Here is a 449,721-nt window from a genome sequence, read left to right as displayed (position 1 = left end):
CATCAACGGCCTCGTCGGCCTGTCGCTCGCACCGCGCGGATGGATGGCGACGCTGCCGGTCATGGCCTATGTGGTGGGCGGCGCGCTGTCGACAGGGCTCGTGGCGCGGACGCAGCGACGCTTCGGCCGGCGCCGCTCGTTCCAGATCGGGCTCGCCGTCGCACTCGTTTCTGCGCTGCTGTGCGCACAGGCGGCGGTGTGGAAGGAGTTCTGGCTCCTGTGTCTCGCCACGGTTGTGGCCGGTTACTACAACGCGAACGCCAACCTCTACCGCTTTGCCGCGGCCGAACTCGCCGCGCCCGACTGGCGCGAGAAGGCGGTGTCGATGGTGATGGCCGGCGGCCTGATCGGCGCGGTGGTCGGCCCCAACCTCGCGGCAGTCACGCGCAGCTGGTTCGCGGTGCCCTTTGCCGGGGCCTACGTTGCACTGGCCTTCGTGGCGCTGGCTTCGATGGTGATGATGCAGTTCATCGACTTTCCCGCGCCGCCCACGAAGAGCGCCACGGCTGGCGGCCGCCCGCTCGCGCAGATCGCGCGCCAGCCGGCGTTCATCGTGGCCGCGATCGCCGGATCGCTCGGCTTCGGCGTGATGAACCTGCTGATGGCGGCCACGCCGATCGCGATGCAGGTCTGCCGCCTTCCGTTCGAAGACGTCGCTTTCGTTCTCGAATGGCACGTGATCGGCATGTTCGCGCCGGGCTTCTTCACGGGCCACCTGATCCGACGCGTCGGCGTGCTGCCGGTGATGGGCATCGGGCTGCTGCTCAATCTCTCATGCGTTGCGGTGGCGCTGTCCGGCGTGGACCTGCAGCAGTTCGTGATCGCGCTGTTCCTGCTGGGCATAGGATGGAACTTCCTCTTCACCGGCGCGACCACGCTTTCGTTGACCACCTTCACGGCCGAAGAGAGGGATCGCGCACAAAGTGCACTCAACTTCTGCATGTTCGCCACGCTCGCGATGACATCGTTCGCTTCCGGCGTTCTCGTCACGACACAGGGCTGGCGCCTGCTGAATTTCGGATCGCTGGTACCGCTGGCGCTGACCGGGATCGCGCTGCTGTGGCTCGCGCGACGCCGCACGGCCATCGCGACAGCCTGACCTAGGGTTTGACGAAGCGTTCGTCGAGCCAACGGTGAAGCCGCTCGAAGACGGCATCGGCCTCGCGCTCGTTGAAGATCTCGTGGTAGTGGCCGGCGTAGCAGGTCGCGCTGACCCTCTGCGGTGGCGCGGCCTGAGCGAAGGCGCGGCTGCCGGCCGGGTCCACGAGACGGTCATCGCCCGCGTAGATCAGCAGCGTGGGCACCGGCCACCGCGCCGCTGCGGCCTGCACGCTGGCGCCCTCGTCGGCCAGGAATCTCGCGAGGCGCGCACCGATCCGGTCATGGCACAGGGCATCTGCGCGGTAGGCCTTAGCGACGGCCGGATCGTGCGAGAGGTATTGCAGATCGAGCCCATTGCCCACGCGCAGCGCCGGCGCGATGCGTGAAAGCGTGGCGACGAGGAACTTCTGGAACGCGCTCAAGCCCGGATCGAGCGCCGGAGACGACAGCACCAGTGCATCGACCGCACGCACGCCGCGCGCGACGAAGCTTGCCGCCACCAGCCCGCCGAGGCTGTGTCCCAGTAGCACCAGCGGCAGCGCCGGGTGCGTCTGTCGTGTGTCGTCGACCACGAGCGCGAGATCGTCGAGAAGCCGATGCACCGTCGGCAATCCGCCGCGTGCGCCGCTGGATGCGCCGTGTCCATGATGGTCGACAGCGCGAACCTCGAAGCCCCAGTCGTTGAGCCGATCGGCCACGTGCGCATAGCGCCCCGCATGCTCCCCAAGCCCATGGACCACGACGACCACCGCCCTCGCGGCGCCCGACTCCACGGACCAGTCCTGCACCGCCAGCGTCTCGCCATCGGGCGTGCGCAATGCGTGGCGCGACGGCCGCGACCTCAAGCGACGCCGCCGCCGGCAGCCGCCGGCAATGCGGCGATGACTTCCGCCACGGCGGCCGTCAGCTTCTTCGCATAGGGCACGTGCAGGAATTCATTGGGACCGTGCGCATTGCTCTTCGGGCCCAGCACGCCGCACACCATCATCTGCGCCTTCGGGAACCCGGCGCTCAGCATGCTCATCAGCGGGATCGTGCCGCCCTGGCCGATATAGCCGCAGTCCGCGCCGAAGTGTGCGCGCGATGCGGCGTTGAGCGCACGCTCGAACCACGGCGCGGTTTCCGGCGCATTCCATCCGGTCGCGCCGCCATGGCTCTCGAAAGTGACCCGGGCCTGATAGGGTGCGTTGTCTTCGAGCAGGGTCTTGAGCTCATGCACCGCGCGGTCCGCATCGACCAGCGGGGGAAGGCGCAGCGACAGCTTGAACGCGGTGTAGGGACGCAACACATTGCCCGCATCCTTCAACGCCGGGAAACCTTCCGCGCCGGTGACGGAAAGCGTCGGCTTCCAGGTGCGGTTGAGCAGCGCCTCCACCGGTTCAGTGGTCGTCGGCAATGCGAAGGCGGTCGCGCCGCCGCAGTCGTAGTGCGCCCACGGAAAGCGCTTGTAGACCTCTTCCCCGAGGATCCCCGCTGTTGCCTTGGCTTGTGCCAATCGTTCGGCGGGCACATCGCAATGGAAGCTTTGAGGCAGCAGACGGCCGGTCTTGCTGTCTTCGAGCCGGTCGAGCACCTGCCGCATGATGCGGAAGCTCGAGGGCACGAGACCGGAGGCATCGCCAGAGTGGACGCCTTCGGTCAGGATCTCGACCTTCAGCGTACCGCTCGCCATGCCGCGCAACGAAGTGGTGAGCCAGAGCTGGTCGTAGTTGCCCGCGCCGGAATCGAGGCAGATGACGAGCGAGACATCGCCCAGCCGCGGACGCAGCGCATCCACATAGGGCAGCAGGTCGTACGAGCCGGATTCCTCGCAGGTCTCGATGATGCCGACGATGCGCGGATGCGCAGCGCCTTGCGCCTTGAGAGCCTGGATCGCCGCGGCGCTCGCATACACCGCATAGCCGTCATCGGCGCCGCCGCGGCCGTAGAGCAGGCCGTTCTCGTACTTCGGCGTCCACGGGCCGAGGTCGCTGCGCCAGCCGGTGAACTCGGGCTGCTTGTCGAGGTGGCCGTACATCAGCACGGTTTCCTTCATGTTCGTGCCCGTCGCCGCTACTTCGAAGAAGAGCACCGGTGTGCGGCCTTCGAGCCGCACGATCTCGAGCTTGAGGCCTTCGATCTTCTGTGCCTCGACCCATGCGGCCGCGTTGCGCAGCACGGTTTCGAGATAGCCGTTCTGCACCCAGTCCTTGTCGAAGCCCGGCGACTTGGCCGGGATCGCGATGTAGTCGGTCAGTTGCTTGACGATGTCGTTGTCCCACTTGGACGAGACATCGGAGAGCGCACGCTCGGCATCCAGCAGGCCGGCGGGCATTTCGCGATGGAGGGGGCGTTCATTGAGAGGTACTCCGCGGGGGTGGGAAGGACGATGTTAGTGCGTATCGCCGCAGCACGTGCGGGTGACAACCCGCCACCGGATGCGCTAAAAGGCGGGCTTCGCCACCGCTCCCGAGGACTGCCATGCCCGCCCATATCGAGGTCTCCGCATCGCAACGCATTCGCGTCGGCATCGGCGGCTGGACCTACGAGCCGTGGCGCAACAACTTCTATCCGGCCGGTCTTCCGCACGCGCAGGAACTCCACTACGCAAGTCGCCACCTGACGGCGATCGAAGTCAACGGCACCTACTACAGCACTTTCAAGCCCGCGAGTTTCAAGAAGTGGCATGACGAGACGCCCGAGGACTTCGTGTTCTCGCTCAAGGCCTCACGCTTCTCGACCAATCGCAAGGCGCTCGCGACGGCGGGCGATTCGATCCGCCGTTTCGTCGAAAGCGGCATCGGCGAACTCGGCAGCAAGCTGGGGCCGATCGTGTGGCAGTTCATGCCCACGAAGGTCTTCGATCCCGAGGATCTCGCGGGCTTTCTCGAGTTGCTGCCGAAGAAGGAGGCCAGTCGCACGCTGCGGCATGTGCTCGACGTGCGGCACGAGAGCTTTCGCTCGGCTGAGTACCTCGCGCTCGCGCGCAAATACAGGGTGGCGACCGTGTTCACGGATTCGCCGAAGTTTCCGGCGATCGCAGACCAGACGGGCGACTTCGTCTACGCGCGCCTCATGAACAGCGACGCAACGCACGCCGCGGGCTATGCGCCGAAAGCGCTCGACGATTGGGCCGATGCCGCGAAGACCTGGGCGAAGGGCGATACGCCTTCTTCGCTGGCGCTGGTCGACGAAGGCAGGCAACACAATTCGGATGCGCGCGATGTGTTCGTCTTCTTCATCAACGGCGCAAAGAAAAGGCACCGGCGGCTGCCGGTGCCTTGATCGAGCGGGTGCGCTGAGCGCGGCTCAGGCTGCGGCTTGCAGCGCGGACGTGGCGGGCTTGCTGCCCGACGTCGCGGCGCCGAAGCTGATCTCGCCGGAAAGCTGGCCACCTTCCTCGATCACGATCTTGCCGTAGCGGATCTTGCCGGTGACCTTGCCGGTCGAATGGATCACGAGCTTCTCGCGAACCGTGAGGTTGCCTTCGAACAAGCCGCGGATCTCGGCGATGTCGATCTCGGCCGAGCCCTTGAAGGCCCCCTGCTCGGCGATCTGCATCACGCGCGAATCCATCGTTGCTTCAACGAGGCCCTCGACCACGAGCGTGTCGCAGTCCGTGATCTCGACGCCCTTGAGCTTGATGTTCGGGCCGACGGTGAGCTTGCTGCCCCCTTCCTTGGCAACGCTTGCCGCGGCATTGGCGGCCTGCGTGGTGAGGCTCGAAGGATTGACGGGCGTGCCCGAGAGATTGGTACCGGAACCCATCAGCGGCGCGGGGCGGGACGTGAGATTGTCGGCGTCGCGATCACGCTTGCCGAAGAAGGGGGACTGTGTAGCCAATGGGGAGCTCCTCGAAAACGCCTATCCTAAGAACGGCATTACGCTTGGCGGCACTTCATTGCGCAAGAGGCGTAACCGAATAAGTCATGCACAGGCGCGAATAAACACTTTCGTTTTCTCTCGACCGCTGATCAGCCCTTCGACCATGCGACGCGACCTTGCGTCGCATCGTTGAGACGAACGACGAATGCATTCGCGGAAGGCTCCGGCAGCGAGAACGAGAAGCGCACCATGTCCTCGTGTCGCACATCGTCGAGCGCGGCGCCGATGGCTGCGATCTCTCTTCGCACCAGGCCCTCGAATGCATAGGGCACTGCGCAGTGCAGGTGGCTTTGTCGCACCAGCGGGACGAGCGCTGCGCCGGCCAGCGCCTGCGCCACGCTGTCGGTGTAGGCGCGCACGAGGCCACCCGCGCCGAGCTTCACGCCGCCAAAGTAGCGCACCACCGTTGCCAGCACGCTCTCGAGTTCGTGATGCCGAAGCACTTCGAGCATCGGACGGCCCGCCGTGCCGCCCGGCTCCCCGTCGTCGTTCGCGGCCGATTGGCCCGCGGCCATCAGCGCCCAGCAGACGTGCGCGGCACCGGGATGCTGGCTGCGCAAGCTCGCGACCACGGATTGCGCGGCGGCGCGATCCACCACCGGCTGCACGCACCCGATGAACCGGCTCTTGCGGATCAGCAATTCGCTATGAACGGGCGCCGCCAGCGTGAATGACATGAGCCGCCCCAGGAGCCTCGCGCGCGCTCAGCCGCGCTCGAACTTGAACACCGCCGTGCTTGCGCGCGCATTGGGCAGCCAGCGGACTTCGCGTCCCTTTTCGAGGCCGAATGCGTCGAGCACGCGCAGCCGATTCTTGCCCGCAAGCGCTTCGAAGTCCTTGAAGGTGCCGACGCGGATGTTCGGCGTGTCGTACCACTGGTAGGGCAGCCGCTTCGTCACCGGCATGCGGCCGCGCGCGATGCTGATGCGATTGGGCCAGTGCGCGAAGTTCGGAAAGGCCACGATGCCGATGCGGCCGACGCGCGCCGTCTCGCGCAGCATCACCTCCGCATTGCGCAGATGCTGGAGCGTGTCGATCTGCAGGACGACGTCGAACGATGCGTCGTCGAACATGGCGAGGCCTTCGTCCAGATTGAGCTGGATCACGTCGACGCCGCGACGCACGCAGTGCAGCACGTTGCCATCGGCGATCTCGACACCGTAGCCGGTGCAGCCGCGCTCGCGCTGGAGGAGGTCGAGCAGCGCGCCGTCGCCGCAGCCGAGATCGAGCACGCGGGAGCCTTGCGGCACGAGCCGCGCGATGAGCTGTTGTGTGTCCAGGTCGCTCATTGGGTAGCTTCTGCGCCCTCGTCGTGGGTGGCCGATGCGGCGATGCGGTCGAAGTAGGAGCGCACCAGGCTCATGTAGCGCACGTCGTCGAGCAGGAAAGCGTCATGCCCGTGCGGCGCATCGATCTCGGCGTAGCTCACGTTGCGCCGGTTGTCGAGCAGTGCCTTCACGATCTCGCGGCTGCGGGCGGGCGAGAAGCGCCAGTCGGTGGTGAAGCTCACGATCAGGAATTTGGCCATGGCCTTGGCCAACGCGGCGCGAAGATCGCCGCCATGCGCGTATGCGGGATCGAAATAGTCGAGCGCGCGCGTGATGAGCAAGTAGGTGTTCGCGTCGAAATACTCGCTGAACTTGTCGCCGTTGTAGCGCAGGTAGCTTTCGATCTGGAACTCCACTTCCTGCGTCGAATAGAGGAAGTCCTGGCGGCCCGCGGTGCCTTCGACCGCGGTGCGCAACGCACGGCCGAACTTCTGGTTCATCACGTCGTCGCTCTGGTAAGTGATGTGGCCGATCATCCGCGCGATCCGAAGGCCGCGTTGGGGGATCACGCTGTGTTCGTAGAAGTGGCCACCGTGGAAGTCGGGGTCGGTCACGATCGCGCGGCGCGCGACTTCGTTGAATGCGATGTTCTGCGCGGTGAGGCTCGGCGCGCTCGCGATGACCGCGGCGTGACGCACGCGCTCGGGATATTGAAGCGTCCACGAAAGCGCCTGCATGCCGCCGAGGCTCCCGCCCATCACGGCAGCCAGGGTGCGGATGCCGAGCGCATCGAGCAGCCCGGCCTGCGCATGGACCCAGTCCTCCACAGTGACCACCGGAAAGTCGGCGCCGTAGGCACGTCCGGTTTCGGGATTCGTATGCATCGGGCCGGTCGAGCCGAAGCACGAGCCGAGATTGTTGATGCCGATGACGAAGAAGCGATCGGTGTCGACCGGCTTGCCCGGCCCGATCATGTTGTCCCACCAGCCTTCGGACTTGTCCTGTCCCGCATAGACGCCGGCCACGTGGTGCGACGCATTCAGCGCATGACAGACCAGCACCGCGTTGCTGCGGTCGGCATTGAGCTCGCCATAAGTCTCATAGGCGAGCGAATAGTTGGAAATCGATGCGCCGCTGCGCAGGGCCAGCGGCCCGGCAAACTGCATCGACTGCGGTGTGACGACGAACGACATGAATGAAAAAACCCGCCTCGCCAAAAACGAGCCGGGTCACGGCGTCCGTCTTTAGCTGCATTTATCAAGCGCCCGCAAGCTGGAGCAAATCGGCGCGTCCGGAAGTATATGCCCTCCGCGCCGAATCGCGCCTCAACCCCAGTCGATCAACGCGGCAACGCCGAGCACCAGGAAGATGACGGCGGAGATGCTGTGCACGAGCTTGATCGGCACACGCCGCACGATGCGCTCGCCGAGCCACACGACCGGCGCGTTGGCCAGCATCATGCCGAGCGTCGTGCCGACGACCACCCACACGTAGGCGTCCACGTAGCGCGCGGCGAGCATCACTGTCGCGATCTGCGTCTTGTCGCCCATTTCGGCCAGGAAGAAGGCGACTGCAGTGGTGCCGAACACGCCAAAATGCGAGGAGCGCGGGACCTCGTCGCCGTCGAGCTTGTCGGGGATGAGCATCCAGAGCGCCATCGCGATGAAGGAGCCGCCCAGAATCCATCGAAGCACTGTCGGACCGAGGAAGTGCGTGACCCAGTTGCCGACCGCGCCCGCCAATGCATGGTTGAGCACGGTGGACACGAAGATGCCGAGCACGATGGGCCAGGGCTTGCGAAATCTCGCGGCGAGCACGAGGGACAGAAGTTGGGTCTTGTCGCCCATCTCGGCGAGCGCGACCACGCCGGTGGCAACGAAAAATGCTTCCATGAATAGATCGGATTCCCTCGGCCGAAGACGCAATTGACCGCGCCACCCCTCGGCCGAACCCGAAGTCGCGCGGTCAAAGGTCTCGCCAGGCTGGATGCTGCTTGCGCCATATCCCACAAGTCGTAGGACAAGTCTGTTGACGCGAGCCCTTCTCGGAATGGAAGGCGGCTACTCCCCAATGACCGGCGGATTGTAATGTGTTGTTGGGGTCTTGTTGTAAGTAGGCGCCAACTTGTAGTTTATTTATCTCGCACGTAGTACTGCGGGCAAATTCCTAGTTGCGTAACACGTATTTCCCACATAATGCGCGAGCATCCCTCCGCTTTTCGGGGCGGTGCAATCGGTGATCGGTCAGTTTCGCGCAACTCGTCGAGTCGTTTCGGCTTGTGGTGCTTTCGGGACTCCATCGCTTTTTCTTGTGTGTTTATTAGGAGTCCCTTGATGGGCAACAAACTGTACGTCGGTAATCTGCCTTACTCGGTACGCGACGGCGATCTCGAGCAAGCTTTCGGCCAATTCGGTGCCGTGACCAGCGCCAAAGTCATGATGGAGCGCGACACCGGTCGTTCCAAGGGCTTCGGTTTTGTCGAGATGGGCAGCGACGCCGAGGCGCAGGCAGCCATCAACGGCATGAACGGCCAGCCTCTGGGCGGCCGCAGCGTGGTGGTGAACGAAGCGCGTCCGATGGAAGCGCGTCCTCCGCGTAGCGGCGGCTACGGCGGCGGCGGTGGTGGTGGTTATGGCGGTGGTGGCGGCGGCTACGGTGGTGGCGGTCGCAGCGGCGGCGGTGGTTATGGCGGCGGCGGTGGCGGCGGCTACGGTGGTGGTGGCGGCGGCGGCGGTGGCCGCGGCGGCGACGGCGGTTTCCGCAGCCCCTATGGTGCGGGTCCTCGTGGCGGCGGCGGCGGTGGCCGCGGCGGCTACGGCGGCGGCAGCGGTGGCAACAGCGGCTACTGATCGCTCGACCCGATCCGTATCGGAATCAAAAAGGCTCCCCCGGGAGCCTTTTTCATGGCCGCTGCATCAGACGACCCCGCCTATTCGACGGCGCGTCGCTTGCGACCGCGACCTTGGACGATTCTGTCGAACAGGGCATTGGGAAGCACCCGCAGCAGTTTCGCGACGACGCCCATCTGCCACGGGATCACCCGGTAGCTCGTGCCCGCCTCGATGGCGTGGAATGCCTTGTCCGCGAAATCGGCCGGCTGCATCAGGAACGGCATACCGTAACGGTTTCCCTGCGTCAGCGGGGTATCGACATAGCCCGGCGAAATGGTCACGACCTTGACGCCGCTGCCGCGAAGTTCCGTGCGTAGGCTCTCGCAGTACGCCACCACGCCGGCCTTGCTCGCGCAATAGGCGCCGTGCCCCGGCAGGCCACGGATCGCCGCAACGCTGCCGATGCCCACGAGGCGACCGCTGCCGCGAGACTGCATCGCGCGAACGAAGGGATGGAAGGTCGCGGCAACACCGACGTTGTTGATGGCCAAAAGCCGCGCGAACACGTCGAGATCGCTGCGCTCGGCGGTGTCGATCCCGATGCTGATGCCGGCGTTGGCGATCACCACGTCGGGCACACCTTGCCGCTCCAAGCACGCGGTGCCGGCCGCGACGATGCTGTCGATCTGCGCCACGTCGGCGCTGTAGATCCCGCAGCGCGAGGCGTCGATTTTCTTCTCCGCAGTCCAGGCTTCGATTTCTGCGGTGCGCCGCGCAACGAGCGCCAGGTCATAGCCCGCCTCGTAGAAGCGCGCAGCCAATGCCTGCCCGATGCCGCTCGAGGCGCCGGTGATGAACGCGAGACGCTTCATGTCGATGTCAGCGTTGACCGGCCGGCGTCTGCGCCGGGACCAGAAGCCCGCGCACGCGGCCCTGGAGGTTCGCGATGCCGGTCGCGTTGTCGTAGTCCATCGAGTCCGAGGTGAACTTGTCGCCGCCCCGCGTCAGTTCGACAGGCTTGTTGGATTTCACACGTTCCGTATCGGTGAAGACGTGCAGGAAGTCGCCGCGAAACTCGAGCCGCGGAATGACGCGCCCGTTGGGGCCGACCGCGGCATCACGGGTCACGATCGCATTGCCGAACAGCTGGATCTCGGTGCCGTCGCCATTCGAGAGCCCCCGCTGCGCCGAGCCGTGCATGACCAGCCCGTCTTCCGAGATGGAGCGAAAGCGCACCTCGTCGACCTCGAGCGTGTCGTTGTCCGGATAGTGCCGGCCCTCCTTGCCGAGCAGTTCGCTGCGCAGCTCGCCGCTGGGCAGGAAGCTCTTCACGACGAAGCCGCGCATGAAGAAGTCCGGATCGTGGATCGGCGCTTCCTTGGGGACCGGCTCCAGCAGCTTGGGCGCGTTGCGGACCAGCCAATAGGTGCCCAGCGCGAGCGTCGCGGTCAGGATCAGCGGCAGGTAGATCGTGACGCGATCGAATCCGTCACGCAGCAGGCTCCAGGCCGACTTCATGCGGGCAGGCCTCGCGCGGCATCCAGGAATCGGCGGTAGTGCCCGCCTGCGGTCAGGAGCAGATCACAGAACTCGCGCGCCGCGCCTTCGCCGCCGCGCGCGCTCGTCACATGGTGCGCGATGGCGCGAACTTCGGCATGCGCGTTCGCGGGCGCCGCAGCGAACGCGACGCGCGTCAGCACGGGCAGGTCGGGCCAGTCGTCGCCGATGGCGGCTGCCTGCTTCCAGTCCAGGCCAAGCGATGCCAGCATGGCCTCGGCGGCAGGCAGCTTGTCTTCGGTGCCGTAACGCACGTGCTCGATGCCGAGCGCCTCGAGCCGCACCCGCAGCGGCTTCGAGTCGCGGCCGGTGATCACCGCCGGCTTGATGCCGGCAAGACGCAGCAGCTTCAGACCGTAGCCGTCGAGGATGCTGAATCGCTTCAGCGTCTCGCCGTGCTCGCTGAAGTAGACGCCGCCGTCGGTCAGCACGCCGTCCACGTCGAAGAACGCGACGCGAACGTCCTGCGCGGCGAGCAGGGTCTGCGCCTTGAATTCGACCGGCATCAGATAACTTTCGCGCGCATCAGGTCGTTGATGCTGAGCACGCCGATGAGCACCCCGGATGCGTCCACGACCAGCACGCTGGTGATGCGATGCTGCTCCATCACCTCGGCCGCTTCGGCGGCCAGCGCGTCGGCGCGCAACGTGCGCGGCCCGACATGCATGACGTCCCGGGCCGTCAGCGCACGCAGATCCGCGCCGGTCTCGACCTGCCGACGCAGGTCGCCGTCGGTGAAGATGCCGATCGCGCGGCCGTGAGGGTCGACGACGGCCGTCGCACCGAGCCCCTTGGCGCTCATCTCGCGCATCAGGTCGGTGAAGCCGGCTTCCGGCGCGACGCGCGGCACGTCGTCGCCGGCGCGCATGACGTCGCTCACGTGGGTGAGCAGCTTGCGGCCCAGCGCACCGCCGGGATGCGATCGGGCGAAATCCTCGGTGCCGAACCCGCGCGCATCGAGCAACGCGACCGCCAGGGCGTCGCCCAGCGCCATTTGCGCGGTGGTGCTGGCGGTCGGCGCCAGGTTGAGGGGCAAGCCTCTTTTTCGACACCGCTGTCCAGAACGATGTCCGCGTGGCGCGCGAGCGTGGAATCGACACGGCCGGTCATCGCGATCAGCGGCACGCCCTGGCGCTTGACGACGGGAAGGATGACGGTGAGCTCCTCGACCTCGCCGCTGTTGGAGATGGCCAGCACGAGGTCGACCGCCTTGATCATCCCGAGGTCGCCGTGGCTTGCCTCCGCCGGATGCACGAACATCGCCGGCGTGCCGGTCGAGGCGAGGGTGGCCGCGATCTTGCGACCCACGTGGCCGCTCTTGCCCATGCCCATGACGACGACACGTCCGCGCACGTCCAGGATCTTGCGGACGGCATCGACGAAGCTCGGGCCGACGCGATCCTTCAGGCCGAGCACGGCCGCTGCTTCGATGTCGAAGGTGGTGCGCGCCCGCGCGAGCATGGCTTCGGGTGCGGCCGCGGGGGGCAGATCGGGGCGTGAGCTCATCGCGGAATTTTATCGGGCAGGGCCGCAGCGGCAGAAATAAGGGGAACAGGGTGAAACGGCGGGCGCGGGAAACCGGCCACATTCAGTAGCATCGGCTCATGACCTCGTTCGACCTCACGCTGATGTACCTGCTCGCTGCGGTGATCGGCGTGGTCGTCTGCCGGTCCCTCAAGCTGCCGCCGATGCTCGGCTACCTGACGGCGGGCGTGCTGATCGGGCCGCACGCCTTCGCGCTGGCGCAGAACTCCGAAGGCATCCAGCACCTGGGCGAGTTCGGCGTGGTCTTCCTGATGTTCGTGATCGGCCTCGAATTCAGCCTGCCCAAGCTGCGGGCCATGCGCAAGCATGTGTTCGGCCTCGGCTTGCTCCAAGTGGTGCTGACCATCGCGATCGCGACGGCCGGCGCGCTACTGGTGTCCTCCGTGCTGCCGGCCGTCCGGCAGCTGAACTGGCAGACCGCGCTGGTGCTGTCCGGCGCGCTCGCCATGAGCAGCACCGCGATCGTCGTGAAGCTGATGGCCGAGCGCCTCGAGCTCGACAGCGAGCATGGCAAGCGTGTCGTGGGGGTGCTGCTGTTGCAGGATCTCGCGGTGGTGCCGCTGCTGGTGATCATCCCGGCCCTGGGCACCCCACCCGAAGCGCTTCTGAAGGCGCTCGTTCTGGCGGTCGTCAAGGCAGGCTGTCTGATCGGCGTACTGCTCTATGGCGGCCCGCGCATCATGCGCTGGTGGCTGACGCTCGTCGCGCGGCGGCGCAGCGACGAGCTGTTCATGCTCAACCTGCTCCTGGTGACCCTGGGCCTGGCCCGGCTGACGGAACTGGCCGGCCTGAGCCTCGCCCTCGGCGCTTTCGTCGCTGGCATGCTGGTGTCAGAGACCGAGTTCAAGCACCAGGTGGAAACGGACATCCGCCCGTTCCACGACGTGCTGTTGGGGCTGTTCTTCATCACGATCGGGATGTCGCTCGACTGGCACGTCGTCGTGCAGCACTGGGCGCTGGTGCTGGTGCTGCTCCTGCTGCCGCTGGCATTCAAGCTGACCCTCGTCACCGCGCTGGCACGCCTCTTGGGCGCGACGGCAGGCGTGTCGCTGCGCACCGGGCTGTACCTCGCGCAGGCCGGTGAATTCGGCTTCGTGCTGCTCACACTGGCACAAGGGAAGAGCCTGCTGCCCGAATGGCTGGTGAACCCGGTCCTCGCCTCGATGGTGCTGTCGATGCTGTCAACGCCTTTCATCATCATGTACAGCAATCGCATCGTCCGCAGGCTGGTGGCGAGCGACTGGCTGCAGCAGTCGCTGCAGATGACCACGATCGCCCGCAAGACGATCAACACCGCCCAGCACGTGATCATCTGCGGCTATGGGCGCTGCGGACAGAACCTGGCGCGCGTTCTGGAGCACGAGGGGATCCCCTACCCGGCGCTCGACCTCGATCCCGATCGCGTCCGGCAGGCGGCTGCCGCCGGCGATTCGGTCGTCTTCGGCGACGCGTCGCGGCTGCAGGCGCTGATGGCCGCAGGCTTGGCGCGGGCGAGTGCGCTGGTCGTCACCTACCACGACGTGCCGGGCGCGCTGAAGGTGCTCGCGAACGCCCGCGCGCACGCGCCGCAGGTGCCGGTGATCGTCCGGACCCAGGACGACCGCGATCTCGAAAAGCTGCAGGCGGCAGGCGCCACCGAGGTGGTACCGGAAGCGATCGAGGGGTCGCTCATGCTCGCAAGCCATGCACTGGCGCTGGTCGGCGTGCCGATGCGGCGCGTGATCCGTGTGGTGCAAGACCAGCGCGATGCCCGCTACAACCTGCTTCGCGGCTACTTCCACGGCGCCGACGACGACAACGCGGACGAGCTGGATCACGAGCGGCTCAACACCTTCACTCTCTCGACCGGCGCCCGCGCGGTCGGCCAACCACTGGCGCGGCTGGCGCTCGAGGCCCTGGGCGTGCGCGTCGCGAGCCTGCGCCGACGCGACGGCAAGACCGCCGACGCGACGGACGACGCAGTGCTCGCGGACGGCGATACGCTCGTGCTGTCCGGCAAGCCCGGCGCACTGGCCATGGCCATCGACAAGTTGCAGAAGGGCTGATGCCGCGACTCAGGTCACGGCCACCCGCTTGGGCTTGTTGACCATCCGCTTGGCGATGACGGCGCCCAGGCTCATCGTCAGTTCCAGGGCGAGCGAGGGTTGCCGATTGGACATCTCGCCGAAGCGCAGCGCGGTCAATCGCCAGACGCGGGCCGCTCCGGTAGCAACCACGTTGGCCGATCGCGGCAGCCTCGAGAAGAACGCGCCTTCGCCCACCACGGAACCCGGGTTGAGGATGGCGAGTCGCATCTGACCCTTGTCGCCGATCACATGGACGCTCAGCGCGCCGCTCTCGATGAAGAAGAGGGTGCGGTCATGGGCGCCCTGGTCGATCAGCACATGCCCGGCGGCGAGGTCGAAAGGCTGCAGGTAGCCGCCGAGCGTCTCCCACTGTTGCGCATTGAACGCAGGCGCGAAGGCGTCGTAGCTGGTGTTCTGGGCGATGGCGCGGCAAAGATCCTGAATGCTGGTAGACATCGTGATGAGGCCCTGCTGGTCGAGCGGAGTATCCGCGAAAGCAGGAATGTGCGGTGACAAATGTCACAAAGATTCACGAACTTGGTTACTTCCCGATGCAAAAACGGGAAAAGATCACGCCGAGCAGGTCGTCCGCCCCGAATTCGCCGGTGATTTCGTTCAAGGCGTTCTGCGCGAGCCGCAGTTCCTCCGCGAGCAAGTCCAGCGACTGCGCACGCGCCCCCAGATGCTCGGCGGCGATGTCGATGTGCTGCTCGACCCGCGACAGGGCCTGGACGTGGCGCGCTCGCGCCAGGTAGACGCCCTCGGGCACCGCCTGCCATCCCGCCACTTCGAGCAAACGGGTGCGCAGCGCCTCGATGCCGAACCCGGTCTTCGCCGAGAGGCTCACGCCGGTCGCAGGCGCTGCGGAGGGCACGGCGTCCTGCTTGCTCCAGACGTCGATCACGGGCACGCCGACGGGCAGGCGATCCGCCAGGTCACTCGCGATGTCTGCGTCGGCCCTCGCGTAGTCGGGCAGCGCGGTCCGTGTCAGGTCATGGAGGAAGAGCACCGCGTCGGCGTCCTCGATCTGGCCCCAAGCGCGCGCGATACCGATCTGCTCGACCTCGTCGACGCTCTCGCGCAGCCCGGCCGTATCGACCACATGCAGCGGCACGCCGTGGATCTGGATAGTTTCCGAAACCACGTCGCGCGTGGTCCCGGCCACCGAACTCACGATCGCCAGTTCGGCACCTGCCAGCGCGTTGAGCAGGGAGCTCTTGCCGGCATTGGGCTGACCGGCGATCACCACCTTGATCCCTTCGCGCAGCAAGGCGCCCTGGCGGGCGCGGCTTTGCACGACGGCCAGCTGCGCCTTCAGCGATGCGAGTTGGCCGATGGCGTCGGCCTCCTGAAGAAAGTCGATTTCCTCGTCGGGAAAGTCGAGCGTGGCCTCGACCAGCATCCGCAGGCGCACCAGCGCATCGAGCAGACCGTGGATTTCTTCGGAGAACGCGCCTGAAAGCGACCGGCCGGCACTGCGCGCGGCGGCTTCGGTGCTGGCGTCGATGAGGTCGGCGATCGCTTCCGCCTGCGCCAGGTCGATCTTGCCGTTCAGGAAGGCCCGCTGGCTGAACTCGCCGGGCTCGGCCACCCGCAGGCCGGGGAGGCGCGGCCGGCCGCTGGCGACATCGAACTCGGCCGCCGCTTCGAGGCAGCGGGCCAGCAGCAGTTGCAGCACGACCGGGCCACCGTGCGCCTGCAACTCGAGCACGTCCTCACCGGTGAACGAATGAGGCGCGGGGAAGTGGATGGCCAGCCCGTGATCGATCGGCTCGCCCTGCGCGTCGCGGAAGGGCAGATAGGTCGCCTCGCGCGCCCTCAATGGCCGTCCGCAAACCGCCGCGATGAGCGGCGCCATCTGCGGGCCCGAGATCCGCACGATGCCGACGGCACCTCGCCCGGGTGCGGAGGCGATGGCGACGATCGGATCGGCGGTGCGCGCGAGCATGTCGGTCATTCTTCCAGCAAGTCCATCAAGAAGGGCCGCTTGCGCGGCCCTGTTTGAAAGGAGTGTGTGTTGATGGCTACTTCGACGGCTTGTTGCCGAGCACGCCGAGGCGCTTGTTGATGAACCACTGCTGCGCGATCGACAGCACGTTGTTCGTGATCCAGTACAGCACCAGGCCCGCAGGGAAGAAGATGAACATCACGCTGAATGCCAGCGGCATGATCCACATCAGCTTGGCCTGCATCGGGTCCGGCGGCGTCGGGTTGAGCCAGGTCTGGAACAGCGAGGTCGCGGTCATCACCGCCGGCAGGATGAACCACGGATCGGGCGCCGAAAGGTCCTTGATCCACAGAATCCATGGCGCGTGGCGCATCTCGACCGACGACAGCAGCACCCAGTACAGCGCGATGAACACCGGGATCTGGATCACGATCGGGAAGCAGCCGCCCATCGGGTTGACCTTTTCCTCGCGGTAGATGCGCATCATCTCCTGCTGCATCTCCTGCGGCTTGTCCTTGAGGCGCTCGCGCATCTCCATGATCCTCGGATTGATGGCCTTCATCTTGGCCATGCTGGCGTACGCCTTGGCGTTGAGCCAATAGAACGCCGCCTTGAGCAGCACCACCAGCGCGACGATGGACCAGCCCCAGTTGCCGAGGACGCCGTGCAACTGGTTGAGCAGCCAATACAGCGGCTTGGAGATGATCGCGAAGATGCCGTAGTCCTTGACCAGTTCGAGGCCTGGCGCGAGCGCCTCGAGCTTCTTCTCTTCCTCGGGACCGGCGAACAGGTTGCTTTCGATCAACTGGGTCGCGCCCGGCGCGAGCTTGGGGACGTCGAGCACCATCGCGACCGAGAACAGGTTGTTGCCGAGATCCGCGACGCGGAACTCACGCTTCAGCGCATCGCTGCCCGGCACGTTGAGCAGCCAGGCCGAGACGAAGTAGTGCTGAACCATCGCGACCCAGCCGTTGGTGGCGGGCGCCGGGAGCTCGACCTTGTTCTTGGTGATGTCCGCGAAGTTGATCTTCTGGAACTTCTTCTGCTCGGAGAAGATGGCCGGGCCGGTGAAGGTGTTGGTGCCGAACATCGTGCTCGACGCGACCGTACCGTGGCGAACGAATTGCAGGTAGAGCTGCGCGTCGACCGGCTGGTTGCTCACGTTGACGATCTCGTGCTTGACGTGGATCGAATAGTCGCCGCGCTGGAACACGTAGGTCTTGACGTACTTCAGACCGCCGGCCGGCTGGGATTCGAACGCAACCTCGAGCGTCTTCTGGCCATCGGCCAACTGGCGCGGGCCGCTGCGCGCCGTCATCAGCGTCAGGTGGTTGGGGAAACGCTCGCCCGATTGCACCTGATTGAGCAGGCCCGTCTGCGCCACGTAGCGCGTGGCCGGCGAGCCGTTCTCCATCAGCGTGACCGGATGTGACTCGTTCTCGGCGACCGGCAGCCCGACGAGACGGCGGAACCATTCGACGAGTCCGTGGTTGTTGGTCTGGTCGACGAAATTGAGCAGCTGCAGTTCGGAAAGCGTGCCGCCTTCGCCGTCGATGGTCGCCTTGAAGACGTCGGTCGTGACCGTCACGCGCTCGCCGATGGCGGATGCGGCGCCCTGCTGCGGCACCGAGGCGTTCGCCGAGGAAGCGGTTGCGGCCGGCACCCCGGAGGTCGGCGCAGCCGGCGTGACCGGCGCATTGGCGTGGTCGGTCGCCGCGGTCTTGGCCGAAGGAAGGAAGGTCGGCCGGTGACCGTTGTAGACCTGCCATTGGTCCCACAGCAGCACCAGCGAGAAGCCAAAGATCACCCACAGAATGGTGCGGCGGATATCGTTCATGAAGAAGACTTCTTGTCGTCGGACGTAAGGAAGGCGAACAGCCCCGGTCGCGATGCGGGGCGCTGTGCCTTGGGGGAACCGGATCGTGGCCGCCCTGGCACCAGGGTTGGCAACGGCAGATCCGGCGCAGTGTGAGGTAGCTGCCGGCGAGCGCGCCGTGCTGCTCGAGCGCGCCGATGGCATAGACGGAACAGGTCGGCTCGAAACGGCAAGCCCGGCCGAGCCACGGGCTCAGCAGCAGGCGGTAGGCCTTCACGAGGCCGATGAGGAGGCGCTGCATCATGCGCGCGCCGCGGCGGCGGCCCGCTCCAGCAGCAGCTGGAGTTCGGCCCGCACGGCGACCTTGAGCTTGTCGGAAACCGCGCTCACGAATTGCTTGCGATCGAAGCCGGCGCGCAGGCGCACCACGTGCGCCGCATGCGATAGCGAGGCTTCGGACGCGGCGGTCACGTTGTAGATCTGGCGTTTGATCGCATTGCGGGTGACCGCTCGGCGTGCCCAGCGCTTGGGCACCATGGCGCCCACCCAGACGTCCTGCGCCCCGAAAAGCGAGGCCGCGCCGGACGGACCGTCAAGCGGGCAACGGTGCAGTGCGAAGTGGGCAGTGCGCGCCACGGTGGCACCTGCGAGTACGGCCTGGAACTGCGCGCGGGTCTTGAGCCGCTGCATGGGAGCGAACCGCGGGACGCCGTCCGTTCGTCCGGGCGCGGGCGGCACGACTGGCAACGGCGCCGGGGCGGTGCCGTTAGACGGACAGGCGCTTGCGGCCCTTGGCGCGGCGCGCGTTGATGACGGCGCGGCCACCGCGGGTCTTCATGCGGACCAGAAAACCGTGGGTACGGGCGCGGCGGGTCTTGGATGCTTGATAAGTGCGTTTCATGATGATTTTCCTGGTGTGACCGGATCGTTTCCGGCAAGTCCGGTCCGCCTCTACGAATGATTCGAAGATTCGGCGGCCCCCGAGATGCCCCGAAACACACAAAGAGGATTTCAGGGAAACCCGCGATTATCGCAAACATTCATGTCCCCGACAATCCCGATCGACCATCTTCGGCCTTTCCATCACCGCTGGACTGGTGTGGATAAGTTTTTGACAAGTTAGAATCCAAGACGCATCGCGGGTGCGACTATCCACAACACGAACACGAAAGATGGCTGAGGGACAAACCACTTTTCAGAGCACCCATGCCGAGTGACGGCGTCGGTGACAGCCTCTGGCAGGCCTGCGTCGACCAGCTTGCGCAAGAGCTGTCCGAACAGCAATTCAACACCTGGATCAAGCCGCTGACCGCCAAGGTCGCGGACGACTTTTCGCGGGTCACCGTTTTTGTCGCGAATCGCTTCAAGCTCGACTGGATCCGTGCTCAATATGCCGGCAAGATTGCCGCGATGGCCGAGAAGATCTACGGCCAGCCCATCATCATCGAGTTAGCACTTGCTCCTCGGGAAATCGTTACCCGGCCGACATCCTTGGTCGTTGTTTCTGACGTCGACGTGCCGCGCGAGTTGCCGAGTCAGGGTGAGGATCCGGCGAGCTCGGCTTTCAAGAACCGCCTCAACTCCGGGCTGACCTTCGAGAATCTCGTCGAAGGTACCGCCAACCGGATGGCGCGCGCCGCGGCCATGCATGTGGCGAGCACGCCGGGGCACCTGTACAACCCCCTGTTCATCTATGGCGGCGTCGGTCTCGGCAAGACCCACCTGATGCACGCTGTGGGTAACAGGCTGCTGGCAGATCGGCCGGACGCGAAAGTTCTCTACATCCACGCCGAGCAATTCGTGTCGGATGTGGTCAAGGCATATCAGCGCAAGACTTTCGACGAATTCAAGGAGCGCTACCACTCGCTCGATCTGCTCCTGATCGACGACGTCCAATTCTTCGCCAACAAGGACCGCACGCAGGAAGAGTTTTTCAACGCGTTCGAGGCCCTGCTCGCGAAGAAGTCGCACATCGTCATGACGAGCGACACCTATCCGAAGGGCACTGGCGGACATCCACGAGCGGCTGGTGTCGCGCTTCGATTCGGGCCTGACCGTCGCGATCGAGCCGCCCGAACTCGAAATGCGGGTGGCCATCCTGATCAACAAGGCGCGCGCCGAGGGCGCCGAGATGCCGGAAGAAGTGGCGTTCTTCGTCGCGAAGAATGTGCGCTCCAACGTGCGCGAGCTCGAAGGCGCGCTGCGCAAGATCCTCGCGTACTCGCGCTTCAACCAGAAGGAAATCTCCATCGCGCTGGCGCGCGAGGCGCTGCGCGACCTGCTCTCCATCCAGAACCGCCAGATTTCGGTGGAAAACATCCAGAAGACGGTGGCCGACTACTACAAGATCAAGGTCGCCGACATGTATTCGAAGAAGCGGCCGGCTTCGATCGCCCGGCCGCGCCAGATCGCGATGTACCTCGCCAAGGAACTGACGCAGAAGAGCCTGCCGGAGATCGGCGAGCTCTTCGGCGGCCGCGATCACACCACCGTGCTGCACGCGGTGCGCAAGATCTCCGGCGAGCGCCAGCAGCTGACCGAGCTGAACCAGCAGTTGCACGTGCTGGAGCAAACGCTCAAGGGATGATCGATGGGCGCCCGCGCACAATTCGTCCACGCTGTCAAAGCACAACTCTGGGGAAAGTCTCGGCACAAATGGCGGCTTGTCCACAGGACCGGCGCGCGAACGAATGTTGTTCGCCTTGCGAAAGCAGCATCGAAGCGCGGATGCGCACACCTGTTGCCGGGCGCCAAGTCCTTGTCGCAGAAGCGGAAAATCGCCCTGTCCACAGTGCGGTGCGTCCCTTATCTACTACTACCAATCTGAATTAAAGAAATAAAGGAAGAGGTAAGACACATGATCGTTTTGAAGGCAACTCAAGACAAAGTCCTGGCGGCGCTGCAATCGGTGTCGGGCATCGTGGAGCGACGCCACACGTTGCCGATCCTCGCCAACGTGCTGATCCGCAAGACGGGCGGCCAGCTGCAGCTCACGACCAGCGATCTGGAAATCCAGATCCGCACGCAGGCGGAGCTCGGCGGGGACGACGGCAACTTCACGACGACCGTGGGCGCACGCAAGCTGATCGACATCCTGCGCACCATGCCATCCGACCAGACGGTGAGCCTCGAATCGAACGCCAGCAAGCTCGTGCTCAAGGGCGGCAAGAGCCGCTTCACGTTGCAGTCGCTGCCGGCGGAGGATTTCCCGCTGGTGCAGGAATCGGCCAACTTCGGCCCGGTGTTCAGCGTGCCGCAGAAGACGCTGAAGGACCTGCTCGGCCAGGTGTCGTTCGCGATGGCGGTGCATGACATCCGCTACTACCTCAACGGCATCCTTTTCGTTGCCGAGGGCAAGCAATTGAGCCTCGTCGCCACCGACGGCCACCGCCTCGCATTCGCCTCCGCCACGCTCGATGTCGAGGTGCCGCGCCAGGAAGTGATCCTGCCGCGCAAGACGGTGCTCGAAATGCAGCGCCTGTTGTCCGATGCCGAGGGCGCGATCGAGATGCAGTTCGCGAACAACCAGGCCAAGTTCGCCTTCGGCGGCATGGAGTTCGTCACCAAGCTGGTCGAAGGCAAGTTCCCCGACTACAACCGCGTGATTCCCAAGAACCACAAGAACAGCGTGACGCTGGGCCGCGCGCCTCTCTTGGCCAGCCTGCAGCGCACCGCGATCCTGACGAGCGAGAAGTTCAAGGGCGTGCGGCTGAACATCGAGCCGGGCACGCTGCGCATCGCCTCGAACAATGCCGAGCAGGAAGAGGCGCAGGACGAGCTCGACATCGACTATGGCGGCGACGCGATCGAGATCGGCTTCAACGTGACCTATCTGATCGATGCCCTGTCCAACATGAGCCAGGACATGGTGAAGCTGGACCTGCAGGATTCCAACAGCTCGGTGCTGATGACGATCCCGGAAAACGCGTCGTTCAAGTACGTCGTGATGCCGATGAGGATCTGAGCACACCCCGGGGGTTTGGTACACCCCCAGGCTTCGCGCACTTCGTGTCGCTACGCCAACCCCCTTCCAGGGGGCGATACCAGCGGCCCGGCAAAGCCGGTTCCGCGGTATCTCCAGAATTGATGGCGCCTCGCCGGGTGCCGAGAGAGAAAGAGTCAGATGAGCGAAGAAAACAAGCAGGACGCGCCGCACACGGAGCCGGTCTACGCGCCCGAGATCGACAACGCGATTCCGATCGAGGTCACGCCGCCCGACAGCTCCTACGGTGAGGGCTCCATCACGATCCTCGAAGGCCTCGAAGCGGTGCGCAAGCGACCGGGCATGTACATCGGCGACACCTCGGACGGCACCGGCCTGCACCACCTGGTGTTCGAAGTGGTCGACAACTCGATCGACGAGGCGCTCGCGGGCTATTGCGACGACATCGTCGTCACGATCCACACTGACAACTCGGTCTCGGTCACCGACAACGGCCGCGGCATCCCGACCGGGATCAAGATGGACGACAAGCACGAGCCCAAGCGCTCGGCGGCCGAGATCGCCCTGACCGAACTGCACGCCGGCGGCAAGTTCAACCAGAACAGCTACAAGGTGTCGGGTGGCCTGCACGGCGTGGGCGTGAGCTGCGTGAACGCGCTCTCCAAGATGCTGCGCCTCACGGTGCGCCGCGAAGGCAAGGTCCACACGCTCGAATTCAGCAAGGGCTTCGTGCAGAACCGCCTCCTCGAGACGGTGAACGGCGTCGAGGTGTCGCCGATGAAGATCACCGGCGAAACCGAGAAGCGCGGCACCGAGGTTCACTTCCTGCCGGACACCGAGATCTTCAAGGAGAACTCGGACTTCCACTACGAGATCCTGAGCAAGCGCCTGCGCGAGCTGAGCTTCCTGAACAACGGCGTGCGCATCCGCCTGGTCGACGAGCGCACCGGCAAGCAGGACGATTTCTCGGGCGCGGGCGGTGTGCGCGGCTTCGTCGAGTTCATCAACAAGGGCAAGACGGTCCTGCATCCCAACGTGTTCTACGCCGCGGGCGAGAAGCCGGCCGACACCTACGGCGGCATTCCCGGCACGCACATCGGCGTCGAAGTCGCGATGCAGTGGAACAGCGGCTACAACGAGCAGGTGCTGTGCTTCACCAACAACATCCCGCAGCGTGATGGCGGCACCCACCTGACGGGCCTGCGCGCGGCGATGACGCGGGTCATCAACAAGTACATCGAAGAGAACGATCTGGCCAAGAAGGCCAAGGTCGAAGTCACCGGCGACGACATGCGCGAAGGCCTGTGCTGCGTGCTGAGCGTCAAGGTGCCCGAGCCGAAGTTCTCGAGCCAGACGAAGGACAAGCTGGTGTCGAGCGAAGTGCGTGCGCCGGTCGAGGACATCGTCGGCCGCCTGCTGACCGATTACCTGCAGGAACGTCCCAACGACGCGAAGATCATCTGCGGCAAGATCGTCGAGGCGGCACGCGCCCGCGAGGCCGCGCGCAAGGCGCGTGAGATGACGCGCCGCAAGGGCGTGCTCGACGGCATGGGCCTGCCGGGCAAGCTGGCCGATTGCCAGGAGAAGGATCCCGCGCTCTGCGAGATCTACCTGGTGGAGGGCGACTCCGCAGGCGGCTCGGCCAAGCAGGGCCGCGACCGGAAGTTCCAGGCCATCCTGCCGCTGCGCGGCAAGATCCTGAACGTCGAGAAGGCGCGCTACGAAAAGCTGCTGACCAGCAACGAAATCCTGACCATGATCACCGCGCTGGGCACCGGCATCGGCCGAGCGGGTGCGACCACGGCGGCGGGCGGCGCGGACGACTTCAACGTCGCGAAGCTGCGCTACCACCGCATCATCATCATGACCGACGCGGACGTGGACGGCGCGCACATTCGTACACTGCTGCTGACGTTCTTCTACCGGCAGATGCCGGAACTGGTCGAACGCGGCCACATCTACATCGCGCAGCCGCCGCTCTACAAGGTGAAGGTCGGCAAGGAAGAGCAGTACCTCAAGGACGGCCCGGCGCTTGACGCCTTCCTGCTCAGGGTCGCGCTCAAGGACGCGAGCGTCCTGACCGGCGGCGGCAGCCCGACGACGCTCGCCGGCGACGCGCTGGCCGATCTGGCCCGCAAGCACCAGCTCGCCGAAGCGGTGATCGCACGGCTCGGGGTGTTCCTCGACACGGCTGCGCTGCGCGCCATTGCCGACGGCGTGGCGCTCGATCTCGACACCACGCCCGCCGCCGAAGCCTCCGCCGTCGCACTCCAGAACAAGCTGCGCGAGCTCAACACCACCGGCGCACCCGCCGACGTGTCGAGCGAGTTCGATGCACGCACCGACAAGCCGCTGCTGCGAGTCAGCCGCCGCCATCACGGCAACATCAAGAGCAGCGTGCTCACGCAGGACTTCGTGCACGGCGCGGACTACGCCGCGCTGGCCGAAGCCGCCAAGACCTTCCGCGACCTGCTGGGCGAGGGTGCCGTCGTCCGCCGCGGCGAAGGCGACAAGATGAAGGAAGAGAAGGTCAGCGACTTCCGAGGAGCCATGCGCTGGTTGATAGGCCAGGCCGAGAACACGACCTCGCGCCAGCGCTACAAGGGCCTGGGCGAGATGAACCCCGAGCAGCTGTGGGAAACCACCATGGACCCGAACGTGCGGCGTCTGCTGCGCGTGCAGATCGACGACGCGATCGAAGCCGACCGCGTCTTCACCATGCTGATGGGCGACGAGGTCGAGCCGCGGCGCGACTTCATCGAGCAGAACGCGCTGCGCGCGGCGAACATCGACGTCTGACCGACCTGTAGAGCGACTCATATGTTGAGAAGCTTTACCCCATAAGCTGAGAAAGCAATCTGGCGGGCGGGCTTCCCGCTCACACTCCTAGACCCCCGCCAGCGATGTCTGCCGGGGGTTTTTCATTTTTGAAGGACCTTTCGACGAGAGTGAACGCAAACTTATCCACCCATCGAGCTCACTGATGGCTGAGAAGTTCGGGGCGCACGCGCAAGTGCCGGGCGTGGCCATCCACGCACCTCGCGGGGAGCCTTACCCGCTCTTTTCCGCAGTAAAGAGGGCGGCGACAGGGACCTCAAGCACCGCTGCGAGCCGCTGGATGTTGTCAATCGTCACGTTCGCCACACGTCGCTCCACTTGACTCACATACGTCCTGTGGAACCCCGCGAGTTCGGCCAGATGCTCTTGCGAATGGCCAAGTTCAAGCCTCAGCCGTTGGAGATTCGATGCCAGCAGTGCTCGCGCATCTTCCGTTTTAGAACTCTTCGTCATCTAAAACAGAGTGCCGCAGCACCGCTTTAGAATCTACAGCTCATAATTCTACCGTATATACATCTACCGTCTTTTCGTCTAGGATATCCGTTGAGCGTCCGACTCGGGCGGATGCCGCCGACCTAGGAGAACTGGATGGTTCATCTTGTTGTTGAGTGGGCAGTTCTGCGATTGCCAACTGGCGAAAGACGCCTTATCGGCGTCAACAAAGAAACGCGCGAAGTCTTGATTTCCGACCCGGTTGATGGCTTCTGGCCAGGCCAGCGTCTCATCGCTGACTCCAGCGGCCAGCACTACATACTCACCGACACTGGTCTAGTCTCTGTGCCCGCTCGGCGAGCTTGGCGCGAATGGTGTCGGGACCACGGAGAGCCTGGTTTCCGCGAGGTGACCGAAGAGTATGAAGACGCCCTCAACGCCGCGGGAGCGCAAAAATGACTGCGGAGGAACAGCCGACGCATCCCCCGGACCCTAACCCCTGGCCGTCCAAACCGCTTCGACTACAGGCAGCCTTCAGCGAAGTCCAGGACCGGCTTGATGACATCGCAGCAATCGTCACTGCCCACAATGCAGAGCTGGTCCTAACCAGAACCGACGGCTCGGCGCTCGCGGTCATAGACGCACGGCAGTGGGACCGCTATCAGGCACTCGAAGCCGAGCTCTCGCGGGCTCGCCAAGCTAGCGAATCGACCGCGCGCCGGAACGACGACGAGACCGGGTGGGAGACCGACCCCAGTCCTTCGCCTCTGTTGGTTGCAGCTGACTACTGCGCGACCAACTCAGACGTCTCGCCCAGAACAACTTTGGAGCGTTTCCGACTCGAAGTCGAGCTTCCCGGCGATGCTGGCGAACACGATGTCTCGATTCGCGTTGGAGACGACCAGAGCGTGGAGACTTTCCTTGCGACGTGGAAGGGCTTTTCCTGGGGGCAAATGAGCCTCGCGGAAGCAGTTCTTCGTTGCTTCTTCCATGCTCGCTATGGAAGTCCGAAGCTTCCGACATTCGGCGAGTACCCAGAGGCGTTCGACCAGGTGCTTCTATCCATCAATCACCGCAGTAATTCTGAGCCCCTCACTTCGCACTGCATGCTGTCCGCCTCGAGGAAATCTGGCGAATGGACGCTAAACGGGCGCACGGCGCGAACGGGAATGAATTCTCCGGCATGGCACTGCGCTTTGCCTGATGCTCCGCATCCGCTTCTTGTGATGTGGCTCGCGAGCGGGTCCATAGACGGCCGCGATATCCGTGAAAGTCAGCAGCGGAGCTCTCGCTCGCCGCGGACTCACGAGCGGCGTGACTGACTACTAGCCTCCGCGAAGCATTTGTCCGGCGCGCGGGCTAGCAATCCTCATGAGAGAAGAACTCGTCCCTCTCTCGCGGCTTGTGGCTCGCGTGCTTCGCCACAAGCCCGAGATATGGGGGCTGCGGCTGGACAGTGCGGGATGGTGCTCAGTTGCGGATTTGCTCGCCGCGGCGACGAAGCACGGTGTTCCCATGTCGCTGCAGATTCTCGAAGAAATAGTTTTTACCAACGACAGGGTGAGGTTCACCTTTTCGAAAGGCGGCCGTCAAATTCGCGCAGCTCAGGGACACTCAGTAGAAGTAGACCTAAACCTGCAGACTACAGTCCCGCCGCCTGTTCTGTATCACGGGACAGTGCGCAAAAGCGTTGCGTCGATTCTTCGAGAAGGTCTGTTGCCGATGAGGGGCCATGCCGTCCACCTCTCTGCGTCCCCCGAGACAGCGCGCGCAGTTGGCGCCAGAAGACGCACACCAGTCATCCTGGTCATCAACAGCTACGCGATGAATCGTGACGGCCACAAATTTCAATTGACTGACAACGGGGTCTGGCTAGTAGCTGCAGTACCAACCAAGTACTTGTCTACGGACAGGTAAGCGGAGCATGCCAACTCCATTCACGTGTCAAATGCAATCGTCGATGAATCGCCGGCGATGCTCGGCCCTGAACCATGCACGCAATTCCTCCTGCGTTTTTGGGCAGGCAATACCCAGGCTCGGACTGCACTTGACTACGGTGAGCGAGAGGTCCACAGGGAAGTCCATCGGTTCATCGTCGAGCACGACGGCATCCGTTATCTCAGGATGTTGAGCGAGGAAACGCTCTATCGCATCTGCCTTCGGCCCTGGTTCGACAACACCGAAGTGCCGGTCCCCGAGGGGCTCAAGGAAGTCCCTCAGCTCGTCCACGGAGTAGGTCTCCCGCCAAGTCGAGGAAACGACGAAGCTCACGTCGTCAACTTCTTTGAGCATCGTTACCAGCTCTGGCAGCCATTCAAAGGGCAGCACGAAGCCTGGAGGGCCCCCGGCAGGGTGCAACACGCCATCAAAATCGCAGAAGATGACCCTCATGCGCGCCTCACGGACATCCGGCGATATTGGCAGCAAGCAACGGCCAGCGCAACCGCGCGGGGTGTCTCAATGCTCGATTTTTCAAGCGCTCCCTGGAATGCGACGAATGGCCGATGTGCGCCCATTGCCGACCCTGCACCCTTCTTAAAAGCAGACAGTCGCAACCTTGAATCGAAGTCGCCGTGAACGACCGCTTCGGAGAAAGCGCGAGGTCCGGTGTGTGCCCCATAGCGGACATAGCGCCCGGCAGAAAGCAGTCATTCGCTTCGTGCCCGACGGCGACACCCCTGCCGCCCAAGAACGCTTATTGGTGGCAGGGAATCAGTCGTGCTCAATAGATGTACGGGCTGCACGCCGCTTTCTCCTTGAGTGCATCCGCAACGGTAACCTTCTGGATTGAGTCACCGACCGACACTAGTCGGCTCACTTTGGCATAGCAGCGCTCGCCCTCGTACGAGTAATCAATCTGATATTGCGCATTGGCGGCAGGAGTGAACCTTACGGGAAGATTGCATCTTCGTGCGACCAAGGCACTGTGAGGGCCCATTTGAGAGTACAGAACGGTGAATGGCTTGTCCGAATGAGCCCGAAGCTCAATGGTTTCGGGGGTCGGTGCCCCACTGCTGCCAAGCATCGTTGGAATTACGCGCTGCAAATCCCCTTCAGCGTTTACAAAGGCCGCCCCACCGATGAGGCCTATAGCACGTGGGCCTTCGCATCCTTCCTTCTCGTATGTATGCAGCATTGCAAACAGTCCTGAGTCTGTGACATGAAGTCGCACAAGAGCAGTTCCATTCATTGGCTGAACATATTTGGGTGTACAGGCCATCAAAGCGAGCGTGGCGATGATGGCTGCCGCCGTAACGCTGGTACGAATAATCGGGTTGGACAAGTTGCTCTCGGTAGGGTTCATAGATGAATGTCCATACATGGCCCGGAAAGCGTCCCGCATACTTGCCCCCGCCCTGGGGGTTCAAGGGCGCTCATCATCCCGACTCTGTACAGGTAGAGGTCTACCGTATTTGAGGATTCTGACCCGCGGAGCTTCGGTCGATACGACGTCAATTCCGTGGTTCAGACACGTTACCCCGACGTGCTCGAACGGACCGGGGTAGTCACTCGAAGCGAAGGTAGTGCGACCAACGTATTCAAGGAAGGGAGACCGCGTGTATCGCCGAACACGTTGTCCGCTGAAGGTCTCCGGGTCATCCGCGTTCTGATAGGACTCGTTGGTTACGGCATACGAAATATAGCTGTCCCAAACGACCTCGAAAACACGACACGCGTCATCGTGCACGATTCGACGCGAAGGTCCTAGATTCACCCCGGCGACTTCGAGGTCCTCAGCTTCGTCGCTGCTGCGCGCCTCCTCCAAGATGAAGCGGACGCTGTTTTCCTCCGGTTCATCGATGCTCCGGAGGTAGAGGTACTTGCAGGAATCGAGCAGGTCAATCACGGGTTCGTTCAGCCAATGGGAGCCATCAGGGTGTAGATGTTGCCATCGGTTCGGGCCGCCCCGGCAAATGTCCGGTTGTGATGCGCATTCTGCCCGGCAAGCTCGCAGTGCGCTCCTCTTCCCTTTTCGCCGGAGGCTAGAAGTCCGCCATCGTGGTGGTGTGATAGCCGGTAAGCCGGCCTCCCTGCGTCGCCTCGGCGCCGCGGGCCTTCCTGGTTGAAAAGAGGAGCGTCGCGCCCGCCATTCCGAACAGTGCGATAAGGGTCCATGCGCCGAACGCGTAGACCAGCCCCATCGGCGCGAGAACGGAAAGGATGAGAAAGAGCACCCTGAACATGGACGCAGTTTGCCTCCCGCGGTGCCATCTTGCATCGTGAAGGAATGCACGCCCGCCAAAAAAATCGTGAACACGATAACGCCGCGACGCGAAGGTGGCTTGTTGGCCGTGTGCCGCAACCGGCCTCGACCGTCTACCTGGGGGACAGCTTACCGTCCCGCGGCCGGACGGGGACCGCGCGGCAGGAGCACGGCACATCAGGCTATTTCGGTCCGAATCGAAGGCGTGCAAGCATGAGTTTCATGACGCTCAAGGTCCCTTTAAGTTTCTCCTAAGTCCCGCGGCACAGACTGCTCGTCAGCAGCCCGTTCTTCTTCTCCTCCTCCCTCCCTCAAGGGCTGCTGTTAACCCGCTCGGCGGGTTTTTCTTTGCCCTTCTGCCTACCCTGCCATGGACAGCTTGCAGACACTGCAGTCGCTCGGAATCTCGCTTCCAAGCCCAGCCTACATCATTGGTACCGTTCTGTTCGGGCTCATCGGAATCGCCGTCTACCGCTACGGAAAGCGGGCCGGTCGTCCGCGAAGCAAATGGCTCGGCGTCGCCCTGATGCTCTATCCCTACGCGACTCCGCAGACTTGGCTGCTGTACATCGTGGGGGTGGCACTCTGCGTAGGCGTCCTCATCGACCGCGGCTGAAGCAGCCTTCGGCGCCGCGGACGGCCACTATCCGAGATTTCTGCGCCGCGGTCGAGCGGCCGCTACTGGCCCGCATTCTGCCTTCGGAGCTGCCCGCGCAGCTAGCCTCCGGGCCTGAGCTCTTTTCGCATGGGTTGGCCCTCGATGCCAAAGGCCAGGACCGGGGGACCTTCAGGCACGAATCCATTGCGGAGGTAGAAGGCTCTCGCTGTGCGCGTGCTCTCGAGGCGCAGTGCCTCGACGCCCGCCCGAGCCGCGTGGTCTTCGAGAGCTGCAAGCAACGCCTTGCCCGCCCCCTTGAAACGCACGGAAGGCGCGACGTAGCAGAGCGTCACCTCGCCGGTTTCCAAGGCAGACCCGAAGCCGACCGTTTCCTCGTCAACGCTGGCGACAACCGAAAACGCATTGGGCTCGAGGATGAACCTGCGCACGAGCTCAGGCGTTTTGTTGCGCAGCCATCCTTCGAGCACCTTGGCATCGCCGCGGTGGTCCTCGGCGCAGCATTCCAGGATTGAGCTCCGAATGACGTTGCAAGCGTCAGGTGCATCGTCTTCCGTCGCGAGTCGGACTTGGATTTTCATCGGCTTCTCAGATGTCAGCTTTTGGCCCGCGACACGACCTTGGAGCAAGGCGCTCATGGTGCCATGACTTGCCGAACCGCCGCGCGGGCACGGTAGCGTTCAAACCACGCAGCCACCTCACCATATTCGTCGTCGAGCGGGACGCCTCGGCGGCGTCCGAAGTCCAATGCTGCGGCAAGAGTGCAGTCGACGACCGTGGGGCGGTCGCCAGCGATGAAGGGCCGTCCATCGCGCAAACGGCCTTCTATGAAGCCCAGTCCGACCGGCAGCATGCTTCTGTAGTGGTCTGCCAACGCTGGTTGAGGTTGCCGCGCCATCGGCGAGTTCGAATAGTGAACAAGCCTGCCGAGGGGCAGCAGAACGCGAAGCTCCGCGACTCGGTCCAGCTCGCGTACTCGCGCTCGCTCGACAGGCGTGCGGCCGAGCATCGAAGGCTCCGGAAAGCGGTCCTCCAAGTACTCGATGATGGCCAACGATTCGCCAAGAAACATGCCATCGTCGAGCTCAAGAACGGGAACCCTACCCAAGGGGTTTCGCGCCAGGTGCGCTGTTTGGTGCTGTTCCCCTGCCTGAAGGTTGACGACGACCTCGGTGACCTGGAAAGCCAGATGGGCCGCATTCTTCTCTGCCACGTACAAACGCACGCGCGTCGGGCTTGGGGCCCCAGGGCAAATGAAAAGGTTCATGATGGACGCATCGCATCTACAGCCGCTTCTGGCCGACCTGCGTCATACACGTGAGGCTCTGGCTTCGAAAGCAACTACTGACGCACGATGACTTCCCGCTTCGGTTCCAAGTCACCCTGACTTCTCGTCAACTTCGGACTGAGGAGCCGAACCTCCACACCGTCTTCGTCCACGTAGAACTCCAAAGTGTTGTTCGCCACACGCTCGGGCGTCAATGTCGACAGGTCAAGGGTCTTCTCGACAACTTTCCCATCGACGCGATAGCGCAGGTACGCAGACCTCGGCAGCTGCATGTACGTGCAGACGCCGGCACTGGCGATGGTTGGCCGGTCGACATCGACATAGGTTCCGTACTCGAAGCGCTCCAAGGGATAAGGCTTGGCCCGGGTATTCGGTGGAGCTGCGGCCCTCTTCAAATCCATGCAGTGATACACGCGCCCTTCCTTGTCCTTCTTGACCGCCGAGCAGCCGCCTAACCCAGCGACCAGCAGTATCGCGACCATGGCGTGCCTTGCCCAGCGCAACTCAGGATTTGGATGATGCATGTCTTGTTTGAACTTCAGCTTCTGCGTCACGAATGTCGGCTATCAGGCGAATTCTGCGGCGCGGCCGACCGTCCGGTTTTGGACCGCTAGGCGCCGCCCACGCTGTCCGCCGAATAGTCGAAGATGCCGCCAGCGACCCTCAGGCTCGAGACATCAACGACCAGCCCAATGTCGTAGGCCGCGAGCTGCCCGGCCATCTTTCGGAAGGTTTCCTTGTACTTGCTATGGGGCCAGTACTCACAGGAAATCCGAATCACCGCGGGCCGACCTTTTGACGCGGGCACTTGCTCAGCGAACTGACCACTCAAGACGAATTCAAGATAGGTCTCGGCCTTTTCTCCGACGTCGTCGACGGTGAAATCCTGGCCCATCTTCCCCTCGCAATACATCGTCAAGACCGCCTTGCCGTCGTTGGCGACGCCGCACCGGTCGATAACATCCTTCTGCAGAACCCCCAAAGCTCTTCTCCTCGTTGATTGACGGTCCCTCGTCAGATGTGAATTCTGACGTGACGCCGAACGTCTGCAGTTGGCTACGGCATCAGTCGCTGGAAACCTCGGACCGAATGAGCGCGCCCGTCTTTTCACAATAGATTTGGTTCAGGTCGGGCGTCAGGAGCACAGTCGGCGGAAACTGGAACGCTTCCAGCAGGTCGGCGAAGGCGATGGGCCGCGCGACGACACAGAAGTATCCCTCGCGGTCGCTTCCCCACCGATACGGGTAGGCGAGTGCGTTTCCGTTAGCCACGAGGAAATCAACTACCGGGTCGAGATGCGCGTATAGGGGTTGCCTCGGTGGCGCACCGTCCAGCACAACTTGCTTGTTCATCAAGAGGTCCTCAAAAGCGGTCGCGTCTGAATGGCGGCTGTTGGCCCGAATTCTGCCTGTCGTGTCGACCTTGCCTACTTCGTGTCTTTGCCCATCAGCTCCCACGCGAGACCGGCGGCCCAGCCAATGCCTATCAGCCAGGCCCCAACCTGGATGACGTCAACGCTTGGTTCCATCCAATGGACCAACTTTGCAATCAGCACTCCAGCCAGTACCCCTATGCAGGACCATGGCGAAAGGAGGAAATCGAACAAGCTCAGCTCCCGGTGAACGTCTCGTTGTGGGCGTATTCTGCCGTGGAGGCGGCCTTCCGTTTACTCCCTGATGGTCGCCTTGAACGCCTCGTATGCCTTCCACTCAGGGTCTGCCTCGGAATGCAATTCGAGCGGTAGCCCTGGCATGGCTTCCGTCACTCGATTCAACCGGGCGGCGAAGTCTCGTTCCGATTGCGCGTAGTAGACCCATCGTCTCAGGTTGTTCCCCGTCGAAACCACGGCCAGCGTCATCGAGCGACCTGAGCCATCCCCACCTTCCAGGGCATCTTCCATCGCATCCATGCGCTGACGTTCCGCGGTGGTCGGCATTCCGCGTGCGCCGTCGTATTTCCAGTCGACGATGAAACGCTCGGGCTGGCTCGCCCTATTGAGTCCAGGAGGCAGTTGCTTGAGGAAGCGATAGACGACAACGCGGTTGCCCTCGGGATTCGTTGCGGTCGCTGTCGCCCAGGTTTGAGCCGTCGAGGCCGCTGTCATGGCGAGAGCTATGACACCAACAAGGAGCCTATGTTTCATGGATTGGAAGGAGCAACGGAATTTCGGATGCTGGCCGGTCACCGGCGGTCGACGAGTTCCTTGTCTGCAATCAAGGTCCACATGGGCTCGAACAAATTGATGTCGCCGTCCTTCGGGTCGATGCGCTTCCATACTGAGCTTATTGGATAGAGCTCCTTTCCTGTCGAGGAACGAACCGCTAGCTCCGTGCCGAAGCTGTCGGTCACGACAGCCCAGTCGGCCTGCTTGTGCTTGACTACAAGGTTTCCGAACACGGTTCCCAAACCCTCAGCGACAACTTGGTCCGGAGCTCTTCGCGAGCTCCGGTCACTCTTCCAACTGGTGAACGCAGCGTCCAGATTCCTCGGCGTCACCTCAGATGTGTTGGCGTAGAAGGCCAGCACTCTCAGCCCCACATCGCTCGCGTTCGCCAGCCAGGCAACTTCCGCGGCGTTCGGCGGGCGTGCCGCTCGTTCAGTCTTTTTCGTCTGGGCCTTGGCAATGCCAAAAAAGATAGGGGCTGCGACAAGAAGCGCGCGACGACCAATAGCGAAAGGCGTGTGGTGCTTCATCGAAGTTGGGTCAATGTCTGTTTCTGAAGCGCCGCTGCCTGTGATTCCTACCGGCAGTCGAAGCCATAGTTCTTGCGGTAGTACTCAGCTTGGTCGGCAGGCATTTTCTTGAACAAGACGCAGACCGTGAAGCTACCGACTTGCCTTCCGTCCCTGGTGTAACCCCAATCAGAAATCAATGACTCGTCGAACTGAACGATTTGACCTGACTTCACGTTTCGCACGAACTTCGGGTCATTCGCAATGGCACCCGCAAACCCTTCCGCCAGCGCCTTGAAAGGAGTCACCCAAAAATGCTCGGTCTTGTCCCCGTCGATGACCATCACCTTCAGCTTGTAGCCCTCCGTTCCGCTCGGAGGATTCGCTGCCAACTTTAGAAAGTCCGGCAGCGTGGCACGGGCCTGCTTGATAGCCACAACCATATCTGGGTCGGTAGTTCCAACAAAAACGACTTCGCTCTCGTCTCGTTGCTGAGCGGTCGCAGAGACAACAAGGGTCAACGCACAGACAGAAACTACGGATTCAAGAAATCGCATGCGAGAGACCTGCTAGAAGGATGTTGAGCTGCAGCGCGTACATGATGAAGAGAACTGCATCCTATGTCTTGAGTCCTGTCGCACAGGCAAGGTCGCGAACCTGGCGGAGAAACCCTCCGTACTCTGACTTGCTGATAGCACGCGGTGTTGACACTGACCTTCGATTGACGACGAGCCCTTGCCCGCCCCGAAGCTCCTGCTCCTCCACCGACTGCATCTGAACCGTGCCCTCGTGGCAGTTCACCTGGAATCTGGTTCGCTCCGACCGCTTGCATGCCATCGGCGAAATGTTCAAGCGCGCGTAGGGGTATTCCGTGTGTTGCAGGACCTCCGTGTTGCCAGAGGCGTCGGTTGACCCAGCTCTAAGAAAGGTGAGATTTCCATCCATGTCTTTCAGGGGAGGTCCCCAGAGGGGACCGAGCATTCGCGTTACCTTGCCCTCGAAGCCGGACATCCCCGGCCTTTCGCTCTTCGTGAGGGCAATCACGTTCGCAGGCAACCCTCGCGTCGCGTTCAGATGCGCCTTGAGGGTTTGTTCACAGAGCTGCGCGACCGGCGTCGACTTCGCCGACGCGACGTACAAAAGGTGCCAGCCGAACTCGGTTTGAACAGGGCTGCTCATCTGGCCGGGCGCGAGAGCGAAGGCGGCTATTTCAAAGGGGCGCACCATCGTACCCTCCTTGATGAGGCCAAGGTCGCCGCCCGCTTGCCGCGAGCCAGGGTCAATACTCTTGTCGGCAGCAGCGCCCTTGAAAGCAGCAAGCAAGCGTTGTTTGGGCGCTCGCTGAAGTGTGGCGAAGACGGCCTGCGCGTCTCCCTCCGAGCGCAGCATGATGTGATAGACGTGCGCCTCATGGTACATCCCGCGCTCATCTGGCAGGCTGCCCGAGACCTGCGCGTGCGCGGCAACACCGGCGAATAGCGCCAAGGCTATGACCTTCGCCTTCATCAGTGTCGGCACTCGGATGGCAGAAGGCTCGGCTTCATATCTACGGGTTGACAAGTCCACGTGACACGACCGCTAGCATCCGCAGAAGGAACCAGCTGGAACGTCCTTCCGTTCTCCGGCCCGCTTGACAGCACAAGTCTGATGATTCCATTCGAAGTGTTCAGCTGCACGTCTTGGAGCTCGGGCGGAAACGGCGGGCCAAACTGGACAGCGGCCAAGCTACGAGGCAGCGCCCGCTGCGTTTCATAGTGTTCGCCAACCGCGGCGGCCGCGGCCTTCCCATAGCGCAGGGCGTTCGTCGCCTTCGCTCGGACCGTGTAGTCCTGGTAAGCCGGCAAGGCAATCGCTGCAAGGATGCCGATGCCTGCAACGATGGCTATGACCATCACCAGAATCAATGCGATATTGCTTGTCCCACCTCTACCGGCCAGTACCGCGAACTGGGCCTGCGGGTTGTTGCTCGTGTTGCGTGCGCTCGCAATGAGCTTCTGACAGTGCCGGTAGTAACCCGCGTTCGAAATCAGCGGGGGGATGAAGAACAGGCCCAGAAGGTACGCGCAATAAGCCAACGCGCCGAAGCCGGGCGCAACGGCGGTCAATCCGCCGATAGCCGCGGCAATGACATTGGGTAGGAGGAAGTAGAGCGCCGCCTTACCCCACATCTTTCGGTACATGAGCCACCAGAAGGTAAAGAAGAACGCGGGCCAATGCCATCCGAACTTGGTTCCTTCCCTGTCAAACTCCTCGAAGCGCCGGAGGTAGTAGTCTCGATTCTTCTCCCCAATGGCGAGCTCATAGAGTTCCCGAAGGTCCTCCGATGCTTGGGCGCGGGAAAGGGGCGGCAAGGGGGCGGGGTCCGCGCCGAAGGACGGCTCCGTGCGGCCGCCGAGATTTGAAGATTCCATTTTTTCTCCTCGTCGGCGTTTGTAACGCGAAGGCTCGCAGCCGACGAGCACGTGCAGCGCGGAGCGTCGCGCTCGCGCAACCCCGTCCGGGGCAAAAACGCACGAATTGGAATGGAACCGTCAGCTACAGCCGGATGTGTGCGCCGACTACGGACTCCACTTCGTCTTTGCAGGTGCGCTTCTGACCGCTGGAATGACCGCTATGCGGCGAATTGGAGGCCGGCGGCGAATGACGGGTTTTGGCCCGTGTGCCGCCACTGTAGCTCCCGCTCAGGCCGGCTTGCGCGGTGCAGTCGGAAGGACATCCGAACGATGCCTTATCCCGTTGGCGTCGATACGGCACACCCATTGAGCCGCTCGCGCCCAGCCCTTCGCGCTCGAGCTCTTTTCAACGATGCCTTGAGCAAACAATTCGTCCGGCAGTCCAGCGGTGCTGTTGTCTTCATCGTAGACCTCGACGCTGAGTCCCCCACTCAACTCGACCAACTGCCCGCTGGCGTCATGCTTCTGGTCCTCTCGGGAAAGCAGCACGACATCGGGCGCGACGCGCTCGTTGAAATCGACTCGGAACCGAGGTTTCGTCATGGTGTTGAAGGTCTGGTACTGGCACGCATATGGGACGTTCAGCAATCCGCTCTCGACCTGGCTCACGCCTACGCCCAGAAATGACACCCTTGCGAAACTTTTATTACTGGGAATTGCGACTCAGGCAAGCGGCTTTGGCCCCAAACTGGCTTATCGAGTCGAATTTCGAGCAGTCTTCCTGGGGGCGCTGAGGTCTCGGCTGCGCTATGGAGCCCTGACCCCTTCCCCCTGCGCGCATGGCTCCTTGCGCTTGTGCCATTGCGCCTAGCATCCCGGTCATCGAATCTACCGCTGTACCGAGCGCGGAACCTGAATCGGAACCGTCTCCGCGCGCTTGCATATTCGTCTGGGCGCTGGTTCGCTCTGCCTCGAGTCGGGCGTCTCGTCGGGCCTGTAGAGCCTCTGCATTTGGAACCCAGCCGATGGGGGGCTTTACCCTTAGCTTCTGTCCAACGCTCAAATCGGTTGCGCCTCCCGCGAGGTTATTCCACTCCATGACGTCATAGTAGCTTTCGCCGGCCTCGAGCGCTATCCGATAAATGGTGTCCTTTGGCTTCACAACGTAGTAAGCGTCGGCGGGCTCCTGTTGCACGATGGACGCATCGGATTTTGCCGCGTCCCCTTTAGGAGCCTGGCGAGCCGCTTCGTCAGCTGTGGCGCAAACATAGCACGCGCTGAATTTGACGTTATCGCGTTTGATGGCGCTCGTGCCGAAAACGCTTTCCGGCTCGCTTTGCCGGTTGACCAGAATCGTCTGGTACGGCGTTTGGTCCACGAAGTACTCGACCTTTGAGCAAGCGCGCGCCGAACTATGAATTACGAGGTCCGCACCGAAGCTTGGTTTAGAGCCGTATCCCTTCACGAACTCAACGGCCCCAGCGCAGCTGTCGACGATTTGTTGGCAATCACATTGCGGTGCCGAGTACGAAAGAGCAGGAACCGCTGCCAAACAAAATCCAGACACGAAGTTCCAGATAGGCCTTTGCATAGTTTAGAAGGTTAGGAGTTAGAGGTCTTGCCACGCTGTTCGCACAGCGAATATACAGAGGGAAGCCTCCACGGGTCACCCAGCTAGGCGATGCAATGTAGTCGGCGCCCCATCTTGCTAAAGAGCGGGAGACAAATGTCACAGTGTCCGGCGATTCCGAGGCGCCTGCGACCGGCAGCTGCTGGCGCGCGCAGGAGAGCCGTTCATCGCAGCAGTTGGACTGCCAGTCTCCAGAATGCGTCGCCAAACTTGGCGGCAAGGTATCCAAAGACCATGGCGCATGCGACGAGCGTTCCCGCCAGTTGCAGCGGAGCCAGGGGCCAACAGTAGACGGCAATCCAAAGGCCAAGGAGCAAGCCGGCAAGCGCGCCGCAGACAAATCGAACGGTGAGTTCGAAGGTGTCGGGCGTGCGCCCCGCTATCTGGTACCAGGGACAGCTCATTTGCTCGGGCTGAACGAACGGCAGCCTTATGAACCTTGGCTCCGCATTTCCTCCAGCGTCTTTCCACCTGCGATAGCTTCCTTGAGCCAGCGGGGTTGCGGGCCCCGGCCGGTCCACGAGCGACCGGCGCCATCACTGTAGAGGACACTCGACGGCCGACGCTTCTGCCCACTCTTCGTGGGGGCCGCCTTCTTCGTCTGAGCGCCCACCTGAAAGTCCTGCAAGTCCTTCCCGGCCGCCAGTGCCTCACGTAGCCAAGTCGGACGCTTTCCCCAGCCACCCCAGGTGTTGCCTTGCCCGTCGCTGTAGGTGATTCGGCCTTGCTTCTTCTGCGCGAGGACCTTGGCGACACGCTTCGTCTTGCGAGCCAGCGTGGCCTTTCCAAAGAGCTGGTGCGACGTCAACCCGTAGTGCGCAATCGCCACCCGAATCCGTTCCACGACTCCGACCACTTCTTTCGCCAAAGCGGCATCCGCCTCTTTCTGCAGAGCGGCAATTTTCTTCTGAATCTCTGCGTAACTGCTTGCCATGGCTTTGTCCCTTTCAATTGAACAAGTCCATAAGCTTAGTGGCTCTGAGAGTTCAAGGCTACCTGCAGCCTGACTGCGCTTGGCAGCCCCGTTGGCAACAGCACGTTGTCTTAGGCTTCCCGGAACACGCCCAGATATCCGGAATCCTTCGGGAGCACGCTTAGTTCGTCGGCTTCGACCAGGAACCGAAAATCAATCTCCCACGCCGAGCCGTACGGGGACCCCAGCGTTGCCTCAAAGTCCTCGAGTACTTCTTTGAACAACGTCCTACCCTTGGTACTGTCGTGTCGAACCACGACCCTGATTTGATATGAACGACTCGAAATCATTCGAAAGTCGACTCGACGGACGTTCTCGCTCAAATGGCCCAGGCACGCGTGGACGAAGTTGACAAAGGCGATGTTGCGCTCGGAGATGTTGACCATCAGCTTTCCTTTCTTCGCGGATTCTGCGGCATGAAGGTTACAGGCCACATCGGAACACCGCGTGACGAAGGCGCGACACCTAGGGATGGTGTCCAAGACCGGCGGGCAAGGCGGTCTGAAGGTCTGAGGGGCAACGCATGAGCCTGCGGCATCGTGCTACATGGATTGCAGTCGCATGGCGACACCCTTCGGTCCAAATCGCTGATGGCTTTCGCCCCGATGGCCAATTTCGGGCGCCTTGCGCGCGCGTGGAGCGCTCAGATTCAGGCCGAGGTCTTGCTGCTTCATGCCGATACTGTCTGGCCCGCGCGTGACGCCAACGTAGACATCGCGGCAGAGTTTTAAATGCCATCCCCCATTGAGGATTTTCGTCGGCGGCAAGGAAGCCCGGCAGTTGCCGACGCAGCAATAATCGACTCGTGACCTCAGCGAACGAATTTGACAACTTGGGCGACGACCAGCTTGCAGCGCTGGCCGTGCACTGGCGCACTCGAGCGCTGCATGGAGAGCGGGAGGCCAACGGGCGGGCTCACGAGCTTGAGCGAGAACTGCGACGCAGAGCCGGTGCCGTGTCTACGCTTCGGGCAGAAATGCAGGCCCCCTCCGTGCGACAACGCCCATGGTGGGCATTCTGGCTCAAGCAATCTGGCCCGACGCTTGCGCCATGAATTGCGGGCCGCTTGGACGGCAAGGGACTACTCTTGCGCCGAGGGCCACGAAGGCCAAAAGCACCATATGGTCGCGAATGCCTGGGGCACCACCTCCTTCTCACGGATGGGCACCGGTACGCGTCACGGGTAGTCGGCGGCGACGGCGAGCATGCGAACAAAAGCAGCACCGGAATCTTCCTGACGGAGCTCGACGCCTTGGTCAGTCTCTGGGCCAGCCGACGTTCACCAGGCCTCGCGCTGATGGTCTGAGCAAAGACCGCCGACCTGCTAACCGAAGGTGTGATTTCGGACGCATCCTGCCTCGTCGCTGAACGGCCGGTCCTGGCCGTTCACGGCCTAACTTGGCCAACAGCAGCAAGTGGCCGCCGAGGCGCCGCAATCCAGCGCATTGGCCACAGATTGCCATGGCCCTGGGGAGGTGTTCTGAGGGCGCGCATCAGGCTCTTGTTGCGACACCATGGCGTTCAAGCGGGCCGACGCAGCGCATTTGCGAAAGCGCCGAACCATCAGCACGAAGCCGAGCGTCATGCCAAACCGAGCAAAAACCTGCTTGGCGAACTGTGAGCAAGACGCGCCACCGGCATGCACTCGGTGGGCACAGCTGAACCCCTTATACGGCGAGACGTAGCGCTGATAGCCCTCGATTGCCGATACTGCCATGCCTCTCATATGGTCGCCCTCATCGGTGTTGTTCTGGCCGCATTCTGCATGGCGCGCCGGCCATGCCTACTTGGCGTCTTTGCCCATCAGCTCCCACACGAGACCGGCAAGCCATCCCAGGCCGACGAGCCATGCTCCGACGTGAACGGCGTCCGCGGCTGGCGCCAGCCAATGGACCAGCATCGCAATCAGCAATCCAGCCACTACGCCGATGCAGGACCACGGTGAAGCGAGGACATCAAGCATTTCAGAGGCGCGCGGTGAGTGTCTGGTTGTGGCCCGGCTGGTGTCCCTTGAATAGGAACGACGCCCAGTTCGCAAAGCTCAGGCTCCAGGGGGAGCGTCATCGTTCGTGGGGACGTGAAACACCATGACTGAAACAATGAGCTCTCGATTCTGGTCCCCCGGCTGATGGAGTACATAGCGCAAGGCGCCCTCATGCTTCGACTTCCATTCCAGGGGGCGTTTGAAGTTGTCGTGAGCCCTCATAACCGAATCGATACCCGCAAGGACAGTGCTCGTGTCGATGCCACGGTTAAACACGAGGATGGCGGTTTTTGTATCCCGCCAGCACGTGTAGCCCAGCAGTTGGTCAACCGCCTCGGCCAGTTTCTTTGGGCCTTTCCAAAACTTGCATTCCGCAATGAAGACGTTGCGGTCCCCCTCTCGGAGCAAGATGTCAGTCTTGCCGCCGAAGTTGAAAGTTTCGCCGGTAGCACGCCCTTCAAACTGACCGTTCAGCTGAACTAGAAAGTGCTGCCGGAGCGCCTCTTCATCCATCCTAGCGAATGCGCTCGGACTGCGTTCCATGACCAGTGCCATGTTCTGGATGATTTGAAGGGCGTGCTCATACTGCGCCATGTCCCACACGGGCTCGGCCTTGTAGGGCGACCTCGATGCCGCAGGCAACGTGGGGGCTGCCTTCTTGCGCACATCAGGTATTGCATAGGTCTTCGGAGCACCGGTCCGCTCTCGAACGGGTATCCCAAGTGCAGCCACCCGATTCTGGTTTACCAGAAGTTGCTGCCGACGGCTTTCGACGACCTTCTGCGCTTCTTGCCGCAGCGAGGTGTTCATCGCGATGACCTGCGGATTTCCCCAGCCGATATGCTGCTCAATATCCGCCAGCAGCCTGTCAACGTCAGCGCGGATGTCGCTCTGCTTGTCGCTCGGCTGCTCGAACTCTAGGACGAGCGTGCTGCCTTGAATCCTAGCGCGTGGTGGATTCGTGCTGAACTGACTGGCTCGCATGTAGAACAGTTCGGATTCCCCGTCGAAGGGGACATAGACCTCTATGCGTTGCCCCGGAACATAGAAAGGACCCGAGCGACCGGGGGAAAAGTATCGATTTCCATCTCGACTCACGTCGACCTTCGTCTCCTGCTCGCTGACGCTCCACTCATCGCGGCGCAAGGCCAGCTCGGGCAGCGTGAACTTCTCTACCAGGTAATCGATAAGGTCCGACGGGGCCGTGTTCAGGAGTTGGTCTCCGTCGATATTTGCGACCTCATTTCGAAGGGCTTCGACGTGGGCATCGAGCACCTGCCTCAAATCCCGAGACGAGAAAAGATAGCCGCGGCTCTTGTCGATGAGATTGAACATTCGATTTTCTGATTGAAGCGTTCGAGGACTTCCCTCTTGCCCGTCTTTCGCGTGTGACCGCTGCCAGGCACGGTGCTTGGCTCGTGAACCAATTCTTTTCGAATCGTGCCATAGAGAGCGGGCCCACGCCGGGCGGCATCCTCCTCAAGAGGAAGGAGCCAGGCACTCCGCCCAGCGATAGCCAGCGTCTTCGACCCGCAAGGATGCGACTGTCCGGTCCAGAATTCTGCGGTGAGGTCGACCGGCTGGATTTGGCCCGCTTTGCGTCACCCCTGAAGAAGTGATGAGCGTAGCCTTTTTGCTTGCCACTACTGCACTGAGCAACTCACGCCCCTGAGCTGCAATGTGCGGCACAACTTTTCCAACACGATGTCGTTGTCGCGCTCGCTCACGAAGTAGCGCTGCGCTCGCAGCGCCTCCATTCCAGAATTCAGCGCCCAAACCGGCTCGTCGGAATTCCTGACCGAGCCTTCAAGGTAGTAGTCGAAGGTGTTGACGGCCTCGCGACTGACCCCATTCGCAAAGACACATTCGAAGCCAGAAATCCACTTTGAGAACTGCGTACTGATGCGGTGCAAGGCGGGGAATCGTCGGCGAAGCTGATTGGCGAGGAAGCGAACCTCCCCAATCGTCCATATCGCTCCACGTCGCTCCTTGGGAAGCAACACCGAAACCAACGGCGATGCCTCGGCATCAATCGAGTTGTCAGGGTGGTAAGCAATCTCGCCCAGGTCGCTGAAATGCAGGACAACCCCCAAGCTGTCTGGGCCTCCTTTGGCGGGGCTTCCAAGCTGCGGAACCAGTCGAGAACTTCTGAGCCTTCACCGGGCTTGTCGGCGAATCGGTAGGTCATTGGCATGCTGCGATTTTGAAGAGGGATGTCAGCGTGTGCACGCACTTCCAATCCGCCCCTCCGCGCGCTGCGAACGTCCGTACATGGACGCCCCCAAATATGCCAGGCAATCAGTTGCTGATGACTTGAAGGTTCGATTGCACCCGTACATCCGGACTTTCGCTGCGGCTTGTCGTCGCTGTCCCTGATGGGATTTGCTGGTCGGCTCCTCTATCGCTCCTTCGCACTCGAGGTGCCTCGGACGTTCTGGGCTTCGCCAACCACGGTCTTACCTGTCTTGCCATCAGTGCGTGATTGCCTGAGCAATCGGCGGTTCGTTCTCCTGCTTGCTGTGTAGATTGGTCGCCTTGCTACGTCGCAAGCTGGAGCGGCACGTAGTTAGAACGGAACTCGCGGCCGTGGGCGAGCAGCGCCCATACCGTTCGTACGTTCTTGTTAGCTAGGGCGACGGCGGCCACGTTCGGATGTCGTCGGTTCAACAGGCTCGCCAGCCACACGTTGGTGTTCACGGCCTTCTTCTGCGCCGCGACGATAGCCGAGCGAGCACCGTGAATCAGCAGCGTGCGCAGGTACACATCGCCGCGCTTGCTGATGCCCAGCAGCGTTGGCTTGCCCCCGCTCGAATGCTGCCTCGGCACCAGCCCGAGCCAAGCCGAGAGCTGCCGCCCGTTGTCGAAGCTGTTCGCATCGGCGATGGAGGCGACGAGTGCACTGGCACCCAGAGGTCCGATGCCGGGAATCTTCTCGAGCCTCAAGCTGAGCTCACTGCTGCGATGCCACGCCTTGATTTGGTCCTCGAACTCGTGGACCAGCTTGTCCAGCTCTTTGAGATGCTCGGTCAGGCGAACGATGAGTCGGCGGAACGACCCCGGCAGCTCATTGCTCGCGTCTTCGAGCAGCTCGGGCACCTGCTCGGCGACGTGACAGATGCCCTTCGGGATGACGAGGCCGAACTCGCCGAGGAGGCTGCGAATCTGGTTGGCCTGCGCGGTGCGGGCAATGACGAAGCCCTGGCGCGCACGATGAAGTGACAGCACCGACTGCTGCTCGACGCTCTTCACCGGAACGAACCGCATGCTCGGTCTGGCGACGGCCTCGCAAATGGCCTCGGCATCGGCCACATCGTTCTTGTTGCTCTTCACATAGGGCTTGACGAACTGCGGCGACATCAGGCGCACCGTGTGGCCGAATCCCTGCAGGGTGCGCGCCCAGTGGTGGGCGCTGCCGCAGGCCTCCATACCGATGAGGCACGGAGGCAAGTTCACGAAGAAGGTGGTCATCTGGTCACGCCGAAGCTGCTTGCGCAACGCGACCTTGCCATGCTCATCCACTGCGTGAACCTGGAACACGTTCTTTGCCAGGTCGATGCCAACAGTCGTAATCTTCATGGTGGACGCCCCTCTCGGTTCAAGTGGTTGGTGACACTTCCCACTTTGGCACATCGATGCCGTTACGAGTGGGGGCGTCCATCCCATTGCTCCTTGGTGAATTTGGAGCCGCGTTCGAGCGGCTGGTTCTGGCCCGACAACCGTCGGCGCGCCCCGGCCGCATTGCGCCAATTGCGGCAATGGCAAATTTGGGAACGCCGCCGGTCGCGCCGCGTCGTGGCCTCGGAGTTCACTCAGCCTCGCTGCGCTCGGTGTTGAACACGCTTAAAGCAACCCTAAGTGGCAAAGGCTAAGGGAGAGGGAGTTCCGGCAGTCATGTACCTCACCGACAAGGACGACCTCAAGGCGCTGGTCGGCGGCACGGGCGGCGAGGAAGGTCGAATCGGGTTCGTGGCGGCTACTCGAGCTCGAGACCTGCTCGTGGTGGCCATTCCAAAGGGGGCACCTGCCGCTGTGGTCGACCAGTTAAAAGCGCATGGCTTTGCGGGGTCAGACCCCGCGAAGCTGGCTGCCGCTGGCGTTGCGGCGCCAATTGCCCGACCGACCCCGCACATCAGCTGGTCCTAAGGTCGAGGATGACATCGGGCACAACGTGCTCTCCTTCAACGGGCGTCGCTCAGTTCTCGAGCGCTAGGCGCGCCAGCTTCTCGAGCAAGCTCATTTTCGAGTTGTCGCCGCCGACCAGCACCCCGTTTGTCATCGTGTGCAGGTAGAGCTGCACGAGCGGCAAATCCATGAGGCCGGCCATCGTCAGCGCGCCGCCGACGCCATAGTGCATCACGTCACGCATGCCGGAGAGGGAATCGCCCGCCCCGCTGATGCCGCCCTCTGGCGGCACGAACACCCGTGCGAACGTCCCGCAATCCTGCACCGGCATCCGTAGACCCACGCGCTCGCCACGCTCAGCATGCTCCGGTTTGAACATGGATATGTAGTACGGGAGCAGGTTGTACTCCCGCCCCTTGGACAGGAATCTTCCCTTGCTGCCTTCCTCGCGGCGCTTCGCCAAGTAGGCATCTTGGGCGGCAATGGCGTGCTCGATGCCGTCGTAGGCATCGTTCAGGATGATTTTGGGCACAAAGGCGCCCGCCCAGACCGTGAGCTTCTCGCCCGTGGCTTGGTCGACTGCCCAGAACTGCCCGTCGCGAACCGCGTCCTTGCCTTGCTCTTGCAGGAATTCGTACGCGAAGACGAAGTCCAGGACTGCCTCGCGGCTCCCCCAAGGAGTGCGGCGCACCCGCGTGACTGAGATGGTGTCTCCGTCGACGCGAACATCCACCGCCGCGATGGTTTGTTCTGGGTCGGCTCGGCCTGGTAGACGAGTGCGACGGGTCGCCAGGAGGGTGAGATTGGCCGGCACGCCGGCCGGCATCGCCGGGACGGTGACAGGCTTTCGTCCGAGCAGCACCTCCTTGAGCGACAGCTCCACCAAGCAGCGCTTCAGTGCCTCTTGCAGCTGCCTTGCGTCTTGGTCATCCGCCTTTCCAGGCCGGAGCGCCGCGAGCGCTTTGGGGCTGTAGTCCAGGCCCTGTGTCGCGGTCGCGAAGGTGTTCCGGGCTAGCAGGTGGTGGTACTTCGCCTGAGTGTATGGGTCCGCTCTGCCTTCGCCCTTGGCCAAGGCCGTGTACGCGGCGCTTGTCTTGGCAGGCTTAAATTCCTCGGAGGCTCCCTTGGCCAGCCGGACGCTTCCGAGGTCCTCGTCGCCCTCTCCGTTCAGGAACAGGTAGCTCAAGGCCGGCTCAAGCGTTTCGGGCACTGACGGCGCTGTGCGAATGTCGGGCGCCGGGAAATGCAGCTTCTTGCCGCCGGCGACGTGGTAGCCCGGCAGGTACTCCGGAAAACGAGCCAAGGGTGCCAATGCATCGTGGTCCAACGGCTGGAGCGTCGTGTTGACGACCACGAGCGGCTGATGAAGGTTGGCGAGGGGCTCTAGCGGGATGTACGCGTCGTCGACGCAGTGGGTCGCGGCGAACGTCTCTCGTGCAAACGGCACGTCGGCCTTGGTGAAGAGTCGAATCGCAAACTCGGTCAGCAGGTTCAGGTAATAGAACCGGGTGCGCCGAATCTTGTCTGTATCGAGGCTCAAGCCCTCCATCGGCGACTTGCGGCCGTCTTGCTCGTAGAACTCGTCCGGCACGATGCGCGTCACCCCGACCAGGAAACCCTCGCCAGCGCTAGCCAGCCGAGTTGCGGCGGCGCTCTCGGGTGTGGCCGTGACCTTCCGAGCGAATCGTTTTGCGGTCAGGTCGCATAACAGCAGGCCGTGCTTCGCGTTGACCGAGTACTCCGCCTGCGCCATTTGCAGGTGCTTCTTGGAGGCCTGGTTGGCGCTTCCCAAGTAGACGCCCGGCCCGAATCCGCCGCCAACGAACGTGTCTTCTGCGTCAAGCGCCGACGACTCGATGAGTTCCTTAAGCAACATCAGTTCGATGAACTTGCTCGGGCTGCCGGCGACTGCGTCCAGCATAGACTGCACATCGAGCTTCGGTCGTGGCCCGAGGTACCAAGCGTCCTTGCTGGACATCGTGAATGACAGCTTCAGGGCGGCGTCACCTTCGAGTCCGAGTTCCTTCGCAATCTGGGCACGTACAACCTTGGCCCGCTGCCGGAAGAAGCTAATGCCCTTCGGCGTTTCCTCGGTCGACTTGGGAAGCGGGATGGCGATGGGCACCAGGAGCCCGCCGTGGCTTGCTTGCCAAGTGGCCAGGGCTCGGGCAGCGTCAGCTACCGGAGCGGTGAACCGGAGAGCGCTGAGCCGAGCGTGAGCGACTGTGTTGCCGTCAAGAGTTCGAATCGGCATTACTTCCCCAGCACCGCTTCACGCAGGTTGGCATTCGGCATCCACAGGTCCGTCCCAGTGTTCGGCACATAGAGCGACATGAACCGGATGGTGCCCGCAGGCGGCCTTATGTCCGAAAACTTGTGTGCCCCATAAAGGTTCACGTAAAGGGTGTGGACGGTGTGGTTCGGAAGGAGTTCGCGCAGCCGCTGATGCTTTTTTCCGCCTCTTCTTTGAGTTGCGCCTTCTTCAGGCTGTCGGTGCTGCGGGCCCAGTTCTTTAGGTCCACCGCCACCAGCACATCGGGCGCCGGCATCAGGTAGTAGTCGAACAACTGGTACAGGTCGGCGTATAGGGGTGTTCGGCAACTTGCAGGTATTCCACCGGCCCACCTCCGAGCGCTAGCTGCTTTGGCCAGACATTGAACTGAGCCCCGACGTACTCCTCGAACTCCAGTTCCGCGATGTAGCCCTTCATGATTTCCGTCACGAACCAGGGCTGAGGAAGCAGGCGCTTGGTCTTGTCGGGTAACTTGAACCCGCGCCATTCCTTCAGATGCCCCTGTGTACCGGAGGAAAGTTGGCTGATGAGCCCTTCCGGGGCCACCATGCCAATCCAGTTGTAGGCGTCAGAACCATCTTCGGCATCGGTGACCACACGCTCGAATATGCCCGCGGCGCCGAAGTCGACCGTGTATATGTCGGCCATCGTCGGTACCTCAATGAAGCACCCGTCCCGGTACTCCATGGGCACGCCGGCGGTGGCCAGCTTGTCCAAGTACTTGAGGGGGTCGCTGAACATTGTCGAATCGAACAGGCGCTCCCACATCCCTCGAGCCGCCGCATCCGAGCGGAAACGCGCAGGGGTCTGGCTGGTGAAGCGACGGAAGGCAATGGCCTTCTTGAGGCTGTCGAGGTGATGCCGCTGTCGTTCCGCGTCAGACGGGAAGATGCTGGTTTCAATGTTGTGCCGGCGAATCTCCTCCAGCACCGCCCGCTGGGCCGGTGACGCTCGCTTGCGAAGCTCCGATGCGTGTCGCAGCCCCAGATGCACCATGCGAGCCGCTTCCGAGCTGACATACAGGTGCTGCGCCGGCATCTGCGTGTCGGGACGGCGCTCACCACGCCCGAGGGCCTGGAAGACCGTCCGGGTAATGTCGATGAAGTGCTCCTTCCGAAGCCGGCGCCACTTGTTCCTGGAGTACTCGAACAGCAAGTCACCCTTGGACATCGAAGACCAGTTCTCGTTCTCATCCCGAAGCACCTGGGCGAAGCTCTGGAACATCTCCATCGAGAAACCCGTTGAGCCGGGCCGCGTATGCCGGGTGTAGTACGGGTCGTTCAGCAGGCAGAACAGCTCGAAGTCCCGTTGCACGCCATGCTGGCGCGTGAGGAAGTTGATGCCGCGCGACGCCGACTTGTAGGCAGTCCACAGCAGCAGCTTCTTCTTGCTGATGTCGAGGGCTTCCTCCAGGTCATTGCTGAACTGGCCCTTGTCGTCGTCCTCCTCAAGCGCTCCGGTCTTCGTCTTGTCGCGCTTACGAAAGCGGGCGGCCGAATACAGCACCACCGTAATTTCCTCGGTGACGCCGAAGTCCCGATAGCTGGGAAGCGCCCGCGGGTCAATGACGAAGAGCTCACCCGTGGTGTCCTTTTGGGTCACTAAGCCCGTGCTCATGTTCGAGAGCCGCATCAGGCACTTGCGCACGTGCTGCGTTGTCTGGCAAAGCACGAGTCCCGAACGCATGGACGTCGAGAGCATCTTGTCCAAGCTCGCGACTAGGCCGGCCAGTTCGTCGCGCTTGTAGCTGTTCATCTGGGCGTAGCCGGGTTCGTCCTTCTTCGGCCGCGCGTCCTCGAACAACTGCAGCAGGCCCTTGAAGCTGCGCGAAACGCCGAAGGTGCGTGCCGGGTCTCGGTCATCCAGGATGACCACCTTGCGCTCACGCTTGCCCATCTGCCGCTCTGCGTGCTCGGAAACCACCTCGAGCTCATCTTCACCCATATCGGCAAAGTGACCGCCGCGGGATTCGAGACACCGCCTCAGATGTTTAGTGTTGAAGGCACCTGAGGACGCTGACTGCAGGCCACCGGTAGCGCTCATCAGGTAGACGCCGTTCGTGCGCCCCAGAGCGCGCACAATGTCCTCCTCGGGCGTCGCTCGAAGGGACGTGATGGTCAACGTCAAGCTGACGTCCGCCGTCATGTTGTATTCCTCGGCCTGATTGCGGCTCTCTTCCAGTGTCACCACGCTCTTGGTGTCCTTGAACAGGAACGAGTCGGTCAGCAGTTCCTTGTCGCTGGTTTCCGCAGCCAAGCCCTCTTCTGTCGCCCGCCCGTCGAACAGGCGGCGCACGTCGGACCGGAACCGGTCCAAGCTGGGATAGCGCTCCTGGTCGGTCTTCGACATCTCAATGGCGTTCTCTCCGCTGGTGACTGCCAACACTGAGGCCATGAAGACCACGAGATTGAGGTAATCGAGCAGCGTGAAGGCGTCCGCCGGGACCTCGCCATCGTGGTAGTCCAGCCGGATAGTTTGGTGGGCCGTGTCCCGTGTGAGCTGCACCTGGCGCAGGAACTCCGTGTCCATGACGCTCGCCGACTCTGTGAAGAAGGTCTGGCCAGGTTGGTCCAGCACCTCGCCGTAGGTGGACCGGCTCATGGTGAAGAATTTCTTATTGGCCACGAGTTCATGGAGGTCTCGGAAGGTCTCGTAAGCCGTGCTCCCCGGACGAGTGATGCTCAAGACGTAGTCGCGGATGCGCTTCAGAACGCGGGCCTTCTGACGGAACCGCTTGAAATCCGCGTGCGAGTCGTTGCGGTCATGCAGCTGCGCGAGCACCAGCTGCAGTTCGACGTCGTCGAACCGGCTGGCTGTTCTCGGCGCCTGCGCGGAGAGATGCTTGCGCAGGATTTCCACGCGCCGCGAGTCGTTGATGTACTTCGCGCCCGTCCGCGTTACCTCCATGGTGAATTCGTCCTCGACGGCCTTGCTCACTTGGGCGAAGTTCTCAAGGTTGTCGTAGACCTTCGTGGCCAGCGCCAGGTCCGTGGGCCCGTCGCGCCGCAGCTTCTCAAAAGCCATGGGCCACCGGAGGTCGAAGTACTGGAAGAACTCCGAGATGACGTGGTTCAGGTCGTTGCGGCCGCCGGAGTTCACCACCGACTTCCGCTGGTCAAAAAGATACCAGTAGGAGTCCTCTTCCTCGTCTACGAATGTGACGACGCGAGCAGAGTCCGGCCGACGCGACGCCATGCGGCCGAACTCGCTGCCGTCGCGGTTCAGCTCTTCTAGGAAAAGCGGCAGGTTCTCGAACTGGTGAGCCCTAAACCCGCCCTTGCCGTCAGGCCCGTACACCTTGTGGCCGACCTGCGCCTTCGAGGCCGTGCTGACGATAACACCGGGGTTGTCCAGGAACTCTTGTAGAGGATGCAGCCTGCGAACGAGCTCGGCCACCTCCTTCGCGCGCATGAACCGGTCGGCGTCCTGCTTCAGGCCGCGGGAATCCACATCAAGCTTGATAAGGCGCCACACGAGGCTGTCGGCCAAGCTCCGCGCCCGCTGGGCCGCCTTGAGATAGGCCGTCCTGGTGTCCTCGTACGTGTCGTCCGATGCAGCCATGGCGAGGAAGTTCGATTGCTCACAGTAGGCCGCCTTTTGCCGCAGCTCGTTCACCCGCGCTCGGACGCTCTTGTCGGTGTCAGCGTGCTTCGCGGACGTCTCCATGCGCGCGCAGACCTGCGGGTGCCGCTCCAGCCACCGAACGAGTGCCGGGCAAGACTGGAAGAAGCTCCGGTCGTTCAGGTGGTACTCAATGGAGTACAGCCGGTACACGGGAATGGCTGCGCCGCGGGCCCGGATGGCCGCTTCGATTTCATCGGCGTACTCGCCGGACTTCTGGTGCCTGCTCAGTTCCTCGCTGAAGCCTGAGACCAGGGACTGGAGCGGTGCGATAAACACCGGGATGACGTCGCAGTTGATGAACAGCTCGATGCTGAAGGCTGCGGCGGTGTAGGTCTTGCCGAATCCGGTGTACCAGTTCAGCAGCTTGACGAACGGCCGCTCGGAGGCGCGCAGGAACGGCTCCTTGAAGCCCTTCTGGAAAATGGCGCTGGCGGTCCTGGAGGACTTGGAGCTCATGTGGCTTCCCCCTCACTCCTGTTCAGCGAGCCGGAGAGTGTGTGTGTTTTTCTCTGACCCGGTTTGCAGTAGTCGATGTCCAGCAGCAAGGCGTGTGAAGCATCCGCACTGGCAACTTTTGGGGGCCTAGGGTGGGCGAACGTCAACAGCGCAGCAGCGCAGGATTCGTCGACAGGATGGGCGGCGTCTGCCGCAGGGGCAATGGCTATCACTGATGAGCTCCGAAACGGAAAGCCACTCGGGACGGCACGCGTTGTCCGGCTTTCCTGGAGTCACCAAGCCGGGATTCGATTCGGTCTCACTTACTGGCTTTGCCGTCGCTCGAAGGTCTCCCTCCGAGCCAGCGTGCACTGACAGGCGCCAACTTGCCTACGGTTCGGCTATGAACCGCGCCGCGATGATTACCGAACGCAACAGATGTGTCAACTAAATGCTGACTCGTGCGGCGCCTCTAGGGACGCGACTCGATGTGCAAATAGAGCATGTGCCCGAACGCAAAGGGCGCAATTGCGTCCCGGTCCACGGTTTCCGGCAAGTTGTCCAGCGGGTAGAAGGTCGGTAGCACCGCCGCATAGAGGTCAAGACCTCTCTCTTGGAGATTCAGGCGCAAGTCTTCGCCTTCCTGCGAGTAGACCAACTGCGGGAGTTCGTCTTCGGCGTTCACGAAGAGGCCTGCCTTTGTCAACGTGCGGAGCCGCAAGGAATCCGTCACCTCGGAGACCGCCTCGTTGATGGCGCTCTTGTCCTCCTCCGGGACATTCCCAAGCCTGTAGCGGACGGTATCTACGCGGGGAAGCAGCGCACGTAGTACCTGGTCGTCGTCTGCTCGGACCATCTCCGACTTGTTCGGCCTTGCAAAGAACCTATTGGGGTCGGCCGGCGAGAGCAGCTTGGTGATGCTCATGATGAATCCCGTGGGCAGTTCAGCGCGCATCTCTTCCTGGGCGCCCAGCGCTTCGCACATTGACTCCCATGTGTGGCCCGCCTCGTGAGCGGCTGTCAGCACACGATGCAGGTCCACCCGGTACGCCTCCTTCGGACTGCCGAGGTATTCGACGCGCTTCCCCACTTCGTGGTGCTTTACTTGTCCGGCAAAGATGTTCTTTGCAACTTGATACCGCCGGTGGAGCCGCTCCACGTCTTGTTCATCTAGCCGCCGGACGACCAGCCCCGGCACATATTCCCGAGGCCGCAACGTGCTGAGCTCCCAAACATAGCGCCCTGCGCCAATGCGCCACGCCTCGCCGTCCAACTGGAGGACGCCGTCCTTGCCGTGGTCCTTGATGGCCAGCTCGAACTGTGACCAGCAGGTCATCTCGTCGCCCCGTGCAATTTCGAAGCCGCTACCTGCCTGAAGCTCGTTGTCCTCGCGCAGGAGCACCAGCTCCGTGTTCGCCGCGTCGACAGTCACCGAGAGGTCCGAGGAGCTAGGAAGTTGCGCGACGCCCTTCTGGCTGTACTTTTGGCAAAGCTGAAGGACCGCGGCACCATCAAGTACGGCCATTGCACACTCTTCCAGGTGCCGACGCAGGAATTCGATTGCCGCGGGAGCACCGTCAAGCCAGTTGTCCGTAACTGCCTCGGTCTTTACGGTGAACAATGGGTCCGGCACCATTTGGCCGGGATAGGCCTCTCCTCTCGGAACTGCGGTTCCTATCATCAGGTATTGGTCGCCGACATGGACCTCGAACACCCGCGCACCCGACGCGCGGTGGCGCGCTTCGCACCAATGCACCATCCGCGGCGCCAGGTCCTGCCATGTCGTGAACACTTCTTCTCCGACAGCAAACATGCCACCGTCGCTCCCGTCGCCGGACAGGACCACCATTCGGAGCCGAGGCGCCTGTGACGCGTACTCTGCCTCGTGCCAGCTGGAATGTCCCTGAATTCGAGCGGCGGCCTCTAGACAGGCGGCGTGTTTGGCGCGAACGCCCGCACTTGTCAGCAGTGGCCGCAGGCGCTTGGCCAGATGTTTGAGGTCTTCGGCAGGCTGCGGCTGCAGCTCGCGGACGACCGCCAGTGCATTGTCGACTGTGAAACGGGGTGCGCGAACCTGAAAGTAGGTCCACAAAGCCGCTGCTTGCAGTGCGGGGGTGAGCGGGGCGCCGGGCGTCGCGGGGATGACCACAGTTGAGCTCCGTAGTGGAAGACACGAAGGACGGCACGCGTTGTCCGGCCTTCCGGGAGTTCAAAAAAGCCGGGGTCGGGTACTGCTACTTGCTACTTCAACTGGGCTTCACCGTGCCAGAAACACCTGGTGCGTGCACTGATGGGCGCCAACTTGCCCGCGACTCGGCTTGAACCGCGCATCCATAGTAGCCGCCCATCGCTGCGGGCGTCAAACCGGGCTACAGAGAACGTTCATAGACGCGCCGATACTTGGCACCTCTATGACGGAACCTGAGATTCGCGACTGCTGCAGCAACTTATGACTAGAGTGAAGATGTACCCCGCGAGGAACGGTGATGCGTTTCTTGTTGACGCTGGCGGCCCGCATATCCTCGTGGACGGTGGCTTTGCGAGTACCTATCAGGACTACATCGCGACAGATTTGGCACTGCTGGCGGCTCACGGCGGGCGGCTCAATCTGGTCATCTGCACACACATTGACGGCGACCACATTGGAGGCCTACTTGAGTTTTTCTCTCTCAACGGCCCATCGGAAAGACGTGGCATAGAGGTTGGCGCGGTCTGGCACAACAGCCTACGTTCGCTGCCTACCTCGACCTCGAGGCCAGGGAACGTTAACGACCGGATGCTTCTTGAAGCCATCCGCCGACGTGGGTACCAGGACGCTGCGGTCGCTTCGGCCAATCCCATCAGCGCTCGACAAGGAAGCTCGCTTGGCAAGCTCCTTCGGCAGTACGCCTACAGCTGGAACTCGGGGGACGGGACGAACTGCATTAGCGATGGCACAGCCCCACTGTCCGTCGGAGGCAACGTGGGCCTCCAAGTCATCGGACCGAAGCCCGAGCGCCTTGAGGCGTTGAGGGACTTGTGGCTGCGCGAGGTCCGAAAACTGGGCTACAGCGGTTCATTGGATGCCAGTGACCTCCTCGACGATGCGTATGAGATGTGGTGCGCTAGTGCGCCGCCGCCGACTGTTCCGACGGCAGTGCCCATTGCGGCAAGCGCCAATCTGCGTTTGGCAGACGTCTACACGCCGGACACGTCCATCTCGAACGGCAGTTCCATCGCTTTCATCATCTCCGCGGGGCCTACTCGGCTTCTCTTCCTGGGAGATGCCTGGGCAGAGGACACTGTTGCCAAGCTCAAGGCCATGCAGCCAGAAGCTGCCCCACTCGTCTTCGACGCCATCAAGGTCTCGCACCACGGTAGCCTCCGAAACACGAGCGTGGAGTTGCTCTCAGTCGCAGATTCCCCTTGCTTTCTCATCTCAAGCGATGGAAGCCGCCACGGGCATCCGGACTTCGAGGTCCTGGCGGAAATCGTGGACCGGCCGGCGCCGTTCGAACGGCAGTTGTTCTTCAACTATGAAACGGCCGCGACTGAGCGATTGAGAGCGCATGCCTCGAGGTCTGGAACAGCCTTCACTGTGCGTGTAGTTGATAACAAATGGATTCAGGTGGGAGGAGTTCAAATTGACTGAAGAAGAAATCAAGCGGGCGACCTGTCAAGTGGTCGGCAAAGACGAAGTGGGCACTGGATGGCTCATCTCTGCGAACCTCGTACTCACGGCATATCACTGCGTCGAGGCAGCAGTGACTGCGGGCGAGCCAGTCGTGGTTCGATTCGGCACGGGCACAGCCGCAATCGAGCACACCGCGGCGGCTGGTCCATGCGACGAGGACCTGGATGTCTGTCTGCTGCAGTTACTTGCCCCTCTCCCGTTTGAACCCATACGCATCGACGCTGAAGGCCTCCGGCCAGGCGAGAAGTGGAATGCGTTCGGCTACCCAGTGGCGAAGATGCAGCTCGGTCACGTCGTTAGAGGTGAGATTCAGCAAGTGCTCGCCGAGCGGGTGCACCGCATGGACCTGGACCTCTCAGTTGAGCCAGGGACGCACCTGTCGAACTACAAAGGCCTTTCTGGTTCGGCATTGATGGTGGGGTCAGTCTGCAAAGGACTGTTGCGGCTCAACATCGACAGTGCGCTAGGTGCTGTGAGTTTCGAGAAGCTCAAGGCATTTCTGGAGGCTAACGCCCTCCTGCCACAGGAGCCTTTGAGCGGCAACGCCGCACAAGATTTTGGTACGCGGCCCGCGTTCGATGAACTCTTCGAATCGAGCATCGAAAAGAAGGGCGCCGGCTACCTCTTTTTAGAGGGCTCACACGGAGTGGGCAAGTCGACGTACTGCTCAATGTTCAGCCCCCAGTCGCCAGCGCTGGAAAACCTTGGCGTGTACCACTTCACTGACCGCGCCAGCGGGGCGACGCCGGCCCAACAGGTCCAACCAGAGGTCTTCTTCGACTGGGCAAACTCGCTTCTCTCCACGCGGGCGACCGGCAGACCAGCCAGGCTGATGGACCTCACGTATGGCCAGCTAATTGAGCGGACAGGCGAAGTGCTCAAGTCGCTGGCCGCGCGCAGCAAAAAGGCCGGCAAGACTGGCGTACTCTTTATCGACGGCATCAACGAAGCGGCCTTCGCGGGCGACGAAACCCTAAGGCGATTTGTTGGACTGTTGCCGCAGCGCGTTCCTGATGGCCTGGTGATTGTCATCACGGGCGTTGGGCTGGACTCCCTTGCCGCAAGCCTTGGGCCCATTCTGCACGGCGCTGAGCGCTTGACGCTTCCCACTCTAGAGCGGGACGTCCAGTACGGGGTCTGCACCGGATTTCTGGACGACGACAAGGTGACGACGCAAATCGTGGCGGCCCTCTGTGACCGCGCAAAGGGCCACCCACTCTACCTGCGCTACCTAGCCGACTTGGTCAACAGCGGCGCCTCCGAGGTCGACATCGCTGAACTGCCGGTGTTCAGTGGCGCCATCGAGGACTACTACGAGACGATTTGGTCCAAGCTCGCTCTCGACAGCGACATTGTCAACCTACTAGGCATCATCGCCCGCCTGCGTGGGGGCATTCCCGTCGCCACCTTGACGTGCATGCTCAGCCCTGCCGAACTGGCGGTCTTGCCATCAACCCTGCTGCGGGTTCGGCATCTTCTCGCCAGCCCTGAGAACACGGCGATTTACCACCCTTCGTTCTCGCAATTTGCCGTTTACAAGACTGCACTCATCGGCGAATGGGTGCACATCCGCCTGGTCGGCTTTTGCACCGCCAGCCAGAGCGGTGACTACGGTGTTCTCAATAAGGTCTACCACGCGCTGCGAGGCGGCGACCAGCAACAACTGCAGGCTATTGCGCACTGCCAGCAGGCATGGGTTGACGACTCGGTGCTGCGAGGGGCGGAGCCAGATGTCCTGCTCTCGGACATCGACGAGACGCTAGCAGCAGCAACCAGAGTCGGCACGGCCCTCGACATCATCCGTCTTCTGTTGCTCTCGCAGCGACTGACCTTCCGGTACGACGTACTTTTCGTTCAGTCCGCTGAGCTAGTGGCCAGCGCACTTGTCGCGCTCGGAAAGACGGAAAGCGCACTTCGACACGTCGTACGCAATGGGCGCCTGGTCGTCTCAGCCGACGAAGCGTTCTCCGTGGCATGTGCCCTGACGCAGCGGGGCAGCACAGAGCTCGCACTAGATGTCTTGGAACTTGTTCAACGCGAAATCAATGTCGTCTTTGACAAGATGCGCTCCGGTGACGGCGTTAGCCGTCAAGAGTTCCTCACCGCGACAAAACTTCGAATTCACGCCTTTTCGCTCACGAGGGCCGCAGGCGACGACCCGCCATTCACCAGGTTCTTGCGAGCCATCATCCAAGGCGTCTTGCGCGGCCCCGACAGCCAGTTCTCACCAGAGGAAGGGGCTGAAATCGTTCGCGAGCTCTCAGGTGAAATGGCGGGCGCCCAACTGTGCTTGAAGGCCGAGTACCGACCGTTCTCGGAACTTAAGCTGTCGATGGACGTGGACTTGAGCCACCTACTGCTCATCTTCCTGCAGACGCTGGCGCATGCCCAGATGTACTCGGAACTCTACGGCATCGCGCTCAACCAGAACATGGTTGCGCTCCTGCTCGAAGACATTGCCAGAGTCATCGACGCACCCCTGGAGACAGACGACCGGCGCATCTTCTTCACCGATGCCTTGATTGAAGCAGGTGCTACTCCAAGCCTCGTAAAGACGTACTCCGCAGGAGTTGACCTGGGTAACGGGACACTAACGTTCTACAAGAAGAACCGGTCCGACCCGGACGAGTCCGGGTTCGACGATGCGATTCGGCAACTGCGGGCTTCCGCGTTCCTCGATGATGGCTACACCACGCCTTCGGTGCGGACTCCGACGGTCGATGATTGGGAGCAGGACCTACAGGTCCTCGCCCAAGCGCTTGCATGGTGCGATGGCAAGGCCCGCAGGGCCTTCGCTACAGGCGACCAGCCTGCCTTGGATGTGGTGTGGTCATGCGTGGCTGAAGACCTTCTGCCTTCGTTGGCATTCACCTTCGAAACGCGCATCCACTGGGACTCGAGTTACCTCTTGCCCGAGGCTGTAGTGCCGCGGCTTTACGAGCGGCTGGCAAAGCTGCTGCTTGACTGCTTTTCAGCTAAGGCAGTTGTTCTTCTTGATGCATTGGAGCGCGGATTCGACATCCAGCTTGGCCTCTACAACGAGGGCTTTCGCAAGACGCTTGCGCAGGTGCTGCGTCTTTTCATCGAACGTATGTCCGGCACTCCGTCCGCCGGCAAAATCTTTACGCTCGTGATGCGCTGGAGGGACTACGCCGCCACGAACGTTGAGAACAGGTTCGAGCTCATTCCGGAGCTCCTGCAGATTGTCCCCTTGCTCGCACGGCTACATGCGGACGAAGAAGCGCTGAGGACCTACCGCATGGTGCTCTCGTTCTCGATGGGACCCAGCTGGTACAAGGAGGACCAGCTGTCCATGATGACAAGCACCTTGGAGGCGCTGCCAGCCGCTTCACCGGTCGCAGGAACTTCGCTCGCCCAGATTGCCGCCCTTCTGGAGCGCGCCACGGGCGAGATGACTTTCCAGCGCTATGTACGTGCTGACAAGGGCAACTACATCGGGGAGCTTTGCCGTCGCTCCCTTTTCTCAGATGCCATCAGGTACTTTCAGCACCAAAGCTGCGGCACCCTCAACGAACTGTTCGCGCAGGCGACTAGCGGAAATCTCGACCGGGTGTCGACGCTCGTCGGCATGCGCTTTCCTGGGGCCGCGCTGGAGGAACAGGCGGCCTTGCTTGCAATTCTGCGCAAGGTCGGGGCGCAAGCAAGCTGGCAGCTGCGGTGGGCGCTCTTGGAGGTATACCAGCACGGGGACGAGAGGCACCTCAGGGACTGGGGCCGCCAATACGCCGGAATTATCTCGGAACTGGTAGACAGACCAGACGACCTCGCGCTGGCGAGCGCCAGGGTACGTTCGATTGTGGCTTCGTTGAACGACGAGCGAGCCTGGCTGCTGCTAAGGAGCCTTGTCTCAAGTCTTGCGCCTGAATCCCGCTCCCCATTCGAGCCTTACATTGAGGCAGCAAGGTCCAAGCTGGAACCCCAACAGGTCCAGCAACTCACATCCAGCTTCGGTCTGCCCCACGAAGAAGATGAAAAACAGCACCGCAAAGCCGCCACGAAGAGTCGCACCGGCAACGATGCCCAAGCGGATGATGACGACGACCGCTTCGTCTTGCCTGGAACGTTCGGTAAGCGCTCAGCCGTGCAACCCGCCAACGCGCACCTCGAGGCGGCGCGCGACCAGCTGACAAAGCGGAATTTCGCCGCAGCGGTCCAAGAGAGCCTTCACGCCCTGAAGACACTGCAGACAGCGGGATGGTCCATCTGGGCGGACAACCACTCGGCGAGGTTTGCCGACGAACTCATTAGTGCTCAAGTCCAGAGCGCAGACGAACTCGCCAGACTTTACGGACCACTGGCCCTAGACGAGCGCCACACCCAACGTTGGAGAATTGCCTCTCACCTCATATCCCTTGTGGGAGAGAAAGTCACTGCGTGAGATAGCCCCCTGATTCTCCGGTCCCGTCCTATCGCTTATCTTTCAGATAGGAATAGGACTATGAATACGACTAGGCATACGGAGTCGGTAGAGGTGATTTTGAAAGACCAGCGCCGCAGGCGCTGGTCCCTCCCGGAGAAAGCAGCGCTCGTGCGGCGCACCTACGAGCCGGGCATGAGTGTTTCCCTCGTGGCCCGACAGGAAGGCGTGGCTGCCAGCCTGCTGTTCCAGTGGCGCAAGCTCGAGCGGCAAGGGGCATTGACGGCCGTCTCTGCAGGCGAAGCGGTGGTGCCGGCATCCGAACTCGCAGCCGCCCGTGCGGAAATCGCCAAGCTGCAGCGCGTGCTGGGTAAGAAGACCTTGGAGAACGAAATCCTCAAGGAAGCCGTGGAGTACGCCGCGGAAAAAAGTGGATTGCGCGCTCGCCCTTGTTGCCCGGGGAAGACCAGTGAAGACGGTCTGCCGGACGATGGGGTTGGCGCGCTCGCATATGCGCGACCTGCTGGGACGCGACGAGGACTGGAAGGACGGGCGCGCGCATCGCACGCCCAGCGACGATGCCGGCTTGTTGGCCGAGTTGCGGCAGGAGATTGCCGAGTTGCCGAGCTATGGCTACCGGCGTGCCTGCGCCCTGGTGAACCGCCAGCGCGTGGCCAGGGGCGATGCTCGGGTCAATGCCAAGCGCGTCTATCGTGTGATGGCGCAGGCCGGGCTGCTATTGCCCAAGGCGCCGCGACGACGCCAGTCGGCCCGCACGCACGAAGGCCGCGTGGCTGTGGCGCGCAGCGACCTGCGCTGGTGCTCCGATGGCCTGGAAATCAAATGCGACTCGGGCCAGACGGTGACGGCCACCTTCGCCAAAGACTGCTGCGACCGGGAGGTGATGGCATGGCGGGCCTGGGAAGGTAAGGGACTGCCGGGCGAACCGGTGCGCGAGATGCTTATCGAAGCGGTGGAGCGGCGCTTCGGGGCGGTGGAGGCGCTCCCGGCGGGGCATCGGCTGGAGTTCCTGAGCGACAACGGCGGGGCCTACATCGCGGCGGACACGCGGGCGCTGGCACGTTCGCTGGGCCTGACGCCTATCAACACACCGGTGTGCAGCCCGCAGAGCAATGGCATGGCCGAGAGCTTCGTCAACACCTTCAAACGCGACTACGTGGCGCGCATGGACCTGCGTGACGCACAGACCGTGTTGTCGCAGTTGCCGGCCGCCTTCGAGCACTTCAACGAGGTGCATCCGCACTCATCGCTGAAAATGCGCTCGCCTCGGGAGTTCAGGCGGCAACAGGCCGCACGCGCGCGCCAGGTGCCATCAACAGACCAGGCGCTTTATTGCGAATAGGACGGGGCCGGGAATACAGGGGCAACATCATGCGGAGGAGGGCGCATCGCTCCTGGAGGTTTCGATTGACCACGTAAGGCAGATTGTGGGCGAGGGCGTGCCGGCACCCTTTGCCTACATTGGGACTTCCCCGCACGGCAGTGCGTCTGAGTCTCTCCTGGAGCTTCTGCTTTGGACGCTCGACCACCCGAATTGGGCTCGGCGTGACGCCGCTGCGTCCATGCTTTTGTGGCTCGCCCGCTCGGATGGAGCTTGGCTCCCAAATCTCGCCACTTTGGCCTTCTCGATGGACAGGAGAAATCGCGCAGACATCGCCGCGGCAATACTGGACATCCTCTCACGCGAAAATTCGGCCACTCTCTGGCGCCACATCGAGTCGCACGTGGATGTTGCTCAAATCGCCGAGCAGTGCCGACATCTGAGCAGACTCGTGACGTTCATGCGAATAGCTGAGCGCGCGGGCAAGCGAAGCATTCAATCCGCAGAGGCCGCCGCAAGGACGCTACTTGACCGGTTCAGCGCCAGCAGCGGCATGCCCGCTTCCGCCCGGGACCTGAGGCCGCCTGAATATGTGCCGCCGTCGCTGCAGGGCGTTTGGTACGAGTTGTCCGAACTCGGCCTCTTGACGGACGGCGCGCTCCAGGCGTTCGCCTCGCAGATGGCCGACTGCTGTTCACCACTGGGCATCAACATGGGACGAGAGTTGGAGGCGCTGGTCGCCGAGGGTGGCCGAGAGAACGCGGATTTCTCAATCGGCCGCTGGGCGTCGACCGTGCGGTTCGCGCTGAACGCCGCGCTCATCCAGCCCATGCCCGCCAGCTTGCTCAAGAAGGCTGAAGCGGTACTCCGGACATACAACCCGGAAAGCCTTGTAGAACCCGAGAACGGGAACGACCTACTGGCAGGTCTCATCGCATCCTTGGAGAACGGCAAGGAGCGCAGCTTTGCGCCGGCTCATCGGAATCTGGTGTTTCTTGACCTTGTGTGCTTCATGGAGTTGCAGGGACGTGTCGCTCACGTGGAGCTGACAGCGCACCTCATCCCGCCTGGGCAGCAGCAGCGTGTGCGGCCGACACCGCCAAGCTTCAAGGCCACCGAGCTTCCTCGCCCAGGGCCCGAGGAACCTATCGCCGTATGTGGCAGAGCTCTGCCTGCTATCGCGTACTTGGGCTGCATAAGCCCGGCAATTGCAGCTCCTCGCTTCCTGCAGCTCGTGGGGGCACAGCCGTCAAACACCGTTCGGTACCATTGGAGGCACGGAAGTACGGTGACAAATCTGGCTTCCAGCCGTCGTCATGAGGCCGCGTTACTTGCGATTGAGCGCGACGCCCTTGCACTGCCCGACGGCTGGCAGATGCAATGGATTCTGAGAGTCAACGGCCATGTTCGAGTGGTTCTGAGTAAGTTCTAGGGGGTACCAGGCAATGTTTTCGCTGATGCAAACGCCCTCCACGAGGGCCGAGTTCGAGGAGCGGATGAACTTTGCGCGTGAGCAGGTGAAGAACGGAATGATGCATTTCGCGAAGGGGCTGCGGGGGCCTGACAGCCTGCTCAATGTGCGCTACTTGCCGAACCGACGAATAGACCTTCTCAGCATCGACGAGATGGCGCGGTTGAACGCGAACACGAGCTACCAGATGCGCAACTCAGAATTCGGGAAGATGTTGTCGGACGACGAGGGACGTTGAATAGTGCGAGGTTTGGGTTCGCGTCGACGCTCTTGGAGCTTGACCGCTGCCGCGAGCAAGCATTTTCGGAGTCGAACTTCAGGTCGGAGATGGAGCCTCAACTCCGGGGCAGCAGCTATTGGCTATGCCACGTATTCCGTGTCTTCAACCCGCACAGCGTATTGCGACAGCTGCTCGATACTTCAGCATGGTCCCAGCCAGCAAGCCTGACATCGAGTCCTTCACGTGGAGAAATCTCAACGCCGACGTTTACCTCGGAGTTCACGCCTCCACTATTCGGCACTACCTGGATGATGTGGTCCTTCCAGTGCTCGATGGAATCGACGCGCGCCACGAAGAATTGAAGCGTAGTACTGAGGTTCTGGCCGCGTTTGAACTCGCTGACCTGGATAAGCTGCGAACGTCAACTATCGAGGCGTTCGTCCTGTCGGTTCAGTCGATATGGGAACGGCATTTTCGCGACTACGTCGTGTCTTGTGCACGTGAGATTCGTCGACCAGCCAGCTACACCGACGGCCTGAAAGCCGCGTCCTGGCCCAAACTCTGCAAGGCGTTCGAAGAGCTTCGCGGCATCCCAATGACCGCCTTCGACAGCTTTGCGGATTTGGATTTGCTCCAGTTGCTTGGAAACGCGTGCCGGCACGGCGACGGAATCTCCGCAACGCGACTGCACGACCGGCATCCAGAGCTATGGCCGAACTGGCCCCCAGAGATGGTCGACCTGTTCCCGGGACCCACGGTAGAAGTCGGAAATCATCCAGGTTTCTCTGCCATCGTTATCCCGAGGCGGTTGCTCCCTCGGCTAGGGCGTGTTAACACTAATGGTGCCGACCATGCCCACTCGCCGATACTCTAGGCATGGAAATCACGCCCGAGCAATTTGCCTGGATTGAGCACTGTCTGCCGACGCAGCGAGGCAATGTGAGCCTGACGAACCTTCAGGTCGTCAACGCCATCCTGTACGTGGCCGAGCATGGCTGCAAGTGGCGAGGGCTGCCCAAGCGCTTTGGCAACTGGCACACGATCTATACGCGCATGAACCGCTGGGCCAAGGCCGGCGTGCTCGATCGAATGTTCGAGGAGCTTCAGAGGGCGCAGGTGGTTCGCATCAGGATCGAGGCTGTCTCGCTGGATTCCACGAGCATCAAGGTGCATCCGGACGGCACTGGGGCGTTAAAAAAACGGCCCACAGGCCATCGGCAAGTCCCGAGGCGGATGGAACACCAAGATTCATATGGTTGCCGCGGATGCTCGAACGGCCATAACGTTCTCGCTGTCGCCGGGTCAAGCGCACGATGCACCTGAAGGTCGGGCACTCCTGAGCCGGCTTGGTGCTCCTGGTCGGCCGCTGCACCTGCTCATGGATCGCGCCTATGAGGGCAACGAAACGCGCCAACTCGCGCTCGACCTGGGGTTCATTCCTGTCGTGCCGCCTCTGAAGACCCGCGTTGAGCCCTGGGAGTACGACCGAGCGATGTACAGGCGCCGCAACGAGGTCGAGCGGTTGTTCCGCCGCCTCAAGGGCTACCGCCGAATCTTCTCGCGCTTCGACAAGCTCGACCTGATGTTCCTCGGTTTCATCAGCTTCGTCCTGGTCGCCGATGGCCTCCGTTTGTGTTAACACGCCCTAGTTCGAGCGGTGATTTGGTTCTGGGACGACCACAGCTACATCTATACCAACAGCATAGAGCGCAAGCACTCGTCAGTAGAAAACACCCTGGCCGACATGCGGGCGGTGAGAGCCGCGCGACGGCAGTCGACGTGAAGCGATACCGGTCGGCGCGTACGCGCAGCTTGGGAAGGTGAGAGGGCCCACGCACAGCGATTCGTGTGAGCAGCCGAAGCTGTCCAGGCGGCAGTAGTTCTGGGCCGCAGGCCATGGCAACTCCGCGCATGCCGCGTTGGCGGTATGCGCCTCGTCCGAGCCGCGCATGCGCGGCGAGGTCCTATGATGTCTTCGAGGCCGCGCCAGCATTGGGTTTGTGGCGGATGAACGTGGGAGCATTCACTTTTTAAGCCCCGAACAACATCCCAATCCAGGCAAACCGAGTGAAACCACCCACTCAATCCGAGATTTGCGGGGGCGATTTCACTTTCCGTATGCTGTCCTCGTAGAACACCTGCGAAGACTTCACAAATTCGAATCGGCCGCGCCTGCGCTGGTAGGACTCGAGAATGCCGGCAGCCTTGAGCTTGCGCAACACCTCTGTGATTTCGCGCCCGAGCTGGACCGGCTCTCGATTCCAGAGTTTGGCAAGGGCCGCGATTTCAATCATCGACACCTTCGTCGACCAGATGAGGTCCGCGAGCGCAGTTTGAAGCCCGTCAGCGAGCCGATTTCTTGCGCGCATCGGAATCCAAGTCCGTCCCAGGGCTTCAAGGGCATACGCGAGTTTGGCGCTCATCTCCACTGCGAAGTTCCGCTTTGCCCAACTGGCTTCGGTGATGAGACCGAAGACCACTCCCCGGTCACCCTGAAACTTAGTGATGGTGAAGGTGGCAGCCCGCAGGTCTATGAGCGCGCTTCGAAGCGCGCCAACATTCGCAGTGCACACATCACGTCCGATGAGACCGAGAAAGTCCTTTGCCGAGAACTCCAACGAGGCGTCCCCCTTCAGCCCAGCAGCAAGGAGCAGGAGCCCCAGTAGGACTCGCTTGTGAAACTGGCCAAGCTTCGGCCCTTTGTATGCGATGAACTGCCCCTCCACTGGCTCGTCGACGCTGTCGGGACGGTGGATGTCAAAAACCGCGTCGATTTGCCCCTTTGGAAATCCCACGCCGAAGACACCCGAACGTAGCAGGTGCGGAACAAGCTGACCAATACCTGGACGCGCAGGGTGGTACTTTCGAAAAGCCTCTATCTCTTCTTCGATTCGGATGTGCTGCGCCTCGCTGTAGCCGAGGTGCCTATCGCGAGCCATTGTTCAGCTCCTCTTTCATTGGGAACGCGGCGATTGCAGGCTGCTCAAGCCATCTGGTCACATCTCTGTGCCGCCAGCGAAGAATTCGGGTCCTGGGCAGCGTGAGGGGCGTGGGGACCTGGTCGGGGTTTCTGCGAACGTCTCGCCTGATAGACCGAGGACTGCGGCCGAGTGCGGCGCAGAGGTCGTCGAGTGTCAAGAGTTGGGTCATGTACCGGTGGTTGTTGGCACTCGGGAAAGTCGAATTCGCCGCCGAAGTGCAGCTCACGCTAGCGCGTTGAGTTGACCCGTCTAGCGGAGCGATTTATTCATCGACGGGGGCCGTCAATGGATGGCCCCCACTTTCGGAGAGAGTCAAAACACCTGGCTGTCCAGCAGGGGCCGCAGGTACAAACACCCGCACGCAGAAGTCACCATGCCCTGGTGCGGAACCAGCACCGCACCGGTCGCGAGGGTCTGGACCGTGCACGCCTGGACGTGTCTAACGCTAGGAACGCTCGCAATATGCGAAGCCGTTCCGCGTTCAATGCGACCGGATAGGAAGAGACCGAGGGCAGTTTCGGCGAAACCTTTCCGTGAGGGCATCTTCATTGCAGCCAATGCTTGTGTGCGCAGTTCTCGAGCGTCAGGCTGAAGTTCGAAACCGGCGGACGCAAAGAGAACACTGTTGGGAAAATTGGCTGCGAAGGCCATCGAGCCAGCTGCGGCCCACGCGTCAATCATCGCCCACACTTCGGGGTCCAGTGGGTTCGCGAGCCAGTACATGACATCGGCGCCAATTTGAAGCATAAACGAAAGCATCGGCAAAGGTGTCTCTGCCAAATCGACTGTGCCCCACGACAGGCTGATAGGCAGATTCGGTTCGGGCTTCATCGTGCCAGGCTGGAAGTAGCCTTCCAGCACAGGGAGCGTGCCGAGACGAGCCGCTTGCGTTGAGTGCTTGCGATATTGCTTTGCTTGCTTCACCCGACCGAAAGGCAGGCACGGCAGAGAGTTGGGTACATTGAAGAGGCGGGTCAGGGTCATACGATTCAGGTCCTTGTGAGGCCGAGCACTCACGGGCGGCGCTCGACTACTCGTGTAGGAACCGGGACGTTTCCTCTTGCGTTTTAGGCGCTATCCCTGTCGCACTTGCAGCGCTTTAGAACAGCGCTAGCTCTAGCAACAACTACTCGTCCGGCGGCGAGCGACTCCTTCTCACCCGACCTCATCCGTGCGTCCGCTGGGCGAAGCCGCCGTTCATGTCGAGCTCTAACGAGATGTATACATCTCGGGAAACTACTGATGTCTTTCGGTTCTTGAGACCAAAGAATCGCGCTCCTTGCCGCTTTGGCAGAACATGTTTTTTGGTCAGGAGGTGGTGCCACGCTGAACTCCCGTCCTGCTCGCGGCTAGACCGCTCGAGCCCACGTTGCTGTCGGTTCCCTGCCGACGGCCATCAATCTTTTTCTTGGCGCACGAGATGCGCTGTGGGCGCAGCTTTGCCCGAACAAGAGGGAACTGAGATGGCAATTTGGAGCATTGGACCGGTCGTCGAAGAGCCAGAGGTCGAATTGGTGGACTGGCGCGTCTACGGGCTACGCGGCGTCTACGGCGATTCAGTATCCAGGCACTTCGCGGGAACCTGTGCGGCTGAGGGCTCCGGCCGTGTTTCGTCGGGTATTCAAACGTTCGATGCGGCGCGCCACCGAGGCACGACGCGCAGCGGAAGGGTCTACGAGTTGGTCGGCCGGCCTGGCTGGAGCATGAACGCCGACTACGTGTGGAGTGCCTTCTGCCGCATTCACCCCGTCCAGGAAGTCCGCGACGTCACCTTCGAGTTCGCTGAGCAGGCGAAACGCGAGACGCCCGTCGGCCGAAGGACGAAGCCGTGATAGTCAAACGGCAGCCACCTCCCAATCTTGTTCGTAGGTAACTCGGCCGGGCGTACTAAAGAGTTTTAGGGGCGCTTTAGGTCACGCGCGCTTCTCTATACGCACCGAGTTCATCAATCGAAGACATAGAGGAAAACTTATGGCTACTCGCCGCTACAGCCCCCGCCCGGGCCTGAAAAGGCTCGACATTGGCATCCGCAAGACTGCCCCGACCTTCGGCCGGTCGGTGTTTCTTACCGACGCCCAGAAGTCCATAGGGGCAATCGCTGTTGAGAGCCCCTCCGAGCGCCTGATATCCCAACTCCTTGGCCTCGACCCCACTGTCCGCACCTTCCAATCTCAGCCGCTGACCGTCGACCTGCTGCAGGGTACCTTGCTGCTAACGTCCGAGGAGAAAGCACAAGCACGGCAGCGAGACCGAGTACGCGGCGAGCGCTCCGTCTTCTACACCCCAGACTTCCTCGTTCAGCTGTGTTCGGGGGCATCGATAGCCATCGAAGTCAAGACTGAAGATTGGAACGGCGATGCGGCTTACCAAGAGAAGCTTTTTCGCGCTAGCGAAGTGCTGGCGTGTCATCGCATCGACTTCGCTCGACTGGTCGTTCCGTCGCTCTGGTGCCACCCGCTGAAAACCAATGCACCGCTGCTGCACCAAGCGGCCAAGCGACTGGACCTTCGTCCGACTGCGGCCGTCCTGGAGAAGCTTGAGGTGTTAGCCGACGGTGGCGCATGTACTTTGGGAGAGTTCTGCTCCGGCATCGGCGTCGACATGCGGACGGCCCCGGTTCTCATCGTCTTCGGGGCTCTGAAAGCAGACGTTCTCAAACATGAGCTGAACAGCAAGACCCCTGCACAAGCCGCGTACGGAGACCTCAGCCACCTCAGCGTCCTTGGAGGACTGGCCCAATGACCTTCCTGAAGACAAACGATGAGTTCATGGGGCCAGGCTCGACCGAGCCCGTCCTTGTCGTCACCGACAGCGGGCTCCCTCATCACCGCGTCCGCGTACTTGACCTATCCAGCAACGAGGAAAAGGTCGTACGCGTTTCCGAACTACGTGAACGAATCGACGCTGGCGAACTGTCACACAGACGCCCTGGCTGCCCGCGAGTTTCTCTTGCTGCTCAGCGGGACCCTGCGCTCGATGCAGCCACTAGCAGGGCCCTAGAAGAAGTCGGTGAGGTGCGCAAGTTCAGCCAGCGCTTCGACTTGAGCATCAACCAGGCATACCAGGCCGTCCAGAAGAAGCACGCTTCGGCCAAGGGCGTCGATGGTGCAAACCAATGCATTCCTTCCCGAGCGACCATCTACCGGCGCATGAAGGCTCAACGGGAGGGTCGGCCAGTCCTTTGCGGCAACGCGAATAAAGGCAATCAGACGCCGCGCTACAGCGATGAAGTCATCGGGCTGATTGTTGACAGCGCTCGAACCCTGCATCAGCAACAAGAATCTCGCTGGACTATCAAGTCCCTGACCGAGTATTGCAACCAGCAAGCGCGCGACGCGAAAATGCTCTTGCCAAGCGATTCCATCAGTCCCAAATTCGTCAGGAAGGTCATCTTGACCGAGTTGAATTCTGATGCAGACATTGCCCGCTTGCCTCCACATCTGCGCGCGTCCACGAAGGCAGTAGCCAAGAACAGAATTCGTGTCGACGGATTTTTGCTGCGGGTCGAGCAGGATGCTCTGCATCTACCTTGGCAGGTACAGACGCCATCCGGCGAACTTAGAGACCTTTATTGGGTGCATGCGATTGACGTAGGGACGGGCCTTCCGGTCGGATGGGCACTGTCGATTGGCGCGCCGACATCTTCGACAAGCCTCGCTTGCGTCGAATGCATCCTCTACTCCAAGAAGGAAATCTTTGCGGAACTGGGTATCCACCACGTGGTCGCCGACCTCTATGGCACGCCGAGCGTCCTCGTTCTTGATAACGGTCCTGAAGCAAAGAATGAACGCGTCGGCGGCCTGGTTCGTCTTGGTATTGATGTCCAGTACTGCAAATCCAACCATCCGCACCACAAGCCGCACATTGAGCGGCTAAACAAGAGCCTGAAGGAAGCTCTTGAGACACTTCCAGGTTGCACGCGAATGGATGGCAAGGACGGCAAGCGAGACCCTGGCGCTCTTGGTGACCTGCCGATGCCCATCGATGAGCTTGTACGCTGGATTGTGCGTTGGTACTTTGAGGAATGGGCGCTCAAACCGCTCAAGCGTCTCGCTCGCTCCAACATCGCCCATGGCTTGGACCTTGGAATCACGCCTCTCGCGCGACTGCAAAGCATGGAGCAGCTTGGTCGCGTCGTGCCGCTCCCGCCGAATCGAGATGATTGGACGCGGGTCAAGTACGAGATGGAAACGCGCACTCTCGCGCGAACCACAGGCATCACTGTTGACACATTTCATTTCCGCGGAAACAACCTCGACCGGCTTATCGCGCACTTCGGGGAAAACGAAGTTTCGGTCCTCATCGACCGAGAAGACTTCCGCACCGTCCATGTGGTTCATGGGAATGAGCTGGTTGAGCTGGTCAATATTGATGTCAGCGAAAGTACCCCAGCTCACTCCTTTGAAGCAGCGAAGGCCATGGAAAAGGCCGCGCTTGAAGCCGCGCGACTTCAGGGCGCGCCAATTGTCGAGAAGTTCCGTAGGGATGTGTTTTCGGCATCGGTTCCCGGCAAGGGCAAGCCTGCAGGTAAGCGTACGGCCGCGAAGTCCTCCAAACAGAATCGTGAGAACCACAAGCACGCGCAAGCTGTTGAGAAGGCGCTGTCGCGTCCATTGCCGCCAGCTCTGACAACAACCGGGGCTTCTTCGAAGACCGAGTTCTCCTTTGACCAACTCAATGTCCTGCCTGTCGTCGACCGGAGGACCGGAAGCGCACTATGACCAAAAACGCACCACAAAGTCTTCGCCACATCATTGAGACATGTGAACTTTCGCACGCGGAATTTTCCGACCACTACAACGTTCTCAAGCGCCGTATCGACGATGCCATCTCCGGTAGCCATCCCCCAGCGTTGTTGAGGTTGATTGGACCCTCGCGAGTTGGCAAGAGCATGTTGATTACCAATCTCGCACGGCATTACCCAGACTTGAGGGTGAATGGCATCCGTCAGATTCCGGTGCTCGTAGTCGAGGTCCCCAGCCCCGTAAGTCCCAAGGAAATGCCCAAGAGTGTTCTCCAAGCCTTGGGCGTTCCCACAGCTCGCGGCAACAGCGTTGACCTGTTCGCAAAGATGAAGACTCTGCTTGAGAAGGCAGGGACCAAGGTCGTGCTCTTTGAAGAGGCGAGCCACATCGTGGAGGTCGGTACGAAGATGCCACCGCGTGCCGCCGGCGATTGGTTCAAACAACTCCTCGACCGAGTTGGAGTCACCGTCATCATGTTCGGGGTGCCTCACTTGGAGAAGCTATTTGCAAGCAATGAACAGTTGCGCAAGCGAGCTCAAGCGCCGCGAGAGTTTCGTCCGTATGACCCGACTGACGATGAGCAGCGCAAGGCGTTCGGTCAATGCGTCATCACTTTCGCCAAGATGTTCGCGGATGCCGGGCGCCCATTTGACATGAGCATGGACATTTTGGTCCCGCAATGCTTCCTCTTCTCAGGGGGCCTCGTCGGCGTAGTCAGCAAGTTCATGTCGCAGTTGGCGTATGACCTGGAGGAGGAGCCAGCCAAGCCGATTACCAAGATGGATTGCGTGAAGGCGCTGAAGGCTATCGAGGCATCCGGTCACCCCGAACATCCTGCATTTGAGCGCGACCAAGTAACTCTGGTCGAAATGGAGCAGGCACACATCTACACCCTTGAAGAGGCGAAACTTTCCCGCCGCCGACGCTAAACATGAGTTTGATTCAGACCTTCGCACCCCATCCCGACGAGTCGGGCCGGGGCTACTACCGCCGCCTCTCCTCTTCCAATGCACTTAGCAGCTGGAAGGACCTTGCCCGCCATTGCGCCGAGCGCGTTACCCATGATGCCTTGTTTGCCCATCCCGAGCAGACAGCAATCAAGCTTGGCCTGGAGCCGGCTTGGTGCGCTGCTGCAACAGCGCAAGACAATGCCGCGCGTGGCTGGACAGGATTGAGGCGTTACCGTCGTGATGCTGTGTGCGTGCACTGCCTGCGGGAATCTGCACACCTGCGTGCCACCTGGGAGCATGCATATGTGGCTGCCTGCCCCTCGCATGGCGTGCTGCTACGCGACACTTGCTCGGGTTGCGCGACGCCGCTGCGCGACGGACGGGAGCACATTGAACTATGTGACTGCGGCTTTGACCTGCGCGCGATGCCAACGGAGCCGGCGACTTCAGCGCAAATGTGGGTCTCGTCGCTACTTGAGCGCGGGATTGCTCAGATTGAAAACTTTGGACCCGCGCTGAGTAACACAGACATCGACGTTGGGGGAAAGCTCATCGGCACGCTGTGCAAACAGCCTGACCCGAAGGTGGCTGCTCGCCGGTCGAATGCCGCGGCACCTTCGACGATGGACGGCCTGGTCGCATTCCTTTCGCCGCTAGAGTTCCTGTTGTCCAAGTGGCCGACGAATTTCCGACACCATGTCAGTGAACGTCTGCGCGTCGGCCCTCCGGAGGGCCGCACCTTGAACAGGCGACTTGGTGCTTGGTATCGCCAGCTCCGCAAGCTTTGTGACCACACGGCCATACATCCCTTCCTTCATGCCATCGCCGATGTCGCGCAGGCGGAGTTTGATGGCGTACTTGGGCGCGACGCTGCCGCAAAGGTCATCAACAGGGAGGCGGTTCATGTTTCCCTATTGGAGGCAGCTGCTCGTATCGGAATCCAGTACTCGTCGCTTCAGCACTTCCGTGACAAAGGGGAGGTGAAGTGCAAGGAGCTCAAAGCGCGTACCAACGGCTATGTTTACCAAATTGCGGTCAGTGAGGTCGATGCCATCATTGCTGCGCGGGCAATGTGGACGTCAGAGAAGCAGGCGTGCGAATTGCTGGGCGTTCCGCCGAGTGTTTTGGGACACCTTTGCGATGCCGGTGTTGTCGTCCGAGAGGCGAGCTGGAAGGAAGACCTGCGGAAAGGCGGGCCTATTGAAGTCGCGTCCATCCGCCGCTTGACCGAATGCCTCCAGCGGGCGGCAGCGGAGCCCGCAGCTGGGGAAGGGCGGCGCATTGCCGTGCGGGAGCTGACTGCGCGATATGTTGGGGACAAGAAGGCCTTGGCATCCGCCTTCCAGGCTATCGCCTCAGGCGCCGTTTCCCCGGTGAAGGGAGGCAGGCTTGCGGGCGACTATGAATACCTGTGGGATGACGTGGCCAAGCACTACGCCAGGCCTGCCCTCGACCAAGGCCTCACTTTGCAGGCCTTGTCGGAAGCGACTGGATACAAGCATGAAAGCATTGGACATTGGATAGCTCACGGCTTTTTGAGGTGTTTTGAGGTACTTCTTCGCGGTCAGCCATGTCGAGTGGTGACGCCCAACCAGCTTGCGGACTTTCGCCGCGAGTACCTCCCCTTTCTGACCTGGCGAAAGTTCTTGGTACGAAGCCCTCTGCCCTGGTCCGGCAGCTTCGGGGCATTGAAGTCGTGGGCGCACGAGTACTGCCGGACGGCGAGCGCCGTGGTGGGCTGATTCGCGTCGCCGACTTGGCAAGGGCAGCATTCCAGAACCCAGTCTAGTGGACCGGCAACGGTCTCTTCCAAGGTCATAGGAGCTCTCCGCCCAAAGCTGACGCCAGGCAGCTCCACCCAGCGAGATTTCTTGATGTGAAATCTCGCTGTTTTCATTTTTGACTCCAGCCGGCTAGGATGCGCTGCATCCGGCCGGCTTTTTTATGTTCGCCGGGCGGCGCTCAGCTTGAGAGTTTCTCAGCGGATGGCTCCCATCTGTCTCAACGGGTGGTTCCCAAACCTTCGCTAAGTTGTTGTCAGCCCTAGAGGTCGTGTCTCAGCTTATGCGTCCTTCTACAGACCGGGGCCGCGATCGATCATCGATCGCTCGCCACGCTCATGGGGCGGGAACTGCGTGTAAACGCTATTCCTAGCCCGACTCTTGCTTAGCAAAATCTCCGGCGGAATTGACGCCATTCGAGCAAGAGGACAGCAAATGAACCCGAACCGGTCTTGGCGGCCCCTGTGGGCTGCGGTGATGATGCTGGGGGCCTTCGCCTCCGCGCAGGCACTGACCAATCCCCCGATCCGGATGGCGCAGGGCATCGAGTACATGTGCGGCGGCAGGACCAGCGAGGAAGCGGCGTTCATGCAGACCGTGTCGCCGCGCTGGGCGGCCACGCTGGAGTTCGGCATCAGCCGGGCCGGCCGGAGCGTTCGTTTTCCGTCCGACGTGCACGTCACCGTGCGTGAGCGCTACACCAGCCGCGAAGTGATGCAGGCCGATACCGGATCGCCCTACATGCTCGCGCGGCTCGATCCCGGCGCGTACGACATCGAGGCGACGATGGGCGGCATCACGCTGACGCAACCGCTCGTCGTCTTCAACGGCGTTGCCGCCAAAGCCGTATTCATGTGGCCCTCGAATGTGGATTTCGCCTCCGCGATGGGCACGAACCGCCCTGAACACCAGGCCGCCATCAGCACGGGCGACTGAACCCGCTCCGGCGGAGGAACCGCCGGCCAACCCGCGAGGATCTCGCCAGAATCATCACCGGGTTCCCGCACGGAACCTGCCTCGAAATAGCGTCGGACAAGGTGGCGCACACCTTGAATGCGGAGCGTGTGGCTCGCATTTGATGTGTCCGGATTTTTTCCGTCCTGCCAGTCCCGATGCCGCTCCGCCCCCTCATCCTCCTCACCGCACTCCTGCATGTCTACCTGGGCCTGCGGTTGCTGCCTGCGCTCGCCGGCGGCTGGGCCGGGTGGCTGGCGATCGCGCTCGTCGTTTCGGCCGCGACCATGCCGCTGCCGTTCGCCGGCAGGCGATCGGAAGGAGCTCGCCGCCTCGGTGATGGATGGAAGTGGATCGGGCTCCTGAGCATGGGCTGGTTCTCGTCCATGTTCGTGCTCACGATCGTGCGCGATGCGGGACTTCTCGTCGCATGGCTGGTGGCGCTGGTTTCCGGCTGGAGCCCCGACTGGCCGCGCTGGCTCGCGATGAGCGCGGGCTCGGTGCCGGTGCTGGCGACGGCCATCACCACGATCGGCTTTCTCAACGCGCGCCGTACCGCCAACGTGGTGCACGTGGACGTGCCGGTCCGCAACCTCCCGACCGCGCTGGACGGATTCACGATCGCGCAGCTCAGCGACATCCACGTCGGGCCGACGATCCGACGCGGCTATATCCAGCGCATCGTCGCCGCGGTCAATGGCCTCGGCGCCGACATGGTTGCCATCACGGGTGATCTGGTCGACGGTACCGTCCCGGAGCTTCGCGACCACGTCGCGCCGCTGCAAGGCTTGCGCGCAAAGCACGGCACCTTCGTGGTGACCGGAAACCACGAGTACTACGCCGGCGCGCATGCCTGGATCGACGAACTGCGCCGGCTCGGCCTGCGCGTGCTGCTCAACGAGCACGTCGTGCTTCAGACGCGCAGCGTGAAAGGCGCGCAGACGGATGAAGAGGTTCTCGAAAGCGCGCTCGTGGTGGCCGGCGTCACCGATTACACGGCGGTGCATTTCGATGCAGCGCATGCGAGCGATCCGCGTCTCGCGCTCGACGGCGCACCGCCGATGGTGCACATGCGCGTGCTGCTGGCCCATCAGCCGCGCAGCGCACCCGCGGCAGCCGAGGCCGGCTACCAGCTCCAGATCTCCGGCCACACGCACGGGGGCAGTTCTTTCCGTGGAATCTCTTCGTGCCGCTCCAGCAGCCCTTCACCGCCGGCCTGCACAAGCTGCAGGAGATGTGGGTCTACACGAGCCGCGGCACCGGCTACTGGGGTCCGCCGAAGCGCATCGGGGCCCCTTCGGAAATCACCTTGCTGCGCCTCGTGCCGGAGAGCTGATTCCGGGTCCGGCGGACACCGCTTCTTTCAGTACTCGGCCGGTGCCGCGAGGCGGCGCTCATTGGCCGTCGCCTTCGCATGGATCGGCTTCAGGCCGCGCTGCACGATGCGCGCGCCGGCGCTGCTCAGTTGACTCACCGCCGCCGCAGTGCGCGCAGCCGAGGTGCCGAGCGCTTCGGCATGCGTCACCGCCTGCGCCTGCGACGTGCTGGTCGCGAGCGAAAACAGCGCGACCCCGCCACTGAGCCAATGCCTGACTGCACGATTGAAGAGCACGAACTGGGTGGTGTGCAGCTGATTCACCATCGCTGCACCGGCCTCGCTGGCGGCCGCGAGCTTCTCGTGCCCCATGAGCTGGAATTCGGCGAGGTCCGCCTCGCTGGGCGCGAGACCTGCCCTGGCGATTCGCTCGGACCTCATGCGGATCACCGAGCCGGACGACAGGAGCATTTCATGGGCCGTGGCCGCGACGTCGGCCCATAGCATCAGGGGATTGAAAAAGCGGATGGAAGACATGCGAAGGACACTCTCGGGGCACGGGACTCAAGCGCAGACTATAGGCCTTCGGCGCAAATTTTGCTGCGCTGCAGCATGATCGATGGCCGTGTCGGTTGCGATGTCGCATCTCGAAGATGAAGCAGACCTGTTGCACAACCCTTACGATTGTCAAAAAGTGCAAGTTCAAATCAGAGTTCCAAGAATGAAAAACATGACTTCCTGCGCCAAAGCCGTCCTCTTTGCGGCGGGCGCGTTGCTTTCGGTTTCGGTGGGCGCCCAGACCGCGCCGAGCGACGACAGGGCGATGGGTATCTACGTCGAGGCGGGGACGACCCCCAGAGCGGCCGGTCGACCGATTCGCTGACGGCCGGGTTGACGCTGCCGATGGCCGCCAACCGCGTGCTGTGGGGCGGTGACATGAGCTTCTACTGGGATTTCTTCCTGAGCGGCTGGCGCGCACCGAAGCCCAATGGCGACGGCAAGGACAACTACGCGCAGATCGGCGCCATCGCCAACGTGCGCTACCGCTTTGGCGAAGGGCGATCGCCCTGGTTCGTCGAGGCTGGCCTCGGTGGCACGGTGATGAACCACCTCTACCGCACCGAAGACCGCGAGTTCAGCACGGCCTTCCAGTTCACCGAGCTGATCGGCGCCGGCCTGAGCTTCGGTGCGCAGCGCGAGCACGAGGTGTCGGTGCGCATCCAGCACTTCTCCAACGGCCACATCAAGGAGCCGAATCCGGGCGAAAACTTCCTGCGGGTTCGCTATCTCTATCGCTTCTGAGTGAGTTCGGCGGGCGATCGGCAGCGTCCGGAATTCAGCCCGAGGCCGCCAGCAGCATCTTTCGCAGACGGCGCGCGTGCATCTCCGCCACGGCGTAGAACACCAGCGCCACCGCGAGCGGCAGCAGGTAATAGAGCGCGCGGTACGCAAGGATGGCCCCGAGGAGCTGGGCCTCCGGCAGGCGGTGGGACAGCAGGGCGAGGAACACGGCCTCCAGGACGCCGAGTCCGCCCGGCACGTGCGTGATGACGCCGGCCACCGCGGCGACGAGAAGCACCGAGAGCACGGTGGGGTACTCGATCTGCCGTTGGAGCAGGAACCAGAGCATCCCGCCGATCAATGACCAGTTGGCGCACGAGATCACCAGCTGGAGCAATGCGATGCGCAGGGGTGGCGTGTCCAGCTCATGGCCACGGATGTTCCACGTGTGCTCGCGCGCGACGGCGCACAGCGCAAGATACGCCACGCCGGCCAGCATCAGCCCCGCGCCGAGGACACGCAGCCCGCCGCTGTCGATCCGCCAGTTCGGCGGCAGCGTCATCGGCGAGAAACAGAAGGCCGCGCCGGCCACCATGAAGTAGCCGAACCAGTTGGTGAGCATGCTGAAGCCGAGCACCCGCGTGATGGTGTTCGGGCCGAGGCCGAGCCGCGAGTACAGCCGGTACCGGAAAGCCACCCCGCCGATCAGCGAACCGAAATTCAGGTTGAACGCATAGCTGATGAAGGTGACACCCATCACCGGCACCGTGCCGAGCGTGTGATGGGTCATGCGCCGGCCGAGCAGGTCGTAGGTGCTGTAGAGCAGGTGGCTGCAGAAGGCCAGCACGGCCGCCGCCAGCACCATCGGCCAAGGAATCGCGCGGACCGACGCGAGCACGTTCCACCAGTCGACATTGCGCGCCTGCCGCCAGATCAGCACCAGCACCCCCGCGAAGAAGACCCATGCGGCGATGCGCTTGACGTGCGCCCAGGTATTCGACCCGGTGGACTCCGCGGGCGCCGCGGCGCCGGCTGCCGTCGGGCTGCCCATCACACGATGTCCGTTCGCGTGGAGCCCCCGCGCGGGCCCTGCTTTCCGAGCGGCTTCAGGCGCGGCGCGTGGCGCGGCAGCCATCCGGCCCACGCCGGATACCAGCGCAGCAGATGGAAGACGCAGAAGCTGCGCACCAGGCGCCAGGCACTCCATTCGGTGAGGTCGGACGCCCGCACCTGTCTGCAACTGTTCTGCATCAGGTGGTGGAGCTTATCCCAGAGCGCCTGGTTGAACGCCTCGCTGCGCACCACCACGTTGGCCTCGAGGTTCAGCGACAGGCTCAGCGGGTCGAGGTTGCTCGAGCCCACGGTGCTCCATTGGTGGTCCGCCAGCGCCACCTTGCCGTGCAGCGGCCTCTCGGTGTATTCGTGGATGCGCACGCCCGCATGGAGCAGGTGGTGGTAGAGCATGCTCGCCGCCACCTTGACGAAAGGCATATCGGGCACGCCCTGCAGGATCAGGTGCACCAGGACGCCGCGCAGCGCCGCGCGTCGCATTTCCTTGATCAGCCGGTAGCCCGGAAAGAAATAGGCGTTGGCGATCACGATGCGCTCGCGCGCGCTGCGGATCGCGGCGCGGTAGTGCCGCTCGATGTCGGTGGTGTGCTGCCCGTTGTCGCGGGTCACGAAGAGCACCTCGGCCGTGCCCTCGGGCGCGGTCACGCCCTGGCCCGAGGCCCTGAGACGTCGCCGGAACCAGCTCGCGCCCTTGCCGCCGAGCGCGATCGCGCGCAGCACGAAATGGTGGATCTCGCGGGCGATCGGGCCCCTGAGTTCCACCGCGTAGTCCTGCTTCCCCATCGGCCCGAAGCCCTGCAGCTGATCGGCCGCGAAATTCATGCCGCCGACGAACGCGATCTGGCCATCGACCACCACGATCTTCCGGTGCATGCGGCGGAAGTCGTTGATCCGCCACCCGAAGATCTGTCTGCCCGGGTCGAACACCCGCACCCGGACGCCCACCGAACCGAGCCCTTCGATGTACTCGCTCGAGAGCCCCGGCGAGCCGAAGCCGTCGATCATCAGGTCGACCTTCACGCCCCGCAGCGCCGCCTGGCGCAGCACGGCGTGCAGCGCCGAGCCGACCTCGTCTTCGAACAGGATGAAGGTCTCGATGACGACCTCGCGCCGGGCGCCGCGGATGGCGTCGAAGACGCGCGGGTAGTACTGCTCTCCGTTCTCCAGCAGTTCGACCCGGTTGCCGCCGACCCAGCGCTGGCCCTTCGATGCACTCACAGCTCGATCTCCGCCACCAGCGGCGCGTGGTCCGACAGATGCGACCACGGCCTGCGCGGCAGCACCACCGGCGCATGCACCGCCGCGTTGCGCACGTAGATGCGATCGAGCGGCAGCAGCGGAAAGCGCGCCGGAAAGGTCTTGGCCGCACTGCCGTGCGCCTGCACGAAGACCTCGTGCAGCGACGCGCCCGCCTCGAGGATCGCGTGCGCCTTGCCGCGCCAGTCGTTGAAATCGCCCGCGACGATCAGCGGCGCATCCGCCGGAACCTCGTCGCGCACGATGTGGCAAAGCAGCTCCAGCTGCTGCTGGCGGTGGGTTTCGGCCAGCCCCAGGTGCGTACAGATCACGTGCACGTCCACCGGCCGCGCCGGCAGCCGCAGCACGCAATGCAGCAGGCCGCGCTTCTCGGGCCCGACAACGGTGACGTCGTGGTTGCGGTAGTGGACGATCGGGAACTTCGACAGCACCGCGTTGCCGTGGTGTCCCTTGGGATAGACCGCGTTGCGGCCGTAGGCGAACTGCGGCCACATCGTGTCGGCGAGGAATTCGTAGTGCGACGCCTCCGGCCAGTTGTCGATCTTGCGCGAATGCCGCGAATGCGTGCCGAGGACTTCCTGCAAGAACACCACATCGGCGCCCACGGTGCGCACCGCTTCCCGCAGCTCGGGGAGGATGAACCTGCGGTTCAGCGCCGTGAAGCCCTTGTGGGTGTTCACGGTCATCACCTTCAGCAACGTCGGCCTGGCCGTCACGGCCTCCGTGGGAGACGAGGGCTTCACGGAGTCGGTTGTAAGACGGCCCGCCCGGGCAGGCTGTAGGATCGCGCCTGAAGAAGAAGAAAGCCCGCGGCGCTTGCGCGTCGCGGGCTTTTTGCGCGGACCGGTGAACGCTTCAGCTCTTGGCAGGCGCGGCCGGATGGTGCGGATGATGGTGGCCATCGCGATCGCCGGGGCCGAAACGGCGCATCGATTCCGCATCGAAGGTCTTCTGCTGTTCTGGCGTCAGCGCGGCATAGAAGGTGCGGGTCGCATCGGCGCGCTTCGTGAACATCGCGCTGCGTTCGGCCTGGCGCTTCTGCATCAGGTCGAGGCGCTGCGGCGTCGTCAGCTTGGCGAACTCGTCGCGATTCATGCGTGCGCTTTCCGGCGGCACGGGCGGCATCTGCTGCGCTTCGGCGAAGGCGTTCCATGCGCCTTCCTGCGTCGGGGTCAGCTTGAGCTTTTCCTTCAGTGCCGCGAGATTCTGCGCATGGCGCTGCTGCATCTGCTCGAAGCGCTGGGCGCGGTCTTCCCGCCCGCGCGGACCCTTGGCCGGAGCTTGCGCGCCGGACTGGTCCTTGGCGGCAGGCGCGGCCGGCGAGCTCGCCGGCGCCTGCGCGAAGGCGCCCGATGCCACCGTGGCAGCCAGCAATCCGGCACAGAGAAGGCTTTTGCGAGACGTGATCATGAGAGTGCTTCCTTTCGAAGAAGCCTGCCGCCGATGGGCAGCAGGTGAAGCAAAGTGTGGCCGCCGCATGTGTCCGGCGAGTGAGGGCGGGGTTAGCGCGCGTAAAGATAGATGAAGGCGCGCGGCGGCCCGATCAGCCGAACTTGCCGTGCTGGAAGTCCTGCACCGCCTGCATCAGCTGCTCGCGGGTGTTCATGACGAAGGGGCCGTACTGCGCGATCGGCTCGCGCAGCGGCTTGCCGGCGATCAGCAGCGCGCGGGCCGGACTGTGGTTGGTGCCCGGTGCGTGCAGCAGCACGCCGTCGCTGCCCGGCTCGTTGGCCATGATCGCCATGCGCTTGGTCGGGATCTCGCTGTTGCCGATGAAGACCGATTCGCGGAACACGTAGATGAGCGCGTTGCGATCGTCCGCCAGCGGCTGGGCGAACTCGGCGCCGGGGGAAGGGTGATGTCGAGGTAGAGGGGCTCGGTGTGCTCGCGCTTCATCGCGCCGGCGATGCCGTGGCTCTCCCCGGCGATCACGCGCACGTGCACGCCGGCCGGCGTGGTGAATTCGGGGATCTCCTCGCTCTGGATGTCCCGGTACCAGGGCTCGCGCATCTTGTCCCTGGCCGGCAGGTTGAGCCAGAGCTGGAAGCCTTCCATCAGTCCCTCTTCCTGCTCCGGCAGCTCGCTGTGCACCAGGCCGCGGCCGGCGGTCATCCACTGCACGCCGCCGTTGGACAGCAAGCCTTCGTGGCCATGGCTGTCGCGGTGGCGCATGCGACCCGAGATCATGTAGGTCACGGTCTCGAAGCCGCGGTGCGGATGGCTCGGAAAGCCGCCGATGTAGTCGCCGGGGTTGTCGCTGCCGAAGGCGTCGAGCATCAGGTAGGGGTCGAGCCGCTCCTGCAGCGTGTGCTGGAGCACCCGCGTGAGCTTGACGCCGTCGCCGTCGCTGGTCGAGACGCCCGCGACGATCTGCTCGACCGGCCGCGGACGGACGAGCGAAGCCGGCTCGGCGACATGGACGTTGTGGGGGTGGTGCGGGGTGGTCATCGGGGCATGGTGGCACGGTCCGGACGACCGCGCTAGCGGTGGGGGCGGCGAGCGATCAGCCGAAAGACTCGAGTTCCCACGACACGCTCTGCCAGGCGACGCCGAAGCCCGGGGCCGTCTGAGCGCGCGCAGCGGGCGCACGGACCGCATCGACGGCCCATTCCGCGCCGGCGTCCACGCTGTCGACGATCGGTACGGGCACCGCGCCGGCGATCTCGGCGGCGATGCCGGCAAGACCCGCGCCGCCGAGGATCACCGCCTGCGCCCCGAAGCGCTGGGCGGCGTCGCGGCAGGCCTGCGCCAGCAACGACCGCGCGCCATCCGGATCGGCGGCGAGCTGCGCGCCGGTCGGCGCCACGGTGTGGATGCCCGCCAGCGAGGCCGCGTACCCGAGCGACCAGGCGAGCCGTTCGAGCATCGGGCGCCAGGCCTCGCCGCCGGTGACCACCGCGAAGCGGCCTCGGCGCGAGGCCGCGAGAAAGGACGCTTCCGCCAACCCGCCGACCGGCACGCCCGCGCCTTCGCGCAGCGCGAAGAGACCGGGATCGCCGAAGCAGCCGATCAGCACCGCATCCGGCCGCTCGCCGTTGGCATGCGCGGCCGCCCAGGCATCGAGCGTGGCGTGCTGCGCGACCGCATAGCTCGCCTCGTTCGCGATGTAGGGCGCACCGAAGCGCGCGGTGATGGTGCGGACGTCGTGCCCTGCGCCGGCCATGGCGCTGACGCGGCGTTGCAGCAGATCGCTGACCGATACGGAGGTGTTCGGATTGATGACGAGCAGCCGCGCCATGCCTGCCACCGCATCAGCGCTGCCGCGCGGACCGCCTGCGCAGGAACGCCGCCGCGCCGAGCGCCGTGCCCATCACCGCGAAGGACACCACCGTGGTTACCGTGCCGAGCGCGTAGATGGCCGGCGTGGTCACCGTCGACGTCAGGCCCTGGAGTTCGAGCGGCAGCGTGTTGACGTCGCCGATGGCCTGCGAGGTGCGCGCGATCTCGTCCCAGCTCAATGTGAAGCCGAACATGCCGATGCCCACCACGGACGGCCCGATCAGCGGCAGCACCACGTGCAGGAAGCTCTGCCAGGGCGTCGCGCCGAGATCGCGCGCGGCCTCCTCGTAGGCCGGATTGAAGCGGTTGAACACCGCGAACATGATCAGGAGCCCGAAAGGCAGCGTCCAGGTGAGATGCGCGCCGAGCGCCGAAGTGAGCAGGCCCAGCGCGGTGCCGTAGTTCTCGAGCGTGCTGGTGGCGTCGAGCGCGGTGAGCGCGCTCTTGATGCCGCTGTCGAGCAGGCGGAACTGCAGGCCGATGCCGAGCGACACGATGATCGACGGCATGATCAGGCTCGCGATGGTGACGAAGAAGAGCGCATTGCCGCCCTTGAGCTTCTTGCGGAAAGCCAGCCCCGCGAGCACCGACAAGACGACGGTGAACAGCATCACCACCGCGCCGAGCAGCATCGAGCGCCGGAACGCCGCGCCGATGTCCACCGTGCCGAGCCCTTCGGCGAGCTTGTGGAACCAGTGCAGCGAGACACCCCGCAACGGAAAGGTGAGGCCGCCTTCGGGCCCCTGGAAACTGAGCACGAAGATCGTGATCATCGGGCCGTAGAGAAACAGCACGAACAGCGCGAACACCATCGCCAGCGGCCAGAAACCGCGGCTTCGCTGTTCTCCGATGCGGTGGCTCACGTCACAGCTCCTTGCGAATGTCGACGAGCCGCGTGAGCGACCAGATGATCATCAGCACCACCGCGAGCAGGATCATGGCGTTGGCGGCCGCGAGCGGGAATTGCAGGTACGAGGTCTGCACCTGGATGATCTTGCCGACCGAGGCGATCTGCTGGCCGCCCATCACGCCGATGGTGACGAAGTCGCCCATCACGATCGTGATGACGAAGATCGATCCGATGAGGATGCCGGTGCGCGAGAGCGGCACGATCACGTTCCAAAGCGTCTGCCATCCCGATGCGCCCGAATCGCTCGCGGCTTCGAGCAGCGAGCGGTCGATGCGCATCATCGAATTGAAGATCGGCACGATCATGAACATCGTGTAGAGGTGCACGAACGCCAGCACCACCGAGAAGTCCGAGAACAGCAGCCACTCGATCGGCGTGTCGACCACCCCGAGCCACATCAGCCCCTGGTTGACCAGCCCGTTGCGTCCCAGCAGCGGCACCCACGAGATCATGCGGATCACGTTCGAGGTCCAGAAGGGCACGGTGCACAGCACGAAGAGCAGCGTCTGCATCGCCGACGATCGCACATGGAACGCAAGGAAATACGCCACCGCGAACCCGAGCATCAGCGTGATCACCCAGACGATGAGGCAGAACTTGAGCGTGCTCAGATAAGTGGACAGCGTGACGCACAGATCGCCGTTGTCCGTGAGATGCGAGCAGCCTTCGAAGATGCTCAGGTAGTTGCGCAGCGACAGCGCGGGGATGAGCTCGTATTCGTTGAAGTTCCACAGGCTGACCATCGCGATCAGCAGCAGCGGAACGATGAAGAACAGCAGGAAGACCAGCGCGAACGGCGCCGCCTGCCACCACGCGCGGATGGTCCGCACCGGTGTGGTGGCATTGGCCGGAGCCTTCGTCGCGATGGCGCTCATGCCGTCCGGAAGCTCAGGCAGCGACGAATTCGTTCCACTTGCGGACCATGTATTCGTTCTCGTCCATGACCGCGTTCCAGCACGCGATGCCGCCCATCCGCTGCTCGTAGCTGCCGCCATCGCGCACGGCACCGGCCTTGGCGATCACGTCGCCCTGCGGGCTCTTGATGTCCTTCTCGGCGGGCTTGCCTTCCATCCAGTAGGCCCACTCGTAGGGCTCCATCTTGGCCTTGGCGGTCTCGAGCACCGCGCTGTAGTAGCCCTGGCGGTTGAGGTATGCACCGGCCCAGCCGTCGAGGAACCAGTTGATGAACTCGTAGGCGCCGTCGAGCTTGCGGCCCGACAGCGTCGCCGGCAGGCCAAAGCCCGAGGCCCAGGCGCGATAGCCTTCCTTGAGCGGCTGGAACACGCAGTCGATGCCCTTGCTGCGCACGGCCGTGACCGCCGGCGACCACATCGACTGGATCACGACCTCGCCCGAGGCCATGAGGTTGACCGACTCGTTGAAGTCCTTCCACAGCGCGCGGAACTGTCCGGCCTTCTTGGCCTCGATCAGCGTCTTGATCGTGAGGTCGATCTCGGCCTTGGTCATGTTGCCCTTGTCGGCGTACTTGTGCAGGCCCTTGGACTCCACCACCATCGCCGCATCCATGATGCCGATCGACGGGATGTTCAGGATCGCGGCCTTGCCCTTGAACTCCGGATTGAGCAACTCGGCCCAGGAGTTGATCGGGCGCTTGATCAGGTCGGGCCGGATGCCCAGCGTGTCGGCGTTGTAGGTGGTCGGGATCAGCGACATGAACTGCGTCGGCGTCTTCGAGAAGGTCTTGCTCTTCTCGCCTTCGAGAAAGATCACCTTGACCGGCGCGGTGCCCTGGTCGCCGACCTTCTTGCCGGCCACTTCGCCCTTGGTGAAGAGCGTGGTGATCTTGTCCGCGTTCTTCACGCGCTTGGTGTCAATGCCCTTCAGGTTGCCGGTGGGCACGATCTTCTTGAGCGAGAAGTACTCGGTGTCGATCAGGTCGAAGCTGTTCGGCGCGGTGACGGCGCGCTTGGTCACGTCGTCGGTGGTCACGGCCACGTACTGGATCTCGATGCCGGTGTCGGCCTTGAACTTCTCGGCGATGGCCTTGTCCTGGTTGACCGCGGTGCCGAGGTAGCGAAGGACGATCTTTTCCTGCGCGTGGATCGCGGGGAACACGCCCGCCGCAAGAATGCCCGCGGTGCCCTTGAGCAGCGTGCGGCGCTGCACGTCGGTGGAAGAGATTTCAGTTTTTTTGGACATGGTGGGTCTGCGTAGAGGCAGTGGTGGTGAAGAAGAAAATGGCGGCGGCCGCGGTGCGGCGCACGGGGCGGCTCACGCTGCCATCGCCGCGAGAGCCGCCATCGGAGCAGGCCGGGAAGCGGGCGAGCCGTTGCCCGGGTCGTCCGGGCGCGTGGCGCCGGGCCCCAGGGTTCGCGCGTCGGCTTCCGACCAGCTCAATCGCACGCTGTCCCCCACCTCGTAGGGGCGAGCGACGAAGGCCTTCTCCGACAGCAGCACCGAGACGCTGCTGCGCTCGGGCCGCACGCCCGTGATGCGCAGGCCGAGCAGCACGTAGGTGCCCTGGTATTCGATGTCCGTCACATGCGCCGGCACGCCCATCTCGCCGGCCCCGCCGGAGGCCGGTGTGATGCGCATGTGGTCGTTGCGCACGGCGATGAGGCCGTCGTTCAGCGCGAAGACGTTGTGGCCGCCCATGAAGCGCGCGACGAACTCGCTGGCCGGGTGGTTGTAGACCTGGTGCGGCGAGCCCACCTGCTCGACCAGCCCGTGGTTCATCACCACCATCGTGTCGGCCAGCGCCATCGCCTCTTCCTGCGAGTGCGTGACGTGGATGAAGGTGAGGCCCAGTTCTTTCTGCCAGCGCCGCAACTCGGCGCGCATCTGAATGCGCAGGAACGGGTCAAGCGCAGAGAGCGGCTCGTCGAGCAGCAGCACGCGCGGTTCGGTGATGAGCGCACGCGCCAGCGCCACGCGCTGCTGCTGGCCGCCGGAAAGCTCGGCCGGCTTGCGCTCGGCCAGGTGCCCCATCGCGACGCGCTCCAGCAGGTTCTTCGCGCGGCGATGGCGCTCGGTCTTGGCAACGCCCTTCATCTTCAGGCTGAAGGCGACGTTGTCGAGCGCCGAGAGATGCGGAAAGAGCGCGAAGCTCTGGAACATCATCGCCGTGCCGCGCGCCGCCGCCGGCAGGTTGGTGATGTTGCGGTTGTCCAGCAGGATGTCGCCCGAAGAGACCGATTCATGCCCCGCGACCATGCGCAGCGTCGTGCTCTTGCCGCAGCCCGAGGGGCCGAGGAGGCAGCAATAGCTGCCGCTGGCGATCCGCAGGTCGATCTGGTCGACCGCGGGGGCGCACCCGCGGCGTAGCGCTTGGTCAGCGCGACGATTTCAACGGCTGCGGGCGGGGGGCAGTGACGGCATCCATCGGTGCTGGCACCGCAAGACATATGCCAGCGGATCGACGCGGTCATGCGCCATCCTGGTGCACGCCTTCGGCGGCGTGCGCTACGGCGCAGGGAACTTGGCGGCGGCGACGCTCTTCAGCAAAGCCTCGCGCTGTGCCTTCGTGATGCCCCTGACCCCATCCGCCACCTTGTTGGCGCGCTCGAGGTTGATGTTGCCGTCCTGCTGCCACCTGCGCACCGCCAGCGCCGGGTTGGTGAGCATCGATGCGAGCCAGACCGCCTGCGCCGGCTCCAGGTTGCGGGCCGGCCGCTTGAAATAGGTGCGCGCCGCCGTCTCGGCGCCGCAGATGCGTGCGCCCCAGGGCGCGTTGTCGAGGTAGAGCTGCAGGATGCGCGCCTTGCCGAGCGTCTGCTCCATCTCGACCGCGTAGAGCAGCTCGCGCAGCTTGCGGTCGGCATTCTGCTCGCCGCCGGTCACGAGGATCTTGGCGAGCTGCTGCGAGAGCGTGCTGCCGCCGCGCTCGGTGCGCGAGGACTTCTGGTTGGCTTCGAGCGATGCCGCGAGTTCGGTCAGGTCGTAGCCGGGGTGGTTGAAGAAGCGCTGGTCCTCGGCCGCGATGACCGCGCGCGCCAGCCAGCTTTCGCTGCCGAGGCGGCTGGCGGGGCCGCAGCTCGAACGCGCGTTGGCGATCGCCTCGGTGCCCAGGCCATCGACCGTGAAGCCCTCGATCTGCGGCGTCAGCGAATACGTGCCGGCCGGCAGCGCCACGTGTGCGCGCAGGCCCACCGTGCCGCCGATGCGCGCCCGCTTGAGCTCGGGCAGGTCGGGCGCGAGCACCGCGTACCACTGGGCGATCGGCGCGCTGTCAGCGCGAATGTCGAGCAGCAGGCTCTTCTGCGTGAGCCGGCCGTCCCAGCGCCCGTGCAGCACGACATCGCCGCTGCCCTCGGCCGCCACCGCGCCGGGCGCCGAGGCTTCGAGCAGCCCGCTGAGCGTGCCCGCATCGCGCCGCACGGTGGCCTTGAGGCGATCGACGCGGATCGGCGCCTTGCCCAGCGAGTGCACCGTGGCGCTGCACGGCGCGCATTGCAGTTCGAGCGTGGCGGTGGGTTCGTTCCAGCCGAACGCCACCGGGCCGAAGCCGGTCTCGATGGTGCGGCCCGCGATCCATGGCGCGAACCACGACGAGGTGGCGAGCCGGATCGCCGTGGGCACGCCAACATCGATGGTGAAAGGACCGGCCTTGAGCCGCGCGGGCCATTCGTCGGGGCCGGGCGCGAGCGCCAGCCGCACGATCAGGTACGCGGCGATGCTCGCCGTCAGCACCAGCGCCAGGGTCGCGAAAAGCAGGTAAAGCAGTGCCTTCTTCAGCAAATCTCTCTCACTCGATCGGTCTCGCCAGGGTGACAGCCTGCCAGGGGCCGTTCGACCGGCCGGTGGCTGCTGCCCAGTACCAGGCTGAAGTGTCGGTGAAAGCGGCGCCCGCGGCGTCGACGATGCGCTCGCAGACACGCATTTTCTGCATGCCGCGGCGCTCGGCGACGAAACAACGCCACAGTCGAGCGTGGACGTCCTGCTCCAGGCGGGCCTGCGCGATGCCGTAGCCGAGCGCACGGTAGCAGTCGGCCGCCGGATGCAGCATGCGGGTGGGCGTGTCGACGCGGCGCATCACGAGCATCTGCCGGCCATCGGTCATGCGCGCGATCGAGCCGGGAAAGCGATCGGCGAAGCGGTGCTCCACGTCACTGAGCGCCAGCGGTCGCAGGGGGCGCCGTCCCATTCGCTGGGCCATTCCTGGAAGCTTGCGGGCGCGGGCGCTTCTGCGCCGCCTTGCAGGGCCGAAGCAGCCGACCAGAGCAGGCACAAGAGCATCGCCGACGCGAAGGCCGCCTTGTGCGCGATGCGGTTGACGAAGCGGTTGGCGAACCAGCGTTCAAGAAAGGCCCCCAGGCTTGGCACTTCATATCCTCGCTGCCCCCCGAAGGGGTGCTTCTTGCCTTGGGGCGCCCCGGCGTCAAAAGGCTGCATCGACACGGCGGCCCCCCGTCGAAGTGACCAGTCCGGAGCCACCGCGCACAGCCATCACGCCGGCAATGCCGCCGCACACCAGCGCGAGCAATGCGAGCCCGAAGGCGTCGTGCAGCCAGGGCGGCGGCGCATGCCCCGCGGCTTCGAGCGCCACGAGCACGCTGTTGCGCACGACATTCCCGCCAAGCACCAGCAATCCGACCGCCGGCAGGCGTGCAAGAAAGCTCCGGCCATCGCGGCCCGACCACAGCGCAACCACGCACGCGGTGAAATAGCCGAACCACGCCATCTGCACGCCGGAGCAGGGTGCATCGACGATCACGAGGCGCCCGTCGACGAGGAGGCTGCTGCCTTCGCGCACCACGCTGAAGCCCGTCCTCAGAAACCAGCAGCTCGCCTCGGCGGTGAGCACACGCAGCGGATAGCCCGCATAGAACTGCAATGACGACAGCAGCGGCAGCACCAGCAGGGCGAGCAGCGCCACCGGCAAGCCGGCGATGCGCCGGGGGAGAAAGGCGAGCAGCCCGCAGGCCATGGCCAGCACGGCAAGCAACGTGGCGGCCAGCGGTGGCAGCGACGGCAGCGGGCCGACGCCCGTGCGAAGCAGGGCGGCACCCAACGTGCTGGACGCTGCGACCGCGAGCCAGCCCAGACGCGGCGCGGGTCGCAGTTCGCTTCGAAGCCGCCACACCATCACGGCCAGCGCAGCGATCGCGAGAAGCCCCAGCGGATCGTCCGAACCGTCGTGCATGCGGCGCGCCATCCAGATCCAGTGCGGCGCCAGCGCAGCGGCCTGCAGCGCAAGCCAGCCGGCCGCGGGTGCACGATCGAGGCGGATGCCCCAATCGATGACGCGCGGGTGGGTTTGTGCGAGTACGGCGAGAGACATGACCTGCACTCCTTCAGGCCGTGAACCGGCGCGCATCGTGGCGGCGCGCACGGCGGCGCAGCATCGCGAGCATCGAGACGACCACCGCGATCGCACCGAGTGTTTCGGGTTCGGGCGTGCTCGGTACCTCGGCGCCGAAGCTCTGGCCGACCGCGAATTCGCTCACGCCCTTGGGCAGCGGCACCGGCTGGTCGACGCCGACGCTGTCTTGCGGCGCAACGTTGCGCACCACCTTGTCCACCGCGATGAAGCTGGTGTATTGCGTGAGCAGGCTGTAGCGCAAGCCGAGGTCGGTGATGCGCTTGCGATAGCCGTCGCCGCCTTCCAGCGCTTCCTGGTCGCCGAGGCTCGCGATGCGATGCCGCGCCCACAGGCTGCGCAGCGCGGCAGCGTCTTTGCGCGCATGCGGATCGACCTGCAGTTCCTGGTGGTACGGACCGTTGGCGCTGCGGCCCTCGATGATCACGCGGCCCTTGGGTTGGCCGCGCCACTTGCCGAACACGATCACCGGACGCTCGCCGAGCACGTCGGGCAGCGCCATGGGTTCGACGTCGTACACATCCAGCCCTTCGAAGCGCGCCTTCACGCTGGTGAGCACCGGCGATTCGATCATGCGGCGGAAGCGCGCTGCCTGCTCGGGCGCCTGCACCGGGTCGGTGACGATGAAAGGCTCGCCCATGCCGGCGCGCGCCAGGCCCTCCATCAGATGCCGGTTGACCGACGAGCCGATGCCGAAGGCAAAGAGATTGGCCTTGGAGAGGTTCTTGCGCACCAGTTCGAAGGCTTCGCGCTCGACCGTGACGTAGCCGTCGGTCACGACCACGATGGTGCGCGACACGTCATCGGCCTTGGGTTCGGCATAAGCGCGCCTCAAGGCGGGGATCAGCTCCGTGCTTCCGCTGCCGCCGTAATTGCGGAGAGTGGCGAGTGCCTGCTCGATATTGGCGCGCGTGGCGGGCACCGAGTGCGGCGAGAGCATGCGGTTGCTGCCCGAGAACAGTAGCACGTTGAAGCTGTCGCTCGGCCTCAGTCCGCCGATGAGCCGCTCCAGAGTGGCCTTCGCAGTGTCCAGCGGAAAACCGTGCATCGAGCCCGAGATGTCGACCACGAAGATGTAGTCGCGCGGCGAGATGACATTCGCGGGCACCGACTTCGGTGGCTCGACCATGGCGAGGAAGAAGTTCTCGGCGCTCTCTCCATGGCCTTCGTAGAGCATCAGGCCCGATTCGATGCGCTCGCCCGCCAGCCGCCAGTCGAGCACGAAGTCGCGGTTGTCGGCCGGACCAGCGTCGCGCGCAAGCGTGATGTCGGCATGCTCATCGGCATCGCGCCGTTGCACTTCGATCTCGTGCGTGAGCGAGCGCACTTCCTTGATACCCAACGGCGTGTCCAGTGCGACCTTGAGCTTGAAGCTCGTTTCCGGCCCGACGCCTGCGCGCAGGATGGGTTGCGCGACCCATCGCGCCTGCGCGTTCTCCGATTGCGGGCTGTTGTAGCGCGGCCCCACCACCGTCGGGAAGACGAACTGGTAGTTCCCGCCCTGCGGCACGAGCAGCTCGGTGTAGCGCAGTTCGACCTTCACGTCGTCGCCGGGCAGGATGTTCGCGACATTCATCTGGAACACATTGGGCAGATGCTGCTCGAGCAGCGCGGCGGTCCTGCCTTCCTTCTTCGCGTTGTCGTATTCGATGCGCGCCTGCGCCTTCTCGCGAATCTGCGCGGTGATGAGGCGATCGGCCAGGCGCACATTGAGTCCGCTCACAGCCGCTTTCGTGGAGCCGGGGAACACATACCGCGCCTCGATCGCGCGCCTGCCTTCGTTGCGATAGGTCTGCGTGACGGTCACGTCCGCGATCACGCCGGAGATCTTCACGTCGACCTCAGTGCCCTTGAGCGGCAGGCGATCGACTTCAGGATCGTCGCTCTTCACGAAGAAGTACGGGCTCTCGGTCTTCGGGCGCGGGCCCTGCGCCTCCTCCTGCGCATGCACAGGACGGGCGAGCAGCAGCGCGAAGCAGGCGGTGGCGAGGCAAAGCGTGCCGAGCCAGAGCCAGCGGCCGGGGCGGGGTATGGAAGCTTCCATGACGTGGGTCCTTTGTCCCTCGATGGGTGCCGTGCGACGTTGCACGGGAGCAATGTCGCGGGCGACCACGAAGACAGTTGGAAGCCTGTTTGAAGCCGCAGGGTGTTGTGTGAAGTCCGTGTGAAGTCGGTCCCACAGGGACTTCACACGGACTTCTGCCACGGCGGTCAGCATTAGGGCGCCATCCCTTTTGAATTCCGGCCCGGGAACTGGAAAATGCGCAGTTGCTCCTATTCCGGCCGTCGACGCTATCCGACTGATAGCAAATGTATGACTCTGTAAAAGAGTATTCCGAACATCCCCGCGTCGGCCCTCACCTACATGTCGAAACCTTCTTCTTCCAGCGAGCAATCGAGCTCCGCTCCTCCGAGCCGGCTGCGCCGCATTGCCATCTGGGGCGGCGCCGCGATCGCGGCGGGTGCCCTCGTCGTGATGATCGGCGCGGCAACCGCGGTCGCCGTGATCTATCCGAAGCTGCCGAGCGTCTCCGACCTCTCCGATTACCGCCCCAAGCTGCCCCTGCGCGTGTTCGCGGCCGACGGCAGCCTGATCGGCGAATTCGGTGAGGAGCGCCGCAATCTCACGCCTTTCGCCGACATCCCGAAAGTCATGAAGGACGCGGTGCTCGCGGTCGAGGACGCGCGCTTCTACGACCACGGCGGCGTGGACTACAAGGGATTCGTGCGCGCGGCCTTCTCGAGCCTGCGCGGCGGCCGGCAGCAGGGCGCCTCCACGATCACGATGCAGGTGGCGCGGAACGTCTACCTGAGCTCCGAACGGACCTTGAGCCGCAAGGCCTACGAGATCCTGCTGTCGATGCAGCTCGAACGCCAGCTCACCAAGGACCAGATCCTCGAGATCTACCTGAACCAGATCTACCTCGGCAATCGCGCCTACGGCTTCGCGGCCGCCGCCGAGACCTACTTCGGCAAGCCGCTGCAGAAGGTCACGATCGCCGAGGCCGCGATGCTGGCGGGCCTGCCGAAGGCACCGGGCACCAACAACCCCGTGGCCAATCCGCGCCGCGCACGCGCGCGGCAGCTCTATGTGATCGACCGCATGCAGGAGACCGGCTTCATCACTGCGGAGCAGGCCGAGCAGGCCAAGCACGAGGAACTGCATCTGCGCGATGCCGCCGACCCCGACCGTCTGCATGCCGAATACGTGGCCGAGACCGTGCGGCAGATGATGCATGCGCAGTACGGCGACAGCATCTACACCAGCGGCCTCAAGGTCTACACCTCGCTCGATTCGGCCGACCAGGCGGCGGCCTATCGTTCGCTGCGTCGTGGCATCCTGGACTACGAGCGCCGCCAGCCCTATCGCGGCCCCGAAGCCTTCGCCGATCTGCCCGACGATCCGAAGCAACTCGACGATGCGGTGGACGACGCGCTCGCCGACCACCCCGACAACGGCGACCTGGTGGCCGCCGTCGTGCTCGCAGCCAGCCCCAAGGAAGTCACCGCGGTGCGCGCGAACGGCGAAGTGCTGCAGATCAGCGGCGAAGGCCTGCGTCCCGTGCAATCGGGCCTCGCTGCCAAGGCGCCAGCCGCGATCCAGATTCGGCGCGGCGCGGTGATCCGCGTCGCGAAGATGGCCAAGGGCGGCTGGGAAATCACGCAGGTGCCGGAGGTCGAAGGCGCATTCGTCGCGATGGACCCGAAGAGCGGAGCGGTCAAGGCACTCGTGGGCGGCTTCGACTTCGGACGCAGCAAATTCAACCACGTCACGCAGGCCTGGCGTCAGCCCGGATCGAGCTTCAAGCCGTTCATCTATTCCGCCGCGCTGGAGAAAGGCTTCGCGCCGAGCACCGTGGTCAACGACGCGCCGCTCTACTTCGAAGCCGGTGCCGGTGGGCAGGCCTGGGAGCCGAAGAACTACGACGGCACCTACGACGGCCCGATCACGCTGCGGCGCGCGCTGCAGCAGTCGAAGAACATGGTCACCATCCGCGTGCTGCAGTCCATCGGCGTCGACTACGCCCAGGACTGGGTCACCCGCTTCGGCTTCGACCGCGACAAGCAGCCGGCCAACCTGCCGATGGCACTCGGCGCCGGCTCGGTCACGCCGATGCAGATGGCGGCTGCCTACTCGGTGTTCGCCAACGGCGGCTATCGCGTCAATCCGTACCTCGTCACGCGCGTCACCGACATGAAGGACAAGGTCCTGCTCGAAACCGAGGCGCCGGTGCTCGACGAGAGCCGGCGCGCGATCCCCGAGCGCAATGCCTTCGTCATGGGTTCGCTGCTGCAGAGCGTCGTGAAGGGCGGCACGGCTGCCAAGGCCGGCCAGGCGCTGCGCCGCAATGACCTCTTCGGCAAGACCGGCACGACCAACGATTCGTTCGACACCTGGTTCGCGGGCTTCCAGCCTTCGATGGTCGGCATCGCATGGATCGGCTACGACACGCCGCGCCAGCTCGGCGTACGGGGTGAAACAGGCGGAAGCCTGAGCCTGCCGATCTGGATCGGCTTCATGCAGACGGCCCTCAAGGGCGTGCCGGTGTCCGAGCCGCGTGCACCCGGCGGGCTCATCAACCTCGATGGCGAGTGGTACTTCGACGAGTTCGGGCCCGGCCACGGCGTCGCGAGCCTCGGCGTCGATACGCAGGCACCGACGTCGGCCGAAGCGCTTGCCGGCGCACCGGTCGGAGCGCCGCCGGCTCCCGAGGAGCGCAGCCGCATCCTCGACTTCTTCCGATAGGCCGGCGCCAGGCCGCGAAATACACGAAGGGGGATGCGGAGCTATCTACACTCCACATCCCCTTTCTCACATCTGGCCATGGAATTACTGATCCTGGCGACGCTGATCCTCGTCGGCGCCTCCATCCTCAAGTCGGCGGACCAGCGCCGCCGCATCGCGCTGCTCGGCAGCCACCTCGGCAACTACCAGATCGAGAAGCTGATGGAGAACCTCACCGAGGGTTATCTGCGCTGCCTCGGCGAAGACGATCCGGAACGGCGCACGCAGATCTGGGCCTTGCTCGACGACACCGAGCGCAAGCTCTCGACGCAGTTCAGCAACTTCGCCGCCGAGTTCTCACGAGTGGATCAAAGGGAAGCGCGCGTGAGCACCTTGCCCATCGCGATTCCTTTCGCAGGCCGGTTCCTGCCGGCCGCGACCTTCGATGTGCGCCGCGCTTTCGCGATCCACGCGCACGGGATCGCGGAGGTGATGCGGAACGACGCCCACCGCACGCACAAGGCCAAGGCTTACATGATGTCCGCCGAGCTGTTCCTGATGCAGCACACCTGCCACTGGTTCTGCAAGTCGAAGGCGGTGGCTTCGGCGCGCATGCTCGCGCGTCACAAGACCGCCTATCAGCAGCTCATCGACGCGGTGAGCCCCGGAACGCGCAGCGCCTACCTGGAACTGACCGGTCAGTGAGGCGCCAGCAGCGGCAGCGTGAGCGTGGCCTGCGCGCCGCCGCGCGGCGCGTTGACGAGTTCGACGCGGCCCCGGTGCAGCGTCGCGATTTCCTTCACGAAGGCCAGCCCGAGCCCGGTGCTCTTCTTCTGGCTGTGCGGGCGGGCAAGCGAATAGAACTTCTCGAACACCTTGTCCTTCGCGAAGTCGGGGATGCCCTTGCCGCGATCGCGCACGGTGATGCGCGCCCGGCGTCCCTCGGCCTCGAGCGCCAGCAGCACTTCGGCGCCGTCCGGTGAGAAGTCGATCGCGTTGTCGAGCAGGTTGCTGATCGCGCGGCGCAGCAGGAAGGGATCGCCTTCCACGCGCGCTTCGTTGTGGATCGCCACGTTGATGCGCACATCGCGCTTCGACGCCGCGGCCTGCGCGCCCGCGCCGATGTCGCGCAGGAGCAGCCCCAGCGCGACCGGCTCGCTGCGTTCGAGCGCACGCCGCGTCTCCAGCGCGGTGAGCTCCATCATGCGATCGACGATCTCCTGGATGCGCTGCGTCTCGCGTGCGATGTTGGCGAGGAAGCGTTCGCGCTCGGCCTGCGGCATCGAGGGTTCCTGAATCAGCTCGGCCGCGCCGCGAATCGCGGAGAGCGGGCTCTTCACCTCGTGCGTGAAGGTCTGCACGTAGTCGGCGACGTAGTTGCGGCCGGTCAGCGCATCGCGCATCTCGCGCAGGCCGCCGCGCAGCGTGTCCGCCGCGCGCCGCACCATGCGCGACAGGCTCAGGCTGCGCTGGCTGCGCAGCCAGCCGACGTAGTCCGAGATGAGCCCGAACGGCCGCACGAGCCAGATCGACACGATGATCGCGAGCACCAGCAGCGCGAAGGCCGAGCCGACGCCGACCCAGAGCGTGCGGGCGCGCGCGTCCTCGACGAACTGCCCGAAGCTGCGCACCGGCTTGCCGACGGTGACCACGCCGACAATCTCGTTGCCCCAGCGGATCGGCGCCCCGACGTACATCACCGAGGTCAGCGGATCGCCCGCGATGTCGCGCGAGGTGCGCGCGCCGTACACACCGGCCAATGACCGGCTCACGTCGGTGCGTTGCGAGAAATCCGCGCCGGCGCTGCGGCCCAGCGAATCGAAGAGCACGCGCCCCATGCGATCGGTCACGTACATGCGCAGCTCGACGCGGTTCTTGTGCAGGTTGTAGATCTGCGCGGAGAACTGCCGCGCATAGACCGAGCGGAACAGCGGGTCGAGCCGCGAGACGTTGATCGCGCCCGCGATCACGTCCTGCTCAACGAGGCTCGCCATCAGCTGCGAGGTCTCCACCAGCGATTCCTCTGCCGACTCGCGATAGCGCGGATCGATGTCCGCCACCACCCGGTAAAGCAGGAAGGCAATACCGACCGTGTAGATCAGCAGGATGCCGATGAAGATGCGGGTCCTCTGCGTCACCTGTCACACGCCCGGCGGCAACTCTTCGTTCAGCGCATAGCCGGTGCCGCGCAGGGTACGGATCGCCTCGATGTTCGGCGCGATCGCCTTGAGCTTGGCGCGCAGCGTCTTGATGTGCGCATCCACGGTGCGGTCGAAGCTCTCGCTGGATTCGTCCCACACCTGACGCAGCAGCTCGTCGCGCGTGAAGACGCGGCCGGGGCGCTGCACCAAGAGCCGCAGCAGTCCGTATTCGTAGCGCGAGAGTTCGAGCAGGTGGCCGTAGTAGCGGATCTGCATGCGCTCGCTGTCGACCGCGAAGGGGACGGCGGGCGAGGGCGCCGATGCTGGCGCGACTGTTGGCGCGCTCTGCCCATTGCGGCCGCTGCGCCGCAGGATGGTCCGCACGCGCGCCACGAGCTCGCGCGGAGAGAAGGGCTTGGCCACGTAGTCGTCCGCGCCGAGCTCCAGACCCACCACGCGATCGATCTCGTCGCTACGCGCCGTGAGGAAGAGCATCGGCACCTGCGCGCCGCCCGGCAGCGCCTGCAGCCGCTTGAACAGCTCGAAGCCGCTCATGTCCGGCAACCCGATGTCGAGGATCGCCAGTGCGGGCGGCTCGGCGGTGAACTGCGCGATCGCCTCCTGCGCCGTCGGACACCACACCGGTACGAAGCCATCGGTGCGCAGCACGTACTGCAGGGTGTCGGCAATGCCGGATTCGTCCTCGGCGATCAGGATCCGGGGGTTGAAAAGCATGGCCCGGATGGTAGCCCGCCGTCGCGCGGGCTCAGGCCAGGTCGAAGCAGCATCCGGCGTAGTAGGGCTTGTCGCCGCCTTCGACGAAGGGCACCTCGATCGGCTTGCCCTCGTTGCGCCGGGCATCGCGGCGCACGTAGCCCGCCTGGGTCAGATCGGCAAAAAGCCGGTCGTGGTGCTCGATGCGATAGGGACACACCGCCACCCCGATGCTGTTGAGCGTGTAGATCGTCTTCTCGGGATGCACCGCCGCGGTGTTGACGATGATGCGCTTGGGCTTCACCGACAGCTCGGCCAGGATCTCCGAGAAGTGCTGCGGCAGGTATTGCAGGCTGCCGGAGGCATACAGGATGTCGCAGCCGCTCGCGTCGTGGACATCGGTGGTGAAACCGAGCTGGCCGGCGACCTGTCGCTGCGCTGCGACTTCGGCGCCGGCCTTGATCACGCCCGGCACGTCGCAAACCGTCCAGTGCAGGTCCGGCGGGTAGTTGAGCACGCGACGGAATGCGTAGTACTTGATGCCGATGTGCCCGCCCAGGTCGAACACCGTCCGCAGACCGCTGTCCAGGGAGCGACCCAGCCAGAAGAGGGCGGGGTAGTCGTAGAAGTAGATCTGGTGGCTGTAGAGGTTGGCCGCCTCGGGCGTGTCATAGCCGACCGTCTTGCCGGCCGGCACATGGGCTTCGGCATCCGCGAAGCTCTCGAAAGAGCCCATGAACAGGTTCTCGTCCCGGTTTTCGAGGAATTTGCGGCGGTAGCCGGATTCGCGAACCGAGGAAGGCAGAAGGCTGGAAAGCATGGCACCTCGTTGATGTCAGCGCAAACGACACATTTTGCACGTTGAAACATAAAGTATTCAACAGGCAATTGGTTTTCCGATGCTTCCGGGCCCTCCTGAACGGAAATCCTGTTGCTACTGCGCCTTGTATCCGGCGTTTTCGATGGCCACGATGATGTCCGCGCGTGGATGTTCGCTGACGACGTCCACGTGACCCGTCTCCAGGTCGACCGTGACCTGTGCCTTGGGATCGATGGTCTGTACCGCGTTCTGCACCAGATTGGCGCAATGCCCGCAGCTCATGCCGGTGACCTGGAATTTCTGGCTCATTGGAGTGGCTCCTTTTCCAACTGGATGACGAAAACCCCAAGTTTGAACCTTCTCACGGTCGCAATGTCCAGCGCGGGGCGCCGGGGCGCGGAAATCGACGGCTGTTCCTATTCCTCTCCTATTTCTCTTATTCTGATTAGTAGTAGTAGATAAAGGTCGCGTGCAGCTGTGGATATATCAATTTTTTCCTTTGGTGACAGCGACTTGCAGTTTCCCGTTCGCTGTGCGCAGCTGCGCTTCCGTGGCGTTTCGCGAACTGGAACAACTCGTGAAAGGGCGATCAGCCTGTGGACAACCTGTCGCTTGTGCCGAAACTGTCCCCAGGGTTGTGCTTTGACAGTCGCCAGAGATTGCGTGTACACGGTGTGAAATCGGTCGTGCGATGCTGCGCATGCTGTACAAACACAACCCCTTACCTTTCTCTTGCTGCTCGAGCTATGCGAATCCTCCTGGTTGAAGACGACGCCGTGTTGCGCGGCGTGATGCTGCGCAGCCTCGGTGACGCGGGGCACCGCGTCGATGTGGCGGCGAGCGTGGAAGAAGCGGAGCACCTCTGGCGGGTGCAGACGTTCGACGCGGTGCTTCTGGACTTGAATCTGCCGGCGACGCCGAGCCCGACCAGCGGGCTCGCGAGCGGCCTGACCGCATTGAGGCATGCGCGCCAGCGCGGTGACCGCACGCCGGTCCTGATATTGACGGCCCGCGACCGCACCGAGGAACGCATCGCCGGCCTCGATGCGGGCGCCGACGACTATCTCGGCAAGCCCTTCGATCTCGCGGGAAGTGGAAGCGCGTCTTCGCGCGCTGGTGCGTCGCGCCCAAGGGACGGAGGACATCTCGACCCTGGGCCGCCTGCGGCTGGACCGCCGCGCCCGGCGCTTCGGTGTCGGCAACGTCCCGCTCGATCTGCCTGCACGCGAGTTCGAGGTGCTGTGGGAGCTGATGAGCCCACCGGGCCGCACCATCAGCAAGCGCGAGCTGTCGGACAAGCTCTCGAGCTTCGACGACTCGTTGGGCGACAACGCGCTCGAAGCCTTCATATCGCGCCTGCGCAAGAAGCTTGTCGGCAGCGGCGCGGCGATCCGGACCTTGCGCGGCATCGGCTATCTGCTGGAAGCCGAAGTGTGACGCTGACCCCGCCGCGGAGACCGGCCGCGCCGTCGCTGACGACGCGCGTGCTGCGCGGCGTGCTGTTACCACTGGCGCTGACCTGGTTTCTCGGCACGGCGGTGGCGCTCTATCTCGCGAGCTATTTCACGCGGCAGGCTTTCGATCGCGCGCTGCTCGACGACGCCTATGCGATATCGGCCAACGTGCGGTCGGGGGAGCGAGGCATCGAGCTGCAGCTGTCGCCGCGCGAAGTCACGAACATGCTCTTCGACCAGGACGAGCAGGTATATTTTTCGGTGCTGCGGCCCGATGGATCATTGCTTGCCGGCAATCAGGGGCTGCTGGCGCCGCTGCCGGAAGAAGGTGCGCGGCATCGTTTCTCGCAGGTGAGCTATGGTGGTCAGCCGTTGCGGGCGGTGGTGATGAATCATGAGGGCCCCGATGCCTACAGCGTGGTGGTGGCGCAGACCACCACGGCGCGAAGCGTCCTGATCGAAAGGCTGCTTGCCTACTCGATCGCGCCGCAGATCGTGTTGCTGGCATTGCTTGCGGCCTGGCTGTTGCGTCACATCCGGCGCGAGCTTCGTCCGCTCGGTGAGTTGCGGCAGACGCTGGAGAAGCGCAATGCGAGCGACCTGAAGCCGGTGCCGGTCGCAAGAAGCTCGCGCGAGCTGGAGCAATTGGGCGATACGCTCAATGCACTGCTCGAAAGGCTGGCGCAGAGTGCGTCGGCGCAGCGCGAGTTCGCCGGCAACGTGGCGCATGAATTGCGCACGCCCCTCGCAGGCATCCGTGCGCTCGCGGAGTATGGGCTCGCGCAGCGAATCCGGCCGTGTGGCGCGAGCAGCTGCAGCAGATCGCGACCAGCCAGGCGCGTGCCAGCCATCTGGTGGACCAGTTGCTGGCGCTGGCGCTGGCCAACGAGAGGCGGACGGGCTTGCAGCAGCAGGCGGTGCGGCTCGACGAGCTGATTCGACAGGCGGTGCTGCGCCATCTGGCGCGCGCCGACGCCAAGGGTGTGGACCTGGGCGCGAAGGGCATCGACGAGCCGGTCACGGTGCAGGCGAGCATGGCGCTGGTTGAGGGCACGCTCGACAACCTGATCGACAACGCGCTGCGTTACGGCGGACGTACGATCACCATCGAACTGGATGGCAGGACCCTGAGCGTGATCGACGATGGCCCGGGCATTCCCGATGCGGCCCAGCGCGATCTGATGGAGCGATGGACGCAGGGGCCGGAGGGCCAGAAGCTCGGCGAAGGCGCCGGACTCGGCACGGCGATCGTGGCGCGCTACGCGAAGCTGCTCGGTGCCGAGCTCAGCTTCGCGAAGGTGTCTGAAGAAGGCGGGTTGCGCGTCAGCCTGGCGTTCGGGCCCGACTGACGCGACGCGCCCCGTGCCGGCGCGTCAGGCCAGCGCGGGATAGTCGGTGTAGCCCGCTTCGCCGCCGCCGTAGAACGTCTTGTTGTCCCACGGGTTGAGGGGTGCGCTCTCGCGCAGCCTGTGCACGAGGTCGGGGTTCGAAATGAAGGGCCTGCCGAAGGCGACGAGGTCGTCGCCTTCCTTCAACGCCTTCTCGGCGAGCGGCTTGTCGTAGCCGTTGTTCACCATCCATGCGCCTTTGCCGCCAGCCCGGCGATAGGCGGCCTTGAGCGCTTCGTAGTCGAAAGGCCGGTCGGCGATTTCGCGCGGGCCGCCGGTCGCGCCCTCGATGATGTGGATGTAGGCGAGGTTCAGCGCCGCGAGCTGGCGAACCACGTAGTCGAAAAGCGGCTGCGGGTTGTCGTCGTACACGTCGTTGGCGGGCGTCACGGGCGACAGACGGATGCCGGTCTTGCCGCCGCCAACCGCATCGACCACGGCGCGCGTCACTTCGAGCAGAAGGCGTGCGCGGTTCTCGATGCTGCCGCCGTAGTCGTCGGTGCGCTTGTTGCTGCCGTTCTTGAGGAACTGGTCGAGCAGATAACCGTTCGCGCCGTGGATCTCGACGCCATCGAAACCGGCCGTCTCGACCGCGTTGCGTGCGGCCACCGCATAGGCGTGCACGATGCCGGGCAGTTCGGCGGCTTCGAGCGCACGGGGTTCGGAGGTGTCGGTGAAGGTCGGGACGCCGTTCTTGATCAGCACGGTCTTGGTCTTCGCTGCGATCGCCGAAGGCGCGACCGGCTTGCCGCCATCGGGCTGGAGCTCGGTGTGAGAGACGCGGCCGACGTGCCAGAGCTGCACCACGATCTTGCCGCCCTTGGCGTGCACCGCGTTCGTCACATGTTTCCAAGCATCGAGCTGCTCGGTGCCGTAGAGGCCCGGAACGTCGGCATATCCCTGGCCCTGGTGGCTGATCGCGGTGGCTTCGGTGATCAGCAGGCCGGCGCTTGCGCGCTGCGCGTAGTAGGTGGCGGTGATGTCACGCGGAATGGCGTTGGGCGAACGGTTGCGCGTGAGCGGCGCCATCACGACGCGGTTGCGCAGATGCAGGTCACCGACCTGGATCGGATCGAAGAGGGAGGACATGTTGGCGTTGCTTGTTGTTGAGAACGAAGCGAGGGTAAACCCGGCAACGCATCCCCGCTGTCACGGGGTTGTCCGTTTGGTGGTAGGCGGGCGCGTTGGTGGCTTCGCGGCAGAGGCCACCGGGCGATTGAACGCCCGCCTGGGTGCCTATTTGACGAGGCCTTCCGCCTTCATCGCTTCCTGCACCGCAGGACGCGCGGCGACGCGGGCGTGCCACGCGGCGACGTTCGGGAAGCTGGAAAGATCGATGCCCATCGGCTTCGTCCAGTTGGTGACGGTGAACAGATAGCCGTCCGCGACGGTGAAGTGCTCGCCCATCAGGAACGCCTTGTCAGCGAGCTGGCCGTCGAGCCATTCGTAGCGCGACTGCAGCTTGGCCTTGAAGACGGCCTTGGCTTCTTCCGGCATGTTCGGGTTGAAGAGCGGCGAGAAGGTCTTGTGGATCTCCGTGCCGATGAAGGTCAGCCATTCCTGCAGGCGGTAGCGGGACAGCGTGCCGTTGGCCGGCGCGAGATTCTTGTTGGGCACGAGGTCGGCGACGTACTGCACGATCGCCGGGCCTTCGCGAAGGCGGGTGCCGTCGTCGAGTTCAAGCATCGGGACGTAGCCGAGCGGATTGATGCCGTAGTAGTCGGTGCCGTCCTGGAGCTTGTGGCTCTTGGTGCTCGCGAGCACCGGTTCGAAGGCGACCCCGGCTTCACGCAGCGCGATGTGGGGAGACAGCGAGCAGGCGCCCGGCGAGTAATACAACTTCATGCGAAAACCTCCAAAGGAATGTCGATCCGTGTTTTTGGAAAGGGGAGGCCGATGCTAGCGGGTTCGAGGGCATTGGCGAACTGCGGCGTGATGTGAGCTATCGCTAACATGATTTTTGCTATCAAATAGATAGCAACAGTTACAGCACTGGCTTTGTCCCCAAAGCGGTGAGTGGTGCCGCCGGCGATTAAAATCAGTGCCCCCTTTGCGCAGCGCACGCGGCAGTGCGCCCACTTCTCATGCTGTATCCCGAAGAATTCGATGTGATCGTCGTCGGCGGAGGCCATGCCGGCACCGAAGCGGCGCTCGCATCCGCCCGGATGGGCGCCCGCACGCTGCTCCTGACCCACAACATCGAGACGCTGGGGCAGATGAGTTGCAATCCGTCGATCGGCGGCATCGGCAAAGGCCATCTGGTCAAGGAAGTCGATGCGCTGGGTGGCGCGATGGCGATCGCGACGGACGAGGCCGGAATCCAGTTCCGGGTGCTGAATTCGAGCAAGGGTCCGGCCGTGCGTGCCACGCGCGCGCAAGCCGACCGGGTGCTCTACAAGGCAGCGATCCGGCGCCGGCTGGAGAATCAGCCGAATCTCTCGCTTTTCCAACAGGCGGTGGACGATTTGATGATCGAGGGTGATCGCGTCGTCGGCGCGGTGACGCAGGTGGGGATCGCTTTCCGTGCCCGCACCGTCGTGCTGACCGCGGGGACCTTCCTCGATGGCCGCATCCATGTGGGGCTGGACAACTACCAGGCCGGCCGGGCGGGCGATCCACCCGCGGTGAGCCTGTCGGCGCGTCTCAAGGAACTCAAGCTGCCGCAAGGGCGCCTCAAGACCGGCACGCCGCCGCGTCTCGATGGTCGCACCATCGATTTCTCGAAGTGCACCGAGCAGCCGGGCGACGGCATGCCGGGTGGGGCAGGGCCGATGCCGGTTTTCAGCTTCATGGGGCGCGCGGACATGCATCCGCAGCAGATGCCGTGCTGGGTGACCCACACCAATGCGCGCACGCACGAGATCATCCGTTCCGGCTTCGACCGCAGCCCGATGTTCACCGGCAAGATCGATGGCGTCGGGCCGCGGTACTGCCCGAGCGTGGAGGACAAGATCAATCGCTTCGCGGACAAGGAAAGTCATCAGATCTTCCTCGAGCCCGAGGGGCTGACCACCAACGAGTACTACCCGAACGGGATCTCGACCAGCCTGCCGTTCGACATTCAGTACCAACTGGTGCGTTCGATGGCCGGTCTGGAAAATGCCCACATCCTGCGTCCCGGCTACGCGATCGAGTACGACTATTTCGACCCTCGCGAACTCAAGAGCAACTTCGAGACACGCGCGATCCGGGGTTTGTTCTTCGCCGGGCAGATCAACGGCACCACCGGCTACGAAGAAGCTGCGGCTCAGGGGCTTTTCGCGGGCATCAACGCGGCGCTGCAGTGCAGGGGAGAGGCGCCTTGGCTGCCCCGGCGCGACGAGGCCTACTTGGGCGTGCTCGTCGACGACCTCATCACCAAGGGCGTGACCGAGCCGTACCGGATGTTCACCAGCCGGGCCGAATTCCGGCTCCAGCTTCGCGAAGACAACGCCGACATGCGACTGACCGAGGTCGGCCGCCAGCTCGGGCTGGTGGACGATGCCCGCTGGGACGCGTTCTCGCGAAAGCGCGATCTTGTTTCACGTGAAACAGAACGGCTGCGTTCGATCTGGGTGAATCCGCGCAATCTGGAAGCCGCCGAGTCAGAACGGGTGCTCGGCAAGGCGATCGATCACGAATACAACCTCGGCGACCTGCTGCGTCGGCCCAACGTGAGCTACGAATCGCTCATGTCGCTGGATGGCGGCAGGTACCGCTCGGACGAGGCACTCGGCGAGACGGAAATCGAACAGATCGAAATCGCGGCCAAGTATTCCGGCTACATCAACCGCCAGAACGACGAAGTGGAGCGGGCCGCGCATTTCGAGAACCTCAAGCTTCCGGAAGACTTGGACTACAGCCGGGTCAAGGCGCTGAGCATCGAAGTCCGGCAGAAACTCGCGAAGCACCGTCCCGAAACGCTGGGCATGGCGTCGCGCATCTCCGGTGTGACGCCCGCGGCGATTTCGCTGCTGATGATCCATCTCCGCAAAGGCGGGCACCGCGCGCTGCTGCGCGAGGCAGCGGCCGAAGCGCAGTCCGACGAATGAGCCAGAAGGAACAGCTGCGCCAGGGCGCCGAGGCGCTCGGCATCGCGCTGAGCGATCAACAGACGGAACGGCTCCTCGCCTACGGAGACCTCATCCTCAAATGGAACAAGGTCTACAACCTGACGGCACTCCGGGATCCGGCGGCCGTCCTCACCCATCATTTGCTCGACAGCCTGGCTGCCGTCGGCCCGCTTCAGCGCGAGCGGGAGGGGCGGCCAAGCTGCTCGACGTGGGCGCGGGCGCAGGATTGCCCGGTGTCGTGATCGCGATTCTTCGGGACGATATTCAGGTTACTTGCGTCGATGCCGTCGCGAAGAAAGCCGCCTTTATCCAGCAAGTGGCTTCGGAATTGGCCCTGCGGAATCTGCATGGCCTGCATGCGCGAGTCGAGACACTGACCGGCAGCTACGACGTCATCAGCTCGCGCGCCTTCGCGTCGTTGGCGGATTTCGTCCTCGGGTCCGTCCATCTTCTGGCACCGGAGGGCGTCTGGCTGGCGATGAAAGGGAAGGTGCCGAACGACGAAATCGCCCAGCTTCCGCCCCAGGCCGAAGTGTTTCACGTGGAACAACTGGTCGTCCCGGGTCTGGATGCCGAGCGCTGCATCGTCTGGATGCGAAAACCTGCCGGTTGAGCGGCTTGCTCCGCGTCGACCTCGCTTAGACTCGACGCATCCCCTTTTTGAGCAATTCGCATGTTCGGCATCGCTGACTACGGCGCGTTCGTCGCAGCCATCATCCTTTTTCTCGCGATTCCCGGACCGGGCAACCTGGCGCTCATCACTTCGACGAGCAAGGGCGGCATCCGCGGTGGATTGGCAGCGACTTTCGGCGTGATTTCGGGGGATCAGGTGCTCATGTGGGCCGCCGTCGCGGGCGTTGCCGCCTTGCTGAGTGCCTATCCGACCGCTTTCCACCTGGTTCAGTGGCTCGGCGCGGTCTATCTTGCGTGGCTCGGCTTCAAGATGGTCCGTACCAAGGCTGGCGCAGCGCCGATCCTCAACATCCGTCCCCGCCAGTATTTCCGGCAGGCGCTGACGATCACGCTGCTGAATCCGAAGGCGATCGTCTTCTACATGGCGTTTTTCCCGCTGTTCGTCGATCCGGCACGCCATCAGGGGCTCACGACCTTTGCGGTCATGGCAATGACCATCGCCTTCCTGACCTTCCTCTACGGCCTCACCGCTACGCTGTTGACGCACTTCCTGGCCGAGCGTGTCCGCGCGAACCCGCGTGTGACGGTCTGGCTGAACAAGATCGCCGGCATTTTCCTGATCGGCTTCGGCGTCCGGCTCGCGATCTCGAGGTAAGCCACGCGCCATGGCAAAGATCTTCTGTATCGCAAACCAGAAGGGCGGGGTCGGCAAGACGACGACCACCGTGAACCTGGCGGCCGGCTTGGCCAAGGTGGGGCAGCGGGTCCTGATGATCGATCTCGACCCGCAGGGAAACGCGACCATGGGCTCCGGCATCGACAAGCGGCAGCTCGAAACCACGGTGTACGACGTGCTGCTCGAGTCGGCTTCGGTGGCCGAGGTGCGGGTGACGTCCGAGAAATGCGGGTACGACGTGCTCGGCGCCAACCGCGAACTGGCCGGCGCGGAAGTCGAAATGGTCGCACTCGACCGGCGCGAAAAGCGCCTTCGCACCGCGCTTGCCGCGGTCGGCGCCGAATACGACTTCATCCTCATCGATTGCCCGCCCAGCCTGAGCCTGCTGACGCTCAACGGCCTGTGCGCGGCGCACGGCGTCATCGTGCCCATGCAGTGCGAGTACTTTGCGCTCGAAGGGCTGACGGACTTGGTCAACACCATCAAGCAGGTCCATGCCAACCTCAACAAGAACCTGCAGATCATCGGCCTGCTGCGCGTGATGTTCGATCCGCGCATCACGCTGCAGCAGCAGGTCAGCGAGCAGCTCAAGGCGCATTTCGGCGACAAGGTGTTCGACACCGTGATTCCGCGCAATGTGCGGCTCGCGGAAGCGCCGAGCTATGGCCTTCCCGGCGTGGTCTTCGATCCGCCAGCGAAGGGCAGCCAGGCGTTCATCGCCTTTGCAGAGGAACTCGTGCGGAAGATGCCGCCCGCCAGCGCCTTGGCCTCCGATACTTCCGCGCCCCCGGCGCCCACGCCAATGGATCCGCCGCCGGTGGTGGTCCATGCACCCGAAGAGACACCGGAATCCCCCTGAGGACCCCCACCACTCCATGCCCACCACGCTGATGACTTCTCCCCAGATCCTGTTGCTGCCCGGCTGGCAGAACAGCGACCCCGCCCACTGGCAGAGCCGCTGGGAAGCGATCTACGGCGACCGCCGTGTCGAGCAGCATGACTGGATGCGGCCCCTGCGCGGCGACTGGTCCGCGCGCTTGGAGGAGGAGGTCATCGCCGCGTCGGGGCCGGTGGCTATCGTGGCGCACAGTCTCGGCTGCGTCCTCGTCGCGGCCTGGGCGGCGCATTCCCGCAACGCCGGCAAGGTGCGGGCTGCGCTGCTGGTCGCGCCCGGCGACCTCGAGCGTGACGATCTGCGGCAGATGATTCCCGGCTGGGCCCCGATCGTGCGCCAGCCGCTGCCATTCCTGGCCCTGATGATCGCGGCCGACAACGACCCTTACTGTGCTGCCGAGCGCTCCCGCGAGTTGGCGCGCGACTGGGGCGCGAACTACATCGATGCCGGCGCATGCGGCCACATCAACAGCGAATCCGGCCTCGGCGATTGGCCCGAGGGCCGCGCGCTCCTGACCGATCTCCTGAAGGAACACTGATCTCCATGGCGACCAAAAAACCCAAGGGCCTCGGCCGCGGACTCGAAGCCCTGCTGGGCCCCACCTTCAACGGACCCGACAACGCCGGGCCGGATGATTCGGCGCCGCCGAGCCCGACGTCGCTGAATCTCGACCAGATGGTGCCCGGCGTCTACCAGCCGCGGACGCGGATGGACGAGGGCGCGCTCTATGAACTCGCCGAGAGCATCAAGGCGCAGGGGATCATGCAGCCGATCCTCGTCCGCCGCCTGGACACCGATGCCGCACGCGCGAAGAACGCCGAATTCGAGATCATCGCAGGCGAGCGTCGCTTCCGCGCCGCCCGGCTTGCCGGTCTGGAAAGCGTCCCGGTGCTGGTCCGCGACGTGCCCAATGAAGCCGCCGCCGCGATGTCACTCATCGAAAACATCCAGCGCGAAGACCTCAATCCCCTCGAAGAAGCCCAGGGTTTGCAACGACTGGTCGTTGAGTTTGGGCTCACTCACGAATCCGCTGCCCAGGCGGTCGGACGTTCCCGAAGCGCCGCCAGCAACCTGCTGCGCCTGCTGAATCTGGCCGAGCCGGCGCAAGCGATGCTCATGGCCGGCGACATCGACATGGGGCATGCGCGCGCGTTGCTGTCGCTCGACAAAGGCACCCAGATCACGGCCGCAAACCAGATTGCCGCGAAGAAGATGTCGGTTCGCGAAACCGAGGCGCTGGTGAAAAAGCTGGCAGCGGAGTTCAGCCTGACGCCGACATCGCGCCGTGGGACTCCCGAGAAATCACGCGACCTGCTGCGCGTGGAAGAAGAACTCGCCGACCTGCTCGCCGCCGAGGTCGAGGTGCGCATCAAGAAGCGCAGCAAGCGTGGCGGGCGCGTGGAAGAGAGCGGTGAACTCGCGATCCACTTCGGATCGCTCGACGCCCTCAATGGCCTGATCGACCGCATCCGCCAAACCGCCTAGCGCCACGACGGCCAAAGCCAGGAATCCCGCGGAACCGGCTTCGCCGGGCCGCCGGGATTGCCCCCTGAAAGGGGTGCCCGAGCCACACGAAGTGGGCGAGGCTGGGGGTCAGCCCTAAAGGCTGAAGATTTTTCCGGGGTTCATGATGTTCTTCGGATCGAGCGCGCGCTTGATTGTCCGCATCACGTCCACCGCACCGGCGCCGGCTTCGTCGACCAGGAAGCCCATCTTGTGCAGGCCCACGCCATGCTCGCCGGTGCAGGTGCCTTCGAGCGACAGCGCACGCGCCACGAGCGCATGGTTCAGCTTCTCGGCCGTCTCGCGCTCCTTCGGATCGTTGGGGTCCAGCAGATAGCCGAAGTGGAAGTTGCCGTCGCCCACGTGGCCGACGAGGAAGTAGGGGATGCCGCTCGCATCGGCTTCCGCCACCGATTCGAGCAGGCAGTCGGCCAGCCGCGAGATCGGCACGCAGGTGTCGGTGGAGATCGCGCGGCAGCCCGGGCGCGATTGCACCGCGGCGAAATAGCTGTTGTGGCGCGCAGTCCAGAGGCGAGTGCGCTCCTCGGGCGTGCTGGCCCACTCGAAGGCATTGCCGCCGTGGCCGCTGGCGATCTCCTGCACCGTCTCGGCCTGCTCCTTCACGCCGGTGGGGGAGCCGTGGAATTCCATCAGCAGCATCGGCTCTTCGCGCAGGCTGAGCTTCGAATACGCATTGACCATGCGCACCGTGTTCACGTCGATCAGTTCGACGCGCGCGATCGGCACGCCGAGCTGGATGGTCTCGATCGTGGTGCGCACGGCCGCCTCGATGCTCGGGAACGAGCAGATCGCCGCCGAAACCGCCTCGGGCAGCGGATAGATCCGCAGCGTGATCTCGGTGATCACACCCAGCGTGCCTTCGCTGCCGACGAACAGGCGCGTGAGGTCGTAGCCGGCGGAAGACTTCTTGGCGCGCGTACCGGTGCGGATGATTTCGCCGCTCGCAGTCACCACTTCGAGCGACAGCACGTTCTCGCGCATCGTGCCGTAGCGCACCGCGTTCGTGCCGCTTGCGCGCGTGGCGGACATGCCGCCGATCGAGGCATCGGCGCCCGGGTCGATCGGGAAGAACAGGCCCGTGCTCTTGATTTCCTCGTTGAGCTGCTTGCGCGTGACGCCGGGCTGCACCGTCACCGTCAGATCGTCGGCGTTGACGGAGAGCACGCGGTTCATGCGGCTCACATCGATGCTGATGCCGCCCTGCACCGCCAGCAGGTGGCCTTCGAGCGAGGAGCCCACGCCGAAGGGAATCACGGGCACGTTGTAGGTGCTCGCCAGCTTCACCGCGTCGGCCACGTCCTGCGTGGTCTCGGCAAACACGACGGCAGCAGGCGGCGGCGCTTCGAAGGAGGATTCGTCACGGCCGTGCTGGGTGCGCACCGCCATGGCCGTCGAACATTGATCGCCGAAGCGGGCCTTCAGGGCGTCGATCAGTGCATCGGGCACCTCGCGCAGCGCGATCTCGGGCGTCAGGTGGGACAGTGCGGTGGGGGCGTTCATCGGCGGACTCCTGAAGGCGTCTAACATTCTACGAACCGCACTCCTGAAAGAAGACAGGGACATTCCATGGGCAACCGCCTTACCCAGATCGCGACACGCACCGGCGACGACGGCACCACCGGCCTCGGCGACAACACCCGCGTGCCCAAGGACCACCTGCGCGTGCAGGCCATGGGCGACGTGGACGAGCTCAACTCCAACGTCGGCGTGCTGCTGTGCGAGCCGATGCCGGGCGCAGTGCGCGAGCTGCTCGTCGACGTGCAGCACCAGTTGTTCAACCTCGGCGGCGAGCTGTCGATGCCGGGGTACACATTGCTCAAGCCCGAGGCACTGCTGCAGCTCGACAACGCGCTCGCGGACCACAACGCGGCGTTGCCGCGTCTGGCGGAATTCATCCTGCCGGCCGGCACGCGCGGCGCGTCGCTTGCGCATGTGTGCCGCACCGTCGCCCGCCGCGCCGAGCGCGCCGTCGTGGCGCTTGGCAGGGTGGAAGAGATCAACGACACGCTGCGCCGCTACCTGAACCGCTTGAGCGACCTGCTCTTCGTGCTGGCCCGTGTGCTCAACCGTGTCGACGGCGGCGACGATGTCTACTGGAAGAGCGAACGCATGGCGCGTGCGGCCGAATCCGAATCGAAGGAAACCCACTCATGACTTCACGCAACAAGAACCGCCTTTCTGTCCTTGCACGCGCCGCCGCGTGCTTCACGCTCGCAGCCGCAGGCCTGTTCCCGGCCCCGGCCGCATTCGCGAACACCAGCGACAGCAAGGTCCTGGGCGGCATCGAACGCGGTGCGAATGCCGCGGGCCACGGCATCGAGCGCGGCGCCGACGCCACGCGCCGGGGCGTCAACAACACCGCCGAAAAGGCAAGCGCACCCGTGCGGCGCTGGGGCGAAAGCCTGGGGCGCAAGCTGCCGCACGGCTCGCACCATGCGTCGCCGCCGGCGGTCGGCCCGCAGGGCAACGCGCCCTGAACTCGTTCAGGAGGCGGGGGTTGCGACCTGCGCGCAGACGTTGCGGCCCGTGATCGTGAGCCGCAACCCGCCGCCGTGCCATTCGAGCCAGTTGAGCCTCACGTAGGCTTCGATGTCGCTGTCGTCGATCCGGCCGGCCTGATGCTGCCGCAGATGGCCCACCGTGGCGGGCAGGGCTTGCCGCAGCCGTTCACGCTCCGTGGTTTCGGCGTTCGCCTTCGAGGATGCGCGAGTCTGAGAAATCGATGCCATGGTTTGATTCTTGATCGTCGGATCGCTGGAACAGAACCTAAGCAATGTACGCGCCTTGTGTGACGTGTCACGGGCGTATTTCTCGTTTTCGCAGAGGACAAACACCGAGCCCGACGCCCGGCAACGCCTGCTATTTGCGGCTGCGCAGCAGTTTGCTCACCTCGTCCACGTTTTCGCCGATGCGCTTGCGCACCACTTCGAACGCCTCCGATTGCGACTTGGCGGCCATCTCGGAGAGCTCGCGGATGTCGTCGAGCGCCTGCTTGAAGGCGGCCTTGCCCATCGCGTCGAGCTTGGCGAGGTTCTCGCGCGGTTCACCGGTCGACATGCCCTTGACGGTGTTCTGCCACTCCTGGATCGATGTCTTGAGCATCTCCGTTTGCCGCTGCACCACGGCCTGCAGGCCCTGGTAGGACTTCTCGTTGGCTTGCACGAGCGCCTGCAGGTCCTTGCGTCCGCCTTCGACGATCGCGCCGGCCGCACCGGCAAGGGGCAGGTTCTGGAGCCGCTCGGCCATGCCCTTCAGCGGCTTGACGAAGACGTCCTGGATGTCGTCGGCGGCGCTGCCGCGCGTGGAGCCCGCCTTTTTCGCGGCGGTGGTGCTCGTTCTGCTGGTTGCCATGGTGCGATGTCTCCGGTTGATGTTGGGGCTGCCACGATACGCCCACAGGGCCTTCCGATGGAAGCCCCGAATGCGCATTCGGGGCTCCGGTGAACCACTGACCTGGATCAAGCTCATCGCCATCGCGGCGCGCGCCCTGGCGCTTGTCTTGCCATGGATCAAGCTTTCTCGTGCCGCGCGCCTCGACACTGCCCTCGGCTGCCGACGCACCTTTTTCGACGTCGGCCAACTCTGGAGCAGCTGATACATGCATAGAAATTGTCCGCGCGCATTGATTGCCGTCGCCGTCCTCGGCACATGGGGCGCATTGCCCGCACAGGCGCAGGAAGCGCAAGGCAACTGGCTGGTGCGTGCACGCGCCGTGCGCATCGATACCGCCAACAAGTCCGACCCGATCCCGGCGCTGGCCATTCCATCGGATGCGATCACGGTCAGCAACAAGACCATTCCCGAAGTCGACATCTCCTACTTCTTCACGCCCAACATCGCGGCGGAGCTGGTGCTGACCGTGCCGCAGAAGCACACCGTCACGGTGCAGCAGAGCGCGCTGGGCGGGCCGGTCGACATCGGCACCTTCAAGCAACTGCCGCCGACGCTGATGCTGCAGTACCACTTCATGCCCGACGCGAAGATCCGTCCCTATGCGGGCGCGGGCGTGAACTACACGCGCATCAGCTCGGTGAATCTCTTCGTGCCGACCGTCGGCCGTCTGGACCTCGACCAGAACAGCTGGGGCCTCGCGGTGGGCGGCGGCGTGGACATCGAGCTCGCGAAGAACTGGTTCCTCAACTTCGACGTCAAGAAGGTGCAGATCCGCACCGACGTGACCCAGTTCGGCCAGAAGCTCTCGACAGTCAAGGTCGACCCCTGGCTTTTCGGCGCGGGCATCGGCTACCGCTTCTGATGACGCGCACATCCGGTGCGGCGCCCTGTGATGCGGCGTCGATGGCAGACAGGCTGAAAGCGCTCGCCGCGAAGTCGGGCCTGCGCAGCTGGACGCTCGCGGGTCGCGAACTGCTGCCCGTCGTGCAAGGCGGCATGGGCGTCGGCATCTCGGCGGGCGGTCTCGCCGGCACGGTCGCGGGGCTCGGCGGCATCGGCACGGTGTCGTCGGTCGATCTGCGGCGGCTGCATCCGGACCTGATGGCGAAGACGGCCCACCTCGAGGCCGAGCCCGATGCGGGCCCGCGTATCGATGCAGCCAACCTGGAAGCGCTCGGCCGCGAGATCGGCCTTGCGCGCAGCCTGTCGGGCGGGCGCGGCCTGCTGGCCGTGAACGTGATGAAGGCGCTCTCCGCCTATGCGGCGCAGGTGCGCCACGCACTGGCCTGCGGCATCGACGCGCTGGTGGTCGGGGCGGGCCTGCCGCTGGACCTGCCCGATCTTGCGAAGGACCATCCGAAGGTCGCGCTGATCCCGATCCTCTCCGACGCACGCGGCGTGCAGCTGATCGTGCGCAAATGGGAGAAGAAGGGACGCCTGCCCGACGCGATCGTGATCGAGCATCCGCGCCTCGCGGGCGGTCATCTCGGGGCGGCGAAGGTGGGCGACCTCCACGATCCGCGATTCGACTTCGAGGTCGTGCTTCCGCAGACGCAGGCCTTCTTCAAGTCGGCCGGCATCGAAGGAAAGATCCCGCTGATCGCCGCTGGCGGCGTCGGCACCCAGGAGGACATCCGCCGCCTGCAGTCGCTGGGCGCGACGGCCGTGCAACTCGGCACCGCCTTCGCGGTCACCACCGAGTGCGATGCCGATCCGAAGTTCAAGCAGGTGCTGGCCGATGCCCGGCCCGAGGACCTCGTCGAATTCACCAGCGTGGCAGGCCTGCCCGCGCGCGCGGTGCGCACCAAGTGGCTCGCGAAGTACATGCGGCTGGAGCCGAGGCTGAATGCCAAGGTCCACAAGGAGACTGAATGCACCATGCGCTTCGACTGCCTGGCCCACTGTGGGCTGCGCGACGGAACGCCGGGCTGGGGCAAGTTCTGCATCGACAAGATGCTCGGCCATGCGTTGTCGGGGCAGACCGAGCAGGGCCTGTTCTTCCGCGGTGCGGGCAAGCTGCCCTTCGGCAGCGAGATCCGCTCGGTGCAGGAACTGCTGCAGTGGCTGCTCGGCGGACTGCGTCCCGCGCCGCTGACGGGCGTGGCCTAGAGCCATGAAGCGCGACGACGAGGTCCCGGGCCGACTGCCGGTGCAGCCGATCAGCCGGGACGTGCTGGTTCAGAAGTACCTCAAGCCCGGCGAACAGAGCGCCGACGACCTGTTCCAGCGGGTCGCGGCGGCCTTGGCCTCGGTGGAAACCGAAGAGCTGCGCGAGAGCTGGCGGCAGCGCTTCCTCGCGAACCTGCACGCGGGCGCGATCGGCGCGGGCCGCATCATGAGCGCCGCCGGCACCGGCCTCGAAGCCACGCTCATCAACTGCTTCGTGCAGCCGGTGGGCGACTGCATCCAGGGGCAGGATGCGGACGGCTACCCCGGCATCTACGAAGCCCTGCGCGAAGCCGCCGAAACCATGCGGCGCGGCGGCGGCGTGGGCTACGACTTCTCGCGCATCCGGCCGCGCGGTGCGGCGGTGCGTGCCACGGCTTCGCTCGCCTCGGGGCCGTGCAGCTACATCGACGTGTTCGACCGCTCGTGTTCCACGGTGGAGAGCGCGGGCGCGCGGCGCGGCGCGCAGATGGGCGTGCTGCGCATCGACCATCCCGACGTGCTGGAGTTCATCACCGCCAAGCGCACGCCGGGGCGCTGGAGCAACTTCAACGTCTCTGTTGCGGTCAGCGACGCCTTCATGCGGGCGCTCGAGGCCGGCGAGGGCTGGGCGCTGGTGCATCGCGCGCCACCGGGCCCGGCCCTGATCGCGCAGGGCGCGGTGAAGGAGGGCGACCGGTGGGTCTACCGCCGCCTGCCCGCGCGCGAACTGTGGGACACGGTGATGCGCTCGGCCTACGAGTTCGCCGAGCCGGGCATCCTGTTCACCGACACGATCAACGACGACAACAACCTGCGCGCGCTGGAGCGCATCGACGCCACCAATCCCTGCGGGGAGCAGCCCTTGCCGCCCTACGGCTGCGGCGACCTCGGGCCGGTGATCCTGCCGCGCTTCGTGCGCCATCCGTTTTCGATCGGCGGCCAGGCCGCATTCGATTTCGACGCCTTCGGCGCGGCCGTCGCGGTGCAGGTGCGCGCACTCGACAACGTGCTCGACCTGAGCTTCTGGCCGCTGCCGCAGCAGCGTGCGGAGGCCATGGCCAAGCGGCGCATCGGCGTCGGCTTCACCGGCCTGGGCGACACGCTCGCGATGCTGTGCCTGCGCTACGACAAGCCCGAGGGCCGCGAGATGGCCGTGCGCATCGCACGCACGCTGCGCGACGCGGCCTATGCGGCCTCGGTCGCGCTCGCGTGCGAGAAGGGCGCCTTCCCGGCCTTCGATGCGCAGAGCCATCTCGCGCCCGGCACCTTCGCGAGCCGGCTCGATCCTGCGTTGCAGGCACAGATCCGCAAACACGGCCTTCGCAACAGCCATCTGGTCTCGATCGCGCCCACCGGCACGGTGAGCCTCGCTTTCGCGGACAACGCATCGAACGGGATCGAGCCGGCCTTCTCGTGGACCTACCGCCGCAAGAAGCGCGAGGCCGATGGCAGCGTCAGCGAATACCAGGTCGAGGACCATGCATGGCGGCTCTACCGCTTCCTCGGCGGTGACACCGATCGATTGCCGGCGTATTTCGTCTCGGCGCTCTCGATGCCCGCTTCAGCGCACCTCGCGATGATGGAGGCGGTGCAGCCTTACGTCGACACCGCGATCTCCAAGACGGTGAACGTGCCGGCCGAGTTTCCCTACGACGAGTTCAAGGGGCTCTACCAGCAGGCATGGAACGCGGGCCTCAAGGGGCTCGCGACCTACCGGCCCAATACCATCGTCGGTTCGGTGCTCGACGCCGCGCCCGCGCAGTCGGCCGATCCGATGCGCGCGCAGATCGAGCGCCGACCCAAGGGCGCATTGAACGCGCTCGCCGACAAGATCGAGTACTGGACCTCGCAGGGCCGCCAGACGCTGTACCTCGTGGTGTCCTTTCTGCCGCTCGCCGACGGGCGTGAACGCGCGGTCGAGTTCTTCATGCCGGTGGGCCAGAACGGCGAGTCGCAGCAGTGGGTCACCGCCAGCATGCGCCTCTTGTCGCTGGCCGCGCGCGGCGGCTTTCTCGATCGCGCGCTGGCCGACATGCGCAAGGTGGCGTGGGATCGCGGGCCGGTGCGCCTCGGCCACTATCGCAAGGCCGACGGAACGCGGGTGCCGCAATGGCACGACTCCGAAGTCGCGGCCATCGCCTTCGCGATCCAGAATCTGATTGCGCGGCGCGGCAACCTGGAGGAGGGGGCGTCGCAGGATGCCGCATCTTCTTCCGAAGCGCCCGTGCCGATGGCCGGTGCGAAGTGCCCCGAATGCGGCGCACACGCCATGATCCGCAAGGACGGCTGCGACTTCTGCACCCAGTGCGGCCACGTGGGAAGCTGCGGATGAGGTTGCCGGCGGTGCTGCGCGGTCTTGGCAGCGGCCTCGTGCTGGGGCTCAACACGCTGCTGGGCTTCTCGCTGATGGTCGTGCCGGCACTGTGCAAGCGCGTGCTGCCGGCCGGTTCGCTGCGCACGGCCTGCGATCGGCTGCTGAATGCCATCGCCGGCAACTGGGTGGCCGTCAACAACGCCTGGATCGCGGCCGCGTGCCGCGAGCCGTGGCGACTCCGCGGCCCCGGCCTCGAGGGGTTGAAACGAAACGGCTGGTACTTGGTGTCCGTCAACCACCAGAGCTGGGTCGACATCCTGGTGCTCCAGCGGGTGTTTCACGGGCGCATTCCGTTCCTCAAGTTCTTCCTCAAGCAGCAACTCATCTGGGTGCCCTTCATTGGCCTGGCCTGGTGGGCGCTCGACTTTCCCTTCGTGAAGCGCGGCGGCGATGCGCGCACGCAGCGCGGCGATCTGGCCGCCACGCGCGCGGCCTGCGAGAAGTTCAAGCGCATTCCCACCTCGGTCATCAACTTCGTCGAAGGCACGCGCTTCACCACCGCGCGTCACGCCGGCCAGCACAGCCGCTATCGCCATCTGCTGGAGCCCAGGATCGGCGGCGTCGGTGTGGCGCTGCAGACGATGGGCGAGCGCTTCGACGCGATGCTGGACGTCACCATCGTCTATCCGGACGGCACGCCCAGCTTCTGGGATCTGCTGAGCGGCCGCTTGCGGGCGGTGACGGTGGACGTGCGGCAGCGGGAGATTCCTGCCGCGCTGGTCCGGCTCGACGCGTCCGCCGACAGGGCCTACCGCCAGCGTCTGCGCGAATGGATCGAGCTGCAGTGGGCCGAGAAGGATTCGCTCATCCCCATGTTGTTGAAGGAGTCACCCCATGTCGCAGGACGCTGAAGTGGTCATCGTCGGCGCGGGTCCCGCAGGACTCGCCATGGCCATCGCGCTGCACGACGCCGGCTTCGGCGTCACCGTGCTCGACATCCAGGCGCGCGATGCGCTGGCTGCGCCGCCCGAGGACGGCCGCGAGATCGCGCTGACCCATTCGAGCGCCGCCACCCTGCGCGCGCTGGGCCTCTGGCATCGGTTGCGGGCCGAAGAGATCGGCGAGATCCGCGAGGCCCGCGTGATCGACGGCGACCGGCACGACGCAGCCCTGCGCTTCAAGTCCGGCATGGAACTGGGCTGGATCGTGCCCAACCACGCCTTGCGCCGCGTGAGCTTTGAAGCACTGGCCGAACGGCCGGCCGTTCGCCTGCGGGACTGCACACGGCTGCTCGATGCCCTGGCCTCGCCCGCGCAGGTGGATCTGCAGATCGAGAACGTGGCCGACGGCACGCGCGAGGCCCTCCGCGCGCGCCTTTTCATTGCCGCCGACAGCCGCTTCTCGGCGGCACGCCGGCATCTCGGCATCGCCGCCGACATGCATGACTTCGGCCGCACCATGATCGTCTGCCGCATGCGCCATGCGCTGCCACATCACCACGTGGCCCATGAGTGCTTCGGCTACGAGCGCACGCTGGCGGTGCTGCCGCTCGCGGGCGACCTGTGCTCGGCGGTGATGACCGCCGACACCGCCTCGGCGGCGCGGCTCATGGCCCTGCCGGCGGCCGAGTACGCCGCGCTCGTGGGGACGCAGTTCGGCGGCCGGCTCGGCGCCATGGATCTCGTGGGCGAGCGCTTCGCCTACCCGCTCGTCACGGTCCTGTCGCGCCGCTTCGCGGCCGAACGCAGCGCGCTGATCGGCGACGCGGCGGTGGGCATGCACCCGGTCACTGCGCATGGCTACAACCTCGGACTGCAGAGCGTGGCCGCGCTGACCCGGGTCCTGCGCGACGCACGCGACCAGGGCCGGGACATCGGCGACGCCGGCGTGCTGGCCGGCTACGAGCGCGCCCATCGCCGCGATGCGGCGGTGATGTACCACGGCACCAATGCGGTTGCCAAGCTCTATGCGGGCAATGGCGCGATGCAGCGGGTGGCGCGTCGGTGGCTTCTCTGCGGCGCGCAGAATCTGCCGCTCCTGAAGACCGCGATCATGGCGCGGCTGACGGGGCGCGGCGGGCTGCAGCCGCCGCCCGTGTCATTGCGGCTGGGCGACCTGACGCAGCACCGCTGACCCGGCGAGCGCAAGCGGGCTCACGCCATGCGGCTCACGGCATAGACCGCCGCCTGCACGCGCGAGGCGAGGTTCAGCTTGCGCAGGATGTGCTGCACGTGAATCTTGACCGTGGTCTCGGCGATGCCGAGGGCGCGCGCGATGACCTTGTTGCTGGCGCCGCGCGTGATGTGGGTGAGGATTTCCTGCTCGCGCGGCGAGAGGCTTTCGATGGGCTCCGCAGGCGCATTGGCCTGGGGTTGCTGCGGTGCAGGCGGGCTGCCCTGGATGGCGCGGAAGGCGGTGACGAGCTTGCCGGTCATCTCGGGGCTGATGGCGGATTCGCCGTCCATCGCGCGCACGATGGCGCTGGCCATCACGTCGCTGTCCACGGTCTTCAGCAGGTAGCCTTGCGCGCCGCCGCGCAGGGCGGCGGCGAGGTCGTTCTCGTCCTCGCTCACCGTGAGCATGAGGATGCGAGCGCCGGGCGCAGCCTGCCTGAGACCCGCGAGCGCATCCACGCCCTTGACGCCGGGCAGGTGGTTGTCGAGCAGGATGATGTCGGGCTGGGTCTCGGCGGCGCGGCGTAGGGCTTCGCCGACGTCGCCCGCTTCGGCGACCACGCGAAAGCGCGGGTCCGCTTCGAGCAGCGCGATCACGCCGCGACGGAACAGGGTGTGGTCATCGACCACGAGAAGGCGGATGGGCGTCGCGGTGCTGTCGTGATCCATGGGGTTGTGGTGGTCGGGGGCCGCTTCAGGCGCGGGCCGGAGCGACGGCGCTGCGGCGCGGGCCCGACCTGCCGTTCGCCGGATCGAAGCGCTTGCCGCGCAGATGCAGCGCGAGCGCGGCGTCCATGGTCTGGACGTGCTTGTGGTACCAGTCCCGCAGCTGCCGGGCCATCTGTCGCACGTGGAGCAGACGGCCTTCCCCGGCCTGCGTGATGCTGTCGCGCATCACTTCGAGCACCACGCGGTGCTGGATCTGGTGGTCCTTGCGAGCGGCGTAGCAGGTGTCGTTCATCCAGCGGTCTTCACTGGCGAAGCCTTGGGCGGTGCACTCGACCAGATCGCGCCATGCGGCCGGCAGATGCGCGTCGTCGGCCTCGTCGACGATCGCGAGCAGGCGCATGAGATGCTCGTGCGCCTCGTCCATGAACGGCAGGTCGAGAGAGAGCGAGTCGAAGCGAAACGGATTCGTCATCGGGGCCTCCTTGATGGAAAGCCCCCAGCCTATCGACGACGGGCCGGTCTTTCGTTGACCGCGCGCAATGATCGCGCGACCCCGGCGCGCTGCCGGCGCGTCAGCGCGCCGCGATGGCGGTGCCGTCGGGCAGTTCGATCTTGACCTCGAGCACTTCGAGGTCGTCCTGCTTTTCGAGGTTGACCTTGATGTCCTCGGCCTTGATCGACACGTACTTGGAGATCACCGCGATCAGCTCGCGCTGAAGCTCCGGCAGATAGTCGGGCCGCTTGCCGCCCAGGCTGCTGCGCTCGTGCGCGAGGATGATCTGCAGCCGTTCCTTGGCGACACTGGCCGTCTTCTTCTTTTCGCCCAGCAGAAAGGAGAGAAGGGACATGCGTTACCTCGCCCCGAAGATTCGTTTGAAGAAGCCGGGCTTCTCGGCATCGACGAAGCGCATCGGCCGGTCCTCGCCGAGGAAGCGCGCCACCACGTCGCTGTAGGCCTGGGCCACGTCGGTGTCCTTGTCGTGGATCGCGGGCACGCCCTGGTTGGAAGCCTGCAGCACGCTCTCGGACTCGGGGATCACGCCGATGAGCTTGATGCGCAGGATGTCCTGGATGTCTTCCAGCGACAGCATCTGTCCGCCCGCCACGCGGTTGGGGTTGTAGCGGGTGATCAGCAGGTGCTCCTTGATCGGCTCGCCGCCTTCCTTGGCGCGCTTGGTCTTGGAGCTGAGCATGCCCAGGATGCGGTCGGAGTCGCGCACCGAGGACACCTCGGGGTTGGTCACGATGAGCGCCTCGTCGGCGAAGTGCATGGCCATCAGTGCGCCGACCTCGATGCCGGCGGGCGAGTCGCACACGATGTACTCGAAGCCCTGGTCGGCCAGCTCCTTGAGGATCTTCTCGACGCCGTCCTGCGTCAGCGCGTCCTTGTCGCGCGTCTGCGAGGCGGCCAGCACGTAGAGGTTCTCGCAGTGCTTGTCCTTGATGAGCGCCTGGCTCAGGTTGGCCTCGCCCTGGATCACGTTGATCAGGTCGAACACCACGCGGCGCTCGCAGCCCATGATGAGGTCGAGGTTGCGCAGGCCGACGTCGAAATCGATCACCGCCGTCTTCTTGCCAGCCAGCGCGAGGCCGGACGCGAAGCTCGCGCTCGTGGTCGTCTTGCCGACGCCGCCCTTGCCCGAGGTCACCACCACAATTTTGGCCATTGCCACATTCCTCTTTCGTTCGTTTCAGTTGTTCGGTTCGTCACCGCAGTCTCATTCGATCGGCTGGATCACGATCTTCTTGCCGTCCTCCAGCGAGATCTGCGCCGCCTTGCCCGCGACCTCGGCGGGCAGCGCGACCTCGGACGTTCGGTAGATGCCCGCGATGGCGACGAGCTGCGCCTCCAGGCAGGTCGTGAAGATGCGCGCCTCGGTGTTGCCGCGCGCACCGGCGATCGCCTTGCCGCGCAGCGGTGCGTACACATGGACGTTGCCGTCCGCGATCACCTCGGCGCCGAAGCTCACGATGGCGGTCACGATGACGTCGCCGCCGCGCGCATACACCTGCTGGCCCGAGCGCAGCGGCTTGTCGATGACCAGCGTGCCGTTGGCCGGCACCGGCACTTCGCGCACGATCTGCGGCGCCTCGCTCGGCGGTTCGGCGGGCGGTTCGGCGGGCGGGGCTGCCGGCTTGGGCGCGGGTGCGGCGGGCATCGAGGTGACCGACAGGCCGGCGGCACGCGCCGCAACGTTCTGCGCGTCGGTGCCGCCGCGCACCGCCACGGGCTGCGTCTGGTGGCGCGCGAGCATGCCGCGCAGCCGGGGAAGTCGATGTCGGCCTCCGCGTCGTCGTCCTGCAGCTGCGAGAGATCGATGACCACCGGCTCCTGTTCGAAGAAGTCGGGGGAATCGGCGAGTTGGGCGTCGAGCGCGTCAGCGAGCAGGTCGAGATCGGCGGTGCGGAGAATGACCGCGATCAGCGGCATCGTTGCGCTCTTGAACTCGAATAGCGTCTTGGTGCGCGCGGCGGATGCGTCGGCCATGGAAAACGTAGGTGCGAAAAGCGTTGGAGTCTAACGGGAGTGGCTTCCGTGCCATGAAACCGGCGCGTCGCTATCACCTGACACAACACCTCTTGCACCAGGTTTCATTTCAATCCTCGGAGCGGTTGAGCAGCGCGTAGAGCAGGATCGCGCCGAAGGTGGCCGTCCCGATGCCGCCGAGCGCGAACTGTCCGAACTTGAGCGTGAAATCGCCGGTGCCGAGGATCAGCGTGATCGCCGCGGTGATGAGGTTCTTGTTCTTGGAGAAGTCGACCCGGTTGTCGACCCAGATCTTGGCGCCCGACACCGCGATCAGGCCGAACACCACGATGCTCACGCCGCCCATCACCGCCAGCGGGATCGCCTGCACCAGCGCGCCGAACTTCGGGCTGAAGCCCAGCACCAGCGCGATCAGCGCGGCGACGACGAAGATCGCGGTCGAATAGATCTTGGTGGCCGCCATGACGCCGATGTTCTCTGCGTAGGTGGTCACGCCGGTACCGCCCAGGGCGCCGCTCACCATCGTCGCCACGCCGTCGCCGATGAAGGCGCGGCCGAGGTACGGGTTGAGGTCGCGCCCGGTCATCGCGCCCACGGCCTTGATGTGGCCGAGGTTTTCCGCCACCAGGATGACCGCCACCGGCGCGATCAGCAGCATCGCGTTCACGTCGAACACCGGCGACGAGAAGGTCGGCAGGCCGAACCACGCCGCTTGTGCGAGTGGTGCGAGATCGATCGGCTTGCCCATGCCGAGGCCGTTGGTCAGGAGCGCGTAGATGATGCTCGCCACGATCAGGCCCATGAGGATCAGCAGCCGCTGCATCATCCCGCGCGCGTAGACCGCGATCAGGCCCACGCTCAGGAAGGTCACGAGCTGCATCCAGGTGTCGAAGCCGGTCGGCGCCATGTTCTTGATCGGCACGCTCGCGAGGTTGAGCCCGATCACCGCCACCACCGCGCCGGTGACCACCGGCGGCATCAGTCGCTCGATCCAGTGCACCGCCACGTCGTTCTCGACCTCCTCGACCTCCATGCCTTCGAGGCCCTTGACTGGCGCGCGCCGGGTCCGCCGCTCGTTGGTGAGCGCCACCACGACGCCGATCAGCACATAGACCAGCCCGCACACGATGATCCCGCCGAGCGCGACGCCGAGGTGGGTGTTCGGCCCCGAGCCCGAGTAGCCGGTGGCCGCGATCACCACGCCGATGAAGGCGAAGCTCGACCCCAGGTAGCTCGGCACCCGCCCGCCGGTGATGAGGAAGAACAGCAGCGTGCCGATGCCGCTCATGAGGATCGCCACATTGGGGTTGAACCCCATGAGGATCGGCGCCAGCACCGTGGCGCCGAACATCGCGATCACGTGCTGCACGCCCATCGCGGCGGTCTGCGGCCAGGGCAGGCGCTGATCGGGTGTGACGACGGCGCCGGCGGTGGTCGACACCTTCTGCCAGCGGGGAAAGTAGGACTCGCTCATGGTGATCTCCTCATCGGTTCGTTTGTTGTTGTTCCCAGGAAGCGGGTGGTGGGTGCGCGGACCCGCCGGGGCGCTCAGTCCCCGCGCGGCGCCAGCACGGCCATCGTGATGCGCGAGACGCAGGTCAGCTCGCCCGCGTCGTTGGTGAGATCGATCTGCCAGACCTGCGTGGTGCGGCCCCGGTGCACGGGCCGTGCAACGCCGGTGACCCAGCCTGAATTCGCGGACTTGAGGTGGTTTGCGTTGATGTCCAGCCCCACCGCGCGGTGACCCTCGGGCGCCGAATAGTGTGCGCCGCAGGAGCCCAGCGTTTCGGCCAGCACCACCGAGACGCCGCCGTGCAGGATGCCGTAGGGCTGCACCGTGCGCTTGTCCACCGGCACGCGCGCCCGGATGAAGTCGTCCCCGATCTCCAGAAACTCGATCCCGAGGTTGGCGACCGCCGTGTCGATGTGGCTCCGGGTCAATTCCTCGACCGAGATTTCTTTTTTCCAGATGCGCATGGGGAACTTTCTCCAGATTTCGGGCTGCGCAGACTATAGCGACCGGCGCCGAAAACTTTACGCGCGCTAGACAATGCCGAAGCGGCCGGCATGCCAAGCTTCGCGTCCCCCGTCCTTTCCGGCCCAGTCCCCCGAGGTGTCACGCCATGCACGTCAGCTATTCGGTCTTCACGGAAACGCGCTTCTGGGTGATGGTGGCGGTGTCGGTCGTGCTGCCGTTCTCCATCTATGGCGTGCTGATCGCCAAGCGCGCGATCTCGCGCTTCACGGTGCTGGTGCTCGGGTTCACGCTGGTCGCCATCGCGGGGATCGATGTCTTTTTCCTTCAGCGGCTGGCCACCCTTGCGAACGCGACCCCCTCACTCGCGGACAACGTGTTCTTCGTCTCGGAAGTGCGGGTGGCGCTCTACCTGTTGCCCGCGCTGTTCGCGGGCCTTGGCATCAACGTGATCTCGCATGTCCTGACCACCCATCTGACCGCCGCGGAAAAGCGCTTCAACGAAGAGCACGCGGGGCCGGCGACCGACCCGGAGCGCTAGCGGCTCAGAACGACTCCCAGTCGCCGCCGGCTGCCACGGCCGCGACGGCCGGCTTCTGCACCGGCGCCGCGGGCTTCTTCGCGACCGCTGCGGCCTTGGCTGTGACCGCGCGCTGCGCGACGGCCACCGGGCGGTGGCCCTGGCCGTCCAGCTTGAAGACGCCCACCACCTGCGAGAGGCTCCCGGCCTGCTCCTGAAGCGAAGCGGCGGCTGCGGCGGCTTCCTCGACCAGCGCGGCGTTCTGCTGGGTCACCTGGTCCATCTGCGTGATGGCCTGGTTGATCTGCTCGATGCCCGAGGTCTGCTCCTGGCTCGCCGCGGTGATTTCACCCATGATGTCCGTCACGCGCTTCACGCTGTCGACGATTTCGTCCATCGTGCGGCCCGCTTCGGCCACCTGCTTGCTGCCTTCCTCGACCTTGTCGACCGAGTCGCCGATCAGGGTCTTGATTTCCTTGGCGGCCGCCGCAGAGCGTTGCGCCAGGTTGCGCACTTCCGAGGCGACCACCGCGAAGCCTCGGCCCTGCTCGCCGGCACGCGCCGCTTCCACCGCCGCGTTCAGCGCGAGGATGTTGGTCTGGAACGCGATGCCGTCGATCACACCGATGATGTCCACGATCTTGCGCGAGGACGCATTGATCGAGCCCATCGTGTCCACGACCTGGCTCACCACGCTGCCGCCGCGCACGGCGACTTCCGACGCCGACACCGCCAGCTGGTTGGCCTGCCGCGCGTTGTCCGCGTTCTGCTTGACCGTGCTGGTGAGCTCTTCCATCGAAGCGGCGGTCTCTTCGAGCGAGCTCGCCTGCTCTTCGGTGCGCGAGGACAGGTCCTGGTTGCCCGATGCGATCTGCGAGCTGGCCGTGGACACATTCACCACCACGCCCTGCACCTGATGCAGCGACGCGTGCAACGCGGTGCGCATCTGGTCGAGCGCGCGCAGCAGCTTGCCGGTTTCATCGTCGGCATAGCTCGTCTGCGGCGTGCCGGTCAGGTCCATTTCCGCGATGGCCTGGGCCATCGATTCGGCGCGGCGCAGCGGGCGCGTGATGCTGCGCGCGAGGAACCATGCCATCGCGCCGCCCAACGCCAGCGAGAGGGCGGTGCAGATCATCAGCAGCATGCTGGTCTGCGCACGCAGGGCCTGTCCGCGCTCGGCGGCGGCGTCGAGCTCGGCGCGCTGCAGGTCCACCATCTTCTGCACGCCGGCAAGGTAGTCGACCGAGGTCGGTTCGAAGCGCGCGGTGAACACGCGGTTCGCGCCTTCGAGGTCCCCCGCGAGCTTGAGCTTGCCGACCTCCTCGCGCGCGGCGAGGTAGACCTTGCGCAGCTCGCCCACCTTCTCGAACAGTGCGCGCTCTTCCGGCTTGACCATCTGGCTCTCGATGAACTTCTGCAGTTCGTTCGTATCCTTGATGGCTGCCGCGGTCGCCGGCGCAAAGTAGGCGATCAGGCTCGGGTCGCTGCTCTTGGCGATGGCGGCCGCGCGCTGCACGCCAGAGTGCGTGTGGCGCAGCCACTCGGAGCCGGCGCGCTCGGTCTTCACGTTGTCGTTGACCATGCGGTCGATTTCCTCGCCCAGCCGGTGCAGCTTCAGCACCGCGAACACGCTGCCGGCGAGGAAGAGGGCAAGGATGGCGCCAAGCACGAGGGCGAGACGTCGGCCGATCGATATGTTGCTCAAGGACATGGTCGTGATTCCGGAAGATGCGAAGGAATGTGCGCAGGCTGCGCACTCGTCACTCGCATATCGGCCGGAATCCGCGGAACTTGAGGAGGCATGACGTTCGGTCGAATCTCCTCAATCTTTCGGGCCGGCGGCCGATATCAAGGCTGGTTCTCCAGGGATCTTCTCGCCAAAGATCATTCGGGCCCGCCGCGTGCGGGCCTTTTTTGGCGAGCCTGGCCGGCCGCTCAGACGCGCCATTCCACGCCGGCGTAGCGGCGAGCTTCGGTCTGCCGGGCCGCGCGGCCCTGGCGGAAAAAGGTCGCCCAGTCGCTGCGCTGGCGCGCGGCTTCGAGCTCGACCGGATCGCCGTCCACGCTGACCAGCTTGAGCGCATCCTCGTCTGCCAGCGCGCTGAGGGTCTGGAGGAAGCGGATCTGGCAGTCGCCCACGCCGATCGCATCGCCGTTGCGCAGCGTGCTTTCGCGCACGCGCGCCTGGTTCACGAAGGTGCCGTTGCGGCTTGCCATGTCGAGCACGACGAAGCGGCCGCCCATCCAGCGGATCGCCGCGTGGTGGCGGCTCACGCCGAGGCTGTCGATGTGCACCCCGCAGGCGGGATCGCGGCCGATCGTCGTGATCGGTCCCTTGAGATTGACTTGCCGCACGCTGCCGTGCCGCGTCAGGACGATGAGTCTGGACATGTGCTTCTCGCTGTAAGTGGTTGAACGTGGAGTGCTTTTCGGCGCGTCCAGCCCTTTTTGAAGCGTCCCGGCGCGGGCGCGAGGTAACTTTTTCGCAATCCGCGCCGGTAACATGCGCCGGCAACAGGAGCGAACATGATCGGAAGATTCCTTGCCTTGGCCCTGGCCGTCGTGCTGAGCGCTTGCGCGAGCACCGCGACCGTCAAGACCGACTTCGACCCGAATGCGCGATTCGGCAGCGATCGCACCTACAGCTGGATCTCGGGCGACGATGGCGGCGAACTGTTGCCGCAGACCATCGTCTCGGGCATCGATTCGCGACTGCAGGCCCGGGGCTGGAAGCGGGTGCCCGAGAACGGCGAGATCCATGTGTTTGCCCACGTCACCCGCGTGAAGGGCCAGACCTTCAACAACTTCTACACCGGCCTCGGCCACGACCTCAACCGGATCGGCATCGGCAGCAACTGGCCGGGCTACGTGACCCTGTCCACCGACGACTACGAGAAAGGCACGCTGCTGGTCGACATGTTCGATGCCGGCACCCGGCGCGCGATCTGGCGCGGCAGCGCGAGCGGCGTGCTGCCCGACGATCCTTCGCGGGTGGATGCGCGTGTGCAGGCCGCGCTCGACAGGCTGTTCGCCGGCTTCCCGCCCGGCGGCGCGTCCGCGCGCACGCGCTGACGAGACCGCGCGAATGATGCGCCGCCGTGGGCTACGGCCCGCGAATCAATCCACGCGCACCACGCCCGCGTCGGGCGCTTCGACATGCAGGCGTGCCACTTCGTCCGCACGCCGCGCGAGCACCGCGCGCTGGTTGATGTAGCCCTTGTCGGTGATCTCGCCGGCGTCGATGTCCGGCGGGGCGCTCAGCACGACCGCACGCACCGGGCACTGCGACGAGCCCGCGCCCGCGTCGCGCAACTCGCGCATCACGCGCTGCAACGCTGCATGCAGTTCCTCGCGCGGCCGCGATGCCGCCTGCGGGCTCGGGAACACCAGCATGCCGATCTCCGCGCGGTCGTGTCCGGTGATCACGATGTCCTGCGCCAGCGGCGCGAGGCGCGACACCAGCTCCACCCGCAGCGTGCCCACCGACACCCAGGTGCCGCTGGACAGCTTGAAGTCTTCCGCCACCCGGCCGTTGAACATCACGCCGCGCTCGGGACGCTCGGTGTGCACCAGATAGCCCGCGTCGCCGATGCGGTAGTAGCCCTCTTCGTCGAAAGCCTCGGAGGTTTCGCGCGGCGCATTGCGGTAGCCGGGGAAGACCGATACGCCCTTCACCCGCATCTCCAGCTTGTCGCCGTTGGGCACCAGCTTGAGCTCCAGCCCCGGCAGGGGCGCCCCGATGCAGCCCGCGCCGTCGAGGCGCCAGTGCGCGGAAGTGATCGCGGGCGACGTCTCCGTCGCGCCCCAGGACGTCGTGAGCCACAATGGCCGCGTCGGCCTTGCGCGCCGCGCCACGGCCTCGAGCCGCTGCCACGTCGACGGCGCCAGCGCCGCCGCCGCATAGAAGACCAGCCGCAGGCGCGAGAGCACCTCCGACGCCAGTGCGGCATCGGCCTCGAGGAAAGGCAGCAGCATGTCGTAGCCGCGCGGCACGTTGAACATCAGCGTGGGCCGCACCTCGCGCAGGTTGCGCACCGTCTTCTCGATCAGCCCGGGCGCCGGCCGGCCTTCGTCGATGTAGAGGGAGCCGCCGTGGCAGAGCACCATGTTGAGGTTGTGGTTCGCGCCGAAGGTGTGGCTCCACGGCAGCCAGTCGACCAGCACCGGCTTCTCCCGGTCGAGGAAGCGCCGGTCTGCGCCATCATCTGCTGGTTCGCGCACAGCATGCGGTGGGTGTTGATCACCACCTTCGGCTTGCCGGTCGAGCCCGAGGTCAGCAGGTACTTGGCATGGTCGTCCGGCAGGATCGCGTCGAAGGCCTGCATCACCGCCGGCGTTTCCTCGGTCTGCAGAAGCCGCTCGAATGGCATCGCGCCCGGATGCGCGTCGGCGTGGCGGCTGAAGACCGTCGCGGCCTCCACGCCGGAGCCCGCGAGCGAGGGCCCGTACACCTTCGCGTCGGATGCGTAGATCAGCGCAGGACCGAGCGCGCGCAGCATGCCGTGCAGCCGCGAAGGATCCTTCGCCATGCGCGAATACGCGCTCGACAGCGAGCACACGGTGCGCCCGACGTGCATCGTCGCGAGCATCAGCACCGCATGGTCGATCGCGTTGTCCGACAGGATCACCACCGGCCGGTCCTTCGGAACGCCCACGTGCAGCAGCCCTTGCGCGACGGCGCCCACGGCGCGGCGCAGCTCGCTGTAGCTCAGCGTGCGCCAGCCTTCGTCGCGCTCATCGCGCTCGGCGAGTGCGAGCGCATCGGGCGTCTCGTGTGCCCAGCGTTCCAGCCATTCGCCGATGCAGCGCGCATAGGGCCTGAGCGCCACGGGCGAGCGCAGGATGAACGAGCCGTCGTCCAGATCGATGCGCACCGTGCGCTGGGGTGCGATCTGGCTTTCGTCTTCGAAGAAGGCGGGGGTGGCCATGTCTTGTCTCCTCGGCGGTCGATGCCGCATCGGTTGTTATTCGAGTGTGCCGGTCGAAGCCTTGGCGCGGATCAGGTTCATCAGCAGGGTGTCGCGTGCGGCTTCCAGGTCGGCAGTGCGTCTTGGGCCGAGTTCGTCCGCCACACCCGCCGTGACGGCCTTCTTGAGCTCGGGCGTCATCGACGGTGCGCCGAGGTCATGCCACCAGTCCTCGATCGGTCCGCCGAGATGGTCGAGCACATGCGCGATGCCGCCCGCGCCGCCCGAGAGATGCAGATTCATGAACGGGCCCATCACGGCCCAGCGCAGGCCCGGCCCGTGCGCGATCGCGGAATCGATGTCCGCGACCGAGGCCACGCCCTGGTCCACCAGATGGAAGGCTTCGCGCCACAGGGCGGCCTGGAGCCGGTTCGCGATGTGCCCCTTGACCTCGCGCCTCACGTGGATCGGCCGCTTGCCGATGGCCGCATAGAACGCCATCGTGCGCGCGATGGCGTCCGCCGAGGTGTGTGCGCCGCCCACCACTTCCACCAGCGGGATCAGGTGCGGTGGATTGAACGGATGGCCCAGCACCACGCGCTCCGGGTGCGTGCATTGCGCCTGCACGCCGCTGATCGCGAGCCCCGATGAGCTGGACGCGAGGATCACGTGCGGACGCGCCGCCGCATCCATGCGGCGGAACAGCTCGGCTTTGACGTCCATGCGCTCGGGGCCGTTCTCCTGCACGAAGTCCGCCGGCGCGACTGCATCTTCGAGTTGCGCGTGAAAGCGCAGCCGGTCGATCGATGCGCCCTCGGCCAGGCCGAAGCGCGCGAGCGTCGGCCAATGCTGCGCCACGGCGGCACGCAGCCGCTCCTCGGCGCCGGGCGACGGGTCCGTCGCATCCACGTCGAGCCCGCGCGCCAGGAAGTACGCGGTCCAGCTCGCGCCGATCACGCCCGTGGCGACGACCGCCACGCGCTTCACATCGCTTGTCGAGTTGCTCATCTTCTGCGTTCAGCGCGGTGCAAATTCCGGGCGCGGCAATCCGATGCGTGGCAGGCCCATCATCTCGCGCGCCTCGGCGGGCGTCGCGGGTTCCATGTCCATCTCGCGGATGATCCGCACGATGCGCTCGGTGAGCTGCAGGTTCGTTGCCAACTCGCCCTGCCGGTAATACAGGTTGTCCTCGAGCCCCACGCGCGCATGGCCGCCCAGCAGCAGTGCGCTGATGTTCGCTTCGAGCTGCGAAGGGCCGATGCCGCTCACGCAGAAGATCGCGCCCTTGGGCAGCGTGTCGACCATCATCTGCAGGTAGCGCGGCGAGAACGGCATCGCGTTCTGGAAGTTGCGATGCACGTTCATCACGAGGTTGATGAAATACGGCTCCTCGTCCAGCCCTTCGTTGATCAGCGTCGTCGTGTCCTGCAGGATGTGCGTGGGGCTGAACACCTCCCACTCGGGCTTGATGCCGCGCGCTTTCATGCCCATGGCCAGTTCGCGCCCCTTGGTGAGCGGCGTGTCCATCAGGATTTCCCGCCCCTCGAACGACAGGTTGAGCGTGGTCGCGTCCAGCGTGCACATCTCCGCGCCGGCGTCCATGCCCTTGATGCGCTCTTCCCAGGCGATCTCCCAGCGGTTGCCGGCAAGCGGCTTCACCATGTCGCCGTGCACGCCGCCGCCGGTCGAGTTGTTGATCACGATGTCGCAGCCCGCCTCGCGGATGCGGGTGTTGATCTCGCGGTAGACCGCGGCGTCGCAGGTCGCGCCGTCGTCGGGCCGCCGCGCGTGGATCGCGGCCACGCTCGCGCCGGCCTTCCAGCAGCGGATCACGTCTTCCGCGATCTCGGCGGGCTGTGTCGGCAGGTGGGGGTTCTGGGACTTGTGCGCCATGCCGCCGGTCGGGGCGATGGTCACGATCACTTTGCGCTTGGTCATGGGCTATCTCCTGTGGGACAGCGAGGTATTATTTTTGGCCGCCTTCGCCCTGACAGTCATCGCGATGACATTTCGGATCAGGGATAACGAGGCGCAGGAGCCCCCATGCGCAACAAGCCCGCAGCTCAGAGACAAGCGGCAAGCCTTTCCCTGACCATCCCGCGCCTGCTGGAGCGCTCCGGCTGGTTTCCGCAACTCGACCCGAAGGCGCAGGCGCGCGTGCTCGACGACATGCGCGAGCAGCCCGTGGCCGCCGGGGCGGCACTCTGCCGGCGCGGCGAGGTGCCGCTGCACTGGTACGGCACGCTCGAGGGCCTGCTCAAATGGTCGGTCACCTCGGACGACGGCCGCTCCGTCACCTTCGGCGGCCTCACGGTCGGCAGCTGGTTCGGCGAAGGCACGCTGCTGCGCGCGGTGCCGCGATCGGCGGACATCATCGCGCTGCGCGACAGCCGGGTGGCTGTCATGCCGCAGGACACCTTCGAGTGGCTGCACCGAACGCAGATGAGCTTCAACCACTTCCTGCTCGCGCAGATCAACGAGCGGCTGCACTGGTTCATGGGGAACTACGCGGCGCACCGCCTGCTCGATGCCGACAGCCAGGTGGCCCGCGCCCTGGCGGGACTCTTCCACCCGTGGCTCCATCCGCTCGGGCAGAAGCACCTGGAGACGTCGCAGGAGGAGATCGCGGCGCTGTCCGGACTCTCGCGGCAGCGCTGCAACGCGGCGCTCAAGCGCCTCGCCGATGCGGGCCTGCTGCGCATCGAGTACGGCGGCATCACCGTGATCGACGTTGAGGGCCTGCGCGGATTCGGCGATCGCATCTAGCGCTCAGAGGCAAACGTACGCCGGGCACGCCCCCTCGGGAAAGAGCTCCAGGTTCAGCGTCGTCCCCGGGTTGATCACCAGCCCCATGCCCGGCGGCAGCGCCCGCAGCACGTCGATGCCCTTCATCACGATGGCGTGCGGCGCCACGGAGGCGAAGTCGCCGATGCGGCACGGGTCGGTGAAGCAGGCCATCATCGTGTTCTGCTCCTTGAAGAGCAGCAGCGGGCGGAACGGCAGGCCGTGTTCGATCGGCACCGTCCTGCTGGCCACGATCAGGTCCGAGTCGGCGAATTCCTTCAGCAGGTCTTCCATCGTCAGCGACCCGCACCGTGCGTGCGACAGCACCACCTCCAGCGAGTTGTTGAGCTTCATCTCCGCGTTCCCGCGATGGGCCGTGGCCTCACTGGAAGGTGACGCGATCGGCGATGAGCACGCCGTTCACGACGCGATTGCCTTCGACCATCACGCGCACTTGGGCGCCGAGGTTCGCGGCGCTGCCGTTGACGAAGCTCACCCCCGGGCCGCTCGCGTCGATCGGCTGCCCCCTGATGCGGAAATCGGCGATCGACGTGAAGCTGGCGATCTGCCCGGTCAGGCTGAACGACGGCTGGCCGCCGGTGCCCGCCACCAGCCGGATCTTGAGCGTGCTCGCCTGCAGCACCCCGCTCGACACCACGCCGCCCACGATCACCTCGACGCCGTTGCCCACCGACCGGGCCGGCCCGCCGGACACCTTCGCGGCCGACGCATCGACCGGCACGCCCAGCACGCGCAGCGAGCCGAGCCCGGCAAAGTCGGTCACCGCGCCGGCTATCTGCAACGGCGTGCCGGCGGCGGTCGGCGCGGGATACCACCCGTCTACCGCGCTCGCCACCAGCAAGCCTGCGCCGACCGCATTGGCGCGCACCCGCACCAGCACGCCATTGGCGAACGCCAGAACGCCGCTTGCGCCTCTGACAGTGGCCTGCCCGTAGTCGATCACATAGCCGCCGATGCTGAAGCGCCGCGCCGGGGCATCGAGGTTCTGCACCATGCCGCTCAGGATCGGCGTGCCGCTCGCATGCACTTCCACCCGCGTCGCGCGCAGGCTGCCCGGCCCGGAAGGAAGGCCCCACACCTGCAGCGTAGCGCCCGTGGCGACATCCGCGATGCCGGGCGCGTCGGCCCACACCGTGGCATCGTCGGTCGTCACCGTCGTGCCGAGGATCGTGAAGCGGGCCTGCTGTGCGTCGACCGCGCCCACCGGCCCGCGCAGGTCGATGGCCGATTCGACGCGCATCGCGCTGCCGGTCGTGAGGTCGGTGTCGAACGGCCCGATCACCTTCGCCGTCATGCCGAGCTGCAGGCCCGGCACATCGTCGAGCGCCACCACCGCGCCGCTGGTGTTGTAGCGCACGCCGTTGACCAGGATGCTGCCCGCGCCATCCACCGAGCCGATGCCGGTCGCATCTGCCGTGCTGACCCCCGTGCCGCCAGAGCCGACGCCGGAGCCGTCGTCGCCCCCGGCCACGGAAGTGCCGCCGCCGGCGCCCGTCGCGCCCGGCCCGCTGCCGCCGCCCGCCGGCGACATCGTCCTGTCCAGCAGCGACTGTTGCGATGTCGCGTTGCCGTCCGGCGCACCCGCGGCGCCCGCAGCGGAGCCTCCGGTGGCGACCGGCATCCCGACGCCACCACCGCCGCCACAGGAAACCAGCACCCCCATCGCCAGTGCCAGGCAGACATCGCGCAAACTGGTCTTCGTCATGGTCGTCCTTCCTTGGACGGAGCAGACGCCTCCGCGGCGGCGCCGGAAGCCGGCGCGGATTCCTTTTCGAAGTAGGCGTAGATGCCGACGCGCATCCGCGCCGACGCGGACTTCGGTGCTTCCGTGAAAGCATCCGTCAGCTCTTGCGCGAGCTCGTGATGAAGCGCGTTCCATCGTGTGCGCGCGATCCGATGGATGCGCTCGCAGTCCTCCGGCGCGATCCCCTTCGCGAACACCGAACGCTCCAGGAACGCGGGCTGGTCGCCCAGCGTGTTCGACACCGCGGCAAGCAGGTGATCGCGCGTGTTGTCGCCCAGAAAGGCCAGCATGCTGCGCATGTCCTGCGCGGGCACGAAACCGTCGGCATCGAGTTCAGCGAAGCCGTCACCGCTCTCCGTCACCATGCCGAGCCGCACCAGCTCGTCGAGCACCGCGCGATGGTGCACGTTGCCATGGCTTGCCTTGTGCGCGACTGCTTCGAACGACGGTCCGCGCGCGACCGCATTGATGGGCAGCCTCCTCCGAGAAGGATCGTCCGTGCACATGTGCAGCCACAGCGTCACGGTCTTCGCGGGCGCGGACATCTCGGAATAGGGAAGGTGCTCGACCGTCTCGCGCACGATCGATGTCACGACCTTGCGATTGAGACCGGTGGACAGCGAGATCTGGCTGAGGTTCGGCTCGCCGCCGTTGTCGCGCCAGGTGCGTTGCGCTTCCTCGACCAGGAGGCCGCGCAGGATCTGGTCGAGCTGCGCATGCTTGACGCCCATGCGCACCGCGAGGCGCACCAGCGGACGCATCACGCGCGTGCAGGCCGCAAGCACCCAGTCGAGCTGGCCCTCCGCCAGCTGCGCGAGCTTCGCGGAAGGCAGAGCACCTGCACGGCCTCTCGAGGTCCCGGTCGCGCTCACGGCTTCCTTTGTCATGCGGCCCACCATGTTGCGGCAAGTCGTTCTCCTGGCATTCGCGACACGGACACGAAGTTCAGTTCCCGTCCGACAGGAACGCTCCGACATTCGTGGGAGAACAGCGGAATGTGATTTTTTCACATCAGCGAAAGCGAGGAAAGCCTATGTCTGCAATCAACGCTGTCACCCCTGGTCGTACGCACGAGCATCTGTTGTTCATCGCGCACCATGCCCTCGTCCGATTCAGTCACATCGGTGCGACACCCGGCGCATGGATGACGGAGCCGCCCGAGCCGTCCCCGTCGTCCCCGGTCGCATTCGCCGGCCTCATCGATCTCGTTCGATCGACAGCGGCCGAAGACAGCGGCGAGATCTGCGAAGAATGCAAGACGCTCAACCGCGGCGGCGCCCGCTACTGCAAGGGCTGCGAACACAAGCTGCCTGCGTACTACGCCTCTGCCAGCGCGCGCGCGCCGATGGTGCTCAGGCATCGCCGCGAGCGGACGGACAACCGCGCCCTGGCGTGGGACCCGGCGGCGGTGTGGGTGGTGCTGAGCTCGCTGGTGTTGATTACGGCCTTCATTCCGGTGAGGTGAGGTGCGCTGCCCGGTCGCGCCGGGCCCGCAGACATCGCCCGGCGACGAGGGCAGCGGGTTGAAGCCGTCGCCCGGCGGTGCCGACTTCGTCAGGTAGCAGCAAGCCGGTCGCTGCGAAGATGCAGGCGCAGGCCGCAATGGCGCTGCCGCCCGGGGTCATGGATCGATGCAACGGCATGACATTCCTCCTGGGGTCGAGGACCGATTTCGCCGCCGTTGCGCCGCCTGCAACGCAGTGCGCCGGGGGAGATCGGCAATGCTTGCTTCGGATCAGGGGCGCAAATTTTGGCACTCGCCAGGGGTCGCTGCCATCGCCTGATACGTAGTTTCACGAACAGTCGCCGTCAGATTCCGCTCAGTTAAGCGGCAAGAACATCGAAGCATCCGGGAATCCTCACCGGATGGAGACAAGTTCCGCGCCGGCCGCCGCCGCAACCGCGGGATTCGATGACCCCAACCTGATCGTGCTTACATGAATAGAAATCTTGTCAGAGGCTTGTTCCTCATGGCGATCGCACTGGCCTTCGGCCTGACTGCGCTTCGCTACCCCATTGGAGAACTCAGTCACGCGGGGCCCGGCTTCTTCCCCGCAATGGTCAGCGGCATGCTGCTGGTGGTTGGCGTGGCGACGGTGGTGCGCTCGTTCTTCGTCGAGAAAGTGCACCTGCCGCTTTACTTCCGCAACATCGTGATCGTTCTCGGGAGCCTCTGCGGCTTCGCGGTGGTGTCGATGTTCGTGAACATGATCGTGGGCATCATCTTCATGGTGTTCGTGTCGACCCTCGCCGGCACGTCCTACTCGTGGTGGCGCAACGTCAAGATTTCCGCCGGCCTGATCGCGATGGCTCTGGCCCTTCAATACCTGCTCGGCCTGAACCTGCCGCTGTTCTGATCATGGAAGCACTACATAACCTGGCGTTCGGTTTCGAGCACGCCCTCACACTCCACAACCTGATGTACTGCGCCATCGGGTGCACCGTCGGCACGCTGGTCGGCCTGCTGCCGGGCCTCGGGCCGCTGGCGACCATCAGCCTGCTGCTGCCGCTGACGTACTCGATCCCGACCACGGGCGCGCTGATCATGCTGGCAGGTATCTACTACGGCGCGCAATACGGCGACAGCGTCAGCGCGATCACGATGAAGATCCCGCACGCGAGCAGTATCGTGGCCTGTATCGATGGCTACCAGATGACGCTCAAGGGCAAGACCGGGGTGGCGCTGTTCACCGCGGGCTTTTCGAGCTTCATCGGCGGCTCGGTCGCGATCATCGTGCTGACCTTCCTCGCGCCCGTGCTGGGCGAGGTGGCCTTCCTCTTCGGCCCGGCCGACTATGTCGCGATGATGCTCGTCGGCTTCGTCTGCGTGAGCTTCGTGACCACCGGCAGCCTGCTCAACGGCCTGGCGATGTGCATGATCGGCGTGCTGCTCGGCTGCATCGGCACCGACGTGAACAGCGGCGCGCAGCGCTTCACCATGGACCTGCCCTTCCTCGTGGACGGCGTGGGCGTCGTGAGCATCGCGCTCGGCTGCTTCGGTATCGCCGAAATCACGAAGAACCTCGACGCGCGCGAAGAGCGTTCGCCTTTCAACGGCAAGATCAACCTGATCCCGACCTGGGACGAGTTCAAGCGAATCTGGCCGAGCGCCCTGCGCGGCAGCGCCATCGGCTCCTTCCTGGGCATCCTGCCCGGCGGCGGCCCGACCATCGCGCAGTTCGCGGCGTATGCGATCGACAAGAAGGTCAGCAAGTACAAGGACGAGATCGGCACCGGCTGCATCGAAGGCGTGGCCGGCCAGGCCGCGGCCGACGAAGCCGCCGCGCGCACCAGCTTCATTCCGCTGATGAGCATCGGCATTCCCGAGAACGCGGTGATGGCGCTGATGCTGGCCGCCTTCATCATCAAGGGCATCCAGCCGGGCCCGAACATGATCGCGAGCCACCCCGAACTCTTCTGGGGCCTGGTGGCGTCGATGTGGGTCGGCAACGTGTTCCTGCTGGTGCTGAACGTGCCGCTGGTCCGCTACTGGCTGTCGGTCTTCAAGATCCCGTACAACGTGCTGTTCCCCTGCATCCTGTTCTTCTGCTGCATCGGTACGTACAGCGTGAACAACAACCTGGAAGACGTCTTCATCACCGCCGCCTTCGGCCTGATGGGTTACATCTTCATGCGCCTCGAACTCGATGCCGCGCCGCTGATGCTGGGCTTCATCCTCGGCCCGATGCTCGAAGAGAACTTCCGCCGCGCGATGCTTCTGAGCCGCGGAAGCTTCGGCGTGTTCGTCCAGCGTCCGATCAGCGGCACGCTGCTGGCGTTGATTGCCGCATTCATCGTCTGGCAGGTGACCGTGTTCGTTCTGCAGCAGCGCAAGAAGGGCAAGGGCGTCGTTCCGGAATCGACCCACGCGATGGAACCGCAGGAATAAGCGAAGGCGTCATGTTTGAAGTCAGCGACGAGGTTCGCCGCGTTGCCAGGGAAGAACTGATGCAAGGGCCGCCGGCGGCGGCCCTTCGGCGTCTTGCGCAACGCTTCGGCCTCCAGCGGACCAACCTGGCATGGGTTGCCGCTGAAGTCTTCGACAACATGTTCGTCCCCGACCTTCAGGCTATCTGGCGATGGGACCTGGAAGGCCGGGGCGATGGCTATTCCGATGCCGAGCTGGACGCGATGCTGGCGCACCTGAGAATGGACCTGCCGCGCCCCCGTGTGCTCGACACCCTTCCGGGCGATCGCCAAGACGCGCCGGACCTGATGAAGCCCGGCACGTCGCGTTGACGCGTCAGACGCCGAGGACTTCCTCGAGCACCTCGGGCGAGGCCAGTAGATCGGCCGACGCCCCGTGCCGCACGATGCGGCCCTTCTCCATCACCACCGCCTGATCGGTGTGCGCGAGCACCTTGCGCCAGTCCCGGTCGACGATCAGCGTGGCGATGCCGGTGGCGCGGATGTCGCCGATCACGCGCCAGATCTCCATGACGATCAGCGGCGCGAGGCCTTCGGTCGCTTCGTCGAGGATCATCAGGCGCGGGTTGGTCATCAGCGCGCGGCCGATCGAGAGCATCTGCTGCTCGCCGCCCGACAGCTGCTGTCCGCCGTGCGAGAGCCGCTCGGTGAGGCGCGGGAAGGTCGCCATCACGCGGTCGAAGGTCCAGTCGCGCCGGCCGTCGATGCCGGCGCGCGCGGTCATCACGAGGTTCTCGCGCACGGAAAGGTTCGGGAAGATGCCGCGTCCCTCGGGCACGTAGCCGATGCCGCGGCGGGCCATCTTCTCGGGCGTCCAGCCGGTGACGTTCTGCCCGTCGAGCAGTACCTGTCCCGAAGCGGGACGCACATAGCCCATCACCGAGCGGATCAGCGTGGTCTTGCCCATGCCGTTGCGGCCGAGCAGGCCGACCGAAGTGGCGGTGGGGATCTCGACGTCGGCGCCGCGCAGGATGTGGCTGTCGCCGTAGTAGGTGTTGAGGCCCTGGACTTTCAGCATGTCAGTGGTCCTCCCCGAGATAGGCGATCCGCACCTCGGGGTTCTGGCGGATCGAGGCGGGATCGCCCGTGGCGATCACCGTGCCGTTCACCATCACCGTGATGCGGTCGGCAATGCGGAAGACCGCATCCATGTCGTGCTCCACGAGCAGGATCGCGTGCGACTGCTTGAGCCGGTCGAGCAGGGCGAGCATGCGCTCGGTCTCTTCCGCGCCCATGCCGGCGAGGGGCTCGTCGAGCAGGAGCACGCGCGGCTTGGTCGCGAGGCACATCGCGACTTCGAGCTGGCGCTTGGCGCCGTGGCTCAGCGTGCCCGCGATGCGGTCGGCCACGGCGTCGAGGCCGGCCGCGGTGAGCGCTTCGTGCGCGGCGGCATTGCTCTCGGCGCAGTCCTTCGACGACTGCCAGATGGCCCACGGCTTCGGCGTCGCGGCCTGCGCGGCGAGGCGGCAGTTTTCCAGCACGGTGAATTCCGGAAAGATCGTCGTGCGCTGGTAGCTGCGGCCCACGCCGGCCAGCGCGCGGCGGAACTGCGCGCGGCCGGTGATGTCCTCGCCGTCGAGCGAGATGCGCCCTTCGGACGCGCCGATCTCGCCCGAGAGCATGTTGATCAGCGTGGACTTGCCGGCGCCGTTGGTGCCGATCACCGCATGCACTTCGCCGCGACGAAGATCGAGCGTGACGGCATTGACCGCGACCAGCCCGCCGAAGCGGCGCGTCAGCGATTCGACTGCGAGCAAGGTGGTCATGCCGCACCTCTCGGAGAAATGCGTGCTGCGATGCCGATGATGCCCTTGGGCAGCAGCGCGACGAAGGCAATGATGGCCAGGCCCAATGTGAGCTGCCAATGATCCGCGAGCGGCCCGACGATGGCGTGCGTCGAGAGCAATTCCTTCAGCAGGGTGAACGCGACCGCGCCGATCACCGCGCCGCGCAGATGGCCGAGGCCGCCGAGAATGATCATCAGCAGCACCTCGCCCGAGTTGTGCCACGCGAGCAGCTCGGGGTTGACCACGCCGTCACGCGAGGCCAGCAGGAACCCTGCGAGCCCGGCCAGCGCACCGGCGATCACGAAGGCCGCGAGCTTGTAGCCATACACCGCAAAGCCCGCCGCGCGCATGCGCTGTTCGTTCACGCGGATGCCCGCGAGCGCGGCGCCGAAGCGCGAGCGGCGGATGAGCGCCAGCAGCGCGTAGGTGAACACCAGCGAAGCCAGCACGAAGTAGAACTGCACGCGGCTGCTCTCCAGGTCGAGCGCGCCGAGGGTGGGGCGGATGTACATGTAGATGCCGTCGCTTCCACCGCCGAGCGCGGTGTCGTGGAACACGAAGAAGGCCATCTGCGCGAACGCCAGCGTGACCATGATGAAGTACACGCCGCGCGTGCGCAGGCTCAGTGCGCCGACGACCAGCGCATACGCCGCCGCGCAACCCATCGCGAGCGGCAGCAGCAGCGCGATCGAGCCGCCTTCCTTGCCCGAGCCGAGCACCGTCGCATAGGCGCCGATGCCATAGAACGCGGCATGGCCGAGGCTCACGAGACCGGTCATGCCCACGAGGAGTTCGAGGCTCAGCGCGAAGATCGAGAGGATCATCACCTTCACCACGAGGTCGGACATGTAGGGGCTCAGCGTCGGGCCGAGCACGGCCAGCAGCAACGCGCAGGCCAGCGGGATGAAGAACGAAGCGCGCTGCATGCTCAGAGCCTTTTTCCCATGAGTCCTTCGGGACGCCAGATGAGCACGATCGCCATCAGCACGTACACGCCCATGCCGCTGAGTTCTGCGAAGAACACCTTGCCGAAGGTGTCGACGAAGCCGACGAGCAATGAGGCGACGAGCGCACCGGTGATCGAGCCGATGCCGCCGATCACCACCACCACGAAGCAGATGATCAGCACGCTCGCGCCCATGCCGGGATAGACGGAGGACATCGGCGCCGCGATCATTCCGGCCAGCGCCGCGAGCGCCACGCCCGCAGCGAACACGATGCGATACAGCCGGCGGATGTCGATGCCCAACCCGCGAACCATGTCGCGGTTGCTCGCCCCGGCGCGGATCATCATCCCGAGCCGGGTGCGATTGACCACGTAATAGAGCGCCACCGCCAGCACCACGCATGCCGCCGAGGCGAAGAGGCGATACCACGGATAGCTCATGAGATCGCCGAGCGCGAAGCTGCCGTCGAGCCACGCGGGCACCTTCACGCCGTGCACGTCGTTGCCCACCAGCAGCGAGCGAAGCTCCTCGAAGACGAGGATCAGCCCGTAGGTCATCAGCACCTGCTGCAGGTGGTCGCGCTGGTAGAGATAGCTGAAGAAGGCCCACTCCAGCACGTAGCCGAAGATCGCCGCGAGCGCCACGCCCGCGGCCAGCATCACGATGAACTGGTCACCGAACAGCGGCGCGAGCGCGAACGCCATGTAGGCGCCGATCATGTAGAAGCTGCCGTGGGCGAGATTGATCACGCCCATGATCCCGAAGATCAGTGTCAGCCCCGACGCCACCAGGAACAGCAGCAGGCCGTACTGCACGGAGTTCAGGCACTGAACCAGAAAGGTACCGAAATCCATGCGGCGGCTCTTCTCAGCGATTGATCAGAGCTTGCAGCCGCGAGCGGGGTCAGAGAGATTCTTGACCGCGATGTTCACCAGCTTGTTCTCGTTGCCTTCCACCTTGCGCAGGTAGATGTCCTGCACCGGGTTGTGCGCCTTGTTCATCGTGAAGGCGCCGCGCGGGCTGTCGATCCTGGCCTTCTCGATCGCGCCGGCGAATTCGGCCTTCTTCGAGATGTCGCCCTTCACCGCCGTGAGGCCGATACCGAGGATCTGCGCCGCGTCATAGCCCTGCACCGCGTACACATCGGGCTGCAGCTTGAAGCTCTTGGCATAGGCGGTGCGGAAGCTGGTGTCGCGCGGCGTGTTCAGGCCGTCGGCGTAGTGCAGCGTGGTCTGCATGCCCTGCGCGGCATCGCCTTGTGCCTCGAGCGTGCCGTCGGTCAGGAAGCCGGGGCCGACGAGCGGGATGGTCTTGTTCAGGCCCGCCGCCGCGTAGTCCTTGACGAACTTGACCGCGCCGCCGCCCGCGAAGAAGGCATACACCACATCGGGCTTGGCCGCGGCGATCTCGGTCAGGAGCGCCTGGAACTCCACGTTCGGGAACGGCACCGTGAGCATCTTCTCGACCTTGCCGCCGGCCTTCTCGAAGCCTTCCTTGAAGCCCGCCACCGACTCGTCGCCGGCTGCGTACTTCCAGGTGATCGTCATCGCCTTCTTCTTGCCCTGCTTGCCGGCGACTTCGCCCATCGCGTAGGCCGGCTGCCAGTTCGAGAACGAGCTGCGGAAGATGTTCTGCGCGCACATCGGGCCGGTCACCGCGTCGGCGCCGGCATTGGGCACGATCAGCACGGTGCCGCTTTCCTTGGCGGCCTTGGCCATCGCCATCGCGACGCCGGAGTGCACGGTGCCGATGATCACGTCGATGTTGTCGCGCTTGATCAGCTTGTTGACGTTGTCAGTGGCCTTGGCCGGATCGGACTCGTCGTCGACCTTCACGTACTCGATCTCGCGGCCCCCGAGCTTGCCGCCTTGTTCCTCGACGCGGAGCCTGAAGCCGTTCTCGATCGCAACGCCGAGCGCTGCATACGTGCCGCTGAAAGGAAGCATCAGGCCCACCTTCAGTTTGCCTGTCTGGGCGTGCCCCAGCGTGGCCATACAGGCCAGCGTGAGTGCTGTCAGCGTGGTGCGTGCGATGCGGGTGCTCATGGAAGACTCCTTCGTTGATTAAAGTTGGCGACCGGGGAGGCCTTGCGCGAGATCCAGGGACACCCGCAGATTGCTACAGGCGGCAATACTTTACTGGTAAATTATTTAGCTCTCAATTGAGAGTTTTCCCTGAGACCCTGCGAGTGGCTCCTCACGAACGAAACGGTCGCCACTATCGCCGTTTCGGGCTGATCGCGATGCGGGGAATGCCCGCAGTCCGCGATCTCCAGCAGCTGCGTTTGCGGCACACGCAAGGCGATGTCGCGGATCTGGCGCAATGTGCCGTATTCGTCATCGATGCCTTGCATGGCAAGAACCGGGCAGCAAATCGTGCCGAGCTCGTTCTCGATGTTCCATTGCTTGAACGGCGGGTGCAGCCAGATACGGTTCCAGCCCCAGAAGGCGGAGTCGACGTCGTCGTGGTAGCGGCCGAGCTTCTTCGGCATGTCGGTCTCGAGGTAGGCCTTGCGGGCGAGCTCGATGTTCGCGACCGTCACGTCCTCGACGAAGATGTGCGGCGCAAGCACCACCAGCCCGGCCACGCGATCCGGAAAGCGCGCGGCGTAGAGCAGCGAGATCGAGCCGCCGTCGCTGTGCCCGAAGAGCCAGGGCTTCTCCTCGATGCCCAGCGCCGCGAAGAAGGCGGGCAGCACCTCGTGCGCCTGGCGGTGCATGAAGTCGACGTCCCACACCTCGTCGACCTCGCGTGGCGTCGAGCGCCCATAGGCGGGCCGCGAGAACACCAGCCCGCGAAAGCCGCCGGCCTCGCACAGCTTCTCGGGGAAGTCCTTCCACATCGCGATCGAGCCCAGCCCTTCGTGCAGGAAGACGACGAGCGGTGCGTCGGTGCGTTCCGGCGCGATGTGCACATATTCGACGCGCACATCCCGGCCCCGCCATTGGATGGCGGCGAATTGGGATTCGGCGCTCATGGTTTCGCCGCCGGGCCGCCCCAAGGCGAAACGCGCCCCCTCGGGGGGCAGAGAAGACACGAAGTGCTGAACGTGGGGGTCATGCTCTTTCTCTTTCGCGCAGGCGGAAGCGCTGGATCTTGCCGGTCGCGGTCTTCGGCAGTTCGTCGACGAACTCGATGAAGCGCGGGTACTTGTACGGCGCGAGCCGTTCCTTCACGAAGGCCTTCAGCTCGTCCTCGCTCACGCTCTGGCCTTCCTTGCGCACCACGAAAGCCTTGGTCTTCGTGAGGCCATCGGCGTCCTGCTTGCCGATCACCGCGGTCTCCAGCACGGCGGGGTGCTGCATCAGCGTGGCCTCGACCTCGAAGGGCGAGACGTAGATGCCGCTGACCTTGAGCATGTCGTCGCTGCGTCCCGCGTAGGTGTAGTAGCCCTCGGCGTCGCGCGAATACTTGTCGCCGCTCTTGGTCCAGCCTTCGTGGAAGGTCTCGGCGGTCTTCTCGGGATTGCCCCAGTACATGACGGCGGCGCTCGGGCCCTTGATATAGAGGTCGCCGACTTCACCGACCGGCACCGGCTTGCCGTCCTCGCCACGCAGCTCGATCTCGTAGCCTTCCACCGGCCGCCCGGTGGTGCCGTAGCGGATGTCGCCGGGGCGGTTGGAGAGGAAGATGTGCAGCATCTCGGTCGAGCCGATGCCGTCGACGATCTCGCAGCCGAAGTGATGCTTGAAGCGCTGCGCGATCTCGCCCGGCAGCGCTTCGCCGGCCGACGAGCACATGCGCAGCGCCACCGCTTCACGCGCCGGCAGATGGGGCGATGCGAGCATGCCCGCGAAGCCGGTCGGTGCGCCGAAGAACACCGTCGGCTTGTGCGCGCCGGTCCAGCGCTTGAAGGTGGCGTCGGGCGTGGGCCGCTCGGCCATCAGCAGCACCGTCGCACCCACCGACAGCGGGAAGGTCAGCGCATTGCCGAGCCCGTACGCGAAGTACATCTTGGCGGCGGAGAAGCAGATGTCGTTCTCCGTCAGGCCCAGCACCGGCTTGCCGTACAGCTCGGCGGTCCACCACGGATTCGCGTGCGTGTGCACCGTGCCCTTGGGCCTGCCGGTGGAGCCCGACGAGTAGAGCCAGAAGGCATGGTCCTGCGGCGTGGTGGCGGCGGGCGCCGCGAGCGGCTGCTGCGCAGCGATCGCCGAATCGAGATTGCGCGCGTTGTCGGGCAGCGCCGCGGTGGGCTGCGAAACGAACAGCTTGCGCACGTGGTTCGAGCCTTTGGCCATGGCCTCCTGCAGCACCGGCAGCAGCGCGCCCGAGACGAGCGCCGCCGTCGCGCCGCTGTGCTCGAGCATGTAGGCGTAGTCGTCCGCCGTGAGCAGCGTGTTCACCGCGACCGGCACCACGCCCGCATAGAGGCTGCCGAGAAAGCACACCGGCCAGTCGCTGGTGTCGAGCATCAAGAGCAGCACGCGGTCTCCGCGTTGCACGCCGTCGGCGAGCAGGGCGGCGGCGAGGCGGCGGGCGCGGTCTTCGAGCTGGCCGTAGCCCAGCGCGCCGCGGTCGTCCACATAGGCGGCCTTCTGTGCGCGACCGCGATTGAGCGCGAACAGGTGCTCGGCGAAGTTGAAGGTATCGGGCAGGCTCATCGTTATGTCTCCTTGGATTCGTTCGGGCCGCGAGGGGCCCGCTAGGTCTGGGGCAGTCCGAGCTGCGCGAGCACCCCGGGGCTGGCCTGCACCGCGCTCTTGCGGTGATAGAAGTCCAGCGCGCGCAGGCCGCCGAGCTCCGCACCGCCGCCCGCACGGCCGGGGCCGCCGTGCAGCGACATCGGCATCACATTGCCGTGGCCGGTGTGGGCCTGGGCCACGTCGGGCGTGATGACGTGGACGCGGCCGTGGCTTGCGGCGAGCTGCGCGGCCGCCCGGCCGAGCGCCGCTTCGTCCGCGCCGTAGAGCGATGTGACGAGCGAACCCTGGCCGCGATGCGCGAGTGCGATCGCGTGGTCGAGATCGCGGTACGGCAGCAGCGTCGCCACCGGGCCGAACACTTCGATGTCGTGCACGCGATGGGCCGCATCCGCATCGCGTGCGCCGAGCAGCACGGGACCGATGCAGGCGGCGACGGTGGGATCGGCATCGACCAGCGCCTGCGCGCTGCCGTCGTGCAGCACGCCGGCCTGTGTCTTGAGCGCATCGAGCCCTTGGCGCACCGCATTCAGCTGCGCGCGGCTGACCAGCGAGCCCATGCGCACCGTCTCGTTGCGCGGGTTGCCGACCGTGATGCCGGCGAGCTTCGCGCCGATCGCTTCGGCTGCGGCGTCGTAGAGCGAGGCCGGCACGAGGATGCGACGGATCGCGGTGCACTTCTGGCCCGACTTGACCGTCATCTCGCGCACCACTTCGCGCACGAGCAGGTTGAAGGCGTCGGAGCCGGGCGCCGCATCCGGCAGCAATAGCGCGGAGTTCAGGCTGTCCGCCTCGATGTTCACGCGCACCGAGCGCTGCGCCACCGCGGGATGCGAGCGGATCACCGCGCCGGTGTCGGCCGAGCCGGTGAACGACACCACGTCGAAGCTTTCGAGCTGGTCCATCAGTCCGGCGGAGCTGCCGCAGATCACCGACAGTGCGCCTGCGGGCAGCACGCCGGCCTCGACCACGCCCTGCACCATGCGCTGCGTGAGCCAGGCGGTGGCGGTCGCGGGCTTGACGATCACCGGCACGCCCGAGAGCAGGGCGGGCGCGGCTTTTCCCACAGCCCCCACGAGGGGAAGTTGAAGGCGTTGATGAACAGCGCCACGCCGCGCGTCGGCACCTGCAGATGCTGCGACAGGAAGACCGGTTCCTTGCCGAGCTTCACCGCGTCGCCGTCGCGCAGCGCGCGCACGTCGCCGAGCGCATCGCCCCACTTGGCGTACTGGCCGATGGTGAAGATCGCGCCGTCGATGTCGACGGCCGAATCGTTCTTCACCGTGCCCGAGTTCGCGGTGGCGATCTCGTAATAGCTGTCGCGGTTCGCCTGCAGCACCTTCACGATCGCGGCGAGCAACCCGGCGCGCTGGCGGTAGGTCAGCGCGCGCAGCGCCGCGCCGCCGGTTTCACGCGCAAAGCGGAAGGCCCCGGGCAGATCGAGTCCGGTCGCATCGACGCGGACCAGTTCGGTGCCGAGCACCGGATCGAACAGCGGCGTTCCGGCGCCGGTGCCGGCCTGCCAGCGGCCGGCGACGTAGTTGGAAAGAAGCTCGGTCATCTCTTTACTTGGTGAACTGGATTTGCCCCTCGGGCAGCAGGTAGAGGACCAGGGCGCGGCCTTGCGCCACGGTCGGGAAGTGCGCGCTGCCCGGCGGATAGACGCACCAGCCTGCCGGCCGGCCATCAAAGGTCGCGCCACCTTCGAGCGGCATGATCAAATCGATCTCGCCGCCCGGATGCGTGTGATGCGGCCCGGCGATGTCGCGCATGTCGACCACGTCGACCGAAAAGCGGCTGAGCGCGTCCTCGGCCTTGAACACCCGTCCGTAGCGGATGCCGCCGCCCTCGCGCTCGCACAGCCAGCCTTCGGCGACGCCGCCGATGCAGGCCTGCTTCAGCGCTTCATAGGTGGGGCTGCCCGCGCCGTGGTGGGTGTTGAGCCAGCGGTCGAGGTCGTCATCGAGCGGCCGACCGGCAATCTGGGTCGCCACATCGGCGACGAGTTGATGAAAGGCTTGCTTGGACATGGGGGGCGCCTCGTGGTTTCGTGGGACAAACCGCCTTGCGGCAATCGCCGGTGTGCAGTATCTTGCCTGTATGCGAACCATAAGCACCCACCATCCGGGTGTCAAGCAATATAGTGCATGAATGGGTGTTAACCCCGAGATCCACCCATCCGAAGACAGTGAAAGAACTTCATGAATGAGCGAGCCGACGAAGCGGTCCTGACCGCCGACACCGAGGCGTCCGTGCCGGTCGAAGAGGCCAAGAACCCGCTGCTGGTGGCGCTCGGCGACCGCGTTCGCAACCTGCGCGCGCGCCGGGGGCTCACGCGCAAGGCGGTGGCGCAGGCGGCCAATGTGTCGGAGCGCCATCTCGCCAACCTCGAATACGGCATCGGCAACGCCTCGATCCTGGTGCTGCAGCAGGTGGCCGGCGCGCTGCAGTGCTCGCTGGCCGAACTGGTCGGCGACGTGACCACCACCTCGCCCGAATGGCTACTGATCCGCGAGCTGCTGGAGCATCGCGGCGAAGCCGACCTGCGCCGCGCCCGCATCGCGCTCGGCGAGCTGCTCGGCACCGCCGCGGGCGACCCGGCGCGGCGCCGCCGCATCGCGCTCGTGGGCCTGCGGGGGCGGGCAAGTCGACGCTCGGGCAGATGCTGGCGGATGACCTCGACGTGCCTTTCATCGAGCTGAGCCGGGAGATCGAGAAATTCGCCGGCTGCAGCGTGCGCGAGATCCACGACCTCTACGGCACCAACGCCTACCGGCGCTACGAGCGCCGCGCGCTCGAGGAAACCATCCAGATCTACAGCGAGGTGGTGATCGCCACGCCGGGCGGCATCGTGTCCGACCCGGCCACCTTCAACCAGCTTCTCGCGCACTGCACCACCGTCTGGCTGCAGGCGGCACCCGAGGAGCACATGGGCCGCGTCGCCGCGCAGGGCGACACCCGGCCGATGGCCGCCAGCAAGGAGGCCATGGACGACCTGCGCCGCATCCTCGCCGGCCGCGCCGCCTTCTATTCGAAGGCCGACCTGACCATCGACACCAGCGGGCACGGCCTCGCCGAGAGCTTCCAGCTCCTGCGCAATGCCGTGCGCGAAACCATGCACCACGAAGGCTGAACCGCCTCCGGCCATCCACTGCCTGTAAAAAATTCATTCCAGGGTTGACGCGCCCCGAAACATGCAGCATGATGCATGTCCATGCGATAGACGAATGCACTATTGTTCCTTGATGCCCCCGAACCCCTAGGAGACCGACATGGCCGAAACCGCCGCTCACCCCGCCCGCGTGGACTACCGCACCGACCCCACGCAGTACCGCCACTGGAACCTGAGCGTCGAAGGCTCGGTCGCCCGCCTGTCGCTCGACATCGCGGAAGACGGCGGCATCCGCCCCGGCTACAAGCTCAAGCTCAACAGCTACGACCTGGGCGTGGACATCGAGCTGCATGACGCCCTGAACCGCGTGCGCTTCGAACATCCGGAAGTGCGCTCGGTCATCGTCACCAGCGCCAAGGACCGGATCTTCTGTTCGGGCGCCAACATCTTCATGCTCGGCGTGTCGAGCCACGCCTGGAAGGTGAACTTCTGCAAGTTCACCAACGAGACCCGCAACGGCATCGAGGACTCGTCGAAGCACTCGGGCCTGAAGTTCGTCGCCGCGGTCAACGGCGCCTGTGCCGGCGGCGGTTACGAGCTCGCGCTGGCCTGCGACGAGATCATCCTGGTCGACGATCGCTCTTCGTCCGTCTCGCTGCCCGAAGTGCCGCTGCTCGGCGTGCTGCCCGGCACCGGCGGCCTGACCCGCGTCACCGACAAGCGCCATGTGCGCCATGACCTCGCCGACATCTTCTGCACCAGCGTCGAAGGCGTGCGCGGCCAGCGTGCGGTGGACTGGCGCCTGGTCGATGCGATCGCCAAGCCCGCGCAGTTCGGCGCCGCGGTGCAGGAACGCGCCGCCAAGCTCGGCGAAGGCAGCCACCGTCCAGCTAACGGCAAGGGCGTGCAACTCACCCGCGTCGAGCGCGAGGACGGCCCCGACAGCCTGCACTACGACTACGTGACCGTCGAGATCGACCGCGCCCGCCGCACCGCGACCTTCACCGTCAAGGCGCCGAAGACCGCGCAACCCACCGACATCGCCGGCATCGAAGCCGCGGGCACCGCGTGGTGGCCGCTCGCGATGGCCCGCCAGCTCGACGACGCCATCCTCTGCATGCGCACCAACGAACTCGACATCGGCACCTGGCTGCTCAAGACCGAGGGCGATGCGAAGGCAGTGCTGGCCAGCGACGCCACCGTGCTCGCCAACAAGGACCACTGGCTGGTGCGCGAAACCATCGGCCTGCTGCGCCGCACGCTCGCGCGTCTGGATGTTTCCTCGCGCAGCCTGTTCGCGCTGATCGAATCGGGCTCGTGCTTCGCCGGCACGCTGGCCGAACTGGCCTTCGCGGCCGACCGCGCCTACATGCTCGCGCTGCCCGACGACGCCGACAAGGCGCCGAAGCTCACGCTCAACGAATTCAACTTCGGCTTCTTCCCGCTGGTGAACGACCAGTCGCGCCTGCAGCGCCGCTTCTATGAAGAGTCCGCGCCGCTCGAGGCCGCTCGCGCCGCCGCCGGCAAGGCGCTCGACGCCGACGAGGCGCTCGAGCTCGGCCTCGTGACCATGGCGCCCGACGACATCGACTGGGACGACGAGATCCGCATCGCGATCGAAGAGCGCGTCGCCATGTCGCCCGATGCGTTGACCGGCCTCGAAGCCAACCTGCGCTTCGCGAGCAAGGAAAACATGGCCACCCGCATCTTCGGCCGGCTCACCGCCTGGCAGAACTGGATCTTCAACCGCCCGAACGCCGTCGGCGAGAAGGGTGCGCTGAAGGTCTATGGCACCGGCCAAAAAGCCGGCTTCGACATGAACCGCGTCTGATCATTGGTCCCACGAACACTCAAGGAAACAAATCATGAGCACGATCAACTACAGCGAGAAGATTCCGAACAACGTCAACCTGAGCGAAGACCGCACCCTGCAGCGCGCGCTCGAGAGCTGGCAGCCGAACTTCATCCACTGGTGGGACGACGTCGGGCCCGAGGGCTCGACCAACTTCGACGTGTACCTGCGCACCGCCGTGAGCGTCGATCCGAACGGCTGGGCGCAGTTCGGCCACGTGAAGATGCGTGACTACCGCTGGGGCATCTTCCTGAACCCGGGCGACGCGAGCCGCGAGATCCACTTCGGCGACCACAAGGGCGAGAAGGCCCGGCAGGACGTGCCCGGCGAGCACCGCGCCAACCTGCGCCGCATCATCGTCACGCAGGGCGACACCGAGCCGGCGTCGGTCGAGCAGCAGCGCCACCTGGGCCTCACCTGCCCGAGCCAGTACGACCTGCGCAACCTGTTCCAGGTCAACGTCGAGGAAGGCCGCCACCTGTGGGCCATGGTCTACCTGCTGCACAAGTACTTCGGCCGCGACGGCCGCGAAGAAGCCGAGGCCCTGCTTCAGCGCCAGTCCGGCGACCAGGACAACCCGCGCATCCTCGGCGCCTTCAACGAGAAGACGCCCGACTGGCTTGCGTTCTTCATGTTCACCTACTTCACCGATCGTGACGGCAAGTTCCAGCTTTCCGCGCTGGCCGAAAGCGCCTTCGATCCGCTGTCGCGCACGACCAAGTTCATGCTGACGGAGGAAGCGCACCACATGTTCGTCGGCGAAAGCGGCGTCTCGCGCGTGCTGCAGCGCACCGCGCAGGTCATGAACGACCTCAAGACGGACGACCCGAAGAAGGTCCGCGAGGCCGGCGCGATCGACCTCGGCACCATCCAGCGCTACCTGAACTTCCACTACAGCGTGACTATCGACCTCTTCGGCGCCGACCAGTCGAGCAACGCCGCCATCTTCTACAGCTCCGGCCTCAAGGGCCGCTACGAAGAAGGCAAGCGCACCGACGACCATGTGCTCAAGGGCCAGACCTACAAGGTGCTCGAAGTGCAGAACGGCCAGCTCGTCGAGAAGGAAGTGCCGATGCTCAACGCGCTCAACGAAGTGCTGCGCGACGACTTCATCAAGGACTCGATGGCCGGCGTCGCCCGCTGGAACAAGGTGCTCGAGAAGGCCGGCATCCCGACCCGTCTCACCGTGCCGCACAAGGCCTTCAACCGCCAGATCGGCGCGCTCGCCGGCATCAAGATGTCGCCCGAGGGCCGCGTGGTGAGCGAAGCCGAATGGAACGCCAGGAAGAGCGAATGGCTGCCGACGCCCGAAGACTTCGCTTTCGTGGCATCGTTGATGGGCCGCGTGGTCGAACCGGGCAAGTTCGCCAACTGGATCGCGCCGCCGGTCATGGGCATCAACCGCCAGCCGGTCGATTTCGAGTACGTTCGCTTCGGCTGAGAATGTGAAGGTCGCGGACGGGGAACCCCGTCCGCGACGAGACAAGGAGACCCACGATGGACATGGCCGTTGACGTGAAGGTGATCAGGCAGCACCTGATCGATCCTGAAATCTGCATCCGTTGCAACACCTGCGAGGCGACCTGTCCTGTCAACGCCATCACGCACGACGATCGCAACTACGTCGTCCGTGCCGACGTGTGCAACAGCTGCATGGCCTGCATCTCGCCGTGCCCGACCGGTTCGATCGACAACTGGCGCACCATGCCCGCCGCGCGCGCCTATTCGATCGAAGAGCAGTTCACCTGGGACGAACTGCCCGCCGAGCTCACGCCCGAGCAGCTCGAGGCCGAAGGCCTCGGCGCGGCCGATGAAGTGCAGCTGCAGGCGGCGGCAGCCGCAGTGCCGCAGCCTGCCGTCGCACCCGGCGAAGTGGCTTTCGACTCCGCGCAGTACGGCGCGACCATGCCGCCGTGGTCGGCCGCGCATGCGTACACCAACCTCTATCCGCCGAAGGCCCTGACCACCGCGACGGTGGTCGGCAACTTCAATTGCACCGAAGCGGGCTACGAGAACGAGACCCACCACATCGTGCTCGATTTCGGCGGCATGCCGTTCCCGGTGCTCGAAGGCCAGTCGATCGCGATCATCCCGCCCGGCGTCGATGCCAAGGGCAAGCCGCATTTCGCGCGGCAGTACTCGATCGCGAGCCCGCGCAACGGCGAGCGGCCCGGCTACAACAACGTCTCGCTCACGGTGAAGCGCGTGCTGCAGGACCACCAGGGCAACCCGGTGCGCGGCGTGTGCAGCAACTACGTGTGCGACCTCAAGGTCGGCGACAAGGTGCAGGTCATCGGGCCCTTCGGCAATTCCTTCCTGATGCCGAACCATCCGAAGTCGCACATCGTGATGATCTGCACCGGCACCGGCAGCGCACCGATGCGTGCGATGACCGAGTGGCGCCGGCGCCTGCGAAAGAGCGGCAAGTTCGAAGGCGGCAAGCTGATGCTGTTCTTCGGCGCGCGCACGCAGCAGGAGCTGCCCTACTTCGGCCCGCTGCAGACGCTGCCCAAGGACTTCATCGACATCAATTTCGCGTTCTCGCGCACGCCGGGGCAGCCCAAGCGCTACGTGCAGGATGCGATGCGCGACCGCAAGGCCGACCTCGCCGAGCTGCTGAAGGACGGCCAGAGCCACTTCTACGTGTGCGGCCTCAAGAGCATGGAAGAAGGCGTGGTGCTCGCGCTGCGCGACGTCGCGACCGAAGCCGGGCTCGACTGGGACACTATCGGCGCCGCCCTCAAGCGCGAAGGGCGTTTTCACCTCGAGACGTACTGAAAAAATGAAGCCCGCCCCAAGGCTCGCGTACCCCATTGGTGGGCTGCCGTGGAACCGGCTTTGCCGGGCCAGGGGCAGCGCCCCCGGTAGGGGGTTGGCGAAGCGACACGAAGTGCGCGCAGCCTGGGGGCGAGCTTGATCTTCGCTGAGTTCCACGAGGGGCAGGTCATAGAGGCCGGGCCTTACCTCGTGACCGAGGCCGAGCTGCTCCAGTTCGCGAAGGCCTACGACCCGCAGTGGTTCCACACCGACGCGGCGCTCGCGGCCGAAGGGCCGTTCGGTGGCCTCATCGCGAGCGGCTGGCATACGGCGGCGATCGCGATGCGCCTCGTCGCCGATGCGGCGCTCGCGGGTTCCGAATCCTTCGCGTCGCCGGGGCTGCAGTACCTCAAGTGGCCCCATCCGGTGCGGCCCGGCGACAGCCTGCGGCTCGTCGCCGAGGTGGTCGAGGTGCGCCGTTCCGAAAAGCGCCCGACCATCGGCATCCTGCGCTGGCGCTGGCAGCTCTTCAACCAGCGCGAGCTGCCGGTGCTCGATCTGGAAGCGACCAGTCTGTTCAGGCTCGGCGAGGCACGCTGAGCGCCCGCGGCGGCGTCAGGGTTTGCGCGCAGCGACCAGCACGGCGGGCATCGGCACCTCGTAGCCGCCTTCCGCTCTGCAGAGTTCCAGCGCGTCGAGGATCGCATCGTCGATCGCGTCGAGCACCTCGGCGCGTTGCCGCTGCAGCGTGCCGCGCGTGCGCACCGTGCCGGTCTTCACCGCGAGCAGGATCTGCTCGCCCGAGGCCGCGCGCCAGCTCTGCGGCAGGCGCGTCACCATGCAATCGGCAAAGCCGGCCTCGGCCAGCGCCTTCTCGCTCGTCGAAGCGTCCGCGAACTGGAACATGGCCGGCCCGGCCGGCAGGCCGACCTCCAGCGAGCCGAGCGTGGCGATCGCCTCCAGCACCGCGCCGAAGAGCCGCGCCTGCTGCGGCACCTCCCACACCGTGAACGCGAGCCACCCGCCGGGCTTGAGCACGCGGAAGGCTTCGCGGAAGAACTGCGGCGGCTCGGGGAAGTGCAGCACCCCGTAGTTCGACACGATCGCATCGAAGTGCTCGGCCTCGAACGGCAGGCTACCGGCATCGGCCTCGACGAAGCTCGCAGCCGGATAGCGCCGCGCGGCGAGCCGCACCTGCTCGGCCGAGAAATCGATCCCGACGACCTCGGCCCCGCGCGCGAGCGCCGCACCGGCCGCATAGCCGGCGCCGCAGGCCGCGTCGAGCACCACGCTCCCCCTGGCCACCTGCGCAGCATCGAGTAGCGGCGCGATCGATTGCGTCGTCAGCCCGGAGAGGAGATCGTCGTAGCTTGCGCACACCGTCGGGTCCGTCCAGCCGGCGTGCTCGAAATCGCGAAAGGCGTCGGTCATGCGGTTCCCCCTTGGAGAGCGGCTGGGCCGCACGATGGTGCGCGGGCGTCCAGGGCGTGTCAATCGCGTGGCCCTCCGGCTAAAGTAGTCCGCTTTGCACCGCGAGGAGTCGCGCATGAAGAAGCCGGAAACGACCGAGGGCCCGCCACCATCGCAGCTGATCGACGAGAAGATCGCCGCGCTCGGCGACTGGCGCGGCGAGACCCTGGCCCACATGCGCAAGCTCATCAGGGAGGCGGATCCGGAGGTCGTCGAAACCTGGAAGTGGATGGGGACGCCGGTCTGGGAGCACGGCGGAATCATCTGCACCGGTGAGTCGTACAAGTCGGTCGTGAAGCTGACCTTCGCCAAGGGCGCGTCGCTGGACGATCCGGCGAAGCTCTTCAATTCGAGCCTGGACGGCAATGTCCGCCGCGCGATCGACATCCGCGAAGGCGAAAAGGTCGATGCCGGCGCGTTCAAGGCGCTCATCCGTGCGGCAATGGCACTCAACACCGCCGCGAAAGCGAAGCCGAAGCGGGCGAAGTAGCAGCCAGGCGCCGAGCGGCTCTCGCGCCGCTCAGGGTTCCTTGCCGGCCTTCAGCGGGTAGCCCGCTTCGCGCCACGCCTTCATGCCGCCGTCGAGCGCCACTGCGCGCACAAAGCCCATCGAGCGCAGCGTCGCGGCCGCGAGGGTGGAGATGTAGCCCAGCTCGCAGCAGGCGAGGATGCGGCGCGTCGGGTCCGGCAGGTCCTGGTTCACGCGCAGTTCGAGCTGCCCGCGCGGCAGCAGGCGCGCGCCGGGGATGTGGCCCCCTTCGTACGCATCGCGCTCGCGCACGTCGAGCACGATGAGATCGTCTTCGTGCGTTTCCACACGCGACTTCAGCTCGGCGAGCGACATGAACGGCACCGCCGCGGTCGCCTCGGCGAGCAGGCTCGCCACCGTCTTGCCGCCGCTCATGTTCGTGCGCAGCGCCTCGGTGATGTGCGTGGGCATCGTGAGGTTCAGGTTGCGCATCATTTCGACGAACTCGGCGCGGTCGCGCTTCTGCAGGCGCGGGTTGGTCGCGATCTCGTCGCCGATGGTCGAGTGGCTGCGGCCCTTGTAGTCGTGCGCCGGGTAGACCTTGAGCGCGGGGTCGAGCTTGAGCACCTTGTTGAACAGGCTGTCGTAGAGCTGCTCGGGATCGCCGCTCGGCAGGTCGGTGCGGCCGGTCGCGCCGATGAGCAATGTGTCGCCGGTGAAGATCTTGTCCTCCACCAGCAGGCACATCGAATCGGCGGTGTGCCCCGGCGTGTGGATCGCCTGCAGCCGGAGCTTGCCGAGCACCACCATCTCGCCGTCGCCGATGCGCATGTCGACGAACGGGGCGGGGCTGGCGCGGTGCATCACCACCGGCACGCCCAGCCGCCGCGCGAGCTCGCGCGTCGCGGAGAAGTGATCGGCATGCGTGTGCGTGTCGATCAGGTAGCGGATGCGGACCCCGTCGCGCGCGGTGAGCGCGATGTAGTGGTCGATCTGGCTCAGCTCCGGATCGATCAGCGCGGCCACGCAGCCCTGGTCGCACCCGACCAGGTACGACTGGCAGCCGCCGGTGGCGATCTGCTCGAAGAGCATCAGCCGGGCTGCTTGACCACGCGCAGGTAGGGCTTCGGGGCCTTCCAGCCGCCGGGGAAGAGCTTCTTCGCGTCGTCGTCGGAAACCGAGCCCGCGATGATCACGTCATCGCCCTGCTTCCAGTTGACCGGCGTGGCGACCTTGTGCGCGGCGGTGAGCTGCATCGAGTCGAGCACGCGCAGGATCTCGTCGAAGTTGCGGCCGGTGGTCATCGGGTAGGTGAGCATCAGCTTGATCCTCTTGTCCGGGCCGATGATGAAGACCGAGCGCACGGTGGCGTTGGTCGCCGCCGTGCGGCCTTCGGCACTGCCGGGCTCTTCGGCCGGCAGCATGTTGTAGAGCTTGGCGACGTTCAGGTCGGTGTCTCCGATCATCGGGTACTTGGGCAGGTAGCCCTGCGTTTCCTCGATGTCCTTGGCCCACTTGTCGTGGGCGTCCACCGGATCGACGCTCAGGCCGATCAGCTTCGCGTTGCGCTTGGTGAACTCGGGCTCGATCTTGGCCATGTAGCCCAGCTCGGTGGTGCACACCGGCGTGAAGTCCTTGGGATGCGAGAAGAGGATCGCCCACTTGTCGCCGATCCAGTCGTGGAACTTGATCGGACCCTGTGTGGTGTTGGCCGTGAAATCGGGCGCGACATCGTTGATACGCAGTGACATATCCGCTCCTTCAGGTTGATGGTGGTGAATGCCGGCACCCCGCGCCCCATCGGCAGCGGTGCGGAGGAATCCAAAAGTACACCACTTTCCGATGACGCAGGCAAGGCGCCCAACCCCTGCCGTGGCGCATCTCCTTTGCGCTTTCCCGCATTGAAGAGAAGGCCGCCCGCGCGCTAGGCTCCAAAGGTGAACACGATCGCCAAGACACCCGCCCCCTTCATCCCCCAGATCCGTCTCTACCAGGATTGGCTCCGCGACAAGCGCGGCCTGTCCTTCGATTCGTACGACGCGCTGTGGCGCTGGTCGACCACCGACCTGCCCGCGTTCTGGCAGAGCATCTGGGACTTCTTCGGCATGCAGTCGCCCACGCCGCACAGCAGCGTCGTCGGCGACGTGCACATGCCCGGCACGCGGTGGTTCCCGGGTGCGCAGGTCAACTACGCGCGCGAAGTCTTCCGCCATGCCGACGCGGCACACGCGGCCGGCATGCTGGCGGTCGTGAGCGAAAACGAACTCGGCGAGGTGCGTGAAATCTCGTGGCCCGAACTGCGGCGCCAGGTGGCCTCCGTGGCGCTCGAGCTTCGCGAACTCGGCGTGCGGCGCGGCGATCGCGTGGCGGCCTACATGCCCAACGTGCCCGAGACGCTCGTCGCCTTTCTCGCCTGTTCGAGCATCGGCGCCGTGTGGAGCGTGTGCGCGCCCGACATGGGCACCGCGGCCGTGGTCGACCGCTTTCGCCAGATCGAGCCCAAGGTGCTGATCGCGGTCGATGGCATCCACTACGGCGGCAAGCCGATCGACCGCGGTGCGGTGGTGCAGGAACTGCGCGCCGCATTGCCCAGCGTGCAGAAGCTCCTGCTGGTGCGCACGCCTTTCGCCGCCGCGCGCATCGAGGCCGAAGCGGAGTGGAAGGACGCCGTCTCGCAGGACGATGCCGAAACCGCCGCCTTCGAGCCCGAGTGGCTGCCCTTCGACCATCCGATCTGGATCGTCTATTCGAGCGGCACCACCGGCCTGCCCAAGCCCATCGTGCACGGGCAGGGCGGCATCCTGCTCAATCTGTATGCCTGCGGGCTGCACCATGACCTCGGCCCCAGCTACAGCGCCAACAACTTCGGCGAGCGCTACCACTGGTACAGCTCCACCGGCTGGGTCATGTGGAACTCGCAGCTCTCCGGGCTGGTCTTCGGCGCGACCATCTGCATCTACGACGGCAATCCCGCCGGCAGCCGCGAGAAGCCCGACTGGGGCGTGCTCTGGCGCTTCGTCGCGCGGCACAAGGTCACCTTCTTCGGCGCCGGCGCGGCCTACTTCGCCAACTGCATGAAGGCCGGGCTCGTCGCGAAGGACTGCGGCGACCTTTCGCGCGTGCGCGCGCTCGGCAGCACCGGCTCGCCGTTGTCCGAGGAGGTGCAGCGCTGGGGCACGGCCCAACTGCAGGCAGCGCGCGCCGCAGCTTCCTCTAAAGGGGAGGGCCGCCGCGCACGGCCGCCCGAAGCGGCCGGCCCGCCCCCGGTCGGGGGTGGGCGAAGCGACACGCAGTGCGCGCAGCCTGGGGGCGAGCAACAAGTCTGGTGGTACAACATTTCGGGGGGCACCGACTTCTGCGGCGCCTTCGTCGGCGGCAATCGCGAATTGCCCGAAGTGCCGGGCCAGATGCAATGCCGCTTCCTCGGCGCCGCGGTCGAGGCATGGAACGAGGATGGCAAGCCCGTGATCGGCGAAGTCGGTGAACTCGTCTGCACAAAGCCCATCCCGTCGATGCCGCTCTACTTCTGGGGCGACGAAGGCAATGCGCGTTATCTGTCGAGCTACTTCGACACCTACCCCGGCGTCTGGCGCCACGGCGACTGGATACGGATCGGCGAGGACGGCGGCTGCATCATCTACGGCCGCAGCGACGCCACCATCAACCGCCAGGGCCTGCGCATGGGCACCAGCGAGATCTACAGCGCGGTCGAAGGGCTGCCCGAAGTGCTCGACTCGATGGTGGTCGATCTCGAATACCTGGGCCGCGAAAGCTACATGCCGCTTTTCGTCGTGCTGCGCCAGGACGTGACGCTCGACGACGCGATGCGCGCAAAGATCGAGAACGCGATCAAGACCTCGCTCTCGCCGCGCTTCGTGCCCAACGAGATCCTGCAGGTCGCCGAGATCCCGCGCACGCTCTCCGGCAAGAAGCAGGAGCTGCCGATCAAGAAGCTCCTGCTTGGCCAGCCGATCGAGAGGGTGGTCAACCGTGAGGCGATGGCCAATCCCGGCTGCCTCGACTGGTACGTCGCCTTCGCGGCACGGCATGCCCAGGCGCAGGCGCAGAATCGGGGCGCATGAACAAGCGCGCCGCTCTCCAATCGATCCTTGCCGCTGCCAGCCTGCTGATGCTGGCGGCCTGCACGACGACGCCATCGACACCGCCCCAGCCCGAGCCGCTGCGCGTGGCCGGCACCGTCGCATACCGCGAGCGGATCGCGCTCGATCCCGCCGCCGAGATCGTGGTGCAGCTGCTCGATGTCTCGCGCATGGACGCACCCGCCGCCGTGCTCGCCGAACAGCGCATCCGCGCCTAAGGCAGGCAGGTGCCCATCGCGTTCGAGCTCAGCGTGGACCCGGCGCGCATCGATCCGCGCATGCGCTACAACGTCTCTGCGCGCATCCTCGACAAGGACGGGCAGCTGCTTTTCATCACCGACCGGGCGTACCCGGTGCTCACCTACCGCGAAGGCAACACCGCGAGCCTGATGCTCACGCGGGTCGATCGCTGAATCCGTCTCGGCAGGGCTCTACAGCCACTTGCCGTCCGCAGGCATCTGGATGCGCGTTTCCGGCGAACCGCCGTCGATCGTGGCGCTGATGAAGAAGCTCAGGATCGAGATGAAGATGCTCGCGAACAGCGCCGTCCAGAAGCCCGACACCTTGAAGCCGCGCACCAGCGCGGAGACCAGCAGGATCATCAGCGCGTTGATCACCAGCAGGAAGAGCCCGAAGGTCAGCACGGTCAGCGGCAGCGTGAGGATGATCAGCAGCGGCCGCACGATCGCGTTCGCGAAGCCCAGCAGCAGCGCCGCGATGATGATCGAGCCCGCGCCTTCGAACTGGATTCCCTTGAAGAGGTAGCTGGCCACCCACAGCGACAGTGCGGTGATCGCCCAGGTGATGAAGAACGAAGGGAGGTAGTCGGGCATGTCGGTCTTTTCGGCGTTGGGATGACCGGCCGATCATATCGGCGCAGCCCCGGGAACCGGGCGCTCCCGATTCAAACATGTACGTGAACGTACACGTTCTGGTAAGATCGAGGCATGACCGACGCGAAGGGCTCCATCACCGTCCGCGAAGCCGCCGACCGGCTGGGCGTGACGCCGCGCACCCTCAAGTACTACGAGGAACTCGGTCTCGTGGTACCCGGTCGCAGCGAAGGGCGCTACCGCCTCTACGAACCCGCCGACCTCGAGAAGCTCGCGCGTGTGCTGCGCATGCGCTCGCTGGGCTTTTCGCTCACGGCGATCACCGCCATGCTCCAGCAGCCGTTCGAGGCGCCGGCCGACGGCGGCCGGCCACGGCTTTCCAGCCAGTCGCTCAAGACGCTGAAGACCACGCTCACCGCGCAGCTCGAAACGCTGGACAACCGTGTCGCGCAGGTCAGGCGCGAACTCAAGGAGGCGGCCGCCATGCAGGCGCAGTTGCGCCGCGACCTCGACTACGTGGAACGCCGGCTCAACGGTGAATCGGTCGAGGCGATCCTCGAGGAGCGCAAGCGCGAAATGCCTGCACGCAAGGCCGAGCTGCGCAAGTCCATGCCCTCATGAGCACGCCGCTTTCCGCATTGCCGCAGCGCGGCATCGCCGTCGCGGCGCTGGCGCCGTGGGTGATCGGCGTCGTCACCGGCATCGACTATTTCGACAACGCGCTGTTCGCCTTCTTCGCGAGCTACATCGCGGGCGGCGTGAGCGCCTCGGCCGACGAGCTGGTCTGGGCTTCCAGCGCGTATGCGCTCGGCGCGGTGCTCGGCATCCTCCTGCAGCACGCGTGGGTGGAGCGCATCGGCTACCGGCGCTATCTCGCGATCTCCATGTTCGCCTTCGCGGCCGGCGGCATCTTCGCGGCGCTCAGCGACACCTCGATGCAGCTCATGCTGGCGCGCGGCTTCCAGGGCTACTTCGTCGGGCCGATGCTCGGCGCGTGCCGCATCCTGATCCAGATCGGCATCCCGCTGCAGCGGCGCGCGAAGTCGTTGCGGGCCTTCATGGCGCTCATCATCTTCAGCGGCGCACTCGCGCCCGTCATCGGCGCGTGGCTGGTCACGCATTTCGAATGGCGCTCGCTGTTCTTCTGCACCGCGCCGGTCGCGGTGCTCACCGGCGCGCTGGCGTTGTGGACGCTGCCCGACATCGGCGACGTCGCACCGCACCAGCGCACCGAGCCGCACTACGTGGCCTACATCGTCTTCGCCCTTGCGCAGGCCGCGCTGCAGCTCGTGCTCACGCGCGCGCACTTCGAGCTCTTCTCGGGCTCGCCAACGCTCATCGGCCTCGCGGTCGCGGGCATCGCGGGGCTCGGCTGGTTCGGCTACCACCAGTGGCAGCATCCCGCGCCGCTGGTGCGGCTTCAGGGGCTTCGGGTGGCGAGCTTCCAGGTCGGGCTCGCGCTCTACGTCGTCTATTACTGCCTCTCCACCGGCTTCAGCTACCTGCTGCCGCGCATGATGGAAGGCGGCCTGGGCTTCACCGTCGGCGACACCGGCTACTTCACCGGCGTGATGTCGCTCGCGGGCGGGCTGATGATGTTCGTCTACACGAAGTTCTCGTCGCGCGTCACGCGCAAGCGCTGGCTCGTGGTGCCGGGCTTCGTCATCGCCGCCGTGGCGGGCTTCTGGCTGGCCCGTATGTCGCCGCAGGCCGGGCGCGCGCAACTCGTGGTGCCGCTGCTGCTGCGCGGGCTGATGATGCTCTTCGTCATGCTGCCGGTGGCCGGCGTCACCTTCCGCGCCTTCAAGGGCGAGGACTTCGCGCACAGCTACCGCCTCAAGAACCTGCTGCGGCAGCTCGCGATCTCCTTCGCGACCGCGAGCGTCATCGCGCTGCAGCAGCACCGTGTCGCGCTGCACGAGACGCGCCTTGGCGAATCGGCCAACCTCGGCAACGCCACCTTCGTGCAGTCGCTCGACATGCTCACGCGCGGCTTCCAGGCCGCCGGCCATGCGGCGAGCGAGGCGCATGCGATGGCATTGGCATCGCTCTCGCGCATGCTCGAGCAGCAAGCCACCTTCATGGCCTCGCTCGACGGGTTCCAGGTGATGGCGGTGATCGCCATCGTCGCCGCGATCTACGCCGCGTCGCAGAAGGTGCTGGACTAGATCCGGCTCAGGCGGGTACGCGGAGTTTCGCGAGCTTCAGCAAGAGCTCTTCCGCCACGTCGTGCGCGCGGTGCGCCATCACCGCCACGGGATAGCTGCCGAGCCGGGTGCGCTCGTAGCTCACGGTCGCGAAGCGGAACTCGGTGCCAAGCGCCGCCGCCGCATCGCGCAGGCAATGGGCGATCGACTGCAGGCCCTCGCGCGCGTAGCGCTGCGTTCCGTCGCCGATGCCGACAGAGGCGACAAAGTTCTTCTCTCCGAGTTTGCTGATCTCGACTTCGGGCTGCATGTCACTTCCAGGTCGCTTCTTCTTGGGGGGCCCGTCAGGGCAACCCACGAAGATACAAACACTCGCCGCGCTGCGCCATCACCGAAAACCGTGATCCGGTGCCGAAGAACTTCGCACGACACCCTGTTTTCCGGCTTCGTTCCTGCCGATAGAACGGAGTGACCACGACTGCCGCCAGCGACGCGAGCTACCGGATCCTCATGCGCGAAGGGTGCAGGGTCGTCTACGGCCATATGCCGCTGCCGGAATTCCTCGCGCTGGTGCGGCAGGCGAGCGACGACGAAGTGCTCCACGCCGGCACCGCCCGCATGCTGGGCGCGACCGCCGTCATCGGCCTGCCCGGCGCGCTCGCGCGCCTGCGCCGGCGCGAAACCCCGGCGGCCGTCGAGCGCGTGCGCGCCCAACTCGGCCGCGCCGCGCTGCGGCTCGACCCCGACGCGCTGCGCTGGCTGGCGGCGGGCGAGCATGGACCGGCCTGCCTCGCGCTCTTCCTGCTGCTGACCGGTGTGCGTCCACGCCACTACCGCGGTACGCTGCGCGACTTTCCGCGCGATGCCGGCGCCTTCCGGCGCTGCCGTCTGCTGATCGAACAGGTGCCGTCGCTGCGGCAGGCGCTCGCGGTGCTGGCCGAGCGCGTGTCCGAACCCGGCGTGGCCGAATGGGCCGCGCTCGCGCAGTCGTGGGACGACATCTGCGCCCATATGGACTACGAGGCGCCGGACTGGCGCTACGGCGCCGCCGGGGCGTCCGGTACCACCGCAGTGCTTGCGTGCTTTCGGGAGCTGGAGGCGGCCTGAGCGCCCGACCGGCTACAGTGCCGTGCGCTTCGCCTCCATCCGACAACAACCAAGACAAATGCCATCCACAGCCCGGGCGTCCGGCACTCGCGCGGACGCCCACTCCGCCGTCGCTCCCGCACAGACGCCTGCCCGCCAGGTGCTGCTCGGCCTGAGCCTGATCCTCATCGCCTTCAACCTGCGCCCGGTGTTCGGCAGCCTGTCGGTCCTGCTGCCCGAGGTCATGAAGGACACCGGCCTCGGCGCCTCCGGCGCGAGCCTGCTCACCACGCTGCCGCTGCTGTGCCTCGGCATCTTCGCGGCGCCGGCACCGGCGCTGGCGCGGCGCTTCGGGCCCGAGCGCACGCTGCTCGGGGCGCTTGTCCTGATCTGCATCGGCACGCTGCTGCGCGGCACCGGCAACCTCCCGGTGCTCTTCGTCTCGTCGGCGCTGGCCGGCGCGGGCATCGCGGTCGGCAACGTGCTGCTGCCCGGCCTCGTCAAGCGCGACTTTTCGAGCCGCGCGGCGATGATGACCGGCTTCTACACCCTCGCCGTCTGCGCCGGTGCATCGAGCGCCGCCGCCTTCACCGTGCCGCTGAACCACCTCTTGGACGGCGCGTGGACCGCCGCGCTCGCCTTCTGGGCGCTGCCCGCCGGCTTCGTCGTGCTGCTGTGGGCGCCGCAGGCGCTCGCCGCGCGCCCGCGAGCGACCGCGCCGAGCGCCCACGTCGGCAGCCTCTGGCGCGACCCGCTCGCGTGGCAGGTCACCGGCTTCATGGGCCTGCAGTCCTCGCTCGCCTACATCGTCATGGGATGGCTCTCGCCAATCCTGCGCGAGCGCGGCCTCGACAGCCAGACCGCTGGCTACGTGCTGGCCGTCTCCATCCTCGTGCAACTCGGCACCTGCCTCGTCACACCCTCGATCGCCGCGCGGTGCCGCGACCAGCGCGGGCTGGCGCTCGGGCTCACGGTGCTCATCCTCGTCTCGCTGCTGGCCTTCCTCTTCGCGCCGCTCGACAGCGTCTGGCTGTGGACCGTGCTGCTCGGCCTGGGGCAGGGCGGGGCGTTCGCGCTGGCACTGGCGCTGATCGTCATGCGCTCGCCCGACGCCAGCGTCACCGCGCAACTGTCGGCCATGGCCCAGGGCTGCGGCTACGTGCTGGCCTCCGCCGGCCCGCTCGTCGCGGGACTCCTGCGCGGCTGGACCGGCGGCTTCGAGAGTTCCGCCGCGCTGATGGTCGTCCTCGGCGTCGGCATGGCCTGGTGCGGCTGGGGCGCGGGGCGGCGGATGACGGTGCTGCAAGCCCGCCACGCCTGAAAACGCGAAGCCGGCTCAGGCCGGGAGATCGAAGGCCTCGCGGAACGCCGCGCAGAACGCCGGCGTGCCGCTCATCGACAGCGTGACCGTGCGCCGGGGCGTGTCGGCCTCCTGCGTTTCCTGCAGGTCGTAGTCCCACTCGCTGCCGTCTTCCACCGGGCCGCGCCGGCCGGCGAAGGCGTCCTGCGCCCAGGCGAGCACCTGTTCCACCTCGGCATGCACCGCGGCGAGCTGCTCCGGTCGAACGGTCGCCATGGCGTCGAACACGCCAATGCCTTCGGTGTCTTCGCTGTAGTCGAAGTCGAGAAAATCCAGGGTCATGCGGCGAAGCTACCTCAAGTCGGAGCGGCAGCCGGGTCACCCCGCCTGCACCGCCGCCAGCCAGAGCTGCGCACCCTGCAGTGGCGTCGACGTCCACGTCAGGTTGTAGGTGCCGGCAGCGGCGACCTGCTTCACCGCCACCGCGCACTGCACCAGCGCGCCGGCCGCCAGCACCGAATCGATCACCGTGAATCCGCTGTCGGGCACCGCCGTCTTGTCCCCATCGACACCCGCATCGCCCCACCACCACGCCACCAGCAGCGCGGGGCCCGTGGTGGTCACGCTGGCGCTCGTCAGCGGCTGGCCCGACAGCACCTCGCGCCACTTCACGTCGCGCACCAGCCCGCCGCCGGTGACCTCGACCACCGTCAGCGTCACCTCGTCGAGCGGGTCCGGCTTTGCCACCGTGACCGTGTGACCCGCCACCCCGCGCGCCTTCTCGCAGGCGAACAGCGCCGTTCCCGAGCGGGGGTAGAGCGTGTACGCGTGCGCCGAATCGCGCTGGACGAAGGCATTGCCCGCGTTGTCCGTCGGCGTCGCCGCAGCCGCCTGATTGCCCCGGCCGACGCAGACCAGCAGGCTGCTTCCGCTCGCGCGCGTCGACAGGCCCGAGACCGACAGCGCCGCGGCCGACGTGTTCATGCGGTTGAAATTCAGCCCGTGCGCGCCGAGCGCCGGCGCCCCTGATCCCGGCGGTGAAGTCGACGCGGGTGGCGGAGAAGCCGATGAAGAAGGCGGGGTCACCCCAGTGCCCGAGGTGGCGACAAACGCCACCCCGCCGCCGCTGCTGCCCCCGCCGCAGCCCGCGATCGTGGCACCGCCGGATGCCATGCCGGCCGCGACCACGGCGCACATGCGCTGCAGCAGTTCGCGACGCTCGTTCTGCGGCACAGTGGCCGCGCAGTCGGGAGATTCGTTCATGGAGGCTCTCCGAGTTCGCTCGACCCGCTATTCTGGGAGCAAACCCACGGCTCATGCACCTCGACCCCTTCACCCGCGTCAACGACCTGCCGTTCACCGCCTCGAAAGAGGACGTGCAGCGCCTGCACGGCACGCCCCTCAAGGCCGGCCGCAACGATGTCGGCCTGAACGAGCTCGACTACGGATCGGTCATCTACCGCTTTCAGGACTGCGGCCGGCTCGAAGAAATCACCATGCAGGCCGCCATCGTCATCGTCGGCCGCCGGTCCATCGGGTTCGATGCGCTCGCGTTCTTCATCCATGCCGAGGACGAAGACTGCTTCGAAAGAGCCGGCTTCCTCGTCTCGCCCCGGTTCGGCATCGCCTTCGACCCGAACGAGCCGTTCTGGGTCACGGCGCTCGCCGCGCACTGCGTGGATGAATGGCGGCGCCTGTAGTGCTGCCGCCGACTGACTATCGCGGTGCGGCAAGCGCCAGCGGAATCACCGTCTGCTCGTTGCCATAGCTGATCTCCAGCTTCACGCTCGCCGTGCCGCGCGGGAGCGCGAACAGCACCGCACCCTCCTTGGCCGAGCGGGCCGGCACCAGCTCGTTGAGATCGCTCTCCGGCGCCATCGGCACGCCATCGAGCGTCAGGCGAAACGACCGATCCCAGAAATTCGCGTCGTAGGCGTTGTTGTTCATCATGCGGATCTGGATACGCAACGCATCCTTCTCCGCCGTCTGCGGCGACAGCGTGGCCGACAGCAGCGTGAACGTGGCGGTGTCGAGCTTGTACTCGCGCAACTCGGGCAAGGCCACCGGATGGCTCGCCGCGGCGGGTGATGGCGAAGCCGGCGCAGCCGCCACGACCGGTGCGGCCGAAGCCGGCGAGGGCGCCGACGATGACCGCTGTTGCTGAGGCGCGGGCGCCGCAGGCGGCTGCGGCGACCCGATCCAGCCCACCTGCTTGAGCGCCACCAGCAGCCCCGCGAAAGCCGTCGTGGCCGCCGTCAGCGTGGCGATGAGCCCCGGCAAGGTCTGCCACCAGGACTTGGACTTCTCTTCGTCAGCCATGAAGGAACCTTCCTCGCGATGCCGATGGGCGACGAAGGATTCTCGTGCGGTGGGGGGCGGCTGTCACTCGGGGAGCTTCACAGCGCGTCCAGCCGATCGAGCAGGTGCAGCGAAGTGAGAGGCATCCCGCGCAACTCGAACAGTTGCGCCATGGTCTGCGCCGTATGCGCCGGGTTGTTCCAGCGCTTCCGCATCTGGCGCAAAGCGCCCAAGGCCTGGGCCGGGTGCAGTGTCAGCTGGTTGACGATGAACTGGTCCGGCGTCTGGAGATCGATGCAGTGCTTGCCGAGCACCTCGACCGGAAAGTCGTTCAGGTTGTTGGTGACGATGGCGTCTGCATGCCCAACGATCGCTGCAGCAAGCACATGGCGGTCGTTCGGGTCCGGCAACTGGAGGCTCTCCACGAAGACCTCGTAGCCCACCACCATGCAGTCCGGGATGGCCTCGCACATAGCGCGTGCCTTGTCACGGTTTGCCTGATCACTGTTTGGGAACTTTACCGCTCTCGCAGCGAGCCATTCGCGCTCGATATCAGCGCTCCACTTCGCCGCATACAGGCCCGCATGCGCCAGGCTCAGCAGTGCGTCGCATTGCAACTTGGCGAACAAGACATTCGCGTCCAGCAGCGCGGTATAGCGTGACGCCCCGGCCATCCGCTTAGGGCTCCTCGCCAAGCTGCGAGTCGATCTCGTGCATGCGACGCATCGCCGCCTCGCTGCGCGCCCGCTGCTCTTCCTGGTAGCGCACCAATTCCTCGAAATCGATGCGCCGATGGGTGTTGACCATGTGGCATTTCAGCCGCCCAGCGTCGATCTCCTTGATGACGAAAGGGCGCGACACATTGAGAAAGGCCGCGGCCTCCTGCGTGGTCATCTGAGCCTTCTGCGGAATCAGCAGCATCGGCTGGCGTAGCGCCATCTGCCGCAGCACGTCCGCGAAGAATCGCAGCGCCCGCGGCGGCAGATGCAGCACTGGCGCATCTTGACCTTCCTGCTCGATCGTGAGGTTCAGTTGCTTCGCGTTGGAGTGGTCGAGGGCGGCGATCAGCAGGGCGCGCGCGGTTGCTGCCATCTCCGCCTCCGCCTGCGTGGCGGGCTCCAGGATTTGCTGGCTCATGGAATCTTTCCTGCGGTTGCGATTGTGGGGTCGGGGTTTCCGAATACCCCCGTGGGGACATCGTGGGAATCCTACCTTAAACGCAATAAACGCAACGAAAGCAATAAACGAATCGCCATGCAGGCAGCGGCTGGTGGCTTTCATTCCGCCGCACAGGAGGGGCGGCTCGAGCAGTCAGAGCGAGCGCCAGATCTCGTCGTGGACCGACCCGGGCGCGAAGCTGTCCACGTACTTGTTGGCGATCTCCCAGAACTTCTGGTCGGCGAACATGCGCTGGCTGATCTCGTCATAGGTCGCCAGGTCCTTGTGCCGCGAAGTCCACCCGATGCGCTGGGGATTGCCGCCCACCGGCACCAGCACCTCGACGTCGAACCCATAGGTGGCCTTGATATGGGCGACGATTTCTTTCGAGAAGGCGAGCATGCTCGCGTTCTTGCCGGGCGCGATGCCGGCGGAGCGGAAGAAGGTAATCATCCGGGATCTCCTCCCGCCGAAGGGAGCGGCGGACTCCGGCACGGGATGTGCCGGGAGGCACTCTGCGCCTTGCGCGCGGAGCGGGGCTTGGGGAAAGCCTGATTGGAAATCGGCGAGCCGGCCGGCGACCGGCTCATGGGTGTGACAGCCCGGCTGCGGCGGCTGGTGCCGCGTGCTGCCAGGCTTACTTCGCGGCAGCTTGGCGGGCAGCCGTATCCGCGGTGCCGATCCAGCGGCTGATCTTGCCGCCCTTCAACGTGAACACATGGACCCACTCGCCGTCGAACGGCGTCCCGTTCGGCAGTGGCCTCACGCGCTCCCAGCCGAGCACCGTCACATGGTCCGGCCCTGCCAGGAATTCACGCGGCTCGAACTGCTGGATGTCGTCGTTCTGCGCCAGCATGACGAACCAGGCCTCTACCTCCTTCTTGCCGGTGAACTTGCCTCCATACGGAATGCCGGTGCTGGGGCTGGCGTGGAACCGCCACTCCACATCGTCGGTGAGCAAGGCCAGGATTCCCGGGATGTCGCGGCGTCCGAAAGCAGCGTAGGCCTGCTGGACAACTTCGGATGGGGTGCTCATTTGGCGTCCTCCATGCTGACGGCGGACATTGAAGTCTAGTCAGGGGTTGCTTCAATTCAACCTGTCGCTGGCCGGGCGGCCCCAATTTGCACCCGGTGCTCAGTGCTCTGATCGCGAGCCGGTCGCCGACCGGCTCTTGGGCGTAAAAGCCCGGTCGCGGCGGCTAGTGCCGCATGCTCTCCGGCGATCGCATCGACTTGAGCGCCGCGATGGCGCGTTCGACGCGCTGCTTGAACTCGGCGTCGGTGAGCAGCATCAGCTCGCGCGCTTTGGACGCATCGTCAATGCCTTGGATGCACGCGACGACGTGATAGGCCGCCCGCGCTGCCTTGATCTCGCGGATGGCTTGCATCGTGAGTTCGAAGGGGTCGGGCTTGGGCTCGCTGGGCGAGTCGTTGCGGGCGGGGGGATCGGTTGGGGGCGCGCGGGCGCGAAGGTAGGGTGGACCATCAATGGCCTCCAAGAGCTGCGGATTTACTAAAACCGCCGCCCTCGCTGTCAAACGATGGCGGCGACTCGAACGGGTTGACAGACCGGGCAGCTCTTGCGAGAACCGGCGAGCCTCGCGGCTCCCCGTCCGAGCCGCCAAAAAGGAGGCACGAACGACGAAGCCGCAGATCCACTGCGGGAAAACTGCGGCTTGCGTCGCAGAACTGCTTCAGGCTGTCAAACCCGGTCACGCCTTTGTTTGGCACGACGAGGAGGAGTATAGCGAGCGGGACGGCGGAGGTTTTGCCAAACACACGCGCTAAACCAACTCTTCTGGGGATTCCACTAACACTGCGCATGTACAGCTGAGGTTGCTGGCGCGCAGAATATGTGTCTGAAATCGACGGTCAAAAATTCTGACCGTCAATCACTAAGTTGCCAACGCCAAAAATGAAAAGAAATCAAATTGAAACCTTTTTCAGTCTGAGCAATTTGTACCTCGCATACCGGAAAGCAAAAGCTGAGGCGTTTTACGAAAACACTCATTTCCATGCTCTTAGGTTCACAAAATACGAGCAGAATCTGGACAAGAATCTAAAAATATTGCAACAGAGACTGCTCAATGTCAGTCAGAACTGGTTTCAGGATCTTTCATTTATTGGGGATTTCGCCTATCTTCCCAAATCTGTCGATTGCTCAGTTTGGGATTCGAAAGGAAGCGGCCATTTTAGAGCCCTTGATCCAAGACAGGATTGGGCAAGGCGATATTCGGAGAAGAAAAGCCCTGCTCAGGCATCGCTGCGGCTTGTCATTCGACCAACTATCGATTTTCAAATAGTCTCGGCGTTGTGGATATTGCATGTGGGCCATCTTTTTGATGCCGCCCTAGATCAACGAACGTCCTTTGGAAATCGTCTTCGCCGTTCCGGCGCGGCGGCTCGCGATGTGCGCGTTAGCGCAAACGGGCTCAATTTAACAACTCCCGGATTGTTTGCTCCGTATTTTTCAGCGTATCGACAATGGAGGGAGGGCGGGCTTGCAACTATGGAGACGGCATTGTCAAAAGGTGAAAGCATTTTGGCGATCACCATGGACATTGAGCGCTTCTATCATCGCGTGTCGCCAAAGTTTTTGCTTCGATCCTCATTTCTCGAGGCAATAGGTCTTACCTTGAGAAGTGAAGAACGTGAGTTCACCCGCGAACTCTTGCAGGCTATTGAAACTTGGTATGCGTCAACCCCTGATAGCCTGACTCGTCCCGAGGGCGCGATACCTGTTGGCCTTTCTTCCTCCAAAATAATTGCGAACGTCCTACTCGCTCAGTTTGATCGAGAGATCGTTGTGCGATCAAATCCGTTGTTTTATGGAAGGTATGTCGATGATTTGTTTCTTGTGCTCCGTGCACGAGAAGGAGACTTTGATGCGGACTCCGTCACAACTCGCTTGGCGATCGAACTGTCACCATATCTCATCCTCAAGAGAAATGCAGAGGAATCTCATTCGCTAAAATTAAATCTGCCGTACGCAAGAGATTCTGAATTAATTTTTGCCGGGAAAAAGCAAAAAATATTCGCGTTGGCTTCCGAGCACGGGTCAGATTTGGTCCGTCACATTAGAAATCAGATTCGAGAGCAGTCGAGCGAATATCGCCTTCTTCCTGAAGTCCCTGTGTCGGGGATTGACATGGCGTCTAGGGCACTCCTTGCGACACCTGATGCATCACTTCAAGTGGATGCTCTTCGCAAAGCGGATGCGGTTTCGGTGCGACGCCTCGGCTTCTCCTTATTGCTCAGCGATATTGAGACGTATGCGGCAGACTTGCGACCAACATCATGGAGAGACGTCAGGAAGGAATTTTATGGTCTGGTCCAACGCCATGTCCTTACGCCTGTCGGTTTTTTTGATTTCTTTAGCTACATTCCGCGCGTGTTTGGCTTGATGCTTGCGTGTGGCGATATTAAGGACGCCAAAGATCTCGCTGACGATCTAATTGACGTGGCGAAGCTTCTTGGTGAGACTACGACGTTAAAGTTTCAGAAAGAAGATTTTAATTTATGCCTTGAACAGTATGCCTCCGCTCTTCTGGAGGCAGGATTGAAAGCAGGTACCGCCAGAAAATTGACCTTGGATGCAGGTTATTTGGGGGTTATCCGGCGATTAAAGAGGTTAAGTCCACGCCTATCTGTTCCATCATCTGTTTCATCGCTGCAAAGTCTTGTCAAGCAAGTGTTGCTTGCTGATTGGGGAAGGCGACCCTACAAGGACTATTGGTTTATTGATCAACACGTCGATGAAAAGGGGCCTCGAATTCCTCGAGAAATTTCCGTTCGCAGGCAACTCCGCTTAGGGGGATTGCGTCGTTTCAGAAAGACGGCCACGAACTTGCATGTGCCACATTGGCCGGCGTTGGCATTTTCAACACGGCCGCTAAGGGTCGATGAAATCGCGTTAGTAGAACCTACGGTGCTTCACGATCAGGAGAAGCTTAAAGATGCAATCAAGCTTCTTCGAGGTGCGGGCGTGGCTTCGAAGTCTTCTCTAGGTTTTTTGTCAGGGCAAGATGACGATTCCATTTCGATGTTTCTGGCCCCTGGAAAAGCCAAAAATGAACTTCGAATCGCGGTGACAAGCGTGGAGACGACAGATAAACAGTGGGAGCTGGCCGCATCAAATAGACATGATCGTTCGCTTAATCGTTACATGGCGTTTAATGAACTGATGAATCGAATTTTGAAGGAGCCTAAGCGGCCCGACTATATCGTCCTACCGGAGCTTAGCGTTCCACTGCGCTGGGCGCTTCGTGCGGCTCGAAAGTTGGCAGATAACGGCGTTTCATTTCTCGCCGGTGTTGAATACACCCGAGATAGGATGACGCGAAAACTTCGGAACGATTGCCTCGTCTCGTTGACCACGAGATGGCCAGGGTATGCGAGCAATATCGTTGTCCTTCAGCCAAAATTTGAGCCTGCCCATGGAGAGCGGGTTTTGCTTAAAAAGACGCTCCGAAAGGACGGGGTGTTTTTTAAGCCAACCGGCCTTATGGCTCGACCGGTGGTCTATGGTCATAAGGGGTTTTATTTTTCATCTCTTGTTTGTAGCGATTTAACGAACATAACTCATCGGCATCATCTGAGGGGTAAAGTTGATGCATTGTTTGCGCTGGAATGGAACCCAGATACGAAGACATTTTCAGCATTGGTTGAAGCGACTGCCACTGACATGCATGCCTTCGTCGTTCAGGCAAATAACCGTCGATTTGGCGATAGCCGGATTCGATCTCCCGCAAATAACGACTACGAAAGGGATGTCGTTCAAGTAAAGGGAGGTATCGCCGACTATTACGTTCTTGGTGGAGTTGACTATCAACGATTGAGGCTGGAGCAGCGAAGGCGTCCGAAAAAATCTTTGTTCAAGCCAACGCCGATTGGCTATGTTCAAGCGGCGTGGCGCAAGCCGAAGCGTAAGTCGTGACGGGCGGTGGTAGCTTCAATTTGCTCCCGTTCAACCTGAGGAGCCCGGTATTTCGGTACTTCCACCCAACGCCTTGGACACGGCAACCAACCCCAACGCCAACCGACTCGAGCTCTCCGTGTAATCCCTCTGCGCCTGCAGCCACGTCCGCTCCGCATCGAGCTGCACCAGAAAGTCCGTCAACCCATGCTCATACCGCACGCGCGCAAGTTGCAGCGCGTCGCGGCTGCTGCGTTCCTTCACCGCCAGTTGCGCGTTGCGGCGGCGCTCAGCGGTGTACGCGCTCAGCGCGTCGTCGATCTCGTGCCATGCCTTCAGCACGGTCTGCTGGTAGGCCACGGCGGCTTCCTGCTGTTGCAGTTCGCGCAGTTCCACGGTGGCGCGGCGGCGGCCGTTGTCGAAGAGGGGCAGTTGCAGGCTCGGCCCGATGGACCAGGTGCGGCTGCCCCAGTCGGTAAAGCTGTCGCCGTTGACGGATTCGAGGCCGAACTTCGCGCCGATGGTGACGCGCGGGTACAGGTCGGCCACGGCAACGCCGATGTTGGCGGTGGCGGCATGCAGTTGGGCCTGCGCCATCTGGATGTCGGGCCGACGCAGCGCCATGTCCGACGGCACGCCGAGCGAGAGGTCGGGCAGTGCGGCCACCGTCGCCGCGTCGCCTTGCAGCGGCGCGAGTTGCGATTGCAGCGCGCCGGGCCGTTCGCCGAGCAGCAGGGTGATCTGGTTGGTGGCCTGCGCTTCCTGCGTGAGCAGTTGCGGCAGGCGCGCGCGCAGGTCGGCGGCTTGCGCGTTCTGGCGCGCGACGTCGAGGTCGGTGGTGAGTCCGCCGTCGGCGCGGGCCTTGACGAGCGCCAGCGTTTCCTCGGATGCCGCGATGTCCTCGCGCGCGAGCTGGATCTGGCGTTGCACCGCGCGCAGCTCGAAGTAGTGCCGCGCGACTTCGGCCTGCACGCTGAGCTGCACCTGCGCCAGCATGGCTTGCGATGCGGCCATGCCGGCATCGGCGGATTCGACGGCACGGCGCACGCGGCCCCACAGGTCGAGCTCCCACGAGGCGTCGAAGCCGGCCTGGTAGAAGTTGTGCGGCTCGCTCAGGATCTGGAGCAGTTGCGCGCTGTTGGCCGGGTTGATGGCGCCGATCAGGCGCGAGGTCTCGCCACTCTCGCTCAGCCGCAGCCGCGAGACGCCCGCACTGGCGTTGACCTGGATGCCTTTCTGCGATTCAACGATGCCGCGTTGCGCGCGGCTTTGCGCGAAGCGCAGCGCAGCGGTCTGCAAGTCGTGGTTGGCTTCGAGCGCACGGGCCTGCAGCGCATCGAGCACCGGGTCGTTGAACATGCGCCAGCCCTGCGGCGCGGCACTCGCCGCGGGCGCGGTGCGCTGCGCATCGGCCAGCTCGGGCGATCCGCCGTGCCATGCCGTGAAGTCGGCCGGGGCTTCGGTGGCCTGCGGCTTGAAGTCGGGGCCGACCGCGCAGCCTGCGAGCATCGCGGCCGCGATCAGTGCGGCAACACCGGCGACGGCGGTGGTGTGGAAGCGTTCGGAGTTCTTCATGGCGTGCCCTTCGGTGTGCGGTTTCAGACGAGCCGATGTCTGAAGAGCCATGCGGCGAGCGGCAGCGTGACGGCCGCGATGATGAAAAGCGGAATGAGGTTGTGCCAGACGGTCAGCAGTCCGACCCCTTCGAGGTACACGCGCTGCACGAGGTCGATCGCGAAGCGCAGCGGGTTGGCGAACGTGGCGATCTGCAGCGCTTCGGGCATGTTGCTCACCGGCGTGGTGAGGCCCGACAGCAGCATCATCGGCATGATGAGAACGAAGGTGTAGAGCATCGCCTGCTGCATGTTGGCCGACACCGCCGAGATCGAAAGGCCGATGCCCACGCTCGCGATGGTGAAGGCCGAGAGCCCGACGTAGAGCGTGATGAGCGAGCCGGCCATCGGCACCCTGAACCACAGCAGCGTGATGAGCAGCACGATGGTGGATTGCACCAGCCCGATGAAGACCGGCGGCAGCGCCTTGCCGATCATGATCTCGGTGGGCGAAAGCGGCGTGACGAGCAACTGGTCGAAGGTGCCTTGCTCGCGTTCTCTCGCCACCGAGAGTGCGGTGAGCAGCAGGGTCTGGATCATGCTGAGCGCGGCGATCATGCCGGGCATGAAGTTCCAGCGCGTCTCCAGGTTGGGGTTGAACCAGGCGCGCGATTCGATGCGCACCGGCGCCTGCAGGCCGCCGTGCTGCTGTCGCCACTGGTCGTTGAAGGCGTTGACCACCGAGGCGACGAAGCCCGAGGCGGAGCCTGCTGTATTCGAGTTGCGCGCGTCGATGATCACCTGGATGGGCGCATCCTCGCCCGCGTTGAGCTGGCGCTCGAACTCGGGCCCGATCTGGATGACGACCAGCGCGTCCTGCCGGCTGACCAGCGGCCCGATCTGCTCGGGCGAGGTGAGCGTGGCGGCGCGCTTGAAGACGCCGGTGCCGTCGAGTTTGGCGATGAGCGCGGTCGATGCGCCGCTGCGGCTCTGGTCGAGCAGCGCGTAGTCGACGTGCGTCAGGTCGTAGGTGGCCGCGTAGCCGAAGAGCAGGCTTTGCATCAGGGCCGGCACGACGAGGATCACGCGGCTCGACGGGTCCTTGAGAATCGCGAGCAGCTCCTTGCGGCACAGGTGCGCCACGCGCCGCAGGAAGTCGATGAATGAACCGTTCATGCTTGTCCTTCAGTCCAGCTTCTTGCGCGTGACGAAGCGGGCGATGCTCAAGAGCACCACGGCATACGCCAGCAGGATCAGGCAGTTGCGCACGATGAGCGACCACACATTGCCCGCGAGGAACAGCGTGCGGATCAGCTCCATGAAATAGGTCGCCGGCAGTGCCCGCCCGACGATGCGCACGACGGTCGGCACATTGCGCAGGTCGAAGAGAAAGCCCGACAACATCAACGACGGCAGGAAGCTCGAAATCAGCGCGACCTGGCTCGCGAGGAACTGGTTGCGCGTCGCCGACGAGATGAGAAGCCCGATGCCCACCGCGACCAGCAGGTAGAGCATGGAGGCGACCACGATGGCGGCGAGCGATCCGTACATGGGCACTTCGAAGAGGAAGCGCGCGGCCAAAAGGCACAGCAGCAGCCCGATCATGCCGATGCCGAAGTAGGGGATGACCTTGGCGAGCAGGATCTCCACCGGCCGCACCGGCGTGACGAAGAGCGCTTCGAGCGTGCCGCGCTCCCATTCGCGCGCCATCACCAGCGCGGTGAGAAAGGCGCCGACCAGCGTCATGATGAGCACGATCAGGCCCGGCACGAGATACCAGGTGCTGGTGTTGGCGCTGTTGAACCACAGCCGCTGTTCGATGGTGATCGCGCCGATGCCCGTGCCTTGCGGCGCACCGCCCGCGCGGTCGGCGATGCGCTGGGCGTTCTGCATGAGCGCGCCGGTCGCGTAGCGCAGCACGATGTTGGCCTTGTTCGCATCTGCGCCGTGCACGATCACCTGGATGCTTGCATCGCCCGCCGCGAGCCGGCGCGAGAAGTCGCCGGGCACGCGCACGATGCCGTCGACCTTGCGCTGGCGCATCAGGGCCTCCGCGTCGCGCATCGAGGTCAGCATCACCGGCGAGATGTACGGCGTGAGCTGCAGGCCCGAGACGGCCTGCGCCGCGGTGGGGGAGGTGTCTTCGAGCACCACAGCCATCGGCGCGTTTTTCACGTCGAGCGAGAGGCCGTAGCCGAAGATCAGGATCAGGATGATCGGCAGCAGGATGCCGATCGCGATGCTGGCCGGGTCGCGGATGAGCTGGCGCGTTTCCTTGCGCGTGAGTGCGACGAGCCGTTGCCAGAAGCGGCGGTGCTTCGCGGCCTGCTCCGATGGCGCGGGATCGGTCATGCGGTGGCTCCCGGCGCCGGCGCGCGCGCGGCTTCGCGCGCCTGCATCACGATGTCGATGAAGGCTTCCTCCATGCTGAGCCGGCTGTCCGCCGCGCCGCCGGCCTGCACGCGCACCTGCTGCGGCGTGCCGATGGCGAGGAGCTTGCCCGCATCCTGGATCACGATGCGGTCGCAGTACTCGGCCTCTTCCATGAAGTGCGTGGTGATGATCACGGTCACGCCCGCAGCAGCGAGCGCGGTGATGCGCCGCCAGAACTCGCGCCGCGCGAGCGGGTCGGTGCCGCTGGTGGGTTCGTCGAGGAACAGGATTTCCGGCTCGTGCAGCAGGCCGGTCGCCATCGCGAGGCGCTGCTTGAAGCCGCCGGGGAGCAGTCCGCTGGTGGCCTGTTCCTGGCCGACCAGGTCGAACTGCTGCAGCACGGTCTGCATGCGGTCGCGCAGCCGGCTGCCGCGCAGGCCGTAGGCGCCGCCGAAGAAGTTCAGGTTCTCGGCGACGGTGAGGTTGCCGTAGAGCGCGAACTTCTGCGAGACGTAGCCGATCTTGCTGCGCGCGTGGGCGCGCGCGGTGCGCAGGTTGACGCCGGCCACCTGCAGGAAGCCGCCGCTCGCGGGCAGCAGTCCGCAAAGCATGCGGAAGGTGGTGGTCTTGCCCGCCCCGTTGGGCCCGAGCAGGCCGAAGATCTCGCCGCGCCGCACGTCGAAGCTGGTGCTGGCGACGGCGGTGAAGTCGCCGAACTTGCGCACGAGGTCCTTCACCTCGATGACGACCTCTTCCCTGGATTCGCCGCTGCCGGGTGCGGTCGCCGCAGCTGGCGCCGGTGCGGCTTCGGACGGGGCCCGCTGCGCGCGCAGCAGCGCCATGAAGCCGTCTTCGAGCCGGGCCGGCACCGGCTCGACCGGCGCACCTTCGAGCAAGGCGTCGAGCGCCGCCGCATCCGCGTCGGGCCGGCGGATGAAGCGCACCGCGCCGCCTTGCGGCACCGCATCGATGATCGAGGCCGGCGCGTCGAGCAGCTTCGCCTGCAGGGTGCGCGGCGCGGTGCCCTTTGGTGGTTTGGCGATGTAGCAGAGGTCCTTCGCGTTGCGGCGGATCTCGTCCGGCGCCCCCTTGGCGATGAGCTTGCCGCCCTGCAGCACGAACACCTGCGCGCAGCGTTCGGCCTCGTCGAGGTAGGCGGTGCTCACGATCACGGAGAGATGTTCCCCGTCCACGAGCTGGTGCACGATCTCCCACAGCTCGCGCCGCGAGAGCGGGTCGACGCCGACCGTGGGCTCGTCGAGCAGCAGCAGCGCCGGCGAGCGCACCAGCGTGCAGGCGAGGCCGAGCTTCTGCTTCATGCCGCCGGAGAGCTTGCCCGCGGGGCGATCGGTGAAGCGGCCGAGGTCGGTCATCTCCATCAGGCGCGCGTAGCGATCGCGGCGCACCGATTGGCCGACGCCATGCAGGTCGGCGTAGAGGTCGAGGTTCTCCTGCACGCTCAGGTCTTCGTAGAGGCCGAAGCGCTGCGGCATGTAGCTGATGCGGTCCTGCACCGATTGCGGGTCTTTCGCGACATCGATGCCGAGCACGCTGAGTGCGCCCTCGTCCGCGCTCATCAGCCCGGCGGCGAGGCGCAGCAGCGTGGTCTTGCCGGCGCCGTCGGGGCCGACCAGCGCGGTGAGCGTGCCGGCGGGCACTTCGAGCGTCACGTCGTCCAGCGCGCGCGTGGGTTCGGCGGCGCCCTTGACCCGGAAGCGCTTGTGCAGGCCGCGGCCCGCGAGCGCCGGCGCGGCGGCGGACATCAGGGCTTGCTCCCGGCGGTCGCGGCGCCGCTGTTCGTATTGGCGTTGCCGCCGTCGAGTGCGAGCCGTACCGTCACCGGCATCCCGAGCCGCAGGCGGTCCTCGGGATCGTCGGCGAGCACGCGGATTTCGTAGACGAGGCTGCTGCGCAACTCCTCGGTCTGCACGGTCTTCGGTGTGAATTCCGCGACCGACGAGATGTAGCCGACCTTGCCGGTGAGCGGCTGGCCCGGATGGCTGTCGGTGTGCAGCGTGGCCGCCATGCCGGGCCTCACGCGGCCGAGCTCCGCTTCGGTCACGTAGGCGCGCACCCATTTCGGATCGGTGATCGCGAGCGTGAACACCGGCCGCTGCGGCGAGGCCATGTCGCCCGGCTCCAAGAGCCGTGCGCGCACCACCGCGTTGATCGGCGCCCGGAGCTGCGCCTGCTCCAGCTGATGCCTGAGCACCGCGAGCGATGCGACCGCCACCTCGAGTTGCGCCTGCGCCTGCGCGATGTCTTCCTTGCGCGGGCCGGTGACGACGAGTTGCTGGGCCTTGCGCGCGTTCTCCAGTTGCGCGAGCGACATCTTCTGACGGGCCTGCGCGGCATCGAGGTCCTGCTGGCTCACCGCGCGGCCGGCGGTGGTCTGCCGGATCGATTGAAGCCGCTCGAGCTGCTGCCGCGCGAGCTCGGCGTCGGCCTGCGCCGCCGCGACCTGCGCGCGCGATTGCGCGATTTCTTCGGGGCGGCTGCCGGTCCTGAGCTTCTGCAGCACCTGCTGCTGCACCGCGATCTGCGCCTCCGACTGGGCGATCTGCAGTTCCAGCGTGCGCGTGTCGAGCTCGCCGAGCACCTGGCCGGCGGTGACGCGATCGCCTTCCTGCACGTTGAGCCTGCCGATGCGCTCGGCGCCGTTGAAGGCGAGCGACACCTGCCGCAGATCGACATTGCCGTAGAGCACCAGTTCGTGTGCGTTGCCGGGCTGGCGGTTGAAGAACCACGCCGCGAAAGCGGTCGCGGCCACGAGAACGATGGCCCCGAGGATGATCGGCTTCTTGTTCATGGTCTCTCTCTACGTATGGATGACGCTGCGTTGTCGATGAATTGGAGATTGCTCACGGCCGCCCGCCGCGCTCGCCTGCGCGACCAGCCAGGCGCGAAAGAGCGTGAGCGCCGGCCGCTCGTCTTCGACGGCGGGCGTCACCAGGTAGTAGCTGCGCTTGCCGCGCAGGGGGCGGTCGCAGGCGATGACGAGTTCGCCGCGCGCGAGCTCGTTCTGGATGGCCAGCGTCGGCATCAGCGCCACGCCGAGCCCGTGCGCCGCGGCGATCGCGATCATCGAGAACAGCTCGTAGCGCGGCCCGCTGTGGGCGCGCGGCGCGTCGACGTCCTGCGCGTCGAACCACTGCCGCCAGCCGTCGGGCCGCGTGCTCTGCTGCAGGAGCGGCATGCGCGCGATCGCGGCGGGCGTGAGCGTCTTGCGGCCCGCGAGCAGCGCGGGGCTGCAGACCGGAATCACGTCTTCCTCGATCAGCACGGTCGATTTCGTGCCGGCCCAGTTGGCGGTCTGCGTCGCTGTGCCGGCGTAGATCGCGGCGTCGAAAGGCGTGTCGTTGAAGAGGAAGGGGCGCGTGCGCGTCTCGATGTGCACCGTGATGTCCGGGTGCTTCTCCGCGAAATCCGGCAGGCGCGGAATGAGCCAGCGGGTCGCGAAGGTGGGCACCGCGGCGAGCTGCAGCGAGCCGCCCTGGCCCTGCCGCGCCATCGCGTCGAGCGTGTCGCGCTCCATGGTGTCGAGCTGGCGCGCGATCTGGCGCGCATAGTCGGCGCCGGCCGGCGTCAGCGCCACGCCATGCCGGGTGCGGCGGAAGAGGGCGATGCCGAGGAAGACCTCCAGCGCGGTGATCTGGCGCGACACCGCGCTCTGCGTGAGTGCGAGTTCCTGCGCGGCGCGGGTGTAGCTTTCGTGCCGCGCGGCGGCCTCGAAGCAGATGAGCGACTGGGTGGAAGGGATCTTGCGGCGCATGGTATGCGGAGGCTACATAGTTGAATCGCGGGTGGGACCAATAGAACGGCCTCGTCGCATTGTGCTATGACGTGCGCAGAACGCATAACTGGGTGTCGAATCATCGTTTGCGCTCGTCCCGCGGCGCGCTTACGATGACGGCCGATTCAGTCCTTCTGCCCCCACTTTCCCCCCGGAGACCTCCAAATGGCCATCAAGAACGCCCCTTTCCAATGGGACGACGCCCTCCTGCTCGACCAGCAGCTCACCGACGAAGAGCGCATGGTGCGCGACGCCGCCAATGCCTACTGCCAGGAGCGCCTCGCGCCGCGCGTGATCGAAGGTTTCCGCAAGGGTGAAACCGACCCCGCCGTCTTCCGCGAGATGGGCGCCCTCGGCCTCCTGGGCCCGACGATCCCCGAGCAGTACGGCGGCCCGGGCCTGAACTACGTCTGCTACGGCCTCATCGCGCGCGAAGTCGAGCGCGTGGATTCGGGCTTCCGCTCGATGGCCAGCGTGCAGAGCTCGCTGGTGATGGTGCCGATCAACGAATTCGGCACCGAGGCGCAGAAGCAGAAGTACCTGCCCAAGCTCGCCACCGGCGAATGGATCGGCTGCTTCGGCCTCACCGAGCCCGACCACGGCTCCGATCCCGGCAGCATGGTCACCCGCGCCAGGAAGGTGCCGGGCGGCTACGCGCTCACCGGCAACAAGATGTGGATCAGCAACAGCCCGATCGCCGACGTGTTCGTGGTCTGGGCCAAGGAAGTCACCGAAAGCGGCACCGTCGGCCCGATCCGCGGCTTCGTGCTCGAAAAGGGCATGAAGGGCCTGAGCGCTCCGGCGATCCACGGCAAGGTCGGCCTGCGCGCCTCGATCACCGGCGAAATCGTCATGGACAACGTGTTCTGCCCCGAAGAGAACGCCTTCCCCGAAGTGCGCGGCCTCAAGGGCCCGTTCACCTGCCTCAACAGCGCGCGCTACGGCATCTCGTGGGGTGCGCTCGGCGCGGCGGAAGACTGCTGGCACCGCGCCCGCAACTACGTGCTGGAGCGCAAGCAGTTCGGCCGCCCGCTCGCCGCCAACCAGCTCATCCAGAAGAAGCTCGCCGACATGCAGACCGAGATCACGCTGGGCCTGCAAGGCTGCCTGCGCCTCGGCCGCATGAAGGACGAAGGCACCGCATCGGTCGAAGTCACCTCGCTGCTCAAGCGCAATTCGTGCGGCAAGGCGCTGGACATCGCGCGCCTGGCCCGCGACATGATGGGCGGCAACGGCATCAGCGACGAATTCGGCGTGGCACGCCATCTGGTCAACCTCGAGGTGGTGAACACCTACGAAGGCACGCACGACATCCACGCGCTCATCCTCGGCCGCGCACAAACGGGCATCGCTGCCTTCGCCAACTGATGACTGCTCCGGCCGCAACGCAGGGCGCCCTCGCGGGCATCAAGGTTCTCGACCTGTCCCGCGTGCTTGCGGGGCCGTGGTGCACCCAGATCCTCGCGGACCTGGGGGCCGACGTCGTCAAGATCGAACGCCCGGGCGTGGGCGATGACACCCGCACCTGGGGCCCGCCCTTCCTGAAGGACGCAGAGGGCAACGACACCAACCAGGCGACCTATTTCACCGCCTGCAACCGCAACAAGCGCTCGGTCACGATCGACATGGCCACGCCGGACGGCCAGGCGCTGCTCCGGCAGATGGCCGCGCAGAGCGACATCGTGGTCGAGAACTTCAAGACCGGCGGGCTCAAGCAGTACGGGCTGGACTACGAAAACCTGCGCGCGATCAATCCGCGCCTCATCTACTGCAGCGTGACCGGCTTCGGCCATGACGGCCCGCACGCGAACCGCGCCGGCTACGACCTGATGATCCAGGCCACCAGCGGCATGATGAGCATCACCGGCCGTCCCGACGACGTGCCCGGGGGCGGCCCGCTGCGCGTCGGCGTGGCGCTGACCGACCTCTTCACCGGCGTGTACGCGAGCACCGCGATCCTCGCCGCGCTCGAAGTACGGCATCGCACCGGCGAGGGACAGCACATCGACATGGCGCTGCTCGACGTGGGCATGGCGATCCTCGCGAACCAGGCGAGCGCCTTTCTCAACACCGGCAACGTGCCGCAGCGGCAGGGCAACACGCACCCGAGTCTCGCGCCGTACCAGGACTTCCATACCAAGGACGGGTCGATGTTGCTGGCCATTGGCAACAACGGCCAGTTCGCGCGCTTCTGCGAAGCGGCGGGCCATGCCGACTGGGCAGCCGATCCGCGCTTCGCGACCAACACGCTGCGGGTGCGCCACCGCGAAGTGCTGATCCCGCAGATGGAAGAAGTCACGCGCACCCGCACCACCGCCGAGTGGATCGCGCTGCTCGAGGACAAGGCGGTGCCCTGCGGCCCGATCAACGACATCGGGCAGGCCTTCGACGACGAGCAGGTCAAGGCGCGCGGCCTCGCGGTGACCTTGCCGCGCAACGCGGGCGACGGCATCGAGAGCATCACCGGCGTGGCGAGCCCGCTGCGGCTCCAGGCCACGCCGCCGGTGCTGCGCAACGCACCGCCGGCGCTCGGGCAGCACACCGACGAAGTGCTGGCCGAGCTTGGCATCGACCCGCAACGACGCGCCGCGCTGCGCGACGCGGGCGTGGTGTGAACCACGCGGGCCAGGCCGGCGTGCAGCGCGCAGCGCGCGCCGCCGCCTGTCCTGCACCCGACACGCTCACCCCGGCCGATCGCTACGAAGAGCTCTTTGCGGCCGTGCAATCAGGCCGCGTGTTCGCCGACAGCAAGACCTTCGTCGACTGCGTGCCCCGCATGGAGCCCGCGGACATCCTGGCGGCCTACCGCGCGCAATCGACGCGGCCGGGCTTCGATCTGCCGGCCTTCGTCGATGCGCATTTCGACGCGGCGGCGCAGGCGCCTTCGGTCTACGAGTCGGTACCGGGCCAGCCGCTGGTCGCGCACATCGACGATCTCTGGGACGTGCTCACGCGGCATCCGCAGGCGCATCCTCCACGTTCGTCGCTGCTGCAGCTGCCGCACGCCTACCTCGTGCCCGGCGGGCGATTCCGCGAGATCTACTACTGGGACTCGTACTTCACCATGCTGGGCCTCGACGCTGAGCGCCATGCACCGCTCATCCGCGGCATGGTGGAAAACTTCGCCTACCTGATCGATACCTACGGCCACGTGCCCAACGGCAATCGCATCTACTACCTGAGCCGCTCGCAGCCGCCCGTCTTCGCGCTGATGGTCGAGCTGGCGCATCGGCGCGGCGTGATCCGGGAGATCGACTTCCTGCCGCAGCTTCGCAAGGAGCATGCGTTCTGGATGGCCGGCGCCGATGGCACGGCCGAGGGCCAGGCCAGCCGCCGCGCGGTGCGCCTCGCGGACGGCGCGCTGCTCAACCGCTACTGGGACGATCGCGACACGCCGCGCGAGGAATCGTGGATCGAGGACGTGACGACCGCAAAATCGTGCAGGCGCGATCCCGCCGACATCTACCGCAACATCCGTGCGGCCTGCGAATCGGGCTGGGACTTCAGCACACGGTGGCTGCGCGCGCCGCAGGCGCACGACGAGCAGCGCAGCTGTGAGCATGTGCGTGCCCGCAGCGCACCATCGCTCGCGAGCATTTGCACCACGGACATCCTGCCTGTGGACCTCAATGCCCTTCTCTACGGGCTCGAAACGAAGATCGCGGCGCTGTCGAAGCAGTCGGGCGACGCGACAACCGCCGCGGCTTTCGCCGAAAAGGCCGAAGCGCGCAAGGCGGCCATGACGGCGCTTTTCTGGGATGACGGGCAAGGCGCCTATTTCGACTACGACTGGCGCCTCGGCCAACGGCGCGATTGCCTCACGGCGGCCTGCGTGACGCCGCTGTTCGTCGGTGCGGCAGAGCCGGCGCATGCGCAGGCGCTCGCAACCACCGTCGCAAACCGGATGCTTGCGCCCGGCGGACTCTCGACCACCGAGTGCGCGAGCGACCAGCAATGGGACCGGCCCAACGGTTGGGCCGCGCTGCAATGGATGGCGGTGCGCGGATTCGCCGACCATGGGTGCGACGACCTTTCTCGAACCCTCTCGCATCGGTGGCTCGCGACCGTGGCCGCGCTCTATGAGCGCGAAGGCAAGCTGGTCGAGAAATATGCGCTGCGCTGCCTCGAGCACGACGACACGTGCGGTGGCCACGGCGGCGAATACCCGCTGCAGGACGGCTTCGGCTGGACCAACGGCGTTACCGCGGCCTTGCTGGCCGAGCATCCGCAGCACACCGCCCACGGCTGCACGGCGCATTCGACGGCGCCGCTGCATCGCTGAAGAGCGCGGGGATCTCGCTGCGGCCCACGCCCAGATCGCACAGTTCGCGCTCGCTCATCGCGCGCAGATGGCGGTGGTCCTGCCGCGCGCGGTGCGCGTTGCGGATCAACTCCAGAACGGCAGCGAAGAAGGCGGGCTTGGGCGGTTGCATGAAAGGCTCCTCGGACGGAGCGTCATCTTGCAAGCCGGCGTGCTATTGTGGAAGTTGAGAATTCTGTGACGAACGATCAGCTTTCCTGATGAGACACCTCAACCTCGATCAACTTCGCACGCTGGTGTCCATTGCCGACCTCGGCACCTTCTCCGCCGCCGCCAACGCGCTGCATCTCGCGCAGCCCACGGTGAGCCTGCACGTCAGCGAACTCGAATCGCGCCTCGATGTCCAGCTGCTGGTGCGCGGCGCGCGCCGCATCACGCCCACCGCCGCCGGTGCCGCGCTGGTGGAGCGGGCGCGCAGGCTGCTGCGCGATGCCGACGATGCGATCGACGTGGTGCGCCGCCGGGCCGAGGGACGCATGGGGCGCGTCCGGCTGGGCACCTCGACCGGCGTGGTGGTCGAACTGCTGCCGCAGGTGCTCGAGGCGCTGGAGCAGGACCATCCCGGCATCGACGTCGAAGTGAGCATCCTCGGCTCGACCGAGACCATGTCGCGCCTCGCGATGGGCACGCTGGACGTGGGCCTCGTCGCGATCCCGCAGCCGCCGATGCGCGACCTGGTGGTCACGCGATGGCGCAGCCAGCCGATGATGGCGTTCGTTCCGAAGAAGTGGGAAGCGCCCAGGCGCGTCACGCCGCGCTGGCTGGCCGGGCGGCCGCTGATCTTCAACGACGCGACCACGCACATGTACCGGCTGACGATGGAATGGTTCGCCGCGGCGGGCGAATCGCCGCGGCCGCGCATCGAGCTCAATTTCGATGCGGCGATGCGCAGTCTCGTCGCGGCCGGCTACGGCGCGGCGGTGCTGCCGGTACACCAGCCGGTGGGCGCGGAGCTCAACGAGCGGCTGCAGGTGCTGCCGCTGAGTCCGAAGCTCACGCGCCACCTCGGCATCGCGCACCGGCCGAAGCCGGCGCTCGACGGCGCGACCGCTACGGTACTGAGGGTTCTTTCGGCGTTCGCGCAGCGGTAGTCAGGCCGCGCGGCCGATGAGCGCGATCGCGAAGACGACCACGCCGAGCAGCAGGTTCAGCCCGACGAGCTTGCGAATGGTGTCGAGGTTGGACGCTGCCACGGGCCACGCGCGCGTGATGACCGCGCTCTTCAGGCGAGGAAACGGCGCGAACCGGATGTGCAGGTAGATCGCCATCATCACCAACCCGAGCGCGAGCATGGCGTGCACGTTCCATCGCACGTTCGCGAAGCCGCCGGCCAGCCAGACCATGCCGAAGCCGGTGGCGAGCAGCAGCACGATCGCGCTCGACACGCCGACGAAGAAGCGCCCGAGCGTCGCCGCGAGAAACGGCAGCCGCTGCGGCGGCTCGAGCGTGGCGACCGCCGCCGGCCGCACGGCGAAGTGCATCAGCGCCATGCCGCCGACCCAGAAGGCGGCAGCGAGAGTGTGGACGAAGAGGAGGGCGGTGTAAGGCGAGGGCATGGCCGAGCGTAGAACGCCGCTCCACGTTCGGTCAATCAACCTTGATGCCGGCGGCCTTCACGACTTGCTGCGCCTTCGCCGTCTCAAGGGCGAGGAACTTGTCGAACTGCGCTGAAGGCATCGTGAAGGGCTCGGCACCGAGCTTGTCCAGGCGTGCCTTCAGATCGGGCGATTCCATGATCTTGCTGACCTCGGCCTGCACGCGGTCGACGACGGGCCTGGGTGTCTTCGCAGGTGCGAACAGGCCGACCCAGAACAGGTACTCGGAACCCGGCACGCCGGCCTCGACGGTGGTCGGGATCTCCGGCATCACCGCGGAGCGCTTGCCGGTGCCGACCGCGAGTGCCTTGAGCCGGCCGTCCTTGATGAGCGGCAGCGCGGAGACCATCGGCGCGAAGAACCAGTCGATGCGGCCGCCCATCACTTCGGTCATGGCCTCGGGCGTGCCGCGGAAGGGCACGTGCTGTGCCTGCAATCCCGCCGCGAGCCGGAACACCTCCGCATTCATGTGCGTGGCCGAGCCGTTGCCGGCCGATGCGTAGTTGAATCCACCGGGCTTGGCCTTGGCCTGCGCGACCAGGTCTTTCACGTCCGCGAAGCGGCTGGGTGAGGTCACCAGCACATTGGGCAGGCTCGCGAGCGGCGTGATGCCGGCGAAGTCCTTGAGCGTGTCGTACGACAGGTTCGGATAGATCGCCGGGTTGACCAGGTGCCCGGCGGAGTGGACGAGGAGCGTGTAGCCATCCGCCGGCGCCTTCGCGACCTGCGTCGCGCCGAGCGTGCCGCCCGCGCCCGGCTTGTTGTCGATGATGACGCTGGTGCCGAGCGCGGGCCCGAGCTTCTCGGCCACGAGACGGGCCACGATGTCGGTGCCGCTGCCCGCGGTGAAGGGCACGATCAGCCGGATCGTCTGCGCGTGCGGCCAGTCGCCCTCGGCATGGGCCCCGCCGATGGCCAGGAGCGCGAGCGAGGCCGCGAGCAGGCTGCGCCGGCCGGGGATGAATGTCGTCATGTCTTGTCTCCGTTGGAATCGTTGTGGTTTCGAAATGCGACGAATCGATGGCGTGTGGCTCAGGCTGGCGGCGCGTTGGCCATCACCAGCGCGACCAGCGCAGGCCGGTCGGTGCGGTTGACGAGCTGCCGCTTCTCGCCGGGCGCGAAGCGGCAGCTGTCGTAGGGGCCGAGTTCGTGCTCCTCGCGTTGCCCGTCGAATTCGCCGACCACGGTCAGCCGGCCCTCGAGCACGAGATAGAGCTTCTCGATCGGCGAGCCGTCGAGCGTGGTGCGGCCGCCAGGGAGGAGCTGGCTCATGCCCATCCACATCTGCGTCGAAGGGCCGGCTTCCTTGCCCTGCAGGCGCAGGCAGCGCATGTCGAAGTGGTTGGGTGCCTCGTAGGCGGGTGCTTCGTCGAAGCGGGTCACGTGCATCGCTTGTCTCCTCCGTGTGGATTCAGGGGCGCAGCACGACGCGGTCCGTGCTGCCGGAGAGCACCAGCCGGTAGGCGTCGATCGCTTCATCGAGCCCGTAGGCCCGCGCCACCGGGAAGGGCTTGAGCGTGCCGCGCTCGAAGCCCTCGCGCATCGCGTCGAGCTGCGCGGTGGACGCGATGCAGTCCATCGCGAGCGAGTCGATGCCCACGTAGGTGTGCATGCCGCGGTAGAACGCGAAGATGTCGAAGGGCACCGCGCGGTCGTGCGTGGAGATGAAGATCTGCGTGGCGCCCTTGGCCATCGACTTGTTCGCGGCGTCGAAGTAGGCGCTCCCCACGGTGTTGTAGGCAATGTCCACGCCGCGCCCGCCGGTGAGTTCGCGAACGCGCGCGGCGACTTCGCCGTCCCGCGCATCGATCACGTCGACCGGCGCGCACGCGAAGCCCTCGAACGGTCCCGCGCGCCGCTGCACCGCGATCACGCGCGCGCCGCCCTGTGCGGCGAGCTGTACCGCGGCCTGGCCGACCTTGCCGTTCGCCCCGAGCACCAGCACCGTCTGCCCGGCATGCGGCATGCCGCTGCGGCGAAAGCCTTCGTAGGCGGTGACGAAGGGCACGCCGACCGCGCCGGCCTCGTCCATCGAGATGCCGCGCGGCTTGTTGCGCAGCGCCTCCACCGGCAGCACGAGGAAGCGCGCATGCGAGCCGTCGCGCGTGATGCCCACGTCGCCGCCCGATCCGTAGACCTCGCGGCCGATCCAGTCGCCCGGTCCATCGACCACCACGCCCGCGAAGTCGCGGCCCGGCGTCCGCGGCCACACCGCCTGCGGCATGATGCCCAGCGTGGCTTTCACGTCGCTGGGGTTGACCGCGGCGGCGCACACCCTGACCACCGCGAAACCCGGCTTGGCCAGCGGCTGCGCTTGCGGCGCGGCTTCGAGCCGAAGCTCGTCGAGCTGCGCTGCCTTCTGGCTCACGCGCAGTGCAAGCGCCCTGTCGCTTTCTGCAATCACCGCGCTCATGGGGTGACCTCCGTGCTCCGCACTGCGGTGCGGAGCCCCCTTCGGGACGGCCGTGCGGGCGCTCATGGGCGTGCCTCCCCGAGTCCCAGCATCGCGCGCGCCTCGCGCGCCGTGGCGACTTCGCCGCCCAGGCTCCGGATGATGTCGCGCGCCTTCGCGACGAGCTGCGCGTTGCTTTGCGCGAGCACGCCCTTTTCGAGATAGATGTTGTCTTCCATGCCCACGCGCACGTGGCCGCCGAGCAGCCACGCCTGCGCGACGATCGGGAATTCCATGCGGCCGATGCCGAAGGCGCTCCAGAAGGCGCCGCGCGGCAGCATGTCGCGTGCGTACAGCACGGTTTGCGGTGTCGGCATGAAGCCGTACTTCACGCCGAGGACGAAGGTCCACATGCCGGGACCGTCGAGCGTGCCGTCTGCGATGAGGTCGAGCGCCATGTGGATGTCGCCCGAATCGAAGATCTCGAGCTCCGGCTTCACGCCGGCCTCGCGCATCACCTTCGCCATGCGGCGCACGTTCTTCGGCGTGTTGATGACGACGTCCGGGCCCGAATTCATCGTGTTCAGATCGAGCGAGCAGACGTCGGGCCTGATCAGCGCAATGTGCGCAACGCGCTGCTCCGGCGGCAGCAGCGTGCTGCCGGGCGCGGCGACCTTCGGGTCGTCCTCGCTCGGAATGAAGCGGCCACCGGGGCCGGTCGTGAGGTTGACGATCAGCGCGCGATTGCTGCGGCGGATGCGGTCGACCACCTCGCGGTAGAGATCGACATCCATCGAAGGCCGGCCCGTCTTCGGGTCGCGCACATGGATGTGCACCTGGCCCGCGCCGGCTTCGGCGGCGGCGAGGCATTCGTCGGCGATCTGCGTGGGCGTGATCGGCAGGTGGGGCGTCTGCTCGGGCTTTACGAGGTTGCCCGTGACCGCGCAGGTGATCAGCGTCTTGCTGTTCATGGGGCCCCCACGCTTGCCGCTTCGCGTGCTGCGCTGCCCCCGAGGGGGCCATCGCGCCTTTGGGCGGCCATGCGGCGCTCATAGGTGCCGCCCTCCATCCACGACGATGCGCGTGCCGGTGACGAAGCGCATCGTGGTCGCGAGCGCCTCGATCGCCGCCGCCACGTCCTCTGGCGAGCCGATGCGGCCAAGCGGCGTGGTGGTAGCCATCTTGGCCTTGAAGTCCTCCCCGCGCCCGGGCACGAAGGACGACTCGACCGCGCCCGGCGACACCGACACCACGCGCACCGCGGGCGCGAGCACCTTGGCGAGTGCATCGCCCACCACGTCGAGCCCGGCCTTCGCCGCGACGTACGCGAGGTTGCTGCCCACGCCGGTGAAGCCCGCGATGGACGACACGTTGACCACCAGAGCGTCGCCGCTCTGCTTGAGCAGCGGCGCGAACACGCGGATGGTCGCGAACACGCCGCGGAAGTTGGCGCGCATCAGGTCGTCGATGAGCTCGTCGGTCAGCGCTTCGAGATCGGCGGCCGCGACCGGCTGTGTGTGGCCGGCGCTGTTCACGAGGATGTCGCAACGGCCGTAGGTGGACTGCACCTCGGCCGCCGCCTTGCGCAGGCTCGGTGTATCGACGATGTCGGCGCGGATCGCCGAGTGGCGCTGCGCGCTGCCGCCCGGCAACGCAGCGGTGCGCGCGGCGCCGTCATCGCCGCGGCGGTGCAGCAGCACACAGGTCGCGCCGAGCGCCGCGAGCCGGCGTGCCGTCGCATAGCCGATGGCGCCGAGTCCGCCGGTGATGACCGCGACCTTGCCGTCGAGTCGGGAGGTGGGTTCGAAGCTCATGAAGTCCTGAAAGAAGGTGAGATGGAGGAAGAAATTCGGGGGCTGCCGCGGGCAAGCCTGCGGGTGTTCAGGGAATTGGGGGTGAGGGAATTTCATCTCGCCAGGCTCGAGAACGAAGTCGTGCCGCAGCGTCGCCTGGCCCGTGCCTTCCTGCGGTTCGAAGCGACCGATCAGCCGGCGCGTGACGCCGAACACCGGATCGCTTTCGAGGTTCTCGTCGTCGTCCGCGAAGACCTGCGTGATCAGCACCTTGTGCCCCGGCTTGCTCACCATGAAGTGCAGGTGCGCGGGCCGGTTGGGATGCCGCTGCTGCGCACGCAGCAGCTCGCCGCAGGGGCCGTCGGTGGGCACCGGATAGCCGGACGGCCGCACGGTCCGGAGCCGGAAGCGGCCTTCATCGTCGGTCTTGAAGCGGCCGCGCAGGTTCATGTCGTCCTGCGACTCGTCCTGGTTCTCGTAGAGCCCGACCGGCGAGGCCTGCCACACATCGACCGTCGCCCCCGCGATCGGCTGGCCCGCGCCGTTGCGCACCGTGCCCGTGACCTCCAGCGGCGTGCCGGGCGTTTCCGAGCGCGCGATGCTCTCGCCCGCATCGCACAGCGGCGCGTTCGCGCGCCAGAACGGCCCGAGCAGCGCGGCGGGCGATTCGCCCTGCGGATCCTGGTTGTTGAGCAGCGCGACCAGCGTCGAGACGCCGAGCAGGTCGGCGGCGAGCACGACCTCGTTCTTCTTCTCGCCGCTGGCCTGCCCGATCGCGACGATGAAGCCGAGCGCGCGCTCGAACTCCTCTTCGGTCAGCTTCACCTCCTGCACGAAGGCATGCAGATGGCGCGTGAGGGACTCCATCACGGTGCGCAGGCGCGGATCGGGCGTGCGGGCCATGGACCGGGTGGCCATCTCGAGCACGGAGTCGGGGGTGGTGACGATGTTCATGGTGGGCGGGAAATTGGCTGCAAACGTTTGCACATTATTTGGCCAGACGGTGGCTGAGTAAAATTCGGGAATTCCCTCGACCCCCAAGAAATCAGGGTCATAAGCTGAGGCTTTGCACGATCAAACGTTTGCATCAATGAACCCGCACCAGTCCTCCGCCGTCACCATCCGCGATGTCGCCCAGGCGGCGGGCGTGCATGTGTCGACGGTGTCGCGCGCGCTCAATCCCGACAAGCGCGGTCTCATCAGCGCCGAGGTGCTGCGGGTGGTGGAGGAAGCGGCGCAGCGGCTCGGCTACCGGCCGAACCGCGCGGCGTCGGCGCTGCGTACGGGGCGCACGCAGACCATCGGCGTACTGCTGCCCGACATCACCAACCCGGTGTTCCCGCCGATCCTGCAGGGCATCGAGGCGAGCGCGGCGGCGCGCGGCTTCTTCGTCTTCGTCGCCAACGTGGCGGACCATGTGCTGGCGCAGCCGATCGTCGAGCGCATGCTCGCGCAGCGCGTGGACGGGCTCGTGATGGCGATCGCCACGCGCGACGATCCGCTGGTGGATTTCATCGTCCGGGCGGGCATGCATGCGGTGCTCGTGAACCGCGCGGACGAGAGCGGCCGCCTGCCCGCGGTGGTGAGCGACGACCGGCTCGCGATGAAGCTCGCGGTCGATCACCTGGTCGCGACCGGTCATCGCCGCATCGCGCATCTCGCGGGTCCGCAGGACGTGCCGACCGGCGTTGCCCGAAGGCAGGGCGTGGAGCAGGCGCTGCGTGACCGCGGGCTCGAGCTGGCCTGCGTCGCCGAATGCGAGGGCTACACCCGCGAAGCCGGCCGCGAGGCGATGCGCAAGCTGCTCGCGGAGAACGAGCGGCCCGACGCGGTGGTGTGCTGCAACGACCTCGTCGCGCTCGGCGCCTACGACGTGCTGCGCGAACTTCGCATCAAGGTGCCGCGCGACATCTCCATCACCGGGCACAACGACATGCCGCTGGTCGACATGGTGAATCCGCCGCTCACCACCATCCGCCTGCCGCATCGCGAACTCGGGTGGCGTGCCGCGGAGATGCTCTTCGACGAGATCGACGGCAAGGCGCTGTCGGCCTCGACGGTGGTGCTGCGGCCCGAGCTCGTCGTGCGCGAATCGACGCGCAAGGCGGCGACCGGAAGCTGAGCGCCTTGGCGGCTGGTCTCAGGTGCGCCGGTTGACCAGCACGATGCCAATCCCCACGCCGGCGAGGGCCAGCACCAGTTGCAGCGTGAGCGGCTCCGCGAGCAGCATCACCCCGAACACCAGCGCGAAGAGCGGCGTGAGAAAGGTGAACGACGACACGCGCGTGGCCGGGTAGTGCCGCAGCATCCACATCCAGGCGAGGTAGCTCGCGAAGGCGCCGATCGCGGTCTGCAGCGCGATCGAGAACCATGCATAGCCGGAATACGCGAACCCCCACGCTTCGCCGAGCACGAGCGACAGCACCGGCAGGATCGCCGCGGTGACCGCGATCTGATAGAAGAGCGCCTTCTCGGCGCTGGCCGTCGCCAGCCGCGTGGTGCGGATCGCGAGGGTGGTCAGCCCCCACAGCACGCCGCCCAGGAGCGCGAGTGCGTCGCCCTGAAGCTGGCCCGGACTGCTGCTGCCGAAGCTCTCGCTGAAGGCCAGCACCACGCCGCAGAAGGCGATTGCGAGGCCGATCCACTGGATGCCGCGCAGCCGCTCCGACCGCACGAAGCGCGGCAGCAGCAGCGCCACCACGAAGGGCGAGGTGTAGAGAAACACCGTGAGCCGCGATGCGCTCGTGCGCTGCAGCCCGAGGTAGATGCAGGTGAACTCGCCCGCGAACAGCGCGCCAGCAAGCAGCCCGCCGATCAGGGTGCCGTCGCGCTCGAACAGCGGGACATTGCGCCAGCGGCACCACAGCCACAGCAGCACCACGGCACCGCTCATGCGGATGGCGGCTTGCCACATCGGCGGCACTTCGGCGACCGTGGTCTTGATGAGGATCTGCTGCAGTCCCCAGAACGCGCAGCAGGCGATGAGGAGCGCGGTGGCGCGGGTGTCGAGGTGGTCCTTGCGGTCGATCATTCGGTCGTTGTCTCTTCTTGTTCGTTGTCGGGCGCGGCGGGATTCAGGGGGACGCGAGCGGATAGTCCGGCCTGCTGCGCGTGCCGATCGTGAGGTCGTTCACCACGTTCTCCACGTCGGGCACCTTGCGCGCGGTCTTTTCGAGCCGCTCGCGCAGCCGCTTGTCGGGCACGCAGCCCTGCAGGTAGATCCAGCGGCGCTGCACCATCACCCAGACGCTGCCGCGCCGCAGCCCCGGCACGCTCTCGAGCGCCTGGCGCACCTGCGGGGCGATGGTCTTGTCGTAGCGGTAGGCGTTGCTGTCCTTGCAGCGGCCTTCGAGCCAGCAGCTCGTGCCGCGCTCGAGACGGGCGTGCATCTGCGAACGGATCTCGGCCTGGGTGTAGAGCGGCCCGAGCGGCGCCGGGCAGCCCGGGAGACCGGACGACACCTGGAAGAAGGGGTCGTCGAAGAAGTTGGTCCGCGTCTCGTCCGCGCCGTGGGCCCCCTGCATGCCTGCGCCCGCGAGCGCCGCCGCGACCAGACAGTGGGCGCGCGCGCGGGGCTTCAAAGCGGATGTTCGGTGTAGAAGCGTCCGCCGTGGAAGAGCAATGGCGAAGCGCCGGGGGTGTGGGTGCAGCGCTCGACTTCGCCGACGAAGATCACGTGGTCGCCTTCGTCGTAGCGGCTGCGGTTGAAGCACTCGAAGCAGGCTGCCGCGCCCTCGAGCAGCGGAGCGCCGCCGACGCCCTCGGTGTAGGCGACCTGCGCCCAGCGGTCCACGTTCTTCGACGCGAAGCGCTCCGCCAGCTCCTTCTGGCTGGCCGAGAGGATGTTGATCGCGTAATGCGACCCCGCGCTGAACGCCGCCATCGAGGCCGCGCTGCGCGCGAGGCTCCACAGCACCAGCGGCGGCTCGAGCGACACCGAATTGAATGAGTTCGCGGTGAGCCCGATGAGCGCACCGCTGGCGGAACGCGCGGTGACGATGGTCACGCCGGTGGCGAACATGCCAAGCGATGCGCGGAATTCGTCGGTCGAAAAAGTAGGCGGTTTCGCCTGGGCGGGAGCGGTCACGGGGCAGCGGGAAAGTGGAGGGCTATTCTGGCCGATCCTGCGGAAACGCGTCCGCGCACCTTGGCGTGGCGGCGGGGGAATGCCGCATGACGGACGCCGCCCGCATCCATCGCGTGATTGACCATCAACCGGCGAAGGCCGGAGGTGGCACGAATCCGCCGAATTCGCGCTCGGCGAGTTCGGCAAAGGCGATGGTCATCCGATCTTCCAGGTAGGGGCCGATGGCCTGGACCCCGATCGGGAGGCCGCTCTTTCCAAAGCCGATGGGTAGCGCGGTGGCGGGCAGACCGGCCAGCGTGGCCAGGCGCACCCAGACCGCTTGCTGTGCATAGGGAATCGGCTTGCCATCGATGTCGATCCGCCGCGAGCGCATCTCCGTATGGTCGTGCGCGAAGGCGGGTGTGGGCAACACGGGGCAAATCACCAGATCCCATTCCGAAAAGAACATTCGCCACTGATGGACGATGCGTGTGCGGACGCGGTCGGCGCCGATCCAGTCGCGATGGCTCAGCACCAGGCTGCGCAATTCAGCGGCTTCCTGGCCATCGACGTTGGCGGGTATGCCTGCCGCCAGATCCTGAAGCGCTCGGTAGTCGCCGAAAGGCATGTTCGCGCCCAGAAAGGACAGGAACAAAGGATCGAATGTCCGCGTGACAAGCGCCAGGTCGGGCAGCAAGGGACTTTGCGATGCGAGCTTGCAGCCGGTGCGGGCCAGCCTGGCCGTGAAGTCCTGCATCGCGATGCGTACCTCGCTCGAAACTGCCAGCATCGGATGGTCTTCCAGCACCAGGACCTTGAAGTCGGCCAGCCGTGCATGGCGCGAGGGAGGCAGCGCGAGTCGATAGGCGACCGCCTGGGCTTCGTCAGGTCCCGCGATCACATCCAGCGCCAATGCGAGATCAGCGGCACTGCGCGCCATCGGCCCCGCCACGGCCAGATCCACGTCGGGGCTTACCGACAGCATGGGGACGCCCGGTGGAGCCGATCCGCGCAGCGGCACAAGGCCCTGGCTGGGCTTGTGCGCGTAGACGCCGCAGCAATGCGCCGGAACGCGCAGGGAACCGTTGAAGTCACTGCCGAGTTCGAGCGGGACATAGCCCGCTGCGAGTGCCGCCGCCGAGCCACCGGATGATCCGCCGGGCGTGCGGGCGAGGTCCCACGGGTTGCGCGTGACGCCATAGTCGGCGTTGTAGGTTTGCCAGTCGGCCAGCGAGGTCGGGACATTCGTCTTTCCGAGAATCACTGCGCCCGCGTCCTTGAGGCGTTGCACGGCAACGGCATCTTGTTCGCACGCGATCTTCCCGGTGCCGGGAATGCCATGCGTTTTCGGCAACCCCGCCACGCTGAAGGATTCCTTCACGGTCATCGGCACGCCAAGAAGCGGACGGCGTTCGCCGCGTGCAAGCGCCGTGTCCGCAGCCGCAGCGGCAACCCTGGCGCGCTCGAAGTCGCGCACTACGACCGCGTTGAGCGTGTCGTCGTACCGCTCGATGCGCGCAATGGCCTCGTTCAGAAGTTCTGTCGCCGAGATCTCACGTGATCGCAAAGCAGCGGCTGAATCGACCGTCGTTCTGAAGTTCATCCTTGCTCCTATTCGGGTTCGAGAGAGGCGCCATCGTGGCCGGCATCCGATCGTTGCGCCTGATCATTCTTGCGAGGGGAAGCAGCAGCTTCTATCCGAAGAACCAGTAGCCCACGGCAATCGCTGCGAAGACACCCGCGAGCTCGGCCAGCAACGCGCAGCCCACCGCATGCCGCGCGCGCTGGATGCCCACCGCGCCGAAGTACACGGCGAGCACGTAGAACGTGGTCTCGGTGCTGCCCTGGATGATCGCTGCGACGCGCGCGGCGAAGCTGTCCACGCCGTGGGTCTTCATGGTCTCGATGAGCATCGCGCGCGCCGCGCTGCCCGAGAAGGGCTTGACCAGCGCGGTCGGCAGCGCATCGACGAAGCGCGTGTCCCACCCCATGCGCGCGACGAGCCAGCGGATGCCTTCGAGCGCCATGTCGAGCGCGCCCGAGGCGCGCAGCGCGCCGATCGCGCACAGCATCGCGACCAGGTACGGCAGCAGGTTCTTCGCGACGTCGAAGCCTTCCTTCGCGCCTTCGACGAAGCACTCGTACACCTTCACGCGCCGCACCGCGCCGGCCAGCAGGAAGATGACGATCAACCCGAACAGCGTGAGGTTGCCGAGCAGCGATGAAAGCGACGCGAGCGCGGCCGATGACAGCGTGGCGAGCAGGGCCATGAAGCCACCGAGCAGCAGCGCGCCCGGAAGAAGGTAGGCGAGCACGACCGGGTCCCACAGCCTGAGCCGCTGCATGAACGCGACCGAGACGAGGCCCACCAGCGTCGACGCGCCGGTCGCCAGCAGGATCGGCAGGAAGACCAGCGTCGGGTCCGCCGCGCCCTGCTGCGCGCGGTACATGAAGATCGTGACCGGCAGCAGCGTGAGCGACGAAGCGTTGAGCACCAGGAACAGGATCTGCGCATTGCTCGCGGTCGTCGTGCTCGGGTTGAGCGTCTGCAGCTCGCGCATGGCCTTGAGGCCGATCGGCGTGGCCGCGTTGTCGAGGCCGAGCGCATTCGCCGCGAAGTTCAGCGTGATGAGCCCGAGGGCCGGATGGCCCGGGGGCACGTCCGGCATCAGCCGGCGAAAGAGCGGACCGAGCAGCCGCGCGAGCAGGTCCACGATGCCGGCCGCTTCGGCGATGCGCAGGAAGCCCAGCCACAGCGTGAGCGTGCCGAAGAGCAGCACCATCACCTCGACCGACAGCCGGGCCATGGCGAACAGGCTCTCGACGAGTGCGGCGAAGACGGTGGCGTCGCCGCCGATCAGCCAGCGGCCGAGCGCGGCCACCGCCGCCGTCAGGAAAAATCCGAGCCACAAGCCGTTGAGCACGCGTCGATCATAGGGGCGCGGGCCCGACAATCGCGGCCATGAACATCACTCGAAGGGAGCTTCATCGCGCCGCGATGTGGATGGCGCTCGGAAGCATGGCCGCGCCGTTGCGTGCGCGAGCGCAGGACGCGCCGCGCTGGATAGCGAATCCGTTCGCGCTCGGCGTGGCGAGCGGGCAGCCGCGGCCGGAGAGCGTGGTGCTGTGGACGCGGCTCGTGCCGTCGGATGCGGACGATGCGCTCGGCCACGGCGCGCTCACCGTGAAGCATGAGATCTTTGCCGATGCGCAGCTGCGCAGACCGGTCGCGCGCGGCAAGACCGTGACCGACGCATCGCGCGCGCACAGCGTGCACGTGATCGCGCAGGGCCTGGCGCCGCAGCGCGACTACTGGTATCGCTTCACCTGCGGCAGCGCCGTGAGCGCGGTCGGCCACACGCGCACCGCGCCGGCCGCGGGCTCGGACGTGCGCCGCCTGCGGTTCGCGCTGGCCTCGTGCCAGCATTACGAGCAGGGCTACTTCGCCGCGCACCGCGAGATCGCCGGGCGCGACCTCGATGTCGTGCTGTTCGTCGGCGACTACATCTACGAAGGCAGCAACCCGAGCTACGCGATCCGCCAGCACGGCACACGCACGCCCCACACGCTGGACGACTACCGCGGCCGCCATGCGCTCTACAAGGGCGATGCCGACCTGCAGGCCGCGCACGCCGCGCATCCCTGGATCCTGACCTGGGACGACCATGAAGTCGTCAACGACTACGCGGACGACCGCGATCCCGCCTACACCGACCCCGCGCGCTTCCTGCGCCGCCGCGCGGCGGCCTACCAGGCCTACTTCGAGCACATGCCGCTCGCGCTGGCGCCGCAGGGCGCCGCGATGCGCATCCACGACCGCTATGCCTGGGGCCGGCTCGCCGAGCTGTGGACGCTCGATTGCCGGCAGTTCCGCAGTCACCACGCCTGCCCCGATCCGGAGCGCGACGCCGGCCGCACGCTGGTGGAATGCGCGGAGCTGGGCGATCCGAAGCGCACGATGCTCGGCGTGGACCAGGAGCACTGGATCGACCGGGGCCTCGCCGGCTCGACCCGGCAATGGAAGCTCATCGGCCAATCGACGCAGATGAGCGCGGCCGGCTTCGACACGCCCGAGGGCCGCAAGGTCTGGACCGACGGCTGGGACGGCTACCCCGAGGCGCGGCGCCGCTTTCTGCAGGGCGCGGCCAGCGCCGGTGTGCGCGATCTCGTGGTGCTCGGCGGCGACGTGCACCGGCATGTCGCCGCCGATCTGCGGGTGCGGCCGAACGATCGGGGCTCGCCGGTGGTCGCGAGCGAGTTCGTCGGCGGCTCGGTCACGTCACGCGGCGCGAGCCGCGCCTCGATGGACCGCATGCGCCGCGACAACCCCGACGTGAAGCATGCGCGCGGCGACGAGCGCGGTTACGCGCTGATCGAACTCACGCCCGAGCGCATGCACTGCGAACTCCGCGCGACGCCGCATCCGGTGCAGGAACGCGCCAGCTTCACGACGCAGGCCACCTATGTCGTGGAGGCCGGCCGCGCGGGCGTGCAGGCCGCGTGAACCGCCGGCCGCGAATCGGGCTTACTCCAGCGCCGAAGCCGGCCCGAAGAACTCGTAGCGTGCCTGCTGGTCCGGCACGCCGATCGCGTGCAGCGCGCGCTTGACCTGCCGCATGAACGGCTTCGGCCCGAGGAAGTAGGCCTCAACCGAGCGCTTGTCGCCCGGCAGCCATTCCGCGAGCTTCTCCGCGTCGATGCGGCCCACGGCGTGCGGCGCCTCGGCCTGGTCGGTCGGGGCTTCCTCGTAGCAGTAGAAGCGCTTGAGCTGCGGGTGCTTGTGCGCCAGCGCATCGATGGTGCGGCGGAACGCATGCGCGCCGCGCGTGCGCGCGCAGTGGATGAAGTGCACCGGGCGCGGGGTCTTCAGCGCCGCTTCGAGCATCGCGAGCGTCGGCGTGATGCCGACGCCGCCGCTGATCAGCACCAGCGGGCGCTCGCTTTGCGTGAGGGTGAAAGCGCCCGCCGGCGGGAACAGCTCGACCGTGGCGCCTTCCTGCACATGGTCGTGCAGATGGTTCGACGCCACCCCGCCGTTCTCGCGCTTCACGCTGATGCGGTAAGTCTTGCCGTTCGGCGCGGCCGACAGCGAGTAGTTGCGGCGCACCTCCTGGCCGTTCACCACGAGGCGCAGGCCGATGTACTGGCCGGGCTGGAAGTCGACCACCGGCTGGCCGTCGACCGGCGCGAGATAGAACGAGGTGATCTCGTCGCTCTCGACTTCGCGGCGGATGACCTTGAAGTCGCGTGCGCCGCGCCAGCCGCCGGGCGCCTTCTCGTTGGCGTCGTAGGCGGACTTCTCCGCGCCGATCAGGATGTCGGCCAGTTGCTGGTAGGCGGCGGCCCAGGCGGCGATGACCTCGTCGGTCGCGATCTCGGCGCCGAGCACTTCGCGGATCGCGCGCAGCAGGCAGGCGCCGACGATCGGGTAGTGCTCTGGCTGCACCTGCAGTGCCACATGCTTGTTGACGATCTGCCCCGCGAGGTCGCCGAGCGCCTCGAGCCGGTCGATGTTCCGTGCATACATGAGGACGCTGTTGGCCAACGCGCGCGGCTGATCGCCGCTCGTCTGGTGCGCCTGGTTGAAGAGCGGACGCACCTGCGGGTATTCGCCCAGCATGATCTTGTAGAAGTGGGTCGTGAGGGCCTCGCCGCCGGTTTCGAGCAGGGGCACGGTGGCGGTGATGATGGCTTTCTGTTGCGTCGTGAGCATGGGAACCAGGTCCTTGGAGTGAGATGAGATGCGGTGCCCGTCAAAATGCAAGTGCCGTTCCAGCCGGGCGCTCCTTGCGAATCAATGACTTGCGCGATCGGATGTCTTTTTGACTTCGATAGGATGCTGTCGTTTTGACATCTTTCGTATCCGATTGACATGAATTCCCAGCCGCTGCTCCAGGCCATCATCCCGCTGGTTGCCGACATTGCGCGCGAACTGCCCGGTGCCGAGCGCTATCGCCGGCTGCTGGAGGCGCTGCGTGTCCTCATGCCGTGCGATGCCGCGGCGCTGCTGCGCCTCGATCAAGGCTGGCTGGTGCCGCTCGCGGTCGACGGGTTGAGCGCGGACACGCTCGGCCGCCGCTTCCGCGTGGATGAGCATCCGCGCTTCGCGGCGCTGCTCGAGGCGCCGGGGCCGCTGCGCTTTCCCGCCGACAGCCCCTTGCCCGATCCCTACGACGGACTGGTGGAAGGCCACGCAGGCCATCTGCCGGTGCACGACTGCATGGGCTGCGTGATCCGCCAGGGCGAAGCGCCCTGGGGCCTGCTGACGCTCGATGCGCTGTCGCCGGAGCGCTTCTCGCGCGTGGCGCTGGATGCGCTGCAGTCCTTCGCCAGTCTTGCGGCGGCGACCGTCAGCGTGGCGGGGCACATCGAGCGCCTCGAATCCCGGGTCGTGCAGGAAAGCCTTCGCGCGGAAGGCTATCGCCTCGCGGCGGCGCCACGCACCCGCACACTGGTCGGCCGCAGCGCGCCGATGCGGCAGCTGCAGAGCGAGATCGGGCTGGTGGCGGGCAGCGACCTGACGGTGCTGATCCAGGGCGAAACCGGCGTCGGCAAGGAACTGGTCGCCGAGGCGCTGCACGCGGCTTCGAAGCGCGCGGGACGGCCGATGGTCAGCCTCAACTGCGCGGCCTTGCCCGACACGCTGGTCGAGAGCGAACTCTTCGGCCATGTGCGCGGCGCGTTCACCGGCGCGGTGGGCGAGCGGCCCGGCAAATTCGAGCTGGCCGATGGCGGCACGCTGTTTCTCGACGAGGTCGGCGAACTCGCCATGCCGGTGCAGGCCAAGCTGCTGCGCGTTCTGCAGAGCGGGCAATTGCAGCGGCTGGGCTCCGATCGCGAGCACCGGGTGGACGTGCGGCTGATCGCGGCGACGAACCGCAATCTCGCCGAAGAGGTGCGCGCGGGGCGGTTGCGCGCGGATTTCTACCACCGCCTCAGCGCCTATCCGCTCCAGGTGCCGCCGCTGCGCGAACGCGGGCGCGACGTGCTGCTGCTGGCGGGCTTCTTCCTCGAGGAGAACCGGTCGCGCCTCGGACTCGGCGGCCTGCGGCTGGACGCGAGCGCGCAGGCGGCCTTGCTCGGCTACGACTGGCCGGGCAATGTTCGCGAGCTGGAGCACCTGCTGGGTCGCAGCGTTCTGAAGGCGCTGGGCCGGCAGCCGCGTCGTCCGCGCATCCTGAGTCTGGTGGCGGAGGATCTCGATCTGCCGCAGGTCCGGCCGCCTGCGGAGCTTGCCGAGGCCCGGGAGGCCGAGGCGTCCGAGCCGCCCGCGACCGGGCGGATGAGCGAGGCGGTGGACGAATTCAAGCGCAAGCTCGTTACCTCGGCCCTGGCCCGCCATGACCACAACCTCGGCGGCGGCGGCCCGGTCGCTCGGGATCGACCGCGGCAATCTCGCGCGCCTCGCCAAGCGGCTGGACCTGTCGATCGACAAGGGGCGGTGAGGAGGCTTCAGCCTTTCGCGCGTGGGGGCGGCACCTCGATGACGAGGTCCGGCCGGAAATTCTCCTGCTCGCCCTTGACCATGTAGCCGAGCGGATTCGCGACCACGCGGCAGCCGTCCTTCACATAGTCGAACTGGCAGTGCAGGTGCCCGTGCAGCCAGAGGTCGGCGCGGGGCAGCAACTCATCGAGCTTGTTGCAGAAGCCGGCGGTGCCCGGCGTCAGGCCGTAGCGCGGATCGGCGCTCGCGAGCGTCGGCGCGAAATGGGTGATCGCGACCGTCGTGCCGTCGAAGTCCTGGGCCAGCGCGTGACGTAGCCAGGCCTGGCACGTCAGTGAGTGCTCTCTCAATGGTTCGGCGAGAAAGATCTCGCCGTGGCGGACCGTCGCCGCTTTCTCCAGGTAGAAGTTGGCCGCGCGCATCGCCTTGCCGCGCTTCGTCAGCGCTTCGGTCATCGTGTCCGCCGGCTCGACGAGGGCGTCGAAGTCGGCCCAGAGCGTGGTGCCGATGAAGCGCACGCCATCGATGACGCGGGTCTCGCGTTCGAGCCAGCCGATGTCCAGCGCATCGCAGAGTTCGCGCAGCCGGCTGTGGACCTCGTCGAAATCGGCGGCGTCGTATTCGTGATTGCCCGGCACGTAGATCACCGGCACCGGCCAGCCATGACGCGGCGAGAACCGGGTGAGGCCGAAATCGCCTTCCAGCAGCCTCGAGCCCGGCTGGTAGGAGCCGATGTCACCCGCGAGCACCAGCAGATCGGCATCCGGTGCCGGGGCGATTTCGAGCTTCGGGTGGACTTCGATGTGAAGGTCGGAAAGGAGCTGGAGCTTCATGGATGCAGTCTAGGTGAGGCCGCCATGCGTGAAACGCATAGATTGGCGCTTGAACAACTAGGGAAAACCCTTAATCTATGGGGCATCGTCATTCTCAGAGCGCGTCATCGCGCAGCGTCATGTTTACCTTGCTTGCCCACGTGGCACGTTTCTTCCGTTCCTCCGGCCCGGCGAATGCCAACCTGGCCACCACGCTGATGGAAGCCGCCGACGGCCGCGCCGGCACGGACGCCCATCATGCGCAGGAACTGCGCGCAGCCGCCAGCGCCTGGCTGAGCGTCATTCGCTAAACGGGGTTGCCGGGCAGCGGCGCCGTCCCCGCGAAGGCCGCGGCGGCGGACCGCAACAGGGCCTGACGCAGCCATTCATGCGCGTGCCCATGCTGCGCGCGCCGGTGCCAGAGCGCATCGACATGTACCGGCGGCTGCTCGAAGGGCAGGTCGCGCAGGACCAACTGGTCCTGGATGCCGGTCACGCGCACGAAGTGGCGGGGCATCACCGTGAGCAGGTCCGAATTGGCAACGATCCGGCCGGCGGTGAAGAACTGGTTGACCGTGACCACGATGCGCCGCTCGCGGCCGAGCGCGCCGAGCGTCTGATCGATGAAGCCGTAAGGCCGGCCCGAGAAACTCACCAGCAGGTGCCGTGCTTCGCAGTAGCTGTCGAGCGTGAGCGGCGCCGACGCCAGCGGATGGTCTTTCCGCATCACGCAGACGTACTCCCCGACGTAGAGCCGCAGGGTCTCGAAGGGGGTTCCGACGCCCGACTGGCCGCGCGCGGCAAGGCTGGCGATCACGGCGGGGAAGTAGCCGATCGCGATGTCCACCTCCTCGTTCTCCAGCATGCGCCGCGGATCACGCGTGGTCAGAGGCAGGACCCGCAACGATACGGCGCGCGCCTCGTTCTCGACGATCTCGACCAGGCCTGGCATGAGTTCCGCAGCGGTGGCGTCGGCCATGGCAAGCAGGAAGGTGGTGTCCGCGATGCCGGCATCGAACGCCCCGGGCGCCAGCGTGTGCTGCAGTTGCCGCAGCGCGTCGCGCACCGCGGGCCACAGCGCCAGCGCGCGTGGCGTGGGCTCGACACCCGCGCCCGAGCGACGGACGAGTTCGTCGCCCAGCACGTCGCGCAAACGCCGCAGGGCATTGCTCACCGCGGGTTGCGTGATCGCCAGGTTTCGCGCGGCCCGCGTGAGGTTGCGCTCCGCCATCACCTCGTCGAAGACGCGGAGCAGGTTCAGGTCCAGTGTGCGGAAGTTGACGTCCATCAGCGTTGTGAATGGTAAACATCAAGAAGATAAATTAGAAAAACACTAGGGTTACCCCTAATATCACAGCATCGTTCCTGGACCTTCGTCCACTTGGAGGAAACCATCATGACAAGCTTCGTACACGTAGACATTCCTGCCACCCATCCCGGCGTTGCTCGCGCCGAGGCTGTGGTCGAGCAGGCACGCCGCAGTTTCGACGGCGCTCGCGGCTTGGCCGCGCTGCTGCTCGCCGCCATCGTTTCGTCGCTGCTGGTTGCAGCCGACCGCCTCATGTCCTCCACGGAAGAGGGGGCCTGCTGGTCGTCTGGGCCGTGCTGTGGGGCGTGGCCTTCGTCGCGATCTCGCTGTTCGCCGGTACCGCTCGGTCGCTGGCCAGCCGCATCATCGTTGCTGCGCGTAACAGCGCCCGCCGCCGTGCGGCCGACCGCGCCGACGAGCAATTCCTGGCGTATGCCAAGTTCGATCCGCGCATCCTGCGCGATCTGCAGGTGATCGCGACCCGCCACGAGGCGGTCCTGGCCGCCGACAAGCGCTGAACCGGATCGCCGGTTGCCCGCGTAACGGCGGGCCCAATAAAAAGCCGCCCTCGGGCGGCTTTTTGCTGGCCCGGGCGAACCTCAGGCAGCGAGGCGCTGCTCGATCGCGGCCTTGGTGGCCGGCAGTTCCTTCGGCAGATGGTGCGCCAGCTGCTGGAACAGCTCGGCATGCAGCTTCAGCTCAGCCTGCCAGGCAGCCTTGTCGATGCTCGTCACGGTGTCGAACTGCTCGGCGCTGAAGTTCAGGCCGGTCCAGTTGAGATCCTCGTAGCGCGGGCTGACGCCGAAAACGTGCTCGGCGCCCTGGGCCTTGCCTTCGATCCGGTCGATCATCCACTTCAGCACGCGCATGTTCTCGCCGTAGCCGGGCCAGACGAACTTGCCGTCGGCGCCCTTGCGGAACCAGTTGGTGGTGTAGATCTTCGGCAGCTTCGCACCGGAAGCAGCGAGCTTCTTGCCGAGGTCCAGCCAGTGCTGGAAGTAGTCGCTCATGTTGTAGCCGGCGAACGGCAGCATCGCGAACGGATCGCGGCGCACCACGCCTTGCTGGCCGGCGGCGGCGGCGGTGGTCTCGGAGCCCATCGTCGCGGCCATGTACACGCCTTCGACCCAGTCGCGGGCCTCGGTCACCAGCGGCACGGTGGTGGAGCGGCGGCCGCCGAAGATGAAGGCGTCGATGGCGACACCCTTCGGGTCGTCCCAGGCTTCGTCGAGGGCCGGGTTGTTGGTCGCGGCGACCGTGAAGCGGGCGTTCGGGTGTGCGGCCTTGGCGCCGGTTTCCCTGGCGATCGCGGGTGTCCAGTCCTTGCCCTGCCAGTCGATCGCATGGGCCGGCGGCTCGCCCATGCCTTCCCACCAGACGTCGCCGTCGTCGGTCAGCGCCACGTTGGTGAAGATGACGTCACGGTCCAGGCTGGCCATGCAGTTCGGGTTGGTCTGCAGGTTGGTGCCGGGGGCGACGCCGAAGTAGCCCGCTTCGGGGTTGATCGCGTAGAGCCTGCCGTCGGCGCCCGGCTTGATCCAGGCGATGTCGTCGCCGATGGTCGTGACCTTCCAGCCGTCGAAGCCGGCCGGCGGGATCAGCATGGCGAAGTTGGTCTTGCCGCAGGCGCTCGGGAAAGCGGCCGCGACATGGTGCTTCTTGCCCGCGGGGTTGGTCACGCCGAGGATCAGCATGTGCTCGGCGAGCCACCCTTCGTCGCGGCCCATGTTGGAGGCGATGCGCAGCGCGAAGCACTTCTTGCCCAGCAGTGCGTTGCCGCCGTAGCCCGAGCCGTAGCTCCAGATTTCGCGCGTTTCGGGGTAGTGGACGATGTACTTCGTCTTGTTGCAGGGCCAGGCGACATCCTTCTGGCCGGCTTCGAGCGGTGCGCCGACGGTGTGGACGCACGGCACGAATTCGCCGTCGTCGCCGAGCACGTCGTACACGGCCTTGCCCATGCGGGTCATGATCTTCATGTTGACCGCCACGTAGGGGCTGTCGGACAACTCGATGCCGATGTGCGCGATCGGCGAGCCCAGCGGACCCATGCTGAAAGGCACCACGTACATCGTGCGGCCCTTCATGCAGCCGTCGAACAGCGGCTGGAGCGTCGCGCGCATTTCAGCCGGGGCCATCCAGTTGTTGGTCGGGCCGGCGTCTTCCTTCCTGGCCGAGCAGATGAAGGTGCGGTCCTCGACGCGGGCGACGTCGCTCGCGTCGGAACTCGCGAGATAGGAGTTGGGGCGCTTGGCCGGGTTGAGCCGCTTGAGGGTGCCGGCGTCGACCATCTGCTGGCAGAGGCGGTCGTATTCCTTGGTGCTGCCGTCGCACCAGTGGACCGCGGCGGGCTTGCACAGCGCGGCCATTTCGGCCACCCAGGCGATCAGTTTTGCGTTCTTGACATAGGAGGGCGCCTGCATGGCGAGACCCTTCAGCGGTGCGTTCATCAAAATCTCCTAAGTTGAAAAATCGTCTTTTCAAAGGGGACTCAGCCTCTCGGCGGCGAGATCCATCGGAGAAAACGTTTCAGTCTATGGAGAGAAGCCGGGTCGCAACCAGCCGGTTATGCGCGCTTCAATCGGGGCCGTCTGTCGGCCTCTTGCTTTTTTGAGCGCGAGGCGACGACGATGTGCCCCGCGCGGAAAAGATCAGGCCACGAAGATGGCGATGGATGCCAGAAGCAGCATCAGGACGCCGCCGGCGATCGGCAACACCAGGGGCATGAGATGGACGACCGATTCGACCGGGTCTTTTTCGACGGCGGCCGCATGACCAGGTTCAACGGGGGTGGGATGGGACATCGTTCTTCCTCGGGTACTCGGGACTCCCGCTATTTTACCGACCGGGTTGCAATAAGGCGTCTAGGGGGTTCCCAGACCCTCAGTGCTGCTCGTCGGCCTCGAATCCGGCGGCCCGGAGCGCATCGAGCACGCTCGAGAGATGTTCCCGCCCCCGGGTCTGCAGCACCAGCTCGACATCCACGTTCTGCGCCGTCTGCAGGGTGAAGGCGCGCTGGTGGTGCACCTCATCGATGTTAGCGCCCGCTTGCGCCACAGTGGCCGTGATATGGGCCAGTGAGCCCGGGACGTCGCGCGCGCTCACGCGAATCCGCGCCAGCCGGCCGGCCCGGACCATGCCGCGCTCGATGATCGCCGCCAAGAGCAGCGGATCGATGTTTCCGCCCGAAAGCACCAGCCCGACCCGCTTGCCCTTGAACCGCTCCGGATGCCGGATCAGCGCCGCGAGCCCCGCCGCGCCCGCACCTTCGACCAGCGTCTTCTCGATTTCGAGCAGCATCAGCACCGCCTGCTCGATGTCGCCCTCGTCGACCAGCAGGAGGTCGTCGACCAGCCTCGCGATGATTTCTCGCGTCAGCACGCCCGGCGTGCCGACCGCGATCCCCTCGGCGATCGTGCTGGTGCCCTGGGCATAGGACGTTCCCTTGACCGCGTTCACCATCGCCGGAAAGCGCGTCGTCTGAACGCCGATGATTTCGATGTCCGGCTTGCGCGCCCGGGCCGCCACGGCCATGCCGGCGATCAGGCCTCCGCCGCCGACCGAGATGACCAGCGTGTCGAGGTCGGGCACCGCGTCGAGCATCTCGAGCGCGATCGTTCCCTGTCCCGCGATGATGAGCGGGTCGTCATACGGATGCACGAAGGTCAGGCCTTCGCGCTCTGCCAGTTCGAGCGCGTGGGCGCGTGCGCCCTCGAGCGTGTCGCCGTGCAGCACGACCTGGGCGCCGAAGCCGCGCGTGCGCTCGATCTTCACGCCGGGCGTGAAGCGCGGCATGACGATCAGCGCCCGCAGGCCCAGGCGCTGCGCGTGATAGGCCACGCCCTGGGCATGGTTGCCCGCCGACATCGCGATCACGCCGCGTGTGCCGGCCTTGGCGAGATCGACGAGTTTGTTACAGGCGCCGCGTTCCTTGAATGAAGCAGAGAACTGCAGGTTCTCGAACTTGAGGAAGACCTGGGCACCCACGATTTCCGACAGCGTGCGCGATTCGACGCAGGGGGTTTCCAGGATTTGCCCCTGCAGGCGCCGTGCGGCCAGTTCGATGTCTTGGATCTCGACCATGGCGGGCATTGTGGATGGATTTGCAACTTCGGGATTTTTACCCGTCGTCAGGCTTCCCGAAGCCAAAAGTCTGCGCTATGGTCGCTCCCAGATTCAGTTTGTCCCCTGGAGGGTGTTCCCGATGGTCAAGCGTTCCGGCGTCGATGTCATGACTGCGGCTTCCCGCGGCCATGCATTGCCTTCGCCCGGACTCAAGGAAGCGCCGGTGCTCGAGCTCATGTGCTCGCACTTCGTGCTCACGCTGGCCGCCAAGCAGGGGCCGCGCTTCAACATCCGCCGCGACCTCAACGGGCTCCTGTCGCTGACCGGGCGCCATCTCGTGTGGCCGCTGCCGGTGCTGCAGCGGCTGCGCGAATTCCTGGCGCGGCGCTGCCTGGGCAATGACGCCTGGCGGGGCGTGGAGGAATACGACGGCCGCACGCTCCTGGAGCGGCACGGCGTGTGGCGTGGCCCCTACGAAGAAGGCACGCTGTTCTTCTACCTCGACGAGTACGCCAAGGACCAGCCGAAGGACCTGCTGTCGGTTCTCTCCGTCACCCGTGACTGGCTCACGCATGCGCTGCGCAAGCAGTCGACGCTGGTCGAGAAGAACATCGATGCGCTCGCGGGCCTGCTGCAACTCAACAAGGCCGAACGCGCCCTGCTGCTGTACGGCACGCTCGCGCGCTACCAGCGCGACCTGCGCTCGCTGCTGGTGGAGTTCAAGGTCAACAACGCGCCCGAAGCCTATGCCGCGATCGCGGAGGTGGCCGGCGTCAATGCGAGCGAGGTCGGCGAGGCGCTGCGCGCCGGTTCGCGGCTGGAGCGCATCGGGCTGGTCGAGAACCTGATCTCCGAGCACAACATCACCGACCTCGCGGACCTCATGAAGGTGAGCGAGAAGCTGCCGCCGGTGCTGATGCGCGAGTACCGCGACCGCAACGAGCTGATGGCGGTGTTCACGCGCCCGTCCGCCAAGAGCGCATTGGCGGTTCACGATTTCTCTTTCGTCGAGGAAGACGCGCAGATGCTCGTCACGCTGCTGCGCGCGGCGGTGGCACGCAAGGAGCCGGGCGTCAACGTGCTGCTCTACGGGCCGCCGGGGACCGGCAAGACCGAGCTCGCGAAGGTGGTGGCGCAGGCTGCGGGGCTGGAGCTCTTCGAAGTCGAATACGCCGACCGCGACGGCAATTCGCTGTCGGGCCGCGACCGCTATCGCTCGCTTCAGATCGCGCAGGTGTTCCTCAAGGGCAGCGAGCAGGCAGCGCTGCTGTTCGACGAAGTCGAAGACGTGTTCCCACCGATCAGCACCGAGGCCGCGCAGATCATGGCGCGCGCCGAGCAGGTGCCTTCGCCCGCCAGCGGCAGCGTGAGCGGCAAGGCGTGGGTCAACCAGATCCTCGAGTCGAATGCGGTGCCGACGCTGTGGGTCACCAATCGCATCGAGCAGATCGATCCGGCCTTCCGCCGCCGCTTCGCGTACCACCTCGAACTGAAGTCGCCGCCGCCGGGGGCGCGCGAGCAGCTGGTGCGCAAGACGCTCGAAGGCGTTTTGGTGTCGGACGAATTCACCGCCAAGCTCGCGGCACGCAAGGGCCTGACGCCCGCGCAGATCCGCACGGCGGTCCGTTTCGCCGAACTCGCGAGCAGCGACGGCCGCTCGATGGAGCGGCTCATCGAGCGCCAGCTGAAGAATGCCGACCTCGCGCTCGGCAATGTCGATGGCCTGGGCATGCGCCGCAGCGTGACCACCTACGACCTCGAGATGCTCAACGTCGAGACGCGCTTCGAGATCCCGCGCATCGTCGAGGCGCTCAAGGTGCGCGGCCACGGAACGATGTGCTTCTACGGCGCACCCGGCACGGGCAAGACCGCGCTCGCCGAGCACATCGCCAAGGCCATCGGCCGGCCGCTGATCATCAAGCAGGCGAGCGACCTCATGAGCAAGTACGTTGGCGAGACCGAGCAGAACATGGCCGCGATGTTCAAGGAGGCCGAGGCGGAGAAGGCCGTCCTGCTGCTCGACGAGGCCGACAGCTTCCTGCAGGACCGCCGCGGCGCGCAGCGCACCTACGAAGTGACCGAGGTCAACGAGATGCTGCAGGGCATGGAGCGCTTCGACGGCATCTTCGTGTGCACCACCAACCTGCTCGACCGGCTCGACCAGGCGGCGCTGCGGCGCTTCACCTTCAAGATCAAGTTCATGCCGCTCACCGCCCTGCAGCGCGAGCGCATGTTCGTCGCCGAGGCGCTCGACGGCGATGCATCGAAGATGACGGACGAGATCCGCAGCCGGCTCGCCAGGCTGCCGCAGTTGTGCCCCGGCGACTTCGCGGCGGTGAAGCGCCAGGTGGACATCCTCGCGGCCGAGTTCTCGCCGGCCGAGTTCCTCGACCAGCTCGACGCCGAACATCGCATCAAACCCGAGGTGCGAGAATCGCGCGGCATCGGCTTCATTCACTGAGGCCGTCACGTCCACCACCATTCGCGCGCGGTTTTCGGTGCGCGAGGGAGATTCATCGATGAGCGGAGTCCGCATGCTGGGCGCGGTGCGTCGCGTCATGACGTTGACCGTGCTTGCGGTGCTCGGCGCATGCGGCGGTGGTGGGGGAGGCGGCATTGCATTGCCGCTGGCGACGGCGCCGGCCACGGGTGACGCCGTGGTGCCGTCGTCGCTCGTCGCGGGCCAGTGCGCGGCGCCGCGCAACGGCGTCGACCCCGACACCGGCGCAGCCTTCCCCGATCGGCCGGGCTCGGTCGATACCGAGAAGGCCTGGGTCCGCGGCTGGATCGACGAGACCTACCTGTGGTTCGACGAAGTGCCGACGAACCTGGTCGCTGCGAACTACGTGACACCGATCGACTACTTCAATGTTCTCAAGACGCCCGCGCTGAGCGCGAGCGGGCGGCCCAGGGATCGCTTTCACTTCACTGCCGATACCGCGAGCTATCGTGCGCTGGCGCAGAATGGCACTGACATCGGCTACGGTTTCGAACTCGCGTTCCTCAGCGCGGCGCCGCCGCGCGACGTGCGCGTGGCCTACCTGGAGCCCGGTTCGCCGGCGGCGCAGCAGGGCATCGTTCGCGGCACGAAGCTCATCGCGATCGACGGCATCGACGTGGCGGCGGGAACGGACGTGGCCGGCCTCAATGCGGCCCTCAACCCGGCCACGGCGGGCGAGTCGCACAGCTTCACGCTGCGCTCGCCCGACGGCAGCGAACGTGCCGTCAGCCTCACCGCGACGAGCATTACGCGCACGCCGGTGCAGAACGTGAAGACCATCGCAACCGCCGGCGGAACAGTCGGTTACCTGCTCTTCAACGAGCACCTCGCGACGGCCGAGTCGCAGCTCGTCGGCGCGGTCAACCAGCTCAAGGGTGCCGGCATCGCCGATCTCGTGATCGACATGCGCTACAACGGCGGCGGCCTGCTCGACGTGGCGAGCGAACTGGCCTACATGGTCGCGCCGGACGCGGCGACCAACGGCACCGTTTTCGAGCGCATGCAGTTCAACCGCAAGAATCCTTTCCACGTGACGCCTGCCCAGGCGACGATGCCTTTCTATTCGACGTCGCGCGGCTACTCGGTGCCGGCGGGCCCGGCGCTGCCGAAGCTCGGCCTCTCGCGCGTGACCGTGCTGACCGGGCCCGACACCTGCTCCGCGAGCGAATCGGTGGTCAACAGCCTGCGCGGCGTCGGCGTCACGGTGAACCTCGTCGGCGGCGCGACCTGCGGCAAGCCCTACGGCTTCTTCCCGCAGGACAACTGCGGCACGACCTATTTCGCGATCCAGTTCCAGGGCGTGAACCAGCAGGGCTTCGGCGACTATGGCGATGGCTTTGCGCCGACCTGCGCGGTGGCGGACGACTTCGATCACGCGCTGGGCGATCCAGCAGAGTCGCGGCTTGCCGCTGCATTGGCGCTGCAAAGCTCGGGCGCCTGCCCCGCAGCCGGGGCGAGCAAGGCCGAGGTGGCGCGAAGCAAGGCGGAAGCGGGTGGAACGCCGTATCTGGTGCGGTCACCGGTGCGCGAAATCCGGCTCGTGTCGCCGCCGGCGGGCAGCCCTGGCTAGAACGATGCGCAGACGCGCAGCACGTCCGCGCCGTAAGCCTCGAGCTTCTTCGCACCGATGCCGCTGATGCCTTGCAGATCGTCGAGCGTCGCGGGCGAGCGTTCCGCGATGGCTGCGAGCGTGGCGTCGTGGAAGATCACGTAGGCCGGCAGGTTGTGCTCGCGCGCGACCTCGCCGCGCCAGGCCTTGAGCGCGGCGAAGCGCGCCTGGCCGGCCGCATCGAGGGTCGCGGCGGCCGGTGAAGGCACGCCGCGCGACGTCTTCTCGCGCTTCCTGCGCTCCGCGGGCTGCGAGACCGATTCGCGCAGCATCACCTGCGTCTCGCCGCGCAGCACCGCGCGCGAGCCCTCGGTGAGCTGCAGCGTGTTGTAGGCCTGCGCGTCGACTGACAGCGCGCCGGTCGCGATCAACTGCCGCAGCACGCCGCGCAACTGCGGCTCGGTGAACTCGCTGCCGATGCCGAAGGTGCTGATGCGCTCGTGGCCGTACTGCGTGACCTTCTCGGTCGTCTTGCCGCGCAGGATGTCCATGATGTGGCCCGCGCCGAAGCTGATGCCGCTGTGCTGCTGCACGCGGTAGATGGTGGAGAGCAGCTTGCGCGCCGCATCGGTGCCATCCCAGACCTGCGGCGGGTTGATGCAGTTGTCGCAATTCCCGCAGGGCACGCTCTTCTCGCCGAAGTAGCCGAGCAGCCGCACGCGCCGGCAATCGCTGGCCTCCGCGAGCGAGAGCAGCGCATCGAGCTTGCCGCGCATGACCTGCTTGAACTCCTCGCCCGCGGGGCTTTCGTCGATCATGCGGCGCTGGTTCACCACGTCCTGCAGGCCATAGGCCATCCAGGCGTCGGCCGGGGCGCCGTCGCGGCCGGCGCGGCCGGTCTCCTGGTAGTAGCCCTCGATGTTCTTGGGCATGTCCAGGTGCGCGACGAAGCGCACGTCGGGCTTGTCGATGCCCATGCCGAAGGCGATGGTCGCGACCATCACGATGCCTTCCTCGCGCAGGAAGCGGTCCTGGTTCTTCTGCCGCACCGCGGCGTCGAGGCCCGCGTGATAGGGCAGGGCGTTGAGGCCCGCGTCGCACAGCGACTGCGCCAGGTCTTCGACGCGCTTGCGCGACTGGCAGTAGACGACGCCGGCATCGCCTTCATGCTCGCGCTCGATGAAGCGCAGGAGCTGCGTGGTCGCGTCCTTCTTCTCGACGATGGTGTAGCGGATGTTCGGCCGGTCGAAGCTGGAGACGAACTGGCGTGCCTCCTCGAGTTGCAGCCGCTCCACGATGTCGGCGCGCGTGAGCGCATCGGCGGTGGCGGTCAGCGCGATCCGCGGCACGCCGGCATAGCGTTCGTGCAGCACGGTGAGTGCGCGGTATTCCGGGCGGAAGTCGTGGCCCCACTGGCTCACGCAATGCGCCTCGTCGATCGCGAACAGCGACAGTTTGCCGCGCTCGTTGAGCGAGTCGAGCTGCGAAAGGAAGCGCGGCGTTGTCACGCGCTCGGGGGCTGCGTAGAGCAGGGTGATCTCTCCGCGCAACATGCGGCGCTCGACCTCCTGCGTCTCTTCCCAATCCAGGGTGGAGTTGAGGAAGGCTGCGCTCACGCCCGCTTCGTGCAGTGCGCCGACCTGGTCGTGCATCAGCGCGATCAGCGGCGACACCACCACCGTCACGCCCTTGCCGGCGCGATGCCGCGCGATCGCCGGGATCTGGTAGCACAGCGACTTGCCGCCGCCCGTGGGCATCAGCACCAGCGCATCGCCGCCGGCGGTCACGTGATCGACGATCCCCTGCTGGGGGCCGCGGAACTGCGCGTAGCCGAAGACGTCGTGGAGGATTCGTTCGGGCGCGGCGGCGGGGGATGGTGTGAGCTGGGCGGACACGGTGGCGGGGATTCTTTGGTTGTGCGCCGGGGAGGACCGCGAGCGCACGCGCACCTCCCGTGCGCGCGATCGCCATTGTGTCCGAAGCGTCGCGAACGCCGCGTGGCCCGAATCAATGGCATGAGGCTTGCGACGTCGGAAGCAATTCGTTGCGAAAATCCTGTCTAGACAACTTTCGGTGCGTGAAACCGCTTTCCTGCACTGGGAAGGTGCGAAGCGTCCCTTGATCTCGGCGGTCTTTTCGGGTTAACCTGTATATACAGGTGCATCGCAGCGAATGAAACTCGGCCCGTTGCTGGAAATTGCCCCCTCTTCAGGCTCCAGCCAGCCGAACCTTTTGAAACGCAACAGGAGAACCTCGATGGTCAAGTCGGTCGGAAAAATCGCTTCGCTGGTCGCTGCAACGGCATGCATCGCGGGCATGGCGGCAAGCGCCCATGCGCAGGAAACCAAGATCGCCCTCGGCATGTCCGGCTGGACCGGCTTCGCGCCGCTCACGCTCGCGGACAAGGCCGGCATCTTCAAGAAGAACGGCCTGGACGTCGATCTGCGCATGATTCCGCAGAAGGACCGCCACCTCGCGCTGGCCTCGGAAGCGATCCAGTGCGCCGCGACCACCGTCGAGACGCACGTGGCGTGGAACGCCAACGGCGTGCCGATCGTGCAGATCTTCCAGATGGACAAGTCCTACGGCGCCGACGGCCTGGCCGTGCGCAACGACGTGAAGAACTTCGCCGACCTCAAGGGCAAGGCGATCGGCGTGAGCGCGCCCGGCACCGCACCGTACTTCGGGCTCGCCTGGATGCTCAACAAGAACGGCATGAGCATGAAGGACGTGAAGCTGGTCTCGCTCGAGCCGCAACCCGCCGCGCAGGCCTTCGTCTCGGGCCAGAACGACGCGGCGATGACCTACGAGCCCTACCTCTCGACCGTGCGCGCCAACCCGACCGCCGGCAAGATCCTCGCGACCACGCTCGACTACCCGATGGTGATGGACACCGTCGGCTGCGCCCCGAAGTGGCTCAAGGCCAATCCCAAGGCCGCGAAGGCGCTGGCCGATTCGTACTTCGAGGCGGTGGAAATGATCAGGGCCGACCCGGCCAAGTCGAACGAGATCATGGGCGCGGCGGTGAAGCAGTCGGGCGAGCAGTTCGCCAAGTCCTCGGCCTACCTGCGCTGGTCGGACAAGGCGGCCAACCAGAAGTTCTTCGCCAACGACATCGTGCCCTTCATGAAGGACGCGCAAGCGATCCTGCTGGAGGCCGGCGTGATCCGCAAGGCGCCCGACGACCTCAACGCGACCTTCGACACCAGCTTCATCAAGTAAGAGCGGAGCATCCACCATGAGCGCGACGCCTGTCATGAACTCATCCAAGCCGGTGATTGCTGCCGGGTCCGTCGCGGCGCAGGCGGCGCCCCGCCGCCGCGCGCTTGCTCCGCTGGAGCCCGTCAGCGCGCGTGCGCGCTGGATGCTCGGCCTGGGCTTCTTCGTCGCCTTCGTGGTCGTCTGGGGCTTCTTCACGCTCGGGGGCTTTGTCTCGCCGACCTTCCTCGCCAGCCCGGTCACCATGATCAAGGAAGGCGTGAGCCTCTTCACCGAGTTCAACTTCTCGCACGACATCGCGATGACGGTGTGGCGCGTGTTCGGAGGCTTCGTGCTCGCGGCGATCGTCGCGGTGCCGCTGGGCATCGCAATGGGCACCTGGAAGAGCGTCGAAGCCTTCTTCGAACCCTTCGTGTCGTTCTGCCGCTACCTGCCAGCGTCGGCCTTCATCCCGCTCCTGATCCTCTGGGCCGGCATCGGCGAGGCGCAGAAGCTGCTCGTGATCTTCATCGGATCGGTGTTCCAGATCACGCTGATGGTCGCGGTCACCGTCGGCAGTGCCCGTCGCGATCTGGTCGAGGCGGCCTACACGCTGGGCGCCAAGAGCCGCGGCATCGTGCTGCGCGTGCTGATTCCAGGCGCCGCGCCGGGCATCGCCGAGACGCTGCGCCTCGTGCTCGGCTGGGCCTGGACCTACGTGATCGTCGCGGAGCTGATCGGCTCGTCGTCCGGCATCGGCCACATGATCACCGACAGCCGAGGCGCTCTTGAACACCGGGCAGATCATCTTCGGGATCATCGTCATCGGCGTGATCGGACTCGTCTCCGACTTCGTCTTCAAGGCACTGAATCGCCGTCTCTTCGCGTGGAGCACCATCTGATGAACCAGCTTTCCATTCGCGGCGTCTCGCGCGTCTTCACCGGCACGCGCGGCCAGAGCACGCAGGCGCTGCTGCCGATCGACTTCGAAGTGCGCGAGAACGACTTCGTCACCATCCTCGGCCCCTCGGGCTGCGGCAAGTCCACGCTGCTGCGCATCGTCGCGGGGCTCGACTACCCGACCGAAGGGCGCGTGCTGCTCGACGGCCAGACGATCGAAGGGCCGGGCGCGGACCGCGGCGTGGTGTTCCAGAGCTACACGCTCTTCCCGTGGCTCACCATCGCGCAAAACATCCGCTTCGGCCTGCGCGAGCGCGGCATGAGCGAGGCCGAGCAGAAGGAGCGCAGCGATTTCTTCATCGCCAAGGTGGGCCTGCGCGGCTTCGAGAACCACTTCCCCAAGCAGCTTTCGGGCGGCATGCAGCAGCGCACCGCGATCGCGCGCGCGCTCGCCAACGACCCCAAGATGCTGCTGCTCGACGAGCCCTTCGGCGCGCTCGACAACCAGACCCGCGTGCTGATGCAGGAACTCTTGCTCGGCATCTGGGAGTCGGCGCGCAAGACGGTGCTCTTCGTCACGCACGACATCGACGAAGCCATCTTCATGGCCAATCGTGTCGCGGTGTTCGGCGCGCGGCCGGGCCGCATCAAGACCGAGATCCCGGTCGACTTCCCGCATCCGCGCCACTACACAATCAAGACTTCACCGGAGTTCATGGAGATCAAGGCGCGTCTGACGGAAGAGATCCGCGCCGAATCCATGGCTGCAATATGAAACACCCCCAGGCTCCGCGCACTTCGTGTCGCTTCGCCAACCCCTTGCAGGGGGCAACACCAGCGGCCCGGCAATGCCGGTTCCGCGGTGTTCCCCGGAGACGCCATGACCACCGCCACGCTTCGCAAATCCCATTCGCCATCGGCCGCCGCGCAGCCCGCGATGGCGCTGTACGAGCAGATCAAGTCCTTCATCACGCACAAGATCCAGGACGGATCGTGGGTGGCCGGGCACAGGCTGCCTTCGGAGAGCGAACTGGTCGCGCAGTTCGGCGTGGCCCGCATGACGGTGAACCGCGCGCTGCGCGAACTGGTGGAGCAGGGCCGCATCGTGCGCGTGGCGGGCGTGGGCAGCTTCGTGGCGGAGAACAAGCCGCAGTCCACGCTGCTGCAGATCGCCAACATCGCGAGCGAGATCCGCGCGCGCGGGCACGACTACCGCTGCGAATTCCTCGTGGCCGAGCGCATCGCCGCGTCGCCCGATGTCGCGGTATGGCTGGACCTGCGGCCGGGCGAGTCCGTCTTCCACACCGTGTGCCTGCACCTCGAGAACGACGTGCCGGTGCAGCTCGAAGACCGCTATGTCAATCCGCGCGTGGTGCCGGATTTCCTCGAGCAAGACTTCTCGGAGATCCCGCCGAGCGAATACCTCGTGCGCAACGTGCCCTTCGACCAGATCGAGCATGTGGTCGATGCGGTCCTGCCCACGCCCGAGCAGGCCGAACGCCTCGATATGCCGGCGAGCGACCCTTGCCTGCTGCTCACGCGCCGCACCTGGACGCGCACCGTCCCCGTGACGATGGTGCGCTGCCTGCACCCCGCCTCGCGCTATCGGCTCGGCAGCCGCTTCCGCGCCGACGGCAATCCCAGCATCGGCTGACGGCGGGACAGGCACGCCCTTCGTTTTTTGACGCCACTACTTGTATAGACAGGAAGGATTTTCAAATGGACAACGCATCCCTCACCACCCAGCCGATCGTGCTCACGCCCGGCGACGTCGACCTCAAGGCGCTGCGCCGCGTGCATGCCGGCGGCGTGCCGCTCTCGCTCGATCCTTCGGCGCGCGCGGGGCTCGTCGCGGCGCAGGCCAAGGTCCGCCGCATCGTCGAGTCGGGGGATGTCGTCTATGGCATCAACACCGGCTTCGGCAAGCTCGCGCAGACCATCATCCCGACCGAGCGCCTCGCCGAACTGCAGCGCAACCTCGTGCTTTCGCACAGCGCCGGCACCGGCGAGCCGCTCGATGCCGGCGTGGTGCGGCTGGTGCTCGCGACCAAGGCCGTGAGCCCGGCGCGCGGCCATTCGGGCGTGCGGCCCGAGATCGTCGATGCGCTGCTCGCGCTGTGCAATGCCGGGCTGCTGCCGCGCATTCCGTCGAAGGGCTCGGTCGGTGCGTCGGGCGATCTGGCGCCGCTCGCGCACCTGGCCTGCGTGCTGATCGGCGAAGGCGAGGTCGCCACGCCGGAGGGCGAGGTGATCGGCGGCGCCGAAGCCATGAAGCGCATCGGCATCGCACCCTTCGTGCTCGGGCCCAAGGAAGGCCTCGCGCTGCTCAACGGCACGCAGGTGTCGACGGCGCTCGCGCTCGCGGGCCTGTTCGGGGCGGAGGACGTGTTCGCGGCCGGCATCATGGCCGGCGCGTTGTCGCTCGAGGCCATCCAGGGTTCGATCAAGCCCTTCGACGCGCGCATCCACATCGCGCGCGGCCAGCCCGGCCAGATCGCCGTTGCCGCCGCGATGCGCGCGGTGCTCGAGGGCAGCGAGATCGTTCCTTCGCACGCCGACTGCGGCCGTGTGCAGGACCCGTACTCGATCCGCTGCGTGCCGCAGGTGATGGGCGCGTGCCTCGACAACCTCGCGCATGCCGCGCGCGTGCTGCGCACCGAAGCCAACGCCGCATCGGACAACCCGCTGGTCTTCGACAACGGCGACGTGATCTCCGGCGGCAACTTCCACGCCGAGCCGGTGGCCTTCGCTGCGGACATCATCGCGCTCGCGGTCGCAGAGATCGGCGCGATCTCCGAGCGCCGCATGGCGCTCTTGCTTGACAGCGGCCTCTCGGGCCTGCCGCCCTTCCTCGTGCGTGATGGCGGCGTCAACTCCGGCTTCATGATCGCGCAGGTCACGGCCGCGGCGCTCGCGTCCGAGAACAAGTCGCTTGCGCATCCGGCCAGCGTCGACAGCCTGCCGACCTCGGCCAACCAGGAAGACCATGTGTCGATGGCGACCTTCGCGGGCCGCCGCCTCGCGGACATGGTGCAGAACACGGCCGTGGTCGTCGGCATCGAGGCGATGGCCGCCGCGCAGGGCATCGAGCTCAAGCGCGGCAGCATGCCGGCCCCCACGCTCGGCACTGGCGTGTCCTCGCTGCCCCCCGAGGGGGCGCAGCCCGCCTTGGGACGGCCCGGCGCCGGGCTGAAGTCCTCGCCGCTGCTCGAAGCCGAGTTCGCCGCCATCCGCGAGCGCGTCGCCTTCATCGATCAGGACCGCTTCCTCGCCCCTTCCATCGAAGCCATGCGTACCTGGGCTCGTAGCAGCGAATGGCCCGAGGCCGTGCGCTCGATGCTGCCCAGCCACGCCTGATTCCACGAACAAGCTCCGTCACCGAAAGGACACCCGCCATGAACGCCCCCGACAAGTTCCTCGCCGCTAAGGCCGCCCAAACCGCCGACCCGCGCCACGACCCGACCCGCGTGATCCGCGCCCCGCGCGGCAGCCAGTTGAACTGCAAGAGCTGGCTCACCGAGGCGCCGTTCCGCATGCTGCAGAACAACCTCGATCCCGATGTGGCCGAGAACCCGCAGAGCCTGGTGGTCTACGGCGGCATCGGCCGCGCGGCGCGCGACTGGGCCTGCTTCGACCAGATCCTCGCGACGCTCAAGGAGCTCAATGACGACGAGACGCTGCTGATCCAGTCGGGCAAGCCGGTGGGCGTGTTCAAGACGCATGCCGATGCGCCGCGCGTGCTGCTCGCCAACTCGAACCTCGTGCCGAAGTGGGCCACCTGGGAGCACTTCAACGAGCTCGACCGCAAGGGCCTCTTCATGTACGGCCAGATGACCGCCGGAAGCTGGATCTACATCGGCAGCCAGGGCATCGTGCAGGGCACCTTCGAGACCTTCGTCGAAGCGGGCCGCCAGCACTACAACAATGACCTCGGCGGCAAGTGGATCCTCACCGCAGGCCTCGGCGGCATGGGCGGTGCGCAGCCGCTGGCCGCGACGCTCGCGGGCGCGGTATCGCTCAACATCGAATGCCAGCAGTCGAGCATCGACTTCCGCCTGCGTACCCGCTATGTCGACAAGCAGGCCAAGGACATCGACGACGCGATCGCGCTCATCAAGCACCACACCGCGAAGAAGGAAGCGGTGTCCATCGCGCTGCTCGGCAACGCGGCCGAGGTCCTGCCGGAACTGGTGAAGCGTGCGAAGGCCGGTGGCATCCAGCCCGACCTCGTGACCGACCAGACCTCCGCGCACGACCTCATCAACGGCTACCTGCCCATCGGCTGGACCGTGGCGCAATGGAAGGCCGCGCAGCAGGACCCGACCGAGCACGCACGCCTGACCAAAGCGGCCGCCAAATCGTGCGCGGTGCATGTGCAGGCCATGCTCGACTTCCAGGCCATGGGCATCCCGACGGTCGACTACGGCAACAACATCCGCCAGGTCGCGTTCGACGAGGGCGTGAAGAACGCCTTCGCCTTCCCGGGCTTCGTGCCGGCCTACATCCGGCCGCTGTTCTGCGAAGGCAAGGGCCCGTTCCGCTGGGTCGCGCTCTCGGGCGATCCGGAAGACATCTACAAGACCGACGCGAAGATCAAGGAGCTGTTCCCAGAGAACAAGCACACGCACCGCTGGCTCGACATGGCGCGCGAGCGCATCGCCTTCCAGGGCCTGCCGGCGCGTATCTGCTGGCTGGGCCTCGGCGAGCGCCACAAGGCGGGCCTCGCATTCAACGAGATGGTGAAGAACGGCGAGCTCAAGGGCCCGATCGTGATCGGCCGCGACCACCTGGACACCGGTTCGGTCGCGAGCCCCAACCGCGAGACCGAGGCGATGAAGGACGGCACCGATGCGGTCTCCGACTGGCCGCTGCTCAACGCGCTGCTCAACACCGCGGGTGGCGCGACCTGGGTCAGCCTGCACCACGGCGGTGGTGTCGGCATGGGCTATTCGCAGCACTCGGGCGTGGTCATCGTCTGCGACGGCACCGACGCGGCGGCCAGGCGCATCGAGCGCGTGCTGTTCAACGACCCGGCGACCGGCGTGATGCGCCATGCCGACGCCGGATACGACATCGCGATCGCGACCGCGAAGAAGCAGGGCCTGAACCTGCCGATGATCAAGTAAGCACGCGAAGCACTGCGACGTGGCCTTCCACCGCTTCGACATCGCTTCGCTCGCCGCCACGCCGTGGAAGAACGGCGGCGGCGTCACGCGCGAGATCGCGTGCTCGCCGCCGGGCGCGAGCATGGAGCGCTTCGACTGGCGCGTGAGCATCGCGACCATCGACCGCCCCGGGCCGTTCTCGGCCTTCGACGGCGTGGACCGCGTGATCATGCTGCTCGATGGAGCAGGTGTGCGCCTGCATTCGCAGGCCGGCGGCATCGATCACCGTCTCGACGTGCCGGATGCGCCGTTCGCCTTCGATGGCGGCGTGCCGCTCGATTGCGAACTCCTGGGCGGTACATCGACCGACTTCAATGTGATGTCGAGGCGCGGCCGGCTGCGCGCCGATGTGCGTGTGCTGCGCGACCGCGCCGACACTGCACCCGTCGCGCACGGGCTCTTGCTCGCGCTGCGCGGATCGTGGCACCTGAACGACCTCGACTGCGCAGCAGGCACGGGTGTCTGGTGGAACGACGAGCCGGCGGCATGGCAGGTCGCGCCGCGTGAGTCCGGCGCTGCGTTGGTCGCGGTGCGCTTTACCGCATCAGGGAGCTGAACCTCATGAACCATTCCGAACTTCCCAGTGCCGATGGCGTCTGGCGACATTTGCGCATCGCGCCCGGTGCGTTCGCCGGCGACCCCGCCATCGAGGGCGATGCCGCCATTGTCGTGGCCGGCGGAAAGATCGCCTGGATCGGTCGCGGCGACGCCGTGCCCGGTTCGTTCGCCGCGCTGCCGCGCTTCGACGGCCGCGATGCGCTCGTCACGCCAGGCCTCGTCGATTGCCACACGCATCTGGTCTACGGCGGACAGCGCGCGAACGAATTCGCGATGCGTCTCGCGGGCGCCACCTACGAGGAAGTCGCGAAAGCCGGCGGCGGCATCGTGTCCTCGGTGCGCGCCACGCGCGAAGCGGACGAAGACACGCTCTACGCGCAAGCGGCCCGCAGGCTCGAGCAACTGCTCGCCGAAGGCGTCTGCGCGATCGAGATCAAGTCCGGCTATGGCCTCGCGCTCGAACACGAGCGCAAGCAACTCCGCGTCGCGCGCCGGCTCGGCGAAGCCTACGGCGTGACGGTGCGCACCACCTTCCTCGGCGCGCACGCCTTGCCGCCCGAGTACGCCGGCCGGCAAGGCGACTACGTCGAGCTCGTCTGCAAGGAAATGCTGCCCGCGCTGGCGTCCGAGGGGCTCGTCGATGCGGTCGACGTGTTCTGCGAGCGCATCGCCTTCTCGCTGGAAGAAACCGAGCGCGTGTTCCAGGCAGCGAAGGCGCTGGGGCTTCCGGTGAAGCTGCATGCCGAGCAACTGTCGGACATGGGCGGCGCGGCGCTTGCCGCGCACCATGGCGCACTGTCGTGCGACCACATCGAGCACCTCTCGTCCGATGGCATCGCCGCGATGCGCGAGGCCGGCACCATCGCCGTGCTGCTGCCGGGCGCCTACTACACGCTGCACGATACGCACCTGCCGCCGATCGAGGCATTGCGCGCTGCCGGCGTGCCGATGGCCGTTTCCACCGACCACAACCCCGGCACCTCGCCGGCGCTCAGCCTGCTGCTGATGGCCAACATGGCCTGCACGCTGTTCCGCCTGACGGTGCCCGAAGCGATCGCCGGCATCACACGCCACGCGGCACGCGCGCTGGGCCTGCAGGACACGCATGGCACGATCGGTGTCGGCCGGCCCGCGAACTTCGTGCTGTGGCAACTGCGCGATAGCGCGGAACTCGCGTACTGGTTCGGCCAGCAGCCCGGACGCACCATCGTCCGGCAGGGGCGCATCGCGAACCAGGAGGCATCCGTTGCTTGACGACGCACACAAGCTATTCGCGGCCGATGCGCTGCTGCCCACCGGCTGGGCGCGCGACGTCCTGATCGAGTGGGACGACGCCGGCAAGCTCTCGGCGGTCACGCCCGGCGTGGAGCCCAACGGCGCCCCACGCGCCGCCGGTCCGGTGCTGCCCGGCATGCCCAACCTGCATTCGCACGCCTTCCAGCGCGCGTTCGCCGGCCTCACCGAGTTCCGCGGCGAGGCGCTGGACAGCTTCTGGAGCTGGCGCACGCTGATGTACCGCTTCGCCGCGAAGATCTCGCCCGAGCAGGTCGAGGCGATCGCGACCTGGCTCTACATCGAGATGCTCGAAACAGGCTACACCTCAGTGTGCGAGTTCCACTATCTGCATCACGATGCCGACGGCAAGCCGTATGCCGATGACGCTGAACTCTCGCTTGCGCTGCTGCGCGCGGCAAAGCGCGCTGGCATCGGGCTCACCCTGCTGCCGGTGCTGTATCAGACCAGCGGCTTCGGCGGCCTCGCGCCCGGCGAAGGCCAGCGGCGCTTCATCCGTTCGACCGATTCGATGCTGCGGCTGCTTGGACGCCTGCGCCCCGCATGCGAAGCGCAGGGCGCTCGCCTCGGCCTCGCACCGCATTCGCTGCGTGCGGTTCCGCCTGGGAGCTTGCGCGATGCATTGGCGGGTCTCGACGCGATCGACCCTTCGGCGCCGGTGCACATCCACATCGCCGAGCAGACGGCCGAGGTCGATGCATGCCTCGCCTGGAGCGGCCAGCGGCCCGTGGCGTGGCTGCTCGACCATGCGCCCGTCGATGCGCGCTGGTGCCTCGTCCATGCCACCCACATGGATGCCGACGAATACCGGCGCGCAGCAGCCTGCGGTGCGGTCGCGGGCCTTTGCCTGACCACCGAGGCCAATCTCGGCGACGGCATCTTCGACTTCAACGCGTGGCGTGCGGCCGATGGCCGCTGGGGCGTGGGTTCCGACAGCCATGCCTGCGTGAATGCGGCCGAGGAACTGATGATGCTGGAATACGGCCAGCGCCTGTCCCTGCGCCAGCGCAATGTCGGCGCCGATGCCGCGCATCGCGAGGTCGCGACTGCGCTGACGCTTTCTGCGGTTCAAGGCGGCGCACAAGCGGCGGGCCGTGCCGTCGGCGGGCTCGCGGTGGGGCAGCAGGCCGACTTCGTGGTGCTGGACGCATCGCACGTCGCGCTGCAGGGGCTCTGTGCGCCGGACATGCTCTCGTCGCACGTGTTCGCCAGCCATCGCACCTCCGCGCTCGATGCCGTGTACGTCGCCGGGCAGGCACGCGTGACCGACGCCCGCCATGCCTTGCATCGCGAGGCCGCATCGGCCTTCGCGGTGGCGCGCGCCCAACTTCTCGCCAAGGACTGACGCCATGCCTTTCACCACCCACGAGCCACCGTTCCGATTCCGTCGCGGCACGCGGCCGCTCTTGATCTCGATGCCGCATGTCGGCACCCATGTGCCGCCGCAGCTCGCGGCCCGCCTGACCGATGAAGCGCGGCAGGTGCCCGACACCGACTGGCATCTCGAACGCCTTTACGACTTCGCGGACGAGTTGGGTGCGTCGGTGCTGGTCGCGACGCACTCGCGCTACGTCGTCGACCTCAATCGTCCGCCGGATGGCGCGAGTCTCTATCCCGGCCAGAGCGTCACCGGCCTGTGCCCCGTCGACACCTTCGACGACACGCCGCTCTATGCCGACGGTATCGGCCCCGACGACGCCGAGATCGCCGCGCGTCGCGAAGCCATCTGGCAGCCCTATCACCGGCAACTCGCCGACGAGCTGGCGCGCATCAAGGCGCAGCACGGCGTCGCCGCGCTGTGGGACGCGCATTCCATTCGCTCGGTGCTGCCCCGCTTCTTCGAGGGCAAGCTGCCGGACCTGAACCTCGGCACGGCGCAGGGTGCAAGCTGCGATCCGGCGCTCGCGCAGACGCTGCTGGGCATCGCCAGGGAAGCGAGCGGCTTCACCAGCGTGCTCAACGGCCGCTTCACCGGGGGCTACATCACGCGCCACCACGGGCAGCCCGCGCAGGGCGTGCACGCGGTGCAGCTCGAGATGACGCAGTGCAGCTACATGCGGGAGGCACTGCCCTTCGACTACCTGCCCGAGGTTGCGGCGCGCGTGCAGCCCCATGTGCGGCGCCTGCTCGAAGCGGTGCTGCAGTTCGTCGAATCCCGCCGGTCCTGAACGCTCGCCAAGGTCTTCCACCCATGAACGCATCCGCGATCCAGGAACTCGTCCGCCCCGAAGTCCCGGGCTTGCCGCCCTACAACGCAGGCCTGTCATCGGAGGCCGTCCGCTCGCGCTATGGGGTCGAGCACATCGCGCGTCTCGCGAGCAACGAGAACCCCTTCGGCGCGAGTCCGGTGGTGGGCCGTGCCCTGGCCGATCTCGCGCTGCGCGTGGGCACGTACCCCGATGCGAATTGCACCGCGCTGCGCGCCGTGATCGCCGAACGCACCGGCGCCCGCGCGGACCAGATCGTAGTCGGCAACGGCTCCGAGTCGATCCTGCAGATGCTCTGCCAGGCCTTCCTGTCGCCCGGCGACCGCGTGCTCACGCAGCGTCCGGCCTTCGGCTTGCACGAGATCTATCCGCGCATGATGGGCGCGAAGGTCGAGCTGCTGGCGCTCACGCCGTCGCTCGAATTCGACATCGATGCGTGGTGCGAGGCGCTGGCGCGCGGGCCGAAGATGGCGATGATTGCCAATCCTTCGAACCCGGTGGGCTGCATGTTCGATGCCAAGGCGCTTGCGCGTTTGCTCGACGCCACACCGTCCGGCACGCTGCTGGTGGTCGACGAGGCCTACTACGAATACGCGCGTGTTGAGAGCGGATTCCCCGACGCGCTGGCGATGCTGCGCGCGCGGTCGCGTCCATGGATCGTGCTGCGCACCTTCTCGAAGGCCTGGGGACTTGCAGCGCTGCGCGTCGGCTACGGCATCGCGTCGGAGGCTTCGCTGATCCAGTGGCTCGACCGCGTGCGCACGCCCTTCAATGTGAACGAGGCCGCACAGGCTGCCGCGCTGGCCGCGTGGGGCGATACCGCGTTCATGGAAAGGGCGGTTGTCGAGACCGTCAGGCAGCGCGAGTCGATGGAGCAAGCGCTGCGAGCCCTGGCGGTGCCCGGCCTTCGCATCGCGCCATCGGCGGCCAACTTCCTCTTCATCGACCTGGCGCGACCGAACGGGCCGGTCAACGAGGCGCTGCTCGCGCGCGGCATCATCGTCAAGCCGTGGAAGGAGCCGGGATTCGAGAGCTTCATCCGCGTGTCGATCGGCTCTGCGGAGGACAACGCGCGCTTCATGGGCGCGCTGCGCGAGATCCTCGGCACGTAGCGACAAGACCCGCCGCCGCAGCGGGCGAAAGGGCGCTTTCTACAATCGCCCCCATGAAGCCCATCGCCTACACCCGTGCCCAGAAGCTGCCCGAGATCCTCGCGCGACGCATCGTCGTCCTCGATGGCGCGATGGGCACGATGATCCAGCGCTTCAAGCTCACCGAGGAGCAATACCGCGGCGAGCGCTTCAAGGACTTCCCGCGCGACGTGAAGGGCAACAACGAGTTGCTGTCGCTCACGCGGCCCGACGTGATCCGCGACATCCATGAGGGCTATCTGGCGGCCGGCGCCGATCTCATCGAGACCAACACCTTCGGCGCGACCCGCATCGCGCAGGAAGACTACAAGATGGCCGATCTCGCGCGCGAGATGAATTTCGAATCCGCGAAGCTCGCGCGCGCGGCCTGTGACAAGTTCAGCACGCCCGACAAGCCGCGCTTCGTCGTCGGCGCGCTCGGCCCGACGCCCAAGACCGCGAGCATCAGCCCGGACGTCAACGATCCGGGCGCGCGCAACGTGACCTTCGAGGAACTGCGCGCGTCCTACTACGAGCAGGTCGAGGCGCTCGTGCAGGGCGGCGCGGACGTGCTGCTGGTCGAAACCATCTTCGACACCCTCAACGCCAAGGCCGCGCTGTTCGCGATCGACGAGTATTTCGAAGCCAGCGGCGAGCGCCTGCCGATCATCATCAGCGGCACCGTGACCGATGCCTCCGGCCGCATCTTGAGCGGCCAGACCGTGACCGCCTTCTGGCACAGCGTGCGCCATGCGCAGCCGCTGGCGATCGGCCTGAACTGCGCGCTGGGCGCGGCGCTGATGCGGCCCTACATCCAGGAGCTGGCGCGCGTCGCGGACGACACCTTCATCAGCTGCTATCCCAACGCAGGCTTGCCCAACCCGATGAGCGAGACCGGCTTCGACGAGACGCCCGATGTCACCTCGCGCCTCTTGCACGAGTTCGCGGCCGAAGGGCTGGTCAACATCGTGGGCGGCTGCTGCGGAACCACGCCCGAGCACATCGCGGCCATCGGACAGGCGGTGTCGCCGGTGCCGGGGCGCAAGCTGAATCCCGCCGGCTTCTATCGCGAAGCGGCCTGAGGCGCAGGCTTTGACACTGGCAGTGCGGCCCTCCCAAGCCGCTTTCGCAAAGGATTCGCGTACATGCACAAACTGACTTGGCGGTGGATCGGCATCGGCGCCCTCGCACTCTCGCTTCCGATCGCCGCGGCGGCGCAACAGGCTTTCACGCGAGGCAGTGTCAACCTTCGGGCGGGCCCTTCGAGCGCCTATCCGCTCGTCGCGCTGCTGGCGCCCGGCCAGCCGCTGCAGGTGATGGGCTGCACCGCCGGCTTCGGATGGTGCGACGTGGTGTTGCCGGACGGTCTTCGCGGCTGGGCCTATGCGGGCAGCCTCGACTACGCGTACGAGGAACAGCGCGTGCCGCTGGCCGCCTACGGCGCGGTGATCGGCGTGCCGATCGTGACCTTCGTGATCGGCAGCTACTGGGGCGACTACTACCGCGATCGCCCCTGGTACGGCCAGCCCCGCTGGTGGGGCGGCAGGCCGCCACCGCCGCCGGTGGCCGGCTGGCGTCCGCTGCCGGCGCCCGCACCGGCGTGGCGGCCGAATCCCTGGCCGGGATATGGCCCGGGCTATCGCCCGCCCGCAGGCGTCAGGCCGCCGGCAGCGGCCTTCAGGCCCCCACCGCCGGCGGGTATCCGGCCGCCGCACGACCCCGGCTTCCGGCCTCCGGCGCCGCCGCCCGACCATGGCTTCCGTCCCGGTGCGCCGGGGCGCCCGGACTGGAATGCGGGACGTCCGCGCGGCGATCACAACGAAGGGCATGGACGTGGCGATGGCGGTGGTCGCGGGCATGACCAGGGCGGCGGCAACGAGCGCGGCCAGGGCCGCGGCCACGGCGATCGCTGAAGGCCGCTCCTCAGGTTTTCTTGCGCGCGATGAGTTCGACGAAGCGCTGGGCGCCCAGTCCCAGCGGACGTTCGCGGGACCACACCACATCGACCCACAGATCGAGTCCGTTCGAGAGGTTCTCGAACGGGATCTCGATCAGCGCACCCGCCGCGACGTGCGGACGCGCGAAGTTGCGCGGCAACCAGCCCCAGCCCAGCCCGGCGGTGATCAGGCTCAGCGCCGCGAGCGCGTTGTCGGTGCGCCAGACGTGCCGCGCGAAGACGAAGCGCGGATCACTGGTTGCCAGATCTCGCCCCGCGACCACGATCTGCCGCGTGGTCGTCAGATGCGCTTCGCGCAGCCGCCCGCCGGCCGCCGCGAGCACCGGGTGGTCGGGCGCCATCACCGCGACCATGGTGTCGTTGGCGACCTCCTGAAAGCCCTCGCGGCCGTCGAGGCTGGGCCGCTCGAAGACCAGCGCGAGCTGCGCGCGTCCGCTGTGCAGCAGCGCCAGCGCGTCGGCCTGCGGGGCGGCGAGCACTTCGACCTCCAGCAGCGGGTATTCCTGCGCGAGCGCGGCCAATGCGCCGCTCCAGGGCGCGGCGAGCAGTTCGGGGGCGATGGCGAGCGTCAGGCGGTTCTCGAGCCCTTGCGTCAGGGCCAGCGCCTGCACCTGCAGCTGCTTGAGCTGCGCGGCGAGCAGCCGCGCCTGCGGCTCCAGCGAGCGCGCCGCGGCGGTCGGCTGCGGCTCGCGGCCGCCGCGGTCGAAGAGGGGAGATCGAGCTCCGCCTCGAGGTTGGCGATGGCCATGCTGACCGCCGACGGCACGCGGCCCAGCGCCCGCGCAGCAGCCGAGAACGAACCGTGGTCGATGACGGCCAGGAAGACCTCCACGTTCTCGCTTGAAAAGCTCATGGCTTCAATCTTTCAATAAAACTGAAAGAAGATGACTTTATATGTCAGTCAATGAAACATAAAGTTCGTCCCGACAGTCACCAACACAGGATCGATTTCATGCAAGGGCTCAAGCGTCGCGTGGTCTACATCACCCTCTACGAAGGCATCGCCATCGTGGCGGCCAGTGCGGGCCTGTCGCTGATGTCGGGCCAGGGGATGGGCCACTCGGGCGTGGTGGCGGCGCTCGCGTCGGTCATTGCGGTGCTGTGGAACCTGACCTTCAACAGCCTGTTCGAGCGCTGGGAATCCCGCCAGGCGGTGCGCGGCCGCAGCGTCAGGCGCCGCATCGCGCACGCGATCGGCTTCGAAGGCGGCCTGGTCGCCTTCCTGGTGCCGGTGTTCGCGTGGTGGCTGAACGTGAGCCTGTGGGAAGCGCTGATGATGGACCTGGGCCTCGTCGTCTTCTTTCTGATATACACCTTCGTCTTCAACTGGGCGTTCGACATGGTGTTCGGCCTGCCCGCAGCGGCGGCCGGAGAAGCCCAGCCGGCGTAAAATCCGCGACTCCCCAAGGAGCGTTGCAGCGCCGTCGCCCTCGCATCACGCGAAGTGCGCCCGCGTCAGGCTTGGGTTCAACGACGCTCGCCTGATCCCGAACTCCCAGGTGAGCGCATGTCTTCCGAATCCTCTCCCATCCTCGTTCCCCCCATGAAGCTTTCCGGCCTGGAGCCGGTGCTGATCGGGGAGGGTGCGCTGTTCGTCAACATCGGCGAGCGCACCAACGTCACCGGTTCCAAGGCCTTCGCGCGGATGGTCCTCAACGGCCAGTTCGAGGATGCGCTGGCCGTCGCGCGCCAGCAGGTCGAGAACGGCGCGCAGGTGATCGACATCAACATGGACGAGGCCATGCTCGACAGCAAGGCCGCGATGGTCCGCTTCCTGAACCTGATCGCGAGCGAGCCCGACATCGCGCGGGTGCCGATCATGATCGACAGCTCCAAGTGGGAAGTGATCGAGGCCGGCCTGCGCTGCATCCAGGGCAAGGGCATCGTCAACTCGATCAGCATGAAGGAGGGCGTGGAGCAGTTCCGGCACCAGGCGCGGCTGCTGCGTCGCTACGGCGCGGCGGCGGTGGTGATGGCCTTCGACGAGAAGGGCCAGGCCGACACCTACGAGCGCAAGATCGAGATCTGCGAGCGCGCCTATCGCATCCTGGTCGATGAGGTCGGCTTCCCGCCCGAGGACATCATCTTCGACCCGAACATCTTCGCGATCGCCACCGGGATCGAGGAGCACAACAACTACGCGGTCGACTTCATCGAGGCCACGCGCTGGATCAAGCGGAACCTGCCGGGCGCCAAGGTCTCGGGCGGCGTGTCGAACGTGAGCTTCAGCTTCCGCGGCAACGACCCGGTGCGCGAGGCGATCCACACCGTGTTCCTGTACCACGCGATCAAGGCGGGCATGGACATGGGCATCGTCAACGCCGGGATGGTCGGCGTCTATGACGACCTCGAGCCCGAGCTGCGCGAGCGCGTGGAGGACGTGGTGCTCAACCGCCGCCCCGATGCCGGCGAGCGCCTCGTCGAAGTGGCGGAAAGCGCCAAGAGCGGTGCCAAGGACGAAGGCAGGAAGCTCGAATGGCGCGGCACACCCGAGCACCCGGTGTCGGTCGAGCAGCGCCTGTCGCACGCGATGGTGCACGGCATCACCGACTTCATCGTGGCGGACACCGAGGAGGCCTACCAGGCGACGATCGCCAAGGGCGGCCGCCCGCTGCACGTCATCGAAGGCCCGCTGATGGACGGCATGAACATCGTGGGCGACCTGTTCGGCCAGGGCAAGATGTTCCTGCCGCAGGTGGTGAAGTCGGCGCGCGTGATGAAACAGGCGGTGGCGCACCTCATTCCCTACATCGAGGAGGAGAAGCGCCAGGACGAGGCCGCCGGCCGCGACGTGCGTACCAAGGGCAAGATCATCATCGCCACGGTAAAGGGCGACGTGCACGACATCGGCAAGAACATCGTGACCGTCGTGCTCCAGTGCAACAACTTCGAGGTGGTGAACATGGGCGTGATGGTCCCGTGCCACGAGATCCTCGCGCGCGCCAAGGTCGAGGGCGCGGACATCGTGGGCCTGTCGGGCCTGATCACGCCGAGTCTCGAAGAGATGCAGTACGTGGCGGGCGAGATGCAGAAGGACGACCACTTCCGCATGCGCAAGATTCCGCTCCTGATCGGCGGCGCGACCACGAGCCGCGTGCACACCGCGGTCAAGATCGCGCCCAACTACGAAGGCCCGGTGGTCTACGTGCCCGATGCCTCGCGCAGCGTGAGCGTGGCGCAGTCGCTGCTCTCGGAGCAGGCGGCGAACTACATCGCCGAGATCAATGCCGACTACGAGAAGGTGCGCCAGCTGCACGCCAACAAGAAGCAGACGCCGCTGTGGCCGCTCGCGAAGGCGCGCGCCAACAAGACGCCGATCGACTGGTCGGGCTACGTGCCGCCGGTGCCGAAGTTCACCGGGCGGCGCGTGTTCCGCAACTTCGACCTGACCGAGCTCGCCAAGTACATCGACTGGGGGCCGTTCTTCCAGACCTGGGACCTGGCCGGGCCTTTCCCCGCGATCCTCAAGGACGAGATCGTCGGCACCGAGGCGGTGCGCGTGTACGGCGACGGCCAGCGCATGCTCAAGCGGCTGATCGAAGGCCGCTGGCTCACCGCGAGCGGCGTGGTCGGCTTCTGGCCGGCGAACACCGTGAACGATGACGACATCGTGCTCTACACCGACGAGTCGCGCACCGAGGCCGCGCTCACCTGGTGGGGCCTGCGCCAGCAGACCGAGAAGCAGATGATCGACGGCGTGATGCGCCCGAGCCGCTGCCTCGCCGATTTCGTCGCGCCGCGCGAGACCGGGCTGAAGGACTACGTGGGCATGTTCGCGGTGACCGCCGGCATCGGCGTCGACAAGAAGGAGAAGTACTTCATCGACGACCTCGACGACTACTCGGCCATCATGCTCAAGGCGCTCGCCGACCGGTTGGCCGAGGCCTTCGCCGAGGCGATGCACCATCGCGTGCGGACCGACCTGTGGGGCTACGCGCCCGACGAGGCGCTGGGCAACGACGAGATGATTGCCGAGAAGTACCGCGGGATCCGCCCGGCGCCGGGCTACCCGGCCTGCCCCGACCACAGCGTGAAGCGGCCGATGTTCGAGCTTTTGAACTGCGCCGAGATCGGCATGACGCTGACCGAAAGCCTGGCGATGCTGCCGGCCGCGAGCGTGAGCGGCTTCTACCTGAGCCATCCCGACGCGACCTATTTCAACGTCGGAAAAATCGGGCATGACCAGTTGCAGGATCAGGCCGCGCGCCGCCAACAGAGCGAGGCGGACCTGGAGCGCCTGCTGGCTCCGAATCTAGGATGACCCCCAGCCTCGCCCACTTCGTGTGGCTCGGACACCCCCTTCCAGGGGCAATACCAGCGGCCCGGCGAAGCCGGTTCCGCGGTATTTCACGAACGGGCCCGGCTGCGCCGGCCGGGGAGCGGGTTCGGGGCTTTCGGCGGCTGCGCGCAGCGCCCCGGCAGGGGGTGGCGAAGCGACACGCAGTGCGCGCAGCCTGGGGGGAGCCCATTGCTGACCTTGCTGTTTGCAGCCGCGCACTACGCGGCGCTGGCCGTTTTCGTCGCCAGTTGCTGGGGCTTGGGGCGGGCGGTGCTCGCGCGCTTCGGCACGCCGGTGCGCAGCGACGTGTGGCTCGAGGCGGCGATGGCCGTCACGACCGGCATCGGGATCTTCATCTGCGTCTTCCAGGCCTTTGGCATCGTGGGCCGGTTCACGCCCACGGTCGTCTGGGGGATGGTCGCGCTCGGCATCGCCCTGGCGATCCCGCAGCTTCCCGCATGGCTGCGGCAGGTGCGCATGCGCGAGGTGCCGCCCACCCTGTCGTGGCTCGAGAAGATGGGGATGATCGCGCTCGCGCTGGTGGCGGTCGTCACGCTCGCCGCGCCGCTCGCGCCGCCGGCGGTGTTCGACGAACTGATGTACCACCTGCCGTATGCCCGCGAAGTCGCCCAGAGCGGCAAGCTCGGCATCTACGAGTGGCTGCGCTATCCCTGGTTCCCGTACAACTTCAACCTGCTTTACGCCGCCGCGCTGATGGTCGGCGGCGACGTGTTCCCGCACTTTCTCAACGCGCTCGCCGGCTGGACCTCGGTGCTGATCGTCTACCGCCTCGGTGTGTTGCACGTCAACCGCGTGGTGGCCTGCGTGGGCGCGACGATCTGGCTCAGCATGGGCGACTACACGGGCGCGCTCATCGATACCAGCGTGGCGCTCTTCGTGCTCGCGGCCTGCGCGGCGCTGTGGTGGTGGCGCGAATCGCCGGCGCCCCAGGGCGCGCGCTGGCTCGGGCTCGCGGCGTTCTTCCTCGGCATCGCGGCCGGCTCGAAATACCAGGCGCTCACGGTGCTGCCGTTGCTCGGTGTGTTCGTGCTCTGGCACGAGCGCCGTCCGCGCGTGCTCGCGGTGGCGCTGCTGTGCTTCCTGGTCCCGTGCATCTACTGGTATGCGCGCAACGCGATCATGACCGGCGATCCCTTCAACCCGATCGGCGCGCGCGTCTTCGGCTTCACCAACTGGAATGCCGAGGACTACCGCCTGCAACTGCAGGACGTGCGCGACCACGCCTCGCTGCCGAGCCCGCTCATCTGGGCGCTGCTGGCCGTGCCTTTCAGCGCGCACTGGAAGCGCTCCGCCGCCTTGCGGGCCGCGATGGTGTTCTGCATCTATTCGCTCTTCGTCTGGAGCCTCACCTCGCGCTATCCGCGCTACCTGACCTCGGCATTTCCGCTGCTCGCGCTGACGGCTGCGGTGGGCTGGGAGACGGTGTTCGGCGGCATCGCCGGCAAGCTGCGCCGGGCGATGCCGGAGCGCGACCGCAGCGGCGGACTCGACCGCGCGGGCCGGTGGGTCGCGATCCTGTTGCTGGCAGCCGGCGTCGGCTTGGTCTTTCACAAGACGCGCGAGAAAGTGTCGATGATCGCGACCACGCCCGAGCAGCGCGAAGCCTTCCTGCGCAAGAACGTGCCGGGCTATGCGGTGATGAACTACCTGCGCGAACATGCGACGGGCAAGGTCTATCAGGTCGCGCTGAGCGAGGCGACCTACTACGGGCCAAGCCCGGTCTGGGGCGATGCGATCGGGCCGTGGCGCTACTCGGACTTCATCCTCTTTACCCCCGCGGACTATGCGCGCAAGCTTGCCGAGAAGGGCTTCGAGGCCATCGCCGTGTCGCTGCCGACGGCGACCTACCTGGAGGCCCAGCCCGGCTTTCGCGACGAGTTCGCGCTCATGTACGAAAAAGACAATGCAAAGGCCTACCGCATTCGCCGATACCGAAATGACCACGCTCCCTGATCTGCGTCCGCTGAGCATTGCCGCCGTGATCCCGTGCTTCAACGAAGCGCTGGCGATCGGGCGGGTGATCGACGAGTTCCGTGCGGCGCTGCCCGCAGCGGAGATCCATGTGTTCGACAACAACTCGACCGACGACACGGCGGCCGTGGCGCGGGCGCATGGCGCCCTCGTCACCCATGTGCCGTTGCGCGGCAAGGGCAACGTCGCGCGCCGCATGTTCGCGGACGTCGAGGCCGACATCTACGTCATGGTCGACGGCGATGCGACCTACGACCTGAGCGGTGTGCGAGGCCTCATCGACCGGATGATCGAGGGCAATCTGGACATGGTGGTCGGCTCGCGCGTCGACGCGGGCGACGACGTGCAAACCTACCGCCCGGGCCACCGCTTCGGCAATCGCCTTTTGACCGGTGCGGTCGCGAGCCTCTTTGGCGGGCACCTGAAGGACATGCTCTCGGGCTATCGGGTGTTCTCGCGGCGCTACGCCAAGTCGTTCCCCGCGGTGTCGAAGGGCTTCGAGATCGAGACCGAACTCACGGTGCACGCGCTCGAGCTGCGCATGCCCTTCGCGGAAGTGCCCGGGCTCTACCGTTCGCGGCCCGAGGGCTCCGAGAGCAAGCTGTCGACCTACCGCGACGGCTGGCGCATCCTGCGCACGATCTTCAAGCTCTTCGTGAGCGAACGGCCGCTGCTGTTCTTCAGCAGCGCGGCGGCCGTGCTGGTGCTGATCTCGTTCGTACTGGCCGAGCCGCTGGTCGTCACCTACCTCGAGACCGGCCTCGTCCCGCGCCTGCCGACCGCGGTGCTCGCCACCGGCACCATGCTGATGGCGATGCTGTCCTTCGTCTGCGGCATCGTGCTGCACACCGTGACCATCGGCCGGCAGGAGGCCAAGCGGCTGCGCTATCTCGCGATCCCGGGCGTGCGGCACCGGGGCCTGCCATGAAGATCGGCAAGGAGTTCCTGTCGTTCGCGGTCGTCGGCGCGATCGGCTTCGTCGTCGACGTGGGCGTGCTCTACCTCGCGTCGCCGCATCTGGGCTGGTACGGCGGGAGGGTGCTGTCCTGGACCGCGGCCGCCACCGCCACCTGGCTGCTCAACCGGCGCTTCACCTTCCGCGCGCGACGGTCAGGTGCCTCGATCGTTCGCGAATACGCGCACTACATGCTGACGATGCTCGGGGGCGCGCTGGTCAACTACGCGGCCTACGTGCTCACGCTGCGCTGGGCCGGCGGTTCGTGGGGGCCGGCGCTGGGCGTTGCCGTCGGAAGCTGCGCCGGGCTGGTGGTGAACTTCCTGTCGGCCCGGTACCTGGTGTTCCGGGCCGAGCGCGAGCACTGAGCGCGGCGCCTCAGTGCGCGCCTGACACCACCACTGGCACCTCGGTCGCCGGCGGCGTGTTGCGGCTGCGGCCGCAGCGCACGATGCCGTCGATCATCACCATCCCCACCCCGGGGATGTCGCCGAGCTGCACGCTCTCCAGCAGCGTCTTGCCGGATGTGTGCTGCGCGCGGTCCATGAACACGAAGTCCGCATCGCGGCCGGGTTCGATCAAGCCGCAGTTGAGGTTGCGCATGCGCGCCGTGTTGCCGGTCGCGAAGCAGAACACCAGCTCGGCCGGGATGTTCGCGAACGACGAGATCAGCGACACCATCCGCAGGATGCCCAGCGGCTGCACGCCCGAGCCCGCGGGGCCATCGGTGCCGAGGATCACGCGGTGCGGGCACTTCAACTCGATCGCCGCCCTGGCCGCCGCCACAGCGGTGCGCTCGTTGCCGTTGTGCACGATCTCGATGCCGCGCGTGCTCTTCTCGCACAGCTCGCACACATGCGCCTCCGGCAGCGAGGTGTGGCCGCCGTTGATGTGGCCAATGATGTCGGCGTCGGCCTCCAGCACCGTGTCCTTGTCGATGTAGCCCGAGCCCGGTACCGAGGGGCCGCCGGTGTGGATGGTGCTCTGGATGCCGTACTTGCGCGCCCAGGCGACCATCTCCTTGGCTTCGTAGCCGGCCTTTACTGTGCCCAGGCCCACTTCGCCGAGCAGGCCGACACCGGCTTCGGCGAGCTCCCTGAAGTCGCTCTCGACCATGCCCTTCTCGATGACCGGCGCACCGGCCAGCACCTTCACGCCGGCGGGGCGGAAGGCGTCGAAGGCGCGCTGCGCGGTGATGGCCAGCGCCTTCAGGCCCACGATGTCCTTGGGCCGGCCGGGGTAGTGCACCTCGCCGGCGGAGATCATGGTGGTCACGCCGCCATTCATGCTCGACTCGATCCAGTTGAGCTGGCTCTGGCGCGGCGTCCAGTCGCCCGCGACCGGATGGACGTGGCTGTCGATCAGGCCCGGGGCGACGCAGGTCTTCTTCGCGTCGATGACGGTTTTCGCGCCTTCGGTGTCGCAGTCCTTCTCCTTGCCGACCGCGACGATCAGCCCGTCGCTCACGACGATGGTGTTGGCATCGAGGATGGGCTTGTCGATGTCGCCCGAGAGCAGCAGCCCTATGTTCCGGATGACGACCTTGCCTGACTTTGCGTTGGTTGCGACTTCTGCCATTTCGTGGCCCCTTCGTGGGGTGGAGCTGTGGAGGATTCTTCGGAAGCCCCGGCATCGACCGTGCGCAGCACCGCCTCGATCACGAAGTCTTCCCAATGCGCGACGGCTTCGGGTGTTTCGAGCGGCTCGGCCAGGAAGGCGGTCAGCGTGTGCCGGTTCGACATGTAGAAATAACCCGTCGACGCGATGAGCAGGTAGAGATCGCGCGGCGCCACATCGGCGCGGAACAAGCCCTGCGCGACGCCGCTGGCCATGATCTCGCGAATGATCGCGATCGCGCGCGAGGAGTATTCGCGCGCGCGCAGCGACTTGGCGATGTGCCGTCCCTTGTGCAGGTTCTCGGTGTTGAGCAGCGTGACGAAGTCGGGGTTCCTGCGGTAGTAGCCGAGCACGAACCGGATCACCGCGGTGAGCGCCTCCACCGGCCGAGAGGCGTCGAGGTCCAGCGCCGCTTCGGCGTCGTCCATGCGTCGGTAGATGCCTTCGAGCACCGCGATGAAGAGACCTTCCTTGCTGCCGAAGTAGTAGTAGATCATCCGGTCGTACGACTTCGCGGCCTTCGAGATCTTCTCGACGCTGCCGCCGTCGTAGCCGTACTTGGCGAACACCTTCGTCGCCGCGCGCAGGATGCTCTCGCGCGTGGCCTGCGCCGCGGCTTCGCGCACGCCGGTGCGGCGCTGGGGGCGGGCGGTCGGGGCCTTTCGCTCGGACATCTGAATCAGGGAGTGCGGCCGCCGCCGGGCCGCCCCAAGGCGAGCCGCGCCCCCCTCGGGGGTGGAGTTACACGCGCACAGCGCGTGAAAAGCCGGGGGGCCATCATTTCTCGGCGAAAGCCCGTTCCACCACGTAGTCGCCCGGCGTGGAGGTGTTGCCTTCCTTGAAGCCGCGTTCTTCGAGGATGCGCTTCAAATCCACCAGGAGCCCGGGGCTGCCGCAGAGCATCACGCGGTCTTCGGCGGGGTTGAGCGGCGGCAGGCCGAGATCGTCGGTCAGCTTGTTGCTCTCGATCAGGTCGGTGATGCGGCCCATGTTGCGGAACTCCTCGCGCGTCACCGTCGGGTAGTAGAGCAACTGCTTGGAGACCATCTCGCCGAGGAACTCATGTTTTGGGAGGTGGTCGGTCACGAGGTCGTGATAGGCCAGCTCGTCCACCTGGCGCACGCCATGCACCAGGATGACCTTTTCGTACTTCTCGTACGTTTCCGGGTCACGGATGATGCTCATGAAGGGGGCCAGCCCCGTGCCGGTGCCGAAGAGATACAGGCGCTTGCCGGGCAGCGTGTAGTCGATGAGCAGCGTGCCCGTGGGCTTGCGGCCCACGATGATGGTGTCGCCCACCTGGATGTGCTGCAGCCGCGAGGTCAGAGGCCCTTCTTCCACCTTGATGCTCAGGAACTCGAGGTGCTCCTCGTAGTTCGGGCTCACGATGCTGTAGGCGCGCAGCAGCGGCTTGTTGTTGACCCTCAGCCCGATCATGGTGAAGTGGCCGTTGGAGAAGCGCAGCGCCGGGTCGCGCGTGGTTGTGAAGGTGAACAGCCGGTCGGTCCAGTGGTGGACGCTCAACACTCGTTCTTCGCTGAATGCACTCATAAGGGTCGGAAATGGTGAAGGACTGAAAAGAAGCGAACCCTCTATTGTCGGCGACGCCTGTTGGCTCGCGGGGAACACTCACGAAAACACCATTGCAAGCATTGGGCCCGTTTGCTACATTGACCTTCAATGTAGTGTTCACCACATGAAAGTTTAGGGAATGCTACACAAACGTCACCTTCGGCACAAGCGGGTATCGGGCACGGTTGTTGCACTCCCGCCGGCCTGATTTTCAAGAGAAGCCCGCGATGACCGAACACACGAAAACAGACGGACTGCCCGGCATGGACATGCCCCTGCTGCCCGAGGCCACCGGCCGCGCGCCGCTGCGCAACGAGAAGATGAGCGCGAGCAAGGTCGAGTGCAATGCCTGTCCCGTGCTGTGCCAGATCTCGGAAGGGCGCACCGGTGCGTGCGACCGCTACGCGAACCGCGAGGGCGTGCTGGTGCGGGTCGATCCGGTCGTGCTGCTGCGCCGCGAACTGTCCGGCGAAACGCCGGTACTGGTGCCCTTCGCACAGGCCGGCGCCGAACCTGCCGGCGATGCGGGCGCAAAGGAAAAGGCGCCGGACTGGAACGGCGATCTCCTCCACGGTGACGAAGTCTTCGTGACCGGCGTGGGCTCCTCCACCACCTACCCCGACTACAAGCCCGCGCCCTTCATCGTCGCCTCCAAGGCCAACGGCGTGGACATGGTCACGGTGGTCACCGAAGGCATCTTCAGCTACTGCAGCTTCAAGGTGAAGATCGACACCGACCGCTTCCTCGGCCCCGAGCAGGCCAACGTCCGCTACAAGGGCGAAGTGGTCGGTCATGTGACAACGGCCGAATACGGCTCGCAGATGCTCTCGCTGGGCGGGGTGCACCACCTCACCGGCGGCAGCAAGAAGGAAGGCCGCATGACCGCCGAGCTGATGCAGCTGCTCGGCAACAAGAAGGCGGTCGAATGCGTGATCGACGGCGGCGCCAGCATGGTGATCCAGGCCGGCCGCGCACCGATCGTCAACGGTGTGGAAGAGCAGCGCATGCGCGTGGGCTGCGGCTCCGCGGCGATCGGCATCTTCGCGCGCCAGCTCTTCGGGCATGCGGACGAGGTCGTGGTGGTCGATGACCACATCACCGGCGTGCTCACCGAGCACCAGGCTGGGCGCTGCCTCGACATGCCGGCCTCGGGCATCCAGATGCGCGGACGCAAATCGACGCCGGGGCGCTATTTCCAGGTCGCGAATCCGGGCACCGGCTGGGGCGGCACCGACATCAGCGATCCGCTGTCGATCATCGAAGGCTGGGAAGAGGGCGTTGCCCGGCCCGGCCTCAAGCTCCTGATGACCTCGACCACCGGCGAGCATGCGCAGTGGTACGTGCTCGACGAGCAACTGCACCCCGTCGAGCAGGAGATGCCCGAGGAAGTGCGCCGCATCGTCGAGCGCATCGGCGAGAACTGCGAGCCGTCGCTGTGCACCGTGCTGTTCCTTGGCGGCGCGGGCGGCAGTTTGCGTGCCGGCGTGACCGAGAACCCGGTGCTGCTCACGCGCGCCATCAAGCAGGCGCTGGTCAACGTGACCTGCGGAGGAGCGCCGGCCTACGTGTGGCCCGGCGGCGGCATCACGGTGATGGTCGATGTGATGCGCATGCCCGACAACAGCTTCGGCACCGTGCCCACGCCCGCGATCGTCGCGCCGATCGAATTCAGCATGCGGCTCGGGGACTACGAAGCGCTCGGTGGCCACATGGAGCATGTCTTCTCGATCGAGCAGGCCTTGGCGCGAGGCGCCCGGCACAACGATGGCGCACCGCTCGCGCGCCAGTGGCAGCGCATGGATGCGGCCAATCCCTGGCCGCTCGGCCAGCCCCCGATGCTGGGATGACCATGGGAGCCGAACGCACCGCCCTCGACGGTGGCCGCTGGCATCTGAATCACGGCCCCATCGACATCGTGGCCGAAGCGCACGGCGATGCGGTGGAAGTGGCCGTGGCGCACGAGCACGCATGGCGGCGCTTCGGCACCGTCCTCGATGAGCTCGTCGGCGAACTCGCCTTGCTGCGCCAGCCGGTCGGTGCGGAATGCGCGCTTCGCGGTCCCATCGCGCAACGCATGTGGCTGGCCTGCGCGCCGTTCAGCGCGGGCTTCATCACGCCGATGGCTGCGGTGGCGGGCGCGGTCGCGCAGGAACTCATCGGCTGCTTCGATCGGCCCGGCATCGAGCGCGCATGGATCAACAACGGCGGCGACATTGCGCTGCATCTCGCACCGGGGCATTCGGTGCGCGTCGGCCTCTTTGCCGATCTCGCGCGCTTCGATCTGCGCGACAGCGGTCCACTCACGACCGACGGCCGCTTCGAAATCTCGGCGGACATGCCGGTGCGCGGCGTCGCGACCAGCGGCTGGCGCGGGCGCAGCTTCTCGCTCGGCATCGCGGACAGCGTGACCGTGCTCGCCGCAACGGCGGCCGAAGCCGATGCCGCCGCGACCGTGATCGCGAACGCGGTGAACGTCGAGGACCGCGGCATCCATCGTCTTCCGGCCAACGAATGCAAGGACGACAGCGACCTCGGCGATCTGCTCGTCACGCGCGACGTCGAACCCCTTGCGCCCCACCAGGTGCACCGCGCACTGGATGCGGGCGTTGCTCGTGCCGAGGCGCTGCAACGCATGGGTCTGGTGGGGTCGGCGATGCTGGTTTGCCAGGGGCAATGGCGCATGGTGCAGCCCTTAAGCTCGCGGGTGACGGCCCTGCTGCCGCAGAGGGCGGCCACTGGCGCCGGCGATGCAGTTGGTTCAGTATTTGCTTAACGAAAAGCAGGACTTGTTTTCATGATCGATATACGCCGTGTCTTCACCCAGGTCGAGACCATCTACCACGAGTTCGGCCCCCGAGCCGCAACGCCGCTGGTGCGTGGTGCGATCGCCGCGGTGCTGACCAATCCGTTCGCGGGCCGCTACGAGCCCGACATCCTTCCGATGATGAAGCTGCTCGATCCGGTGGGCCTGGAGATGGCGCACCGCCTGCGCGCTGCGATGGACGTGCCGGTCGAGCGCATCGCGACCTACGGCAAGGGCGCGATCGTGGGCGCCGCCGGCGAACTCGAGCACGGCGCGCTGTGGCACGTGCCCGGCGGCTATGCGATGCGCGAGCTGCTCGGCTGGAAGGGCGACCGCGATGCGTACCGGCAGGGCAAGGCCGAGGAGAAGACGGGCCAGCCCGGCAACGCACTGGCGATCGTGCCGTCGACCAAGAAGGTCGGCGCGCCCGGCACCACGCTCGACGTGCCGCTCACCAACATCAACGCCAGCTACGTGCGCGGCCAGTTCGACGCCTTCGAAGTGCGCGTGCCCGGTGCTCCCGCTGCGGACGAGATCGTGTTCATCCTTGCGATGAGCACCGGCTACCGCGTGCACGCACGTGTGGGCGGCCTGCTCGCAGAAGACATTACCAAGTGGGATGGACTCCGATGAATACCAGCATGCAATCAATCCGTAGTGGATCCGTTTCAGGAACACCGTGGAACCGGCTTTGCCGGGCCAGTGGTGTTGCCCCCGGCGAGGGGTGGAGAGCGACACGAAGTGCGCGAGCCTGGGGGAGCACGTATGAGTGCCAACATCCGCAAGCTCGTCGTGCAGGTCGATGAGACCCGCAAGGAAATGGGCAAGACCATCGAGCCGCCCACGCGCCGCGCCGTCGCGATCGCCGTGATCGAGAACCCGTACGCGGGCCGCTACAGCGAATCGCTCGACGAACTGATCGACATCGGCGAAGAGCTCGGTGCACTGCTGGGCCAGAAGGCGGTCGCCGCGCTCGGCATCGAGCCCGGCCGGGCGCAGAGCTACGGCAAGGCCGCGATCGTCGGCGAGGCCGGCGAGCTCGAGCACGCCGCGGCGATCCTGCATCCCAAGCTCGGCGCACCGCTGCGCGCGGCGGTGGAGAAGGGCGCCGCGCTCGTGCCCTCCGCCAAGAAGCGCGGCACGCTGGGCACCGCGATCGATGTGCCGCTGGGCCACAAGGATGCGGCCTTCGTGCGCAGCCACTTCGATGCGGTTGAAGCGCGGGTGTCGGATGCGCCGCGCGCCAACGAGATCGTCGTCGCGGTCGCGGTGACCGACAGCGGCCGTCCGCTGCCGCGCATCGGCGGTCTGCAAGTGTCTGAGATCAAAGGCGTCGACGGATTGAGATGACTCTCCCCAGGCTCGCGCACTTCGTGTCGCTCTCCACCCCTCACCGGGGGCGATACCGGTGGCCCGGCAAAGCCGGTTCCACGGTATCCCTGGCAATGAACCCGTATCCTTTTTATGTCCCAAGGAGTTTCCCGATGACCCCATTGCGTTTCGCCTTCACCGCGGCCGCCGTCGCCACGCTTGTCACCGCACTCGTTCCTGCGCACGCGCAGGGCGTGATCAAGATCGGTGAAATCAACAGCTACAAGGCGCAGCCCGCCTTCCTCGAGCCCTACAAGAAAGGCATGGAACTCGCGATTGACGAGATCAATGCGGCGGGCGGCGTCAACGGCAAGAAGATCGAGCTGATCAGCCGCGACGACAACGCCAACCCCGGCGATGCCGTTCGCGTGGCCGAAGAACTGGTGTCGCGCGAGAAGGTCGACATCCTCGCGGGCACCTTCCTGTCGAATACCGGCCTGGCCGTCGCCGACTTCGCCAAGCAGAAGAAGTTCTTCTTTGTGGCCGGCGAGCCGCTCACCGACAAGCTCACCTGGCAGGGCGGCAACGCCTACACCGTGCGCCTGCGCCCGGGCACCTACATGCAGGCCGCGATGCTCGTGCCCGAAGCCGCCAAGCTCAAGAAGAAGCGCTGGGCGGTGGTCTACCCCAACTACGAATACGGCCAGTCGGCGGTCGCGGCATTCAAGACGCTGCTCAAGGCCGCGCAGCCCGACGTCGAATTCGTCGCCGAGCAGGCCACGCCGCTCGGCAAGGTCGACGCCGGTAGCGTGGTGCAGGCACTCGCCGATGCGAAACCCGATGCGATCTTCAACGTGCTGTTCGGCGCCGACCTCTCGAAGTTCGTGCGCGAAGGCAACACGCGCGGCCTGTTCAAGGACCGCGAGGTGGTGAGCGTGCTGACCGGCGAGCCCGAGTACATGGATCCGCTGAAGGACGAAGCGCCCACGGGCTGGATCGTGACCGGCTATCCGTGGTACGGCATCACCACGGCCGAGCACAAGAAGTTCGAACAGGCCTATCAGGCCAAGTTCAAGGACTATCCGCGCCTGGGCTCGGTGGTGGGCTACAGCATGATCAAGTCGGCCGCTGCCGGCATCGCGAAGGCCAAGAGCACCGAGCCCGAGAAGCTGGTCGCGGCCTTCAAGGGTCTGCAGGTGGACACGCCCTTCGGCAAGATCACCTACCGCCCCGAAGACAACCAGTCCACGATGGGCGCGTTCGTCGGCCGCACCAAGAACGAGGGCGGCAAGGGCGTGATGGTCGATTACGTGTACCTCGACGGCGGCGACGCCAAGTACCAGCCGTCCGCTGCAGAGGTCAAGAAGTCCCGTTCGGTGGACTGACTGAGCAAGTGAGGCGAACGGGTCATGAGCTTTTCCGGTTTCATCGTCCAGCTGCTCAACGGGCTGGCGAGCGCGTCGTCGCTGTTTCTCGTCGCGGCGGGTCTGTCGCTGATCTTCGGCGTCACGCGCATCGTGAACTTCGCGCATGGCTCGTTCTTCATGGTCGGCATCTATGTCGCGTACACGCTGGTCGACCGGCTGGGTGGTGGCATGGGGTTCTGGCCCGCACTGGTGCTTGCGGCCCTGGCGGTCGGCGTGCTCGGCGGCCTGATCGAAGTGGTGCTGCTGCGGCGCATCTACAAGGCGCCGGAACTCTTCCAGCTGCTCGCGACCTTCGCGCTCGTCCTCGTCATCAAGGACGCGGTGCTGTGGTTCTGGGGGCCCGACGAACTGCTCGGGCCGCGCGCGCCGGGGCTCGCTGGATCGGTGTCGATCCTCGGGCGGCAGTTTCCTTCGTATGACCTGTTCCTGATCGTCGTCGGGCCGGTGGTGCTCGGACTCGTGTGGATGCTGCTCACGCGCACGCGCTTCGGCACACTGGTGCGCGCCGCGACGCAGGACCGCGAGATGGTCAGCGCGCTCGGCGTGAACCAGGCGTGGCTCTTCACGGCGGTTTTCGCGCTCGGCGCATTGCTGGCGGGGCTCGGCGGTGCGCTGCAGCTGCCGCGCGAACCGGCGACGCTGGAGATGGACCTCAACACCATCGGCGCGGCCTTCGTGGTCGTGGTGGTCGGCGGCATGGGATCGATTCCCGGTGCCTACGTTGCCGCACTGCTCATCGCTGAAATCAAGGCGATCTGCATCTGGCTCGGCGTGGTCGATGTGTTCGGGCTCAGCGTGTCGTTCTCCAAGCTCACGCTGGTGGTCGACTTCCTGGTGATGGCGGTGGTGCTCGTGTGGCGCCCGTGGGGGCTGTTCGGCCGGCCGCAGGCGCCGAGCCGCTACGTCGGCATGCAGGAAGAGCCGCTGCGCCGTCCGGGCAAGACCTACCTGATCGCCGCCAGCGTGTTCGGCCTCGTGCTGGCCGCCGTACCGCTGATCACCGCCGACTCGCCCTATACGACGGTGCTGATGATCGACCTGATGATCGCCGCGCTGTTCGCGACCAGCCTGCACTTCATCATGGGTCCGGCGGGCATGCATTCCTTCGGCCACGCGGCGTACTTCGGCCTGGGCGCGTATGGCGCCGCGCTGCTGGTGCGCGCGAGCGGCATGCCGATGGAGTTGGCGCTCATCGTCGCGCCGCTGGTCGCTGCGATCGGCGCCTTCGTTTTCGGATGGTTCGCGGTGCGGCTCTCGGGCGTGTACCTCGCGATGCTCACGCTGGCCTTCTCGCAGATCACTTGGGCCATCACCTACCAGTGGGACAGCTTCACCGGCGGCAGCAACGGGCTGACCGGCGTGTGGCCTTCGGCGTGGCTCTCTGACAAGCGGGCCTACTACTGGCTGACGCTGCTGCTCGTCGGCGCGGGTGTGCTGTGGTTGCGGCGCGTGCTGTTCTCGCCCTTCGGCTACACGCTGCGCGCGGGCCGAGATTCGGCGCTGCGCGCGGACGCGATCGGCATCGACGTGAAGCGCATGCAGTGGGCGGCCTTTGTCATCGCCGGCGCGGCGGCGGGGCTGGCTGGCGCGCTCTATGCGTTTTCCAAAGGCAGCATCTCGCCGGAATCGCTCAGTGTGGGCAAGTCGGTCGACGGCCTCGTGATGGTGCTGCTCGGCGGCATCCAGACGCTGGCCGGCCCGGTGGTCGGCGCGGTGACCTTCACCTGGCTGCACGACACCGTCGCGCGCAACACCGACTACTGGCGCGCGATGCTGGGCGGGATCATCCTGCTGCTGGTGCTGCTGTTCCCGCAGGGCATCGCGGGCTTCGCCAAGCAGCTGTTCGACCGCAAGCGGCACGTCACGGAAGCCGCCGAACTCAAGGAAGCGAAGGCATGAGCCTGCTCAAGGTCACAGAACTCGGCAAGTCCTTCGGCGGCGTCAAGGCCGTCGACGGCATCAGCTTCGATCTCGCGCCCGGCGAGCTGCTGGCGCTCATCGGGCCGAACGGCGCGGGCAAGTCCACCACCTTCAACATGGTCAACGGGCAGCTCAAGGCCGATCGCGGCTCGATCCTGCTCGATGGCGAGGAGCTCGTCGGCAAGAAGCCGCGCGAGATCTGGCGCCTGGGCGTGGGCCGCACCTTCCAGATCGCCGAGACCTTCGCTTCGCTCACCGTGGTCGAGAACGTGCAGATGGCGCTCTTGTCGCACGACCACAAGCTGTTCTCCACCTGGCGCCGCGCCGCCGATCACCGGCGCGACGACGCGCTCGCGCTGCTCGACCAGGTCGGCATGAAGTCGCAGGCCGACCGCCCGTGCAGCGTGCTCGCCTACGGCGACGTGAAGCGCGTGGAGCTCGCGATCGCGATGGCCAACAGCCCCAAGCTGCTGCTGATGGACGAGCCCACCGCCGGCATGGCGCCCAAGGAGCGCAACGCTCTCATGGCCCTGACCAAGCAGCTCGTCATCGATCGCGGCATGGCGGTCCTCTTCACCGAGCACAGCATGGACGTGGTGTTCGCGTATGCCGATCGCATGATCGTGCTGGCGCGCGGACGCTTGATTGCACAGGGCAAGCCGCTCGAGATCCGCGACCATCCGAAGGTGCAGGAGGTCTATTTCGGCAGCGGCAAGACTTTCGAGAAGATCGCCGAGAAGGCGGCCGCGGTGAACGTGGCAGTGGGAGAAGCGGCATGAGTTCTCATGAAGTGTTGCTCGAAGCCAAGGCACTTTGCGCGTGGTATGGCGCGGCGCAGATCCTCTATGACGTGGATCTCGAAGTGCGTCGCGGTGAAGTGGTTGCATTGATGGGCCGCAATGGCGCGGGCAAGTCCACCACGCTCAAGGCGCTGATCGGCATGCTCGGCAAACGCCGCGGCGCGGTGCGCTTTCTCGGCCATGACATCTCGAAGGCCGAGCCGCATCACGCGGCGCGTCTGGGCCTCGGCTTCGTGCCGGAAGACCGGCGCGTGTTCACCGATCTCAGCGTGATGGAGAACCTCGAAGTCGGCAAGCAGGCTGCGCGCCGCTGGAGCGATGGCACGGACGCGCCGCTGTGGACGCCCGAACGGCTGTTCAAGCTCTTCCCCAACCTCGGCGAGATGCCCAACCGTCCGGGCGGGCGCATGAGCGGCGGCGAGCAGCAGATGCTGACCGTGGCGCGCACGCTGATGGGCAACCCGTATCTGGTGCTGCTCGACGAGCCCTCCGAAGGCGTCGCGCCGGTGATCGTCGAGCAGATGGCGAACATGATCCTGGAGCTCAAGGCGCAGGGCGTGAGCATCCTCTTGTCGGAGCAGAACATGCACTTCGCCGAGCTGGTGTCGGACCGCGCATACGTGCTCGAAAAGGGCCAGATCCGCTACCAGGCCACGATGGCCGAACTGGCGGCCAACGACGAAGTGCGGCGTGCCTATCTCAGTGTCTGAATCCTTTCATCAACCCGAGGAGCGACCCATGCACAACACCCAACGCAGATCCCTCTTGAAGTCCGCCGCAGCCCTGGGGCTGATCGGCGGTCTTGGCGCTTCGGCGCCTTTGTTCGCGGCGGCCAGGATCAAGCCCGGCGCCAACGCGGCGCTGATCGTGGTCGACGTGCAGAACTGCTTCGTCGACGGCGGTACGCTGCCGGTGAAGGGCGGCGCGGAGGTGGTGCCGCTGATCAACAAGCTCGCGGGTTCGTTCGAGAACATCGTGGTCACGCAGGACTGGCACACGCAGGGCCATGCGTCGTTCGCCAGCGCGCATGAGGGCAAGAAGCCGTTCGAATCCACCAAGCTGAGCTACGGAACGCAGGTGCTGTGGCCCGACCATTGCGTGCAGGGCACCGACGATGCGGCGCTGCACAAGGACCTGAAGCTGCCGACCGCGCAGATCATCATCCGCAAGGGCTTCCACAAGGACATGGACAGCTACTCGGCGTTCGAGGAAGCGGATCACAAGACGGCGACCGGCCTCGGCGGCTACCTCAAGGCGCGTGGGATCAAGACCGTGTTCGTGACCGGCCTCGCCACCGACTTCTGCGTGGCATGGACCGCGATGGATGCGCGCAAGGCCGGTTTCAACGTCTACGTGATCGAGGACGCCACCCGCGCGATCGATCTCAACGGCTCGCTCGCCGCGGCGTGGAAGCAGATGAGCGCGAAGGGTGTGAAGCGCATCCAATCCACCGACATCGAAACCGTTTGAGTCGGTTGCGAATGATCGGGTTCGACCTGACGGTCAACGGACGCCGCGTCGAACTCGCCGCTTCTCGCGAGGCGACGCTTTTGCATGTGCTGCGCAACGACCTGGGGCTGAACGGCCCCAAGTACGGCTGCGGGCTCGGGCAATGTGGCGCCTGCACCGTGTGGGTCGATGGCGTGGCCGCGCGCGCCTGCGTGATTCCGGCGCATGGCGTCGCAGGACGTGAGATCACCACGTTGGAGGGCCTCGGCTCGCGCGAATGCTGGCACCCGGTGCAGCAAGGCTTCGAGGACGCACAGGCCGCGCAATGCGGCTATTGCCTCAACGGCATGGTGATGCAGGCGGCGGCGCTTCTGGCGCGCGAGCCGAACCCGAGCGAGGCGCGCATCCGCAGCGAGCTTTCGGGCAACCTGTGCCGTTGCGGCACACACGTCGAGATCGTGGACGCGGTGCAGCGCGCCGCACTGTCACTGGCCGGAGGCGCCGACTCGTGACGCGGCGAGCCGACCTGCCTCGCACGCGCAGCGAATTCCTGAATGCCGACGGCGTGCTCGTCATCGTGCGCGAGACGCCGCCCGCGCCGCCGCAGGCCAATGGCCAGCCCACGCTGATTGCCGGCAATCCGGCCGAGGGGCCGGAGGTGCTGCTCGCGGTCTGGGACGACGGCAGCGTCACCGCGCTGAACGGCCACGTCGACCTCGGCACCGGCATCCAGACGGCGCTCTCGCAGATCGTGGCCGAGGAACTCGACGTGCCGCTGGTGCAGGTGCGCATGATGCTCGGCGACACCGCGCGCGCGCCCAATCAAGGCGCGACGATCGCGAGCGCATCGATCCAGATCCATGCCGGCCCGCTGCGACACGCAGCGGCGCAGGCGCGCGCTTGGCTCGTGATGCAGGCGTCGGAGCGGCTCGGCGTGCAGCCTTCACTGCTCACCGTGCAGGGAGGCCGCGTGCATGCGGGGGACGCTCCGGCGTTCAGCCTCGGCTTCGGCGAGCTGGTTGCCGATGCGCGCACCGTGCTCGAACTCGACACCGTCTCGCGCCTGAAAGACCCGGCGGACTACCGCATCGTCGGCAGTCGCATTCCCCGTGTCGACATTCCGGCCAAGCTCGCGGGCGAGCTCACCTTCGTGCACGACATGCGCGTGCCGGGCATGCTGCACGGGCGCGTGGTGCGGCCCCCGTATGCCGGCGCGGACCATGGCGATTTCATCGGCAACACGCTGGAGTCGGTCGATGAATCGTCGATCGCGCACATCCCCGGCATCCATGCGGTGGTCGTCATCCGCGACTTTGTCGGCGTCGTCGCGGAGCGCGAGGAGCAGGCCGAACAGGCGATGCGTGAACTGCGCGTGCAGTGGAAACCGTGGCCCGGCCTGCCGGCGCTCGACGATCTCGAAGGCGCGCTGCGCGCCAATCCCGCGACGCAGCGCCTGCTGGTCGACGAAGGCGATGTGGACGGGGCACTCGCCAGCACGGCCCGATCGATGCCGCGCACTTACGTCTGGCCCTACCAGATGCATGCGTCGATCGGCCCCTCCTGCGCGCTCGCGCAATGGGAACCTGGCGACAGTTTCAAGCTCCGCGTGTGGGCCGGTTCGCAGAACCCGCACGTGCTGCGCGCCGATCTCGCGAAGCTCACGGGCCTCGACGACGTGCAGATCGACGTCGTGCGCATGGAGGCCGCGGGCTGCTACGGCCGCAACGGTGCGGACGATGTCGCGGCCGACGCAGCGCTGCTGTCGCGTGCCGTCGGTGCGCCGGTGCGGGTGCAGCTCACGCGCGAGCAGGAGCACGCCTGGGAGCCCAAGGGCGCAGCGCAGCTGATGCAGGTGCGCGGCGGGCTCGATGCGGACGGCAACGTCGCCGCCTACGACTACGAGACCTCCTATCCGTCGAACGGCGCACCGACGCTCGCGCTGCTGCTCACGCGCACCGCCCTACCGGTGGCCCAAGCCTTCGAGATGGGCGACCGCACCGCGCGGCCACCTTACGCGTACGCCAACCTGCGCGTGAAGGTCAACGACATGGCGCCGATCGTGCGCGCCTCGTGGCTGCGCGGCGTGTCGGCCTTGCCGAGCTCGTTCGCGCACGAGTCGTATGTCGATGAGCTGGCGACCGCGGCCGGCGTCGATCCGGTCGCATTCCGGCTGCGCCATCTGCACGATCCGCGCGCGGCAGACCTGGTGCGCGAGACCGCGCAGAGAGCCGGCTGGCGCATGCGCACCGGCCCGCAGGAGGATGCCGACGGCGATCACCCTTCAAGGCGCGCTGACGCGCGCGTGGGCCCGGGCGGCGACATCCTCTTCGGCCAGGGCTTCGCCTATGCGCGCTACGTGCACAGCAAGTGGCCGGGCTTCGGCGCGGCGTGGTCCGCGTGGGTCGCGGACGTCGAGGTCAACCGCAAGACCGGCGAGGTGCATGTGCGCCGGGTGGTGGTCGGGCATGACGCGGGGCTGATGGTCAACCCGGCCGGGGTCGAGCACCAGATTCACGGCAACGTCATCCAGACCACCAGCCGCGCATTGAAGGAGCGCGTGCGCTTCGCGGAGCAGTCGGAGCCCGGCAGGCAACTGCAGCCCGGCGTCTCGCCCTCGGGCGTGGTCGCGAGCCGCGAGTGGGGCAACTACCCGATCATCAATTTCCGCGAAGTGCCGGTCATCGAGGTCGTGCACATGCAGCGGCCCGGCGAGCCGCCGCTGGGGGCGGGCGAATCGTCGTCGGTGCCGGGCACCGCGGCCATCGCGAATGCGATCTTCGATGCGACGGGCGTGCGTTTCAGGTCGCCGCCGTTCACGCCGGAGGTGGTCCGTGCGGCGCTCAACCCGCTGCCGCCGCCTGCAGAAGCCCAACCGCAGGAAGCCCGACCGCGCGCCACGCCGGCCGGTGCGCCGCGGCCTCGCCGGCGCGGGCTCTGGGCCGGTGCGGGTGCGCTGTTCGTCGGCGCCATCGGTGCCGTCGCCGGCCTGCTCGGATCGCGCCCGGCGATCGCGCCGGTCTCGTTCAGCGCGCCGGCCTACAGCGAAGCGACCATCGAGCGCGGCCGCATGCTCGCGGCGCTCGGCGACTGCGCGGTCTGCCATACCGCGCCGGGCGGTGCGCCCCATGCCGGCGGCCGTGCGATGGAAACGCCCTTCGGCACCATCTACACCACCAACCTCACGCCGGATGCCGAGACGGGACTCGGCCGCTGGTCGTTCAGTGCTTTCCAGCGCGCGATGCGCGAAGGCATCTCGCGCGATGGCCATCGCCTGTATCCCGCCTTCCCGTACACCGCCTTCGCCAAGACCAGCGACGACGATCTGCAGGCCCTCTATGCGTATTTCATGTCGCTGCCGGCGGCGCGCGCGGAAACGCCGGAGGCGGAACTGAAGTTCCCGTTCAGCGCACGGCCGCTCATGGCGGGATGGAACGCGCTCTTCCACGATCCCTCGCCGATGCAGCCGGTCGCGGCGCAGAGCGCCGAGTGGAATCGCGGCGCGTACCTCGTCAACGGCCTCGGCCACTGCGGCGCCTGCCACACGCCGCGCAATGCACTGGGCGCGGAGCAGGGGGCGCGGCCGTTCTCTCGGGCGCGATGGTGGAGGGCTGGGAAGCCCCGGCGCTGACATCGCTTTCGACGTCCGCGGTGCCGTGGAATGCCGACGCCCTCTACGACTACCTTCGCCATGGCCACGCACGGCATCACGGCGTCGCGGGCGGCCCGATGGCGGAGGTGGTGCGCGAACTTGCCGCCGTGCCCGACTCGGACATCCGCGCGATGGCGACCTACCTCGCCGCCTTCAACCCCCCGCTGCCGGACGAAGCCGCTGCCACCCAGGCGCAACAGGCGATGGCCCGCGCGGCCGCGGGGCAGGGCCGCCTGCTCGGCGCCGGCCAGCGCATGTTCGACGGCGCCTGCGCGGCCTGCCACCACGATGGCGACGGCCCCACGCTGCTGGGCGTGAACACGCCGCTCGCGCTCAACAGCAACCTGACGAGCGCGCGGCCCGACAACCTGCTGCGCACCATCCTCGAAGGGGTGCGCGAGCCGGCCTCGCGCGACATCGGCTTCATGCCGGCCTTCCGCGAGGTGCTCGACGACGCGCAGATCGCCGAACTCGCCGGCTACATGCGCGCCCGCTTCGCGCCGCAGGAGCCGCCGTGGCAGGACCTGCGCGGCAGCGTCGCCCGGGTGCGTGCGGCGAGCGCCGCGCACGCGGGTCCCTGAGGGGCGCCACGAGATCGGCGCTCTCCCGTACGATCCGCAACGCAGAGGCCGAACGACCGGCCCATCACCCCTGGAGACCCGCATGACCTCGACGCTTTCGACCGCCCAGTCCCTGCCTCGCGATGCCGAGCGCGCCACCCTCGTCGGCCGGCTCTGGGTGCCGGACATCGGCCCGGTGCTGGTGGCGGTGCACGAGGGCGGGCTGCACGATCTCTCGCGCGTCGCGGCGACGATGAGCCAGCTGCTGGAGCTCGATGATCCCGTCGGCGCGGTGCGGCAGGCGCTGCGCGACGAGCGCATCCAGCGCGTGGCCTCGCTGGAAGCCGCGCTCGCCAACAGCGACGAATCCAATCGCGACGCGCAGCACCCTTGGCTGCTCGCCCCCTGCGACCTGCAGGCGGTGAAGGCCAGCGGCGTCACCTTCATCGCCAGCCTGCTGGAGCGCGTGATCGAGGAGCAGGCGCGGGGCGATGCATCCAGGGCCGAATCGATCCGCGCGGCGCTCGGCGGCGTGCTCGGCGACAACCTCGCGGGCATCGTGCCCGGGTCGCCGCAGGCCGCGAAGGTGAAGGACGTGCTGATCGCCCAGGGCGCGTGGTCGCAGTATCTGGAGGTCGGCATCGGCCCCGACGCGGAAATCTTCACCAAGGCGCCGGTGCTGTCGGCGGTGGGCACCGGCGCGGACGTCGGCATCCATTCGGGCTCGGCGTGGAACAACCCCGAGCCCGAGGTGGTGCTGGCGGTCAACAGCCGCGGCCAGACGCTCGGCGCGGCGCTGGGCAACGACGTCAACCTGCGTGACTTCGAAGGCCGCAGCGCGCTCTTGCTCGGCAAGGCCAAGGACAACAACGCCTCGTGCGCGATCGGGCCCTTCGTCCGGCTGTTCGACGATCACTTCGGCATCGAGGACGTGCGGCGCGTCACGGTGGGCCTGCGCGTCAACGGGCCGGACGGCTTCACGCTGAACGGATCGAGCTCGCTCTCGAAGATCAGCCGCGATCCGCTCGATCTCGTGTCGCAGGCGATCGGGCCGCACCATGCCTATCCCGACGGGCTGATGCTGTTCCTCGGGACGATGTTTGCACCCACTCAGGACAGGCACGGCCCAGGGCAGGGCTTCACGCATGTGGTGGGCGACCGGGTGACGATCTCCGCGCCCGAACTTGGCGCGCTGGAGAACAGGGTTGTGCACTCGGAGGACGCGGCGCGGTGGACCTTTGGCATCGGCGCATTGATGCGCAATCTGGCGGGACGGGGGCTGGTTTAGTTCACCCCCAGGCTCGCGCACTTCGTGTCGCTCTCCACCCCCTCTCCGGGGGCGAACCCGGCGGCCCGGCGGAGCCGGTTCCGCGGGTTCCCTGGCATTGGCCAGGCCGACTACGTTCGGCCCAGTCGCCAGCGCTGGGCCCCCAGCAGAGCGAAGACCCCCATCACGCTGGCCGCGAGCAGGACCCAGAGGCCCGGGGTGTAGCCGCCCGCAGGCGTCCACAGCAGACCGAGCAGCAACGGCGCCAGGGCCCGGGCAATCGCGCTCGGCAGCCCGAGCGCCCCGTTGAGCGTGGCCACCTGCTCGCGGTCCACGTACTGCGCGATCGCCGTGCCCTTGACGATCGTCAGCATCCCGTTGCCCATCCCGTAGAACAGCACGAACCACAGCGCCGCCGCCGGATGCCCCGCGCCCGCGATCAGCGTGGCGAGGCCGAGCGGAATCAGGCACGGAATCAGCCGGTTCGCGAGATGCAGGTCGAAGTGATGCTCGAAGAAGAAGAGCAGCACGCGGCCCAGCACCTGCATGAGCCCGATGCTCGCCGGCACCGCGATCGCCCAGGCCTCCGGCAGACCGGTGCCGCGCAGCAGGCTCACCATGTGCGGCGGCAGCGCGGCCGTGACCGCCATCAGCAGGACGGTGAAGATGCCCACCATCAGGAAAGGAACGCTGCGCAGGTGGTTTGCGGCCGGGCGCGCCGTGGCGGCCGCGCCGGAGGCCGGTCGATGCGCAGGCTTCGGTGCATGGCGCAGCAGCCGCGCGTGCAGCGGCACGCAGACGAGGAGATGGATCGCCGCCAGCACCCACAGCGCATGCCGCCACCCGAGCTGCGCGATCAGCCACGCGCCGAGCGGGATGAAGACCGTGCTTGCCAGTCCGCCAAGAAAGGTGAGCGTGATGATCGCGCGCCGGAAGTCATTCGGAAAGCGCCGCGTCACGATCGCGAACACAGGGTTGTAGAGCGTTGCCGCCAGCGCGCCGCCGAGCAGCAGCCACACCGCATAGAAGGCGGCAGCGCTGTCGATGAAGCTGTGGATGACCAGGCCGGCCGCGATCAGCAGCGAGCCGCCCGTCATCACCGCGCGCTCGTGGCCGCGATCGATCCAGCGGCCCACCGGCCAGTGCCATCACGCCTTCGGCCAGCAGCGCGAGGCTGAAGGCCAGCGATGACTGGGCGCGGCTGAGCCCGAGCTCGCGCTCCACCGGCTCCAGCAGCAGCGCGAAGAGATAGAAGACGCTGCCCCAGGTGACGAGCTGGCCCACCGAGAGCAGGGCGACGAGGCGGCGGTCGTAAGGGGTTGGTGTGGAGGTGGTCGTTGCGGGCGAGCCCATGGCTGCCGACTTTAGCGGCCCCTCATGTCAGCCCGCCGCGCGCAACGCGCGCCGGTACTGCACCGCCTCCGCGACGTGCGCGACCTCGATGGCGTCCGACCCCGACAGATCCGCGATCGTGCGCGCCACCTTCAATGCCCGGTGCGTGCTGCGCGCCGACCACCCCAGCTTCGCCGCTGCCGTGTGCATGAACTTCAGCGCATCGGGCGCGAGCGACGCATGCCGGTCGATCTCGGCGCCCTGAAGCGCGTGGTTGGTCTTGCCTTGTCGTTCCAGTGCAAGCTCGCGCGCACGGACCGCGCGCTCGCGGATCGCGCCGGTCGATTCGCCGGCGGGCGCATCGAGCAGTTGCTCGGCCGAGACCGCGGGCACCTCGATGTGGAGGTCGATGCGGTCCAGCAGCGGCCCGCTGAGTTTGCCCTGGTAGCGCGACACCTGATCCGGCGTGCAGCGGCAGGTCTTGAGCGTCGATCCCAGGTAGCCGCAGGGGCAGGGGTTCATGGCCGCGAGCAACTGGAAGCGTGCCGGGAATTCCGAGCGCCGCGCGGCGCGGGCGATCGTGATGGTGCCGGTCTCCAGCGGCTCGCGCAGGGCTTCGAGCGCCATGCGCGAGAACTCCGGAAACTCATCGAGAAAAAGCACGCCGTGATGCGCCAGCGAAATCTCGCCCGGCCGCGGCGGCGAGCCGCCGCCGACCAGCGCCACTGCGCTCGCGGTGTGGTGCGGGCTGGCGGTGGGCCTGTGCATCCAGCGCTCGGTCGCAAAGCGGCCGGCCAGGCTCGCGATGGCGGCGCTTTCGAGTGCCTCCTCGATTCGCATCGCCGGCAGCAGCCCGGCAAAGCGCTGCGCGAGCATCGACTTGCCCGAGCCCGGCGGGCCGACCATCAGAAGGCTGTGATTGCCTGCAGCGGCGATCTCCAGCGCCCGCTTGGCGCCGGCGTGGCCCTTGACGTCGGCGAGGTCGGGGTGCAGCCCGGCCGTTGCCGGCGGCACGGGCACGATCCGCGCCCATCCTTCCCCGGCTTCCCCGGCGGGTGCCGCCGGCTCGCTGCCGGCCGGCAGGAACTGCTGCACCACATCGAGCAGGTGCCGCGCACCATAGACCTCCGCGCCGGGCACCAGCGCGGCCTCCTGTGCACTCTCCGCAGGCAGCACCAGCCGCGCCGCCACGCCGCGCGTGTGGAGCGCCAGCGCCATCGCGAGTGCGCCGCGCACCGGCCGCAACTGCCCGGAGAGCGACAGCTCGCCCGCGAACTCGTGGCCGGCCAGCCGGGCGGCGTCGATCTGCCCGCTTGCCGCGAGGATGCCCAGCGCGATCGGCAGATCGAAGCGCCCGGAATCCTTCGGCAGATCCGCCGGGGCGAGGTTGACCGTGATCCGCTTGTTGTTCGGGAACTCGAGGCACGCGTTCTGGATGGCCGATCGCACGCGCTCGCGCGCTTCCCTGACCTCCACATCGACCAGCCCGACCAGCGTGAAGCTGGGCAGGCCGTTGGCCAGATGCACCTCGACCGTGACGCTGGCGGCCTCCAGGCCCAATAGCGCGCGGCTTTGCACCAAACACAAACTCATTGACACTCCCTTTCACCAAGATGGTGCACCCATCTTTTCTTGTTCGTCACGACGTACATGCCTCGCGCAACCTTTGTTAACGGGTCTTTGAAACGCTTTGGCACGCTCCCTGCTTTGACGTGGTTTCACACCACTTTCAAAACACTCCGAGGAGTCACTCGATGATGCACCGCAAATCCGACCAGATTCTGGCCGTGATCGCCCTAGCCACTTTGCCGATGATCGCGAGCGCGCAAAGCACCGACGCAAGCGCGGCGGCGCCGGCTCCGAACCTCACGGGCAATGTCTCCGTGACCACGAACTACAAGTTCCGTGGCCAGGACCAGGACGTCCTCGGGCGCAACGACTACGCCAAGACCAGCTGGTTCAAGCCCGCCATCCAGGGTGGCCTCGACTACGTCTTCGGCGACAGCGGCTTCTACGTGGGCAACTGGAACTCCAGCGTCAACTGGCTCAAGGGCAACTCCGTCGAGATGGACTTCTACGGCGGGTACAAATTCAAGGCCGGCGTCCTCGACCTCGACGTCGGCGTCTACCAGTACTACTACCCCGGCAACACCGCGGGCAACACCACCGAGATCTACGGCGGGGCCTCGTGGACCGACGAGAAGATCGGCACCTTCGCCGGCAAGTATTCGTGGACGGTTTCCAAGGACTACTTCAATTACGCCGGTCACCAGGGCGGCTCGGGCCTGGACGGCCAGAACACCGGCTACCTGAACCTGTCGTACTCGAAGGAGATCTTCCCCAAGGTCACCTTCAAGACCGCGGTGGGCTACACCTTCCTGAGCAGCGACATCCGCAGCCTGGGCTACAAGAGCTTCTTCGACTACAACGTGGGTGCCTCCTACGACTTCGGCAGCGGCCTGTCGCTGACCGGCTCGATCCAGGGCGCCACCGAACAGAGCGCCTTCAACCTGGTGGCCAATCCCGGCGTCGAGATCAACGGCATCACCTACGGCCAGACCACCTTCTCGCCGAACAAGCCGCGGTTCATCCTCATGCTGACCAAGACGCTCTAGTAGTCCCCGCGGACGCGGCCCGGACAGGCCGCGCCGTTTTCATCCATCTGTAGGAGAACATCATGAAGCTGGTCACAGCCATCATCAAACCCTTCAAGCTCGACGAAGTGCGCGAGGCGCTTTCGGCCATCGGCGTGCAGGGCATCACCGTCACCGAGGTCAAGGGCTTCGGCCGCCAGAAGGGCCACACCGAGCTGTACCGCGGCGCGGAATACGTCGTTGATTTCCTGCCGAAGGTCAAGATCGAAGCCGCTGTGGCCGACGAGCTCGTCGAGCGCGTGATCGAGGCGGTCGAAGGCGCCGCACGCACCGGAAAGATCGGCGACGGGAAGATCTTCGTCTACGACCTCGAGCAGGTCGTCCGCATCCGCACTGGTGAAACGGGCCGCGAAGCCCTTTGATCCGCAAGGCACGAAAGACAAACCGAAATGAAAAAATTCCTTGTTTCACTCGCGCTCGGATTGAGCGTGCTGGCTGCCGGCACATCCGGCTTCGCGCAGACCACACCGGCCGCCCCCGCCGCCCCGGCAGCAGAGGCACCGGCACCCGCGGCGGCAGCGGCGGCTCCGGCTGCTGCTCCTGCGGCTGCGGCACCCGCCGCGGCAGCACCCGCCGCAGCGGCAGCAGCGCCCGCCGCCGCCCCTTCGTTCAACAAGGGTGACACGGCGTGGATGCTGGTCTCCACGCTGCTCGTCATCATGATGACCGTGCCCGGCCTCGCGCTGTTCTACGGCGGCCTGGTCCGCAGCAAGAACATGCTGTCGGTGCTGATGCAGGTCATGGTCACCTTCTCGCTGATCGTGGTGCTGTGGATGATCTATGGCTACAGCCTCGCGTTCACCGAGGGCAACGCGTTCATCGGCGGCTTCGACCGGCTCTTCATGAAGGGCATCTTCGATCCGGCCACCGGCGTCTTCGCGCCGGGCGCGACCTTCAGCAAGGGCGTGTACATCCCCGAGCTGTTGTTCGCCGCCTTCCAGGCCACGTTCGCGGGCATCACCTGCTGCCTGATCGTCGGCGCCTTCGCCGAGCGCATCAAGTTCTCGGCGGTGCTGCTGTTCATGGCGATCTGGTTCACCTTCAGCTATGCGCCGATCGCGCACATGGTCTGGTTCTGGATGGGCCCGGACGCCTACACCGGCAAGGAAGTGGTCGACCAGATGAACGACAAGGCCGGCCTGATCTGGCAGTGGGGCGCGCTCGACTTCGCGGGCGGCACCGTGGTGCACATCAACGCGGCCGTTGCCGGTCTCGTGGGCGCCATCCTCGTGGGCAAGCGCATCGGCTACGGCAAGGAAGCCTACACGCCGCATTCGCTGACGCTGACCATGGTCGGTGCCTCGCTGCTGTGGGTGGGCTGGTTCGGCTTCAACGCCGGTTCCGCGCTCGAAGCCGGCACCAGCGCCGTGCTCGCCTTCATGAACACCTTCTCCGCCACCTCCGCCGCGGTGCTCGCATGGTGCCTCGGTGAAGCGATGATGCGCGGCAAGGCGTCGATGCTCGGCGCTGCGTCGGGCGCCGTCGCGGGCCTCGTGGCGATCACGCCGGCTGCCGGCAACGTCGGCCTGATGGGCGCGATCGTCATCGGCCTGGTCGCCGGTTTCGCCTGCCTCTGGGGCGTCAACGGCCTCAAGCGGATGCTCGGCGCGGACGACTCGCTCGACGTGTTCGGCGTGCACGGTGTCGGCGGTATCGTCGGCGCGCTGCTCACCGGCGTGTTCAACACCCAGGTGCTCGGCGGCCCCGGCCTCGTGGGCGACTGGGTGACGGCCACCGTCACCTCCAACGGCATCGGCGCGCAGGTCTGGATCCAGCTCAAGGCCGTGTTGCTGACCGTCGTGTGGTCGGCCGTCGTGGCCTTCATCGCCTACAAGATCGTCGATCTCACCATCGGCCTGCGTGTGAGCGAAGAGGAAGAGCGCGAAGGCCTCGACATCTCGGCGCACGGCGAAACCGCCTACAGCCGCTGATGGCGGACGGGCCGCATGGCGCGGCCCGTTCATCCCGCCAACAGCCTTTCTCGACAAGATTTTTCTTTTTTCGCTGCGAGGTTCTCCTCTGGATGTTCGACCCGTCAGCGCTTCGGCGCCAGCGGGTCTTTTTTGTCTCGATTTGCCCCTAAGCTGGCGCCATGTGGACCACACTGACCGACAGCCTGAGCCAGCTCGGTGAATCGCCCTTCTGGCATCCCCTGGAGCGCTCCCTCTATTGGCTCGACATTCCCGGCCGCGCTGCGCTGCGCACGCGCGGCGACATCCACAACCCGACCGTCGAGCGATGGGACATGCCGACCGAACCCGGCTGCATGGCACCCGCGCGTAGCGGCGGGGTGGTGATCGCACTGCGCGACGGCATCTATCGCGCGCGTGAGTGGGGCGGCACGCTCAAGGCACTGGCACGCGTGGACCACGACGTGCTCAAGATGCGCTTCAACGACGGCAAATGCGATCCGCTCGGCCGCTTCTGGGCCGGGACGCTCAATGAGGCCAAGGACGGCGCCAACGCCGCGCTCTACTGCCTCGACGCACGTGGCGGCCGTGCGCCCGCCCTGAAGCAGATGGCGAACGAGGCCACCACCGCGAACGGGCTGGCCTTCTCGCCCGATGCCGACACCCTGTACTGGGCCGACACCGCGGCGCATCGCGTGGTCGCCTGGACCTGGGCGGCGCGTGTCAACACCCTGTCGCGGCGCCGCGTGTTCCAGCAGTTTGACGAAAAGCCGTCCGGCTGGACGCCGGAGTCGCCGCTGCGCTACCAGGGCCGCCCGGACGGCGCCACCGTCGATGCCGAAGGCCACTACTGGGTCGCCATGTTCGAAGGCGGCCAGTTGATGCGCTTCGCGCCCTCGGGCGAGCTGGTGGCGTCCCTGCCCACGCCGGTGCAGTGCCCGACCATGCCCTGCTTCGGCGGGGACGATCTGCGCACGCTGTTCGTGACCACCGCGCGTCGGGGCAGGCCGGCGTCAGAGCTCGAATTGCGTCCTGCATCAGGGCATGTGATCGCGATGCGTGTCGCCACGCCGGGCCTGCCGGTGAATTTCTTCGAGGACTGAGCGCCATCCCGGCGGTACCATCGCCGCCCATGGACCCAGCCCTTCGCCAGATCACCGAGCGCGTCCGCGCTGCCGCCGCCGAGGGCACGATGCTGTCCATCCGTGGCGGCGGCACCAAGGATTTCTATGGCGAACCGCCGCAGGGCGAACCCCTCTCCACCACCGGCCTGACCGGCATCGCCAGCTACGAGCCGAGCGAACTGGTCGTCACCGTGCGCGCCGGCACGCCGCTGGCCGAACTCGAAGCGGCGCTCGCCGAGAAGGGCCAGTGCCTCGCGTTCGAGCCGCCGCGCTTCGCCGACGGTGGCACGGTCGGCGGCATGGTCGCGGCGGGGCTCAGCGGTCCGTCGCGCGCCAGCGTGGGCTCGGTGCGCGACTTCGTGCTCGGCGCGGTGCTCGTCAATGGACGCGGCGAGGTGCTGACCTTCGGCGGGCAGGTAATGAAGAACGTCGCGGGCTACGACGTCTCGCGCGTGCTCGCGGGCTCGCTGGGCGTGCTTGGCGTGATCGCGGAAGTGAGCCTCAAGGTGCTGCCGGTCGCGCCCGCCGAAGCCACGCTGGAGTTCGCGTGCACGCAGGCGGATGCACTGCGGCTGCTCAACGAGTGGGGCGGCCGCCCGTTGCCGCTCAACGCGAGCATCTGGCGCGAGCGTGAGGGCACCGGGGTGCTCTCGCTGCGTCTGCGCGGCGCGGTCGCGGCGGTGGAGGCGGCCTGCACGCACCTCGGCGGCGAGCGGCAGGACCCCGCGCAATCGGCCGCCGGATGGCAGTCGCTGCGCGACCTTCGGCATCCGTGGTTCGCAAGCCACGCGGAGCACGACCTCTGGCGTCTTGCGGTGCCGCAGACCGCACCGGTGCTCGATATCGCGGGCGTTCCGATGATCGAATGGCACGGCGGCCAACGCTGGTATCTCGCGCCGCCCGATCAGCGTCCGCAACTCCGCGCCGCCGCGCAGGCGGCAGGTGGTCACGCCACGCTGTTCAGGCCATCGGACGCGCACGGCCATCGCGTGCTCGGCCGCTTCGATGCGCTGAGCGCGCCGGCCCTGCGCATCCATCGCGCATTGATGCAGGCGTTCGATCCTCACGCCGTCTTCCATCGCGGGCGGCTCTACCCCGAAGCCTGAACCAGCATGCAGACCGAACTCGCCCCCGAATTCAAGAACACGCCCGAAGGTCGCGAAGCCGAGGCGATCCTGCGCAAGTGCGTGCACTGCGGCTTCTGCACCGCGACCTGCCCGACCTACCAACTGCTCGGCGACGAACTCGACGGGCCGCGCGGCCGCATCTACCTCATCAAGCAGGTGCTCGAAGGCAAGGCGCCGACGCAAAGCACACAGCTTCACCTCGATCGCTGCCTGACCTGCCGCAACTGCGAGTCGACCTGCCCGAGCGGCGTGCAATACGGCCACCTCGTCGACATCGGCCGCAAGATCGTCGAGGACAAGGTGCCGCGCCCGCCACTCGACAACGCGCTGCGCTGGACGCTCAAGGAAGGCCTGACCTCCGCGCTCTTCGCGCCCGCGATGAAGCTCGGGCAATCGGTGCGCGGGCTGCTGCCCGCGAAGCTCAAGGCCAAGGTGCCCGAGCCGCGGCCGGCGGGCGCATGGCCCTCGCGCACGCATGCGCGCAAGATGCTGATGCTCGCGGGCTGCGTGCAGCCGGCGATGTCGCCCAACATCAACAGCGCGACCGCGCGCGTGCTCGATGCGGCGGGTATCCAGGTGGTGATCGCGCCCAGCGCGGGCTGCTGCGGGGCGGTCAAGTTCCACCTCAACGACCACGACGGCGGCAAGGCGCAGATGCGCGCGAACATCGATGCCTGGTGGCCGCAGGTGGAGCGAAACGAAGTCGAGGCCATCGTCATGAATGCCTCGGGCTGCGGCGTCACGGTGCGCGAGTACGGCCACATGCTCAAGGACGACCCGGCCTATGCGGACAAGGCAGCGCGCATCAGCGCGATCACGCGCGACCTGAGCGAGCTCCTGCCCGACATCGCGCCCACGCTGAAGCCGCGTGTCAGGCCGCCGGCGGGCCTGGTCGCCTACCACCCGCCGTGCACGCTGCAGCATGGGCAGCAACTGCGCGGCGGGGTCGAGAAGCACCTGCGCGCGCTCGGCTTCGACGTGCAGCTCGCGCAGAACGAATCGCACCTGTGCTGCGGCTCGGCCGGCACCTACTCGGTGTTGCAGGCGGAGCTGTCCTACAAGCTGCGCGACCGCAAGCTCGGCCACCTGAACCAGCTCCAGCCGAGCGCCATCGTGTCGGCCAACATCGGCTGCATCACGCACCTGCAAAGCGGCAGCGATCTGCCGGTGCGGCATTGGGTCGAACTGCTGGACGAGGCCCTCGCGCCGGCGGCCTGATCGCACAAGCACTGGGGGTCTGGTCTGACCCCACGGTTGCCGGCGCGGTGCGAACATTCCCGGGTGTTCATCACGAGAGTGATTCCATGAACCGAACTTCCATTCAGACCCTGGCACGCGCCATGACGGTGTGCGCGTGCGCCCTTGTGCCGTGGGTGGCGCAGGCGCAGACACCGGTCCTTGCGCCGTCGATGAAGACCCTGGGCGCTGCCCGCTACGTGTGCGGCGGCGTCGGCTCCGAGGAATCGGCCGCGATGCGGGGCGCGATGAAGGACCATCCGCTGTCGCTGCTGTTCGCCCGTGCGAGCGGCGCCTACCTGGCGGACGTGCAGGTCACGGTGACGGACGCCCAGGGTAGCACCGCGCTGTCGATGCGCGCCGACGGGCCGGTCTGCCTCGTGGACCTGCCGGCCGGCCGCTACACCGTCGCGGCAGCGAGCGAAGGCGTGACCAAGTCGCAGGTGGTGTCGCTGGGCAACGGCTCGACGGTCGCCGACTTCCGTTTCTGACGAAGATTGTTCGCTCAGGAACCCCTCGGAACCGGCTCTGCCGGGCCGCTGGGGTTGCTCCCTTGAAGGGGTGCCCGAGCCCCACGAAGTGGGCGAGGCTAGGGGTGGGCCAAGGCGGATTCGATGTCCGCGCCGATGGATTCTGGCTTGTCGATCGGCGCGTAGCGCTTGATCACCTGCCCGTCCTTCCCGACCAGGAACTTGGTGAAGTTCCACTTGATCGCCGCGCTGCCGAGAAAGCCCCGCGCTTCCTTGACCAGCCACTTGTAGAGCGGCGCCGCACCCGGGCCGTTGACCTCGATCTTCTCCATCATCGGAAAGCTCACGCCGTAGTTGCGGGTGCAGAAGGCGCCGATCTCCTCGTTGGTGCCCGGGTCCTGCTTGCCGAACTGGTTGGACGGGAACCCCAGCACCGTCAGCCCCTGGGGGCCGTACTTTTCGTAGAGCGCTTCGAGGCCTGCAAACTGCGGGGTGAAGCCGCACTCGCTCGCGGTGTTGACGATGAGCAGCACCTTGCCTCTGAACTCGGAAAGCGAAACGGGCTTGCCGTCGATCTGCCGGGCTTCGAAGTCGTAGACGCTGGTCATGAGGATTCCTTCTGGAGTTGGGGCCGCCCATCATCCGCGTCGCCGGGTGATCGCGCAAACGCCGACCAGGCGGCCGCGAGAACGATCAGCGCGCCGCCCATCCAGATGCGCGCGCTCATGGTCCCCGCGCCCAGCGCGACCGACGACACGCTCGCGAACAGAACCTCCGACAGCATGATCACCGCCGTCACGTTGCCCGCCAGCCGTGCCGCGCCGTACTGCAGGCAGATGTTGGCCAAGACGAAGCCGGTGCCGAGCACCGTGGCCCAGCCCCACCATCCGGTCTCGGCCCACGACGGTGCGGGCATCGCGCCCAGCGCGGTCCCGGCGATCGCGGTCGTGCCGGCCACCAGCGCGCAGCCGGCGAACATCGCCAGCGCACGCGACTCACCCGGCGCATGGCGCTGGCTGCGCAGCAGGATGTTCGTCACCGCGAAGCTGAAGCCCGCGGCCACGGCGAGCCAGTCCGGCAGGCTGGACGGCACCGGCCATTCGACCTCCGGCGTCTTCAGCACCACCGCCACGCCGGCCAGCGCCAGTGCGACGCGCGCGAGCGCGGAGGCGGTCGGGCGCTCGCCGAGCACCACCCACGCCAGCAGCACGCTCCACAAGGGCATCAGATAGAACAGCAGCACCACGCGCACCACGTCGCCCTGCGTCACCGCCCAGTTGAACCCGACGTTGGTCAGTCCTGCCGCCAGCCCGAGCAGCACCAGCCCCGGATGCACGGCGAACATGTGCCACAGGCTGCGGCGCAGCATCCCGATCACCGCCGCGATCGCGGCATAGACCAGAAAAGTCGTCCACACCGGATGCAGCCCATGCGCCTCGATCTGGCGAAAGGGAAACCATGAAACGCCCCATACAAAGGCGTTGAACACAAGCGCAAGCGCAGCCAAAGGAGAGAACCGCAAAAAGTCAGAGGTCAGGAATCCCGCGGAACCGGCTTTGCCGGGCCGCGGTCATCAATGATGCTTATCGCTGCGGGCGATCGTGAGCAGGTGCTCGACTTCCTCCGGATACTTGCGCAGGTTTCTCTGGTGCCAACGCTTGATGAGCCACATGAAGCCGGCCACCACCACGCCGAAGGCGCTGATCGCGGCGTACGCCGACAGGCCAAGCCCCGTGCAGGCGCTGTAGAACGCGCCGAGGATCAGGATGCAGGTCTGCTCGTTGAAGTTCTGCACCGCGATCGAGCGGCCGGCACCCATCAGGTTGTGGCCGCGGTGCTGCAGCAGCGCGTTCATCGGCACGACGAGAAAGCCGCCGAGGCCGCCGAGCAGGATCAGGAACGGCACCGCCACCCAGATGTTGCCGATGAAGTTCATCCCCATCACGAGGATGCCCATGCCGATCCCCAGCGGAATCACGCGGGTCGCCATGTCCAGCCGCATCCGCACCGACGCCACCACCGCGCCGACGGCCGTGCCGATGGCGACCACGCCGGTCAGCGACGAGGCCTGCGCGGTGTTGTAGCCCAGCGCGAGCGAGGCCCAGGCCAGAACGATGTACTTGAGGTTGCCGCCGGCGCCCCAGAACAGCGTGGTGGTCGCCAGCGAGATCTGGCCGAGCTTGTCGCGCCACAGCCGCGAATTGCAGTGCCAGAAATCCGGCAGCAGCGCGAGCATGTTGCGCACGAAGCCATGTTGCGGATTGGCGCGCAGCGGGCGCATTTCGACGCCGGTGTCCGGAATGCGTGTGTTGAACCAGGCGGCGGCCACATAGACCAGGATCAGCGTCGCGATCGCAGCCTCGGGCGGCGTATCGACGCCGGTGTCGATGAACGGGAAGTTGAACGCGAGCAGGTGGCTCGACAGCGTGTGGCCCAGGAGCTGCCCGCCGAGCACGATGCCGAGGATGATCGATGCGATCGTCAGGCCCTCGATCCAGCCGTTGGCCTTGACCAGTTGCGATGCCGGGAGCAGCTCGGTCAGGATGCCGTACTTGGCCGGCGAATACGCCGCCGCGCCGAGCCCCACGATCGCGTAGGCGAACAGCGGGTGCGAGCCGAACAGCATCATCACGCAGCCGACCACCTTGATCGCATTGCTGATGAACATCACCTTGCCCTTGGGCAGCGCATCGGCGAATGCGCCCACCAGCGGCGCGAGGGCCACGTAGAAGATGGTGAAGATCGGCACCAGCGCCGCGCGCTGCCACTCGGGTGCGCCGTTGGTTCGCATCAGTTCGACGGCAGCCACGAAAAGCGCGTTGTCGGCCAGCGACGAAAAGAACTGGGCCGACATGATCGTGTAGAAACCGCGCTTCATCGATGAGCAGACTGGCCAGCAACGAGTTCTGGCGATAGTGAAAGTGCGCCGCTTCAATGGCGGCTGCGCGGTTATAGCATGGGGGTGCAGTGTCAAAATAACGCGAAGTCCCGTAGTGCGGGGCGTGTTCTTGTGCGTGTTTCCAACTTTCTCCGAGTTTTTTGCCGTGCCGCGTCCGATCCTTGCCACCATTCACTCTGCTGCGTTGCAACACAACCTCGACCGCGCGCGGCGCGCGGCGCTCGACTCGCGCGTCTGGGCGGTCGTGAAAGCCAACGCCTACGGCCACGGCATCGAGAACGTCTTCGAAGCCTTCCGGGCCGCGGACGGCTTCGCACTGCTCGACCTGAACGAAGCCGAGCGGGTGCGCGCACTCGGCTGGCGCGGCCCGGTGCTGCTGCTCGAAGGCGTGTTCGAGCCGCGCGATCTCGAAGTCTGTTCGCGGCTGGACCTCTGGCACGCGGTGCACTGCGATGCGCAGATCGACTGGCTGGCCGCGCACAAGACGCAGGTGCCGCACCGCGTTTTTCTGAAGATGAATTCCGGCATGAACCGGCTTGGCTTCACGCCCGAGCGCTTCCGCGCGGCCTGGACCCGGCTGAACGCGCTGCCGCAGGTCGATGAAATCTCGCTGATGACGCATTTCAGCGACGCCGACGGTCCGCGCGGCATCGCGCACCAGCTCGAGGTGTTCGAGGAAACCACGCGCGACCTGCCGGGCGAGCGCTCGATCGCCAACAGCGCCGCGCTCCTGCGCCATGCGGCGGCGGCGCGTGCCGACTGGGTACGCCCCGGGATTCTGCTGTACGGCAGCTCGCCGGATTTCCCCGAGCACGACGCAGCGCACTGGCAGCTCCTGCCGACCATGACGCTGTCGACCAGGCTGATCTCGGTGCAGACCCTCAAGGCAGGGGACACCATCGGCTACGGATCGCGCTTTACCGCCGAAGGGCCGATGCGCATCGGCGTCGCCGCGGTCGGGTACGCCGACGGCTACCCCCGGCATTGCGACACCGGCACCCCGGTGCTGGTCAACGGCGTGCGCACCCGCATGGTCGGGCGTGTGAGCATGGACATGATCACCGTCGACCTCACGCCGGTGCCCGATGCGGGCCTCGGCAGCGACGTCACGCTGTGGGGCCGCGCGTCGAATGGTGCAGTGCTCTCGATCGACGACGTCGCGAAGACGGCGGGCACCGTCGGCTACGAGCTTATGTGCGCGGTGGCGCGGCGCGTGCCGGTCGTGGCCGACTGACCGGAGTCCCCTTTTGAGAAACCTGTCGGACTGGGGTTCGATGCGCGCCGCGGTTCGCTTGGCGCGCGAAGGCTGGCTGAGCGCGGCGGTGCATCAGTTGCTCCACCGCTGACTGCGTTGCGCCGTCTGATTCGCATATATTGCGCGCATGAAGCCCTCCGAAGCCCTGGCCTCGAACCGCGCCGCGATCCGGTACGTGGTCGAGTCTCACCGTGCGCGCAACGCGCGGGTGTTCGGCTCCGTGCTGCGCGGACACGACACGGACAGCAGTGATCTCGACATCCTTATCGACCCGACCCCCGAGACGACGCTGTTCGACATCGGTGCCATCCGCCACGAGTTGCGCAAGCTGCTCGGGGTCCCGGTGGACGTGCTCACCCCGAACGCGCTGCCGGACAGCTTCCGGGCGCAGGTGCTGTCGGAAGCTCGCCCGGTATGAGCCGCGATCCGCAGCGTTTGAACGACTATCTGGCGCACATCCTCGAAGCCATCGAGCGCATCGCTCGTTACACCGTCGACATGGACGAGTCGACGTTCATGAATGACCAACTGGTGCAGGATGCGGTGATCCGCAACTTCGAGATCATCGGGGAGGCCAGCAACAACATCGAGAAGAACTACCCCGAGTTCACTGCGGCTCATCCTGAGCTGCCGCTTTCATCTGCCTACGAAATGCGCAACGCGGTTGCACACGGGTACTTCAAAGTGGACTTTGCAATCCTCTGGAGGACGCTTCGCAGTGATCTCCCCGGCCTGCACGAGCGCGTTCAGGAAGTACGCGGAGACAGCGAGGGGCGGAAGCTCTAAGCACCTGGGCGTGCACCAGGCGCTTCACCTCCTCAATAAAGCCCCAACTGCCGCGCCCGCAGCCGCGCCAGCCCCAGCAGCGCATCGGTGAACGGCGTCTGCACGCCTGCCAGTTGCCCGAGTTCGCGCACCGCCGACACCAGCGCATCGAGCTCCACCGCACGGCCGGCTTCCACGTCCTGCAGCATCGAGGTCTTGAAGGCGCCGAGCTTGCGCGTCACCGCGTGGCGGTCTTCGGGGCTTTCGGCGATCGGCACGCCGATGCGCTCGCCGATCTCCTTGGCCTCCAGCATGATCGTGGAGATGAAGCCGCGCACCAGGTCGTCATTGAGGATCAGGTCGGTCGTGGCGCCGGTCAACATGCTGATCGGGTTGACCGTCATGTTGCCCCAGAGCTTGTACCAGACGTCCTTCTGGATCTGCGGCGAGATGCGGGTGTCGATGCCCGCGCGCGCCAGCAGTTCGCCCAGGGCCTGGACACGCGACGTCGATTCGCCCGACGGCTCCCCGATGATGAGCCCGTTGCCGAAGTGATGCCGCACCACGCCCGGCGCGTCGAGCGAGCAGCTCGCGTGCACCACGCCGCCGATGACGTGCTTCGCGGGGATCGCCGCATCGATCTTCCCGCCCGGATCGACCGCCTGCAAGCGCGCACCCGCCACGGGGCCGCCGAAGCCGCCCTGCAGGAACCACCATGGCACGCCATTCATCGCGGTGAGCACGACGGTGTCGGGACCGAGCAGCGGCGCGATGCGGTCGGCGACTGCCGGCAGCGCCGGCGCCTTCACCGCGACGATCACCAGTTGCTGCACGCCGAGCGCCGCCGGATCGTCGCTGGCATTCACCGGAACCGACACGCGCTTGTCGCCGCTCACCAGCGTGAGGCCGTCGCGCTTCAATGCTTCGAGCGTCGCGCCGCGCGCGACCACGTCGAGCGCGCAGCCCACTTGCGCGAGCTTCGCGCCGATCCAGCCGCCGATCGCGCCGGCGCCGTAGATGCAAACCTTCATGATTCGAGTCCGGCCCTTCAGTTTCTGTAAGAGGTGTCGATGCGATCGACCTGGCGCACGAGCGCGTCGAACACGTCCTGCCCTGCGCCGTGATGGGGGTTGAACTGCAGCGCATCGCGCGTGCACTTGCGGGCGATCTCTTCCGACACCGGAATCGCCGCGCCCATCGAGAACGTCGCCATCTGGATCTCGCAGGCGCGCTGCAGCGTCCACAGGATCGCGAAGGTCTGCGGCAGCGTCTGCCCCCAGGCCAGCAGGCCGTGGTTGCGCAGGATCACCGCCGGCTTGCTGCCGATGCTCCTGAGCAGGCGCGGCCCCTCGTCGGCGTGGATCGTGATGCCCTCGAAGTCGTGGTACGCGACCATGTCGTGCAGCTGTGCCGTATAGAAATTGGTCTGCTGCAGGCCGCCCTGCAGGCAGGCCACCGCCACGCCGGCGGTGGTGTGCGTGTGCATCACGCAATGCGCATCGGGCAGGCCGTCGTGGATGGCCGCATGCACCGTGAAGCCCGCAGGGTTGACCGGGTACGCCCCGCCGTCGAGCACATTGCCGTGCAGGTCGATCTTGACCAGGTTGCTCGCCGTCACCTCGCTGTAGTGCAGGCCGAACGGGTTGATCAGGAACTGCTTCTCGCCGCCGGTCACGCTGTCGGGCAGCCGCACCGTGATGTGGTTGTAGATCATCTCGGTCCATCCCAGCATCGCGAACACGCGATAGCAGGCCGCAAGCTGCAGACGGGCGGCGCGCTCGTCGGGATGGATGGCGGGATGCACCAGCGCCGAAGGCGCGGTGGGGAGGCAAGTGTGTTCATGACAGTTCCTTTAAGTACCAACCAAACCCCCACCTTGCCCAGTGCCACCCTGCCAGAGATACCGCGGAACCGGCTTTGCCGGGCCGCTGGTATCGCCCCCTGCAAGGGGTGGAGAGCGACACGAAGTGCGCGAGCCTGGGGGTGTTTCAACTCTCGGCCGTGAAACCGATCTCCTTGACGATGGGAGCCCATTTGGCCGTGTCCTTCTTCAGCAAGTCCGCCAGTTCACCCGGCGACGACGACATCGCCTCCAGCCCGAACCCGGCGAGTCCGTCGATCAGGTCCTTCTGCGCCAGCGCCGACTTCATCGCGGTGTTCAGCCGCCCGACCGCTTCGGGCGATGCCTTCGCCGGCAGGAAGAAGGCGAACCACTCGCTGTGCGCCATGTTCTTCAGGCCCTGCTCGCCGAAGGTCGGCACATCGGGCGTGAAGCGGCTGCGCTTCTCGCCCGAGACGCCGAGGATGCGCACCTTGCCGGTGGGCAGGTGCTGCATGATGTCGCCGATCGGGCCCGACACCGCCGAGATGTTGCCGCCCAGCAGGTCCAGCATCGCGGGCTGCGTGCCGCGATAGGCGGCGTGCTTGAGTTCGAGGCCCGCGCTCTTGCCGAGCAGCGCGCCGATGAAGTGCGGCGTCGAGCCCGCGGCCGGCGAGCCGAAGTTGCCGGCGGTCGGATTGGCCTTCACCCACTGCAGGAATTCCGGAACCGTCTTCACGCTCGCCGGCACGGCCGGGCCGACCGCGAAGCCGAAGTCGAACACGCAGGCCAGCGACACCGGCGACAGGTCCGCCACCGGGTCGTACGGCAGCTTCTTGTAGATGTGCGGGTAGATCGTGAGGATCGAGGTCGGCGTCTGCAGGATCGTCGCGCCGTCCGCGGGCTGGTTCTTCACGTAGGTCACGGCGATCTGGCCGCCGGCGCCGGTCTTGTTGTCCACCACGACCGACTTGGCGTAGCCCGGCGCGAGTTGCGTCGCGAAGCGGCGGCAGGTGGTGTCCGAGGTGCCGCCGGGCGCGAAGCCCGTGATGATGCGTGCAGTCTCGAAGCCCGCCTGCGCGAAGGCCTGCTGGCCGATGCTGGCGAGCAGTGCGGTGGCGCCGGTGGATTGCAGCAGGCTGCGGCGAGTGAGGATCATGGTGTCTCCAAGGGAGGGGGTGGCTTCAGGACTCGTCGCGCAGCCACGTGACCGCGCCCGAGTGGGTCACCGCGCCCTGGTGAGCCGGGCGCACGGTGTGCGCGTATTTTTCCAGCAAGCCACCATGCCGGACCCCCGCGTTTACCTGACGTCGGGCGATCCGGGCCGCGATTTCGGCATCCGTCAGTTCGACCGTGATGCTGCGCGACTCGGGCCGCGCATCGATCGCGATCAGGTCGCCGTCCGCAAGCGCCGCGATCGGCCCGCCGTCCGCTGCCTCCGGTCCCGCGTAGCCGATACACAGCCCGCGCGTCGCGCCCGAAAAGCGCCCGTCGGTCAGCAGCGCCACCTTGTCGCCCATGCCCTGCCCGTAGAGCAGCGCGGTGATGCCGAGCATCTCGCGCATGCCGGGGCTGCCCCTGGGGCCCTCGTTGCGGATGACGATCACGTCACCCGGCTCGTAGCGGCGGTTCTGCACCGCCGTCTGTGCTTCTTCCTCCGAATCGAAGACCCGCGCCGGGCCGCGATGGACCAGCGTCTTCAGGCCCGCCGTCTTGAGCAGCGCGCCGTCCGGGCAGAGGTTGCCCTTGAGCACCGCCAGCCCGCCGTCGCGCGAGATCGCATCGCCGGCTTGGCGCACCACGCGGCCGTCGGGCTCGGCCGCGTCGGCGAGTTCCTCGGCCAGCGTGCGCCCGGTGAAGGTCATCGCATTGCCGTGGAGGAAGCCCTGTTCGAGCAGCGTGCGCAGGATCACGCCCGCGCCGCCGATGTAGTACACGTCGCGCGCCGGTACTGGCCGCCCGGCCGCAGATCGGCGATGAGCGGCGTGCGCGCGAAGACTTCCGCCACGTCGTCGAGGTGGAACTTCACACCGGCCTCGTGCGCGATGGCCGGCAGATGCAGCGCGGCATTGGTCGACCCGCCCGTGGCCGACACGACCGCGCAGGCGTTCTCCAGCGCCTGGCGCGTCACGATGTCGCGCGGCAGCGGGCCGTCGTTCATCACTGCGCGCATCAGCGCCTTCGCAGCGCGGCGCATCAGCGGCGCTCGCTCGCTGAACACCGCCGGCACCATGCTGGAGCCGATCGGCGCGAGCCCGAGCGCTTCGGAGACCATGCCCATCGTGTTGGCGGTGAACTGCCCCGCGCATGCGCCGGCCGTCGGCAGGCAGGCGCGGCTCATCGCTTCGAGGTCCTCCGCCGTTGCATCGCCGGCCAGCACCTTGCCGATGGTCTCGTAGGTGTCGACCACGTTGATGTCGCGGCCCTCCGGCCCCGGCATCTGCCCCGGCAGCGCGGAGCCGCCGTGCACGAACACGCTCGGCACGTTGCAGCGGACCATGCCCATCATCAGCCCCGGCAGGTTCTTGTCGCAGGCGCCGATGCCGAAGATGCCGTCCCACTGGTGCCCGCGCGTCGAGGCCTCGACGCTGTCGGCGATCAGCTCGCGCGAGATCAGCGAGAAGCGCATGCCCGAATGCGCCATCGTGAGGCCGTCGCTCACCGACACCACCGGGCATTCGTGCGGCGTGCCGCCCCCGGCGTAGATACCGGTCTTGGCATGCTGTGCCTGATCCCGCAGGTTCAGGTTGCACGGGCTCATTTCGCCGCCCGTGTGGAACACGCCGATGTGGGGGCGCGCGATGTCCTCGTCGTCCTGCCCGAGTGCGTGCAGGAAGCTGCGCGTGGTCGCGCGGATCACGCCGTCGCGAATGATCGCGGAACGGAAGGGCTTGCGCGGGGAAGCGGCGTCGCTCATGGTCTGCCAACGATCAGTAAGTGCCGCCCGACTGCGGCTTCGCGGCGGTGCCCTTGAAACGCGCTGCGAGCGCGGTCGTGTGGCGCACCAGCAGGTTCGTGTCGAGCCCGACGGCCACGAAGAGCGCACCGAGTTCGAGATAGTGCTTCGCCAGCGCTTCATCCGGCGTCAGGATGCCGGCCGCCTTGCCCGCGCGGTTGATGCGCGCGATCGCGTCCTCGATCGCCGCCTGCACTTCCGGATGGCCCGAGTTGCCGAGATGGCCCATCGAGGCCGAGAGATCGGCCGGGCCGATGAAGACGCCATCCACGCCATCGACCGCAGCGATCGCATCGAGGTTCGCGAGCGCCTCGCGCGACTCCGCCTGCACCAGCAGGCAGACGCGGTCGTTCGCTTCCTTCGCGTAGGCCGGGTAACGGCCCCAGCCCGATGCACGCGCGCCGCCCATGCCGCGAATACCGTGCGGCGGATAGCGCATCGCACGCACGATCGCCTTCGCCTGCTCGGCGGTGTCGACCATCGGCACCAGCAGCGTCTGCACGCCCAGGTCGAGGTACTGCTTGATCAGGGCCGCGCCCGCGTCGCCATGGCCGAGCGGCACCCGCGCGATGGCATTCGCACCCGGATAGGCCGCGATCGCCTGCGCCTGCGCAAGGACGCTCTGGAGCCCGTTCGGCGAATGCTCGCCGTCGATCAGCAGCCAGTCGAACCCGGCGCCGGCGCAGATCTCCGCGCTGTACGCATCCGCGAGGCCGAGCCAGAGGCCGATCTGTGCGCGCTTCTCGGCGAGCGCCTGCTTGAAGAGATTGATAGGGGTTTGCATGTCGGTTCTTTCAGACGAAGCGGAAGGCGATGGACCCGAGCGGGCCGTAGTCGGCGTGGAAGGTGTCCCCGGGCACCGCGTTTGTCGGCCGCGTGAACGAGCCGCCCAGCACGATCTCGCCCGCTTCGAGGTGTTCGTCCCACGGCGCGAGCTTGTTCGCGAGCCAAGCCACACCGGTGGCCGGGTGGTTGAGCACCGCGGCCGCCACGCCCGATTCCTCGATCACGCCGTTCTTGTAGAGCAGGGCGCTGACCCAGCGCAGGTCCACCGCGTCGGGCTTGACCGGACGCCCGCCCATCACGATGCCGGCATTCGCCGCGTTGTCGGCGATGGTGTCGAACACCTTGCGCATGACCTTGGTGTGGCGGTCGAACTGCTCGATGCGCGCGTCGATGATCTCGATCGCCGGCACCACATAGTCGGTGGCCGCGAGCACGTCGAAGATCGTCACGTTCGGCCCGCGCAAAGGCTTGCCGAGCACGAAGGCCAGTTCGACCTCGATGCGCGGCGCGATGAAGCGCTGGAAGGGAATGTCGCCGCCCTGCTCGAAGAACATGTCGTCGAGCAGCGTGCCGTAATCGGGCTCGGTGATCTGGCTCGCCTGCTGCATCGCGCGCGAGGTGAGGCCGATCTTGTGGCCCTTGACCGTGCGGCCTTCGGCGATCTTGGTCTTCACCCATTCGCGCGAAATCGCGTAGCCGTCCTCGATGGTCATCTCGGGAAAGCGCTTGGAGAAGTGCTCGACCTGCACGCGCGACTTCTCGCTCTCGTGCAGCTCGGCGGCGAGTTGCTGGATGACGTCCTTGGCAAGCATGGCGGTCTATTTGTTGAAGAGTGGATGCAGGTTGCTGTGCTTCCCGTCGTACACCTGGCCGGGGCTTTCGTCCACGTTCAGCGTGATGCCGATGAGGCGCCTGGCGAAGACCGGCTCGAAGTGCCGTTTCGCGCTGTCGAGGATCGCATCGCCGGCGCGCTTCTTCACCGCGTCGCTGCGGCCCGCGCCCATGCGCAGGTTGAGATAGACGAAGGCGTAGTCGCCCTTGCCGTCGGCCACGGCGTAGTGCGCGGCCGGATAGGCGAGCACGCGCGTGCCGCCGGTCGGAAAGACCTGCTTGCCCGCTTCGTCGCGCACCGCGAGCATGGTGTCGGCCAGCGTGCGGCACAGCGCGCTCATGTCGGTTTCGCGCTCGATGTTCGGCGTGTAGAGGATGACCAGGTGTGGCATGGCGACCTCAGAGGCGTGACACGGCCTGGAAGCCTTCGGCGCTCGAAGCCTGGGCCTTGGGAATGGCGCGGCCATCCTGCGGCGTGACGGGGAGGACGACGTTGATCTGCCCCGTGCCCGACGAGCCGAAATAGGGCGTCACCACTTCCGCCTTGCCGTCATAGGCCGACCAGCCGAGCGCGCCGAGGATCATGGCGGTGTCGTGCATGAAGCCTTCGCCGTGGCCCTTGACCGCGTACTCCGGCAGCATCGAACAGAAGTCGGCCCACTCGCCGTTCTCCCACATCTGCACCACGTCGTGGTCGATGCGCTCCAGCAGCGGACTCCAGATGCGATCGGCGAACTGCGGTGCGAGCCCGTTCTGCGCGAAGCGATGCGAGAGCGATCCGCTCGCGAAGAAGGCGACGGTGCCGTCGTAGTGCTCCTCCACCGCGCGGCGCATCGCCCAGCCCAGGCGTGCGCTGTCGTTCAGGTAGTGGCTGGTGCACAGCGCCGAGACGCAGATCGCCTTGAAGTGCAGGTCCTCGTTCATGTAGCGCATCGGCACCAGCGTGCCGTACTCCGGCCCGAGCGTCGTCGCATCGTGTGCCAGCGTTTCGACGCCCCATTCGTTGCAGGTCTGCGCGAGCAGCTTGCCGAGTTCCGGGTTGCCCGGAATCTCATAGGGCATGTTGCTGATGAAGTGCGGCAGCTCGTTGCTGGAATAGATGCCCTTGAAGTGCGGCGCGCAGTTCAGGTGATAGCTCGCGTTGACCAGCCAGTGCGTGTCGAACACCACGATGGTGTCCACGCCCAGTGCGCGGCAGCGCTGGCCGATCTCCTTCAATCCGTCGATGGCGGCCTGGCGGCTGCCCTTGCGCGGGCCGTCGAGCTCGCTCAGGTAGAGCGAGGGAACGTGCGTGATCTTGGCTGCGAGTGCGAGCTTGCCCATGGGTCAGGCCTCCAGCGTGATGTTGCCCTTGCGGATCACTTCGGCGTACTTGGCGATCTCGCTCTGGATGAATTCGGCGAACTGGGCCGGCGTGCCCGAGAGCGAAGCGATGCCGCCTTTCTCGAAGGCCGCCGTCACGGCGGGCGAGGCCAGCGCGCGGTTCACCTCGGCGTTCATGCGCTGCACCACAGCGTCGGGCGTCGCAGCCGGGGCCAGCAGGCCGTTCCACGAATTCGATTCGACCGGCACGCCCTGTTCGGCGAGCGTCGGAATGTTGGGCGCATAGGTCGAGCGCTGCCGGGTCGCCATGCCCAGTGCCACCAGCTTGCCCGCCTGCACATGGCTGCGGAACTCGGGCCAGTTGCCGAACATCAGCGTGACCTGTCCGCCCAGCAGATCGGTGAGCGCCGGGCCTTGCCCCTTGTAGGGAACATGCACGAGGTCGATGCCCATCTGCTGCTTGAGCAGTTCGCCCGACAGGTGCGCCGACGTGCCGTTGCCGAACGATGCATAGCTGAGCGTGCCCGGCTTGGCCTTGGCGGCTGCGCGCAGGTCCGCCAGCGTCTTCAGGCCACTGCTCGGGTGCGTGGCGAGCACGTGTTCCGACATGCCCATCAGCGCGACGGGGCGCAGGTCCTTCGTCGTGTCGTAGGGCAGCTTCTTCACGAGCGTCTGGTTGGCGCAGAAGCTGTTCGCCACCGTCACGAAGTTGCCGCCGTCCGGTGTGGACTTCGCGACGAAGTCCACGCCGATCACCGTGCCCGCGCCGGGCTTGTTGTCGATGACCACCGGCTGGCCGAGCGTCTTCGCAAGCTCGGTGCCGATGAGGCGCGTGACGAAGTCGGTGGTGCCGCCGGGCGGGAAGGGCACGACGAGGTGCACCGGCTTGCCGGGCCATGCGGCCGATTGCGCGTTGGCGAGCAGCGGCCACGCGCCAAGGGCGGAACCGGCTTGCAGCAACGCGCGACGTGAAATCGAAGGCATCGCCTCACACCCCCCAATGCGGAATGTGATGCGACCCGAGCGACACCGCCACGTTCTTCGGCTCGCAGAACACCTCGTAGCTCCAGGTGCCGCCTTCGCGCCCCGTGCCCGATGCCTTGGTGCCGCCGAAAGGCTGGCGCAGGTCGCGCACGTTCTGGCTGTTGACGAAGCACATGCCGGCCTCGATCGCGGCCGCCACGCGATGCGCCTTGCCGATGTTCTCGGTCCACACATAGCTGGAGAGGCCGTACTCAATGTCGTTGGCAAGGCGGATCGCATCGGCCTCGTCCTTGAACGGGATCAGGCAGGCCACCGGGCCAAAGATTTCGTCCTGCGCGATCTTCATGCGGTTGTCGACGTCGGCGAAGACGGTGGGCAGCACGTAGTTGCCCTTCTTCACGCGGTCCGGGAGATCGGGCGTCCCGAGACCGCCGCACAGCAGCGTCGCGCCTTCCTTCGGGCCGAGCTCGATGTAGCTGCGCACCTTGGCGAGGTGCGCCTGCGAGATCATCGGACCGACGATGGTCTTCTCGTCGAGCGGATCGCCCACGGTGATCTTCTTCGCGCGTTCGACGAAGCGATCGACGAACTTTGCGTAGATCGACTGCTGCACCAGGATGCGCGAGCCGGCGGTGCAGCGCTCCCCGTTGTTGCTGAAGATCATGAACACGGCGGCGTCCAGCGCGCGTTCGAAGTCGGCGTCATCGAAGATCACGAACGGGCTCTTGCCGCCGAGTTCCATGCTGAACTTCTTGAGGCCCGCCGACTTCACGATCCGGTTGCCGGTCGCGGTCGATCCGGTGAACGAGATCGCGCGCACATCGGGATGCGCCACCAGCGGCTCGCCCGCTTCCTTGCCGTAGCCATGCACGAGGTTCAGCACGCCGGGCGGAATGCCCGCTTCGAGCGCCAATTCGCCGAGCCGTGCCGCCGTCATCGGCGACAGCTCGCTCATCTTGAGCACCGCGGTGTTGCCGAAGGCGAGGCAGGGCGCGACCTTCCATGTCGCGGTCATGAAGGGCACGTTCCACGGCGAGATCAGCGCGCACACGCCGACCGGATGGAACAGCGTGTAGTTCAGATGCGTCGGCGTCGGGTAGGTGTGGCCGTCCACCCGCGTGCACATCTCGGCGAAGTAATAGAAGTTGTCCGCCGCGCGCGGCACGAGCTGCTTGCCGGTCTGCGCGATCACCTGGCCGCAGTCGTTGGTCTCGGTCTGCGCGATCTCGGGCACGTTCTTGGCGATCAGGTCGCCGAGCTTGCGGATCAGCTTCGCGCGCTCGGGCGCGGGCATGCCGGCCCACTTCGGAAACGCTTCCTTGGCGGCCGCGACGGCGGCATTGACTTCGGCTTCGCCACCCGCGGCGACTTCCGCCAGCACTTCCTGCGTGGCGGGATTGACCGTCTGGAAATAGTCGCGGCCCGCGACCGGCTTGCCGTTGATGAGATGGTCGATTTGCATTGGATTCAATCCGGTTGTTGAGTCAGGCTGCCGCGATGGTGTTGACCAAGGCGCCGATCTGTTCGATTTCGGTGACGACCACATCGCCCGGACGGCAATCCACCACGCCATCCGGCGTGCCCGTGAGGATCAGATCGCCCGGCGACAGCGTCATGAAGCTGCTGAAGTACTCGATGAGAAAGGGCACGTCGAAGATCATGTCCTTCGTGTTGCCCGACTGCGTGACCTTGCCGTTGACCGTGGTTTGCAGTGCGAGCGACATCGGATCGGGCACGTCCCTGGCATCGACCAGCCACGGGCCGATCGGCGTGCAGGTGTCGCGGTTCTTCACGCGCAGGTTGGGGCGATACCAGTTCTCGAGGTAGTCGCGGATCGCGTAGTCGTTGGCGACCGTGTAGCCGCCGACGAAGTCGTAGGCGTCATCGCGCTTGACCTTGCGCGCGGTCTTGCCGATGACGATCACCAGTTCGCATTCGTAGTGCATGAACTGCACGTCCGACGGGCGATAGGTCAGCTGGCGGTGGCCGATGAGCGTGTTCTCGCCCTTCACGAACACCAGCGGCTCTTCCGGCGCCTTGAATTCGAGTTCCTTCGCGTGGTCCGCGTAGTTGAGCCCGAGCGCGAGGATGGTGCGCGGGCGCGGCGTCGGTGCGAGCGGCGGCAGCCACGTCACCACGTCGAGCGCCACGCGGCGGCCGTCGCCCAGCAGCAATTGGCCGTCGCTTTCGACCGCGTCGTGCGCCGTGCCTTCGTAGAGGATGCGTGCGCGCTTCATGCCTTCTCCTTCACGAGCGTGTTGACCAGCGTCTCGAATCCGGGTGCGCTGATCTCGATGGTGTCTCCGGCGCGCGCGAGCGGCCGGCCGGCATCGCAGCCGAGCATCAGCACGTCGCCGTGCGCGAGCGTCATGAATGCGCCGACGTCCGCGAGCAGTTGCGAGCCGTTGCGCACCGTCTTCGAGAAATCGACCGACTGCCGAAGCTCGCCGTTGATGCGCACTTCGAGCTTGAACTGCGCCGGATCGGCGACCTCCGCATCGCGCATCGCGGGCCCGATGCCGAGGAAGCCATCGAGGCATTTGTATTTGACCGGCGGGCGGAAGAAGCTCGCGTGCGGGATCGACAGATCGTTCATCAGCACGAAGCCTTCGACGTCGTTGTCGGGGCCGATCACCATCGCGATCGTCGCGCCGACCTCGACCTCGGCCACATGCGACGGCACGGTGATCGCGCTGCCGCTCGGGCTCCAGGTGTTGGCCGTCTTCACGTAGAGGATGGGCGCCTTCGGTGGCGCCTTGTAGGGCGGCTGCGTCATCTGCGGCGCGAGCGCCTCGACTTCCGCGCGGAAGTTCAGCAGCACGCCGTAGACGGTGCCGGCAGGGATGTAGGTCATGGCTGTTCCAGTGCAATCAGTTCGTCGAGCAGGGCGTAGAGATGGGTGAGCTTCTCCTTGCCGAGCGACTCTTCCATCCACTTGTAGTGCGCCTCGATGCTCACCGAGAGGCGCTTCACCAGCGTGCGCCCGCGCGGCGTCGCCTCGATGACGGTGCAGCGCTGGTCTTCCGGGTCGCGGCTGCGCGTGATGAGCCCGTCGCGCTCCATGCGCGCGAGCACGCCGGTGAGGCTCGGGCCGAGGATGAACGCCTCGCGCGCCACGCGGCCGGTTTCCACCGCGCCGTGTTCGCCGAGCACGCGCAGCACGCGCCATTGCTGGTCCGACAACTCATGCTCGCGCAGGCTCGGCCGCGTGTGCGCCATCACGGCTTCGCGCGCCTGCAGAAGCAGGCGCGGGAGATTGCGGTGCGTGAAGGTGGTGCTCATGCTGTCTCGATTTATTTAACATGTTAAATATCCAGCGCCGTGATGCACTTCGGGTTAACCCTTGAATAGAGCGGATGGGCAAAGGAGTGTTTCTCATTCTTGACAAATCGGCCGATTTGCAAACAATGAGAAACAGTTATGCCATCCCGTCCTCCAGAGGCCACCGCGCAGTCCGAAGCAACGCTCGACACCATTGCGGCCGCCATTCAGCTCCGGCGCAAGGAGCTTGGCGTCCCGGCGGTCGCCGTTGCCGAGGCTGCCGGCATCTCCCGCGTGACCTTGCACCGCATCGAGAAGGGCGAGCCCGCAGTCACCATGGGCGCCTACTTGCGCGTGATGGCGGCGCTCGGTCTTCAGCTCGTGGCCGGCACGCCGCCGGAGGTCTCCGCGGTGGCGCAGCGCCCGGGCTGGCTCCCCGCCCGCATCCGTATTGCGGACTACCCGTGGCTCAAGCAGCTGGCCTGGCAGGTGCACGGTCCGCAGGAGCTGACTCCGCGTGAAGCCCTGGGCATCTACGAGCGCAACTGGCGGCACCTCGATCCGAAAACCCTGTCGGCGGACGAGCAAGACCTGATCGACGCGCTGCGCCTCGCGCTCGGGAGCGATCCCATTGTTTGACCGACCGCATCACCAGCGCATCGCACGGGTGCTGCAAGCGCTCGACGGCCCCTTGCTACGTCAACGCGCCTGCCTGTTCGGCGGCGGCACCGCGATGGCGTTGCGCTACGGCGAGTACCGCGAATCGCTCGACATCGACTTCCTCGTCTCGGATGCGGCTGCCTACCGCGAGCTTCGACGTGCCGTCACCGCGTCGGACGGATGGAGCGCCCTGCGCCGATCCGGCGCAGCCGACGACGTGCAGACCGGCGAATGGCGCGCGGACCAGTACGGCATCCGAACGCGCCTGCAAGTCGATGCGCAGCCCATCAAGTTCGAGATCGTGTTCGAGGCCCGCATCGCATTGGAGCCGCCCGGCAAGGCCGACGAACTGTGCGGCGTGCCCACGCTCACCTCGCTGGACATGGCCGCGAGCAAGCTGCTCGCCAATTCCGACCGCTGGGCCGACGACGGCGTGTTCAGCCGCGACCTGATCGACCTCGCGATGATGAAGCCCGCCTTGCCGCTGCTGCGCAGTGCCGTCACCAAGGCCGAAGGCGCCTATGGAGACGCCATCCGGCGCGACCTGCAACGCGCCATCGACCGCATGGGCGCGCGCACCGGCTGGCTGGAGCGCTGCGTGCAGATCATGGGCATGGCCGATGCGCCCGCGCTGCTATGGCAGCGCATCCGGGCGTTGCGGCGGGTGCTGGCGTGAGCCCGGGCCGGTCGTCCTCCGGCAATCTGCGCCGCGCTACCCAATGGCAAGAATCATCATCGCCAGCCCCACGATGCTGACCACCCAGATCGCCGTGCGCAAATAGGCGATGCCGGCGCAGTAGACGGGGATGTACAGCACGCGCGCCCAGAAGAAGATGTCCGCGCCTGTGGCCACCTTCGGACTGGTGGCGCCCGCGGCATGCGCAACCAGCGCGATCGCGGCAAAGAACACGAAGTTCTCCAGCGTGTTGCGCGCCGTGCGCTCGGCCCGCCCCGCGAACGGCGTAGCCGCGGGCAGGTTCTCGCGGTTGCCCAGCGCGATCATGGTGCCGGAAGGCGTCCATCCCTTCACACGGATGAGGCTCGCGACAAGCAGCGTGAGCCACGTCAGGACCGCCATGTAGATCACGAGCGTGAGGGTGTGGGTCATATCTAACTCCTGGTGGGCGCGCACACGATAGGCGGGATGGTCGGCTGCCACGCCGGGGTTTGTACCTATCGCTCGGCCAGCCGGACGCTCTCCCTACACTCGACCCATGGCCAAGGAAAAACAATCTACGTCTGCACCGAATGCGGCGGCACGAGCGCCAAGTGGCTCGGCAAATGCCCGAGCTGCGGCGCCTGGAACACATTGATCGAACAGGTCGCGGCCCCGGCGGGCGGCGCGGCCAACAACCGCTTCGGCACCCAGTTCGCGTCGCTCGGCGGATCGGCCGAACTCGCCACCCTGTCTGAAATCGAAGCCGCCGACGTCGCGCGCCAGCCCACCGGCATGGAAGAACTCGACCGCGTGCTCGGCGGCGGCATCGTCGACGGCGGCGTCACGCTCATCGGCGGCGATCCGGGCATCGGCAAATCCACCCTGCTGCTGCAGGCCGCCGATGCGCTGCAGAACGCGGGCCGCAACGCGCTCTACGTCACCGGCGAGGAAAGCGGCGCGCAGGTCGCGCTGCGCTCGCGGCGCCTCGGCCTCGACCATTCGCAGGTGCAGGTGCTCGCCGAGATCCAGCTCGAAAAGATCATCGCCACGCTCGACGCCACGCGGCCCACGATCGCGGTCATCGATTCGATCCAGACCGTGTACTCCGACCAGCTCACCTCCGCGCCCGGCTCGGTCGCCCAGGTGCGCGAATGCGCGGCGCACCTCACGCGCTTCGCCAAGGCCAGCGGCACGGCGGTGGTGCTCGTCGGCCACGTGACCAAGGAAGGCGCGCTCGCCGGCCCGCGCGTGCTCGAACACATGGTCGACACCGTGCTGTACTTCGAAGGCGACACGCATTCGAGCTTCCGCCTCGTGCGCGCCATCAAGAACCGCTTCGGCGCGGTCAACGAGATCGGCGTCTTCGCGATGACCGAACGCGGCCTCAAGGGCGTGACCAACCCGAGCGCGATCTTTCTGAGCCAGCACCCCGAGCCCGTGCCCGGTAGCGTGGTGCTCGTCACGCTGGAAGGCACGCGGCCGATGCTGGTGGAAATCCAGGCGCTGGTCGACAACGGCGGACCGAGCCCGAGGCGCTTGTCCGTGGGCCTGGACCGCGATCGCCTCGCGATGCTGCTCGCGGTGCTGCACCGGCACGCGGGCGTGGCGTGCATGGACCAGGACGTGTTCGTCAACGCGGTCGGCGGCGTGCGCATCAGTGAACCGGCGGCCGACTTGGCGGTGATGCTCGCGATCACGTCGAGCCTGCGCGGCAAGCCGCTGCCCAAGGGCTTCATCGCGTTCGGTGAAGTGGGGCTTGCGGGAGAAGTGCGGCCCGCGCCGCGCGGGCAGGAGCGTCTGCGCGAAGCCGCCAAGCTCGGTTTCAGCGTGGCGGTCGTGCCGAAGGCGAATGCGCCGAAGAAGGGCGCGAAGGAGATCGAGGGGCTGACGATCCACGCGGTCGAGCGGATCGAAGAGGCGCTGGATATCGTGAGGCAGATGCAGTAGCCCCTGCGCAGAGACGCGCGGGACGCGAAGAACGCGCGACAGCGTCAGCGCCTGCGGATGATCCACCTGTCTTCCGCCAGCTTCCTTTCCGCCTCCGCAGTCCGCCGGCGCTCCTCGAATTTTTCGGCGTTGCGGGCGGCTTCTGCCTGGCGGTTGGCCTGGGCCTGGCGCACCGCTTCCAAGACTTCGGTCTGTCTTGCCACCATCAGGCTTTCAGCCCGCAATTGACGCTCCCGGGCCTCCGCGAGATTGTCTCTCCTCGCCTTCGACGCCTCGGCCGCTTCCTTTTGTCGCGCTTCTTCTGCCGCGGCCTCCGCCTCGAGCTTCTTTTGCGCCAACTCTTCGGCTGCCTGCGCCTGTCGCGCCTGCTCGCGGTTGTGCGAGATGTAGGCCCCCGTCGCGAACATGGCGATCGCCAACACGCCCAGAACCTTGATCAGCGTTCCCAGGCCGAAGGAAGCCTTCTCGTCCTCGATCACCGGGCGCACCACCGGTCGGGCAACCGACTGGCTCAGCTTCCTGTCATGCGCCTCGCGCGTCTCCTGGTTCGACAGAACCTTGTAGGCCTCTCGGGCTTCGTTCAGTTTTTCGGCGAGATCCGGATTCTCGACAAGGCGCTCGCGCGAGTAATGACTTGACACCCTGCGAAAAGCCTCCGCGATGTCTTCCGCACTGGCGTTGCCGGGGATGCCTAAGGTTGCATAAGCAGATTTCATCGATCCTCTTTGGCGGCAGGCGCACAGGCGTGCGGATGCCGCTCCCTCGCTTCTTCGTGTTTTTGACTTAATGTTTCTTATTGAAACATTAAGTCTTAAAGCTGTCGATGGACTGACCAGTCAGCTCCCCGTCGAAAGCACGCACTGCGCGCAATTCAGGTCGTCCGGCACCTGCCGGAGAACCGCGTCGGCCAACGCCGCCTTGTACGTCGCCGGATCGAGCAGAGCCGTGTAGCAGATCAGGTGGTGAAAGCAGGGCAGCGTGTTGTCGATCGACACCCCGACGCCGCCATCCACCGGAATCGTCTTTTCCTGGCGCAGCGGCTTGTAATCCGAAAAGTGAAGCAGGTCCCGCTTCGGCACCGTCGGAACCTTGTCCTGCACATAGTTCCAGAGGTCGTAGTTGATGTTCATGCCCTCGAAGAAATCCACGAAGCGCTGATTGCCGGTGTGGGGCGACGCGAAGTAGCAGCCCCTCGCCGGCGTCCCCTGCAACGCCAGATCCAGCGTCAGGTAGGTCGCCAACGCAGATCCCAGGCTGTGACCCAGAACCATGAGCGCGCCGGCCGGCAGATTGAGGTTGCCGAGACCCTGCGCGGCCTGGACCGGACCGCCGCCATTCAGCGGGTGAAACAGCATGGTGCGGTAGATGCTCCAGAACCCCTGGTCCACCAGGCCCGCATTGGGGTTCGGGTGCTGCATCATCAGGAAATCGAGGTCGTCGGCCCACTCCAGCAGCCCGTGGGTCCCCCTGATCACCGCGACGTATTGGCCAGCGGCGTTAGATGCGACGTAGCCATAGCACACACGGTTTGCCACCGCGTCGCTGCTGCCGAACATGCGACTGCGAAGGCCTGACCCCGACACCAGAATCGCGTCGGACGCCGAGAGATAGCCCACCAGCACATTGAACCCCGCCGCCGCGATTCGCGCGTCCGGCACCGGGGCCAGGTTTGAAGGCATGCCGGCGCACATGTCGAAGCCGTACATGACCAGAAGCGCGTTCTGCGCCGCCGACACTCTGTCCATGGCAAGCCTCCGTGGCGGGAGTCGATGAGTGGGGCGAATCTTCGTCTTATTGGGGGTTTGGGAAAAGGGAGATTGAGGGGCTTGGGGCGATCTCTCCTCCGCAGTGGGGAGGTCCCGCTGGCATACTGCGCGCGTCGCGTCGAAAAAGGGCGTGACCGGGATTGGACTCCCGAAGCAATCTCTGCGGCGAAGGTCGCAGATACCTGCATTGGTTTGCGAATTCGTCGCGTTGTGCCTCCTTTATGGCGGCTCGACGGGCGGGCGCGAGCCCGGCCGGTTTCTCGCAAGAGGTTGCCCGGTAGTCCAACTCGTCGAGCTGCCGCCTCGGTTGGACTCGGAGCGGCGGTTTCTGAAATCGCAATCTCTTGGGAGGCCAAAAAATGGCTAAGTCTGATCGCGCATCCGCGACCTCTTCCGACAAATCCAAACGCGCAAGGCTCAAGGCCGTTAACCGCCGGCTCATCGCAACTGCGCCCCGAAGGTCAGCTAAGAGCAGGGCAATCAGCAGCGCCTTGATGACCGTCGAGGACCGGTTCAATGACCTGCGCGCGGCGCATTGTGCATACGACTGCGTGGAAAACTTCCTGACGCCGATCTACCGCCACGACTTCGAGGAGTTCTTCGTTCGACCGAGCGAACTGCGGGCTTTGCTGGAGGTGGTCAATGCGGAGATGGTGCGGCGGATGCAGACGGTGACTGATGCGATTCAGTCGGCGCGTGAGGCGTTGCACTGAAACAACCGGAGCGCTCGTCTGCAAATGAATTGAGCGCTCTTTGGCCTGCGCTTGGGTATATCGCCGGGTGCGAGCTGGTCGTGTTCTGCTTCAGACTGATTGCGGAAATTCGGCGAAGCGGACCGGGAAGTCTGCTTCAAGACCGGTTGCGGAACCGCACTAATTGGCCGTCAAGTGAAGCGCCGGTCCAGTGGGGGAAATGCGAGGCGACTTCCGTCGGTCCAATGATGGATCGGTAGAAATCCATAGGTTTCATGCGGCTTCGCCGTAGTCGTGTGCATGAAGTGTGCAGACGGGCAGAGGTTCGATCGGGTGCTTATTGGCCCGTCGCGCGCTCACTCGCTTCCCAGCGGATAGCCCAGCTCGGGCCGCCGCGGGTGATCTTTGCCGGTCAATGCATAGAGGTTGTCGATCGCGCGCATCGCGATGTGCACCGCCTCCTTTTTCCAGTCTAGGCGGCGCTCGAATCCATCATCCTTGTCGGCGTGTCGCAGCCAGTTGTAGGCAGACCGCATCATGTCGAAGGCCTCCCGGTCCTTGGGTGGATGCTCTTCAGGGTAGAGGAACCCGTGCATGGTCAGCGTGGCGGAGGCCAATTGCGCGCGCGAGGATGGGAGATCCTTCTTCTCCAACATGCCCTGAAATAGGTCTTCGGCAGAGCCGGCAAGCACAATTGCGCTCACGTAGTCACGCTCATCGATCAGCAATCGCAGGGCCGTATTGAGCAGCTGCTCAGCCGCCTCCAGTTTTGAGATGGTCGTCTCTGGCATGGCGCACGATGCTACATGGCACCAGGCGCTTCGAATGCCCGGCTGCCGTTCTGTCATTGAACTACGTCCGCGCACTCCAGCGAGCGCGCGCGCTGCGGGCCGTTCATTCAAGTCAACTTGTCGATCAACATCTGCCTCTTGCAGAGATTTTGGCGATGCATTTGGCCGAGGGGGCCGGCTCATATCGATTTTGAGTACGAAAAGAAACGTTGTGTAGCATTTAAGGTTACATTTCCTCGCCGCCGTTCGTACACATGCAGTCAATCAGACGCACAAGAGCGGCACAACCTGGTGGGGGAGAACCTTTTGAATTTCGCGAATTCATTGAAGTCGCTGGGCGCGGCTGTGCTGCTTTTGGGTCTTGCCGCCTGTGGTGGTGGTGGCGGAGGTGGAGTGATGCAGGCGCAGGCGAGTGGATCGCCTTCTTCATCATCGACCTCATCGTCGCCAGAAACGCCGGCCCAGACGTCTGCGGAGCCGCTGAACAGCGGCGTACAGGTCAGCTTCGACACGTCGTCGCTGGCGATGGAATACAAGATGGGCGCCAGCGCACCGGCCTCGGCCGTCATCAATGCGGTTGCACAGGGCAAGACGTCCGGCAAGAGCCTATTCGTGGTTGCCACCACGCCGACGGGGCAACCTGATCCGAACATCGAAGGCGTGCAGGTGACGGTGACGGGCACGACGGCACGCATTGTGGTGACGCCCAAGACTGCATTGGCGCCGGACCTCCATAAGGGCACCCTGGTCCTGCGAGCCTGTCCGGACGCCGCCTGCTCGGTAGAGTATCCCGGGTCCCCCTGGTCGGTGAACTACTCGCTGACGGTCACGATGACCTATGCCGCGCTCGACACGAGCAGCCTCGGCACACCCCGGACGCTGATATATGACGCGGTGCATGGAGACATCTATGCCTCCTACCCCACTTACGCTTCGGTTGGCTTGAGCGCCGTCGCGCGGTTTCGATCGGGACCCACGGGCTGGGGCTACACGACGTTGTCGATGCCGGGCCTGATGGACATTGCGATGCCGCCAGACGGCAGCGTGCTGGCGGCTACAGACAGCGCCAAGGTAAGCTTGATCGAGCTGGCGAGCTTCAGCGTCAAGAGGAGCGTTGCCGCTCCTTTCACGATTGCCGACTCGGGCAGCGCAACTGAAGTGGGGGTCGCCTTCACCAAGGACAACAAGCTGTGGATGGCAACGGGCTCGTTTAGTTGGCATGGCCTGGGGTTCTTTGATCTGCGGACTTCCACGTTCGGCTCGTCGACCGCATGTACGACTTGCTATGGAGGCCAATTCTTTGCGGTTTCGCGCGACGGCTCGCGTTTGATGCTGACGCAGTCGGCGGCAGTGTCGCCGCGGCCCCCGATGCTTTACATGGATGCTGATGAGGGCGTCTTCCGGCCAAATCCGATCGGGCTAGAGTTCTTTTATTTCCTGACCAGTCTCAGCGACAACGGCGACCGCTTCCTGATGAGCGGCTACGACGTGTACGACCGGAACTTCGGTCATGTGGGCTCGGTGCCTCAACCGTCGAAGGGCGTCCGGGCCGCTCAGATGTCGCCCGATGGACGTCGCGCTTACCTTCTGTCCTATGCAGTGGAGCCCGGTGATTCGACGCCGCCGACTGTCCAGGTCTTCGATACGGCCGCCAATGCCGGCACGCAACTGAGCGTGCCTTTGGTCGGGAGCTTCGTCATTCCAGACTTGCCGGGCTGCCAGACCTCTACCTATCCCTACTACGAGTGCTACCGGCCACGGATGCGCCTCACACCGGACGGAAACAACTTGTTGATCCTCGGTGATCGGAAGCTGATCATTGCGCCCATTCCCAAGACATTGAGCGGGCTTTAGTCCGCCCTAGAGATTGGCCAGCATCCTGGTTGAAGTTGCTTGGGCCGCGAGCTGGGTGCGGAACGCCACTGGGCAGAGCGGCCAGGCCGCGGATGACCGCTAACCCGCACTTCGGCCGTCCAAAGTAAGTTGAGTCGAGATCTCAAAGCTGGGACATATTCCACAGTTCGCGCTGTGCTTTGTAGTGACTGCCACCTATTGAGAGACGAGAGACGTTTGGGTTGGGGCCATGAGAATCATCGAGGACATCACATTCCAATGCGGCGGCGAAACGGACAAATCAGCGCTTAGTGCGCTACGTCTCCATCCGGAACTGCCGGCGGGATCGCACTGCGTCTACATCTATAGCTTGGCGGATTCGGAGATCACTTATCCAAACGAAGCTGGCGCGGTCATCTACATCGGTGAAGCATGCCGGGTCAATGAACCGAGCGGGGTGCGCTTTGCGGGTCATATCAGCAAGTCACTCACGGAGGGGAACAACTTCACCACCAACCACACGGTCACCGCGTACTACTACAGGAAGCGCAGGTTGCGGCTTCAGATTTATCGCTTGGACACTTGTGCTTCAGACTCTGATCGAAAGGCCATTGAAAAGAGACTGATCGCACGGCACGTGAAGCGTTTTGGGGCGCAACCCATTGGCCAAGGGACCACGGGGCCGAGTTACACGCCCAAAGCCATCGTCAATCTGATGCCAACCCCGGAAGAGGATGCCGCGATAGCCGTTGGCCTGCGTTCACTCGCGGTCGGGTGAGCAGCGACTCCGGGCACGATGCACAGCTTGCATGCCGTATTTCATTTTTACAGCTTGTGGTTTGTATTTCATAAATACAAACATCGATTTGTAAAACCAAAATACAGCCTAAGATGCGTAAATCGTGAATCCCCAAAGGCAAGCCGTGACCGACTTCACCGTCCGCACATCGGAGCAGCTCCCAGAACTCCTCCAAGCCTTCCGCAAGCAGGCCGGCCTGACCCAGGCCGAAACCGCATTGCGGCTCGGCGTGACCCAGCAAACGCTGTCCGCGCTCGAACGCAATGCCGAGAGGATGAGCGCCAGCCGCCTGATGCGGCTGCTCAGCATCCTGGGTGTCGAGCTGGTGCTGCGCAAGGGCGACCAGCCTTTGAGCGCGCCGCCGGACCGCACCAGTTCATCTCGTCCCACCTGGTAAGCCATGGGCCGGCGTTCACATGCCCGCGAGCTGGGGCTTTGGATGAATGGTGCCCGCGTCGGCACCTGGCGAATCCACCCGCAGTTCGGCGACGTACTCACGTATGACCCCGAATGGGCGGCCTCGGAGCAGGGCCGCCCGTTGTCGCTGTCGCTGCCGTTCAGGCCCGGCGGGGCACCGCATCGCGGCGAAAAGGTGCGGGCGTACTTCGAAAACCTGTTGCCCGACAGCGAGGACATCCGCGCGCGAATCGCGCGGCGGTACAGCACCGGCTCAACCGATGCCTTCCAGTTGCTGGCGGAGATCGGGCGCGATTGCGTGGGCGCCTTGCAGATTCTTCCGCAGGGTAGCGTTCCGACCGGCATTCAGCCGGTGCAGGCCACGCCGCTGGACGAGCGTGGTGTGGCGCGGATGCTGCGCAACACGGTGGCCCCGGCGCTGCTGGTCCGCGGCGATGAGGATGAAGACTTCCGCATCTCGATCGCCGGCGCGCAGGAGAAAACCGCGCTGCTTCGTTTCGACGGCAAGTGGTGCCTGCCGCACGGCGATACGCCGACGACCCACATCCTCAAGCTCCCCCTGGGCCTGATCGGCGGCATGCAGTACGACATGCGGGATTCGGTGGAGAACGAGTGGCTTTGTTCGTTGATCCTGAGGGCCTATGGCTTGCCGGTCGCGTCCTGCGAGCCTCTTCAGTTCGAGGACGTGAGGGTGCTGTCGGTCGAGCGCTTCGATCGCACATGGTGGAAGAGCCCTGCCGGCGACAACCGGCTCGTGCGGCTGCCGCAGGAGGACATGTGCCAGGCCAAGGGCGTGCCTCCCATCTTCAAGTACGAGGCCGAGGGCGGCCCGGGCATCGACAGCATCATGGAGGTGCTGGACGGGTCCATCGCCCGCGAGGGCGATCGGCGAACGTTCTTCGAGGCGCAGATCGTTTTCTGGATGCTGTGCGCTACCGATGGCCACGCGAAGAACTTCAGCGTGTTCCTGCGCCCCGGGGGGCGGTATCAGCTCACGCCTCTCTACGACGTGTTGTCGGCCTATCCGATTCTCGGTGCGGGGCCCGGGAAGCTGTCGCCCTTCAAGGCGAAGCTGGCCATGGCCGTGCGCTCGAAGAATGCCCATTGGAAGATGCGCGAGATACAACGCCGCCATTGGCTCGCGTTGGGCGAACGCCATGGCGTCACGACAGCCGACGGCCGCGCGGCGCAATTCGTGGTCGACAGATTGGTCGAGCGCACGCCGCAGGTGGTCGAATCGGTGAGCGCGCAATTGCCCGCCGGCTTTCCGCCGGCGGTGGCCGCAAGCATCCTGGAAGGACTTCAGAGTGCAGCGGCAAAGCTCGCCGGGTGAGTAGCGCGCGCGAGCGATCCAGAGCGCAGGCTAATATCCACGCCCTTCCACCCATACGGACCCCACCCACCACCGTGAGCACGCTGCCCCCTTGCCCCCAATGCCATTCGGAATTCACCTACGAGGACGGCCTGAACCTCGTCTGTCCCGAATGCGGTCACGAATGGTCCGCCACGGCCGCTGCTGCCGAAGGCGCGGCCGATGAGGGCCGGGTCATCAAGGATTCAGTCGGCAACGTGCTGAATGACGGCGACACCATCACCGTCATCAAGGACCTCAAGGTCAAGGGCTCGTCGCTGGTGGTCAAGGTCGGCACCAGGGTGAAGAACATCCGCCTGATCGATGGCGACCACGACATCGATTGCAAGATCGACGGCATCGGCGCGATGAAGCTGAAGTCGGAGTTCGTGCGCAAGGCGTGAGTGCCCTGCGGCGCCGGATCGGCCTTCTTTCGGACGCGCGACAATCCCGCCCATGAATTTCGGCAAAGTCCTGGTGCCCCTCGTCGGCATCGCATTGATCGCCGGCGCGTGGCGCAGCTACGGCTGGTCCGGCGTGGCGCTCGCCGCGGGCGCGATGGTGATGTTCGTGCTCCTGAACCTCAACCGCGCGATCACGGTGTTGCGGCGCGCGGCCGATCGCCCGATCGGCACGGTCGCGAGCGCGGTGATGCTCAACGCCAAACTCAAGCCCAAGGCGAGCCTGCTGCACGTGGTGGCGCTCACCCGTGCCATCGGCGAACTGCGCTCGCCGAAGGACACGCAGCCCGAGGTGTTCCGATGGGCCGACGCGGGCGGCTCGTGGGTCGATGCGACATTCGTCAACGGCAAGTTGACCGAGTGGAAGCTGGTGCGGCCCCAGCCGACGGAAGAAGAGGCCGCCGCGATCGAGGCCGATGCGCCTGCCGCCGATGCGGTCAAGCCCGGCGCGACGGACGCGCTGCGTCCGCCGGTTTGAAGGCCTGACGCCGGCTCAGAACGGCGCGGATTCGTCCGCCAGCGCTTCTTCTTCAGGCTTGGCAGCCGGTGCGGCCGGCGCCGAAGCGGCGGGTGCGGCACCGAGCTGCATCTCACCGCCCAGCGCTTCGAGCAGATCCGGCACCAGCTGGCCCAGCTCGCCGGTCGCGATCGCCGCATCGGCATCGAAGTTGTCTTCCTTGCCAGATCCCGAGGCCGGTGCGTCGTCGAGCGTGCCTTCGAGGAACACGATCTTGCGCAGTTGCAGGCCCTCGGTCAGCTCGAAGGAGACGCGGTCGTCCCAGGTCATCGCCAGCCGCGTCGGGCGTTTGCCGTTGGCGATGTGCTGGCGGATCTCGTCGATGTCCAGCGGGTGCTTGGCGTAGCGCACCACCGCTTTCGATTCGTCGCTCGCCTTGAGTTCGCATTCGCGGTCGATGGTGAAGCCGGCCGGCGGCTCCTGGCTCGAGAGCCACTCGGCCATCGCGGCGGCCGGCTCGACCTGCGTGTTGACGAGGCTCACCGCGAAGCCGTCGAGCGCCTTCACGAGGCTGGTCACCACCTCGTCGGCGCGCTGCGCGTTGCTTGCGTTCACCACCAGCCGGTGCGTCTGCGGATCGATCCACACCGCCACGCGCGCATGGCGCGTGAAGGCCAGCGGCAGCAGCTCGTGGGTGATGTCTTCCTTGAGCTCCTTCTTCTCCTTCTTGCCGGGCTTGCGGCCGGTGGTCGCCTCGATCTGCGCGGCGCGCTCCTCGACCTTGCGGCGCACCACCGAGGCCGGCAGCGTCTTGCTCTCGATCATGAATTCGAGGAGCCATTGCCCGGCGACCGATTCGACCAGCGGCCCGTGCGCTTCGCCGCGGGGCTCGACCCAGCCGACGGACTTCTCCTGCGAGGGGCCGCAGGGGACGAAGCGCTGGGCATCGAGGCCCTTCTCGACCTCTTCGAGCGGCTGCGACCAGGTGGTCTCGATGCGGTAGACGATGACGTTCTTGAAAACGGACACGGAAACCCTTTTCTCTGGCTGATTGGCAAAGCCGACCATTGTCGGTGCGGCGGAATCGGGCGCGGTCGTAAAATCGTCAGCTTTTGCGACATCCCCCTCCCGCGAAGGACAAAGAACATGAGCGCGCTGCCCCCCGCACTGGACGACCGTGACGGCAAGATCTGGATGGATGGCGATCTCGTGGACTGGCGCGACGCCAAGATCCACGTGCTGACCCACACGCTGCACTACGGCTGCGGCGTTTTCGAGGGCGTGCGCGCCTACAACACGGTCAACGGCACCGCGATCTTCCGCCTGCAGGAGCACACCGAGCGCCTCTTCAACAGCGCCAAGATCCTGCGCATGAAGATCCCGTTCTCGCAGGAGCAGGTCAACGAGGCCCAGAAGCAGGCGGTTCGCGCCAACAAGCTCGAAAGCTGCTACATCCGCCCGCTGGTGTGGATCGGCTCCGAAAAGCTCGGCGTGAGCCCCAAGGGCAACAGCATCCACACGATGGTCGCCGCATGGTCGTGGGGCGCCTACCTCGGCGAGGAAGGCCTCAAGCAGGGCATCCGCGTCAAGACGTCCAGCTACACCCGCCACCACGTCAACATCACGATGACGCAGGCCAAGGCGGTGAGCAACTACAGCAACTCCATCCTCGCCAACACGGAAGCGACGGACGACGGCTACGACGAAGCGCTGCTGCTCGACGCGGCCGGCTTTGTCTCCGAAGGCGCGGGCGAGAACGTGTTCGTGGTCAAGGGCGGCGTGGTGTACACGCCCGACCTGTCGGCCGGCGCGCTCAACGGCATCACCCGCAACACCATCCTGCACATCTGCAAGGACCTGGGCATCGAAGTCGTGCAAAAGCGCATCACGCGCGACGAGGTCTACATCGCCGACGAAGCCTTCTTCACCGGCACCGCGGCCGAAGTCACGCCCATCCGCGAACTCGACCGCGTGCAGATCGGCATCGGCTCGCGCGGCCCGGTCACCGAGAAAATCCAGAATGCGTTCTTCGACATCGTGAACGGACGCAATCCCAAGTACGCCCACTGGCTCACGAAGGTTTGAGAAGAAGCCCATGACCTCCCCCAAAGCCGTCATCGAACTGCTCGCCAAAGACCTGAACGACCAGGGCGGCGTGTTCTGCCCGAATCCCAAGGCGGACATGCAGCTCTGGAATGCGCACCCCAGGGTCTACCTCGACGTCGCGCGCCTCGGCGAAGCCAAGTGCCCATACTGCGGCACGGTCTACCGCCTCAAGGCCGGCGAGGTGGCCGGCAGCCACCACTGAAGACCGTGAGTCTCCTTCGCGTGGCAGGTGGAGGCTCCATCCGGGCGAGACCGCTCCTCGGCATCTTCAGGGCCCGGCGTCGTGCGCGGGCTCTGCCTGCGCGCGGCCTGTTCCTGGTCAACGTGAAGGTGGGGCGCGGCTCCAGCGTGACGCTGTCCTCCGGGCTGGCGGGCGCGTATGTCTCGGTCTACGTGACCGCGGCCGACCAGGAGGCCGCCACGCAACTTGCGATCACCAGGCTCACCGCAAAGGGCTTCGAGTTCCTGGCAACCCAGGGCCCGGTCTCCCGCATCGAACTCGACGATTGGGCGCAGCACATTGCGCAGTCGTGGCCCGAGTTCATCGACGAACTTCCGCAGCGCGACGAACTGGCGGTCGCCCTGTCGAAGGACACGGTGTTCTTCGGCCCGTTCGTGGGCTACGAGCGTTCGGCCTGACGGCCGATTGCCTCAGGTCCGAAGGCGCGCGGACGCCGCGGCAAAGCTCTGCGGCACCAGCCCGCGCCATGAATCGCCCGGCGCCTGCGCGAGCCGCAGGTAGACCATCGACACCCACAGGATCGACAGCCCGATCTGCGCATCGCGAAGTGCGGAATTGAGGCTGGTGGCGATCAGGAGGATCAGCGTCGCGACGAAGGCATAGCGCCCCGCGATATCGTCGCGCCGCCATGCCAGCCAGATCGCGGTGAGCACGATTGCCAGCAGGCTGAGCGAACCCGGCACGCCCGCCTGCGAGCCCATCCAGAGAAAGTCGTTGTGCGGCATGTTGTAGTCCGCGAGCAGCTTCGGGCCGCGCAGGTGCCACTGCTCGGTCCATCCGCCGATGCCCCAGCCGGTGAGCGGGCGGTCGATGATCATGCGCGCGGTGTCGCGGTACATGTAGTAGCGCACCACCCAGCTGCCTTCCGACACCGAGCCGGCCTGCGCGGCTTCGAGCTCCTGCATGCCGAGCTCGAACTTCTGTTGCACGCCGGGCGAATTCAGGATGCCCACGGCGACCACCGCACTGCCGATCACCATCGCCACCGCGAGAACCTTGAGCTGCCGGCGCCACTTGTGCACGCAAGCCGCAGTGGAGGCGACCAGCAGCGCGAGCAGCGACGTGCGCGACGGCAGCGTGAGCGTGATGATCGCGATCACGGCCAGCACCAGCCCGAAGGCCGGCACCGCGCGCCACGGGCGATGCGCCATGAGCGACTTGAGGGCGAACACGAACGCCGTCGCCGCCATGATGGTGAAGAGCAGGGCGTTGCTGATCGACTTGTTGCCCACCAGGATCAGCACCCCGCGCCAGGCCTCCAGCACCGGAAAACCGACCGAGTAATACAGCCCGATCATCACGATGTTGATGAGCCCGATGAGCCAGAAGCCGCGCAGCGCCCAGATGGCCTCTTCCTCGGTGAGCGCGAGCGCCATCAGCACCGTCGCCGCGATGCGCAGGCCGTGTCCCAGGTTCGACCCGGTCTGCGGATAGTGCGGCCCGATGGCCAGCACGATCAGCGTCCACGCCACGTAGAAGACGACAGGCCACCACATGGGATTGCCGCGCAGCCGCACGGCGCGCTCGCGCAAGCCGCCGGCTGCGAACAGCGCGATGAGGAGCAGGACCGCTGCCACGTAGGTGACGCCGACCGGCATGAACACCGTGAGGCCCCAGAACATGGCGGCGGGGCGGACGATGTTTGATCTCATGAAAGAATTATTGCTCGCCCCCAGCCTCGCCCACTTCGTGTGGCTCTGCACCCCTACCGGGGGCCGTAACCGTTCATAAACTGCGAAGAGACTGATTCAGCCTCGCTTACTCGGTAGTCGGTCGAGAGCGCGGCGCTCCTCGGAGGCGCCCCTCCCAACTTGCGGCAACCAAGGCCGACACGGGGAGTCGCCTTCTCGTGTCGGGTTGCCCCTCGGCCAGAAGCCCCCGATTCAATCCCGTCTCGGGGGCTTCGCCTCTCTCAGGCCTGGCGCAGCGCGCCTGTTGAAAACTCCCGCGAAGCAGTGCAAAAAGAGCTTTCGCGTCATTTTTCGGATAGATCTGATGGGCCTCCCGCTGTTGCCCTTCTTAGAGTGACGGCTTAAAGGCGCCCTCTATCTCTTTGCGCGCCTAGAAGCTGAATACCCGCGCACCTCGACGCGGCAAGAAGAACAATGGCATCGCTTTCCCCAGGGGAGGAAGGGCGCAGGGCAGTCGCGTGCCGCGCTCCGGGACTCTCAATATCTGCTGTCACATCTTTGCTCCTTGCAGGACTGGCTTTGCCGTTCGCGGCAAACGCGCAACTCGCATCGAGCCCGCGTCCTGCGATCGAGGAGCAGCGCCAGCAGGAGCGTGAACGGGCTCTGCGCGAGCAGCAAGAGCGAAGCGTCGACGCGCGCCTCCAAAGGCCACAGCCGACTCAAGAGCAACGCCTGCCTCCTGACGAAACCCCATGCTTCCGGATCGACGGGGTCATCCTCGACGGAGAGCGCGGGGACGAATTCCAATGGGCACTCGACGCCATTGCAGGACCCGGCGCTGACGATTCGCCCCTGGGTCGTTGCCTGGGCACCGAGGGCGTCAGCATCGTGCTCTCGCGCGTGCAGCAGGCGGTGATCGAGCGCGGTTATGTGACCACGCGCGTGCTTGCCGGCTCGCAAGACCTCACCCACGGGGTACTGACACTCACGCTGGTTCCGGGCCGCATCGCCGCCATACGTTTCGATGGCGAGGCCACACCCACCAGCCTGCGCACGGCCATTCCCGCGCGCGTTGGCGATCTCCTCAACCTGCGCGACATCGAACAGGGTCTTGAGAACTTCAAGCGCGTGCCCACGGCCGAAGCCGACATCCAGATCGAACCGTCGACGCGCGAGGGTGCGCGCCCTGGCGACAGCGATCTGGTCGTGAAGTACACACAGGTGAAGCGCTGGCGCGGCACCGTCAGCCTCGACGACAGCGGCACGGAGGCCACCGGGAAGAACCAGGCGGGCGCCACGCTGTCGCTGGACAACCCGTTCGGCCTCAATGACCTTTTCTACGTCAACCTTGGCCATAGCATCGACCGCCATGGCTTCGGCAATCCTGCCAAGGGCACCGATGGACAGATCGTCCACTACTCCGTGCCCTATGGCGGCTGGCTCCTGAGCGCGACCGCCTCGCAGAACAGCCACCACCAGCGCACGCAAGGCGTCTGGGAAACCATCGAATACGCGGGCCGAAGCAGCAACGCGGAGGTCAAGCTCTCGCGGCTCCTCCATCGCGACCAGCACCGAAAGACCAGCATGAGCCTGCGTGGCTGGCGGCGCTCCTCGCACAACTTCATCGAGGACACCGAGGTCGGTCCTCAGCGCCGAATCATCGGCGGCTGGGAATTGGCCTTGAGTCACCGCGAATTCATCGGCGCGGCCACGCTCGACGGCAACCTCGCCTACCGGCGCGGAACTGGTGCCTTCGGAGCGATCCGTGCGCCCGAGGAAGCTTTCGACGAAGGCACCTCGCGCATGAAGCTCATCACCGCCGACCTGGGCCTGAACCTGCCTTTCGAGCTCGGCGGCCAGAAGCTGCGCTACAGCGGTCTGTGGCGCGCGCAGTGGAACCGCACCTGGCTCACGCCGCAGGATCAGTTCGCCATCGGCGGGCGCTTCACCGTGCGCGGCTTCGATGGAGAGAGCAGCCTCATGGGTGACCGCGGATGGCTCGTGCGCAATGACATCGGCTGGTCGCTCGGCCAGAGCGGCGCCGAGCTCTATGCGGGCATCGACCACGGCGAGGTCGGCGGGCTCTTCGTGGACCAGCTCATCGGGCGACGGCTCACTGGCGGTGTGATCGGCCTGCGCGGCGCATGTGGCGGGCTGACCTACGACTTCTTCGTTGGCGCGCCCATCAAGAAGCCCGAGGGATTCCAGACCCCCAGCGTCACCGCTGGATTCAACCTCAACTTCAACTTCTGAGCAGTAGGGCCATGGGAATGAAAAGGACTCGACGGGACTTCGTGGGCGCTTGCCTGCTGGCTTCTACTGCTCTGGTGCTGGGCGGTTGCGCCAGTTCGTCGCAACCCGAACCGCGGCCAGAGATTCGCCGGATTGCCGTGATCCCTGTCGTGCCGCCGGAACGGCTCTACGTCGACAACAGATCGACGGCGCTGCTGCTGTTTCCGCTCCCCACTCTGGTGGCCGATCCCATCCTCAACCGCAGGAAAAGCACCCTCTTCAACGAAAAGATGGAAAGCGTGCGCCTGCAGTTGGGCATGAAGCTGACGGACGAGGTCCTGCAGGCGCTGAAGGCAGAAGGGTTCGAGGCTTCGATCGTTCACGACGTCAAGCGCCCGCACAACGATCCAGAGGGCGTGGAGTACACCTCGCTCGATCCCAAGGATGCTGTTCTGCGCGTCGGCTTCAGCACCGTGGGCATGCACTCTTCGCGTTTCTCGAACGACTACCAGCCGCGAGTCAATGCGTGGGCATCTCTCTTGGCACGACCTGACCCCAAGGCTTGGGCGGCCGAGGACTACTTCTACTACGGCGCCGACGCTTCGCGAACCCCGGACGCCTGGAACATCCCCGCAGCCGAGAAGTATCGCTACCCAACCTTCGAGGCCCTGATCGACAAGGCCGACGAAGTCAGCGAAGGGTATGACGTCGCGCTGCGCGACCTTGTCCAACATATCGCCAAGCAACTGCGCGCCCAGCTCTGACCGATCCGCGGCCTCCACGACAACCAGGGAAGAACAATGAACAAGAACCTCCATCGGATCGTCTTCAACGCCGCGCGCGGCATACGCATGGTCGTGCAAGAGACAGCCAAGAGCACCGGCAAGGGTGCGTCCCAAGCGACCACATCAAGCGGCGCGAATGTGGCGCCGGCCATGGCCCTCGTTGTGGCGCTGAACGCGACTGGCGCAGCCGCGCAGATCATCGGCGCCCCCAACGTCCCCGGTAACCAGCGGCCCGTGGTGATTGCCGCGCCCACCGGCGTGCCCGTCGCGAACATCCAGACCCCAAGTGCCGCGGGCGTCTCGAGGAACGTCTACAACCGCTTCGATGTACAGAGCAATGGTCTGATCCTGAACAACAGCAGGACCAACACGCAGACCCAACTGGGCGGATGGGTGCAGGCCAATCCGTTCCTCGCGACCGGTCCGGCTCGTGTGATCCTGAACGAGATCAACTCCGGCAATCCTTCTCAGATTCGCGGTTACATAGAAATTGCGGGCCAACGCGCCGAAGTCATCGTTGCGAATCCGGCCGGCATCTACGTTGATGGCGCTGGTTTCATCAATGCGTCTAAGGCTACGTTGACGACAGGCATTCCCCAACTCAACGCTTTCGGCGGCCTCGACGGCTATCGCGTGAGCGGCGGCACCATCAGCATCGATGGCAAGGGACTGGATCTGAGTCAGACCGAGTATGCCGCCATCTATGCACGTGCCCTGCAGGTCAACGCGGGCATCTGGGCCAACGACCTGAAGGTGGTGACAGGCGCCAACGACATCAGCGTGAACAACGCAGCGACCACCCCGATCGCCGGCTCGGGTCCGGCCCCTGCCTTCGCCCTCGATGTCGCAGCCCTTGGTGGCATGTTCGCGAACAAGATTCACCTCGTGGGGACGGAGGCAGGTCTCGGTGTGCGTTCTGCCGGCAACCTCGGGGCCGGAGCGGGCGGCCTCATCGTCACCGCTGCGGGGCGGCTTGAGAACATTGGCACGATTGAAGGTGCACGTATCGAACTCGCGAGTGCGGGCGACATCGACAACCGCGGTGGCATCATCCGCCAGACTGGCTCTGCGGGCCTGACACTCGCCGCGCCGATGTTGAGCAACACGCAGGGCGGCGTTGTCGGCGCGGAGCCTTTGAACACAGGCTCCAGCGGCGAGAGCGGCTCGACGGGCGGCACGGCTGGCGGCAACACGCCCGGAGGCGGCGACGCGAGCAGCGGCTCAACAGGGGCTGGTGCATCCACCGGCAGTGGTGGCGCCGGTACAAGCGGTGGGGCGACCCCAATGGCTGTCGAACCGCCCGCACCTGGCAGCATCACGGCCAGCGGTGCCATCGCCAACGATGGTGGCCGCATCTTTGCCGGTGGCCCCATCACCCTGCAAACGCCACAGATCAACAACGCAGGCGGTTCGCTCAGCGCGGCCAGCATGGCGGTCACCGGTCCTGTCTTCAGCAATGCCGGCGGCACGCTGAACGTCAGCAACCGCTTCCAGGCAACCGTCGGCCAGTTCGATAACAACGGCGGGACCGTCAATGCTGGCACCGTCGACATCGCTGCAACAGGCGATTTGTTCAACGTCGATGGCAAGATCGCCAGCGGCAGCGGTGTCGCTCTGACTGTCGGAGGTCAACTCGACAACACGCGCGGTGTCATTTCCGCTGACAGTGCGCTGACGACAGTCGCGGGTGTGCTCACCAACATCGACGGCCAGATGGGCGCAGGCCACGATCTCGCGGTGCAGGCTGGCAGCATGACTTCCAGCGGAAGCCTACGAGCGGGCAACGACGCGACCGTCAACGTCAGCGGCGCACTCGTCAACGACGGCAGCATCACGGCGGCACGCCACACCACGCTCACCGCCAACACCCTGACCTCGGGCCGCGCCGGTACGCTTGGCGCCGGCATACTGGACGACGGTGCGCTCGCATCGGCGGGAGACCTCAAGGTCACGGCCACCGGTGCCCTGATTGCCAACGGCACCCAGCTTGCCGCCGGTGATGCTTCACTACAAGGCACGAGCGTCGACCTGTCATCGGGCACCACCAGCGCCGCGAATATCGCGATCACGGCGATCCAGGGCAACGTCACTACCAGCGGCGCTACCGTGGTCACGTCCGGCACGCTCGCCATCACCGCCAATGCGCAAAGCGCCCAGACCCTGATTAACCAGAAGGGCACGCTCAACGCCGGCCAGCTCGACCTGAACGTCGCCAACATCACGAACACCCAGCTCGGCGAGATCGTGCAGACCGGCGTGGGCGCCAGCACCATCGCAACGACCGGATCAATCGACAACAGCGGCGGTCGCATCGCCAGCAACGGCCAGGACCTCACGCTGCGCGCCGTGGATATCCGCAACACCGACGGGAAAATCGAGCACGCCGCCGTTGGCACCCTCGCGATCGAGACCGGCAGCTTCGACGGTGCCGGTGGCGCGATCACGACCAACGGCGCGCTCGTGGTCAACGCCGCCGGCGACTTCAAGCAAGACGGCGGCACCACCAGCGCGCGTCAAATCACCATCGATGCCGGCGCATTGAGCAATCGCGGCGGCAAGATCGTGCAGACCGGCAGCGACGCCACGCGCATCACCGTCGTCGGCGCCATCGACAACAGCGACGGCACCCTGGCGAGCAACGGCGGCACCGCCATCTCCGCCAGCGCCCTGGACAACAGCAGCGCCACCCTTGCGGCCAATAGCCTTGAGATCGACACGCGCGGCGGCGCGCTCACCAACGCGCAGGGAACCATTGCATCGACAACCACGGCGGCGTTGCGAACGGGCGCGCTGGTGAATGATGCCGGCCTCATCCACTCGGGTGAGGCCATAACGATCGACACCGGTGGGCAGGCGATCAGCAACACCAACGCTGCGGGCTATGCCACTGGGCAAGGTGGCATCACCAGCGGCGATACCTTGACGATGACGGTCGGCGCCGTCGACAACGCAGGCGGCTTCATCGGCTCCCGGGAGGCATTGGTCGCCAGCACGCAGGCCTTCTCCAACACCGCGGGCGGGATCGTGCTGGGCCAGTCCACGGTTTCCATCGACACGAACGGCGGGGCCTACACCAACGCCGGAGGTCAGACCCAGGCAGTGGGTGATCTGGACATCGCTGCCAGCTCGATCCAGAACAAGAGCGGCCTGATTCGGTCGCTCGCGACCACCACGCTGAACGCGGGCAGCGTCGCCAACACCGCCACCCAGGGCACCGACCAGGGTATCGAAGGAGCCGACGTCGCGATCAACGTCGGCCAGCTCGACAACACCCAGGGCGCCATCCGCGCCGACGGCAATGCCATCATCGCCAGCGGCGGCAGCGTCAACAACACGCAAGGTGCTATTTCCGCACTCGGCACCCTTGCCATCGTGGACCCGAACGCGGCGAACCCCGGCGCCAAGACACTCTCCATGACCAATACCGGCGGCACGCTGAGCGGCGGCAGCGTAGGGAACGATGGCGTGGGGACAGGCGGCGTGTTCCTCGACGCGAAGGGCTTCAGTGCCGACGGCGCGGTGCGTTCGGCCAATGACATCGGCATCGCGCTGACGCAGGACATCACGAACAACGCCGAACTCAGCGCCAATGGCAGCCTGACCTACACCACCACTGGCAACTTCACCAACAACGGCAAGCTGATCGCGGGTAAGACCCTCACCGTCGCGGGCAACCAGATCGACAACACCGTCAATGCCGAGATGAGCGGCGCAACCACTGTCGTTCAAGCGGCAGACACGCTGACCAATCGGGGATTGATCGACGGGCTGGACACCCGGATCAACGCAGGCGTCGTCGACAACGTCGGCACGGGCCGCATCTATGGGGACAGCATCTCCATCGGGGCGGGCACCGTGAACAACCTCGCTGAAATCGCCGACGGGCAGTCCGTCGGCGCGACCATCGCCGCACGCAGCACCCTCGACATCGGTGCCGGCTCCGTCAACAACCGCGACGGCGCCTACATCTTCAGCGCCGGCGACATATATATCGGCGGCGCCCTGGACGAGAACCGCTTCGCCACGGGCCAGGGCAGCGCTCTGAACAACCACAGCGCCACCATCGAAACCCTCGGCGACATGAACATCGCCATGGCGGCGGTGAACAACCTCGACACGCACCTGCGCGTCGAGCGCGAACCCTCCAGCGCCACCACGGTGAGCATCGTCACCATGGATGGCAAGACCTGGGATCCGGCCGACACCTGGGGCGACCCCTCCACTCGATACGTCTACCACCGCGATGCCGACGGCAACGTCAGCTTCGTAGGCATCGGCTGGAGCGTCCTGACCACCACGGTGGAAACCGACCGCGACGTCGCCAAGGACCAAGCCCCATCGCGCCTGGTGGCCGGCGGCAACATCAACATCGACGGCCACCTCGTCAACCGCGACAGCCACGTGCTGGCCGGCGGCGCCATCGATGCACCGGGCGCCGAGAACTATGCCACCAAGGGCAGCGTCATCACCACGACCGCCGCCGTGGCGGTCGGCTACAACCCCAACCGTCCCGGCAAGCCGCCGGAACAGCCGCTGTACATCGGTCCCAACGTTGACCCGCAAACCATTGAAATCGGCGCCTTCCAGTGGGAAGAGCACAACAACCAGTCCTCGGACAGATCCCCCGAGAGCCGCAAAGGCGCCAGCGTCGCCGCTGGCTCAGGCACTGGCTCTGTTGGCGGCTTCGTCGAAGTACCGGCCAACGTCGGCGGCATCGTCAAGACCAATGCCAAGGATGCGGGTGCATCCGACGCGGCCTCCGGTGCCAATGGCGAGGCGACCGTCCCGATGGTCGTTCGCACCAGCCGGCCCGACACTGGCATCCCCACCGCAAGCCTGTTCCGCACCGTGCCCGGTGGCCGGTACCTCATCGAGACCGATCCGCGCTTCGCCAACTACCGCAACTGGCTCAGCAGCGACTACCTCCTCAATGCGATGGGGTTCGACCCGAACAACGTACAGAAGCGCCTGGGCGACGGCTTCTACGAGCAGAAGCTCATCCGTGAGCAGATCGCGCAACTCACCGGGTACCGGTATCTCGACGGCTTCCAAAGCGATGAGGAGCAGTACGCCGCGTTGATGAACGCTGGCGCCACCTTCGCCAAGGAATACGGCCTCGTGCCCGGCATCGCACTCAGCGCTGCCCAGATGGCGCAACTCACCAGCGACATCGTCTGGCTCGTCGAGCAGACCGTGACCCTGTCCGACGGCTCGACCCAACAGGTGCTCGTGCCGCAGGTCTACGTGCGTGTGCGTTCCGGCGACATCGATGGCTCTGGCGCGCTCCTCTCGGCAGATCGCGTGCGCATCGACGGCGGCGGCCAGGGCACCGTCACCAACACCGGCACCATTGCCGGGCGTCGCCTTGTCTCCATCAACGCCGATACCATCGACAACCTCGGCGGGCGCATCAGCGGCGGCAATGTCGCCCTCAAGGCCGCCACCGACATCAACAACATCGGCGGCACCATCGATGCGCGCGACAGCCTATCGCTGAACGCCGGGCGCGACATCAACGTGCGAACCACCACGCAAAGCCATGACGGCGGAGCGAACAGTTCCACCAACATCGATCGCGTCGCGGGCCTTTATGTGACCAACCCGGGCGGCACGCTCGTCGCCAGCGCCGGCCACGACGTGAACCTCATCGGCGCCATCGTCGCGAACCAGGGCAAGAGTAGCTTCACGTCCATCAAGGCAGGCAACGACATCAACCTGGGCACCGTGACCGAGTCGAGGACGACCTCGGGCGCGAGCACGCAGGCTTCGATGACGTCGAGCCAGTCGCGCGAGCTGGGGACTTCGATCCTCACCGATGGCACCACGATGCTCAACGCGGGCCGCGATCTCAACGCGCGGCAGGCGACGGTCGATGCAGGCAGTGGGCTGCTCAGCGTGCATGCGGACCGGGACATCAACATCACCTCTGGCCAGTCGCGCGATAGCGGCGGCTACTCCGCCCAGTGGAGCGACAAGGGCCTGACAAAGAAGACCGACAACAAGGTGAGCGGCGAATTCGCCAACAGCACCAGCGTGGGCAGCCGCTTCTCGGGCAACGTGGTGTCGATGACGGCGAACAACGACATCACGATCGAAGGCTCGCACATCAGCGGCACCAAGGGCGTGCTGATCGATGCCGGCCGAAACCTCACCATCGTCGAGGGGCGCGACACCAGAAGCAGCTCCGTGGAGTTCGAGCGCAAGACGTCGGGCGTGTCGGGCCTCGGAGGGTTGCTTGCCGGCCTGCCTTCTCCGGTGCTGCCTTATTCCAAGACCTCGGGGGACGGCCTCGCCACCTATAGCAATACCGCCTCTGCCAGCACCATCACCAGCAGCGAAGGCGGTGTGCTCCTGCGGGGCGGCGGCGATGTCTTCCTGCAGGGCGTGCAGGTCGATGCGGCCAAGGACATCACCGTCAAGGGCGGCAATGTCACCATCCAGGCAGCCACGGAGAACCGCAGCGTCACTACCACCACCAGCAGCAAGAAGAACGGCATCACCGCCAATGAGGTGCTCTGGCATGACCCGAGCACCGGCATCAACGCCAAAAAGACCGCTGAGGCCACCGTGCAGGACACGAGCCTTGCGCGCAGCACGCTCAACGGGGCCAACGTCAGCATCACGGCCGACGACACCCTCGCGATGGCCGGCACGACGGTCAACACCGCGGGCAAGCTGAGCCTGAGCGCCGACACGCTGATCCTTGGAACGCAAGCCAGCGAGCACAGTACCCAGGAGACCAGCCAGGGCCGGGACCTGGGCTATCAGAAGGCCAAGGACAAGGGCACGCAGGACCAGACCACCGAATACAACCAGCTCAACGCCGGCAGCCTGGAGATCAACGCCAACCAGATCAAGGCTGGGCTCGGGGCAAGGGACAGCGTTGAAGCGCTCGCACAGCAGCCGGGAATGAACTGGGTGCAGCAGATCACCAGCGATCCAAACCTAAGCGGCAAGATCGACTGGCAGCGCGTGGAGGAAGCCCACAGGAACTGGAACTCCACCCAGCAGGGTCTCACGCCCGAGGGCGCGGCCATCGTGACGGTTGTCGTGGCCTGGGCGACCTGGGGCACGGCAACGGGCGTTGGTCAAGCCGCAGGCCAAGCGGCGGCCGTCGGTGCGGGAGAAGGTGTCGCCCTCTCCGGTGGTGGCGCATTCCTCACGGGCACCGGGGCGACAATCTCCGGCGTCGTCGGTGGGGCCGTGACGGCAGGCATCAGCGCACTGGCGGGTCAGGCCACCGTCTCACTCATCAACAACCAGGGCGACATCGGCAAGACGCTCGATGACCTGGGCAGCAGTTCCAATGTGAAGAACCTGCTCACGGCGATCGTCACGGGTGGCGTGCTGGGCGGGTTGAACATGAACCCGACCGGGCTGCCGACAACAGGCGGCGGAGCCGACCAGTTCATGACCCAGTTGGGCAACAACATGGCCGCGGGCGCCGCCAAGGCGGTGATCAGCACGGCCATCAACGGGGAAGTCTCGAGCAGGCCCTGACAGAAGGGTTGAAGAATGCCTTGCTCGACACGGTGGCCGCCCAGGGAGCGAATGCCATCGGCGATCTAACCATGGGTGGGGCACTCAACGATCTCACGAACAAGATTGCTCACGCGATTGCCGGCTGTGCCGTGGGCGCAGCTCGAACGGATGGAAGCTGCGCGGCGGGGGCCCTTGGTGCCGCGATTGGAGAACTGGCGGCAGAAGGGTATGGCCTGCACGACGACACGGTCCAATTCGCCGCGATGTTGGCAGGCATCGCTGGCGCGATTGCCGGTCTGGATGCGGAGCAGATCAATCTCGCCAGTCAGGCGGGGGCCAATGCGGCAGCGAACAACTATCTCAGCCATTCGCCCTTCCCGGACGTCCGTAGCCTCGTGGCAAAGGAGAATGCGCGCCTGACTGCGGCGTGCGAGCCCAATTGCACTGCAGAGGACTTCCAGCGCATTGATCAGCAAGCTGCGGCAGTGGAAAAAGCAGCCAACTTGGCGGGAAGTTGCGAAACGTGGCGTGATCACGCCAGATCAGGCGCAACAATTGGCGCAAACGCTGTTGGAACTCGCACCGGTCTACGGCACGGCCGAATCGGCGCTGCAACTGATCACGGGCAAGAGTAGCCTCACTGGCGATGACGCCAACCGCATCTTGGCTGCCGTCGGATTGGTGCCGATTGCAGGGGGCATTGTGCGCAAGGTCGGTGAGCCGGTGGTAGAGACTTTAACGTCTCTATTGCGGGCGATGGATGGTCCCGTTTTCAAGACTACGCACTACGCTGCACGTCTCGAAGCTGCGGGAGTAAACGTAGCACGCGCTGAAGCCGCAGTTGCCAAAGAGGTGGCGGCAATGCGGCAAAACATGGAGCTTGGCTCGGGCGTGAGCGGGCGAATGATAGTTGACGGCGTTCAGATCGAATACCGCGTCCGCATGCTCGCGGACGGTAGCGCAAACGTAGGTACCATTTTTCCAGTGAAGTAGATATGAGTATGAGACCGATATCTGACAACGAAATGCAGCTAATCGCACGAATTGCTGAGAAGCTCACTCCTGATGAGCGCACTCAGCTACTCGCTGATGCAAGGGACTCGACCGTCGAATCCGCGGTTGCCGATGAGTCTCGACTCATTTTTCATATCGCGGGCTATCGACGCCCCCATCCGGAGGGCAGCATCCATATGGCGCTGAAGGCACCATCCTCGACGGAGACTCGGCGGAATTGGAGGTTTTGTTGTTCGCAGACGAGGGCGGAAGACTACTCGAACTTGAGTTTGTTCGTTATGACCCGGGAGACTTAGTTGGCCCCCAGTGGGACACGCTAAAAGTGTATTGACGCGTCTCGACCAATCTCGATGTCCGAGCCACCGTGATGCGGACGGGGACATCAAAATCACCTCCGGGCAGGCGCGCGACAGCGGCAGCTTTTCGGCGGAGTGGACCGACAAGGGCCTGACAAAGAAGACCGAGAACACCGTCAGCGGCGAATTCGCCAACAGCACCAGCGTGGGCAGCAGCTTCTCGGGCAACGTGGTGTCGATGACGGCGAACAATGACATCACCATCGAAGGCTCGCACATCAGCGGCACCAAGGGCGTGCTGATCGATGCCGGCCGAAACCTCACCGTCGTCGAAGGGCGCGACACCCGCAGCGCATCGGTGGACAGCGAAAAGAAGACCAAGGCCCTCAACCTCGCCACCGGCGTGCCCTATGGCGAGAAGAGCCAGACCGGCCTTCAGGTGCAGACCGACAACGCCTCGGCCAGCACCATCACCAGCACCGAAGGCGGCGTGCTGCTCCAGGGCGGTGGCAACGTCTTCCTGCAAGGCGTGCAAGTCGATGCCGCCAAGGACATCAACATCAGCGGCGGCAACGTCACCATCCAGGCGGCCACCAACCGCCAGACCGTGACCGGCACCCACAGCGAGCGCGTCACCGGCATGGGGCCGAAGCAGGTCGTCCTGCTCGACGCCGCCAAGGGCATCAATGCCAAGCAAGGCATTGAAACCACCATCGAGGACACCCGCCTCACGCGCAGCACGCTCAACGGGGCCAACGTCAACATCACCGCCAAGGACACCCTGGCGATGGCCGGCACCACGGTCAACACCGAAGGCAAGTTGAGCCTGAACGCCGACACGCTCGTCCTGGGCACCCAGAGCACCGAGCACGGCACCCAGGAGACCAGCCAGGGCCGCGATGTGGTCTACCAGAAGAACAAGGACAAGGGCACGCAGGACCAGACCACCGAATACAACCAGCTCAACGCCGGCAGCCTGGAGATCAACGCCAACCAGATCAAGGCTGGGCTCGGGGCGAGAGACAGCATCGAGCAACTGGCGCAGCAGCCCGGCATGGGCTGGATCGAACAGATCAACAACGATCCGAACCTGCAAGGAAAGATCGACTGGCAGCGCGTGGAGGAAGCCCACAAGAACTGGGACCACACCCAGCAGGGATTGACGCCCGAAGGGGCCGTGATCGTGAAGGTGGTGGTCGCCTATCTCACCTGGGGTGCGGCCATGGGCGCTGGTGAAGCCGTGGGCCAAGCGCTCTCGGCGCAAGGTGTCGCGGTGCTTGGCGAAGGCGCGTTTGTTGCAGCCGGAGGAATGACTGCCTCCAGCGTGGTGAGCAGGTTGAGGCCAAAAAACGACAGTTTTCCCAATGAGCGCTGTGTTTTTGGCTTTATCTTCACGAAGCCCCTGCCGGGGGCAACACCAGTGGCCCGGCGGAGCCGTTTCCACGGTGTTTCGCGAAGGGGCCTGGCTGTGCCGGCCCTTTGGGGGCTCGTCGTCAGTGGGGGAGCGTGATTACGAAGCTGGCGCCGCCACCCGGACGATCTTCACAGCGGACGCTGCCGCCGTGGCGTTCGGTGATCGACTTGACCAGCGAGAGGCCGAGGCCGACGCCGCCGTTGCGTTCGCTCGCGCCGGGCAGGCGGTAGAAGGGCTCGAAGATGCGTTCGCGCAGGACGGCGGGCACGCCGGGGCCGCGATCGCTGACGCGGATCTCGGCGGCACCGCCGCGGCTCGTGAGTTCGACGCAGGTTTCGCCCGCGCCGTAGCGGCGGGCGTTTTCGAGCAGGTTGCGAATCGCGCGGCGCAGCAGGCGCGGCACGCCGCGCACCGTGAGCGCGTCGCTGTGGGTGCCTTCGCTCACTTCGAGGTCGGCGTCGAGCCGCGCGCATTCCTCGGCAGCGAGGCCGGTGAGGTCCACCGCCTCGACCGTGCCCATGTCCGCTTCCTTCGCATCGAGCCGGCTGGCCAGCAGGATCTCGTCGATCAACTGGTCGAGCTCGGCGATGTTGCGCGAGATCTCCTCGCGCACGGCCGCGCTGGGGCGTTCGCCGCCCATCAGTTCGAGGCCCATGCGGATGCGCGCGAGCGGCGAGCGCAGTTCGTGCGAGGCGTTGGCGAGCAGCGACTTGTGCGAGCGCACGAGTTCCTCGATGCGGGAGGCCGCGAGGTTGAAGCGCTTCGACAGATCGGCGACTTCGTCCTGCCCGTCTTCGACAACGCGCATCGAGAGGTCGCCTTCGCCCCAGCGCTGAACGCCGCGCTGCAGTTCTTCGAGCCGCTTGGTGAGCCTGCGCACGATCGGATAGACGCCCAGTGCGACGGCGATGCCGATCAGCGCCACCATCCATCCGAGCCCGAACGGCGTGCGCCACGGCGCGAGGCCCGGCCCGCCGGGACCGCCCGGGCCGCCTTGGGCCCGGGGGCGACGCGCAGGGTGATGTTGCGTCCGTCACCCAGATCGACGTCGAAGTCGAGGCCCTGCCCCGGCACGCGCAGGGCCTTGCCGCGCCCGATGGGGCGATCCTGATCGTCGAGCACCACGACGTCGCGCGGCACCGGGGCCAGCCGCTCACGCTCGTACTCGGCGGCCTCGCGCACGATCCAGTTGGCCGTCAGCGTCAGGATGAAGACGCCGGCCACGACCGCGAGCCAGATGCGGACGTAGAGATGCTTGCGATAGAGCTTGATGAACATATCAGTGCTTGATCAGGCAGCGCGGCCAAGCCCAGGAATCCCGCGGAACCGGCTTTGCCGGGCCGCTGGGATTGCCCCCGGAGAGGGGTGCCCGAGCCACACGAAGTGGGCGAGGCTGGGGGTGAGCGTCATTTCAGTCTTGCTGCTTGGCGAACACGTACCCGACGCCGCGCACCGTGAGGATGCGCTTCGGGTTCTTGGCGTCGGCCTCGATCGCGGCGCGGATGCGGCCCATGTGCACGTCGATCGATCGGTCGAAGGCTTCGAGCTCGCGGCCGCGCACGGCTTCCATGATCTGGTCGCGCGTGAGCACGCGGCCGGCGCGCTCGGCCATCGCGGTGAGCAGGTCGAACTGGTAGGAGGTGAGGTCCGCAAGCTCGCCGCCGACCGTGACGCTGCGCGCGTTGCGGTCGATCTCGAGCGAGCCGAAGCGCATCACCGAAGGCGCGGTCGCATCGGCCGCGTTTTCGCCGCGGCGGCGCAGCACCGCGCGGATGCGGGCGAGCAGTTCGCGCGGCTCGAAGGGCTTGGGCAGGTAGTCGTCGGCGCCGATCTCCAGGCCGATGATGCGGTCCATCGGATCGCCCTTGGCGGTGAGCATCAGCACCGAGACCTTGGCGAGCCCGTTGGGCAGCGCGCGGATGCGGCGGCAGATTTCGAGGCCGTCGGTGTCCGGCAGCATCAGGTCGAGGATGACCAGGTCGGGCGTGCGCTGCTGCAGCATCTCGAGACCGGTTGCGCCGTCGGCGGCGTGGCTGAAGCCGAAACCCGACTGGGTCAGGTATTCACCCACCATCTGCGCGAGGCGGGTGTCGTCTTCGATCATCAGGAGTTGGGGCGTGCTCATCGTTCTATTCCCTCCACGGGACGGCATGTTGCAAGGTTCGCCGCCGGCCGCCAAGCGGGCTTGAACGCAACGTAAAGTTCGGTAAACGTCTCTCGCCGGATATTTCAGGCCGGCGCGAAAAGCATCGGTTCGCGCGGGCTGTCGCCGATGGCTGCCACCGGTCGCTCTTCGAGCACGGCGCGCAGCCTGCCGGCTTCCAGCGCGGGATGGTCGAACATGGCGCGTTCGAGGATTTCGGTCGCGAGCAGATCCAGCCGCTGCGCCGAATCCTTCAGCCGCTTGACGAAGGCGCGGTCGTCGAGCCGGTCCGTGAGACTGCGGTTCAGTTCGGCGAACCAGGGCAGCGCGGCATGGTCGAGCAGCACCGGCGGATTGCGACGGCCGCTCACCGCCGACCACGCGCGCAGGAAATCCTGCACAGCGAAGTTCAATCGCTGGCAATGCAGCAGGTCGTTGCGCACTTGGCCGAGCAGCGCCAGATCGGTGAGCCGTTGCTGGAAGAAGATCTGCGACAGCACGCCCCAGTAGTAGGTGTAGTCCCAGATCACCTTGACCGGCAGTACCTCCGGATCGCCGAAGAGCGCGTACTGGTCGGTGTAGAGCGCCAGCGTGCTTTCGTAGAACGAGTGGTAGATCTGGTCGTAGAGCCCGGCCCGCGCTTCGAGTGCGAGTCCCTTGCGATCGCGCGCGATCAGGTCGGCGATGTAGGTGTTGGCGATCGCGATGAAGTCGCTGCCCGGCGAATAGAACGGATCGAGGAAGAGCCCCGCCTCGCCGGCGAGCGCCCAGCGCTCGGCCGAGAAGACCTGCTTGCAGCCGTAGGAGAAGCGCCGGAAGAAGGCGAAGTCCTGGAGCAGATGGCGCTTGCCGTCGAGGTCGTCGAAAAGACGCGGCTGCCACGTGCGCAGCCACTGCATCGCCTTGTCGAAGCTGTCCATCTTCTCGAGCGGATGCAGGCGCGGGTCCGCCACGATGCCGACGGAATGCGATCCCGAGGCCAGCGGGATCAGCCACACCCAGTAGCCCGCGCCGACCAGATGGTTGGTCGAGAGCCAGCGCGCCTGCGGTTCGCAGCGCGTGCGCCGAGCCGGGTCGTCGGACCACTCGTCGATCGTGATGCGATCGCCGATGCGGAACCAGACCGCATTGCATTCATGCGCGTTCGGCTGCGCGAGGCCGAGCTTGCGCTTGAGCATGCCGGCCCGCCCGCAGGCATCGACCAGCCAGCGCGCGTGCAGCGCGCGGGTCTCGCCGTCGCGCGCGCATTCGATCAGATGCGGCGATCGCGCGTCTCCGGCCAGCTCGATGCGGCGCACCGTCGCGCCGTCGATGAACTGCACGCCGCGGCGCGCGGCCTCTTCGGCGAGGTAGTTCTCGAAGATGCCGCGGTCGATCTGGTAGCTGGGGACCGAGAGGTAGCGGCTGGCGCCGATCTCGGTCACCGCATCGATGTCGCGCCGCCCTTCGCTGAAGAAGAAACGGAAGCCGAACTTGCGCAATTGCGCGCCCCGCATGTGCGGCCCGAGGCCGAGCACCGTGTCGAAATAGTGCGCGCCGATCTCCACCGACGATTCGCCCACCTTGTGCGCCGCATGCGGCACCGGATGGCTCCGGCGCTCCAGCACCACCACGTCGATGTCGGCGAACTGCTGCCTGAGCTGCAGCCCGAGCGTGAGCCCGGCCAGCCCGCCGCCCATGATCACGACGTCGTGACGGGCAGCGGTGGCGGTCATGGCGATCTCAGCAGGGTTGCAGTGCGAGCTGCAGCGAGAGCTTGTCCGACAGCGGCAGGCGCAGCGATTCGGCGTCGCCGCGCGCCAGTGCTTCGAATACGGGCAGCGCATCGGCCATCGCGTTGCCGTCGAGGGCGCGCGCGGCATCGGTCCGCAGCGGTGTGGCGGTCGCGGGGCCGGGCGCGAGCGACCAGTCGACCGAGGCCACGGAGCGCTCGCTGCGTTCCGGGGCGATGACCATCGCGACCGCCAGCAGGCCGCGGCTTTTCGTCACCGAGGCGAGCGCACCCACGGCCGGCATGTCGTAGCCCACGAGCAGCACCGGGCGCTCGTCGGCCGCGCACTGCGCCGCCGCTTCGAGCAAGGCGGATGCGAAGGTGCTTTCGTAAGCCGTGAGCGAATTGCTCGCGGCCATGCAGCCGGTGCCGATGGTCCAGTAGCCCACGGCCGCGTTGTGCACCGAGTTGTGGAACTTGATCGGCGACAGCAGCTTCGGGTCGGCCGCGAGCGTGCTGCACATGTAGTCGTTGATGCCGAGGTCGCCGTGCGCCGAGGCGAACACGCACGGCAGGTCGGCCGGGTCGCGGTCCGCGCTGGCGACCGCAGCCGCCGCGACTTCGAGCGACAGGGCCACGGTGTCGGGCGCGCGGCGGCGCTCGGCGGGCGCCAGCAGCTGCGGCGAGGGCCGCTTGGCCGGCGGATCGACGGGCTGCGCCTCGCCGCGGAAGACGGCGCGCGCGACCTCCCAGCCGGGCAGCGTGGGCGCCCAGAAAGCCGGTCCTTCGATGTAGACGGTGGGGGTCTTCACGCTCATGCCGAGGCTCCCTTGCCAAAGACCAGCGAGCAGTTGTTGCCGCCGAAGCCAAACGAGTTGCTCAAGGCGTAGCGCACTTCGCCGTGCGCCGGCTGCAGCTTGATCTGCGGGCCGCATTCGGCATCGAGCGTGGTGGTGTTGACGGTGCCGGGCTTGAGGCCCGTCTCGATCGCGAGCAGGCTGATCACCGCTTCGACGATGCCCGCCGCGCCCAGCGTGTGGCCGGTGAAGCCCTTGGTCGAGCTGGCGTGCGTGGTCGGCGGAAAGCGTCGGGCGACCAGTGCGCCTTCCACTTCGTCGTTCTTGGTGCTCGCGGTGCCGTGCATGTTGATGTAGTCGATGTCCTCGGGTTGGAGGCCGGCGCGCGCGAGCGCGTCGTCGAGCGCCCGTTCGGCGCCCAGCCCCTCGGGATGCGGGGTGGACATGTGGTGCGCGTCGCTGGCCTCGCCGTAGCCCAGCAGTTCGAGCGGGCCCTCGCCGCGTTCGAGCAGCGCGAAGCCCGCAGCTTCGCCGAGGCTGATGCCGTTGCGGGCCGCATCGAAAGGCCGGCACGGTTCGGGCGACACCAGTTCGAGCGAGTTGAAGCCGAAGAGCACGCTGCCGCACAGCGTGTCGACACCGCCGACCACGGCCGCATCGACCAGCCCGAGGCGGATCAGGCGCTCGGCCGACGCGAACACCTTGCCGCTGGACGAGCAGGCCGTGGAGATCGTCTCCGCCGGCCCTTCGAGGCCGAGCGCCTCCTGCACGAACAGGGTCAGCGAATGCGGCGTGTGCACCTTGGGCCGGCGCTGGTGGGCCGGGAAAGCGCCGTTGTCGAGCTCGGTGTAGGCCGCTTCGGTCTCGCCGATGCTGGAGGTCGATGTGCCGAGGATCAGCGCGATGCGGTCCGCGCCATAACGCTTCCGTGCGGCGGCCACGGCCTCGATGAAGCCGTCGGCCTGCAGGCCGAGCCAGGCGAGCCGGTTGTTGCGGCAATCCCAGCCTGCGAGTTCGTCCGGCAGCCGGAGTTCTTCGAGGCCCTCGACGCGCCCGATCCAGGTCGGCAGCGGCGTGGGGCCGAAATCATTGGCGCGCAGGCCGCTTTTCGATTGTTCGAGCGCTGCAAGAAGTGCGCCCTTACCCACGCCCACCGACGACGTGGCGGTGAAGGCGCTGACTCGCAGGGGAGGTATGCGTGAAGGTGACACGATGAAAGAAAGTGTGCAAATGCGCTTCGGCGCGAAGCCTGAAAGCCTAACAGCTACCGGTGATTCGCATGCAACCGTCCGTTCCGGCGAACGGGCACGGATCAGGTGGCGGCAGGGTCGGGCGCCTTGTCCTTGTCCTTGTCTTGGTCCTTGCCCTTCGCCGTGCCGTTGGTGTACGACCGCGACGCCAGCGCGACCAGGAACAGCACCGGCACGCCCAGCGCCGCGGTGCCGATGAAGAAGGCCTGGTAGCCATAGGCATCCACGAACACGCCCGAATACCCGGCGATGAACTTGGGCAGCAACAGCATGAGCGAACTGAACAGCGCGTACTGCGTGGCCGAATAGCTCACGTTCGTCAGGCTCGACAGATAGGCGATGAAGGCTGCCGAGGCGATGCCGCCGGCCAGGTTGTCGGCCGACACCACCAGCACCAGCGCCGTGAGGTCGTGGCCGCGCGTGGCAAGCCCGGCGAACAGCAGGTTGCTTGCCGCACTCAGCACCGCGCCGAGCATCAGCACGCGCATCACGCCGAGCCGCATCGACAGCACGCCCCCGACGAAGGCGCCGGCCAGCGTCATCACCACGCCGTAGATCTTGCTGACGGTGGCGACCTCGTCCTTGGTGAAGCCCATGTCGACGTAGAACGGGTTGGCCATGATGCCCATCACCACGTCGCTGATGCGGTAGATCGCGATCAGCGCGAGGATCAGTGCCGCCTGCCACCTGTAGCGGCGGATGAAGTCCGCAAAGGGTTCGACCAGCACGCTTTCGAGCCACTCCCCCGCGCTCCGGGGACTGGGCAATGCGGCGCGCACCGGTTCGGGCGACAGCAGCACGGTGATCACGCCCACCGCCATCGAGCCGGCCATCACGAGATAGGCGAACTTCCATGCACCGTTCTGGTAGCCGGCAAGGCCCGGCACCTCGGCCCACGCCGCGATCCACAGCACGCCGGCGCCCGCCCAGATCATCGCGAGGCGGTAGCCCGTCTGGTAGGCGGCGGCCAGCGCGGCCTGCTTGCGCGCGGCGGCGGATTCGATGCGGAAGGCGTCGAGCGCGATGTCCTGCGTGGCCGAGCCGAAAGCCACCAGCACCGCGCACCAGACCAGCGGCGGCAGGCCCTCGCGCGGATCGTTGAAGGCCATGCCGCAGAGGCCCGCGATCACCGTGAACTGCGCGATCAGCAGCCATCCGCGCCGCCGGCCCAGGAGGGTGGTGAACGGCGGCACCGGCAAGCGGTCCACCAGCGGCGCCCACGCCCACTTGAAGCCGTAGGCGAGGCCGACCCAGCTCAGGAAGCCGATGGTGGTGCGATCGATGCCCGCCTCGCGGAGGCGGAAGCTCAGCGTGCCCAGCACCAGCAGCAGCGGCAGGCCCGCCGAGAAGCCCAGCGCGAGCATGCGCAGCGTGGCGGGTTCGAGATAGACCTTCAGCGCGTCGCGCCAGGGCAGGGAAGGGGGGCTTCGGCAGCCGGTGGTGCGGACATCGGGCGGGTGTTGTGCAGAGGCCTCCCATTATTCCCGCTTGCGCCGGGGTGTCCCGCCGTCGATGTGCGTTTGTGCGTTGGCATACCGCTTGCAAGGCATCTTGTACACAAGACGGGATGCTTAATGATGGTGCACCAGCAAACGGATGACGCAGCCGGGCCAGCGTGGATCACGCGGCTCGCCTTCCCCGTGAAGACGACTGCGAACGGCCCCCTGGCGGGATTGCGTTTCGCGGCCAAGGACAACATCGACGTGGCCGGCGTGCCGACCACGGCCGCCTGCCCGGCCTTTGCGCACACGCCGGCGGCGCACGCATCGGTGGTGCAGCGGCTGCTCGACGCCGGTGCGCAGCTGCTCGGCAAGACCAATCTGGACCAGTTCGCCTGCGGCCTCAATGGCACGCGCTCGCCCTACGGCGCGGTGCCGAACAGCTTCGATGCGCGCTACGTCTCGGGCGGCTCCAGCTCGGGTTCGGCCGTTGTGGTCGCCAAGGGCGAGGCCGACTTCTCGCTCGGCACCGACACCGCAGGCTCCGGCCGCGTGCCGGCGGGGCTCAACAACATCGTCGGCATCAAGCCGTCGCGTGGCTCGGTGAGCGCGCGCGGCGTGGTGCCGGCGGCGCAGAGCGTGGATTGCGTGTCGATCTTCGCCCGCACCGTCGATGTCGCGGCGCGGGTGCTTCAGGTCGCGATGGGCTTCGACGCGGGCGACCCGTATTCGCGCAGCCTTGCGCTCGCCACGCAGCCGCTGCCGGCGAGCTTCCGCTTCGGCGTGCCGTCGGTGTTGCGCTTCTTCGGCGACGAACAGGCGCAGAAGGCCTTCGCGCGCGCGATCGAGCAGATGCGCGCGCTGGGCGGCACGCCGGTCGAGATCGACTACGCGCCCCTCGCCGAAGCGGCCGCGCTGCTCTACGACAGTGCGCTGGTGGCCGAGCGCTACGCCGCGGTGCGCGAGTTCTTCGATGCGCACGAAGCCGAAGTGATCGAACCGGTGCGCGGCATCCTCGCGCAAGGTCGCAGCTACAGCGCCGCCGACTTCGTGGAGGCGCGCGTGAAGTTGCAGGCGCTGGGCCAGCGCGCCGCGGCGCTGTGGGACGGGATCGACGTGCTGCTGGTGCCGACCGCGCCGACGCACTACACGATCGAAGCGATGCAGGCCGACCCGGTCGCCCTGAACCGCAACCTCGGCGAGTACACGAACTTCGTCAACCTGCTCGACTACGCCGCGATCTCGGTGCCCGCGAGCATCCGCCAGGACGGCCTGCCCTTCGGCATCACGCTCATCGGCCCCTGTGGCAGCGACTTCCAGCTGGCCGAACTCGGGCAGCGCTTTCACCATGCCACCGGCCTGACGCTCGGCGCGACCGGCGAGCCGATGCCGGCACCGCAGCAACTGCCGCTGCCGATCGTCACTCCGTCGCCGACCGTGCACGTTGCCCTGGTCGGCGCGCACCTGTCCGGCATGCCGCTCAACGGCCAACTGATCGAACGCGGTGCGCGGCTGCTGCGCGCGACGCACACGGCGCCGCAGTACCGCCTCTATGCGTTGCCCGGCACGGTCCCGCCCAAGCCCGGGCTGCTGCGCGTGCCCTCGGGCGAAGGCGCAGCGATCTCGGTCGAAATCTGGGAGATGCCGCTTGCGCATTACGGCAGCTTCGTCGCCCTCATTCCGGCGCCGCTCGGCATCGGAAGCCTGACCCTTGCCGACGGTACCAGCGTGCAGGGCTTTCTCTGCGAAGCGCTGGCCGTGCAGGGCGCGGAAGACATCACGCACCACGGCGGATGGCGTGCCTACATCGCATCGCGCAGCGCGCAGCCCGCCTGACACCTCGTATCCAACCTCGAACTCCCTGGAGTACCCCATGGCTCTCATCGACACCCCCTCACTCTCCAGACGCCGGCTTCGCGCCGCCGCGCGCTCCAGGCCGGCGCGGCCGGAATCGCCGCGCTCGCGGTGCCGGCGCTGGTGCGCGCGCAGGCGACGCCCAAGATCCGCATCGGCTACTGGCCCATCGCGGCGGGACTGCCTTTCTATGCGGCGGTGGAACAGGGCTACTTCAAGAGCGCCGGGCTCGATGTCGAGGTGCAGCGCTTCGCGGGCGCGCAGCAGATCATGGAAGCGATGCTCTCCGACCGCTGCGACGGCAGCGCCAACGGCACCGGTTCGGCCAACATCGCGATCGGCGAGATCGCCGCGCCGGGCAGCTTCAAGATCTTCTGCTCCAACCCGAGCAACGCGAAGAACGTGCTCGACCAGATGCTGGTGCCCGCGGCCAGCACCGCCAAGACCATGGCCGACCTCAAGGGCAAGCGCGTGGCCTCGGGACCGGGTATCCAGAACGTGACGCTCGCCAAGACCATCCTCGAGCGTGGCGGCGCGACCGGCGCGACCGTCGTCGAGCTGCCGATCGGCCAGCATGTCGCGTCGCTCGCGGCGGGGCAGGTCGATGGCTGCTACACGCTGGAGCCGACCGGCACCATCGGCCGCCTGAACGGCAGCACCCGCGTGCTCGAAGCCGGCGTGATCGCGAAGTACGTGCTCGGCGATCCGATGGCGCCGTGGTTCGGCGGCTCGGCCTCGCTCACCTCCGCGTTCATCAAGAAGAACCCCGAGGCCGCGAAGAAGTTCATCGCCGCGTACGGCCAGGGCGTGGCCTTCGTGCGCAGCAAGCCCGCCGAAGCGCGCCAGTACCTCAAGGGCTACACCGCCATCGAAGGCCCGCTCACCGCCGAAGTGCCGCTGGCGGCCTACACGATGTACAACGAGTTCACGCCGGCGGACGTCGCCTACTTCCAGAAATTCTTCGACCTGTTCTCGGAAAAGGGCATCTTCTCGTCGCGCCTGATGGTCGACACGATGCTCTACAAGGGGTGATGCGATGAGCGCCACGCCCTGGGCCGCGCCCGCCGCATCGCCAACCACCGCGCCGCCGCGGGGATCACACTGGGGCAAGGCGCTGCCCTTCATCGGCCCGGTGGTGCTCTTCATCGTGTGGGACCTCGCGGTGCGCCTCGGCTTCATCAAGGCAATCCTGCTGCCGATGCCCTCGGACACCATTGCCACGCTGCTCACCGGCCTGGCGGGCGGTCCGCTCCTGACCGATTTCGCGGTCACGGTGTGGCGCACCTTGCAGGCCTTCCTGATCGCGGCGGTGGTCGGCGTGCCGCTGGGCGTGCTGCTCGGCAGCAACGAGAAGGCGTATCGCAGCGTCGAGTTCCTGATCGACTTCTTCCGCTCCACGCCGTCGTCGGCGCTGATCCCGCTGTTCCTGATGATCTTCGGCGTCTCGGATGTCAACAAGGTCGCGATCGCCGCCTTCGGCGCCATGCTCATCGTGGTCTTCAACAGCGCCTACGGGGTGATGAACGCGCGCAAGCAGCGCGTGATGGCCGCGAAGGTGATGGGCGCGTCGCGCTGGCAGATCTTCCGCGACGTGCTGGTGTGGGAGAGCCTGCAGCCCAGCTTCGTCGGCCTGCGCTCGGCGGTCTCGATGGCGCTGGTGATCGTGATCGTGGCCGAGATGTTCATCGGCTCCGACAGCGGCCTGGGCCACCGCATCATCAACTCGCAGCAGGTGATGAACGTGAAGGACATGTACGCCTCGATCCTCGCGGCCGGCGCGCTGGGCTATGCGCTGAACATCCTCTTCCTTGTGGCCGAGCGCCGCATCGTGCACTGGAGCGGACGATGAGAACCGAAGGCAACGTCATCAACGGGCCGGTCTACGCCGATGTGCCGACGCCGGCCTTCCAGCCGGGGCCGGCGGGCACCCACATCACAATCCGCGGGCTCACCAAGTACTTCGCGGGCTGGCCGCTGTACGAGAACTTCGACCTCGACATCCCGAAGCGCAAGATCGTCTCGGTCTTCGGCCCCAACGGCTGCGGCAAGTCCACGCTCATCAACATGATCGCGGGGCTGATCCCGATCGATTCGGGCGAGATCCTGTTCGACGGCAAGTCGCTCAAGGACACCAAGATCGGCTACGTGTTCCAGAACTACCGCGAGGCGATGTTCCCGTGGATGCGGACCATCGACAACATCGCCTATCCGCTCAAGCTCGAAGGTCGCTCGAAGGCGGAAGTCGACCGGCGCATGCAGGAGCTCGTGGCGTCGTTCGACGTGAAGTTCGACCTCAATCGCTATCCCTACGAGCTCTCGGGCGGGCAGCAGCAGACGGCCTCGATCATGCGGGCGCTGGCGCCGAACCCGGAGGTGCTGTTCCTTGACGAGCCATTCTCCGCACTCGATTTCGAGATGACGCTCTTCATCCGCGAGAAGCTGCAGGAAGTCTTCATGCAGACCGGCACCACGATGCTGCTGGTGTCGCATGACCTCGAGGAGGCGGTCTATCTCGCGGACCAGGTGCTGCTCCTGACGAAGCGGCCGACCCAGGTGGCCGAGATCCTCGACTACCGCGACGCGCGCCCGCGCACGCTCGAAACCCTGAGCTCGGCGAGCTTCGTGGCGATGAAGAAACTCAGCCTGGAAATATTCCAGCGCGAGGTCCGGCGCTGAATGGAGGACGCGATGACACCCGCCCAGATCGAAGCCTATGTTGACGCGACTTCCGCTGCACTCGGCCTGCGGCTTCGGCCCGACCACCGGGCGGGTGTCGTCCGCTACGTCGCGCTTGCGGCGGAATTCGCCGCGGTCGTCGATGCGGTGCCGCTCGCGCCGCACCACGAATCCGCGGTCGCCTTCTCGCCGGTGGTGCCGAGGGAGAAAGAGCAATGAACGCTGCCGACATCGTGCGCAAGGACGCGACCTCGATGGCCGAGGCGGTGCGTTCCGGCGTGGTGAGTGCCGTCGCGCTCGTGCAGGCGAGCCTCGACCGCATCGCCGCGACCGACGTGCGTGTGAATGCATTCACCGACGTGGTCCGCGAGAGGGCGTTGCGGCGCGCGTCGCAGATCGACGCATCGCTCGCGTCGGACAAGGGGGCACGCACGCGCGAACTGCCGTTGCTGGGTGTGCCCTTCGCGGTGAAGAACCTCTTCGACATCGCCGGCCTGCCGACGCTCGCGGGCTCAAAGATCGAGCGCGAGGCCACGCCGGCGCGCAGCGATGCGGCACTCGTGCGCCGGCTGGAGCGTGCCGGCGCGGTGCTGGTCGGCGCACTCAACATGGATGAATACGCCTACGGATTCACCACCGAGAACAGCCATGTCGGCGCGGTGCACAACCCGCATGACCTGTCGCGCATTGCCGGCGGTTCGTCCGGTGGCTCGGGCGCGGCGGTGGCGGCGGGGCAGGTGCCGATCACGCTCGGCTCGGACACCAACGGATCGATCCGCGTGCCCGCATCGCTGTGCGGCGTGTTCGGGCTCAAGCCGACCTTCGGCCGCCTGCCGCGCACCGGCAGCTATCCCTTCGTCTCGAGCCTCGACCACCTCGGCCCGTTCGCGCGCTCGGTGCGTGATCTCGCGGCGGCCTACGACGCGATGCAAGGCCCCGAGACCTCGGGGCCGCACGATCCCGGATGTGCGCAGCGGAGCATCGAGCTCGCCTCGCCCGCGCTCGGACATGGCCTGCATGGGGTTCGCGTCGGGGTGCTCGGCGGCTGGTTCCGCGAACGCGCGCAGCCCGAGGCGATCACCGCGGTCGATTCCGTTGCGCAGGCCCTGGGTGCGAACCACACGGTGGAACTCCCGCTGGTCGAGGCCGGGCGCGCGGCCGCCTTCCTCATCACCAACGCGGAGGGCGCGGCGCTGCATCTGCCGGACCTGCGCACGCGCCCGCAGGACTTCGAACCGCTGTCGCGCGACCGCTTTCTCGCGGGCGCACTGCTGCCGGCCGCGTGGGTCGCGCGTGCGCAGCGCGTGCGGCGCCTCTATGCGGAGCAGGTGGCGCGTCTCTTCGAGCGTTTCGACATCCTGCTTGCACCCGCCACACCTTGCGTCGCGACGCCGATCGGCGCCGAATGGTTCGAGCTCCATGGCCAGCGCCTGCCGGTGCGCCCCAACCTGGGCGTGCTGACGCAGCCCATTTCGTGCATCGGCCTGCCGGTGTGCGCGGTGCCGGTGTGGGGCGCGCACCCCAGCCTGCCGGTCGGCGTGCAGGTGATCGCCGCGCCGTGGCGCGAAGACCTGGTGCTGCGCGTCGCCGCGGCGCTCGAATCGGCCGGCGTCGCGCAGGCGCCTGTCGCACCGCTTTGAAGGCCGGAACCATGACACCCCTGATCAATCTCCCCGAGGTCGTGGCCGAAGTCACCGCTGCCTTCGACCGCTACGAAGACGCGCTGGTAAACAACAAGGTCGAGGTGCTCGACGAGCTGTTCTGGGCCAGCCCGCACACCCTGCGCTACGGCGCGACCGAAAACCTCTACGGCTATGCCGAGATCCAGGCATTCCGCGCCGCGCGCCCGGCGCAGGGGCTCGCGCGCGAGATCCTGCGCACCGTGATCACCACCTACGGCCTCGACTTCGCGACCGCCAACATCGAATTCCGCCGCGACGGAAGCACAAGGACGGGGCGTCAGAGCCAGACCTGGATGCGCACCGCCCAAGGCTGGCGCGTGGTGGCCGCGCACGTGAGCCTTCTGGGGTGATTCCGACCCCATTTCGGTTCATTGCCGTTGGTACGGTTTATGCACACCAACTTGTATCCAAGTTAGGCCTCAACGCCCCTCCGATCCTTCACTTCCAGGAGCCTGCACCATGAGCCAGTTCAATCGCCGTGATTCCCTCAAGTCCCTTGCAGCACTCGCGTCGGCCACGACGCTCGGTGGCTGGAGTGCGCTCGCGCGTGCGCAAAAGCCGATGACGGTGGGCGTGATCTACGTCGGCCCGCGCGACGACTACGGCTACAACCAGGCCCACGCGCAGGCGGCCGCCGAGCTCAAGAAGATGCCCGGCATCAAGGTGGTCGAGGAAGAGAACGTGCCGGAGACCGCGGCCGTGCAGAAGACGATGACCGGCATGATCGCGCAGGACGGCGCGTCGCTGCTCTTCCCGACCTCGTTCGGCTACTTCGACCCGCACATCCTCGCGGTCGCCCCGAAGTACCCCGACGTGCGCTTCTCGCACTGCGGCGGCCTGTGGACCGAAGGCAAGCATCCGAAGAACGTCGGCAGCTTCTTCGGCTACATCGACGAGTGCCAGTATCTCAACGGCGTGGTCGCCGGGCACATGACCAAGAGCAACAAGATCGCCTTTGTCGCCGCCAAGCCGATTCCGCAGGTGCTGCGCAACATCAACGCCTTCACGATGGGCGCGCGCTCGGTCAAGCCGAACATCACCTGCAGCGTGATCTTCACCGGCGACTGGTCGATGGCCGTGAAGGAGGCGGAAGCCACCAACAGCCTCGCCGACCAGGGCTGCGATGTGTTCACGATGCACGTCGACGGCCCGAAGGTGGTGGTCGAGACCGCCGCCAAGCGCGGCAAGATGGTCTGCGGCTACCACGCGAGCCAGGCCAAGCTCGCGCCGGCTGCGTACCTCACCGGCGCCGAATGGAACTGGCTCACCGCCTACAAGACCATCATCGAAGCGGCGCAGACCGGCAAGCCGCACCCGAACTTCCTGCGCGGCGGCCTCAAGGAAGGCTACGTGAAGATGTCGCCCTACGGCTCGATGGTGACCGACGCGGCGAAGAAGAACGCCGACGACATCAAGGCCAAGATGCTCGCCGGAACCTTCGACATCTTCCAGGGCCCGCTCAAGGACAACAAGGGCAATGTCGTGATCGCGGCCGGCAAGACGCTCAAGCAGACCGATCTCGAGCTGGAGAAGATGAACTACCTGGTCGAAGGCGTCGTCGGTTCCGTGGGTTGACATGGCTCACCCCCAGGCTGCGCGCACTTCGTGTCGCTTCGCCAACCCCTCACCGGGGGCGATACCGGCGGCCCGGCCAAGCCGGTTCCGCGGTATCCCTGGCGAAGACCGGAACGTCTGGACTGAACGGAGAAGCACCGATGCGAAACACCCTTCGCGAGATCGCCCTGCCGGTGTTCGCCATCGCGGCGGCGCTGCTGCTGTTCGGCGTGTTCGTCTGGTTCGCCGGCGTCAGCCCGGTGGATGTGTGGGTCATCCTCTTCAAGGGTGCGTTCGGCGACTGGTTCTCATGGCAGAACACCTTGCAGCGCGCGGCGCCGCTGATGCTCACCGCGCTGTGCGTGGCGATTCCCGCACGCGCGGGGCTGGTGATCATCGGTGGTGAAGGCGCGCTGGTGCTGGGCGGACTGGCGTGCGCTGCCTTGCCCTACGTGATGCCGCTGCCGGCCAACATCGCAGGCACCTTCGCGCTGTGCGTGGCGGGTGCGCTCGCGGGTGCGGCATGGATTGCGCTTGCGGGCTGGCTGCGCCAGTACCGTGGGATCAACGAGACCATCAGCAGCCTGCTGCTTGCGTATGTGGCGATCGGCTTCTTCAAGCACTTCGTCGAAGGTGCGCTGCGCGACCCGGCGAGTCTCAACAAGCCGGCCACGCGGTCGTTCGCGGAGGGCCTCGGCATCGGCGGCATCGGGGGCTCGGATGTGCACTGGGGGCTGGTGATCGGCGTGGTTGCGTGCATCGCTTCGGGGCTGTGGCTGCGCTTCACCGCCTCGGGCTTTTCGGTGCGCGTGGTCGGCGGTAATCCGCGCACTGCGCAACTGGTCGGGTTGCCGGCCAATCGATTGATCCTTGCGGCGTGCGGCCTCGGCGGCGCATGCGCGGGTGTCGCCGGTGCAGTCGAGGTGGCGGCGGTGCACACCAACGCCAACGCTTCGCTGATCGCGGGCTACGGCTATGCGGGCATCCTGGTGTCCTTCATCGCCCGCCACAACCCCGTCGCGATCATTCCGGTGGCAATCCTCTTCGGGGGATTCGGTGCGGCCGGCAGCCTGCTGCAACGGCGGCTCGGCTTGCCGGATGCGTCGGTGCTGGTGCTGCAGGGCATCGCCTTCGTGCTGATCCTCGCGAGCGAAGGGCTGCGCATGGTCGACTGGAAGGGGCTGGTCAAGAGCCGCGCGCCGGCCGCGCCGCGCGGTCCCGTCATCGCGACGGAGGTCACGCCATGAGACGCCGGGCCGCCCCAAGGCGAATACCGCAGCGCTGCTGCGCGGAGGTTACCCAATGACGGCCGAGCAGTGGATCGCGCTCGTCGCCGCGATCGTCGGCGGCGCCCTGCGCGTCGGGGCGCCCTTTCTCTTCGTGAGCCTCGGCGAATGCCTGACCGAGAAATCGGGCCGCATCAACCTGGGCCTCGAAGGCGTTCTGGTGCTGTCGGCGATGGCGTCGTTCGGCGGCGCGTGGCTCACGGATTCGGCCTGGCTCGGCGCGCTGATCGGCGCCGTTGTGGGCGCGATGCTCGCGCTGCTGCATGGACTCCTGTGTTCGCTGGATCGCGTGAACGACGTCGCGACAGGCATCGCCCTGATGCTGTTCGGCACCGGCCTCGCGTTCTATCTCGGCAAGCCGCTGATCCAGCCGCAGGCGCCGCAACTGCCGGCCATTCCGCTGGGCAACTGGAGCGACAACCCGGTGATCCGCGCGGCGCTCCAGGTCAACGCCTTGGTGCCGGTCGGCATCGCACTCGCGGTGCTCCTTTGGTGGGGCTTCGAGCGCACGCGCATCGGCCTCCTGGTGCGCATGGCGGGCGATTCGGCGAACGCGACGCGCGCGCTCGGCTACTCGGTGTCGGGGCTGCGCATTGCGGCGACGACCGCGGGCGGCTTCATCGCCGGGCTCGGCGGCGCATCGCTCACGCTCTTCTATCCCGGAAGCTGGAACGAAGGCATCTCCAGCGGACAAGGTCTCATCGCGGTCGCGCTGGTGATCTTTGCGCGCTGGAGCCCGCTGCGCTGCATCGGCGCGGCGCTGCTCTTCGGCGGCGCGGGCGCGATCGGGCCCGCGCTGCAGTCGATCGGGGTGGGCTGGGGCTATCACCTGTTCAACACGGTGCCTTACCTGCTCACGCTCGTGATCCTCGTGCTGACCTGCAAGCCCGGCAAGGTGGCGGTCGGCAGTCCGGGTGAACTGTCTTCCACACGATGAACGCCATGAACACGACACACGTTGCGGCAGAGCCCTATCTCTGGCCCTACAACGGCGCGCTGCGACCGGACAACACCGCGCTGATCGTCATCGACATGCAGACCGACTTCTGCGGCGAAGGCGGCTACGTCGACGTGATGGGCTACGACCTCTCGCTGGTGCAGGCGCCGATCGAGCCGATCCGCCGCACGCTGGCGCAGATGCGGCAACTGGGCTTCCACATCATCCACACGCGCGAAGGCCATCGCCCCGATCTCGCCGACCTGCCGGCGAACAAGCGCTGGCGTTCGCGGCAGATCGGAGCGAACGGCGTGGGCATCGGCGATGCGGGGCCGTGCGGCCGCATCCTCGTGCGCGGCGAACCCGGGTGGGAAATCATCCCCGCGCTCGCGCCGATCGACGGCGAAGTGGTGATCGACAAGCCCGGCAAGGGCTCGTTCTACGCGACCGATCTCGACCTGGTGCTGCACACGCGCGGCGTCCGGAACCTGATCCTCGCGGGCATCACGACCGACGTCTGCGTGCACACCACGATGCGCGACGCGAACGACCGCGGCTTCGAGTGCCTGCTGCTGTCGGACTGCACCGCCGCAACGGACCACGGCAACCATCTGGCGGCGCTGAAGATGATCACGATGCAGGGCGGCGTGTTCGGCGCGCATGCGACCTCCGGCGCCTTGCTCGAAACACTGGCGACGTTCTGAGAAAGGCCCCGGCACCATGATTGCGCCCGTCGATCCGATCCCGCACGCCACCGGCGCGCTCGCGCTGGACACCTACGAGCTCACCAAGCGCTTCGGCAGCTTCACCGCCATGGACCGCGTGACGATGCGGGTCGAGCCCGGCACCGTGCACGCGCTGCTCGGCGAGAACGGTGCGGGCAAGAGCACGCTCGTCAAATGCGTGGCGGGCTACCAGCGCGCCGAGGAGGGCAGCATCCTCATCGACGGCCGCGAGCAGGACATCGCCAACCCGATCGTCGCGCGCGCGCTCGGCATCGGCATGGTCTACCAGCATTTCACGCTCGCGCCGGGCATGACGGTGGCCGAGAACCTGCTCCTGGCCGGCGGCAAGACACCCGCGCTGATCGACTGGAAGCGCAAGCGCGCGGAGCTCACGGACTTTCTCGCGACCACGCCCTTCAGCCTCGACCTGGACATGCGCCCGTCCGAGCTCGCGGCGGGCGAAAAGCAGAAGCTCGAACTGCTCAAGCAGCTTTACTTGAAGCCGCGCCTCCTGATCCTCGACGAGCCGACTTCGGTGCTCACGCCGCAGGAGGCCGACGAAGTGCTCGGCCATGTGCGCGAGTTCGCATTGAGCGGCATGTGCACGGTGCTCATCATCACGCACAAGTTCCGCGAGGTCATGGCCTATGCCGACAGCGTCACGGTGCTGCGTCGCGGCAAGGCGGTGCACCACTGCAAGGTCCCGGAAACCGACCCGTCGCGGCTTGCCGCGGCCATGATGGGTGAGGGCATGGCCGGGGGGAGGGGCCGCCGCCCGAGGGCGACACGCCGCCGGCCCCGGGGCGCGCATGGCATGCGGTGACGCCGACCCGCGCCGATGCACCCATCGCGCTGAAAGTGGAGCGGCTGCGCGCACAAGGCGATCGCGGCACGCTCGCCGTGCATGACCTCAGCCTGGAAGTGCGCAGCGGTGAGATCCTCGGCGTAGCCGGCGTGTCGGGCAACGGCCAGCGCGAGCTGGTCGAGGCGCTGGTCGGCCAGCGTCCGCGCCTCGGTGGCGAGGTCACGGTGATGGGCGAGCCCTACGGCGCGCGGCGCGAGGAGAACCGGCGGCTGAAGGTGCGCAGCCTCCCCGAGGAGCCGCTGCGCAATGCCTGCGTCGGCGATCTCAGCGTGTCGGAAAACATGGCGCTGCGCGACTTCGACCAGCCGCCGCTGGCCTGGAAGGCGAGCGGCGCGGACGTGCTGAACTTTCCGGTCTGGCGGAGCCGCGCGCGCGAGTGGATCGCGGAGTACGGCGTCAAGACCCAGGGCGAGGGTGCGCCGATCCGCAGCCTGTCCGGCGGCAATGTGCAGCGCGCGGTGCTGGCGCGGGAGCTCGCGGGCGACATCAACGTGCTGATCGCTGCGAACCCGGTGTTCGGGCTCGACTTCGCGGCGGTGGCGGAAATCCACGGCCGCATCAAGCAGGTGCGCGCACGCGGCGGCGCGGTGCTGCTCATCAGCGAGGACCTCGACGAGCTGCTCGAAATGGCCGACCGCATCGTCGTGATGAGCGAAGGCCGTGTGGTCTTCGAGACGCCGGCTGCCACCGCCGAGCGCCACGTGCTCGGCGCGCACATGGGCGGCGGGGACCATCACCACGCGGCTGCCGCATAACTCTTCGAGCATCGCCATGCAAATCGACGCCAATCCGTTCGCCTACGAATTCGACCTCGCGAAGACCGCGCTCGTGCTGATCGACATGCAGCGGGATTTCATCGAGCCCGGCGGCTTCGGCGAAACGCTGGGCAACGATGTGTCGCTGCTCGAAGCCATCGTGCCGGCGACGCGCAGGACGCTCGAAGCTCGGCGCCGGGCCGGCGGCCTCGTCGTGCACACGCGCGAGGCGCACAAGCCCGACCTCTCGGACTGCCCGCCGGCCAAGCGCAACCGCGGCAATCCGACCCTGCGCATCGGCGACCCGGGGCCGATGGGCCGCATCCTCGTGATGGGCGAGCCGGGCAACCAGATCATCGAGGCGCTCGCGCCGGCCCTGGGCGAGATCGTGGTCGACAAGCCCGGCAAGGGCGCCTTCTATGCCACCGGACTGCACGAGACGCTCCAGCGGCGCGGCATCACGCACCTCGTCTTCGGCGGCGTGACCACCGAGGTCTGCGTGCAGACCAGCATGCGCGAGGCCAACGACCGCGGCTACGACTGCCTGCTGCTCGAAGATTGCACCGAGAGCTACTTTCCCGCCTTCAAGGCGGCGGCCATCGAGATGATCCGCGCGCAGGGCGCGATCGTCGGGTGGACTGCCGGCAGCGAGGCGCTGCTTGCCGCGCTCGGCAAGCACTAACATGCCATTCGTGTCGACCGTCCGATCTCCTTCCGACCCTTCCGCCGCCGCGCCGCAGGACGTGGCCTTCCGCACGCGCGCCGACCAGGTGTATGCGCAACTCAAGCGCGACGTGGCCGAGTTCAGCCTCGTGCCCGGCGACCGTTTCACCGAGAACGAGATCAGCGAGCGCCTCGGCGTCTCTCGCACGCCGGTGCGGCAGGCGCTGTTCCGGCTGCAGCAGGAAGGCTTCGTCGAAGTGCTCTTCCGCAGCGGCTGGCGGGTGCTGCCTTTCGACTTCGACCAGTTCGAGCAGCTCTACGACCTGCGCATGGTGCTGGAGACCACTGCGGTGCACCGCCTCTGCGAAAGCGACCATCGCGTGGACCGCAGCCTGCTCGACAGCCTCGCCAGCATCTGGCTGGTGCCGGCCGCGCAGCGCAGCACGGACACGGTGCAGGTCGCGCAGTGGGACGAGGCGTTCCACTGCGCGCTCGTGGAAGCCGCCGGCAACGCCGAGATGGCGCGCGTTCATCGCGACGTGACCGAGCGCATTCGCATCATCCGCCGGCTCGACTTCACCAAGCAGCCGCGCATCGATGCGACCTACGACGAGCACGCGAAGATCCTGAAGGCGATCCGCGCGAACCGCGGCGATCAGGCCGCGATGCTGCTGCGCGCGCACATCGAGACCAGCCAGGCCGAAGTGCGCAAGATCACGCTGCACCAGGTGCACATGGCGCAGCATGCGGGCCGCATGCGGCGGCCCGGACGCTAAGCCTATTCAGCCGTAATCCCGCCGCGTTGCACGACTTCGGCCCAGCGCTTCTCGTCCTTCGCGATCAGCGCGCCGAATTCCGCGGGCGTCGAGGCGGCGGGCACCATGCCCTGCGCCTCGAAGGCAGCCGCGACCTCGGGCTGCTTGAGGATCGCGCCGATCTCCTTGTTGAGCCGGGCGACCACTGCGGGCGGCGTGCCCTTGGGCGCGAGGACGCCATACCACATGTCGACGTTTCCGCCCTTGATGCCAGCTTCCGCCAGCGTCGGCACGTCCGGCAACTGCGGCAGGCGCTTGTCGCTGCCGGTGGCGAGCGCCTTGAGCTTGCCCGCCTGGATGTGCTGCAGGGCTACGTGCACCGGCAGGAACATGTAGTCGATGCGGCCGCCCAGCAGGTCGGTCATCGCACCGGCGGTGCCCTTGTAGGGCACGTGCAGCATCTCGGTGCCGGTGTCCTGCATCAGCAGGGACATCGCGAGATGGTGCGGCGTGCCCACGCCCGGCGTCGCATAGGTCAGCTTGCCCGGCGCGGCCTTGGCGCCCGCCACCATCTCCTGCACCGTCGTGGTCTTGCGCACGGCCGGGTTGGTCACCAGCAGGAGCGTGCCCCACGAGGTGAGGGACACCGGCGTGAAGTCCGTCACCGGGTCGTAGGCGAGCGACTTGTAGAGGCTCTTGTTCATCACCAGCGTATTGACCTGCACCATCAGCGTGTAGCCGTCGGGCTTGGCACGCGCGACTTTCTCGCTGCCGATGTTGCCGCTCGCGCCGGCGACGTTCTCGACGATCACCGGCTGGCCGAGCGCGGCCGGCAGGTGCGCCGAGAGCTGTCGCGCGATCAGGTCGATGCCGGTGCCGGGCGTATAGGGAACGATCAGCGTGATGGGCTGGTCCGGCCATGCGTGAGCGGCCACGGCGTTGGCGGCCAGCAGCATGGAGCCGAGGATTCTTGCGAGTCTGCGCATTGATGTCTCCGTCGTTCTTATGTCGTCGTGTTCACAGATAGGAAGGCCGGGCCTTCAGGGCCGCCGGGTCGTAGCCTGCCACGCGCTTGTAGTTGTCCGAGATGGCCTGCAGCTCGGCCTGGGTGACGAACTCTTCGAGCCGCTCGAAGCGGCGTCCGCCCGAGCGCTGGAACACCTCGCGCAGGATGGCGTCGGGCGGGTTGCTGCGGTTGGTCAGCACCACGTTCGTGGTCGCCTTGACGCGCACGCTGTCGTAATCCTCCAGTGCCGCATTGCCGACACCGAGCCGGCGCAGTGCGCCCGCGAGATAGCGCGCGTCGATGATCGCCTGGCCTGCGCCGTTCGAGCCGCGCGGCACCATCGGATGGGCCGCGTCGCCCAGCAGCGTGACGCGGCCGTGCGTCCACCTGGGCAGCGGGTCCTGGTCGACCATCGGGTACTCGAGGATCGAATCCGAAGAGCGGATCAGCGCCGGCACGTCGAGCCAGTCGAAGTGCCAGTTCTCGAAGGCGGGCAGGAAGTCCTTGAGGCGGCCCGGGCGGCTCCAGTCCTGCAGCGCGGGCTTCGGCGCGTGGATCTCGGCCACCCAGTTGATGAGCTGGTTGCCTTCGCCATCGACGTTGTCGCGGATCGGGTAGATCACCATCTTTCCTTCGTCGAGCCAGCCTGCGCGCACCATGCTCGCGCCGGAGAGGAAGGGCTTGTGCCTGGCGGTGCCGCGCCACATGTTGACGCCGGAATAGCGCGGTGCACCCTCGTTCGGATAGAGCTGCTTGCGCAGGACGGAATGGATGCCGTCGCAGCCCACCGCGATGGCGGCGCGCACGCTCGGCAGCGGCGAGCCGTCAGGCGCGGTGAAGCGGGCTGTGACGCCGGACTCGTCCTGGTCCACGCCGGCGCATCGGTGGCCGCATACGACCGCGTCCGCGCCAAGGCGCTCGCGGACCGCGTAAAGGAGCACCGTGTGCAGGTCGCCGCGATGGATCGAGTACTGCGGCCAGTCGTAGCCGGCGGCGGTGCCGGCCGCCTCGCGGAACACCAGCTGGCCATGGGAGTTGAAGAAGACCGCTTCTTTCGTGCGGACGGCGATCGTGTCGAGTGCGGGCATCAGGCCGAGTTCGCCGAGTTCGCGCGCGGCATGCGGCAGCAGGTTGATCCCGACGCCGAGCGGCTTCAGCTTGGGCACCGCCTCGTAGACGCGGCACGGGATTCCCGCCTGGTGCAGGCTCAGCGCCAGCGTGAGTCCTCCGATGCCGGCGCCCAGCACGATGACTTCTGTCTCTTTGCTCATTTCGATCCGCCTTGTCTCTGTCTTCGGTCAGCAAGAAAGCGGATTAGACCGATCCGAAGATTATTAGAGAAATTTAGATGTCGTATGGATTTATCATGAATCGATATGAATCTGTCGACCCGGCAGATGCGCGCCTTTCTGCATGTCGCGCGCATCGGCAACTTCACCCGCGCGGCCGAGCAGGCGCACATGACGCAGGCCGGCCTGAGCACGCTGGTGCGCGAGATGGAGCGCCAGCTCGGCTGCCGGCTCTTCGACCGCACGACGCGCGTGGTCAATCTCACCGCGGCCGGCCGGCGGCTGCTGCCGGTGGTGGAGCGCGTGGTGACCGATCTCGACGACGTGACCGCGCACCTGGGCGCGGAAGGCGACGCCGCACGCCAGACGCTGCGCATCGCCGCGACGCCGCTGGTGTCATCGCATCTGCTGCCGCAGGTCTTCCACCAATTCCGGGGGAGCCATCCCGCGGTGAGCCTGAAGCTCTTCGATGCGGACCTGCGCGACGTGCAGGAGATGGCGCTCAGCGGCGAGGCTGACATGGGGCTCGGCTTCTTCTTCAAGCCCGCGCCCGGGCTGGACCGATCGCCGGTCGGCCGCTTCCACCTGATGCGCGTGGCGCCAGCCGGGCCGGATGAAGATGTGTCGACCACCGGCACGGTGCCGTGGTCTGCGCTGCGTTCGGAGGAACTGCTGGGCCTGCCTCCGAGCAATCCGATCCAGAGGGTCATCGACGGCCACCTCGCGACCATTGGCCGCGCGGATGCGCAGCGGCCGGCCTTCAACTTCTTCGGCACGCTGATCTCGATGGTGGAGTCGGGCTTCGGCACCGCGGTGATGCCGACCTTCGCGCTCGCGGCCTGCCGGCGCCATCGGGTGCGCACCGACGTGCTGGTGCGGCCCAAGGTCGCGATGGATTTCTACCGCATCACGAAGCGCGGCGCGATGGAGTCGGAGGTAATGCAAGCGTTCGGCGAGACGCTGTCCGCCGCGCTGCCGGCGCTATCTCGCTAGAGTTTGAAGTCGTAGTCGACCGTGATCGGCGCGTGGTCGCTGAACTTGATCGTCTTGAAGATCGCTTCGCTGCGCGCGAGCTTCGCGAGCGCCGGCGTCGCCAAGTGGTAGTCCAGGCGCCACCCCACGTTGTTCGCGTAGGCCTGGCCCCGGTTGCTCCACCACGTGTACGCCTCGCCGGTGGTCTCGGGCTTGAGCAGGCGGTAGACGTCGACCAGACCCGCGCCTTCCGCGCCGGCGTCGAGCAGCCGGGTCATCCAGGCACGCTCTTCCGGCAGGAAGCCACTGTTCTTCTGGTTGCCGCGCCAGTTCTTGAGGTCGATCTCCTTGTGGGCGATGTTGATGTCGCCGCACAGGATGAACTCGCGCTCCTTCTTGAGCGCGACGAGGTGCGGGAAGAATCCCTTGAGAAAGCGGAACTTCGCCGCCTGCCGCTCCTCTCCGGAGGAGCCGCTCGGGAAATAGCAGCTGATGACCGAGAGCTTGCGCCTGGGCGTGTCGAAGCGCAGTTCGAGATAGCGGCCCTCGGCATCGAATTCCGCGTCGCCCCAGCCGACCACGATGTCGCTCGGCACGTGCTTGCTGTAGACGGCGGTGCCGGAGTAGCCTTTCTTCTCGGCGAAATGAAAGTGGCCCGTGAGGCCCGCCATTTCCTCGAAGCGGCCCTCGATGTCGCTGGCCTGGACGCGGGTTTCCTGCATGCAAATACAATCCGGCGCCAGTTCGGCCACCCAGTCGGCAACGCCCTTGGTGGCAGCCGATCGCAGGCCGTTGAGGTTGAGGCTGGTCAGTTTGAACACGAGGACATTCCCTATGGCTGGAGAGATCGGAGAGGGCGGCGCGCTTGCACAGGAATTCGTGCAGTTCGCCCTGGAGTCGGGGGTGCTGCGCTTCGGCCAGTTCAAGACCAAGGCCGGTCGCATGAGCCCCTATTTCTTCAATGCGGGCCTCTTCGACGATGGCGCCAAGATCGCGCGGCTCGCAGGATTCTATGCAGACCGCCTGATCCAGAGCGGCCTCGAATTCGACATGATCTTCGGCCCGGCCTACAAGGGCATTCCGCTGGGCGCGACGGTGGCTGCCGAGCTCGCGCGCCGCGGCCGCAACGTGCCTTTCGCCTACAACCGCAAGGAAGCCAAGGACCACGGCGAGGGCGGCACGCTGGTCGGTGCGCCGCTCAAGGGGCGCGTGCTGATCGTCGATGACGTGATGTCCGCCGGCACGGCGGTGCGCGAATCGATCGCAGCCATCCGCAATGCCGGGGCCACGCCGTACGCGGTCGCGATCGCGCTGGACCGCCAGGAGAAGGCGACCGAGAACGGCTTGGACGTGGACCACAGCGCCGTGCAATATGTACGAAATCAGCTGGGCCTGCAGGTGGTGGCGATCGCAACGCTGGACGACTTGTTACAGTACCTCTCGGGCCGCGCCGACGGAGAATTGGGCGCCTACCGTCAGGGAGTGTTGGAGTACAGGGCGCGCTACGGCGCGCGTTGATTCGACCTGCCTGAAGGATGGACGTTGGCGAGAACCCAAGCACTGTTGGCTTTCATGGTCTTCTCGCTGGCTGCGGCCGGTGAGGCGCAGGCGCAGCAATCCGGTGCGTCCCGCCAGCCGAGCGCCGGCATCTACAGCTGTGTCGACGCAAAAGGGCGCACGATCACCGCGGATCGTCCGATCGCCGACTGCGCGGACCGCGAGCAGCGCGAACTGAGCCCCAGCGGGACAACGCGCCGCAAGATCGAACCCACCTACACCGCGCGCGAGCAGGCCGAGCGCGAAGAGCGCGAGCGCCAGGCCCAGTTGCAGGCAGCGCGCCAGGTCGAGGAGCGCCGACGCGAACGCGCGTTGCTGATCCGCTATCCGAACGCCGCCGCGCACGACAAGGAGCGCGCCGAGGCACTGGTGCAGATCGATGCGGTGATCAACGCCGCCAAGAAGCGCCTGGGCGAACTGGCCGAAGACCGCAAGCGCATCGACGACGAGCTCGAGTTCTACAAGAGCGACCCGAGCAAGGCCCCCGGCTCGATCCGTCGCAAGGCCGACGACAACGCGCGAAGCGTCGACGTGCAGAACCGCTTCATCGCGGAGCAGGAAGAAGAAAAGAAGCGCGTCAACGCGCGCTTCGACGAAGAGCAGGCCCGCCTGAAGCCGCTCTGGGCAGCTAAATGAAGCTCGCCCCCAGGCTTGCTCACTTCGTGTAGCCGCCAACCCCCTGCCGGGGGCAACACCGGTGGACCGGCGAAGCCGGATCCACGGTGTTTCGTGGAGGGGCCGCGCTTTGCGCGGGCCGCTTTGGAGTCAGCCGAGTTTTGACTTGAGGAGGGCGTTGACCTGCGCAGGATTGGCCTTGCCCTGGCTGGCCTTCATGACCTGGCCGACCAGCGCGTTGAAGGCCTTGTCCTTGCCGGCGCGGTATTCGTCGATGTTCTTCTGGTTGGTGGCCAGGACGCCATCGATGATCTTCTCGAGCGCACCGGTGTCGCTCATCTGCTTCAGGCCCTTGATGTCGATCACGGCGTCGACGTCCTGGCCTTCGCCGGTCCACAGCGCGTCGAACACCTGGCGCGCGGCGTTGTTCGAGATCGTGCCGTCGCTGATGCGGGCGATGAGCTTCGCGAGTTGCGCGGGACGCACAGGCGCTGCGTCGATGCCGATGTCCTGCAGGTTGAGCCGCCGCGCGATCTCGCCGGTGATCCAGTTGCTCGCCAGCTTGGGCGCCGCGCCGGCGCTCACCGCATCGTCGAAATAGCGCGCGAGCGCGGGGCTTTGCGTGAGCTGGGTCGCGTCGTATTCCGACAGGCCGTGCTGCTGCACATAGCGCTCGGCCATCGCGCGCGGCAGCTCGGGCATCCCGGCGCGCACGCGCTCGATCCACTCGGCCGCGATCGCCAGCGGCGGCAGGTCCGGATCGGGGAAGTAGCGGTAGTCGGCCGCGTCTTCCTTGGTGCGCATCGCGCGCGTTTCGCCGGTGTCGGGGTCGAACAGCACCGTCGCCTGCTGGATCGCGCGGCCTTCCTCCAGCTCGTCGATCTGCCAGCGGATCTCGTAGTCGATCGCCTGCTGCATGAACTTGAAGCTGTTGAGGTTCTTGATCTCGCGCCGCGTGCCCAGCGGCTCGCCGGGCTTGCGCACCGACACGTTGGCGTCGCAGCGGAAGCTGCCTTCCTGCATGTTGCCGTCGCAGATGCCGATCCAGGTCACGATCTTGTGCAGCTCGCGCGCATAGGCCACGGCCTCGGCGGTGGAGCGCATGTCGGGCTCGGTCACGATCTCCAGGAGCGGCGTGCCGGCGCGGTTCAGGTCGATGCCCGACTGGCCGACGAAGTCCTCGTGCAGCGACTTGCCGGCGTCCTCCTCGAGATGCGCGCGCACGAGGCGCACCGTCTTCTTCTCGTCGTCGAGGTAGAAGCTCACCGAGCCGCCCTGCACGACGGGGATCTCGTACTGGCTGATCTGGTAGCCCTTCGGCAGGTCGGGGTAGAAGTAGTTCTTGCGCGCGAACACGCTGCGCGGCGCGATGTGCGAACCGAGCGCGAGGCCGAGCTTGATCGCACGTTCGACCGCGCCCTTGTTCATCACCGGCAGCGTGCCGGGCAGCGCCAGATCCACCGCGCAAGCCTGCGTGTTCGGCTCGGCGCCGAAGGCGGTCGATGCACGGCTGAAGATCTTCGACGCGGTGGAAAGCTGGGCGTGCGTCTCGAAGCCGATGATGACTTCGTAGCCGCGAACCAGCGGGCCCGTCGGACGTCCGCTTTGCGCGGCCTCGAAAGTGTTGGTTTCGCTCATGTCTCTTCTACGCCATCAGTAGCCTGTCGGCGTGCGCTGGTGCCAATCGGTGGCCTGTTGGAAGCGGTGCGCGGCGTTGAGCAGGCGCGACTCCTCGCAGTAGTTGCCGAGCAGCTGCAGGCCGACCGGCATGCCGCTGTCGAAGCCGGCCGGGACGCTCATGCCGGGCAGCCCCGCGAGCGATCCGGGCAGCGTGAAGATGTCCGCGAGGTAGTCGGCCACCGGGTCGCCACCGTGCTCGCCGAGCTTCCCACGCGACCGTCGGCGCGGCCGGGCCGGCGATCAGGTCGCATTGCCCGAAGGCCTGCTGGAAGTCGTCCGCGATCATGCGGCGCACCTTCTGCGCCTGCAGGTAGTAGGCGTCGTAATAGCCGTGCGACAGCACGTAGGTGCCGATCATGATGCGGCGCTTGACCTCGTCGCCGAAGCCCTCTTCGCGCGTCCTGGCGTACATGTCGGCGAGGTCGCGGTACTCCTTGGCGCGATGGCCGAACTTCACGCCGTCGAAGCGGCTCAGGTTGCTCGACGCCTCGGCGGCCGCAATGATGTAGTAGACGGGGATCGACAGCTCGGTGCGCGGCAGGCTGATCTCGACGCGGCGGGCGCCGAGCTTTTCGTATTCGGCCAGCGCGGCCTCGACCACGGCACGCACGCCGGGCGCGACGCCGTCGCCCAGGAATTCCTTCGGCACGCCGATGCGCAGGCCTTCGAGCGAATCGCCGAGGTGGCGCGAGAAGTCCTCGGCCGGGCGGTCGAGCGAGGTCGAATCGCGGTCCGGGTCCGGTCCGCACATGGCGGACAGCAGCAGCGCGCAATCTTCGGCCGAGCGGGCCATCGGGCCCGCCTGGTCGAGGCTCGACGCGAAGGCGACCATGCCGTAGCGCGACGCGCGGCCGTAGGTCGGCTTGATGCCTGTCACGCCGCAGAACGAGGCCGGCTGGCGGATCGAGCCGCCCGTGTCGGTGCCGGTGGTGGCGGGCGCCAGCCGTGCGGCCACGGCCGCCGCGCTGCCGCCCGACGAGCCGCCGGGGATGCGGCCTGGGTCCCAGGGATTGCGCACCGGCACGGCCTTGTCGAAACCGACGGCCGGCACCGCGACGTTCTCGTTGGACGAGCCCATCGCGAATTCGTCGCAGCTGAGCTTGCCGAGGGTCACCGCGCCGGCTTCGGCGAGGCGCCGCACCACGGTGGCGTCGAAGGGCGAGCGATAGCCGGCAAGGATTTGCGAGCCCGCGCTGGTCGGCAGGCCGGTGGTGACGAAGATGTCCTTGTGGGCGATCGGCACGCCCGTCAGCGTTGCGGCAGTGCCGGCCGCGAGCTTTTCGTCGGCCGCACGGGCCTGGGCCAGGGTCAGCTCCTCGTCGATGGCCACGAAGGCGCCGAGGTCCTTGTGCTGGCCGATGCGGTCGAGCTGGTGCCGCGCGGCTTCGACGGCCGACACCTTGCGTTCGCGCAGGGCCTTTGCCAGCTCGGTCACGCCCATCTGATGGATCGCGGCACTCATTCGATCACCTTCGGGACGAGGAACAGGCCGTTTTCGACGGCGGGCGCGCTGCGCTGGTTGGCTTCGCGGTTGTTGGGCTCGCTGACGACGTCTTCGGCAAGGCGAAGGGTCACGTCCTGGATCGTGGCGACCGGATGGGCGAGTGGCTCGACACCGGTGGTGTCGACGGCGCGCATCCGCTCGACGAGGTCGAAAAAGCCATTGATCTGGCCGCGCAGGCGGTCGCTCTCTTCGGGCGCCAGCTGGAGCCGGGCGAGCGACGCGATGCGCGCAATATCGGAAGCAGTGAGGGACATCGGAAAAAGAAGGCTTGGCGGCCGTGAAAAACGCGGGGCGTCGCGCCCTGAAAGGTGCGCCGAAACGCTGGAGCGTCAAGGGATTCGGTTATTATCCCGCCTTTGCCGCAACCCCCGCGAACGCGCCGGCATTTGCTGCAAAAACGTTCAAGCCACCCCCCATCAAACGACCCAGCAAGAGGGCGACGGACTGCCGAAGCGCAGACCGTGCTCCAGAGGATTCCACAATGTTCGGAGCTTTCCGTCGGTACTTCTCGACCGACCTCGCGATCGACCTCGGCACCGCCAACACGCTCATTTTTGCCCGCAACAAAGGCATCGTCCTGGACGAGCCCTCGGTGGTTGCCATCCGCCACGAAGGCGGCCCCCACGGCAAGAAGGTGATCCAGGCCGTCGGCCGCGAGGCCAAGGCGATGCTCGGCAAGGTGCCGGGCAACATCGAGGCCATCCGCCCGATGAAGGACGGCGTGATCGCCGACTTCGTGATCACCGAGCAGATGATCAAGCAGTTCATCAAGATGGTGCACCCGCGGTCGCTGCTCACGCCCAGCCCGCGGATCATCATCTGCGTGCCCTGCGGTTCGACCCAGGTCGAGCGCCGCGCCATCAAGGACGCGGCTGAAGCAGCCGGCGCCACCTCGGTGTATCTCATCGAGGAACCCATGGCCGCCGCCATCGGCGCCGGTCTGCCGGTCTCGGAAGCCAGCGGTTCGATGGTCGTCGACATCGGCGGCGGCACCACCGAAGTGGGCGTGATCTCGCTCGGCGGCATGGTCTACAAGGGCAGCGTCCGCGTCGGCGGCGACCGCTTCGACGAGGCCATCATCAACTACATCCGCCGCAACTACGGCATGCTGATCGGCGAGCCGACGGCCGAAGTCATCAAGAAGAGCATCGGCTCGGCCTTCCCCGGTTCCGAAGTCAAGGAAATGGAAGTCAAGGGCCGCAACCTCAGCGAAGGCGTGCCGCGCAGCTTCACCATCAGCAGCAACGAGGTGCTGGAAGCGCTGACCGATCCGCTGAACAACATCGTTTCCGCCGTCAAGAACGCGCTCGAACAGACGCCGCCCGAACTCGGTGCCGACATCGCCGAGCGCGGCATGATGCTCACCGGCGGCGGCGCACTGCTGCGCGACCTCGACCGCCTGCTGGCCGAGGAAACCGGCTTGCCGGTGCTGGTTGCCGAAGACCCGCTGACCTGCGTGGTGCGCGGTTGCGGCATCGCCCTCGAGCGCATGGACCGGCTCGGAAGCATCTTCACGAGCGAATAATGCGCTTGATGCGCAAATGGCCGGCCCGCGTTTGCGCAGGGCCGGCTTTTTCAATTTAAAGTCCCTCCGCCATGCCGCTCGGCACGCTCGATCGCACCGCGCCACCCCTGTTCAACCAGGGCCCCTCGGCGCTCAGCAAGCTGATCTTCTTCAGCGCGCTCGCGCTGTTCCTGATGGTGGCCGATGTGCGCTTCAACATCGTGCAGCCGGTCCGTACGGCGGTGGGCGCGGTGCTCTATCCGATCCAGTGGCTGGCGCTGAAACCCGTGCAGCTCGCGGTGGGCGGCAGTCGCTATCTCGAAGATCTGCAGACGGCGCAGGCCAAGGAGGCCGAGGCACGCAAGGCACTGGCGCTCCAATCGGAACGCGCCAGCCAGGCCGACATGCTCGCGCAGGAGAACGCGCGGCTTCGCGCGATGCTCGAGTTGCGCCAGGTCACGCAGACGCCGGGCCGGGTGGCCGAGGTGCTGTATGACACCTCCGACCCGTACACCCGCAAAGTCGTGATCGACCAGGGTCTGACCCACGGCATCACGCCCGGCTCGCCGGTGATCGACGAGAACGGCGTCCTCGGGCAGGTCACGCAGGTGCAACCGTTCACGAGCGAAATCACGCTGGTGATCGATCGCGATCTCGCCATCCCCGTGCAGAACACGCGAACCGGTGCGCGCAGCGTGGCCTTCGGCGACGCGAGCGCCCACGGGGGCGGGCTGGAACTGCGCTTCATGGGGGCCAATTCGGATGTGCAGGAGGGTGACCTGTTGAGCACGAGCGGGGTCGACGGCGTCTATCCGCCCGGGCTGCCGGTCGCGAAGATCGACCGCATCGAACGCCGTGCCGATTCCGCCTTCGCCCGCATCCATCTGACGCCGATGGGGCATGTGAACTCGGCGCGCTACGTGCTGGTGCTGGCGCCGACCGGCACGCCGCCGGTGCCCAAGCCCGCTCCGGCGGCGCCGGCAGCGAGCACCTCGGCCAAGAAGAAGGCCGACAAGGCCGGTGCCAAGGCGGACAAGGCCGATAAATCCGACAAGACCGAGAAGGCGGGCGCAAAGACCGAGAAGGCCGACAAGGCCGACAAGAAGGAGAAGCGCACGCCATGATCATGCGTCCCGGCCAGCAGCAACTCCTGTTGCCCGTCAGCCCGCTCTTCATGTGGGCGAGCCTGATCGTCGCCCTGTTGATCAACATGGTGCCGATCGGCCGGGCCGCGTGGACGCCGGATCTTCTGGCGCTGGTGATCGTGTTCTGGAGCGTGCACCAGCCTGCACGGATCGGCATCGGCGCCGCCTTCGTCTTCGGGCTGCTGATGGACGTGCACCAGGCCTCGATGTTGGGGCAGCACGCGCTGTCCTACACGACGCTCGGTTTCTTCGCGATCATGATCCATCGGCGGCTGCTGTGGTTTTCGGTCGCCTCGCAGGCGCTGCAGGTGCTGCCGCTGTTCGCGGTGTCGCACCTGATCGAGCTGGCGATCCGCATGATCGGCGGTGGGGTGTTTCCGGGCTGGACGCTGCTCATCGCGCCGGTGATCGAGGCCGCGTTGTGGCCGCTGGTCAGTATGCTGTTGTTGGCACCCCAGCGCCGAGCCCCGGAACCAGACGCCAATCGGCCACTCTGATGTTGCTCGCCCCCAGGCTGCGCGCACTGCGTGTCGCTTCGCCAACCCCTACCGGGGGCAACACCAGCAGCCCGGCGAAGCCGGTTCTGCGGTGTTTCTGGCACTTCGGGGCGCATTCAAAGGCCTGGGGTGAGTATTTGCTTTCATTGTTTGTCCCGCTAAGCTGACCTGATTCCATGACCGAGATCCGTAACGTCGCTGCCGACCTGTCGCGCTTCAAGCGCCGGGTGGTCGTGATCGCGCTGGTCGTGCTGGTGGCATTCGGGTTGCTGGCGTCGCGGCTGGTCTACCTGCAGGTGGTGCGGCATGAGGACCTGGCCGAGCAGGCGGAGAGCAATCGCACCGCGATCGTGCCGGTGGTGCCGAACCGGGGGCTGATCGTCGATCGCAACGGGATCGTGCTGGCCTCCAACTACTCGGCCTACACGCTGGAGATCACGCCGTCGAAGGCCGGGGATCTTGAGGAAACGATCGACGCGCTGTCCGAGGTGCTGGAGATTTCGCCGCGCGACCGCCGGCGCTTCAAGCGGCTGCGCGAGGACTCTCGCAGCTTCGACTCGGTGCCCATCCGTACCCGCCTGAGCGACGAGGAGGTCGCCCGCTTCGCCGCGCAGCGCTATCGCTTCCCGGGCGTGGAGATCAAGGCGCGGCTGTTCCGCAACTACCCCAACGGCGAACTCGCGAGCCACGTACTCGGCTACATCGGCCGCATCAACCAGGCCGAGAAAGCGGCCATGGAAGACTGGGAAGACGAGGACCTTGCCAACTACAAGGGCACCGAATACATCGGCAAGCTCGGCGTCGAGCAAAGCTACGAGAAGACCCTGCACGGCCTCACCGGCGTCGAGCAGATGGAAACCTCCGCCGGCGGCCGCGCGGTGCGCCGGCTCGCGGCCCATCCGGCCACGCCGGGCAACACGGTCATGCTGTCGATCGACATCAAGTTGCAGAAGCTGGTCGAGGACATGTTTGGTGATCGGCGCGGCGCGCTGGTCGCGATCGATCCCAGGTCGGGCGAGATCCTGGCATTCGTCAGCAAGCCGACCTTCGATCCGAACCTGTTCGTGGAAGGCATCGACATCGACAACTGGAAGGAACTCAGCGAGTCGATCAACAAGCCGCTGCTCAACCGGGCATTGCGCGGCACCTACCCGCCGGGCTCGACCTACAAGCCTTTCATGGCGCTGGCTGCGCTGCAAACGGGCAAGCGCGCGCCGAGCGTGGTGGTCAACGATCCGGGTTACTTCAACTTCGGCGGTCACCGCTTCGGCAGCCCTGAGGGCAACATCGGCGGCGTGGACATGCGGCGCGCGATCCAGCTGTCGAGCAACATCTATTTCTATTCGCTGGCCAACGAGATGGGCGTGGACCTGATCCACGACTCGATGAAGCCGCTGGGCTTCGGCCAGATCACCGGCATCGATATCGGCGGCGAGGTGCGCGGCGTGCTGCCGAGCACCGAGTGGAAGCGCAACACCTACAAGCGCCCCGAGCAGAAGAAGTGGTACGCGGGCGAAACCATTTCGCTGGGCATCGGCCAGGGCTACAACGCCTTCACGATGCTGCAATTGGCGCACGCCACGTCGATCGTGGCCAATGGCGGCATCAAGCTCAAGCCGCATCTGGGCCTCGCGATCCGCGACACCGTGACTGGCGATGTGAAGCCGATCGAGCAGGCGCCGGCACAGAACCTCAATATCCCTCCCGCGAACATCGGCGTGATCCGCGACGGTCTCGTTGCGGTGGTCAATGCCGGCACGGCGCGCGGCGTCTTCGCCGGCGCGGGTTACCGTGCGGCCGGCAAGACCGGGACGGCGCAGGCAGTGGGCATGGCGCAGAACACGAAGTACAACGCCAAGGCCCTCGAAGAGCACCAGCGCGATCACGCGCTTTTCATGGCGTTCGCGCCGGCCAACGATCCGAAGATCGCAGTGGCGCTCATCGTCGAGAACGCGGGCTGGGGTGCCGGCGCCGCCGCGCCAATTGCACGGCGTGTGTTCGACTACTGGCTGATGAACCAATACCCGAGCGAGGCGGACCTCGCCGCCATCCAGCAGGGCAAGGCCGCTGCGCCGATCGGCAAGCCGCGTGTCGCGAGCGAAGTCGCATGGCCGCCGGCAGGCACCCAGGCCGCGGCGTCGACCGCACCCTGAACCTGATCCGCCCGCGCAGGCCGCTTCACCGCAAGAAGGCGTCGTAGGCGGTCTTCAGGATCAGCGCGCTCACGACGAAGATGAAGACCGCCCGCACAAAGCCCGCGCCATGGCGGATCGCAACGCGGGCGCCGATCACCCCACCAGCGACGTTCGCCACCGCCATCACCAGCCCGTAGTGCCATAACACATGGCCTTTGAGCCCGAGCAGCAGCAGGGCGCCCAGGTTGGTCATCACGTTGAGCAGCTTGGCCGATGCCGCTGCATTGAGGAAGTCGTAGCCCAGCCAGCGGACGAACAGGAACACGAAGAAGCTGCCCGTACCGGGACCGAAGAAGCCGTCGTACACGCCGAGCGCGAATCCGATCGCTGCAGTGGCCGCCAACTCGGCGCGTCCGTGGAAACGCGGCTCGTGATGCTTGCCCATGTCCTTGCGCGCAAGCGTGTAGAGAAGCAGCAAGATCAGGATCACGGGCAGCAGCTTGCGCAGGAAGTCGCCCGGGACCACCGTCACGGCCCAGGCGCCCATCAGCGAACCGAAGAAGGCCAGCGCGGCCGCTGGCATCAGCGTGCGCCAGCGCAGGCCGACGCGATAGTGGAATTGCGCGGTGGCAGCCGCCGTGCCCCACACCGAGGCGCTCTTGTTGGTGCCGAGCAGCGTCGCGGGGGCCACGCCGGGCAGCACGCTGAAAAGCACCGGGACCAGAATCAGTCCGCCTCCCCCGACGATTGAATCAACGAATCCCGCGAACAGCGAGGCCAGGGTCAGCACGACGATTTCCATTGCGGGAATTGTCGCAGCGCGGTTTGCTATTGATTTGGTAGCGCTGAACCCATGCCCTGCGGGCACTTCCGAACACGACACAAAAGAAAAGGCGCCGACCAGCGGCGCCTTGATCAAAAAACAGCATCTCGTCCGGATGCCTTGTGTCTAGTGTTCTGGTTCTTCGAAGGTTTGTCTCCTCGGTCCCCGCGCAGCGGGCAGGCCCGTTTGCGAGTGGCTGGACTTTATTCGGTGCACCGCCGCAGTGCATCGGGGATTACCCGCCAATCCGCCCCAAACTGCAACAACTGGAAACGCGAGCGCGTTCAAGAAGTTCAAGAAGTCCGCTCTGCAGTGGCTTCGCGGACCCAGGCCGCAGCCTTCTCCGCCATCATCAGCGTGGGGCTGTTGGTGTTGCCGCTGGTGATCGTGGGCATGGCGCCGGCATCGACCACGCGCAGCCCGTCGATGCCGCGCACGCGCAAGCGCGCGTCCAGCACCGCCATCGGATCGTCGTCGCGCCCCATCTTCGTGGTGCCGACCGGGTGGAAGATCGTGGTCGCGATGTCTCCTGCAAGGCGCGCGAGCTCCTCGTCGCTCTGATACTGCGGACCCGGCTTCCATTCCTCGGGGCTGTATCTGGCGAGCGCCGGTTGCGATGCGATCCGCCGCGTGACGCGCAGCGAATCGGCGGCGACCTTGCGGTCCTCGTCGGTGCTGAGATAGTTCGGCGCGATCGCGGGCGCATCCTCGAAGCGCGGGCTCTTGATGCGCACCGTGCCGCGGCTCGTCGGGTTCAGGTTGCACACGCTCGCGGTAAAGGCCGGAAAGCTGTGCAGCGGCTCGCCGAAGGCGTCGAGCGAGAGCGGCTGCACGTGGTATTCGAGGTTCGGCCACTCGTAGGCCGGCGAGCTGCGCGTGAACGCGCCGAGTTGCGAGGGTGCCATGCTCATCGGGCCGGTGCGCCGGAGCACGTACTCCAGCCCGATCTTCGCCTTGCCGTAGAGCGACGACGCGAGCACGTTGAGCGTCGGCGCATCCTTGATCTTGTAGACCGCGCGGATCTGGAGATGGTCCTGCAGATTCGCGCCGACCCTGCGCGCGTCGCGCACGACATCGATGCCATGCTGGCGCAACAGGTCCGCCGGGCCCACGCCCGAGAGCTGCAGGATCTGCGGCGAGCCGATGCTGCCGGCGCAAAGGATCGTCTCGCGCGCAGCGTGCGCGATCACCATCTCGTGCCCGTCCCACACCTGCACGCCGGTGCAGCGGTGGCTGCCGTCGGCATGCGAATCGAAGATCAGGCGCGACACCTGCGCACCGGTCCAGAGCTCGAAGTTCGGGCGGCCGTAGCAGGTCGGCCGCAGGAAGGCCTTGGCGGTGTTCCAGCGCCAACCGTCCTTCTGGTTGACCTGGAAGTAGCCCACGCCCTCGTTGCTGCCGCGGTTGAAGTCGGTGCTGCGCGGCACGCCGGCCTGCACCGCCGCGTCGGCGAAAGCGTCGAGGATGTCCCAGCGCAGCCGCTGCTTGTCGACGCGCCATTCGCCGCCGGCGCCGTGAAGTTCATCCGCGCCGAGGTAGTAGTCCTCGTGTTTCTTGAAGGCAGGCAGCACGCTCGCCCAGCGCCATTCGTTGTCGCCGGTGAGGTCGGCCCATTGCTCGTAGTCGCGCGACTGGCCGCGCATGTAGATCATCCCGTTGATGCTCGACGAGCCGCCGAGCGTCTTGCCGCGCGGGTAGCGCAGCGTGCGGCCGTTGAGGCCCGCGTCCGGCTCGGTGTTGTAGAGCCAGTCGGTGCGTGGGTTGCCGATGCAGTAGAGATAGCCGACCGGGATGTGGATCCAGTGGTAGTCGTCCTTGCGGCCGGCCTCGATGAGCAGGACGCGCATCCGCTTGTCGGCGCTCAGCCGGTTGGCCATGAGCGAGCCGGCGGTGCCGGCGCCAATGACGATGTAATCGAAGGTGGTGTCGCTCATGCGCTGCTTGTCTCTCGTTGTTGTCCTGTCGGCGGATGCGGCCGCCGCCGGGCCGCCCCAAGGCGTGCCGCGCCTCCCCTCGGGGGTGGCGTTACACGCCGCGCAGCGGCGTGAAAAGCCGGGTGGCTTTCATTTCGCGGTGGGCATCACGAACTCGGCGCCCTTGCCGATGCTCTCGGGCCAGCGCTGCATGATCGACTTCTGCTTGGTGTAGAAGCGCACGCCTTCCTCGCCGTAGGCGTGCATGTCCCCGAAGAGCGACTTCTTCCAGCCGCCGAAGCCGTGCCAGTGCCATCGGCACCGGGATCGGCACGTTGATGCCCACCATGCCCACCTGGATGCGCCGGCCGAACTCGCGCGCCACGTTGCCGTCGCGCGTGAAGCACGAGACGCCGTTGCCGAATTCGTGGGCGTTGATCAGGTCGACCGCTTCCTTCAGGTCCTTCACCCGCACGCAGCCGAGCACCGGGCCGAAGATCTCTTCCTTGTAGATGCGCATCTCGGGCGTGACGTGGTCGAACAGCGTGCCGCCCATCCAGAAGCCGTCATCGCAGCCCGGACCGGCGGCCTTCGCGTCGAAGCCGCGGCCGTCGACCAGCAGCTTCGCGCCTTCCTTCTCGCCCTGGGCGATGTAGCCGGTGATGCGGTCATGCGCCGCACGGGTCACGATCGGGCCCATTTCCGCGTCGAGTTCGGTGCCGTTCTTGACCTTGAGCGTCTTCGCGCGCTCGGCCAGGAGGGGCATGACCTTGTCGGCCACATCCCCCACCAGCACCGCCACGCTGATCGCCATGCAGCGCTCGCCGGCCGAGCCGTAGCCCGCGCCGATCAGCGCGTCCACCGCCTGCTCGATATCGGCATCGGGCATCACCACCATGTGGTTCTTCGCTCCGCCGAGCGCCTGCACGCGCTTGCCGTGACGCGCGCCGGTCTCGTAGATGGTGTTGGCGATCGGCGTCGAGCCGACGAAGGAAATCGCCTTCACGTCGGGGTGTTCGAGCAGCGCATCGACCGCCACCTTGTCGCCCTGCACCACGTTGAAGACGCCGTCCGGCAGCCCCGCTTCCTTGAGCAGCTCGGCGATGCGCAGCGAGGGGCTCGGATCGGTCGGGCTCGGCTTCAGAACGAAGGTGTTGCCCGCCGCGATCGCCACCGGGAACATCCACATCGGCACCATCACCGGGAAGTTGAACGGGGTGATCCCCGCCACCACGCCCAGCGGCTGGCGCAGCGTCCAGTTGTCGATGCCGGTGGACACCTGCTCGGTGTAGTCGCCCTTCAGGAGCTGGGGAATGCCGCAGGCGAACTCCACGATGTCGATGCCGCGCGTGACCTCGCCCTGCGCGTCGGTGAAGACCTTGCCGTGTTCGGCGGTGATCAGGTGCGCGAGCTCGTCGCGGTGCCTGTTGAGCAGCTCCAGGAACTTGAACATCACGCGCGCCCGCCGGATCGGCGGCGTGTCGGCCCAGGCCGGGAACGCGGCCTGCGCGGCGGCCACGGCGGCATCGACGTCGGCGCGATCGGCCAGCGCGACGCTGCCGGTCGCCGCGCCGGTCGCGGGATTGAACACGTCCTGGCTGCGGGTGGAATTCGGGGCGGCGACGCGGCCGCCGATGTAGTGATGGATCGGTGTCTTGCTCATCTGCATGGCGTTCTCCTGCCGACGACGCGGCCGGGTGATGGCGGAATGGATGGGGTTCGGTCGTCGATTGTGGCAAACGCTTGAGCGATGCGCGACCGCCTCGAGCGCCGTGCGCGTTCGACCCGAGGGTTTGCACGGACGCACCCGGTTACGATGCTGTGTTTGCCTGCCGACACTCCATCCGCCTGCATGTCCGCCAAGCCCCCATCCCCCACCGCGCCGGAAGCCGACAGCGATCGCCCTCGCGTCGAAGAGCGCGAGCACGAGGGAGGCTCCTGGGCCGTGGTGAGCGGCCGCTGGACCGCGCTCGCGATGTCCTCGCGGCGCACGTGGGATGCGCTGTCCAGCAACCTGGCGGTCGTGCCGCCGAGCGATGACCGCGCATGGGACCTGCGGCCCATCGAGAAGCTCGACCACATCGGCGCGCAGCTCCTGTGGGACCACTGGCGCCAAGCCTGGCCGGCCCGCATCGAGATGGATTCGCAGCACAAGGCGGTGCTGGACCAAGTCGCGCTCTACACCTGCGCGGCGCCGGCCGAAGCCGGTCCGACGCTCGCGGACCGGTTCAAGGCCTTCGCGCACAACGGTCCGCGCATGATGTTCGTCGCGCGCGATTTCCTGGGCCTCATCGGCCAGCTCACGCTGGACATCGGCAAGCTCCTGCGCGCGCCGCACCGCGCGCCGTGGCGCGACTTTTCGGGCCAGCTCTACCATTTCGGCGCCACCGCGTTGCCGATCACCGCGCTCGTGGGGCTGCTGATCGGCGTGGTGCTGGCCTACCTGACCTCCCAGCAGTTGCGGCAGTACGGCGCGGAGACCTTCATCGTCAACATCCTGGGGCTGTCGCTGATCCGCGAGCTCGGCCCGGTGCTCGCGGCGGTGCTGATCGCCGGCCGCTCGGGCTCGGCGATCACGGCGCAGATCGGTGTGATGCGCGTGACCGAGGAGCTCGACGCCATGCGCGTGATGGGCATCCCGCACGGCTTCCGGCTCGTGATGCCACGCGTGCTGGCGCTGGCGATCGCGATGCCGCTCATCAGCATGTGGACCTCGATGGCGGCGCTGTTCGGCGGAATGATCGCGGCGGACCTCTCGCTCGGCATCTCGCCGTCGTACTTCATGTCGGCGCTGCCGCGCGTGGTGCCGACGGTGAACCTCTGGCTCGCGATGTCGAAGTCCGCGGTGTTCGGCGTGCTGATCGCGCTCATCGGCTGCTACTTCGGCCTCAAGGTCAAGCCCAACACCGAGAGCCTCGGTCGCGGCACGACGTCGTCGGTGGTGACCTCGATCACCGTCGTGATCCTCGTCGACGCGCTCTTTGCGGTGCTGTTCAAGGGCGTGGGATTCCGATAGGTATGAAGCTCACCCCCAGCCTCTCCCACTTCGTGTGGTTCGGACACCCCCTTGCAGGGGGCAACCCCGGCGGCCCGGCAGAGCCGGTTCCGCGGGGTTCCTGGTTCTGGCCGATGGAGCACTGAGATGGCCGAACTTGCGAATGGCGCGCCTCTCGTCGAGATCCGCCAGCTCTGGACGGTCTTCAAGACCCCGGACGGCGATCAGGTCGTGCATCGCGATCTCGACCTCACGATCCGGCGCGGCGAGGTGCTGTCGCTGGTCGGCGGCTCGGGCACCGGCAAGACGGTCCTGCTGCGCCAGATCCTCGGCCTGGAGCAACCGTCGAGGGGCACGGTCACGGTGCTCGGCCGGCCGCCGGGCCAGTTCAGCGCGCAGGGCGCGGCCAACGTCGGCATGCTGTTCCAGCACGGCGCGCTGTTCTCGGCCTTCAGCGTGCTGGACAACATCGCATTTCCGCTGCGCGAACTCAAGGTGCTGCCCGACGAGCTCATCCGCGACGCCGCGCTGGTCAAGCTGCAGATGGTGGGCCTGGACCCCAGGCACGCGACCAAGAGTCCCGCCGACCTCTCGGGCGGGATGATCAAGCGCGTGGCACTCGCGCGCGCGCTCATCATGGACCCGCCGCTGCTGCTGCTCGACGAACCCACCGCCGGCCTCGACCCCGAGGGCGCCGACGACTTCTGCGACCTGCTGCGCGGGCTGCATCGCGAACTCGGGCTCACAGTGGTGATGGTCACGCACGACCTCGACACGCTGTTCGACCTGAGCACGCGCATCGCGGTGCTGGCCGATCACAAGGTGATCGTCGCGGGCACGGCGCGCGACGTCATCGCCTACCCGCATCCCTTCATCCACGAATACTTTCTCCGCGGTCGCGGCCGACGGGCCATGGAGGCGCTCCATGACGGCTCCGTCCCGGCGGCCCTCGCCGGACCGGCCGACCCGGCGCCGGCCCCTCACAACGAAAGGTAGCTGCCATGGAAAACAAAGCCCATGCTCTGGCCGCCGGTGCCTTCGTCCTCGGCCTGGTCGCCGTGCTCGTCGCGCTGGTCGTCTGGCTCACGCGCGACGACACGGTGCGCAACATCTACGAGCTGTCCACACGCGATCCGGTGAGCGGCCTCCAGCCGCAGGCGATGGTGCGCTATCGCGGCATCGCTGTCGGCAAGGTCGCTTCGATCGACTTCGATCCCAAGGTCAAGGGCAATGTGCGCGTGCGCATCACCGTCGACGAGCGCGTGCCGCTCACCACTTCCACCTTCGCGACGCTGAGCTACCAGGGCGTGACCGGCCTGGCCTTCATCGCGCTCGACGACAAGGGTGAGTCGCAGGTGGCGCTCACGCCCAACAACGAAAACCCGCCGCGCATTCCGCTCAAGCCCTCGCTGCTCTCGAATTTGCAGGATCGCGGCGAGGTGATCATGAGCCGGGTCGAGGAAACGACGAAGCGCATCAACGCCTTGCTCAACGAGGACAACCAGAAGCGCATTGCCGATGCGCTGGAGAGCATCGCGCAGGCGGCGGCGAGTGCGAACCAGCTCACGAAGTCGCTGGACGACACGATCAAGACCGGGCTCAATCCCGCCCTCAAGGCCCTGCCGCCGCTGGTCGAGCGAGCGAAGGACACGATGGTTTCCGTTCAGGGCGTGGCGACCAATCTCAACACCACGGTGGTGCGGCTCAACGCCCCGGACGGCCCGGTCGACCGTCTCGGCGACGGCACCAAATCGCTGTCGCAGGCGGTGGAGTCTTTCAACAACGCGACGCTGCCGCGTTTGAACCGCGTCGCCGACGACACCTCGCGGGCGGTGCGTCGCCTCGGGCGGGCGGCGGACAACATCAACGACAACCCGCAATCGCTGCTGTTCGGCAGCGGCGGCGTGGTTGCCGGTCCGGGCGAACCGGGCTTTGCGTCGCCTGCCGCATCCCCGGCGCGTCCTTGAGATCATGACCATGAAGATGCACGAACCGTTGAAGAACGCCGCCGGCATCGGCGCTTTGCTGGCGGCGCTCCTGCTGGCGGGTTGCGGCGCGCTGCCCGACAAGCCCATCCGCGCGACGCTCTATGACTTCGGACCGGGGCCCGTATCGGCCGCTCCCGCACGCGCCGGCACGCCCGCGCTGCCGCCCCTGGCGCTGGCCGACATCGAAGCGAACACCCGGCTCGACGGCACGCAGATGCTCTACCGCCTGGGCTATGCGGATGCGAACGAGGTCAGGCCCTACGGCCAGTCGCGCTGGAGCCAGGCGCCCGCCCAGTTGCTCCGGCAGCGGCTGCGCGAGGCGCTCGCCGCCACGCGACCGGTGCTGGGGCCGGAGGAGAGCGCCAGCATTGCCCGCACCGAAGGCCGGGTGCCGGATACCTTGCGCGTCACGCTGGTGGAGTTCAGCCACTTCTTCGAATCGCCCTCGGCCAGCGTGGGCCTGATCCGCGTGAACGCGACCTTGATCCGCACCGCGCCGGGCGGCGACCGCGTGCTCGCGCAACGCAGCTTCACCGTCCAGCGCCCGGCACCGAGCAACGATGCGCCGGGCGGCGTGAAGGCGCTCGCGGCCGCGAGCGACGCGGTGGTCGCCGACATCGTGGCCTGGGTGAGCCAGCCGCGCTGAAGAGGGCGGCAACACCGGCGGCTGCCGCATGCGACGCATCGGCCTCATCTCGGACACGCACGACCTGCTCCGGCCTGAGGCGCTGGCGTTCCTGCGCGGGTGCGACCACATCATTCACGGCGGCGACATCTGTGATCCGCGCATCCTGGGCGAACTGGCGGGGATCGCATCGCTGACCGTCGTTCGCGGCAACAACGACCGGGGTGCCTGGGCGCAGGACATCCCGGAGACGGCGTCGTTCGAGATCGATGGCGTGCGCTTCCATGCGATCCACAACCTGGCCGAGCTGTCCATCGATCCGGTCGCCGCCGGCGTGCGCGTGGTGGTGTCCGGGCACTCGCACCGGCCGCTGGCACAGGCGCGCGACGGCGTTCTCTACGTCAATCCCGGCAGCGCCGGGCCGCGGCGCTTCAGGCTGCCGATCTCCGTCGCCGAGCTGCTGCTCGATGGCGGCGCGATCACGCCACGCATCGTCGAACTGGTCGCGCGCTAGCCTCGCGCATCACGCCGCGCGGTGCAGCACAGGGAAGAGCGTGCTGAGCCCATCCGCCATCACCTCCACCGCGAGCGCGGCGAGGATCAGCCCCATGAGCCGCGTCATGACGTTGATGCCGGTCTTGCCGAGCACGCGCGAGATCGGCTCGGCCAGCGAGAAGGTCACGCCGGTGGCCAGCCCGACCACCACGCCGTAGCCCACCAGCACCGCGAGTTCCCAGTAGTGCTGCGCGCGCTGGGCAAAGATGACCACGGTCGACATCGTCGCCGGTCCCGTCAGCAACGGAATGGTCAGCGGCACCACCGCGATCGATGCGCCGAGCGATGCCTTCACCTCGGTCGCGCGGATCTCGTCTTTGTTGGTTTTCGACTCCGCGGGCTGCGCGTTGAGCATGCTCAGCGAACTCATGAGCAGCAGCATGCCGCCGCCGACCTGGAAGCTCGCAATCGAGATGCCGAAGAAGTCGAGCAGCTTGAGCCCGAGCAGTGCGCTCACCGCGATCACCACGAACGCGCTGAAGGCCGACACCCACGCCGTGCGCCTGCGCTGGAGCTCGGTGCAGCCTTGTGTGTAGTGGATGAAGAACGGGACGATCGCCAGCGGATTCACGATGGCAAGCAGCGTGATCAGCGGCTTGATCAGGTCCATCGTCGGCGTGGCCATCTAGCGTCCGCCCGTCACGTCGAGCGAGGTGCCCGTCACGTAGCTCGCCTCATCCGACAGCAGCCAGACGATGCCCTGCGCCACTTCCTCGGCGCTGCCGGTGCGTTTCATCGGCACCGTGGGTGCGAGTTGGAAGGCGCGGTCCGGCATGCCGCCCGAGGCGTGGATCTCGGTGTCGATCAGGCCCGGCCGCACTGCGTTGACGCGAATCCCCTCGTCCGCGACTTCCTTCGCCAGCCCGACGGTGAAGCTCTCGATCGCACCCTTGCTCGCCGCGTAGTCGACATACTGCCCCGGCGAGCCGAGCCGGGCGGCGGCACTGGAGAGATTGACGATCGCGCCGCCTTCGCCGCCATGCTTCGTGCTCATGCGCCGCACGGCTTCTCGGGCGCAGAGGAAGCTGCCGATCACATTGATGCGCAGCATGCGTTCGAGGCGGGCAACGCTCATCTCGTCGACGCGCGCCTGCACGTCGACGATGCCGGCGTTGTTCACCAGCGCGGTGAGACGGCCGAGCTTGGCATCGACCTTGTCGAACATCGCGAGCACCTGCGCTTCGTCGCCTACGTCGGCCTGCACCGTGATCGCGGTGCCGCCGTCGGCGCGGATCGCGCGCACCACTTCATCGGCGGCGAGCGAATTGCTCGTGTAGTTGACCGCGACCGCGTAGCCGCGCTTCGCCGCCAGCAAGGCCGTGGCGGCGCCGATGCCGCGACTGCCGCCCGTGACCAAGAGCACCTTGTCCAAATCCCACCTCCTGCACAGAAGCCGTGCCTCAGTTAAAAACCCCGGGTCGGATTACATCATCGAGGAGCCTCCCGTGAGCCGCACCATCGACTACTACTTCACGCCCCAGAGCCCCTGGACCTACCTCGGACATGCGCGCTTCGCCGCCATCGCGAAGTCCCACGGCGCCGCCGTGCGCGTGCGGCCGATCGATTTCGGCGCGGTCTTCCCCGTGTCCGGCGGGTTGCCGCTGGGCAAGCGCGCGCCGCAGCGGCAGGCCTATCGGCTGGTCGAGCTGGCGCGCTTTTCCCGCCATCTCGACATCCCGCTGAATCCCAAGCCCAAGTTCTTCCCGGTGGCGAGCGACGATGCCGCCAAGCTCATCATCGCGGTCGACCTGCATGACGGCACCGACATCGCGATGAAACTGTGCGGCGCGATCTTCGCGGCGGTGTGGGTGCAGGAACGTAACATCGCGGACCCCAAGGTGCTGGAAGCGCTCGTCGCCGAATGCGGCCTGCCGGCGCGTCGCGTCGAGCAGTCGCTCAGTCAGGCCGTGCAGGAACGCTACGAGGACTACACGCAGGAAGCCATCGACACCAAGGTATTCGGTGCGCCGAGCTACGTGATCGACGGCGAGATCTTCTGGGGGCAGGACCGGCTCGAATTCGTCGAGCGCGCACTCAGGCAATAACCATCAAACAAGGAGTATGACCATGGGTCAATTCATCGATCTCACCGCCAAGGACGGCTTCGCCTGTCCCGCGTACGTCGCGGAACCGGCGGGCAAGCCCCGGGGCGCCGTGGTCGTCGTGCAGGAAATCTTCGGCGTGAATTCGCATATCCGCGCCGTCGCCGACGGCTACGCGGCGGACGGCTATCTCGCGGTTGCACCGGCGACTTTCCATCGCGTGAAGCAAGGCGTCGAACTCGGCTACGGCGAGGACGACATGAAGGCCGGCCGCGAACTCAAGACGGCCGTCGAAGGGCTGCCCGCGCCGGGCGTGCTGCAGGATCTGCAGGCGGCGGTCGACTATGCGTCCAAGGCCGGCAAGGTGGGCATCGTCGGTTACTGCTGGGGCGGCCTGCTGGCGTGGCGCGCGGCCGCGCAAGTCTCGGGGCTGTCGGCCGCGGTGCCTTACTACGGCGGCGGTTCGACGACGCCCGAGGAAATCGCACGCAAGCCCAAGGTGCCGGTGCTGGCGCACTTCGGGAAGGAAGACCACTGGATTCCCCTCGACACCGTCGAAGCCCTCAAGAAGGCGCATCCCGAGGCCGAAGTCCACATCTACGACTGCGGTCACGGCTTCAACTGCGACCAGCGCGGCGCGTACAACGCCGCAGCGGCCAAGCTCGCGAAGGAGCGCACGCTGGCGTTCCTCGCCAGACACCTCGGCTGATCGGATCAGGCCCGCACCATCGACGCGACGCGGGCCCCGCCGGTGCTGCGCTTCGCAGGCCGGGTCGGCGCCGACTCGCCGACCCGTGCTTCGAGAAAGTCGAGCATCGCGCGAAGGGCCGCGCTGTTGTGGCGGCGCTGCGTGTAGGCGGCATACAGCCACAGGTCGGTCGGCATGTAGTCCTTGAGCACCGGGACGAGCGCGCCGCGCTCGATGTCGGCCTGGGCCATGATCGTCGGCACGCACACCGCGCCGAGTCCGGCCAGGGCAATGCCGATCAGCGGCGCCGCGTCGTTGGCGTCCATGCGGCTGTGGACCGGGACGCTGTAGGGCTTGCCGTCCACTTCGAAAGGCAGGCTGGGCGTGTTGCCCGCCAGCGAATAGGTCAGCACGTCATGTCGCCGCATGTCGTCCGGCTTCTTGGGGAGACCGCGTTTGGACCAGTAGCCCGGCGTCGCGCAGAGCGCGAGATCCATCCGCTGCAGCCGCCTGACGATGAGGTTCTCGTCGCGGATGCGGCCCAGCCGCAGCGCGATGTCCACGCCCTCCTCCACGAGGTCGATCACGCGGTTGCTCAGATGCAGGCTCACGTGCACGTCCGGATAGGCGGACATGAACTCGCCGATCAGACTCGGGACCTTCCCCTGGCTCAGCCCGTGCGGCGCGGTGATCCGCAGCCGACCGCGCGGATTTCCGGCGTGCTCCTGCAGCTCGCTCTGCGTGAGTTCGATCATCTCCATGAGCGGCGTGCTGCGTTCGAGCAGCAGAAGCCCAGCGTCGGTCAGGCTCACCGAGCGCGTCGACCGGTTCAAGAGCCGCACGCCGAAGCGCTCCTCGAGCTGCGCCACGTATTTGCTGACGTTCGCCTTCGACATCCCGAGCGTGGTCGCGGCGCGCGAAAAGCTGCCTCGCGCGGCGACTTCACGAAAGGCTTTCAGCAAGTCAAGACCGTCCATTGGAATTCCATTGTTTCGTTTTGATGAACACCGTTGTTCATATTTATAGGGTTTCTACCTAGAAGACGGGAGCAAACTCGCACCCCCAGAGCAGCCAAGACTGATCTGGCCGAGGCCGGGAGCCATCGTCGATGGATGCCCGGCCGACGCATCCAGAACCAAACCAAGGACACTCCAGAATGAACACCTCGAAGCTCATCGCCGCCGCCGCCCTCTCGATTCTCGCTGCCGCCGGTGCGCAAGCCGAAACCTACGACGGCGTGCACGCGCCCGTGTCGGCCAACAGCCGCGCCGAAGTCCAGGCGCAGGGCGTGGTCGCCGCCCGCAGCGAAAATCCGTACGGCGATGCCGCCTCGTCGCGTGTTGCGCCCGCGCTGGCCGCGTCGGCCGACCGCCAGGCCGTTCGCTCCACTGCCGTCGCCGCCGCGCACTCGGCGAACCAGAACCTGAAGCGCGAAGCGTTCGAGAACAGCGTGGTGCCGTCGCAGTTCAAGCTCGACACGACGAAGCAGGCCGGCCTGTAATCTCCCGCATCGTCTGAACCAGGAGGCGGGCCGCGCGCGGGCGGGGTCCGCCTTTGTCTTTTCCGTGCTTGAGACATTGTTTCGATCACGGAAACGCCATGTCTCATTTCTTGGTGTTTTCCCTGAGATGTTCCGCCGGACACTCTCCTGTACAGGCCAGCGACAGCGAGCCTGGGTTGAAAACGAACTCGATCTCCGACAAACCAAAGGAACTGAAATGAAGACCTCGCACATCCTCGCCGCTGCCGCTCTCTCGATCCTCGCCGCCGCTGGCGCACAGGCCGAAACCTACGACGGCGTGCAAGCCGCCGTGTCGGCCAAGAACCGCGACGAAGTCAACGCGGAAGCCGTCCGTGCCGCCGCTGCCGCTGACCAGAACATTCCGCGCGGTTCGCGTGGCGCCGAGCAGTTCAAGTCGGTTGCCGACCCGGCCGCCGTTCGCGCTCAAGCCGTCGCAACGGCCAACGCGCCTGACCAGAACGTGGTCGGCGGCTCGAAGTACAACAGCCGCGTGATCTCGACGATGAACAAGTCGGCCGAGCCGCGCGTTCAGGCTCAGAAGGAAGGCGCAGCCGCGGCCAAGTAATCCCTGGCCCCGCCTGCCAAGGCCGGACGGTGCGAAAGCGCCGTCCGGCCTTTTCTCTGGGCGCTGCGGCTAGCGCGGGCGCGCGAGGTAGCGCTTGCGCCAGAAGATCACCACGAGCGCCACCGCGATCGCGCCCATGGATCCCATCGCGATCCAGAAGCCGTCGGCCTTGTGGATGAGGGGGATGAATTCGAAGTTCATCCCGAAGATGCCCGCGATCAGGTTGAGCGGCAGGAACACCGCGGTCAGCACGGTGAGCACGCGCATGATGTCGTTCGCCCGGTGGCTCTGCACGCTGAAGTGCATCTGCACCGCAGTTTCGGCGTTTTGTTCGAGGCGCCGCACGTGATGGACCACCCGCTCGATGTGCTCGAGCACGTCCCGGCTGCGGATCATGACGAGCTCGTGCTCCCGCTGCGCCGCGGGATTCGCTGGGCTCGGAAGGGTTTCGAGCGCGTCGATCCAGTCCTGGATGCAGGCACGCTGGTCTTCGCAGATTTCGTCGAGATGGCGGAGCGATTGGCGGGCCTCCATCAACGCGCTCCAGTTGTTGAAGTGGCTCTTCGGATCGATCAGCTCGGACTGCCAGTGATCGAGTTGGCGCGTGAGTTCGCGCCGCAGATCGAGATAGGCATCGACGATGTGGTTGACGACGCGCAGCATGAGGTCGGCCGGATTGGCGGGAATACGCGCCGAAACCGCCCGCACGTCGAGCGCCGGCGCCGCGCTGCCGCCGCGTTCACCGGGTGCGGCCGCCGCAAGCAGCTTGGATGCGAACGCATCGCGGACCGCACCATCTTCCGGATGGACCGAGAGCAGCACCCGGTCGAACAGCGCGAAGCCGACCGGGCGCGTATCAACCCGCCGCAGCACGGGCGGCCCTGTCTTGGGCTCGGCAGGCCCGGCCTTGTCGGACGGCGGATGGCCGTTGGAGGCCGCCAGCCGGCGAAACACCAGCAGGTCGTATTGGGAGGTGTAGTCGTAGCGCGAGGGAAGCTGGTCGTTCTGCAGATCGCTCACGTGCAGATCGACCAGATGCGTGTTGCACAGGGACTGCAGCACGTCCTGTACCTCACCGAGCGAGGCGCGGAATTCGCCCCGCGTCAGCGACAGCCAGAGGTAGCCCTGTTCGCAGGCGCCCGGCGCGGCCATGGGCGCGAGCGCGTCGTGTTCGGTGACCTGTGCACCGTTGATCTTGAAGATACGCATGAGGCCTCTTGCCGTAGGTCCATCGCCGGCGCCGTGCCCGAGGCGCCGGCGACGGCGTCTGCTCAGCGCCGCTTCAGGAGCCGTGCGGCATCGCGCGCGAAATAGGTCAGGACGCCATCCGCACCGGCACGCTTGAATGCAAGCAGGCTCTCGAGGATGACCGCGTCGCGGTCGAGCCAGCCGTTCTGCGCGGCGGCCATGAGCATCGCGTATTCGCCGCTGACCTGATAGACAAAGGTGGGCACGCGAAACTCGTCCTTCACCCGTCGCACGATGTCGAGGTACGGCATGCCGGGCTTGACCATGACCATGTCCGCGCCCTCGGCGATGTCGATGGCGACTTCGCGCAGCGCCTCGTCGCTGTTGCCCGGGTCCATCTGGTAGACCTTCTTGTCGCTCTTGCCGAGGTTGGCGGCCGAACCGACCGCGTCCCGGAAGGGGCCATAGAAGGCGCTCGCGTACTTGGCGCTGTACGCCATGATCCGCGTATGGATGTCCCCGCGCGCTTCGAGCGCCTGGCGGATCGCGCCGATGCGGCCGTCCATCATGTCGCTTGGCGCCACGATGTCGACGCCGGCCTGGGATTGGGTGAGCGCCTGCCGGACGAGCACTTCCACGGTCGCATCGTTGAGGATGTAGCCGGCCTCGTCGAGCAGGCCGTCCTGCCCGTGGCTGGTGTAGGGGTCCAGCGCGACGTCGGTCATCACGCCGAGCTCCGGGAACCGGGACTTGAGCGCGGCGACCACGCGCGGAATCAGTCCGTCCGGGTTGCAGGCCTCGTCGCCGGCCGGCGTCTTGAGGCTCGGGTCGATGACGGGGAAGAGGGCCATGACCGGAATGCCGAGTTCGACGCATTCCTCCGCGACCGGCAGCAGCGCGTCCAGGCTCAAGCGCTCCACGCCCGGCATCGACGGGACCGGGTCCCGGCGCTTCTCTCCCTCCTGCACGAAGACGGGATAGATCAGGTCATTCGATGAAAGCATGTGCTCACGCACGAGATTGCGCGTGAAGGCATCGCGGCGAAGGCGGCGGGGCCGTCCGGCGGGAAAGGGGGCATGGAGGGTCATGCCGAAAATTGTGCCCCAAGAGACGGATGCCGCTTGCCGGGGCGGATGACTTACGCCGATTTGTCAGAAAAGACCATCAGACGGCTTCCCCGGAGCGTCAATTTGTAGATCAAAAGCACAAAAAAAGTCACCGTTAGCTTGATAGGTTGTTTTGCCTTTGTTAAATTATGTCTTGGGCGGCTTGCCGCTCCCCGCTTTTCCTCCCTGAGCGGGTGCCTTGATGTGTGACAGCAAAAGGGCTTCCCGCCCGGCGTTTCTACGCCGGGCTTTTTTTGCCCGCGTGGGCGGCCTGCGTCGGACCCGGACTCGGCCACTAAACTGCCGCACCATGCTTTGGGTCAAGTCGCTGCACATCGTCTTCATCGCCAGCTGGTTCGCTGGCTTGTTCTATCTGCCGCGGATCTTTGTGAACCTCGCCATGGTCGCGCCGGAGTCGGTGGCGGAACGCGCGCGGCTGGTGCTGATGGCGCGCAAGCTGTTCCGGTTCACCACCTTGCTGGCCGTGCCTGCGGTGGGATTCGGTCTCTGGCTGTGGCTCGGCTGGGGCATCGGCAGGGGGCCCGGCAGTGGCTGGATGCACGCCAAGCTCGCGCTGGTGCTTGTCGTGATCGGCTATCACCACGGCTGCGGCGTGCTTCTGCGCCGACTGGCGTCGGGGAAGACAGGCACAGTCACCGCTGGTATCGGTGGTTCAATGAACTACCGGTGCTGCTGCTGCTCGCCATCGTGGTGCTGGTCGTCGTCAAACCCTTCTGAACGCTGTGGCAACGCAGCACAAGTCCATCGCGCTGCCGCTGGCCTTGGCGTACGCGGTTCTCATCGTCTATGCGAGCCTTTACCCGTTCGCGGACTGGCGCGACCAGGGGATCGCGCCGTGGGCCTATCTCGCCGCGCCGTGGCCGAGGTGGTGGACCGGCTTCGATTTCGGGATCAACGTCATCGGCTACATGCCGCTCGGCTTCCTGGGCGCCCTGGCGCTCCTGCGCGCACGGCCGGACGCTTCGGCGATTGGCGCGGTGCTCCGCGCGGCAGCGGCGGGCGGGGCGGTTTCATTCTCGATGGAAACCCTGCAGACCTATCTGCCGTCGCGAGTCCCCTCCAACGTCGATCTGGGGCTGAACGCGCTCGGTACTTTCGCCGGCGCGTTGCTGGCGGTCGCGTTCGAGCGATTCGGGCTGGTGGCGTACTGGCAGCGCGCACGTGCCAACTGGTTCGTCGAAGACGCGCGGGGCGGGCTGGTCCTGCTGGCGCTTTGGCCGCCGGCCCTCCTGTTTCCCGCTGCGGTCACTTTTGGCCTCGGCCAGGTGTTCGAGCGGGTCGAATCCGCGATCTCGGAATGGCTCCAGGGCACGCCCTTCATCGACTGGCTGCCGGTCCGGCAGTTCGAGCTCGAGCCGCTGGTGCCGGGCGTGGAGGCGTTTTGCGTGATGCTCGGCGCGCTGGTTCCCTGTCTCCTCGGCTTCCTGATCACGCGCTCGGTCGCTCGACGTGCCATCCTCCTGCCCGCGACGCTGCTGGCCGGCATCGCGGCGAGCGCGTTGTCGGCGGCGCTGAGCTACGGGCCGGAGCACGCGTGGGCATGGCTGAGCCTCCCGGTGCAGATTGGCATCGCCGCGGCGTTGTTCGTCGGTGTGCTGCTGGTTCCCGCGCCCCGGAGGTTCTGCGCCGCGCTGCTGCTCATGGCCCTGATCGTCCACCTGAGCCTTTTGAATCAGGCGCCCGAAAGCGCCTACTTTGCGCAGACGCTCGCGACCTGGGAGCAGGGGCGCTTCATCCGATTCCACGGGGTGGCCCAATGGCTGGGCTGGATCTGGCCCTTCGCCACGCTCGTCTACGTATTGATGGTGCTTTCGGGTCGGCCGCGAAACGGTTGATCGCACGACCCTGCTGGAGCATCCGTCGGGCACCGCTCCCTAAAATGTCCCGATGTCCAGTTCCAATGCACCGGCGCCGAAGGGTTACTACGGCCGACACATCTTCTTCTGCCTGAACGAGCGCAAGGGTGAGGAGGATTCCTGCTCCAAGCACAATGCGCAGGAAGGGTTCGAACGCTGCAAGTCGCGCGTCAAGGCCGAAGGTCTTGCGGGGCCCGGCAAGGTCCGCGTCAACAAGGCCGGCTGCCTGGATCGCTGCGCGGGCGGGCCGGTGGCGGTCGTCTATCCGGAGGCGGTCTGGTACACCTACGTCGACGAGGCCGACATCGACGAGATCGTCGATTCCCATTTGAAGAACGGCAAGGTGGTCGAGCGTCTGCTGCTCCCGTCCAACGTCGGGCGCTGAGGCGTCGGTCCGTCATGAATTCACGTACGGAAAAGCTCCAGCTCCAAGGCGCCGCCGGCGTCATCGAAGCGCTTCGCGATCCGGCGGCCGACGGCACACCGGCGCTCGGCGTCGCGGTCATCACCCATCCGCATCCGCTCTTCGGCGGAACCATGGACAACAAGGTGGTCCAGACCCTGGCTCGCGCGTTCGTGGCCTGCGGATGGACCGCCGTGCGCTTCAACTTCCGCGGTGTCGGTGCCAGCGAGGGCGTGCACGATGAAGGGCGCGGCGAGTACGAGGACCTGCTCTCGGTGATCGACCAGGTGGCGCACGACGGGCCGCTGGCCATCGCCGGGTTTTCGTTCGGCGCTTTCGTTGCCAGCCGCGCCATCGAAAAACTGTCCGCATCCCGCGACATCCGGCATATCGTGCTGGTCGGCACGGCGGCAGCGCGCTTCTCGGTGGCGGCGGTGCCGCAGAACTGGCATGAGCGCACCCTCGTCGTGCACGGAGAGCAGGACGACACGGTGCCGCTCGCCGCGGTGATGGACTGGGCGCGGCCGCAGACACTTCCTGTCACAGTCGTTCCCGGGGGCGGTCATTTCTTCCACGGACAATTGCCGCTGCTCAAGAGTCTCGTGGTCCGCCATTTGCGCGCGGGCTAGTTCTTCGTCTCTGCCCTCCATGATTCGTTTCATCAAGGCGCTGCGTGCGTTCGCGGTCGCTGCGGTCACTTCCTTTGGCATCGTCGCCGTCGCGCAGGTGCCCACACCGCCGGAAATCGCCGCGCGAAGCTATCTGCTGCTCGATGTGACGGCCAATCAGGTCCTGGCGCAAAAGGACATCGACAGCCCGGTGGAGCCGGCCTCGCTGACCAAGCTGATGTCTGCCTATCTGGTCTTCGATGCACTGAAGTCCGGGAAGATCACGCTGCAGCAGACCCTTCCGGTCAGCACGCGCGCCTGGAAGATGCCGGGCTTCAGGATGTTCATCGATCCGAAGATGCAGGTTCCGGTCGAGGACCTGCTCAAGGGATTGATCGTCCAATCCGGCAATGACGCCGCCATCGTGCTGGCCGAGGGCGTCGGCGGCACGGTCGAGCATTTCGTCGAGCTGATGAACGAGCAGGCCCAGGTGCTCGGGCTGAAGAACACCGCTTTCAGGAACCCGGAAGGTCTGGCGGTGCCCGGCCAGACGACCACCGCGCGCGATCTGGGTGTCCTGGCGACGCGGCTGATGCGCGACTTTCCGCAGTACATGTACTTCTATGCGATCAAGAAGTACCGCTTCCCGGGCACGCCGTCGACCAACGACACCAACCGCAACGTGCTCCTCTTCCGCGATCCCACCGTCGACGGTCTGAAGACCGGTCACACCGACGCCGCAGGCTATTGCATGGTCGTGACGGCCAAGCGCGACTTCCCGAATCTCAGCGGCGGGCGGCGCCTGCTGTCGATCGTGCTGGGTGCGGCCAGCGAGAACGCGCGCGCCAACGAATCGCAGAAGCTGCTGAACTGGGGCTACACCGCGTTCGATGCTGTGCGTCTGTTCGACGCGAATCAGCCCGTCGCGACGCCGCCGGTGTGGAAGGGCAAGGAGAGCACCATCAAGCTCGGCCGGCCGGATGCGATCGTGGTGGCTGTTCCCGCCGCTTCCGCGAGCAGGATCAAGACGCAGGTGGCGCGGCCCGATCCGTTGGTGGCGCCCTTCGGCAAGTACCAACCAGTCGGATCGCTCAAGGTCACGCTGGGCGACCAGCCGGTCGCCGAAATCCCCCTGGTTGCGCTCGAGCCGGTAGAACAGGCCAGCGTGCTCGGCCGAGCCTGGGATGCGATCCGCCTCTGGATAAAGTAGCTCGCCGCCAAAGACAGGCCGCGACGCCGGTGTTACCCCCTGCAAGGGGGTGCAGAGCCACACGCAGCGGGCGAGGCTGGGGGTGTGCTATGATCGTTGGCTTTTCGGAAAAATCCGAAGGGATTCACGTTTTCGTTCATCTCCTGGCCCCCTTGCTTGTCACGTCATGGCGAGGAATCTGGCTGGGGTGTTTTGGGACTTATTCATTCATGCCAACCATCAATCAACTGGTGCGTCAGGGTCGCGAGGTCGAAAAGACCAAGTCGAAGAGCCCTGCCATGCAGAACTCGCCGCAGCGTCGCGGTGTCTGCACCCGGGTCTACACCACGACCCCCAAGAAGCCGAACTCGGCGCTGCGTAAGGTTGCCAAGGTGCGCCTGACCAACGGCTTCGAAGTCATTTCCTACATCGGCGGCGAAGGCCACAACCTCCAGGAACACAGCGTCGTGCTGGTTCGTGGCGGTCGTGTCAAGGATCTGCCGGGTGTTCGCTATCACATCGTCCGCGGTTCGCTGGACCTGCAGGGCGTCAAGGATCGCAAGCAGTCTCGCTCCAAGTACGGCGCGAAGCGTCCCAAGAAGGCCTGATCGAGGTCGTGTTTCAACGGTGTTCGATCGCCTGGCTGGCGCATCGGACGGAGTGACCCGCCATTGGGTCGAGTAAGTGAGAGTTTTTGTTGGCTCTCGCGGTGTCGGAAACGACGCCAACTGAAGCAAAGAGGTTTTAAAAATGCCACGTCGTCGCGAAGTCCCCAAACGTGAAATCCTGCCGGATCCCAAGTACGGCAATGTCGAGCTGTCGAAGTTCATGAACGTGATCATGGAAGGCGGCAAGAAGGCGGTTGCAGAGCGCATCATCTATGGCGCCCTCGACCAGATCGAAAAGAAGAACCCGGGCAAGGACCCGGTGGAGGCTTTCACGATCGCCATCAACAACGTCAAGCCGATGGTCGAAGTGAAGTCGCGCCGCGTCGGTGGCGCGAACTACCAGGTGCCGGTCGAAGTGCGCCCGGTTCGCCGCCTGGCGCTGTCGATGCGCTGGATCAAGGAAGCCGCCCGCAAGCGCGGCGAGAAGTCGATGGCCCTTCGCCTGGCCAACGAGATCATGGAAGCCACGGAAGGTCGTGGCGGTGCCATGAAGAAGCGTGACGAAGTGCACCGCATGGCCGAGGCCAACAAGGCGTTCAGCCACTTCCGCTTCTAAGAATCGACCTTTAAGTCAAACAGGCTGGAAGCCCGACCCGCTGAATTGGTGGGCGGGCTTTCATCCGTTAACGGAGTAATTTCATGTCACGCAAGACACCCATCGAGCGCTACCGCAACATCGGTATTTCGGCGCACATCGACGCCGGCAAGACCACCACGACCGAGCGCATCCTTTTCTACACCGGCGTCACCCACAAGCTGGGCGAAGTGCACGATGGTGCAGCGACCACCGACTGGATGGAGCAGGAGCAGGAGCGTGGCATCACGATCACGTCCGCAGCCGTGACCTGCTTCTGGAAGGGCATGGACCGCTCCTTCCCCGAGCACCGCATCAACATCATCGACACCCCCGGGCACGTGGACTTCACCATCGAGGTGGAGCGCTCGATGCGCGTGCTCGACGGCGCCGTCATGGTCTATGACTCGGTCGGCGGCGTTCAGCCCCAGTCCGAAACCGTTTGGCGTCAGGCCAACAAGTACAAGGTGCCGCGTCTGGCATTCGTGAACAAGATGGACCGGATCGGCGCCAACTTCTTCCGCGTGCGCCAGATGATGGTCGACCGCCTGCGTGCGAACCCCGTGCCGATCGTGATCCCGATCGGTGCCGAGGACAAGTTCCAGGGCGTCGTGGATCTGCGCAAGATGAAGGCCATCATCTGGGACGAAGCCTCGCAGGGCATGAAGTTCGAGTTCAAGGACATTCCGGCCGATCTCGTGGAGCAGGCCAAGGAATGGCGCGAGAAGATGGTCGAAAGTGCGGCCGAGGCTTCCGAAGAGCTCATGAACAAGTACCTCGAAGAGGGTGACCTCACCGAGGAAGAGATCACTCTCGGTCTGCGTACCCGTACGATCGCCGGCGAAATCCAGCCGATGCTGTGCGGCAGCGCGTTCAAGAACAAGGGTGTGCAGCGCATGCTCGACGCCGTGATCGAACTCATGCCGTCGCCGCTGGACATTCCGCCCGTCGGCGGAACGGACGAGGACGAGAAGGAAGTGAACCGCAAGCCGGACGACGGCGAGAAGTTCTCCGCCCTGGCGTTCAAGCTGATGACCGACCCGTACGTGGGTCAGCTCACCTTCGTGCGCGTCTATTCCGGCGTGCTGAGCAAGGGTGACACCGTCTACAACCCGGTCAAGGGCAAGAAGGAGCGTATCGGCCGGATCGTGCAGATGCACGCCAACGAGCGTCTCGAGATTGAAGAAATCCGTGCCGGCGACATCGCCGCTTGCGTGGGCCTGAAGGACGTGACCACGGGCGAAACCCTGTGCGATCCGGATTCCGTCATCACCCTCGAGCGCATGGAGTTCCCCGAGCCCGTCATCTCGCAGGCCGTGGAGCCGAAGACCAAGGCCGACCAGGAAAAGATGGGCATCGCGCTTCAGCGTCTTGCATCGGAAGATCCGTCCTTCCGCGTGCGTACCGACGAAGAATCGGGCCAGACCATCATTTCCGGCATGGGCGAACTGCACCTCGAAATCATCGTGGACCGCATGAAACGCGAGTTCGGCGTTGAAGCCAACGTCGGCAAGCCGCAGGTCGCCTACCGCGAAACCATCCGCAAGACCGTCGAGGACGCCGAAGGCAAGTTCGTGCGCCAATCGGGCGGCAAGGGTCAGTACGGCCACGTCGTGCTCAAGATCGAACCCAACGAAGCCGGCAAGGGCTTCGAGTTCGTCGACGCGATCAAGGGCGGTGTCGTTCCGCGTGAATACATTCCCGCGGTCGAGAAGGGCGTCATCGAGGCGCTGGGCCAGGGTGTGCTCGCCAACTATCCGGTGGTCGACGTCAAGGTCACGCTGCATTTCGGTTCGTACCACGACGTGGACTCGAACGAAATGGCCTTCAAGATGGCTGCCATCTTCGGTTTCAAGGAAGGTGCCCGCAAGGCGAACCCCGTGATTCTCGAGCCGATGATGGCCGTGGAAGTCGAAACGCCCGAAGACTACGCCGGCAACGTGATGGGCGACCTGTCCTCGCGTCGCGGCATGGTGCAGGGCATGGATGACATGGTTGGCGGCGGCAAGATCATCAAGGCCGAAGTTCCGCTGTCGGAAATGTTCGGCTACTCGACGACGCTGCGTTCGGCGACCCAAGGCCGCGCGACCTACACCATGGAGTTCAAGCACTACGCCGAAGCTCCGCGCAACGTGGCGGAAGCCATCGTCGCCGCGCGCGCCAAGTAACAGGCAGGGCAGCAAAGCTGCCTTGTTTCCACCCCTCAGGTCTGCGACCGTGTGCCCCTCGTTGTCCGTGGCGAGGGATTGAGCAACACGGTGCAGACGTTAAACCCCACACGGACTCTGCTCTTTCAAGGATTGAAAAATGGCAAAAGGAAAATTCACCCGCACGAAGCCGCACGTGAACGTGGGCACGATTGGTCACGTTGACCATGGCAAGACGACTCTGACGGCGGCGATCGCGACGGTGCTGTCGGCGAAGTTCGGCGGCGAAGCCAAGGCCTACGACCAGATCGACGCGGCGCCCGAAGAAAAGGCGCGCGGCATCACGATCAACACCGCGCACGTCGAGTACGAGACGGCCAACCGCCACTACGCGCACGTCGATTGCCCCGGCCACGCCGACTATGTGAAGAACATGATCACGGGTGCTGCCCAGATGGACGGCGCGATCCTGGTGTGCTCGGCCGCTGACGGCCCGATGCCCCAGACCCGCGAGCACATCCTGCTGGCCCGCCAGGTGGGCGTGGGCTACATCATCGTCTACCTGAACAAGTGCGACATGGTGGACGACAAGGAACTGCTCGAGCTGGTCGAGATGGAAGTTCGCGAACTGCTCGACAAGTACGAGTTCCCCGGCGATGCGACCCCGATCATCCACGGCTCGGCCAAGCTGGCGCTGGAAGGCGACAAGGGCGAGCTGGGCGAAGGCTCGATCATGAAGCTGGCCGAGGCGCTGGACAGCTACATCCCCACGCCCGAGCGCGCGGTGGACGGCACGTTCCTGATGCCTGTGGAAGACGTGTTCTCGATCTCCGGTCGCGGCACGGTGGTGACCGGCGCGGTCGAGCGCGGCATCATCAAGGTGGGCGATGAAATCGAGATCGTCGGTATCCGCCCGACCCAGAAGACCACCTGCACGGGCGTGGAAATGTTCCGCAAGCTGCTGGACCAGGGCCAGGCGGGCGACAACGTGGGCGTGCTGCTGCGCGGCACGAAGCGCGAAGAAGTCGAGCGCGGCCAGGTGCTGTGCAAGCCCGGTTCGATCAAGCCGCACACGCACTTCACCGCCGAGGTGTATGTGCTGAGCAAGGACGAAGGCGGGCGCCACACGCCGTTCTTCAACAACTATCGCCCGCAGTTCTACTTCCGCACGACGGACGTGACCGGCTCGATCGAGTTGCCCAAGGACAAGGAAATGGTCATGCCCGGCGACAACGTGTCCATCACGGTGAAGCTGATCAACCCGATCGCCATGGAAGAAGGCCTGCGCTTCGCAATCCGCGAAGGCGGCCGCACCGTCGGCTCGGGCGTCGTGGCCAAGATCCTCGACATCTGATCCGAACGCTAGGAAGGAATCAACATGGCCACCAAGCAAAAAATCCGCATTCGCCTCAAGGCGTTCGACTACAAGCTGATCGATCAATCGGCTGCCGAGATCGTGGACACCGCGAAGCGCACCGGCGCCATCGTCAAGGGCCCGGTGCCGCTGCCGACCCGCATGAAGCGCTTCGACATCCTGCGCTCGCCGCACGTCAACAAGACGAGCCGTGACCAGTTCGAGATCCGCACGCATCAGCGTCTGATGGACATCGTCGATCCGACGGACAAGACGGTGGACGCGCTCATGAAGCTCGACCTGCCGGCTGGCGTGGACGTCGAGATCAAGCTCCAGTAAGAAATTTCTCTTGATCTTGGGGCCCGCTCTCAGAAATGAGGCGGGCTTTCTCTTTTGGGGGGCGAATGTGGCATCCTCGGGCCTAAAGTCGTGGCTATTGCCATTGCGATCAGAGAGGCGCAGATGAAACGTATCGGGGTGAGACATGTCTTGGCGGCGACGGCCTTGGCGCTCCTGGCTGCCTGCGGTGGCGGCGGAGGAGGTGGGGGCGCCGGACTGGCCGCCCTGGCGACGGTCGGCATCCCCGGTGCGACCACTGTCACGCTCAGCGGCGTCGTGACCTACGACTCCGTTCCGAATCCCTCCGGCGCCCTCGCGTACGCGGGCACCACGCAAAAACCGGTGCGCGGCGCGGTGGTCGAAATCCTGAACAGCACCTCGTCCATCATCGCGACGACCACCACGGACGCGACGGGCGGCTACTCGGTTTCGCTGCCTTCGAGCACCGGCGTCGTCGTGCGGGTCAAGGCCCAGATGTCCCAGGCCGGCGCCGGTCCGACGTGGGACGTGACGGTGCGCGACAACACCCAGTCGAATGCGATCTACGCGATGGAGACGCCGGCGTTCTCGACCGGCACCGCAGCGCTCACGCGCAACGTGAACGCGCCCTCCGGCTGGACGGGGACCAGCTACGGCGCTGCCCGCGTGGCGGCACCCTTCGCGGTGCTGGATACGATCTACTCGACCCAGGCCAAGGTGCTGTCGGTCGCGCCCGGCACGGCGTTCCCATCCCTGCGCGTGTTCTGGAGCGTCAACAACCTGCCCGCGAGCGGCGATCCGACCCAGGGGCAGATCGGGACGACGTTCTTCGGCAGCGACAGCGCGGGCCGTGTCATCTACGTGCTCGGCAAGGAGAACGTCGATACCGACGAATACGACGCCACGGTCATCGCCCACGAATGGGGCCACTACTACCAGTCGGCGTTCAGCCGGGATGATTCCCCCGGTGGCAGCCACTCATTGACCGATCTCCTGGACCGCCGCGTTGCGTTCTCCGAGGGCTGGGGCAACGCCTGGTCGGGCATCGCGCTGGGCCGAAGCAACTACACGGACTCTGCCGGACCGGGCCAGGCGCAGGGCGCCAACATGAACCTGACGGTCGGGCCCGGCGCCAACCCGGGCTGGTATCGCGAAGCGTCCATCCACTCCATCCTGTGGAACCTGAACAGCCAGGTCGGCTTCAAGCCCATCCACGACACCTTGACCGGATCGTTCAAGAGCGGACTGCCGGTGACTTCCATCCATCCCTTCACGGCCGCTTTCAACGCTGCTGCGCCGGGCAGTTCGTCGGTGCTGGCCGGATTGCTTGCCGGGCAGAACATCACGGTCAATGATGCCTTCGGGACCGGGGAGGGTAACTTCGGCGGCATTGCGGCACTGCAACCGATCGTCTTGCCCATGTACCGCTCGGCCGCGGTGGGCGGGGGCATCACGCAAGCTTGTGTTTCCAACCTTGCTGGTTCCGACAACAAGCTCGGCAGCTATGTCTACCTCCGGTTCAGCGTCGCCGCGGCCGGAAGCCATGAGATCTCGGTCGCCGGGCCGGCGGGCTCGGATCCCGATTGGGTCGTCTACAGCGGCGGCCAGATCGCGGCATCGAACGGACTCGGCACGAGCGAGACGGCGACGGTCGGCCTGCCTGCCGGCGAGAGCGTTCTGGTCATCAACGACTACAACAATTCCTCGGCAAACACATGTTTCAACGTGACCATCAAATGAAGCCATCCCACGTCACGACGAGGTTCGGCATGGCGGCCGCGGCGCTGTCAGCGCTGGCGCTGCTCGTGCCCGCATGCGCGAGCGCCGACGGCGTCGCGAAGTCGTCGCCGGCCAGGAGCCAGGTCGGTGCGCCGCCGATGAAATCGGCGCCCATGAAGTCCAACGGATCCGGGGTGGCGATCCAGTACCGCGTCGACGGGACTCCTGAGGTCGGCAGGGCCGTGCGGGTCGTCTTGACCTTCGACGGGGTCACCGATCCGGCTGGCGCTGCGCTGCGCTTCACCACCGAAGGGGGCTGGCGATGGGCGCCACGCCTGCGGCCGCCACGCTGCCCTCGGGGCAGGCCACGACGATGACGGTCGAGGTCGTGCCTTCCGCGCAGGGTATGGCGTACCTCCATGTCTTCACGACGCAGAATGGTGCGACCAGCGCGACCTCGATCCCGGTGCAGGTCGGCAAGGCGCAGCCTGCGTTGCCCGCGGCCGGCGAGCTCAAGCAGGATGCGGCCGGCGAGAAGATCCGATCGATGCAGGTGAAGTAGCCTGCTTCGGCGAAAAAGGTCCGGGCTTGCGCGCGGCGGGGCGCGCGGGCTATAATCTCCTGCTCTGCCCAACTTGCGTTGGCGGCATGCTGCATGCCGCGCATTGAGCGGGGCTTTATCAACCTTCTTTCGCATACCAAACGCTGTCGCCAATTGAAGTGGCAGCGGCGGAAGTTTTGGAGAAAACCAATGAGTCTGAGCAACTCCCTCGGGTTGCTGGGCCGCAAGGTGGGGATGATGCGTCTCTTCACCGATGACGGGGACGCAGTTCCTGTCACGGTGGTGGATGTGTCCAACAACCGCGTGACCCAGATCAAATCCCAAGAGAACGATGGCTACGTCGCACTTCAAGTGACGTTCGGTTCGCGCAAGGCATCGCGCGTGACCAAGCCCGAAGCCGGTCACCTCGCCAAGGCGGGCGTCGAAGCTGGCGAAATCATCCGCGAATTCCGCGTGACCGCAGACGCCGCTGCCCAGCACAAGGCGGGTGGTGCGATTGCCGTCGGCAGCGTCTTCGCTGTGGGCCAGAAGGTCGACGTGCAGGGCACCTCGATCGGCAAGGGCTACGCCGGCACGATCAAGCGCCACAACATGGGTTCGCAGCGCGCCTCGCACGGTAACAGCCGTTCGCACAACGTTCCCGGCTCCATCGGTATGGCGCAGGATCCCGGCCGCGTGTTCCCCGGCAAGCGCATGACGGGTCACCTGGGCGACGTCACCGTGACGACCCAGAACCTCGATGTGATCCGTATCGACGAAGCGCGTCAGTTGCTCCTGATCAAGGGTGCGATTCCGGGCTCGAAGGGTGGCTTTGTCACCGTGCGTCCGGCCATCAAGGCCAAGCCGCAAGCCGCTGAAGGAGCGAAGTAATGGAACTCGAACTCCTGAACGAACAAGGTCAGGCGGCGTCGAAGTACGACGCGCCGGAAACCGTGTTCGGCCGTGACTTCAACGAAGACCTGGTTCACCAGATCGTCGTTGCCTACCGAGCCAATGCACGCCAAGGCACGCGCGCCCAGAAGGACCGCGAGCAGGTCAAGCACTCGACCAAGAAGCCTTTCAAGCAAAAGGGAACGGGCCGCGCCCGTGCCGGTATGACTTCCTCGCCGCTGTGGCGTGGGGGCGGCCGCATCTTCCCGAACATGCCTGACGAAAACTTCACGCAGAAGATCAACAAGAAGATGTACCGCGCCGGCATGGCCTCCATCTTCTCGCAGCTCGCTCGCGAAGGCCGTCTGGCTGTGGTCGATTCGATCAAGGTCGATTCGCCCAAGACCAAGGCCCTGGCCGCCAAGTTCAAGGCGATGAATCTCGAGTCCGTGCTCGTGATCGCCGAGGAAGTCGACGAGAACCTGTACCGGCATCGCGCAACCTGGTGAACGTGCTCGTGGTCGAGCCGCGTTACGCCGATCCGGTTTCGTTGGTCCACTACAAGAAGGTGCTGGTCACCAAGGGTGCTGTCGACAAGCTCAAGGAGATGTTCGCATGAGCCGCATGAACCCTACTCCCGCACAGCGTCAGTTCGACGAAGGTCGCCTGATGAACGTGCTGGTCGCCCCGATCGTGTCCGAAAAGGCCACGATGGTTGGCGAAAAGTCGAACGCAGTCACCTTCAAGGTGCTGCAGGACGCCACCAAGCCTGAGATCAAGGCCGCTGTCGAACTGATGTTCAAGGTCGAAGTTCAGGGCGTGTCGGTGCTCAATACCAAGGGCAAGACCAAGCGCTTCGGCAAGTCCGTCGGCCGCCGCGACAACGTTCGCAAGGCCTATGTGACGCTGAAGGCCGGTCAAGAGCTCAACCTCGTCGGGGAAGGCGCTTAATCATGGCCGTCATCAAGCAGAAACCCACTTCGCCGGGCCAACGCGGCGCGGTGAAGATTTCGCGCGATCACCTGTACAAGGGTGCACCGCACGCGGCGCTGCTGGAATCGCAATTCCAGAAGGCCGGCCGCAACAACAACGGTCACATCACGACCCGTCACAAGGGTGGTGGCCACAAGCACCATTACCGCGTGGTGGACTTCGTGCGCAACAAGGACGGCATCCCGGCCAAGGTCGAACGCATCGAGTACGACCCGAACCGCACCGCCCACATCGCCCTCGTTTGCTATGCAGACGGCGAGCGCCGCTACATCATCGCCCCGCGCGGTCTGGAAGCCGGTGCAACGCTGCTGAGCGGTTCGGAAGCCCCGATCCGCGCCGGCAACACGCTGCCGATCCGCAACATCCCCGTGGGTTCGACGATCCACTGCATCGAACTGCAGCCCGGCAAGGGTGCGCAGATCGCCCGCTCGGCCGGTACCTCGGCCACGCTGCTGGCCCGTGAAGGCGTCTACGCCCAGGTCCGCATGCGTTCGGGCGAAGTCCGCCGCGTGCACGTCGAGTGCCGCGCGACCATCGGTGAAGTCGCCAACGAAGAGCACAGCCTGCGCCAACTCGGCAAGGCCGGTGTGAAGCGCTGGATGGGTATCCGCCCGACCGTTCGCGGCGTGGTGATGAACCCTGTGGACCACCCGCACGGTGGCGGCGAAGGCAAGACCGGCGAAGGCCGTCATCCTGTCGACCCGTGGGGCAATCTGACCAAGGGTTATCGCACCCGCAACAACAAGCGCACGCAGGTCTTCATCGTGTCGCGTCGCAAGAAGTAAGGGATAGCAAATGACTCGCTCTCTCAAGAAGGGTCCGTTCGTCGACCACCACCTGCTGGCGAAGGCCGACAAGGCCGTGACGACCAAGGACAAGAAGCCGATCAAGACCTGGTCGCGTCGCTCGATGGTCCTGCCCGAGTTCATCGGCCTGACCATTGCCGTGCACAACGGCAAGCAGCACGTGCCTGTGTACATCACCGACCAGATGGTCGGCCACAAGCTCGGCGAATTTGCGCTCACGCGCACGTTCAAGGGGCACCCCGCGGACAAGAAAGTCCAGAAGAAGTAAGGAACGACCATGTCTGAAACACGTGCAGTCCTCCGCGGCGTCCGCCTTTCGGTCGATAAGGGCCGTCTGGTCGCCGACCTGATCCGCGGCAAGAAGGTCGATCAAGCGCTCAACATTCTGCAGTTCACGCAGAAGAAGGCCGCTGTGATCGTGAAGAAGGTGCTCGAGTCGGCGATCGCCAACGCCGAGCACAACGACGGTGCCGACATCGACGAACTGAAGGTCAAGACGATCTACGTCGAGCAAGGCGCCACGCTCAAGCGCTTCACCGCGCGCGCCAAGGGTCGCGGCAATCGCATCAGCAAGCCCACGTGCCATGTGTACGTGACGGTTGGCAACTAAGAGGCTGGCAGAAATATGGGACAGAAAATCCACCCAACCGGCTTCCGCCTCGCGGTCAGCCGTAACTGGTCCAGCCGCTGGTACGCAAGCAACCGCGACTTCGCGGGCATGCTGGCCGAAGACATCAAGGTGCGCGAGTACCTGAAGAAGAAGCTCAAGAACGCGTCCGTTTCGCGCGTGCTGATCGAGCGTCCCGCCAAGAACGCGCGCATCACGATCTACTCGGCACGTCCGGGCGTCGTGATCGGCAAGAAGGGCGAGGACATCGAGAACCTCAAGCGCGAACTGGGCAAGCAGCTCGGCGTGCCGGTCGCGGTCAACATCGAAGAAGTGCGCAAGCCCGAAATCGATGCGCAACTGATCGCCGACAGCATCACGCAGCAGCTCGAGAAGCGGATCATGTTCCGCCGCGCGATGAAGCGTGCGATGCAGAACGCCATGCGTCTGGGTGCCCAGGGCATCAAGATCATGTCGGCCGGTCGCCTCAACGGCATCGAAATCGCTCGTACCGAGTGGTATCGCGAAGGTCGCGTGCCGCTTCATACGCTGCGCGCCGACATCGACTACGGCACCTCGGAAGCCAAGACCACTTACGGCGTCATCGGCGTCAAGGTCTGGGTCTACAAGGGCGACACGCTGGGTCGCAACGACCTGCCGGCCGTCGAAACGCCGCGTCCTGAAGAAGAGCGTCGCCCACGTGGCCCGCGTCGCGATGGCCGCCCCGGTGGCGACCGTCCCGGCTCTGACCGCCGTGGCCCCCGCGCCGGTGCCCGTGGCCCGATCGGTGGCAACACCGCTCCGGCCGACGGCAGCGACAAGCCCGCAGAAGCGGGCGGTGCAGACTCGAAACCCGCCGTTAAGCGCGTCCGCAAAGCCGCGCCCGCTGCAGCAGCGGACGGTGCCAAGACCGAGTGATCGGTCTTAGAACTACGGAGTAACAAACATGCTGCAACCTGCACGCAGAAAGTTCCGCAAGGAACAAAAGGGCCGCAACACCGGCATCGCGACGCGCGGCAACGCGGTGTCGTTCGGTGACTTCGGCCTCAAGTCGATCGACCGCGGCCGCCTGACGGCCCGCCAGATCGAAGCCGCACGTCGCGCGATCTCGCGTCACGTCAAGCGCGGTGGCCGTATCTGGATTCGCGTGTTCCCCGACAAGCCGATTTCCCACAAGCCCGCCGAAGTGCGGATGGGTAACGGCAAGGGCAACCCCGAGTACTACGTCGCCGAAATCCAGCCCGGCAAGGTGATCTACGAGATCGTCGGCGTTCCTGAAGAACTCGCTCGCGAGGCCTTCCGTCTGGCTGCTGCCAAGCTTCCGCTGCGCACGACCTTCGTCGCACGCCAGCTCGGCGCCTGATCGAGGAGAACACCATGGCAACACGTAAGAAGAAGGACGCTGCGGCAAACGCCAAGACGTCGAAGGCTGCTGAGCTGCGCAACAAGGACGTTGCCGGCCTGCAAGCCGAAATCAAGGATCTGCAGAAGGCCCATTTCGGCCTGCGCATGCAGAAGGCCACGCAACAACTGTCGAACACCGCAACGCTGCGCATCACCCGTCGTGACATCGCGCGTGCGAAGACCATTCTTGCTCAGAAGCAGCAAGAAGCCGCCAAGTAAGGAGTGACCATGACGGAAGCTAAAAAGTCCCTCAAGCGCACCTTGATCGGCAAGGTGGTCAGCGACAAGCGCCAGAAGACCGTGACCGTGCTGGTCGAGCGTCGTGTCAAGCACGAGCTCTACGGCAAGATCGTGGCCAAGACCAGCAAGTACCACGCCCATGACGAAAAGGGCGAGTACAAGCTCGGCGACATCATCGAGATCACGGAAAGCCGTCCGATCTCGAAGTCGAAGAACTGGGTTGTGACCCGCCTGGTCGAGAAGGCCGCTCTGGTCTGATCTCCGCGGCAACGCAGCCAACGCAAAAGCGGCCCACAATGTGGGCCGTTTTTCTTTTTCAGGAGCACTTCAGATGATCAAAGTTGGCGACACCCTTCCTTCCGCAACGCTGCAGGAATACTCGGAGGTGGAAGGCGAGGGCTGCAGCATCGGCCCGAACCCCGTCGACGTGACCAAGGCGGCGGCCGGCAAGACGATCGCGCTGTTCGCGCTTCCGGGCGCTTTCACGCCCACCTGTTCCGCCAAGCATGTTCCTGGCTACGTCCAGCATTTCGACGATTTCAAGGCAGCGGGCGTGGACGAAATCTGGTGCGTGAGCGTGAACGACGCGTTCGTCATGGGCGCGTGGGCCCGCGACCAGAAGACCTCCGGCAAGGTTCGCATGCTGGCCGACGGCAGTGCAGCGTTCGCGAATGCCACCGGCCTGACGCTCGACCTGACCGCGCGCGGCATGGGCGTGCGCAGCAACCGCTACTCGATGCTCGTGAAGGACGGCAAGGTCGCTTCGCTCAATGTGGAGGCGCCCGGCAAGTTCGAAGTCAGCGACGCCGACACCCTGCTTGCCCAAGCCAAGAGCTGATTCCGATACCGCGTTCGCGGGAAACGCCGCGGAACCGGCTTCGCCGGGCCGCCGGCGTTGCCCCCGGAAGGGGGTGTCCGAGCACACGAAGTGAGCGAGGCTGGGGGAGAGCTACAGCTCCACCTTGAGGTAGTGCGATCCGGGAATGGGGTTGTGGTAGTAAGGGGGCACCTCAACGAAGCCCAGATCTTCATAAAGTGCCCGCGCCGATTCCATGTCGTCGAGCGTGTCGAGCAGCACACACGCATACCCGGCGCCGCGCGCGGCATCCAGGATGGCTTCAACCAGCTGCCGCCCCAGTCCCACCCCGCGAAACTCGGGCCGTACATACAGGCGCTTCATTTCCGCGGCGTTGGGATAGTCGGCCGAATCCAGCGGGCGCAGCGCACAGCAGCCCGCGACATGTGCAAGACCGCCATTGGCTCGCTGCAGCGGCTGAGCGTTCACCGGCACGGCCGTGTCCGCGGTGCTGACCAACGCCAGCAGCAGCGCGCCGCGCGGCTCGGCGTACTCGCCCGGCAGGGCCGCAAGCTCTTCGTCGAAATGCTGGAACCCGAGATCGATGCCGAGCGAGGCCGCGTAGTCGCGGAAGATGGCGCGGGTGGCGTCGAACTCGTGCGCCTTGTCGGGCGTGAGCAGCATGATCTCGGGCATGTCCGCCAATGGCAGCGGGCGCGACGTCGAATGGCTCATAGGTGCAGCGCGGCAGTCCAGGCGGTGAAGCCGTCGCAGCTGACGAACGCGGCGAGTGCGAGCAGGGCGCCGGCGTCATGCGGCCCCGGTCGGCGTCTCGCGGGCTCGAAGGAAGCGGTCATGGGTGGCGGTGGGCGCGTGGCTGCGGGATGCGCAGATTAGCAAACTTCGGCGGCGGGACATCCTGCGGGTTCTCTCTAGTCCCGCCCGCGGGAAAATCCCGGCACCGGCGCTCCGGCAAAGCCGGTTTCGCGGTGTTTCTTCTGGAACGGGCGCGGCTCCGGAGGGGCGGCTTAAGCTTCCGCCAGGAGCTTCTCGATCAGCTTGTGAAGCTCGGCGAAGTCCGGCTCGCCGACGTAGCGCTTCACGATCTCGCCCCGTTTGTTGACCACGTAGGTGGTCGGCGTGAGCTTCACGTCGCCCCAGGCCTGCGCCACCGCGCCGGTGTTGTCGATCGCCACCTTGAACGGCAGCTTGCGCGTCTCGGCGTAATTGACGACGTAGGCCGGCGGGTCGTAGCTCATCGCGACGGCGAGGGTGTCGTAGCCCCGGTCCTTGTACTTGTCGTAGGTGGCGATCACCTGGGGCATCTCGGCGACGCAGGTGACGCAACTCGTGGCCCAGAAGTTGACCAGCGTCACCTTGCCCTTGAGGTCCTCGGTGCTCTTCTTGGTGCCGTCGAGCAGGACGAAGGTCGAGGCCGGTGCGGCGGAAGCACCGGTGCTCAGGTAAACGCCCGCGCCGACAACCAAGGCAAGGGCCAGAAGGGCGGCGGGAATGAGTTTCTTCATGGTGGGCGGATAGGTGTCCGACCGCGATTCTAGTTCCGCCTGTCGAAATGTGCCGGCCGCCCGTTCGCCGATCGGCGGGTTCGATAATGGCCGTTCCATGTCAACCCCCTATCGCCTGGGTCGTGCCGTGCTCGCCGCCGGGACGGCCGTCCTCGTCGCCTGCAGCCCGACTTTCAATTGGCGTGAAGTCCCCGTCGGCGATGCGGGCGTCATCGCACTGCTGCCGTGCAGGCCCGAGCGCGCCACGCGCGATCTGCCGCTCGGCGGTGGGTCGATTCCGGTCGACATGGCCGGCTGCAAGGCGGGCGACGCGACGTTTGCGGTCGCTCACGCGCGGGCGGCGACTGCCGAGCAGGCCGAGGTCTGGCTGCGCGCACGGCACGCGGCCACGCGCAGCCAACTGGCCGGCGTGCCCGTGGTCGAGTCGCCGGCGGTCCTGGCCCGAGCCGCATCCTCACCGGCGCCGGTACGCCTCGATACGCAGGGGGCGGACGCCGCGCACGTGCTGTGGTTCGCCCATCGTCGCCCGGACGGCGGCGCTTCGGTCTACCAGGCCACCGTCTCGGGGACGCCGTCATCGACAGAAGCCGTGGCGACGTTCTTTGAAGGGTTCCGCATCCCGTGAGTGCGAAAAATCAAGCCTTGCGAACGCAGTTCCTCCCGTGGATGCCCCCGCATAATCCAGAGGCAACAGGTCGACCCGCATGAACAGCATCTTCATCATCGCCCACGTGCCGCTCGCGAATGCGTTGCGGCAATGCGCGCTGCATGTGTTTCCCGATTGCGAGTCGTCGATCGTCGCGCTCGATGTGCTGCCCAACGTCTCGCCGGACGAGACCCTCGCGGCCGCGCGCATCACGCTCGCGCAGCTCCAGCGGACGCAGCGCTCGCAGGTGCTCGTGCTGGCAGACGTGTTCGGCGCGACGCCCTGCAACGTGGCCCAGAAGCTCGTCGACGGCGTCCGTTCGCGGCTCGTGGCGGGCGTCAACCTGCCCATGCTGCTGCGCGCCGTGAGCTACCGCAACGAGCCGCTCGAGACCCTCGTGCAGCGCGCGCTCACCGGCGGAACGGCGGGCGTCATGCAAGTCGCAGTCACCGCTCCTCAGAACCAGGCAAGAAGAAAGCACAGTGATCAAGACATCCGTGACCATCAGCAATAAGCTGGGCCTGCACGCGCGCGCCTCGGCCAAACTCACCAAGCTCGCGGGGAGCTATCCCTGCGAAGTCTGGCTGGCGCGCGGCGACCGCCGCGTCAATGCCAAGAGCATCATGGGCGTGATGATGCTGGCCGCCGGTCTCGGCGTGACGGTGGACGTCGAGACCGACGGCGAGCGCGAGCAGGAGGCGCTCGATGCCATCGTCGCGCTCATGAACGACAAGTTCGGCGAAGGCGAGTGATGAAGACCACCCCCAGCCTCGCCCACTTCGTGTGGCTCTGCAACCCCTCGAGGGGGCGCACCCTGGCGGCCCGGCGAAGCCGGTTCCGCGGGTGCCTGCGAACGGGCCGGCTGCGCGGCCCTGGCGGCCACTGCGGCGTTTGCGGGGGAGGCGCTTGGCGCCTTGAGATCATGACATTTTCGATCCACGGTCTTCCGGTTGCACGCGGCATCGCCATCGGGCGTGCGGTGCTCGTGGTGTCGAGCCGTATCGACGTCGCGCACTACTTCATCAAGCCCGAGGAAATCGAAGCCGAAATCGACCGCGTGCGGGTCGCGCGCAACGGGGTGGCCGAAGAGCTCCAGAAGCTGCAGGCGAGCGTCGCGCTGATGGGCCCCAACGACGCGCCGCACGAGCTTTCCGCGCTGCTCGACGTGCACCAGATGCTGCTGCAGGACGAGGTGCTCACCACCGGCGTCAAGCACTGGATCGTCGAGCGCCTCTACAACGCCGAATGGGCGCTCACCACCCAGCTCGAAATCGTCGCGCGCCAGTTCGACGAGATGGAGGACGAGTACCTGCGCGAGCGCAAGGCCGATCTGGAGCAGGTCGTCGAGCGCCTGCTGCACCGCATGAAGGGCACGGCTGCGGTCCTCGCGCCGCCGCCGCCGCGGCGCAAGCGCGCTGCCGCCGAGAACGACGACGCGGACCATGCCGATTCCCTCGCCGGCGAGGCCTTCGATGCGCCGCTGGTGCTGATTGCGCACGACCTTTCGCCGGCCGACATGCTGCAGTTCAAGAAGAGCGTGTTCGCCGGCTTCGTGACCGACGTGGGCGGCCGCACCTCGCACACCGCGATCGTCGCGCGCAGCATGGACATCCCTGCCGTGGTCGGCGCTCGCAGCGCGAGCCAGCTCGTGCGGCAGGACGACTGGGTCATCATCGACGGCGATGCCGGCGTGGTGATCGTCGACCCGTCGCCGATCATCCTGGCCGAATACGGATTCAAGCAGCGCCAGGGCGATCTCGAACGCGGGCGGCTGTCGCGGCTGCGGCACAAGCCGGCGGTCACGCTCGATGGCCAGCGCGTCGAGCTGCTCGCCAACATCGAGATGCCCGAGGACACGATCGGGGCCGTCAAGGCAGGCGCCGTCGGCGTGGGCCTCTTCCGCAGCGAATTCCTCTTCATGGGCCGTGAGTCGCAGCGCAAGACGCGGCTGCCCGACGAGGAGGAGCAGTACCAGGCCTACAGGCGCGCGATCGACGGCATGCAGGGCATGCCCGTCACGATCCGCACCATCGACGTCGGGGCGGACAAGCCGCTCGACGGCAAGTCGGTGCGTGACGACGCCCATCTGAACCCCGCGCTGGGCCTGCGCGCGATCCGCTGGAGCCTGGCCGACCCGGCGATGTTCCTCACGCAGTTGCGCGCGATCCTTCGCGCCGCGGCACACGGCGAGATCCACCTGCTGATCCCGATGCTCGCGCACGTGAGCGAGATCCGCCAGACGCTGTCGCTCATCGACTTCGCACGCGCCGAGCTGGACAACCGCGGCGTCACCTACGGCCACGTGAAGGTCGGCGCGATGATCGAGATTCCAGCGGCCGCGCTCACGCTGCGCACCTTCCTCAAGTACTTCGATTTCCTGTCGATCGGCACGAACGACCTGATCCAGTACACGCTCGCGATCGACCGCGCCGACGAATCGGTGGCGCATCTCTACGACCCTGCGCACCCGGCGGTGCTGCGGCTGGTGGCCGACACCATTGCCGAGTGCCGCCGCCAGGGCAAGGGCGTGAGCGTCTGCGGCGAAATGGCCGGCGACGTGATGTTCACGCGCCTGCTGCTGGGGCTGGGCCTGCGCAGCTTCTCCATGCATCCCTCGCAGATCCTGGCGGTCAAGCAGGAGGTGCTGCGCGCCGACGTCGGCAAGCTCGAAGCCTGGGCGCGCGAGGTCGTCGAGGCCGAGGATCCCGCGGCCGCGCTGGCCCGGTAGTTCGTCGCTCGGCGCCGCGCCGAAATAAAACGAAACACAGCGAAACCGCCGCGAAAGGACTTCGCGGCGGCTCGCCGCGAGCATTCAGTCTTCCGATCGATTCCCGATCGCAACGCAAGGAAGACGCTCATGAAACCCTGGTTCAAACGATCCCTCTTCGGCCTCGCCGGTGCGGCGCTGGTCGCCGGCAGCCTCACCGGTTGCGGCTATCGCCACGGCGGCTGGCACAACGCCTCCGAGCAGGACCGCGCCGAATTCCGTGCGCGCATGGTCGAGCGCGTGAGCAGCAAGCTCGAGCTCGACGCCTCGCAGAGAGCCAAGCTCGTGACCCTGAGCGAGAAGATCCAGACCCAGCGCGCTGCGCTGCGCGGCGGCGGCGATCCGCGCGCCGAATTCCGTGCCGTGTTCGCGGGCGGCAAGCTCGACCAGGAGCGCGCGAAGAAGCTGGTCGAGGACAAGACCGCCGCGGTGCAGGCCGGCAGCCCCGAGGTGATCGCCGCGGCAGCCGACTTCTTCGACAGCCTCAATCCGGAGCAGCAGCAGAAGGTGCGCGACTTCATGGATCGTGGCCGTCGCTGGGGCCGGGGATGAGCCAGGACCCGCCCGCGGCCGGCGTATGCACAATGCCCGGATGCCCCGCATCCTGCTGATCGACGATGACGAGCACCTGGGCGCACCGCTCGCGAGCTACTTCGCGCGCTTCGACTACGTGCTGGAGAGCACCACGCGCCCCAGCGACGGCCTCGCGAAACTGCGCGCCGGCCACTACGACGCCGCGATCCTCGACGTCATGCTGCCCGAGATGGATGGCTTCGCGCTGTGCCGCGAGATCCGCAAGGAAAGCGACATTCCCATCGTGATGCTGACGGCGCGCGGCGAGGTGATGGACCGCGTGGTCGGCCTCGAGCTCGGCGCCGACGACTACCTGCCCAAGCCCTTCGAGCCGCGTGAACTGGTGGCGCGGGTGCAGACCATCCTGCGCCGCCAACGCAGCGCGCCGGCCGCTTCGCCGGCACAGCGCAGGGACTTCGACGGCCTTTCGATCGACCTCGACAAGCGCGAAGTCCTGCGCCACGGCGAGCGCATCGAGCTGACCGGCACCGAGTTCGAACTGCTCGCGCTGCTCGCCGACCCGCCCGGCAAGGTCTGGAGCCGCGACGAGATCCTCAACCGCCTGCGCGGCCACGAGGCCGAGCTCTACACCCGCGCGGTCGACATCGTGGTGAGCCGGCTGCGCAAGAAGCTCGAGCCGCTGGACTGCATCAAGACGCTGCGCAACGCGGGCTACATGCTCGCCGTGGGCAAGAGCGCCCCATGAGACGGCGGCAAGGACGACCCGGTCACTGGCGCCAGCGCTGGGGCCATTCGCTGCGCGTGCGGCTCATCACCGTGTTTGTGCTGCTCGCGCTGGCGATGACGGCGGTGTTCCTCGGCGGCATGCAGCGCGCCTTCTCCAGCGGCTGGCGCGATGCCGCGCGGCCGATCGTGACGGACTACCTGGACCGCCTCGTGGCCGACCTCGGCACGCCGCCCGATGTGGAGCGCGCGAAGGCGCTGGTCACACGACTGCCGATCTCGATCCGCATCGAAGGACCGGTGGTGAACTGGGACTCGCATCCGGACCGCCGCCACCATAGCGCCGGCACGCGGGGCGACTGGCTCAGCCGCACCACCGCCGACGGCCATCGCGTCACTTTCGGGCTCGGCACGCTGCCCTGGCAGCGCGAGCCGCAGGGGATCGGCTGGATGACGCTGGCGCTGCTGCTGGGGCTGATCGTGCTGGCCTATGCCTATGTGCGGCGGTTGTTGAAGCCGCTGGACGACATCCGCGCCGGCGCCGAGCGTTTCGGGCGCGGGGCGTTCGACGCGCCGATCCCGCTGCGCCGGCGCGACGAGCTGGGCGACCTCGCGGCACGCATCAACACCATGGCGCGCGACATCCAGAGCATGCTCGATGCCAAGCGGGCGCTGCTGCTGGCGCTGAGCCACGAATTGCGCTCGCCACTCACCCGCGCGCGGCTCAACGCCGAGCTGCTGCCGGCCACGCCCGAAGGCGCGACCGAGCGTGCGGCGTTGCTGCGCGATCTGGCGGAGATGCGCGACCTGATCAGCGACCTGCTCGAAAGCGAGCGGCTCGCCAGCCCGCATGCGGCGCTGCACCGCGAACCGGTCGATCTCGCCGCGCTGGTGCGTGAAGTGGCTGGCGAACTGGAGGGCGGCGAGCGGGTCGTCATCGACGCGCCGACCGATCTGCCGGCGCTTTCGCTGGACCGCGCTCGCATCCGCCTGCTGGTGCGCAACCTGCTCGACAACGCCCTGCGCCACGGCGCCGAGAGCCCGCAGCCGCCGCATCTGACGTTGCGCCGCGCGGGGCAGGGCATCGAACTGGAAGTGCGCGATTTCGGCCCCGGTGTCGAGGCGGCCCAGCTCGACCGGCTGACCGAGCCCTTCTATCGCACCGACAGCGCGCGCCAGCGCGCGACCGGCGGCGTCGGGCTCGGCATGTACCTGTGCCGGCTGGTGGCCGAGGCGCACGGCGGCCGGCTCTCGGTGCGCAACGCCGTGCCGGGGCTCGCGGTCACGGCAGCGCTGGCCTGACGGTGTCTGCCGCTGCCGCTGCCGCTGCGGCGGCGGCGCGCTGGTCGGACTGCTGCACCGCGTCGTCGACGCTCCAGGCTGCGTAGGCGCTGGGCGGCAGATCGTCGGATCGCACCTGGGCGAGCAGGTCGCGCACCGTGTCCTTCACGCGGGCAAGAATCAGTTGGGCGCCGTGCTGGCGGACGTAGGCCGCGAAGTCGCACAGGGCTTCGATGCTGGTGCCGTCGAGGTCGGCCGATTCCTCGAGACTCAGCACCACGTGATCGAGGCCGTGCGCCTGCCTCAGCTGCAGCCGGATGGTGGCGAACACCGCTTCGACGTTGCCGAAGAAGAGCGGCGTCTCGGGCCGCGCGATCAGCATGCCGGTCGGCACGCGCGCCTCGGGGTGCCGCGCGATGTCGACGAAATCGTGACTCTCGCCGAGCCGGCCCAGCCAGCTCACGCGCGCGCGGGACATTCCCTGCAGCAGGAGCAGCAGGCTGACGCCGATGGCGGTCAGCAGGCCGTCCAGGACGCCCAGCAGCAGCACCGCGACGAAGGCCACGAGCGCGACCAGCCGGTCGCGTCGCCACGAGAAATAGGGGCGCAGGCTGCCCGGGTTCAGCGTGTGGCCGACCGCATGCATCACGATCGCCGCCAGCAGCGGCTCGGGGGTGTGGGCGATCCACGGCAGCAGCGCGATCGCCGCCAGCAGGACCACGCCGCCCGCGATCAATCCGGCCGCGCGGGTCTGGGCGCCGGCGGCTTCGTTGGCCGAGGTGGCCGAAAAACCCGCGCCGACCGGCATGCCCTGGAACAGGCCCGAGGCGAGATTGGCCGCGCCGAGCGCCAGCAGGTCGCGGTTGGCCGAGACGTGGTCGCCATGCCGCAGCGCGAAAGTGCGGATCGATCCGTACGACTCCGCATAGAGGATCAGCGCCATCGCGAACGCGAGCTCGCCCATGCGCAGCCACATCTCGCGCGAAAGTGCCGGCAGGCTCGGGGCCTCCAGCCTGAAATCGATGGGGCCCACCGCGCCGATGCCCCATTGCTGGCACACGCCGGCCAGGTCGAGCGCGATGCCGGTCGCGATCACCAGCAGCGCGGCGGGTACGGCGCGGGTCGCGCGCCAGTGGCCCAGGCCCTGCAGCACGGCCACGCCGATCGCCGCCATCGCGAGGCCCGCGAAGTTCCATTGGCCGAGCCTTGCGATCAGCTCCCACGCGAGCCGCAGGAAATCGCCGTGCGCCGGCTGAACGTCGACCACCTTGGGCATCTGCTTGACCACGATGGTCAGCGCCAGGCCCAGCGCGAAGCCGCGCAGCACCGGCTTGGCGATCAGGTTGGACACGGCGCCGAGCCGCGCCGCCGCGGCGATCAGGAAGAACACGCCGGCCAGCACGACGATGCCCGCGCCGAGCGCGAGCCGCATGGCGAGATCGCCCTGCGCGGCCGAACTGGTGGCCGCCAGCAGCACGGCGGCGGACGAAGAGGTGGCCGAGATGATCGCGAAGCGGCTGGTGCCGAGCAGGCCGTAGATGAACAGGCCCACGAGCAGCGCGATCACGCCGGACTGCGGCGGCAGCCCCGCAATGCCCGAATAGGCCACGGCTTCGGGCAGCAGCAGCCCGGCGATCGACAGGCCGGCCGCCCAATCGGCTGCGCGGAAGGCGCGATTCGCGGACGGCGCGTCCACGCCTCAGGCGCCTCGCCTCGCGCGCTGCCTGAACTCGCTCGGGCTGCCGCCGGTGTGCTCGCGGAACACACGGCTGAAATGAGAGAGATTGCAAAAGCCCGAAGCCAGCGCGATGTCGGTGATCGAGCGTGCGGCGTTCGCCGGGTCCTGCAGGCCGCGGATGCACGCGGCGAGCCGCTGCTGGAGGATGTAGCCGGTCAGCGTGTCGTCGTCGCCGGCGAAGGCGTTGTGCAGATGCCGCTTGCTGCACCGCAGCGCCTGTGCGATCGCCTCGATCGACAGGGCCGGATCATGCAGATGCTGTGCGACATGGCGCCGGATGCGGTCCTTCAGGGCCTCGCGCTGCGTGCGCGGCGTGTCCTGTCCGGCCAGTTCCATCAGCGAGAGCCGCACGAGCTGGATGATCAGTTCGCCGGCCCCCGCGCCGCCGCTTCGCTCATGCAGGGCAGCTCCTGGTAGGTGTTGCGCATGGTCTCAAGCGCCACGCGCGAGATGCCGCTGCCGCCGCCGATGCGCCGCGCCACGAGATCGCGAAGCGGCAGGCCCGGCGGGGCGATCTGGTCCTTGGGTAGCATCACGATCAGGTGATCGCTGCGCTCGGGGTTGGCGACGGTGTAGTCGGTGGTGGTGTCGTAGAGCGTCCAGCCGCCGGCACGCACCGCCGCCGCGCGCCCGCACTGAACGACTTCCGCCGAACCTTGCCACGGCGCGACGATCTTCAGGTAGGGCGCTTCGCTGGTGCGTGCCATCTGCCGGGTGCGCAGCACGCGGTGGCGGTTGGCTTCGAGCCGCGTGAGGATCACGTCGCCGGCGTGCGAGGCGGCGAGGTGGCCTTCGAATTCGGTGTCGCCGTACAGGTCGGATTCGAGCCCGCCGAAATGGCGCCACACCCAGTCGCGCCACACCGGCGCGCGTTCGCGCGAGGGCACTTCGTCGGTCGACAGGAGTGAGGAGGCGGCCATGGATCAGCGGTTGAAAGCCCGACTATTGTCCGGTGCGGCGATCGCCGCAAGGCTTGCGGGTTAACCACTAGCGGCGTGCACGCTGCGACAAGCGCTTTGTGCGCAGAAGGCACAGCGGGCGGCCGGCGTCCTTCCTACGATGCCGGCACCGGACGCATCAGGGCGCCGGAAAAGGAGACTGCATGCTTCACAACGCCAATCGCCGCCGCTGGATCCAGGGAACCGCCACCGCGCTCGGCGCCGCCGCCGTCGCACCGAAGCTCTTCGCGCAGGGGGCGCCGGTGCGCGTGGGCTATGCCATCGCCCGCACCGGCCCGTGGGCCGGCGGTGCACAGGTCAGCCAGGAACCCAACTACCTGCTGTGGGCCGAACAGGTCAACGCCGCGGGCGGGCTCTCGGTGAAGGGCGCGAAGCGGCCCATCGAACTGATCGGCTACGACGACCGCAGCGAGACCGAGACCTGCGTGCGCACCTTCGAGAAGCTCATGGGCAGCGACAAGGTCGACCTCATCCTGCCGCCATGGGGTTCGGGCGCGAACTTCGCCGTCGCGCCGCTGGCCAACCGCTTCGGCTATCCGATGCTCGCGCCCACCGCGCTGTCGCGCAAGCTGATCGACATGCGCCTGCCGTACTTCTTCTCGATGCTCCAGCAGCCGGACAAGATGATGGGCGCGCTGGTCGACATGCTGGTGGCCAACAACGTGAAGACCATCGCGATCGTCTACATGGACGACCTCTTCGGCCTGGAGAACTTCGCCGCGCTCAACGCCGCGCTCAAGAAGACCAGCATCCAGGTGGTCGATCGCAAGAGCTACCCGCTGGGCGTGACGGACCTCGCGCCGGTGCTGCGCACCATCAAGGACCTGAATCCCGACGCCTTCATCGGCATCACCTATCCGCCGGACACGCTCCTCGCGAGCAAGCAGTCGCGCGAGATCGGTTTCAACCCGAAGTTCTTCTACGCTTCCGTCGGCACGGCCTTCCAGCTCTACACGAACGTCATGCAGGCGAACGCCGAAGGCGTGATCGGCATGGGCTCGTGGAACGCCAAGACCAGCCCCGAAGCCAAGGCCTACTTCGATGCGCATACCAGGAAGTTCGGCAAGGAACCCGACCGCTGGGCCAGCGGCCACTGCTGGGCCGGGCTCGAGATCCTGCAGCAGGCCGTCGGCAAGGTCGGCCTCGACCGCAAGGCGCTGCGCGACCTGATCGCGAAGAACGAGTTCAAGACCATCCTCGGCCCGATCCGCTTCGAGGGCAGCGAGAACGCCTCGATCCCCGGCACCGTCGCGCAGTGGCAGAAGGGCGAGTTCGAAGTCGTCTGGCCGAAGGACCGCGCCACCGCGCAGCTCCAAAGCCCCAAGCCCGCCTGGAAATAACGTGTCGTGGAGTGGATGGGCCGAGCTGCTGGCCGGCGGATTGATCACGGGCGGCATCTACGCGCTCGTGGCGATCGGGCTGAACCTGCAGTACGGCCTGATGCGCATCATGAACATCTCGCACGGCGAGTTCCTGATGCTCGGCGCCTTCCTGACCTGGTGGGCGCATAGCGCGTGGGGCGTCTCGCCGCTGGTGTTCCTGCCGGTCGCTTTCGCGGTGCTGATGGCGATCGGCATGGCGGTGCACTGGCTGTGCTTCCGGCAGGTCGCGGCGCGCGCGCCCAATGTGGAGGTGTTCGAGGCGCGCAGCCTGATGGTCGGCTTCGGCCTGATGTTCCTGGTGCAGAACACCGCGCTCCTGATCTGGGGCGGTGACCTGCGCGGCTACGAGTACCTTGCCGAGCCGGTGCAGTTCGCCGACATGCGCTTCACCGCGAACAAGCTGGTGCTCTTCGGCATTGCGCTGGCGCTGAGCCTCGCGCTCATCGCGCTGCTCAAGCTCACGCTGCTGGGCAAGGCGGTGCGCGCACTCATGCAATCGCCGGTGGGCGCGCAGCTCGTGGGCATCAACACCAAGCGGCTGCATCCGCTGATGTTCGGCATCGGCCTCGGGCTGTCGGGCGTGGCCGGCGGGCTGCTCTCGACGACCTACGAAATCTCGCCCTCGATGGGCGAGCCCTACACCGTGACCGCGCTGATCGTGATCACGCTCGGCGGCTTCGGCAGCATCGCGGGCAGCCTCGTCGGCGGCCTGCTGCTCGGCGTGGTCGAGGCGCTCGGGATGCATTTCACCAGCCCCTCCCTCAAGATGCTGCTGTCGTATGCCGTCTTCATCGGCGTCCTCATCTGGCGGCCCAACGGATTGTTCTCGCGATGAAGGCGCTGCTTGCAAAAGACCCTGGCTCGCGCTGGGTGTCGGGGTGGCGCTCGCGGCCTGCGTGCCGTGGGTGGCCTCGGATTTCGCGGCCTCGGTGGCGCTCTCCTGCCTCATGTACATCGCGCTCGCCACGAGCTGGTCGCTGTTCTGCGGCGCGACGCGCTATCTGTCGCTGGCGACATCGACCTTCTTCGGGCTCGGCGCGTATGCGAGCGCGATCCTGCTCGAGGTGCTGCCTTGGCCGCTCGTCATCCTCTGCGGGGCGCTGGTGGCGAGCGTGGTCGCGGTGCTGATGGGCTCCGCGGTGCTGCATCTGCGCGGCACCTACTTCGCCGTGCTGACCTTCGGGATGACCGAGCTGATCCGCCACGCGGTGACCTTCGTCGAGAAGCAGGTCTCCGGCACGGTGGGCCGTGTGCTCGCGGTGGTGCCGTCGAACGAGACGGTCTATCTCACGGTGCTCGTCATCGCGGGCGGCGCGATCGCGACGGCGATGGCGGTCAAGCGCAGCCGCTTCGGACTCGCGCTCGCGGGCATCGGCGCCGACGAGCAGCGCGCACAGACGCTCGGCGTCGACACGCGGCGCATCAAGATCGCCGGCTTTGCGCTTACGGCCGCCTTTGCCGGCGCGGTCGGCGCGGCGATGGCGGTGCGCTGGACCTACATCGAACCGCCGGCGGTATTCAGTCCGTTCATCGGCTTCCAGACCGTGCTGATCGCGCTCATTGGCGGCGCGGCGAGCATCGGCGGGCCGGTGGTCGCGGCGATCGTCTTCAGCCTGCTGGCGGAAACGCTGCGGCTGCAACTGCCCTACGGCTACATGATGGTGCTGGGGTTGCTGCTGATCCTGTGCGTGATGTACCTGCCCAATGGACTCGCGTCGCTGTGGCAGCGCAATGGCACGCGAAGGAGCGGGCATGGCTGATGGACCGATCCTGCTCGAAGCCCGCGAAGTCACCGTGCGCTTCGGTGGCCTCACCGCCGTCGATGCGGTCAGCATGCAACTGCACGCGGGTGAACTGGTGGGCATCATTGGGCCGAACGGCGCGGGCAAGACAACGTTCTTCAATTCGGTTTCGGGCGTCGTCGCGCCGTCCAGCGGCCATCTTTTCGCCGAAGGCGTCGAGCTCACCGGACGCGGTCCGCACCGCTATGCGGCGCACGGTATCGCGCGCACCTTCCAGACACCGCGCGTGATGGCCGACATGACGCTCACCGACAACGTGCGCTTCGGCATGGAATTCGCAGGAAGGCATCGCGAACCCGTCGCCGGGCTGCGCAGCGAGCACGACATCCTCGGCATGCTCGGGCTCGCATCGCTTGCCGACCGGCCCGCGTCGGAGGTGACGCCCTCGCAGCAGCGCCTGCTCGAGATCGGCATGGCGCTCGGCACGCGGCCGCGTGTGCTGCTGCTCGACGAAGTGGCGGCCGGCCTCACCGAAGCGGAAGTCGACGCGATGGCACGCCGCATCCGCAAATTGCGCGACGAGCACGGCTTGACCGTCGTATGGATCGAGCACGCCGTCACCACGCTGCTGAAGTACGTCGAGCGCGTGCTGGTGCTGCACCAGGGGCGCAAGATCGCCGACGGTACGCCGGCTGACGTGGTGCGCAATGCCGAGGTGGTCGAGGCCTATCTCGGTGACGAGATGGAGATCGCCGAATGAGCGCGAGCCAGATGACCGTTCGCGGACTCGTGGCGGGCTATCACGGCTTCCAGGTGCTGCAGGGCATCGACATCGATGTGCTGCCGGGCATCACCGTGGTGCTCGGGCCGAACGGCGCGGGCAAGACCACCTTGCTGAAGGCGCTTGCCGGCCTGCTGCCGCGCCACGGCGACGTGACGCTGGACGATGCACCGCTGCCGGCGGAGGACGCGACCGCCTGCGTGCGCCAGGGGCTCGCGCTGGTTGCGGAAGGGCGGCAGCTGTTCCCGCAGATGACCGTCACCGAGAACCTCGAACTTGGCGGCTGGCTGGTGCCGGCCGGGGTGCGCGCGCAGCGGCTTGCACGTGCGTTCGAAGACTTTCCGCGCTTGAAGGAACGCGCATCACAGCTCGCCGGAACCATGAGCGGCGGCGAGCAGCAGATGGTCGCGGTGGCGCGCGCAATGATGAGCGGCCCGCGCCTCCTGATGCTCGACGAGCCATCGCTGGGCCTGGCGCCGCGCATGGTCGACGAGCTGCTCGCCATCGTGCGGCGCATCGCGGCGCAGGGCGTCACCGTGCTCATGGTCGAGCAGAACGTTCGCAAGGCGCTGCTGGCGGCTGATCGGGGCTATGTGCTCGAGCGAGGGCGCGTCGTCGCATCCGGCGATGCACAGACGCTGCTTCATTCCGATGTCATCCGCCACGCCTATCTCGGCAAGGCCTGACCTCACCCACTTTCCTCCGAGGAGCTTTCGCATGACCACCATTTCCATGCTCGTCAACGGCGAGCGCCGCCGAGCCGAAAACGGCGCGACCTTCGAGCGCCGCAATCCGCTCGACGGCGGCGTCGCGACGCAGGCGCCTGCGGCCACGACGCGCGACGCCGTCGCGGCCGTCGAGGCCGCAGAGGCCGCTTTCGCGGCGTGGTCGCAGACCGGCCCCGGCGAACGCCGCGCGCTGCTGCAGAAGGCCGCGCATGCGCTCGAAGCGCGCACCGCGGATTTCGTGACCGCGATGGCGCGCGAGACCGGTGCGTCGGCGATGTGGGCCGGCTTCAACGTGCATCTTGCCGCCGGCTTGCTCACCGAAGCCGCCGCGCTCACCACGCAGATCGGCGGCGAGGTAATTCCTTCGGACGTGCCCGGCAGCCTCGCGATGGGCGTGCGCCAGGCGGCCGGCGTGGTGCTCGGCATTGCGCCGTGGAACGCGCCGGTGATCCTCGCCACGCGCGCGATCGCGACGCCGCTCGCCTGCGGCAACACCGTGGTGCTCAAGGGCTCGGAGCTGTGCCCCGAGACGCATGCGCTGATCGTCGACGCGATGAACGAAGCCGGCCTGCCGCCGGGCGTGGTCAACTTCATCACCAATGCGCCGGCCGATGCGGGCGCGGTGGTCGAGGCGATGGTGGCGCATCCCGCGGTGCGGCGCGTGAACTTCACCGGCTCCACGCGCGTGGGACGCATCATTGCGCAGACCTGCGCCGGGTACCTCAAGCCCGTGGTGCTCGAACTCGGCGGCAAGGCGCCGCTGGTGGTGCTCGACGATGCCGACATCGACGCGGCGGTGAACGCAGCCGCGTTCGGCGCCTTCGCCAACTCCGGGCAGATCTGCATGTCGACCGAACGCATCGTGGTCGACGCGGCCATCGCCGACGAATTCGTCACGAAGTTCGCCGCGAAGGCGAAGAGCCTGCCGGTCGGCGATCCGCGTGAAGGCCCGGTCGTGCTCGGCTCGGTGGTGGATACGAGCACGGTCGCGCGCTGCAATGCGCTCATCGACGATGCGCTCGCCAAGGGCGCGAAGCTGGTGTGCGGCGGCCGGGCCGAGAACACCTTGATGCCGGCGACGGTCATCGACCATGTCACGCGCGAGATGCTGATCTACCGCGAGGAGTCCTTCGGTCCGGTGAAGGCGGTGGTGCGCGTGAACGGCGTCGAGGAAGCGGTCGCCACGGCCAACGACAACGAATTCGGCCTCTCGTCCGCAGTGTTCGGGCGCGACATCGCCCGTGCCTTCAATGTCGCGCGCCGCATCGAGTCCGGCATTTGCCATGTGAACGGCCCTACGGTGCACGACGAGGCGCAGATGCCTTTCGGCGGCGTCAAGGATTCGGGCTACGGCCGCTTCGGCGGCAAGGCCGGCATCGACGCCTTCACCGAGCTGCGCTGGATCACGGTGCAGACCACGCCGCGCCACTACCCCTTCTGACCCTGCGCCGTTGTCGCCTTCGCTACCCGCGGTAACGCCGGCCGGGGCTACGATGCGCAGCCCCAGCCCCGAAGGAGACACGCGCATGAGCACCCCCTGAGCAACCGGCAGATCCGCCTGGCCAAGCGCCCGCAAGGCGCGGCCACCCGTGACGACTGGCAGTTCACCACCGAGCCCGTCGCGGAACCGGCGGAAGGCGGCGTGCTGGTCAAGACGCTGTCGCTCTCGCTCGACCCCGCGATGCGCGGCTGGATGAACGAGGGCAAGAGCTACATCGCGCCGGTCGAGCTCGGCGCGGTGATGCGCGCCGGCGGCGTCGGCCGCGTGGTCGCGTCGCGCAACCCGGCCTTCGCGGTGGGCGACATCGTCTACGGCACGCTCGGCGTGCAGGAATACGCGCTCATCCCGCAGGAGGAGATCAAGCGCTCGGGCCTCGCGAAGATCGACCTCGCGCTCGGCACGATCGGGCAATGGCTCAACGTGCTCGGCATGCCCGGCATGACCGGCTACTTCGGCCTCATGGACATCGGCGAGCCCAAGCCGGGCGAGACCGTGGTGGTGTCCGGCGCGGCCGGTGCGGTGGGGCAGACCGTCGGCCAGCTCGCGAAGATCAAGGGCTGCCGCGCGGTCGGCATCGCGGGCGGGCAGGCCAAGTGCGATTTCGTGGTCAAGGAGCTGGGCTTCGATGCCTGCATCGACTACAAGGCCGGCCCCGCGGCGGTGCGTGACGGGCTCAAGGCGCATTGCCCCAAGGGCATCGACATCTACTTCGACAACGTGGGCGGCGACATCCTCGACGCGGCACTCGCGAAGATCACGCGCGGCGCGCGCATCATCATCTGCGGCGCGATCAGCCAGTACAACAACACCACGCCGATCCAGGGCCCGAAGAACTACCTGAGCCTCCTGATGAACCGCGCGCGCATGCAGGGCATGGTGGTGTTCGACTATGCCGACCGCTACCCCCTCGCGATCGCCGAGATGTCGGCCTACCTGAAGGACGGCCGCATGAAGAGCCGCGAGGACGTGGTGGAAGGGCTCGAGACCTTTCCAGAGGCGCTCACGAAGCTCTTCACTGGCGAGAACTTCGGCAAGCTGGTGCTCAAGGTTTCCGACTGATCAGCGTCCGGCGCGCGTGCCCATCACGGCGGCCGAGATGATCAGGGCCGCCGCGAGCGCAATCGTCCAACTCAGGGGGCGCTGCGTGACAACGAGCAGCAGCGCCGTCGAGGCCAGCGGCGTGATGTAGCTCAGGATGCCGATCTGCCGCGCATCGCCGCGCTTGAGCGCCATGTCCCAGAAAAAGAACGCCGCGCCGAGCGGGCCGAGTCCGCAGAGCGCGACCAGCAGCCAGTCGCTCGAAGAGAGCGCCACGGAGGGCTCCAGCAGCCAGTGGCAGAGCAGAGAGAGCGCACCGGAAACCAGCCCGAACAACCCGATCGCGGTCGTCGGGAAGGCCGCGACGCGCTGCGTCCACAGCGAATAGCTCGCCCAGATGAAGGCCGACCCGAGCGCCGGCAGAAAGCCCCAGTAGCTGCCGCCGCCCGAAGCCGCGCCGCGCGCGCCGAGGATCGCGATCGCCGCGCCCGCGAAACCGAGCAGGGCGGCCACCACGTGCAAGGGCCGCAGCGACATGCGCGGCAGCAGCACCGGCGCGAGCACCACCATGAACAGCGGCCAGAGGTAGTTCACCAGATTCGCCTCCACGGGCGGCGCCAGTCGCAGCGCGATGAACAGCAGGAAGTGAAAGCCGAAGAGCCCGTAGACGCCGAGCGCCAGCGTGCGCGCCGGCACCGCCCAGGCGCGCGGATGGCGCAGCACCAGCGGCCAGCTCATCGCGCTGCCGATCATCAGCGCGAGGCCGGTGAGCAGGAATGGCGGCAGGTGCGAGAGCGAAGTGCCCAGCGAGGCCAACGTGGCCCAGAGGGCAATGGCGGCGAGCGCGTAGAGGGTCGAAGACATGGCCGCCGAGCTTAAGCGCTGCGATCGTCGCGAAACGACGGTGCGTCGTCGCGCGACGAGGGTTGGGCCGATCAGTCGCCGTCGACGGAGCGCCGCATCGCCGCCGTCAGCGCCGAGGGCGAGCGGTAGCCGGTGCGCCGAGCGGCTTCGGCGACGCCGATGCCGCGGTCGCGCAACTGCCGCGCATGCAGCAGGCGTTGGGCGCGCAGCCAGCGCATCGCGCTCATGCCTTGCTCGTCACGGCAGCGCTGTGCGAACTGGCTCGGGCTCAGGCAAACGACGGCCGCGAGGTCCGCGACGCCGAGCGGGCGATGCCAGCGGCTTCGCGCCCAGTCGGAGAGGCCTTGCCAGTCGATCGCGCGGCGGCGGCCATTCGGCACCGCCGGGCCCCAGGCGTCGAGCAGCAGGGCGGGTGCGTGATGCAGGGCGGAAGGCGAGGTTTCGGGCTCGGAGACACACAGCGCGAGATAGCGCGCGAGCGCCGGCAGTTGCGGCGCGAGCGGTGCACGGCCGGCGCATTGCGCCCACAGGTCCTGCGTGGTGTCGAGGATGAGGCAGCGGCTGCCGTTCCTCGATTCGAAGTCGTGCCGATCGCCGGGCGTGACCACCCAGCCCTCCCCGGCGCCGACGCGGCGGCCCCTTCCTTCGACCTCCAGGTCCAGCACGCCGTCGAGGCCGATCAGCACCTGGAAGTGGTCGTGCGAATGGCTGCCGCGCGATGCGCCGTAGCGTCGCAGCGAAAGGCCGTTCGGAGGAGAAGGTGTTGCGCCCATGGAAGTCAGCGCATTTTCCACGCGTCTCTCCGGCCGTGCCACCCGTAGGCGAGCGAAGCGAGGCCCGTTCGGAGAATCCCGCGGAACCGGCTTCGCCGGGCCGCCGGGATTGCCCCCGGAAGGGGGTGGAGAGCGACACGAAGTGCGCGAGCCTGGGGGCGAGCCTATCTCAACAGCAGCGCGGTCGCGCCGCACACCAGCAGGAACGGAATGCTGATGCGATGGAACTCGCGCAGCCCGTTCGGCAGCTTCGCGAGCCTGAGCGCGATCAGGTTCGCGAGCGAGCCCAGCACGCAGCCGAAGCCGCCGACGCTCACCCCCGCCGCGAGCGCAGGCAGGTCGTGCACGAAACCCTCGAGCAGGATGGTCGCCGGCACATTGCTGATCACCTGCGAGGCCGCGATGGCTGCAAGGTACGCGCGCCAGCCTTCGCGGATCGGCAACTGCGAGAACAGCGCGGTCACCGCGGGCAGTTCCGCGAGCTGGCGCAGGTCGATGAACATCAGCGCAATGATCAGGAGCAGCGTCCAGTCCACGCCGAGCAGCACGCGCGGGCGCAGCAGCAGGAAGGCGCCGAACACCAGCGCGAGTCCCGCCAGCATCCGGTGCCGGTCGAGCGCGACCACGAAGGCGACGAAGAGCAGGCCCGAGAGCGTCAGCAGGCGCGGCTGCACCGGCACCTCGTCGCCCGAGGGCTTGAGCAGGATCGGCGCGCGCGGCACCAGGAAGCCGATCGCGGCGAAGAGCCAGAACAGCATGACCGCAACGGTCGGCGCCATCATCGCCATGAAGCCGATGAAGCTGTCGCCGGAGCGGTGCCAGAGAAAAAGGTTCTGCGGGTTGCCGATCGGCGTCAGCGCCGAGCCCGCATTGACCGCCAGCGCCTGCAGCACCACGAGACGCCCGAGCGGCAGATGCGCCTGCTGGGCGAGCACGCGGGTGAGCGGCACCAGCAGGAACAGGCTCACGTCGTTGGTGACCAGCGCCGAGAGCAGCGCTGCGCTCGCGGTCAACAGATAGACGAGATGGCGCAGTTCGGTGGTGCGCGACAGCAGTTGCGTCGCGAGCTTCTGCAGCATGCCGCTGCGCTCGACGCCCTGGGTGATCGCGAGCAGGCCGGCGAGCGCGCCGATGGTCTGCCAGTCGATGAGGCGGAGGTAGTCGGCGGGCGCGCGCGGCCGCACGAAGGCGAAGACGACCGCCGCGGCAAGCAGCACCCACAGCAGGCCGTTGCCGCCGCCCTCCTTGTGGGCGCCGCTTTCGCCCTCAGCGGATTTCGCGTTCACGCAGTTCGCGCTTGAGCACCTTGCCGATCGCGCTGCGCGGAAGCTCGTCGATGAAGTTCAGCCGCGCGAGGCGCTGGGTCTTGCCCAGTTGCGCGTTGGTCCATTGCAGCAGCGTGTCGGCATCGGTGGCATCGCCTTCGCGGCGCACCACGAAAGCCACCGGCGTCTCGCCCCATTGCTCGGAAGGCACGCCGACCACGGCCACGTCCGCCACGGCCGGGTGGCCGCGCACCACGGTTTCGAGATCGCTCGGGTAGATGTTGAAGCCGCCGCTGATGACCATGTCCTTCTTGCGATCGAACAGCGTGAGGAAGCCGTCCGCATCGAAACGCCCGACGTCGCCGGTGCGGATGAAGCGCTTGCCGGTCGCGTCGAACCACTCGACCTCGCGCGTCTTCGCCGGCTGGCGGTGGTAGCCGACCATCATGCCGGCCGAGTGGCCGACCACCTCGCCGGCTTCGCCGACCGGCACTTCGCGGCCCGATTCGTCGACGAGGCGGATGTCGCTGCCTTCGGCAGGCTGGCCGACCGTATGCAGCTTGTCCGGATGCCGATGCGCTTCGAGGATGCAGGTGCCGCCGCCTTCGGTCATGCCGTAGAACTCGATCAGTCCGCCGGGCCACCGCGCGAGCACGTCGGCCTTCAGCGCCGCGTTGAACGGCGCACTGGTGCTGAACTTGAAGCGGAAGCCCGACAGGTCGTGCGCGTCGAAATCGGGCCGCGCCATGAGCCGCTGGTACTGCACCGGCACCAGCATGGTGTGCGTGACGCGCAGGCGCTCGGCGAGCTTCAGGTAGGCCGCGGCGTCGAACTTCGGCATCAGCACCACGCAGCCGCCGAAGGCAATGGTCGGGAAGAACACGACCAGCGTGGTGTTGGAGTAGAGCGGCGTCGACAGCAGCGTCACGGTCTCGGGACCGTATTCGTACTTCGCGCCGCGCCGCACGTGCGCCCAGCGCATGCCATGGCCCTGAACGATGCCCTTGGGCTCGCCGGTGGTGCCGGAGGAATAGATGATGTTGAAGGGCCAGGACGGTTGCGGCTGGACCGGCGCGGGCGCGCTGCCTGCGGGCGCGAGCCATGCCTCGAAGTCGCCGCCGGCGGTGGAACCGTCGATCGCGATGCGCGGGACCGCAGGCGCCGCCGCAGTCCCGAGGGTCTCGGCTGCCGCCGCATCGACGAAGAGGATGCGCGCGCCTGCATCCTCGATCATGCGCGCGAGGCTCGCGGGCGTGGAGCCCGGCGCGAGTGGCGCCACCGCGATCCCGGCGCGCAGCGCGCCGAGGAAGAGGGCGGCGTAGTTCACGCTTGATGCCGCGCAGATGGCGATGGCGTCGCCCGCCTGCAGGCCGTCGCGCTGGAGGCTGGCCGCGATGCGATCCATCAGCGCGTCGAGCGCGCCGTAGGACAAGGAGCGCTCCGCATCCGCGAGCGCGGGGCGGTCCGGCGATTGCCGGGCATGGAGATGAACGAGTTCGGCGATCACGCCGAAGTCGCGTTCGATGGCTCGTTCGAAGTCGTTCATGTTCTCGACCCAAGAGGTATTCAAACCCGGCCGGCGAAGCCAGGCCCGTCCTTTAAACACCGCGGAACCGGCTTTGCCGGGCCGCTGGTGTTGCCCCCGGTAGGGGTGGGAGGCTACACGGAGTGAGCCGATCTGGGGGTGAGCCCATGCGCCTGTTGATCCGCGTGGTAGCTCGAACGCACCATCGCGCCGACGGCGGCATGGCTGAAGCCCATCTTGTAGGCCTCTTCCTCGAACATCTTGAAGGTGTCGGGATGCACGTAGCGGCGCACCGGCAGGTGGCTGTTGCTCGGCGCGAGGTACTGGCCGATGGTCAGCATCTCGATGTCGTGCGCGCGCATGTCGCGCATCACCTGCAGGATTTCCTCGTCGGTCTCGCCGAGGCCGACCATGATGCCGCTCTTGGTCGGCACATCGGGGTGCAGCGCCTTGAACTTCTTCAGCAGGTTGAGGCTGAACTGGTAGTCGCTGCCCGGACGCGCTTCCTTGTAGAGGCGCGGCGCGGTCTCGAGGTTGTGGTTCATCACGTCCGGCGGCGCGGCCTTGAGGATCTCGAGCGCGCGGTCGTCGCGGCCGCGGAAGTCGGGCACGAGGATCTCGATCTGCGTCTGCGGCGACAGCTCGCGGATGTTGCGGATGCAGTCGACGAAATGCTGGCTGCCGCCGTCGCGCAGGTCGTCGCGGTCGACGCTCGTGATCACCACGTACTTCAGGCGCAGCTTGGCGATGGTCTTCGCGAGATTGAGCGGCTCGTCCTTGTCGAGCGGATCGGGCCGGCCGTGGCCGACGTCGCAGAACGGGCAGCGGCGCGTGCACTTGTCGCCCATGATCATGAAGGTGGCCGTGCCGTTGCCGAAGCATTCGCCGATGTTCGGGCACGAAGCCTCTTCGCAGACGGTGTGCAGGTTGCTCTCGCGCAGGATCTGCTTGATCTCGTAGAAGCGGGTGGTCGGCGAGCCCGCCTTGACGCGGATCCATTCGGGCTTCTTGAGCACCTCGCCCTGGACCACCTTGACGGGGATCCGGGACAGCTTGGCGGCGGCCTTCTGCTTGGCCGAGGGGTTGTAGTCGGCGGCGCTTTGGGCCTCTCGGACCACGGTGGGTTCAACGTGCGGGGTGCTCATGCGTTCTCTCTGGCGGGGCTCAAGGTGCGAGGTAGACGTTGAGCTTGCTGCCCAGCACCTGCGCCGCTTCGTCCCAGGTTGTTCGGACGCCGATTGTAAAAAGATCGACGGTTTTCAGCCCCGGATAGCCGCAAGGGTTGATGCGGTTGAAGGGTTCGAGGTCCATCGCCACGTTGAGGGCGACACCGTGGTAAGTGCAGTGCCGGCTCACCTTGATGCCCAGCGCCGCGATCTTGCCGAGGCCGCGGAACGGGTCGTCCGGGTGTGCCGGGCCTGTCAGCGCGGCATGCGAGAACGGGTCGTCCAACCGCACATAAATGCCGGGAGCGCCACTGACGCGGTGCCCGGTCACGCCGAAGTGGGCGAGGGTGCGGATCACCGATTCCTCGATGCGATAGACGTATTCCTTGACGTAATAGCCGGCACGCCGCAGGTCGATCAGCGGGTAGGCGACCACCTGGCCGGGGCCGTGGTAGGTCACCTGGCCGCCGCGGTTGGTCTGCACGACGGGGATCTCGCCGGGGCTCAGCACATGGTCGGCCTTGCCGGCCAGTGCCCTGCGTGTAGACCGGCGGATGCTCGCAGATCCAGAGCTGGTCGGGCGAATCGGGCGAACGCTCTTCGGTCGCCTTCTGCATCGCCGCGTAGGTCGCGGCGTAGTCGACGCGGCCGAGCAGCGAGACCTGCAGCAGGGCGCTCACTGGGTCACCTCCGCGCGTCGCGCTGCGGTGCGAACCCCCTTCGGAGCGGCCGGGCGGGGGCTCAGAGCACCACCTTGACCATCGGATGGCTGGAGAGCGCGCGGTACAGGTCGTCGAGCTGCTCGCGGCTGGTCGCGGTGACGGTGATCGTCACGCCGAGGTAGTTGCCGGCCTTGCTGGGGCGCAGTTCCACGGTGCTGGCGTCGAAGCCCGGGTCGAAACGCTCGGCGACCTGTGTCACCGCATGCACGAAGCCGTCGACCTTGGCGCCCATGACCTTGATCGGGAACTTCGAGGGGTACTCGATCAGCGAATCCCTGCGCGGGTCTGCCGGGGTGTCGGGCGCCGCGCCGGCGGGCGGGGTGCTGGGGGAGGGGGTACTCATGCTGTGACTCCGTTGTCCTGGATGCTGCTCGCCTTTGCGTCTTCCTTGGCTTGCTGGTAGCCCGCAAAAAGGGTCTGGTAGATGGGGCCGGGTCGGCCGCTGCCGATCGTGCGGCCGTCGAGCGTGACGACCGGCAGGATCTCCTTGCTCGCCGAGGACAGCAGCAGTTCGTCGGCGTCGAAGACTTCATCGCGCGCGACGCGGCGGAGCACGAAGGGGATGCCGGCTTCGGCGCACAAGCGCTCGATCAGGCCGTAGCGGATGCCGGTGAGCACCAGCTCGTCCTTCGGCGGGCCGATGACCACGCCTTGCTTGACGATCCACACGTTGCTCGACGACGCCTCGCTGAGCCAGTCGCCGCGGAACATGATGGTTTCCGCCGCGCCGGCTTCCACGCTGATCTGCCGCGCCAGCACCGCGCCGAGCAGGCTGGTGCTCTTGATGTGCGCCTTCTGCCACCGGAAATCATGCGCGCTGACGCAGGCCACGCCCTTGGCGCGGACGGCGTCCGGAACGGGCCTCATGGGGTTCACCATGACGAACACCGTCGGCGTGAGCCCTTGCGGCATCGCGTGATCGCGCGGGGCGACGCCGCGCGTCACCTGGATGTAGAGGCCCTGCGTGCCCGCGCGCGCGGCGGCGGGCGAGGCTTGGATCAGCCGCGTGGCGATGTCGCGCCACTGCGCCGCAGTCAGCGGGTTCTGGATCTGCAGTTCGGCCAGCGAGCGTTCGAGCCGTGCCATGTGCTCGTCGAAGCAGAAGAGATGGCCCTCATAGACAGGCACGACCTCGTAGATGCCGTCGCCGAAGATGAAGCCCCGGTCCAGCACGCTCACCTTCGCGTCGCAAAGGGGTGTGTAGTTGCCGTCGAGGTAGCAGAGAGAGTCCGGGAGCGCGTCGATGATCGGGTGCATAGGGAATTATGGTGGGGGCGGATCGTGGCTTTCCAACCCGGCCGATGCCGAATCGGCATCCGGGCGCAAGGACCATTTCCTCGCATGTGTCGCCAACTTGGTCGAAGCGCGTGGCTTTCTACCTATAATCAATGGCTTTGTAGAAATTCTGGGTCGTCATTCGGGCTTCATTCGAAATGAAAACAATCGCCCGCGATGCCTCGAAGGGATTCCATGAGGACCCCCTTGACCTGGAAGAAGATTACAAGCCGCTGACTGCCGAGGAGGCGCAGCGGCTGCGCGACAGGAAGCCGTTGATCTCGCCATGGCGCGTGATCGCGGTTCAGGTCGCGGCGGGGCTCCTGGTGGCGTTGGCCGCCTGGGGGTTCACAGGGAGGCAAAATCTGGGATGGTCCGCCGGATACGGCGCGCTCGCGGTGGTTCTTCCCGCGGCGGTGTTTGCACGGGGGCTGACCGGCAGGTTTGCTTCGCTGAATCCGGGTACTGCGGTATTCGGATTCTTTTTGTGGGAAATGGTCAAGTTGGCCTTGACGATGGCGATGCTGATCGCCGCGCCAAGGCTGGTAGTGGCGCTGAGCTGGCCAGCAATGCTGATCGGCCTGGTGGTGACAATGAAGGCGACCTGGGTGGCTGTGATGCTGGCTTCCAGGCGCCCGAAACTTTGAGACGAGTAACGGATGGCTGCTGAAAACGCTGCGGAACATGGTCAAACCGCTGGTGAATACATCGTTCACCATTTGACCCATCTTCAAAGCTCCAAGCCTGGAGGTGTGGCTGACTTCTCCGTTTTCAACTTCGACTCGCTGTTTTTCTCGATCGTGCTCGGCGCGCTGGCCTGCTGGCTCATGTGGCTGGCCGCCCGCAAGGCGACGTCGGGCGTGCCCGGCCGGTTCCAGGCTGCGGTCGAGATGCTCGTCGAGATGGTCGACCAGCAGGCCAAGGGCATCGTCCACAACGCGCAGAGCCGCAAGTTCGTCGGCCCGCTCGCGCTGACGATCTTCATCTGGATCCTGATGCTGAACGCCATGGATCTGCTGCCCGTCGACCTGCTTCCCTGGGTTTGGGGTCAGGGCTACAGCGCCACCGGCCACGATCCGCATCACGCCTACCTGCGCGTCGTGCCGACCGCCGATCTCTCGGTGGCCATGGGCTTCTCGGTCTCCGTGCTGCTGATCTGCCTGTACTACAACGTCAAGATCAAGGGCCTGGGTGGCTGGGTGCATGAGCTCTTCACTGCACCGTTCGGCAACCACTGGGCGCTGTATCCGTTCAACTTCGCGATGCAGCTGATCGAGTTCGTCGCCAAGACCGTCTCGCACGGCATGCGGTTGTTCGGCAACATGTACGCCGGCGAACTGATCTTCCTGCTCATCGCGCTGATGGGCGGTGCGTGGACCCTCTCGGCCACGGGTATCTTGCTGGCGCTCGGCCACATCATCGCGGGCACCGCGTGGGCCATCTTCCACATCCTGATCATCACGCTGCAGGCGTTCGTGTTCATGATGCTGACCCTTGTGTACGTGGGTCAGGCGCACGATCACCACTGATCGCAGATTCTCGGTTTCGTTTTTTCTTTTCTCTTCAACCAAGTCCTCTAGGAGTCATCATGGAAGTTATTAGCTTTGTCGCCCTGGCCGCCGGCCTGATCATCGGTCTGGGTGCTGTTGGCGCTTGTATCGGCATCGGCATCATGGGTAGCAAGTACCTTGAGTCGGCCGCGCGTCAACCTGAGCTGATGGGCGAACTGCAAACCAAGATGTTCCTGCTGGCGGGTCTGATCGACGCCGCGTTCATTATCGGTACCGGTATCGCGCTCTGGTTCGCAACCGCCAACCCGTTCCTCTCGCAGATCGCCGCCCTCGCCAAGTAAATCGGCCCAGGCTTTCTCGTCGAACCCATGTCGTTCATCGCCGAATGACGTTGGATTCATTCCCAAAGAGAGGGAACAAAAAGTGAGCATTACCGGTACCCTGATCATCCAGATGATCGTGTTCCTGATCCTGGTCGGGTTCACGATGAAGTATGTGTGGCCGCCTATCGCCAAGGCGCTGGACGATCGTGCCCAGAAGATCGCCGAAGGCCTGGCTGCTGCCGACAAGGCCAAGACCGAGCTGAGCGCCGCCAACAAGCGCGTCGAGGCTGAACTCGGCCAGGCTCGCAACGAGTCGGCCCAGCGTCTTGCAGATGCCGAACGTCGTGCGCAGGCCATCGTTGAAGAGGCCAAGGCCCGCGCTACGGAAGAAGGCAACAAGATCATTGCGGCCGCCCGCGTCGAAGCCGACCAGCAGGCCATGAAGGCGCGCGAAGCCCTGCGTGAGCAAGTGGCTGCGTTGGCCGTCAAGGGCGCCGAACAGATCCTGCGCAAGGAAGTGAATCCGGCCGTCCACGCCGATTTGCTGGCCCGCCTGCAGACGGAACTCTGATCAGCCATGGCAGAACTCGCCACCATTGCACGTCCCTACGCCGAAGCGCTGTTCAAGGCCTCGGCGTCGGATCTGAGCGGCGCGGCAGCCTGGCTCGAGAAGGTCGCGGCCATTGGCGCCAACCCCGAACTCCAGCAGTTTGCGGACAACCCGAAGGTCACGACCGATCAGGTGATCGGCGTGGTTGCCGGCGCGTTCGGCGCGTCCCTGCCGCCTGCCGCGAACAACTTCCTCGCGGCGCTGCTCGAGAACGGGCGCTTCCCTGCGCTGCCGGAAATCGCCAGGCAGTTCCGGGCCCTGGCGAACGCACAGAGCGGTTCGTCCGATGCCGTGGTGTACAGCGCCTTCCCCATCGATGCGGCTGCATTGGGCAGCGTGGCTGCCACGCTCGAAAAGCGCTTCGGTCGCAAGCTGCAGGTCACGGTCCAGCAGGACCCGTCGTTGATCGGCGGCATCCGCGTCGTGGTCGGTGACGAAGTGCTCGACACCTCCGTCAAAGCGCGTCTTGAACAAATGAAAGTTGCGCTGGTGGCCTGAGGCCGCCAGCCCCCTTAACGAAAGAAGGAAAGAGTCATGCAACTCAATCCCGCAGAAATTTCCGAACTGATCAAGAGCCGCATCGAGGGTCTCGGCGTCAGCGCGAACATCCGCAACGAAGGCACCGTGGTGTCGGTGACCGACGGCATCGTGCGTGTGCACGGCCTGTCGGACGCCATGCAGGGCGAAATGCTCGAGTTCCCGCCCACGGCCGACGGCACGCCCTCGTTCGGCCTGGCCCTGAACCTCGAGCGCGACTCGGTCGGCGCCGTGATCCTGGGCGAGTACGAGCACATCTCCGAAGGCGACACCGTCAAGTGCACCGGCCGCATTCTGGAAGTGCCGGTCGGCCCCGAGCTGATCGGCCGCGTGGTGAACGCCCTGGGTCAGCCGATCGACGGCAAGGGTCCGGTCAACGCCAAGATGACCGACGTGATCGAGAAGGTCGCCCCGGGCGTGATCGCTCGTCAGTCGGTCGACCAGCCGATGCAGACGGGCCTGAAGTCCATCGACTCGATGGTACCGATCGGCCGTGGCCAGCGCGAGCTGATCATCGGCGACCGCCAGACCGGCAAGACCGCCGTGGCGATCGACGCGATCATCAACCAGAAGGGTCAGAACATGACCTGCGTCTACGTCGCGATCGGCCAGAAGGCCTCGTCGATCAAGAACGTGGTGCGTTCCCTGGAACAAGCCGGCGCAATGGACTACACCATCGTCGTTGCAGCCTCCGCCTCCGAATCGGCCGCCATGCAGTACGTGTCCGCGTACTCCGGCTGCACGATGGGTGAATACTTCCGCGACCGCGGCCAGGACGCGCTGATCATCTATGACGACCTGTCCAAGCAGGCCGTCGCCTACCGCCGGTGTCGCTGCTGCTGCGCCGCCCGCCGGGCCGCGAAGCCTACCCCGGCGACGTGTTCTACCTGCACAGCCGTCTGCTCGAGCGCGCTGCCCGCGTGAACGCCGACTACGTCGAAGCCTTCACCAAGGGTGAAGTCAAGGGCAAGACCGGTTCGCTCACGGCACTGCCGATCATCGAAACGCAAGCCGGCGACGTGTCCGCCTTCGTTCCGACCAACGTGATCTCGATCACCGACGGCCAGATCTTCCTGGAAACCAACCTGTTCAACGCCGGTATCCGCCCCGCCATCAACGCCGGTATCTCGGTGTCGCGCGTGGGTTCGTCGGCGCAGACCAAGGTCATCAAGGGCCAGTCGGGCGGTATCCGTACCGACCTCGCCCAGTACCGTGAACTCGCAGCCTTCGCGCAGTTCGCTTCCGACCTCGACGAAGCGACCCGCAAGCAGCTCGACCGCGGCGCCCGCGTGACCGAACTGCTCAAGCAGGCCCAGTACAGCCCGCTGCCCATCTCGCTGATGGGTGCATCGCTGTTCGCGGTGAACAAGGGCTTCATGGACGATCTCGACGTCAAGCAGGTTCTGTCGTTCGAGCATGGTCTGCATCAATTCCTGAAGGCGAGCCATGGCGCGCTGCTCGACAAGATCGAGCAGTCCAAGGCCCTCGACAAGGACGCCGAAGCCGAGCTGAGCGCAGCCGTCGCCGCGTTCAAGAAGTCGTTCGCCTGATCGACGGAGCAAGGAGCCCCAATGGCAGCCGGTAAGGAAATCCGCGGCAAGATCAAATCGGTGGAGAACACCAAGAAGATCACCAAGGCCATGGAAATGGTGGCCGCGTCGAAGATGCGCAAGGCGCAGGATCGCATGCGTGCCGCCCGCCCCTACAGCGAGAAGATCCGCAGCATCGCGGCCAATCTCGGCCAGGCGAATCCGGAGTACACCCACGCGTTCATGAGACCGCACGACGCGAAGGCGGCGGCCTTCATCGTCGTCACGACCGACAAGGGACTGTGCGGCGGCATGAACACCAACGTGCTGCGTGCGGTGACGGCCAAGATGCGCGAGCTGCAGTCGGCCGGCACGGCCATCGAGGCGGTGGCCATCGGCAACAAGGGCCTGGGTTTCCTGAACCGCGTCGGCGCTCGCGTGGTGTCGCATGTCACCCAGCTGGGCGACACGCCGCACCTCGACAAGCTGATCGGTCCCGTCAAGGTGGCGCTCGACGCCTACGCCGAGGGCAAGCTCAACGCGGTCTATCTCTGCTACACCAAGTTCATCAACACGATGCGCCAGGAGTCGGTGGTCGAGCAACTGCTGCCGCTGCCCGCGGAATCGCTGAAGACCGAACAAGGCCAGCACTCGTGGGACTACATCTACGAGCCCGACGCGCAGAGCGTGATCGACGAGCTGCTGGTGCGCTATGTCGAATCGCTGGTGTACCAGGCCGTCGCGGAGAACATGGCTTCCGAACAGTCGGCCCGCATGGTCGCCATGAAGGCGGCCACCGACAACGCCGGCAACGTGATCGACGAACTCAAGCTGGTCTACAACAAGACCCGCCAGGCAGGCATCACCAAAGAGCTGTCCGAGATCGTTTCCGGCGCTGCGGCCGCTGCTGGCGTCTGAGCCAGCCAGGTGTCGGACGTCAACCAGATTTAATTTTTATCGGAGCAGATGATGGCTCAAGAAAACGCAGTTCAAGGCAAGATCGTTCAATGTATTGGCGCCGTGGTCGACGTGGAGTTCCCGCGTGACCACATGCCGAAGATCTACGACGCCCTGAAGTACGAAGGCGGCGGCCTGACCCTCGAAGTGCAGCAGCAGCTGGGCGACGGCATCGTCCGTACCATTGCGCTCGGTTCGTCGGACGGCTTGCGCCGCGGCATCACCGTGGTCAACACCGGTGCACCCATCACGGTGCCGGTCGGCAAGGCCACGCTGGGCCGCATCATGGACGTGCTGGGTAACCCCATCGACGAACGCGGCCCGGTCGGCCAGGAACTCACCGCGCCGATCCACCGCAAGGCGCCGGAGTACGACGAGCTCTCGCCCTCGCAGGACCTGCTCGAAACCGGCATCAAGGTGATCGACTTGGTCTGCCCGTTCGCCAAGGGCGGCAAGGTGGGCCTGTTCGGTGGCGCCGGCGTGGGCAAGACCGTGAACATGATGGAGCTCATCAACAACATCGCCAAGGCGCACTCGGGCCTGTCGGTGTTCGCCGGCGTGGGCGAACGGACCCGCGAAGGCAACGACTTCTATCACGAAATGTCGGACGCCAAGGTGGTGGACCAGGAGAACCCGGCGAACTCCAAGGTGTCGATGGTCTACGGCCAGATGAACGAGCCGCCGGGCAACCGTCTGCGCGTGGCGCTGACCGGCCTGACGATCGCCGAGTCGTTCCGCGACGAAGGCCGTGACGTTCTGTTCTTCGTCGACAACATCTACCGCTACACGCTGGCCGGTACCGAAGTGTCCGCGCTGCTGGGCCGCATGCCTTCCGCCGTGGGCTACCAGCCGACGCTGGCCGAGGAAATGGGCCGCCTGCAGGAGCGCATCACCTCGACCAAGGTCGGCTCGATCACCTCGATCCAGGCCGTGTACGTGCCGGCGGACGACTTGACCGACCCGTCGCCCGCGACGACCTTCGCCCACCTCGACTCGACCGTGGTGCTCTCGCGTGACATCGCTTCGCTCGGTATCTACCCCGCCGTGGATCCGCTCGACTCGACCTCGCGCCAGCTCGACCCGCACGTGGTCGGCGAAGAGCACTACAACGTGGCCCGCGCAGTGCAGGGCACGCTGCAGCGCTACAAGGAACTGCGCGACATCATCGCGATCCTGGGCATGGACGAACTGGCGCCGGAAGACAAGCTGGCCGTGGCCCGCGCCCGGAAGATCCAGCGCTTCCTGTCGCAGCCCTTCCACGTGGCCGAAGTCTTCACCGGCTCGCCGGGCAAGTACGTGCCGCTGTCGGAGACCATCCGCGGCTTCAAGATGATCGTCAACGGCGAAGCCGACCACCTGCCGGAACAGGCGTTCTACATGGTGGGCGGCATCGACGAAGCGTTCGAGAAGGCCAAGAAGGTCGCTTGAAATGACTTTCACCCCCATGCGCCTTCGGCGCTCCCCTCTCCGGGGGCGCACCCGGCGGCCCGGCAAAGCCGGTTCCGCGGGTGCCCTGGGTTGGGCTGCGCCAAGGTCACGCATCGCGGGTCAGTGGAAAACTGAAGGAATTAGCAGATGGCGAACACCATTCACGTGGACGTGGTCAGCGCCGAGGAGTCCATCTTCTCGGGCGAGGCCAAGTTCGTCGCGCTCCCCGGCGAAGCCGGTGAGCTCGGCATCTACCCGCGCCACACGCCGCTGATCACGCGCATCCGTCCCGGCGCCGTGCGCATCGAGACGGCCGACGGCGGCGAGGAATTCGTCTTCGTGGCCGGTGGCATCCTGGAAGTGCAGCCGACCACGGTGACCGTGCTGTCCGACACCGCGATCCGCGGCAAGGACCTCGACGACGAGAAGGCCAGCGCCGCCAAGGCCCGCGCCGAAGAGGCACTGAAGAACGCCAAGAGCGACATCGACATCGCCCTGGCCCAGTCCGAACTGACCGTGATGGCGGCGCAGATCGCTGCGCTGCGCAAGTATCGTCAGAAGAAATAGCTCGCCCCCAGCCTCGCTCACTTCGTGTAGCTCGGGCACCCCTGCCGGGGGCAACACCAGCGGCCCGGCCAAGCCGGTTCCGCGGTGTTTCTGGCGAAGAAGGAGGCCGCCTTTGGGCGGCTTTTTCATTGGCGTGCGGCGTGGATGGCCCGTCGTTGATGAAGCTCAATGCGGTCGCATCGGGGTGTATGCAGAATGCCACCAGCAGCATTGCGTCGCCGCCGCACCATGGCCAAGAAATTCCCCATCAAGCCCGCGCACCCCGAGCGTGTCTGTTGGGGCTGCGATCGCTATTGCCCGTCCGACTCGATGATGTGCGGCAACGGCTCCGAGCGCACGCAGCACCCGGTCGAGTTGTTCGGAGACGACTGGATGGACTTCGGCAGCGGAACCGACACGCGTGACGACGATGCCTCGGATGGCTTCGATCCAAATCTGGCCGAAGTCAAGTCTTGTTAGGCTAAAAACGCGCTCGCAGGCCGGGGTCAGAGGATCACCGGCGCATCCGGCAGCTCGTTGCGGTCCTTCTCGCCCTCGGCGAGCGGGAAGTGCTCGACCAGGAGCGCGGACACCTCTTCGAGCGCCTGCGTGAGCCCGTCCTCGAAGCGCCCTTCGCGGAACGCCTCGCCCATGTGCCCGGCCGTCGCAGCCCACGCCGCGTCGTCCACGTGCAGATCGATGCCGCGATCGGCCACGATCTCGATCGCGTGGTCGGCCAAGAGCAGGTAGATCAAAACGCCGTTGTTGTGGGCCGTGTCCCAGACGCGCAGCTTGCTGAACATCATGATCGCGCGCTCGCGCGCCGTCGCATCGCGCCACAGGTAGGACATCGGCAGGCCGGCCTCGACGCAGATGCGGATCTCGCCGCTGTGCCGCCGCTCGCTCGCGCCGACGCGGCGCTCCAGGCGATCGAGCATCTCGGCCGGCAAGGCGCGTCGCACATGGGCCTCGTCGACCCAGCGATGGCGCCAGATGCGCGCGAGACGTGAAGACAGCGAAGCCATGGTCACCAATCCCCCGAGGCGCCGCCGCCGCCGAAGTTGCCGCCGCCGCCCGAGCCGAAGCCGCCGCCGGACGACCCGCCGCCGCCCCAGCCGTCACCGCCGCGTCCCGCGCCCCAGCCGCCGCCGCGCCGCAACGGGCCGGAGCCGAACGCCATCGACAGGAGCGTGAAGAGCAGGGCGCCCAGCCCCGCGAGCACCGCGATCACGATGCTCGACGTCAGCATCAGCACGACGAAGCCGGTGATCCCGCCCATCGCCAGCGAGCCCGGGATCTTGCCGAAAATGCGGCGCGCGATCGGCCCGCCGACCATCACGGCGATGAAGAAGAACACCGCGAGGTCCTGCCAGTTGAATCCGTCGCCGCCGCGCCCGTCGCCGCCGAAATCACCGCCGCGCGCATCGACCTCCGGCAGCGGCTCGCCCTTCACGCGCGCGATGAGCTGGTCCGCCGCCGCGTCGAGCCCGCCCGCGAAGTCGTTCTGGCGGAAGCGCGGCTTCATCGCCTCGTCGATGATGTGCGCCGCCGCGAGGTCGGGCACCGCGCCTTCGAGCGTCTTGGCGACCTCGATGCGCATCTTGCGGTCGTTCTTGGCGACGATCACGAGGATGCCGTCGCCGACGTCGCGCCGCCCGATCTTCCAGGTGTTGCCGACACGGTTGGCGTAGCTCGCGATGTCCTCGGGCGCGGTGGTCGGCACCATCAGCATCACGATCTGCGAACCCTTCTGCTGCTCGAAGGCCTGCAGCTTGGCTTCGAGCGCGCTGCGCTCCGACGGGCTGAGCGTGCCGGTCTGGTCGATCACACGCGCATCGAGCTTCGGCACCGGCAGCAGGTCCTGCGCCCGCGCATGTCCGCCGAGCAGCGCCGCCGCGAACAGCAGCAGTGCCGTCAGTGCGCGCCAGACGATGACCATCTTCTTAGCGACCTCCTGCGCCATGACTTGCCTGCAGCCCATGAAACCGGTGAAGCTCGCATGGGGGTGATTTCACTTCTTCGGCGCGCTGAAGTCGACCGTCGGCGGCGTCGAGATCTGGGCCTCGTTCTGCACCGTGAAGTTGGGCTTGGGGTCGTAGTTGAAGATCTTCGCTGTCAGGTTGGTCGGGAAGCTGCGCGCCAGCACGTTGTATTCCTGGACCGTCTGGATGTAGCGGTTGCGCGCCACGGTGATGCGGTTCTCGGTGCCTTCGAGCGTGACGCGCAGGTCGCGGAAGGCCTGGTTGGCCTTGAGGTTCGGGTACTGCTCCGACACCGCCATCAGGCGCGACAGCGCGCTCGACAGCTCGCCCTGCGCCTGCTGGAACTTGTTGAAAGCCTCGGGGTTGTTGAGCGTCTCGGGCGTCACCTGGATCGAGGTGGCCTTGGCGCGCGCCTCGATCACCTTGGTGAGCGTCTCCTGCTCGAAGTTGGCTTCGCCCTTGACCGTGGCCACGATGTTCGGAACGAGGTCCGCGCGGCGCTGGTACTGGTTGAGCACCTCGCTCCAGGCCGATTTGCTGGCCTCGTCGAGCCGCTGGAAGTCGTTGTAGCCGCAGCCCGAGAGGGCGAGTGCGGCGAGGATGATCATCAGCCAGCGTTTCATCATCGAGGTCCCTTGTTGTGAATTGGGCGAAAGGTAGCATAGCGCCATGCCGGTCGATCCCATCCACGCATTGCAGGCGGGCCGGCGAGGCCCGCCGCAGCAAGGTGTCGATGCGGGCACGGGCACGCTCCTCATTGCCGGCGCGACCGGCGTGCTGGGGCAGGAACTGGTCCGGCGCCCGGCCGGCCGGCACCGCTTCGACCACACGCGCGTGCTGGTGCGCGAGCCGATCCGCGAAGGCATCGCCGGCGTCGAGACCGTGCTCGCGCCCGACGCGCCGATCGACGAATGGCCGCCGGTGGAAGCCGACACGGCACTCATCCTCTTCGAGCCGCCGCGCCTCTACTACGACCGCGAACGCGCACTCTGGACGCCCGCGCCGGACCAGTTGCCGGCGCTCGCGCGGTGGCTGCGCGCGAGCGGCGTCGAATCCCTCGCGATCGTCCAGCCGCATGCCCAGGGGCGCTTGCCCGAGGCGCTCAAGCGCGGCCTCGCCTCGCTCGACGAGCAGGCCGTGGTGGCCGAGGGCTTCGAGCGCGTGATCCTCGTGCGCTCGGCGCAGAAGCCGGCCAAGCCGCGGCTGGCGAACCCGGCGGAGCGGCTGGCCGCCTGGATGCTCTCGATCACGCGCTTCATGGTGCCGACGAGCGAGCAGCCGGTGCGCGCCTCCAAGGTCGCCGAGCTAGTCGACGTCGCGCTGCGCCTGGCGCCCCCGGGCGCGCGCGTGATGGCGCCGGAGACGGTCTGGCGTGCGGCCCAGGGCGATGTGCGCGAAACCGTCGAAGCCTGGATCGCCGGGGCGCCCTGAAGGACCCGCCGACGCGTGCACGAGGCAAAATCGACCCCTCCGGCAGATCACCCCATGTCCACCAAAACCAGACTCCGCGCCGCGACCGTCGGCGGCACCGCCGACGACGTCGAGGCGGCTTTCTACGAGGCGCTGCAAAGCGGCGACGTCGACGCGCTGATGGCTTGCTGGGCCGACGAGGACGAGATCTTCTGTGTCCACCCCGGCGGCCCGCGGCTGGTGGGCGCCGACGCGATCCGCGCGGCCTTCGAGCACATGTTCGGCAACGGCGGCGCGATCCACGCGACACCCGCGCGCGTGCGCAAGGTCGAGTCGCTCGCGAGCGCCGTGCACAACGTGCTCGAACGCATCGAAGTGCTGACCACCGAAGGGCGCAAGCACGCCTTCGTGCTCGCCACCAACGTCTATCACAAGACCGCGCAGGGATGGCGCATGGTCGCGCACCATGCGAGCCCGGGCAGCACGCAGGAGCCGGGCGACGCCGCCGAGGCGCCGCAGACCCTTCATTGATGCAGTACGTCGCACCGCGCTGGTTGCCTGGAGGCAACCTCCAGACCATCTGGGCCGCCCTGTACGGCCGGCGCGTGATGACGCCGCTGCCGCCGTACCGGCGCGAACGCTGGACCGCACCGGATGGCGACTTCATCGACGTCGATTTCCTCGAGGCGCAAAAAGGCGCCGGTCCGAGGCCGCTGCTGGTGCTTTTCCATGGACTCGAAGGCTCCTCGCACAGCCATTACGCGGAGGCGTTCGCGGCCTTCGCGCTGGAAAACGGCTGGGACTACGCGGTGCCGCATTTCCGCGGCTGCAGCGGCGAGATCAACCTCGCGCCGCGCGCCTACCACTCGGGCGATTTCGAGGAGATCGACTGGATCCTCGCGCGCCTGCAGCAGGGCCGCGGCGCGATCCGGGCGGTGGGCGTCTCGCTGGGCGGCAACGCGCTGATGCGGTGGGCGGAAGAGGCGGGCGGCGAGGCCGCGAAGCGCGTGCGCGCGGTCGCGTCCATCTGCGCGCCGCTCGACTTGGCGGCCGGTGGCGCCGCGATCGGCCGGGGCTTCAACAGGTTCGTCTACACGCCGATGTTCCTTTCGACCATGAAGCCCAAGGCGCTCGCCAAGCTGGCGCAGCACCCGGGCCTCTTCGACCGCGACAAGCTCCTCGCGGCGCGCGACCTGCACGACTTCGACGATGTCTTCACCGCACCGCTGCACGGCTTTCGCGACGCCGACGACTACTGGCGCCGCGGCTCGGCCAAGCCGCACCTGCACCGGATCGAGATCCCGGCGCTGGTGGTGAATGCGGTCAACGATCCTTTCGTGCCAGCCGCCAGCCTGCCGCGGCCGGGTGAAGTCGGCCGCCATGTCACGCTCTGGCAGCCCGCCCACGGCGGCCACGTCGGCTTCCCGCTCGGCTTTCCCCCGGCCACGTGCTCGGCATGCCCGAGCGCGTCATCGGCTGGCTCGCGGATCGCTAGCCGCGCAAAATACCCGCGATATGGACGACATCGTCAAACAGGCGCTCGCAAAGTGGCCGAACGTGCCGCATTGCTACGGCTGGCTCGGCCTCGATGCGCGCGGCAACTGGTATCTGCGCGACGCGCCCACGCAGGCGGCCGGTCCGTTCGCGGCGTCGAAGGGCTCGATGCTCCGGCACGAGAAGCTGATCGAATTCATCCAGCGCAACTACGAGTGCGACGGGCAGGGCCAATGGTTCTTCCAGAACGGGCCGCAGCGCGTCTATGTCGAACTCGAGGCCACGCCGTGGATCTGGCGCGTCGGCGAGGATCTCTCGGTACGGTCGCACGCGGGTGAGCCCGTCGAGCCTTCGGCCTGTCTGCTCGACGAGGAAGGCAAGCTGTACCTGGTCGCGCCGATCGGTCTCGGCCTCGTTCACACGCAGGACGTCGGCCTGGCGTCGGAGGCGGTCGAGCAGGGCCGTTGGGTGCCCGAGGACGTTCGCGCGGCCGATCTGCCGGCCCGCTTCGGCTACGTGACGAGTCCGGCGGCAAGGCAGCCGGCCCAGCCCGCCGCATCGTACTGAGCGCTGCGCGGACAAAAAGAGCCCGCTTCTGCGGGCTCGTTTCTTTGGGGGCCGGGGGCCTTACTTGGCGGTGCCTTCGGCGGGCTTGGCTGCGTCGGCGGTCGTGGCGCCGTCGGTCGGCGCTCCGGCGGGCTTGTCCGGCACCGGGAAGGTGGCGCCGCCGGCATTGGCCATGTAGACCACGGCACGGCCGATTTCCAGGTCGTCGAAATCGCCGCCGCCTTGCGGGGGCATGGCGTTCCAACCCTTGAGCGCGTGTTCGAGGAGCGTTGCATAGCCCTGGCCGATACGGGGGCCCCAGGCCGCAGCATCGCTGAAGTGCGGCGCGGCGGGAATGCCGGGGGAGCCGTGGCAGGTCACGCATTGCGCCTTGAACACGGCTTCGCCGGTGGCGAGCTGCCGGTTGGCATCGCGGATTTCGATGGAGCCCACCTTCTTGAGGCGCTCGCCGATCTCGCGGTCGCGCACATCCTTGGACACGCCGTAGAGCGAGAGGCCTTCGCCCTGTTCGGAACCCGAAGGCCGGTTCCCCGAGACCACGTACGAGACGAGGCCCGCGATGATCAGGATGGGAGCGAGGAACGAGAAAAATACCGCCAGCAGGAGCTGCTTGGGATTTTTGATCGGGCCGGTGTGGGCTTCTTCTGTGGCCGGGTGCTGCACTTCGTCGCTCATTGGGTCCTCAGTGTGGGGCTCGTCGGGGGCTTTTTAGATCACGGCGGATTATAGGGACCCCCCGCCAGGGCTTGTCTCGTGCGTACCCCAACCCAGGGATGCCGCGGAACCGGCTCCGCCGGGCCGCTGGTATCGCCCCCTGCAAGGGGTGCCCGAGCCACACGAAGTGGGCGAGGCTGGGGGTGTGCCTATCTACCTCGTACTCCAGCCCCCGCCCAGCGTTTTGTAGAGCGCCACCTGGTTCTGCAGCTTCGCCTGACGCGCCTGCGCGGTGGCCAGCTGCGCCGTGTACAGCGACCGCTGCGCATCCAGCAGATCGAGTCCGCTCGCGATGCCGTTGCGATAGCGCATGTCCGACAGCTTGAAGCGGATCTCCTCCGCGTTGGCTTGCGCGATCAGCGCGCGCAACTCCTCGTTGAAGGTCGCCTGGCCGGCGAGCGCATCGGCGACTTCGCGGAACGCGGTCTGGATGGCCTTCTCGTACTGCGCCACCGCGATCTCGCGCTGGGCCTTCGCCGAATCGAGGCCGGCCTCGGTTGCGGCCCGCGTCGAAGATCGGCAGCGTGATCTGCGGCGCGAAGCTCCAGGCCTTCGAGCCGCTCTTGAAGAGCCCCGAGAACTCGTTGCTCGCGGTGCCGATCGACGACGTCAGCGTCACGCGCGGGAAGAACGCGGCTCGTGCGGCGCCGATGTTGGCGTTGGCGGCAATCAACTGCTGCTCGGCCGCGCGGATGTCGGGCCGCTCCGTGAGCAGGTCCGACGGCAGCCCCGCCGGCAGGTCCTGCATCGGCGTGAGCGCCTGCAGGCCCGCCGCGCTGCCGGCGAACGCCTCAGGCGGCACCGGCGCACCGATCAGCAGCGCGAGCGCGTTCTCGTCCTGCATGCGCAGGCGTTGCTGCTGCGCGTAGGCGGCGCGCGCGGTCTCGGCCTGCGACTCGGCAAAGCGGTAGTCGATCTCCGACGCCACGCCGTTGTCGAAGCGCAGCTTGGTCAGCTTGAGCGACTCGTCGCGCGTCTCCATCGTGCGGCGCGTGATCTCGAGGAACTCGTCGTCGCTCAACACCGTGAGCCAGCCCGTCGCGACCGCGCTGACGAGGCTGATCTGCGCCGCCTTGCGTGATTCCTCGGTGGCGAGGTATTGCGCGAGCGCCGCGTCCTTCAGGCTCGCGATGCGGCCGAAGAAATCGATCTCCCACGACGTGATGCCGACGCTGACCTGATCGACCTCCGACACCTTGCCGATCCCCGTCACCGAGGGCCGCTGCCGCGTCTGGCTCGCGGAGGCGTTGAGCGACGGGAACAGCGCCGAGCGCTGGATCTGGAACTGCGCGCGCGCCTGCTCGATGTTGAGCACCGAGACACGCAGGTCGCGGTTGTTCGCGAGCGCCGTCTCGATCAGCTTCACGAGGCGCGGATCGGTGAAGTAGTCCTGCCACGCGATGGTGGAAGCAGGCGGCTGCTGCGCCGCCGGCGCCGCCGCGTTCGGAAACGCCGCAGGCACAGGCGGTTCCGGCCGCTCGTACTTGGGCGCCAAAGAGCACCCGCCGAGGAACACAGCCGAGGCCGCCGCGACAGCGGCAAGGCCCGTTCGGGAAACACCGCGGAACCGGCTTTGCCGGGCCGCTGGTGTTGCCCCCTGCAAGGGGGTGGAGAGCGACACGAAGTGCGCGAGCCTGGGGGTGAGCTTACTCGCCGGGGTGTGCTTCATTTCTCTTCCTCGATGCCCGCGGCTTCCGCGTGGCGCTTGTCTGCCGGTGCTGACGCTCGCTGCCCTTGAAGAGCCTGCGAACGACCACGAAGAACACCGGCACGAAGATCACCGCGAGCGCGGTGCCGGTCAGCATGCCGCCCAGCACCCCGGTGCCGATCGCGCGCTGGCTCGCCGAGCCCGCGCCCGAGGCCAGCGCCAGCGGCACCACGCCGAGACCGAAGGCCAGCGAGGTCATGATGATCGGGCGGAACCGCAGGTGCGCCGCGGCCAGCGCCGACTCGATCACGCCCTTGCCCTGCGCCTGCAGGTCCTTCGCGAACTCGATGATCAGAATCGCGTTCTTCGCCGACAGGCCGATGATCGTGATCAGCCCCACCTGGAAGTACACGTCGTTCGAGTATGAGCGGAGCAGCGTCGCCAGCAGCACGCCGAGCACGCCCAGCGGCACCACCATGATCACCGACAGCGGGATCGTCCAGCTTTCGTACAGCGCCGCAAGGCACAGGAACACCGCCAGGATCGCGAAGCCGTAGAGGATGGTGGCCTGCGAACCCGCGAGCTTTTCCTCACGCGACTGGCCGGTCCATTCGTAGCCGAAGCCTGGCGGCAGTTGCGCCGCCAGCTTCTCCATTTCCGCCATCGCGGCGCCCGAGCTGTAGCCCGGTGCGGCCGAGCCCGAGATGCGCACGGCCGGATAGCCGTTGTAGCGCACCGTCTGCTGCGCACCCGTCACCCAGCGCGTGCTCGCGAAGGCCGACAGCGGCACCGGCACGCCCTTGCTGTTGCTCGCGTTGAGCTTCAGCAGGTCTTCCGGCTGCATCCGGGCCGGCGCATCGGCCTGCACCACCACGCGCTGCAGGCGGCCCCGGTTCGGGAAGTCGTTGACATAGGACGAGCCCAGCGCCGTCGACAGCGTCGTGTTGATTGCGTCGAAGGTCACGCCCAGCGCGTTCGCCTTGTCGCGGTCGATGTCGATCTGCAGCTGCGGTGCGTCTTCGAGGCCATCCGGGCGCACCTGCATCAGCAGCGGGCTCTTGCTCGCCATGCCCAGCAGCTGGTTGCGCGCGTTGATCAGCGCCTCGTGCCCCGCGCCCGCGCGGTCCTGCAGGCGGAAGGTGAAGCCGCTCGCGTTGCCCAGTTCAGGAATCGGCGGCGGGCTCAGCGGATAGATGAACGCATCGCGGATGCCGGAGAGCGCGCCGAAGGCACGGCCCGCCAGCGCATCGGCGGAATGCGCCGGGTCCTTGCGTTCGTCCCAGTCCTTCAGCGTCACGAAGGCGAGGCCGGCGTTCTGGCCCTGGCCCGAGAAGCTGAAGCCCAGCACGCCCACCATGCTCTGCACTTCGGGCTGCTTGAGGATGTAGCCCTCGACGTCCTTGATCACCGACAGCATCCGCTCCTGCGTCGCGCCCGGCGGGAGCTGCACGTTCACGATGATGTTGCCCTGGTCTTCCTGCGGCAGGAACGAGGTGGGCAGCCGGGTGTAGACCACGGCGACCGCGCCGATGATCGCCACGTAGACGATCAGGTAGCGCGTCGCCCGGCGCAGGACGCGCGCCACCACGCTCTCATAACCCCTGGCCGTGCGCGTGAACCCGCGGTTGAACCAGCCGAAGAAGCCCTTCTTCTCGTGGTGATGCCCCGCCTCGACCGGCTTGAGCAGCGTCGCGCACAGCGCCGGCGTGAGCGACAGCGCCATGAAGGCCGAGAAGCCGATCGACGCCACCATCACCGCCGAGAACTGGCGGTAGATGTTGCCGGTCGAGCCCGCGAAGAAGGCCAGCGGCACGAACACCGAGATCAGCACCACCGTCACGCCGATGATCGCGCCCGAAATCTGGCGCATCGCCTTGCGCGCGGCTTCGAGCGGCGGAAGGCCTTCCTCGCTCATGATGCGCTCGACGTTCTCGACCACCACGATCGCGTCGTCCACCACGATGCCGATCACCAGCACCATCCCGAACATCGTCAGCACGTTGATCGAGAAGCCCAGCGCCAGCAGCGTCGCGAAAGTGCCCAGCAAAGCGATCGGCACCACGATCGTCGGGATGATCGTGTAGCGCCAGTTCTGCAGGAACAGGAACATCACCAGGAACACCAGCGCCACCGCCTCGAACAGCGTCTTCACCACTTCGGTGATGGAGATGCTCACGAAGCGCGAGCTGTCGTAGGGGATGGTCCACTTCACGCCCTGCGGGAAGAACTTCGAGAGCTCTTCCATCTTGGCGCGGATCAGCTTGGCCGATTGCAGCGCGTTGCCGCTCGGCGCGAGCTGCACGCCGATACCGACCGCGGGCTGGCCGTTCAGGCGGGCCGAGGTCGAATAGGCCTGTCCGCCCAGTTCGATGCGGGCCACGTCGCGCAGCCGCACCGTCGAGCCGTCGGTGTTCGCGCGCAGCACGATGTTGCCGAACTGCTCCACCGTCGAGAGCTGGCCGTTCACCACCACCGTGGCCGAGATCGCCTGCCCCGGCACGTTCGGCAGGTCGCCGATGACGCCCGACGACACCTGCGCGTTCTGCGCCTTGATCGCGTTGTTCACGTCGCCGGCCGACAGGTTGTAGCCCTGCAGCTTGGCCGGGTCGATCCACACGCGCATCGAGCGCTCGGTGCCGAAGAGCTGCGCCTGGCCGATGCCGGCGACGCGCTGCAGTTCGGGCACCACGTTGCGCGATGCGTAGTCGCCCAGCGCGATCGGGTCGTAGGCCGGGTTGTCCGACGAGAGGATCGTGAACAGCAGGAAGTTGTTGCGCGACTTGTCCACGCGCACCCCCTGCTGCGTCACCGCCGCGGGCAGGCGTGGGGTGGCACGCGACAGCCGGTTCTGCACGTCCACCTGCGCGAGATCGGCGTTGGTGCCGGTTTCGAAGGTGATCGTGATCGTGCCGGTGCCGTCCGCCTGCGCGACCGACTCCATATAGATGAGGCCGGGCGAGCCATTCATTTCGCGCTCGATCACCGACAGCACGCTGTCTTCCAGCGTCTGTGCCGACGCGCCGGGATAGGCGGCGCTGACGATGATCGCGGGCGGCGCCACGGGCGGGTATTGCGAGATCGGGAGCTGCGTGATCGCCATGCTGCCCATCACGATGATGAACAGCGCGATCACCCACGCAAAGATCGGTCGATCGATGAAGAACTTGGCCATGCGGGCGCGCTCCTTACTCTTTCTTCTTGTCGGCGGCAGGAGCCGGAGCGGCTGCCGCGGCAGCAGGAGCAGGCGCTGCGCCCGCGGGCTTCCATGGCACCGGCTTCACCGGCGTGCCGGGCGGCATCATCTGCAGCTTCTGGAAGCCGTCGACCATCACCTTTTCGCCGGCCTTCAGGCCGTCGATCACCACCCACTGGTTGTTCTGCGCGGCGCTGATCTTGACGCTGCGCTTGCTGAGCTTGCCGTCGTCCGCCACCACCGTCACCGTGTCGCCCTGCTGCGTGCGCGTCACCGCCTGCTGCGGCAGCGTGATCGCGTCGGCCGCCTGCGCCTGCTCCACGCGCACCCGCACGTAGAGGCCCGGCAGCAGGTTCTTTTGCGGGTTCGGCACCTCGGCGCGCAGCGTGACCTGGCCGGTCGTCGAATCCACCGTCAGGTCGGAGAACAGCAGCCGGCCGGGCAGCGGATATTCGGTGCCGTCTTCGAGCACCACGCGCACACTGGCCGCGTTCGCGCCTTCGGCGCGCTTGAACTGGCCGGCCTCCATCTGGCGGCGCAGGCGCATCACGTCCGTGGCGGACTGCGTGAAGTTCACGTAGATCGGGTCGATCTGCTGGATCACCGCGAGCTGGGTCGCGTCGCCCTGGCCCACCAGTGCGCCCTCGGTCACCAGCGCGCGGCCGATGCGGCCCGAAATCGGCGCCGTCACCTGCGTGTAGCTCAGATTGATCTTGGCCGTCGTCAGCGCCGCGCGGCTCACACCCACGTCGGCCTCGGCCGTCTTCTGCGCGGCCACCGCGTTGTCGTATTCCTGCTTGCTGACCGCATTGGCCGCCACCAGCGGCTTGTAGCGCTCGGCCAGCGCCTTGGCCTGCACGGCGTTCGCTTCGGCCCGCGTCAGGCTCGCTTCGGCGCTGCGCGCGGCGGCGGCATACGGCGCGGGGTCGATGCGGAACAGCAACTGGCCGGCCTTCACGTCGCTGCCTTCCTTGAAGACCCGCTCCATCATGATGCCGGCCGCGCGGGCGCGCACCTCCGACACGCGCGAGGCTTCCAGCCGGCCCGGCAGCTCCGTCAACAGACCGACGCTCGTCGGCGTCGCAACCACCACGCCCACTTCAGGCGCCGGCGGTGCCGCACCGCCATGGCCGCCTGCTGCGGGGGCTTCGCCCTTGCCGCAGGCCGCGAGTGTCAGGAGCATGGCGGTGGCGGCGGAAACGGCCGCCAGGCGCGGCGAGAACAAAAAGGGGCGCGAGACATGCAGGTTGGGCATGCGAATCCTTTGTAGCGAGGACGGGGACAGCGCCTGTCCGCGCGAGCGCCTATAAAGCACCACGGCGAAGCTGGCTATCGGGAAAGGGCGCTAGTTTACATACATTCGTGCATGTATAGTGACACCCTTTACGCGCAAAGGGCGATTCTAGGAACGGGAGACAAAAAATGGCGAGGCGTACCAAGGAAGAGGCTCAGGAGACCCGCCAGCGTCTGCTCGACGCGGCGGAGGTGCTGTTCCAGTCGCAGGGCGTTTCGCAGACCACGCTGCAGCAGATCGCCCAGCAGGCCGGCACCACGCGCGGCGCCATCTACTGGCACTTCAAGGACAAGGCGGACCTCTTCAACGCCATGATGGACCGCGTCACGCTTCCGCTGGAAGCCGCCGTGGAGAAGGTCGCGAAGGATGGCTCGATGGAGGGCATCGAACGCATGATGGTCGAGGCCCTCAAGCTCATGACCACCGACCCGCAGATGCGCCGCGTGTTCGAGGTGGCCACCCACAAGGTCGAATACACGCACGACATGCAATCGGTGCACCGCCGCCACCTGGACCTGCGCAACGAATGCGTGTTCGACTTCGAGAAGGCCATGGTCGCCGAGGCCCGCCGCGCGCGCATCAAGCTGCCCCTCCCGGCGGCGCAGGCGGCGCAGGGGCTGCACGCGCTCATCAACGGGCTGATCCAGAACTGGCTGCTCGACCCGGAGGCCTTCGACCTCGTCTCGACCGGCCGCCGCACCTTCCGCGTCTACCTCGCGGGGCTGGGTTTTGGGAAGCCGGAGCAGCCAAGCTGCGGCTGATAGGCGATAATGGCGGTCTTCCGACCACGTCGGAAACCCAATCCTCGCTGTATTTCAACGGATAGAATTCGGCCCTCCGAAGGCTGAGATCCAGGTTCGATTCCTGGCGGCGGGACCAGATACAAGACCGGAAGCTTCCAAAGGCTTCCGGTCTTTTTTGTTTTGGGCCTGGCAGTCTGACAAGACCGCGTTGAGCGCTCCGTCGGACGGGTTCACGCACCAAGATCCCGGGTCCCAATCTCGACACTCCCTTCCCACTCGCGAGACCGCTCCAGGTAGGGACGTGGGACGGCTGGGGCTGGGGAACGTTCGACTCCGGGTGATGCGGATGAACGCGACGTCGGCGACCCCTTGAACCCGCCTGCCTTCGAGCCAGACAGGTCCGCCGGGCAGCTTCGACGGACCGAAGGCGGCGCAGGCACGGGGTCGTCCGAGAGGTAAGGGACCGCCACCATGCACAAGAACGCGCGGATCAGGCAACGGCCGATCGTCGCGGGGCGGGGCTTGTTTTGAGTGCTCACGAAAACCCCCATCTTGGTATGTAAAGATCAAAATGCGGTTTGGTGGCCGGTGTGCCGACGCTAGTGCTGGTGGGCACGCAGCGCCCGAGGGGTGGCCGAATGAACGACGAACGATCGACGATCAATCACCGAATCGGCGACGGGCCCCCGATCGGTGCGCCAGACGCCGTCGGCGACGGCATCGCGGCCTTTGCCGGCTTCGAGTTCGATTCGCGGCGCGACGAACTGCGCAAGGATGGCGTCGCTATCTCGTTGCGACCCAAACCGCGCGCCTTGCTGCGCCATCTGCTCGACCATCCGGGCCGGCTGCTCGGAAAGGAAGAATTGATCAGGGCCCTGTGGGGGTCGGTAGTTGTCGGCGACGACTCGTTGGTTCAATGCGTCGGTGAGTTGCGTGCGGCGCTGGGAGATCGGGGCGCGTTGATCAAGACGCTGCCGCGCCGTGGCTACATGCTCGACACCACGGTCGAAAGGCTGGCCCCCGACCTCAGGAATTGCCCCAAGCCGAGCCGGCGATGGATGGACCGAAACGCACGCGCCGGAATCCGATCCGGCGATGGTGGCTGGTCCCATTCATCTGCACGTTGCTTCTGGGCGTCGCCGGTGCGGTCTGGAAGATTCGCCAGCCCGCGCCGTTCCGCATCGACGACGAGCTGGCTGCACGCCATGCCGTTGCGGTGTTGCCGCTGGTCGATGCCGACGAGCCTGGCGGCACTTCGGTGCTCGGGAATGCGCTGGCTGACGACATCAGCGCGCAGATCTCGCTGCGACAAGCAATGCGAGTGATCGGCCCGGCGTCGACCGCGCGCTACAACGCGCCTGCGCCCGACATTGCGCACATCGGGCGCGAACTGGGGGTCCGCTACGTCATTGGCGGTCGCGTGACGCGCGCCGGCGGCGCCATCGTCATCGATTCGACCCTGACCTCGGTCGAGACCGGCGAGGTGATCCGGTTGAACCGGTCGACCTTCCCGACGCCTGCCGATGCCCAGCACTCCAACCTGGACCAGCGCGTTGCCAGTGCCTTTCGCATGCAGTTTTACGAAATCGACAACGCGCAAGCCAGTCGGCCCGGCCACGTGGTCGATGCCGCCGATCTGACCAGCCTGGGCTGGCGCGACCTGAATCGCTTCGTGACGCGCGACGACGTGTTGCGGGCTCGCAGCCGCTTCGAGGCGGCACTGAAAGTCGACCCCGATTCGGTGGTCGCGCTCCAAGGGGTGGGTTCCAGCTACCTGATCGAGATCGTCAACTACTTCAGCCGCGCCCCGCAGAGCCTGCTCGAACCCGGCAAGAAAGCGCTCAAAAGGGCGATGGAACTGCGTCCTGACGTGCCAGAAAACCTCCTGCCTTGGGGTAGCCTGCTCGCACTGAGTGGACAGCCGGCCGAGGCGATGGCGATGTACAACAAGGCATTGGAGATCAGTCCGAACTACGCCTTCGCCCACCTCTTCGTTGCGCGTATGCGGATCTGGGAGGGCCGCTTTGCCGAAGCCCAGCAGGAAATCGACAAGGCCCGCGGGCTCAGTCCGGCGGACGCGCGCCTGTTGTATGCCGTCTATGCGCTGTCGGCGACCGCGAATTTCGTGCAAGGCAGGGATGACGAAGCCTATCGGTGGGCGATGAGGTGGGCCGCCGAATATCCGAACAGCGGGCAACCCTATGCGATGCTCGCCGCGATCGATGCGCTGCGCGGACATGACGCCGAGGCTGCCGCCCACATGGCCAGGCATCGCGAGCTATTGCCAAATGACTCGATTGCCTATGTCGTGTTCCTCAATCCCTCGACCGACCCAGTCTTCCTCGCGCAGCGCGCGCGGCTGATCGACGGCCTCCGCAAGGCGGGGTTGCCTGATTGATGAGCGCAGACTGTCGTGCTCGACCAGATGTTCAGTTGCCGAGGCTGAAGTTCTCCGGCCTGAAGACCTACGCTGCGAGCATGAACCTCTCGTCGTCGCTGCCATGGATCAAGACCACGGTGGATCTTGCCAATCATGCGCAGTGTCAAGGGCCGCTTGTGATTCAGGACCTCGTACACCCGGTTGCGCTGGCCGATGAACGGTTCCAGATCTTTCACTGAGAGGCCCTGCTGCTCCATCCGAAACTTGATCGCCTCGATGGCATCGGGTGGATCGATCGGGTGATTCTTCGCCTCGTAGACCTGGATCAGCGCGAGCAGCACCTCGACGCGATCTGCGTCTTCGGTCCCGGCCGCTGGCTCCTGGTCGAAATACGGCGAAACCGCCTTCAGGGCGGCCTTGTAGTCAGCTTCGGTACGGATGGGGCGGATGTTGATGGAGCTACTCCACTTTTATGGTGTGGGCGTCAATTCGATCGTAATCGGCATGGGTACCGATGAATTTGATGTAGATCGCCTCGAATCGGTAGGCCACAGCGGTGATCAAGCGGTAGTCGTTGCCTTTGATGTTGAAAACAACCCGATTGTTTCCGACGAAGCTCGCATTGCGATACCGGTCCTTGATTTCTTGCGGCGCCATCAGCGACGCCAGGTACCGAGCGATCCGAGCTTCTTAGTCACCCCCACGCTGTACTCATCAAGGTGACGAGATCGCGCCGCGACAGCACTTCCGTAAACTCGCGCCAATCCTTGTCCGGTGGCATCATCGTGCCGGTGTAGCGCAGGTCAAAGCCGGTCGCGGTTTTCTGGGCGTTGATGTACTCGTCCAGCCGTTCGCCCAGCGTTTCGATGTCCTCGATCCACTCGTCCTTGATGGTGTCCGGCAGGGAGCCGAAGAGGTCATAGCGGTTCTTCATGCGCTCGGACAGGCGCTCGTAGATTTTCTCGTCTACGGTTTGTTCGAACACGAGGTTCAGCATGTCCACAGTTTCACGCCGCTGTCCGAAGCGTTTGATGCGGCCGATGCGCTGTTCGAGACGCGTGGGATTCCAAGGCAGATCGATGTTGATCAAGGTGCCAAGGGTTTGCAGGTTCAAGCCTTCGCAGGCGGCGTCGGTCGCCACCATGACGCGAATCTCGTGCTCGGCCACCATGCGTTTGAGCGTTTCGCGCTCGACACTCACGCTGTCGCCGCGCTGGTAGAGGCGACTACGACCTGCCCCTGCGTACAGGCCAACTGCCTCCTCGGGGTAGCGGGCGGCAAGCGAATCGGCCAACCATTTCGCCGTGTCGTAGTACTGGCTGAAGATGATGACACCCAAGTCCAGCCATTTCTCCTTTTCGAGGAAGTGAACGACGGCATCCATCTTCGGGTCGACTTCGAGCCACTCCAGCCGGTCGATCAGGCGTTGCAGCACCTCGCGCTCCTCGCCTGTCTCGACTTTGACGTTACCCTCCTGCTCTTCGTCCTCTTCAAGCACGGCGTCGCCCTCCAGCAAGCGCTGCGCCGTCGAGAGGCCCGCGTGGATGCTGGAACAAATGCGCTGCTCCATCAGGTTCTTCATGAAGCCGCTACCCTTGCCGCGTTTAGCCAGTGCTTTGCCGAAGGCGCGCGCCTCGCCATATGCCTGCCGGAAGTTCTCGGAAGTTCGAAGCGCCTTGCCTTCAAACAACATGTCGAAGGCGCGTTGCTCTGACGCATGCTCGCGCTCGGGATGAACGTCTACTCCCACTGGGGTCAACAAGGGCTTGCCGTCCTTGTCCTTAGTTTCTTCAAGTTGCTGGCGCTTGCGCAAAACAACGTGGCGCACCAACGGGTTCTCGCGTTGGAACAAGGTCGCCCCAGCAATGCGGCGATCAAGCTCCTCCTCCAGAATCTCACGCGTCTCTTCTGTCAGCTCAGCCAGCGAACGGTTGGTTTGCCAGTCACCGTTGTGCAATCCCAAGTCTTGCCGGATAGCAGAAAACAAGCGACGAGCGCGAGGCTCGCTGGTTGATTCCATGCGCGGCAGCGGTGAGCGCAGCAGCTCCCACGCGTGAGCCAACGTTTCCACCTCAACGCGACCAGCAACGATATCGAGCACTTCATCTGGCCGATGCCACGGCGCAAGGTCGTGCCCCAGCACAAAGCGCCCCGGGCCTTGGTGCAAGATGCCCAACAAGTCCCACAGGTCGGCAGGGTTAGTCTGGATAGGGGTGGCCGTGCCCAACAGCACGTGATCGGCACGCGCGGCGATCTCGCGCATGAAGGCCAGCAGTTCGTTCGGTGTTCCGGCTTCCTTGCCGAAGCCCTGGCGGGTTCTGGCTTTGTGCGCTTCGTCGAGGATCACTACACCGAAGCGCATGCCAAGCAAATGCTGCTTTTCTAACGAATCGCGCATCATCAAGCCGGTGGAGACAATGCCGATGCGCAGTGGACAACGGGCAATCTGCTCACGTCCAGCAGGCGACAGCACGCGCTCGTCAGCATCCAGCCAGACCTTGCCTACGGTATCCCAACGTGCGGTCGGAATGCCCAGCTTGTCCAGCATTTCGGTCTGCCATTGTTCTGTTAGCGTGGCAGGGGCAAAGATCACGACCGGACGGCGCGGCCCATTGTCCTTGTCGGACAACAGGCATAGCGTCAACGCGGCCGTGGCCAGCGACAGCGTCTTGCCCAGTCCTACTTCGTCGGCCAGCAGCAGGCGAACCGTGCCGTACAGACGCTGATGGCGCAGGCACTCGGTCAGGAAACCCTGCTGCCACGGCTGTAGCTGCTGACCTTCCCGGTAAAGGGGCGATTCAATCAGTGCTGCAGGCGCAAGATCTTCCTCGTCTTCGATTTCGATGAACTCGATCTCGCGTCGGTAGCCGCGCCGATGCACCTCGCGGATGACAGCCTGCGGCAGCGGTTTCGCGGCATTCCAGAGATAGTCGAATTCTTCTTCGATCCACGCCACGCCCTCTGGGGATTCGTCTTCCCACAGGATTTCGTAGTGGCGCTGCCAGCCGCTGCGCGTCTCGTTCATCGACCCGATGAAGCCCAGTCTGCTGCCATCCGCCAGGGTAATCACGCCCGCCTTACCATGCACGAAACCGCAGATGTCGTCGGGCGCGATGCGCACAGCCTGCCCATGCTTGATGAGGAAGGCGTCCAGTCGCCGGTAGCGTTCCCGGTTCAGCAGTGCCTCGGCCTCCAGGGCGCGCTCGTTCCAGCGGCCCAGCATCTTGCTCTCACGCAACTGCGCCACTTTGAGGTCGTCCGGGTGGATGTCCACGTTACAGACGATCTTGACCTCGGGGATGTGCTCCAGCGCCTCGCCTGCCACCTCAAACAAAGAGCTGGTGAAGTAGCCCGCGATGCGCTTGTAGCTTCTGGCTCCTGCCAGATGCTGCATTAGGAAGCTGGCATCCAGCCGATTGGTACGCGAAGAGAAGCGCCGAATGCTCATGCCTCAGGGCCTTACTCGCCGAAGCGCAGATTTTTGAGGCGTGCGCCCAGTACCTCGGCGGCAGAGCGCACCTCGGATTCGGGAGCCTTACGCTCGATGAAGGCCAGCATGTCAACCAGCAGCGGCCGGACTTCGAGAAAGTCCGCCATCTCGGCGCGCAGTTGTTCGACGATGACTTGCGCCACGGTGTCCTTGAGCAGTTGCTGCAAGGCAATGATGAGTTGTCCCAGCCGTGTCATGCCGATCTCGGTGGCATCCGTCAGATCTCGCGAAGCGTATTCGCTGATGCGCTTGAGGCGTGCGTTGTTGGGCCGCATGTCGCCCATCACACGGGCATAGTCCAAAACGCGGAAGGCCTTGGCGAAGTTCTGATAGTTGTCCAGCTTGGCCGCACCTGTGGTTTCCATGTCCATCATCCGCAGCACAAACCGCTCGATGCCGGTGAGGCGCTCCCAGGCGTCGACGGTAAGGCCCTCGGGCACTAGCAGGCTGGATGCAGTTTCCGCTGCCTGTTGGACGATTTCGTCCACCACGGTCACTTCTCCACGTGCGCGAGGGCGCAGTGCAAAGGACGTGACGTCTTCATCTCCGATCCGGGTGTAAGCGGTCAGCACCTTGAGCGCCGCTGCGTAACCGGCCATCTGCAAGTCGGAGTCACCCCACACAGGCTCGCCATGGCTGGCCTGCACCGTGTCGTTGAGATGCATCATGGTCTCGATCTGGCGCGCCACCTCTTGGCGCACAGCAGGCAACAGACGCTGCTTAAAACCGGTGCGCTCACCTGCAGCGCGTTTTTTCAGCATCAAGATGACGGTGCCCTGGACGAATGCGCCAACCTTGCCTGACGTGGTTTCAGTCGCGATGTACCACGCAGCGACCACCTGCAAGCCTGCCGCCCAGAAAATTCCAATGAGGTCACCCCATACGGCGGTGTCTTGATGGGTGAACATCACGCACTGCATGCCGTTGTTGGGCATGTGTTCGGCCATCGCTTTGTAGGCGGCGACCATCCCGTGCCGAAAGTCTTCGCCGGAACCCTTGATGGCTAATGCGCGCCGCGAATCCCACACCCAATCATCGAAGGGTTCGGGTGAGTTCCTACGCAGCCAAGCGATAAAGAACTCAGTGATCTCGTGGTAAATGACAGCATCCGCATAAGGAGGGTCTGTAATATAAAGCTCACAATTTTCAGCAATCTTGGCCGCCTCGGATGATCGGATAACGGCATCCCCCACAACTGGTGGACGGTCATGAATGTCAGGCACTCCCACGAATACCGGTGCTAGATAAGGCCATGCCCTAACCCCCAGTTCATTGGCGTATTTAGGGCTTGATCACTAAAAACTTGAGCGATTTTTGGCATTCGCCCAGGCCCCGGAAAAGTATCCCAAATGCAAAGTTTTGCTGATCGTTGGATTGCATCTGGGAGAAATGCGATCACCTTGCTTTGTAGGCCTTTGTCCAGTTTTGAGATTTCCCTCCGTACCAACGCCAACATAAGCAGTTGTCTAGGGGAGAAAAGGTGATGCCAATATGTCCACCCGCGAGTTCTGATGGGTTCTTCCGTCTTGTCGCCCGTCTCGATTTCCATATTTGGAATAAGCCCCTTCGCGTGCCAGGCGGACAGATTTTTGGCAACTATGGACTCAACCAGCTCATCATTGAAGATATCGTCTGCTGTGGGTGCGGCAATAAGAACCTCTGGCCGCGCTTTTCCCGACGAGTCCTTGATCGCCCACATAATGGCGTATAGGCGTTCTTGGAAAACGTCATCCGGGCGAGGTTTGAAATCATCTTCGCCCCATCGCCGCAAGCGGTTGCTCGACGATCCATCTGGCAAGCGATAATCTCCCCGCAAGGTCTTAATTGGGGTTCTAAATGATTTTCCGTTGAGCTCGTAAATCATCTCACCATTTTGAAGCGTTCCTTTTTGGGCGGCTTTCATTTCGGCATTTGACGCGCCGCGGACAATTTCGATATCGAAGCGTTTTTTCTCAAAATCTGGATTCAAACGCGCAATAACATTGCCGGTTTTTGCAACGATCCAACTGGGTGCGATCGGTACTAGCCAACCTGTTTCCGGGCAGCGCGCCTCAAGACAATAGAGGTATGCCTTGGCACGATTTCCTTGTTTGTCGTGCTCGATGCCAAGCCTCGTGATTTCCTCATCTACGGCTTGGGCAACATGCTCTTGCGCCTTTTCGATTTCGGCCCGATTTTCTTTGCTTGAGCCAATGATGTTCAAGGCACCCCAGGTCAGCATGCAGGCGATTGGGTTGAGGTCTGAGGCGTAGACGTCGCAGCCGATCCGTGCGGCCTCGAACGGGATGGAGCCACCGCCGCTGAAGGTGTCGCCGACACGTGGACGATGACCGTAGCGCAGGATGCCCAGTTGTTCCACCAGTTCTGGTAGGGATTTCACATTCACGCCCAGATGCGCATAGTGACGATTTACCTCAGCCCACACTGGCGTATAGAGCCAATCCTGATCCACCTCCTCTGGGCGCTTGCCTAGACTTGCCTTTTCTTCGTAGCTCGATAGCGTGGCCAGTGCGCGGCGGTACAAGACAAGCTTATCGTCGTCTTCGATGTCGCGACGCCAACTACGCCCGCCGAAGTAATGTTCCGGATCGGAAATCGGAATCAACTCTTGCAACTTGGTTGCTGAAAAGGCATTCGCCGCCAGCGCTCGCCGCGCCAAGCTCTCGTCATCAAAAGCCATGAGCTTTTCGAAAAGGACGAGATCTGCCTCCGCATCTTCCGTCGGAGGTAATAGGCTGCCGAGTACGATGGCACGTACAAGGATCAGAGGCTTGCGGCCTTTCCAGTACGAACCTAATGCTGTGAGTGTTTGCCCCGCGCCAGCCTTGCGTTCCTTTTGCGCCTCGAATGACACCTTCTGAGCGGGGAAGACGGTCTCGATGAGCGTGGGCGCATCTTTCAGAGCCAAGGGCGTGAGGGCAATTGTTGTTTTCTGCATTCCCTGATGAATCCTTAATGGGCCGAAGCCACTTCAGGCGACAGCCAGCCTTGGGAGCGCAGCCGCTCTTCGGCAATGGCAAGCTGACGAGGCGTGAATTGCCGCTTGCGAGCATTCCATTCATAGACTTGGCGCTCCACGCCCTCGTGCTGTGTGGCGCCCTCGCGGCTCATCACCCAATGTACGGTGGCCAAAAGTTCCAGCCCGTAGGGTGACTCGAAGCCTTCCACTAGCTTGGTCACACGCTCGAAGCGGGCACGGCTGATGTAGTGCTGATCCAAGTAGTCCTTGGCGTCTTCCACTGCGCCGGGCACCAGTGTGAGTGGTTTGTCAGGCGCATCGCCACCGTCGGCATAACCCGCGATCAGATGGCCTTCCACTGCCTTCAACACATGCCGAAGGTTCTCAGCGTAGGGGCCGTAGTGATGCTTGACGTACTGGAGACGCAGGGGTTCACCGGCCTCCTGCATGAAGTACATCAGCTTGTGGACTTCCAGCAGGGTGACGAAGGGGTCGAGCAGGCCACCGAGGTAGCGCTGCATCAGCTCCACCAAGGCGGCGCGGCCCGCCGTCATTTTGGGCACCTCGCGCACATGCGCCATCTTGTCAATCGCCGGTGCGCCCTTGGGCTCGAACACTAGCACCCGTACGTCAGCAAGCTCTGCCAGCGCAAGTTCAATGCGAGGACGCACCTCGTTCCAGTCCAAGCCGCCCAAGCCTGCACCCAGCGGCGGAATGGCTATGGAACGAATGCCCTTGTCGCGAATGACCTTGACTAGGTCGACAAGGCCCGTCTGGATGTCCTCGATGCGGCTTTTGCCGCGCCAGTGGCGCTTGGTCGGGAAGTTGATGATGAAGCGCGGTAGGGTGAGCTGCCCCGTCTCAAAAACGAACATGCGGCCAGGCTGCACGGCTTCGCGCTTGCAGGCCGCTTCGTAAGCCTTGAAGTTTTCGGGGTAAACGTTCTTGAACTGCAAGGCGATGCCACGCCCCATCACACCGACGCAGTTGACGGTGTTGACCAGGGCGTCGGCCTCACATTGGAGGATGTCGCCCGAGGTGTACTCGATCATGGCTGTGCTCCTCATATTTCAGTAATACCAGTCCGGGCGCACTTCAACCGTTGGCCGGTGTCCGTGTGCCGGAAGGGCGTTAACAACTTGACCGTAGATGGCCGCCGAGTGAACGCCGATGCGTTCGATCAAATGCCAGGGGAAGCGCTGTTGCAGCAGGAACTCGGCCTGCTTGCCTTCCTTGTGCGCCCGCCAGTCGCGGGCTTGCACGGCAGTCCAGTTGATCTCGTTCAGTCGCTCGAGGTCGTTACGGTCTTCGAAGAAGTATGAACCCGCGTTCGAGAGGGTGAATGCCCAGCGCGTAGCTTGCGCATTGGCCCACGCAACGACCGCTCTCAGATCGGCTTCAAAATGCACTACAGGCCCTTGCCCGCCGCGATAGGCCATCTCCGGATGGTTGCCCTGATAGATTAGATAGAGCATGACGGAGCGCGGGCAGAAGTAAAACGGCACGCAGTCCCCAACGTGAAGGTCGGGGTGGCTGCTGAGGCGCAGTTCGTTCAAGCGCCGCTGCTTGATGCCGTTCATGCCAATGGTGGTGCCCGGCGGCACGCGTCGCACGATCTCCGCATCACACCACAGAAAGCCGTCGGCCACGATGGAGGGAAGACGATCCACATGGGCGATGTGGTAGATCTTAGGCTGCGGTGGCACGAGCACGGCGTTCATGGCGCTTGGTCTCCGAACAGACCCAAGGAGGCCTGGGCAACATCCTGTTCAACCTTGCCACGGCGTGCACGAGGAGCAAGCAGTTCGCTCTGCGCCACATCGCCCAAGGCGTGTTTGAGCGCAGCGCGCCAGCCCTTGACCGCGTCCATTGCCCCGCCGGTACTCATAGCCGTCATGCCGAACAGCCACCAGCGTTCCTCCGGGCGCAGCGCCAGCCAGTTGCGCACGGCCACCGGAATTTTCTCCATCTCCATCTGTTCGACGGCCCAGGCCAGTACGCACAATTCCTTGCCGAGCAGGCGATCCAAGGGGTTGTCGCCCACCTTCCAAGCACCGGGCTTGATGCCGTGCGCGGACAGGCGGGCGTTGAAGGCACGTTGCACCTCGGCGCGAATGGCTGTCCAGCGCGGGCGATCCAGTAGGACGCGGTCGATCACCGCGCTGTCGCTGCTTGCCGCCTGCAAGCCCAGGTGTTCGCTGATCTGCACCTTGCCCGAACTGGCTTTGGGAATGATGACCTTGAAGTGATGAGGATCAGAAGTCGCAGGCACGCCAAAGCCCAGCGTGTGCAGCACCTGAGCACGCGCCTTAGGCGATGGAGTGTTGGCTGCGGCTTTGGCCATCCTCATTCCTCCTGATTGATATCGCCAGGCTTCAGCTCAATTCCGGCGAGCTTGGCGAACTCCTTGAGCGCAAAACCGGTATCGAAGGCAATGCCGTCGGCAATGGCGATATTGAGCGGTGCGTCGGGCTCCTTGAGCACTTCACGCAGACTATTGACCACACCTTCGATGATGGCGGCGGTGACTTCGCGATCCTGAAAGCGCACGGTCACCGTGTTCTCGCCCTCACCGATCTCGACGCGCACACCCTTGAAGCGCGTCCCCGGCTGATCGCGGAAGCGGTTGATGACACCGAAGACGCGGTCGGTGGTGTCGAGAGCAACGCGCTTGCCTTGAAGGCGTGCGGGCTTGCTGTCGACGATCTGCACCGTCCTATCGCCGCTGGCCGGGATCTGGAAGTCCGCCGTCTTGTTGGCCTCGCCCGCGCGGGCAAATACCAGCAGGCGGCAGCTTGCGGAACCGATCTCGAACGGCGCGTCGTAGCGGGTGCCGTCCTTGGGGTTGGAGCCGTCCAAGGTAAAGAAGATATCGGCGTGCGGTGTGGCCGCTATGGTGACACGGCGCTTGTCAGCAGCTGGTTCGACCTGATAACGAATCTTGAGGTCGGCGAGCCAGCGAGTGGCCGGGCCGCTTTCATAGCGCCCAGTGGGCTCCTTGACCACAAAGTAGACCGTGCCCTCGCCGGTGGTGAAGTTGTCCAGGTCTTCGACTTTGTTGTTCCTATCGGAAACGTCGGGCTTACTCGACCAGTAGACGACGGGGCTGTCGCCTGCGTGGCGTGGCGTAAGGCTGAGCACCGTCTCGCCAGTGTCTGGCTTGACGTTGATGACAGAGACGTTGACGGTGGCCTTGTCCTTGGGAAACGGCCCCTTCTCGATGTAGCCGTCCTCGCCTAGACGCCAGCGGCCTTGCTTCAGGGCATCGGCCTTGAGCGCATCCAGCCCGCTGGCACCCGGCATCCATGGCCAGATGGGCGAGCACTTGGCGCGGGTGGCGACATCCTTCCAGGGCGTGCGACGGTTGTCCTTGCCGGAAGGCCACAGGTATTCCTCCGCCTGCGCGAAGTACTCGTCGAGGTTGTCCTTGCCCAGTTCGGCCACGAGTTTGTAATCGGCGCGCGGGCTTGCCAGCAGTTTTTCAATCTGCGCTTCGGCTGACTGATCGCCCTGGCCGAGCTTGAGACCCTGGTCAATGGTGACCCCAGCGAGCACGTCGCGCCCGTCCACCGGATCATTGGCAGGGAAATACAGGCGGTTATATGCCGCCGACAGCGCCTTGCCGAAGCGATCTTCCGATTCCTCGAAACGGTCGCGGGCTTCCTCGAACAAGGTGTCGCCTGACTTGAGGCGCTTGTGAATTTGCTCGATGGCGTAGAGGTCACGCAGCCGTTCTTCAACCGCGTCGGCCAGCAGACTGTCCTGGCCGCTCAGCACCAGCAAGTTGTTCTTCTCCTGCTGGTATTCGAAGAAGTTCTGCAATTCGCTGGGCGGCACCTTACCATCCGGCTTGATGACGACCAGCGTGCGTGGACCGCCGAGCTTGAGTTCATCCAGCCTGGGCAGCACCTGCACGTCCTGATAGGCGATCTTGCTGTCCGGTGCGAGGATGCCGGAGAGGCGGTTGATGAGCGCCTGATCGATCTTGGGCTGCGGAACCTCTTTGGCATTGCGCTCTATCTGGCGTGAGAGGTTCTCGGTTTCTTTGACGAAAAAGCGTTGCTCTTCACGGTGGAGGTACCACGCAGATTCGCGTAGACGCTGCAAAGCCTGCAGGAATTCGTCCGGCTTGCGCTGGGGCGCGGTCAGGAACTCGATCAGTTCACTCTCCGACAGGCCAATACGGCCGCCGACGGCGCGGGAAAGACTGGACGACAGAAGCAAGGTCATGAGCTGCTGCGCGGCATCGCCAGCCAGTTCGACATCGATGTGCTCGGCAATGGCATTGCCTACGTCGGCGATGTCGCGAGTTACCGCAGGCATCAGCTTGGGCGCAATGCGCTCGATCTCGTCCTTGACCTGCTCGTCATTCAAGTTGAGATGCTGCGTGCCGACCAGGAAGACATCATCCGCTTCGCGCTCATCCACACTCTTGAGCAGGCGCGCGGTGAACTGCATCAAGCCTCGAGTTTGGCGGAAGCCTTCGTTCTCCTTGAACAGCGCGACAAGGTGCTTGAAGGACGGATGGAAGGGATATGTTTCCCGGACCTGCTCGGCGATCTGCTCGATGCTGCTTGCAACGATGTAGCCGCCGTCCTCGGCTTTCTTGATCTGCTGCGCGTACTCCTCCGCGATGTCAGAAACGACACGGTCATCCGGCAGATCGTCAATGAGGCGCTTTTTCAGGATTTCGTAGATCTCATTGCCCGCCAGTTGCACCGGCGTGATGGTCATTGCCTGACGACGGGTTTCCTGCTGCAGGTTTGAGACGGCGTCGGCCAGCGCCTTGGTCTGGGCCTTGTAGCTGCCCGATAGGTTGGCGATCACGATCGCGCAGTTGGGCAGCTCCAGGGCGGCGCTCATCAGACTAGAGAGGCTGTAGACCGCCATGTTGGCTAGCGTGCCTTTGCCGAACACCTGCGTGCTGGCGTTGTCCAGATAGGGCGGCAACTCGTCCAACAGGATCAGGGTCGGCTGGTCGCCGATGATTTCCTTCCATTGGCGCTGATCGACGGCCTTCGGCCCGTTCGCCCAAAACGGCTTGATGGCTTCTGAAGCCCCGAGCTGGGTGGCGATTTCCCCCCAAATGAAGTTGTCGGGGTTGTTGCGGCCGTTGAAAGCGGCGATGCGTGCGTGGCCGAATTCGATGCGCGAAGCCAGATCGGCAGACAGAACTTCCTTGCGGAGGTGCGGGTGCCGGGCGAGCAACCCTAACGCGATCATCATGTGCGTCTTACCGCCGCCCATCGCCTGGGTCAGTTCGAAAACAGCCTGGTCGGACTTGCCGGACAGACGCAGCAAACCCTCACGGAAAAGCTGATCCATGCCGTGGGTGACGAAGTTGCGCGAGAAGAACTCGCGGCCGTCGCCCGCATCATCGATGAGGTCTGAGAGGTTCTCGATGCCTTGGGCCATCCGATAGTCCCGAATGATCGGGTTAAACCGGCAGGCTTGTTTGACCGTTTTGATCACTAACGCACTCCGTGGTTGTTCTTGATTTCCTCGGAGAGCGGAATCGCAATACCGCGCTGCTCGCAGTAGTTCCGAATCAGTACCTCGATCATGTTTGCTATAGACCGATGTTCCTGATCCGCTGCCATGCGAAGTGCCTCTTTCAGCCCCGGGTCAATGCGGAACGTCAGCGTGGCCGTCTTGCTTGTGCTCATACCCTCTCCAGATACTGCAAATGTACTGCACTTCGCAGCTAGAGATTCGTGTGGGCATTCAGGTTCTACTCGTCTGCACCGCTAGGAGGCAGTTGAACTCGCGACCCTCGAATGGGTGTCCTTGTTCAACACCACCGCCTGCTCGAACGCGGTAGCCATGTCACGCCTCCAGAGGCGAAGCCTCCGTCCCGTACAGCGATACCGGGCAGCCGATGCAACACGACGTAGGGAATCACGGCGAGCCCGACACCGGCCGACCATGGCATCAGGAAAACCAGGTCGATCACGGTGAGCCCTCGCGGCTTCGAAATAAGGTTCGACCCGATTTCAGATCGTCGCTACGCTCGCGCCGCACTTCGAACTCTCGGCACTCGTGCAACACATGCCGCCAGCTGCTGCAGCCATATCGCTTGGGTGTGTGCTCGGGATGAATCTTCACTATGTGCCCAATCGCCTCCGCGAGATCGACCCAACCCGCCTTCGCGAGCGTCGTTTCAGCCGTACGCAGGTGGCGGACGATCCCGCTGCATGGCCACTCGACCGTTCCATTGGGATGGATCCCGAACAGGACGAAGTCGGCGTATGCCGAGCTCGCCATGAATTGGGCCGACATCTTCCGGGATTCGTCCATTCTGAACGCCCAATCTCGCAACTCGGCGTAGTGCCGATCGATTACGGAATAGCTCTCCGTCAGGTGCGCATCGGCGGCACGGCAGCCTTCCTCATCCCAGAGGTTGAAAGAACCAAGCAAGTGGTGGACAAGTTGGTTGCGCAGGTCGACTAGGGCCTTGAGGCCTGCGACCACCTTTTCAAACTCTTCAGGCTCAAGCGTCAGTTTCACTTCGGCGCGAAACCAGATGCGCTTGTCGTCGCCCGCCTCCCAATCAACTTCGTTGGCTCCTCTTGCAGCGGGGTCGACGTCCAGATACGTGTCGCTGAGTTCGTTCACGAGTTGTCCAAGCGTCATGCGCGAGACCGTCTCAGCGCGCTTTTGCTTGCTCGCCTCTAGTTCGTCCATCGGGCCGGCCAACTGGCAATGCGTCGCTAGCGCCTTCATGAGCTGTTCGTACTGCTGAAGTCTGATGAGGCAGCGGCCAAGCTTGCGCTGTACCTCTCGCTGCAAGACGACAACAGACTCCGGCGCCGTCAGTTCTGGTGGCGCAATCGGCTGTGCGGCGATCTCGTTCGTCATGCGTCAAAGTTACCGCTCAAACCTGAAGTCTTCGAATCCTTTCCGATTTCCGGCGATTCGGCATCAAGCGATGACTGCACTCGAAGTGACGGCCTGTCCATCTCGGGCCGTAACCTGGTCAAGTCGCTTCCCATTGATCTTCCAGGTCTCCATGGCTAAGGTCAACAGCAGGGCTTGCCGACTTTTGATGTGCTCGGGACTCCAACTGTCGAAATCGAATCCGTAGTCCGTTTTGATGCGGTTCACCGCAGTGTTCTTGCCGACCAAGTAAGTGTGGTCCAACAAGTTGGTGCTCAGCAGACTCGACTTCGCATACTCGGTTTGCTTTTGCGCAAACCAGCTTCCCTCCAAGTCATTGAAGTTGTTGACTGCCTGATTGATCAGGCCTTCCAAGAGCGTCACGTTGCCCATGCGGTGCACCAAGTTTCCATACTCGCCAGGCGTGGCCGCATAGGTGACGGGAATGATTCCATTCTTGGGTTTCTGGGGCAGGATGTGTTCCACCTGCAAGTCGCCGAGCAGTGCCAGCCCCTTCAGCGGCATATGAGCCTTTGCCAGCAAGGTGTTCTCCATTTGGCCCAAGACGAACCTGAGGCGGTAACCTGGTTCATAGGCCGAGTGCCGTATGTTGAGGAACACCTCCTTGAACTGGGCTAACTTGCCCAAGAGGTACGGCAGGATGGTAGTCTGCACAGCGTCGGCGATGGCTGCTTCATCGCGCAACCCGCGCAGACTTGCGGCCCACTGGGCAAACAGTCGTTCGTTGTACTTTGCCTGGATACCCAAGGAGTTGCTGAAAAAGAAGAAGCTCTCGATTTGGCTGGCGAGGTAGTTGACCGCTGTAGTGGATGCGCTGTTGTCGAGTGCCAGCAGCAAAATTAGGTGCTGGCGCGAGCGGTACTTGTTGATGTAGCCAATGCGCGTCACCTCGGGGAACGTGCCGCCATCTTTTAGGAGTCCTGTCGCCTGCACCAACTCGGCGTACCGACGGGCCACCTTTTCCAGTTCCATCGCTAGGGCGTAGGGCTTTTCTTCGTAGTTGAGCGCCGTCTTGCCTGCGGGCGAAATGATCCACTTGTAGATGTCGTCTTCGCGTAGGGTGCCATCGTGGTAGCGTGCCATCAGGAAATAGCGCAGAAACCGCAGGGGCTTGTCGTCCTCGCCCGCTTTCTGCAGATGATCGGTCAGTTCCTTCCACTTCTCCTTGATCTTGGTGAACTCAGCATCCTTCGCTTTGCTGAAGAGCAAGTTCTTCACCAGGTCCATTGCATTGAGACCCGCACCGCGCTGATTGATGGTCTCGAAAATCTTCAAGGCGCCGCTCAGATTCTCCGACTCAATTACCACCAAGTCGATCTTGGTCAGGAAGTACCGAGAAAACTCTGTCAAGGCCTCCGCACCCTCTTGAAGATAGTCTGTCAGCTCCCTCCTGATGCGCTCGTAGGCACCGCGCATCTTTCGAATCGACGCCGACATTTCTCCCTTGTAGGTCTGCCCTTGAATCAAGGTGGACAAAAAGTCCTTGCTCTCCTCGTACTGCAGATCCAGCCGTAGTTGCACTTCATCCGATTCCAGATCAAAGGTGGACAGCCATTCCGAGATGGTCTGGAGGTATTTGCGTTGCTTGTCTTCGAGGGTGAGTGGCTTGAGCAGGTCGCGAAAGGCGCACATGGTCAGCACGATCGTCGTCAGGCGCTGTTGACCATCGATCACGTCGTACTTCTCTCCGTTCTTGACGATGATGATCGAGCCGATGAAGTAGCTGCTCTGTTCCTTAGTACCGGGCTCGAATTCGTTGTCGATGTCCACTAGGAACTGCTCGACCTGGTCGTCCACCTTCCAAACGTACTCGCGTTGATAGTCCGGTACGGCGAAGAAATAGTCCTTCAGCTTGGCGATGTTCTGGACTTGAGCCTTGACTTCCATTTGATTGTTTCGCTTTCTTCTAGGTTGTTCGAGTGCTTGCAGGTGCAGCTTTGTGTCGTTCTATTGTTGAACGTCAGTCTCAGTGGCCGACGCGGACTTGCGCCCTTCCGTGAAGTCCTTCACGGTCTGTTCAACCCGGGGCCGCCGCCACCCTCCAATTTTTGGCCGGCGCTTGAGCTCGCCAATAGTCATTTCGGCATCCCAACTACGGACGGCGGTGGTGATTCCTCGCTGGGCCCACTGCGTCGGGCCGCTCAGGATGGGTTCCCGAAGGAGCGACTGCGTGGAGAACGATTCGTTCGCCATTGGATCTTCGAGGGCGTGCTGGTACGACCAGCGCAGTTGCTTGGTCGTCTACGAAAGCTGATCGATAAGCGTCGAAGGCGAAACACCGAGCGCCTTGCACACCTCGATGAACTCGATCACATCGAGTTTCCGCTCCCCGTTCTCATACTTCGACACGAACGACTGCGGCCGCTTCAGGAGCGCGGCGACCTGCGCTTGCTTGAGTCCCGCGTCGTCGCGCGCCTGCGCCAGCAGCTCACGAAGCTTCGTATGGGGATTTGGTTGCAGTCCGCGCGGCACGCAGGCGAACGTACATCCTGTTTTGGAATATCCCGTTTTGGGATACTATGGACCTCGAAGCGAGGAGCCGCCGGTTATGGGTCTCGTCAACTTTCGCGCCTCTGAAGGCAACAGTGAGGCGCCTTGCTGGAAGAGCTAGAAATGCATCTTCAGAGAGAGAGCATGAGCGTTCATCTTCAGCCAAGCTCATCTGCTAATGCGCTCGGAACGGTGGCAACCCGGTCGCACCTCAGTACTCCCGCACCTTCTCGAACAGTTCAAACACCGTCAGCCCGAACGCATTCGCGAGCACTTCGATCGCATTCAGCGTCGGATTCGCCCGACCGTTCTCGATTCTGCTCAGATACGTCTGAGAAAAGCCGCAGTGCTCGCCAAACTCAGTTTGGTTCAAGCCGGTGGCCTCGCGCAGCGCACACACGCACAGGCCAAGCTGTTGGGAAAGAGTCTTCTTCTTCACCCCCAGAATTTCGGTTCTATGCTCTAATTGGCATACAAACTTATTCGCATAATTTGTGCCTGCCACCTTGGACGATGACCACAGAGCCGTCGCCAACGCTTGGTCGCTTCACGCTGCAAAGAGAGGCGCTTTCGCCTTTCGATTTCAGGGAGACAGAATGAACCGCACACAGAATTCTTCGCTGCCGTAGCGCCACCGCTACGCACGGGCCGCCTTGCTACGCCGCCCGCATACCCCTCTAACTCGATCTCGCCACGGTTGGACCGCGCGTGTTTACGCCTGTCTGTCGACAGCGCTCGCGGCCTGACGCCACAGAGGTGTCGCCGACCACGGCAGACACCTGCACCGCACCACGTTTGTCCGTGGAGCCCCTCGCTCCGTTTGTTCCGCAACCCAGGGAGAAGATCAAATGACCAAGGCAAAGTCCAAGGAAATCCATGTGTGCTTCGGCGTCGACGTGGACGCCGTATCCGGCTGGCTGGGCTCGTACGGCGGCCAGGATTCGCCCGACGACATCTCGCGCGGCATGTTCGCGGGCGAGGTCGGGGTGCCCCGCGTGCTGAACCTGTTCGAGTACCACGACATCAAGGCCACCGCGTTCACCCCCGGCCATTCGATCGAGGCCTTCCCGGCGCAGATGCAGGCGGTGGCCGATGCCGGGCACGAGATCGGGCTGCACGGCTACAGCCACGAGAACCCGATCGCGATGTCGCCCGAGCAGGCCAGCCGCGTGCTTGAGCGCCCGCGTCCAACGAGCAATGCATGCCCATGGACGCCACCATCACTTCGCTCGGCGACGCCGCGAACGGTCTGCAGCATCTGAAATGAACTTCAACATCAACCACAGGGAGTCAACATGCATCGCTTCATCAGGTATCTACTCGCTCTCACCGCAGCCCTCGCGCTGCAAACCCAACCAATCACCACCGCACACGCCCAACCGACCTACCCCACCAAGCCCCTCCGCATGGTCGTCGGCTATCTCCCCGGCGGCGCCGCCGACAACGTGGCACGGCTCGTCGCGAACAAGCTCGGCACCGAACTCGGCCAGCAGGTCATCGTCGACAACAAGCCCGGCGCAGGCAGCACGCTCGGCACCGCAGCGGTGGCCAAGTCCGCGCCCGATGGCTACACGCTGCTGATGGGCAGCACCACCGGCATATCGAGCGCGCCGCATCTCTACAAGAACCTCCCCTACGACCCGCGCCGCGATCTGGTGCCGGTGGCGCTGGTCGCGCAGATGCCGCAGGTGCTGGTGGTGCATCCGTCCGTGCCGGCGACGGACCTGCGGGGCCTGGTCGAGTGGATCAAGAAGGGCGGCACGCCGGTCAACTACGCGAGCTTCGGCAACGGCACCAGCGCGCATCTGACGATGGAGTTGCTGAAGAATGCGGCCGGTCTCGACCTCCGGCACATTCCGTACAAGGGCAGCTCCGCCGCGTTGACGGACGTGATCGGCGGGCAGGTGCTGGTGGCGATGGATACGTTCCAGGCCACGCAGCCATTCGTGCAGGCGGGCAAGCTGCGCGCCATCGCGATGAGCGGCAAGGCGCGTTCGAGTCTTGCGCCGCAACTGCCGACCTTCGCCGAACTGGGCTATCCCGCGATGACGCTGGGGCTGTGGTTCGGCGTGTTCGCGCCGGCAGACACGCCGCGCCCGATCGTCGACGCGCTGACCGATGCGCTCACGCGCTTGATGCAGACGCCCGGCATGCGGGCGCAACTGGCGCAGCAGGGCGCCGAACCGATGCTGCTCACCGGCGTGGCCGCGCGCGACTTTCTGGGCACCGACCGTGCGCAATGGGCCGAGGCGGCGCGTGTTTCCGGTGCGCGGCTGGATTGAGGAGGCCGCCATGGAATCCGATCTGGCTTTCCCCCATCGCCCCATTCGGCTGGTCGTCAGCCATCTGCGCAGCGACGCCATCCATGGCATCGCCCGTGTACTCGCGCGCAAGCTGAGCCTCTATCTCTGTCAACCGGTCGAGATCGACAGTCGGCCCGGCACCGGTGGCTCGCTGGGTCTCGCGACCTTGGCGCGCTCGGCGCCGGATGGCTACACGCTGTTGATGACCAGCGCCCGGACGATGTCGATCTCGCGCTACCTGTTCAACCATGCGCCGCTCGATCCGCCCGGCGGCTTCGTGCCGGTGGTGCTGATGTGTCCGCTGCCGCAGGGGACCGTGAAGGCATGCCGACCCATGCCCGACGTGCAGCGCAACATCGACTGGCTGATCCAGCGCGGCAGCCAGATCGAAGGCGTCTACGCGCCGCCGGGCACGCCCCGCGCCATCGTCGACAGGCTGGCCCTTGGCATCACGCGCATGGTGGGGACCTTCGACGTGCACGAAGAACTGGACAAGCACGACATCGATCTCGTCGTGCTGACGGGGCCGGCGCTTCGTGCGTATCTGGATGGCAAGTGATGCCACTGTTGTAGGCTGCAGCTGGCGCACGATCTGTGCACGGCGTTTCCGGATATGAAGGGCTTCTCGCCGCGCAACCTCAAGCTCTGATCCTCAGAGGGGTTCGGACAAGGTCCTGAGTCCCAGCCAGGCCGCTGCGATCACCGCGTTCACCGACACGCTCAAGGCGCTCGGCACATAGAAGAGCGCCGAGACCGCCGGTGCACCAAGCAGGATTTCGACGACGCCGCCCAAACCGAACAGCAGCATCGCGCAGCAGAGCCAGCGCCACATGTAGGTGAGAAGCCAATGCGCCTGCGACTGGTTGTGCCGCCGCGCCGCGGAGCGCTCGAGAACATTGCCCTGGGTGACGTCCAGGAACAGCCACTCGAAGAAGAAGTAGCGGTACAGCAGAGTGCGGAATGTCAGCTCGTGCACGATCCATGTCCTTCCGATGGCTGGTGCTCCGTCCCAGCCGTCATTCTGCTGTGAATCCGGTGAATCGCTGTAGGCGTCTTCCTTTCAGACAAACCCCTAGATCGGGTCCCCCAGCTGCAGCTGATCGTGAGGAGTCGGACCCGTGACCTACCGGGCCGCCGCCTGCGAGAACTCCTGGAACGCCGCGACCGCGTTCGCCGCATACATCAGCGACGGGCCGCCGCCCATGTAGGTGACCACGCCGAGCGCCTCCTCGACCTCCTGCCGCGTGACGCCGAGCTTGACGAGCGTCTGCATGTGGAAGCCGATGCAGGGATCGCATCGTGCGGCCACGCCAAGCGCCAACGCGATCAGCTCCTTGGTCTTGCGGTCGAGTGCGCCGTCCGACGTCGCATGCCGGCCGAGCTCGCTGAAGCTCTTCATGACCTCGGGGGTGCCAGCGCGCAGGCTGGCAAGGTTTGCGGAAACAGTCTGCGTCAGATCGCGGTACTTGGTGGGTGGGTTCGACACGGGCGGCCTTCGTTTGAGTAGCTGCTTGCATCATGGGGGCGAACGGGAAACCGGCCATGACGCAGATCAAGAGAAGGAACCGGCCGCATGGCGGCGCGCGTCAGAGCTCGCTGGCGTCGCGCAGCTGGCGCTGCTTGTAGATCAGGCGCAGGTTCGCCCGGTGCGCATCACCGGTGCGCTGCAGGACCACGTCGAGCTCGCCGCCGCTCCACGCCACGGAGGTGCTGCCCGGGTCGAGGGCCGCGAGTTCGGTTCCGAAGGCACCCCGACCCCATTTCAGCAGCGCCGAGAACGCGGCCTCGCCGCCGTCAGCCAGGCCTTGCGCCGAGGCGTCGTATTCGACGCGCCTCAATTGCCCATCGGCGAAGTAGAAGGTCGGCTTGAACACCAGCCCGGCGATGGGTGCGGGCTCGCCGCGCCAGCTGCCCAGGAGTCCGCCCGACAGCCGCTGTGGGCGCGACACCGGTTCGGCGGCCGGCAGCGCGGCGTGCAGCTCCGGCGCGGTCATGCCCAGGTGCACGCCCGGTGGCAGCGACTGGGCGTGGGCGGCGAGCGAGGCCAGGCTGACGAACGCGCCAAAGGACAGGGAATGGAAAAGACGCACGGTCAGCAGCCGGTGTTGCGCACCCGCTCCACTTCCAACCCGAACAGCGGCCGCAACCGCGTGCCGAGCACGTTGCCCGCAAACGCGCAGACCAGCCACAGCCAGCCGTGGATGCTGCCGGAGACGATGCCGCTGAAGTACGCACCGATGTTGCAGCCATAGGCGAGGCGCGCGCCGTAGCCGAGCATCAGGCCGCCGACCACGGCGGCGACGATCGAGCGCATCGGGATGCGCCACACGGGCGCGTAGCGGCCCGCGAGTGCGGCGGCGGCCATGGCGCCGAGCACGATGCCGATGTCCATCACGGTGGTCACGTCGAAGCTCAGCGGCGCGGACAGCGCGGCGGCGTTGGGGCCGGCGCTCCAGTACTTCCAGCTCGCGATGTCGACGCCGAGCGCAGCGGCGCCCTTCGCGCCCCACAGGGCGAAGGCCGAGGTCACGCCCCACGGACGGCCCGCGAGCGCGAGCGTCGCGAAGTTGAGCACCGCCAGCGCAACCGCACCCGCGATCAGTGGCCAGGGGCCGTGCAGCCACGGCGACGCATGCGCGGGGCGTGCGGGTTCATTGACGAGGCGCCCGTGGCGGCGCTTCTCGATCATGATGGTGAGCGCGGCGATGCCGGCGAACACCAGCAGGTTGAGCACGAGCGCGGTGCCGACGCCGAGGGTCTTGACCAGCGACATCGGCGCGAGCTGCGGCATCGAGGTCCAGAAGGGCATGTGCGCGGTGGCGATGACCGATCCGACGATGAACCCGATCAGCGTGATGACCATGCGCGTGCTGCCGCCGCCCACGGTGTAGAGCGTGCCCGAGGCGCATCCGCCGCCGAGCTGCATGCCGATGCCGAAGATGAAAGCGCCCACGATGACCGAGGTGCCGGCCGGCGAGACGAGGCCGGTCACCGGCTGGCCGAAGAGCGTGCCGGCCGACAGTGCCGGGAAGAACAGCATCACGCCGACGGCGAGCATGACCATCTGCGCGCGCAGGCCCGCGCCGCGGCCGTCAGCGATGAAGACGCGCCATGCGGAGGTGAAGCCGAAAGCCGCGTGGTAGAGCGTGACGCCGAGCAACGCGCCGACCACGTAGAGCGCGGCCCGGCGAACGCTCACCGCCTGCGCAAGGTACACGGCGCCGAGCGCGACGAGCAGGATGGCGATGGTCAGCGGCTTGGGGTTGATGGGGACGAGACGGCGCGGTGCTTGGCCCGCGGTGGGAGAAATCGAAGACATGGGAAGACCGTTTTTTATTGGGGGCCGATTTTCAGGGATTCGCGGAAGGCTTGATCCGGGAGGGACTTCTCGCGGCCGCGCCGGTCACAGCGGCGAAACGCCGATCAGCCGCGCATGCGCCCAGAGCAGGAAGACCACGTACACCACCAGTCCGCCCACGAACGCGATGACGTCGTTCACCGCACTCGGCGGTGCGCCGGGCACCTTGTGCGGAACGGCCCGGTGCTTGATCGAGATGCGGTCCGCGACCGCCCAGGCCAGAAAGCCGCCGAAGAGCAGCACGTCGGCCAGCGTGCCGTTCGCGAGCAGGTGCGCCGTGGCCCAGAACTTGACCGCGAGCAGCATCGGATGCTTGGCGGCGCGCTGGATGCGGCCCGGCAGATAGGCCGCGAAGAGCAGGGGGAACACCGGCAGCATCAGCAGCAGCGCGAGATGCCGAAGCGCGACCGGCGGTGTGTAGAGCTGCACCGGCGCCTGCCGGGCCAGGCCGTAGCCGTAGATCAGCAGTGCGAAGCCGATGATCGAGACGAGCGCGTAGACGCCCTTGAAGGCGCGCTCGCCGCGCCGTTCGATCTGCGCCGCGCGCCAGCCGGGCGCGACGATCGACACCGAGTGCACACCGAGGAACAGGACGAGGCCGAGGACGAGCAGGGTCATGCAAATGCTCCGACGAAAGAACGGCGCATTGTGGGCGATTGCGCCGCCGGTGTGTGCCCTTATGCTGCGTGCCTGATCTGCCTCGGAGCGACTCATGGCCTATCAACTTCATTACTGGCCCACGATCCAGGGCCGCGGCGAATTCGTCCGTCTTGCGCTCGAAGCGGCGGGCGCTGCGTATGTCGACGTGGCGCGCGAACCGCCCGCGAAGGGTGGTGGCGAATCGGCGCTGATGCGCAAGTTGCTCGATCCGGACAATCCGCGCCCCTCGTTCGCGCCGCCTTTCCTGGTCGACGGCGACGTGGTCGTGGGACAGACGGCGGCGATTCTTCTCTACTTGGGCCCGCGTCTCGGGCTCGCGGGGGTGGGCGAGCTGGATGCGCTCTGGACGCATCAGATCCAGCTCACGATCGTGGATGTGGTGGCGGAGGTGCACGACACGCACCATCCGATTTCGACCGGTCTCTACTACGAAGACCAGCGCGAAGCGGCGCTGGAGCGTGCGAAGGCGTTTCGCGACGAGCGGATTCCGAAGTTTCTCGACTGGTTCGAACGAATTCTCCAGCGCAATCCAGCCGGCGATGGGCATCTGGTCGGCGATTCGCTGAGCTATGCCGATCTCTCGCTGTTCCAGCTCGTGGCGGGGCTGCGCTATGCCTTTCCCAAGGCGACGGCGCGGGCCCTGGCGCACGCGCCGGCGGTCGTGAAGCTGCATGCCAACGTGGCCCGGCGCCAGCGGGTGCACGACTACCTGCAGAGTCCCCGTCGCATCTCGTTCAACGAGGAGGGCATCTTCCGGGCCTATCCCGAACTCGACGGCTGAGTTCTCGCCTTCTAGTCGCTGGCTTCGTCCCGCAGGCGCAGGGCCTCGTCGTAGAGCGCATTGCGCGGCGCACCGCTGATCTCCGCCGCAAGGCGGACGGCGCTCTTGAGCGGCAGTTCCGCCAGCAGCAGGCGCAGCACGCGCTCGCCTTCGCCGTTCTCGCCGGTGGTCACCGGCTTGGGATGCAGCACCAGCGCGAACTCGCCGCGCGTGCGGTCGCGGCTTTCGGCAAACCATGCGGGCAACGAGGCAGCGGTGACGGTGGCGATTTCCTCGAACTGCTTGGTCAGCTCGCGACCGACGGTCACGCGACGGTCGCCGAGCACCGCGAGCGCGCGCGCCAGTGCCTCGATGCGATGCGGTGCTTCGAGCAGCACCACGCTGCGCGGCTCATTGGCCAGCGCGAGCACGGCGGCATCGCGCTCGCCGGCCTTGCTCGGGAGGAATCCGGCGAAGACGAAGGCGCTGGATGGCTCGCCTTCGGCGACGAGTCCGGCTGCGCCGACCAGTGTGGTGACGCTGCTCGCGCCGGGCAAGGGCAGCACGCGAAGACCAGCCTCGCGCACCGCGGCGACAAGGCGCGCGCCGGGGTCGCTCACACCGGGCGTGCCGGCGTCGCTGACGTAGGCGATGCGCTCGCCGTTCGCGAGCCGTGCGATGACGGACTGCGCCGCTTCGGCCTCGTTGTGCTGGTGCACCGCGAGTAGCCGCGCCGAAGGGCTGTCGATGCCGTAGGCGCGCAGCAGGCTCTGGGTATGGCGCGTGTCCTCGCAGGCGATGGCGTCGACGATCTGCAGCACATGCAGCGCGCGCAGCGTGATGTCGGCGAGATTGCCGATCGGCGTGGCGACGACGTACAGCGTGCCCTGCGGATAATGCTGCGCGCCCGCAGCGTCGCTCGCGGCCTGAAGCGCGGCGCCGAACGAAGCGGGAGCGAGGGAGTTCAATGGGTTTTCTCCAGAACAACAAGACAACGACCAAGGAGCGCGGCGATGCGGCCGAGGATGCCGCGCTCGATCATCTCCAGGCCGCGGGCCTGCAACTGATCGCGCGCAATTATCGAACGCCGGGCCGCGGCGGCGGCGAGATCGATCTCGTCATGCGCGATCCGCGCGATGGCACGCTGGTCTTCGTCGAAGTGCGCCAGCGCGCATCGGGCACGCACGGCGGCGCGGGCGGCAGCATCACCGGCGCGAAGCAGCGGCGCATCG

Annotated in this window: 416 protein-coding genes, 1 tRNA gene, 36 pseudogenes and 2 riboswitches (2 of these 455 running past the window's edge); of the genes and pseudogenes, 229 read left to right on the top strand and 224 right to left on the bottom strand. The window is 65.9% G+C overall.

Translation table 11 applies throughout. The features are described from left to right. Positions 1-1,099, top strand: the 3' portion of a protein-coding gene (locus ACQ858_RS22395; RefSeq protein WP_431274707.1) for an MFS transporter. 71 nt of this gene lie to the left of the window's left edge; 1,099 of the gene's 1,170 nt are visible here — the last part of the coding sequence; its start codon lies beyond the left edge, outside the window; the stop codon is at positions 1,097-1,099. 1 nt (position 1,100) lies between these two features. Here ACQ858_RS22395 and ACQ858_RS22390 read toward each other — a convergent pair whose 3' ends face one another. Together ACQ858_RS22390 and ACQ858_RS22385 are read right to left on the bottom strand one after the other, a co-directional pair. Continuing rightward, positions 1,101-1,919 (bottom strand): lysophospholipase, encoded by an 819-nt coding sequence (locus ACQ858_RS22390; RefSeq protein WP_431274706.1) that lies wholly within the window; start codon positions 1,917-1,919, stop codon positions 1,101-1,103. Positions 1,920-1,942: 23 nt separating this feature from the next. Continuing rightward, positions 1,943-3,415, bottom strand: a complete 1,473-nt coding sequence (locus ACQ858_RS22385; RefSeq protein WP_431274705.1) for a M20 family metallopeptidase — start codon at positions 3,413-3,415, stop codon at positions 1,943-1,945. A 146-nt stretch (positions 3,416-3,561) separates the two neighbouring features. Between ACQ858_RS22385 and ACQ858_RS22380 the strand changes: the two are divergent. Beyond that, a pseudogene (locus tag ACQ858_RS22380) lies at positions 3,562-4,382 on the top strand (DUF72 domain-containing protein). Positions 4,383-4,389: 7 nt separating this feature from the next. On the opposite strand, the gene ACQ858_RS22375 reads toward ACQ858_RS22380, so the two are convergent. The 5 genes from ACQ858_RS22375 to ACQ858_RS22355 all read right to left on the bottom strand — a co-directional run bounded on the left by ACQ858_RS22375 (position 4,390) and on the right by ACQ858_RS22355 (position 8,125). Beyond that, positions 4,390-4,923, bottom strand: coding sequence for a bactofilin family protein (locus ACQ858_RS22375; protein ID WP_431274704.1), 534 nt, complete (start codon positions 4,921-4,923; stop codon positions 4,390-4,392). Between the two features lie 131 nt (positions 4,924-5,054). Next, the gene (locus tag ACQ858_RS22370) at positions 5,055-5,642 is read right to left on the bottom strand and encodes an IMPACT family protein (protein ID WP_431274703.1); all 588 of its coding nucleotides are present in this window, start codon (positions 5,640-5,642) and stop codon (positions 5,055-5,057) included. Between the two features lie 27 nt (positions 5,643-5,669). After that, entirely contained in the window at positions 5,670-6,254 is a 585-nt protein-coding gene (gene metW / locus ACQ858_RS22365; protein ID WP_431274702.1) for a methionine biosynthesis protein MetW, read from the bottom strand. Then, a complete protein-coding gene (gene metX / locus ACQ858_RS22360) occupies positions 6,251-7,426 on the bottom strand; it encodes a homoserine O-succinyltransferase MetX (protein ID WP_431274701.1) in 1,176 nt (391 codons plus the stop codon). The genes metW and metX overlap by 4 nt, the downstream gene beginning before the upstream one ends. Before the next feature lie 132 nt (positions 7,427-7,558). Continuing rightward, positions 7,559-8,125: a TMEM165/GDT1 family protein gene (locus ACQ858_RS22355; protein ID WP_431274700.1), complete on the bottom strand. Its 567-nt coding sequence runs from the start codon at positions 8,123-8,125 to the stop codon at positions 7,559-7,561. Between the two features lie 13 nt (positions 8,126-8,138). Then, positions 8,139-8,314: riboswitch (yybP-ykoY riboswitch) on the bottom strand. 252 nt (positions 8,315-8,566) lie between these two features. Here ACQ858_RS22355 and ACQ858_RS22350 point away from each other — a divergent pair. Next, entirely contained in the window at positions 8,567-9,082 is a 516-nt protein-coding gene (locus ACQ858_RS22350; protein ID WP_431274699.1) for an RNA recognition motif domain-containing protein, read from the top strand. A gap of 80 nt (positions 9,083-9,162) precedes the next feature. On the opposite strand, the gene ACQ858_RS22345 is transcribed toward ACQ858_RS22350, so the two are convergent. The 4 genes and pseudogenes from ACQ858_RS22345 to ACQ858_RS22330 all read right to left on the bottom strand — a co-directional run bounded on the left by ACQ858_RS22345 (position 9,163) and on the right by ACQ858_RS22330 (position 12,127). Next, entirely contained in the window at positions 9,163-9,936 is a 774-nt protein-coding gene (locus ACQ858_RS22345) for an SDR family oxidoreductase (protein WP_431274698.1), read from the bottom strand. A gap of 7 nt (positions 9,937-9,943) precedes the next feature. Next, positions 9,944-10,582: an LPS export ABC transporter periplasmic protein LptC gene (gene lptC, locus ACQ858_RS22340; protein ID WP_431274697.1), complete on the bottom strand. Its 639-nt coding sequence runs from the start codon at positions 10,580-10,582 to the stop codon at positions 9,944-9,946. Next, complete coding sequence (locus tag ACQ858_RS22335) at positions 10,579-11,127, bottom strand: KdsC family phosphatase (RefSeq protein WP_431274696.1); 549 nt, start codon at positions 11,125-11,127, stop codon at positions 10,579-10,581. The genes lptC and ACQ858_RS22335 overlap by 4 nt, the downstream gene beginning before the upstream one ends. Then, positions 11,127-12,127 (bottom strand): annotated as a pseudogene (locus ACQ858_RS22330) (KpsF/GutQ family sugar-phosphate isomerase). The gene ACQ858_RS22335 and the pseudogene ACQ858_RS22330 overlap by 1 nt, the downstream one beginning before the upstream one ends. 98 nt (positions 12,128-12,225) lie before the next feature. Between ACQ858_RS22330 and ACQ858_RS22325 the strand changes: the two are divergent. Continuing rightward, entirely contained in the window at positions 12,226-14,211 is a 1,986-nt protein-coding gene (locus ACQ858_RS22325) for a cation:proton antiporter (protein WP_431274695.1), read from the top strand. 9 nt (positions 14,212-14,220) lie between these two features. Here ACQ858_RS22325 and ACQ858_RS22320 read toward each other — a convergent pair whose 3' ends face one another. The 6 genes and pseudogenes from ACQ858_RS22320 to rpmH all read right to left on the bottom strand — a co-directional run bounded on the left by ACQ858_RS22320 (position 14,221) and on the right by rpmH (position 18,897). Further along, positions 14,221-14,688, bottom strand: coding sequence for a cyclic nucleotide-binding domain-containing protein (locus ACQ858_RS22320; RefSeq protein ID WP_431274694.1), 468 nt, complete (start codon positions 14,686-14,688; stop codon positions 14,221-14,223). A gap of 85 nt (positions 14,689-14,773) precedes the next feature. Further along, on the bottom strand, positions 14,774-16,180 hold the full coding sequence (mnmE, locus tag ACQ858_RS22315) for a tRNA uridine-5-carboxymethylaminomethyl(34) synthesis GTPase MnmE (protein WP_431274693.1): 1,407 nt from the start codon (positions 16,178-16,180) through the stop codon (positions 14,774-14,776). Between the two features lie 76 nt (positions 16,181-16,256). Continuing rightward, positions 16,257-18,017, bottom strand: a complete 1,761-nt coding sequence (gene yidC / locus ACQ858_RS22310; protein WP_431274692.1) for a membrane protein insertase YidC — start codon at positions 18,015-18,017, stop codon at positions 16,257-16,259. Next, positions 18,014-18,300 (bottom strand): annotated as a pseudogene (gene yidD / locus ACQ858_RS22305) (membrane protein insertion efficiency factor YidD). The gene yidC and the pseudogene yidD (ACQ858_RS22305) overlap by 4 nt, the downstream one beginning before the upstream one ends. Beyond that, positions 18,297-18,686 (bottom strand): ribonuclease P protein component, encoded by a 390-nt coding sequence (locus tag ACQ858_RS22300; protein WP_431274691.1) that lies wholly within the window; start codon positions 18,684-18,686, stop codon positions 18,297-18,299. Before ACQ858_RS22300 ends, yidD (ACQ858_RS22305) begins: the two are co-directional and overlap by 4 nt. Positions 18,687-18,762: 76 nt before the next feature. Further along, positions 18,763-18,897: a 50S ribosomal protein L34 gene (gene rpmH, locus ACQ858_RS22295; protein ID WP_088958522.1), complete on the bottom strand. Its 135-nt coding sequence runs from the start codon at positions 18,895-18,897 to the stop codon at positions 18,763-18,765. A gap of 305 nt (positions 18,898-19,202) precedes the next feature. On the opposite strand from rpmH, the pseudogene dnaA reads away from it, so the two are divergent. The 3 genes and pseudogenes from dnaA to gyrB form a co-directional block, all read left to right on the top strand. After that, positions 19,203-20,583: pseudogene (gene dnaA / locus ACQ858_RS22290) on the top strand (chromosomal replication initiator protein DnaA). Positions 20,584-20,853: 270 nt separating this feature from the next. Next, positions 20,854-21,960 (top strand): DNA polymerase III subunit beta, encoded by a 1,107-nt coding sequence (gene dnaN, locus ACQ858_RS22285; RefSeq protein WP_431274690.1) that lies wholly within the window; start codon positions 20,854-20,856, stop codon positions 21,958-21,960. Positions 21,961-22,221: 261 nt separating this feature from the next. Then, positions 22,222-24,738 (top strand): annotated as a pseudogene (gyrB, locus tag ACQ858_RS22280) (DNA topoisomerase (ATP-hydrolyzing) subunit B); the annotation flags it as partial. Between the two features lie 252 nt (positions 24,739-24,990). On the opposite strand, the gene ACQ858_RS22275 reads toward gyrB, so the two are convergent. After that, positions 24,991-25,230 carry a helix-turn-helix domain-containing protein gene (locus ACQ858_RS22275; protein ID WP_431274689.1) on the bottom strand — a complete coding sequence of 80 codons (240 nt, stop codon included), beginning with the start codon at positions 25,228-25,230 and terminating at the stop codon, positions 24,991-24,993. Positions 25,231-25,365: 135 nt separating this feature from the next. Between ACQ858_RS22275 and ACQ858_RS22270 the strand changes: the two genes are divergently transcribed. Genes ACQ858_RS22270 through ACQ858_RS22260 form a run of 3 tightly spaced genes read left to right on the top strand, consistent with a single transcriptional unit; the run spans position 25,366 to position 27,126 of the window. Beyond that, on the top strand, positions 25,366-25,668 hold the full coding sequence (locus tag ACQ858_RS22270) for a hypothetical protein (protein WP_431274688.1): 303 nt from the start codon (positions 25,366-25,368) through the stop codon (positions 25,666-25,668). Beyond that, a complete protein-coding gene (locus tag ACQ858_RS22265; protein ID WP_431274687.1) occupies positions 25,665-26,531 on the top strand; it encodes a hypothetical protein in 867 nt (288 codons plus the stop codon). Before ACQ858_RS22270 ends, ACQ858_RS22265 begins: the two co-directional genes overlap by 4 nt. A gap of 49 nt (positions 26,532-26,580) precedes the next feature. Continuing rightward, positions 26,581-27,126: an RNA 2'-phosphotransferase gene (locus tag ACQ858_RS22260; RefSeq protein WP_431274686.1), complete on the top strand. Its 546-nt coding sequence runs from the start codon at positions 26,581-26,583 to the stop codon at positions 27,124-27,126. A gap of 27 nt (positions 27,127-27,153) precedes the next feature. On the opposite strand, the gene ACQ858_RS22255 is transcribed toward ACQ858_RS22260, so the two are convergent. From ACQ858_RS22255 to ACQ858_RS22245, 3 genes are all read right to left on the bottom strand, one after another. Continuing rightward, positions 27,154-27,600: an HAD domain-containing protein gene (locus ACQ858_RS22255; protein WP_431274685.1), complete on the bottom strand. Its 447-nt coding sequence runs from the start codon at positions 27,598-27,600 to the stop codon at positions 27,154-27,156. A 331-nt stretch (positions 27,601-27,931) separates the two neighbouring features. After that, positions 27,932-28,492 (bottom strand): hypothetical protein, encoded by a 561-nt coding sequence (locus tag ACQ858_RS22250; protein ID WP_431274684.1) that lies wholly within the window; start codon positions 28,490-28,492, stop codon positions 27,932-27,934. Between the two features lie 700 nt (positions 28,493-29,192). Next, a complete protein-coding gene (locus ACQ858_RS22245; protein WP_431274683.1) occupies positions 29,193-29,393 on the bottom strand; it encodes a hypothetical protein in 201 nt (66 codons plus the stop codon). 390 nt (positions 29,394-29,783) lie between these two features. Here ACQ858_RS22245 and ACQ858_RS22240 point away from each other — a divergent pair, with 390 nt between their 5' ends. After that, on the top strand, positions 29,784-30,029 hold the full coding sequence (locus tag ACQ858_RS22240) for a hypothetical protein (protein WP_431274682.1): 246 nt from the start codon (positions 29,784-29,786) through the stop codon (positions 30,027-30,029). A 101-nt stretch (positions 30,030-30,130) separates the two neighbouring features. Here the strand turns inward: ACQ858_RS22240 and ACQ858_RS22235 are convergent, their stop codons facing one another. The 19 genes from ACQ858_RS22235 to ACQ858_RS22145 form a co-directional block, all read right to left on the bottom strand. Continuing rightward, entirely contained in the window at positions 30,131-30,610 is a 480-nt protein-coding gene (locus ACQ858_RS22235; RefSeq protein WP_431274681.1) for a GNAT family N-acetyltransferase, read from the bottom strand. Between the two features lie 53 nt (positions 30,611-30,663). Beyond that, positions 30,664-31,296: a glutathione S-transferase family protein gene (locus ACQ858_RS22230; protein ID WP_431274680.1), complete on the bottom strand. Its 633-nt coding sequence runs from the start codon at positions 31,294-31,296 to the stop codon at positions 30,664-30,666. A gap of 74 nt (positions 31,297-31,370) precedes the next feature. Further along, entirely contained in the window at positions 31,371-31,871 is a 501-nt protein-coding gene (locus ACQ858_RS22225; RefSeq protein WP_431274679.1) for a hypothetical protein, read from the bottom strand. 56 nt (positions 31,872-31,927) lie between these two features. Continuing rightward, the gene (locus tag ACQ858_RS22220; protein ID WP_431274678.1) at positions 31,928-32,299 is read right to left on the bottom strand and encodes a DUF6572 domain-containing protein; all 372 of its coding nucleotides are present in this window, start codon (positions 32,297-32,299) and stop codon (positions 31,928-31,930) included. Between the two features lie 82 nt (positions 32,300-32,381). Then, positions 32,382-32,669 carry a hypothetical protein gene (locus ACQ858_RS22215; RefSeq protein WP_431274677.1) on the bottom strand — a complete coding sequence of 96 codons (288 nt, stop codon included), beginning with the start codon at positions 32,667-32,669 and terminating at the stop codon, positions 32,382-32,384. Between the two features lie 314 nt (positions 32,670-32,983). Then, positions 32,984-33,460: a DUF695 domain-containing protein gene (locus ACQ858_RS22210; RefSeq protein ID WP_431274676.1), complete on the bottom strand. Its 477-nt coding sequence runs from the start codon at positions 33,458-33,460 to the stop codon at positions 32,984-32,986. Positions 33,461-33,498: 38 nt separating this feature from the next. Then, positions 33,499-34,011: a DUF3806 domain-containing protein gene (locus ACQ858_RS22205; RefSeq protein ID WP_431274675.1), complete on the bottom strand. Its 513-nt coding sequence runs from the start codon at positions 34,009-34,011 to the stop codon at positions 33,499-33,501. Between the two features lie 47 nt (positions 34,012-34,058). Continuing rightward, positions 34,059-34,547: a YegJ family protein gene (locus ACQ858_RS22200; RefSeq protein ID WP_431274674.1), complete on the bottom strand. Its 489-nt coding sequence runs from the start codon at positions 34,545-34,547 to the stop codon at positions 34,059-34,061. Positions 34,548-34,608: 61 nt separating this feature from the next. After that, positions 34,609-35,496 (bottom strand): peptidylprolyl isomerase, encoded by an 888-nt coding sequence (locus ACQ858_RS22195; protein ID WP_431274673.1) that lies wholly within the window; start codon positions 35,494-35,496, stop codon positions 34,609-34,611. After that, the gene (locus tag ACQ858_RS22190; RefSeq protein ID WP_431274672.1) at positions 35,496-36,401 is read right to left on the bottom strand and encodes a DUF2628 domain-containing protein; all 906 of its coding nucleotides are present in this window, start codon (positions 36,399-36,401) and stop codon (positions 35,496-35,498) included. Before ACQ858_RS22190 ends, ACQ858_RS22195 begins: the two co-directional genes overlap by 1 nt. A gap of 270 nt (positions 36,402-36,671) precedes the next feature. Then, positions 36,672-37,052: a hypothetical protein gene (locus ACQ858_RS22185; RefSeq protein WP_431274671.1), complete on the bottom strand. Its 381-nt coding sequence runs from the start codon at positions 37,050-37,052 to the stop codon at positions 36,672-36,674. A gap of 37 nt (positions 37,053-37,089) precedes the next feature. Further along, positions 37,090-37,761 (bottom strand): LysM peptidoglycan-binding domain-containing protein, encoded by a 672-nt coding sequence (locus tag ACQ858_RS22180; RefSeq protein ID WP_431274670.1) that lies wholly within the window; start codon positions 37,759-37,761, stop codon positions 37,090-37,092. 682 nt (positions 37,762-38,443) lie between these two features. Beyond that, positions 38,444-38,947, bottom strand: a complete 504-nt coding sequence (locus ACQ858_RS22175) for an H-NS family nucleoid-associated regulatory protein (protein ID WP_431274669.1) — start codon at positions 38,945-38,947, stop codon at positions 38,444-38,446. 110 nt (positions 38,948-39,057) lie between these two features. Continuing rightward, the gene (locus ACQ858_RS22170) at positions 39,058-39,372 is read right to left on the bottom strand and encodes a hypothetical protein (RefSeq protein ID WP_431274668.1); all 315 of its coding nucleotides are present in this window, start codon (positions 39,370-39,372) and stop codon (positions 39,058-39,060) included. A gap of 1,007 nt (positions 39,373-40,379) precedes the next feature. Then, entirely contained in the window at positions 40,380-40,703 is a 324-nt protein-coding gene (yidD, locus tag ACQ858_RS22165) for a membrane protein insertion efficiency factor YidD (RefSeq protein WP_431274667.1), read from the bottom strand. A gap of 66 nt (positions 40,704-40,769) precedes the next feature. Continuing rightward, complete coding sequence (locus tag ACQ858_RS22160; RefSeq protein WP_431274666.1) at positions 40,770-40,949, bottom strand: hypothetical protein; 180 nt, start codon at positions 40,947-40,949, stop codon at positions 40,770-40,772. A 78-nt stretch (positions 40,950-41,027) separates the two neighbouring features. Beyond that, positions 41,028-42,305: a hypothetical protein gene (locus tag ACQ858_RS22155; RefSeq protein WP_431274665.1), complete on the bottom strand. Its 1,278-nt coding sequence runs from the start codon at positions 42,303-42,305 to the stop codon at positions 41,028-41,030. Positions 42,306-42,613: 308 nt separating this feature from the next. Further along, the gene (locus tag ACQ858_RS22150) at positions 42,614-43,063 is read right to left on the bottom strand and encodes a hypothetical protein (RefSeq protein ID WP_431274664.1); all 450 of its coding nucleotides are present in this window, start codon (positions 43,061-43,063) and stop codon (positions 42,614-42,616) included. Between the two features lie 445 nt (positions 43,064-43,508). Then, positions 43,509-44,546 carry an IS110 family transposase gene (locus ACQ858_RS22145; RefSeq protein ID WP_431274663.1) on the bottom strand — a complete coding sequence of 346 codons (1,038 nt, stop codon included), beginning with the start codon at positions 44,544-44,546 and terminating at the stop codon, positions 43,509-43,511. 315 nt (positions 44,547-44,861) lie between these two features. Between ACQ858_RS22145 and ACQ858_RS22140 the strand changes: the two genes are divergently transcribed. Beyond that, a complete protein-coding gene (locus tag ACQ858_RS22140) occupies positions 44,862-45,113 on the top strand; it encodes a hypothetical protein (protein WP_431274662.1) in 252 nt (83 codons plus the stop codon). Positions 45,114-45,162: 49 nt separating this feature from the next. On the opposite strand, the gene ACQ858_RS22135 is transcribed toward ACQ858_RS22140, so the two are convergent. The 4 genes from ACQ858_RS22135 to ACQ858_RS22120 all read right to left on the bottom strand — a co-directional run bounded on the left by ACQ858_RS22135 (position 45,163) and on the right by ACQ858_RS22120 (position 53,593). After that, positions 45,163-47,217 carry a hypothetical protein gene (locus ACQ858_RS22135; protein ID WP_431274661.1) on the bottom strand — a complete coding sequence of 685 codons (2,055 nt, stop codon included), beginning with the start codon at positions 47,215-47,217 and terminating at the stop codon, positions 45,163-45,165. 268 nt (positions 47,218-47,485) lie between these two features. After that, positions 47,486-47,659 (bottom strand): hypothetical protein, encoded by a 174-nt coding sequence (locus ACQ858_RS22130; RefSeq protein ID WP_431274660.1) that lies wholly within the window; start codon positions 47,657-47,659, stop codon positions 47,486-47,488. Beyond that, positions 47,641-51,465, bottom strand: coding sequence for a hypothetical protein (locus tag ACQ858_RS22125; protein WP_431274659.1), 3,825 nt, complete (start codon positions 51,463-51,465; stop codon positions 47,641-47,643). The genes ACQ858_RS22130 and ACQ858_RS22125 overlap by 19 nt, the downstream gene beginning before the upstream one ends. A gap of 451 nt (positions 51,466-51,916) precedes the next feature. Further along, on the bottom strand, positions 51,917-53,593 hold the full coding sequence (locus ACQ858_RS22120; protein ID WP_431274658.1) for a hypothetical protein: 1,677 nt from the start codon (positions 53,591-53,593) through the stop codon (positions 51,917-51,919). Positions 53,594-53,908: 315 nt separating this feature from the next. On the opposite strand from ACQ858_RS22120, the gene avs1a reads away from it, so the two are divergent. The 7 genes from avs1a (at position 53,909) to ACQ858_RS22085 (ending at position 64,167) form a co-directional block, all read left to right on the top strand. Further along, on the top strand, positions 53,909-55,075 hold the full coding sequence (avs1a, locus tag ACQ858_RS22115) for an AVAST type 1 anti-phage system MBL fold metallo-hydrolase Avs1a (RefSeq protein WP_431276924.1): 1,167 nt from the start codon (positions 53,909-53,911) through the stop codon (positions 55,073-55,075). Then, the gene (avs1b, locus tag ACQ858_RS22110) at positions 55,068-59,516 is read left to right on the top strand and encodes an AVAST type 1 anti-phage system protease Avs1b (protein WP_431274657.1); all 4,449 of its coding nucleotides are present in this window, start codon (positions 55,068-55,070) and stop codon (positions 59,514-59,516) included. The genes avs1a and avs1b overlap by 8 nt, the downstream gene beginning before the upstream one ends. A 60-nt stretch (positions 59,517-59,576) precedes the next feature. Further along, positions 59,577-60,858, top strand: a protein-coding gene (locus tag ACQ858_RS22105; protein ID WP_431273081.1) for an IS3 family transposase whose coding sequence is annotated in 2 segments (ribosomal slippage) — positions 59,577-59,917 and positions 59,916-60,858 — 1,284 coding nt in all. Because the reading frame shifts where the segments join, the coding sequence is not laid out codon by codon here. A 220-nt stretch (positions 60,859-61,078) separates the two neighbouring features. Continuing rightward, positions 61,079-62,269, top strand: coding sequence for a hypothetical protein (locus tag ACQ858_RS22100; RefSeq protein ID WP_431274656.1), 1,191 nt, complete (start codon positions 61,079-61,081; stop codon positions 62,267-62,269). Positions 62,270-62,294: 25 nt separating this feature from the next. Beyond that, a complete protein-coding gene (gene avs1c, locus ACQ858_RS22095; RefSeq protein ID WP_431274655.1) occupies positions 62,295-62,546 on the top strand; it encodes an AVAST type 1 anti-phage system protein Avs1c in 252 nt (83 codons plus the stop codon). 187 nt (positions 62,547-62,733) lie between these two features. Then, positions 62,734-63,402: a hypothetical protein gene (locus tag ACQ858_RS22090; RefSeq protein ID WP_431274654.1), complete on the top strand. Its 669-nt coding sequence runs from the start codon at positions 62,734-62,736 to the stop codon at positions 63,400-63,402. 2 nt (positions 63,403-63,404) lie between these two features. Continuing rightward, a protein-coding gene (locus tag ACQ858_RS22085) for an IS5 family transposase (protein ID WP_431274653.1) occupies positions 63,405-64,167 on the top strand; the annotation gives its coding sequence in 2 pieces (ribosomal slippage) (positions 63,405-63,724 and positions 63,723-64,167; 765 coding nt in all). A gap of 442 nt (positions 64,168-64,609) precedes the next feature. Here ACQ858_RS22085 and ACQ858_RS22080 read toward each other — a convergent pair. Together ACQ858_RS22080 and ACQ858_RS22075 are read right to left on the bottom strand one after the other, a co-directional pair. Then, positions 64,610-65,467, bottom strand: coding sequence for a hypothetical protein (locus ACQ858_RS22080; protein WP_431274652.1), 858 nt, complete (start codon positions 65,465-65,467; stop codon positions 64,610-64,612). A 354-nt stretch (positions 65,468-65,821) separates the two neighbouring features. Beyond that, positions 65,822-66,493 carry a hypothetical protein gene (locus ACQ858_RS22075; RefSeq protein ID WP_431274651.1) on the bottom strand — a complete coding sequence of 224 codons (672 nt, stop codon included), beginning with the start codon at positions 66,491-66,493 and terminating at the stop codon, positions 65,822-65,824. Positions 66,494-66,972: 479 nt separating this feature from the next. Here ACQ858_RS22075 and ACQ858_RS22070 point away from each other — a divergent pair, with 479 nt between their 5' ends. From ACQ858_RS22070 to ACQ858_RS22040, 7 genes and pseudogenes are all read left to right on the top strand, one after another. Continuing rightward, positions 66,973-67,341, top strand: a complete 369-nt coding sequence (locus tag ACQ858_RS22070; RefSeq protein WP_431274650.1) for a hypothetical protein — start codon at positions 66,973-66,975, stop codon at positions 67,339-67,341. A gap of 139 nt (positions 67,342-67,480) precedes the next feature. Then, a complete protein-coding gene (locus tag ACQ858_RS22065) occupies positions 67,481-68,251 on the top strand; it encodes a TnsA endonuclease N-terminal domain-containing protein (protein WP_431274649.1) in 771 nt (256 codons plus the stop codon). Next, a complete protein-coding gene (locus ACQ858_RS22060; RefSeq protein ID WP_431274648.1) occupies positions 68,248-70,230 on the top strand; it encodes a hypothetical protein in 1,983 nt (660 codons plus the stop codon). The genes ACQ858_RS22065 and ACQ858_RS22060 overlap by 4 nt, the downstream gene beginning before the upstream one ends. Further along, a complete protein-coding gene (locus ACQ858_RS22055; protein ID WP_431274647.1) occupies positions 70,227-71,183 on the top strand; it encodes an ATP-binding protein in 957 nt (318 codons plus the stop codon). The genes ACQ858_RS22060 and ACQ858_RS22055 overlap by 4 nt, the downstream gene beginning before the upstream one ends. A gap of 2 nt (positions 71,184-71,185) precedes the next feature. After that, positions 71,186-72,946 carry a TniQ family protein gene (locus tag ACQ858_RS22050; RefSeq protein ID WP_431274646.1) on the top strand — a complete coding sequence of 587 codons (1,761 nt, stop codon included), beginning with the start codon at positions 71,186-71,188 and terminating at the stop codon, positions 72,944-72,946. Between the two features lie 474 nt (positions 72,947-73,420). Beyond that, positions 73,421-73,921, top strand: a complete 501-nt coding sequence (locus ACQ858_RS22045; protein ID WP_431274645.1) for a hypothetical protein — start codon at positions 73,421-73,423, stop codon at positions 73,919-73,921. 176 nt (positions 73,922-74,097) lie between these two features. After that, positions 74,098-75,275 (top strand): annotated as a pseudogene (locus ACQ858_RS22040) (metallophosphoesterase). Positions 75,276-75,302: 27 nt separating this feature from the next. On the opposite strand, the gene ACQ858_RS22035 reads toward ACQ858_RS22040, so the two are convergent. Beyond that, positions 75,303-75,791: a polyhydroxyalkanoate granule-associated phasin gene (locus tag ACQ858_RS22035; RefSeq protein ID WP_431274644.1), complete on the bottom strand. Its 489-nt coding sequence runs from the start codon at positions 75,789-75,791 to the stop codon at positions 75,303-75,305. 82 nt (positions 75,792-75,873) lie between these two features. Between ACQ858_RS22035 and ACQ858_RS22030 the strand changes: the two genes are divergently transcribed. Together ACQ858_RS22030 and ACQ858_RS22025 are read left to right on the top strand one after the other, a co-directional pair. Next, the gene (locus ACQ858_RS22030; protein WP_431274643.1) at positions 75,874-76,137 is read left to right on the top strand and encodes a hypothetical protein; all 264 of its coding nucleotides are present in this window, start codon (positions 75,874-75,876) and stop codon (positions 76,135-76,137) included. A gap of 20 nt (positions 76,138-76,157) precedes the next feature. Further along, complete coding sequence (locus ACQ858_RS22025) at positions 76,158-76,556, top strand: acyloxyacyl hydrolase (RefSeq protein WP_431274642.1); 399 nt, start codon at positions 76,158-76,160, stop codon at positions 76,554-76,556. Between the two features lie 34 nt (positions 76,557-76,590). Here the strand turns inward: ACQ858_RS22025 and ACQ858_RS22020 are convergent, their stop codons facing one another. From ACQ858_RS22020 to ACQ858_RS21950, 15 genes and pseudogenes are all read right to left on the bottom strand, one after another. Next, positions 76,591-77,586: a lysylphosphatidylglycerol synthase domain-containing protein gene (locus ACQ858_RS22020; protein ID WP_431274641.1), complete on the bottom strand. Its 996-nt coding sequence runs from the start codon at positions 77,584-77,586 to the stop codon at positions 76,591-76,593. After that, on the bottom strand, positions 77,586-78,824 hold the full coding sequence (gene clsB, locus ACQ858_RS22015; RefSeq protein ID WP_431274640.1) for a cardiolipin synthase ClsB: 1,239 nt from the start codon (positions 78,822-78,824) through the stop codon (positions 77,586-77,588). Before clsB ends, ACQ858_RS22020 begins: the two co-directional genes overlap by 1 nt. Continuing rightward, complete coding sequence (locus ACQ858_RS22010; protein WP_431276923.1) at positions 78,821-79,549, bottom strand: endonuclease/exonuclease/phosphatase family protein; 729 nt, start codon at positions 79,547-79,549, stop codon at positions 78,821-78,823. The genes clsB and ACQ858_RS22010 overlap by 4 nt, the downstream gene beginning before the upstream one ends. 169 nt (positions 79,550-79,718) lie before the next feature. After that, positions 79,719-80,273: a Spy/CpxP family protein refolding chaperone gene (locus ACQ858_RS22005; protein WP_431274639.1), complete on the bottom strand. Its 555-nt coding sequence runs from the start codon at positions 80,271-80,273 to the stop codon at positions 79,719-79,721. A 133-nt stretch (positions 80,274-80,406) separates the two neighbouring features. Beyond that, positions 80,407-81,311, bottom strand: a pseudogene (locus tag ACQ858_RS22000) (pirin family protein). A gap of 55 nt (positions 81,312-81,366) precedes the next feature. Further along, positions 81,367-82,101, bottom strand: a complete 735-nt coding sequence (locus ACQ858_RS21995) for an aspartate/glutamate racemase family protein (RefSeq protein ID WP_431274638.1) — start codon at positions 82,099-82,101, stop codon at positions 81,367-81,369. A 13-nt stretch (positions 82,102-82,114) separates the two neighbouring features. Next, a complete protein-coding gene (locus ACQ858_RS21990; RefSeq protein WP_431276922.1) occupies positions 82,115-82,954 on the bottom strand; it encodes an ABC transporter permease in 840 nt (279 codons plus the stop codon). 52 nt (positions 82,955-83,006) lie between these two features. Then, on the bottom strand, positions 83,007-83,927 hold the full coding sequence (locus tag ACQ858_RS21985; RefSeq protein ID WP_431274637.1) for an ABC transporter permease: 921 nt from the start codon (positions 83,925-83,927) through the stop codon (positions 83,007-83,009). Between the two features lie 13 nt (positions 83,928-83,940). Next, positions 83,941-85,212: an ABC transporter substrate-binding protein gene (locus ACQ858_RS21980; RefSeq protein ID WP_431274636.1), complete on the bottom strand. Its 1,272-nt coding sequence runs from the start codon at positions 85,210-85,212 to the stop codon at positions 83,941-83,943. Between the two features lie 72 nt (positions 85,213-85,284). After that, positions 85,285-86,417 (bottom strand): annotated as a pseudogene (locus ACQ858_RS21975) (ABC transporter ATP-binding protein). 58 nt (positions 86,418-86,475) lie between these two features. Beyond that, positions 86,476-87,750, bottom strand: a complete 1,275-nt coding sequence (locus tag ACQ858_RS21970; RefSeq protein ID WP_431274635.1) for a biosynthetic peptidoglycan transglycosylase — start codon at positions 87,748-87,750, stop codon at positions 86,476-86,478. A gap of 7 nt (positions 87,751-87,757) precedes the next feature. Then, complete coding sequence (locus ACQ858_RS21965; RefSeq protein WP_431274634.1) at positions 87,758-88,117, bottom strand: hypothetical protein; 360 nt, start codon at positions 88,115-88,117, stop codon at positions 87,758-87,760. Beyond that, on the bottom strand, positions 88,069-88,410 hold the full coding sequence (locus ACQ858_RS21960) for a hypothetical protein (RefSeq protein WP_431274633.1): 342 nt from the start codon (positions 88,408-88,410) through the stop codon (positions 88,069-88,071). Before ACQ858_RS21960 ends, ACQ858_RS21965 begins: the two co-directional genes overlap by 49 nt. After that, a complete protein-coding gene (xrtQ, locus tag ACQ858_RS21955; protein ID WP_431274632.1) occupies positions 88,391-89,293 on the bottom strand; it encodes an exosortase Q in 903 nt (300 codons plus the stop codon). The genes ACQ858_RS21960 and xrtQ overlap by 20 nt, the downstream gene beginning before the upstream one ends. Before the next feature lie 13 nt (positions 89,294-89,306). Then, the gene (locus tag ACQ858_RS21950) at positions 89,307-91,376 is read right to left on the bottom strand and encodes a VIT and vWA domain-containing protein (RefSeq protein ID WP_431274631.1); all 2,070 of its coding nucleotides are present in this window, start codon (positions 91,374-91,376) and stop codon (positions 89,307-89,309) included. A 321-nt stretch (positions 91,377-91,697) separates the two neighbouring features. On the opposite strand from ACQ858_RS21950, the gene ACQ858_RS21945 reads away from it, so the two are divergent. After that, entirely contained in the window at positions 91,698-94,079 is a 2,382-nt protein-coding gene (locus ACQ858_RS21945) for a penicillin-binding protein 1A (RefSeq protein WP_431274630.1), read from the top strand. A gap of 78 nt (positions 94,080-94,157) precedes the next feature. Further along, on the top strand, positions 94,158-94,763 hold the full coding sequence (locus ACQ858_RS21940; RefSeq protein WP_431274629.1) for a hypothetical protein: 606 nt from the start codon (positions 94,158-94,160) through the stop codon (positions 94,761-94,763). On the opposite strand, the gene creC is transcribed toward ACQ858_RS21940, so the two are convergent. The 4 genes from creC to ACQ858_RS21920 form a co-directional block, all read right to left on the bottom strand. Then, positions 94,757-96,196, bottom strand: coding sequence for a two-component system sensor histidine kinase CreC (gene creC / locus ACQ858_RS21935; protein ID WP_431274628.1), 1,440 nt, complete (start codon positions 96,194-96,196; stop codon positions 94,757-94,759). The two genes, ACQ858_RS21940 and creC, sit on opposite strands and share 7 nt — an antisense overlap. A gap of 3 nt (positions 96,197-96,199) precedes the next feature. Then, positions 96,200-96,934, bottom strand: a complete 735-nt coding sequence (gene creB, locus ACQ858_RS21930; protein WP_431274627.1) for a two-component system response regulator CreB — start codon at positions 96,932-96,934, stop codon at positions 96,200-96,202. Positions 96,935-96,965: 31 nt separating this feature from the next. Then, the gene (locus tag ACQ858_RS21925; protein WP_431274626.1) at positions 96,966-97,733 is read right to left on the bottom strand and encodes a TIGR04325 family methyltransferase; all 768 of its coding nucleotides are present in this window, start codon (positions 97,731-97,733) and stop codon (positions 96,966-96,968) included. Positions 97,734-97,847: 114 nt separating this feature from the next. Continuing rightward, positions 97,848-98,042 carry a heavy-metal-associated domain-containing protein gene (locus ACQ858_RS21920; RefSeq protein ID WP_088952214.1) on the bottom strand — a complete coding sequence of 65 codons (195 nt, stop codon included), beginning with the start codon at positions 98,040-98,042 and terminating at the stop codon, positions 97,848-97,850. Positions 98,043-98,479: 437 nt separating this feature from the next. Between ACQ858_RS21920 and ACQ858_RS21915 the strand changes: the two are divergent. The 3 genes and pseudogenes from ACQ858_RS21915 to ACQ858_RS21905 all read left to right on the top strand — a co-directional run bounded on the left by ACQ858_RS21915 (position 98,480) and on the right by ACQ858_RS21905 (position 100,536). Continuing rightward, positions 98,480-99,170, top strand: a pseudogene (locus ACQ858_RS21915) (response regulator transcription factor). Beyond that, positions 99,167-100,123 carry a sensor histidine kinase N-terminal domain-containing protein gene (locus ACQ858_RS21910; protein WP_431274625.1) on the top strand — a complete coding sequence of 319 codons (957 nt, stop codon included), beginning with the start codon at positions 99,167-99,169 and terminating at the stop codon, positions 100,121-100,123. Before ACQ858_RS21915 ends, ACQ858_RS21910 begins: the two are co-directional and overlap by 4 nt. Further along, complete coding sequence (locus ACQ858_RS21905) at positions 100,042-100,536, top strand: sensor histidine kinase (protein WP_431274624.1); 495 nt, start codon at positions 100,042-100,044, stop codon at positions 100,534-100,536. The genes ACQ858_RS21910 and ACQ858_RS21905 overlap by 82 nt, the downstream gene beginning before the upstream one ends. A gap of 24 nt (positions 100,537-100,560) precedes the next feature. Here the strand turns inward: ACQ858_RS21905 and ACQ858_RS21900 are convergent, their stop codons facing one another. The 3 genes from ACQ858_RS21900 to ACQ858_RS21890 form a co-directional block, all read right to left on the bottom strand. Beyond that, complete coding sequence (locus ACQ858_RS21900) at positions 100,561-101,664, bottom strand: alkene reductase (RefSeq protein ID WP_431274623.1); 1,104 nt, start codon at positions 101,662-101,664, stop codon at positions 100,561-100,563. A 147-nt stretch (positions 101,665-101,811) separates the two neighbouring features. Continuing rightward, complete coding sequence (gene gstA, locus ACQ858_RS21895; protein ID WP_431274622.1) at positions 101,812-102,420, bottom strand: glutathione transferase GstA; 609 nt, start codon at positions 102,418-102,420, stop codon at positions 101,812-101,814. Next, entirely contained in the window at positions 102,417-102,707 is a 291-nt protein-coding gene (locus ACQ858_RS21890) for a hypothetical protein (protein ID WP_431274621.1), read from the bottom strand. Before ACQ858_RS21890 ends, gstA begins: the two co-directional genes overlap by 4 nt. Between ACQ858_RS21890 and mnmG the strand changes: the two genes are divergently transcribed. From mnmG to ACQ858_RS21860, 6 genes and pseudogenes are all read left to right on the top strand, one after another. Next, positions 102,660-104,606, top strand: coding sequence for a tRNA uridine-5-carboxymethylaminomethyl(34) synthesis enzyme MnmG (gene mnmG / locus ACQ858_RS21885; RefSeq protein WP_431274620.1), 1,947 nt, complete (start codon positions 102,660-102,662; stop codon positions 104,604-104,606). The genes ACQ858_RS21890 and mnmG overlap by 48 nt on opposite strands. Beyond that, positions 104,603-105,240, top strand: a pseudogene (gene rsmG, locus ACQ858_RS21880) (16S rRNA (guanine(527)-N(7))-methyltransferase RsmG). The gene mnmG and the pseudogene rsmG overlap by 4 nt, the downstream one beginning before the upstream one ends. Before the next feature lie 60 nt (positions 105,241-105,300). After that, a complete protein-coding gene (locus ACQ858_RS21875) occupies positions 105,301-105,915 on the top strand; it encodes a LysE family transporter (RefSeq protein WP_431274619.1) in 615 nt (204 codons plus the stop codon). A 10-nt stretch (positions 105,916-105,925) separates the two neighbouring features. After that, positions 105,926-106,795, top strand: coding sequence for a ParA family protein (locus ACQ858_RS21870; protein ID WP_431274618.1), 870 nt, complete (start codon positions 105,926-105,928; stop codon positions 106,793-106,795). 31 nt (positions 106,796-106,826) lie between these two features. Beyond that, a complete protein-coding gene (locus ACQ858_RS21865) occupies positions 106,827-107,369 on the top strand; it encodes an RBBP9/YdeN family alpha/beta hydrolase (protein WP_431276921.1) in 543 nt (180 codons plus the stop codon). A gap of 5 nt (positions 107,370-107,374) precedes the next feature. Then, positions 107,375-108,316, top strand: a complete 942-nt coding sequence (locus tag ACQ858_RS21860; RefSeq protein WP_431276920.1) for a ParB/RepB/Spo0J family partition protein — start codon at positions 107,375-107,377, stop codon at positions 108,314-108,316. Positions 108,317-108,430: 114 nt separating this feature from the next. On the opposite strand, the gene ACQ858_RS21855 is transcribed toward ACQ858_RS21860, so the two are convergent. Next, positions 108,431-109,855, bottom strand: a complete 1,425-nt coding sequence (locus ACQ858_RS21855) for an FAD-binding oxidoreductase (protein WP_431274617.1) — start codon at positions 109,853-109,855, stop codon at positions 108,431-108,433. 66 nt (positions 109,856-109,921) lie between these two features. Here ACQ858_RS21855 and ACQ858_RS21850 point away from each other — a divergent pair, with 66 nt between their 5' ends. Both ACQ858_RS21850 and ACQ858_RS21845 read left to right on the top strand, forming a co-directional pair. Beyond that, entirely contained in the window at positions 109,922-110,509 is a 588-nt protein-coding gene (locus ACQ858_RS21850) for a cob(I)yrinic acid a,c-diamide adenosyltransferase (RefSeq protein WP_431274616.1), read from the top strand. Next, positions 110,506-110,832 carry a hypothetical protein gene (locus ACQ858_RS21845; RefSeq protein WP_431274615.1) on the top strand — a complete coding sequence of 109 codons (327 nt, stop codon included), beginning with the start codon at positions 110,506-110,508 and terminating at the stop codon, positions 110,830-110,832. The genes ACQ858_RS21850 and ACQ858_RS21845 overlap by 4 nt, the downstream gene beginning before the upstream one ends. Positions 110,833-110,838: 6 nt before the next feature. Here the strand turns inward: ACQ858_RS21845 and ACQ858_RS21840 are convergent, their stop codons facing one another. Beyond that, positions 110,839-111,084 carry a hypothetical protein gene (locus ACQ858_RS21840; protein ID WP_431274614.1) on the bottom strand — a complete coding sequence of 82 codons (246 nt, stop codon included), beginning with the start codon at positions 111,082-111,084 and terminating at the stop codon, positions 110,839-110,841. Positions 111,085-111,214: 130 nt separating this feature from the next. Then, positions 111,215-111,706, bottom strand: coding sequence for a TIGR01841 family phasin (gene phaP / locus ACQ858_RS21835; protein WP_431274613.1), 492 nt, complete (start codon positions 111,704-111,706; stop codon positions 111,215-111,217). A gap of 70 nt (positions 111,707-111,776) precedes the next feature. Between phaP and ACQ858_RS21830 the strand changes: the two genes are divergently transcribed. The 6 genes from ACQ858_RS21830 to ubiM are packed head-to-tail and all read left to right on the top strand — an operon-like array spanning position 111,777 to position 118,343. Next, on the top strand, positions 111,777-111,950 hold the full coding sequence (locus ACQ858_RS21830; RefSeq protein WP_431274612.1) for a hypothetical protein: 174 nt from the start codon (positions 111,777-111,779) through the stop codon (positions 111,948-111,950). A 3-nt stretch (positions 111,951-111,953) separates the two neighbouring features. Continuing rightward, positions 111,954-112,610, top strand: coding sequence for an OmpW/AlkL family protein (locus ACQ858_RS21825; RefSeq protein ID WP_431274611.1), 657 nt, complete (start codon positions 111,954-111,956; stop codon positions 112,608-112,610). Positions 112,611-112,651: 41 nt separating this feature from the next. Beyond that, entirely contained in the window at positions 112,652-113,857 is a 1,206-nt protein-coding gene (locus ACQ858_RS21820; RefSeq protein ID WP_431276919.1) for an NAD(P)H-dependent flavin oxidoreductase, read from the top strand. Between the two features lie 4 nt (positions 113,858-113,861). Beyond that, on the top strand, positions 113,862-116,228 hold the full coding sequence (locus ACQ858_RS21815; protein ID WP_431274610.1) for an adenosylcobalamin-dependent ribonucleoside-diphosphate reductase: 2,367 nt from the start codon (positions 113,862-113,864) through the stop codon (positions 116,226-116,228). Further along, the gene (locus tag ACQ858_RS21810) at positions 116,225-117,121 is read left to right on the top strand and encodes an acyltransferase (protein ID WP_431274609.1); all 897 of its coding nucleotides are present in this window, start codon (positions 116,225-116,227) and stop codon (positions 117,119-117,121) included. Before ACQ858_RS21815 ends, ACQ858_RS21810 begins: the two co-directional genes overlap by 4 nt. Further along, complete coding sequence (ubiM, locus tag ACQ858_RS21805) at positions 117,105-118,343, top strand: 5-demethoxyubiquinol-8 5-hydroxylase UbiM (protein ID WP_431274608.1); 1,239 nt, start codon at positions 117,105-117,107, stop codon at positions 118,341-118,343. Before ACQ858_RS21810 ends, ubiM begins: the two co-directional genes overlap by 17 nt. A 20-nt stretch (positions 118,344-118,363) precedes the next feature. Here the strand turns inward: ubiM and ACQ858_RS21800 are convergent, their stop codons facing one another. From ACQ858_RS21800 to ACQ858_RS21770, 7 genes and pseudogenes are all read right to left on the bottom strand, one after another. Beyond that, positions 118,364-119,053 (bottom strand): response regulator, encoded by a 690-nt coding sequence (locus ACQ858_RS21800; protein WP_431274607.1) that lies wholly within the window; start codon positions 119,051-119,053, stop codon positions 118,364-118,366. Between the two features lie 25 nt (positions 119,054-119,078). Then, positions 119,079-119,525, bottom strand: a complete 447-nt coding sequence (locus ACQ858_RS21795) for a bacteriohemerythrin (RefSeq protein WP_431274606.1) — start codon at positions 119,523-119,525, stop codon at positions 119,079-119,081. Positions 119,526-119,625: 100 nt separating this feature from the next. Then, entirely contained in the window at positions 119,626-119,901 is a 276-nt protein-coding gene (gene minE / locus ACQ858_RS21790; protein ID WP_431274605.1) for a cell division topological specificity factor MinE, read from the bottom strand. Positions 119,902-119,904: 3 nt separating this feature from the next. Beyond that, positions 119,905-120,720, bottom strand: a complete 816-nt coding sequence (gene minD / locus ACQ858_RS21785) for a septum site-determining protein MinD (RefSeq protein ID WP_431274604.1) — start codon at positions 120,718-120,720, stop codon at positions 119,905-119,907. Positions 120,721-120,771: 51 nt separating this feature from the next. After that, positions 120,772-121,541 (bottom strand): annotated as a pseudogene (gene minC / locus ACQ858_RS21780) (septum site-determining protein MinC). Between the two features lie 109 nt (positions 121,542-121,650). Beyond that, a complete protein-coding gene (locus ACQ858_RS21775; protein ID WP_431274603.1) occupies positions 121,651-123,015 on the bottom strand; it encodes a solute carrier family 23 protein in 1,365 nt (454 codons plus the stop codon). A gap of 74 nt (positions 123,016-123,089) precedes the next feature. Then, positions 123,090-123,518 (bottom strand): hotdog fold thioesterase, encoded by a 429-nt coding sequence (locus ACQ858_RS21770; RefSeq protein WP_431274602.1) that lies wholly within the window; start codon positions 123,516-123,518, stop codon positions 123,090-123,092. A gap of 146 nt (positions 123,519-123,664) precedes the next feature. Here ACQ858_RS21770 and ACQ858_RS21765 point away from each other — a divergent pair, with 146 nt between their 5' ends. Beyond that, on the top strand, positions 123,665-124,057 hold the full coding sequence (locus tag ACQ858_RS21765) for a hypothetical protein (protein ID WP_431274601.1): 393 nt from the start codon (positions 123,665-123,667) through the stop codon (positions 124,055-124,057). Between the two features lie 4 nt (positions 124,058-124,061). Here the strand turns inward: ACQ858_RS21765 and ACQ858_RS21760 are convergent, their stop codons facing one another. Together ACQ858_RS21760 and ACQ858_RS21755 are read right to left on the bottom strand one after the other, a co-directional pair. Beyond that, a complete protein-coding gene (locus ACQ858_RS21760; RefSeq protein WP_431274600.1) occupies positions 124,062-125,747 on the bottom strand; it encodes a methyl-accepting chemotaxis protein in 1,686 nt (561 codons plus the stop codon). A 224-nt stretch (positions 125,748-125,971) separates the two neighbouring features. Beyond that, positions 125,972-126,427: an FHA domain-containing protein gene (locus tag ACQ858_RS21755; protein WP_431274599.1), complete on the bottom strand. Its 456-nt coding sequence runs from the start codon at positions 126,425-126,427 to the stop codon at positions 125,972-125,974. A gap of 135 nt (positions 126,428-126,562) precedes the next feature. Here ACQ858_RS21755 and ACQ858_RS21750 point away from each other — a divergent pair, with 135 nt between their 5' ends. Then, the gene (locus ACQ858_RS21750) at positions 126,563-127,108 is read left to right on the top strand and encodes a DUF4136 domain-containing protein (RefSeq protein ID WP_431274598.1); all 546 of its coding nucleotides are present in this window, start codon (positions 126,563-126,565) and stop codon (positions 127,106-127,108) included. Between the two features lie 45 nt (positions 127,109-127,153). Here the strand turns inward: ACQ858_RS21750 and ACQ858_RS21745 are convergent. From ACQ858_RS21745 to ACQ858_RS21735, 3 genes and pseudogenes are all read right to left on the bottom strand, one after another. Continuing rightward, positions 127,154-128,964, bottom strand: a pseudogene (locus tag ACQ858_RS21745) (feruloyl-CoA synthase). Positions 128,965-129,000: 36 nt separating this feature from the next. Further along, on the bottom strand, positions 129,001-129,951 hold the full coding sequence (locus tag ACQ858_RS21740; protein WP_431274597.1) for a 3-hydroxyacyl-CoA dehydrogenase NAD-binding domain-containing protein: 951 nt from the start codon (positions 129,949-129,951) through the stop codon (positions 129,001-129,003). A gap of 9 nt (positions 129,952-129,960) precedes the next feature. Continuing rightward, positions 129,961-130,881 (bottom strand): 3-keto-5-aminohexanoate cleavage protein, encoded by a 921-nt coding sequence (locus ACQ858_RS21735; RefSeq protein ID WP_431274596.1) that lies wholly within the window; start codon positions 130,879-130,881, stop codon positions 129,961-129,963. Between the two features lie 105 nt (positions 130,882-130,986). Here ACQ858_RS21735 and ACQ858_RS21730 point away from each other — a divergent pair, with 105 nt between their 5' ends. Further along, a complete protein-coding gene (locus ACQ858_RS21730) occupies positions 130,987-131,709 on the top strand; it encodes a Crp/Fnr family transcriptional regulator (protein WP_431274595.1) in 723 nt (240 codons plus the stop codon). A 3-nt stretch (positions 131,710-131,712) separates the two neighbouring features. Here the strand turns inward: ACQ858_RS21730 and ACQ858_RS21725 are convergent, their stop codons facing one another. From ACQ858_RS21725 to ACQ858_RS21715, 3 genes are read right to left on the bottom strand one after another with little or no spacing between them, the layout of a single operon-like run. Beyond that, the gene (locus ACQ858_RS21725; protein WP_431274594.1) at positions 131,713-132,081 is read right to left on the bottom strand and encodes an SseB family protein; all 369 of its coding nucleotides are present in this window, start codon (positions 132,079-132,081) and stop codon (positions 131,713-131,715) included. A gap of 28 nt (positions 132,082-132,109) precedes the next feature. Beyond that, positions 132,110-133,453, bottom strand: a complete 1,344-nt coding sequence (locus ACQ858_RS21720) for a DUF5666 domain-containing protein (protein ID WP_431274593.1) — start codon at positions 133,451-133,453, stop codon at positions 132,110-132,112. Beyond that, positions 133,450-134,379, bottom strand: a complete 930-nt coding sequence (locus ACQ858_RS21715) for a DUF6502 family protein (RefSeq protein ID WP_431274592.1) — start codon at positions 134,377-134,379, stop codon at positions 133,450-133,452. Before ACQ858_RS21715 ends, ACQ858_RS21720 begins: the two co-directional genes overlap by 4 nt. A 146-nt stretch (positions 134,380-134,525) precedes the next feature. Between ACQ858_RS21715 and ACQ858_RS21710 the strand changes: the two genes are divergently transcribed. The 4 genes from ACQ858_RS21710 (at position 134,526) to ACQ858_RS21695 (ending at position 137,731) form a co-directional block, all read left to right on the top strand. Then, entirely contained in the window at positions 134,526-134,957 is a 432-nt protein-coding gene (locus ACQ858_RS21710; protein WP_431274591.1) for a hypothetical protein, read from the top strand. A gap of 505 nt (positions 134,958-135,462) precedes the next feature. Further along, complete coding sequence (locus ACQ858_RS21705; protein ID WP_431274590.1) at positions 135,463-135,849, top strand: tripartite tricarboxylate transporter TctB family protein; 387 nt, start codon at positions 135,463-135,465, stop codon at positions 135,847-135,849. 2 nt (positions 135,850-135,851) lie between these two features. Beyond that, positions 135,852-137,381 carry a tripartite tricarboxylate transporter permease gene (locus ACQ858_RS21700; protein WP_431274589.1) on the top strand — a complete coding sequence of 510 codons (1,530 nt, stop codon included), beginning with the start codon at positions 135,852-135,854 and terminating at the stop codon, positions 137,379-137,381. An 11-nt stretch (positions 137,382-137,392) separates the two neighbouring features. Next, positions 137,393-137,731, top strand: coding sequence for a hypothetical protein (locus ACQ858_RS21695; RefSeq protein WP_431274588.1), 339 nt, complete (start codon positions 137,393-137,395; stop codon positions 137,729-137,731). A 4-nt stretch (positions 137,732-137,735) separates the two neighbouring features. Here the strand turns inward: ACQ858_RS21695 and ACQ858_RS21690 are convergent, their stop codons facing one another. From ACQ858_RS21690 to ACQ858_RS21650, 9 genes and pseudogenes are all read right to left on the bottom strand, one after another. Then, positions 137,736-138,437, bottom strand: coding sequence for an ABC transporter ATP-binding protein (locus ACQ858_RS21690; protein ID WP_431274587.1), 702 nt, complete (start codon positions 138,435-138,437; stop codon positions 137,736-137,738). Position 138,438: 1 nt separating this feature from the next. Then, positions 138,439-139,185: an ABC transporter ATP-binding protein gene (locus tag ACQ858_RS21685; protein WP_431274586.1), complete on the bottom strand. Its 747-nt coding sequence runs from the start codon at positions 139,183-139,185 to the stop codon at positions 138,439-138,441. Beyond that, positions 139,182-140,132, bottom strand: coding sequence for a branched-chain amino acid ABC transporter permease (locus ACQ858_RS21680; protein WP_431274585.1), 951 nt, complete (start codon positions 140,130-140,132; stop codon positions 139,182-139,184). The genes ACQ858_RS21685 and ACQ858_RS21680 overlap by 4 nt, the downstream gene beginning before the upstream one ends. Before the next feature lie 2 nt (positions 140,133-140,134). Continuing rightward, positions 140,135-141,007 (bottom strand): branched-chain amino acid ABC transporter permease, encoded by an 873-nt coding sequence (locus ACQ858_RS21675; RefSeq protein ID WP_431274584.1) that lies wholly within the window; start codon positions 141,005-141,007, stop codon positions 140,135-140,137. Between the two features lie 24 nt (positions 141,008-141,031). After that, complete coding sequence (locus ACQ858_RS21670) at positions 141,032-142,198, bottom strand: ABC transporter substrate-binding protein (protein WP_431274583.1); 1,167 nt, start codon at positions 142,196-142,198, stop codon at positions 141,032-141,034. A 101-nt stretch (positions 142,199-142,299) separates the two neighbouring features. Continuing rightward, complete coding sequence (locus ACQ858_RS21665; protein WP_431274582.1) at positions 142,300-143,130, bottom strand: alpha/beta fold hydrolase; 831 nt, start codon at positions 143,128-143,130, stop codon at positions 142,300-142,302. Between the two features lie 79 nt (positions 143,131-143,209). After that, complete coding sequence (locus ACQ858_RS21660; protein WP_431274581.1) at positions 143,210-144,757, bottom strand: benzoate-CoA ligase family protein; 1,548 nt, start codon at positions 144,755-144,757, stop codon at positions 143,210-143,212. Between the two features lie 41 nt (positions 144,758-144,798). Then, positions 144,799-146,357, bottom strand: a pseudogene (locus ACQ858_RS21655) (3,4-dehydroadipyl-CoA semialdehyde dehydrogenase). A gap of 4 nt (positions 146,358-146,361) precedes the next feature. Further along, positions 146,362-146,826: a DUF4863 family protein gene (locus ACQ858_RS21650; RefSeq protein ID WP_431274580.1), complete on the bottom strand. Its 465-nt coding sequence runs from the start codon at positions 146,824-146,826 to the stop codon at positions 146,362-146,364. Positions 146,827-146,997: 171 nt separating this feature from the next. Between ACQ858_RS21650 and ACQ858_RS21645 the strand changes: the two are divergent. From ACQ858_RS21645 to ACQ858_RS21625, 5 genes and pseudogenes are all read left to right on the top strand, one after another. Beyond that, positions 146,998-147,929, top strand: a pseudogene (locus ACQ858_RS21645) (helix-turn-helix transcriptional regulator). A gap of 139 nt (positions 147,930-148,068) precedes the next feature. Continuing rightward, positions 148,069-149,739, top strand: coding sequence for a 2,3-epoxybenzoyl-CoA dihydrolase (boxC, locus tag ACQ858_RS21640; RefSeq protein ID WP_431274579.1), 1,671 nt, complete (start codon positions 148,069-148,071; stop codon positions 149,737-149,739). A gap of 34 nt (positions 149,740-149,773) precedes the next feature. After that, positions 149,774-151,201: a benzoyl-CoA 2,3-epoxidase subunit BoxB gene (gene boxB, locus ACQ858_RS21635; RefSeq protein WP_431274578.1), complete on the top strand. Its 1,428-nt coding sequence runs from the start codon at positions 149,774-149,776 to the stop codon at positions 151,199-151,201. A 56-nt stretch (positions 151,202-151,257) separates the two neighbouring features. Next, complete coding sequence (boxA, locus tag ACQ858_RS21630; RefSeq protein WP_431274577.1) at positions 151,258-152,538, top strand: benzoyl-CoA 2,3-epoxidase subunit BoxA; 1,281 nt, start codon at positions 151,258-151,260, stop codon at positions 152,536-152,538. A gap of 135 nt (positions 152,539-152,673) precedes the next feature. Next, entirely contained in the window at positions 152,674-153,117 is a 444-nt protein-coding gene (locus ACQ858_RS21625; protein WP_431274576.1) for a MaoC family dehydratase, read from the top strand. A 15-nt stretch (positions 153,118-153,132) separates the two neighbouring features. Here ACQ858_RS21625 and ACQ858_RS21620 read toward each other — a convergent pair whose 3' ends face one another. Beyond that, positions 153,133-153,948, bottom strand: a complete 816-nt coding sequence (locus ACQ858_RS21620) for a class I SAM-dependent methyltransferase (protein WP_431274575.1) — start codon at positions 153,946-153,948, stop codon at positions 153,133-153,135. Positions 153,949-154,063: 115 nt separating this feature from the next. Between ACQ858_RS21620 and ACQ858_RS21615 the strand changes: the two genes are divergently transcribed. Further along, the gene (locus ACQ858_RS21615) at positions 154,064-154,477 is read left to right on the top strand and encodes a DUF1801 domain-containing protein (RefSeq protein ID WP_431274574.1); all 414 of its coding nucleotides are present in this window, start codon (positions 154,064-154,066) and stop codon (positions 154,475-154,477) included. A 30-nt stretch (positions 154,478-154,507) separates the two neighbouring features. Here ACQ858_RS21615 and ACQ858_RS21610 read toward each other — a convergent pair whose 3' ends face one another. Then, a complete protein-coding gene (locus ACQ858_RS21610) occupies positions 154,508-155,548 on the bottom strand; it encodes an MBL fold metallo-hydrolase (protein WP_431274573.1) in 1,041 nt (346 codons plus the stop codon). Then, a complete protein-coding gene (locus ACQ858_RS21605; protein WP_431274572.1) occupies positions 155,548-156,207 on the bottom strand; it encodes a peroxiredoxin in 660 nt (219 codons plus the stop codon). Before ACQ858_RS21605 ends, ACQ858_RS21610 begins: the two co-directional genes overlap by 1 nt. A 186-nt stretch (positions 156,208-156,393) precedes the next feature. Here ACQ858_RS21605 and ACQ858_RS21600 point away from each other — a divergent pair, with 186 nt between their 5' ends. After that, a complete protein-coding gene (locus ACQ858_RS21600; RefSeq protein ID WP_431274571.1) occupies positions 156,394-158,538 on the top strand; it encodes an acetoacetate--CoA ligase in 2,145 nt (714 codons plus the stop codon). After that, a pseudogene (locus tag ACQ858_RS21595) lies at positions 158,535-158,969 on the top strand (YbaY family lipoprotein). The gene ACQ858_RS21600 and the pseudogene ACQ858_RS21595 overlap by 4 nt, the downstream one beginning before the upstream one ends. Before the next feature lie 18 nt (positions 158,970-158,987). Here ACQ858_RS21595 and ACQ858_RS21590 read toward each other — a convergent pair. Beyond that, positions 158,988-159,389 carry a phage holin family protein gene (locus ACQ858_RS21590; protein WP_431274570.1) on the bottom strand — a complete coding sequence of 134 codons (402 nt, stop codon included), beginning with the start codon at positions 159,387-159,389 and terminating at the stop codon, positions 158,988-158,990. A 114-nt stretch (positions 159,390-159,503) separates the two neighbouring features. Here ACQ858_RS21590 and ACQ858_RS21585 point away from each other — a divergent pair, with 114 nt between their 5' ends. Next, entirely contained in the window at positions 159,504-160,010 is a 507-nt protein-coding gene (locus ACQ858_RS21585) for a MerR family transcriptional regulator (RefSeq protein ID WP_431274569.1), read from the top strand. Further along, on the top strand, positions 160,007-161,557 hold the full coding sequence (locus ACQ858_RS21580; protein ID WP_431274568.1) for an MFS transporter: 1,551 nt from the start codon (positions 160,007-160,009) through the stop codon (positions 161,555-161,557). The genes ACQ858_RS21585 and ACQ858_RS21580 overlap by 4 nt, the downstream gene beginning before the upstream one ends. Before the next feature lie 7 nt (positions 161,558-161,564). Here the strand turns inward: ACQ858_RS21580 and ACQ858_RS21575 are convergent, their stop codons facing one another. Then, positions 161,565-161,846, bottom strand: coding sequence for a hypothetical protein (locus ACQ858_RS21575; RefSeq protein WP_431274567.1), 282 nt, complete (start codon positions 161,844-161,846; stop codon positions 161,565-161,567). A 158-nt stretch (positions 161,847-162,004) separates the two neighbouring features. Here ACQ858_RS21575 and ACQ858_RS21570 point away from each other — a divergent pair, with 158 nt between their 5' ends. Together ACQ858_RS21570 and ACQ858_RS21565 are read left to right on the top strand one after the other, a co-directional pair. After that, a complete protein-coding gene (locus ACQ858_RS21570; protein ID WP_431274566.1) occupies positions 162,005-162,643 on the top strand; it encodes a hypothetical protein in 639 nt (212 codons plus the stop codon). A gap of 58 nt (positions 162,644-162,701) precedes the next feature. After that, entirely contained in the window at positions 162,702-163,943 is a 1,242-nt protein-coding gene (locus tag ACQ858_RS21565) for a CynX/NimT family MFS transporter (RefSeq protein WP_431274565.1), read from the top strand. Between the two features lie 15 nt (positions 163,944-163,958). Here ACQ858_RS21565 and ACQ858_RS21560 read toward each other — a convergent pair whose 3' ends face one another. Beyond that, positions 163,959-164,264 (bottom strand): hypothetical protein, encoded by a 306-nt coding sequence (locus ACQ858_RS21560; protein WP_431274564.1) that lies wholly within the window; start codon positions 164,262-164,264, stop codon positions 163,959-163,961. 36 nt (positions 164,265-164,300) lie between these two features. After that, on the bottom strand, positions 164,301-165,185 hold the full coding sequence (locus tag ACQ858_RS21555; protein WP_431274563.1) for a hypothetical protein: 885 nt from the start codon (positions 165,183-165,185) through the stop codon (positions 164,301-164,303). 53 nt (positions 165,186-165,238) lie between these two features. Between ACQ858_RS21555 and ACQ858_RS21550 the strand changes: the two genes are divergently transcribed. Beyond that, positions 165,239-165,622: a hypothetical protein gene (locus ACQ858_RS21550; protein ID WP_431274562.1), complete on the top strand. Its 384-nt coding sequence runs from the start codon at positions 165,239-165,241 to the stop codon at positions 165,620-165,622. A gap of 16 nt (positions 165,623-165,638) precedes the next feature. On the opposite strand, the gene ACQ858_RS21545 is transcribed toward ACQ858_RS21550, so the two are convergent. The 6 genes from ACQ858_RS21545 to ACQ858_RS21520 all read right to left on the bottom strand — a co-directional run bounded on the left by ACQ858_RS21545 (position 165,639) and on the right by ACQ858_RS21520 (position 168,766). Beyond that, entirely contained in the window at positions 165,639-166,241 is a 603-nt protein-coding gene (locus tag ACQ858_RS21545; RefSeq protein ID WP_431274561.1) for a hypothetical protein, read from the bottom strand. 77 nt (positions 166,242-166,318) lie between these two features. After that, positions 166,319-166,894, bottom strand: a complete 576-nt coding sequence (locus ACQ858_RS21540) for a PIN domain-containing protein (RefSeq protein WP_431274560.1) — start codon at positions 166,892-166,894, stop codon at positions 166,319-166,321. Between the two features lie 4 nt (positions 166,895-166,898). Further along, entirely contained in the window at positions 166,899-167,357 is a 459-nt protein-coding gene (locus ACQ858_RS21535; protein ID WP_431274559.1) for a helix-turn-helix domain-containing protein, read from the bottom strand. Positions 167,358-167,531: 174 nt separating this feature from the next. Continuing rightward, complete coding sequence (locus tag ACQ858_RS21530; RefSeq protein WP_431274558.1) at positions 167,532-167,831, bottom strand: hypothetical protein; 300 nt, start codon at positions 167,829-167,831, stop codon at positions 167,532-167,534. A gap of 184 nt (positions 167,832-168,015) precedes the next feature. Beyond that, entirely contained in the window at positions 168,016-168,414 is a 399-nt protein-coding gene (locus ACQ858_RS21525) for a nuclear transport factor 2 family protein (RefSeq protein WP_431274557.1), read from the bottom strand. Between the two features lie 163 nt (positions 168,415-168,577). Next, on the bottom strand, positions 168,578-168,766 hold the full coding sequence (locus tag ACQ858_RS21520; RefSeq protein ID WP_431274556.1) for a hypothetical protein: 189 nt from the start codon (positions 168,764-168,766) through the stop codon (positions 168,578-168,580). A 527-nt stretch (positions 168,767-169,293) separates the two neighbouring features. Between ACQ858_RS21520 and ACQ858_RS21515 the strand changes: the two genes are divergently transcribed. After that, the gene (locus tag ACQ858_RS21515; protein ID WP_431274555.1) at positions 169,294-172,314 is read left to right on the top strand and encodes an RNA-directed DNA polymerase; all 3,021 of its coding nucleotides are present in this window, start codon (positions 169,294-169,296) and stop codon (positions 172,312-172,314) included. A gap of 30 nt (positions 172,315-172,344) precedes the next feature. Here the strand turns inward: ACQ858_RS21515 and ACQ858_RS21510 are convergent, their stop codons facing one another. The 6 genes from ACQ858_RS21510 to ACQ858_RS21485 are packed head-to-tail and all read right to left on the bottom strand — an operon-like array spanning position 172,345 to position 179,991. Next, positions 172,345-173,868, bottom strand: coding sequence for an efflux transporter outer membrane subunit (locus tag ACQ858_RS21510; protein ID WP_431274554.1), 1,524 nt, complete (start codon positions 173,866-173,868; stop codon positions 172,345-172,347). A gap of 23 nt (positions 173,869-173,891) precedes the next feature. After that, positions 173,892-175,022, bottom strand: a complete 1,131-nt coding sequence (locus ACQ858_RS21505) for an ABC transporter permease (protein WP_431274553.1) — start codon at positions 175,020-175,022, stop codon at positions 173,892-173,894. Between the two features lie 9 nt (positions 175,023-175,031). Continuing rightward, positions 175,032-176,198, bottom strand: a complete 1,167-nt coding sequence (locus ACQ858_RS21500; protein ID WP_431274552.1) for an ABC transporter permease — start codon at positions 176,196-176,198, stop codon at positions 175,032-175,034. Further along, positions 176,195-177,982 (bottom strand): ATP-binding cassette domain-containing protein, encoded by a 1,788-nt coding sequence (locus tag ACQ858_RS21495; RefSeq protein WP_431274551.1) that lies wholly within the window; start codon positions 177,980-177,982, stop codon positions 176,195-176,197. Before ACQ858_RS21495 ends, ACQ858_RS21500 begins: the two co-directional genes overlap by 4 nt. Beyond that, entirely contained in the window at positions 177,982-179,028 is a 1,047-nt protein-coding gene (locus ACQ858_RS21490) for an HlyD family efflux transporter periplasmic adaptor subunit (protein WP_431274550.1), read from the bottom strand. The genes ACQ858_RS21495 and ACQ858_RS21490 overlap by 1 nt, the downstream gene beginning before the upstream one ends. Positions 179,029-179,037: 9 nt before the next feature. After that, positions 179,038-179,991, bottom strand: a complete 954-nt coding sequence (locus ACQ858_RS21485; RefSeq protein WP_431274549.1) for a LysR substrate-binding domain-containing protein — start codon at positions 179,989-179,991, stop codon at positions 179,038-179,040. Positions 179,992-180,177: 186 nt separating this feature from the next. On the opposite strand from ACQ858_RS21485, the gene ACQ858_RS21480 reads away from it, so the two are divergent. Genes ACQ858_RS21480 through treF form a run of 3 tightly spaced genes read left to right on the top strand, consistent with a single transcriptional unit; the run spans position 180,178 to position 184,294 of the window. After that, positions 180,178-181,380 (top strand): acyl-CoA dehydrogenase, encoded by a 1,203-nt coding sequence (locus ACQ858_RS21480; protein ID WP_431274548.1) that lies wholly within the window; start codon positions 180,178-180,180, stop codon positions 181,378-181,380. After that, positions 181,380-182,627 (top strand): CaiB/BaiF CoA transferase family protein, encoded by a 1,248-nt coding sequence (locus tag ACQ858_RS21475; RefSeq protein WP_431274547.1) that lies wholly within the window; start codon positions 181,380-181,382, stop codon positions 182,625-182,627. Before ACQ858_RS21480 ends, ACQ858_RS21475 begins: the two co-directional genes overlap by 1 nt. Then, positions 182,624-184,294, top strand: coding sequence for an alpha,alpha-trehalase TreF (gene treF / locus ACQ858_RS21470; protein ID WP_431274546.1), 1,671 nt, complete (start codon positions 182,624-182,626; stop codon positions 184,292-184,294). The genes ACQ858_RS21475 and treF overlap by 4 nt, the downstream gene beginning before the upstream one ends. Here treF and ACQ858_RS21465 read toward each other — a convergent pair. After that, positions 184,212-184,445 carry a DUF1127 domain-containing protein gene (locus ACQ858_RS21465; RefSeq protein ID WP_431274545.1) on the bottom strand — a complete coding sequence of 78 codons (234 nt, stop codon included), beginning with the start codon at positions 184,443-184,445 and terminating at the stop codon, positions 184,212-184,214. The genes treF and ACQ858_RS21465 overlap by 83 nt on opposite strands. A gap of 88 nt (positions 184,446-184,533) precedes the next feature. Between ACQ858_RS21465 and ACQ858_RS21460 the strand changes: the two genes are divergently transcribed. Then, positions 184,534-185,424, top strand: coding sequence for a LysR family transcriptional regulator (locus tag ACQ858_RS21460; RefSeq protein WP_431274544.1), 891 nt, complete (start codon positions 184,534-184,536; stop codon positions 185,422-185,424). On the opposite strand, the gene ACQ858_RS21455 is transcribed toward ACQ858_RS21460, so the two are convergent. From ACQ858_RS21455 to ACQ858_RS21425, 7 genes and pseudogenes are all read right to left on the bottom strand, one after another. Beyond that, positions 185,425-185,889: a CopD family protein gene (locus ACQ858_RS21455; RefSeq protein ID WP_431274543.1), complete on the bottom strand. Its 465-nt coding sequence runs from the start codon at positions 185,887-185,889 to the stop codon at positions 185,425-185,427. A 31-nt stretch (positions 185,890-185,920) separates the two neighbouring features. Continuing rightward, complete coding sequence (locus ACQ858_RS21450) at positions 185,921-186,901, bottom strand: tripartite tricarboxylate transporter substrate binding protein (RefSeq protein WP_431274542.1); 981 nt, start codon at positions 186,899-186,901, stop codon at positions 185,921-185,923. A 59-nt stretch (positions 186,902-186,960) separates the two neighbouring features. Next, positions 186,961-187,317: a cupin domain-containing protein gene (locus ACQ858_RS21445; RefSeq protein ID WP_431274541.1), complete on the bottom strand. Its 357-nt coding sequence runs from the start codon at positions 187,315-187,317 to the stop codon at positions 186,961-186,963. 22 nt (positions 187,318-187,339) lie between these two features. After that, positions 187,340-188,341, bottom strand: a complete 1,002-nt coding sequence (locus ACQ858_RS21440) for a quinone oxidoreductase family protein (protein ID WP_431274540.1) — start codon at positions 188,339-188,341, stop codon at positions 187,340-187,342. A 62-nt stretch (positions 188,342-188,403) separates the two neighbouring features. Then, positions 188,404-189,291: a 3-keto-5-aminohexanoate cleavage protein gene (locus ACQ858_RS21435; protein ID WP_431274539.1), complete on the bottom strand. Its 888-nt coding sequence runs from the start codon at positions 189,289-189,291 to the stop codon at positions 188,404-188,406. Positions 189,292-189,369: 78 nt separating this feature from the next. Beyond that, positions 189,370-190,134, bottom strand: coding sequence for an SDR family NAD(P)-dependent oxidoreductase (locus tag ACQ858_RS21430; RefSeq protein WP_431276918.1), 765 nt, complete (start codon positions 190,132-190,134; stop codon positions 189,370-189,372). A 69-nt stretch (positions 190,135-190,203) separates the two neighbouring features. Continuing rightward, positions 190,204-191,067: pseudogene (locus tag ACQ858_RS21425) on the bottom strand (dioxygenase); the annotation flags it as partial. 136 nt (positions 191,068-191,203) lie between these two features. Here ACQ858_RS21425 and ACQ858_RS21420 point away from each other — a divergent pair. Continuing rightward, positions 191,204-192,235, top strand: coding sequence for a LacI family DNA-binding transcriptional regulator (locus tag ACQ858_RS21420; protein ID WP_431274538.1), 1,032 nt, complete (start codon positions 191,204-191,206; stop codon positions 192,233-192,235). Between the two features lie 18 nt (positions 192,236-192,253). On the opposite strand, the gene ACQ858_RS21415 is transcribed toward ACQ858_RS21420, so the two are convergent. From ACQ858_RS21415 to ACQ858_RS21395, 5 genes are all read right to left on the bottom strand, one after another. After that, positions 192,254-193,144: a DMT family transporter gene (locus tag ACQ858_RS21415; RefSeq protein ID WP_431274537.1), complete on the bottom strand. Its 891-nt coding sequence runs from the start codon at positions 193,142-193,144 to the stop codon at positions 192,254-192,256. 43 nt (positions 193,145-193,187) lie between these two features. After that, a complete protein-coding gene (locus ACQ858_RS21410; RefSeq protein ID WP_431274536.1) occupies positions 193,188-193,694 on the bottom strand; it encodes a BON domain-containing protein in 507 nt (168 codons plus the stop codon). Further along, a complete protein-coding gene (locus ACQ858_RS21405; RefSeq protein WP_431276917.1) occupies positions 193,691-194,134 on the bottom strand; it encodes a flavin reductase family protein in 444 nt (147 codons plus the stop codon). The genes ACQ858_RS21410 and ACQ858_RS21405 overlap by 4 nt, the downstream gene beginning before the upstream one ends. 190 nt (positions 194,135-194,324) lie before the next feature. Next, positions 194,325-195,782 (bottom strand): amidase, encoded by a 1,458-nt coding sequence (locus ACQ858_RS21400; RefSeq protein WP_431274535.1) that lies wholly within the window; start codon positions 195,780-195,782, stop codon positions 194,325-194,327. Positions 195,783-195,873: 91 nt separating this feature from the next. Further along, entirely contained in the window at positions 195,874-197,103 is a 1,230-nt protein-coding gene (locus tag ACQ858_RS21395) for a nucleoside recognition domain-containing protein (protein ID WP_431274534.1), read from the bottom strand. A 38-nt stretch (positions 197,104-197,141) separates the two neighbouring features. Between ACQ858_RS21395 and ACQ858_RS21390 the strand changes: the two genes are divergently transcribed. Next, entirely contained in the window at positions 197,142-198,683 is a 1,542-nt protein-coding gene (locus ACQ858_RS21390) for an alkaline phosphatase D family protein (RefSeq protein ID WP_431274533.1), read from the top strand. 21 nt (positions 198,684-198,704) lie between these two features. Here the strand turns inward: ACQ858_RS21390 and hmpA are convergent, their stop codons facing one another. Then, a complete protein-coding gene (gene hmpA, locus ACQ858_RS21385) occupies positions 198,705-199,892 on the bottom strand; it encodes an NO-inducible flavohemoprotein (protein WP_431274532.1) in 1,188 nt (395 codons plus the stop codon). Between the two features lie 159 nt (positions 199,893-200,051). On the opposite strand from hmpA, the pseudogene norR reads away from it, so the two are divergent. Further along, a pseudogene (norR, locus tag ACQ858_RS21380) lies at positions 200,052-201,624 on the top strand (nitric oxide reductase transcriptional regulator NorR). 7 nt (positions 201,625-201,631) lie between these two features. On the opposite strand, the gene ACQ858_RS21375 reads toward norR, so the two are convergent. Then, positions 201,632-202,456 (bottom strand): metallophosphoesterase, encoded by an 825-nt coding sequence (locus tag ACQ858_RS21375; protein WP_431274531.1) that lies wholly within the window; start codon positions 202,454-202,456, stop codon positions 201,632-201,634. Positions 202,457-202,575: 119 nt separating this feature from the next. Here ACQ858_RS21375 and ACQ858_RS21370 point away from each other — a divergent pair, with 119 nt between their 5' ends. Further along, the gene (locus tag ACQ858_RS21370) at positions 202,576-202,746 is read left to right on the top strand and encodes a hypothetical protein (RefSeq protein ID WP_431274530.1); all 171 of its coding nucleotides are present in this window, start codon (positions 202,576-202,578) and stop codon (positions 202,744-202,746) included. On the opposite strand, the gene ACQ858_RS21365 is transcribed toward ACQ858_RS21370, so the two are convergent. Next, a complete protein-coding gene (locus ACQ858_RS21365) occupies positions 202,743-203,723 on the bottom strand; it encodes a LysR family transcriptional regulator (protein ID WP_431274529.1) in 981 nt (326 codons plus the stop codon). The genes ACQ858_RS21370 and ACQ858_RS21365 overlap by 4 nt on opposite strands. 314 nt (positions 203,724-204,037) lie before the next feature. Here ACQ858_RS21365 and ACQ858_RS21360 point away from each other — a divergent pair, with 314 nt between their 5' ends. After that, positions 204,038-204,262: a hypothetical protein gene (locus tag ACQ858_RS21360; RefSeq protein ID WP_431274528.1), complete on the top strand. Its 225-nt coding sequence runs from the start codon at positions 204,038-204,040 to the stop codon at positions 204,260-204,262. Positions 204,263-204,343: 81 nt separating this feature from the next. Here the strand turns inward: ACQ858_RS21360 and ACQ858_RS21355 are convergent, their stop codons facing one another. From ACQ858_RS21355 to ACQ858_RS21345, 3 genes are all read right to left on the bottom strand, one after another. Beyond that, positions 204,344-206,191: a phosphoenolpyruvate carboxykinase (GTP) gene (locus tag ACQ858_RS21355; protein WP_431274527.1), complete on the bottom strand. Its 1,848-nt coding sequence runs from the start codon at positions 206,189-206,191 to the stop codon at positions 204,344-204,346. A 201-nt stretch (positions 206,192-206,392) separates the two neighbouring features. Next, positions 206,393-206,545, bottom strand: coding sequence for a hypothetical protein (locus ACQ858_RS21350; RefSeq protein ID WP_431274526.1), 153 nt, complete (start codon positions 206,543-206,545; stop codon positions 206,393-206,395). Positions 206,546-206,624: 79 nt separating this feature from the next. Further along, on the bottom strand, positions 206,625-207,824 hold the full coding sequence (locus ACQ858_RS21345) for a threonine ammonia-lyase (RefSeq protein WP_431274525.1): 1,200 nt from the start codon (positions 207,822-207,824) through the stop codon (positions 206,625-206,627). Positions 207,825-207,945: 121 nt separating this feature from the next. Here ACQ858_RS21345 and ACQ858_RS21340 point away from each other — a divergent pair, with 121 nt between their 5' ends. Both ACQ858_RS21340 and ACQ858_RS21335 read left to right on the top strand, forming a co-directional pair. Next, on the top strand, positions 207,946-210,267 hold the full coding sequence (locus ACQ858_RS21340) for an ATP-binding protein (RefSeq protein WP_431274524.1): 2,322 nt from the start codon (positions 207,946-207,948) through the stop codon (positions 210,265-210,267). 58 nt (positions 210,268-210,325) lie between these two features. After that, positions 210,326-211,876 (top strand): S41 family peptidase, encoded by a 1,551-nt coding sequence (locus ACQ858_RS21335; protein WP_431274523.1) that lies wholly within the window; start codon positions 210,326-210,328, stop codon positions 211,874-211,876. Here ACQ858_RS21335 and recQ read toward each other — a convergent pair. Continuing rightward, positions 211,873-213,750 carry a DNA helicase RecQ gene (gene recQ / locus ACQ858_RS21330; RefSeq protein WP_431274522.1) on the bottom strand — a complete coding sequence of 626 codons (1,878 nt, stop codon included), beginning with the start codon at positions 213,748-213,750 and terminating at the stop codon, positions 211,873-211,875. The two genes, ACQ858_RS21335 and recQ, sit on opposite strands and share 4 nt — an antisense overlap. Positions 213,751-214,111: 361 nt before the next feature. Between recQ and ACQ858_RS21325 the strand changes: the two genes are divergently transcribed. The 13 genes and pseudogenes from ACQ858_RS21325 to ACQ858_RS21265 all read left to right on the top strand — a co-directional run bounded on the left by ACQ858_RS21325 (position 214,112) and on the right by ACQ858_RS21265 (position 228,219). Then, positions 214,112-215,077: an ABC transporter substrate-binding protein gene (locus tag ACQ858_RS21325; RefSeq protein WP_431274521.1), complete on the top strand. Its 966-nt coding sequence runs from the start codon at positions 214,112-214,114 to the stop codon at positions 215,075-215,077. Between the two features lie 34 nt (positions 215,078-215,111). Further along, positions 215,112-215,955 (top strand): annotated as a pseudogene (locus ACQ858_RS21320) (ABC transporter permease). Next, positions 215,955-216,728 (top strand): ABC transporter ATP-binding protein, encoded by a 774-nt coding sequence (locus ACQ858_RS21315; RefSeq protein WP_431274520.1) that lies wholly within the window; start codon positions 215,955-215,957, stop codon positions 216,726-216,728. The pseudogene ACQ858_RS21320 and the gene ACQ858_RS21315 overlap by 1 nt, the downstream one beginning before the upstream one ends. 105 nt (positions 216,729-216,833) lie before the next feature. After that, positions 216,834-217,607 carry a histidine utilization repressor gene (gene hutC, locus ACQ858_RS21310; RefSeq protein WP_431274519.1) on the top strand — a complete coding sequence of 258 codons (774 nt, stop codon included), beginning with the start codon at positions 216,834-216,836 and terminating at the stop codon, positions 217,605-217,607. A gap of 65 nt (positions 217,608-217,672) precedes the next feature. Further along, complete coding sequence (hutH, locus tag ACQ858_RS21305) at positions 217,673-219,310, top strand: histidine ammonia-lyase (protein ID WP_431274518.1); 1,638 nt, start codon at positions 217,673-217,675, stop codon at positions 219,308-219,310. 38 nt (positions 219,311-219,348) lie between these two features. After that, positions 219,349-221,079: a urocanate hydratase gene (gene hutU / locus ACQ858_RS21300; protein ID WP_431274517.1), complete on the top strand. Its 1,731-nt coding sequence runs from the start codon at positions 219,349-219,351 to the stop codon at positions 221,077-221,079. Positions 221,080-221,098: 19 nt separating this feature from the next. Further along, the gene (locus ACQ858_RS21295; RefSeq protein WP_431274516.1) at positions 221,099-221,674 is read left to right on the top strand and encodes a HutD/Ves family protein; all 576 of its coding nucleotides are present in this window, start codon (positions 221,099-221,101) and stop codon (positions 221,672-221,674) included. 5 nt (positions 221,675-221,679) lie between these two features. Beyond that, positions 221,680-222,930, top strand: a complete 1,251-nt coding sequence (gene hutI / locus ACQ858_RS21290; protein ID WP_431274515.1) for an imidazolonepropionase — start codon at positions 221,680-221,682, stop codon at positions 222,928-222,930. Beyond that, positions 222,923-224,314 (top strand): formimidoylglutamate deiminase, encoded by a 1,392-nt coding sequence (locus ACQ858_RS21285; RefSeq protein WP_431274514.1) that lies wholly within the window; start codon positions 222,923-222,925, stop codon positions 224,312-224,314. The genes hutI and ACQ858_RS21285 overlap by 8 nt, the downstream gene beginning before the upstream one ends. Positions 224,315-224,318: 4 nt before the next feature. After that, a complete protein-coding gene (hutG, locus tag ACQ858_RS21280) occupies positions 224,319-225,137 on the top strand; it encodes an N-formylglutamate deformylase (protein WP_431274513.1) in 819 nt (272 codons plus the stop codon). Positions 225,138-225,160: 23 nt separating this feature from the next. Next, the gene (locus tag ACQ858_RS21275; protein WP_431274512.1) at positions 225,161-226,288 is read left to right on the top strand and encodes a histidinol-phosphate transaminase; all 1,128 of its coding nucleotides are present in this window, start codon (positions 225,161-225,163) and stop codon (positions 226,286-226,288) included. A 53-nt stretch (positions 226,289-226,341) separates the two neighbouring features. Next, positions 226,342-227,388: a homocysteine S-methyltransferase family protein gene (locus tag ACQ858_RS21270; RefSeq protein WP_431274511.1), complete on the top strand. Its 1,047-nt coding sequence runs from the start codon at positions 226,342-226,344 to the stop codon at positions 227,386-227,388. A gap of 63 nt (positions 227,389-227,451) precedes the next feature. Then, a complete protein-coding gene (locus ACQ858_RS21265) occupies positions 227,452-228,219 on the top strand; it encodes an SH3 domain-containing protein (RefSeq protein WP_431274510.1) in 768 nt (255 codons plus the stop codon). 10 nt (positions 228,220-228,229) lie between these two features. Here the strand turns inward: ACQ858_RS21265 and ACQ858_RS21260 are convergent. Further along, a pseudogene (locus ACQ858_RS21260) lies at positions 228,230-229,116 on the bottom strand (LysR family transcriptional regulator). Positions 229,117-229,215: 99 nt separating this feature from the next. On the opposite strand from ACQ858_RS21260, the gene ACQ858_RS21255 reads away from it, so the two are divergent. The 5 genes from ACQ858_RS21255 (at position 229,216) to ACQ858_RS21235 (ending at position 235,857) form a co-directional block, all read left to right on the top strand. After that, positions 229,216-229,653, top strand: coding sequence for a PACE efflux transporter (locus ACQ858_RS21255; protein WP_431274509.1), 438 nt, complete (start codon positions 229,216-229,218; stop codon positions 229,651-229,653). An 11-nt stretch (positions 229,654-229,664) separates the two neighbouring features. After that, a riboswitch (S-adenosyl-L-homocysteine riboswitch) is annotated at positions 229,665-229,749 on the top strand. A gap of 57 nt (positions 229,750-229,806) precedes the next feature. After that, complete coding sequence (gene metH, locus ACQ858_RS21250) at positions 229,807-232,524, top strand: methionine synthase (RefSeq protein WP_431274508.1); 2,718 nt, start codon at positions 229,807-229,809, stop codon at positions 232,522-232,524. A 207-nt stretch (positions 232,525-232,731) separates the two neighbouring features. Beyond that, positions 232,732-234,516 carry an ArnT family glycosyltransferase gene (locus tag ACQ858_RS21245; protein WP_431274507.1) on the top strand — a complete coding sequence of 595 codons (1,785 nt, stop codon included), beginning with the start codon at positions 232,732-232,734 and terminating at the stop codon, positions 234,514-234,516. After that, a complete protein-coding gene (locus ACQ858_RS21240; RefSeq protein ID WP_431274506.1) occupies positions 234,500-235,462 on the top strand; it encodes a glycosyltransferase family 2 protein in 963 nt (320 codons plus the stop codon). The genes ACQ858_RS21245 and ACQ858_RS21240 overlap by 17 nt, the downstream gene beginning before the upstream one ends. Continuing rightward, positions 235,459-235,857: a GtrA family protein gene (locus ACQ858_RS21235; protein ID WP_431274505.1), complete on the top strand. Its 399-nt coding sequence runs from the start codon at positions 235,459-235,461 to the stop codon at positions 235,855-235,857. The genes ACQ858_RS21240 and ACQ858_RS21235 overlap by 4 nt, the downstream gene beginning before the upstream one ends. Before the next feature lie 10 nt (positions 235,858-235,867). Here ACQ858_RS21235 and ACQ858_RS21230 read toward each other — a convergent pair whose 3' ends face one another. From ACQ858_RS21230 to ACQ858_RS21220, 3 genes are all read right to left on the bottom strand, one after another. Then, complete coding sequence (locus ACQ858_RS21230) at positions 235,868-237,067, bottom strand: amidohydrolase family protein (protein WP_431274504.1); 1,200 nt, start codon at positions 237,065-237,067, stop codon at positions 235,868-235,870. Continuing rightward, entirely contained in the window at positions 237,013-237,780 is a 768-nt protein-coding gene (locus tag ACQ858_RS21225; protein ID WP_431274503.1) for a TetR/AcrR family transcriptional regulator, read from the bottom strand. Before ACQ858_RS21225 ends, ACQ858_RS21230 begins: the two co-directional genes overlap by 55 nt. A gap of 103 nt (positions 237,781-237,883) precedes the next feature. Continuing rightward, positions 237,884-238,657, bottom strand: coding sequence for a ferredoxin--NADP reductase (locus ACQ858_RS21220; protein WP_431274502.1), 774 nt, complete (start codon positions 238,655-238,657; stop codon positions 237,884-237,886). A gap of 248 nt (positions 238,658-238,905) precedes the next feature. Between ACQ858_RS21220 and ACQ858_RS21215 the strand changes: the two genes are divergently transcribed. The 13 genes from ACQ858_RS21215 to ACQ858_RS21155 all read left to right on the top strand — a co-directional run bounded on the left by ACQ858_RS21215 (position 238,906) and on the right by ACQ858_RS21155 (position 253,885). Next, entirely contained in the window at positions 238,906-240,525 is a 1,620-nt protein-coding gene (locus ACQ858_RS21215; protein ID WP_431274501.1) for a 6-hydroxynicotinate reductase, read from the top strand. Between the two features lie 2 nt (positions 240,526-240,527). Beyond that, positions 240,528-241,451: a UPF0280 family protein gene (locus ACQ858_RS21210; RefSeq protein WP_431274500.1), complete on the top strand. Its 924-nt coding sequence runs from the start codon at positions 240,528-240,530 to the stop codon at positions 241,449-241,451. 21 nt (positions 241,452-241,472) lie between these two features. Next, on the top strand, positions 241,473-242,114 hold the full coding sequence (locus tag ACQ858_RS21205) for an amino acid synthesis family protein (protein ID WP_431274499.1): 642 nt from the start codon (positions 241,473-241,475) through the stop codon (positions 242,112-242,114). A gap of 132 nt (positions 242,115-242,246) precedes the next feature. Beyond that, positions 242,247-242,831 carry an amino acid synthesis family protein gene (locus tag ACQ858_RS21200; RefSeq protein WP_431274498.1) on the top strand — a complete coding sequence of 195 codons (585 nt, stop codon included), beginning with the start codon at positions 242,247-242,249 and terminating at the stop codon, positions 242,829-242,831. Between the two features lie 134 nt (positions 242,832-242,965). Continuing rightward, positions 242,966-244,177, top strand: a complete 1,212-nt coding sequence (locus ACQ858_RS21195; protein WP_431274497.1) for an ABC transporter substrate-binding protein — start codon at positions 242,966-242,968, stop codon at positions 244,175-244,177. Between the two features lie 24 nt (positions 244,178-244,201). Further along, entirely contained in the window at positions 244,202-246,118 is a 1,917-nt protein-coding gene (locus ACQ858_RS21190) for an ABC transporter permease (protein WP_431274496.1), read from the top strand. After that, a complete protein-coding gene (locus tag ACQ858_RS21185; protein WP_431274495.1) occupies positions 246,115-246,918 on the top strand; it encodes an ABC transporter ATP-binding protein in 804 nt (267 codons plus the stop codon). The genes ACQ858_RS21190 and ACQ858_RS21185 overlap by 4 nt, the downstream gene beginning before the upstream one ends. Further along, complete coding sequence (locus ACQ858_RS21180; RefSeq protein ID WP_431274494.1) at positions 246,915-247,649, top strand: ABC transporter ATP-binding protein; 735 nt, start codon at positions 246,915-246,917, stop codon at positions 247,647-247,649. The genes ACQ858_RS21185 and ACQ858_RS21180 overlap by 4 nt, the downstream gene beginning before the upstream one ends. Positions 247,650-247,677: 28 nt before the next feature. After that, positions 247,678-248,409 carry a bifunctional nicotinamidase/pyrazinamidase gene (gene pncA / locus ACQ858_RS21175; protein WP_431274493.1) on the top strand — a complete coding sequence of 244 codons (732 nt, stop codon included), beginning with the start codon at positions 247,678-247,680 and terminating at the stop codon, positions 248,407-248,409. Between the two features lie 11 nt (positions 248,410-248,420). Further along, complete coding sequence (locus ACQ858_RS21170) at positions 248,421-248,900, top strand: (2Fe-2S)-binding protein (RefSeq protein WP_431274492.1); 480 nt, start codon at positions 248,421-248,423, stop codon at positions 248,898-248,900. Next, entirely contained in the window at positions 248,897-252,016 is a 3,120-nt protein-coding gene (locus ACQ858_RS21165; protein WP_431274491.1) for a molybdopterin cofactor-binding domain-containing protein, read from the top strand. The genes ACQ858_RS21170 and ACQ858_RS21165 overlap by 4 nt, the downstream gene beginning before the upstream one ends. Next, positions 251,986-252,618 (top strand): c-type cytochrome, encoded by a 633-nt coding sequence (locus ACQ858_RS21160; protein ID WP_431274490.1) that lies wholly within the window; start codon positions 251,986-251,988, stop codon positions 252,616-252,618. The genes ACQ858_RS21165 and ACQ858_RS21160 overlap by 31 nt, the downstream gene beginning before the upstream one ends. Positions 252,619-252,700: 82 nt before the next feature. Next, the gene (locus ACQ858_RS21155) at positions 252,701-253,885 is read left to right on the top strand and encodes a fumarylacetoacetate hydrolase family protein (protein WP_431274489.1); all 1,185 of its coding nucleotides are present in this window, start codon (positions 252,701-252,703) and stop codon (positions 253,883-253,885) included. A 110-nt stretch (positions 253,886-253,995) separates the two neighbouring features. Here the strand turns inward: ACQ858_RS21155 and ACQ858_RS21150 are convergent, their stop codons facing one another. Beyond that, entirely contained in the window at positions 253,996-255,000 is a 1,005-nt protein-coding gene (locus tag ACQ858_RS21150) for an MFS transporter (RefSeq protein WP_431274488.1), read from the bottom strand. Between the two features lie 244 nt (positions 255,001-255,244). Next, on the bottom strand, positions 255,245-256,789 hold the full coding sequence (locus ACQ858_RS21145; RefSeq protein WP_431274487.1) for a YifB family Mg chelatase-like AAA ATPase: 1,545 nt from the start codon (positions 256,787-256,789) through the stop codon (positions 255,245-255,247). A gap of 164 nt (positions 256,790-256,953) precedes the next feature. Here ACQ858_RS21145 and ACQ858_RS21140 point away from each other — a divergent pair, with 164 nt between their 5' ends. The 7 genes from ACQ858_RS21140 to ACQ858_RS21110 all read left to right on the top strand — a co-directional run bounded on the left by ACQ858_RS21140 (position 256,954) and on the right by ACQ858_RS21110 (position 263,738). Next, on the top strand, positions 256,954-257,811 hold the full coding sequence (locus ACQ858_RS21140) for a TorF family putative porin (RefSeq protein ID WP_431276916.1): 858 nt from the start codon (positions 256,954-256,956) through the stop codon (positions 257,809-257,811). A gap of 62 nt (positions 257,812-257,873) precedes the next feature. After that, positions 257,874-258,212 (top strand): P-II family nitrogen regulator, encoded by a 339-nt coding sequence (gene glnK / locus ACQ858_RS21135; protein ID WP_088955064.1) that lies wholly within the window; start codon positions 257,874-257,876, stop codon positions 258,210-258,212. Positions 258,213-258,239: 27 nt separating this feature from the next. Next, complete coding sequence (locus ACQ858_RS21130) at positions 258,240-259,781, top strand: ammonium transporter (RefSeq protein WP_431274486.1); 1,542 nt, start codon at positions 258,240-258,242, stop codon at positions 259,779-259,781. A gap of 161 nt (positions 259,782-259,942) precedes the next feature. Continuing rightward, positions 259,943-260,863 carry an SMP-30/gluconolactonase/LRE family protein gene (locus tag ACQ858_RS21125; RefSeq protein WP_431274485.1) on the top strand — a complete coding sequence of 307 codons (921 nt, stop codon included), beginning with the start codon at positions 259,943-259,945 and terminating at the stop codon, positions 260,861-260,863. A gap of 29 nt (positions 260,864-260,892) precedes the next feature. Beyond that, the gene (gene glcE / locus ACQ858_RS21120; protein ID WP_431274484.1) at positions 260,893-261,990 is read left to right on the top strand and encodes a glycolate oxidase subunit GlcE; all 1,098 of its coding nucleotides are present in this window, start codon (positions 260,893-260,895) and stop codon (positions 261,988-261,990) included. Between the two features lie 6 nt (positions 261,991-261,996). Next, entirely contained in the window at positions 261,997-263,229 is a 1,233-nt protein-coding gene (gene glcF / locus ACQ858_RS21115) for a glycolate oxidase subunit GlcF (protein ID WP_431274483.1), read from the top strand. Between the two features lie 86 nt (positions 263,230-263,315). Further along, positions 263,316-263,738, top strand: a complete 423-nt coding sequence (locus ACQ858_RS21110; protein WP_431274482.1) for a carboxypeptidase regulatory-like domain-containing protein — start codon at positions 263,316-263,318, stop codon at positions 263,736-263,738. 98 nt (positions 263,739-263,836) lie between these two features. On the opposite strand, the gene ACQ858_RS21105 is transcribed toward ACQ858_RS21110, so the two are convergent. The 3 genes from ACQ858_RS21105 to lplT all read right to left on the bottom strand — a co-directional run bounded on the left by ACQ858_RS21105 (position 263,837) and on the right by lplT (position 266,595). Beyond that, positions 263,837-264,325: a glutathione peroxidase gene (locus ACQ858_RS21105; protein WP_431274481.1), complete on the bottom strand. Its 489-nt coding sequence runs from the start codon at positions 264,323-264,325 to the stop codon at positions 263,837-263,839. Next, a complete protein-coding gene (locus ACQ858_RS21100; RefSeq protein ID WP_431274480.1) occupies positions 264,322-265,224 on the bottom strand; it encodes a DMT family transporter in 903 nt (300 codons plus the stop codon). The genes ACQ858_RS21105 and ACQ858_RS21100 overlap by 4 nt, the downstream gene beginning before the upstream one ends. A 66-nt stretch (positions 265,225-265,290) precedes the next feature. Next, complete coding sequence (lplT, locus tag ACQ858_RS21095) at positions 265,291-266,595, bottom strand: lysophospholipid transporter LplT (protein ID WP_431274479.1); 1,305 nt, start codon at positions 266,593-266,595, stop codon at positions 265,291-265,293. A 166-nt stretch (positions 266,596-266,761) separates the two neighbouring features. Between lplT and alr the strand changes: the two genes are divergently transcribed. From alr to ACQ858_RS21080, 3 genes are all read left to right on the top strand, one after another. Continuing rightward, positions 266,762-267,850 (top strand): alanine racemase, encoded by a 1,089-nt coding sequence (gene alr, locus ACQ858_RS21090; RefSeq protein WP_431274478.1) that lies wholly within the window; start codon positions 266,762-266,764, stop codon positions 267,848-267,850. Positions 267,851-267,998: 148 nt separating this feature from the next. Further along, entirely contained in the window at positions 267,999-268,289 is a 291-nt protein-coding gene (locus ACQ858_RS21085) for a nucleotidyltransferase family protein (protein WP_431274477.1), read from the top strand. Next, positions 268,286-268,657 (top strand): HepT-like ribonuclease domain-containing protein, encoded by a 372-nt coding sequence (locus ACQ858_RS21080; protein ID WP_431274476.1) that lies wholly within the window; start codon positions 268,286-268,288, stop codon positions 268,655-268,657. The genes ACQ858_RS21085 and ACQ858_RS21080 overlap by 4 nt, the downstream gene beginning before the upstream one ends. 32 nt (positions 268,658-268,689) lie before the next feature. Here ACQ858_RS21080 and ACQ858_RS21075 read toward each other — a convergent pair whose 3' ends face one another. The 13 genes and pseudogenes from ACQ858_RS21075 to hpaR all read right to left on the bottom strand — a co-directional run bounded on the left by ACQ858_RS21075 (position 268,690) and on the right by hpaR (position 280,617). Continuing rightward, positions 268,690-269,667 carry a 2-dehydropantoate 2-reductase gene (locus tag ACQ858_RS21075; protein ID WP_431274475.1) on the bottom strand — a complete coding sequence of 326 codons (978 nt, stop codon included), beginning with the start codon at positions 269,665-269,667 and terminating at the stop codon, positions 268,690-268,692. A 17-nt stretch (positions 269,668-269,684) separates the two neighbouring features. Then, on the bottom strand, positions 269,685-270,440 hold the full coding sequence (locus ACQ858_RS21070; protein WP_431274474.1) for a class II aldolase/adducin family protein: 756 nt from the start codon (positions 270,438-270,440) through the stop codon (positions 269,685-269,687). Between the two features lie 184 nt (positions 270,441-270,624). Then, entirely contained in the window at positions 270,625-271,614 is a 990-nt protein-coding gene (locus tag ACQ858_RS21065; RefSeq protein ID WP_431274473.1) for a Bug family tripartite tricarboxylate transporter substrate binding protein, read from the bottom strand. A 25-nt stretch (positions 271,615-271,639) separates the two neighbouring features. Further along, positions 271,640-273,372: pseudogene (ilvD, locus tag ACQ858_RS21060) on the bottom strand (dihydroxy-acid dehydratase). Between the two features lie 13 nt (positions 273,373-273,385). After that, positions 273,386-274,195 carry an aldolase/citrate lyase family protein gene (locus ACQ858_RS21055; RefSeq protein WP_431274472.1) on the bottom strand — a complete coding sequence of 270 codons (810 nt, stop codon included), beginning with the start codon at positions 274,193-274,195 and terminating at the stop codon, positions 273,386-273,388. Positions 274,196-274,205: 10 nt separating this feature from the next. Then, positions 274,206-275,009 carry a 2-oxo-hept-4-ene-1,7-dioate hydratase gene (gene hpaH, locus ACQ858_RS21050; RefSeq protein WP_431274471.1) on the bottom strand — a complete coding sequence of 268 codons (804 nt, stop codon included), beginning with the start codon at positions 275,007-275,009 and terminating at the stop codon, positions 274,206-274,208. Positions 275,010-275,015: 6 nt separating this feature from the next. Beyond that, positions 275,016-275,420 carry a 5-carboxymethyl-2-hydroxymuconate Delta-isomerase gene (locus ACQ858_RS21045; protein ID WP_431274470.1) on the bottom strand — a complete coding sequence of 135 codons (405 nt, stop codon included), beginning with the start codon at positions 275,418-275,420 and terminating at the stop codon, positions 275,016-275,018. 7 nt (positions 275,421-275,427) lie between these two features. Further along, positions 275,428-276,351 (bottom strand): 3,4-dihydroxyphenylacetate 2,3-dioxygenase, encoded by a 924-nt coding sequence (gene hpaD, locus ACQ858_RS21040; RefSeq protein WP_431274469.1) that lies wholly within the window; start codon positions 276,349-276,351, stop codon positions 275,428-275,430. Between the two features lie 3 nt (positions 276,352-276,354). Beyond that, entirely contained in the window at positions 276,355-277,326 is a 972-nt protein-coding gene (locus ACQ858_RS21035; protein ID WP_431276915.1) for a tripartite tricarboxylate transporter substrate binding protein, read from the bottom strand. A 13-nt stretch (positions 277,327-277,339) separates the two neighbouring features. Continuing rightward, positions 277,340-278,797 carry a 5-carboxymethyl-2-hydroxymuconate semialdehyde dehydrogenase gene (hpaE, locus tag ACQ858_RS21030; RefSeq protein ID WP_431274468.1) on the bottom strand — a complete coding sequence of 486 codons (1,458 nt, stop codon included), beginning with the start codon at positions 278,795-278,797 and terminating at the stop codon, positions 277,340-277,342. A 22-nt stretch (positions 278,798-278,819) separates the two neighbouring features. Then, the gene (locus ACQ858_RS21025) at positions 278,820-279,572 is read right to left on the bottom strand and encodes a fumarylacetoacetate hydrolase family protein (protein ID WP_431274467.1); all 753 of its coding nucleotides are present in this window, start codon (positions 279,570-279,572) and stop codon (positions 278,820-278,822) included. Next, positions 279,569-280,189, bottom strand: coding sequence for a fumarylacetoacetate hydrolase family protein (locus tag ACQ858_RS21020; protein WP_431274466.1), 621 nt, complete (start codon positions 280,187-280,189; stop codon positions 279,569-279,571). Before ACQ858_RS21020 ends, ACQ858_RS21025 begins: the two co-directional genes overlap by 4 nt. Continuing rightward, on the bottom strand, positions 280,186-280,617 hold the full coding sequence (gene hpaR / locus ACQ858_RS21015; RefSeq protein ID WP_431274465.1) for a homoprotocatechuate degradation operon regulator HpaR: 432 nt from the start codon (positions 280,615-280,617) through the stop codon (positions 280,186-280,188). The genes ACQ858_RS21020 and hpaR overlap by 4 nt, the downstream gene beginning before the upstream one ends. 138 nt (positions 280,618-280,755) lie before the next feature. On the opposite strand from hpaR, the gene ACQ858_RS21010 reads away from it, so the two are divergent. Together ACQ858_RS21010 and ACQ858_RS21005 are read left to right on the top strand one after the other, a co-directional pair. Then, positions 280,756-281,235 carry a helix-turn-helix domain-containing protein gene (locus tag ACQ858_RS21010; protein WP_431274464.1) on the top strand — a complete coding sequence of 160 codons (480 nt, stop codon included), beginning with the start codon at positions 280,756-280,758 and terminating at the stop codon, positions 281,233-281,235. Then, complete coding sequence (locus ACQ858_RS21005; protein WP_431274463.1) at positions 281,228-281,932, top strand: nucleotidyl transferase AbiEii/AbiGii toxin family protein; 705 nt, start codon at positions 281,228-281,230, stop codon at positions 281,930-281,932. Before ACQ858_RS21010 ends, ACQ858_RS21005 begins: the two co-directional genes overlap by 8 nt. A gap of 36 nt (positions 281,933-281,968) precedes the next feature. Here the strand turns inward: ACQ858_RS21005 and ACQ858_RS21000 are convergent, their stop codons facing one another. Further along, positions 281,969-282,364: an MAPEG family protein gene (locus tag ACQ858_RS21000; protein ID WP_431274462.1), complete on the bottom strand. Its 396-nt coding sequence runs from the start codon at positions 282,362-282,364 to the stop codon at positions 281,969-281,971. A gap of 123 nt (positions 282,365-282,487) precedes the next feature. On the opposite strand from ACQ858_RS21000, the gene radA reads away from it, so the two are divergent. Continuing rightward, entirely contained in the window at positions 282,488-283,861 is a 1,374-nt protein-coding gene (gene radA, locus ACQ858_RS20995) for a DNA repair protein RadA (protein ID WP_431276914.1), read from the top strand. Between the two features lie 44 nt (positions 283,862-283,905). Here the strand turns inward: radA and ACQ858_RS20990 are convergent, their stop codons facing one another. Continuing rightward, positions 283,906-284,577 (bottom strand): DnaJ domain-containing protein, encoded by a 672-nt coding sequence (locus tag ACQ858_RS20990; RefSeq protein WP_431274461.1) that lies wholly within the window; start codon positions 284,575-284,577, stop codon positions 283,906-283,908. Positions 284,578-284,697: 120 nt separating this feature from the next. Continuing rightward, positions 284,698-285,567: a lipase family protein gene (locus tag ACQ858_RS20985; RefSeq protein WP_431274460.1), complete on the bottom strand. Its 870-nt coding sequence runs from the start codon at positions 285,565-285,567 to the stop codon at positions 284,698-284,700. Between the two features lie 554 nt (positions 285,568-286,121). On the opposite strand from ACQ858_RS20985, the gene ACQ858_RS20980 reads away from it, so the two are divergent. After that, positions 286,122-286,340, top strand: a complete 219-nt coding sequence (locus ACQ858_RS20980) for a hypothetical protein (RefSeq protein ID WP_431274459.1) — start codon at positions 286,122-286,124, stop codon at positions 286,338-286,340. A 335-nt stretch (positions 286,341-286,675) separates the two neighbouring features. Here ACQ858_RS20980 and ACQ858_RS20975 read toward each other — a convergent pair whose 3' ends face one another. Next, positions 286,676-287,110 (bottom strand): hypothetical protein, encoded by a 435-nt coding sequence (locus ACQ858_RS20975; RefSeq protein ID WP_431274458.1) that lies wholly within the window; start codon positions 287,108-287,110, stop codon positions 286,676-286,678. Positions 287,111-287,401: 291 nt separating this feature from the next. Here ACQ858_RS20975 and ACQ858_RS20970 point away from each other — a divergent pair, with 291 nt between their 5' ends. From ACQ858_RS20970 to ACQ858_RS20945, 6 genes are all read left to right on the top strand, one after another. After that, positions 287,402-288,964, top strand: coding sequence for a hypothetical protein (locus tag ACQ858_RS20970; RefSeq protein WP_431274457.1), 1,563 nt, complete (start codon positions 287,402-287,404; stop codon positions 288,962-288,964). Positions 288,965-289,193: 229 nt separating this feature from the next. Then, positions 289,194-289,721 carry a hypothetical protein gene (locus ACQ858_RS20965; protein WP_431274456.1) on the top strand — a complete coding sequence of 176 codons (528 nt, stop codon included), beginning with the start codon at positions 289,194-289,196 and terminating at the stop codon, positions 289,719-289,721. A gap of 145 nt (positions 289,722-289,866) precedes the next feature. Next, entirely contained in the window at positions 289,867-290,139 is a 273-nt protein-coding gene (locus ACQ858_RS20960; RefSeq protein ID WP_431274455.1) for a helix-turn-helix transcriptional regulator, read from the top strand. A 3-nt stretch (positions 290,140-290,142) separates the two neighbouring features. Beyond that, positions 290,143-291,492, top strand: coding sequence for a type II toxin-antitoxin system HipA family toxin (locus tag ACQ858_RS20955; protein WP_431274454.1), 1,350 nt, complete (start codon positions 290,143-290,145; stop codon positions 291,490-291,492). Positions 291,493-291,566: 74 nt separating this feature from the next. Further along, positions 291,567-291,914: a zinc ribbon domain-containing protein YjdM gene (locus ACQ858_RS20950; RefSeq protein WP_431274453.1), complete on the top strand. Its 348-nt coding sequence runs from the start codon at positions 291,567-291,569 to the stop codon at positions 291,912-291,914. Positions 291,915-291,966: 52 nt separating this feature from the next. Beyond that, positions 291,967-292,449: a glycerate kinase gene (locus tag ACQ858_RS20945; RefSeq protein WP_431274452.1), complete on the top strand. Its 483-nt coding sequence runs from the start codon at positions 291,967-291,969 to the stop codon at positions 292,447-292,449. A gap of 15 nt (positions 292,450-292,464) precedes the next feature. Here the strand turns inward: ACQ858_RS20945 and ACQ858_RS20940 are convergent, their stop codons facing one another. Further along, entirely contained in the window at positions 292,465-293,457 is a 993-nt protein-coding gene (locus ACQ858_RS20940) for a recombination-associated protein RdgC (RefSeq protein ID WP_431274451.1), read from the bottom strand. 117 nt (positions 293,458-293,574) lie between these two features. On the opposite strand from ACQ858_RS20940, the gene ACQ858_RS20935 reads away from it, so the two are divergent. From ACQ858_RS20935 to ACQ858_RS20925, 3 genes are read left to right on the top strand one after another with little or no spacing between them, the layout of a single operon-like run. Beyond that, entirely contained in the window at positions 293,575-294,513 is a 939-nt protein-coding gene (locus ACQ858_RS20935) for a branched-chain amino acid transaminase (RefSeq protein ID WP_431274450.1), read from the top strand. Between the two features lie 10 nt (positions 294,514-294,523). Then, positions 294,524-294,736 (top strand): zinc-finger domain-containing protein, encoded by a 213-nt coding sequence (locus tag ACQ858_RS20930; RefSeq protein WP_431274449.1) that lies wholly within the window; start codon positions 294,524-294,526, stop codon positions 294,734-294,736. Positions 294,737-294,741: 5 nt separating this feature from the next. After that, positions 294,742-295,173: a hypothetical protein gene (locus tag ACQ858_RS20925; protein WP_431274448.1), complete on the top strand. Its 432-nt coding sequence runs from the start codon at positions 294,742-294,744 to the stop codon at positions 295,171-295,173. A 12-nt stretch (positions 295,174-295,185) separates the two neighbouring features. Here ACQ858_RS20925 and ACQ858_RS20920 read toward each other — a convergent pair whose 3' ends face one another. Continuing rightward, positions 295,186-296,427: an O-antigen ligase family protein gene (locus tag ACQ858_RS20920; RefSeq protein ID WP_431274447.1), complete on the bottom strand. Its 1,242-nt coding sequence runs from the start codon at positions 296,425-296,427 to the stop codon at positions 295,186-295,188. A gap of 453 nt (positions 296,428-296,880) precedes the next feature. Between ACQ858_RS20920 and ACQ858_RS20915 the strand changes: the two genes are divergently transcribed. The 6 genes and pseudogenes from ACQ858_RS20915 to ACQ858_RS20890 all read left to right on the top strand — a co-directional run bounded on the left by ACQ858_RS20915 (position 296,881) and on the right by ACQ858_RS20890 (position 309,725). Beyond that, on the top strand, positions 296,881-298,659 hold the full coding sequence (locus ACQ858_RS20915) for a ShlB/FhaC/HecB family hemolysin secretion/activation protein (RefSeq protein ID WP_431274446.1): 1,779 nt from the start codon (positions 296,881-296,883) through the stop codon (positions 298,657-298,659). A gap of 11 nt (positions 298,660-298,670) precedes the next feature. Beyond that, complete coding sequence (locus ACQ858_RS20910) at positions 298,671-299,402, top strand: hypothetical protein (protein WP_431274445.1); 732 nt, start codon at positions 298,671-298,673, stop codon at positions 299,400-299,402. 36 nt (positions 299,403-299,438) lie between these two features. Further along, on the top strand, positions 299,439-306,923 hold the full coding sequence (locus ACQ858_RS20905; RefSeq protein WP_431274444.1) for a filamentous hemagglutinin N-terminal domain-containing protein: 7,485 nt from the start codon (positions 299,439-299,441) through the stop codon (positions 306,921-306,923). A 32-nt stretch (positions 306,924-306,955) separates the two neighbouring features. Further along, positions 306,956-307,045 (top strand): annotated as a pseudogene (locus ACQ858_RS20900) (hypothetical protein); the annotation flags it as partial. Between the two features lie 325 nt (positions 307,046-307,370). Then, entirely contained in the window at positions 307,371-307,898 is a 528-nt protein-coding gene (locus ACQ858_RS20895; RefSeq protein WP_431276947.1) for a hypothetical protein, read from the top strand. A 327-nt stretch (positions 307,899-308,225) separates the two neighbouring features. Beyond that, entirely contained in the window at positions 308,226-309,725 is a 1,500-nt protein-coding gene (locus ACQ858_RS20890; RefSeq protein WP_431274443.1) for a hemagglutinin repeat-containing protein, read from the top strand. On the opposite strand, the pseudogene ACQ858_RS20885 reads toward ACQ858_RS20890, so the two are convergent. The 6 genes and pseudogenes from ACQ858_RS20885 to ACQ858_RS20860 form a co-directional block, all read right to left on the bottom strand. Continuing rightward, a pseudogene (locus tag ACQ858_RS20885) lies at positions 309,709-310,907 on the bottom strand (ATP-binding protein). The gene ACQ858_RS20890 and the pseudogene ACQ858_RS20885 overlap by 17 nt on opposite strands. A 133-nt stretch (positions 310,908-311,040) precedes the next feature. Next, a complete protein-coding gene (locus ACQ858_RS20880) occupies positions 311,041-311,754 on the bottom strand; it encodes a response regulator (protein ID WP_431274442.1) in 714 nt (237 codons plus the stop codon). 104 nt (positions 311,755-311,858) lie between these two features. Beyond that, positions 311,859-313,487 (bottom strand): NAD(P)/FAD-dependent oxidoreductase, encoded by a 1,629-nt coding sequence (locus tag ACQ858_RS20875; protein WP_431274441.1) that lies wholly within the window; start codon positions 313,485-313,487, stop codon positions 311,859-311,861. Positions 313,488-313,494: 7 nt separating this feature from the next. Then, positions 313,495-314,301 carry a beta-ketoacyl synthase chain length factor gene (locus ACQ858_RS20870; protein WP_431274440.1) on the bottom strand — a complete coding sequence of 269 codons (807 nt, stop codon included), beginning with the start codon at positions 314,299-314,301 and terminating at the stop codon, positions 313,495-313,497. Next, a complete protein-coding gene (locus ACQ858_RS20865; protein ID WP_431274439.1) occupies positions 314,298-315,491 on the bottom strand; it encodes a beta-ketoacyl-[acyl-carrier-protein] synthase family protein in 1,194 nt (397 codons plus the stop codon). Before ACQ858_RS20865 ends, ACQ858_RS20870 begins: the two co-directional genes overlap by 4 nt. A gap of 101 nt (positions 315,492-315,592) precedes the next feature. Beyond that, positions 315,593-316,945, bottom strand: a complete 1,353-nt coding sequence (locus ACQ858_RS20860) for an AmpG family muropeptide MFS transporter (RefSeq protein ID WP_431276913.1) — start codon at positions 316,943-316,945, stop codon at positions 315,593-315,595. A 159-nt stretch (positions 316,946-317,104) separates the two neighbouring features. Here ACQ858_RS20860 and atzF point away from each other — a divergent pair, with 159 nt between their 5' ends. The 14 genes and pseudogenes from atzF to ACQ858_RS20790 all read left to right on the top strand — a co-directional run bounded on the left by atzF (position 317,105) and on the right by ACQ858_RS20790 (position 330,742). After that, a complete protein-coding gene (gene atzF / locus ACQ858_RS20855; RefSeq protein ID WP_431274438.1) occupies positions 317,105-318,805 on the top strand; it encodes an allophanate hydrolase in 1,701 nt (566 codons plus the stop codon). Between the two features lie 129 nt (positions 318,806-318,934). Further along, positions 318,935-319,855 carry an ABC transporter substrate-binding protein gene (locus ACQ858_RS20850; protein ID WP_431274437.1) on the top strand — a complete coding sequence of 307 codons (921 nt, stop codon included), beginning with the start codon at positions 318,935-318,937 and terminating at the stop codon, positions 319,853-319,855. Between the two features lie 4 nt (positions 319,856-319,859). Continuing rightward, positions 319,860-320,672 (top strand): ABC transporter permease, encoded by an 813-nt coding sequence (locus ACQ858_RS20845; protein ID WP_431274436.1) that lies wholly within the window; start codon positions 319,860-319,862, stop codon positions 320,670-320,672. Further along, on the top strand, positions 320,669-321,499 hold the full coding sequence (locus tag ACQ858_RS20840; protein ID WP_431274435.1) for an ABC transporter ATP-binding protein: 831 nt from the start codon (positions 320,669-320,671) through the stop codon (positions 321,497-321,499). The genes ACQ858_RS20845 and ACQ858_RS20840 overlap by 4 nt, the downstream gene beginning before the upstream one ends. 12 nt (positions 321,500-321,511) lie before the next feature. Further along, positions 321,512-321,718, top strand: coding sequence for a DUF4089 domain-containing protein (locus ACQ858_RS20835; RefSeq protein WP_431274434.1), 207 nt, complete (start codon positions 321,512-321,514; stop codon positions 321,716-321,718). Continuing rightward, on the top strand, positions 321,715-323,139 hold the full coding sequence (locus ACQ858_RS20830; protein ID WP_431274433.1) for an AtzE family amidohydrolase: 1,425 nt from the start codon (positions 321,715-321,717) through the stop codon (positions 323,137-323,139). Before ACQ858_RS20835 ends, ACQ858_RS20830 begins: the two co-directional genes overlap by 4 nt. 11 nt (positions 323,140-323,150) lie before the next feature. Beyond that, entirely contained in the window at positions 323,151-323,531 is a 381-nt protein-coding gene (hpxZ, locus tag ACQ858_RS20825) for an oxalurate catabolism protein HpxZ (protein WP_431274432.1), read from the top strand. Positions 323,532-323,640: 109 nt separating this feature from the next. Next, positions 323,641-324,756, top strand: coding sequence for a BMP family ABC transporter substrate-binding protein (locus ACQ858_RS20820; RefSeq protein ID WP_431274431.1), 1,116 nt, complete (start codon positions 323,641-323,643; stop codon positions 324,754-324,756). 140 nt (positions 324,757-324,896) lie between these two features. Beyond that, positions 324,897-325,982: an ABC transporter permease gene (locus ACQ858_RS20815; protein ID WP_431274430.1), complete on the top strand. Its 1,086-nt coding sequence runs from the start codon at positions 324,897-324,899 to the stop codon at positions 325,980-325,982. A gap of 55 nt (positions 325,983-326,037) precedes the next feature. Continuing rightward, positions 326,038-326,958: an ABC transporter permease gene (locus ACQ858_RS20810; protein WP_431274429.1), complete on the top strand. Its 921-nt coding sequence runs from the start codon at positions 326,038-326,040 to the stop codon at positions 326,956-326,958. 5 nt (positions 326,959-326,963) lie between these two features. Then, positions 326,964-327,662 (top strand): biuret amidohydrolase, encoded by a 699-nt coding sequence (gene biuH / locus ACQ858_RS20805; protein WP_431274428.1) that lies wholly within the window; start codon positions 326,964-326,966, stop codon positions 327,660-327,662. A gap of 16 nt (positions 327,663-327,678) precedes the next feature. After that, a pseudogene (locus ACQ858_RS20800) lies at positions 327,679-329,303 on the top strand (ABC transporter ATP-binding protein). 16 nt (positions 329,304-329,319) lie between these two features. Then, positions 329,320-329,985, top strand: a complete 666-nt coding sequence (locus tag ACQ858_RS20795) for a cysteine hydrolase family protein (RefSeq protein ID WP_431274427.1) — start codon at positions 329,320-329,322, stop codon at positions 329,983-329,985. A 1-nt stretch (position 329,986) separates the two neighbouring features. Next, positions 329,987-330,742: a GntR family transcriptional regulator gene (locus ACQ858_RS20790; RefSeq protein ID WP_431274426.1), complete on the top strand. Its 756-nt coding sequence runs from the start codon at positions 329,987-329,989 to the stop codon at positions 330,740-330,742. 2 nt (positions 330,743-330,744) lie between these two features. Here the strand turns inward: ACQ858_RS20790 and ACQ858_RS20785 are convergent, their stop codons facing one another. Both ACQ858_RS20785 and ACQ858_RS20780 read right to left on the bottom strand, forming a co-directional pair. After that, positions 330,745-331,707 carry a tripartite tricarboxylate transporter substrate binding protein gene (locus ACQ858_RS20785; protein WP_431274425.1) on the bottom strand — a complete coding sequence of 321 codons (963 nt, stop codon included), beginning with the start codon at positions 331,705-331,707 and terminating at the stop codon, positions 330,745-330,747. A 31-nt stretch (positions 331,708-331,738) separates the two neighbouring features. Next, on the bottom strand, positions 331,739-332,998 hold the full coding sequence (locus tag ACQ858_RS20780) for a flavin-dependent oxidoreductase (RefSeq protein ID WP_431274424.1): 1,260 nt from the start codon (positions 332,996-332,998) through the stop codon (positions 331,739-331,741). 105 nt (positions 332,999-333,103) lie between these two features. On the opposite strand from ACQ858_RS20780, the gene ACQ858_RS20775 reads away from it, so the two are divergent. Next, the gene (locus ACQ858_RS20775) at positions 333,104-334,009 is read left to right on the top strand and encodes a LysR family transcriptional regulator (RefSeq protein ID WP_431274423.1); all 906 of its coding nucleotides are present in this window, start codon (positions 333,104-333,106) and stop codon (positions 334,007-334,009) included. On the opposite strand, the gene ACQ858_RS20770 is transcribed toward ACQ858_RS20775, so the two are convergent. After that, positions 334,006-334,809, bottom strand: a complete 804-nt coding sequence (locus tag ACQ858_RS20770; RefSeq protein ID WP_431274422.1) for an exodeoxyribonuclease III — start codon at positions 334,807-334,809, stop codon at positions 334,006-334,008. The two genes, ACQ858_RS20775 and ACQ858_RS20770, sit on opposite strands and share 4 nt — an antisense overlap. Before the next feature lie 13 nt (positions 334,810-334,822). Between ACQ858_RS20770 and pyrE the strand changes: the two genes are divergently transcribed. Both pyrE and ACQ858_RS20760 read left to right on the top strand, forming a co-directional pair. Next, entirely contained in the window at positions 334,823-335,506 is a 684-nt protein-coding gene (gene pyrE, locus ACQ858_RS20765) for an orotate phosphoribosyltransferase (protein ID WP_431274421.1), read from the top strand. 54 nt (positions 335,507-335,560) lie between these two features. Beyond that, a complete protein-coding gene (locus ACQ858_RS20760) occupies positions 335,561-336,181 on the top strand; it encodes a DUF4124 domain-containing protein (protein WP_431276912.1) in 621 nt (206 codons plus the stop codon). A gap of 129 nt (positions 336,182-336,310) precedes the next feature. Here the strand turns inward: ACQ858_RS20760 and gatB are convergent, their stop codons facing one another. From gatB to gatC, 3 genes and pseudogenes are all read right to left on the bottom strand, one after another. Continuing rightward, entirely contained in the window at positions 336,311-337,798 is a 1,488-nt protein-coding gene (gene gatB, locus ACQ858_RS20755) for an Asp-tRNA(Asn)/Glu-tRNA(Gln) amidotransferase subunit GatB (protein ID WP_431274420.1), read from the bottom strand. A 15-nt stretch (positions 337,799-337,813) separates the two neighbouring features. Continuing rightward, positions 337,814-339,302: pseudogene (gene gatA, locus ACQ858_RS20750) on the bottom strand (Asp-tRNA(Asn)/Glu-tRNA(Gln) amidotransferase subunit GatA). Continuing rightward, complete coding sequence (gene gatC / locus ACQ858_RS20745; protein WP_093169147.1) at positions 339,299-339,598, bottom strand: Asp-tRNA(Asn)/Glu-tRNA(Gln) amidotransferase subunit GatC; 300 nt, start codon at positions 339,596-339,598, stop codon at positions 339,299-339,301. The pseudogene gatA and the gene gatC overlap by 4 nt, the downstream one beginning before the upstream one ends. Before the next feature lie 227 nt (positions 339,599-339,825). Here gatC and ACQ858_RS20740 point away from each other — a divergent pair, with 227 nt between their 5' ends. From ACQ858_RS20740 to mrdA, 4 genes are all read left to right on the top strand, one after another. Beyond that, positions 339,826-340,869, top strand: coding sequence for a rod shape-determining protein (locus tag ACQ858_RS20740; RefSeq protein WP_028249609.1), 1,044 nt, complete (start codon positions 339,826-339,828; stop codon positions 340,867-340,869). A gap of 71 nt (positions 340,870-340,940) precedes the next feature. After that, the gene (mreC, locus tag ACQ858_RS20735) at positions 340,941-341,972 is read left to right on the top strand and encodes a rod shape-determining protein MreC (protein ID WP_431274419.1); all 1,032 of its coding nucleotides are present in this window, start codon (positions 340,941-340,943) and stop codon (positions 341,970-341,972) included. Further along, entirely contained in the window at positions 341,969-342,490 is a 522-nt protein-coding gene (gene mreD / locus ACQ858_RS20730) for a rod shape-determining protein MreD (RefSeq protein WP_431274418.1), read from the top strand. Before mreC ends, mreD begins: the two co-directional genes overlap by 4 nt. Before the next feature lie 176 nt (positions 342,491-342,666). After that, positions 342,667-344,643: a penicillin-binding protein 2 gene (gene mrdA, locus ACQ858_RS20725; protein ID WP_431274417.1), complete on the top strand. Its 1,977-nt coding sequence runs from the start codon at positions 342,667-342,669 to the stop codon at positions 344,641-344,643. A 25-nt stretch (positions 344,644-344,668) separates the two neighbouring features. Here the strand turns inward: mrdA and ACQ858_RS20720 are convergent, their stop codons facing one another. The 3 genes and pseudogenes from ACQ858_RS20720 to ACQ858_RS20710 all read right to left on the bottom strand — a co-directional run bounded on the left by ACQ858_RS20720 (position 344,669) and on the right by ACQ858_RS20710 (position 349,024). Continuing rightward, positions 344,669-345,427 (bottom strand): sulfite exporter TauE/SafE family protein, encoded by a 759-nt coding sequence (locus tag ACQ858_RS20720; RefSeq protein ID WP_431274416.1) that lies wholly within the window; start codon positions 345,425-345,427, stop codon positions 344,669-344,671. A 314-nt stretch (positions 345,428-345,741) separates the two neighbouring features. Continuing rightward, the gene (locus ACQ858_RS20715; protein WP_431274415.1) at positions 345,742-347,382 is read right to left on the bottom strand and encodes a GMC family oxidoreductase; all 1,641 of its coding nucleotides are present in this window, start codon (positions 347,380-347,382) and stop codon (positions 345,742-345,744) included. Positions 347,383-347,511: 129 nt separating this feature from the next. Continuing rightward, positions 347,512-349,024, bottom strand: a pseudogene (locus tag ACQ858_RS20710) (CoA-acylating methylmalonate-semialdehyde dehydrogenase). 189 nt (positions 349,025-349,213) lie between these two features. Between ACQ858_RS20710 and ACQ858_RS20705 the strand changes: the two are divergent. The 5 genes from ACQ858_RS20705 (at position 349,214) to ACQ858_RS20685 (ending at position 353,483) form a co-directional block, all read left to right on the top strand. Continuing rightward, the gene (locus tag ACQ858_RS20705) at positions 349,214-350,377 is read left to right on the top strand and encodes an MlaE family ABC transporter permease (RefSeq protein ID WP_431274414.1); all 1,164 of its coding nucleotides are present in this window, start codon (positions 349,214-349,216) and stop codon (positions 350,375-350,377) included. 126 nt (positions 350,378-350,503) lie between these two features. Next, the gene (locus tag ACQ858_RS20700) at positions 350,504-351,352 is read left to right on the top strand and encodes an ABC transporter ATP-binding protein (RefSeq protein ID WP_431274413.1); all 849 of its coding nucleotides are present in this window, start codon (positions 350,504-350,506) and stop codon (positions 351,350-351,352) included. 5 nt (positions 351,353-351,357) lie between these two features. Next, on the top strand, positions 351,358-352,323 hold the full coding sequence (locus tag ACQ858_RS20695) for an MlaD family protein (RefSeq protein WP_431274412.1): 966 nt from the start codon (positions 351,358-351,360) through the stop codon (positions 352,321-352,323). Positions 352,324-352,333: 10 nt separating this feature from the next. Continuing rightward, positions 352,334-352,990, top strand: coding sequence for an ABC-type transport auxiliary lipoprotein family protein (locus ACQ858_RS20690; protein ID WP_431274411.1), 657 nt, complete (start codon positions 352,334-352,336; stop codon positions 352,988-352,990). A gap of 28 nt (positions 352,991-353,018) precedes the next feature. After that, positions 353,019-353,483 (top strand): metallophosphoesterase family protein, encoded by a 465-nt coding sequence (locus ACQ858_RS20685; protein WP_431274410.1) that lies wholly within the window; start codon positions 353,019-353,021, stop codon positions 353,481-353,483. A gap of 9 nt (positions 353,484-353,492) precedes the next feature. Here the strand turns inward: ACQ858_RS20685 and ACQ858_RS20680 are convergent, their stop codons facing one another. Further along, a complete protein-coding gene (locus ACQ858_RS20680) occupies positions 353,493-354,149 on the bottom strand; it encodes a MarC family protein (RefSeq protein WP_431274409.1) in 657 nt (218 codons plus the stop codon). After that, complete coding sequence (locus ACQ858_RS20675; protein ID WP_431274408.1) at positions 354,150-354,896, bottom strand: SDR family oxidoreductase; 747 nt, start codon at positions 354,894-354,896, stop codon at positions 354,150-354,152. A gap of 73 nt (positions 354,897-354,969) precedes the next feature. On the opposite strand from ACQ858_RS20675, the gene ACQ858_RS20670 reads away from it, so the two are divergent. Together ACQ858_RS20670 and ACQ858_RS20665 are read left to right on the top strand one after the other, a co-directional pair. Beyond that, positions 354,970-355,569 (top strand): 2-hydroxychromene-2-carboxylate isomerase, encoded by a 600-nt coding sequence (locus tag ACQ858_RS20670; protein ID WP_431274407.1) that lies wholly within the window; start codon positions 354,970-354,972, stop codon positions 355,567-355,569. A gap of 22 nt (positions 355,570-355,591) precedes the next feature. After that, positions 355,592-356,275: a dienelactone hydrolase family protein gene (locus ACQ858_RS20665; protein WP_431274406.1), complete on the top strand. Its 684-nt coding sequence runs from the start codon at positions 355,592-355,594 to the stop codon at positions 356,273-356,275. Positions 356,276-356,280: 5 nt separating this feature from the next. Here the strand turns inward: ACQ858_RS20665 and ACQ858_RS20660 are convergent, their stop codons facing one another. Continuing rightward, positions 356,281-357,231: a LysR family transcriptional regulator gene (locus ACQ858_RS20660; protein WP_431274405.1), complete on the bottom strand. Its 951-nt coding sequence runs from the start codon at positions 357,229-357,231 to the stop codon at positions 356,281-356,283. A 179-nt stretch (positions 357,232-357,410) separates the two neighbouring features. Here ACQ858_RS20660 and ACQ858_RS20655 point away from each other — a divergent pair, with 179 nt between their 5' ends. Together ACQ858_RS20655 and ACQ858_RS20650 are read left to right on the top strand one after the other, a co-directional pair. Beyond that, entirely contained in the window at positions 357,411-357,755 is a 345-nt protein-coding gene (locus ACQ858_RS20655; protein WP_431274404.1) for an alpha/beta hydrolase, read from the top strand. Between the two features lie 217 nt (positions 357,756-357,972). Continuing rightward, positions 357,973-358,341, top strand: coding sequence for a DUF4148 domain-containing protein (locus ACQ858_RS20650; RefSeq protein WP_431274403.1), 369 nt, complete (start codon positions 357,973-357,975; stop codon positions 358,339-358,341). A gap of 69 nt (positions 358,342-358,410) precedes the next feature. Here ACQ858_RS20650 and ACQ858_RS20645 read toward each other — a convergent pair whose 3' ends face one another. Both ACQ858_RS20645 and hemB read right to left on the bottom strand, forming a co-directional pair. Next, positions 358,411-359,550 carry a magnesium transporter CorA family protein gene (locus ACQ858_RS20645; protein ID WP_431274402.1) on the bottom strand — a complete coding sequence of 380 codons (1,140 nt, stop codon included), beginning with the start codon at positions 359,548-359,550 and terminating at the stop codon, positions 358,411-358,413. Between the two features lie 62 nt (positions 359,551-359,612). After that, a complete protein-coding gene (hemB, locus tag ACQ858_RS20640) occupies positions 359,613-360,617 on the bottom strand; it encodes a porphobilinogen synthase (RefSeq protein WP_431274401.1) in 1,005 nt (334 codons plus the stop codon). Between the two features lie 328 nt (positions 360,618-360,945). On the opposite strand from hemB, the pseudogene ACQ858_RS20635 reads away from it, so the two are divergent. From ACQ858_RS20635 to ACQ858_RS20585, 11 genes and pseudogenes are all read left to right on the top strand, one after another. Next, positions 360,946-361,373: pseudogene (locus ACQ858_RS20635) on the top strand (CopD family protein). Positions 361,374-361,378: 5 nt separating this feature from the next. After that, positions 361,379-362,491: a VanZ family protein gene (locus tag ACQ858_RS20630; RefSeq protein ID WP_431274400.1), complete on the top strand. Its 1,113-nt coding sequence runs from the start codon at positions 361,379-361,381 to the stop codon at positions 362,489-362,491. Positions 362,492-362,543: 52 nt separating this feature from the next. Then, entirely contained in the window at positions 362,544-362,897 is a 354-nt protein-coding gene (locus ACQ858_RS20625; RefSeq protein WP_431274399.1) for a (2Fe-2S) ferredoxin domain-containing protein, read from the top strand. A gap of 14 nt (positions 362,898-362,911) precedes the next feature. Continuing rightward, positions 362,912-363,544 carry an alpha/beta hydrolase gene (locus tag ACQ858_RS20620; RefSeq protein WP_431274398.1) on the top strand — a complete coding sequence of 211 codons (633 nt, stop codon included), beginning with the start codon at positions 362,912-362,914 and terminating at the stop codon, positions 363,542-363,544. Between the two features lie 19 nt (positions 363,545-363,563). Continuing rightward, positions 363,564-364,733: a D-alanyl-D-alanine carboxypeptidase family protein gene (locus ACQ858_RS20615; RefSeq protein ID WP_431274397.1), complete on the top strand. Its 1,170-nt coding sequence runs from the start codon at positions 363,564-363,566 to the stop codon at positions 364,731-364,733. A gap of 209 nt (positions 364,734-364,942) precedes the next feature. Next, complete coding sequence (rpsL, locus tag ACQ858_RS20610; protein WP_017759704.1) at positions 364,943-365,320, top strand: 30S ribosomal protein S12; 378 nt, start codon at positions 364,943-364,945, stop codon at positions 365,318-365,320. Between the two features lie 142 nt (positions 365,321-365,462). Further along, positions 365,463-365,936 carry a 30S ribosomal protein S7 gene (rpsG, locus tag ACQ858_RS20605; protein WP_088954967.1) on the top strand — a complete coding sequence of 158 codons (474 nt, stop codon included), beginning with the start codon at positions 365,463-365,465 and terminating at the stop codon, positions 365,934-365,936. Positions 365,937-366,019: 83 nt separating this feature from the next. Continuing rightward, on the top strand, positions 366,020-368,122 hold the full coding sequence (gene fusA / locus ACQ858_RS20600; protein ID WP_431274396.1) for an elongation factor G: 2,103 nt from the start codon (positions 366,020-366,022) through the stop codon (positions 368,120-368,122). 139 nt (positions 368,123-368,261) lie between these two features. Further along, a complete protein-coding gene (gene tuf, locus ACQ858_RS20595) occupies positions 368,262-369,455 on the top strand; it encodes an elongation factor Tu (RefSeq protein ID WP_431274395.1) in 1,194 nt (397 codons plus the stop codon). Positions 369,456-369,479: 24 nt separating this feature from the next. Beyond that, positions 369,480-369,794: a 30S ribosomal protein S10 gene (gene rpsJ, locus ACQ858_RS20590; RefSeq protein WP_028250951.1), complete on the top strand. Its 315-nt coding sequence runs from the start codon at positions 369,480-369,482 to the stop codon at positions 369,792-369,794. A 165-nt stretch (positions 369,795-369,959) separates the two neighbouring features. Continuing rightward, positions 369,960-371,513: a hypothetical protein gene (locus ACQ858_RS20585; RefSeq protein ID WP_431274394.1), complete on the top strand. Its 1,554-nt coding sequence runs from the start codon at positions 369,960-369,962 to the stop codon at positions 371,511-371,513. On the opposite strand, the gene ACQ858_RS20580 is transcribed toward ACQ858_RS20585, so the two are convergent. Further along, entirely contained in the window at positions 371,506-371,799 is a 294-nt protein-coding gene (locus ACQ858_RS20580; protein WP_431274393.1) for a hypothetical protein, read from the bottom strand. The genes ACQ858_RS20585 and ACQ858_RS20580 overlap by 8 nt on opposite strands. A gap of 15 nt (positions 371,800-371,814) precedes the next feature. Between ACQ858_RS20580 and ACQ858_RS20575 the strand changes: the two genes are divergently transcribed. From ACQ858_RS20575 to ACQ858_RS20520, 12 genes and pseudogenes are all read left to right on the top strand, one after another. Further along, positions 371,815-372,054: a hypothetical protein gene (locus tag ACQ858_RS20575; protein ID WP_431274392.1), complete on the top strand. Its 240-nt coding sequence runs from the start codon at positions 371,815-371,817 to the stop codon at positions 372,052-372,054. 189 nt (positions 372,055-372,243) lie between these two features. Beyond that, positions 372,244-372,924 carry a 50S ribosomal protein L3 gene (rplC, locus tag ACQ858_RS20570; RefSeq protein WP_088954963.1) on the top strand — a complete coding sequence of 227 codons (681 nt, stop codon included), beginning with the start codon at positions 372,244-372,246 and terminating at the stop codon, positions 372,922-372,924. After that, positions 372,924-373,543: pseudogene (gene rplD, locus ACQ858_RS20565) on the top strand (50S ribosomal protein L4). The gene rplC and the pseudogene rplD overlap by 1 nt, the downstream one beginning before the upstream one ends. Further along, positions 373,540-373,875: a 50S ribosomal protein L23 gene (gene rplW / locus ACQ858_RS20560; RefSeq protein ID WP_093162195.1), complete on the top strand. Its 336-nt coding sequence runs from the start codon at positions 373,540-373,542 to the stop codon at positions 373,873-373,875. Before rplD ends, rplW begins: the two are co-directional and overlap by 4 nt. Positions 373,876-373,877: 2 nt before the next feature. After that, the gene (gene rplB / locus ACQ858_RS20555; protein ID WP_431274391.1) at positions 373,878-374,702 is read left to right on the top strand and encodes a 50S ribosomal protein L2; all 825 of its coding nucleotides are present in this window, start codon (positions 373,878-373,880) and stop codon (positions 374,700-374,702) included. A 10-nt stretch (positions 374,703-374,712) separates the two neighbouring features. Next, the gene (gene rpsS / locus ACQ858_RS20550; RefSeq protein ID WP_068640579.1) at positions 374,713-374,991 is read left to right on the top strand and encodes a 30S ribosomal protein S19; all 279 of its coding nucleotides are present in this window, start codon (positions 374,713-374,715) and stop codon (positions 374,989-374,991) included. A 9-nt stretch (positions 374,992-375,000) separates the two neighbouring features. Further along, positions 375,001-375,333 carry a 50S ribosomal protein L22 gene (gene rplV, locus ACQ858_RS20545; RefSeq protein ID WP_019657678.1) on the top strand — a complete coding sequence of 111 codons (333 nt, stop codon included), beginning with the start codon at positions 375,001-375,003 and terminating at the stop codon, positions 375,331-375,333. A 15-nt stretch (positions 375,334-375,348) separates the two neighbouring features. After that, complete coding sequence (gene rpsC / locus ACQ858_RS20540) at positions 375,349-376,248, top strand: 30S ribosomal protein S3 (protein WP_431274390.1); 900 nt, start codon at positions 375,349-375,351, stop codon at positions 376,246-376,248. Positions 376,249-376,276: 28 nt separating this feature from the next. Then, the gene (rplP, locus tag ACQ858_RS20535; protein WP_028250943.1) at positions 376,277-376,693 is read left to right on the top strand and encodes a 50S ribosomal protein L16; all 417 of its coding nucleotides are present in this window, start codon (positions 376,277-376,279) and stop codon (positions 376,691-376,693) included. A gap of 14 nt (positions 376,694-376,707) precedes the next feature. Next, complete coding sequence (gene rpmC, locus ACQ858_RS20530) at positions 376,708-376,953, top strand: 50S ribosomal protein L29 (protein WP_431274389.1); 246 nt, start codon at positions 376,708-376,710, stop codon at positions 376,951-376,953. Positions 376,954-376,962: 9 nt separating this feature from the next. Next, the gene (gene rpsQ, locus ACQ858_RS20525) at positions 376,963-377,232 is read left to right on the top strand and encodes a 30S ribosomal protein S17 (RefSeq protein ID WP_431274388.1); all 270 of its coding nucleotides are present in this window, start codon (positions 376,963-376,965) and stop codon (positions 377,230-377,232) included. 73 nt (positions 377,233-377,305) lie between these two features. Then, the gene (locus ACQ858_RS20520; protein WP_431274387.1) at positions 377,306-377,812 is read left to right on the top strand and encodes a peroxiredoxin; all 507 of its coding nucleotides are present in this window, start codon (positions 377,306-377,308) and stop codon (positions 377,810-377,812) included. Between the two features lie 111 nt (positions 377,813-377,923). On the opposite strand, the gene ACQ858_RS20515 is transcribed toward ACQ858_RS20520, so the two are convergent. The 3 genes from ACQ858_RS20515 to ACQ858_RS20505 all read right to left on the bottom strand — a co-directional run bounded on the left by ACQ858_RS20515 (position 377,924) and on the right by ACQ858_RS20505 (position 379,296). Next, positions 377,924-378,505, bottom strand: a complete 582-nt coding sequence (locus ACQ858_RS20515) for a GNAT family N-acetyltransferase (protein ID WP_431274386.1) — start codon at positions 378,503-378,505, stop codon at positions 377,924-377,926. Further along, positions 378,502-378,627 (bottom strand): hypothetical protein, encoded by a 126-nt coding sequence (locus tag ACQ858_RS20510; RefSeq protein ID WP_431274385.1) that lies wholly within the window; start codon positions 378,625-378,627, stop codon positions 378,502-378,504. The genes ACQ858_RS20515 and ACQ858_RS20510 overlap by 4 nt, the downstream gene beginning before the upstream one ends. A gap of 171 nt (positions 378,628-378,798) precedes the next feature. Then, positions 378,799-379,296 (bottom strand): TlpA disulfide reductase family protein, encoded by a 498-nt coding sequence (locus ACQ858_RS20505; RefSeq protein ID WP_431274384.1) that lies wholly within the window; start codon positions 379,294-379,296, stop codon positions 378,799-378,801. A gap of 97 nt (positions 379,297-379,393) precedes the next feature. Here ACQ858_RS20505 and ACQ858_RS20500 point away from each other — a divergent pair, with 97 nt between their 5' ends. From ACQ858_RS20500 to ACQ858_RS20470, 7 genes are all read left to right on the top strand, one after another. Further along, the gene (locus tag ACQ858_RS20500; protein ID WP_431274383.1) at positions 379,394-379,921 is read left to right on the top strand and encodes a hypothetical protein; all 528 of its coding nucleotides are present in this window, start codon (positions 379,394-379,396) and stop codon (positions 379,919-379,921) included. A gap of 79 nt (positions 379,922-380,000) precedes the next feature. Further along, positions 380,001-380,456 (top strand): PTS sugar transporter subunit IIA, encoded by a 456-nt coding sequence (locus ACQ858_RS20495; protein WP_431274382.1) that lies wholly within the window; start codon positions 380,001-380,003, stop codon positions 380,454-380,456. Then, complete coding sequence (locus tag ACQ858_RS20490) at positions 380,425-380,694, top strand: HPr family phosphocarrier protein (protein WP_431274381.1); 270 nt, start codon at positions 380,425-380,427, stop codon at positions 380,692-380,694. Before ACQ858_RS20495 ends, ACQ858_RS20490 begins: the two co-directional genes overlap by 32 nt. 170 nt (positions 380,695-380,864) lie before the next feature. Continuing rightward, a complete protein-coding gene (gene ptsP, locus ACQ858_RS20485; protein ID WP_431274380.1) occupies positions 380,865-382,670 on the top strand; it encodes a phosphoenolpyruvate--protein phosphotransferase in 1,806 nt (601 codons plus the stop codon). Between the two features lie 129 nt (positions 382,671-382,799). Further along, positions 382,800-383,261 (top strand): Spy/CpxP family protein refolding chaperone, encoded by a 462-nt coding sequence (locus ACQ858_RS20480; protein ID WP_431274379.1) that lies wholly within the window; start codon positions 382,800-382,802, stop codon positions 383,259-383,261. A 40-nt stretch (positions 383,262-383,301) separates the two neighbouring features. Continuing rightward, on the top strand, positions 383,302-383,988 hold the full coding sequence (locus ACQ858_RS20475) for a response regulator transcription factor (protein ID WP_431274378.1): 687 nt from the start codon (positions 383,302-383,304) through the stop codon (positions 383,986-383,988). Then, the gene (locus ACQ858_RS20470; protein WP_431274377.1) at positions 383,985-385,268 is read left to right on the top strand and encodes a HAMP domain-containing sensor histidine kinase; all 1,284 of its coding nucleotides are present in this window, start codon (positions 383,985-383,987) and stop codon (positions 385,266-385,268) included. Before ACQ858_RS20475 ends, ACQ858_RS20470 begins: the two co-directional genes overlap by 4 nt. Here ACQ858_RS20470 and ACQ858_RS20465 read toward each other — a convergent pair. Next, positions 385,249-386,943 (bottom strand): SulP family inorganic anion transporter, encoded by a 1,695-nt coding sequence (locus ACQ858_RS20465; RefSeq protein WP_431274376.1) that lies wholly within the window; start codon positions 386,941-386,943, stop codon positions 385,249-385,251. The genes ACQ858_RS20470 and ACQ858_RS20465 overlap by 20 nt on opposite strands. Before the next feature lie 3 nt (positions 386,944-386,946). Continuing rightward, a pseudogene (locus ACQ858_RS20460) lies at positions 386,947-387,905 on the bottom strand (helix-turn-helix domain-containing protein). A 182-nt stretch (positions 387,906-388,087) separates the two neighbouring features. On the opposite strand from ACQ858_RS20460, the gene ACQ858_RS20455 reads away from it, so the two are divergent. From ACQ858_RS20455 to ACQ858_RS20425, 7 genes are all read left to right on the top strand, one after another. Then, positions 388,088-389,284 carry an amino acid ABC transporter substrate-binding protein gene (locus tag ACQ858_RS20455; RefSeq protein ID WP_431274375.1) on the top strand — a complete coding sequence of 399 codons (1,197 nt, stop codon included), beginning with the start codon at positions 388,088-388,090 and terminating at the stop codon, positions 389,282-389,284. Between the two features lies 1 nt (position 389,285). Then, a complete protein-coding gene (locus ACQ858_RS20450) occupies positions 389,286-390,161 on the top strand; it encodes a branched-chain amino acid ABC transporter permease (RefSeq protein WP_431274374.1) in 876 nt (291 codons plus the stop codon). A 43-nt stretch (positions 390,162-390,204) separates the two neighbouring features. Continuing rightward, positions 390,205-391,086, top strand: a complete 882-nt coding sequence (locus tag ACQ858_RS20445) for a branched-chain amino acid ABC transporter permease (protein ID WP_431274373.1) — start codon at positions 390,205-390,207, stop codon at positions 391,084-391,086. Beyond that, on the top strand, positions 391,079-391,828 hold the full coding sequence (locus ACQ858_RS20440; RefSeq protein WP_431274372.1) for an ABC transporter ATP-binding protein: 750 nt from the start codon (positions 391,079-391,081) through the stop codon (positions 391,826-391,828). The genes ACQ858_RS20445 and ACQ858_RS20440 overlap by 8 nt, the downstream gene beginning before the upstream one ends. Then, positions 391,825-392,535 carry an ABC transporter ATP-binding protein gene (locus tag ACQ858_RS20435; RefSeq protein WP_431274371.1) on the top strand — a complete coding sequence of 237 codons (711 nt, stop codon included), beginning with the start codon at positions 391,825-391,827 and terminating at the stop codon, positions 392,533-392,535. The genes ACQ858_RS20440 and ACQ858_RS20435 overlap by 4 nt, the downstream gene beginning before the upstream one ends. Before the next feature lie 31 nt (positions 392,536-392,566). Further along, entirely contained in the window at positions 392,567-394,018 is a 1,452-nt protein-coding gene (locus tag ACQ858_RS20430) for an aldehyde dehydrogenase (RefSeq protein ID WP_431274370.1), read from the top strand. Between the two features lie 96 nt (positions 394,019-394,114). Next, complete coding sequence (locus tag ACQ858_RS20425) at positions 394,115-395,137, top strand: NADP-dependent oxidoreductase (protein WP_431276911.1); 1,023 nt, start codon at positions 394,115-394,117, stop codon at positions 395,135-395,137. Here ACQ858_RS20425 and ACQ858_RS20420 read toward each other — a convergent pair whose 3' ends face one another. From ACQ858_RS20420 to ACQ858_RS20385, 8 genes and pseudogenes are all read right to left on the bottom strand, one after another. Further along, positions 395,138-395,980 carry a DMT family transporter gene (locus tag ACQ858_RS20420; protein ID WP_431274369.1) on the bottom strand — a complete coding sequence of 281 codons (843 nt, stop codon included), beginning with the start codon at positions 395,978-395,980 and terminating at the stop codon, positions 395,138-395,140. Between the two features lie 71 nt (positions 395,981-396,051). Continuing rightward, the gene (locus ACQ858_RS20415; protein WP_431276910.1) at positions 396,052-396,753 is read right to left on the bottom strand and encodes an AraC family transcriptional regulator; all 702 of its coding nucleotides are present in this window, start codon (positions 396,751-396,753) and stop codon (positions 396,052-396,054) included. Between the two features lie 164 nt (positions 396,754-396,917). Beyond that, positions 396,918-398,039 (bottom strand): SLC13 family permease, encoded by a 1,122-nt coding sequence (locus ACQ858_RS20410; protein ID WP_431274368.1) that lies wholly within the window; start codon positions 398,037-398,039, stop codon positions 396,918-396,920. After that, the gene (locus ACQ858_RS20405; protein WP_431274367.1) at positions 398,020-399,564 is read right to left on the bottom strand and encodes a class I adenylate-forming enzyme family protein; all 1,545 of its coding nucleotides are present in this window, start codon (positions 399,562-399,564) and stop codon (positions 398,020-398,022) included. Before ACQ858_RS20405 ends, ACQ858_RS20410 begins: the two co-directional genes overlap by 20 nt. Before the next feature lie 113 nt (positions 399,565-399,677). Beyond that, positions 399,678-400,688, bottom strand: a complete 1,011-nt coding sequence (gene lipA, locus ACQ858_RS20400; protein ID WP_431274366.1) for a lipoyl synthase — start codon at positions 400,686-400,688, stop codon at positions 399,678-399,680. A 19-nt stretch (positions 400,689-400,707) separates the two neighbouring features. Next, positions 400,708-401,326 (bottom strand): annotated as a pseudogene (lipB, locus tag ACQ858_RS20395) (lipoyl(octanoyl) transferase LipB). A 124-nt stretch (positions 401,327-401,450) separates the two neighbouring features. Next, on the bottom strand, positions 401,451-401,774 hold the full coding sequence (locus ACQ858_RS20390) for a YbeD family protein (protein WP_431274365.1): 324 nt from the start codon (positions 401,772-401,774) through the stop codon (positions 401,451-401,453). After that, the gene (locus ACQ858_RS20385; protein ID WP_431274364.1) at positions 401,771-402,688 is read right to left on the bottom strand and encodes a D-amino acid aminotransferase; all 918 of its coding nucleotides are present in this window, start codon (positions 402,686-402,688) and stop codon (positions 401,771-401,773) included. The genes ACQ858_RS20390 and ACQ858_RS20385 overlap by 4 nt, the downstream gene beginning before the upstream one ends. Before the next feature lie 176 nt (positions 402,689-402,864). Between ACQ858_RS20385 and ACQ858_RS20380 the strand changes: the two genes are divergently transcribed. From ACQ858_RS20380 to ACQ858_RS20335, 10 genes and pseudogenes are all read left to right on the top strand, one after another. Next, a complete protein-coding gene (locus ACQ858_RS20380; RefSeq protein WP_431274363.1) occupies positions 402,865-403,353 on the top strand; it encodes an ATP synthase subunit I in 489 nt (162 codons plus the stop codon). 12 nt (positions 403,354-403,365) lie between these two features. Then, a complete protein-coding gene (atpB, locus tag ACQ858_RS20375) occupies positions 403,366-404,235 on the top strand; it encodes a F0F1 ATP synthase subunit A (RefSeq protein WP_431274362.1) in 870 nt (289 codons plus the stop codon). 59 nt (positions 404,236-404,294) lie between these two features. Continuing rightward, a complete protein-coding gene (gene atpE / locus ACQ858_RS20370; RefSeq protein WP_431274361.1) occupies positions 404,295-404,558 on the top strand; it encodes a F0F1 ATP synthase subunit C in 264 nt (87 codons plus the stop codon). Between the two features lie 82 nt (positions 404,559-404,640). Continuing rightward, positions 404,641-405,111, top strand: coding sequence for a F0F1 ATP synthase subunit B (locus ACQ858_RS20365; protein ID WP_431274360.1), 471 nt, complete (start codon positions 404,641-404,643; stop codon positions 405,109-405,111). A gap of 6 nt (positions 405,112-405,117) precedes the next feature. Beyond that, positions 405,118-405,648: a F0F1 ATP synthase subunit delta gene (locus ACQ858_RS20360; protein ID WP_431274359.1), complete on the top strand. Its 531-nt coding sequence runs from the start codon at positions 405,118-405,120 to the stop codon at positions 405,646-405,648. 36 nt (positions 405,649-405,684) lie between these two features. Then, positions 405,685-407,237, top strand: a pseudogene (atpA, locus tag ACQ858_RS20355) (F0F1 ATP synthase subunit alpha). Positions 407,238-407,258: 21 nt separating this feature from the next. Continuing rightward, positions 407,259-408,134 carry a F0F1 ATP synthase subunit gamma gene (gene atpG / locus ACQ858_RS20350; RefSeq protein ID WP_431274358.1) on the top strand — a complete coding sequence of 292 codons (876 nt, stop codon included), beginning with the start codon at positions 407,259-407,261 and terminating at the stop codon, positions 408,132-408,134. 51 nt (positions 408,135-408,185) lie between these two features. Next, positions 408,186-409,601, top strand: a complete 1,416-nt coding sequence (gene atpD / locus ACQ858_RS20345) for a F0F1 ATP synthase subunit beta (RefSeq protein WP_431274357.1) — start codon at positions 408,186-408,188, stop codon at positions 409,599-409,601. Between the two features lie 147 nt (positions 409,602-409,748). Further along, entirely contained in the window at positions 409,749-410,168 is a 420-nt protein-coding gene (locus tag ACQ858_RS20340) for a F0F1 ATP synthase subunit epsilon (RefSeq protein ID WP_088954921.1), read from the top strand. Between the two features lie 228 nt (positions 410,169-410,396). Beyond that, on the top strand, positions 410,397-410,627 hold the full coding sequence (locus ACQ858_RS20335; protein WP_431274356.1) for a DUF3079 domain-containing protein: 231 nt from the start codon (positions 410,397-410,399) through the stop codon (positions 410,625-410,627). 26 nt (positions 410,628-410,653) lie between these two features. Here ACQ858_RS20335 and ACQ858_RS20330 read toward each other — a convergent pair whose 3' ends face one another. From ACQ858_RS20330 to ACQ858_RS20320, 3 genes are read right to left on the bottom strand one after another with little or no spacing between them, the layout of a single operon-like run. Then, positions 410,654-411,172, bottom strand: coding sequence for a TPM domain-containing protein (locus ACQ858_RS20330; protein WP_431274355.1), 519 nt, complete (start codon positions 411,170-411,172; stop codon positions 410,654-410,656). A 2-nt stretch (positions 411,173-411,174) separates the two neighbouring features. Beyond that, positions 411,175-412,110 (bottom strand): TPM domain-containing protein, encoded by a 936-nt coding sequence (locus ACQ858_RS20325; RefSeq protein WP_431274354.1) that lies wholly within the window; start codon positions 412,108-412,110, stop codon positions 411,175-411,177. A 48-nt stretch (positions 412,111-412,158) separates the two neighbouring features. Continuing rightward, positions 412,159-412,752 (bottom strand): LemA family protein, encoded by a 594-nt coding sequence (locus tag ACQ858_RS20320; protein ID WP_431274353.1) that lies wholly within the window; start codon positions 412,750-412,752, stop codon positions 412,159-412,161. Positions 412,753-412,798: 46 nt separating this feature from the next. On the opposite strand from ACQ858_RS20320, the gene ACQ858_RS20315 reads away from it, so the two are divergent. The 4 genes and pseudogenes from ACQ858_RS20315 (at position 412,799) to ACQ858_RS20300 (ending at position 415,600) form a co-directional block, all read left to right on the top strand. Beyond that, a complete protein-coding gene (locus ACQ858_RS20315; RefSeq protein ID WP_431274352.1) occupies positions 412,799-413,560 on the top strand; it encodes a hypothetical protein in 762 nt (253 codons plus the stop codon). A 54-nt stretch (positions 413,561-413,614) separates the two neighbouring features. Further along, a complete protein-coding gene (locus ACQ858_RS20310) occupies positions 413,615-414,070 on the top strand; it encodes a YybH family protein (RefSeq protein ID WP_431274351.1) in 456 nt (151 codons plus the stop codon). Beyond that, positions 414,070-415,034: pseudogene (locus ACQ858_RS20305) on the top strand (YheT family hydrolase). Before ACQ858_RS20310 ends, ACQ858_RS20305 begins: the two are co-directional and overlap by 1 nt. A 20-nt stretch (positions 415,035-415,054) precedes the next feature. Beyond that, positions 415,055-415,600, top strand: a complete 546-nt coding sequence (locus ACQ858_RS20300) for a DUF2946 family protein (RefSeq protein ID WP_431274350.1) — start codon at positions 415,055-415,057, stop codon at positions 415,598-415,600. 60 nt (positions 415,601-415,660) lie between these two features. Here the strand turns inward: ACQ858_RS20300 and ACQ858_RS20295 are convergent, their stop codons facing one another. From ACQ858_RS20295 to ACQ858_RS20280, 4 genes and pseudogenes are all read right to left on the bottom strand, one after another. Further along, on the bottom strand, positions 415,661-416,275 hold the full coding sequence (locus tag ACQ858_RS20295) for a c-type cytochrome (protein ID WP_431274349.1): 615 nt from the start codon (positions 416,273-416,275) through the stop codon (positions 415,661-415,663). A gap of 192 nt (positions 416,276-416,467) precedes the next feature. Next, a pseudogene (locus ACQ858_RS20290) lies at positions 416,468-417,830 on the bottom strand (efflux transporter outer membrane subunit). Positions 417,831-417,979: 149 nt separating this feature from the next. Then, positions 417,980-421,134, bottom strand: a pseudogene (locus ACQ858_RS20285) (efflux RND transporter permease subunit). A gap of 13 nt (positions 421,135-421,147) precedes the next feature. Next, entirely contained in the window at positions 421,148-422,410 is a 1,263-nt protein-coding gene (locus ACQ858_RS20280; protein WP_431274348.1) for an efflux RND transporter periplasmic adaptor subunit, read from the bottom strand. Between the two features lie 167 nt (positions 422,411-422,577). Between ACQ858_RS20280 and ACQ858_RS20275 the strand changes: the two genes are divergently transcribed. The 4 genes from ACQ858_RS20275 to ACQ858_RS20260 all read left to right on the top strand — a co-directional run bounded on the left by ACQ858_RS20275 (position 422,578) and on the right by ACQ858_RS20260 (position 425,590). Further along, positions 422,578-423,210: a TetR family transcriptional regulator gene (locus ACQ858_RS20275; protein ID WP_431274347.1), complete on the top strand. Its 633-nt coding sequence runs from the start codon at positions 422,578-422,580 to the stop codon at positions 423,208-423,210. 43 nt (positions 423,211-423,253) lie between these two features. Beyond that, a tRNA-Arg gene (locus ACQ858_RS20270) sits at positions 423,254-423,328 on the top strand. A gap of 502 nt (positions 423,329-423,830) precedes the next feature. Beyond that, entirely contained in the window at positions 423,831-424,517 is a 687-nt protein-coding gene (locus ACQ858_RS20265) for a winged helix-turn-helix domain-containing protein (RefSeq protein ID WP_431274346.1), read from the top strand. After that, entirely contained in the window at positions 424,412-425,590 is a 1,179-nt protein-coding gene (locus tag ACQ858_RS20260) for a tetratricopeptide repeat protein (protein ID WP_431274345.1), read from the top strand. Before ACQ858_RS20265 ends, ACQ858_RS20260 begins: the two co-directional genes overlap by 106 nt. A 110-nt stretch (positions 425,591-425,700) precedes the next feature. Here ACQ858_RS20260 and ACQ858_RS20255 read toward each other — a convergent pair. The 14 genes and pseudogenes from ACQ858_RS20255 to ACQ858_RS20190 all read right to left on the bottom strand — a co-directional run. After that, positions 425,701-426,027, bottom strand: a pseudogene (locus ACQ858_RS20255) (helix-turn-helix domain-containing protein); the annotation flags it as partial. A gap of 4 nt (positions 426,028-426,031) precedes the next feature. Next, a pseudogene (locus ACQ858_RS20250) lies at positions 426,032-426,238 on the bottom strand (type II toxin-antitoxin system HigB family toxin); the annotation flags it as partial. Positions 426,239-426,266: 28 nt separating this feature from the next. Continuing rightward, positions 426,267-429,020 (bottom strand): phospholipase D-like domain-containing anti-phage protein, encoded by a 2,754-nt coding sequence (locus tag ACQ858_RS20245; RefSeq protein WP_431274344.1) that lies wholly within the window; start codon positions 429,018-429,020, stop codon positions 426,267-426,269. A gap of 11 nt (positions 429,021-429,031) precedes the next feature. After that, a complete protein-coding gene (locus tag ACQ858_RS20240) occupies positions 429,032-430,285 on the bottom strand; it encodes a hypothetical protein (RefSeq protein WP_431274343.1) in 1,254 nt (417 codons plus the stop codon). 17 nt (positions 430,286-430,302) lie between these two features. Beyond that, positions 430,303-432,000, bottom strand: a complete 1,698-nt coding sequence (locus ACQ858_RS20235; RefSeq protein ID WP_431274342.1) for a DUF1156 domain-containing protein — start codon at positions 431,998-432,000, stop codon at positions 430,303-430,305. Between the two features lie 14 nt (positions 432,001-432,014). Further along, positions 432,015-433,073, bottom strand: coding sequence for a type II toxin-antitoxin system antitoxin DNA ADP-ribosyl glycohydrolase DarG (gene darG, locus ACQ858_RS20230; RefSeq protein WP_431274341.1), 1,059 nt, complete (start codon positions 433,071-433,073; stop codon positions 432,015-432,017). A gap of 18 nt (positions 433,074-433,091) precedes the next feature. Next, entirely contained in the window at positions 433,092-433,742 is a 651-nt protein-coding gene (gene darT, locus ACQ858_RS20225) for a type II toxin-antitoxin system toxin DNA ADP-ribosyl transferase DarT (RefSeq protein WP_431274340.1), read from the bottom strand. Next, positions 433,739-434,365: an anti-phage-associated DUF3780 domain-containing protein gene (locus ACQ858_RS20220; protein WP_431274339.1), complete on the bottom strand. Its 627-nt coding sequence runs from the start codon at positions 434,363-434,365 to the stop codon at positions 433,739-433,741. The genes darT and ACQ858_RS20220 overlap by 4 nt, the downstream gene beginning before the upstream one ends. Before the next feature lie 2 nt (positions 434,366-434,367). Further along, positions 434,368-437,493 (bottom strand): anti-phage-associated DUF499 domain-containing protein, encoded by a 3,126-nt coding sequence (locus ACQ858_RS20215; protein WP_431274338.1) that lies wholly within the window; start codon positions 437,491-437,493, stop codon positions 434,368-434,370. Continuing rightward, positions 437,493-437,687 (bottom strand): hypothetical protein, encoded by a 195-nt coding sequence (locus ACQ858_RS20210; RefSeq protein WP_431274337.1) that lies wholly within the window; start codon positions 437,685-437,687, stop codon positions 437,493-437,495. Before ACQ858_RS20210 ends, ACQ858_RS20215 begins: the two co-directional genes overlap by 1 nt. A 283-nt stretch (positions 437,688-437,970) precedes the next feature. Further along, positions 437,971-438,879 carry an OST-HTH/LOTUS domain-containing protein gene (locus ACQ858_RS20205; RefSeq protein WP_431274336.1) on the bottom strand — a complete coding sequence of 303 codons (909 nt, stop codon included), beginning with the start codon at positions 438,877-438,879 and terminating at the stop codon, positions 437,971-437,973. Positions 438,880-438,942: 63 nt separating this feature from the next. Further along, positions 438,943-440,805 (bottom strand): DUF262 domain-containing protein, encoded by a 1,863-nt coding sequence (locus tag ACQ858_RS20200; RefSeq protein WP_431274335.1) that lies wholly within the window; start codon positions 440,803-440,805, stop codon positions 438,943-438,945. A 354-nt stretch (positions 440,806-441,159) separates the two neighbouring features. Then, positions 441,160-441,390: a helix-turn-helix domain-containing protein gene (locus ACQ858_RS20195; RefSeq protein ID WP_431274334.1), complete on the bottom strand. Its 231-nt coding sequence runs from the start codon at positions 441,388-441,390 to the stop codon at positions 441,160-441,162. 229 nt (positions 441,391-441,619) lie between these two features. Continuing rightward, on the bottom strand, positions 441,620-441,847 hold the full coding sequence (locus tag ACQ858_RS20190) for a helix-turn-helix domain-containing protein (protein WP_431274333.1): 228 nt from the start codon (positions 441,845-441,847) through the stop codon (positions 441,620-441,622). Between the two features lie 409 nt (positions 441,848-442,256). On the opposite strand from ACQ858_RS20190, the pseudogene ACQ858_RS20185 reads away from it, so the two are divergent. From ACQ858_RS20185 to ACQ858_RS20175, 3 genes and pseudogenes are all read left to right on the top strand, one after another. Next, positions 442,257-442,619: pseudogene (locus ACQ858_RS20185) on the top strand (polysaccharide deacetylase family protein); the annotation flags it as partial. 84 nt (positions 442,620-442,703) lie between these two features. Then, a complete protein-coding gene (locus tag ACQ858_RS20180) occupies positions 442,704-443,690 on the top strand; it encodes a Bug family tripartite tricarboxylate transporter substrate binding protein (RefSeq protein ID WP_431274332.1) in 987 nt (328 codons plus the stop codon). A 10-nt stretch (positions 443,691-443,700) separates the two neighbouring features. Then, on the top strand, positions 443,701-444,270 hold the full coding sequence (locus tag ACQ858_RS20175; RefSeq protein WP_431274331.1) for a tripartite tricarboxylate transporter substrate-binding protein: 570 nt from the start codon (positions 443,701-443,703) through the stop codon (positions 444,268-444,270). 93 nt (positions 444,271-444,363) lie between these two features. Here the strand turns inward: ACQ858_RS20175 and ACQ858_RS20170 are convergent, their stop codons facing one another. The 5 genes from ACQ858_RS20170 to ACQ858_RS20150 form a co-directional block, all read right to left on the bottom strand. Beyond that, positions 444,364-444,687 (bottom strand): hypothetical protein, encoded by a 324-nt coding sequence (locus tag ACQ858_RS20170; protein ID WP_431274330.1) that lies wholly within the window; start codon positions 444,685-444,687, stop codon positions 444,364-444,366. Between the two features lie 147 nt (positions 444,688-444,834). Then, positions 444,835-445,197, bottom strand: a complete 363-nt coding sequence (locus ACQ858_RS20165) for a carboxymuconolactone decarboxylase family protein (RefSeq protein ID WP_431274329.1) — start codon at positions 445,195-445,197, stop codon at positions 444,835-444,837. 100 nt (positions 445,198-445,297) lie between these two features. Then, positions 445,298-445,801 carry a hypothetical protein gene (locus ACQ858_RS20160; protein WP_431274328.1) on the bottom strand — a complete coding sequence of 168 codons (504 nt, stop codon included), beginning with the start codon at positions 445,799-445,801 and terminating at the stop codon, positions 445,298-445,300. Between the two features lie 2 nt (positions 445,802-445,803). Continuing rightward, on the bottom strand, positions 445,804-447,030 hold the full coding sequence (locus ACQ858_RS20155; RefSeq protein ID WP_431274327.1) for a YeeE/YedE family protein: 1,227 nt from the start codon (positions 447,028-447,030) through the stop codon (positions 445,804-445,806). 84 nt (positions 447,031-447,114) lie between these two features. After that, positions 447,115-447,687, bottom strand: coding sequence for an NnrU family protein (locus ACQ858_RS20150; RefSeq protein ID WP_431274326.1), 573 nt, complete (start codon positions 447,685-447,687; stop codon positions 447,115-447,117). Positions 447,688-447,781: 94 nt separating this feature from the next. On the opposite strand from ACQ858_RS20150, the gene ACQ858_RS20145 reads away from it, so the two are divergent. Continuing rightward, on the top strand, positions 447,782-448,510 hold the full coding sequence (locus ACQ858_RS20145) for a glutathione S-transferase (RefSeq protein ID WP_431274325.1): 729 nt from the start codon (positions 447,782-447,784) through the stop codon (positions 448,508-448,510). 11 nt (positions 448,511-448,521) lie between these two features. Here ACQ858_RS20145 and rsmI read toward each other — a convergent pair whose 3' ends face one another. Next, entirely contained in the window at positions 448,522-449,457 is a 936-nt protein-coding gene (rsmI, locus tag ACQ858_RS20140) for a 16S rRNA (cytidine(1402)-2'-O)-methyltransferase (RefSeq protein ID WP_431274324.1), read from the bottom strand. Between rsmI and ACQ858_RS20135 the strand changes: the two genes are divergently transcribed. Then, on the top strand, positions 449,457-449,721 hold the 5' portion of the coding sequence (locus ACQ858_RS20135) for a YraN family protein (protein WP_431274323.1). It continues 116 nt past the right edge of the window; only the first 265 of its 381 coding nucleotides appear in the window; its start codon is at positions 449,457-449,459; its stop codon lies beyond the right edge, outside the window. The two genes, rsmI and ACQ858_RS20135, sit on opposite strands and share 1 nt — an antisense overlap.

The sequence above is a fragment of the Variovorax ureilyticus genome, assembly GCF_050632185.1.
In the GTDB taxonomy this organism is placed as follows: Bacteria; Pseudomonadota; Gammaproteobacteria; order Burkholderiales; family Burkholderiaceae_C; genus Variovorax; species Variovorax ureilyticus_A.
Note: the sequence above shows the minus strand (reverse complement) of the source record. Positions and strands in the feature narration are given on the sequence as shown.

Excerpts from the sequence above, each read along its gene's own strand:
- ACQ858_RS20795 (WP_431274427.1), top strand. The coding sequence starts at position 329,320 with ATGCAAATCGACGCCAATCCGTTCGCCTACGAATTCGACCTCGCGAAG.
- ACQ858_RS22045 (WP_431274645.1), top strand. The coding sequence starts at position 73,421 with ATGAACCCGAACCGGTCTTGGCGGCCCCTGTGGGCTGCGGTGATGATG.
- ACQ858_RS21925 (WP_431274626.1), bottom strand. The coding sequence starts at position 97,733 with ATGCTTTCCAGCCTTCTGCCTTCCTCGGTTCGCGAATCCGGCTACCGC.
- ACQ858_RS21800 (WP_431274607.1), bottom strand. The coding sequence starts at position 119,053 with ATGGATCACGACAGCACCGCGACGCCCATCCGCCTTCTCGTGGTCGAT.
- ACQ858_RS20915 (WP_431274446.1), top strand. The coding sequence starts at position 296,881 with ATGGCATCGCTTTCCCCAGGGGAGGAAGGGCGCAGGGCAGTCGCGTGC.
- ACQ858_RS20815 (WP_431274430.1), top strand. The coding sequence starts at position 324,897 with ATGCGAAACACCCTTCGCGAGATCGCCCTGCCGGTGTTCGCCATCGCG.
- ACQ858_RS20660 (WP_431274405.1), bottom strand. The coding sequence starts at position 357,231 with ATGGACGGTCTTGACTTGCTGAAAGCCTTTCGTGAAGTCGCCGCGCGA.
- hpaD (WP_431274469.1), bottom strand. The coding sequence starts at position 276,351 with ATGGGCAAGCTCGCACTCGCAGCCAAGATCACGCACGTTCCCTCGCTC.
- ACQ858_RS20835 (WP_431274434.1), top strand. The coding sequence starts at position 321,512 with ATGACACCCGCCCAGATCGAAGCCTATGTTGACGCGACTTCCGCTGCA.
- ACQ858_RS20360 (WP_431274359.1), top strand. The coding sequence starts at position 405,118 with ATGGCAGAACTCGCCACCATTGCACGTCCCTACGCCGAAGCGCTGTTC.
- ACQ858_RS20515 (WP_431274386.1), bottom strand. The coding sequence starts at position 378,505 with ATGAGCCATTCGACGTCGCGCCCGCTGCCATTGGCGGACATGCCCGAG.
- ACQ858_RS22125 (WP_431274659.1), bottom strand. The coding sequence starts at position 51,465 with ATGAGCTCCAAGTCCTCCAGGACCGCCAGCGCCATTTTCCAGAAGGGC.
- boxB (WP_431274578.1), top strand. The coding sequence starts at position 149,774 with ATGAGCACGATCAACTACAGCGAGAAGATTCCGAACAACGTCAACCTG.
- biuH (WP_431274428.1), top strand. The coding sequence starts at position 326,964 with ATGAACACGACACACGTTGCGGCAGAGCCCTATCTCTGGCCCTACAAC.
- ACQ858_RS20910 (WP_431274445.1), top strand. The coding sequence starts at position 298,671 with ATGGGAATGAAAAGGACTCGACGGGACTTCGTGGGCGCTTGCCTGCTG.
- ubiM (WP_431274608.1), top strand. The coding sequence starts at position 117,105 with ATGTCGCAGGACGCTGAAGTGGTCATCGTCGGCGCGGGTCCCGCAGGA.
- ACQ858_RS21875 (WP_431274619.1), top strand. The coding sequence starts at position 105,301 with ATGTTCGGCATCGCTGACTACGGCGCGTTCGTCGCAGCCATCATCCTT.
- ACQ858_RS20740 (WP_028249609.1), top strand. The coding sequence starts at position 339,826 with ATGTTCGGAGCTTTCCGTCGGTACTTCTCGACCGACCTCGCGATCGAC.
- ACQ858_RS21440 (WP_431274540.1), bottom strand. The coding sequence starts at position 188,341 with ATGAGCGCGGTGATTGCAGAAAGCGACAGGGCGCTTGCACTGCGCGTG.
- pyrE (WP_431274421.1), top strand. The coding sequence starts at position 334,823 with ATGGCTGGAGAGATCGGAGAGGGCGGCGCGCTTGCACAGGAATTCGTG.
- ACQ858_RS21720 (WP_431274593.1), bottom strand. The coding sequence starts at position 133,453 with ATGACGAAGACCAGTTTGCGCGATGTCTGCCTGGCACTGGCGATGGGG.
- ACQ858_RS20980 (WP_431274459.1), top strand. The coding sequence starts at position 286,122 with ATGACCGTCGAGGACCGGTTCAATGACCTGCGCGCGGCGCATTGTGCA.
- ACQ858_RS21995 (WP_431274638.1), bottom strand. The coding sequence starts at position 82,101 with ATGGCGCGGCTGCTCGTCATCAATCCGAACACCTCCGTATCGGTCAGC.
- hpxZ (WP_431274432.1), top strand. The coding sequence starts at position 323,151 with ATGACACCCCTGATCAATCTCCCCGAGGTCGTGGCCGAAGTCACCGCT.
- ACQ858_RS20330 (WP_431274355.1), bottom strand. The coding sequence starts at position 411,172 with ATGGCTTCGCTGTCTTCACGTCTCGCGCGCATCTGGCGCCATCGCTGG.
- ACQ858_RS20775 (WP_431274423.1), top strand. The coding sequence starts at position 333,104 with ATGAATCTGTCGACCCGGCAGATGCGCGCCTTTCTGCATGTCGCGCGC.
- ACQ858_RS22230 (WP_431274680.1), bottom strand. The coding sequence starts at position 31,296 with ATGAACCTTTTCATTTGCCCTGGGGCCCCAAGCCCGACGCGCGTGCGT.
- ACQ858_RS21515 (WP_431274555.1), top strand. The coding sequence starts at position 169,294 with ATGAAAAGAAATCAAATTGAAACCTTTTTCAGTCTGAGCAATTTGTAC.
- ACQ858_RS20975 (WP_431274458.1), bottom strand. The coding sequence starts at position 287,110 with ATGCCAGAGACGACCATCTCAAAACTGGAGGCGGCTGAGCAGCTGCTC.
- ACQ858_RS21755 (WP_431274599.1), bottom strand. The coding sequence starts at position 126,427 with ATGTCCAGACTCATCGTCCTGACGCGGCACGGCAGCGTGCGGCAAGTC.
- ACQ858_RS21205 (WP_431274499.1), top strand. The coding sequence starts at position 241,473 with ATGATCGATATACGCCGTGTCTTCACCCAGGTCGAGACCATCTACCAC.
- ACQ858_RS21575 (WP_431274567.1), bottom strand. The coding sequence starts at position 161,846 with ATGCAGCCCGAAGTCGAGATCAGCAAACTCGGAGAGAAGAACTTTGTC.
- ACQ858_RS20820 (WP_431274431.1), top strand. The coding sequence starts at position 323,641 with ATGAGCCAGTTCAATCGCCGTGATTCCCTCAAGTCCCTTGCAGCACTC.
- ACQ858_RS22195 (WP_431274673.1), bottom strand. The coding sequence starts at position 35,496 with ATGAAGGCGAAGGTCATAGCCTTGGCGCTATTCGCCGGTGTTGCCGCG.
- ACQ858_RS21700 (WP_431274589.1), top strand. The coding sequence starts at position 135,852 with ATGGAAGCACTACATAACCTGGCGTTCGGTTTCGAGCACGCCCTCACA.
- hutH (WP_431274518.1), top strand. The coding sequence starts at position 217,673 with ATGGACAACGCATCCCTCACCACCCAGCCGATCGTGCTCACGCCCGGC.
- ACQ858_RS20935 (WP_431274450.1), top strand. The coding sequence starts at position 293,575 with ATGAGCGCGCTGCCCCCCGCACTGGACGACCGTGACGGCAAGATCTGG.
- rplB (WP_431274391.1), top strand. The coding sequence starts at position 373,878 with ATGGCCGTCATCAAGCAGAAACCCACTTCGCCGGGCCAACGCGGCGCG.
- ACQ858_RS21080 (WP_431274476.1), top strand. The coding sequence starts at position 268,286 with ATGAGCCGCGATCCGCAGCGTTTGAACGACTATCTGGCGCACATCCTC.
- ACQ858_RS21475 (WP_431274547.1), top strand. The coding sequence starts at position 181,380 with ATGACTGCTCCGGCCGCAACGCAGGGCGCCCTCGCGGGCATCAAGGTT.
- ACQ858_RS21740 (WP_431274597.1), bottom strand. The coding sequence starts at position 129,951 with ATGAGCAACTCGACAAGCGATGTGAAGCGCGTGGCGGTCGTCGCCACG.
- ACQ858_RS21315 (WP_431274520.1), top strand. The coding sequence starts at position 215,955 with ATGAACCAGCTTTCCATTCGCGGCGTCTCGCGCGTCTTCACCGGCACG.
- ACQ858_RS22275 (WP_431274689.1), bottom strand. The coding sequence starts at position 25,230 with ATGACGAAGAGTTCTAAAACGGAAGATGCGCGAGCACTGCTGGCATCG.
- mnmE (WP_431274693.1), bottom strand. The coding sequence starts at position 16,180 with ATGCTCGCGCGCACCGCCGATCCGATCGTCGCCATCGCCTCCGCACCC.
- ACQ858_RS21430 (WP_431276918.1), bottom strand. The coding sequence starts at position 190,134 with ATGAGCTTCGAACCCACCTCCCGACTCGACGGCAAGGTCGCGGTCATC.
- boxA (WP_431274577.1), top strand. The coding sequence starts at position 151,258 with ATGGACATGGCCGTTGACGTGAAGGTGATCAGGCAGCACCTGATCGAT.
- ACQ858_RS20315 (WP_431274352.1), top strand. The coding sequence starts at position 412,799 with ATGCCGGTCGATCCCATCCACGCATTGCAGGCGGGCCGGCGAGGCCCG.
- ACQ858_RS22235 (WP_431274681.1), bottom strand. The coding sequence starts at position 30,610 with ATGAAAATCCAAGTCCGACTCGCGACGGAAGACGATGCACCTGACGCT.
- ACQ858_RS21685 (WP_431274586.1), bottom strand. The coding sequence starts at position 139,185 with ATGACCACCTTGCTCGCAGTCGAATCGCTGACGCGCCGCTTCGGCGGG.
- ACQ858_RS20320 (WP_431274353.1), bottom strand. The coding sequence starts at position 412,752 with ATGAAACGCTGGCTGATGATCATCCTCGCCGCACTCGCCCTCTCGGGC.
- ACQ858_RS21025 (WP_431274467.1), bottom strand. The coding sequence starts at position 279,572 with ATGAAGCGCGCACGCATCCTCTACGAAGGCACGGCGCACGACGCGGTC.
- hutC (WP_431274519.1), top strand. The coding sequence starts at position 216,834 with ATGACCACCGCCACGCTTCGCAAATCCCATTCGCCATCGGCCGCCGCG.
- ACQ858_RS21045 (WP_431274470.1), bottom strand. The coding sequence starts at position 275,420 with ATGCCACACCTGGTCATCCTCTACACGCCGAACATCGAGCGCGAAACC.
- ACQ858_RS21860 (WP_431276920.1), top strand. The coding sequence starts at position 107,375 with ATGGCGACCAAAAAACCCAAGGGCCTCGGCCGCGGACTCGAAGCCCTG.
- ACQ858_RS22175 (WP_431274669.1), bottom strand. The coding sequence starts at position 38,947 with ATGGCAAGCAGTTACGCAGAGATTCAGAAGAAAATTGCCGCTCTGCAG.
- ACQ858_RS21870 (WP_431274618.1), top strand. The coding sequence starts at position 105,926 with ATGGCAAAGATCTTCTGTATCGCAAACCAGAAGGGCGGGGTCGGCAAG.
- ACQ858_RS20520 (WP_431274387.1), top strand. The coding sequence starts at position 377,306 with ATGATCAAAGTTGGCGACACCCTTCCTTCCGCAACGCTGCAGGAATAC.
- ACQ858_RS20405 (WP_431274367.1), bottom strand. The coding sequence starts at position 399,564 with ATGAACGACTTCGAACGAGCCATCGAACGCGACTTCGGCGTGATCGCC.
- ACQ858_RS20645 (WP_431274402.1), bottom strand. The coding sequence starts at position 359,550 with ATGCGTATCTTCAAGATCAACGGTGCACAGGTCACCGAACACGACGCG.
- atpG (WP_431274358.1), top strand. The coding sequence starts at position 407,259 with ATGGCAGCCGGTAAGGAAATCCGCGGCAAGATCAAATCGGTGGAGAAC.
- ACQ858_RS20510 (WP_431274385.1), bottom strand. The coding sequence starts at position 378,627 with ATGACCGCTTCCTTCGAGCCCGCGAGACGCCGACCGGGGCCGCATGAC.
- ACQ858_RS22215 (WP_431274677.1), bottom strand. The coding sequence starts at position 32,669 with ATGAACAAGCAAGTTGTGCTGGACGGTGCGCCACCGAGGCAACCCCTA.
- ACQ858_RS22190 (WP_431274672.1), bottom strand. The coding sequence starts at position 36,401 with ATGGAATCTTCAAATCTCGGCGGCCGCACGGAGCCGTCCTTCGGCGCG.
- hpaR (WP_431274465.1), bottom strand. The coding sequence starts at position 280,617 with ATGAGCACCACCTTCACGCACCGCAATCTCCCGCGCCTGCTTCTGCAG.
- ACQ858_RS20275 (WP_431274347.1), top strand. The coding sequence starts at position 422,578 with ATGGCGAGGCGTACCAAGGAAGAGGCTCAGGAGACCCGCCAGCGTCTG.
- ACQ858_RS20310 (WP_431274351.1), top strand. The coding sequence starts at position 413,615 with ATGTCCACCAAAACCAGACTCCGCGCCGCGACCGTCGGCGGCACCGCC.
- ACQ858_RS20615 (WP_431274397.1), top strand. The coding sequence starts at position 363,564 with ATGATTCGTTTCATCAAGGCGCTGCGTGCGTTCGCGGTCGCTGCGGTC.
- hutI (WP_431274515.1), top strand. The coding sequence starts at position 221,680 with ATGAACCATTCCGAACTTCCCAGTGCCGATGGCGTCTGGCGACATTTG.
- ACQ858_RS21055 (WP_431274472.1), bottom strand. The coding sequence starts at position 274,195 with ATGCAAACCCCTATCAATCTCTTCAAGCAGGCGCTCGCCGAGAAGCGC.
- ACQ858_RS21180 (WP_431274494.1), top strand. The coding sequence starts at position 246,915 with ATGAGTTCTCATGAAGTGTTGCTCGAAGCCAAGGCACTTTGCGCGTGG.
- ACQ858_RS20690 (WP_431274411.1), top strand. The coding sequence starts at position 352,334 with ATGAAGATGCACGAACCGTTGAAGAACGCCGCCGGCATCGGCGCTTTG.
- ACQ858_RS20430 (WP_431274370.1), top strand. The coding sequence starts at position 392,567 with ATGACCACCATTTCCATGCTCGTCAACGGCGAGCGCCGCCGAGCCGAA.
- ACQ858_RS20415 (WP_431276910.1), bottom strand. The coding sequence starts at position 396,753 with ATGGGCGCAACACCTTCTCCTCCGAACGGCCTTTCGCTGCGACGCTAC.
- ACQ858_RS21500 (WP_431274552.1), bottom strand. The coding sequence starts at position 176,198 with ATGACCGATCCCGCGCCATCGGAGCAGGCCGCGAAGCACCGCCGCTTC.
- ACQ858_RS21715 (WP_431274592.1), bottom strand. The coding sequence starts at position 134,379 with ATGACAAAGGAAGCCGTGAGCGCGACCGGGACCTCGAGAGGCCGTGCA.
- ACQ858_RS20760 (WP_431276912.1), top strand. The coding sequence starts at position 335,561 with ATGGTCTTCTCGCTGGCTGCGGCCGGTGAGGCGCAGGCGCAGCAATCC.
- ACQ858_RS21920 (WP_088952214.1), bottom strand. The coding sequence starts at position 98,042 with ATGAGCCAGAAATTCCAGGTCACCGGCATGAGCTGCGGGCATTGCGCC.
- ACQ858_RS21665 (WP_431274582.1), bottom strand. The coding sequence starts at position 143,130 with ATGAGCGCCGAATCCCAATTCGCCGCCATCCAATGGCGGGGCCGGGAT.
- ACQ858_RS21220 (WP_431274502.1), bottom strand. The coding sequence starts at position 238,657 with ATGAGTGCATTCAGCGAAGAACGAGTGTTGAGCGTCCACCACTGGACC.
- ACQ858_RS20150 (WP_431274326.1), bottom strand. The coding sequence starts at position 447,687 with ATGACCCTGCTCGTCCTCGGCCTCGTCCTGTTCCTCGGTGTGCACTCG.
- ACQ858_RS21240 (WP_431274506.1), top strand. The coding sequence starts at position 234,500 with ATGACCACGCTCCCTGATCTGCGTCCGCTGAGCATTGCCGCCGTGATC.
- ACQ858_RS20625 (WP_431274399.1), top strand. The coding sequence starts at position 362,544 with ATGTCCAGTTCCAATGCACCGGCGCCGAAGGGTTACTACGGCCGACAC.
- ACQ858_RS21735 (WP_431274596.1), bottom strand. The coding sequence starts at position 130,881 with ATGACCAAGCGCAAAGTGATCGTGACCATCGCCCCGACCGGCGGCATG.
- ACQ858_RS21730 (WP_431274595.1), top strand. The coding sequence starts at position 130,987 with ATGCGCAACAAGCCCGCAGCTCAGAGACAAGCGGCAAGCCTTTCCCTG.
- ACQ858_RS21065 (WP_431274473.1), bottom strand. The coding sequence starts at position 271,614 with ATGATCCTCACTCGCCGCAGCCTGCTGCAATCCACCGGCGCCACCGCA.
- ACQ858_RS21605 (WP_431274572.1), bottom strand. The coding sequence starts at position 156,207 with ATGTCACTGCGTATCAACGATGTCGCGCCCGATTTCACGGCCAACACC.
- ACQ858_RS20455 (WP_431274375.1), top strand. The coding sequence starts at position 388,088 with ATGCTTCACAACGCCAATCGCCGCCGCTGGATCCAGGGAACCGCCACC.
- ACQ858_RS21890 (WP_431274621.1), bottom strand. The coding sequence starts at position 102,707 with ATGGCCTCCGCCGACGACGATCACATCGAATTCTTCGGGATACAGCAT.
- ACQ858_RS20650 (WP_431274403.1), top strand. The coding sequence starts at position 357,973 with ATGAAGACCTCGCACATCCTCGCCGCTGCCGCTCTCTCGATCCTCGCC.
- ACQ858_RS21000 (WP_431274462.1), bottom strand. The coding sequence starts at position 282,364 with ATGACCCACACCCTCACGCTCGTGATCTACATGGCGGTCCTGACGTGG.
- ACQ858_RS22030 (WP_431274643.1), top strand. The coding sequence starts at position 75,874 with ATGGCCGTGTCGGTTGCGATGTCGCATCTCGAAGATGAAGCAGACCTG.
- ACQ858_RS21145 (WP_431274487.1), bottom strand. The coding sequence starts at position 256,789 with ATGAGTTTGTGTTTGGTGCAAAGCCGCGCGCTATTGGGCCTGGAGGCC.
- ACQ858_RS20920 (WP_431274447.1), bottom strand. The coding sequence starts at position 296,427 with ATGAGATCAAACATCGTCCGCCCCGCCGCCATGTTCTGGGGCCTCACG.
- ACQ858_RS22385 (WP_431274705.1), bottom strand. The coding sequence starts at position 3,415 with ATGCCCGCCGGCCTGCTGGATGCCGAGCGTGCGCTCTCCGATGTCTCG.
- ACQ858_RS21010 (WP_431274464.1), top strand. The coding sequence starts at position 280,756 with ATGCCATCCCGTCCTCCAGAGGCCACCGCGCAGTCCGAAGCAACGCTC.
- ACQ858_RS21710 (WP_431274591.1), top strand. The coding sequence starts at position 134,526 with ATGTCTGCAATCAACGCTGTCACCCCTGGTCGTACGCACGAGCATCTG.
- ACQ858_RS21140 (WP_431276916.1), top strand. The coding sequence starts at position 256,954 with ATGCACCGCAAATCCGACCAGATTCTGGCCGTGATCGCCCTAGCCACT.
- glnK (WP_088955064.1), top strand. The coding sequence starts at position 257,874 with ATGAAGCTGGTCACAGCCATCATCAAACCCTTCAAGCTCGACGAAGTG.
- ACQ858_RS20575 (WP_431274392.1), top strand. The coding sequence starts at position 371,815 with ATGGGCGCCACGCCTGCGGCCGCCACGCTGCCCTCGGGGCAGGCCACG.
- ACQ858_RS21810 (WP_431274609.1), top strand. The coding sequence starts at position 116,225 with ATGAGGTTGCCGGCGGTGCTGCGCGGTCTTGGCAGCGGCCTCGTGCTG.
- ACQ858_RS21170 (WP_431274492.1), top strand. The coding sequence starts at position 248,421 with ATGATCGGGTTCGACCTGACGGTCAACGGACGCCGCGTCGAACTCGCC.
- ACQ858_RS21130 (WP_431274486.1), top strand. The coding sequence starts at position 258,240 with ATGAAAAAATTCCTTGTTTCACTCGCGCTCGGATTGAGCGTGCTGGCT.
- ACQ858_RS20175 (WP_431274331.1), top strand. The coding sequence starts at position 443,701 with ATGGAATCCGATCTGGCTTTCCCCCATCGCCCCATTCGGCTGGTCGTC.
- hpaH (WP_431274471.1), bottom strand. The coding sequence starts at position 275,009 with ATGCTTGCCAAGGACGTCATCCAGCAACTCGCCGCCGAGCTGCACGAG.
- ACQ858_RS21445 (WP_431274541.1), bottom strand. The coding sequence starts at position 187,317 with ATGCACGTGACCCGCTTCGACGAAGCACCCGCCTACGAGGCACCCAAC.
- ACQ858_RS21560 (WP_431274564.1), bottom strand. The coding sequence starts at position 164,264 with ATGACCCTGGATTTTCTCGACTTCGACTACAGCGAAGACACCGAAGGC.
- ACQ858_RS20440 (WP_431274372.1), top strand. The coding sequence starts at position 391,079 with ATGGCTGATGGACCGATCCTGCTCGAAGCCCGCGAAGTCACCGTGCGC.
- ACQ858_RS22260 (WP_431274686.1), top strand. The coding sequence starts at position 26,581 with ATGAGAGAAGAACTCGTCCCTCTCTCGCGGCTTGTGGCTCGCGTGCTT.
- ACQ858_RS22335 (WP_431274696.1), bottom strand. The coding sequence starts at position 11,127 with ATGCCGGTCGAATTCAAGGCGCAGACCCTGCTCGCCGCGCAGGACGTT.
- phaP (WP_431274613.1), bottom strand. The coding sequence starts at position 111,706 with ATGGCAACCAGCAGAACGAGCACCACCGCCGCGAAAAAGGCGGGCTCC.
- ACQ858_RS22265 (WP_431274687.1), top strand. The coding sequence starts at position 25,665 with ATGACTGCGGAGGAACAGCCGACGCATCCCCCGGACCCTAACCCCTGG.
- ACQ858_RS20665 (WP_431274406.1), top strand. The coding sequence starts at position 355,592 with ATGGGTCAATTCATCGATCTCACCGCCAAGGACGGCTTCGCCTGTCCC.
- ACQ858_RS20905 (WP_431274444.1), top strand. The coding sequence starts at position 299,439 with ATGAACAAGAACCTCCATCGGATCGTCTTCAACGCCGCGCGCGGCATA.
- ACQ858_RS21695 (WP_431274588.1), top strand. The coding sequence starts at position 137,393 with ATGTTTGAAGTCAGCGACGAGGTTCGCCGCGTTGCCAGGGAAGAACTG.
- ACQ858_RS21980 (WP_431274636.1), bottom strand. The coding sequence starts at position 85,212 with ATGTCCAAAAAAACTGAAATCTCTTCCACCGACGTGCAGCGCCGCACG.
- ACQ858_RS20475 (WP_431274378.1), top strand. The coding sequence starts at position 383,302 with ATGCCCCGCATCCTGCTGATCGACGATGACGAGCACCTGGGCGCACCG.
- ACQ858_RS21195 (WP_431274497.1), top strand. The coding sequence starts at position 242,966 with ATGACCCCATTGCGTTTCGCCTTCACCGCGGCCGCCGTCGCCACGCTT.
- ACQ858_RS22245 (WP_431274683.1), bottom strand. The coding sequence starts at position 29,393 with ATGTTCAGGGTGCTCTTTCTCATCCTTTCCGTTCTCGCGCCGATGGGG.
- ACQ858_RS21565 (WP_431274565.1), top strand. The coding sequence starts at position 162,702 with ATGCCATCCACAGCCCGGGCGTCCGGCACTCGCGCGGACGCCCACTCC.
- ACQ858_RS22255 (WP_431274685.1), bottom strand. The coding sequence starts at position 27,600 with ATGAGGGTCATCTTCTGCGATTTTGATGGCGTGTTGCACCCTGCCGGG.
- ACQ858_RS20145 (WP_431274325.1), top strand. The coding sequence starts at position 447,782 with ATGGCCTATCAACTTCATTACTGGCCCACGATCCAGGGCCGCGGCGAA.
- ACQ858_RS22070 (WP_431274650.1), top strand. The coding sequence starts at position 66,973 with ATGGCAATTTGGAGCATTGGACCGGTCGTCGAAGAGCCAGAGGTCGAA.
- atpD (WP_431274357.1), top strand. The coding sequence starts at position 408,186 with ATGGCTCAAGAAAACGCAGTTCAAGGCAAGATCGTTCAATGTATTGGC.
- ACQ858_RS21450 (WP_431274542.1), bottom strand. The coding sequence starts at position 186,901 with ATGACGACATTCATCCCCGGCCGGCGCAGCCTGCTCGCGGCCTCGCTC.
- ACQ858_RS22270 (WP_431274688.1), top strand. The coding sequence starts at position 25,366 with ATGGTTCATCTTGTTGTTGAGTGGGCAGTTCTGCGATTGCCAACTGGC.
- ACQ858_RS20965 (WP_431274456.1), top strand. The coding sequence starts at position 289,194 with ATGAGAATCATCGAGGACATCACATTCCAATGCGGCGGCGAAACGGAC.
- minD (WP_431274604.1), bottom strand. The coding sequence starts at position 120,720 with ATGGCCAAAATTGTGGTGGTGACCTCGGGCAAGGGCGGCGTCGGCAAG.
- ACQ858_RS21705 (WP_431274590.1), top strand. The coding sequence starts at position 135,463 with ATGGCGATCGCACTGGCCTTCGGCCTGACTGCGCTTCGCTACCCCATT.
- rpsC (WP_431274390.1), top strand. The coding sequence starts at position 375,349 with ATGGGACAGAAAATCCACCCAACCGGCTTCCGCCTCGCGGTCAGCCGT.
- lptC (WP_431274697.1), bottom strand. The coding sequence starts at position 10,582 with ATGAAGTCGGCCTGGAGCCTGCTGCGTGACGGATTCGATCGCGTCACG.
- ACQ858_RS22060 (WP_431274648.1), top strand. The coding sequence starts at position 68,248 with ATGACCTTCCTGAAGACAAACGATGAGTTCATGGGGCCAGGCTCGACC.
- ACQ858_RS20685 (WP_431274410.1), top strand. The coding sequence starts at position 353,019 with ATGCGACGCATCGGCCTCATCTCGGACACGCACGACCTGCTCCGGCCT.
- minE (WP_431274605.1), bottom strand. The coding sequence starts at position 119,901 with ATGTCCCTTCTCTCCTTTCTGCTGGGCGAAAAGAAGAAGACGGCCAGT.
- ACQ858_RS20265 (WP_431274346.1), top strand. The coding sequence starts at position 423,831 with ATGAACGACGAACGATCGACGATCAATCACCGAATCGGCGACGGGCCC.
- gstA (WP_431274622.1), bottom strand. The coding sequence starts at position 102,420 with ATGAAGTTGTATTACTCGCCGGGCGCCTGCTCGCTGTCTCCCCACATC.
- ACQ858_RS22005 (WP_431274639.1), bottom strand. The coding sequence starts at position 80,273 with ATGATCACGTCTCGCAAAAGCCTTCTCTGTGCCGGATTGCTGGCTGCC.
- yidD (WP_431274667.1), bottom strand. The coding sequence starts at position 40,703 with ATGGCAGTATCGGCAATCGAGGGCTATCAGCGCTACGTCTCGCCGTAT.
- ACQ858_RS20700 (WP_431274413.1), top strand. The coding sequence starts at position 350,504 with ATGGCCGAACTTGCGAATGGCGCGCCTCTCGTCGAGATCCGCCAGCTC.
- rpsG (WP_088954967.1), top strand. The coding sequence starts at position 365,463 with ATGCCACGTCGTCGCGAAGTCCCCAAACGTGAAATCCTGCCGGATCCC.
- ACQ858_RS21400 (WP_431274535.1), bottom strand. The coding sequence starts at position 195,782 with ATGAACTTCAGAACGACGGTCGATTCAGCCGCTGCTTTGCGATCACGT.
- ACQ858_RS22145 (WP_431274663.1), bottom strand. The coding sequence starts at position 44,546 with ATGAAGATTACGACTGTTGGCATCGACCTGGCAAAGAACGTGTTCCAG.
- ACQ858_RS21615 (WP_431274574.1), top strand. The coding sequence starts at position 154,064 with ATGAAGAAGCCGGAAACGACCGAGGGCCCGCCACCATCGCAGCTGATC.
- ACQ858_RS21345 (WP_431274525.1), bottom strand. The coding sequence starts at position 207,824 with ATGGTCGAGATCCAAGACATCGAACTGGCCGCACGGCGCCTGCAGGGG.
- ACQ858_RS21405 (WP_431276917.1), bottom strand. The coding sequence starts at position 194,134 with ATGTTCGCCACCGGCGTGACCATCGTCACCGCGCGTTCCGCCAGCGGT.
- ACQ858_RS21495 (WP_431274551.1), bottom strand. The coding sequence starts at position 177,982 with ATGTCCGCCGCCGCGCCGGCGCTCGCGGGCCGCGGCCTGCACAAGCGC.
- ACQ858_RS21900 (WP_431274623.1), bottom strand. The coding sequence starts at position 101,664 with ATGTCCTCCCTCTTCGATCCGATCCAGGTCGGTGACCTGCATCTGCGC.
- ACQ858_RS21535 (WP_431274559.1), bottom strand. The coding sequence starts at position 167,357 with ATGAGCCAGCAAATCCTGGAGCCCGCCACGCAGGCGGAGGCGGAGATG.
- rplC (WP_088954963.1), top strand. The coding sequence starts at position 372,244 with ATGAGTCTGAGCAACTCCCTCGGGTTGCTGGGCCGCAAGGTGGGGATG.
- atzF (WP_431274438.1), top strand. The coding sequence starts at position 317,105 with ATGATGGTGCACCAGCAAACGGATGACGCAGCCGGGCCAGCGTGGATC.
- ACQ858_RS20810 (WP_431274429.1), top strand. The coding sequence starts at position 326,038 with ATGACGGCCGAGCAGTGGATCGCGCTCGTCGCCGCGATCGTCGGCGGC.
- avs1a (WP_431276924.1), top strand. The coding sequence starts at position 53,909 with ATGTACCCCGCGAGGAACGGTGATGCGTTTCTTGTTGACGCTGGCGGC.
- avs1c (WP_431274655.1), top strand. The coding sequence starts at position 62,295 with ATGCAAACGCCCTCCACGAGGGCCGAGTTCGAGGAGCGGATGAACTTT.
- ACQ858_RS20205 (WP_431274336.1), bottom strand. The coding sequence starts at position 438,879 with ATGACGAACGAGATCGCCGCACAGCCGATTGCGCCACCAGAACTGACG.
- metW (WP_431274702.1), bottom strand. The coding sequence starts at position 6,254 with ATGAGCGACCTGGACACACAACAGCTCATCGCGCGGCTCGTGCCGCAA.
- ACQ858_RS21355 (WP_431274527.1), bottom strand. The coding sequence starts at position 206,191 with ATGAACGCACCGCTGAAGGGTCTCGCCATGCAGGCGCCCTCCTATGTC.
- ACQ858_RS21580 (WP_431274568.1), top strand. The coding sequence starts at position 160,007 with ATGAGCACGCCGCTTTCCGCATTGCCGCAGCGCGGCATCGCCGTCGCG.
- dnaN (WP_431274690.1), top strand. The coding sequence starts at position 20,854 with ATGATCGTTTTGAAGGCAACTCAAGACAAAGTCCTGGCGGCGCTGCAA.
- rplW (WP_093162195.1), top strand. The coding sequence starts at position 373,540 with ATGAGCCGCATGAACCCTACTCCCGCACAGCGTCAGTTCGACGAAGGT.
- ACQ858_RS20930 (WP_431274449.1), top strand. The coding sequence starts at position 294,524 with ATGACCTCCCCCAAAGCCGTCATCGAACTGCTCGCCAAAGACCTGAAC.
- ACQ858_RS21125 (WP_431274485.1), top strand. The coding sequence starts at position 259,943 with ATGTGGACCACACTGACCGACAGCCTGAGCCAGCTCGGTGAATCGCCC.
- ACQ858_RS21770 (WP_431274602.1), bottom strand. The coding sequence starts at position 123,518 with ATGCGCATCTGGAAAAAAGAAATCTCGGTCGAGGAATTGACCCGGAGC.
- ACQ858_RS20845 (WP_431274436.1), top strand. The coding sequence starts at position 319,860 with ATGAGCGCCACGCCCTGGGCCGCGCCCGCCGCATCGCCAACCACCGCG.
- ACQ858_RS21085 (WP_431274477.1), top strand. The coding sequence starts at position 267,999 with ATGAAGCCCTCCGAAGCCCTGGCCTCGAACCGCGCCGCGATCCGGTAC.
- ACQ858_RS20620 (WP_431274398.1), top strand. The coding sequence starts at position 362,912 with ATGAATTCACGTACGGAAAAGCTCCAGCTCCAAGGCGCCGCCGGCGTC.
- lplT (WP_431274479.1), bottom strand. The coding sequence starts at position 266,595 with ATGAAGCGCGGTTTCTACACGATCATGTCGGCCCAGTTCTTTTCGTCG.
- ACQ858_RS20870 (WP_431274440.1), bottom strand. The coding sequence starts at position 314,301 with ATGAGCGTGAAGACCCCCACCGTCTACATCGAAGGACCGGCTTTCTGG.
- ACQ858_RS21370 (WP_431274530.1), top strand. The coding sequence starts at position 202,576 with ATGTTTACCTTGCTTGCCCACGTGGCACGTTTCTTCCGTTCCTCCGGC.
- boxC (WP_431274579.1), top strand. The coding sequence starts at position 148,069 with ATGGCCGAAACCGCCGCTCACCCCGCCCGCGTGGACTACCGCACCGAC.
- ACQ858_RS22300 (WP_431274691.1), bottom strand. The coding sequence starts at position 18,686 with ATGCAGCGGCTCAAGACCCGCGCGCAGTTCCAGGCCGTACTCGCAGGT.
- ACQ858_RS21510 (WP_431274554.1), bottom strand. The coding sequence starts at position 173,868 with ATGAAGAACTCCGAACGCTTCCACACCACCGCCGTCGCCGGTGTTGCC.
- ACQ858_RS22090 (WP_431274654.1), top strand. The coding sequence starts at position 62,734 with ATGGTCCCAGCCAGCAAGCCTGACATCGAGTCCTTCACGTGGAGAAAT.
- ACQ858_RS21105 (WP_431274481.1), bottom strand. The coding sequence starts at position 264,325 with ATGACCAGCGTCTACGACTTCGAAGCCCGGCAGATCGACGGCAAGCCC.
- ACQ858_RS21435 (WP_431274539.1), bottom strand. The coding sequence starts at position 189,291 with ATGAACAGCAAGACGCTGATCACCTGCGCGGTCACGGGCAACCTCGTA.
- ACQ858_RS20880 (WP_431274442.1), bottom strand. The coding sequence starts at position 311,754 with ATGAGCACGCCCCAACTCCTGATGATCGAAGACGACACCCGCCTCGCG.
- ACQ858_RS21275 (WP_431274512.1), top strand. The coding sequence starts at position 225,161 with ATGAACGCATCCGCGATCCAGGAACTCGTCCGCCCCGAAGTCCCGGGC.
- tuf (WP_431274395.1), top strand. The coding sequence starts at position 368,262 with ATGGCAAAAGGAAAATTCACCCGCACGAAGCCGCACGTGAACGTGGGC.
- ACQ858_RS22160 (WP_431274666.1), bottom strand. The coding sequence starts at position 40,949 with ATGCTTGATGTCCTCGCTTCACCGTGGTCCTGCATCGGCGTAGTGGCT.
- ACQ858_RS21465 (WP_431274545.1), bottom strand. The coding sequence starts at position 184,445 with ATGCAACCGCCCAAGCCCGCCTTCTTCGCTGCCGTTCTGGAGTTGATC.
- atpB (WP_431274362.1), top strand. The coding sequence starts at position 403,366 with ATGGCTGCTGAAAACGCTGCGGAACATGGTCAAACCGCTGGTGAATAC.
- ACQ858_RS21555 (WP_431274563.1), bottom strand. The coding sequence starts at position 165,185 with ATGAACGAATCTCCCGACTGCGCGGCCACTGTGCCGCAGAACGAGCGT.
- ACQ858_RS21505 (WP_431274553.1), bottom strand. The coding sequence starts at position 175,022 with ATGAACGGTTCATTCATCGACTTCCTGCGGCGCGTGGCGCACCTGTGC.
- ACQ858_RS21985 (WP_431274637.1), bottom strand. The coding sequence starts at position 83,927 with ATGAGCGCCATCGCGACGAAGGCTCCGGCCAATGCCACCACACCGGTG.
- ACQ858_RS21950 (WP_431274631.1), bottom strand. The coding sequence starts at position 91,376 with ATGGAAGCTTCCATACCCCGCCCCGGCCGCTGGCTCTGGCTCGGCACG.
- darT (WP_431274340.1), bottom strand. The coding sequence starts at position 433,742 with ATGAACGCCGTGCTCGTGCCACCGCAGCCTAAGATCTACCACATCGCC.
- rplV (WP_019657678.1), top strand. The coding sequence starts at position 375,001 with ATGTCTGAAACACGTGCAGTCCTCCGCGGCGTCCGCCTTTCGGTCGAT.
- ACQ858_RS22055 (WP_431274647.1), top strand. The coding sequence starts at position 70,227 with ATGACCAAAAACGCACCACAAAGTCTTCGCCACATCATTGAGACATGT.
- ACQ858_RS21020 (WP_431274466.1), bottom strand. The coding sequence starts at position 280,189 with ATGACCTACATCCCTGCCGGCACCGTCTACGGCGTGCTGCTGAACTTC.
- mnmG (WP_431274620.1), top strand. The coding sequence starts at position 102,660 with ATGCTGTATCCCGAAGAATTCGATGTGATCGTCGTCGGCGGAGGCCAT.
- fusA (WP_431274396.1), top strand. The coding sequence starts at position 366,020 with ATGTCACGCAAGACACCCATCGAGCGCTACCGCAACATCGGTATTTCG.
- metH (WP_431274508.1), top strand. The coding sequence starts at position 229,807 with ATGAAGCTTTCCGGCCTGGAGCCGGTGCTGATCGGGGAGGGTGCGCTG.
- ACQ858_RS21865 (WP_431276921.1), top strand. The coding sequence starts at position 106,827 with ATGACTTCTCCCCAGATCCTGTTGCTGCCCGGCTGGCAGAACAGCGAC.
- ACQ858_RS21225 (WP_431274503.1), bottom strand. The coding sequence starts at position 237,780 with ATGTCCGAGCGAAAGGCCCCGACCGCCCGCCCCCAGCGCCGCACCGGC.
- ACQ858_RS21265 (WP_431274510.1), top strand. The coding sequence starts at position 227,452 with ATGCACAAACTGACTTGGCGGTGGATCGGCATCGGCGCCCTCGCACTC.
- ACQ858_RS21460 (WP_431274544.1), top strand. The coding sequence starts at position 184,534 with ATGAGACACCTCAACCTCGATCAACTTCGCACGCTGGTGTCCATTGCC.
- ACQ858_RS21490 (WP_431274550.1), bottom strand. The coding sequence starts at position 179,028 with ATGAACAAGAAGCCGATCATCCTCGGGGCCATCGTTCTCGTGGCCGCG.
- ACQ858_RS20380 (WP_431274363.1), top strand. The coding sequence starts at position 402,865 with ATGAAAACAATCGCCCGCGATGCCTCGAAGGGATTCCATGAGGACCCC.
- ACQ858_RS22370 (WP_431274703.1), bottom strand. The coding sequence starts at position 5,642 with ATGTCATTCACGCTGGCGGCGCCCGTTCATAGCGAATTGCTGATCCGC.
- creB (WP_431274627.1), bottom strand. The coding sequence starts at position 96,934 with ATGCTTTTCAACCCCCGGATCCTGATCGCCGAGGACGAATCCGGCATT.
- ACQ858_RS22345 (WP_431274698.1), bottom strand. The coding sequence starts at position 9,936 with ATGAAGCGTCTCGCGTTCATCACCGGCGCCTCGAGCGGCATCGGGCAG.
- mreD (WP_431274418.1), top strand. The coding sequence starts at position 341,969 with ATGATCATGCGTCCCGGCCAGCAGCAACTCCTGTTGCCCGTCAGCCCG.
- ACQ858_RS21350 (WP_431274526.1), bottom strand. The coding sequence starts at position 206,545 with ATGTCCCATCCCACCCCCGTTGAACCTGGTCATGCGGCCGCCGTCGAA.
- ACQ858_RS22155 (WP_431274665.1), bottom strand. The coding sequence starts at position 42,305 with ATGTTCAATCTCATCGACAAGAGCCGCGGCTATCTTTTCTCGTCTCGG.
- ACQ858_RS20790 (WP_431274426.1), top strand. The coding sequence starts at position 329,987 with ATGCCATTCGTGTCGACCGTCCGATCTCCTTCCGACCCTTCCGCCGCC.
- ACQ858_RS22025 (WP_431274642.1), top strand. The coding sequence starts at position 76,158 with ATGGCCGCCAACCGCGTGCTGTGGGGCGGTGACATGAGCTTCTACTGG.
- ACQ858_RS20335 (WP_431274356.1), top strand. The coding sequence starts at position 410,397 with ATGGCCAAGAAATTCCCCATCAAGCCCGCGCACCCCGAGCGTGTCTGT.
- ACQ858_RS20695 (WP_431274412.1), top strand. The coding sequence starts at position 351,358 with ATGGAAAACAAAGCCCATGCTCTGGCCGCCGGTGCCTTCGTCCTCGGC.
- rpsJ (WP_028250951.1), top strand. The coding sequence starts at position 369,480 with ATGGCCACCAAGCAAAAAATCCGCATTCGCCTCAAGGCGTTCGACTAC.
- ACQ858_RS21690 (WP_431274587.1), bottom strand. The coding sequence starts at position 138,437 with ATGCTGAAAGTCCAGGGCCTCAACACCTACTACGGCGACAGCCACATC.
- ACQ858_RS21480 (WP_431274548.1), top strand. The coding sequence starts at position 180,178 with ATGGCCATCAAGAACGCCCCTTTCCAATGGGACGACGCCCTCCTGCTC.
- ACQ858_RS21765 (WP_431274601.1), top strand. The coding sequence starts at position 123,665 with ATGCACGTCAGCTATTCGGTCTTCACGGAAACGCGCTTCTGGGTGATG.
- ACQ858_RS21110 (WP_431274482.1), top strand. The coding sequence starts at position 263,316 with ATGAACCGAACTTCCATTCAGACCCTGGCACGCGCCATGACGGTGTGC.
- ACQ858_RS20875 (WP_431274441.1), bottom strand. The coding sequence starts at position 313,487 with ATGACCGCCACCGCTGCCCGTCACGACGTCGTGATCATGGGCGGCGGG.
- ACQ858_RS20500 (WP_431274383.1), top strand. The coding sequence starts at position 379,394 with ATGTCAACCCCCTATCGCCTGGGTCGTGCCGTGCTCGCCGCCGGGACG.
- ACQ858_RS21795 (WP_431274606.1), bottom strand. The coding sequence starts at position 119,525 with ATGACGAATCCGTTTCGCTTCGACTCGCTCTCTCTCGACCTGCCGTTC.
- ACQ858_RS22100 (WP_431274656.1), top strand. The coding sequence starts at position 61,079 with ATGCTTTTGTGGCTCGCCCGCTCGGATGGAGCTTGGCTCCCAAATCTC.
- ACQ858_RS20180 (WP_431274332.1), top strand. The coding sequence starts at position 442,704 with ATGCATCGCTTCATCAGGTATCTACTCGCTCTCACCGCAGCCCTCGCG.
- ACQ858_RS20785 (WP_431274425.1), bottom strand. The coding sequence starts at position 331,707 with ATGCGCAGACTCGCAAGAATCCTCGGCTCCATGCTGCTGGCCGCCAAC.
- ACQ858_RS21235 (WP_431274505.1), top strand. The coding sequence starts at position 235,459 with ATGAAGATCGGCAAGGAGTTCCTGTCGTTCGCGGTCGTCGGCGCGATC.
- ACQ858_RS20990 (WP_431274461.1), bottom strand. The coding sequence starts at position 284,577 with ATGAAATCTGCTTATGCAACCTTAGGCATCCCCGGCAACGCCAGTGCG.
- ACQ858_RS21825 (WP_431274611.1), top strand. The coding sequence starts at position 111,954 with ATGCATAGAAATTGTCCGCGCGCATTGATTGCCGTCGCCGTCCTCGGC.
- ACQ858_RS20435 (WP_431274371.1), top strand. The coding sequence starts at position 391,825 with ATGAGCGCGAGCCAGATGACCGTTCGCGGACTCGTGGCGGGCTATCAC.
- hutG (WP_431274513.1), top strand. The coding sequence starts at position 224,319 with ATGCCTTTCACCACCCACGAGCCACCGTTCCGATTCCGTCGCGGCACG.
- ACQ858_RS21760 (WP_431274600.1), bottom strand. The coding sequence starts at position 125,747 with ATGTCCTTGAGCAACATATCGATCGGCCGACGTCTCGCCCTCGTGCTT.
- ACQ858_RS21830 (WP_431274612.1), top strand. The coding sequence starts at position 111,777 with ATGCGCATTCGGGGCTCCGGTGAACCACTGACCTGGATCAAGCTCATC.
- rpsL (WP_017759704.1), top strand. The coding sequence starts at position 364,943 with ATGCCAACCATCAATCAACTGGTGCGTCAGGGTCGCGAGGTCGAAAAG.
- ACQ858_RS21945 (WP_431274630.1), top strand. The coding sequence starts at position 91,698 with ATGTCGAAACCTTCTTCTTCCAGCGAGCAATCGAGCTCCGCTCCTCCG.
- ACQ858_RS22355 (WP_431274700.1), bottom strand. The coding sequence starts at position 8,125 with ATGGAAGCATTTTTCGTTGCCACCGGCGTGGTCGCGCTCGCCGAGATG.
- ACQ858_RS21650 (WP_431274580.1), bottom strand. The coding sequence starts at position 146,826 with ATGTCCAAGCAAGCCTTTCATCAACTCGTCGCCGATGTGGCGACCCAG.
- ACQ858_RS21725 (WP_431274594.1), bottom strand. The coding sequence starts at position 132,081 with ATGAAGCTCAACAACTCGCTGGAGGTGGTGCTGTCGCACGCACGGTGC.
- hmpA (WP_431274532.1), bottom strand. The coding sequence starts at position 199,892 with ATGCTCACGACGCAACAGAAAGCCATCATCACCGCCACCGTGCCCCTG.
- ACQ858_RS21855 (WP_431274617.1), bottom strand. The coding sequence starts at position 109,855 with ATGAACGCCCCCACCGCACTGTCCCACCTGACGCCCGAGATCGCGCTG.
- mreC (WP_431274419.1), top strand. The coding sequence starts at position 340,941 with ATGCCGCTCGGCACGCTCGATCGCACCGCGCCACCCCTGTTCAACCAG.
- lipA (WP_431274366.1), bottom strand. The coding sequence starts at position 400,688 with ATGAGCACCCCGCACGTTGAACCCACCGTGGTCCGAGAGGCCCAAAGC.
- ACQ858_RS21190 (WP_431274496.1), top strand. The coding sequence starts at position 244,202 with ATGAGCTTTTCCGGTTTCATCGTCCAGCTGCTCAACGGGCTGGCGAGC.
- ACQ858_RS21455 (WP_431274543.1), bottom strand. The coding sequence starts at position 185,889 with ATGCCCTCGCCTTACACCGCCCTCCTCTTCGTCCACACTCTCGCTGCC.
- ACQ858_RS21155 (WP_431274489.1), top strand. The coding sequence starts at position 252,701 with ATGACCTCGACGCTTTCGACCGCCCAGTCCCTGCCTCGCGATGCCGAG.
- ACQ858_RS20155 (WP_431274327.1), bottom strand. The coding sequence starts at position 447,030 with ATGTCTTCGATTTCTCCCACCGCGGGCCAAGCACCGCGCCGTCTCGTC.
- ACQ858_RS21845 (WP_431274615.1), top strand. The coding sequence starts at position 110,506 with ATGACTTCACGCAACAAGAACCGCCTTTCTGTCCTTGCACGCGCCGCC.
- ACQ858_RS21210 (WP_431274500.1), top strand. The coding sequence starts at position 240,528 with ATGGGAGCCGAACGCACCGCCCTCGACGGTGGCCGCTGGCATCTGAAT.
- ACQ858_RS21200 (WP_431274498.1), top strand. The coding sequence starts at position 242,247 with ATGAGTGCCAACATCCGCAAGCTCGTCGTGCAGGTCGATGAGACCCGC.
- ACQ858_RS21850 (WP_431274616.1), top strand. The coding sequence starts at position 109,922 with ATGGGCAACCGCCTTACCCAGATCGCGACACGCACCGGCGACGACGGC.
- rpsQ (WP_431274388.1), top strand. The coding sequence starts at position 376,963 with ATGACGGAAGCTAAAAAGTCCCTCAAGCGCACCTTGATCGGCAAGGTG.
- ACQ858_RS20680 (WP_431274409.1), bottom strand. The coding sequence starts at position 354,149 with ATGGCCACGCCGACGATGGACCTGATCAAGCCGCTGATCACGCTGCTT.
- ACQ858_RS20210 (WP_431274337.1), bottom strand. The coding sequence starts at position 437,687 with ATGAGCACAAGCAAGACGGCCACGCTGACGTTCCGCATTGACCCGGGG.
- ACQ858_RS21415 (WP_431274537.1), bottom strand. The coding sequence starts at position 193,144 with ATGATCGACCGCAAGGACCACCTCGACACCCGCGCCACCGCGCTCCTC.
- glcE (WP_431274484.1), top strand. The coding sequence starts at position 260,893 with ATGGACCCAGCCCTTCGCCAGATCACCGAGCGCGTCCGCGCTGCCGCC.
- ACQ858_RS20245 (WP_431274344.1), bottom strand. The coding sequence starts at position 429,020 with ATGAGCATTCGGCGCTTCTCTTCGCGTACCAATCGGCTGGATGCCAGC.
- rpmC (WP_431274389.1), top strand. The coding sequence starts at position 376,708 with ATGGCAACACGTAAGAAGAAGGACGCTGCGGCAAACGCCAAGACGTCG.
- rpmH (WP_088958522.1), bottom strand. The coding sequence starts at position 18,897 with ATGAAACGCACTTATCAAGCATCCAAGACCCGCCGCGCCCGTACCCAC.
- ACQ858_RS20495 (WP_431274382.1), top strand. The coding sequence starts at position 380,001 with ATGAACAGCATCTTCATCATCGCCCACGTGCCGCTCGCGAATGCGTTG.
- ACQ858_RS22050 (WP_431274646.1), top strand. The coding sequence starts at position 71,186 with ATGAGTTTGATTCAGACCTTCGCACCCCATCCCGACGAGTCGGGCCGG.
- ACQ858_RS21585 (WP_431274569.1), top strand. The coding sequence starts at position 159,504 with ATGACCGACGCGAAGGGCTCCATCACCGTCCGCGAAGCCGCCGACCGG.
- pncA (WP_431274493.1), top strand. The coding sequence starts at position 247,678 with ATGCACAACACCCAACGCAGATCCCTCTTGAAGTCCGCCGCAGCCCTG.
- ACQ858_RS20325 (WP_431274354.1), bottom strand. The coding sequence starts at position 412,110 with ATGGCGCAGGAGGTCGCTAAGAAGATGGTCATCGTCTGGCGCGCACTG.
- ACQ858_RS21270 (WP_431274511.1), top strand. The coding sequence starts at position 226,342 with ATGAAGCCCATCGCCTACACCCGTGCCCAGAAGCTGCCCGAGATCCTC.
- rpsS (WP_068640579.1), top strand. The coding sequence starts at position 374,713 with ATGACTCGCTCTCTCAAGAAGGGTCCGTTCGTCGACCACCACCTGCTG.
- ACQ858_RS21540 (WP_431274560.1), bottom strand. The coding sequence starts at position 166,894 with ATGGCCGGGGCGTCACGCTATACCGCGCTGCTGGACGCGAATGTCTTG.
- ACQ858_RS20470 (WP_431274377.1), top strand. The coding sequence starts at position 383,985 with ATGAGACGGCGGCAAGGACGACCCGGTCACTGGCGCCAGCGCTGGGGC.
- ACQ858_RS22200 (WP_431274674.1), bottom strand. The coding sequence starts at position 34,547 with ATGCGATTTCTTGAATCCGTAGTTTCTGTCTGTGCGTTGACCCTTGTT.
- ACQ858_RS22010 (WP_431276923.1), bottom strand. The coding sequence starts at position 79,549 with ATGACCGTGAACACCCACAAGGGCTTCACGGCGCTGAACCGCAGGTTC.
- ACQ858_RS21680 (WP_431274585.1), bottom strand. The coding sequence starts at position 140,132 with ATGCAGCGCGCTTCGTTCTTCATCCCGCTGGCCTGCGCGTTGCTGCTG.
- ACQ858_RS21545 (WP_431274561.1), bottom strand. The coding sequence starts at position 166,241 with ATGGCTGACGAAGAGAAGTCCAAGTCCTGGTGGCAGACCTTGCCGGGG.
- hpaE (WP_431274468.1), bottom strand. The coding sequence starts at position 278,797 with ATGCAAATCGACCATCTCATCAACGGCAAGCCGGTCGCGGGCCGCGAC.
- ACQ858_RS20280 (WP_431274348.1), bottom strand. The coding sequence starts at position 422,410 with ATGCCCAACCTGCATGTCTCGCGCCCCTTTTTGTTCTCGCCGCGCCTG.
- ACQ858_RS20955 (WP_431274454.1), top strand. The coding sequence starts at position 290,143 with ATGGGCCGGCGTTCACATGCCCGCGAGCTGGGGCTTTGGATGAATGGT.
- ACQ858_RS22240 (WP_431274682.1), top strand. The coding sequence starts at position 29,784 with ATGGACAGCTTGCAGACACTGCAGTCGCTCGGAATCTCGCTTCCAAGC.
- ACQ858_RS22210 (WP_431274676.1), bottom strand. The coding sequence starts at position 33,460 with ATGAAACATAGGCTCCTTGTTGGTGTCATAGCTCTCGCCATGACAGCG.
- ACQ858_RS21215 (WP_431274501.1), top strand. The coding sequence starts at position 238,906 with ATGACCGAACACACGAAAACAGACGGACTGCCCGGCATGGACATGCCC.
- ACQ858_RS20985 (WP_431274460.1), bottom strand. The coding sequence starts at position 285,567 with ATGTACGGCTTCGACATGTGCGCCGGCATGCCTTCAAACCTGGCCCCG.
- ACQ858_RS21550 (WP_431274562.1), top strand. The coding sequence starts at position 165,239 with ATGCACCTCGACCCCTTCACCCGCGTCAACGACCTGCCGTTCACCGCC.
- ACQ858_RS22020 (WP_431274641.1), bottom strand. The coding sequence starts at position 77,586 with ATGGGCAGCCCGACGGCAGCCGGCGCCGCGGCGCCCGCGGAGTCCACC.
- ACQ858_RS21485 (WP_431274549.1), bottom strand. The coding sequence starts at position 179,991 with ATGCGCCGCAAGATCCCTTCCACCCAGTCGCTCATCTGCTTCGAGGCC.
- ACQ858_RS21820 (WP_431276919.1), top strand. The coding sequence starts at position 112,652 with ATGGCAGACAGGCTGAAAGCGCTCGCCGCGAAGTCGGGCCTGCGCAGC.
- yidC (WP_431274692.1), bottom strand. The coding sequence starts at position 18,017 with ATGAACGATATCCGCCGCACCATTCTGTGGGTGATCTTTGGCTTCTCG.
- ACQ858_RS22320 (WP_431274694.1), bottom strand. The coding sequence starts at position 14,688 with ATGTCTACCAGCATTCAGGATCTTTGCCGCGCCATCGCCCAGAACACC.
- ACQ858_RS20295 (WP_431274349.1), bottom strand. The coding sequence starts at position 416,275 with ATGAGCGACGAAGTGCAGCACCCGGCCACAGAAGAAGCCCACACCGGC.
- ACQ858_RS20830 (WP_431274433.1), top strand. The coding sequence starts at position 321,715 with ATGAACGCTGCCGACATCGTGCGCAAGGACGCGACCTCGATGGCCGAG.
- ACQ858_RS21775 (WP_431274603.1), bottom strand. The coding sequence starts at position 123,015 with ATGAGCGAGTCCTACTTTCCCCGCTGGCAGAAGGTGTCGACCACCGCC.
- ACQ858_RS21620 (WP_431274575.1), bottom strand. The coding sequence starts at position 153,948 with ATGACCGACGCCTTTCGCGATTTCGAGCACGCCGGCTGGACGGACCCG.
- ACQ858_RS21590 (WP_431274570.1), bottom strand. The coding sequence starts at position 159,389 with ATGCCCGACTACCTCCCTTCGTTCTTCATCACCTGGGCGATCACCGCA.
- ACQ858_RS21675 (WP_431274584.1), bottom strand. The coding sequence starts at position 141,007 with ATGGATTTCGGTACCTTTCTGGTTCAGTGCCTGAACTCCGTGCAGTAC.
- ACQ858_RS20385 (WP_431274364.1), bottom strand. The coding sequence starts at position 402,688 with ATGCACCCGATCATCGACGCGCTCCCGGACTCTCTCTGCTACCTCGAC.
- gatB (WP_431274420.1), bottom strand. The coding sequence starts at position 337,798 with ATGAGCGAAACCAACACTTTCGAGGCCGCGCAAAGCGGACGTCCGACG.
- ACQ858_RS20715 (WP_431274415.1), bottom strand. The coding sequence starts at position 347,382 with ATGAGCGACACCACCTTCGATTACATCGTCATTGGCGCCGGCACCGCC.
- ACQ858_RS22170 (WP_431274668.1), bottom strand. The coding sequence starts at position 39,372 with ATGGTCAACATCTCCGAGCGCAACATCGCCTTTGTCAACTTCGTCCAC.
- metX (WP_431274701.1), bottom strand. The coding sequence starts at position 7,426 with ATGTCGTTCGTCGTCACACCGCAGTCGATGCAGTTTGCCGGGCCGCTG.
- ACQ858_RS21840 (WP_431274614.1), bottom strand. The coding sequence starts at position 111,084 with ATGGCATCGATTTCTCAGACTCGCGCATCCTCGAAGGCGAACGCCGAA.
- ACQ858_RS22140 (WP_431274662.1), top strand. The coding sequence starts at position 44,862 with ATGTACCTCACCGACAAGGACGACCTCAAGGCGCTGGTCGGCGGCACG.
- ACQ858_RS21750 (WP_431274598.1), top strand. The coding sequence starts at position 126,563 with ATGATCGGAAGATTCCTTGCCTTGGCCCTGGCCGTCGTGCTGAGCGCT.
- xrtQ (WP_431274632.1), bottom strand. The coding sequence starts at position 89,293 with ATGTCTCTCGCCGTACTCGCACAAACCCACCCGCGCGTCATCGATTGG.
- ACQ858_RS20655 (WP_431274404.1), top strand. The coding sequence starts at position 357,411 with ATGAACACCTCGAAGCTCATCGCCGCCGCCGCCCTCTCGATTCTCGCT.
- ACQ858_RS21815 (WP_431274610.1), top strand. The coding sequence starts at position 113,862 with ATGAAGCGCGACGACGAGGTCCCGGGCCGACTGCCGGTGCAGCCGATC.
- gatC (WP_093169147.1), bottom strand. The coding sequence starts at position 339,598 with ATGTCCCTCACTGCTTCCGATATTGCGCGCATCGCGTCGCTCGCCCGG.
- ACQ858_RS21940 (WP_431274629.1), top strand. The coding sequence starts at position 94,158 with ATGGAATTACTGATCCTGGCGACGCTGATCCTCGTCGGCGCCTCCATC.
- ACQ858_RS22350 (WP_431274699.1), top strand. The coding sequence starts at position 8,567 with ATGGGCAACAAACTGTACGTCGGTAATCTGCCTTACTCGGTACGCGAC.
- ACQ858_RS22205 (WP_431274675.1), bottom strand. The coding sequence starts at position 34,011 with ATGAAGCACCACACGCCTTTCGCTATTGGTCGTCGCGCGCTTCTTGTC.
- ACQ858_RS21670 (WP_431274583.1), bottom strand. The coding sequence starts at position 142,198 with ATGAGCACCCGCATCGCACGCACCACGCTGACAGCACTCACGCTGGCC.
- ACQ858_RS20505 (WP_431274384.1), bottom strand. The coding sequence starts at position 379,296 with ATGAAGAAACTCATTCCCGCCGCCCTTCTGGCCCTTGCCTTGGTTGTC.
- ACQ858_RS21610 (WP_431274573.1), bottom strand. The coding sequence starts at position 155,548 with ATGCTCTTCGAGCAGATCGCCACCGGCGGCTGCCAGTCGTACCTGGTC.
- ACQ858_RS21390 (WP_431274533.1), top strand. The coding sequence starts at position 197,142 with ATGAACATCACTCGAAGGGAGCTTCATCGCGCCGCGATGTGGATGGCG.
- ACQ858_RS20340 (WP_088954921.1), top strand. The coding sequence starts at position 409,749 with ATGGCGAACACCATTCACGTGGACGTGGTCAGCGCCGAGGAGTCCATC.
- ACQ858_RS21420 (WP_431274538.1), top strand. The coding sequence starts at position 191,204 with ATGAACCCGCACCAGTCCTCCGCCGTCACCATCCGCGATGTCGCCCAG.
- ACQ858_RS20705 (WP_431274414.1), top strand. The coding sequence starts at position 349,214 with ATGTCCGCCAAGCCCCCATCCCCCACCGCGCCGGAAGCCGACAGCGAT.
- glcF (WP_431274483.1), top strand. The coding sequence starts at position 261,997 with ATGCAGACCGAACTCGCCCCCGAATTCAAGAACACGCCCGAAGGTCGC.
- ACQ858_RS21230 (WP_431274504.1), bottom strand. The coding sequence starts at position 237,067 with ATGGCAGAAGTCGCAACCAACGCAAAGTCAGGCAAGGTCGTCATCCGG.
- ACQ858_RS21160 (WP_431274490.1), top strand. The coding sequence starts at position 251,986 with ATGGTGGAGGGCTGGGAAGCCCCGGCGCTGACATCGCTTTCGACGTCC.
- ACQ858_RS21185 (WP_431274495.1), top strand. The coding sequence starts at position 246,115 with ATGAGCCTGCTCAAGGTCACAGAACTCGGCAAGTCCTTCGGCGGCGTC.
- ACQ858_RS20220 (WP_431274339.1), bottom strand. The coding sequence starts at position 434,365 with ATGGCCAAAGCCGCAGCCAACACTCCATCGCCTAAGGCGCGTGCTCAG.
- mrdA (WP_431274417.1), top strand. The coding sequence starts at position 342,667 with ATGACCGAGATCCGTAACGTCGCTGCCGACCTGTCGCGCTTCAAGCGC.
- ACQ858_RS21530 (WP_431274558.1), bottom strand. The coding sequence starts at position 167,831 with ATGATTACCTTCTTCCGCTCCGCCGGCATCGCGCCCGGCAAGAACGCG.
- ACQ858_RS20780 (WP_431274424.1), bottom strand. The coding sequence starts at position 332,998 with ATGAGCAAAGAGACAGAAGTCATCGTGCTGGGCGCCGGCATCGGAGGA.
- ACQ858_RS21340 (WP_431274524.1), top strand. The coding sequence starts at position 207,946 with ATGGTCAAGCGTTCCGGCGTCGATGTCATGACTGCGGCTTCCCGCGGC.
- darG (WP_431274341.1), bottom strand. The coding sequence starts at position 433,073 with ATGATCGAGTACACCTCGGGCGACATCCTCCAATGTGAGGCCGACGCC.
- rplP (WP_028250943.1), top strand. The coding sequence starts at position 376,277 with ATGCTGCAACCTGCACGCAGAAAGTTCCGCAAGGAACAAAAGGGCCGC.
- ACQ858_RS20720 (WP_431274416.1), bottom strand. The coding sequence starts at position 345,427 with ATGGAAATCGTCGTGCTGACCCTGGCCTCGCTGTTCGCGGGATTCGTT.
- ptsP (WP_431274380.1), top strand. The coding sequence starts at position 380,865 with ATGACATTTTCGATCCACGGTCTTCCGGTTGCACGCGGCATCGCCATC.
- ACQ858_RS21335 (WP_431274523.1), top strand. The coding sequence starts at position 210,326 with ATGAGCGGAGTCCGCATGCTGGGCGCGGTGCGTCGCGTCATGACGTTG.
- ACQ858_RS21075 (WP_431274475.1), bottom strand. The coding sequence starts at position 269,667 with ATGAAGGTTTGCATCTACGGCGCCGGCGCGATCGGCGGCTGGATCGGC.
- atpE (WP_431274361.1), top strand. The coding sequence starts at position 404,295 with ATGGAAGTTATTAGCTTTGTCGCCCTGGCCGCCGGCCTGATCATCGGT.
- ACQ858_RS22075 (WP_431274651.1), bottom strand. The coding sequence starts at position 66,493 with ATGACCCTGACCCGCCTCTTCAATGTACCCAACTCTCTGCCGTGCCTG.
- ACQ858_RS21325 (WP_431274521.1), top strand. The coding sequence starts at position 214,112 with ATGGTCAAGTCGGTCGGAAAAATCGCTTCGCTGGTCGCTGCAACGGCA.
- ACQ858_RS20235 (WP_431274342.1), bottom strand. The coding sequence starts at position 432,000 with ATGCAGAAAACAACAATTGCCCTCACGCCCTTGGCTCTGAAAGATGCG.
- ACQ858_RS21255 (WP_431274509.1), top strand. The coding sequence starts at position 229,216 with ATGCAAGGGCTCAAGCGTCGCGTGGTCTACATCACCCTCTACGAAGGC.
- ACQ858_RS20200 (WP_431274335.1), bottom strand. The coding sequence starts at position 440,805 with ATGGAAGTCAAGGCTCAAGTCCAGAACATCGCCAAGCTGAAGGACTAT.
- ACQ858_RS22065 (WP_431274649.1), top strand. The coding sequence starts at position 67,481 with ATGGCTACTCGCCGCTACAGCCCCCGCCCGGGCCTGAAAAGGCTCGAC.
- ACQ858_RS22325 (WP_431274695.1), top strand. The coding sequence starts at position 12,226 with ATGACCTCGTTCGACCTCACGCTGATGTACCTGCTCGCTGCGGTGATC.
- ACQ858_RS21365 (WP_431274529.1), bottom strand. The coding sequence starts at position 203,723 with ATGGACGTCAACTTCCGCACACTGGACCTGAACCTGCTCCGCGTCTTC.
- ACQ858_RS20480 (WP_431274379.1), top strand. The coding sequence starts at position 382,800 with ATGAAACCCTGGTTCAAACGATCCCTCTTCGGCCTCGCCGGTGCGGCG.
- ACQ858_RS21525 (WP_431274557.1), bottom strand. The coding sequence starts at position 168,414 with ATGAGCACCCCATCCGAAGTTGTCCAGCAGGCCTACGCTGCTTTCGGA.
- ACQ858_RS20840 (WP_431274435.1), top strand. The coding sequence starts at position 320,669 with ATGAGAACCGAAGGCAACGTCATCAACGGGCCGGTCTACGCCGATGTG.
- ACQ858_RS21375 (WP_431274531.1), bottom strand. The coding sequence starts at position 202,456 with ATGAAGCTCCAGCTCCTTTCCGACCTTCACATCGAAGTCCACCCGAAG.
- ACQ858_RS20390 (WP_431274365.1), bottom strand. The coding sequence starts at position 401,774 with ATGAGTACCCCCTCCCCCAGCACCCCGCCCGCCGGCGCGGCGCCCGAC.
- ACQ858_RS20420 (WP_431274369.1), bottom strand. The coding sequence starts at position 395,980 with ATGTCTTCGACCCTCTACGCGCTCGCCGCCATTGCCCTCTGGGCCACG.
- ACQ858_RS21660 (WP_431274581.1), bottom strand. The coding sequence starts at position 144,757 with ATGAGCCTGCCCGATACCTTCAACTTCGCCGAGCACCTGTTCGCGCTC.
- ACQ858_RS20300 (WP_431274350.1), top strand. The coding sequence starts at position 415,055 with ATGGACGACATCGTCAAACAGGCGCTCGCAAAGTGGCCGAACGTGCCG.
- ACQ858_RS22080 (WP_431274652.1), bottom strand. The coding sequence starts at position 65,467 with ATGGCTCGCGATAGGCACCTCGGCTACAGCGAGGCGCAGCACATCCGA.
- hutU (WP_431274517.1), top strand. The coding sequence starts at position 219,349 with ATGAACGCCCCCGACAAGTTCCTCGCCGCTAAGGCCGCCCAAACCGCC.
- ACQ858_RS20945 (WP_431274452.1), top strand. The coding sequence starts at position 291,967 with ATGAATTTCGGCAAAGTCCTGGTGCCCCTCGTCGGCATCGCATTGATC.
- ACQ858_RS21520 (WP_431274556.1), bottom strand. The coding sequence starts at position 168,766 with ATGCAAGCCATCCGCGAGATCAAGGCAGCGCGGGCGGCCTATCACGTC.
- ACQ858_RS21990 (WP_431276922.1), bottom strand. The coding sequence starts at position 82,954 with ATGGTGTTCGCGCTGTTCGTGCTGTTTCTCTACGGCCCGATGATCACG.
- hemB (WP_431274401.1), bottom strand. The coding sequence starts at position 360,617 with ATGACCCTCCATGCCCCCTTTCCCGCCGGACGGCCCCGCCGCCTTCGC.
- ACQ858_RS22035 (WP_431274644.1), bottom strand. The coding sequence starts at position 75,791 with ATGTCTTCCATCCGCTTTTTCAATCCCCTGATGCTATGGGCCGACGTC.